Genomic DNA, 461,373 nt, shown 5'->3' with positions numbered 1-461,373 from the left:
GCCACGTTGAGCGTGACATGCGCGGGGTCCGGGGCGACACGCGAGGGGGGAAGGGTGGTTGCCTGTGCCGAACCAAGGATGGTGGATGCGCCGAGGATGCCCGCAGGAAGCAGAACGGCGAGGGCTCGGCGGGTACGGTTCCAGTCGGACATGGTGAGCTCCATGGCAGATGAGCGGATGTCGTATGCACGTTAGACACTGGTTGCTCGTAAGGCATGAGTAGATCTACTTAATCCGGACGGCCGATGCCTTGTATATAACTGCAAAGTCAGATATAGTCGCTGTCAGCAAGCTGCGACGTGCCGTGCGGCTGCCGGACGGACCGCCAGCTATCCGCAGGTTCTTGCGGATAACCGATCGCGGCCTTCTTTTTAACTACATGTCTGCAATGTCAGATATATCGAAGCCGGACGCCCCATGTCGTCGTCATCCGCAGAGAGTGTTCCCGCGCCGCTTACCGGCGCGCGTTTTGCCCTGGGTGCCATTGCGGTTGCCCTTGCCACGTTCATGAACGTGCTCGATTCCTCGATCGCCAACGTGGCCATTCCCACGTTATCCGGCAACCTCGGCGTCTCGGTGGACGAGGGCACGTGGGTCATCACCCTGTTCGCCGCTGCGAATGCCGTGTCCATCCCGCTGACCGGCTGGCTCACCCAGCGGGTGGGGCAGGTGAAGCTGTTCGTTTTCGCCATCCTCGCGTTCACGTTTTCGTCCTGGCTGTGCGGTATCGCACCGACGCTCCCCGTCCTGCTGGCAGCGCGTGTCCTCCAGGGCGTAGCGGCCGGTCCTCTGGTGCCGTTGTCCCAGGCGTTGCTTCTGAATACGTTCCCGAAAGAAAAGGGGCATTCGGCGCTCTCACTCTGGGCGATGACGGCGACCGTCGGCCCGATCGCCGGGCCGGCCCTCGGCGGATGGATCACGGACAGCTACAGCTGGTCGTGGATCTTCTACATCAACATTCCGGTGGGCCTGTTCGCCGCCGGCGTGGTGTGGACGATCTACCGTGATCGGGAAACGCCGACCAAACGCGTTCCGATCGACGTCATGGGACTGGTTTCGCTGATCGCCTGGGTGGCGTCGTTACAGATCATGCTGGACAAGGGCAAGGACCTGGACTGGTTCAGCTCGCCGCTGATCTGCGCGCTGGGCATCTTCGCCTTGATCAGCTTCCTCTTCTTCGTCATCTGGGAACTGACCGAGGAGCGTCCCATCGTCAACCTTCGCCTGTTCGCCGGCCGTAACTTCCTCGGTGGAACCATAGCGATTTCAGTAGCGTACGGCGTTTTCTTCGCCAACCTCGTCGTCCTGCCGCAGTGGATCCAGGGCTTTCTCGGGTATCGCTCGGTGGATGCCGGGCTGGTGACCGCCCCCCTGGGCATCTTTGCCATCATCCTTGCACCGGCGATGGGACGGATCATGGGTAAGACGGATGCGCGCGTGCTGGCGACGCTGGCCTTCATCGGCTTCGCCGTCGTATTTTTCATGCGCGCGCAGTACGACACCGACGTCGATCGGCTGACCCTCGTGCTGCCGACGCTGTTGCAAGGCATTCCGACCGCGCTGTTCTTCGTGCCGCTCACCGCCATCATTCTTTCCGGATTGCGTCCGGACCAGGTGCCGTCCGCGGCTGGCCTTTCAAACTTCGTGCGCGTTTTCGCCGGCGCCGTCGGCACCTCGCTGATCACGACAGGCTGGAGCGACCGGACCATCCTTCACCATTCGCAGCTGACCGAGCGGGCGACCGCCTATGATCCGGGTTTCCTCGAGTCGATTGCGTCGTTACGCGACACGCTGCATGTGGATACGAACGGTGCGGTGGCGTTCTTCGAGCGAGGTCTCACGGCGCAGGCCACCATGCTCGGGCTCAACGACATCTTCTGGCTGTCCGGCGTGACATTCATCGTGATCATCCCGCTGATCTGGGTTGCCCGATCGACCAGGGGTAGCGGCGGAGCGGCGGCTGCGGCGGCGGGCCATTGATGGATGGTCCATAATCCGGCCATGGACCACTACACGCGCAAGAACTTCGTGCATACCCGGAGCATCGGCTTCCTGTTGGCGAGGGCGCGGAACCTGCTGGCGTCGGAGGTGGACGCCGCACTGAAAGACCTGGACATCAGCAGCCAGCAGATGGGCATCATCGTCCTGCTGAGCAAGGGCACGGCGAGCACGCCCTTCGAACTGTCGAAACTGCTTGGTATCGATACCGGGCTGATGACGCGGATGCTGGACAAGCTCGAGGAGAAGGGCTTGCTCGAGCGCTCGCGTGACGACAAGGACCGCCGGGTGGTCAACCTGACCCTGACCCGCGCGGGTAGCCGGGTGGCCGACGGCATTCCGGATGTCGTTCCGCCTGTGCTCAACGCCCGCCTCAGGTCGTTCAGCCGTACGGAGTTCGAGGAACTCAAGCGATTATTGGGCAAGTTCATCGGTGAGTGAGACACGTCGACCGTAAACGACCTTATCCCTGACGCGACTTGTGCAGCCGCTCGAGTGCCGCCAGCAGCACGTGCATCGATATGGGCTTGCTGATGTGGGCGTCGAAGCCCGCCTTCATTGCCCGTCTTTCGTCCTGCGGTCGGCCGAAGCCGGTCAGGGCGACCGCCAGGATGCCCCGGTTCACCGGGTCGGCGCGCACCCGTTCGATGAGTTCGTGACCGTCCATGTCGGGCATGCCGATGTCCGATAGAAGGATGTCGTGATCGCCGGAGGCAAGGATCGAAAGGGCCATGACACCCGTATTGGCCGTGGCGACTGTGGCACCCTCCATGCGTAGCAGCTCGGCGAAGGGCTCAAGCAGTTCCTGCGCATCGTCGACGATGACGATGCGGCGCCCTGGCAGCTGCGGCGTCCAACGGGACGCTAGCATCAAGGCAGCTTCGTTCTGGCGAACCGACCTGACCGGAAGGACCACGACGAAGGATGCGCCCTGATCGGGCCCCGGCGAGCTGGCGGACACCTCGCCACCGTGCAGGTCGGCCAGTTGCCTGACCAGGGCGAGGCCGATGCCGAGGCCGCCGGTGGTGCGATTCTTCAGGCTGGCGCCGCGCTCGAACATGTCGAACACGCGGCCAACCAGCGAGGGCGATATGCCGATGCCGTCGTCGGTCACTTCCAGCCTTATGTGCTTGCCGGTGCTGCTCAAGGTGGCCCAGATGTGCCCGGTCGCGCGGGTGAACTTCAGGGCGTTGCCGAGCAGGTTCCAGACGATCTGTTCGATGCGTATGCCGTCAGCCGTCATCGTCACATCGGCGTCCGGTAGCGCGAGGCTGAGCGTCACCGAGCGCGCGGCGAGCTCCTCGCGCATGCCATCGGCCACACGCCGCAAGCTGTCGGATACGTTGACCTCGGAGATATTGAGGGCGAGCTTCCCCGTCGTGAGCCGCGAGAGGTCGAGCAGGTCGTCGATGATCCGGGCCTGTCCTTCCACCGTCTTACGGATCGCGTCAGCCGAACGTAGTGTGGCGGCATCGTCGGCGACCGTTGCCGAGCGGGCAATGAGCTCCGCGTTCATCAGGATCAGGTTGAGCGGGTGTTTCAGTTCGTGCGACATCACCGCGAGAAATTCGTCTTTCATGAGAACGGCGCTTTGCGCCGCCTCGCGCGAGGCTTTCTCCGCGCGGAGGAGCTCCTCGCGCTCGCGCTCGCGGCGCTTCTCCTGGGTGATGTCACGTGCGATCTTGGCATAGCCGTGAAAGCCACCCTGGTTCAGCGGCGTGGTAATGCCGCTGCAGAAAATGCGCTCGCCGTCGGCGCGCAGGTGCCAACGGTCGTCCGTCGCGCGGCCTTGCGTGCGTGCCTGTTCCATTTCGTCCTGGAACGCACCTTGCGCGCGGTCCTCGGAGGTGAAGATGAGGTTGGCATGACGGCCGATGGCGTCGCTGTCCGAGTACCGGAACATGCGCTCCGCACCCTTGCTCCACGAGGTGATGATGCCGTCGGGGTCGGTGGTGATGATGGCGTAGTCGACGGCGCTGTCGGCAACCAGTCGCATGCGCTCTTCGCTGTTTCGAGCCGCTTCTTCGGCTGCCCGGCGCCGCGTGACGTCGATGAAGGTCATCACGGCGCCTTCAATGCGATCCTCGGCGGTGCGATAGGGAAGGATGCGGGAGATGTACCAGCGACCGTCCTGGCTGCCCACTTCACGTTCGATCGTGCGCAGCGCCTGGAACGCCAGGGAGGCGTCGGCAGCAAGGTCGGGATAGTCCAGGCTGTGGTTGAGGTCCAGCAGGGATCTGCCGACATCGGCGGGGATCAACCGGAATACATCGGCGGCGCGCGGCGTGAAGCGCTTGATGCACATGTCGCGGTCGACGAATACGGTGGCGATGTCCGTGGAGGCGACCAGGTTGCTCAGGTCGTCGTTGACCTTGGCGGTTTCCTCGACCTTGAGCTTGAGCTCGTGGTTGACGGTGATGAGTTCCTCGTTGATCGACTGGAGCTCTTCCTTGCTGGTCTCCAGCTCTTCGGTCGCCGAACGCAGCTCTTCGTTGATCGATTGCAGTTCCTCGTTCGACGCCTTGAGTTCCTCAGTGGAGGATTCCGACTCTTCGACGGTGGCCTGTAGCTGCTCCTTCGCACGCCTCAGTTCCTCTTCCAACTGAAGCAGGATCGGCGTCTGTTCGTTGTCCGATTCCGTCGCCTGGGCGGCGCTGCGCGCCTCACCCTCGTGGAAGACCACGAGCTGGAAGCCACCGACCTGTTCCTGGTCACGAATGGGGCGCACCTCGATGCTGACCGAGAGCATGTGGCCACGCCGCTCCAGGTCCACCGCCCGCGAACGTACCGAGGTGCCGTCCTGGCTGGCCTGGAATAACGACGTGCGCAGCTCGAGGCGCAGCTCGGGGACGATCAGCGCGGTCAGCTGGTACGACGGCGCACCGCCGGTGAGTCGCAGATAGACGCCGGCGCTCTGGGACATGTGCGCGACATGGCCGTCGCGGTCGACCAGGATGCTGGGTGGCAAGCGGTCTTCGACCGCCTTGCGATGGATCTCGCTCAATGAATACTCCCGCCGATCCTGCGCAGCCGTGGCGGCAGCCGTCACGCCCGTGGTGAGTACGGTGGACGGAAGGCGCGTGGGCGAGTGCAGGTAAATCCCGGTACGGCCGACCGCGTTGGCACGATAAATCCGGTTCTTCTTGTCCACGGGGGTGAAGTACTTCGATACGACTTCGGCTGACTCCGAGCTTCCAAGGAACAGATACCCACCGGGCCGCAGCGCGAAGTGGAACATCTCCAGCGCGCGGGACTGCACGTCGCGATTGAGGTAGATCAGCAGGTTGCGGCAGACGATCAGGTCGAGCTTCGAGAACGGCGGATCCTGCAACACATTGTGCCGGGCGAACAATACTTTCTCGCGCAAGGCCTTGTGCACGCGATAGCCGTCATCCTCACGAATGAGGAAGCGGGCCACCCGGCTAGCCGAAACGTCGGCGGTCACGGCGGACGAGTAGAAGCCATGGCGGGCATGGGCAATCGCGTCTTCGTCGATGTCCGTGGCGAACACCTGCACGGACACCGCGTTCGGTGTGGCGGCTTCGGCCAGGAGCATCGCGAGCGAATAGGCTTCCTCGCCCGTGGCGCAGCCGGCGCTCCATGCGCGGATGCGCGTGTCGTCGGAGGTCTGCTCGAAAAGACGCGGAATCACCTCGAGTTCCAACGCGTCGAAGGCTTCGCGGTCGCGGAAGAAATTGGTGACGCTGATCAGCATGTCCTTCAACAGGGCCGGCCGCTCATGCGCGTGCTCGTGGAGGAAATCCCGGTAACTCTCGAGGGTCTGCAGGCCGTTGACCTGCATGCGCCGCTCGATGCGACGGAGCACGGTGGCGCGCTTGTACGCCCGAAAATCGTGACCGGTCTTCGCGCGGAGGATGAGCATGATGTCGCGCAGGGCGTCCTCGTGTTCGCGAGAACCAGCCTCCGCCGCTTCTTCGCCCGCATCGGAAGTGTCGTCGAGCGCTGCGCCGGCGGGAAAAACGATCCTCGACGCATCACGGGCCATGGCGACGATGCGCTCGGGAAGCTCGGCCACGGGAAGGATGACGTCGACGGCGCCGGTGGCGATGGCGGCGCGCGGCATCTGGTCGTACTCGGCATCCTCGGGCTGCTGCACCAGTGTGATGCCGCCGCGCTCGTGGATACGCGCGATGCCCACCGAACCGTCCGATCCGGTTCCCGAGAGGATCACGGCGAAGGCCTTTTCGCGATGCACTTCGGCAAGCGTTCGGAAAAAGAAGTCGATGGACACATGCCTGCCGCGCGGACGCTCCATGTCGAGCAGGCGCAGGTAGCCGTCGTTCATCGAAAGCGCGTGCCGTGGCGAGATCACATAAACGTGGTTCTTCTGCAACGGCAGCGTCGCGGTCACCTGGGTAACGGGCATGCTCGTGGAGCGCTGCAGGATGCGATCAACGATGCTGTCGTGCCGCGGCGACAGGTGCATCACGATGACGATAGCCATGCCCGGCTCGGCAGGCATGGCTTCGAGGAATCGGGCCAGGGCTGCCAGGCCACCGGCCGAGGCGCCGATGCCCACGACCGGAAAATCCAGCCCGCTGTGCTGCAGGGTGGGATCGACTTCCGGGTCGGACGGTGGGGCAGGCTGCGACATCGAAAAGAGCTCAGGCAGGTGATACCCGATTCTCGCGCAACTGGACCCTAAAGGGTGTGCAACGGGGATAATAGGGACATGACTGCGGATCTTTTCGCCGATTTTCCCGCCACCGAGCGACGCAACGAGCCTCTGGGCCCGGGCGCCGTGGTGCTGCGCGCGTTCGCACGGGACGACGGTGCGCGCCTGGTCGAGCTCATCGGCGCCATCGCTACCGTCTCGCCGTTCCGGCACCTGGTGACCCCTGGTGGCCACACCATGAGCGTGGCAATGACCAATTGCGGCAAGGTGGGCTGGGTGAGCGATCGCCGCGGCTACCGCTATGACGCGATCGACCCGGCGACAGGCCAGCCGTGGCCGGTCATGCCGGCGCAGTTCATGCGGCTGGCGGCGGAAGCGGCGGCGGAGGCTGGCTTCGAAGGCTTCGTGCCGGACGCCTGCCTGGTGAACCGCTATGTCACCGGCTCGCGCCTCACCATGCATCAGGATCGTAACGAGCGGCGCGATTCCGAGCCCATCGTGTCCGTGTCCTTGGGCGTGCCTGCCATGTTCCAGTTCGGTGGACAGGGTAAAGGCGTCAAACCGCTGAATATCCCACTGGTTCACGGCGACGTGGTCGTCTGGGGTGGTCCGTCGCGCATGAATTACCACGGCGTGCTGCCGTTGAAAGCCTCGGAACACCCGCTGACGGGCATGGACCGCCTCAACCTGACCTTCCGCACGGCGCGCTAGGGCGGCCGGGAGAGCGTAGACTGGCTCGGCGGCCTTTCGGGGCCACGCCGCGCTGATCCATGAAACGAATCCCACCACCCCCAAGGGGCAGGATATAGAGCTGTTCAGGCGCGCAAGTCCTCATGACGCTCCAAGTCCGGAGCGTGAGCCCGCACTGCGGGCGGAACTTTTCAACGCCGACCAGATGGAAGCCCACGGGCTGGTGCTCGCCAGACGCCATGAAGTGGCGACGCGGCGCTCCGCGGAATGGTTGTTACCCCGGCTGGCCGATAACGAACGGGTCATCCTGGAGGTCTGCAAAGCGCTGATGGCGGCGGCACGGCGCGGTTCGGGCACCACGCCAGCGGGGGAATGGTTGCTCGACAACCTTTACCTGATTGAAGAACACATCCGCATCGCCAACAAGGATTTCCCCAAGGGCTACAGCCGTGAACTGGTGCAGCTGGAGGAGGGGCCGTCGCGCGGATTGCCGCGTGTCTACGACATCGCGCTGGAGGTCATCTCGCATGGCGACGGCCGTATCGATGCGGCAGGCCTCGCGCGTTTCCTGCAGACCTACCAGTCGGTGGTGCCGCTCAAACTGGGCGAACTGTGGGCGATTCCGATTATGCTGCGACTGGCGCTGATCGAGAACCTCCGGCGTATTGCCGCACGCGTGATGCTCGACAAGGCCAGGCGCCGACGCGCGACGCGCTGGGCCGATGCCATGACCCGCATGGCCGCGGAGGACCCGAAGAACGTGGTGCTGGTCGTCGCCGATATGGCGCGCTCCTCACCGGTGATGAGTGCGCCTTTCGTCGCGGAGCTCGTTCGCCGTCTGCAAGGGCAGGGGCCGGCGCTCGCGATGCCGCTGGGCTGGATCGAACAGCGCCTGGCCGAGTCCGGCCGCAGCATCGACTACCTCGTGCAGATGGAGTCGCAGCAGCAGGCCGCGCACCAGGTGTCGGTCGGCAATAGCATCGGCAGCCTTCGTGCGCTGGTGACCGTCGACTGGCGCGACTTCGTCGAACACGCCAGCCTGGTCGAGGCCTGCCTGCGCGAGGACCCGGCGGGCATTTACGCGGCCATGGATTTCGCCAGTCGTGACCGTTACCGGCACGCTGTGGAACGCCTGGCGCGAGCGGGTCGTATCGGCGAAGTGGCCACGGCCCGCGCCGCTCTCGCAGCGAGCTGCCCCGATCCGGGCGAGCCCCGGGATGGCGCGGTGACCCATGTGGGTTATCACCTGGTCGGTGCGGGGCTGCCCGCCCTCGAGCGTCGCCTGCGCACGCGGCAATCGTTCGCGTCGCGGTGCCGGCGCGTGTTCGACCGGGCACCTTTCGCTTTTTCGCTAACGGCCTTTCTCCTTTTACTGGCAGGCCTCACCACCGGCCTTGTCGAAAGTGCAGCCTTGCCGCCGGGGTCGGGTTGGATCGCGGCCGCGCTGGCCTTCGGTGCCCTCATCGTCGCCAGTCAGCTCACCCTGAGCCTGCTCAATCTGGCTGCGATCCTGGTTACCACGCCCGACCACCTGCCGCGCATGGATTACGCCAAGGGCATTCCCCCGCAGGCGCGTAGCATGGTGGCCGTGCCGACCCTGCTCGGCAGTCCCGACGATGTCGACGATGTGGCCGAAGCGCTCGAAGTGCGTTTCCTCGCCAATCGCGACGAGGTGCTGCATTTCGCCTTGCTGACCGATTTCATGGATGCGGACGCGGCATCGATGCCGGGTGACGCTGCCATCCTCGAGCGCGCCAGGGCGCGCGTCGATGCGCTCAATACCAGGTATCCCTCGCCGGCCGTCGACCGCTTCTATCTCTTCCACCGACCACGCGAGTGGAGCGAAACGGAACAACGCTGGATCGGAGCCGATCGCAAGCGCGGCAAGCTCGCGGCCATGAACGGCTTGCTCCGTGGCGAGGGCGCGGATCGCTTTCTGTTGATCGTCGGGCGGATCGAAAGCCTGCCACCGGTGCGCTACGTCATCACCCTGGATACCGATACGCAGCTGCCACGCGATACGGCGCACCTGTTGATCGCTGCGATGGATCATCCGCTGAACCGCCCGGTGTTCGACGAAGCACGGGGCGTGGTGGTGGCCGGTTACGGCATCATGCAGCCGCGCGTGGGCATCGGCCTGCCGGCGCAGGCACGGTCGTCCTATGCGCGCCTGTACGGCGCTGATGCAGGTATCGACCCGTACACCCGTGCCGTCTCGGACGTGTACCAGGACCTCTTTCACGAAGGTTCGTTCATCGGCAAGGGCATCTACGACGTGGATGCCTTTGAACACGCACTGGCCGGACGCCTCCGCGACGAGCGCGTACTCAGCCACGACCTGATCGAGGGCTGCTTTGCGCGTACGGCCCTGCTCAGCGACGTGCTGGTCTTCGAGGAGAATCCCGAACGCTATGTCGACGACAGCATTCGTCGTCATCGCTGGATGCGCGGCGACTGGCAGTTGTTGCCGTGGCTCATGCCCACGGTACCCACCCGTGACGGATGGCGGCGCAACGATCTCAGTCATCTGTCGCGTTGGAAAATCTTCGATAACCTGCGCCGAAGCGCGGGCGCCCCGGCGGCACTGGCCCTGCTCGTGGCGGGCTGGTTGTGGATCGCGCCGGTACTGAGCTGGACGCTCGGCGTCTTGTCGATGGCCTTCGTGCCGGTACTCCTGCAGGCCTTGATGGAAGCGGCGCGCAAGCCCCGCGACATCGCCTGGCGACAGCACGCCCGCGCCTCGCTGGTCGCGACGGGCCAGCACGGCCTGCGCCTGGTGTTCTCGATGGCGTGGTTGCCTCACGAGGCGTGGGTAAGCATCGACGCCATCGTCCGCTCGCTGTGGCGCATCGTGATCAGTCACCGTCACCTGCTGCAATGGCGTTCGTCGAGCGAGGTGGAACGCAGCGGAAGAGGCGCGCATAAAATCCCGTGGCGCGCCATGTGGGCTGGCCCCGCCGTCGCGGTCGTGCTTTCCGTCCTGCTCGTCGTCGATCGACCCATGGTCCTCACCATTGCCGCACCGGTGCTCCTGCTCTGGTTCTTCTCGCCCGTGTTCGCCTGGTGGGTGAGTCGTCCCGACGTAAGCCATGTCTACGTGCCCAGCGCATCGGACCGGACGTTCCTTCGCCTGCTGGCTCGCCGCACCTGGGCGTTTTTCGAGGCCCACGTCGGACACGACGATCACTGGCTGGCGCCGGACAACGTGCAGATGACACCCGACATCCGGGTGGCCCGACGCACGTCGCCAACCAACATGGGCCTGGGGCTGCTCGCGAGCCTCGCCGCCTTCGACTTCGGTTTCCTCGGCCTGGGTGGTGTCATCAGCCGCACGGCGGCCACGCTCGCCACCATGCATTCGCTCGAGCGTTACCGGGGTCACTTCTACAACTGGTATGACACGGAAACACTCACGCCCCTGCGTCCTCTGTACGTGTCCAGCGTGGACAGCGGCAACCTTGCAGGTCACCTGCTGACTCTCCAGCGGGGCCTGCTTGCGTTATCGAACGAACCGGTGTTTCGTGCCGTGTCGATCGAAGGCCTGCGCGACACGCTCGGCGTCCTCGTTCAACATGTGGACGATACCGAACGGCCGGACCTGCTCGCGTGGTCGGACGAACTGCTCACCGCTGTGGCCTCGCCGCCCCGCTCGATGGATGCAGTGTCTGCGTTCGCTTGCACCCAGGCCGACCGCTTGCGCATGATGATGCCTGCACTGGCGCGCGAGCCTTCGGACGAGGCGGCCTTCTGGCTTTCGCGACTGAAGGCGCAATGCGACGACCTGACGGCCGAGGCGGAACAGTGGCACGGTGGGGAAGGGCATGTCGTCGGCATCCCGACCTTGCTGGAGCGGGCGAGCGAAGCCACGGCAGACGCGGCGCAGCGTGCCGCCGCGATCGCGCGCATCGAGGCGCTAAGCAATATCGCCGCGCTGGCGGGCGAACTGGCCATCATGGACCACGCCTTCCTGTACGACGACAACCGGCACCTGATGTCGATCGGCTATGACATCGATCGGCGCGTGCTCGATCAGTCGTTCTACGACCTCCTGGCCTCCGAGGCACGGTTGACTACCTTTGTCGCCATCGCCCAGGGCCAGATTCCCCAGGAGAGCTGGTTCTCACTCGGGCGCCTGCTGACAACGACGGGTGGCTCGCCGGTGCTGCTTTCGTGGACCGGGTCGATGTTCGAATACCTGATGCCGATGCTGGTGATGCCGACGTATGAAGGCAGCCTGCTCGACCAGACCTGTCGTGCGGCCGTCGCCAGGCAGATCGAATATGGCAAGCAGCGCAGCCTGCCCTGGGGCGTGTCCGAATCCGGTTACAACGCCGTGGACGCGCATCTGACCTACCAGTACCGTGCCTTCGGCGTGCCCGGCCTGGGTCTCAAACGTGGCCTGGGTGACGACCTCGTCGTCGCACCGTACGCCAGCGTGCTTGCGCTGATGGTCGCGCCTGCGGCAGCCACCAGCAACCTGCGACGTCTCACCGATGCGGGTGTGGCCGGTCGTTTCGGTCTGTACGAAGCGGTCGATTACACGCCGTCGCGCCTGCCTCCGGGGCAGGAGGCCGTCGTCGTGCGATCGTTCATGGCCCACCATCAGGGCATGTCGCTCCTGTCGATCAATCACCTGCTGCTCGGCCAGCCCATGGTGCGGCGTTTCGAATCGGACCCGCATGTCATGGCGACCACGTTGCTCCTTCAGGAGCGTGTGCCTCGCAGCGCCACGGAGTACCTGCACACCGCCGGGCTGGGCGACGATGCCAAGGCACCGTCCCTGCCCGAGGCACGCCTGCGCCTGTTCACCGATCCCGACCGTCCGCGTCCCGCCGTGCAGCTGCTTTCCAATGGGCGGTATCACGTCATGGTCAGCAGTGCCGGTGGTGGTTACAGCCGCCGCGACGCCATGGCGGTCACGCGTTGGCGCGAAGACATCACGCGCGATAACCACGGCATGTTCTGCTACGTCCGCGATCCGGACTCGGGTGATGTCTGGACCACGTCCTACCAACCCGTCGCGCGGCGCACGGACCTGTTCGAGGCGATCTTCTCGGAGTCCCGGGCCGAGTTCCGCGTGCGGCAGCGCGGTTTCGAGACGCATACGGAGATCGTGGTCTCGCCCGAAGACGATATCGAACTGCGCCGCACGCGCGTCACCAATCGCGGACGCACGCGGCGCACCATCGAGCTGACCAGTTATGCCGAGGTGGTCCTCACCGATCCCAACGGCGACATGGCGCATCCGGCCTTCAGCAAGCTGTTCGTCACCACGGAAATCGTGGCGTCCATGCAAGCGCTGCTTTGCGCGCGCCGGCCGCGTTCCGCGGACGAGCAGCCGCCGTGGATGTGTCATCTGGTCGCCGTGCACGACGTGGACGTGGATGCGATTTCCTATGAGACCGATCGCGCACGGTTCATCGGGCGTGGTCGCAGCACGGCACAGCCCGCGGCGCTCGACGCCGGGATGGAACGCCTGACCGACACGGCAGGTGCGGTGCTCGACCCCATCGTGGCGATTCGCGTCCGGATCACGCTCGATCCCGAGCAGACGGCGACGCTCGACTTCGTGACCGGTGTGGCGGATACGCGCGACAGTTGCCTGCGCCTTATCGAAAAGTACCGGGATCGCCATCTGTCCGACCGCGTATTCGACCTGGCATGGACGCACAGCCAGGTTTCCCTGCGCCAGGCCAACAATACGCTGGCCGACGCGCAGCTCTACGAACACATGGCGACCTCGGTGGTCTATCCGAACCTCGCCCTGCGTGCGGAGCCGGCCCTCATCGCCGCGAACGCACGCGGTCAATCGGGGCTCTGGGGGCAGGCGGTATCGGGCGACCTCCCGATCGTGCTGCTACGAATCGGTGATATCGCAAGGCTCGATGTGGCACGCGACCTCGTGCGCGCGGCCGCTTACTGGCGGCTGCGCGGTCTGGCCGTCGACCTCGTCATCTGGAACGAAGACAGCACTGGCTATCGGCAGACACTGCACGACGCACTGACCGGACTGCTTGCCTCGGGGACGGAATCGAACCTGCTCGACCGGCCCGGTGGCGTCTTCATTCGTGCCGCGCAGCCGCTTTCGTACGAGGACCGCCTGGTGATGGAAGCCAGCGCGCGCATCGTGGTCGTCGACAGCCTCGGTTCGCTCGCCGAGCAGATGGAGCGGCATCGTCTCGAGTCGCGTCCCGCCGCTGCGGAACCACCGTCATGGCCCCGTCTTCCACGTCCGGAACTTGCCGCCGCCAAGCCGCCCACGGGCGCGTTCTCCGCCGACGGCAGCGAGTACGTCATCGAGCTCGAGGAAGGCGCCGAAACACCGGCCCCCTGGTGCAACGTGCTTGCCAATCCGTCGTTCGGCACCGTGGTATCCGAAAGTGGCGGCGCCTACACCTGGGCCGAGAACGCGCACGGCTGCCGGATCACGCCGTGGCATAACGACCCTGTCGAGGATGCCAGCGGCGAAGCCGTGTACCTGCGTGACGAGGCGACGGGCCGTTTCTGGTCGCCGACACCGTTGCCCGTGCGCGGCAAGGGAAGCTATACGACGCGCCACGGCTTCGGGTACAGCCACTTCGAGCATGACGAGGAGACGCTTCATTCGCGCCTGGAAACCTTCGTCGCGCTGGATGCGCCGGTGAAGTTCCAGGTGGTCACGGTAACCAATCGCGGTTCCGACGCGCGCCGCTTGTCGGTTACTGCATACGTCGAATGGCTGCTCGGCGATGTCCGCGAAAAGAGTTCGATGCACGTAGTGACCGATGTCGACCCGATCACGGGCGCGCTGTTTGCGCGCAACGCCTACAACAGCGATTTTCCCGGTCGCGTCGCCTTCTTCGACATGGGCGATCGCGAACGCTCCGTGGGCGGTGACCGGACCGAGTTCCTGGGCCGTAACGGACGGATGGATTCACCGCTGGGGATGCGCCGCCAGGCCTGGAACAACCGCATCGGTGCCGGGCTGGATCCCTGCGGCGTCCTCCGTGTCGCTTTCCTTCTCGAGCCGGGTGAATCGAGGGAGGTGGTCATCCGGCTGGGCATGGGCGGCAATGAAGCCGAGGCGCGCGGCCTCGTGCAGCGCTTCCGCCAGGACGGCACCGCCGGAAGGGTACTCAGTGCCGTGCGTGCCCACTGGCGTGGGGTGCTCGGTGTGGTTCAGGCCAGGACGCCGGAGCCTGCTATGGACACGATGGCGAACGGCTGGCTGCTCTACCAGACGATCGCCAGCCGCCTGTTCGCACGTAGTGGCTATTACCAGTCGGGCGGAGCCATCGGCTTCCGCGACCAGTTACAGGATTCCATGGCAACGCAGCACGCGGCGCCCGCCATGGCACGCGCCCAGTTGCTGCTCTGCGCAGCGCATCAGTTCGTCGAAGGCGATGTGCTGCACTGGTGGCATCCGCCCATCGAGCGCGGCGTTCGCACGGCGTGTTCCGACGACTACCTCTGGCTGCCACTGGCCACCAGCCGCTACGTGCACGCCAGCAGGGACGCGGCGGTGCTCGACGAGTCGGTCGAATATCTCGAAGGCCGGCCGCTGCGGCCCGGTGAGGAGTCCTATTACGACCTGCCGCGCCCCTCGGGCATTCGGGCCAGTCTCTACGAACACTGCGTGCGCGCCATCGAGCACTCCATGCCGCGTGGGCGCAACGGCCTGCCGCTGATGGGTAGCGGGGACTGGAACGACGGCATGAACAAGGTGGGCGAGGGCGGCAAGGGCGAGAGCGTGTGGTTGGGCTTCTTCCTGGTTCACGTGCTGCGCGAGTTCTCGGTGACGGCACGCTCACGCGGCGACGCAATTTTCGCGGACCGCTGTACGGCGGAAGTCACCAAGTTGTCGGCTGCCCTGGAAGCGCATGCCTGGGACGGCGAGTGGTACCGCCGAGCCTGGTTCGACGACGGTACGCCGCTGGGCTCGGCCAGCAACGACGAATGCCGCATCGATGCGATCGCGCAGAGTTGGTCGGTGCTCTCGGACGTTGCCACGGACGAACGCCGCACGCAGGCCATGGCGTCGCTGAGCAGTCATCTCGTGCAGGACGATGTCGGGCTGATTCGCCTGCTCGACCCCCCCTTCGATCACTCGGCGATGGATCCCGGTTACATCAAGGGCTACGTGCCGGGCGTACGCGAGAACGGTGGGCAATACACGCATGCGGCGGTCTGGGCGGCGATGGCCTTCGCGCACATGGGCAACCACGACCGCGCGTGGGAACTGGCGAGGATGATCAACCCGGCCAGCCATACGAAAGATGCCGACGCGATCCAGCGCTACAAGATCGAGCCTTACGTACTCGCGGCGGACGTTTATTCCGTGGCGCCACACGTAGGTCGGGGCGGCTGGAGCTGGTACACGGGGTCCGCAGGCTGGATGTACCGCCTGCTGGTCGAGTCGCTGCTGGGGCTGAGCCTGGAGGAGGGCCGGCTGCGTGTCCGTCCCTGTGTCCCGACGTCGTGGGCGGGCTACAGCCTGCGCTACGTGTTCGGCGGCTCGACCTACGCGATCGATCTCCGGCCAGCACGGGACGGCGAATCGTCGGGCATTCTTCTGGACGGTGCTTCCATCGAGGGCGACAGTCTTCCGTTGGAGGACGATCAGCGTGAGCACAAGGTGCACGTGGTGTACCCGCGAGGCTAACGGCAGGGTAACGACGCAGGGCGCAGCCTCGCGCTTGGGGGCGCCGTTGTTGGCGTCGAGCGGAGTATGGCGCCATGGCTACGATTTCAAAGGATCGACCGTCCTACCTCGAAGCAAGGCGCTCGATCCTCGAGGCTTACGATGTCGCCGCGGCTACCCACCCGGCGGCCTGTGCGATACGCGAGATCAACGAGAAGGGCGAGTGCCTGCCCCTCACGGCAAAACAGCTGAGGGGACGCAAGTCCGTCGCCGCGCCCGACTCGGTGATCAGTGAACCGGAAAACTTCCCGCCGCGAACGTCGCGGCATTGATGAACCGCCTTTTGGGGTCAACGATGAGCAACCCGTTCCAGAGCATCAACCAACGAATCATCGACGACCTCCGCAAGAGCCGCAGCGAGACGCCGACGGAAAAGCTGCCCAAAGCCGCCCCGGCCAAACGCGACGCCGATGACGAAGCTGCGGAAGAAGCCTATTCCAACGAAGGCGGCCCCGACGACGATTCCTGATCATGTGTGGGTGCCGCTTCAGCGGCGATAGCCAGGTCGCCGCAAGGCCATCGCCGCTGAAGCGGCTCCCACAGAAGTCCTCAAAAGTCGTAGTTGGCGCTCAGGCGCAGGTAGCGCGGCAACTGTCGTGATGTCGGTGTCCCGTAGAGTGGGTTGGCCAGGTTCGGACTGGACTCCGCATTCGGGTAGATGCCGACCACACGCTGCTCGTTCAGCACGTTGAACACGTTCACGTTGAACGCCAGCCGGGCGTCGGCGAAGGCCGGCCGATAGGTCGCACCGACATCGAGCTGACGCACCCAGGGAAGGCGTCCGTGGCTTCCCGGTGGCGAGGGCAGGCCGTTGCAGAAGTGGTAACTGTTGCCGTAGCCGGCCGGGTCTTCGCGATCCGGGCCGAAGTAACCCAGGCACGGCTTGGGTGCACCGGAGATCACACTGAGATTGCCGCTGACCAGCCACTCGGGGGTGATCTGGTAGTAGCCGAAAACCTTCAGCTGATGCTTGTGGTCGTTGTTCTGCGGGCCATTGGTGTTGACCATGATGTACGAGTTGTCCCAGTCCTGGGTGGTCGACACCGCTGTCTGACCGGTACCGCGCGACTCGCGATAGAGGTCCGAGCGAAGCTGTCCTTCCGTGTTGCCGTAGCTGCGCGAGAAGGTGTATGTCGCTCGCGCGTACCAGGTCCCATCGAACGGGTGCTCCAGGAACGATTCAAGCGCGTAGTAGCGGCGCTTGAGTCGGTCGAAGCCGAACTCCTGGTTCGTGAGCGGCACACTGACGTGATTCCCTGCCGTGTCGACCAGATTGAAGGTGTTCGCCTTGCCCGGATTGAACAGCCAGCAGCTCACGGGGTTGCTTGTCGTGGTGACGTCGTACCCGAGCGACTGCGCCTTGGCCAGCACGAGGTCGATGTCGCAGTAGTCGTCGATCGCGTTGCGCAGGATACGTTGCGTCGCCTTTGCGCCGTAAACCCACTTGCTGCCCAGGGTCTTGGTGAAGCCGAGGATGAATTCGTCCTGGTATTCGGACTTGAGGCCCTTGGTGGTCACGGTGGAGGGATCGGGCAGCTGGCCGAAGGTGTTGTTCGCCGCGACCGGCGGTGAAATCGTGGTCAGTCCGGTCGGCGTGCCATCGCCGGCGATGCCGCCGTAGGTGAAGTATTGCGAGGTGGTGAGTGCGCCGCCGGCTGCGTTGAGCGCGGGGTTCAGGGGCAGGCCAAGGTAATAACGGCCCGCGTTGGCGTAGACCTTGAAGGTCGCATCGCCGTTTACGTCCCAGCTCGCGCCCAGGCGTGGCGCCCACTGCGGCTTGTGCTGGGTGACGAAGGGCTCGCTGTCGCTGTTGAAATTCTCGAACTGGTCGTTGCGCACGCCGACCGAGAGGAGCCAGCGATCGTTGATCTGCCAGCGATCTTCGATGTACTGCGCGCGCTGCGTGGAGCGCACGGTGGCAAGGCTGCTGTTGATGTTTTGGATGACGTAGTAGCCCTGTGCACCATTGGGAAAGCCGCCCGTGGCCGGCACGCCAAGACCCGTGGAGATCGGTGTATTCGGATCGCCCTGGCCGTAGGTCCACGAATACCCGCCCGGCCCCGAGGTGATCGTGCCCTGGTCCAGTGCCTTGGCGGTCTGGTTGTCGATGCCTGCGGTGATGGTGTGGTCGCCGATCTTGTAGGTCAGGTCGATGCGCGTGTTGGTCGTACGGTTGCCGCGTCCGGCGGGACTCAGGCTGGCCACGGTCTGGTTGTTACCGCGTGGTGCACCGTTGTTCAGCGCAGGATTCTGGTTGGTGAGTCCATCCACATAGGTCAGATCAGGGGCGTAGCCGGCGGGTGCGTCGTAGTCGTCGCTTTTCAGCTTGCCGTACTGTGCCGTGAGCGTGAGGTCGTCGGTGAGATAGCCGGTGTATTTGGCCGTCCACAAGTCGCCGCCCGTCTTGATGTTATCGTCGCCGCCGATCCGGTCCTGGCGCGTACGTGTCTGGTAGTCGTACCCGTAGACCGTACCGGAGGTCTCGTATTTGTCCGAGGCACCGGTCACTTCGACGATGTTGCTGTCGGTGATGTTCCAGTCGAGTTTTCCGTACCAGCGCGGTTCGTTGTAACGGTAGTCGACATAAGGCTTCGTACTGCTGAAGCCGCTCACCGGGTTGACGGTGGTGCCCTGCTGCCGTTCGTACTCACCGGCGATGAAGATGAACAGCTTGTCCTTGATCAGCGGACCTCCCGCGTATGCACTGACCGTGGTGCTGGTGGCGGAATCCTTGCTATCGGGCGAGTACAGCTGGCCGGCTTTGGGCGATGCCGGAAGCCCGTTCTCGAAGTAGCGGTTGCGCTGGCTGGAACGCGCGAAATTCGGTTCCCACAGCACTTGTGTGCCGAAATGCCATTCGTTGGTGCCCCGCTTGCCCACCACGTTGATCACGCCGCCATCGGATCGGCCGTACTGCGCGCTGTATCCGCCGGTATAGACCTCCTGCTGGTCGATCGCGCCGTAGGGCAGGGACAGTCCGCCGAAGCCTCGCAGGGGGTCCGTCGTGGAGAAGCCGTTGACGTAATAGGCGTTCTCGCTTGCGGCAGAGCCACCAAAACTCACCAGTGAGTTACCCGTCGGGCCCTTGAAGCTACCGCCGTTGTTGACCACGCCCGGGGCAAGCAGGGCGATGGCTTCGGAATTGCGGCCCAGCGGCAGGCGTGCCAGCTGTTCGGAGGTCACCACGGTACGTGAATCCACCGTCGACACATCGATGCTCGGCAACGCCGCCGCGGACACCGTGATGCCCTCCAGCGACTGCGCCTGCGCAGCGGCGAATGACACCTCGGTACCGGCGCCTACCTTGAGCGTGATGTTCTGCCGCGTGTCGACCACCTTGCCATCGACTTTCAGGGCCACGGTATATGTGCCCAGGGGCAACTGCCCGGCCGAGTAGCGGCCACGCTCGTCGAGCGGGACATCGCGGCTCAGACCGGTATCACTTGTAACCGTTACCGACGCACCGGCTGTGGCGGGTGCCTGCCCGAAAAGGCTGCCCGTGGTGGACTGCGCCATGGCGCCGGAACTGATCGCCACCGCGAGGGCTGCGGCGAGTGCACGCGGGATGCTGGGGGTCTTGCTGGACATGAACGACGCTCTCCTCGAACCGAATTGGGGGCGTAAGCGCGCACGGTCTCTGCTGCCGCAGGGCCGGGCATGATGGGTAATCGAAGGCAAATCCCCTTGAAGGCGCGACCTGGACGCCGGCGTCGTGCCGGGTCGTAGGTGCCGGTAGCCGGGCTAGCGCCGGCTACATCCGTGATGTGACAAAACGTGCTGCGTCGCAGCACGTGAGCCAGTTATATCGAAACTTATTTCGAATGTATAGCCCTCTAGACATCCCTATCGGGAGGCGAGGTCGGACTAGCCGAGGGCGACCGGGTCGGTCTGCAGCCCCAGGCTGTCGTGGATCCCCGCGAGTGTCCGGGCGCGCTCGTCGCGTTCGGTCTTCGTCCGGGGCGGGTGCCTTTCCATCTGCGTGAGCACGGGAAGCAGGTCGCTCTGCTGTGATTTTTTCAGCGGCACCGTCAGGTCTTCGACCTTCTTGCCCATGATGTATTTCGACTGCTCGGTGCTCTGGCTTGCGGTACGACTCGAAAGCGCCTGCACGAAGAGGCCTTTCCGGTAGCCGATGGACACGTTGCTCTGCGCGGAGTCGTCGATCTGCGTGTAGTAGTAGTTCTGCGACTTCGGATCTTCAGTCAGGTTGAGCCGTGCATCGGCTGAAAGGGCCGAATGGAAACTCGCGCGCAACTGCGACGACGACGTCTGTGAGATATCGCGTTCGGACGCGCTGCGGCCGGACACCTGGGTGCTTTGCAATACCTGGAAGGAGAATGCGTCGTGCTCATCGGCGCGATACGGGTTGGCGGCGCGCGCCGTCTGTGTGAACGAGGCGCTGAAGTCCGCGAGCCCGCTCATCAGGGCATGGTCGGTATCGGTGAGCCACGAGGTGGAACGTGTGGTGGCTGCCGCGTCGACGCCGGCTGGCGCATTGATCTGCGTGAACGCGTCCTTGAAGAGGGCCACCAGGGCGGGATCTGCATGGCCGCGTGCCGCGGCCTGGTCGACCTGCTTTAGGTAATTGGCCATCGCTGTCGCCTGCTGGGCCTTGCTGCCGGTGATGGCAGGTGAGCTCAGGTCCACGCTGACACCGATCTGGCCGGCCGAGCCGTCGATCTTCACGGCGCGCGATGTGGCGTCGGCGCTGAAATCGATCGTCTGTATGGGCTGATCGCTGCCGGCGGCATGGGCGCTAACGTGGATCGACGAGAGAACGGTCGTATCGAGTTGAGCGAGGCTGCCGAGATCCAAGTGAGGCGGCGCGGAGGCCATGCCGTCGAGCGCGCCCTTGAAGGCGACGGAGAGTTTCGCGATCGCCGCATTTTCGGCGTCGCTCAGTGGTGCGTCGCCTTCGGCGTTTACCTTGAAGCTACTGTCGTCCTGCAGGGTGAGCGTGAGTGCGCGGCCGCTGGCCGTCTTGATGGCGACGGATGCATCCTGCCAGACGGGGACGGACTTGACCGGTGGGATGGAGTAGACGGCGGGTGCCGGTGCGCTGGTGGCACCGCTGAGCGTGACGACCGCCGAAGGGCCCGGCGCGGCGGGCGATACAGTGGACGTGGCAGCCGCTGCGCCTGCGGTCGCTGTCGCCAGCAGGGTGCGCGACGCCGGTAACGAGACCGGCGTCGGCACCCTGTTCAATGAAGTTATTGTCATCCTTGAGCCTGTTTTACCTATTGACCTCCTCGGTTAGCGGCGTCTTTCGCAGGAACTTGAGGTCAGCGGCGATCGTCGCCGCGCCCAGGATTCCCGCCCCGGCCATCGTGCTCTTCACCACCGCGAAAACCGGGGATGTTGTCGTATCGCGTGCCCGGTGCCGGGCGCTCATGCAATTGCGGCAAGGGACGGGCGTAGCCACGACGCGGATCGAAACGGGGATCCACGTGACCACGGAAATTCCGCGGCCCGTGGAACCATGGGCCCGCGCCGATGAAGAGGCCGCCTGCGAACCATTCGGCGCCGTAGTAGCCATAAGGTGCGCACGGGTAGGGCGCGTACTCGTAGTAGCCATAGGGACAGGCAGGCTCAGGGCCGACTTCCACGGTGGTATCGACATAAACCTGTGCGGAAACGGGGGCAGCGGCGGCACCGGCGGTGACCAGTGCAGCCAGGGCGATCGAGCGGAGGGCGTTCATCACAGCACCTTTGGGAAGTGGGGTTAATGATGAGAACGCTTCGGCTTCGCAGGGGTTTACGTCGTGAAATCCTGCGAATCCAGATGAATGAGCGTAGGTTAAACACGGCCGATCCCGATTAAACGCATTCGGCACTCGTGCGTTCCTGTTAGCTAGCCCGACCGGATAAGCCAGGAGATCGATCCATGAGTGATGCGACACAAGCCCAGCGCCCACCTCACAAGGGGCGGCGTCTGCTGATCGTCTCGCTCGTCGTTGTCGTCGTCATTGCCCTCGTGCTCTTCCACGTCATCAGTGGTTCGGGAAAGAAAAAGCCGATGACGCCGCCCCAGCTGGTCAGTGCCGCGAAGGCCACGCTCGGTGACATGCCGGAGCTGCTCAACGAACTCGGCACCGTGACCCCGGTGGCTACCGTCAATGTATTGCCCCAACTCAGCGGATACCTCACCGAGGTCGGCTACAAGGAAGGGCAGGACGTGGAGAAGGGCCAGTTCCTTGCGCAGATCGATCCTCGCCAGTACGAGATCGACAAGCGCCAGGCGGAAGCCCAGATGGCGAAGGACAAGGCCACGCTCGCCCAGGCTCGCTCCGATCTCGCACGCTTCACCACGTTGAACGAGCAAAAGTCGATCGCCGAGCAGACGTTCGCGGATCAGAAGTTCGCCGTGCAGCAGGACGAAGCGGCGGTGAAGGCCGATGAAGCCAATATCGCGCAGTTCGACCTGGATCTTGCCTACTGCCACATTACCGCGCCCGTCAGCGGACGCGTTGGCCTGCGTCTGGTCGATCCGGGTAACTACGTCACCCAGTCCACATCGCCCGGCATCGTCACCATCACCACCATGAAGCCGACCACGGTGCAGTTCACCGTGCCGCAGAACTCCCTGGGCAATGTCCTGAAGCGCTTCGGCACGGCGGATACGACGCTCACCGTCGCTGCCTTCAGCAGTGACAACAGCCGCCAGATCGCGACGGGCAAGCTCTATGCGCTGGGCAACCAGATGGCAACGGCTACCGGCACGGTCACCTTGCGCGCCACCTTCGATAACGATGACGAGGCGCTCTATCCGAACGAATTCGTCAACGTACGCCTGCTGGTGGATACGCTGAAGCAGGCCGTACTTGTGCCGACTCCAGCCGTGCAGAGTGGCGCCCCCGGCGATTTCGTCTACCTGGTCAATGCCGATCAGACCGTGTCGGTACACAAGGTGACGCTCGGTCCCAGCGACGGCAAGAACACGGTGATCGCTTCGGGCCTCACCGCCGGACAGACCGTCGTGACGGACGGGATGGACCGCCTTACCGACGGCGCCAAGGTGAAGCTGGCCGGTGCGAAGCCCGCCGCCGGGTCGTCGACGGGCGCCGCGCCGACGCGACGTCACGCGTCGTAAAGGCGGGCACGCGATCCGATGAACATTTCCCGTTTGTTCGTACTCAGGCCGGTAGCCACCGCGCTCCTGATGCTCGCGCTCGTGCTCGTCGGCCTGGTCGCAGTGAAGTTCCTGCCCGTGTCGTCGTTGCCCGCTGTCGACTACCCGGTCATCCAGGTACAGACCTTTTATCCCGGCGCCAGTCCGACGGTGATGGCGAGCACGGTGACAGCCCCGCTCGAAGTGCAGCTGGGCGAGATCCCCGGTCTGCAACAGATGACCTCGAACAGCTCGGCTGGCGCGTCGGTCATCACCCTGCAGTTCGACCTGTCGCTCAGCCTCGACGTTGCCGAGCAGAACGTGCAGGAAGCGATCAACGCGGCGAACAGCCTGCTGCCAGCGGGCCTGCCCGCACCGCCGACGTACGCGAAGGTAAACCCGGCCGATTTGCCGATACTTACCCTGGCCGTGACCTCGACATCGATGTCGTTGCCACAGCTCGAGGATGTAGCTAACAACCGGCTGGGCTCGAAGATCGCCGAGGTGCCGGGGGTGGGCCTGGTAGTGCCAGCCGGCGGTAACGTGCCCGCCATCCGCGTCGAGGCGGACCCGAAGAAGCTGGCGGCCTATGGGCTCAATATCGACGACCTGCGCTCGCTGCTGGCCAACGTCAACGTCAGCCAGCCCAAGGGCAACTTCGACGGCCCCGAGCTCGACTACACCATCAACGGCAACGACCAGATTCGCGATCCCAAGGACTACCTGGCCACCGTGGTCTCGTACCAGAACGGTGCACCTGTTTACCTGCGGGACATCGCGCGGGTGACGCAGTCGGCGCAAAACACGGAGCAGGGTGCCTGGTTCGGCAAGACCCAGGCCATCGTGCTCAACGTGCAGCGACAGCCGGGGGCGAACGTCATCGCCACCGTCGACCAGATCAAGGCGAAACTGCCTCAGTTGGAGTCGACTCTCCCGGCGGGGATGAAGGTGCAGATCGTCTCCGACAGCACGGGCGTGATCCGTTCGTCGGTCTCCGATGCTGCCTTTGAGCTGGGTCTGGCCATCGTGCTGGTGGTCCTGGTGATCTTCGTCTTCCTGCGCAACATACCGGCCACGATTATCCCGAGCATCTCCGTGCCGGTTTCGCTGATCGGCACGCTCGCCGCGATGTACGAACTGGGCTACTCGATCGACAATCTTTCGCTGATGGCCTTGATCATTGCCACGGGTTTCGTGGTGGATGACTCCATCGTGATGATCGAGAACATCGTACGGTACCTCGAAGAGGGCATGGCACCACTGGAGGCGGCGCTGGAAGGTGCGGGGCAGATCGGCTTCACCATCGTGTCGCTGACCGTCTCCCTGATCGCTGTGCTTATTCCCCTGCTTTTCATGGGCGGCGTGATCGGCAGGTTGTTCAACGAGTTCGCGGTGACCCTGGCGGTGACCATCGTCATTTCAGGCATCGTCTCGCTGACCCTGGTGCCCATGCTGTGCGCGCGTATCCTCCGCGCGCAGGTCGACCGGCATCCGAGCCGGTTCGAACGCATCAGCGAGGGATTGTTCGACAAGACGCTGGCTGCCTACGAGCGCGGCCTGCGCTTCGTCATGGCCCGCCAGACACTCACACTGATCGTCTTCCTGGTCACCGTCGCGTTGACCGTCGTCCTCTATGTGGTCATTCCGAAAGGCCTGTTCCCGACCCAGGACGTGGGCGCGGTCGAGGGCATCAGCGTGGCCGACAACTCGGTGTCCTATAGCGCCATGGTGAAACGGCAGGCCGAGCTCGCCGAAGCGATCCTGAAGGATCCCAACGTGACGGGGCTGACGTCGTACGTGGGCATCGATGGGACGAACAAGACCCTCAACAACGGCCGCTTCCTGATTGGCCTCAAGGCGAAGGACGACCGCTCGCTCAGCGCCGCCGAGATCGCGCGCAACCTGCAGAACGAAACGGCGAACGTCACAGGCATTCGCCTCTTCGTGCAGCCGGAGCAGGACCTCACGCTCGACACCACGGTATCGCCGAACCAGTACCAGTTCGTTTTGCGGGGTTCCTCGGTGCAGGAACTGGGCAAGTATGTGCCCGCCCTCGTCGATCGCCTGCGCAAGGTCGACTCGCTCACGGACGTCACCAGCGATCTCAACAATGACGGCCTGGCGGTCAACGTCGAGGTGAATCGCCAGCTCGCCGCGCGTTATGGCATCACACCGGCGACGATCGACAACGCGCTCTATGACGCGCTCGGACAGCGTATCGTCTCGACCATCTTCGAGCAGTCCGGGCAGTACCGCGTCATCCTGGTGGCCAAGCCCGAGAGCCTGCCCACGGTGCAGTCGCTCGGCGACATCTATCTGCCCAGCCAGACCGGCAGCAGCGGACAGGTACCGCTGAAGGGCATCGCGTCGATCCAGATCGTCAAGGCACCCCTGGTAATCAGTCACCTGGCGCAGTTTCCCGCCGTCACGGTTTCCTTCAATCTCACCGCTGGCGCCTCGCTCAGCTCGGCGGTGAAGGAGATCACGGCGGCGGAACAGGCGGTGCACCTGCCGCCGTCTGTCACGTCGTCGTTCCAGGGTGCCGCGCAAGCCTTCCAGGATTCACTCTCCAGTGAGGTGTATCTGCTGATCGCCGCCCTGGTCGCTGTCTACATCGTGCTCGGCGTGTTGTACGAGAGTTTCGTTCACCCGTTGACCATTCTTTCGACCTTGCCGTCGGCCGGTATCGGCGCGTTGCTTGCGCTGATGGTTGCCGGGCACGATCTGGACGTGATCGGCATCATCGGCATCGTCCTGCTGATCGGCATCGTGAAGAAGAACGCGATCATGATCGTGGACTTCGCGCTGGAAGCGGAGCGTGAGCACGGCAAGCCGCCCGAGGAGGCCATCTTCGAGGCCTCGTTGCTGCGCTTCCGGCCCATCCTGATGACGACGCTCGCGGCGATGCTCGGCGCACTGCCGATGCTGCTGGGTAATGGCACCGGCTCCGAACTGCGCCGGCCGCTCGGTCTGGCCATCATCGGTGGCCTGGCACTGAGCCAGTTGCTGACGTTGTTCACCACGCCGGTGATCTACCTGTTCTTCGACCGGCTGGCCGTGCGGCTGCGACGCGCGCCGGCGCAGAAGGCGATCGGGCACGAGTCATGAGTATCCCGGGCCTGTTCATCCGGCGTCCGGTGGCGACGACGCTGCTGGCCGTCGCGATCCTCCTGTCAGGTGCGCTCGGCTATTTCAACCTGCCGGTGGCGCCGCTGCCGAACGTCACGTTCCCGGTGATCGTGGTTCAGGCGAGCATGGCCGGTGCGAGCCCGGACATCATGGCCTCGACCGTGGCGGCTCCGCTGGAGCGACGGCTCAGTGCCATCGCGGACGTGTCCGAGCTGACCTCGTCGAGCTCGGTCGGCTCGGCCCAGGTGGTGATCCAGTTCGGCCTGGGACGCGACATCAATGGCGCCGCCCGCGACGTGCAGGCGGCGATCCAGGCGGCGCGAGCCGATCTGCCGAGTACCCTGCGCAACAATCCGACGTATCGGCAGTTCAATCCGTCGGATACCCCGATCATGGTGCTGGCGCTGACTTCGGAGACGTTGACGCGGGCGCAGCTCTACGATTCGGCTAACTCGATCCTCCAGCAGCAGCTTTCGCAGGTGGATGGCGTAGGGCAGATCACGCTGGGCGGCAGCGCCTTGCCCTCGGTTCGCGTGGAGTTGCAGCCCGACCAGCTCAATAGCTACGGCATCGGCCTGGAGGATGTCCGCGCGTCCCTGAGCTCCGCGAATGCGAACAGCGCCAAGGGCCATATCGACCAGGGCGACCAGCGTTTCGAGGTGCTTTCCAACGACCAGATCAGCAAGGCCGCTCCGTATCGCGACATCGTCGTCGCCTATCGGCAGGGGGCACCGGTCTTCCTGCGCGATGTCGCGCAGGTGAGCGATTCGGCGGAGAACCTGCGCAACGCGGGCCTGTACAACGGCAAGGACGCGGTACTCGTCATCGTCTATCCGCTCCCGGGCAGCAATATCGTCAGGACCGTCGCACAGATCCGCAAGGTCCTCCCGAATGTCGAGGCCACCTTGCCGCACGACATCCACGTCGGCATCGCCGTGGATCGCTCGCAGTCGGTCAATGCCGCGGTGGACGACACCGAGCGGACGCTGTTCATCGCCGTGCTCCTGGTCATCGGCGTGGTTTTCATCTTCCTGCAGTCCCCCCGCGCCGTGCTGGTGCCGGCGGTCGCGTTGCCCCTTTCGATCGTGGGCACGTTCGGCCCGATGTACCTGCTCGGCTACAGCCTCGATAACCTGTCGCTGATGGCGCTCACCATCGGCACCGGCTTCGTGGTGGACGATGCGGTCGTGGTGCTGGAGAACATCGTCCGCCACGTGGATGAGGGCATGGACGTGCGCGAAGCGGCCCTGGTCGGTAGCGCCGAGGTCAGCTTTACCGTGATCTCCATGAGCCTGTCATTGATCGCGGTGTTTCTTCCGATCCTGTTGATGCCGGGCATCGTCGGCCTGCTGTTCCATGAGTTCGCGGTGACGCTGTCGATCGCCATCCTGCTTTCCCTGGTGATCTCGCTGACCGTGACGCCGACGATGGCGGCCTTCGTGCTCCGCGCGCGCGGTACGGCAAGGCCGCCGGGTCGCGTCGCGGCCTGGTCGGAGCGCCAGTTCGAGCGGTTCAAGCAAGGCTACGACCGTTCGCTGGCGACGGCGCTGGACCATCGCCTGCTTGTCGCGCTGGTTCTGATCGGGCTGATCGTCCTCAACGTGTTCCTGATTCGCTTCGTGCCGTCGACCTTCTTTCCCGAACAGGACAACGGCATCCTCCAGGGCCAGATCATCGCGGACCAGAGCATCTCCTTCCAGGCCATGGAGAAGAAGCTCGCCCAGCTGCAGGCGATCGTGCAGAAGGATCCGGCGGTGGCTTCCGTGGCCGGCTTTACCGGTGGCCGCGCACTGAATACCGCCAACGTCTTCATCGAACTCAAGCCGCTGGCGGAACGCAAGATTTCCGCCGCCCAGGTGGTGGATCGATTGCGCCCGAAGCTCAATGCGGTGTCCGGCGCGCGCCTGCTGCTGCAGGCCGCGCAGGACCTGCGCATCGGTGGCCGTCAGTCGGCCGCGGAATACCAGTACACGCTGACCAGCGACGACCCCGATACCCTGTTTACCTGGGTGCCCAAGCTGGTGGCGGCGCTCAGCAAGGAGCGGTTGTCGGACGTCAACTCGGATCTGCAGCAGCACGGCTTGCAGATCTACGTGAATTTCGATCGCGCGACGGCCGCTCGCTATGGTTTCGCGCCCAACCAGATCGACACTGGCCTGTACGACGCCTTCGGCCAGCGTACGGTGTCCACCGTATACAACGAGCTCAACCAGTATTACGTGGTGATGGAAGTCGCCCCTGCCTACTGGCAGTACCCGCAGATGCTCGAACGCATACGCTTCAGCACCGCGGCGGGTAACGCGAGCGGCACGCAGCAGACGCAGATGTCGAGCTCGCTGGTGAAGGGCGTCACGGCCACGACCGTCACGAGCACGTCGTCGGGCACGGGCGCGTCGACCAATGCGAAGAACGCCGATGCCGAGGCCAACCTGCTCACCAACGCCATTTCCAACGCGAAGGGCGGAGGTTCCAGCGGCAGCGCGGACAGCACGGCGGCGGAGACGCTGGTGCCGTTCCCCGCTATCGCCAGCTATGTCAGCAACCACACGGCCACCCAGGTCAGCCATCAGGACGGGCTGGTCGCCGCAACGGTTTCCTTCAACTTGCCGCCCGGCGGTTCGCTCAGCCAGGCCTCGACCATCATCGGCCAGGTCTCCCAACAGATCGGTCTGCCGGCTTCGGTGCATGGCAGCTTTGCCGGCGCGGCGCAGGTGTACGGTCAGTCCATGTCGACGATGCCGCTGCTCATCATCGCGGCGTTGGTGGCGGTGTACATCGTGCTCGGTGTCCTCTACGAGAACACGGTGCACCCGTTGACCATCCTGTCGACACTGCCCTCGGCCGGTATCGGTGCGACGCTGGCCCTGCTTATCTTCGGCACGCCATTCTCGGTCATCGCCATGATCGGCATCATCCTGCTGATCGGCATCGTGAAGAAGAACGCGATCATGATGATCGACGTGGCCATTCACTTGCAGCGCGACGAGGGCCTCGGCGCGCGCGAGGCGATCCACAACGCGGCCGTGATCCGCCTGCGCCCGATCATGATGACCACCGCGGCTGCCGTTCTTGGCGCGGTGCCGCTGGCGATCGGTATCGGGCAGGGCGCTTCGTTGCGCCAGCCGCTGGGCATTACCGTCATGGGCGGACTGATCCTCAGCCAGATCGTCACGCTTTACACCACTCCGGTGATCTATCTCTACCTGGACGGTTTCCGCGCCAGGCTGGCACGGTGGAATGCCCGCCTGCCATGGAACCACGTCGACGCGAGCACAGCCCTATGAAGACTTCCCGAACCCTCCTCGTCGCGTCGATCGCGTGGTTACTGCACGGGTGCATGGTCGGCCCCGACTACAAGAAGCCCAATGTCGCCATGCCCGTCGCCTTCAAGGAGACGCCGGGCTGGAGTCCGGCCCAACCCGACGACGCCGCGCCGAAGGGCGACTGGTGGGCGGTGTTCCACGACCCGTTGCTCGACCAGCTCGAACCGATGGTGTCGGTGTCGAACCAGACCGTGCGCCAGAGCTACGCGAACTATCAGGAGGCGCTGGCGGAGGTACAGATCGCACGTAGCGGGCTGTTCCCGACCATCGGTGTGACCGGATCCGCCACGAAGCAGCGCAGCGCCAGCAACGGCACGGGTAACAGCATTTCGGTGAATCCGGGCATCCGCACGGCGGGTTCGCTGGAAGGCAACGTGAGCTGGGCGCCCGACTTCTGGGGTAAGACGCGTCGTGCCGTCGAAGAAAGCAGGGCGACGGCCGACGCCGGAGCCGCGACCCTCGCCAACGCCACGCTGACCGAGCAGGTGGCGCTGGCCACGGCGGTGATCGACCTTCGCGTCACCGACGCCAATATCGATCTGCTGACGCATACCGTCGATGCCTACAAGGAGTTCCTGCGCGTCGTGGCCAACCAGGGCAACGCCGGTATCACGCCGCCGTCGGACGTCATTGCAGCGCGCACGCAACTGGAGAACGCGCAGTCAAGTCTGATCGCGCTAGGTGTCTCACGGGCGCGATACGCGCACGCGATTGCCGTGCTGGTTGGCAAGACCCCCGAGGAACTCGACATTCCCCATAGCACCGCACTGCCGACCTTACCCTCGGTTCCGGTCGGGATGCCGTCGACGCTGCTCCAGCGTCGGCCGGACATCGCCGTCGCCGAACGGGACATGGCCGCGCAGAATGCCGCGATCGGCGTCGCGGTGGCCGCCTACTATCCGGATATCACGCTTTCCGGTGCGGATGGATTCTCGCAATCGCCCCTGGCCGGCCTGTTACACGTGGCCAATCACGTCTGGTCGCTGGGTGCCGACGTGAGCGAGACGATCTTCGACGCCGGTGCGCGGCATGGCCAGGTCGCGGCGGCGCGTGCGTCCTATGAAGCGTCCGTGGCGAACTATCGTGGCACGGTACTCACGGCGCTGCAGAACGTCGAGGACGATCTTGCCGGCATCCGCATCCTGGCCCAGCAGGCCGAGGTGCTCGACGCCGCGGTGAGCGATGCTACGCGAGGTTCGGAGATTGCCTTCAACGAATACAAGGCGGGTACGGTCGACTACACCACCGCCGTTACGGCGCAGACCACGCTGTACAGCACCCAGCAGAACGCGCTCGATGTACGCGAGCAGCGCCTGCTCGATGCCGTGTCCCTGATCGGCGACACCGGCGGCCCGGTGCCGTCGCCCTGAGGATCGATGCCGGTCGCCGTGACGTTTTTTAGTGAGGCTTGGGCGTCACGTCGATCGCTACCGCTTCCACATAGGTGATACGGACCAGGTCACCGACACGCAGTTTGGCCATGCGGGCCTGGCGCTCCGGGTCCTTCACCTCGATCACGCGCTGCTTGCCATCGGGACCCTGCAGCGTGACGGTGTGTTTCTTCAGGTCGATGGCAGTCAATTTGCTGGTGATCGAAATCGACTGCTGCACCGCGGCGCCCGGCAGCGTGCCCTGGGGCGCACGAGCCGCGTCGGCGCTGGTGACCTCGCCCGTCGATGCGCTTCCGGCAGGTAGTATCTCCAGCGCCGCTGCGGCCTGGTAGGTCGCGATCACCACATCGCCGACCTTCAGCTGGTCGAAGTTGCGTACCTCCGGACCGGCTTCGATAGTGAACTCGCGCCTGGTTCCCTTGCCTTCGCGCAGGGTGACGAAGCGGCTCTGCTTGTCGATGTCGACCACGGTGGCCGTCTGGACTTCCTGTTCGCGGACCAGTTCGAACGAGCCGCCGCCAGTGCTGGAGGCCGGCGCCGGAGCCTGGGTCTGGGCGCCAGCGGCCAGTGGCATGGCCAACGCGAGGCCGAGGGCGGGAATCACGAAGAACGTCAGCTTGCGCATGGGAGGGCTCCTTTGTGAGCTCGCATCGTCGTCCACCCGGCGGCCCGCGGGCGAGCGTAGGATCACGCTTCGCGGTTAGGTAGTTCTACTGGCCTTGCTTGCCAATCGGTGCGACGTGGGGCACGTTAAGGCAGGGTCCGCCAGCTGTCCTTCGTGGAGTAGGCATGAATGCACCGAGCGCGTTAGCGCGACAGGAATGGTTCCTGGTGATCACCGTTGCGACCTGCGCGGTTTTCCTGGGCATGCATGACTCACTCCTGGCCGGCCTCGAGTCGCGGGCGTGGCTCATCCTGATGTTTGTCTGGCTGTTCGTCGTCATCCTCGGCTCCGCCCTCGCCGTGCTGAGGCACGCGGAGCGACTGGCCCATCATCTGGGCGAACCGCTCGGCACGCTGGTGCTCACCATCGCGGTGACGTCCATCGAGATCATGAGCATCTCGGCCGTCATGCTGCACGGAGCGAACAACCCCACGCTGGCACGCGATACCTTGTTCTCGGTGACCATGATCGTGCTCAACGGCATGGTCGGCCTGTCGCTGCTGTGGGGCGGATGGAAACACCGCGAGCAGGCTTACAACCTTCAGGGTGCGAATGCCTACCTTGGCCTGATCATTCCCCTGGGCGTACTCGGCCTGGTGTTGCCCCGGTTCACGAACGTGGCGGAGGGGTCGCCGTTGCCGTTCGCTCACCAGATGTTCCTGGTGGTCGCGATACTCACGTTGTACGCGACCTTCCTCGGCCTGCAGACGAAACGCATGAAGGGGTACTTCACCACGGATGCATCCACGGCTCGCGACAGCGACACGGAGGTGCCGTCGCGCCACGGGCCCCTCGTATCCGCGGCGCTGCTCATCGCCTACATGATTCCCGTGGTCTTCCTGGTCGACCAGCTCGCTATCCCCGTCGATTACGTCGTGGAGACGCTGAATGCCCCGGCCGCCATGGGCGGACTCACCATGGCGATCCTCGTCGCCTTGCCCGAGGGCATGGGGGCGATTCGCGCGGCAAGCCGTAACGACCTGCAGCGCGCCGTGAACATCTTCCTCGGCTCGGTGCTGTCCACGATCGGCCTGACCATTCCGGCCATCCTGCTGATTGGCCAGATGACCCACCACCCGGTCATCCTCGGACTGGAACACACCGACCTGATCCTGTTCGTCCTGACGCTTGTGCTCTCCCTGCTCACGTTTTCGAGCGCCAGGACGCACCTGCTCCAGGGCGCGGTGCACCTGACGATCTTCGTGTGCTTCGTCTACTTCCTGTTCTCCCCCTGAGTCGCGGTCATGGCGGGTAGCGACGGATCCACACGTGCCGGATCCACAGCCTTGCGCGCGAGCACGTCGAATTCCCCGACGGTGCACTCGCCGATCACGCGACAACCTTGTAAACGAACGGCTTTCGCCGTGACATCGTCGAAATGATTGGCGCGAAGCGCATCCATGGACGGCATCAGGCTGCGGACGCGGACGATGTCCCCCGTTTTGCGGTGGACCAGGCTGAAGACCAGCGCACCTCCAGGCGGATAATCGTCGGGCACCTGCTCGTCGTGCCAGTCCAGGCCGAGGACGCCGGCAACGTTGGCGAGGTTGGTGTCGTGCCCGACCAGGATGACGACACCGTGGCCGGAGGTCGATAGCGGGGCGACGCCAGGCTGGGTTCCGTGCGCGGCATCCAGGCTGGCGACGATGTGTGCGACGAGGTTGGAACCGGCATTCGCAGCGGTGGGCATGGATTTCTTCGTTGCGGCGAACTGCGCGTTGTGCAGGGTGATCAGGCGACCGAGCACAGTGGCATCCGCGCGTCCGAAGGCGACAGCGGTCATCGGCAGGCCTTCGACATAGCCAAGCATAAGGTTCTCGCTGAGCGTGCCAGCGAGCTTCATGGCTTTGGCTACATGGTCGGGAGCATCCAGAAGCAGCTTCTTGTGCCGTGTTGCCGCGACGTCGGCACAAGCGGCCGGCGTGCAGCCGAGAAGGACCGTCTGCAGTTCGGCGAGTGCGGGCGGCGGGGAGGGCGCGTCCACGGCAGCATCGTCGTCATCCTCGTCTGCCTTGCCCTTGCCCGTGTCCTTGACGAAGTGGAAGAGCGGATTGTTCGCTGCCCCCGCGACAGCGAGGAAGGAGCCGTGGCATCCCGGTGCCAGACCCGCGACGAGCGCACCGGCGCTCTCGAGGTTGCGCGGCGTGCTGTCGCCGATCACCACGAACGATGCCGGCTCGGGGCAGGTTGCCGCGATCGTGCCGTCGTCCAGGAGCAGCCGGCGAAGGCGTCCCCCGATGGCCGTCATGCCCTGGTGGCCGTGCAGCGTGAGCATGCCCGGCGCGACCGGCCACGTCGGCCACTCGCCCTCGGCATAGGCGGCATAGGTCTCCGCAGGCTTGGTCGGCGATCGGACACCGTGGCGCATCAGCACGATGTCGATCTGCGTGGTTTCGGCAGACGGCGCGTGGGCGGCGCATGCCGTCGCCGCGGCGAGTGAGAAGAGAAGTGCGAGCGCGCGTCTCATAGTTTCACCGACAGGTCGAGGAAGATGCCGCGGCCAGGCAGGCCGAAGTAGAGCGGATCGCCACTCACCGCCTGCGTCCCTGCGTAGCCGGTGAGCTTGTGCACGTTGAACAGGTTATTGACGTCGACGCTGATCGAGTAGCCCTTGGTGCCTGCCGGGCCCTTGTCCGTCCGGTAGCCTGCCGCGGCGTCGACGCTGAAGTAGCCGGCGATGCGCTGGTCATTGGCGAACTGGATATTACCGGCGTCATCGGTCGTGTTGTCCAGTCCATACTGGTGGCCAAGGAACTTGCCCATCAGCGAGCCGAAGTAGCCATTGGTGTTGCTGTAGAGCAGACCCAGGGCCGCCGTGACCTTGGGCGTACCGGCGACCTGCACGCTGCTGCCTTTGTAGGTCGCCTTGTTGTAGCTGGCGTTGCCGTAAAGGCTCAAGGCACGTGTGAGGGCGAAGGTGGCTTCCATTTCGGCACCCTTGTAGATGGCGCCGCCACCATTGATGAAGGTGTCCTCGTTGCCGTTGTCGGTTGTGACCTGGGTTTCCGTGATGAAGTTGGAGAAGTTGATGTAGTAGACATCAGCGCCGAAGGTGAGCTTGCTTGACGCATAAGCCGTGCCGAGCTGGTAGTTCTTCGTCTTCTCCGGTTGCAGGCCGTGCGAGCCGTTGACCTGGATCACATCGATCGGCGGTGCGAGGAAGCCCTCGGCAGCCTGCGCATACGCGCTCCACGAGTCGCTGAGGCGATCATGCACGCTGATCGACGGCAGGGCGGCGTGGTAGGTGACTTCGGCGCTGAGCGGCACCGGCGGCGATACCTTGTTCAGCGGTGCATCGATGCTGCGCGTCACCTCGGAATAGCGCACGCCCGGGCTCACGGTGATGGCGTCGGTCACCTTCCAGTCGTACTGAAGATAAGGCTGCACCGTGTCCGTGCGATCGTCGAGAAGGTAGTTGTCGACAGGGCCATACTTGGTGCCCGTCTTCGCACCGGTCGTCAGGTCGACTGGATACTGGTACCGCGCATCCAGGCTGCGCTCCAGCCAGATACCCGTGAGCAGCGTGCCGTCACCCAGGTCGCGACCGAGGCGAAGTACGTTGCCGAAGGCATGGAAGCCGGAATCGGCGAGCTTGCCCGGCAGGTCGGTCTTCGATGTCGCGACCTTCTTGCCTTTCGCGTCGTAGAAGGTGACCCCGTTGTCGGCGGGATCGATGTCCGAAGCGTCGGCGGTCTTGCGCGCCCAGTGATCGAAGGTATTGAGGTACAGCTTATCGTCGACATCCCAGCCGGCCACCTGGCTGGTCAGCCCGACATAGGTGAAACTGGAATAGTAGGCCGCGTTATTGGCGCCTTTGTAGTTCTGCACGGTCGGATCGTTACCGAGCCCGAAGCGCCACCCGTCACGGTCGATCTCCTCCTTCGTCGCGCCCTGCACGGTGTTCTGGTGTTCGCGGTTGTAGCTGGTGACGAAGGTGAGGCTGGTCACGTCGCCCAGCTGGCTGATCGTCTTGATGAAGACATGGTCGCGCTTGTCGTCGGTGCCTTTGAGGTAGGTGTCGCTCGACTCCTTGGAAATGTCCGCGAAGACCCGCGTGTTGCCCACCGTTTCATCCGCGGTCACGCCACCGGCGCGGGTGTTCCAGCTCCCCAACGTGAGGTACGGCGTGATACCCGGCTCGTCCGAAGGATCGCGTGAACGCAGTGCCACCGTGCCGCCGAACGTCGCATTGCCGAGCGTGCTTCCGCCGCCCGGACCGCGGTCGATTTCCGCCTGGCCGAGTACGTGGTTGTTGAAGTATGCCGAGGTGGTGTGGTGCAGGTCGCTGGCGTCGCCGAAGGGGATGCCATCGAAGGTGATATTGAACTGGCCGTCCTGGAAGCCGCGGATACTGATGCCTTCATTCTTGCCCAGACCCGGACCTTCCGGCGAGGTGACGGTCACGCTGGGGGCGTACTTGATGATGTCGTCGAAATTGGCATTGAAACGCAGTCCATCGCGAATGAATCGCTCGTCGATCACCGAGGTAGGCTGGGTAGCGTCCAGCGGCGCGGCGCTCGGTGCCAGCGTATCCACCGCATTGGCGTGAACGCTGATCGGTGCGAGCTTCTGCGCCTCGTCACGGGTGTCGATCGCGGGGAGTGGCGCTGCTGCCGGCGCCGGGCCGGCTCCGACGTTTCCCGGCACGATGGTCACCGTGGTCGGGGTGACGAAGCGGTACGTCATGCCGGTACCCGCCAGCAAAGCGGACAGCTGCTCGGCGGCCGGCACGCCGCCGGGAGCGGTGTGACTGCGCAAGCCGTCGGGAACCTCGGCGCCGTAGACGACCTGCCAGCCCGCTTCGTGCGCGAATCGATCGAGCGCCTGGGCCAGTGGCATGGCGCCGATGGGCTGCGTGGCCGCCAACGCCGTCGTGGGTACGAAGGGGGTGCCCGCGATAGCGAGGGCGATGCAAAGGGCGAGCGAATTGCGCATGGCGTCACATACCTTGGATGGAGGGTCACTGAGGACAGTCATCGCTGTCCGACCCCATCTAAGAGTCCCGCCGCGCGCCACCGGGTACCCGTCATTCGATGAATTTTTTCTTACAGTCGCCTGATGCCGTGCGCGGTGACAAAGCGAATGCGGTCTGCGTTCCTTTCCACATGCACCTGGGGCAGGCTGCCGATATAGGCGATAAAGGCATCGGGGTCGCGCGCATGGAACACGCCACTGATGCGTTTCTGTCCCAGCTCGGCGTCGTCCACGATCAGCGGGCGCGTTGAATAGGCGTTGAAACGACGGGCGACCTCGGTCACCGTCGCGTCATGAAAGCGGATCTCGTCGGGTAGCCATTGCGTTGCCGTTGCCACGTTTGCCGGACCGCGTCCGGCAAGATGGCCATCCCCGTCCACACGGGCCGTCTCGCCGCCGTGGAGGTCCACGATGCGATTCCGTGGCGTGGACGTACCCGTCAGGCGCGTACGGATCCGCGCGATCCACGGCGACGGCAGGTTCCACACGGATACCTGCCCACTGACGACCGTCACCTGCGCCGCGCCGTCGTTGCGCTGCACGTCGAACACGGTACCGACGTCGTCGATCTGCTGGCGACCCACGGTGACCCTCATGGGTCGGGCGGGATCCTTGCCGATATCGAACGAGGCGCTGCCGTGCAACAGCTCGATATGGCGTGCATCCGCACCGAAGCTGACCACCATGGCGCTCTGTGGCGAGAGCTGGACGACCGTGTCGTCGTCGAGGGTGACTTCGCGGACGTCGACGCCGGCGGCGTACCGGATGCCCGGTTCGGCGGGCGAAGGCCATGCGGCGGTAAGGCCGCCTCCGAGCAGAAGAACGAGTGCCGCCGCTGCCGCCCAGTTCACGGCACCCGCGCGACGCTGTCGCGGGCGGGGATCGCCGATGAATCGGCTCCCACCAGGAGCCTCTGCCGCCGCTTGCGGTAGGAGCCGATTCATCGGCGAAGGGTGCTCGCGACCAGCGCCCTGGCCCACACCTCCACGTAGCGCAACCACCGAGCTCTCACTCGCCGCAAGCGCGCGCAACTCCTCGACCGTCATCCCCTCCGCTGCCAGGGCGGCGCGCATATCCCCATGCATCTGCGCCATCGCCATGTACTCCGCCACGTGTTGCGGCGAGCGGCGTAGCCAGCCCATGAACTGCGCCTGCGTGCGCGCGTCCGGCGACTCCTGCATGTCGAGGTACCAGGTGGCCGCTTCCTCGGTGAGGCGCCGGTCATTCATAACGTGCCATCCCTTGCCGGCATGCAGCCAGTCCCTTGACGATGTACTTCTTCACCATGTTCGGCGAGATCGAAAGTTGTTCGCCTATCTCCCGATACGAGAGATCGTCGCGGTAGTGCATCACCAGCACGGCGCGGCACTTGGGGGACAGGCGGCCGATCAGCGTGGCCAGGCGCTGGCGACGCAGCGCGCGATCGACATCGGCTCCCGCGCGGCAAGGCGTGGCGAGGCGCTCGATCACCTCTTCGAGGCCCTCGCTGCTGATCGGAGCGCGCTGCTGCATCTGCGCGTGCTCCTTCACCAGGTTGGCGGCAACGGTGAACAGATAGGCTTCGGGATTTCGCACCGTGCCGGCACTCGCGTCGCCCGACCGGAGCAGCCGAAGGTAGACCTCCTGCACGAGGTCCTGCGCGTCCCAGCGATGCGAGACACGACGAAGAAAATAGTTGGCGAGGGTGGGACCCTTGTCGGCCAGCAGCCGCGCCCAGCTTTGCGGCGTCTCGGCAGACACGTCGGCTCCAGGGTGATGCCGACAGGCTAGGGACCGAATGTTGCAGCTTTACGTCAGGGCCGCCCGGGAGTCGGGCAGCCCTGACGGACAACCATGGCGGAAGGGATCAGCTACCGGCCGCGCACTTATCGTTCTCGCACGCGAAGTCGATCTCCGCGCCCTTGCCGACGGTAAGGGTGATCTTGTTGCGCGTGTCCACCACCTTGCCGTCTTTCTCGAGGGTGACGGTATAGGTGCCCATGGGGATCGGCGCGATCTTGTAGCGGCCACTGTCGCTGATGGTCGCGTGGCGCTGCGCGCCGGTATCGCTCCTGGCGGTGACGACGCCACCGGCCGGACCCTGGCCGAACATGCTGGCCGTGGTGCCCTGGGCATGCGTGGGTACAGTGGCGGTGGCGAACAGGGTCACGGCGGCGCCCAGCAGGAACGTACGATAGCCGATGCTCTTCATGGAACTCCTTTCTTTCGGACGGTGGGTAGACCCTTGAGGTTTTATTTGAAACCGCGCGCGCAAGAAAGCGCCCCTGATGGCAAGACTGTGTTGCCCTGGCGGAATCAATGGATGATCACGTCAATGACATGCAGCGTCAACGCCGGGCGGCGGCAATGTATGCCAGACTTCCGGCACTTGCCCGGCCCCGGTCGGGCGCGTTCGTGAACCTGCCTCGAGGAACGATACGTGAAGAAACTCATCAACGATCCCCTGCACGTCGTCAGCGAAATGATCGAGGGCCTCGTCCTCGCCGATGACCGACTCACCCGCATCGCTGGCGAAAACGTCGTGCTTCGTCGGGACTACGCACAGCATGCCGCCTCGGGGAAGGTGGGCCTCATTTCAGGCGGCGGCGCTGGTCACGAGCCGGCTCATGCGGGCTATATCGGCCAGGGCATGCTCACCGCGGCCGTGGTGGGTGAAGTCTTCACCTCACCCAGCGTCGACGCCGTGCTTGCGGCGATCCTCGCCGTGGCCGGCCCGGGCGGCGTACTGCTCATCGTCAAGAACTACACCGGCGACCGGCTCAACTTCGGCCTGGCGGCCGAGCTCGCGCGCGCCACTGGCGTCACGGTCGATCTGGTCGTGGTCGCCGACGATGTCGCGCTGGATACCGGCGACGGCGCGGTCGGTGCTCGTGGTATCGCCGGCACGGTCCTCGTGCACAAGGTGGCAGGAGCCGCTGCGGAAGCCGGTCTTTCGCTGGCCGAGGTGAAGCGGGAGGCGCAGGCCGCGATCGATGCGGTCTTCACCATGGGCCTGGGGCTGGGCGCGTGTATCGTGCCTGCCGCCGGCACGCCGGGCTTCGAACTTTCCGATACCGAAGTGGAATACGGCCTCGGCATCCACGGCGAGCGAGGCGCCAAGCGCGGCCCGATCGCCAAGGCCGATGCGATGCTCGATACCTTGCTCGACCGGTTGCTGGAGCGCAGCAAGCTTCGGGCAAACGAACGTGTCGCGCTGCTCGTCAACAACCTCGGCGGCACGGCCGTGCAGGAACTGGGTATCGTCGCCCGTCACGCACTCAAGCGGCTGGCTGCGGCAAACATCGAGGTTGCCATGGTGCAGGTCGGCACCTTCCTGACAGCACTGGAGATGCCCGGCTGTTCGCTCAGCCTGATGCGGCTGGACGAACAACGTCGCGAACGCCTGCTTGCGCCCGCGACAGCGGGTGCCTGGAGCGCCCCGACCCATCCGGTGACTGAGGCCTCCAGCGTCGAGGCACGCACGGCCAAGCAGGCCGCATTGTCCGCAGGACCCGCCTGGAAGCAAGCCGGGCGTTCGGCGAGCTTCACGGCCGCGCTCCGTGCCATCACCGCTGCCTTGCAGAAGGCGGAGCACGAACTGACCGAACTGGATGCCGTCGTGGGCGATGGCGACATCGGCCTCAGTCTGGCGCGCGGTGCGCGAGGCATCGACGCGGCGGTTCCCGAACTCGACAAGGACCATCCGGCCGCGGCCTTGCAGGCGATTGCCTCGATCCTGCGTCGTGAACTGGGCGGCACCTCCGGTCCGCTGTATGCCGCCTTCATCGTGCGCGGTGCGAGCCATCTCGCCGAGCGCGACGAGGCGGATTCGCCGGAAGCCTGGGCCGCGGCCTTCCGCGCGGGCATCGACGGTGTACAGACGTTGGGCGGCGGCAAGGCGGGGGATCGCACCATGCTCGACGCGCTGATCCCTGCCGCGGACGCGCTGGATGCCGCCATCGCACGTGGCGACGCCCCGCCGGCGATCCTGCAGGCGGCGATCGAGGCGGCGCATGGCGGCGTCGAGGCGACCAAAACGATGCGGCCGCGACTGGGCCGTTCGTCCTATCTGGGCGAGCGCACGCTGGGCCACGCGGATCCCGGCGCCTTCGCCGTGGCGCTGTGGCTCGAGTCGATCGGCTCGGCTTCCTGAGGAGCGCCATCCATGACGTCCCAACCCGTCATCGTCCAGCCTACCGGCCAGGGGGAGTTCCAGGTGCGGGTGAGCGCACAGGGTCCTTCGTTCTTCGTCGATGAGCCGCTGGCCATGGGCGGCCTCGCCTCGGGGCCGACGCCGTACGACCTGCTGAGCGCCGCTCTGGGCGCCTGCACGGCGATGACGCTCGGCCTGTATGCGCGGCGCAAGGGTCTCGCCTTGACCGACGTGCAGGTGGCGGTCACGCATCGCCGTGATGCGATCACCGGTCGTGACACGTTCGAGCGAGCGCTCTATATCGAAGGCTCGCTCGACGAGGCGCAGGAAGCGCGCCTGCTCGCCATGGCGGATCGCTGCCCGGTGGGCAAGACATTGAGCGCCGGTGCGGACATCGTCACGCGTCTTGCGCCGAAGACCGAGCCGGTGATTCCCAACCGCCCCTGCGACCAGACGCATCCCGGTGCGATGGCGCAGGCGTGCGATGAAATGGACGCCTGAGGCGTCCTATCGGTCGCCTTCCTTGATCAGCCGGGTGAGCAGGTCGATCTGGGCCTGCTGTTGGGCGAGGAGTTGCATGACCTGCTCGTTGCGAAGCGCATCCAGCTTCTCGTGCAAGGCCAGGATCTCCACCTCGGCCTTCAGGTTCACTTCGTAATCGTATGCGGCCATCTCGCGATCCTTCGCGGACTGGCGGTTCTGGCTCATCATGATGACCGGCGCCTGGAACGCGGCGAGCATGGACAGCATCAGGTTGAGGAAGATATAGGGGTATGGATCGACGGCGGTCCGGCCAAGCAGCAGGCTGTTCAAGATCACCCACGCGACCAGGATGGCCACGAAGATGATGATGAAGGTCCATGAGCCGCCGAACGCCGCGACCTTGTCGGCGAGCCGCTGACCATAGGTGCTCTTGGCGTCCAGGCGCTGGTTGATGTCTTCGGTGACCGTCACCCGGCGGGTGGCCCGCTCGAGCACGCGCCTTGCGGTCTGGTTGAGCTTGGCGCCTTCCGTGCCGAACCAGCGTGCGGACGAGGTCAGGTAATCGAATGGCGGTAGGTGACTCATGAGCTTGCTCCGGGCGATAGGTGATGTCACGGCAATGCGCTGAAATTACCCTCCTGGCTCCGCAATGTCTTGTCTGTTGGCATGGGCTCGGACGAGAATGACCGCTTTACGTCCTTCCGTGGAAAGGAGCCCTTCGTGGCTACCGTCGTTGCGCAACCCGTCGTCGCCACGCTTACGCGGTCGGCCATCTTCCTTGTCCTCAAGGTCAATCCCGGTAACAGCGCCGAAGAGGCAGTGCGCTCGCTCTGCGGCGATCTCGCCGGCCTGCTGCGGGCCGTGGGTTTTCGCGACCTCGATGGCCGGCTGACGTGCGTGATGGGTTTCGGCTCGGAGGTCTGGGATCGCCTTTTCGCCGGACCGCGCCCGGCCGAGCTCCACACGTTCAAGGAAATCAACGGCGTGCACCGCGCGGTATCGACGCCCGGCGACATCCTCCTGCACATCCGCGCGACGCGTGAGGACCTCTGTTTCGAGCTTGCCGCGCAGATCATGTCGCGCCTTGGCGACGCGGTCGCCACGCTCGACGAGGTGCACGGTTTCAAGTACTTCGACGACCGCGACCTGATCGGCTTCGTCGACGGCACGGAGAATCCGCAGGACGCCGATGCGATCGAGGCCGCGGTTATTGGTGACGAAGATGCCGCTTTCCTTGGTGGTAGCTACGTCATCGTGCAGAAGTACCTGCATGACCTGAAGCGCTGGAACGCCGTGCCTGTCGAGGCCCAGGAACGCATCATCGGCCGGCAGAAACAGACCAACATCGAACTGGACGACGCGGTGAAGCCGTCCTACGCGCACAACGTGCTCACCTCCATCGTGGAAGATGGCGTCGAGCTCGACATCGTGCGCGACAACATGCCGTTCGGCGAGGTAGGGAAGGGCGAGTTCGGCACCTATTTCATCGGCTACGCCCGTTCACCGGCGCGCACGGAACAGATGCTCACCAATATGTTCGTCGGCAAGCCACCCGGCAACTACGACCGGTTGCTCGACTTCAGCACGGCAGTGAGCGGCAGCCTGTTCTTCGTGCCCTCGGCGACGTTCCTCGACGGCATCCCGGACGCACCGGCGGCACAGGCAAGCCGCCAGAACGATGCGAACGGACAAGACAGCACCCCACGCGCATCGGATGGTTCACTCGGTATCGGTTCGCTAAAGACGGAGAACACGCATGAATAACCTGTTTCGCGAACTCGCACCCATCAGCGGCGGTGCCTGGGAACAGATCGAAGACGAAGCCAAGCGCACGCTGAAGGAATACATGGCGGCACGGCGTATCGTCGATGTCGTCGGGCCGAAGGGCTACGACTATCCCGGCGTCGGTACGGGGCACACGCGCAGCATCGAGACACCGAACGACGGCATCCAGGCGCGGCAGCGCCAGGTGGCGGCAATGGTGGAGCTGCGTGTGCCGTTCGTCCTTTCGCGACAGGATCTGGACGATGTGGCGCGCGGCTCCAACGATCCGGATCTTCAGCCGCTGAAGGATGCCGCCAAGCAACTGGCCTTCGCGGAAGATCGCGCTGTTTTTGACGGTTACGCCGCGGCGGGCATCGCCGGCATCCGCAACACGACCAGCAACAAGGCGATCGCGCTGCCGGCCGACCTCACGGCGTATCCGGTAGCGGTCGCGCAGGCCCTGAACGAACTACGCCTTGCGGGCGTGAACGGTCCCTACAAGCTGGCCATCGGTGCCAAGGCGTATGCGGATCTCAACGGGGCAACCGACGAAGGCTACCCCGTGTTTCGTGAGCTGCACGCCATGCTCAATGGCGGCATCGTCTGGGCACCGGCGATCGAGGGTGGCGTACTCACCACGGCCCGCGGAGGCGACTTTGAGCTGCACCTGGGTCAGGACGTCTCGATCGGTTACGACTCGCACGACGCGAAAGACGTTCGCCTGTATCTGCAGGAGACCTTTACGTTCCTTTCGCTGACCACCGAAGCATCGGTAAGTCTCACCGCCTAGGCTTTCTGCAATGTGGCCATCAAGGCGAGCAACGCCTTGGCGGTCACGGTCGACGATCCCGGGTTCTGCCCGGTGATCAGGTGGCCGTCGGTGATGGTGAAGGGTTGCCAGTTGGCGACCTTCTCGAACTTGCCACCGAGACGGATCAGCTCGTCTTCGACCAGGAAGGGCACCACCTTGGTGAGTCCCACCTCTTCTTCCTCTTCGTTGGTGAATCCTGTTACCCGTTTGCCCTTGACGATCGGCTCGCCCTTGTACTTCACGTGGTGCAGTACACCGGGTGCATGGCAAACGGTGGCGACGGGTTTATCGGCGTTGTAGAAGGCTTCGATCAGGGCGATCGACGCCGGGTCTTCGGCGAGATCCCACATCGGGCCATGACCGCCGGGATAGAAGACGGTGTCGAAGTCTTTCGCTGCGACGCTGTCGAGCTTGACCGTATTGGCGAGCACCTTGAGCGCGGCGGGATCGGCTTTGAAGCGCGTTTGCGCGGGCGTCTGATTGGCCGGGTCGTCGCTTTTCGGATCGATGGGCGGCTGCCCACCCTTGGGCGAGGCCACGGTGACCGACACGCCGGCATCGGTGAACACGTAATAGGGCGCCGCGAATTCCTCGAGCCAGAAGCCGGTCTTGCGCCCCGTGTTTCCCAGGGTGTCGTGCGACGTGAGCACCATCAGAATCTTCATGGAATACCTCCACAGCGACCCCCCGCTCATCACTGTAACGCCCGGTTTTTCGCGCTGGCAATCATCCGCAGGTATAAGCCGGCTTCGCAAGCTCGTCACGTTCAAACCGGCGGGGGCGTCGCCAAGACGCACGGTTCACCTATCGGGGACGCTCACAAGCGTGTTGGTAACGGGCAGGCAGATCCGATCTCAAACGGAGGGGTATTGTCATGGCGTCACACTTCATGCGGTCCACGCGTTTGCAATTCCTGACGGCAGCGGTGATTGCCGGAGCCGTCTGTACCGTCCTGCCAACACCCAGCCACGCCGCCGGTGCTCCACCCATGCAAGCGGCGGGGCAGGCGGAAGACACGTCGATCCGTCCGTTCCCGAAGATCCATTTTTCCGACGAGGCCCTCCAGGACCTGCATCGCCGCATAGCCGCTACCAGTTGGCCGAGCCCGGAGCTCGTGCCCGACGCGACGCAGGGCGTGCAGATCGCGACGTTGCGCAAGCTGGCCGACTACTGGCAGTCGGGTTACGACTGGCGAAAGGTCGAGGCACGGTTGAACGCGCTGCCGCAGTTCGTGACCACCATCGATGGCGTGGATATCCACTTCATCCACGTGAAATCGAAGAACAAGAACGCCCTGCCGATCATCATTACCCATGGCTGGCCGGGATCCATCATCGAACAGATGAAAGTCATCGATCCGTTGGCCAACCCGACGGCGCACGGTGGCAAGGCGTCGGATGCCTTCGATGTCGTGGTCCCGTCACTGCCGGGCTATGGCTTCTCGGGTAAACCCACCGTCGTCGGCTGGGATCCGCAGCACATCGCGCGCGCCTGGACCATCCTGATGAAGCGGCTTGGCTACAAGCATTTCGTCGCCCAGGGCGGTGACTGGGGCGATGCCGTGACGGAGCAGATGGGTGTGCAGGCGCCACCGGAACTGCTCGCCATCCATACCAACATGCCGGCGACGGTGCCCGATGACATCGCCAAGGACCTCGCGGCCGGCGCTCCCGCACCGGCAGGGCTGGCGCCCGACGAAAAGAATGCCTATGACATGCTCGACTTCTTCTACAAGCATGGTCTTGGCTATGCGCAGGAGATGACCAATCGTCCACAGACGCTTTATGGACTCGAGGACTCGCCGGTCGGCCTGGCGGCCTGGATGCTCGACCACGATGCACGCAGCTATGCACTGATCACCCGCGTCTTCGACGGCCAGTCCGAGGGGCTTTCCCGCGACGATATCCTCGACAACGTCACGCTCTACTGGCTGACGCATACCGCGGTGTCGTCGGCCCGACTCTACTGGGAGAACAAGCTGGCGTTCTTCGAGCCCAAGCACATCACCATTCCGGTGGCGGTGAGCGTGTTCCCCGACGAAATCTACGCGGCTCCGAAGAGCTGGGCGGTGAAGGCGTTTCCGAAGCTGATCCACTTCAACACGCTTCCGAAGGGTGGGCATTTCGCCGCGTGGGAGCAGCCGGACGAATTCGTCTCGGAAATCAGAGCCTCATTCAAGACCGTTCGCCCGAAGTAGTCGTGCAGAACCTGCGTGGCTGATATGGCTAAACGAAAAAGGTGATGGGCCGATAGCCCATCACCCTCCTCGTGGAATGAACGCACGAGGGCGATGCTCTTACCCCGCGGACGCCATCCTGACACTCTCACGCACATCCACCCGCGCTTTCCACGCCACCAGCGCCGTCAACGACTCAGGCACCGGAATCTGCGCATAAGCAGCAAACAACAACCCGCCAATCACCGTCGTATCGGCCATCGAGAAGTTCGCACCGGCAACGTAAGGCTGAGTCTTCAACACCTCGTTGAAGTACCGCATGCCCGCCTCGGCCTTCTCACGGTGCATCTGACCCCAACGATCACGGCCTTCCCACTCGGGGCTCTTGTACGGAAGAAGCCCTGCACCCAAGCCATCAGTGGCGTAATGAAAGTAGATGCCGATAGCGTCGATCAGCTCGGACTCCGCACGCTTCTGCATCATGTGGATGGTGGCCTTCTCCAGCGGCGTGACGCCGGTCAGGGTCGGATGGCCATCGAGGTTGTCGAGGTACTCCGTAATAGCCGTGCACTCGGAGATATAGGTGCCGTCGTCGAGCTCAAGCACGGGCACCGTGCCCGTCGGGTTGATGGCGAGGAAGGCGGGCTGCTTGTGTTCGGCGGCCGGGAGGTCGACTTTGACGAACTCGACCTTGTCGAACAGGCCCTTCTCAGCCAGGACGATACGGACGCGGAGCGGATTGGGGAAACCGGGGATGTCGTGGATCTTCATGAAAGTTACCTATCTAGTGATAGATAGACAGTGCACCTTGCTTTTCGCGCTGTCAACCCCTATCTATCGATAGATAGTCTCTAGGACACCGCCATGAGTTCCCCAGACACCCGCCAGTCCATCCTTTCCGTCGCCCGGAAAATGGTGCAGTCGCGCGGTTACTCCGCCCTGAGCTTCCGTGATGTCGCGGCGTCGGTGGGCGTGAAGAGCGCGAGCGTGCACTACCACTTCCCGACCAAGGGGGCGTTGGGCTCCGAACTGGCCCGGGGCTATACGGACGAGATGGCGGCCTACCTTGCCGATGTGCTCGGGGAGACAGCGGACGCCGCGGCTTTCATGACGAAGTACGTCGGCGTGTTCCGCGCCGCGCTCGTGAACGAGAACCGCATGTGCATGTGTGGTGTCCTGGCGGCCGAGCGCGACGAACTTCCCGCCGAGGTGCAGGCGGAAGTGGAGCGCTTCGCCGAGGTCAACGTCGAGTGGCTGGGGAAAGCCCTCGAGCGAGACGAACCGCGTGTTCCGCTGGCACAAAGGCAGGCTAGGGCGCTGGCGATTTTTGCTGCGGTGGAAGGGGCGCAGTTGATTGCGCGCAGCCGGAGTGATGTGGCGGTTTACGACCAGGCCATCGGGGCGATGCGGACGGCTGGGTTGATTCCGTGAGGGCGGGGTCGATCAGAGGAACTGAGGTTAGGGCATGATGGCGCGGGGAAACATTTAGGGGAAGGGCATGGAACCGAATCCGTCAGGACTGTCGGAAGAGCGCGTAAGGCTTCGTCATCTCGACCGTTTGACCATGATGTCCGATGGCGTGTTTGCCATTGCACTGACGCTTTCCGCCGTGGAACTTCATCCCGAAATGGAAGCCGGGAAGACCTTGTTCCAGGTATGGGCCATGCCTTTGGCCGTCTATTTCATGAGCTTCCTGATCATCGCCGCCGTGTGGGTCGCCCACCGCCGCAACCTGGCGCATCTGCATTCGGTTGACGCGCCGACCACCTGGCTCAACCTTCTGCTGCTCAGCATGATCGGCTTGCTGCCCGTGGTTGTACGGTTCTTCCTCGTGAATATGGACACGACCTCGCGCGCCGGCATGGTCGCTTATGCGATGGTGTTGTCGGCGACGTATTTCGCCCTCGCGCTGACATGGGGTTATCCCGCGCTGATAGCGAATCACACGCCAAGCGTATCGCGCCGGCGTGCATGGGCATGGCTTGCCGAATATGTATTTGTCGCTCTGCTATTCGCCGCGCTCGCGATTTACGCCATCGGCATGACGTGGCTCGCATGGCCCGTCGGCGTGGTGGCGGTATGCCTTCGCGTCACATCCTTGCGATTGGGTCGCTCTGCCGCGAATGCCTGAAAAAGCAAGCTATTTGCCGTATTTGCATGAACTTCGCGAAAATCATCTAAGTGAACTTCGCAAGAACTTGCTGCTTGCAAAGCCTTCGATCTTCTTCGAAGAATAAGGCCGTCAGGGGATCGATGGCGCGGTTCTGAACCGCGCCGATTCGTGAAGGGATTCAGGGGTGGCACTGCCAACAAAGCGACATGTTTTCGGCGGACCATGGGCTCCGCGGCAACCATCATCCTGATCAAAGTCATCGTTTCCATGTACTGAGACGTCCATCGCACCGTCACCGCGATGGCGCCCTTCGTTTGCAGAGGAGTACGCATGTCTAGCAGTGTGAGTCCGTCAGAAGTGACGTATGACGTCGTCGTCAACGAGGAAGGGCAGTATTCGATCTGGCCGGCACCCAAGGCGCTGCCCGAGGGCTGGACGAAGGCCGGCAAGCAGGGTTCGAAAGAGATCTGTCTTGCATTCATCAGCGAGGTATGGACCGACATGCGTCCACTTTCACTTCGCCGCCAGATGGAGTCCCTGCAGCCACATTAGTGGCTGCGCGGTAGCTGGTTGTCCGCACGCCCCCGGGGGGAGTGGATGCGCGGTATGCCATGAATTCCGGATGCGCGCACGCGATCCGGAGGCGGACCCACGGCCCGGTTACGGACATACCTTGTGAAGACCATCCTTCTTTTCGCGGGACAGGGATCTCATCACTTTCAGATGGGGAGGGAGCTGTTCGAGCGCGATCCGGTGTTTCGTTCCACCATGCAACACGCGGATCGCATCGTGCGCGAGCGCTGTGGCGAGTCGGTCTTGTCCGTCCTTTTCGCCGAGCACAACACGCGGGAGACACCCTTCGACCGGCTTCTGCATAGCCATTGCGCCATCTTCATGGTGGAACACGCGTTGGCCGTGTCGTTGATGGAACGAGGCATCCGGGTGGATGGGGTCCTGGGGGCGAGCCTCGGCTCGTTCGCTGCCGCGGCTGTTGCGGGGTGCATCGACGCCGACACCGCCTTGCTCGCCGTGATCGAACAGGCGCTCGCCGTGGAGGCACATGCCGAGCCGGGGCGCATGATCGCTGTGATGGGCGCGCCGGAGCGCTACCTGACGTCCGACCTGCTCGAGCTGTGCGAACTCGGGGCGCGCAACTTCGCCACGCACTCGATCCTCTCGGCACCCGAACGGAACGTCGATGCCATCGAGCGTCATATCCACCGTCATGGCCTGAGCTCGCTCCGCCTGCCGGTGAGGTACGCCTTTCATTCGCGCTGGATCGACGGCGCCAGGATGTCGTATGCAGGGTTCCTGCATAACCTTCCGCTTCGACGAGGCGACGTGCCTATCGCCTGCTGCGCAGCCGTCACTCTGTCGCGTGCGTTGCCTGCCGATCATTTCTGGTCGGCCGTTCGTGACCCGGTTCTCCTTCTCGAAACCCTCGAACTGGTCGAATCGCAGGGCAGCTGCCGCTATATCGATGTCAGTCCGGCCGGAACGATGGGGACGTTCCTGAAGTACGCGCTGCCGGCACATTCGAAATCCCGGATACACCACGTCATGTCGCCTTTCGGAGGCGACATGGATCGTTTGATGTCATTGGCGGAGTCACGCACGATGAAGGCAGTCATTTTCCCGGGCCAGGGTTCCCAGTTCAGGGGCATGGGCAAGGATCTCTTTCCGCTTTTTCCCGAAGAGGTCAGGCAGGCGTCCGACATCCTTGGCTATTCCGTCGAGGATCTCTGCCTCAACGACAGCCAGGGGCTGCTCTCGAAGACGGAGTACACGCAGCCGGCGCTGTTCGTGGTCAATGCGTTACATCACTACAGGCAGCAGCAAGAGAACACCCATGCGACGCCGGACTTCTTTGCCGGCCACAGCCTCGGCGAGTACAACGCCTTGCTGGCGGCGGGTGTGTTCTCCTTTGAAACGGGCGTCCGGCTGGTAAAGAAGCGCGGCGAGCTGATGGGCAAGGCGAGCGGCGGGGGCATGGCGGCTGTCCTGGGTGTTCCGGCCAGCGAGGTCCGGGCCCTCCTCGACGAGCATCACCTCACGCAGATCGATATCGCCAACTTCAACACACCGACCCAGACAGTCATCGCCGGCGATAAGGAGGCGTTGGCCACGGCGACCGAACTGTTCTCGCGGTTGAACCTTCGCTGCGTGACCCTGAACGTGAGTGCGCCATTCCACTCCCGGCACATGCAGCCGGCACACGCCGAGTTCGCCGACTTCCTTCGGCAGTTCTCGTTCACCGCACCCGAAGTGACCGTCATCGCCAACGCCACCGCTCGCCCTTACGAGGGGGCGCGTATCGCCGAGACGCTGGCGGAGCAGATCGCCAGGCCGGTGCAATGGGTGGACTCGATGCGTTACGTCATGGGAAAGGGCGATATCGAGTTCCATGAAGTGGGTGCCAGCGTCCTGTCGAAGATGGTCTCCGAGATACGAAACGCACCGATGCCGATGCTCGACGACGGGGAGATTCTCGAACGGGGCGAAGCGATACCTGCTTCCGGCTCGGCGGCAGGGAGGCCGATCGACGCGCGCTCCCTCGGCAGCGCCGTGTTCCAGCGGCGCTTTGGTCTGAAATACGCCTACATGGCCGGTGCGATGTATCGCGGCGTCGCGTCGGCCGATCTGGTGGTGCGCATGGGTAACGCCGGATTCCTCAGCTTCTTCGGCGCCGGCGGACTGTCGCCACAGAAGATCGAGGCGAACATCGTCCGTATCCAGGCGGAGCTGCGCCAGGGTCAGCCCTACGGCATGAACCTGCTGGCGAACTACGAATACCCTGCGATGGAGGAAGCGGTTGTCGACCTCTATCTCCGTTACGGGATCCGTCATGTCGAGGCGGCAGCTTTCATGCAGATGACACCGGCCCTGGTCAGGTTTCGTCTGCAGGGCCTGCGCATGTCCGCGGATAACCAGCTGGTTTGCGACCATCGCATCATCGCGAAAGTCTCCCGTCCGGAAGTCGCGAAGGCCTTCATGAGTCCGCCGCCCATGGCTATCGTGGAGAAGCTGTTGGAACGCCACCAGGTGACGCCGCAGCAGGCGGAATGGTCGCAGCGTATTCCCGTGAGCCACGATATCTGCGTCGAAGCCGATTCCGGTGGTCACACCGATGGCGGCATCGTCGCCGTCATGCTGCCGCCGATGCTTCGACTTCGCGACGAGATGCAGCGCAGCCATCGTTATGCGGAGCCCCTTTGCATGGGCCTGGCGGGGGGCATCGGCGGCCCCGAGGCTGCGGCGGCGGCCTTCCTGCTTGGCGCGGACTTCATCGCCACCGGGTCGATCAACCAGTGCACGGTCGAAGCGGGCATGAGCGCGGATGGAAAGTCGATGCTCCAGCAGATGGATATCCAGGACACCGAGTACGCACCGGCCGGCGACATGTTCGAGATGGGTGCGCAGGTCCAGGTGCTGAAGAAGTCGGTGTTCTTTCCCGCTCGTGCGAGCAAGCTTCTTTCGCTCTATCGCCATCACGACAGCCTGGACGATATACCGGCGCGCACCCGCCAGCAGCTGGAGGGTACGTTCTTCAGGAAGACTTTCGACGAGATATGGAGCGAGACGGCGAGTTACTTCCGCTCGGTAAACCTGGAGCACGAGATCGCCAAGGCCGAGGCGAACGCCAAGCACAAGATGGCGCTGGTGTTCCGCTGGTACTTCGCCTACTGCACGCGCATCGCCATGGAAGGCAAGGGCGATGACCGGGTGAACTACCAGATCCAGACCGGTCCTGCCCTGGGCTCGTTCAACCGGTGGGTAAAAGGCACCGAACTCGAACCGTGGACCAGCCGGCACGTGGACGATATCGCCGTTCGGATCATGGAGGCGACGGCGGAACATCTCACGCGTTCCTACGCGCGCTTTCATCGCAATAGGCACGATCATGAATGATATCGCCATCATCGGCATGTCCTGCCGTTTTCCCGGTGCCGGGAATTACGAGCGTTTCTGGGAGAACCTGCGACAGGGGTTGTCCAGCGTTACCGAGATTCCCGAAGGCCGCTGGGACCGGGACGCGTTCTATTCAGGCGATGTCCGCGAGAAGAACAAGACGACGAGTAAGTGGGGCGGCTTCGTGGAGGGTGTCGAATTCTTCGATGCCGACTTCTTCGGTGTGTCGGCGCGCGAAGCCGAAGTCATGGATCCGCAACAGCGGATCATGCTGGAGCAGGCGTGGAACTGCATCGAAGACGCGGGTTATGACGCGGCGGCGTTTAGCGGAACGAATACCGGTGTCTACATCGGCGTCTTCAACTTCGACTACAAAGACCACCTTCTGCGTGAGCTCGAATCCATCGAGGGTCATGTGTCGACGGGCACGCACACGGCACTCATTCCGAACCGTATCTCGCATTTCCTGAATCTACATGGCCCGAGCCTGCCGATCGACACGGCGTGCTCGAGTTCGCTGGTCGCCCTGCACAAGGCGGCGCATGCGATCCGCCGCGGTGAATGCGATCACGCGCTGGTCGGTGGCGTCAGCGTTCTTTGCAGCCCTACGCACTTCATCTCCTTCTCCAAGACCGGCATGCTGTCGCCGGACGGCAGCTGCAAGAGCTTCGACGAGCGGGCCAACGGCTACGTGCGAGGCGAGGGCGCCGCGATGTTGCTGCTGAAGCCGCTCGACAAGGCGGTCGCCGATAACGACCGGATCGTCGCTGTCGTCCGTGGCACGGCCATGAATCACGGAGGCCGTGCCCGCACGGTGACCTATCCTGGTTCGCTCGCGCAGTCCCAGGTGATTGCGGAGGCACTGCGGCAGGCGCAGGTTCCGGTGAGCACGGTGGGATATGTCGAGGCCCATGGTACGGGTACGCCGAAGGGCGATCCGATCGAAGTCGAAGGCCTGAAGATGGCGTTCGCCCGTGTCGCAGAGGAACGCGGTGAAGTGCTGGCCGAACATGGCTGTGGCATCGGCAGCGTCAAGACCAATATCGGCCACCTGGAGTCGGTTGCAGGCCTGGCAGGCCTGATCAAGACCGTGCTTTGCATGCGTCACGCTACGTTTCCGCCGCTCGTGCATTACCAAACGCTCAATCCGCGCATTTCCTTCGACAACACGCCGTTCTTTATCGTCGCCGAGGCGCAGCCATGGCACGCCTTCACCCATGAGGACGGTACGGCGATCCCGCGTCGTGCCGGGATCAGCTCGTTTGGTTTCGGTGGCGTGAATTCGCACGTCATCGTGGAGGAGTACCTGGGGGGCGCGAGCGGGTCGTCCGGCGATGACGCTGGCGATACACCGGTTCTCGTTATCCTTTCCGCAAAAACGGTGCCCGTGTTGCGCGAGCGTGCGAAGCAGTTGCTTACCGCCATCGACTCGGCTGACGTTCGTCGCGCCGACGTGTGCGACCTGGCCTATACGCTGCAGGTAGGACGCCAGGTCATGGCCGCGCGCGTCGCGTTCGTGACGGATTCTTTCGACACCCTGCGATCGACGCTCGAGGCGTGGCTGGCGAACACGCCGGGTGCCGATGACGTGTTCGCGGGCGAGGTTCCGGTGGATGCCCAGGCGGCGCACAGCGAAGAGATAGCAAGCGTCCCACCAGCGCTCGCCTCGGCCACGCGTGATGAACTCCTGGCGACAGCACGGCAGTGGGTCGGCGGCCGAGCCTTTCTCTGGGCCGCCGGGTACGAGGCAGGTTCGCGTCGACGTGTGGCCTTGCCGACGTATCCGTTCGTCCGGGAACGACACTGGGTGGAGGCAAGGGCATCAGTCACGTCGGCGCCCGAGGCGGCCATTCATCCGCTGGTCCATCGCAACACGTCGACGGCCTCGGGTCTGCGTTTCTCGAGCCGGTTCACGGGCGCCGAATTCTTTCTCGCCGACCACCTCGTCCAGGGTGCACGTACCTTGCCCGCTGCGGCGCAGCTCGAGATGGCGCGTTGCGCGCTGGCTCTCGCTGTCACCGCCGGGCGTACGTATCGAATGAGGGACGTGCTCTGGCTACGCCCCATGGTCGTCGGCGCCGAGCCCAGGTCCTTGCACGTGGCACTCTTCCCCGAGGGTGACGGCAGCTTCCGCTTCGAACTCTACGACGACACCGACGCCGATGGCGGGGTGGTCTTCAGCGAGGGCAACCTGGTAGCCGTCGACGAAACCCTGCCAGGCAGGTCACACGACCTCGGCGAACTACGTCGGCAATGCACGGGCGAGCCGAGGACGGCGGACGCTTGCTACGCGCTGTTCGACCGCATCGGACTGGGCTACGGCGCCGGACATCGCGGGCTGTGTGAGATGTTTACGGGGGAGAACCTGGCCCTTGCACGGATTGCGCTACCGGCACCGGTGACATCGTCCCGGGACGATTACGTGCTTCATCCCAGTCTTGTCGATGCCGCGTTGCAGGCAACGATCGCTTTCGAGGCAAACGATGAGGATGCATGGCAGGATGCCGCGCTCCGGCTGCCATTCGCGCTTGCTTCGCTCGAGGTCATGGCGCCCATGACCGGTGATCTGTGGGCGGTCATTCGCCGCCGCGCGAGCCATACGTTCGATGTCGACCTGTGCAACGAAGAGGGCACGGTGTGCGTCCGCCTCGGCGGTTTCGTCACGCGTACGGTGCCGGGCGCGGGCTCCGATGCGCTGCCCAGGACGGCACTTCTGCAGCCGGCGTGGACGGCCGTTGCGGCCTCGACCACCGATGCCCCTCGCCATGCGCAACATCTCGTCGCGCTTTGCGGCGGTGCGGGTGGCTTCGGAGTCGTTCCGTCAGACCTGCGGTCGATGCTTCCGGAGGCGACCTTCCTCGAGTTCGAGTCAGGCGAAACATCGTTGGCGCAAGACTTCGAATCGGCGGCGGGCTCACTGCTGGAATACATCCAGTCCATCGGAAGTCGGTCAGGCCCGCACCTGATCCAGCTGGTCGTGCCGGTGGACGGCGCCGGAAGCCTCATGGCCGGCCTCGCCGGCATGCTGCGTACGGCGCAGCGAGAAAACCCGCGGATCGCTGCCCAGGTCATCCATGTGGAAACCGGGCAGGACATCGTTAACGTGTTGCGCGAGAATCGCGACGGCACGGCCCCGCAGGTTCGCTACCGGGAAGGCGTACGTCATGTCGCTGTCTGGTCGGAATGGCAGCCGCCGTCCGAGCCACCGACACCGTGGAAGTCCGGGGGCACTTACCTGATTACCGGCGGTGCCGGCGGCCTCGGGTTGATCTTCGCCCGTGACATTGCCGAGCAAACCCGTGGTGCGACGCTGGTACTCACCGGGCGTTCGCCGTCGACCGAGGCGACGCGACGCGCGATCAATGACCTCGAAGTGCTCGGTGCGTCTGCCCACTACCGCCAGCTCGATGTGGGTGACCGTGCCGCCGTGTTGGATCAGGTGCGGGCGATCGACGCCGCCTCGGGTGGCCTGACCGGCATCCTTCACGCCGCTGGCATCCTGCGCGACAGCTTCATGGCACGAAAAACCCGGGACGAGTTGCGGGATGTCTTCCTCGCCAAGGTATCGGGCACGCTCAACCTCGACGAGGCCAGCCGCGATCTCGCACTGGACTGTTTCGTTTGCTTCTCATCGACCTCGGGGGCGCTTGGCAACGTCGGCCAGGCCGACTATGCCGCGGGCAATGCCTTCATGGATGCCTTTGCCCAACAGCGCGCCGGCAAGGTCGCCCAGGGACAGCGGCATGGGCGGACGCTGTCCGTGAACTGGCCGCTGTGGGAGGCGGGCGGCATGCAGGTGGATGCTGGCACGCGTCAACGCATGGCCGAGGACACCGGGTTGATACCGCTGCGCACGGCGAGTGGCCGCAGTGCTCTGACACTGGCGCTCGCCAGTGGACTGCCACAGGTGCTCGTGGCCGAGGGTGACATACGCCGCTTCACCTCGAGTCTGATGGTCGCCGGGCCTGCGGTCGCTGCCATACCCTCGACGGCCCAGCCCGTGCATGCCGATGGCTTTCGCGAGAAGGCCATCCGCTATTTCGTCCGGTTGTTGTCGACCACCCTCAAGCGTCCCGCAAACAGCATCGACGCCCGCGTGGCGATGGAAGCCTACGGCATCGATTCGATCCTCGTCATGGACCTGACGCGGGCGCTCGAGCAGGTGTTTGGGACGCTCTCCAAGACCCTGCTATTCGAGTACCGGACCATCGCCGCACTGACTGGCTATTTTCTCCAGGAGCATGCCGTACGTCTTGGCGAAGTGCTGGGCGAGGCACTTACTGATTCGCCCGCGACGCAGCCGACAGTGGATAACGCGGAGTCCACGGCCACCGTGCCCGTGCCACGCCGTCCCCGCTATGGCGCGGTGCAGGAGAGCCCCCGGGACGCACCGCGTACCCCAAAGGGCCGACCCGTCGATGAGATGGGCGATATCGCGATCATCGGTCTGGCGGGCCGCTATCCGCAGGCAGGTAGCCTCGAGGAATTCTGGGCCAACCTGAGCCAGGGCAAGGACAGCATCACTGAGATTCCGCCAGAGCGTTGGGACTATAGGCTCTACTTCGACGAAGACCGCACCAAGCCGGGCAAGACCTATAGCAAGTGGGGCGGCTTCATCGATGGTGTCGATCTTTTCGATCCACTGTTCTTCAACATTTCGCCGCGCGAAGCGGAGCTGATGGATCCGCAGGAGCGCCTGTTCCTCGAATGCGTGCACGCGACGCTCGAAGATGCCGGCTACACCCGGGATAACGTCACCCCGCATGCCAGTGCCGGGCCGGGCAATGTCGGCGTATTCGTCGGCGTGATGTATGAGGAATACCAGCTCTACGGCGCGCAGGAGCAGGCGAGGGGCCGCAACGTCGCGATGTTGAACAGCGCCGCCTCGGTGGCCAATCGCATCTCGTATTTCTGCAACTTCAACGGCCCCAGCATGGCGCTGGACACGATGTGCTCGTCGTCGCTGACCGCGATCCACCTGGCCTGCCAGAGCCTGCAGCGTGGTGATTGTTCGGTTGCCGTAGCCGGTGGCGTGAATGTGTCGGTGCATCCGAACAAGTACCTGATGCTGGCCCAGGGCAAGTTCATCTCTGGCAAGGGCCGTTGCGAGAGCTTCGGCGAAGGCGGTGAGGGCTACGTGCCGGGCGAGGGCGTCGGTGCGGTACTGCTGAAGCCGCTAGCCCAGGCGATCGCCGATGGCGACCACGTCTATGGCGTGATCAAGGCCACGGCGGTGAACCACGGTGGCAAGACCAACGGTTACACCGTGCCCAATCCGAACGCGCAGGCCGGGGTGATCGAGCAGGCCTTGCGTCGAAGCGGTATCGACGCCCGAGCGGTGAGTTACATCGAGGCGCACGGTACGGGAACCAGTCTTGGCGACCCGATAGAAATTGCCGGTCTGTCGAAGGCTTTCCGGAGCTGGACGCAGGACACGCAGTTCTGTGCCATCGGTTCGGCCAAGTCCAACATCGGCCACTGCGAGAGTGCCGCCGGCATCGCCGGGGTGACCAAGGTGCTGCTGCAGATGAAGCACCGGCAGTTGGTACCGAGCCTGCATTCCAGCATTCTCAATCCGAATATCGACTTCAGCGGCACGCCGTTCGTCGTGCAGCAGGAGCTCGCTGCATGGCCGCGACCGGTGCTGGACCGGCGCGAACGGCCACGCGTCGCCGGGGTCTCCTCGTTTGGCGCAGGTGGTGCGAATGCCCATGTCGTGATCGAGGAATACGCGGCGCCTGCCGCGTCGCGTGCGTCGGAGGGACCGGCGCTGGTCGTCTTGTCGTCACGTCACGAAGATCGTCTCCGCGAACAGGTGGAACGTCTCCTGGCTGCACTGGCGTCGGACGCGGACATCTCGCTGGCCGATCTCGCATATACGCTGCAGGTCGGGCGGGAGCCGATGGAGGAGAGGCTCGCTCTCGTCGTCGGTTCACGTGTCGAGCTGCGCGAGAAACTGACGGCCTACGCGGCCGGCGATACCGCGATCGACGACCTTTACCGTGGCCAGGTAAAACGCAACAAGGAAGCCCTGGCGGCCATCACGGACGACGAGGATATGGACGCCGTCGTCGAGGCCTGGATCCGCAAGGGCAAGTTCGGCAAGTTGCTCGACCTCTGGGTCAAGGGTCTGACCTTCGACTGGCAGCGCCTTTACGACGGCAGTGGCGACCGGCCGCGCCGTGTCAGCCTGCCGACGTATCCGTTCGCCCGCGAGCGCTACTGGATACCTCTGGGTCCGACAGCCTCGGTAGGCGCGGGTGGCATCACGAACGTCCTGCATCCCCTGTTGCAGCGGAACACCTCGGATGTGGACGGACTGCGCTTCAGTACGCGACTGACTGGCGACGAGTTCGTGTTCGCCGACCACGTGGTGCAGGGCATGCGTATGCTCCCGGGCGTCGCACAGCTCGAAATGGCACGACAGGCGGCCAGCGAAGTCATGGGCGCCGGCGCCGGTCCGTTGCGGCTGAAGCACGTCGCCTGGATCCGGCCGGTCACCGTCGGCGCCGAAGGTATCGAGCTTCACGTCGCGCTCTACCCCGAAGAGCCCGGCGAGCTCGGATTCGACATCTACAGCGACGGCGATGATGGCGAAGCGGTGACGTACAGCCAGGGCTCGGTGTTCGCCGCTGCCGCCGCGGCGAACGATGCCGTGATGGCGCACGACCTCGCAGCCATCCGTGCGCAATGTGACGTGTCGCATGTCGATGCAGCGCAATGCTATGAGCGCTTCGAGCGCGTCGGCCTGAACTACGGTCCGGCCTTCCAGGGTGTGGTTGAACTGTTTGTCGGGAAGCGACAGGTTCTCGCGCGGATCGCGTTGCCCCCGGCGGCACCGACCAGTGGCTATGTGCTGCATCCGAGCCTGCTCGACGCCGCCCTGCAGGCGACGCTCGGCCTGAGCAACGGAACGTTGATGTTGCCCTTCGCGCTGGGTGGGCTGGAGATACTCGGCGCCTGCCCGGCGGCGATGTGGGCGGTGGTGCGATATAGCGCCGGCACCCGGCCGGACGACCGCGTGCAACGTCTCGATGTCGATCTGTGCGACGAGCACGGCCGTGTCTGCGTACGCTTCATCGAGTTCAGCCTGAGACCGGCGACATCGGTCGCGGTGCCCGGTAAGCCCGTGCGGACCCTGCTGATGGAGCCGGCATGGGAATCTGCGGCGCCCAGTGCCACCACCGGCACCGCGTACGCCAGCCATGTCGTCATGCTTTGCGATGGCGGCACGCCCGACGTCGAAGCCGATTTCCCCGATGCGGTCTGTCTGTTGCCAGAGACCGGCCCCGACCTGGTTCACCGCTTCGAAGCGGCAGCGGCCGCGCTTCTGGCGCAGATCCAGTCGCTGGCCAGCCGTAGCGGCAAGCATCTGATCCAGGTGGTCGTGCCCACGCAGAGTGCGGGTCAGGCGATGGCCGGACTGGGTGGCATGCTGCGCACGGCGCAACGCGAGAACCCGCGCATCGTCAGCCAGTTGATTGCCGTGGAGCCCGGTCAGGACATCGCCCAGGCACTGCGGGAAAACCACGGCGACCCGGCGCAACACGTGCGATACACGGAAAGCCGGCGCGAGGTCGCCGGCTGGCGCGAACACGTACCTGGCGCAGACACGCTTCTTTCCAGTGTGTGGAAGGCGCAAGGGGTCTACCTGATTACGGGTGGCGCCGGCGGCCTGGGCTTGATCTTCGCGCGCGAGATCGCCCGTCAGGTCCGGAATCCCGTGCTGATCCTGACGGGCCGGTCGATGGTGAACGAACAGATCGCGGCGCACATTCGCCAGCTCGAGACCCTGGGTGCCGTCGTTCAGTACCACGCGGTCGACGTGGCCGATGCCGTCGCCCTAACCCAGTTGGTTCGCGGTATCCCGGAGGCATTCGAAAGCCTCGACGGCATCGTGCACAGCGCCGGCGTCGTGCGCGACAGCTACATCGCCAGGAAGACACCGCAGGAGCTTCACGAGGTGCTTGCCGCGAAGGTGGCTGGCACGGTGAACCTGGATGAGGCCAGCCGTGACATGGCGCTGGATTGCTTCATCTGTTTTTCGTCCATCGCCGGTGCGGTGGGCAACGTGGGGCAGGCCGACTATGCGGCAGCGAATGCGTTCATGGACGCCTTTGCCCACCACCGCGCAAGTCAGGTGACGCGCGGGGAACGTCACGGCCGTACGCTGTCCGTGAACTGGCCGCTGTGGGATGAAGGCGGCATGCGGGCGGATGCCGCTACGCGCGCGATGCTGCTCCAGCAGTGGGGCATGCATGCCCTCGCCACCGACAGCGGCGTGCTGGCCCTGCGTCAGGCGTTACATGGGGGGCAGACCCAGATGCTCGTCGTGGCGGGCGACACGGCCCGCATTCGTGAAGCCGTGATGGGTGAGCCACACGGGACGGTCGCGTCGCCACCTTCAAGGGATGCTTCAGAGCAGCCTGCGGTCTCGCCTGGGAAAGGCTTGTCCGCGTTACTGCTCCGTGCACTCGCCGCCACCGTGTCGTCGTTGATCAAGGTCAAGCCGGAGGACATCGATGGCGACACCTCCCTGAGCGAGTACGGCTTCGATTCGATCTCGCTGACCGAGTTCAGCAATGCGTTGAACCAGCAGTATCGCCTGGACCTGACACCGACGATCTTCTTCGAGTACCCCACGCTCGATGGCCTGGCCAGCTATCTTGCTCGCGAGCATGCGGCGGCGCTCGAGCCACAGCTCGCACGGCCGGAACCGTCGGCCATGGTCGCAGACACCGCCTCACCGTCAGCGATTGCGGTGGCCCACCCGACGCCGTTCGAAGGCGGTCGATCGCGTGGACGGCGTCGGATGGCGACGACGTTAGCCGCCTCCACGACAGGGCAGACCCAGCCCACGAACGCGCCGATCGCGATCGTCGGCATGAGTGGTGAGTTTCCGCAGGCAAGAGACATCGACGCTTTCTGGCGCAACCTGCTCGAAGGCAGGGATTGCATTGCCGACATGCCCGCCCAGCGCACGCATTGGGCCGCCTGGCACGACGAGCGCGTGCCTGAGCGACAGGCAGGCACCGTGACGCGAGGCGGCTTTATCGACGGCATGGACGAGTTCGATCCGACGTTCTTCGGTATTTCACCGAAGGAGGCGGAGCTGATGGATCCCCAGCAACGCCTGATGATGACCCACGTCTGGAAGGCACTGGAGGATGCGGGCTACGGTGGCTCTGCCTTGACCGGTAGCGACACCGCGATCTACGTCGGCACCATGGCCAGCGGTTATGGCGCGCTGATCAGTCGCTCCGGTGCCGCCATCGAAGGCTATTCCTCGACCGGTGCCGTCGCCTCAGTGGGCCCCAACCGGATGAGCTATTACCTCGACTTCCACGGCCCGAGCGAGCCGGTGGAAACGGCGTGCTCGAGTTCCCTGGTCGCGCTGAGGCGTGCTGTCCTCGCCATCCAGCGGGGCGACTGCCGCGTAGCGATCGCCGGCGGTGTGAACACCATCATCAACCCCGAGCTGCACATCAGTTTCGGGCAAGCCGGCATGCTCAGCGAAGACGGCCGCTGCAAGACGTTCTCCGGCGACGCCAACGGCTACGTGCGTGGCGAAGGTGTCGCCATGCTGGTGCTGAAATCGTTGTCGGATGCCGAGCGCGACGGTGACCACATCTACGGGCTCGTACGCGGTACCGCTGAGAATCATGGTGGCCGCGCCAATTCGCTCACCGCGCCGAATCCGCACGCTCAGGCGGCCGTGGTTCGGCAGGCGCATCGACAGGCCGGCTTCGACCCGCGCAGCGTGGGCTATATCGAGGCGCACGGCACCGGCACCCCGCTGGGGGACCCGGTGGAGATCAGCGGATTGAAAGGCGCGTTCAAGGACCTCTACGCAGGGTCGACAGCGGATTCGCCCCACTGCGGCCTCGGCTCGGTCAAGACGAACATCGGACATCTCGAGCTGGCGGCAGGCGTGGCCGGCGTTATCAAGGTCCTGCTGCAGATGAAGCATCGGACCCTGGTCAAGAGCCTGCACAGTGACAGTCTCAATCCATACATCGACCTCACTGGCAGCCCCTTCTACGTGTTGCAGGAAATGCGGGAGTGGATACCCGCACGCGACGCGCAGGGACAGGTGCTGCCTCTCCGTGCAGGCGTGAGCTCGTTCGGCTTTGGCGGTGTCAATGCGCACGTGGTGCTCGAGGAATACGTTCCGTCGTCCCCGCGGCTAGCAGCCGTCGCCGACCCGGTCGCGGTGCTCCTTTCGGCCCGTAGCGACGAGCGGCTGCGCGAACAGGTGCGAGAGCTCGTCGGCTTCCTTGCCTCACCGCACGCCGAGGCGGAGATCGATCTGGTCGACCTGGCCTATACGCTTCAGGTCGGGCGCGAAGCCATGGAGCAGCGGCTCGGTATGGTCGCTTACACGCTCGCCGAACTGCGCGACAAGCTGGAGCGTTTTCTTGACGGCGACCGCGGTATCGACGAGCTTCATAGCGGCCAGGTCGCTCGCAACAGGGAAGCCGTGACGGCCTCAGCGACCGACGAAGACATGGCTCAGACCGTAGACCTCGGCAAACTCATCGAGCTCTGGGTGCGCGGCCACGCTGTCGACTGGCGTGGGTTGTATCGCGCGGGGCAGCCACGCCGCATCAGCCTGCCGACCTATGCCTTCGCGCGGGAACGTTACTGGGTGCCCGGCGGAAACGGACGGGCGCCAACGGACTTGCACGCCCGCACCGCGCTGCACCCGTTGGTTCAGCGCAATTCGTCGACGCTGTCCGGGCCACGTTTCACCAGTCGTTTCGACGGCAGCGAGTTCGTGCTGGCCGATCACGTGGTGGTCGATAGCCGTGTACTACCGGGGGTCGCCCAACTGGAGATGGCGCGCTTCGCCGCGAGCGAGGCCATGGGGGGTGCCACCCACCTGCGCCTGACCGACATCGTCTGGGCCCGTCCCGTCGTAGTGGGAGCGCAGGCGGTGGATCTCCATGTCTCGCTGCACCTGGAAGATAACGGCGACGTGGGCTACGACATTCATTCGGGTATGGACGCGGGCATGATCGTCCATGGTCGTGGTGTGGTCAGGAAGGCGATCGGAGCAATCGCGCCACCAGCGGCTGACATCGCCACGCTCCGCACACAATGCACCCGCGGTCATTTCGACGCTGCGACCTGCTACGCCGCTTTCGATGCGATCGGCCTGCACTATGGCAACGCCTTCCGTGGCCTGAGCGAACTCTTCGTGGGCGAGAACGTGTCGCTGGCACGCGTCACCCTGCCGGACACCGTTGGTGCGGCGCATGCCGACTACGTCCTCCATCCGGGCCTCCTCGACGCCGCACTCCAGTCCACGATCGGCCAGTCCCTCGTTGAAGGCAGGGACGCGCCCGTGCTGATGCTGCCGTTCTCGCTGGGGTCACTAGATATCTTCGCGCCTTGCGTCGCGAGCATGTGGGCGGTGATTCGATCCGTGACAGACGGCGTCGACATCGACCTATGCGACGACGACGGTGTCGTCTGCGTGCGCATGACATCGCTGGGTTTCCGGCCGGTTGCCGCGCGGTCGGAAGACGCTCCCACGGTGGTCGAGGCCTCGCATGCGTCGGTACCGGCGACGTCACCGACGTCGGCCGACACGGCGGACGCACTTCACGAACGCGCCGTGGCTTACTTCGTGCGCTTCCTGTCGACCACGCTGAAGCTTCCGGCGCAGAGGATCGACGCCCAGGCACGGATGGAAACGTATGGGATCGATTCGCTGCTGGTGCTGGACCTGACCCGTTCCCTGGAAAAAACGTTTGGTCCACTGCCGAAGACCTTGTTCTTCGAGTACCAGACCATCGCTGCCTTGAGTGGCTATTTCCTGGCGCAACATGCTGCCGCCATGACCGCATTGCTGGGCGAAAGAGGAGCTGTCGCGGCAGCTTTATCCGCTCCTTCCGCCACGAAAAAGCAGCAAGCCACGTCTGTACCGGTCGACCCTCAGCAGTCGCGGTCGCGTTATGCAGCGCGGGGGCGAGACGAAGCCGTCAACGCCGTAGAGGTGGGCGCCATTGCCATCATCGGTGTCGCCGGTCGCTATCCGCAGGCGGGCAATCTCGATGTGTTCTGGTCCAACCTCAGCCAGGGCAAGGACAGCATTACCGAGATTCCGGTGGAACGGTGGGATCACACGCTCTATTTCGATGCTGACCGTCACCAGCCCGGCAAGACCTACGGCAAGTGGGGCGGCTTCATCGACGGCGTCGATCTCTTCGATCCGCTGTTCTTCAACATCTCACCGCGCGAAGCGGAGCTCATGGATCCGCAGGAGCGCCTGTTCCTCGAATGCGTGCACGCCACGCTGGAGGACGCGGGCTACACGCGGGACAACGTGGCGGACGACGGCAACGTCGGCGTGTTCGTCGGCGTCATGTATGAGGAGTACCAGCTCTACGGCGCGCAGGAGCAGGCTCGGGGGAAGGGCATCGCGGTGCCGGGCCATCCCGCGTCCATTGCCAACCGGGTCTCTTACTTCAGTGACTTCCGTGGCCCGAGCATGGCCCTGGACACCATGTGTTCGTCGTCGCTGACCGCCATCCATCTGGCCTGCCAGAGCCTGCAACGCGGCGGCTGCGAGGTGGCGATCGCGGGCGGCGTGAACGTCTCGATCCATCCGAACAAGTACCTCATGCTCGCCCAGGGCAAGTTCATTTCCGGTAAGGGCCGCTGCGAAAGCTTCGGCGAAGGCGGAGAAGGCTACGTGCCGGGCGAGGGCGTCGGTGCCGTGCTGCTCAAGCCACTGCACCGGGCGATCGTCGACGGCGACCAGATCTACGGCGTGATCAGGGCCACGGCGGTCAACCACGGTGGCAAGACGAATGGCTATACCGTGCCCAATCCGAATGCGCAGGCGAAGGTGATCGAGCAGGCCTTGCGCGAAGGCGGCATCGACGCGCGCGCCGTGAGCTATATCGAAGCCCACGGCACCGGTACCAGCCTGGGCGATCCGATTGAGATCGCTGGCCTGTCGAAGGCATTCCGGAGTTGGACGCCGGACACGCAGTTCTGCGCCATCGGTTCGGCGAAGTCGAACATCGGTCACTGTGAGAGTGCGGCGGGTATCGCGGGCGTGACCAAGGTGTTGCTTCAGATGAAGCATCGGCAACTCGTGCCTAGCCTGCATTCGGGCGTGCTCAACCCGAACATCGACTTCGACGACACGCCGTTCGTCGTGCAACAGGCACTGGCGCCATGGCCGCGGCCGATGCGCGACATCGATGGGGTGGCGACGGAAGGTACAAGGATCGCCGGCATCTCTTCGTTCGGTGCCGGCGGGGCGAACGCCCATGTAGTGATCGAAGAATATGTGCCAACGGCGGTGGCGTCGGAAGATGACCATGGCCCTGTCATGGTCGTGATATCCGCACGTGACGACGAACGCCTTCGTGAGCGCGCCCAGGGGCTGTCGGACTACCTTGGCTCGGGCGACGGAATGTCCACGCCGTCACTGCACGACCTCGCGTTTACGCTCCAGGTGGGACGGGACGCGATGGAAGAGCGGCTTGCACTGGTCGTGCAATCGTTGGATGAACTGCGCGAGAAGCTCGGTGCGTACCTCGCAGGCGAGGCGGCGATCGATGAGCTGTATCGCGGTCAGGTCAAACGCAACAAGGAGGCGCTGGCGGGCCTTGCCGGCGACGCCGACATGGCCGCTACCGTGGATGCCTGGATCGCCAAGGGAAAGTACGGGAAGCTGCTCGAGCTCTGGGTACGTGGCCTGCCTGTGGACTGGCAGCGTCTTTACCGCGAAACGCGACCGCGTCGGATCAGCCTGCCAACGTATCCGTTTGCGCGCGAGCGCTACTGGGTGCCGGCTGGGCCGGCCTCCTTGCATGGCGGTCAGGGCGACGAAGCCCTCCTGCATCCACTACTGCACCGCAATACCTCGACGTTCACGGTGCAGCGCTTCAGCTCGCGCTTCCATGGCAACGAGTTCTTCCTGGCCGATCATGTCGTGCGTGGTCTACGCGTTCTCCCCGGCGTAGCGCACCTGGAGATGGCGTACCGCGCGACCCTCGAAGCGATGGACGAGGGTGGCCGCCTGGTTCTCAACGATATCGTCTGGGCGCGGCCCGCGGTCGTCGATGCCGGGGGGATCGAACTGCATATCGCCCTGGTGCCACATGAAGCCGGTGGCGTGCACTTCGAGATCTACCGCGATGCGGATGACGGCGACACCGTGACGTATAGCCACGGCGCGGTGTCCGTACCGGTGGGCGAGACTCACGGCTATATCGTCACGCACGATCTCGCCGCCCTTCGCCTCGAATGTGCCATCGCGCATCTCGGCGCCGCCGAATGCTATGCCTTGTTCGAAGCGATGGGCCTGGACTATGGCGCCGGCTTCCAGGGCCTGGGCGAGGTGTTCGTGGGAGCGCAGCGCGCACTCGCGCGGATCATGCTCCCGACATCATTGCGTATGGACGGCTATACCTTGCATCCGGCCTTGCTGGACGCTGCGCTGCAGGCCGCGATCGGCCTGGTGGCCGCTCCGGCCGCCACCACCGATGCCACGCTATGGCTACCTGTGGCACTGGGTTCACTGGAAGTCATCGCGGACTGCGTTCCGGGCATGTGGGCCGTCGTGACGGAGCGTGCCGTGGCGGATTCGGACGGCGCATCCCGATGGATCGATGTCGACCTTTGCGACGACACCGGTGCGGTGTGTGTGCGCTTGACCCGACTCGTGTTGCGCGCATCGATCGTTCTTGCCGAGGCGAGCGCTTCGATGGTGCCGCAGACACTGTTGGCGAGGCCTGTGTGGGAAGCACAGGCGCTCAGGGGTGAGCCCACCGGTCGCCGCTCCGTGGCACGTCATCTGCTGCTGCTCTGCGGCCTCGAAGGCGAAAGCAAGGACGAAGTGACCCGTCGGTGGCCCGGTGCCACATGTATCGCCATCGTCGGAGGCGAGGACGTCGCGACGACCTACGAGCTCGCTGCCGGCACGCTGCTGGAACAGATCCAGTCGCACGGCAGCCAGCCGGGACAGTTCCTGATACAGGTCGTCGTGCCGGTCAGGGGCATAGGCCAGACGTTGGCCGGCCTGGGCGCCATGCTGCGTACGGCGGCGCTGGAGAATCCCGCCGTCGTCGGCCACGTGATCGGGGTCGAGGCGGGGCAGGACATCGTTCGCGCGTTGCTCGAGAACCATGACAGCGCGGCACACCAGATGCGCTATCTCGACGGCGCGCGCCAGGTAGGCGGCTGGGCCGAGTGGAAGCAGCCCTCGTCCGAGATGGCGCCGGTATGGAGGGCGGGTGCTACCTATCTGATCACGGGAGGTGCCGGTGGACTTGGCCTGATCTTCGCACGTGACATGGCCCGGCAAGCCCCGGGCGTGACGCTCGTCCTGACCGGCCGCTCCCCACTCACGGATGCAATGCAAGCCCGGTTTGCCGAGCTCGAGGCCATCGGGGCGGTCGTGCATTACATGCCGCTCGACATCGGCGATCGCGAAGCCGTTCGTCGCTGCGTCGACGGTATATCGGCGAGATTCGGACTTCACGGCATCATCCATAGCGCGGGCGTACTGCGTGACAGCTTCATCATCAGGAAGACGAAGCAGGAATTGCAGGAGGTGCTGCGCGCCAAAGTGGCCGGCACGTTGAACCTCGACGATGCCAGCCGGGACCTGGCGCTCGATTGCTTCCTTTGTTTCTCCTCCATCGCGGGCGTACGGGGCAATGTCGGGCAGGCGGACTATGCCGCGGCGAATGGCTTCATGGACGCCTTTGCGCAGCATCGCAGCGAGATGGTCGCGCAGGGCCTGCGCCATGGGAAGACGCTGTCGGTGAACTGGCCGCTCTGGGACGAGGGCGGCATGCAGGTCGATGCGGGTACGCGCCGCCACATGCTGCAAGAGACCGGCATGACACCGTTGCGGACCGACATCGGCTGCGCTGCCCTGGCTCGAACCATGGCAAGCGGCTTGCCCCAGGTGCTCGTCGCGGAAGGGCGGATAGACCAGCTGAAAGCCACGCTTCTGACCGACGCTTCCGTGGCGGCCGCGCGCGGGCCGGTCGAGCCCGTCGAAACGATCGTCGCGGATGTCGGCCAGGCCACGCCCGCCGACATGCGCGAAAGAGCGATCCGCTATCTGGTCCATCTGGTGTCGGCAACGCTGAAACTGCCGCCCCACAAGATCGACCCCGAGGCAGCGCTGGAAGCCTACGGCATCGACTCCGTACTCATTCTCGACCTGACCGTCAAGCTCGAGACATCCTTCGGACCACTACCCAAGACGCTGTTCTTCGAATACCAGAGCTTGGGTGCACTGGCGGGCTACTTCCTCCAGGGTCACGGTGCACGCCTCGCAGCGCTGGTTGGCGAGCCACCTGTCGCGGCGGCGCCGCGACCCGTTGCCATGCCTGCCGGTCACGCCAAGTCGGTATCGACCGATCGCAGCGTGTCGCGATTCGGCAGGCGCGGTAGCGATCCTGGCACTAGCGACATCGCTATCGTCGGTGTTGCCGGTCGTTATCCGCAGGCGGGCAATCTCGCGGCGTTCTGGGCCAACCTCAGCCAGGGCAAGGACAGCATCACCGAGATTCCCGTCGAGCGGTGGGACCACGCGGCGTACTTCGACGAGGATCGCAGCCAGCCAGGCAAGACGTATGGCAAGTGGGGTGGCTTCATCGACGGCGTCGATCTCTTCGATCCGTTGTTCTTCAATATCTCGCCGCGCGAAGCGGAACTGATGGATCCGCAGGAACGCCTCTTCCTCGAATGCGTGCACGCCACGCTCGAGGACGCGGGCTACACGCGGGACAATGTGGCCGAAGACAGCGACGTTGGCGTGTTCGTCGGTGTCATGTATGAGGAGTATCAGCTCTACGGTGCGCAGGAGCAGGCGAGAGGACGATTTATCGCCATGCCCGGAAGTCCGGCGTCCATCGCAAACCGTATCTCGTATTTCTTCAATTTCAACGGTCCCAGCATGGCGCTGGATACGATGTGTTCGTCGTCGCTGACCGCCATCCACCTGGCCTGCCAGAGCCTTCAGCGCGGCGATTGCGCGGTGGCCGTGGCCGGCGGCGTGAACGTCTCGGTGCATCCGAACAAGTACCTCATGCTCGCCCAGGGCAAGTTCATCTCCGGCAAGGGCCGCTGCGAAAGCTTTGGCGAGGGCGGCGAAGGCTACGTGCCGGGTGAGGGCGTCGGTGCGGTGCTGCTCAAACCCCTCGCACAGGCGAAGGCCGACGGCGATCACATCTACGGCGTGATCAAGGCCACGGCGGTGAACCACGGCGGCAAGACGAATGGCTACACCGTGCCCAACCCGAATGCACAGGCGAAGGTCGTTGAGAAGGCGCTACGTAGAAGTGGCATCGACGCGCGTTCGGTGAGCTACATCGAGGCGCACGGCACGGGCACGAGTCTTGGCGATCCGATCGAGATCGCCGGCCTGTCTAAGGCTTTCCGGAGCTGGACGTCCGACACGCAGTTCTGCGCCATTGGCTCAGCCAAATCGAACATCGGCCACTGTGAGAGCGCGGCGGGCATCGCCGGGGTGACCAAGGTGCTGCTGCAGATGAAGCATCAGCAGCTGGTGCCGAGCCTGCACTCCCGTGTGCTCAACCCGAACATCGACTTCGCCGACACCCCGTTTGTCGTCCAGCAAGACCTCGCGCCATGGCCACGCCCGACGCGGCAGGTCAACGGGCTCGTGCAAGAAGGCTCGCGGATTGCCGGTATATCCTCGTTCGGTGCGGGCGGTGCGAATGCGCACATCGTCATCGAAGAGTACGCCGCAACCGCGACGCCATGGATGGGGAACATGCCCGCGTTGATCGTGCTGTCCGCACGCAATGAGGATCGCTTGCACGTGCAGGTTGGCCAGCTTCTGGCAGCGATCGAGGCAGGTGCGGACACGACCCTGGCGGAACTGGCATATACGCTGCAGGTGGGCCGCGATGCCATGGATGAGCGCCTTGCGCTCCGCGTCGACTCGCTGGACGAACTGCGCGAGAAGCTCGCCGCCTGGCTCACCGGCGAGAACTCGGCGGATCTGTATCGCGGCCAGGTCAAACGCAACAAGGAGGCCATGGCGACGTTCACCGGCGACGACGATGTCTCTGCCGTCGTCGACGCATGGATGATCAAGGGCAAGTTCGACAGGCTGCTCGACGGATGGGTTAAAGGCTTCGCCGTCGATTGGCGGCGGTTGTACGGCGACACGCATCCGCGTCGTATCAGCTTGCCAACGTATCCCTTTGCGCGCGAACGCTACTGGGTGCCGGAGGGTACGCAGGCGGCTGTTGTGCAGGCGGTGGCGTCGGCTGCAGCCGTGGAAACCTTGACCTGGCAGCCCGTGTGGACGGCCCAGGGCGCCGCCACGTCGGCGGGCGATGATCCCGTGTTCGCCAGTGAAGTCGTGTTGTTCGCCGGTCTCGATAGCGTCGACGCCTTGCGACTCCAGGCGCATCTTCCGGACGCGCGTCGTCTGGTCATTGAGGAAGACAAAGACACAGCCAGGCTCTACGAGTTGGCGGCCGCCACGTTGCTGGACGCGATTCAAACCCTGGTTGGCCAGCCGGGCAAGCACCTCATCCAGGTGCTCGTCCCCTGCGATGGCGACCTTCAGATGCTCCAGGGACTCAGTGGCATGCTGCGCACGGCGCAGCTGGAGAGCCCGCGCATCGTGGGCCGGGTCATCGCCGTCGAAGCGGGACAGGACATGGCCAAGGTGGTCGGGGAGAACCGTGTCGGCGATGCGCAACAGGTCCGATATGTCCGCGGCGAGCGGCAGGTGACGCACTGGACGGAGTTCGCCTCCAGGGTCGAAGCGGCGTTGCCGTGGAAAGCACACGGCGTGTACCTGATCACCGGGGGAGCCGGCGGCCTGGGCCTGATCGTCGCCCGCGACATCGCCAGTCGCGTAAAGAATCCCGTGCTTATCCTGACGGGTCGTTCGCCGCTGGACGAGGCGATCAAGGCCCGGCTTCGCCCGCTCGAGGCCCTGGGCGCGGCGCTTCGCTACCACGCGGTCGACGTTGCCGACGCCGAGGCGGTCTCGCAGCTGGTGCGCGGCATTCCGGAGGAATTCGAGAGCCTCGACGGCATCATTCATAGTGCAGGCGTGATCCGGGACAGCTTCCTTGTCGCCAAGACACCGGAGGAACTCCACGAGGTATTCGCCGCCAAGGTCGCCGGGACGCTCAACCTCGATGAGGCAAGCCGGGACATCGGTCTCGACTTTTTCGTTTGCTTCTCGTCCATCGCCGCTGTGCTGGGCAGCCTGGGCCAGGCCGACTACGCGGCCGCCAATGGCTTCATGGACGCCTTCGCCCATCACCGTGCCGGGCGCGTCATGGCGGGACATCGCCAGGGACATACCTTGTCGATCAACTGGCCTCTGTGGGACGAAGGCGGCATGCACGTGGACACGGCGACGCGCGCGATGCTGCAGCAACAGTCGGGGATGCACGCGATGGCCTCGGACGAGGGCATCCGCGCGCTCGCACACGTCTTTGCGGCAGGTACGAACCAGGCGCTCGTGGTCGCCGGAGACGCGGCACACCTCCGCATGACGATGCAGGGCACGGCATCGGCATCGGCATCGGCGGCGGCGGCGCCACTCGCATCCCCACTTGCGACGGCCGCCACCCTCGGGGCGTCGCTCAAGGGTGAACTCGTGACCCTGGTCTCGGGGCTGATCAAGGTCAAGCCGGAGGACCTGGATGGTGGAACGACGTTCAGCGAGTTCGGCTTCGACTCGGTCTCGCTGACCGAGTTCAGCAACGCGTTGAACCTGCGCTACCAGCTGAGGCTGGCACCGACGATCTTCTTCGAGCATCCCACGCTCGACGGACTGGCTGACCATCTGCTGCGCGAACACAGCGATAGCCTGGCCGCGCGTTTCGCTGTTACCGAGCCGGTCACGGTGGTGTCGAGCGCTGCGCCCACGACGTCGATGCACGAGCTTCCGGGCCGCGTCGCCAACGAACCGGTCGCGATCATCGGCATGAGCGGGCAGTTCCCGCAAGCCAGGGACCTTGCTGCGTTCTGGGACAACCTGCGCGAAGGCAGGGATTGCATCAGTGAAATCCCGCCCGATCGCTGGGATCGGAGCGAGACGAAGATCGCCTGGGGCGGCTTCATCGATGGCGTCGATGAATTCGATCCGCTGTTCTTCGGTATATCGCCGAAGGAAGCCGAGCTGATGGATCCCCAGCAGCGACTGATGATGATCCATGTCTGGAAGGCGCTCGAAGACGCCGGTTACGCGGGGCCGGCCCTATCCGGCAGCGACACGTCCATCTTTGTCGGTACCGGCGCGACCGGTTACGGCACCCTGGTCCATCGTGCCGGGATGGGTGGCGAAGCGTATGCGTCGACGGGCGGCGTGCCGTCGGTCGGTCCCAACCGCATCAGCTATCTGTTCGACTGGCACGGCGCGAGCGAGCCGGTGGAAACGGCATGCTCCAGTTCGCTGGTTGCGCTGAGGCGAGGCGTCATGGCGTTACAAAACGGTGACTCGTCGATAGCCATCGTTGGTGGCGTCAACACCATCGTGACGCCGGAGCCGCACATCAGCTTCAACAAGGCCGGCATGCTCTGTGACGACGGCCGCTGCAAGACCTTCTCCAGTGAAGCCAATGGCTACGTGCGCGGCGAAGGTGCGGCCATGCTCGTGCTGAAGCGTTTGAGTGACGCCGAGCGTGACGGTGACCACATCCACGGCGTGATCCGTGGCGTCGCGGAGAACCATGGCGGCCACGCCAATTCGCTGACTGCGCCGAACCCGAAAGCCCAGGCGGCGGTGGTCAGGAAGGCGCATGAGCAGGCGGGCATCGATCCGCGCACGGTGACCTACATCGAGGCGCATGGCACTGGCACGCCATTGGGCGATCCCGTGGAGATCAATGGACTGAAGGCTGCGTTCCAGGCGCTCTATGCAAACACGCAAGGACCCGCGCTGGGCTTGCCCCACTGCGGCATCGGCTCGGTCAAGACGAATATCGGTCACCTGGAACTGGCGGCGGGGATGGCGGGCGTGATCAAGGTGTTGCTGCAGATGCGGCACCGCACCCTGGTCAGGAGCCTGCATAGCGAAAGCCTCAACCCCTATATCGACCTCGCCGACAGCCCGTTCTACGTGCTGCAGGAAACACGCGAATGGACCGTGCCGCTCGACGGGCAGGGTCATGGGTTGCCACGACGCGCAGGCGTGAGCTCGTTCGGCTTCGGCGGCGTGAATGCGCACGTCGTCCTCGAGGAGTACGTCCCGCGCGCGGTGGCGGCACCCGTGATCGGCGGTCCGGCGATCGTGCTTCTTTCGGCGCGTAATCAGACCCGGCTGCGAGAGCAGGTGCAAGCGCTTCTCGCGTTTGTATCGTCGGCACGCACGGCGGAGTGCATCCAACTGCACGACCTCGCCTATACGCTTCAGGTGGGCCGTGAACCCATGGAAGTCCGGGTGGGCATGATCGTCAGTTCGATGAGCGAACTGCGCGACACGCTGGCCTTGATCGCTTCGGGCAACGCGGTGCAGCCGCGAGCCGTCCGGGATCGGCTGGACGAGGTACTGGATCTCTGGCTCAACGGCGGCACGTCCGACTGGCAGACGCTTTACGGCACGACCCGACCGCGCCGTGTGAGCCTTCCGACCTATCCTTTCGCCCGCGACCGTTACTGGATCGATACGCCGTTGCCGGCATCCGCGCCATCGAACGGTGAACGCGCTGTTTACCTGATGCCCGCATGGGACGTCGTCGAGCCGCCGCTCGAGCCCAGTGTGTCGATGACGAGCGAACGGCTGGTCATCCTCGGCGGCACGTTCACGGAACACGAGGCATTGCGCGATCTCTTCCCGACGTCGGCGATGCTCACCTTGCCGAGGGAAGCGGGGATAGCGGATATCCAGCGTGAACTCAGCGCGCTCGGGCCCATCGATCATCTGGTGTGGATACCGGACGGCGGACAACACGGCATCAGCCACGACGACGATGACCTCATCGCCGGACAGCAGCACGGCGTCGTGCTTGGCTTCCGTCTGGTCAAGGCATTGATCGCGCTCGGCCTGGATACGCTACCGCTGACATGGACGGTCGTGACCCGCCAGGTCCAGGCAGTTCATCGGGGCGATCCGGTGCGGGCGGAGCACGCCGGTGTGCACGGCTTCATCGGCTCGATGGCCAAGGAGTTCCCGCGCTGGCGGTGCCGGTTGGTCGACCTGCCGCTCGACGGATCGTGGCCCGTCGAGGCGATGTTCCGCCTGCCTTGCGACAGCCGCGGTAACGCCTTGGCATGGCGTTCGGGTCAATGGTTCCGACCCACCTTGTTGCCTGTCGACCTGGCGTCGACCGACGGGATGGCTCCTGTCTATCGACAAGGGGGCGTCTACGTCGTCGTCGGTGGTGCGGGTGGTATCGGTCAGGTGTGGAGCGAATACATGATTCGCACGCACGGGGCGAATATCGTCTGGATCGGTCGGCGTGCGCGTGACGAGGCTATCGAGACCGCGCAGTCGCGACTGGGCGCTTTCGGTCCGACGCCGCTCTATATCCGCGCCGATGCGACGGATCGCCTTGCGCTGGAGCGTGCCCGTGATGAGGTCCTGGCACGTTTCCCGAGCATCCACGGTGTCGTGCATGCCGCCATCGATCTGCTCGACAAAAGCCTGGTCCAGATGGATGAAGACCGTTTGCGGGCGGGCCTGGTGGCCAAGGTGGATGTGAGCGTGCGGCTGTCGCAGGTGTTCGGCGGACTGCCCCTGGATTTCCTGTTGTTCTTCTCGTCGATGCTCAGCTTCATCAAGGCCGCCGGCCAAAGCAACTACGCCGCCGGCTGCACGTTCGAAGATGCGTACGCGCTGCAGTTGACGGCACGGCTGCCGTACCCGGTGAAGGTTATCAACTGGGGTTACTGGGGCGACGTGGGTGCCGTCGCTTCACCGGTGTATCGCGAACGCATGGCGAAGCAAGGCGTCGCCTCCATCGGCGCCAGGGAGGGCATGCGGGCCATCGAAAACCTGCTCCGCGCGCCGGTGCCGCAGCTGGGATTTCTCAAGCTCCTGTCGACGGATACGCCGAACGGCGTGCACGACCTGATCGGTCACGCGAGCGTGCGTATGGACACGGCCGGCTTCCCATCGCTCGCGGCTGTCGTGGCCCATCAGCCGTCAAGGACGTCCTTGTCGGTCGATACGGCACGGCTGGCCCGGGACAAACGGGACATCGACCGACTGTCGCTGGCCATTCTTCGCGGCGAACTGCAGGCGCTTGGCCTGACCGACGGAAGCGGTACCCCGGATTTATATCCCGGCTACGCGCGGTGGCTTGCCTTCAGCCTCACCTGGCTCGCCGCTTCGGGGGACGAGGACCGTGCTTACAGCACGCCTTCCGCGGACCAGGCCTGGGCCGAGTGGAACGAACGCAAGGCGACATGGACGGAGATCGGCAACGTAAGGCGGGCGCAGGTCACCCTGGTCGACACCATGCTGCGGGCGCTGCCGGCGATTCTGCGTGGCCGCGTGCCGGCCACCAGCGTGATGTTCCCGGACTCGTCCATGCACCTGGTGGAGGGTATCTACCAGGGCAACGCCGTCGCGGATCATTTCAATGACGCGCTCGGCGACAGCGTGCTCGCCTTTGTCGGCGCACGGATTCAGCAGGATCCGAAAGCGCGAATCCGTATGCTCGAGATCGGTGCCGGAACGGGGGGGACGAGTGCACGCATCATGGCGCGACTTGCGCCCTATGCGGCGCACGTGGAGGAGTATTGCTACACGGATCTGTCGCGTGCCTTCCTGCTCCATGCCGAGGGCAAGTATGGCCCGCAATTCCCCTACCTGACCTACCAGTTGCTGGATATCGGCAGGCCGTTGAACGGACAGGCCGTGGAAGCGGGCGGCTACGACCTGGTCATCGCCACCAACGTGCTCCATGCGACGCGGGACATTCGCGAGAGCCTTCGCAACGCCAAGGCCATCCTGCGCAGCAACGGCTTGCTCATGCTCAACGAACTGAGCAGCTGCGAGCTATGGGCACACCTGACGTTCGGCTTGCTGGATGGATGGTGGTTGTACGAAGACGAAGCCTTGCGGATACCGGGCTGCCCGAGCCTGTCGCCGTCGCGTTGGCAATCGGTGTTGCGCGAGGAGGGATTCCGGCACGTGACGTTCCCGGCCGCGTCAGCGCATGAGTTGGGGCAGCAGGTGATTGTGGCGGAGAGTGATGGGGTGGTTTTGCAGCGGGGGGTGGAGGCGTCGTCGGTAGAGGGTGAGGCGTCGGTGTCGGCGGTGGATGGGATCCCGGGGGAGGGTGAGGCGGGGGGTTCGCCGATGAATCGGCTCCTACAGGAGCGGGTGGTGGGGCGGCTTAAGGGGGTGATCGGGCGGGCGTTGAAGATGCCGTTGGATGGTATCGACGCCGGTGTCGGTTTCGAGCGGTACGGCATCGATTCGATTCTCGTGCTTGAGTTGACCAACACCTTGCGTGCTGCGTTCGGGGAGATCGGCGCGGAGGAGGCGGTCACGACGACGTTGTTCTTCGAACACCCGACCATCGATGCGCTCGCGGCGCATTTCGTCGCCAGCGAATCCGCCGCCATGCTGCGCTGGGTCGGGCTGGACCAGGCGGTGGCGCCGCCGGCACGCCATCCCTTGCTACATCGCCATACGTCGAACGCCTCCGGCCACCGCTTCAGCAGCGCGTTTCAGGGTGGGGAATTCTTCCTCGCCGATCACCAGGTCGGCGGCAGGCACGTACTGCCGGGGGTCGCACAACTCGAGATGGCGCTGGTCGGTGCCCGCGAAGCGCTGCCGTCGGAGCGCTGGCTGACGCTGTGCGACGTCGTGTGGGCGCGCCCCGTGGTGGCGACATCGTCGGGTGTTCACGTGCAGCTGTCCCTGCGCCCCGGTGCCGATGGAACGATGCACTACGAGATGCTCGGCGACTCGTCGGGCCCCGCAGCCGTCTACGGACGCGGTACGGTCGTCATGAGCGCGGGGGCCAACCCGTCCGATGCCGTCACGCCGCAGCACGAATTGGGAGCCATTCGCGCCCAATGTGTCATGGCGCATCTCGATGCGGCGCAATGCTATGCCGTGTTCGAACGGAAGGGACTGCGGTACGGCCCCGCGTTCCGTGGGCTGACGGACATCTACATCGGTGACGGCGTGGTGCTCGCAAAGATCGAGTTGCCTTCCTCGGTCGCGTCGACGTTGTCCCGGTACGTGCTGCATCCCAGCCTGCTCGACGCGGCGTTGCAGGCATCGCTAGGCCTGCAAATGGCAACGACTGGCGTGGACGATATCGCGCTGGCCTTGCCGTTCGCACTGAAGAAACTCGAAGTGCTGTCGCCTTGCACGAGCCACATGTGGGCGATCGTGCGCTATAGCGCCGGGACGGGCGCGGGCGACGCCGTACAGAAACTCGATATCGACCTGTGTGACCAGACCGGTGCGGTCTGCGTCCGCCTCCACCAATTCAGCTTGCGCGTCTTTCATCCCAAGCCGACTCATGGACCGACTACTGACCGGACGACTTCTGATATGACCGATCTCACGGGCACCCTCGCTGACAAGCCGTTGCGTGAAAAAAGCATCCTGCAGTTCCGAAAGCTGGTGAGTCGGGTGCTTACGCTGCCCCTCGACGCTATCCAGGCAAACATCGGCTTCGACGAATACGGTATCGACTCCATCCTCGTGATGGAGATGACCAACGGCCTTCGCGAGGTGTTCGGGCATGACAGCGTCAGCACGACGCTGTTCTTCGAGCACCGTGATATCGACAGTCTGGTCGACCATTTCATCGGCACCGATGCCGGGGCGCTGATGCGCTGGACGGGGATGGAACCTGTCGCCGCCCCACCGCCGGTACAGCGCGACGTCCCCGCCGTTGTCCGGGTCTCCGCCACGGTTGCCAGTGCACCCGTTGTCGCGGCTACGTTCGAGGTGGCGATTGTTGGCCTTTCGGGACGGTATCCCGGCGCGGCCGACGTGAACCAGTTCTGGGAGAATCTGGTCGAGGGTCGCCACTCCGTTTCTGAGGTGCCGACCGAGCGCTGGGACCATAGCCGGTTCTTCGATGAACAGAAGAACCAGCCCGGCAAAACGTACACCAGGTGGGCCGGCCTGCTCGACGACGTGGACCGCTTCGATCGCCTCTTCTTCAACATCACCCCGCGCGAAGCGCAACTGATGAGCCCGCAGGAACGCGTGTTCATGCAGGAGGTGCATGCGAGTATCGAAGATGCCGGCTACACGCCGGTCAACCTGGCCCGAACCCGAAAGATCGGCCTCTTCGTCGGTGTCACCAACGAACACTACGCCACGGGCGCGCGGTTCTGGTCGGTGGCCAACCGCATTTCCTGGATGAGCAACTTCCAGGGCCCCAGCCTGGCCGTGGATACCGCCTGCTCGTCGTCCCTCACGGCCATGCATCTGGCGATCGAAAGCCTCCGCAGCGGCGATAGTGAGGTTGCCGTGGCCGGCGGCGTGAACCTGATCGTCGCGCCGACCCAACTCATCGACCTCGCGTCGATGAACATGCTTTCCGGTGATGACCGGTGCAAGTCGTTTGCGGCTGACGGCGATGGTTTCGTGGACAGCGAGGCCGTGGGCGCCATGGTGCTGAAACCCCTGCATCGCGCCGTGGCCGATGGCGATCACATCTACGGCGTCATAAAGGGTAGCGCGATCAATTCGGGGGGCAAGACCAACAGTTACATGGTGCCCAGTCCGCATCTGCAGGCGCAGTTGGTGACGGACGCCCTCCAGCGTGCGGGTGTCGATGCGCGCTCGGTCAGTTACATCGAAGCGCAGGGCACCGGCAGCAGCCTTGGCGATCCGATCGAGATCGCCGGGCTGTCGAGGGCCTTCCGCCACTGGACCCAGGACAAGCAGTTCTGCGCGATCGGCTCAGCCAAGTCGAACGTCGGGCACAGTGAAAGTGCCAGCGGATTCGTCGGCGTCAGCAAGGTCCTGATGCAGATGAAGCACCAGACCCTGGCGCCCAGCCTGCATGCGGCCACGACCAATCCGAACATTCGCTTCGCCGACACACCTTTCTTCGTGCAACAGGCACGTACGCCGTGGCAACGGCCCACCATGGACGTCGATGGCCAGCGGCGCGAGTTCCCGCGGATTGCCGGGATCTCGTCCTTCGGCGCCGGCGGTGCGAATGCCCATGTAGTGATCGAAGAGTACATAGCGCCGGCGCACACCGAGGCAAGTGCGAAGCAGGCTGGCCATGGCGCGGGCATGATCGTGCTCTCGGCCCGCACGCCAGCGACGTTGCAGGCGCGGGTCGAGCAGCTATTGGCGACGATCGCGCCGGAACGCGTCGCGAGTGACCTCACCCTGGCCCGCGTGGCCTACACGTTGCAGGTGGGCCGCGAGGCGATGGAGGAGCGCCTGGCACTGCGGGTCGATTCGCTCGACGACCTTCGGCTGAAACTCGCTTCGGTGGCAGAGGGCCATCTGGACATCGAAGATGTCTACCGTGGGCAGGCCAGGCGCAATGCGTTCTCAGTGCTTTCGGACGACGAGGACATGCAGGTCGCGGTCCAGGCGTGGGTCGCCAAGGGCAAGTTCGGCAAGCTGCTCGATCTATGGGTCAAGGGCTTCGCATTCGACTGGAGCGCGCTGTACAACGCCGGACATCCGCACCGTGTCAGCTTGCCCACGTATCCGTTCGCGGGTGAACGCTACTGGACCGACGTCAGATACCCGGATCTCATCGCGACGGTTCCGGAGGCGCGCTCGCTTGGCGCTGCGACCGAAAACGTCGACGCCGACCAGGTACAGGTCATGGCCCGGATATGGCAGGACCTGCTCGGACGCCCCGCGGTGGCTCCCGACGACGATTTCTTCGAACTCGGTGGTCATTCGCTGTTGGCCACCCAGCTGGTCGCCCGCCTGCGTGCCGAGTTCGGCGTGGATGTGCCGGTGAACGTGGTCTTCGAGGCGCCCACGGTGACCTCACTGTTGGAGAGGATGAGGTCGATCGAGCGCGCACCGGATACGGCGCCCGAGCAGGCAAGGCCGGCGGCATCGGAACCGCTTGAGCAGGACGCGGCGTATCCGCTCTCGTTCGCGCAGCAGCGCCTCTGGTTCCTGGACCAACTGGAAGGGCAGAGCCCGACCTATAACATTCCGGCGGCCGTGCGCTTGAAAGGCCGTTTGGATGTCGACGCGCTGCAAGGCGCGCTCAACGATGTGGTGGCCCGTCACGACGCCCTGCGCGCGACGTTCGACAGTGTGGAGGGCACGCCGCTGCAGACGATCGCGTCGCACCTGGACGTGATGCTTGTCCTGCACGACCTGCGTGCCCTGGCGCCGACCGAGCGGGATGTGAAAACGCGATGGCTGATGCTCGACGAAGCGCGCACGCCTTTCGATCTGCAACGGGGGCCCCTCGTCCGCGGCAGCCTGCTGCAACTGGGCGACGGAGAACACCTGCTGCTCCTTACCATGCACCACATCGTGTCCGACGGCTGGTCGATGGGCATTTTCGTGAAGGAGCTCGGCAGGCTGTACGCGGCGCGCGCCCTGGGGGCACCACCGTCTCTGTCCGAGCTACCCATGCGTTACGTCGATTTCGCAAGCTGGCAGAGGCAGTGGCTCCGCGGTGACGTGCTGGATCGGCAGCTCGACTACTGGAAGCGACAGCTGGCCGGTAGCCCGACCCTGCTGACCTTGCCCACGGATCGACCGCGGCCGCCCATGCAGGGACAGGATGGCGCCGCGCTGGCCTACGCCATCCCACCGGAGCTTGCCGCGCGCTTGCAGCTGCTGAGCCGGAAGACGCAGAGCACCTTGTTCATGACGCTCTGCGCGGCGTTCAATGTTTTCCTGTCGCGCTACTCAGGCCAAAGCGATATCTGCGTCGGTACACCGATCGCCAATCGCAACCGCAGCGAGATCGAGGACCTGATCGGTCTTTTCGTCAACACCCTGGTACTACGCACCCGGGTGGATCTCGGTCGCGGGTTCACCGACCTGCTCAAACAGGTACGCACGAACACGCTCGATGCCTATACGCATCAGGATGTGCAGTTCGAGCAGCTGGTCGGTGCGGTGCAGCCGGAGCGCCACACCAGCTACTCGCCGTTGTTCCAGGTCATGCTGGTGCTGCAGAACGCACCGATGAACCTGGCGCTTCCCGGCTTGCAGCTCGAACTCGTGCCGCACGAATGCGTTTCGGCCAAGTTCGACCTCACGCTCACCCTGACCGAAGACAAGCAGGGCCTGCACGGAACGTTCGAGTACAACACCGACCTGTTCGATGCCAGCACGATCAAACGCATGGCCGGGCATTTCACCCAGCTGCTGCAGTCGATCGTCGACCAGCCCGAGCGCGCCGTGGGCGAACTGACCATGCTGGGTGACGCGGAGTACCAGCAACTCGTCCACGGCTTCAACGACACCGCGACAACCTACCCGAACGTGACGCCGGACACGCAGACACTCCACCAGCTGTTCGAGGTGCAGGTGGCCCGAGACCCGGCCCGGATTGCCGTGGTCTACGAGGGCGCGTCCCTGACCTACGCGGAACTCAATGCACGGGCCAACCAGCTGGCCCGTCACCTGCGATCACTGGGCGTCGGACCGGACGTGCTGGTGGGTCTGTGCACCGAGCGCTCACTGGAGATGATCGTCGGGCTCTATGGCATCCTGAAAGCGGGCGGTGCCTACGTGCCGCTGGACCCCACGTATCCGACGGACCGCCTGGCCACGATCGTCCTCGATGCGCGCCCTGCGGTGGTCCTTACACAACACCACCTGCTCGGCATCGCGCCGGTCGTGGCCGGCGTTCCGGTGTTCTCCCTCGACAGCGATGCGGACGCACTGAACGCCTACGACGCCAGCAACCCCGGTCATGCCACGCTGCCGTCCAACCTGGCCTACGTGATCTACACCTCCGGTTCGACCGGCAAGCCGAAGGGCGTGGGCATCGACCAGCAAGGCATCGTCAACCGCTTGCAATGGATGCAGGAAGCCTATCCGTTGACATCGGCGGATCGGGTACTGCAGAAGACACCCTTCAGCTTCGACGTATCGGTCTGGGAGTTCTTCTGGCCGCTGATCGAAGGCGCGACGCTGGTGGTGGCAAAGCCGGCCGGGCACCAGGATGTGGCCTACCTTGCGGGCCTGATCGACGCCCAGGGCATCACCACCGCGCATTTCGTGCCGCCTATGCTGGACGTATTCCTCAACGAGCTGGAACCGGACAGCGGTCGCTCGTTGCGGCAGGTGATGTGCAGCGGGCAGGCACTGCCCATGGAACTTCAGCATCGCTTTTTTGCTACCTGGGACCACGTGGCCTTGCACAACCTCTATGGGCCGACCGAAGCCTCGGTGGACGTAACGTACTGGCCGTGCAGCAAGGACAGCGCGCTGAACTGCGTGCCGATCGGCATGCCGATCGCGAATATCCAGATCCACATCCTCGACGAGTCGTTCAACCCGGTGCCCGTCGGTGTGGTCGGGCACCTGTATATCGCCGGCATCGGTCTCGCGCGCGGCTATATCAATCGCCCCGAACTGACCGCGCAGACCTTCATCCCCAATCCGTTCAGCGCCACGCCGGGTGCGCGGATGTACCTCTCGGGTGATCTCGCGCGCTATCTGCCGGACGGCACGATCGAGTACCTGGGTCGCAGCGATCATCAGGTCAAGATCCGCGGCCTGCGCATCGAACTGGGCGAGATCGAGTCGACGCTCGCCGCGCTTTCGTCCGTGCGGGACGTCGTGGTGCTGGCCCGTCCGGACGAGCGGGGCGTGGCTCGCCTGGTCGCCTATCTCGTTCCCCACGACGGGCAGGTCGTACCGCAGCCGGCGGCCCTGCGCATCGCCCTTTTGAAGACGCTTCCCGACTACATGGTGCCGGAGTATTTCGTCGTCCTGGACACGATGCCACTGACCAGCAATGGCAAGGTCGATCGCAAGGCCCTGCCGGCGCCGGAGGTGATGCATGACGACACAGGCTATGTCGCGCCGGCCACACCGACAGAGACGGCCATTGCGGCCGTCTGGGCCGAGGTCCTGAAGGTGGACAGGGTGGGAGTGACCGATGACTTCTTCGAGCTCGGCGGGCACTCACTGCTGGCGACGCAACTCGTCTCGCAGTTGCGCAAGCGCAGCGTTACGGATCTGGAGCTGCGCGATCTGTTCTCGTATCCGACCCTCGGCGCCCTGGCTGCCTTCGTCGATTCGAGCAAGACATCCGACCTGCACCCGAACCTCGTACCGATACGTCCCAGCGGAAAGGCGAATCCGCTATTCCTGATCCATGCCATCGGCGGCGGCGTGCAATACGCTTTCGACCTCGCCCAGCACCTGGACGCCGACCAGCCGGTATACGCCCTGGCAGCCACGGGACTCGCCGAAGGCGAGACGCCGTATTCGAGCATGGCCGAACTGGCAACGGTGTACCTGGACGCCATTCGCCAGGTGCAGCCCTCGGGGCCGTATTACCTGGCCGGTTGGTCGCTCGGCGGCATGATCGCGTACGAGATCGCCCACCGCCTGCTCAGCTCGGGTAAGGCGGTTCACTTCGTAGGGATGATCGATACCAGCAGTCCCGCCATGCGCGCTCGGCTCCTGGCCGAACATCCGATCACGTCCGATGAATGCCGGGCGCTACTGACCTGGATCACCGATGTGAATCACGTGGCGGATGCACGGCTGCACCCGGCCTTCGGCGAGTTGATGGATCTGGCGCGACAGGGCGATATCGACGCCATGCTTGCCGTGTGCAAGCGCGAGGCGCTCATACCCAGTCATCTCGATGCCGGACAGGTCGCACGCACGCTGGCTCTCTATCGGGCCAGCGCCAGGGCGGCCGACGACTATCGGGCGCTGCCGGCCAAAGCCCCGGTGACATTCTTCGCCGCCGATCGCGGTGAAGGCGACGACCTGACACTGGGCTGGAACGATCTGCTCGGCAAGCATCTGCGCGTGTCGCGCATCGGTGGCAGCCATCTGTCCATCGTGAGGCCGCCTTACATCGAAAAACTGGCGCGGGACATCGCGGGCAGGCTGCATAGCCACGCCCCGAAAATCGAACTCTCGTCCGTCAACCAGTGACCGCCTTGACCAGGAAGCCGAGCATGGACATGAACACGAATGCCGCTGTGCCAGCCCTCAGTTACTCGCGCCGGATCGAAGACCTGCCGGGCCCGGCAGGCCATCCGTTCGTCGGTAACGCACTGCAGTTGAGCGGCCGTCAGATGCACCTCAGGCTGACGGGGTGGGTCCGGGAGTTCGGGCCCATGTTCCGGCTGAATGTCTTCGGTAACCCGATGGTGATCGTCTCCGACGCTACTACCGTCAACAACGTGCTGCGGGAGCGCCCGGAGGGTTTCCGGCGAAGCGGCGGCCTGAAGACGATCATGAACGACCTCAACATCGGTGGCGTTTTCACTGCCGAAGGCGAGACGTGGCGTAAGCAGCGCAAGCTGGTCATGGCCGGGCTGAATGCCGAGGTGATCCGCAATTTCTTCCCGACCATGGTCGTGATGACCGAACGGATGCTCGAGCGCTGGAAGACAGCTTTGGCCGATGGCAAGCCGGTGGACCTGCGCCGCGACCTCAAGGCCATGGCGCTCGACACGATCGTCGGCATCGCGATGGGGCATGACATCGACGCGGTCAACGACGATGGCAACCCCCTGCAGCGCAATATCGACAACATGTTCCAGCGCCTCGGTCAACGCACCACGGCGTCGTTCCATTACTGGAAGTACTTCAAGTTGCCGGTGGACCGCGAAGCGGAGCAGTCGTCGATGGAAATCGAACAGGCCGTGACCGAATTCATCGACAACACCCGTGCGCGCATGAAACAGCAGGCACAGCTGCAGGCCAAGCCCGGGAACATGCTGGAGGCGATGATCGCCGCGAGCGACAATCCGGAATCGGATTTCACCGATGAAGAACTGGTCAGCAATGCCATCCTCAGCGTGATCGGCGGCGAAGACACGACGGCCAATTCCATCGCCTGGATGCTCATTCTCCTGGCCCGTAACCCTGCTGCCGCCGCCGCGTTGACCGCCGAAGTGGATGCCGTGCTCGGCGAGGCAACGCTCGTACGCGACTGGGACATGATGAAGCAGTTCCCGTATCTCGAAGCCGCACACAGCGAGGCGCAGCGGCTCAGGGCCGTGGCGCCGTATATCGGCATGGTGAGCAACGCTGACTGTGTTGTCGGCGATACGTTCATCCCCAGGAACACGGCGGTGATCGTCTCGACGGCCGGGGAAGGTCTCGACGAAACGCAGTTCCCGCAGCACGAGCAGTACCGTCCCGAGCGCTGGATCTTCGAGCATCGACCGCCGAAGGAGGAAGATCCCTCACGGAAGCTGTTCCCGTTCGGCGGTGGCGCGCGCCTGTGCCCGGGGCGGTTCCTTGCGCTGACCGAAATCAAGATCGTGGTGTCGATGATCATGCGGCACTTCGAACTGGAAGCCGACGCCGATGCGCCGCCGGCGAAGCAGGTGTTGAACTTCTTCATGGCACCCAGTTCGGTGCCCGTGCGTCTTAAGCTCCGCAGGCCGGGCTGAGCCATGGCCTTGCCCACTGAACAGACGGCCTCCAACCTGCGGATCGCCAGGCGCGTCCTGACCGTCTCCATCCCGCTGATGGGCTCGATGATCGGCAACCTGATCATGATGCTGGTCGATCGCATCTGCCTGGCGAGGTATTCGAGCGACACCCTGGCGGCATCGGGACCCGCGATTTACACCGCCATGGCCATCATCGGGTTCTTTGCGGCGGTGGTGGGGTTCTCGCGGTCCTGCGTCGCGCAGGCGTTCGGACGTTCGGGCCACACGGAGGCCGCCTACCAGGCGGCGATAGGGATTCTCGTCGGCGTGGTGTTCTCCGTGGTGCTGTTGCTCCTGGCGCCCCTCATCGAGCTGATTCCGTTCCTGAGCAACCGGCCGCCCGTGATCACTGCCCTGGAGTCGCAGTTCCTCTACTGGTCCGCCTTCTTTGGCGCGGTCATGACGATGAACATGGCGCTCACCTCGTACTTCAACGGCATCGGCAAGACCCGTATCACCCTGGTCGTCGGGCTTATCGGCCAGGCCGTGGGGGTCGTCATGACCATCGGCCTTGTGTTCGGTAAGTTCGGGCTGCCCGAGCTCGGCATACGCGGTTCGGCCCTCGGAACCCTTTTCGGCACCGTGGCCATGATGGCGCTCTATCTGATCTACATGCCTGCCCAGGTGTGGTCGCGGGTGAGGGCGCTGGTCGTCGCACGTGGTGTTCATCTTGGCGAGGTGCTGCCGCGCATCCGCAAAGGATTCGCCCTTGGCGTCACAGCGGGCATCGGCAACTTCGGCAATGCCGCCTTCATCTGGATCATTGCCGGCCTCGGTGCTATTGCGCTCGCCGCCAATAACGTCAACCTGACGGTTAGCTACATGGGCGTCATTCCGCTGCTGGGCCTGGGCATCGGTTGCAGCGTGCTGTGCGGCAATGCGCTCGGCGAAGGTGATTACACGCAGATTCCCAGGATCATCCTCGTCACGCTGGTCATCGAGTTGATCTACATCGCGGTCATCTCGTTCTTCCAGATCGTTACGCCCGACCTGTTGTTGAACCCGTTCGGCCTCGATGGCAAGCCTGAAGAGATTCGGCGGGCTTCGTTCGCGACATCGAAGGTCCTGTGGACGTACTCGCTCGCCTTCGCCTTCTCGATGACGGGATCGGCGGTGCTGGAGGCCTTCGGCCTGACGCGGTTCCTTTTCGTGACCCGGTTCGTCCTGATGTGGGTCCTGAGCATCCCAACGGTTTACCTGATCACGTCGGGGCATGTGGGCGATCCCGAATTCCTGCCGACGGCCTGGGTCATCGGCTCGACGTTCGAAGGCGCTATTGGCGTGTTGTACTTCTGGCGGATCTGGTTCGCGGTGAGGAACCGGCAGAACGAGATCGTGCTGACTCACGTCGAGGCGTGAGCGCTACCGTTCTCACCACACGAAACTGGTGAGGATGGTATCGGCATCGATGGATCGGGTACGCAGCGCGAAGCGACGGCCCTGGGGCAGGGCGGGTGCCAGCGAGCGCGTGAGCATCAGTTCGAGCGTGCCGGCGCGAGCATCCAGCGCCACGAGATCCACGGCGTCGAAGTCGAAATACGTCCCCACGGTGGCGAAGCTGCCCTTGAAGAAGCTCTCTTTCGCCGAAAAGGCGATGGTCAGCAGCATCTCGTAGGACACGTCGCCGGCAAGCGCATGCAGCAACGCTTGCTCGGTCAGCGTGAGCACGGTCCCCTCGACGGATTCGCGCGTCTCCGCCCCAATGCGCCGTTCGATATCGATCCCGATACCGTTAATGCCCGTGGAGGCGGTTGCAACAGCCGCCGCATACGGCCCCGCATGCGTAATGCTCCCCAGCATTCCCGTCGGCCAAACCGGCTGCCGCGATTCGCCCACCCCAATCTGCCCGTCCTGATGGCGATGCGCCCCCAAGACTCCAGCCACCGCATCCCTCGCAGCCAACCTCCCCATGAAAAACTCAGCCTGCCGTTTCTTCACACTCCGCCCGATGCTGTCGGACATATCGATGCGATGCTGCGCGAAGGCAGCAACATCGAACGCGTCAACCTCATAGGTGAGGAGAATCGCTGGCGGCACGCGCGCATCGGTCCAGCCCAGCTCGAAGGGACGGATGCCGATAACGCCCGACGCTCGCCGTTCCGCGGAAAGCGGAAGGTGGGCTGAGGTCGCAGGGTTCGGGTCGACAGGGCTCATGGCGTAACGGGCTTCTCCTCCAGAAGCAGGCTCGTGCGCGGATTCGACAGGACTATACCAAGCTCGCGGAACCGCTCCAGGATCCGCCGGTTCAGTTCGCGCTGGACGCCCCAGCGACCCTTGTCGGTGCAGCTGATCTGTCCGGCCAGGGTGAACATGCCCCCGTCTACCGCATCCACACCCCAAACCTCCATATCGGCAAGGATCTGCGGCGCAAAGGCCGGATCGGCACGCAGGCTCGCGCCGATGGCCTTGAGCTCGTCGATCGCTCGTGTCACATCGGTTTCGTAAACGACGCTGACGCGCATGGCCGCGTTACCCAGGCCGCGGTTGCTGTTGTTCACCGTCGTCACCGAACTGAAGGGAACGATATAGAGCGAACCATCGCCGCCGCGCAGGCGCACCGTGCGTATCGAAAGATATTCCACCGTGCCGGATACATCGCCGACCGTGACCGTGTCGCCGACCTGCATCGCGTTTTCCATCAGCAGGAAAATACCCGTGATGAAGTCCTGCACCAGCTTCTGGGAACCGAAGCCAAGCGCGACGCCGATGATGCTGGCACCCGCCAGCAAGGGCGTGGTGTTGACGCCAATCTGGTTGAGTACGGTCAGTCCGACAATGAGGACGATGGCGATCAGCAGGCAGGTGCGGAGCATCGGTAGCAGGGTGCGAAGGCGCGCGGCGCGCACGAAGTCGCCCGCGTCCTTCCAGCGCGAGAGGCGCCGCTCGACACCCGCGTTGGCGGCCTCCCATACCAACACGGCGATGGTCGCGGCAACCAGGATGGTGATGAGTGCGGATGCCAGGCTGCGTCCGATCGTTCCGCCGGAGAACCAGTCCAGTGCGTCCACACCCCAGGCCTGCAACAGGGCGATGATGGAACATACCGTCAGGATCGCGGTGACGACAGCGCGCACGAGCGGGTAGTAGCGCTGGGCGCGCATCCGGCCAGCGGCACGCTCTGCAGCGCTGTCGCTGTCGTTTTGGCCAGCAGGCTGGAACAGACGGCTCACGCCGCCGAGCACCAGGACCGCGACGATACGCGCGACCACCAGGACGGCCGCCGTGACGCCGACAAAGTGCAGTAGTTTGGGAAAGCCGTCTTCGACCCCGAGCGCCCAGACGAACCATGCGCCAAGTACGATCACGGCCGCCACGACCGCCCATACTTGCGCCAGCCAATGCCTCACGGTAGCGAGCGTTCCCACCGCGTCCGATGAGCCCGCGATAGCCGCCGCCACGGGCCGCCGGACCTTGAAGAGGAGCACGACGAAGAGAACGTGGATCACGAGCGACACGGCCTTGATCAAGGCGAGGCGCTGCTCGTCGGACGCGCCCAGTTCATGCAGGGCGTTGGCCAGCGCGAACCCGGCCGTGCCGACGATCAGGATGCTGCGTGACCAGACGAGAACGCTCCGCGCCGTGCGCTCGCCGACCCTGATGAGCCTCAGGCCGTGACCCACGGGCGAGACGAGCAGCCGCAGCACGGACATGCCGATGCGCGCGGTGACGTAACCATCGACAAAGCCGCTGGTGATGTCGGCCACCTGCGGGTCGTCAGTCATCCAGCGCAGCAAGAGCCCGGCGAAGAGGAAGAACACAGCGACCGGAAGAAGATCGAGCAGCAGCGTCGCCAGCGCGAACGGCAGGTGGCGTAGCGTGCGCCAGTGGTTGGTGTGATTGGGCGCCTCGGCAGCGGGCGCGGGTTGGTCGGCTTGGTCCGCGTGCTCGGTGAGTCCGCGCCGCGGCCGTGCGAGGAGGCGCAGCATGCCCCATTCGGCGGCGAGACCGACACCGAACGCGATCACGAGCACGAGCAGGAGATGTCCCACCAGCTCGCGTTGATCGCCCCTCGCCAGGTTGTTCGTCGTCTGCCGGGCGACCGCGGGAAGCTCGCCGACGACATGGCGAAGCTGCGCCAGCTGCCCGCCCAACCCATCTTCCCACTGGCCGATGTGGCGAAGCATTCGGGCGATGAGGCCGTCCTGCTGCAAGGGGATGGCTGCTGAAGTGGCTGCGGTAGTGGCCGGGGGCGGAACAGCGACGCGAGCAGGCGTGGGGTGAGCGGCAGCCGATGAGGCGGGCGCCGGGGCGCCAGCCGCTATCGCTTGTAGTGTGCGGATCGCTTCGGCGCGCTTGTGTGCATCCTGCAGGACATCGGCGGCCCGCTGTGCATCGGCCGGGGAAAGGGTCGTGGCCGGGCTCGCCGCGTCCTGGGCGGAAAGGAGCGGGGAGGCGAGCATGGCAAACAGGAGCAAGGCCTGGGCGAGGCGAACGGCATGACGGTGCATACGATGGACCGGAGCAAGGACAATACCTTCAACCCTCGGCGATGCGCGGGGGCCCGTCAATCGAAGGTGTGTGAAGTCACCGATGACTTCCAGCAGGTTCCGATGCGAGGGCGAGCGGCGATACTCGGCTCCTGACAGGAGGGTCGCCATGGTTTCGAGGACGTTATTCGCGCTCGTCGTTATGGTCCTATGCGTCCCGACCGCTGCGACGGCGCAGGCGTCGCACTTCAGATTTACGGAACCACCGGGTTCGTATCCTGTCGGCCTGCGGGTAGTCGATCAGTTCGACGCGTCGCGCCCTTTTGCGAAGGGGCATACCCGAGCGTTGCAGACCCTGGTCTGGTATCCAGCCTTACCGAATGCGTCCCGGCCGATGACCGTCGACGACTATGTCCATCTGACACTCTCGGAACTCCGTTCCGATCCGGCAGCGGCCGGCGACCCGAAGCCCGAGCTATTTACCAAGTGGATGTCACGGCTCGGTTCGTCGCTTACCGAACCCCTGCGATCTGCGCGGGATGTGCCAGCGGCTCTTGGGCGTTTTCCCGTCGTCATCTACGCGGCGAGTGATTCAGCGGTGTCGTGGGAGAATGCCGATCTGTGCGAATACCTCGCAAGCCAGGGTTACGTGGTCATCGCCAGTCCCAGCATGGGCGCGAATACCCGTGACATGACCGACGACGTACCCGGTATCGAGGCTCAGGCGCGCGATATTTCCTTTCTCATCACGTACGCGAAGACGCTGCCCGACGCGGACGTGTCCGAAGTCGCCGTGGTCGGATTCAGCTGGGGCGGCATCTCGAATCTGTTCGCCGCGGCGCGCGACCAGCGCATCGACGCATTGGTCGCGCTGGACGGAAGCATGCGTTACTTCCCCGGCCTGGTTAAGCAGGCGGGTTACGTGCATCCCGAGCAGATGACCATCCCGTTGCTGTTCTTCACCGAAGGGGAAATTACCCTCGAACAGATCGCCAGCAACCTGAGTGCGCCGGAAAACGTCGGCCCAAGCGTGCTCAATGCGTGGAAGCGCGGCGACCTCCTGACCGTGAACATGCTTCCCATGGCGCACCAGCAATTCAGCTCGATGCTCGAGCGGAGGCCGACGCATGATGTCGAGGACGAAAAACCCGGCTACGCGTGGGAAGAAGGCGGTGCCGGCTATGCGTGGGTTGCGCGGTACACGCTCTGGTTCCTCGACGCCCACCTCAAGCACGATGCAGCGTCACTGGCGCGGCTCAAGGCCGCGCCAGTGACCAATCGTGTGCCGTCGCACGTCATGGGTTCGCAGTATCGTGCCGCGAACGCCACGCCGTAACTCAGTCCAGCCCGATCCACCGATGCTTTTCCGCCATCGACAGGGCCAGCTTTGGGCCGCGTCGCGCCACCCGCTCACGCTGTTCGCGCTCGCTGCGGATCGTCGGCCACGCGGCGAGATACGTTGCCAGTGTCTCGGCATCGCACGCGTACCGCGCGAAGGCTTCCGCCGTGGCCGACCGCAGTGCCACGGCGCCGTTGTAGCCACCGAACCCCTGGGTCGCGCAGATCGCACCACCATCGGCGTTACCCGGCGACGGCTCGGCCTGCAGGTGGAAGTGACTGGCGATCTCGGCAAGATCAGGATCGAGTCGACGCAGCGTGGGTACGCCCGGCGCCGTACGCCCCAGGACGAACTGCAGGGCCTGCGACAAGGCTTTCAGCCCGGTCTCACCCATGGTGTGGCCATCGCCGACCGCCTTCGGTGTACCGACCACGAGTTTGGGCAGTTCCCCGGTCAGGCCTTGCCTCTGAGCCGCGCCACGCAGGCCCGCCAGCGCCGTGCCCAGGTCCGTCTTCGAATTGGTGCGCGTACCGGTGGCGTGAGCCGCCATGTACTGGAAGTCGCCGACGCCGTAGCCGTGACCCTGGAACGCCATGTCGAGTGCCTGGACCAGCGCGTTTTCGCCGCCGAAGCCGACACCCGCGAAGTGCGCCTTGCCACCGGCTTCGCCGCTCTGGCCCCAGCCGACGATGATGGACGTGATATCCAGCTGGTTGCGCAGGGCGAATTCGAGTGTGGTCACCAGCAGGCCCGAGCCGCCATGGCCGACCACGGTGCCGTCGGCGTCGACATCGAATGGGGCGAGCGAATCGTGCACGCTGCGCACGTTACCGTCGGCATGCGCGGCGTTCTTGGCGGCGAGCTTGTCGCCCGTCATCAGGGCGCCGCCGCCAAAGGCTTCGAGGATGCCGTAGCGCGATTGCAACGCGGCATCCGCCGCCGTGAGTAGCACCATCTGTGGCTTATGAAAGCCGGGATAGTCGAACAGCATCTGCGGCGCGACATCGGCGAGGGCGATGAGGCTGGAGGCACAGGCACCCACCGCGGTCATCGGCGCCTGCGGCACGCGCGTGTAGCCGATATCGTCGGAGCGCAGCGATTCGCGTAGCTCCGGATTCTTCAGTACCCGGCTGATGCTGTAGCTCGGCGAAAGCATGGTCGACACCAGCGCGGGGCCATGCGAGCCCAGCGAGTGCGAGAGCCGTACGGCGAAGGTGTCTTTGGGAATGCCGCCTTCGGGCAACGGCGCATCCGGCCGCAGCCATTGGGCGAGGGCATCCATGCCGCCGAACGCGGTGGCTGACGCCACGCGGAAGTCGAACGGGTTGGGCACGAGTTCCGAAAGCGGGCGCGGCAGGCCGGCCAGGGCGCCCAGGGCGCCGTAGGCAAACAGCTGCGCCTGCAACGAAGGGCTGAGCAAGGCGTCGTCCTGGAAAAGCCCGTGCATGTCTTTGAGCTTCGAGGCGCGGATGTCCTCGTAGCGCAGGCCTGCCAGGCGCCGCAGGCCGACGGTTTCCAGATCGTGAGGAAGCGGCGCGGCGATGTCGGTGACCACTCGCGGGGCCAGTTCGCGCACACCGGGTACGTGCCGGATGCCGCTGTTGGCGCGCAGGGACTCGCCGTGCAGCTGCTTCAGTTCGTCCAGCGTGACCGGCTCGCCGGCGTGTTCGCCCGTTGCCCAACGCATGCCGTCGACGGCGCTGGCCGCCTCCGGGTCGATATCCACCAGGCCGGCATCGAATGCCGCGAGGGGAAGGAATTCATCCGACCGGGCCACCAGGGCCTGGTAGGTTTCCGTCGAACCCACTGCCGAAAGGGTGCAGGCCGTGCCGACGGTCACAAGAACTTGGTCGCTTCTCAACATGTTTTTGGGTACGTAGTGAAACAAACGAGTCGGTTAGTATAAGCGTCAGGCGCCCCGACCGGCGGTTGCCGGCACGCCGCGTTCAGCGAGGCTGCCTGTCGAGGAAGGCCAGGACCAGCGTGGCTATCTCGTCGACCTTTTCATCCCAGGGGAAATGACCGGCGTCGACCAGGTGGACTTCGGCGTCGGGAACGTCGTGTCGATACGCTTCGCCGCCCTGGCCGATGAACGAGGGATCGTTCTTGCCCCAGACGACAAGGGTCGGCGGCTTGTGCGCACGCAGCCACGCCTGCCAGGCCGGATACGAGGCCACGTTGTTCCGGTAGTCGTACAGCAGCGCCGACTGGATCTCCTGCTGTCCCGGGCGTGACAGGTGCGCGAACTCGTCGGTCCATGTGTCGGGGTTGTAGCGTTCCGGATGCGAGCTGCCAAGCGTGTGACGTTGCTCCGTGGCCGCTTGCGAGACGAAGTTCGCAAAAACCTCCGGGTGGGCTTTGGGATCCTTCCAGTACTCCGCGATAAGCGCCCACTTCTTCCCGAGCCCTTCCTGGTAAACGTTGGCGTTGGAGACGATCAACGCCTGCACGCGCTCGGGATGCTTCACCATGATCCGAAAACCGACGGGACCGCCGTAATCATGCAGGTAGAGCGAGTACTTCTTCAGGCCAAGCTGCTCGAGCAGCCCGTTGGTCGTTTCGGCGAGATGATCGAACGTATAGGCGTACGTCGACGGATCCGGTGCGTCGCTCTGACCGAAACCGGGATAGTCCGGCGCGATCAGGTGGTAGCGCGTGGCAAGTAACGGAATAAGGCTGTCGAACTGGCGCGACGACGACGGAAAGCCGTGCAACAGCACCAGCGTCGGCGCATCCCTGGGCCCTGCCTCGCGATAGAACACGCCGACGCCGTCGACCGTGACGCGATGGTAGGTGGTCGTCGCATGGCTGGCGGGTAGCGTGGTGGCGTTCACCGTGGCAGTCATGATCATGCCGGCGGCAAAGAAAGCGAGGGTGTTCATTCGGGGGACCTCTTCGACAGACCTCTGCAGTATCGCTCCGCAGGCGACTCGGTAGCGTGCCACCCGGACATACTTTCGGTTGATGTCCGCCTCTGGGCGAAGGTGCTAGCGTGCGAACAAGCAGCCAGGCTTATTCACGGGAGGTGCGGGATGAACGAGCAGAGCATCCGATCGGCCATCGACCAGCACTGGGCGGCATCCGCCAGCGGCGATCAATTCGCCGAACACGAGATTTACCATGATGATGCGGTTTGCGAGTATCCGCAGTCAGGCGAGGTGATTCACGGGCGGCATAACCTCCAGGCGCTTCGCAGCCATCATCCCGGTAAGCCCTCCGGGTTCAAGGTGCGGCGTATCGTCGGGCAAGACCATCTGTGGGTGACCGAGTACATCATCACCTACCAGGGCAAGCGCGCCTTCACCGTGAGCATCATGGAGTTTCGCGACGGCAAGGTAGCGCACGAGACGCAGTATTTCGCCGATCCGTTCGATGCGCCCGCCTGGCGCAGCCAATGGGTCGAAGTACGGACGTAATGCAGATCAATGCATCTGGAGACCCGAGGCTATCAGCCCGGCCAGCACACCAAAGCCCACCACCGCCGCCGCAAGCGACACGAGCAGGCGCCAGGGCAGGGAACGGCCAAGCATCGCCATCGAGGGCAAACTGACCGGCGGCAGGGTGATCAGCAAAGCTGCGGCAGGTCCGGCCCCCATGCCGAGGGCGAGCATCGCCTGCACGATGGGTACTTCACCTGCGGTGGGAATGACGAACAACATGCCCGCCACGGCCAGCGCGACGATCCAGAACCATTGTTCGCCGATCTCCGGGCCGATGTGCGGGAACATCCAGGCGCGCGCGGCGCCGAGCAGCAGCACGATCACGATGTATTCGGGGATCAATCGCAGTGTCATGCGGGCGAACACCGTGATCCATCGGCGGCCCACATCGGCCAGCGATGAGGCTTCGTGTTCGACTTCGGTCGGCAAGGCCTCGAGTGGCGCCGTCGTGTCCCTGGTCATGAACCGGTTCGCGAGGTAGCCCAGTCCGAAGACCATTGGAATGCTCAGCAGTACGCGAAGCAGGGTCCAGTTCCAGCCGAGGACGAAGCCGGTGAACACCAGTGTCGCCGGATTGAGCATGGTGTTCGACAGCCAGAACGCGACCGACGGCCCTGTGGCGGCCCGCTGCCTGCGCAGCCCCACGACCACGGGTGCGGCGCAACACGTACACATCATGCCGGGTATGCCGATCAGACCACCGGCTACCGTGCCGGCGAAGCCCGGCCTGCCCAGGGCACGTTGAACCCAATTCGCCGGGATCAGGGCCTGAATGCCGGAACCGAGCAGCAGGCCGAGCACCATGGCCTTCCAGATGGCTTTTCCGTAAGCAACGGCATAGCCGAGGGCGGCGCTCAAGGACGGGTCCGGCGCGGTGGACGCGTCGCCCATCAGGATGGACTTGCCGATGGAATGGTTCGCCGCGGCGTCGAAGGCGCGGCCGTAGTACGGAAACCACTTCACGTAGAAGAGGCCGACGACAGCCAGCAACAGGAAGACGGACCAGCGCACGGTACGGGCGCTACGCAGAGCGACGGACATGGCATCCCCCCGAAAATCGTCTATGGTTATCCTGCCGCATGACCCCTCCGTCGCGCCAGCGCAACTTTGGTGGAGCTTTCCATGACTTGTACCCGTTTGACTGAACTTGCCCATGGCGGCGGTTGTGGCTGCAAGCTCGCACCGTCGGTGCTTCGGCAATTACTCGCCGACAAGCCGGCGACCCTGCCATTCGCCCAGTTGCTCGTCGGTACCGAATCCAGTGACGACGCGGCGGTGTGGCAGGTGGACGACCACACCTGCGTGATCGCCACGACGGACTTCTTCATGCCGGTGGTCGACGATCCCCACGATTTCGGCCGGATCGCCGCCGCCAATGCGCTGTCCGACGTCTATGCGATGGGCGGCAAGCCGATCATGGCGCTGGCCATTCTCGGCATGCCACTGGGCAAGGTCGACATCGAGACCGTTCGCGCCATCCTTGCCGGTGGCGAAGCGGTCTGCGCCGAGGCAGGTATTCCGATCGCGGGTGGCCATTCGATCGATTCGGCCGAGCCGATCTACGGGCTCGCAGCGATTGGCCTGTGCACCCCGTCGAACGTGCGCCGCAACACGGGCGCGAAACCGGGTGACGTGCTCATCCTGACCAAGGCGATCGGCGTGGGGATCTACTCCGCCGCGTTCAAGAAGCAGTCGCTTGCGCAGGACGCCTATGACGAGATGATTGCCTCGACCACGCTGCTCAATCGCATTGGCCACGAACTGGGCAAAGACGACGACGTGCATGCCGTCACCGACGTCACCGGTTTCGGCCTCCTCGGCCACGCGATGGAAATGGCGCGCGGCAGCGGCGTGCGGCTGGCGATCGACGAGGCGCGTGTGCCGCTTTTTTCGCAGGCCGCCGCCCTGGCCGAGGCAGGCTTCATCACCGGCGCCTCGAAGCGGAACTGGGAAAGCTATGGCGAGGGCGTGACGCTGAATCTTGAGATGCCCTCATGGCGTCGCGATCTGCTCACCGACCCGCAGACCTCGGGTGGCCTGCTCGTCGCCTGCAAGGCAGAGCGTGCCGCTGCCGTGCGCGTCATGATCGAGGAAGCGGGCTATCCGCACGCGAGCATCATCGGCACGGTCACGGCCGGGAGCCCGGGTATCGATGTGGCGTGAGGTGGCGGAAGAGCATGGGAGTCGAACCCACCCAAGACAGACTGGCTGCCTCACCCGGATTTGAAGTCCGGACGCCCCACCGGGGACGATGCTCTTCCACGTTGCAGCACCTTACGTATCTGGCGCGAACAGGTCCAGGTAACGCGGCTGGATTCGCCGTAACGTGCCGCGCCTGAGCGTAACACCGTGCCGGTCGAAGAACTCCAGCACGAGGATCGCCACCTTGCGGCCGCCGTCGAGCCGGTCGCGGAACTGCGCGGCCGTCACCCAGCCATCCGCTGCATGGGCCTCGATATCGGCCGCTATCTGTACCATCTCGTGGACGGTTGTACGCAGGAAAAAATGATCGTGACTGACCTCATCCACGCGTCCCATCCGCGCCACCCGATGGAACAGGTGCCGGATGTCCGCCTCGGGATACGAGAGCACACCGGCGATGTCGCGCACGCGGGGCGGACGGAAGCGTGCCTCGCCAGCCAGCAGGGGCGCGACCGAGGTCCATAGTGCCTCCTGCGTCGGACTCAAGCGCATCAGGTGGCCGGCAAGACGCACGAAGGCGCCGTCGCGAGCGACGCGCTCCGCGAGGTCGGGATGCTGCAAGGCCATGGTGAACGCAGCGGGTGGAAGTTCCGGCTTTACCGCCTTGCGGAGCTTCTCGCGCGCCATGCCCTGAAGGTCCGGGTTAGCCGCGTGGAACACGTCGAGACGGTCGATCAAGGCGGCGACAAAGTGTTGCCATGAGGCATGACCGATCGCGATACGTTCGTCGGCCGTATCGAACACCAGCGGCGAGAGGGCGCTGACGATCCCCTCCAGTACCGCCGGGGAGAGCGCCCGGTCACGCGCAAAGGCGCCGAGGTCCCACGACAACGATGGCATGTCGAGCAAGGCGGCAAGGCTCCGTTGCGGATCGTCGATGCCCAGTGCGGCGCGCTCGGCCATGCGTGCTGGCGTGCGGCGATGGCGCTCCGGGGCGCGCAGGTCGATGAACTGTCCGCCCCCCATCGTGCGTCGCGCGGAGACGTCGCGCAGCACGAAGCGATCGTGCGAGGCGGCGGCGATGGGCCGATCCAGTACCAGTTGCACGTCCGCCGTCTGTCCCGGACGCAGTTGCTGACCTTCGAGTGGCACGACGCGGGCGCCGACCTCCACGGAGCCATGGTGCAGCCGTACGGCAAGCCAGGGTTCGACGGCCCGGGGTTCCGAAGGCAGCAGGTGCAGTCGCGCGTCGATGCGATCGGTCGGTGCGTGGAGGAAGGGATCGAGCACCATGTCGCCGCGGTGGATCGCGTCCTTACCGATATCTTCCCCAGCGAGGTTGAGGGCACAGCGGTCACCCGCGCGACCGATCTCGACGGGCCGGTTCTGCGCGTGCAGTGAGCGGACGCGCGCCGGTAACCCCGATGGACTGAGACACACGGCGTCTTTCGCGTGCACGACACCGGAAAGCACCGTGCCGGTCACGATCAGGCCGATCCCGGGGAGGGTGAAGACGCGATCGACCGCAAGACGGAACCGACCGTCATGACGGCGTTCGTCGAGTGCGTGGGCTTCGGCGATCAGTCGCTCGCGTAGTGCCTCGATGCCCTCGCCGGTGGCGGACGAGACAGGCAGAATCGCCGCGCCGGCAAGCGAGGTCCCCTTCGTCGCTTCATGAATCTGCGCGCAGACCTCGGTGAGACGTTCCGGTGTCGCCAGGTCGGCCTTGGTCAGGGCGATCAGCGCGCGCCGTGTGCCGAGCAGGTCGAGAATCGCCAGGTGCTCCCGCGTTTGTGGCATCACGCCATCGTCGGCCGCCACCACGAGCAGTGCGATGTCGATGCCGGCGGCACCGGCGACCATGGTGTGTACGAAACGCTCGTGTCCGGGCACATCGATGAAGCCCAGCGTCTGGCCATCGGGCAGGGGTAGGTAAGCGAAGCCGAGGTCGATGGTGATCCCGCGGGCTTTTTCTTCTTTCAGGCGATCGCCGTCGACACCGGTGAGAGCCCTGACCAGCGATGTCTTCCCATGATCGACGTGGCCTGCCGTGCCGACGATCACGGCCGGTGTGCGGCCAGCCCCGCGGTGTCCAGCTCGCCCAGGGTCGCAAGTAAGGAGGCCTCGTCGCTTTCCTGCAGGCAACGAAGATCCAGCAACAGGGCGCCTTCGGAAACACGGCCGATCACCGGATACGAAAGCGCGCGTAGCGCCGCTGTCAGTTGCTCCAGTGCGTCCTGGCTACCGCGCGAACGAATACGCAGCGCGGCGCTGCGAAGTGTGTCCAGCGGCAGCGCGCCGGATCCGATCTGACTCTGGCAGTCGGCGACATCGACGACGAAGGCTTCGTCGAGGTGCTGCGCCACCGCTGGTTGCAGGCGATGTGCCTGCGCTTCGATGTCCGCGTGCGTCCGGGAGAGGAAGCGCAACGTCGGCAAACGTTCGGCGAGGCGATCCGGGTCGCGATAAAGCGCGAGGGTGGCTTCGATCGCTGCCAGGCGTACCTTGTCCACACGTAGCGCGCGCTTGAGAGGGTTGCGATTGATCTCGGCGATCAGCGCGCGATCGCCGACGATGAAGCCTGCCTGCGGTCCGCCCAACAACTTGTCGCCGGAAAAAGTGACCAGGCGCGCCCCTTCCTCGACGGCCTCCCGCACGGTCGGCTCCTTTGCCAATCCGTAGCGCGCGAGATCGACGAGGCTTCCCGAACCCAGGTCGTTTAGCAACGGCACACCGGCCGCATCGGCGATGGCGGCGAGCTCGGGCGCCGCGACCTCCGCGACGAAACCCTGGATACGGTAGTTCGACGTGTGCACCTTCATCACCAGACCGGTGCGCTCGTTGATCGCGTTGCGATAATCGGCGGCATGGGTGCGGTTGGTCGTACCGACTTCGACCATGTCGGCGCCGGCGCGCAGCATGATGTCGGGCATGCGGAACGCGCCGCCGATCTCGATGAGCTCGCCGCGCGAGATGACCGCCTCGCGGCGCAGGGCGAAGGTGTTGAGGCAGAGCAGCACGGCCGCGGCGTTGTTGTTGACCACCGTGGCGTCTTCGGCGCCGGTCAGTTCACGCAGGAGGCGGCGGACGTGGTCGTCACGTTCGCCCCGTGATCCGGTAGCGAGATCGTATTCGAGCGCCACGGGGTGACTCATTGATGCCACGGCCGCTTCGACGGCGCTATCGGCTAAGACGGCGCGGCCGAGATTGGTGTGCAGCACGGTTCCGGTGAGGTTGAACACCGGTCGCAGACCAGCGGGCCGGGCGTCCAGCAGGTTTCCGGCGCGCTTGACGACTTCGTCGGCATCCGGCGCTACGCCGGGCGAGGTGCGCAACGCGGCCCGTACGTCGTCGATCACGCGGCGAATCGCGTCGGTAGCGGCTACCCGCCCGTGACGATCCAGCAGCAAGGCGGCCCCTTCGGTCGCCAGCACAGTGGCGACGGCGGGAAGGCGGCGAAGGGCATTCGTGTCGGGCTCGGCCATGGACACGATTATCTACCCGATATCTTCCTCGCTGTCTCCCGTCAGCAGCAGCGGGTTCGGGGCATGCCGGGCAAAACCTTCCTCGCTGACCATCAGTTCCAGGCCGAGCGAGGCGAGGTCATCGGCATAGGGGTCCACCTGAGTGTCGCGCACCTGGTAGAGCAGCTTGCTATAGGTGTGACACTCGGCACAGGTTTCGAGCTTGACCAGGCCGGCATCACCCTCGATGCCTTCCTGGGTCAGCTTGCGGGTGCCTCCGCAGGTGACGCATACGGTGCGGGTGTGGTTCCAGGCGGTGGAGCACATCGAGCAATAGAGATACCGGGTGCCCGGAATCAAGCCGGTAGCGGTGATGACACCGGATACCGAAGGCGAGCCGCAGCAGGGACAGAGGGATCGTTGCTCGAGCAGCCGGAGGTCGGCGGCGTCGAGACGGGCCGCGGAGCCGGTGAAGTAAACCTGCAGCGCGGCGGCGATGAAGACGGCTGCACCGATATCCGCCGGGGGAACGTGCCCGCGGAGGAAGTTGTTGGCTTGTCCTTCGAGTGCGGCGATGTCGGTATGGCGCAGGGTATCAATGGCGTCGAGGGTGGCCGGAGGGAGGTCGGCGTCGGGATGCTGGACATGATCGAGCACGGATGTGAGGCCTTCGCGCCAGGAGGCGTCGCGGTGGTGGCCATCGGCAGCCAGCGGCGGCATGCGCGCCTCGGTGGCGCGGGCGACGGCTTGCGGATCGACCATGCCGGCGGGTGCGAGCGTGGTCGACACCCTGTGTTGGGCACGGGCAAGGCGAGCCAGGAAGCGCAGCCAGGGCTCCATGGGATGGCCGGTGGCAAGGTGGTCCAGCCTTGCCGCTGTGGCGGCGAAGCGCCGCGCCGGGTCCGGCATCACGATGGGTGAGGGAGACTTGACCCCGGGGTGAGAGGGACCGCTCCAGGACGCGTCGGGTGGTGCCTCGGCTTGCTTCACGGATTCTTCCTGGGCGTGGTCTTGCTGACGCGACGGCTTGCCGCCAACTGGTAGAACCACTTGCGATGATGGTGCCACGCCCAGCCGGGCGTGACGTAACCCTGGGTCATGCTGCGCACGGAATCGCGGATCCAGATGGCCGCGTAGACATGGACGACCCAGACCAGGATGGCGGAAATCGCGGCCAGGCTATGGATGAGTACGGCCACGCGCTGCACCGGGATCGAGGTGGCCTCGCCGAAATACACCTCCCATATCAGCAACCCGGTGACGAACAGTACGGGGATAAGCAGTGTCATCGACCAGAACACCAGCTTCTGGCCACTGTTGTTGCGGCCGATCGGCGGTACATGCTCGTCGTCATTGGCGACGACGTGGACAATCGCTTTCGACCAGGCGATATCGTCTTTGGAAGGCAGGTTAGCGCGCCAGAACTGGATGATCATGCCGATCCAGCTGATCACCAGAAGCACGCCAAACCAGGGGTGCGCGGCGCGCGCCCACTGGCCTCCGCCGAACAACCCGGACAGGAAGAACAGGATCGGGTGGAACATCGACAGGCCGGACAGCACCAACAGGATGAACAGGCCCGCGTTGATCCAGTGGTTGACGCGGTTCAAGGTGGTATAGCGGGTGATGGCATTCGCCGGGCGGGTCATGTCGACTCCTCCTCTTTTTCACGCAGCACGCGGGCGGCTTCGGCCTCGTCTTCATCGGTGACTTCGTTCGGGCCGATGGTGGTCCAGTGGAAGAAGGCACCCACGGCGGCCATCGCGATGCCGATCACCGCCAGCGGTTTGAGAATGCCCTTCCACACTTCGACGACCGGGCTGATGCGCGGTTTGTCGGGCAAACCCGAATACAGCGATGGCTTGTCCGCGTGATGCAGAACGTACATGACATGCGTTCCACCGACTTCCGGCGGATCGTAGAGCCCGGCTTTCTCGAACCCGCGTGACTTGAGGTCCTCGATGCGTTCGCCGGCCCAGTTCGTCATGTCAGTCTTGGAGCCGAACATGATCGCGCCGGTGGGACAGGCCTTTACGCAGGCGGGTTCCAGGCCCACGGAAACGCGATCGGAACACAGCGTGCACTTATACGACTTGTGATCCGTCTTGCTGATGCGGGGAATGTCGAACGGACACCCCTTCACGCAATAGCCGCAGCCGATGCATTTGTCGCTGATGAAGTCGACGATGCCGTTGGCGTACTGGACGATCGCGCCCGGGGCAGGGCATGCCTTCAGGCAACCCGGATCTTCGCAGTGCATGCAGCCGTCCTTACGGATCAGCCACTCGAGGTTGCCCTGTTCGTTCTCGTACTCGGCAAACTTCATCAGCGTCCAGACGCTCGGCCCCAGGTCCATGGGATTCTCGTAGGAGCCTTCGAAGTGACCGATCTCCGGACGCAGGTCGTTCCACTCCATGCAGGCGGACTGGCAGGCCTTGCACCCGATGCAGCGGCTCACGTCGATGAGCTTGGCCACCTGGTCCTCATGACTGCGCGCCGCGGGCGGCGTCATCGTCGTGGCGGAGCGGCGTACGTAGTCTTGCGATTGCAGATCAGACATGACGTTCGCCTCAGGTGGCCGGAGCGGCGGTGCGTTCGATATTGACCAGGAACGCCTTGAACTCGGGCGTCTGTGTATTGGCGTCACCCACCGACGGGGTCAGCGTGTTGGCGCCGTAGCCCTTCCTGGCCTGTCCGGTGAAGCCCCAGTGCAAGGGCACGCCGATCACATGCGTCGACTTGCCATCGACCGTCATCGGCTTGATGCGCTTGGTGACATACGCCTTGCAGATCACTTCGCCACGTTTGGACGACACCTTCACCCAGCCGCCCTGTGCGATACCCTTTTCCTTCGCCAGCACTTCGCCGATCTCGATGAATTCCTCCGGTTGGAGGATCGCGTTGATCAGTGCGTGCTTGGTCCAGAAATGGAAGTGCTCGGTGAGGCGGTAGGTCGTCGCGACATACGGGAAGTCCCGCCGGTGCCCGAACGACGCACGATCGTCCGCGAAGACACGGGCCACCGGGTTGTTGGGCACCTTCGGATGCAGCACATTTTCCGAAGGCGACTCGAATGGCTCGTAGTGCTCCGGGAACGGACCTTCGGCCATGAGGTTGAGGGCGAACAGGCGGCCCAGACCTTCGGCGTTCATGATGAAAGGTCCGACGCCATCGGAGGGCTTCACGGTCGGACCGTAGTCAGGTACGTCAATGCCGGCCCAGCGCGTACCGTTCCACTCGATAACAGGTTTCTTCGGGTTCCAGGCTTTGCCGTCCAGATCGGCGCTGGCGCGGTTGTAAAGGATGCGCCGGTTGGCCGGCCACGCCCACGCCCAGTTCGGTGCGATGCCTTGCTCGCGAGGGTCGGTGGCGTCACGGCGGGCCATCTGGTTGCCCTTCTCGGTAAACGAGCCGGCGAAGATCCAGCAACCCGACGCCGTCGTGCCATCGTCGCGCAACTGCGCAAAGGCATCCAGTTGCGAGCCTGCCTTGGTCACCACAGCCGTCACCGGATCGGTGAGGTCGGCGAGCGCACGGCCATTCATCTCCTTGGCCAGTTCTTCGGGATCAGGCGCGATCGGGTTGGTGTACTTCCACGACATGTTCAAGATCGGATCGGGGAAGGCGCCGCCGTCCTTCCGGTACATCTCGCGCAGGCGGTGGAAGATGCCACTCATGATCCAGATATCGGACATGGCCTTGCCGGGGCCTTCGGCGGCTTTCCAGTGCCATTGCAGCCAGCGTGCCGAATTGACCAGCGAGCCGCTCTCTTCCGCAAAGCAGGTCACCGGCAGTTGGAACACTTCCGTCTGGATGTCGGAGGATTTTGCAGGGTTCTGCGGTCCGAAGTCCTGCCAGAAGCGGGACGTCTCCGTATCCAGTGGGTCCATGGTGACGAGGAACTTCAGCTTGCTCAGGCCGCGGCGGATCTTGCCGCGATCGGGGAAGGCCTGCAGTGGATTGAAGCCCTGGCAGATGTAGCCGGTCATCTCTCCGTTGTTCATCATCTCGAACGCCTTGATGATGTCGTACAGCGGAATGTCGAGCTTGGGCAACCAGTCGTAGCCCCAGTTGTTCTCTTTCGTCGCCGCGTCGCCCCACAGGGCTTTCTGGAGGCTGACGACGAACTTGCCGTAGTTCTGGTAATAGCTGGTCTGCCCCGGGCGCAGCGGCTTGAACAGCTTTGTCTTCATGTACTCGTCGTAGCTGGTTTCCTTGTCCGTCGGCAGGCTGAGGTAGCCGGGCATCTGGTTCGACAGAAGGCCGATGTCGGTCAGGCCCTGGATGTTGGAGTGACCACGCAAGGCATTCATGCCACCGCCGGCCACGCCGATATTGCCCAGCAGCAGCTGGACCATCGCCATGGCGCGGATGTTCTGCGCACCGACCGAATGCTGCGTCCAACCCAGCGCGAACAGGCTGGTCATCGCCTTGTCCGGCGCGGCGGTGGCGGCGATGAGTTCGCATATGTGCAGGAATTTATCCTGCGGCGTGCCCGTGATCCGCGAAACCATCTCCGGTGTGTAGCGTGACACGTGCTGCTTCAGGAGATTGATGACGCATCGTTGGTCCTGCCAGGTGTCGTCCGTTTTGGCGAAGCCCTGTTCGTCGAACTCATAGTTCCAGCTCGATTTGTCGTAGGTGTTGGTTTCGCCATTGAAGCCGCTGAAGTGACCGTCTTCGAAGGAAAAGCCGTCCGCAACGATCAGGCTGGCGTTGGTATAAGCGCGCACGTAGGCGTGCTGGATCGTGTCTTTCTCCAGCAGGTAGTGCATCACGCCGCTGAGGAACGCAATGTCGGTACCCGGACGGATCGGGGCGTAGTAGTCGGCTACAGACGCGGTACGTGTGAAGCGCGGATCGACCACGACGAGCTTGGCGCCGTTCTCGATCTTCGCTTCGATCACCCATTTGAAGCCGCACGGGTGTGCTTCGGCGGCGTTGCCACCCATGACGATAACGAGATTGGCGTTCCTGATGTCCTGCCAGGTGTTGGTCATCGCACCGCGACCGAATGATGGGGCCAGACTGGCCACCGTCGGTCCGTGTCAGACGCGCGCCTGGTTGTCGAACACCACCATGCCGAGTGAACGTGCCACCTTCCATGTGAGGTAGGCGGTCTCGCTGGATGAGGCCGAGGCCGCCAGCATGCCGGTGCTGATCCAGCGGTTGACGGTGGTGCCTGCCGCGTTCTGCGTGATGAAGTGCTTGTCGCGGTCCTCCTTCATCAGCCGCGCGATGCGGTCAAGGGCGAAGTCCCAGGACACCTCCTCGAATTCGGTGCCGCCCGGTTTTCGATATCGCGGCGCTTTCAGGCGGGTAGGGGCGTGCACGATGTCGAGCAGCGCGGAGCCCTTCGGACACAGCGTGCCACGGTTCACCGGATGATCCGGATCACCTTCGATGTGGATGATGTTGGAGAGGGCGTTCTTGGCCCGGTCACCCATGCTGTAGATGAGGATGCCGCAGGCGACCGAGCAGTAAGTACACGTGTTACGTGTCTCGGTGGCGTGGGCCAGCTTGAAGGGTCGCACCGCGGCCGCTTGCGCGACGCCCGAGGCGCCGAAGCCGAGCATGCCGAGACTGCCGGCAGCGAGCCCCATCCCGGTGACTTTCAGAAACTCACGGCGAGTGAGTGGCATGACTTGAGCTCCCTCGAAACCTGGCTTGGACAGACCGACCGGTAAACGGACGGCGACGTGGCTCGGCTTTACTTCGAGGCGGTGTCGGAACACCGGCCTGCTGGTCAAAAACGTAGCACGATCATCGCGCCAAGGTCGATGACATTCTTGCCCTCCAAACACCGCGATCCCTCCTCTGTAGGAGCCGATTCATCGGCGATTCCACAAGAACAATGTTTCATAACATATTGAATAACCATAAAATATAAGGGACAACCCCACAGCCCAATCACCACCCCCGTACTTCTACGGTCGCCACCCCCGTAATTGCTCGGTCGCCGCAACGCGCCCCGCCGCTCGACAATGCCCCTCAATCTGCCCTCTACCCGACCACAGGGGAAAGCTCGCCATGGAAGCCGCCAGCAGCGCGCACACCTGGATCGAGGTCGCTGCGCTCGGTATCGAGTTGCTCGCGACGGCCCTGATCATCTGCGCGATCGTCGCCGCTACGGCGATCTACCTCGCGGGACTGCTCCGCCGGGTCGCTAATCCTCCCGCGCATTACAAGCAGTACAAGCAGCGACTGGGCAGGGCCTTGCTGCTTTGCCTGGAGATCCTCGTTGCCGCCGATATCGTGCGCACTATTGCGCTCGACAGCTCGGTGCAGAGCGTGCTCTCGCTCGGCCTTCTGGTCGTCATCCGTACCTTCCTCAGCTGGTCGCTGATCCTCGAAGTGGAGGGACGGTGGCCCTGGCAGCGAGAGGAATCAGAAAAGCGCGTCGACGAGATGGTTGACGATGGTTGAGAAGGGAATGGCGGAGAGCCAGATCGGCACGAACGGAAGCGCCGTGGCGACCACGATCGATAGCAGGCCGGGAATGTCGTAGATGGCCGTCCGCATCGCATAAACATTCGCCGTGATGGCGTAGAGGTCGGTTGTCGCCGAGAAGTCAGGGCGCTCCAGCAGGTCGCTGTCCAGCTTCTGGCCCTCGGCAAACCACCGGGCCTCGAACACTTCGCCAGCGCGCGCGGCGAGGTCGCCGTAGCGGTAGACGCCGATGCGCCAGGCCACCAGCAGTGCACGTGTGAAAACCAGTGGCGGGGTGGCAAACAACAGGAGCGTCACCACGGCCGTGACGATCGGCGTCGCCTCGTGGCCGATGGGCGATGCACCCGCGATCACTTTATTGGCCAGCGTGCCGGCAACGACAATACCGATAGGCAGCGCGAGCGTAGACAGGATTCGCGGCGAGTACGCCAGGAACTGCAGGCCGCCGGTCTGGTCGGGGTGGGCCGAGACCAGGTAGAGGCCCATATGCGCCATCCGCCAGAGGAACCGGAACCATACGCCCAATCGCCAGAGCCACGCGAGCACCAGCCCCAGAAGGAGCGGCAGGCTGATGGCGAGGTGCCACCAGCCCGCCATCGAGAAGCCGCCGGCCAGCATGCCGCGCTGCCATAGCGGTAGGGCACCAGGTTGGTCTCGGCGAAATACGTCGCCATCGATTCCAGACGTGGCAGGACGACGTATTCCGCCACGATGAAAAGGGGAACGGCAAGCAGGAAGCGGGCGTGTACGGCTACGTCACGGATAAACGAAGGCATCGACGTGGCGTTCGCACTGACCAGCGACAGCACCAGCAGCGGCACCCAGCCGAGGGTGATCGCCAGGACGACGCGTCGCGTCGCTTCGCGCCGGTCGTCGACATGGATCAGCCGCAGGCGTCGCAGCATCTCGACGTGCATGGACTCGCTGAAGAGAACTCCCGCGCGCATCACGGCCTCAGTGGCGTTGGCGCCGGCATCAGGTCATGGCGAGAGGCTAGATGCCCTGGGCATGGCGACCTAGCGAAGGCTTACCTAGCATCGACACAGTAATTGTACGCATGACGCTGCGGTGCCCAGGCCCCGAGTATTTGTTACCCGCAGCTCAAGGAGTCACCTCATGTCCAGGCGCTTGTTGGCTGAGTTCCTCGGTACCTTCTGGCTGGTATTCGGTGGTTGCGGCAGCGCGGTACTCGCCGCCGCTTTTCCGGAACTGGGCATCGGTTTTGCAGGCGTCGCGCTCGCGTTCGGCCTGACCGTCGTGACGATGGCTTATGCCGTCGGCTACATCTCGGGCGCTCATTTCAATCCTGCCGTAACAGTGGGTGTCTTTGCGGCCGGTCGTTTCCCGGCGAAGGATGTTGTCCCATATGTCGCCGCCCAGGTCATCGGTGGCATCGCTGCCGGTGGTGTGCTCTACATCATCGCCAGCGGCAAGCCCGGGTTCGATGTCGCGCTCGGTTTCGCCACCAACGGCTACGGCGAGCACTCTCCCGGCGGCTTCTCGCTGGCCGCGGCGGCTGTTGCCGAGTTCGTCCTCACGGCGTTCTTCCTCATCGTCATCCTTGGCGTCACGCATAAGCGCGCTCCGGTCGGCTTTGCGCCGCTGGCCATCGGCCTGGCGCTCACGCTCATCCATCTGGTTTCCATTCCGGTGACCAACACCTCGGTGAATCCGGCGCGAAGCACGGGCGTTGCCGTATTCCAGGGTGGCTGGGCACTGGGCCAGTTGTGGCTGTTCTGGGTGGTGCCACTGGTGGGTGGCGCCGTCGGTGGCTGGGTCCACAAGGCGCTGCTGGAAACGGGGCCGGAGCCGCTGGAGGACATCGAGGGAGCACGCCGTCCCAATGCAGGGGCATCGCGATAGCGCGGTTGCAGGGACGAATTCATCAAATTACTATCGTCATGAATCAGTCATGCGCGGTAGTAACCATGCCACTTTCGATTCTCGAGCACCTGCAAAAACACATCGACGGCACGCTCGCACCCGGCGAATCGAGTCGCATGGCGTATCCGCCGCCTATCGCGGCCACGCTCGGCTTCCGTCTGGTCGCCATCGAGGAAGGTGGTGCCACGCTCGAAATGCGCACCGATCCGTCCCGACATGCCAATCCCATGGGAACCATTCATGGCGGCGTGCTTTGCGATATCGCGGATGCCGCGATCGGGACAGCCCATGCGGTGACCCTCAAGGAAGGCGAGTCGTTCACCAGCGTGGACCTGCGGATTAACTTCTTCCGCCCCGTATGGGAGGCGACGATCAGGGCCACGGCGAAGGCCGTGCACCTGGGCAGGACCACCAGCTACTACGAATGCGCGATCACCCGTGAGGACGGCAAACTCCTTGCGATGGTGACAAGCACCGTCATGACGCTTCGCGGTGACCAGTCGACCGGGAGATAGGCGGGCCGATCACCGTCGCTTCACGCGATCTGGATACCCTTTCCCGGCATAAACAAGCCCGAGAAAGAAAGGTATCGAATGACCGACCAGGTCTCCGCCCAGAACCCCGGGGCACACAAGGCCCCACCGCTGCGCAAAACCCCCACCGGCATTGCCGGACTGGACGCGCTCACCTTCGGAGGCCTGCCCGAAGGCCGTCCCACGCTTATGTGCGGCGCGGCCGGCTGCGGCAAGACGCTCTTCGGCATCACTTTTCTCGTCAAGGGCTCCGAAGATCACGGCGATCCCGGCGTCTTCATGAGCTTCGAGGAGCGCCAGGACGAGCTCACCACCAACGTCGCCTCGCTCGGCTTCGACCTCGACGATCTCATCGCGCGAAAAAAGCTGGTCGTGGACTACGTGCGCCTCGAGCGTGGAGAGATCGAACAAGCCGGTGACTACGATCTGGAAGGCCTGTTCGTGCGTCTTGGCCACGCGATCGACACGATAGGCGCCAAACGCGTCGTCCTGGATACGGTCGAAGCATTGTTCGCGGGGCTGGAGGATTCGGCCACGCTGCGATCGGAGTTGCGCCGCCTCTTCGCCTTCCTCAAGGCCAAGGGCGTCACGGCGATCGTGACCGCGGAGCGTGGCGAAGGCCAGCTCACCCGGTACGGCATCGAGGAGTACGTCTCCGACTGCGTGATCCTGCTCGACAACCGCGTGATCGACCAGGTGACGACACGCCGTTTGCGCGTGATCAAGTATCGCGGCTCGTCCCACGGGACCAACGAATATCCCTTCCTCATCGACGAGCAAGGCGTGACCGTGTTGCCGATCACCTCGGCGGGGCTGGCGCACGAGGTGTCGTCGGAGGTGATCTCTGCCGGCGTCGCGGGACTGGACGCCATGCTAGGACGTCATGGTTACTACCGTGGCTCCAGCGTGCTGGTGTCGGGTTCCGCCGGTACGGGCAAATCGACGCTCGCGGCCTCGTTTGTCGACGCGGCATGTGCCCGTGGCGAACGCAGCCTGTATTTCGCCTTCGAAGAGTCGGCCGCCCAGGTCATCCGCAACATGGGATCGGTGGGTATCGACCTGCAGCGACACCGCGATGCGGGTCTGTTGGTGTTCGAAGCGGCCCGCCCGAGCCTTTACGGGTTCGAGATGCATCTGGCGCGCATGCACCGGGATATCGAGACATACAACCCCAGCGTCATCGTGGTCGACCCGATCTCGGCCTTCCGTGGCCCCGCGGTCGAGGTCAACGCCACGTTGCTGCGACTGGCCGACATCTGCAAGAGCCGCGGCATCACGGCACTCTTTACGTCCCTGTCGTCTACGGGTGACGCCATGACGGACGGTGAGCGCGATGTTTCCTCGCTCATGGACATCTGGATTGCGCTGACCGATCTCGAGGCCAACGGCGAACGCAATCGCGTCCTTTCGTTGCTGAAGGCACGCGGCATGAGCCATTCCAAGCAGCTGCGGGAATACCGCCTGACGGATCACGGCATCGAGATGGTGCCCGTTTACGTCGGACCCGATGGTGTGCTCACCGGCACCGCACGGGTCGCCCAGGAAGCGCGCGAACGGGAGGCCGAACAGTCCAGGCAGGACAGGATCACGGCCCGCCGGAGGGTGCTGGAGCGACGTCGTGTTGCGGTTGAGCGGCAGATCGCCGAACTGCAGGCCGAGCTGGAGAGCGAAGAGGCCGAGGTGACCCGGATGGGCGAGCAGGACGAGGTGGACGCCACCAACCGCCATGCCGACCGATCCCTGATGTCGACGCTGCGAGGTGACCTGTGAGCGCCGCACACGACGTACCCCTCGACGACGATGGCCAGGTTCACCTTCGCCTGTACGTCGCCGGCCAGACGCCCAAGTCGCTGGCGGCCATCGCCAACCTGAAGCGGCTTTGCGAAGAGCATCTGGCCGGGCGTTACACCATCGAAGTGGTCGACCTGCAGGTGACGCCGCAGCTGGCTGCGGGCGACCAGATCGTGGCGGTCCCCACACTCATCCGGCGCCTGCCGCCGCCGCTGCGTCGCGTCATCGGCGACCTGTCCAATGCGGAGCGCGTCCTCGTGGGCCTGGACATGATCCCGCGGTCGTCCGCGACATGACCTCGTTGCCGCACTACCAGCTGCGACTGTTCATCACCGGCTCCACGCCCCGTTCCACGCGTGCCATCGAAAACCTGCGCAAAATCTGCGAAGAGAATCTCGATGGCCGGTACGAGCTCGAGGTTATCGATGTGTACGAGCGCCCGGAGACAACGAGGGACCTGCAGATCGTTGCCACGCCGACGCTGGTCAAGGTGTTGCCCGAGCCTTTGCGTCGCATCATCGGGGACCTCTCCGATGAGCTCAAAGTCCTGGCCGGGCTCGACCTTGCGCCACGGCCACCCGAACGAGGCTGATGGTGCGCGACGATTACCTGCAAGACGAACTGCCCAGCCGCGAACAGCTCGAGGAACGGCTGCGCGAGGCGGAAGAAACGCTGGATGCCATCCGTCGGGGTGAAGTCGACGCGGTGGTCGTCCACCATCCCGAGGGGCAGCGCATCTACACGCTCGAGAGTGCCGACCGGCCCTATCGCGTGCTCGTTGAACACATGCAGGAAGGTGCCGTCACCCTGACGGGGGACGGGGTGGTCCTTTACTGCAACCAACGCTTCGCTTCCTTGCTGGGCTCGACGCGCGAGTCGATGATCGGCCGCTCCGTCGTGCCGTATCTGGAGCGTGCCGATGCCGCGTTGATGGCCGAGATGCTGTCCCCGGGTGCGGAAGCGGGCAGGGCAGCGGAAGTGAGTCTTCGCCGCATCGATGGCCGCGTCGTTCCGGTGACGCTGTCGGCCGTCGAATTGCCTTTTGAACCCGGCATGCCGCGCGTCATTTGTGTGATCGCGACCGACCTCACGCACGCCCGGCAGCGCAGCCATGAGCTGTCGGCGGCGAATGCGCAACTGGCCGGCGAAATAGCCGAACGACGCAGCGTGGAAGATCGCCTTGCGGTAGCGCTCGATGCGGCGGGCATGGGTAGCTGGGACATCGATCTCGCGGACCGAACGGTCACGATTTCACGGCAGGCTGAAGTCATCCTGGGACTCGCGCAGGCCGGTCCCGAGGGCCGCACGCTCGAGTCGCTGTCGCAACCGTTCCTCGCCCATGAACAGGACGAGGTGAGAGCGGCTTTCGAGCAGGCCATGGAAACCGGCGTCCTCGATTTCGAGCGGCGCGTGCGTCCGGCAGGAGAGGCCGCCACTCATCGTTGGGTGCACGTCAAAGGCCGTACCTATGATCGCGACGGCGTGCCGGCACGTCTGGTCGGTGTCGTCGGCGATATCACCGAGCGTCGCCTGATGGAGATTCAGCTGCGTCAGGCGCAGAAGATGGAAGCCGTTGGCCAGCTCACCGGGGGCATCGCCCACGACTTCAACAACCTGCTGATGGTCATCGGCGGCAGCCTGGATGTGCTGGAGAGCGCCGTACCCGCAGACAATGCGAAAGCCCAGCGCTTCTTCGCCGCCGCGAAAGCGGGCGTGGAGCGCGGCGCCAGTCTGAACCAGCAGCTATTGGCCTTCTCCCGCCGGCAGGACCTGCAGGCGCAGCCCGTCTGCGTCGACGACCTGCTGCGAGACTTCGCCACGCTGCTTGGCCGCGCCCTGGGCGAAACGGTTTCGCTGGAGCTTCCTCGGCCGGCACAGCGTTGGTATTGCCGAAGCGATCCACACCAGCTCGAAACCGCGATCCTGAATCTGGCGATCAACGCGCGCGATGCGATGCCGCATGGCGGCCGCCTGACGATCACGACATCGCTCACTACGTTGACGCCGCGCGAGGCGCTGGCAATGTCGGCTGAGCCGGGGACCTATGTGGTGCTCCGCGTGCGCGACAGCGGCACGGGCATGACGCCCGAGACCGCCGCGCGCATCTTCGATCCGTTCTTCACCACCAAGGCACTGGGCAAGGGCACAGGGCTGGGTCTTAGCCAGGTTTATGGTTTCGTGAGGCAATCGGGCGGCTTCGTGAGCGTTACCAGTGAAGTGGGGCAGGGCACGACGATCGACCTGTGCCTGCCCTATACCGACGAGGTGGCGGTCGCCTCGCCCGAGGCCCCGGTGCCAACGGCCGCAGGCGACGGACGCGTGCTCGTCGTGGACGATGACATCAACGTGCGCGAGGTGTCCGTGGCCCTTCTGGGCGCACTCGGCTACACGACCCTCGAGGCCGCCGACGCCGCCCAGGCGCTTGACGTACTCGCCCAGCGCACGGACATCGACGTGGTCTTCAGTGACGTGATCATGCCCGGCGAGACCAACGGGCTGGACCTCGCGCGCTACGTTCGGGAGAACTATCCCAGCGTCGCCGTGGTATTGGCTTCGGGCTATACCGCCCAGCAGCACGGAGGCAAAGGCGCGCCAAGCGACGTGGAGCTCCTGCATAAGCCCTATTCCCGCGCCGTTCTCGCCGCCGCCCTGGCTCGAGCCCGCGGAAGCACGACCTGACGCCGCCCCGCCTCGTAGGAGCCGATTCATCGGCGATGCTTGTGCCATGAACCCCTAGACGCATCCCCCACCCAGCCTTCACCCCTCCCGGCGCCCCATGAACTCCTCAACCGGAGTGCATGCCATGACCCACGACCGCCAGGACGTCAACCACCCCGATCACGGCCAACCCTCGCATCCAGAAACGGCCGAGGAAAAGAAATCGCGTAAGGACAAGGCCAGCGACAACCAGGACCAGGCGCTGGAAGAAACGTTCCCGGCAAGTGACCCGGTGTCGCCGTTTGTGCCGGCTAAAGCTCCGGAGTAAACGCGGTCGCTACCGATCATCCTCGCGATAGTTCACAAATCCGATGGGTGCATGAGAAGCGTATTGCGAGTCGTCGTAGGTGGGAGCACCCCGATTCGCGAGACTGCCCAGGGTGCCATATCCGTTTTGTCCCCAGCAGCGGATACCACCCCCTTCGATGACGGCGCAGCCCTGGTCCACGCCGACGCTGATCGCGATGGCGTGTTCGACGCCAGGAATAAGGACCGGGCGATCGAACAGCCGACACTTGACCCTGCCATCGATGAGCAAGCCGCACGTGTCACCGCCACTGCCGATATCCCGAAAGCCAGTCAGCGGCGCTGTTTTCCTTGGGACGATGGCGACCGCCTCGCTATCGGGGCGGTATTGCCAACAGGTGATCGATGCATCTCGCAGCAGGGCGCAGTCGCTTCCAACGACCTTCACCGCATCGTGTACGAAGGAAACACGCGTAGGCGGTTCGCTTTTAACGAGGGCTTCCTCCTCGCCGACCGGGTTGTGAATCGCAAGGTCACCCCAGCAGACCACATCCCCACCGGGTACCACGGCACAGTGCCTGGCACCGTAAGTGGTATCGCCCGCCACATCGATAGCCGAAGGCACGCCTGGGACGGCGCCCACATGCCCCTTCGCGTCCGTGCAAAACAGGCTGTTGTCGTCTCTTATGCCGCACAGTGCTGTTCCCCTGCCAAGGCTCTTGACGTGGGCCAGGCCGGGAACCTTACGCGGCGTCTTGAGAACCACGTTGCTGTCGGCCCAACAACTGACCTCGCCGCCTCGCGCAATCACGCATTCGTTTCCATTGAGGCCGCCCATGGCTGCCACACCGGGCACGGGAATTTTCCCCTCCATCAGGCCGAGTTCGGAGCCCCAGCAGCGGGCACTGTGATCGTCGAGGATGGCGCAGGTGGACCGTGATCCCGCATAGACGCCGATCGCCTTCAGCGGCTTCGTTCCCTTGACTGGCCTGATCTTGAGTTCCGTGGCATTGCCAGTCCGCAGCGTCGAGCAATCGATGTCAACGTCCACCGGGAATACGATCTTGTCGATCTGCAACACATTCCGGACCGAAGTCACCGGATCCGTTCGCCAGCTCCTGGTAGCTACGCCGTCGTAGGGACTCTCGATATTCCAGATACCCGTAACGCCCGAATTGCTGCGCTCCAGCCAGCGGTCGTTGTCCGGTACGACTTGATGGACATCATCCCGCCCGAGCACGTATCGAGAGGGGCCCGATGGATCAAGGCAAGCGAGGAATATTCCTCCGGTGCCGACGCCACCTGGGCCGTAGAACACGCCCTGATCCCAGCGCGGAGCTCCCATTGCCGTTCCGATCATCGAGAACGACAGGAGGATCGCCGCCATGTGTGCCCAGATTGTGGCCTTCCGTCGGACCGATGTCCCCGTCGTCCTTGTCATCACTGTTCCCTAAAATGAAAATGCTCGTCGACATACCCGTGCATGCCAGGGGTCGAGTCGATAACGTCGTGCATCGCATCCAGGCTGAACTCGTTGAAGCTAACAGTGGCAGGCTTGAACGTAGTGCGACGCTCAACCTCTCGCGAGCCCTTCTTGCGGAAGTGAGTAGCGTAGCCTTTCAAGAGGCTGATCCTGGTTCCGTAGGCGCTGCCGTCACTGTTCATCCATGACTGCTCGATGCTTACGAGAACCAAGGCTTTTCGTTCGAAACGGAACGTAAAGTCTTCTGACCAGGTTTGATCTCCGCACGAGCCGTTGCAGTTTGTTGAGTAAGTTAACGATCCCCGCTGCAGGGCGACCTGATCGTGACGCATGTTGTCGCGGCCCCACGTCCCCGTGGCTGTGATGACGCGCTTCACTCCGTCTGAGTCACGTTTCGAAACGACTATCTCCATGTCATCGCCCGCCCCGCAGTACGTAACGGCCGCCACTTCGTCGTGTCCGTCCGAGTCGATGTCCCCACGGGCATCGATGCCCGGTATGGGTGAGGTGGCGCCTTCGCAGGGAACCTCCGTCGCTTTGGCAGACGCAGGCGGCGAGTTCTCCGCCTGTTGGCCGGATGAAGCTGAAGCGCCGGTTGCAGCAAGGGCTGCTAACAGAAGGAAAACGACAAGAGTTCGCATGCTAGCCGCCATACTCGTAGCCGTTATCGAGATAGCCGACCTGCTCAAGCTTCGCGCCTATGGCCCAGACACCGACCCGTTTGCCACAGTCGACCGGCACGATCAGATACTGCCGATCAGCGGTCACCACGGCTGTGGGCTGATTAGGGAGCGTGCCGAGACGAGTTACCTTTCCGTTGTTCTTTACGAACACGGCTCGAGCTGTCGTGGCGCATGCGTCGTCGCCGTTTCCATCCTTGAGATGACGGCTGCCTTCAAGGTACAGAGGCTGGCCCTTGTTACCTATGTTGAGGGCTTCAATCACAGATGTCGGCGGAATCGACGGTTCCACGGTGCGAATGAGATCTGCGTCGGTCGATGAAGCATTCGAGATAATCGCCTTCCGCATGGAGAATCTCGACGTCGAAAGCACCGTCGGCAGCATCAAGTCATCGCCGCGGGGCGCGGCCCTGCTCGGGTCGATGTCCAGCATGGCAAGCGCCTCGCCTTTCGTGACGCCGTGGCACGTCTGTGGCTGGTCGCTACCGGCAATCCAGATATCTCCCTGGTGCCTGCAGGCCGACAGCAACGGGTCAGCGCCATCCATGGCAACGAGGAAGCCGTGGCGCCCGGGAGAGCTTCTGTGCGTGTCGAGGTCGACCGGTATTCCTAAATAAAGCGGACCCGATCGATGGAATCCGTGCGCCTCATCGCAGCACGGCTCATCGGCTTGCGCGCGGTAGGGCGTGAGGCACGTGGCGATACCGAGCAGCATGGCAAGGATCGATAGCCGGTGATTCACGGCAACAAGCCTGCTGGCGAGACATCGACAATCGTGCCATCCGGCTGCACCATTCGGATCGCATGGAATCCGGCGACTGAGACGGGCTGGCGAAGCCATTCCTCGAGCGCCATGGTAAATCCGTGCGGGAGGGAGCTGGCCTTGACGTCGCGGGACCATATCAACAACGCGGGACTCATCGGCGCTTTTGGGGCCTTGTAGTAGAAATGCACGAGGGCACCCACGACCACGCCGTCGCTCGATGCCCAGACCATGCCCTTTTCCTGACAGGATCCGGGACGGCAGGAAGCAACCACCATCGAGCCATCGGCGCGTTCAATGGGACGCCCCTGCGACGTTGTGGCGGCTACGGCATAGCGGAGCGGCTCCGGCGCATCGTCGTCACTCATGCCGAGATAGAGATTTACCCTGGGCACGTGTGCATCGAGCAGGCTACGCCAGCCGGCGGTCAATGCGCCCACATAGGTATGAGAGCGGGCCGCATCGGCCAGGACGCCGGTGGTCGGCGGACGCACGGGCGCGTCATTCGCGTGAAGTGCATGGCATGTCATGAGGCCTACTGCGAAGACAGCGCCTCGAAGCATGAGCGCGATGAAGGCACCGTTGCTCATTGCAGTCCATCGTCATACAAGTCGCGTGCCTTCTCGTGCTGGAAAGACGCCGCGGCATCCAGCCCGGCCTTGGTCATGAACTGGCGAAGTGCTTCGTAGGGCACCTCGGTCTCGAACAGGCAGGCGCGTGACGAATAGACCATGCCCTCGAAGACCAGGCCACGTGAGGTGGGCCAGACGACGTATTCCGCATTGCTTTCGATCGCCTCGCGGCAATCCGAAGGCGCGCTGTCGAATCGGGTGAACTTCATGATGATTGCCTGGAGGGCTGGTCCCGGCGTATTTGCCGGTGCGCTCTCGGCAAGCCAGTCCCAAGGCGACACTTCCTTGCCCGACGCGCGATTCCATAGGAAGCTTTCGATATCGGACGGCGTCGACTCGCCATCGCCGCATTCGGAGCTACCGAGCTGAGTGGCGACGAGCCATTGCGATGAGAGAGACCGCAACGTGAGGCTGTAGCGGTAATGAAGGCATGCGAGCGAGGCTGCCATATGGTCGTCCAGCCAGCCCTTGGTCAAAGCCACGACAGCGTCGACGTCGTCGAGATCCTTTGGCATGGTGATGGAGGCTACGTCGCGCACTCTGTAGATCGATCGCGTCGTTTCGTCTACAACCACGTGGATCGGTAGGCGATCCAGCCTTGGCCCATTGTCCTGGGGCGAACCTGTAGTTGCTGGTGATTGCCCAGAGGCCAGTCCCGCCGCGAGAAGGAGGAGACCCGCGCTCATTGAGCGGATCGGTCGGCGCATCCGCACGCAATCGATTTGGAGACTCAATCCCTTGCCCCGTCTGGACCTGCCGCAGCATCGCGGTTGCGATGCCCCCTGTACGGTGGTCTGTTCGCAAAATCTAGCGGAGCCACTGCGGATGGGCAAGGCAAAGTTGCGGATCAGTCAGGGCCTGCGCTAGGCTCGAACATGTACGGAAAGCCGTACATGTGGGAGTGGCTTGTGCGGACCATCAATTTCACCGACGCCCGGAGCAACCTCAAAGAGGTGCTCGACACCGTGGCGACGGATCACGACGTCACTCTCATCAAGCGCCGTGACGCTGAAGACGCTGTCGTGATGTCCCTTAGCGACTACAACTCGCTGCAGGAGACGCTGTATCTATTCGGCAGCGCCGCCAATGCGATCCGATTGCAGGCCGCGATGGTCGAGGCCGACATGTCATTGCCGACAGAGGCCCGCGTTCTAAGTCCGGGTGGCGTCTAAAAGGAATGCCTGGTGCGGTGCGTAAAAAACAGCGATGACCTTTGGTGGACGAACCAGGGATGGGAGGACTATGTCGCCTGGCAAGAGCACGTCCCCACGAATGTCGACGCCGTAAACACCTTGATCGAAAACATCCGGCGCACGCCGTGGACCGGGCTTGGTAAGCCCGAGCCTCTAAAAGGTGAGTGGAAAGGTTGGTGGTCTCGCCGGATCACGCTGGAGCATCGGTTGGTCTACCGACTCTTCGACATGGACAAACCCGCGAAAGGGCAGGCCCGGCCGCAGAAGATCACGGTGATCCAGGTCGCCCAGTGCCGATACCACTACACGCGGTAAATCCCTTCGGATGGCTTAAGCCACCTCAAGCACGAACTCGACTATCACCGGCATCCCCAGTGGCGCGCTGCCAAGCCCGGAAACCAGGCGGACGGGAAGCTTCTCCTTGCCGAAGAGTCTCTCCATCAGATCCGTAGCGCCATCCGCTACCTTCGGATGCTCGATGAAGTCCGGCGTCGTCAACATGTAAACGGCAACCTTGATCACGCGGGTGACCTGATCTATAGACCCCAGGAACTCCCGAGCAGCCGACAATCCGCTGAGCATGGCCTGCTCCGCCGCTTCCTTGCCTTGTTCCGTTGTCAGGTCCGCACCGATCCGGCCACGTACTCGCGGCTCGTGTCCCCAGACCGGAACCATGCCGCTGAAGTAGACGAGGTTGCCGGTACGCACGGCTTCCACATACGAGCCGAACGGCGACGGCGGGGGAGGGAGGACGATGCCCGATTCGGCGAGCCGTTGTTCCGCGCTCATGGCGTTGGCAGCAGTGTTCATTGCCTCTCCCAAGGTGGCCGTCACCGTTAGGAAGATAAGTTTCCGCCAAACCCCGCCTGTGTCTTGCACCCACTATCCGCGTTGCCTGCCGCAGGAACCGACGGACCGGCGGTGGCTCCTACTGACCTGCGCCGACACGAATCAGGGTGGCGCCATGCCGGGGAAGCGTCGTGACGAACGGGCTACCCGTATCGATGGCCGTGTGTTGCCAGAGATCACGGGCCTGAGCTGATTTCCCGAAGCGGCTTCCCAGCGTCTGCCAGGACAGCCGAGCCGTCGCCTTCTCCCCGCGATTGAAGAACCCCACGACCACTGACCCATCCGCCATATCGCGCACGAGCACCTCAACGTCGCCCTGGCGTTCAAGGCGCCGCGCCGGACGTCCGGCCGAATCCTGATCGACGGCGATCACTTCGCGATTGAGCAGGATGTCGCGCGTCGCGGGATCCATCGTGCGCAGGTCGTTGCCGGCGAGCAAGGGTGCCGGGAGCATCGACCACAAGCTCATCTGCGTCCGGTACTCATCCGTGCTCATGCCGCCGTTGCCGATCTCCAGCATGTCGGGGTCCGACCAGTGACCCGGACCGGACCACGCGCTGAGATCGAGCTGACGAAAGCCGCGCTGCGACATGGACTCCCAGTTATCGCTGATATCCGGCGTGGTGCGCCAAAGGTTGGCGCCGGTCTGCGGTCCCCATCGCCAGATGTCGAAATCGCCGGACTGCGAGAGGCTGTAGACCACGGGTCGGCCCGCCGCGCGAAGGGCCGCGCCCATCTTGCGGAAGAGCATCTCCTGGTTGCGCTGGGTGACCGGGTAGATGTCACGGGCGCCGCAGTAGTCATACTTCAGATAGTCGACGCCCCAGGCAGCAAACTGGCGCGCGTCCTGGTCCTCGTGACCGTGACTGCCGACGAAGCCGGCGCAGGTTTTCGCCCCCGGTGACGAGTAGATGCCGAGCTTGAGCCCGCGCGAGTGCACGTAGTCTGCGAGGGCCTTCATGTCACCGAACTTGGCATTCGTCCCGATGTCACCGGCCGCGTTCCGATCGCCTTCCCAGGTGTCGTCGATATTGACGTAGACGTATCCGGCGTCGCGCATGCCGTTGGCGACCATGGCGTCGGCCATCGCACGCACATCGGCAGCCGTGATCCGGCCGGCAAAATGATTCCAGCTGTTCCAGCCCATGGGTGGCGTGGTGGCCAGGCCGTTGGAAGGAACCGGAGCGACGGCTGGCGGTGCCGCAAGCTCATTGGCTACGGCCGGCCCTATGACCGGCACGGCAGCGAACGCCAGTACGGCGGTTAGCAAACGGGTGAACATAGAGCTTGGCATGGCATCCGCTTTGTGCGCGAAAACACGCATAGTAACGGGTGCGCTCGAGCGGCATGCTCCGATCCTACGGCGCCCCGTGGCGGATGAAGTTCACGATCTGCGGCGTAAAGCGCGGGTCGCCCTCTTCGAGCGGGCCACCCAGGCGCGCGGTGATCTCTTGTATCAACCATTCGTTCCCGTCCGGATCGCTGAACCTGGCGTAGGAGGCATAACTCTTCCGATCGGAGTTGAGGCCGGCCACGCTGGTGGAGTCGTCCGCCCGGTGAAAGATGCCTTCGGCGTTGTGGAAGGGCTCGCTTATTTCCACGCCGCGCCGGATGAGTTCGGCGCGAGCGACGGCGAGATCCGCCACCACCAGATGCAGCCCCCGCACGGACCCGGGCGACGCGGGCGTCATGTTGCTACCGATCATGATCGAGCAGCCTGAGCCGGGAGGGGTGAACTGGATCACGCGGAAGCCGTCGGGTGCGGCGTAATCGATGTCGAGCCGCCAGCCCAGGTTGGCGTAGAAGCGCTTTGCGCGTTCCACGTCGGTGACGGGAACGATCACGATTTCCAGTGTCATCTCGAAAGGCAGCGGAGCAGGGGCGCTCATGGCGGGTGTCTCGTATTGGGCGGCTACCGGTTCCCCTTGCTTTTCGAGCATACCGAGCCAATGTGGCCGTCATCTTGGAGCGGTTTGTCGTCCGGGCCACTCACGGCTTGGGAGGTGTACGATCGCCCACAAACGCTAAGGTGCTTGCCCCCATGCCCCAGAAAATGAAGATCGATTTCGTCTCCGATATCGCATGCCCCTGGTGCGTCATCGGCCTCGGCGGCCTCGAGACCGCACTCGAGCGCCTGCATGACGTCATCGAGCCGGAGATCACCTTCCATCCCTTCGAGCTGAACCCGAACATGGTGCCGGGTGGTGAAAATACGGTCGAACATATCGTCGCGAAGTACCGCATTCCGGCCGACGAGGCACGGGTCAACCGTGAGCGCATCAAGGCGCGCGCGGCGGCGCTCGGTTTCACCATGAACACCTCGGACTCGACCCGCATCTACAACACCTTCGACGCGCATCGCCTGCTGGCGTGGGCGTTGTCGCAGGGAAAGCAGCACGCGCTGAAGCGCCAGCTGTTCGTCGTGAACTTCACCGACCAGACCGACCCGGGCAACCATGACGCCCTCGTCGCGGCGGCCGGCAAGGTGGGCCTGGACCAGGCGGAAGCTCGCGCGGTGCTGGAGTCCGATCGTTACGCCGAGGAAGTCCGTCGGGATGAAGCGCTCTGGCAGAGTCGCGGCATTACCGGCGTGCCGGCTGTCATCATCAACGACCAGTACCTGATCTCGGGCGGCCAGCCACCTGAAGAGTTCGAGCGTCAGTTGCGCAAGATCGCCGAGAGCGCTGCATAAAACGGACACGGAACCGAGCACGCGGAGAGGTCTGGCTTTATCGTCTATCGAAAGCTGTTGTGATATTTACATCGCGGAGGCTCAGATGAAACGAGTGACAGGTATCGGCGGAATTTTCTTCCACGCGCGCGACCCGGCGGCATTGCAAGCCTGGTACAAGAAACATCTCGGTATCGACGTCCAGTCCTGGGGCGGTGCCGCGTTCGACTGGGTCGACGACGCGGGCAATCCCGTGAAGGGAACCACCGCCTGGTCGATAGGCAAGGCAGGTGGCGATCAGTTCGCGCCAAGTACCTCGACCTTCATGGTCAATTACCGCGTGGCGGATCTTGATGCCTTGCTCCAGGCGCTACGCGACGAGGGCTGTCACGTGCTGGAAAAGGCGGACGACTCCGAGTACGGCAAATTTGGCTGGGTCATGGATCCCGAGGGCAACAAAGTGGAACTCTGGGAACCGCCGGCCACGACTTCCTGAAGGCGACAGACGATGGATCGATTCCGGGCCATGGAGATCTTCCTGGCCGTGCTCGACGAGCAGGGCTTTGCCGCTGCAGCGCGAAAACTAAGGGTCTCGCCCCCGGTCGTGACACGGGCGGTCACCGACCTGGAAGAAGCGATAGGCGTGCGCCTGCTCAACCGGTCGACCCGCGTGGTCCGGGTGACGGAGACGGGCGCGCAATACGCCGCCGACTGCCGGCGCATCCTTGCCGATGTCGCCGAGACCGAGCAATCCGCCGCTGGCTCCCACGCAGCGATCCGGGGAAGTCTCGTGGTCAGCGCGTCGACCTTGTTCGGTCGCATGCGAATCATCCCCATCGTGACCGCCTTCCTGAGGCGCTATCCCGAGGTCGATATCGAGTGTCGGTTCCTGGATAGACTGGTCAACCTGATCGATGAGGGGGTGGACGTCGCCGTCCGGATCGGCCCGCTGGACGATTCGAACTATCACGCGGCCGCCGTCGGGCATCTGCATCGCGTGGTCTGTGCATCGCCCGATTATCTGGCGACCCACGGCGTGCCTGAAACGGTTGCCGACCTGGCGGGGCACGTCATCGTCATGGCCACGGGCATGACGCCTTCGTACGAGTGGCGTTTCACGAGCAACGACCGGACGACCGTGGTTCGGGTCCAGCCACGCCTGATCGTCTCCACGAACGACGCAGCGATCGGGGCAGCGCTGGATGGCTTCGGCATGACCCGGGTGGCGTCCTATATGGTCGCCGAGCACATTGCTTCGGGAAGTTTGGTGGAGGTCCTTGCCGACCAGCAGACCACGTTGTTGCCGATCAACGTGGTTTATCACGAGGGCAGGCGCACATCGCAGAGGGTACGTGCCTTCGTCGACTTCGCTTGCCAGGTCCTGCGAGAGGATCGCTCGTTGCGCTGATGGCCATGAACCCTCGTAACGAGGGGCTTGACCTTGCCACGATGGGAAGGTCGAACCTAGCGGGTATTCACCCACTGGAGTCGACCCATGATCACGTTTCCCGTTGAACTGGCTATTGACGGCATGACCTGCAACAGCTGCGCCCGCCACGTGGCGACTGCGCTGGACGGCGTACCGCATGTTGAAAAGGTCGAGGTGGACCTCGCCCGAAAACGCGCGCTGGTGCACGCCCTCGCTGGCATTCACGTCACCGCCCTGGTCACCGCCGTTGAGGACGCCGGCTATTCCGCCCGGTGTATCACCGATGGTGCGGCCAGGGAGGTGGGCCATGAATGACATCGGGATCACTCGGGACATGGAACTGACGGAATTCGCTGTCGAAGGCATGACCTGTGCCTCGTGCGTGCTGCACGTCGAACGGGCGCTGGAACGGATTCCGGGCGTCGCCCGCGTCGCCGTGAATCTTGCAAACGAACGCGTCCGTATTGAAACGCTGGGCGGGATCGACCCGGCGGTGCTTCTCGCGGCCATCGAGCGCGCAGGCTACGGGGCGCACAGCATTGAGGATGTGGAGGTTGTCGCTGACCTGAAGCAAGCACGCCAACGGCGCGAGCGCTGGGCACTTATCGCAAGCGTTGTCCTCTCGATTCCCTTGATTCTGCCGATGCTGCTGCGGCCGTGGGGCGTGGATTGGATGCTCCCGGTCTGGCTTCAGTTTGCCCTCGCCACCCCCGTGCAGTTCGTCTTTGGCGGACGTTTCTATGTGGCTGCCTGGAAAGCGCTGCGAGCCGGTAGCGGAAACATGGACCTCCTGGTGGCGATCGGGACAAGCGCAGGCTTTGGGCTGAGCGTCTACAACGCGGTCAACGTCCGGTCGATGTCGATGCCGCATCTGTACCTGGAAGCCTCCGCGGTGGTGATTGCCCTCGTTCTGATGGGCAAGTACCTGGAAAGCCGTGCCAGGCAACAGACGGGTAGTGCGATTCGCGCGTTGGAGGGTTTGCGGCCTGCGCGTGCCACCCTCCTGCACCAGGACGAAGAGCGCGAGGTCGAGGTATCGGCTCTCCGTGTGAATGATGTGGTCGTGGTGAAGCCGGGTGAACGTTTTCCGGTGGATGGCGATGTACTGGAAGGTATGAGCGAGGCGGACGAGTCACTGCTGACAGGCGAGACCTTCCTGGTATCCAAGGAGAAGGGCGACAAAGTAACGGGCGGTGCGATCAATGGAGCTGGGCGGCTCCTTGTCAGGACGCGGGCATTGGGCGCTGAATCGACGCTGTCGCGGATCATCCGCATGGTGGAAAACGCCCAGGCGTCGAAGGCGCCCATCCAGAAGCTTGTCGACAAGGTCAGCCGGATCTTCGTGCCCACCGTGCTGGTCATTGCCCTGGTCACCTTCGTGGGCTGGCGTCTGGCCGGTACCTCGGTGGAAAATGCCTTGATCTATGCGGTCGCTGTCCTCGTGATTGCCTGCCCTTGCGCGCTGGGTCTGGCCACGCCGACGGCAATCATGGCCGGCACGGGCGTAGCAGCACGCTTCGGTATCCTTATCAAGGACACCGAGGCACTGGAGCGCGCTCCCGCCGTGACCTCGGTCGTCTTCGACAAGACGGGCACCCTGACTTCCGGCGCGCCGCGAGTGGTCCACATGGCCGCCGCCGACGGCGATGAAGCCGAACTGATGCGCATGGCGGGATCGCTTCAGCGCGGTAGCGAACATCCGCTGGCCCGGGCGATCGTGGCAGCGTGCGACGCCATGGGGCTGCTCCTGGCACCGGCCGAGGAGGTCAGGGCACTGGCGGGCCGCGGCGTCGAGGGCCGCGTGGAGGGACACATGCTGGCGATGGGCAGCACCCGCATGCTCCGGGAAGCAGGCCTGGAAGGCCACTCACTGATGGCGCAAGCGCACCTGTGGGAAGCCGAAGGAAACAGCGTCTCCTGGCTTATGGCAAAGGGCGCTTCGCCTAACGTTCTGGGCCTCATGGCCTTTGGCGATACGGTGCGTGACATGGCTCGCGCGACGGTGGCCGAACTGTCCCGACAGCACGTCTCCAGCCACCTTGTGACGGGTGACAACCGAGGCAGTGCACAGGCCGTCGCCGCTGCGCTGGGTATCCGGAGTGTGCGGTCGGAAGTCCTTCCCCAGGACAAGGCGGCGGTCGTTGTGGAGCTGAAACGTGACGGGCTGGTCGCCATGGTCGGCGACGGCATCAACGATGCGCCCGCCCTGGCAGCGGCGGATATCGGCATCGCCATGGGTAGTGGCACCGACGTGGCGATGCATGCCGCCGGCATCACCCTCATGCGGGAAGACCTCCGACTCGTGCCTGCTGCACTGGATATCAGCCGACGGACCTACGCGAAGATTAAACAAAACTTGTTCTGGGCCTTCGTGTACAACGTGATCGGCATCCCGCTCGCTGCCTTTGGCCTGTTAAATCCGGCAGTTGCGGGTGCGGCGATGGCCCTGTCGAGCGTCAGCGTCGTCGGCAACGCGTTGCTACTTAAAACCTGGCGTCCCACCTTGGTAAGAGAGATATCCGGATGAATATCGGTCAGGCGGCTAAAAGCAGCGGACTGAGCGCCAAGATGATTCGTCATTACGAATCGATCGGCTTGCTCGGCCCTGCCACACGCAGCGAGAGTGGATACCGGCTATACGGTCGAAATGACCTGCATACCCTGGTCTTCATACGTCGGTCGCGAGACCTCGGTTTCTCGCTGGATGAGGTCTCACGCCTGCTCGCACTGTGGCTCGACCGGACGCGTGCGAGTGCGGAGGTCAAGTCCCTCGCCGCAAAGCATATTGCCGTTCTCGACCGGAAGATCGACGAGCTCACCGGGCTGCGGGAGACGTTGCTGAATCTGGTCAACCACTGCCACGGCGACCACCGACCGGACTGTCCGATCCTCGAAGACCTCGAGGCAGGGATTGTTTCGCCTCGCGAAAGGACGGATTAGCGAAACTGGCCGTTCCCCTTTGAAAACGCGCACCCACACCTAGGGAACTCCTACCCTAACCATTCCAGGTCAGTCGATGAAACTCTATTACCACAACCTATCCGGGCATTCGCACCGTGCCCGCCTCTTCCTGTCCCTGCTGGGCATCGACTACGAGCCCGTCTTCGTCGACCTCATGAAGGGCGAGCACAAGAGCGTATCGTTCCTGGCCATGAACCCGTTCGGCCAGGTCCCCGTGCTGGTCGACGGCGACACGGTCATCGGCGACTCCAATGCGATCCTGGTTTACCTGGCCAAGGTCAAGGCACGGCAGGATTGGTCGCCCGAAGGACCCGCTGAGGCTGCCGCCGTACAGCGCTGGCTGTCGGTTGCGGCGGGCGAAGTCGCTCACGGTCCGGCCGCGGCTCGGCTCGTGACCGTGTTCGGCGCCAGTCTCGATGCTGCGACGGCGATCAAGAAAGCGCATGCGCTCCTCACGGTTGCCGACGGCGAGCTTTCCGCCCGGCAGTGGCTGGCTGGTACCCGGCCGACGATCGCGGATGTGGCGTTCTACAGCTATGTTTCCGCGGCGCCTGAAGGCAACGTCGACCTGTCGGGATACCCGAACGTGCTTCTCTGGCTGGGCCGCGTGGAGGCGCTGCAGGGTTTCCTGGCTTTCGACAAGACGCCGGTCGGCCTGGCTGCGTGATCCGATGTCATGGACACGCCCATCTCACCTCTCATGCCGTCTCCGTGGCACGACGGTGAACTGACGCTGCAGGCCAGCGTGGGTGTGGTCGAGCGCATGAAGGTTCCGGGCCAGCGACAGATGGCCCGGGACTATATGCCGGACCAGCACCGGGAGTTCTACGCACAGCTTCCGTTCGTGGTGCTGGGCGCGGTGGATCCGGCAGGTGACGTCTGGGCGACGCTGCGCGCAGGCAAACCGGGGTTCATGCAATCGCCGGTGCCACGCATGTTGCGCGTCACGCTGCCACGAGATCCGAACGATCCCGCGGACGCCGGCATGGAGGATGGCGACGGTATCGGAATGCTCGGGATCGAGCTGCATACCAGGCGGCGCAACCGGCTCAACGGCAACGTCCGGCGGATCGGCGACGATGGCTTCGAGATCGTTCCGACACAGAGCTATGGCAATTGTCCGCAATACATTCAGCTACGTGACTACCGGTTCGATGACACAGGCCCCGGGACGGTCGCCGAGACCGACCTGCTGGACGACCGCGCGAAGAAGATCATATCCGCGGCCGATTCGTTCTATGTCGCGTCCTATGTCGTGCGCGATGGTGTCCGGCAGGTCGACGCGTCTCACCGGGGAGGAAAGCCTGGCTTCGTGCGCATCGACGAAGACGGTGTCCTGACCATTCCCGATTTCTCGGGAAACCTCTTCTTCAACACGCTGGGAAACTTCCTGATCAACCCGCGTGCGGGACTGATTTTTGTCGACTTCCACAGCGGTGATGTCCTGCAGATGACCGGTCATGCCGAGGTTGTACTGGATGCACCCGAGATCGCCGTGTTCCTCGGCGCGGAGCGGCTGTGGCGGTTCCGCCCGCGTCGCGTCATTCACCGCGAGCGGGCGTTGCCGCTGCGCTGGACCGAGATCGATCAAGGAACCTCGCCCAATGTGGCGATTACCGGAAGTTGGGAAGACGCGGAAGCGCGCCTGAAGGCAGCAGCGCTTGCGCAGCAGTGGCGCCCGTTCCGCGTCGAAGAGATCGTCCAGGAGAGCGCTTCGATACGTTCGTTCCACCTTGCGCCCGATGACGGTGCGGGTCTGCCGGCATCGCTTCCCGGTCAGCATCTTCCGGTGCGCCTGCGACTGGGCGGCCTGGCCGATCCGTTGCTACGCATGTACACGCTGTCCAGCGCCCCGGGCGACGCGCGTCTACGCATCAGCGTCAAGCGGGAAGGGCGGGTTTCCTCTCATCTGCACGATCATGTCCGCGTCGGCGACCTCATCGAGGCCCGCGCGCCAAGCGGTGCTTTTACCGTTGACGCGGCGGTGCGTCGTCCTGCCGTCTTTATCGCTGCGGGTGTTGGCATCACGCCGGTCCTGTCCATGGTCAGGCATATCGTTCGTGAAGGCCTTCGCACGCGCCATCAGCGCCCGATGTGGGTGTTCCAGTCGGCGCGAAACAAGCTCGAGCGAGCTTTCGACAACGAATTCGCCGCGTTGGTGCGCGAAGGGAAGGGTGGGTTACGCCATATTCGCGTCCTTGGCGATATCGACGGGGCAGACGAAGGCAGTGACTACGACGCCGCCGGGCGACTGAGCGTCGAGGCGTTGAAGCAAAGGCTTCCCTTCGATGACTACGACTTCTTCCTTTGTGGCCCCGCGTCCTTCATGCAGCAGATGTATGACGGTCTACGTGGCCTGAATGTCGCGGACGAACGTATCCACGCTGAAGCCTTTGGACCGTCAGGTCTCCGGCGCCTGGCGAGTCCTGCAAAGACGACCGAAGAACGCGCGCCCGTCGCGACCTCGTCCGTACCCGTGATGTTTATGCGTTCGGGGAAAGAGGCACGTTGGTCACCCGCGTCGGGCAGCTTGTTGGAACTGGCCGAACAGCGCGGCCTTACCCCGGAATACAGCTGCCGCGGTGGAAGCTGCGGCGCGTGCCGTACCAAAGTGATCAGTGGAACGGTGGCGTACGCGCAACCGACCGAAATGACTCTCCCGGCGGGCGAAGCCCTTATATGTTGCGCGGTTCCCGCCGCGGGCTCCGCGCCCCTGCATCTAGACCTCTGACTGAGTATGCCGTCATGGACGTTTCGAACAGCACCATGGTCATTGACCGATCTCGCCGACGCTTCGTCCAGGGGTTGACCCTGGGCGGCGCCGCGGTCGCACTCGGCCTGCTGGGGCCGAGTCGTGCGTGGGCGACGCCCGTGGCAGGCTATCCGTCATCACTCACGGGAAACGACTTCGACCTCGCGGTTGGCGAGGCCCTCGTGAACTACACGGGTCGTGCCCGTATCGCGACGACGGTCAATGGTGGGATTCCGGGGCCCACGCTGCGGTGGCGGGAGGGCGAGAGCGTGGTCATGCGTGTGACCAACCGACTTTCCGTACCTACCTCGATTCATTGGCACGGCATGCTCGTGCCGACACATATGGACGGCGTACCCGGACTGAGTTACGAAGGCATCGCCCCCGGCGAGACGTTTGTCTACCAGTTTCCGGTGCGTCAGGCAGGCACGTACTGGTATCACTCGCATAGCGGCTTCCAGGAGCAGACGGGCGTGTACGGCGCCCTCGTGATCGAGCCGAAGGGAAGCCCTCGTTTCGCCGCCGACACGGAGCATGTCGTCATGCTGAGCGACTGGACCGACGAGGACCCCGAGCACGTTTACGCGACGCTCAAACGCGAAAGCGACTATTACAATCCCGCACGCCCCACGGTAGGTGACTTCATGCGGGGCGCGCGCACGAGCGGATGGGGACCGGCGTTCAAGTCGTATCGCATGTGGAACCGCATGCGCATGAGCCAGGCGGACCTTGCCGACGTGTCGGGTGTCACGTTCACTTACCTGATGAACGGCGTCGCCCCGAATGGCAACTGGACAGGTCGATTCCAGCCGGGCGAGAAGGTGCGACTGCGCTTCATCAATGGATCGGCCTCGACGATCTTCGATGTGCGCATCCCCGGCCTCAAGATGTCCGTGATATCGGCTGACGGGCAGGACATCGAGCCCATCACGGTCGACGAGTTTCGTATCTCGGTGGCCGAAACCTATGATGTTCTCGTCGAGCCGGACGATGGGGCATACACCATTTTCGCTCAGTCCATCGACCGGACCGGCTATGCGCGAGGCACACTCACGGCACGAGAGGGTCTTGTGGCAGCAGTGCCGGCGATGGACACCCGTGTGTGGTTGCCGATGAGCGACATGATGGGTGCGCCTCATCCCGTGCCGCCCGCCATGCCCGCCAAGGTGCGACATGCTCGTACCGAGTACGGTCCCGGAACGGACATGCATGTCGACATGCCGCGAACCAACCTGGACGATCCCGGCGTCGGGCTGCGCAAAAACGGGCGTCGCGTGCTCACCTACGCGGACCTGAACAGCATCGACAAACCCTCCGACCAGCGTGAGCCGGGACGCGAGGTCGAACTTCATCTCACCGGTAACATGGAGCGCTTCATGTGGTCGTTCGATGGGGTCAAGTACGCGGACGCAAAACCCATCCACTTCCGTTACGGCGAACGACTTCGCGTCGTATTGGTCAACGACACGATGATGACTCATCCCATTCATCTGCATGGCATGTGGAGCGACCTCGAAGATCCCGACGGGACGTTCAAGGTACGCAAGCACACGATCAACGTTCAACCCGCCCAGCGTGTGACCTATGCAGTCACGGCGGATGCACCCGGTTACTGGGCTATGCATTGCCATCTGCTTTATCACATGCAGGCGGGTATGTTCCGCCAGGTGGTGGTGTCATGAAGGGGTATTCCGTTGTTCTGGTTGCGTCGCTGCTTTCCTTCACAGCGACCGCGCAAGAAGCGGCGGTGAAGATGGCGCCCATGCAGATGCCCGCCATGCAGATGCCTCCTATGCAAATGCAGGGCGGGAAACCTTCATCCGATGCACGCGACCCCGACTATTCCGATGGGGTGCCGGCGAGCACGCTACGCGGCATGGATATGCTCGACGCCACGCCGCAGGCCATGCTGCTGATCGACCAGCTGGAAACGACGACCGGTCACAACGGCTCAGGGAAGGCCTGGGATGTCGAAGGCTGGTATGGCGGCGACACCGATCGCCTCTGGGTGCGCACGGAAGGCGACGGCACGACGCACTCGGTGGAACAGGGCAATGTGGATGCCTTGTGGTACCACACTGTTTCCGCCTACTGGGGCACCCAACTGGGCATCAGTCAGGACCTGGGCCGTGGCGAACATCGGCAGTGGGCGGCGGTCGGTGTCGAAGGCCTGGCCCCGTACTGGTTCGAAATACGAGCCACGGCGTACGTCGGCGCGAGTGGACGCACGGCGCTGAAGCTTCACGCCGAGTACGAGTTGCTGCTCACGCAACGCCTTGTCCTGCAGCCGGAAGCGGAAATGAGCGCGTATGGCAAGTCCGACCGGTCGATGCGAACCGGTGCAGGCGTGAGTGATGTCACCCTTGGAATCCGCCTTCGTTACGAGATACGGCGCTGGTTCGCGCCTTACATCGGCGTGCAGTTCCAACAGCAATTCGGCGGTACGGCGAGCTACGCACGCTCCGATCGCGAGGCGGTCTTCGATCGCCAGTGGGTCGCGGGTATACGTGTGTGGTTCTAGCAAGAACTTGCAGCGTGGGAAAAAGCAAGAAAAAGAGAATCAGTCGATCAGCCGCAGGTCCATACACGCATCATCTCGACCTGGCTCACTCACCTCGGAACCCTGAGCATGCGCAACACCCCGTTTACTACCCTGGCTCTCGCCGGCACCTTGTTGGCAGCGACAGCTGTCGGTTCGCCCGCGGTTGCGGCCTCAGTGTCCTATCGAACCGTGACCGTCGAAGGCGTGAAAATCGCTTATCGCGAAGCAGGATCGAAGGACAAACCGACGATCCTCCTGCTGCACGGCGTGCCGAGCTCGTCGCGCATGTACGACGCGCTCATGCGGCGCCTTGGTGACCGCTACCACCTCGTGGCGCCTGACTATCCAGGCTTCGGAAACAGCGATGCCCCTGCACCCGCAAGCTTCTCCTACACCTTCGAGCACCTCGCCGATGTCGTTGGAAAGTTCACCGATGCCGTGGGAGTGAAAAAGTATGTACTGTTCATGCAGGACTACGGCGCCCCGGTCGGGATGCGCTTGGCCGCGAAGCGGCCGACGGCAGTCCTGGGCACGATCTTCCAGAACGGTAACGTGTACAGCGAAGGGCTCGGCGCCATCTGGGAGAAGCGCAGGGCGTTCTGGTCCGATCGGGATGCCCATGAAGAGGAAGTCCGCCGCGCGCATCTGCTCGTCGAGACCACGCGCGCACGCCATATCGGCAGCGACCCCAACGTGGAAGCCTACGATCCCGATCTATGGATGGATGAGTACGCGTACCTCAACCGCCCGGGTGAAGCAGCCATCCAGTCCGAGCTGATCTTCGACTACCAGAATAACCTCACCGCCTATCCCACCTGGCAGCAGTGGCTGAAGCAACATCAGCTGCCGGCCCTGGTCGTCTGGGGCAAGTACGATCTGGCGTTCACGGTTGCAGGCGCGGAGACCTTCAAACGCGACCTCCCGAAGGCGAAAATCGCCATTCTCGACGCGGGTCATTTCGCCATGGATACGAAGCTCGACGACGTCGTTTCGCTGACCGACGCCTTCATGCGGGAGCATCGTTTTTGAAGCACCCACAGACAACTTCAAGTTGATTTGATACGGCCGTTCCCGTTGCGTGCGTCGTCGCTGTCGAAGCCTCGCAGGCAACCATCTCTCAATGCGGTGAAGAAGCGCGGGCCAGAGGTGTTACAAGCACCCCTGGACCGCGTCAATCAAGCCGCACGGCGCCCGGACACGTGCAGCCGATGAATCCGCGAACCCGTGTGATCCGCGGCACGTTGCGCCGTGCGTAGCGTGCCGCACCTGGATAGCGGGAGAGGGCGGTCATTTCAAGGAAAGGTCATGGCCAATTGGTGATTTCATCCATGAAGCCGACGCCGTGGACTACGAGCGTGTGGGGCACAGCCTGGAGGCCATCGTCGCGCTGACGCATATGGGGATCCAGTGCACGGCGCAGGCGCATGTTCGGATGTGCTGGGAGTCGTCACGTCGCGGGAGCATTGCCGAACCGCCCTGACAGACGTATAAGCCTGTCTGGGTCCGAATATCCATCAGCCAGCTTCAGGGGAAGACATTGGAAGATTCGCGGGGGTTCGAAGAAGAGGTCCGTTTCGTCTATAAGCTGCTTCTGCAGTTGAAAGGTGACGGGGTCCTGGTAACGCAAAATGCGAGGATCAAGGGCCGGTCCCAGGCGTTCCACCATTTCGATATCTATTACGAATTCGAGCGAGCTGGGGTCCGCTATAAGGTTGCCATCGAGTGCAGCGACCCAAAGCATCCTGTCGACAGGGGCCTTGTCGGCGAATTCGGATTCAAACTCGCCGACGTCGGAAACACCATGGGCTTGGTGGTTTCCCGCGGCGGGTACCTGCCGGGCGTGGACACCCTCGCCAAACAGTACGGCATCGAGCTGCTGAGTCCCGCCGATCTGCCGTCGATTGACACGCTCTTCGCCAAACGCCTGGCGGCCGCGGCGCTACCCGATGAGACGGGCACAGGCGAGCCCTTCTGGACCATCATGGAGTTGCGCGACGGGATCGCCACCGGAAGCTACTACGCGTCGGAACATCCTGAGACGCATCAGCGCAACATTCCGCTCATGTACTGCAAGAGTCACGCGGACCGCATCATGCGCGAGGGCCAGCTGGATCCGCGCACGTGGGGTGTCAGAGGCCTCCCCAGGGCCTCCCTGCGCGCGTTCATCGTGATGCTGGAGGTGTTCGAGACGCGGGGTGGGGGCGCCATGATCCTCTTCCTTCCACCTGCAGCACGGGACGGCGCGGATTTCATAGCCATGCCTATCTCAAGGCAGCAGCTGATCGATCAGTACTACGGCGCGTCCGTACTCCCGGTGAAACAGCCCGTGGCGTAAGGGATCTATCGGGAGGCCTCTTTGAGTGCCTTCCGGTGATTTGCCCAGAAACCGCCAACCACGGCCACGATCATAAGCACCTGGGCCGCGACCGTCTGAACCGTCGGAAACAGTCCGATCAGCTCGATGCGTGGCACGCCACCGAGCGGTCGGATACCGACAATGCCTGCCTCCTGCAGCGCAGCGATACCCTTGCCCGCGAGCACCACGGTAAGTATCGCCATCAACCACGAGCTATAGGCGAAGAACTTGCCGATCGGAAGCATGCGGCTATATCGCAGCAGCGCCCAGGCGATGATCGCGAGCGCGACACAGGCGGTGGCGGCGCCAGCCAGGAGCGCCGCACCGCTGCCGGGCGTCCAGAGCGCGGCGTAGAAGAGGATCGTCTCGAACACCTCGCGATACACCACGATAAAGGCGAGACCGAACAGGAACCACGCCGAACGGCCCGAAAGCGCCGTGGCCATGCGTTCCTTGATATAGCGCTGCCATTGTCCAGCCTGGGATTTCCCGTGCATCCATATGCCGATGGACAGGAGCACCACCGCGGCAAATACCGAACCAAAACCTTCCGTCAGTTCACGGCTCGCACCACTGATGCCGATCAGCCACGTCGCGGCGACCCAGGTAAGGAAGCCGGCCGCGAGTGCGCCCGTCCAGCCCGCGTGGACATACGGCATGACTTCCATGCGCTCGGCCTTGCGCAGGAACGCGATCATAGCCACGACGATGAGCAGCGCTTCGAGGCCCTCGCGCAGAAGAATGGTCGCCGCACCGATAAAGGTCGAAAGCTTGCCACTGGCATTGGGTGATATCGCGGCCTCCGCGTCGTCCAGCAGGGTGCTCAGGACCTGTTCGCGGTTCGCGACGTCGTCGGCACTCGCGCGGTGCTCGATCGCCGCGCGGTATTCACCCATCGAGCCTTCGATGTGTTCGAGCAGCGTGCTGTCGCGGCTGCCCAACAGAGGTTCGATGGGCTCGAAGCCATCCAGGTAAGCCGACAGTGCAAGCGTGCTCGCGCCCGGCTTGTCACCCGCGCGGTAGGCTACGACGCTCGCCTTGAGCTTCTCGCGCACGACGGACAGCGACGACGCTGAGACCTTCGGTGCGAGCACGTCAGGGTGGCGACGGAGGTAGCCCATGATTTCATCAGCTTGCTGTTGCCCGATGCGCTTGCCAAGAGCCGAGGGCGTGGTGGTCACGAGGGAGGTGAGGTCGGGGACGTCCGTGCGCAGCGTTGCATCGTGCTGCCAGAGACCTTCACCGGCAGCGGCCATCTGATCGGGAACGGCAAAGTGGCCGACATACAGGGCCAGCGACCAACGGTCGTCATCGGAGAGACTGGCGAAGCTAGGCATGGGCGTGCCGTCGACGCCTTGCGTCACGATCTGGTAGAGCGAGAACACGCTGCGCTCGCGAGCGCGCTCCTGGTCGGTGAAGGCGATGGGCGGTGTCGCCAACGCCTTCGCAGCGGGGCCGTCGCCGTTGCCGGTGGCGCCATGACACGCCACGCAGTTCTGCTGGAACAGCTGCGCGCCATGCGCGAAGTCGGGCACACGAGCCGGCGCCAGGGGCACGGGATACGCGGCTAAAAGGGCGGCTGCCAGCTTGTGCGAGGCATCCGAGACATCCTTGGGATCCGCTTTCGACGCGATAGCCGCCCTGAGGGCGGCTGCCTGATCGACCAGCCCGGCTTTGCCGGCTTTCTCCGGCAGGGCCGCGATGTGCGCCGAGACGGTGGACGCAAATTCTTGCTGCTCGGCGTACTCAGCGGGGCTGGATACGGCTCCATGGTTCACCGCGCCGGCATAGTCGACGGCGATGTAATCGAGCAAACGCCAGGCCGTTTGCGCGTCGGCTGCGTAGGGTTCGGCGGCCAGGCACGTCGTCGAGAGGGCGAGAGAGAGGGTTAGTCCAGCAAACCACCGGATAACGCGGGGAACCATGGTGCGAGGCCATTCGTAGTGAGAATCGTTATCGTACAGGAACGGCGGTTCGGCCGAACTCTTACGGGGTAGATCCTAGGTAGTACTACCGGCGAGTTGCGCGATCGAGGGGCCTAAGCTTCTCGTTAGTCGGCGCCACAACGGCGCCGTGAACCGGGCTGTGACGCGGGGTTCGAAGCTCATCCCTGGGCGCGGCTTAGAGGAGCTTCCCATGCGTCGTGCTCTTTGCCTTATTGCCGGCTTGCTCGTACTCACCGTGGCGACGGCAGCCGCGCCTCCTCCGCAGAGCGGATTCCTTGACTCCTACCCAGCGCTGCAACCCGATCCCAAGCACGAAGGGTCCTTCATCTACATGGCGCCAGGAGCAAGCCTCAAGGGCCTGACCAAGGTTCAGATCGACCCGATCCTCGTCTGGTACTCGAAGGACTCCACCTACCAGGGCATCGATCCGAACGAGTTGTCCGCAGTCACGGAGAACCTGCGCAAGGCGCTGATCAAGAACCTCGAGCCGAAGTATCCCGTGGTGGACACCGCTGGCCCGAACGTTCTTCGGCTGCGCCTCGCCGTTACCAACGTGGTCGCGGAGAAAAAGAAGCGCGGCCTTCTCGGCTATACGCCCGTCGGCTTCGTCATCGGCGCGGCGAAGAACGCGGCGACCGCCGGACCCAACCTCAACATCGCGTCTGCCACGTTGGAGGCAGAGCTTCTGGACGCCTCCGGCAAGCGTCTTGCCGTGGTCATCGATCCTCTGGCCGGACAGGACGTCGAAAAAGAAAACCTCACGTGGGCGGATATCGGGAAAGTCCTGGATGCCGCGGGCAAGCGCCTCAGGACGCGCCTGGACAGCGACAATCTGCAGTGAACTCGCGCTTGAACTTCGCCACGCAAGTGCTCTTCGAGCGTGGCGGAGTCCGCGTGATCTTCGATCACGTCCGGAATCTTCTGGTCGCGACCATTGTCGTCGCGGCCGGCCTGGACACGGCGAAGCGAAGCGGCGCGGATGCCGCGCTGCATATCTTCGTCAACCCTGTGCTGCTTAGTTACGTCGTCGTGTTCCTCGGCATCGTGCTCATTGCGGTCAATTTCTTCGATGGACTGCATAAGCTGCGTCGATTCCGGTGGCACGTCCTGCTCCAGTTTGCCATGGGCCTTGCCTATCTGGTGATGTCTGTCCGCATGGTCCAGATCGTCGTCTTCTTCCGTACGCACGGCTGCTGACTCATGTCGGTATTCCCGCCACTTTGTCCTGGAGTAATCGCATGAACAAACTCCTTATTCCGGCGGTCTTCTCGATGACCGCCTCCTTCGCGCTGGCCGTGCCCTGCACCGCATGGGCACAGGCGGCAGAGCCCGCCATGGCATCGACGGTTCATGGCAAGGCCTTTGAGCTGGCTCGACACGAAGAGACCGAGTCTGCGACCGTGACCAACGTCGACCACGAAAGCCGCTTTGTGACCCTGCGTAACGCCAAGGGATCCGAATTCACGATCGAGGCCGGCCCGGAGGTTCGCAACTTCGCCCAGCTACGGGCGGGCGATATCGTTACGGTTACTTACCAGGCTGCCACGGCGCTAGAGCTTCTGCCCGCGAACAGCGGCGCTACGCCGGGTATAGAAGCCGAGAGTGAAAGCACACGCGCCCCAAAGGGTGCCAAGCCGGGCATCGACGTCGGCCAGTCCGTTTCCATCACGAGCAGGATAACGGCCCTCGACCTGGCAACTCACACGGTCACGCTGACGGGTCCGGACGGCAAGCAGCGGCGGATCGAAGTGACCGACCCCACGCGACAGGCTCGCATGTCGCAGCTCAAGGTCGGCGACCTCGCGAGGATGACGTACGTGGAAGGCGTGGCTGTGCAGGTCACGCCGAAGGCATCGGGAAAGCCCTGAGGTCAACTGGCGTGACTACATGATCAGTTGATGGTGTAGCCGCGTCCCTTCATGCATGCGCCGTAAGCGTGGCTCAACGACGCATCGTTCTGCGCCTGGGTATTGGCAGCGGCCTGGTTCTGCTCTGCTCTTGCCCGACGCGCGCGAACACCTCCCGCGACGACGCCTGCCGTGGCGCCTACACCGGCGCCGCGTCCCGCGTCACCATTTGCCACGCCGCCGATCACAGCGCCCGCCGCCGCGCCTCGCGCGGCGCCTGCCAGGCGTTGTCCGCCACCGACGGCCGGTCCCGTCTGTTGCGCCGGCACGGGCTGGCTGGGTGCGTTCGACCGGGCCCATGACATGCACGCATTCTTGTCAGCCTGCTGCTTCTCCGCGCTTTGACCCTTGGCGGGGTAAGCGGCGGGAGGCTGTTGGGCGAACGAGCAGGGCACGACGGCGGTCGCCACCATGGTCAAAGCCAACGCCAGCCTGGATGTGATCTTCATCTGCGCAGCTCCGTAATCGTGACGGGATGTCGACACCATAGCTTCGCCGCTCAAAGAGATCCCGCATCGGCATTCTTGCGTAGCGCCTGCTAAGTACTACTACCGGATTCACCTGCCAGCCAACGGCCTACGCTTAGGTCAATCGGCGGCACGTCCGCGTCCCTGGCCGGAGTCAACGTCATGCGCGCCTCACTGCCCCCATGATGAAGCGTCGACGTCACTTGTTCGCGTGGCTGGCGTTGCTTGCTGCGCTATCGGGATTGCCCGTGACACCGGTTCGAGCCGAGGACGCGACGCTGGCGTGCCGGGCGCGACCCGTTCAGCCGGAGAACCGGCCACGGATTGGTCTCGTCCTGGGCGGCGGCGGTGCACGGGGCATTGCCCATATCGCGGTGCTACGCAAGCTCGAAGAGATGCATATCCCCGTGGATTGCATCGCTGGCACGAGCATGGGCGCACTCGTGGGGGCGCTCTACGCGTCCGGCAAGTCGGTCGACGAGATCCAGCAATTCGTCCTGGCGCTGGACTGGGATCGCCTCTTCAACGACTCCCTGGACCGTCGTGAGCGTTCGTATCGCCGCAAAACGGACGACACCCTCGTGGTATCCACGCCCGGCGTGGGCGTTGGTTCGAAAGGCCTGGTGATCGCCGGTGGGCTGCTCGCGGGTGAACGCATCCTTCTGCTGTTCGAGAAGATGATCGAACCTGTCGCCACTATCGAAAACTTCGACAACCTTCCTATTCCCTACCGGGCCGTCGCGGCCGACATGAACTCCGGTGACGCGGTGGTCATCGACCGTGGCGACCTGGCGCTGGCCATGCGGGCGAGCATGTCGATCCCGGGTGTTTTTCCCCCGGTCCGCATTGGCTCCCATGTCGTCGTCGACGGTGGCGTTGCACGCAACGTTCCGGTCGACATAGCGCGCGCGATGGGTGCGGATATCGTGATTGCCGTGGATGTGGGCACGCCGTTGGCCACCATCACGCCGCAGTCGAATGTGCTCGAGATCACCGGCCAGGTCACCGGCCTGCTTACCGTCCGCAATACGCGCGAGCAGCTGGCTACCCTGACCGATCGCGATGTCCTCATCAGCCCCCCGTTGGGCGACCGCGTGGCCACGGCGTCCTTCGCCAAGGGGCCCGAAGCACTCGCCATCGGTAAAGAGGGCGCCGACGCGGCCACTCCTGCGCTGACTCGCCTGTCGATACCGGACGATGCCTATGCGCAGAACGTCACCATGCGCCATGGTAAACAGAGCCCGCCGCCGGTCGTGCAGTTTGTCCGGCTCGACAATCACAGTCGCTACCGCGACAGCATGATTCTTTCCCGCGTCGATATTCCTGTCGGCCAGCCGTTCGACGCGAAGCGCGCTGAGGACTCGCTGTACAGGGTGTACGGGTTGACGACACTCTCGCAGGTGACTTACGAGCTGGTGCAGGAGGACGGTCAGAAGGGCGTGCTAGTCCACGTCAGCGAGAAGCTCCAGGGGCCGAACTACCTCGAAGCCGGTCTGAGTACCAGCGGCGATTTCCAGGGACGATTCGACATGAGCCTGCGCGTTGGCATCCTTCATTCACCGATCAATGATAGTGGCGGGGAGATTCGCTACCTCCTCTCCTTAGGCAGCGAGTCGGGCTTTCTCACCGAGTACTACCAGCCGCTCGGCGCAGAGGGGAAATACTTCTTTGCCAGCCGTTTGCAGTATCGCTCCTACGACATCAACACATTCGACAACCGCGGCGACAGGACAGCCGAGTACAACGTCCACCAGGGCATCTTCGGAGCTGGCTTCGGTCGTGAGTTCGGCAACTATGGTGCGGTGACGGTTGGCTACCAGCGCGAAGCCGGAAACATCAAGATCCAGATCGGCGAGCCGACGACGCCTCGAACGCATTTTCAGGGGGGCGAGGGCTACCTTGAAGCGACGGTGGATCGGCTGGACAGTTTCTACTTTCCTCGCGATGGTTACCTCGCGCGAACCCGATATACCTGGTCGCGTACCGGCCTTGGCGCGGACACGAACTTCGAGCAGCTCGATTTCGATGGTATCGACGCTCACCTTTTTGGCAGGCACTCGGTCCAGCTGGGTGTTCGGTACCACGTGACCACGAGCGGCGTGGCGCCGATCCAGAGCGTCTATCGACTCGGCGGGTTTTCCCGGTTGGCCGGCTTCGTGTCGAACGAGCTCACCGGCCAGGACTATGCAGAGGTCTTGCTGGGCTATTCCTACCGCACAGGCCGCTTCCTCAACCAGGATGTCCTTGTGGGGACCACGCTCGAGTATGGCAACGCGTGGATCGATCGTTCGCGGATGAGTTGGGGTAACTCCCTTCTGAACGGAAGTATCTATGTGGGTATCAACTCATGGATCGGACCGATCCTCATCGGTGTCGGCGCCCGGCAGGGCGGAGAACACAACATCTTCCTGGAAGTGGGGCATCGCTTCTAAGCGTCCCGCCGATGCCACACGAGGCTCATCGTGCCTACGGCAAAGGCACCGGCCAGCGCGAACTGAAGCACGCGTATCAACCACAACGAAAGCGTCCCTGTATCCGATGAGATCGCCGTGCTGAGAATGATCAGCGTGGCGTTACAGGTGAGCATCGCCAGCCCGGCCGCCGGACCGCCGGCGCTGGTCCGTTGGCCAAACCCCAGCAGCACGGCAAACATGAGCACGCACAGGAAGGGAAGGGTGGGCGTGGTAACCAACAGGCTGTGAAGTAGGAGTCCGAGAAGGCCGCCGATCGTGTTGCCGACGATCATGCCCAGCGCGTGCATGCGGCCACGCTGTGCATCGAAGTTGGCCACTAGCATCACGGTCGCGATCATCACCGGGAGCACGTCGGCGAGGCCGAACAGCAGGTAGACCAGCATCAGGGGCATTACGATGGCGACACCGGCGGCGGCCATCGCACCCGGGGAGGTGGTGCGTGACGTGGCTGGGGGCGGCGATCGCGCGGGAGGCCCAAGAGGCCATGCGACGTAGACGAGCTGGATGGTCAGTAACGCCACCAACATGCTACGGATCAAGGCTGTCGGCAGCACCCCGGCCTGGGTGGGAGCGATCATCACCACTACCGGAATGGTCGCAAGGCAGATCAGGAGCAGCAGCGCGGGGAACGGAGGACGTCCGCTGAGGATGGCGAGGAAGGCTGCGAAGACGCATAGGGCAATAAGGCCGAACATGACGGTCGGCGTGTCGCGAAGCAGCGATGCCAGTCCCAGGGCGAACAGCGACGCGCCGATGATCACGAACATCAGGCTCACGGCCACTTTCAGTCCGGGCCTGACCGGCAGATTGGTGAGGAGTACGGCGGTGAATACGGGCGCCAGAAAGCTGGGGGACCAACGCATCGCTTCGCTGAGGACGAAGGCGAGGGTAACGCCCACGGCAAAACGCAGGGTGGCCTGTAGCGTCGCGTCGCTCGTGCTCATCGCAGGTAGCTGAGCAAGGCGACCATCCTTATCCACACGCGTGCCAGCGGGTTCATGACCGAGCCATCGCTGGTGAGCACGACGACGTTGGCCTGGGCGCCACTGCGGCCCGGTGAACGTTGCTCAGAGGGGCTGGGCGACGCGTCCAGGACGACGCGTACCGGGAAACGCTGCGGCTCACGCAGCCAGCCACTGGGCGCACTGACCGTGGGCAACTGCCCAGTCGGGGCCTCGCCGCCCTGTGAGATACCCCAGCCGACGCTATCCACGTGGGCCGGATACACCGTGCCGGGACGATCGTCGAAGACAACATAGGCGCGGTTGCCCGGCGCGATACGACCCAGCTGGTTCTCACGCATCGCGGCGCTGATCCAGCGCGGTCCGTTGGCCATGAAACTGAGAACGGGCGTGCCGCGACTGGCGAACTGCCCCGGCGACAGCCGCAGGTTGGTAACGACGCCGTCACTGGGCGCGACGACCGTGCTGTGGCTGAGATCGAGTTCGGCTTGCGCGAGCGCGGCAAGCGCCTGGCGAATCTGGGCGTTGCTGTTTCCCGTGTCGCCCATGCGGATGCGTGCCCGCTCGGTCTCGGCTTCGCCGCGGCTGATCTCGGCTTTCGTCTTCGCGATATCCGCCCGGGCGCGGATAGCCGAGGTCTCCGACAAGGCCCGCTTCGCCGACAGGTCCAGGACGATCTTGCCCAACTGCTGGGACGCGGCCAGGTCCACGCGTTGCCGACTCAGCTGGGCCTCGGCCACACGCACGTCGGCGATCGACGCATCGGCAGCCTGCGTCGCCAGCGCCACATTGGCCTGCGCTACCTGCACGGCGATCTGGAAGGGGCGTGGATCGATGCGGAACAGCACCTGGCCCTTCTTCACCGGGTGGTTGTCGGCAACATCCACCGACACCACCGGCCCCGAGACCTCCGGCGCGATCTGCACGACGAACGTGTCGATCGCCGCCTGCGACGTATAGGGCGTGATGCGGTCGGCGAACACGTGGTAGAGAAACATGGCGAGCAGCACCAGGAGCGCCACGCGGACGATGCGTCGAACCCGCTGGGCACTCGCCGCTGCTGCATCCGCGGGCTCCTGGGGACGCACCGCGGCTGGCGTGGCGGCATCGGTAGCTGTCTCGTTGTGCATCGTCGCTCTCGTCGCGTGAGTCAGTGGGTATAGGAGGAGGCGCGAGTACCGGTTGACTGCTGTGCCAGCGGCAACGGCGCGACCTGTTCAATCCAGTCGCCGCCCAATGCGCGGTACAGGTCGATGAGCGCTCGCAAACGATCGCCGCGCGCCGAACTCAGGGAAAGTTCCGCCGAGAAAAGGCTGCGTTCGGTATCGAGCACTTCGAGGTAATCGGTGTAGCCGTTGTCGTAGCGGTATCGGGTGAGCTGCACCGCGCGTGTCAGTGCCACCACCTGACGCTCGAGCGAGGCGACCAGCGTTCGCCTCGCCTGGATGGCTGCCAGCGCGTCGTCGACGTCACGGAATGCGCTTTGAATCGTCTGCTGGTAGGCATCCAACGCCTGCTCGCGACGCGCCTCCGCCTGCCGATTCGCCGCGTCGATCGCGCCGCCGGCGAAAAGAGGGCCAAGCAACTGGCCGGAGAACGACCACGTGCGCGCCGGACCTGTGAACAGGCTATCGAGTGCCCTGCTGGCACCTCCACCGGTGCCGGTCAGTGCAACGGACGGGAAGTAGAGAGCCCGTGCCGCGCCGATCAGCGCGTTGGCGGCGACCAGTTGCTGCTCTGCCTGCAGGATGTCGGGCCGTCGGGTAATCAGGTCCGAAGGGAGGCCGGCCAACACCGGCGGGACGCTCAGCTGCTGGAGCGTACGGCCGCGCCGGATGGGGCCCGGATTGCGACCGACAAGGACCGACAGGGCGTGTTCCTGCTGGGCGATGGCCTGCTGGATCACGGGAATGGACGCGACGGCAGTCTCGTACTCGGCCGTCACCTGCATCATCTCGAACTCGGAAACCGCTCCGCCGTCCAGGCGCATCTGAAACACTTCGACGTTCATTCGACGACCTTCGAGCGTCGCTTGCGAAACCTCGAGCTGACGGTCCAGGTCGAGCAAGGTGATGTAACCGGAAACGATGGTCGAAACGAGTGTCAGGGCGACGCCGAGTCGCGCCTGTTCCGTGGCGAACAGATTGGCTTTCGCCGCTTCGGTTTCCCGGCGCACGCGGCCCCAGAGGTCCAGCTCCCAGCTGGCCGACAGGACCGCCGAGTAGTTGTTGCTGATGGGACTGATGCTGGCCGGCAGCCTGGTGACGTCCTGGCTGGCACGCTGACGAGCAGCGCTCGCGCCGTAGCCCAATTGCGGAAGGCCCTGCGCCCGGGTGCCGACGACGACCGCGGCAAATTCGTCCACGCGCGCGGTGGCGATGCGAAGGTCATGGTTGGCCGCCAGCCCTTCGTCAACCAGTGCATCGAGGTCGTGATCGCCAAAGGTCCGCCACCACGCGGGCACTGTGGCGAGGGTCGCCGTGGCGGTGGAGGAGCCCGGTGCCGTCGTATCGGCGAAGCGGTAAGCCGTCGGGACATTTACCGCCGGACGAACGTAGTCGGGTCCCAACGCGCACCCGGTGCTGAGGCATGCGACCGCGACCACAGCCACGGCAATGGGGAATGAATGCCTGCCGATACGCGATCCGCGGACCACGGCTCTTCCCCTCTCTGGCACTCGCAGGGAGCGACCGGTGAAGATCGAAGGCTGTGCCATCCGCAGGGTGCTGCCTAGTGCACTTGTACCTAAACGGACTAGGTGAAACTACTGACATCGGGGGCATCGATCTCTGAGATGCTGTGCCGCAGAGGAGGCCGCCTCCTTTGCCAACGAGGGTTCACAGCCATGACTAGTGAAACGCTCATGCCGGCCGTCGTGGCAACGCCGACGAACAGACAGCGTGTGTTCGTTCGCTACGTCACTGCGATCCTGATCGACCTTGTCGTGTTGAACCTCTTCGCCGAATATTGGAAGAACGTGTTCATCGACACGTTCACCACGTCCTTGCTCGCCGCGATCGTCTTGCAGGTGCTTCTGAAACTGACGATGGCCCTGGAGCATAAGGTAGGCGCCTTCTTCAAGGCACGCCCCGGTCGGCTCATGACGTTTCTCAGGTTCTTCTCTGCCTGGCTGGTGTTGTTCGGATCGAAACTCGTCATCCTCGAAGCGATTGTGCAGATGTTTGGCGACGACGTCCGGTTCCTCGGCGCGTTCCACGGCGTCGTTGCGCTCATCGTCGTCATTGTCGCGATGCTCGTCGCGGAAGAGATATTCGTGAGGATCTATCGGAAGCTCGGCGACAACACCCCTTCAGAGGAATCCGGGGTGCGCCGTGAGCAAGCGTTATGAAGTGACCGGCCAAGGCCGATGACGCGCATCGCGTCGACTATGGGTTGGCGCCGCTGGGTATGAGCCCGGAAAGGCGTCCCTGAAAGCCGGTCCTCCAATGTAGGGGAAGGACTACAGACGCCGCCAAGGCGGCCATGCTGAAATACCGCCGCCCCGGCCTAGACCGGGCGCGAAGTGACAGGGGAACTCGAATTGGATCAGCTGACCGCCGTGCCGTGAGGTGCGTCACGCGGTGCGCTAGCTGACGTCAACAGTGACAGGGGAGCAGGGAATGAACATACGTCTTATCGCGGCGGTGCTTGTCGTCGCCGCCACGCTGGCCGGCTGTGCCGGCAAGCCACAACGCGCCATTGCCTTCACCGCACCAGTGGTCACGGCGCAGCCAGAGAAAATCGGCGTGGCGATGACCGCACTGCCCAAGGTCGATACGTCCCTGCCGGGGGCGGGCTGCCTGCTCTGCCTGGCAGCTGCGTCGATCGCAAATTCGACCTTGACCGGTTACACCCACACGTTGCCGAAGGAGGATCTGCCTGCGCTGAAGCAGAAGGTCGCCGAACTGCTGCGCAAGAAAGGTTTGACCGTGGTTGTCATCGACCAGGACATCAACGTCGCAAAACTCCCCAAGGCGCAAGCCAAGGGCGACGACCTGGCGAAGCGGGATTTCTCCTCTCTTGGCACTCAGTACGGGATCGATCACCTGATCGTGATTGACATCTGGCAGGTCGGTTTCGAGCGTCCTTATGCCGATTACATCCCGAGCAGCGACCCCAAGGGCGCGATCACCGGCCTGGGCTACGAGGTGAACCTGAAGACCAACGCATACGAGTGGTACGCACCGGTCACTATCCGCGTCAGCGCGGAGGGTAAGTGGGACGAGCCGCCGCGCTTCCCGGGTCTGACCAATGCGTATTTCCAGGCTCTGGAGCTGGGTAAGGACAAGTTTCTCAACCCATTCAACGGTTGATGAAACACATGCGCCTTTTCCGATCGCGCGCCGGGGTGGCGACGGCCTGGATGCTGGCCGTCGCCACGCCTGACGCGACACTGCCGCGCCTGCCCGACCCCGCAACCCTCCGTTGGTCGATGCAACTTCCGCTTTCGGAGAAGGTGGTTTTTCGTGGTGTCGTCAACTTCGACCAGGCGGGCGTGGCGCCCGTGAGCATGATGTATCCGGCGCCGAACGCCGTAGGGTTGCTTGCCGGCGTGCTTACGCATGCCCTTATCTCGAAGGGCAGCCGCGAGTCGCAGAAGACCCGTATCGAGACGGAGGCCAATAAGGTACTCGAGCCATACGCGCCCGTGATCGACGCGTTCCGCTATACCGAATTGGCCGGGCGCAGCAAGGCGTGGACACTATCCGGCACACAGATGCCCGTACTGCCGCGTGGAGCTGGGCACCCTGATACGTGGGTCGTGGTCGTGACCCCCGTGTTCTCGCTGACGCAGGACCAGACCACCCTGGTGCTCGACAACACAGTGGCCTTGTTTGCACCAGGCGAGTCGAAGCGCAGCAGCTACGTGAACACGATACGCGTCATCTCGGATGCAGAGGCGGAGCCCGACCCGGTCGCGCACTGGACAGCCAACGGCGGCGAGCTGCTGAAAGACCAAGGCGGCCAGTTGCTCGGGCAATCGCTGGACATCGCCTTCGCTGACGCGGCCAGCCCGTCGACGACCACGCCGTTCCGCACGATCCGCTACATGGAGGGCACCACCGAACGCATGGAGCGCGGCCAACCGATCACCGAGCAATGTGACCGCGTCCTTCTTCGTTCACTTCGCGGAACGCTGATGTCGGTGCCGGTGAAGGCGAGTTGCGATGACACGCGCCGGGATGTGCTGCCAATAGCCGCGCAGGGGAGTGGGTGAAAAAGGGCAGGCCTGTCCGATGAAACGAGAAGGCCTGCGCCTGTTAGCGTTATTGCGCCTGGATTCGCGCAGCGTCAGCAGGTGTTGAGCGGTAGGCTTCCGCGATTTTCGGGATGAAGTTCTGGGGGTTCGACCCGACGAGGTTGGTCAGCACGACGATGGCCAAGCGCTCATCGGGATACACGATGAAGGCGGCACGGGCGCCACCCATGCCGGCGACTTCTCGCACCGGCGTTGTTTTCAGCACGTGCCAACCTGCGGCCCAATCACCGTCGGCGCCGTTGTTCAACTTCTCGGGTGTCCACATGGCCCGCATGCCGGCCTTGCTGATCAACTCACCCTTGGATACCGATACCAGCCAGTGGGCGACGTCATCCGCAGTGGTCATGATTCCACCTCCCGACCAGAGCCCGGGCGACATGTCGTAGAACCAATGCGACAGACGTTGGCTGGCCCCGGGCGCATCCGTTTTGCGGGGAAAATAGCTGTACATGGTGGCTGCGTTGGCGAGCAGATCGTAGCTGTCGCCGAACGTTGCCCGCGCCATGTGTGCAGGAGTGAACTGGCGCGTCGCCATGTATTGCTCGTAGGGCATTTTTGACTGCTTTGCGATGATCTGAGCCAGCAGTACATAGTTGGTCTGGTTGTAAGTGAAGCGCTCTCCGGGGGCCGAACCTATCGGGAGCCGCTGCACCGCCTGCCAGGCGTCGGCCTCCGAGCCTCCGCCGAGCAAGCCTTGCTCATCGAGGATGTCTGGCAGGCCCGACGTGTGCGCCAGGAGTTGGCGCACACGGATGGCGCGCCATGCTTCAGGCAAGCCGTCGAGGTAGCGCGAGATCGGGGCATTCAGATCCACCAGGCCCGCCTCGGCCAGCTGCATCATGGCTACGCCGGTAAACGATTTCGTCGCCGAGTTGAGTGGAAACAATGTGGTTTTAGTGGCGTGGACACGGTTCTCGACGTTGGCCCAGCCATAACTCTCGGAGAACACAACGCGATCGTCCTTGATGACGGCGATCTGCATACCGGGGATGCGCTCCTTCGCCATCGTCTCCTTCACCCATTGCCTGGTCAGGTCATTCGCCTGGGCCAGCGAGGTTGCCGTGGCCTGAAAAGCACAAAGGAGCGCGAAGGCGGCAGCGGCGAACGTGGTGAACCGTTGGATTCGAGGCAAGGTAAATTCTCCTGGGGTGCGGGACGAGCCAACCCGTTGGATGCTGTGACATGGCGGAGGGTTTAATGCATCTGAGAGTCGCCATCCTGGCCGAACCGTAGGCGCCCGCTTTGTATCCCAATGTGTCCGGATGAGGCCCCGACACACTCGGAGACGTTTCAGCGCGCCGCTGGACACAGTCGAGACAATGTTTTTTGGTCTCCTAGCTACGTCCAACGAGCTGAGAAACGTCCATGCATAGCAAAATGAAACTCCGTAGCCGCAGCCTGGCAGGCGCGACCGCCCTGGCGATCCTTGTCGGCGCATCGAGCAGTGCGCATGCGCAATCTGCCCCATCGTCGCTGGCCCAGGCAGCCACCACGTCGTCCGCATCGCCCGACCCGTTGGGCCCGTTGAAGCATGTCCACGCCGGCGTGCTGGACGTTGCCTATGCCGAACTGGGTCCTGCGGATGGTCCCGTCGTGATCCTGCTGCATGGATGGCCTTACGACATTCACAGCTATCAGGAGGTCGCGCCGGCATTGGCGGCGAAAGGGTATCGCGTGCTTATTCCCTATGCGCGCGGCTACGGCGAAACCCGCTTTCTCTCTGCCAGCACGCTGCGAAACGCCGAGCCTGCTGCCCTGGGCCAGGACGTCATCGACTTTATGGACGCGCTGCACATCAAGCGCGCGGTCTTTGGTGGTTTCGATTGGGGTGCACGCTCGGCGGATATCGTCGCGGCGTTGTGGCCGGAGCGCGTGAAAGCGCTGGTGAGCGTGAGTGGCTACCTGATCGGCAGCCAGGAAGCGGGCAAGACGCCGTTGCCACCCAAGGCCGAATACCAGTGGTGGTACCAGTATTACTTCACCACCGAGCGTGGTCGCCTCGGCTACGAGCAGAACCATCACGACTTCGCCAAACTGATCTGGCAGCTGGCATCGCCAAAGTGGGGCTTTGACGATGCCACCTACGAGCGCAGTGCACAGGCGCTCGAGAATCCGGACCACGTCGCCATCACGATCCACAACTACCGCTGGCGTCTGAACCTCGCCAAGGGCGAGGCCAGGTACGACAACCTGGAAAAGCGGCTAGCCCAGGCACCGAAGATCCCGGTACCGACCATCACGCTGGAAGGCGATGCCAACGGTGCGCCACATCCCCAGCCCGAGGCGTATGCCAAACAGTTCACGGGCAAGTATCAGTTCCGGCTGATCACTGGCGGCATTGGTCACAACCTGCCTGAGGAAGCGCCGCGGGCGTTCACCCAGGCGGTTATCGACGCCGATCACCTTTGAGCCGCGCCACCCTCCGCAATAACTGCCGTCACGTGATACACGCGCCCGCCCCAGCCATCGTTGGGAAAGGCGTCCGATACGTTCAGGTAGACCGGCTTTGACCCGTCGGCCCCGACGCCCAGGTAGGGCGTCAGGTCGATGGTTCGGTCGGCCTTGTTCGAGCCGTCGGTGACCGGTTGAGTCTCCTGCAGCACGGTCGTCCAGTGCTCGTTGTCGGGGCTGGCCTGCACCAGAAATTCGGCGTCGATGGTCAGGGTGACGTGTGCCGAGGTCGTGTCGGCTGGAAGCGGGAACCGATAGGTAAAGTGAGCGTTCCCATCGGCGAAGCGGTTCTGCACGCCGTTGCTCTGCGAGCCGCCGGCATCGAACAGCCACGGGTTCTCATCGACCGTGCCGGTATCGAAGTCGATCGCATGAGCGACCAGCACATCGGCCTGGGTCGTGAAGCGCAGGCCGGGTGCTGCCACGCTTGCCGTGATCACGTGGTGCCCGTCACTCGCCGAACCGGGGACGCTCACTTTCAAAGCGATGCTGCTATTCGCCGGGATCGCGTTGCCATGCGGCTGCAACCGAACGAGGAATGCGCGTGGCGACGCGCTCCAGCCCGTGGGCGCGTCGACGGAGGCGAGCGCTAGCAACGGAAAGAACCCCGTCGCCGAGGTGCCGAGCTCAAGAGGGATGACCGACGTACCCGAGGCCGCCGGCATGATCACCGGTTGCGCCGGGGACAGGGTGGCTGCCAGTGAAGCAAGCGGCGTAAAGCCCGGCACATCGCCGATGAGGGCACTCAGTGCGCTCGCCTGGGTGCGCCAGTCGAACACATTGGGGTGGTCGTCGTCGGTGGCGCCGGACCAGCGCGTACCGAGTCGGCCAGCGGCGTCGCGGTCGTCATTCCATACACTCTCGGCTTGCTGGCCGAGGAATGCCGCGTATCCCCGATCGTGGGTGGTGTCGACAAGGTCAGTCCAGTAGCGCATGAAGATGCCCTTGAACTGCTTGCCGTTGTCATCGCAGGTCTGGTCGGCGGCATCGCAGGTTTCGCTCAGGACACCGTTAGTCACCAGGGCGTCAGGACCGATGGCCGCGTCGGCAAGGCGACGTACGGAGGTCAGTACCTGCGGATCCCGGGTGGCGCGCCACAGTTCTAGGCCGGCGCCGATCGCCAGACCCTGGTTGTAGGTCCACACGTTCTGGCCGTTGTTGGTGCAGGCGTTGGTGAGGCCGTCGTTGACCAGCCCCTTCGCGTTGATCATGCCGCTGCCCTGGAACCATGCCCACGCCGTTCTGGATCGACCCAGCCACAGCGTGTCGCCGGGGATCCGGTTGTGCAGCTCGGCCGTGAGTCGGATCCAGAGGCCATTGACGATGGCGTTCTTGTATGTACGCTCGCCATCCCACCAGACGCCACCGCCGCAGGTACTGGTGTCCCAGTAGCCGTCGACGTAGTTGGCGATGGTCACCGCCATGTTCAGATACTTCGGGTCGTGGGTCAGGTCATAGGCCTGCAGCCATGTGAGGCCCCACCACTCGGAATCGTCGATGGCCCGGCTGGTGAAGTTGCCCAGTAGCGGATCGCCCGACAAGACGCCAGCCGGGAACACGCCCTTGTCCTTCTCGAACGTATTGTTCAGTTGACCGAGATAGCGACGGTCTCCCGTGCGCTGCATGTAGTCGCCGACCGTCTGCAGAGCCACCGCCGAATTCCACCAACTGGAGGGAAACCAGGCCTTGCCAGGCTCATACGAACTCATCAACACGTCCGCCGCGACCCGGGCACGAGCCATGGCGGTCGGTCCGTCGGTTTGTCGGGGAGTCGATGGGGTCGGTTCGGTTGCCATCGAGGGAAGGGCGACGACCATGGCCGTCAGGCTGGCTACCGCCAGCAGTGTCTGAACACGTATGCGCAATGCGCAGAGCTTCATGATCGGAAGCGCTCCATTTAGACGTCTAAATTTATGACGATGGCTGCTGCGAGTCGGGCGAGTGTTGCAGAGCTGGTTCATCCAAAGTGAGAACCAGGTCAAGACAGCTGTACTTGCCTCGAATGCTGCGTCGCAGCTTGCGATCGACTAATCATTAAATACTACAATTGAAACGCACGGGAAGTTTGATCGGCTTATTGGCTACTGAATCGGGGGCAAGGCGACTTGCTGCCAGGGGAACCGTGCGCCGACGTTTGTCCAGGGATTTCGACAGGCGCCCCTTCGCAGGCGCCTCCTTCGTCTGCACAGGAGAGTCGCATCATGCATTTTCATCGTCCTTCCCTCATCCGCACGGCTATCGCCTGCGGATTGCTTTCCGTCGCCGCCGGCGCATCCGCCCAGGTGAATGGTGTGGGTCAGAAGCCGTATCTTGGCTGGAGCAGCTTCAGCCAGCAGACACTCGATGCTTCCTTCCTCACCCAGGCCAATATGATCAGGCAATCGGATGCACTGCTGGCATCGGGCCTGCAATCGCACGGGTACACCTACATCAATCTCGATTCGGGGTGGCAGGGCAGTTTCGATGTCAATGGGCGCCCCACGCCGGATCTGGCGACGTTTCCCGACATCAAGGCGATGATCGACCACATCCACGCCAATGGTCAGAAGGCGGGTATCTACTGGATCCCCGGTGTCGAACAGCCCGCCGTGCAGGCGAACTCGCCGATCCTCGGCACGCCGTATCACATCACCGATATCCTCGCGGTGCCCTACCGCGCCGGCAATGCGTTCGGTGGGCCGGGGACCTCCCCGTATCACTACAAGATCGACTTCTCGAAGCCGGGCGCGCAGGAGTACATGGATTCGGTGGTGGCCCTGTTCGCTTCGTGGGGCGTGGATTTCATCAAGCTCGACGGTGTCACGCCCGGCTCTTACAGCGACGACCTCAGCATCGACAATCGGGATGATGTCGCGGCGTGGTCGAAGGCTATCGCGCGGAGTGGCCGTCCGATCTGGTTGACGGTGTCGTGGCAGGTCGACAAGGACTACCAGGATGTCTGGAAGACCTATGCCAACGGGCGTCGCATCGACGACGATGTGGAATGCGAAAGTCGCTGCGCCACGCTGACCAACTGGCCACGGATCGAGAAACGCTTGCGCGATCTGCCGTCCTGGCAGGACACCTCAGGGCCGACGACGGGCTGGAATGATCTCGACTCGCTGGACATTGGCGACGGCGACCTCGATGGCCTGAGCATCGACGAGAAACGTTCGGCCATGACGATATGGGCGATGGCGAACGCGCCGCTTTACCTTGGTGGCGACCTCACACGTCTGGATGAAACCGGTAAACGTCTCGCGGGCAACGACGAGGTGATCGCTGTGGACCAGTCCGGCAAGCAGACCAGGCAGGTACTGGCGGGTGACATCAACGTATGGGTGACCGACCTCGGCAACGGTCGCTACTACGTGGCCCTTTTCAACATGAATGCGGCGACGACGGTCGCTGACTTGCCCTGGCACGTAGCTGGGTTGACGGGCGCACGTCGTTTGCGCGACCTCTGGACCCATCAGGAACTGGGGCCTTCGTTGGGTAACCATCAGGTTGTGCTGCCGGCGCATGGAACCCAGTTGCTGCTGGTCGAGGCGCTACCGGGTCATGTCGCACCAACGCCGACAACCAGTTACGAGGCGGAGCAGGGCAGTCTGAGTGGCAATGCCGCTCCGTACGCATGCCCAGGCTGTTCGAACGGCTTCAAGGTCGGTGGGCTGGGGCTGGGCGCCGGCAACACAGTGAGCATCGATGGGGTTTACGCGCCCCGTAACGGCACGTACCTCATGCAGATCGATTCACTCACCCTCGGTCTACGTTCGTACCTCTACCAAGTGAACGATGGCCCGTTCCGTACGTTCAACTCCGGTGGAAGCAGCTTCCAGCTGCCCTCGAGCAGCACCGTCCCCGTGTGTCTTCAGAAGGGGCTTAACCACATCCGCTTCGGCAACACGGCGAGCTACCCACCGGATCTGGATCGCATCGTCATCAGTGGTCGCGGTGACGCACCACTGCCGACGAGTACGACGTACGAAGCAGAAGCAGCCATGCTTGGTGGCACCGTCACCGCCGGGTTCAGCAACTATTTCTCGGGTCTGGCCAAGGCGGGAAATATTGGCGGCGGTAGCGCGAATAGCGTGACGTTTACGAACGTCACGGCTCCCTATGCGGGCGCCTATCAGCTCGAGATCGACTACGCCACGAAGGGGCCGCGCTCGCTGTTCCTGTCGATCAACGGAGCGAAATCGCAGGAACTGAGCCTGGACGGCAGCAGCTTCGACGATCCCGTGGCGAAGGTGCTGGAGGTGCCGCTGCGCGCCGGAAAGAACACTATCCAGCTGGGCAATCCGAGCGGTTTTTCGCCCGACCTGGATCGCATCGTGGTGACGCCGCGGGTGTTGCCTGCCTTGCTTGGGGTTTCTACGCAGGCATGCAAGTAGGGCATACGCTGATATAAGCGGCACAGCTTTTGTAGGAGCCGATTCATCGGCGATAGCCAGTTTGCGGCTAGCACCCATCGCCGATGAATCGGCTCCTACATTGGCTATTCGCATCTACCTGGCTGTTTGCATCCACCTGGCTCTTCGCGGTTATGCAGAGACTGGAACGTCGTTTTCTTCGGCCGCCCAGGCCTTTGCATCGGCGCCTGCAAAAATTCGCAGGGGTGCCGATGGATCGGTCACGGCGTGCCAGACAGCCTCGTTGACATCTTCGACCTTCGTGATCGGCGCCGACGTGTCCGTAAGCCCAGCCATGAGCTGCTGCGCAATGGCGGCATAGGCCTCGTGGTCGAACCCATGCATGCGTCCATTGCCCTGTCCGTTTTCCCCGAAGCGGGTATCGGGAGCACGTCCGGGCAGGACAAGGTGCGCACGAATGCCGAACTCCGCCACTTCTGCCGCAAGCGTCTCGGTGAAGGCGTTCACGGCCGCCTTGCTCGCACGGTAAGCGGAAACCAGCGGCAAGGGCTTGAGGGTGATGCTCGAGGTGACGTTGACGATGACGCCTGCTTTGCGCAGGCGGAACTGGGGCAGTACCGCTTGGGTGACCGCCATCGTCCCGAAGGTATTGGTCTCGAAGACGTCACGTACGACGTCCATGGAGAGCAGTTCGGCGGGCGCCGCTGTGCCGATGCCTGCATTGTTGACAAGCGCGTCGATCGGCCCGGCCGCCTCCACCGCGTGGCGAATGCTCGCCTCGTCAGTCACGTCCAAAGACAGGATACGCAGGCGCGCCGAGGGCGGGAGCAGGTCGTTGCGCGGCGTACGCATGGTGGCCACCACGTCCCAGTCACGTTCGAGAAAGTAGCGCGCCATCTCGAGGCCAAAGCCCGAGGAACAGCCCGTAATCAAAACCGTCTTCATCCAGGAACTCCTTCATTGCCAAGTGCAATGAGGGCACGATAGGCTTCCGTCTCGGAACTAACTACCGTCGAAGGTACGAATTCCATTAGCAGGAGTACGGATTTGGTCGACCCGCTCACCGAAGTGGTCACATTGCTCCAGCCGATCACCCGGTTCTCCAAGCAGGTGCTCGGTGGGGGATCCTGGCGTGTCAGCCGGTCGAAGCCGGACGACCCGTTTTATTGCGTGGTGCTGCAGGGCGGATGCCGCGTCACCATCGACGACGACGATCCCATCGAACTGTCATCGGGCGATTTCATTCTTGTTCCGCTGAGCCATGCCGTGGGAATGACCAGCCTTGACCCACCGCCCGAAGGCGTCGAGTCGGATCCGCCCGTGTGCATGGCAAGCGGGGAATTCAGAATAGGCGCGCAAGACGAACCAGCGAACGTACGAATGCTCGTCGGGCACTGCAGCTTCGCCTCGCCCGACGCCGCGTTGCTGGTCGCCTTGCTGCCCCGCGTGATCCATGTGCGCGGTGAGCATCGTTTGGCGACCCTCGTCCAGCTCGTGCGTGACGAGTCGCGCGAGCAGCGTCCCGCGCGCGAGGCAGTACTCGCCCGGCTCGTCGAATTGCTGCTTATCGAGGCCTTCCGCTTGACCACCGGGACGGGCGCATCGCCGGGACTGGTTCGGGGGCTTGCCGATGCACGCCTCGCTACCGCCATCCGTCTCATGCACGAGCGACCGTCACATCCGTGGACGGTGTCGGAGCTGGCAAAGGAAGCGGCCCTCTCGCGCACCACGTTCTTCGTGCGCTTCAGTCGCGAAGTCGGCGTGACGCCCATGGACTATCTCCTGGCCTGGCGCATGGCATTGGCAAAGGAACTTCTGCGTCAGGGACAAGGGCGGATAGCCGAGATTGCGGAACGTGTTGGCTACGGTTCGGCGAGCACGTTCAGTGTCGCGTTTACGCGGCATGTGCAGCTGTCGCCCATGCAATATGTTCGGGAACATGCCCACGGCTGACCGCAGGAACTCGTTCCCGGACACGGCTGGGTGGCTATGCTAGGTTTCGCTGGCAGGGGGATTCTTCGGGGAGAGCGGTAGATGGCGATCACCAACGAGGCGGTCCGCAAGGGCCTGCAGGCGGGATTGTTCGGTTGTGTCATGACGTGCTCGGTGCCGGTTGTCCAGGCAGCGACGGCGCCGGGGTTCGATGTGGGGTCAGCGAATGTCGCCGTAGCCGACCCCTCCGTGCCCAGGCCGCCGGGAAAGGCCTGCACGGTCGAGCTGTTCAACGGTTTTACTTTCCGGGATTTTTCCAACCATCCCTATACCTATGCGCCGCCCGTGGGCTGCGGGAAGTCGTGGTCGAAAGTCGTGCTTGAAGCCGATTTCTCGGTAACGGCTGGTCGCCAGTTCGACCGTACCGCGTCGTTGTGGCTGGCGGGTGCGAATATCTATTTCGGCACGACACAGGAACCCTCGGCCACGGTGTCCCCGAGCTGGCACGTCGAGCGGGATGTGAGTGACTTCGCCAGCGTGCTGGGCCAGCCACAAACCGGTCAGGCGATCCTGGGCAACATCGTCGACGGAACCTACACCGGCATCATCAGCGGCTCCGCCCGTCTCGTCTTTTACCCGGCCAACGTGTTGGCACCGAAGGTGGATGCGCCCGATGCGGTGTTCCCGCTATCGGACGGAACCGCGGGCGGCACCGTCGCACTCAATACCGGCAACGATGTGCTGTCACGCACGCTCACCTTGCCTACCAACGTGGAACGCGCCTATCTGGACGTGTTCGCCCAGGGGCAGGGCGGCGACGAGTTCTGGTACTCCTGCGTCCCTGACGCGCAGGCCGATGAGGCGCAGAGTTGCGGCGGTGGTTCCTACCGCGAAGTGCAGGTTTCCATCGACGGACAGCAGGCAGGTGTCGCTCCGGTCTACCCGTGGATATTCACCGGTGGCATCGATCCCTATATGTGGCGTCCCACGCCGGGCGTCCAGACGCTCAACTTCCTTCCTTACCGCGTCGATCTGACGCCTTTCGCCGCGCTGCTCAACGACGGAAAACCCCATGCGTTGGCGATCGGCGTCACGGGTGCCAATGGCAACTTCTCCGTCACAGGCAACCTGTTCGTTTACCTCGACCGTGGTCGGAAGGTACTGACCGGAGCGGTGACGACCAACACCTTGCAGGGCCAGGCACCTGTCGCCTCGATCGACAATCAGCTGACCGAGGCGGCCGGCGTCGTAAGCGGCTCGATCGCGACGCGTGCCTCTCGCAGTTTTCGCGTGGCCGGTTACGTGGACACCTCGCGCGGAAGGATAGCCACGGACGTGAACCAGACAGTGACCTTCCGCAACACGCAGTCATTCGCGATCGATCCGGCGCACTACCAGCAAGGCATCGACCAGCTAGCGACAGTCGACAGCACCACGAAGGCACGGCAGGGACCGCTCGGTTTTACCGTGACGACAGAAGCTCACTTTGACTATCCACTGCTCGCGAGCTTCGGCTACACCTTCGACACCGCAGGCAACATCGTCACTGCACCAAGCGCGGTAACACAGGGCTTCTCGCGCCAGTTCAGCAAGAAGCTGGGCAACCTGGTCATCTACCGCAGCGATGTCGACAACAGCATCGATACGGCCGATACACTCGCCTTCACCAATGGCGCAGTGACGGGCCACTCGGGACGGCGCAGTACCCAGCAATTCCGCGCCAGTGACAATCTGGGGAGCTGCTACGGTCGTGATGTCACCACCGCGATGGGGGTTCTTACCGCCGCGACGGATGGCGGCGGTTGCCCGCAAAGCCGTAACCGGTTGTTGTGGTTCACGCATCCGGACGGTTCGCCCGATACGTCCCGAACGGAAGATCCTGGCATCTTCTGATCTTGCCGTTAGCCGGGGGTGCGAATCGCAGCCCCCGACTGACGGCGCCAGATCAATGGATAGAAGATGGCGAGCAGCATGGGTGCGGAGAGACCATTCCACGCCGTCAGGCGCAGGGCATGGCGAAGCTGATCTGCGCTCCCATCGGCTTGCCAGGTGATGGCAAACGTCAGCGTTGCGGTCAAGGCGGCTGCGGTGAGCAACCAGGTCATGAGGCGGCTCATTGGCACACCATGACGCAGGGCGCACACAAGGCGCTGGCGGGCTGGCCACGCCGCTACCGTCAACAAGAGCAAACCCACAACACTGCTGCCGTATTGCAGCAGGTTCGCGCTGGATGCAGCCACCCGGCGGGCAGGCAAAACAGCGGCAGGCTGATCAGCTCGTGGCTGGGAAGCGGCCAGTGCTCGCGAAGCAAAGGCAGGAAGTAGTGGAGGTCCGGCGTCATGCTGCCGATGGCGAGCGCTGCGAACACATCCACGCTGCAGCGACGCCGAAACGGCAACACGGCGGCGACGTGGCTTAGGGTGAATGGCATGGCGGATCGCCGAAGTGGATGCCGCGTCATCCTGTGCGCGGGACCGGTCGCGGGCATGGCGCCAATGTGGAGGGCAGCGGGCATCGGGGGCCCAGTTACGCGAGGCACGGTGTGATTGTGTAGCACCCTGGCACCGGCGTAAGTTACGCCTAACGTTACGCGTAACAACTTTCCCGAGACGGAACCGGTTTCCCCATGCCACCCACAAAGCAGGTCAGTACTGGAGCGGAGCGCCAGAAGGCGTTTCGTGACCGGATGACGCGAATGGGCATGACGATCCCCAGGATCTACATGACCGAGGGCGAGCAGGGGCTGGTGAGAGAGTTCCTGCGACATCACCGCAACGAGCGAACCGATCAGTTGATTGGTGGGATGGATTTGCAGGCCATGAGCCAGAAATGGACGACGCAGCGTTTGTTCGATGCGTTAGAAGAACACGCCCGGAACCAGCAGCATGTGTCACGCGTGTGGCTTCAGGCCACGCCGGCGTCGATCGAGCTTGCGCTGGCAAACTATGGCGACCAGCCGGTGCACCTTGTGGTGACCGAGTATGAAATACGCATGACGACGCCACTGTGCGATCAGCGCGCGGTACAGGATCCCTTGCGTTTCAACGAGGCCTGCCTGCGCCTGGGCCCGAACATGCCGCTGTCGAATGTGGGCCTGGTTGGCTCGCATTACATTTTGTTTGGTCAGCTGTCCGCGCATTCGCCGCTGGCAAATATCGTCGAGGAACTCGATGTCATGGGCCGGAACGTGATCGATGCGCAGGGCGAGCTTTCTCACCTGATCGGGTAGCGGAAAACGCCTCAAACCCTCTTACGTAAAGCCTTTCTGCTCGTTTGTGGCGGCAGTCGCGTGCGCGCCGCATTTTCTGCCAGTCAGGCTACTTCGCTTTTTTGTTGATGTACCGCGTTGTTGCCCCGGCATTGCGCCGGGCCCTTTTACCCATAAGGACATCCAGCCATGACCTGGCTTATTGCTATCGCAGTTGCCGTTGTCGTACTGATCGTGCTCGTCGCTGTTTCCAATGTGATTGTCTACATCCCCAATGACCGCGTCGGCGTGGTCGAGCGCCTATGGGGTGCGCCGTCGGTCAGCCGTGGACTGATCGCACTCAAGGGTGAGGTGGGTTACCAGCCGACCGTGTTGCGTGGTGGTCTGCATTACTTCGCCCCGTTCCAGTATCGCGTGCACAAGGTCGACCTGGTGACCATTCCGCAGGGCGAGATCGGCTATGTGTTCGCGCGTGACGGTCACGATCTGGAGGAAGGCCAGGCCCTGGGCCGCACCATTCCGGAAGGTATCGAGGATGTCGCAGCCTTTTTGCGTGCCGGCGGCCAGAAGGGTCCGCAGCGCACGATTCTTCGCGAAGGTACGTACGCCTTCAACGTGGCGCAGTTCGCCATCATTACGGCGTCGCGCGTGCATGGCCTGCTGATGTCCGAAGAGGAACGCGGCACGATCGACCACATGGGCAGCGTCCTGAAGGAACGCGGCGGCTTCTCGCCGGTCATCATCGGTGGACGTCGCGAGAAGGCCTCCGCGGATGCCGATGACACCGCCAACGACATGCTCGGCGTGGTGACGGTGCACGATGGTCCGGTACTGCCGCCGGATGAAATCGTCGCGCCGCGCGTGGGCCAGGATACGTCCGACAAGGCCACCTTCCACAACAACTTCCAGAACATCGACGCCTTCCTGCAGGCCGGCGGTAATCGCGGACGCCAGCATCAGGTCCTCGTGGAGGGTACGTATTACATCAACCGCTTGTTCGCGACGGTGGATTTCATCCCCAAGACGGTGGTGCCGGTCGGCTTCGTTGGCGTCGTGGTTTCGTACATCGGCAAGGCCGGTGCCGACCGCTCGGGCGAGGGTTACTCGCATGGCGAACTGGTCGACAGTGCTTGCCGTGGTGTGTGGAAGGAGCCGCTGCTGCCGGGCAAGTACGCGTTCAACCTTTACGCAGGCAAGATCCAGCTGGTGCCGACGACCAACTTCATCCTGAAGTGGACGCCGGAAGTGACCAATGTGCACAAGTTCGACGAGAACCTCTCCGAGGTGTCGTTGATCACCAAGGATGCGTTCGAGCCGCTGTTGCCGCTGTCGGTCGTGGTGCATATCGACTATCGCAAGGCCCCGCTGGTGGTGCAGCGCTTCGGCGATATCAAGCGCCTGGTCGACCAGACGCTTGACCCGATGGTCAGTGCGTACTTCAAGAACATCGGTCAGACGAGAACTCTGATCCAGCTCATTCAGAACCGCGCGGATATTCAGCAGGTAGCCAGTGTCGAGATGATGGAGCGCTTTGCCGCCTACAACCTGGAACTCCAGGAAGTGCTGATCGGTACGCCGCACGGCAGTACCGGCAACGCGTCGGGTGCGCGTATCGATACGCTTCTTAATCAGCTGCGCGATCGCCAGGTGGCGATCGAACAGGTGGCTACGTTCGAACTGCAGGAGGAGTCGGCGGTGAAGGAGCGCTCGCTGCGCGAGGCACGTGCCAAGACCGATATCCAGGCGGAGCTGACCAATTCGGCGATCCATATCGAGATCAAGAAGAACGTCGGTGATGCCAACGTGGTGGAAGCCACCAAGCGTGCGAACGTGATTGGCATCGACGCGGACGCTGAGCGCCGCCGCCTGACCGCGGAAGGTGATGGCCGTGCCTCGGCGATTGCGGCGGTGGGTAAGGCTGAGGCACAGGCGATCGAAGCGAAGTCGACGGCATTGACTGGCGAGGGTGCGCGATTGCAGCTGATCAATACGCTGGGTGCGCAGTTTGCCGAGGCGATTCGCGATGGACACATCGCCATCGTGCCGAAGATCTCGTTGGGTGGTGGCGAGGCTGGTGGGAATGGATTGTCTTCGTTGATTCAGCTGGCGAGTGCGTTCCTGGCCGAGCGGGCGGATGGCGAACTCTCCGATGGGAAGGCGTTGCAGACGACGCACGGGTGAGGTAGCGAGAAGTTCCCTCGGTCCGACGATCCCCCGGCTTAGCCGGGGGATTTGTACGATCGATTGCGCGGTGGCAGGCATGGCACGGGTTTCCCGAAGGCGCGGTCGCCATCGCTGACGACGGATGCGGAAACGCTCTGATCATCCCGGCTGACTCCGACGAGATCCGGGAGTGGGACCATGAGACGGGTCAGCACGAAGCGGTAGTCGTGGCGTGGGATTGACGGACAGCGACAGCTGTCATGAACGTCCGAGCGTCTATTCGCCGACGGACGGGTTGTATCGATGACGCCAATTAATCACTGACGCGGGGGGCGAACGGCTGACCGTCCTGGCGACGCCGCCGTCCGCCTTTCCGGCGTCAACTACGATTCGAAACGCTCGGCGGTCGCCACGGCACAGCCCGTCTGCAAGAGATTGCCCGCCGGGTCGAAGAACTCGACCGTGGCCTGAGGCGTGGTCAGCTTGTCCCCGCCCGGTCCCATCTCGATGGTCTGGGTGATCTTCTGCGTTTTGACGAGGCTGCCATTCATCGTGATGAAGGCGATCGACGCAGCGCTGTACTGGCCCTTGTGCCGCCCACGGCTCCACACGCCATGCCCCGGGCCGCGCTCCGCGGGGTAGAACATGGAGTTGGCCGTGGTCTCGGTCATCGTTCCGCCGTCCGCGAAGGTCAGCAAGGATTGGAACGGGGCGCCGATGGGGGCGTTCGTCTGGCAATTGTGCAGGGTTATCTGGAACTGCCATGTCCCGGACAAATCATTCGAGTCGCCCCGGTCATCTGAGTCGTGCGCGGCCACCGCTGAGGCGCAGGCAAGGGCGCATACGCCGAGCAGGGTCAACGCTGCCGGCACCATCCGATATTTCGCGATCATGGTTGTTCTCCACTGAGTGATTTCGACAGGCGTGAGACGGCTGTCTCGTGCCCGTTCCCGGTTGCCACGCTTGCGAAGCGAGAACCCACCCTGTGCCGATTGATCCGCGGCGTTACTTGCCCCTGCTTCCTGCGGGTTTATGCCAACTTAGTGTCTTTATGGCACTCTAGTGCCACGAACACTAGTGCTAGAATTTCGCCATGTCAATCTCCCATTCGAACGATTTTTCGGCGGCTGGACTGGATAAGGGCCGCAGCAGCCAGAAACTGCGCACTCGCCGGGCGCTGCTGGAGACTGCGGCCGCCATGATTGCCAAGGGGCAGCGTCCTACCGTGACGGAAGTGGCTGATGCCGCCGACATTTCGCGGCGTACTGCGTATCGCTATTTCCCCACGCAAGTGAAACTCATGACGGAGGCAGCGCTGGAAGGCTTGCGGCCGGCCATGGAGGCTGCTCTCGATGCCGCCCCGACGGGCACGACCACCGGCGCGATCGAGGGTCGCGTGGATGCCCTGGTCGAACAGATGCAGCAACTGGCCCTGGCCAACGAAGCGCTGCTGCGGACGATGATTCATGAGACGGTGCTGCACTCACCGGACGACAAGCAACCACCGCGAGGTACGCGTCGGGTGGAGTGGATCGATGCCGCCGTCCATCCCTTGCGCACGCGCCTGGGGCCCGCGGCCTATTCGCGCCTGGTGTCGGCGTTAGCGCTGACGACAGGCATCGAGGCGATCCTGGTGCTTCGCGACATTCGCGGTTTGTCCGCCACGCAGGCGGTGCAGGTCAGTCACTGGATGGCACGCGCGCTACTCAAGCAGAGCCTCGCCGACCGCGATGCCGAGAAGCGCAGGGCGCGCGAAAAACGGCGTAAAGCCGAGGAGTCGTAACGACGGCAGGCATGTTGACGCGTCATCCCCGGGGGCGTAGACCTTCGGTGCGCGCCAGGTCATCAACGGGTTACCGGGAGATCGCTCATGACTAGCAGGTTCTTCTTTTCCATCGTCGCAGCCAGCGCCATGGCTTTCGCCCACGCCGCACCCAGCAAAGCGGATGCGCTAGCCGAGAAGCCGCTTCGGGAGTCGCTCGATCGTCTCGCGCAGGCATGGAATACGGGCGACGGCGCGATGTGGGCCAATGAGTATTGGCCCGAGGGTGAGCTGGTCAACATCCTGGGCGGTGTCATGCCCAATGCGGAAGCCATCCGTGAGCGCCATACCGCGGTGCTGGCAGGGCCCTTCAAGGGCAGCCACTTCGAGAGTACGGTGCGACACATCCAGTTCCTCGGCCCGGATGTCGCCGTCGTCGATACCGATATACGGGTAACCCACTTCCAGGCCTTGCCGCGCGGAGCGGTCGCTACGTCGCCGGGCGTGTTGTTGACCCGCATGAAGCACGTTTACCAGCGCCGTGAAGGGACGTGGCACATCATTGCTTCGCAGAATACCGCCGTGCTGCCTACGGTCGATGCGCCACTCACCGCATCCCGCCCCGGCGAATGACACCTGCCGACATCATTTGGACATAAGCATGCAGATGGCCGGGATAGCGGAAAGGATGGCCGTCACGGGATAAAGGGGCTTCTTGCGCAGGAAACCGGCGACGAGGACCACACCCAGAATCAGGGCGAGCCAGCCGATGACCATAGCGATGAGCCAGACGATCCCCACGCCCGAGGCAGCTCCCTCATTCACGACAAACTTCCACCGGATGAGCAGATAGGATGAGACGACGAAGAGAGGTCCGGCGACGAGTAGCCGCAGGTAGCTGAGTCTGGAATGGGGCGGCTCGCGTTGCGTGAGAAACGCGACGATCAGGAAGGTCGCAAACCACGTGATGAATGGCCAGTCCTTCGGTACGGGCGTCGAATAGTCGGGCTCCCACAGCCTGGCCGGCGAGATCACCGCGTTGACGCGCTCCGCTGCGGCGGATACGGCCCGGTTATCGGCCAGTGCCATCATCTGGAAGCCGCCGTACTTGCCGTTGGGACCCTTTGCGTCGTGGCCGGGGAAGACAAAATCGAGTCGGCGCACCATGCACGGGGTACATTTCGCCGGATCCTCCGTCGTGACTTCCAGCGTGGTCCAGCTCTTGGGCCATGCCATAGGCGTCCGGTAGGTAAACACGAGGGTCGTCGTCCAGGTGCTACCCCGAGCTGACTTCTTGCTCGTGCGATCCGACAAGTAAAAGCCTTCATGCTCGTACGACTCGACATAGGCACGCTCGAGCGCTTCCTGTGACATGCCGTAGTGAGGCACGGGGTCTTTCGAGTTGTTGAATCCCGCGAGGGTGGCGACGGGCCAGAGGAGCAGGAGCATCGCGATGCCAGCGAGGGTGCGGCGCATATGACGAGGTCCATCTCGGAAAGACGTCTTATGCCACGGCGCGGCGATTTCGCCTAGCGAGGCCGTGGCTCGCCCTACGTCACGGCTTCCCTGTTCCCGAAGCGGCTGCCGCCACGATGACCATCTGCAGATCGTAGTGCGACGCGTCAACGCCAGGCTTCGTGGAGAAACTCAGCGTGACATCCCGGTTCTCCTGCCGGCTGCTCCAGCGATGCGGACCGGCGGCCTTCCACAGCCCGGTCTTGCGCGCGCCGACGTCGAGGCGGTCGAGCAGCTCGGCGGCGGGTGTGGCTGTTTGCACGTGGTAGCGGGTCTCCCACCGGTCGAGGTCACCCGCAGAAACATACTCGTCGAAGGTCGCGTCTTTCGGCCAGTCGACGCCGGCTTGCAGCAGTGACTTGGTAAGGTAGCGATCGGCGAGCCGTGAACGGACGAAGCCGCCGTCGGGCTTCCAGTCGTATTCCAGCCGCAGGGCGACGGTACGTGCTTCGTCGGTGCCGCGGACTTTCGCGACCACGTGCAGCGCGGCGTCGATGCCCGACGAAAGACCGGCTGAGGTCACCAGCTTGCCGTTGTCGGCCCAGCGTACGTCGCGGATCACCTGGATCTTCGGGAAGGCCTTGGCCAGTTCGTCGATGCGTGGTGTGAAGGTGGTCGCTTTGTCGCCGTCGAGCAGGCCGGTGGCACCGAGGATGAAAGCGCCGGTGCAGACCGAGAGCACCTGCTTTGCCGGGACGGATCGTTGGCGGATGAAGTCGAGGATGCGCGTGTCGCGTTGTGCGTCGGCCACGTCGCCACCGGGGATCAGCAGCACGTCGAACGGCGGGGCCGTGGCGAAGCTCGCATCCGGCGTAACCTTCAGGCCCATCGCGGTGGTCACCGGCTTGCCGTCCGCCGATACCGTGACCACGCCGAAGCCCGCGTTGCCGAAGACCTCGTAGGGTCCCGCGAAGTCGATGATCTGGACGCCGTCGAACATCACGATGCCAACGCGCACCGGCGGGTCCGACATCGGCGCGTGTGCGGCGAAGGCGGGCATGGCGATCACCATGGCAATAAAGATCAGCAGATGACGACGCATGGACGGTTCCCCTGGATTTGACCTGCCGGACCTTAGCGCAACTGCAGCCACCGAAACAGACACGGAGCCCGCACAAGCGGTCACGTGAGCAGAGTGTCCGGAGTGTCCGCGGACAAGTGTCCGGGGACAGACGTCCTGGACAGGGCCGGGCGTACGGACGGGCCAGGTCGTCTCGCTATCGTTTGGCACTAATATTGCTGCCGACCGCTTACGGAAGGGGAAGAAGGGACGATATGTGGGGGTATTACGTTGCGCTGGCCTTGCGTAGCTGCAGGCGGAGTAAAGCGCTAACGGCGCTGGTTGTCGCGTTGCTGGCTCTTGGTGTTTCGGCATGCATGGTCTCGTATGCGGTGTTTCGCGCGACGACGAGCGATCCGATGCCGGGCCGATCCTCGCAGCTCTTTGCGCCGCAGATCGATAACGCCGGTCCGGCGCACGCCATCGACGGTGAGCCGCCCGAGATGCTGAGCTACATCGACGCGGTCGCGTTGTTGAAGGCGGCCAAGGCGAAGCGGCAAGCGTTGGTCTATTCGACCAGGTGGGGCGTGGAATCCAACGACCCTTCGATACCCGCCCTGGCGGCGATCGGCGACGCGGTAACGGCCGACTTCTTCCCCATGTTCGCCGTGCCGTTCCGGTTCGGTGGCGGCTGGGCACCGAACGACGACGAGCGGCACGCCTCCATGGTGGTCATCAGCCGGGCCCTGAACGACAAGCTGTTTGGTGGACGGAACAGCGTGGGGCAGGGCCTTCGGCTCGACGGGAAAGCATTCCAGATTGCGGGTGTTCTCGACGACTGGAAGCCGAGGCCCCGCTTCTTCGACATGGCCACCCTGGGAGGCAGCAGTGCCCTTGACGACGCAGGGGATGTCTTCATCCCGTTCACGCGCGCGACTGACATGAAGAAGGACATCAAGTTTCCCGATTGCCGGTCGGATGCCGGAGCGACCGATCCGCGCGACTGGGACGCCTACCTCCACGGCGAATGCGATCGGATTGCCGCGTGGGTCGAGCTTCCGACGGCTGCGGACGTGGCGGGTTACCGCGAGTATCTGCGCGGCTATGCCCAGGAGCAGCAGCGCCTCGGACGCTTCGCGTGGCCGCCCAATGTCGGCCTGCATGATCTGATGGACTGGATGGACTACCTGCGTGTCGCGCCACCGGCATCGTCGTTGTCCATGCTGGTCTCTGCCAGCTTTCTGCTGATCGTCCTCATCAATGTCGTCGGTCTCATGCTCGCCCGGTTCATGCGCAGGGCGCCGGAGATCGGTATTCGGCGAGCGCTTGGCGCCTCGCGCGCATCCATCTACCGGCAGTTCCTGATCGAAGGAGCCAGCATTGGCTTTGTCGGCGGTCTTTTCGGCGTGACCCTGACCTTGCTCGGCCTATGGGGCATCGGAGGCCTCTTCGAGCCGAAGATCGCGCGCATGGTGCATATCGATGCGTCGCTCATCGGGCTCACGGTACTGCTTTCGATCGCGGCGACGGTCGTTGCCGCCCTCTATCCGACCTGGCGAGCAGCGCGAATCGCGCCCGCCTGGCAGATCAAGATCAACCCATGAGGTTCCTGACATGAGACTAGCCAGGGCATTCATGCAGTTAAGCCCGATTCTTGCCGCGCTGGGCCGGCACAAGGTCGCCACCTTGCTCATCGGCCTGCAGGTGGCGCTCACGCTCGCGGTGGCGTCGAACGCGCTGTACATCGTCGCGACCCGCGTCGTCCATCTTTCGCGCCTCACCGGTACCGACGAGGCGCACATCTTCGTGATCCGAAATGGGTGGAGGGCCGGCCAGAACCCGACCCAGGTCGAGGCCACGATTCGTGCTGACCTGGACGCGTTGCGTCGGGTAACGGGCGTGCGCGATGCATTCGCCAGCCAGACGTATCCGCTGGCTGGTGCCAACGGCATCATCATCGCCGGCGTGAAGCTCCAGCAGGACCAGAGCACGCGCCCACCGCGTGGCGTGGTCTATCTTGCCGACGACCATGCGCTCGACACCTTTGGCGTATCGCTGGAAGAGGGGCGCAATTTCCGTCCCGAGGAAATAACGACGTACAGCCCTGACGACAAGCCAACAGCCCCGGCCATTATCGTCACGCGAAATCTTGCCGATAAGCTGTTCCCCGACGGAAACGCGCTGGGCAAGACGGTGTACCTCCCGGGTGGGCCGACCGCCATTGTCGGCATCGTCGCAAGTCTCCAGTCGCCGCTTAGAGAGTCGGCCGCCCTGGACTACAGCAGCATCCTTCTCCCGGCCCGTTCTCGCGATCCCGACGGCGTGGTGTATCTGGTGCGCACTGAAGCCACCCCCATGGCACCCGTTATCGCCGCGGCGTTGAAGTCGCTCGAGCCGCGTGGGGGCATGCGCATCATCGACGCGAAGGATGGTGTCGTCACGCTAGCCGGCGCGCGCGAACAAGCCTATGCCGCGGACCGAAGTGTGGCGACCTTACTGAGCATCGTCTGCGGACTGCTTATGTTGGCCACGGCAGGCGGCATCGTCGGACTGAGCAGCTTCTGGGTCAGCCAGCGACGCACGCAAATCGGGATTCGCCGCTCCCTGGGCGCGACCACGGGTGACATCCTGCGTTACTTTCACGCCGAGAACTTCCTGATCGTCAGTGGCGGTGTCGCCCTTGGACTGGTGCTGGCCGTCTTGGCGAATATCGGCCTGATGAAAGTCTATCCTTTGCAAATCATGCCGCTCTACGTACCGCTGATCGGGGCAATCGTGCTGTGGCTGCTGGGGCAACTTGCCGTATGGGGACCGGCATCATACGCCGCGAAGGTGCCGCCCGTGGTGGCGATTCGCACGTCGTGATGGGTATTGGTGCGCAACAGGCAATAGCGTGAGGCCGCTTCGATGCCTACCGGAGCGTTCTGCTGAAACCTAGGATGGAACCACGTCGGTTGTCATACCGTGGTCAGCAGGAGAGAAAGATGAGCGTAGTACACAGCATTCCACACCCCGTTGAAGCAAAGTCCAGGGATCTCGTTCCGTCGCGCTATGCGCTGAAGATCGGCGAGATCGACGTGATGGTGATCAGCGACGGCGTGTTGCCGATCCCGTTCGAAGTGATGTCGACCAATGTCGCGCCCGCGGGTCGTGCCGCCTGGCTGGACAATATGCTGCTGCCAGAAACGTTCGATTGGGCAGTTAACGTCGTCGTCGTGCGCAGTGGTGACCAGACCATCCTCATCGACTCCGGGTTGGGTGGTGTGTTCGAAGGTTTTCCGCGCGCGGGACAGCTGGTCAAGCGACTCGAGGACGCCGGCATTTCGCTGGCCTCCCTGACCGACGTGGTGCTGACCCATCTGCACATGGACCATGTGGGCGGCCTGCTCGGCGAAGGCGTGAAGGAACAGCTGCGTCCGGACGTACGGATGCACGTGGCCGCTTCCGAGGTCGCGTTCTGGGAGTCGCCCGACTTTTCCCGCACGGTCATGCCGCCGCCGATTCCGGATGTGCTTCGCGTGACCGCCAAGCGCTTTCTCGCGGACTACAGCAGCCAGATACGGCAGTTCGACGAGGAAGTCGAAGTAGCGCCCGGTGTGGTTGCCCGTCGTACCGGCGGTCACACGCCGGGGCATTGCGTGGTCCGTATTGCATCCGGTACCGAGGCGCTGACGTTCGCGGGCGACGCCCTGTTCCCGGTCGCGTTCGATCACCCGGATTGGCAGAACGGCTTCGAGCACGACCCCGAAGAGGCGGTCAATGTCCGCCTGCGCCTCTTCAAGGAGTTGGCGGCGAGCGGCGAATTGCTCGTGGCCACCCACGTGTCATTCCCGTCGGTTGGCCGGGTGGCTGTGGACGGTGATGCCTATCGTTGGGTGCCGGGGTATTGGGATTACTGAGCGCCCGTTGAGTCAGGGAAGGAAGCGGGCGCGGCGTCATCGACGCCGCGTTCCGTCACCACGTCGCCACGAGGAAGTCAGACAACCTTGGTACCATCGGTTCTGGAACCAGGGGAGCACCACGGATGTTGCGCACACTCGCTTTTGGCCTTGTCCTTTGCACGCCGCTCGTCGCCACCGCACAGGTACGCGTCGATACGCTGACCTTCCCAGTGGGCACAGCCTATGCTGAGCATTACGACGTGCCGGTGGTCTCCGGCATGGCCGCCAATGTCGCGGCGAAGATCAACCTGACCATCCAGTACAGCCTGCTGCACCAGGTCCCCGGGCATTATCACCAGCCTGTCTTCACCGAAGAAGACCAGACGGGCGGCATGACGGACCTGACGTTTACCGTCGTCCGGGCGGATAGCCAGGTGGTAACGATCGATTTCGAAGTCTCGTCCATGGGCGCGCATCCCTCAGTCGACCACACGTGGATGTCGTTCGACTCGCACGATGGCCAGCTCGTCGTTCCCGAGGACATCCTGACCGCCCAGGGCATCGAGCGCGGCAAACAGGCTGCCACCAAGGCCCTGTTGGCGGGGATCGCATCGGTCATTGCCCATCCGGACCCTGCGCGGACAGCCCCGGGCGCCGAGGACGACCTGAAGACGCAGCGGGAAGCCTATGAACGGTGCACGGGTGAACTCAGCGACGCGCAAGGCGATACGAGGTTCGAGATCGGTCCCGTGCTCACGGTGGCACGCGGTTGTTTTTTCGCGCACGCGATTCTGGCACTCGACGATGTTGGCGAGGTGACATGGCAGGCGTCGTACGCATCGCTTGCACCTTATATGACACCTTACGGTCGCTGCCTTCTGATCGAGCGCAGCGCGGTTTGTCGTCGCGCCTCGGTCGCGCCCACGGTCGGTACCTGGCGAGGGACGATCGGGAAGGGGAGCGCCATTGCCTTGATTGGGTGCACTTCCGGCGCGAGCTATTTCTACGAACGGATTGGCACATCGATCGGCCTCGACATCGCCAAGGCGCCACCCGGGCATTGGATCCTGCAACATAAGAACGAGCAAGGCGTCGTACTCGAGACGTTCGATCTCGTGCCGGCGAAGTCGGGCGGATTCTCCGGAACCTGGACGCAGACTGCGAAACCGGGGCTCCCGGTTGTCTTGCAATAATCGCGGCAGACACCCTGCCGTCGTTATTGAGTGGGGTTGACTGACACTGTATCGTCTGACGCGGTTCAAGCCTTGCCAGGGAGGCTGCTGAAACTCCCGGCCCACCAGCCCGAGCGCCTTCATGCAAATTCACGGACGTATCTGCCGCCTGACCCTCTTCTCACTAGCCGTGTGGTTCTCGCAGAGCCTTTCTGCCGCCACCCTGGACGCGTCGCATTTGCCCGTGGTGAAAGGCGCCACGTTCGAGGTGGTGCTGGCCAAGCCCGACAATTCATCCGCGCGCTACGAGAAGCCGCTCCCGCTGGAAAAGCTCCCCTTCCAGTACCGCAACGACAAATACAATTCGATCGGAACGGCGTTCGCCATTGGCAAGAACCGTTTCGTCACGGCTTTCCACGTGGTCATTGACGGCATTGGCGGCCGTTCGGGTCCGCCTTTGCTACGTGACGCGGACGGCAAGGTCTTTGCCATCGACAAGGTCGTCGGATTTTCCCTGGCGCAAGATTTTGTGGTCTTCACCGTGGCCAACGCGCCGGACGTGAAACCCCTGGCCGTCGACCGTGGTAACCATCTCAACGAGGCGGTTTACGCGGTCGGTAATGCGTTGGGCACAGGCGTCGTGGTACGCGATGGCCTGTACACGTCCGATACGCCGGAAGACGAGAATGGCCAGTGGAAGTGGATCCGCTTCTCGGCAGCCGCATCGCCAGGCAATAGTGGCGGCCCCCTCCTGGACAAGGACGGGAAGGTGATCGGCGTGGTGTTGCGCAAGTCGCCCAACGAAAACCTCAACTTCGCGCTGCCCATCAGTCTGGTTCTGGATGCGCCGACGAAATCGGTGGACTCGGAAAGGCGTGCCTCGGGCCGTGCCATCTTCATGGATGCGACCCAGGATGGGATCTTCCGCGTGCATGTCGACCTGCCACTTACTTTTGACGATTTCGCCAAGGGTTACCAGGCACAGGCCGACACCTTTTTCGATTCCCAGTGGAAGGAGCTTCTCGCCCGGGAGGATGCCAACATGTTTCCCAAGGGTGATGGCAGCAAAAAAATCCTTGCCGCCGGTGCGCCGCTCGATGCCTACCCCATGGCACTTCGTCGTGGTGCTAACAACGAGTGGACCTACTGGATACCCGAGCACGCAAAGTCAGCACTTCCAGGCAATGGCTTCGTCGATGCCGGCCTGTTGGGAAAAGTCATACTGCTGCATGTGCGAAAGCCAGACGATCTGCCCCTGGGCAAGCTGTACTCCGACGCCGCCGGCCTCGTGGACCTGATCTTCAAAGCCTCCACGTTCACGCGTGACGTGGGCGACGAGAAAGTCAGGATGACGTCGCTCGGGTCGCCCATCAGCGACGTTGTCGTCGTCGATCGATGGCATCGGCGTTGGCAACATCGCGACTTTGCCTTCCCGGCGATCGACGCCGTGCTCGAGGTGTACTCGCTACCCGTGCCCGACGGTTATGTCGTTCTCCTGTCGAAGACGCCGTCGCGTTTCCGGCACGCCGATAGCGTCCAGACCGAAACCCTCCTCGGACTGATCTCCACAACCTACGATGGTAGCTTCGCCGCCTGGAAGGAATTCCTCCAGCAAGGTGACTGGGTGCCCACGGAGCTGGCCGCTGCGAATCTCGCCATCGACTTCGGAAAGCGGTTTTCCATCGCGCCGGCGGGATTCTCGCTTACCTATGGCCCGGATTTGCAGCCGATCGAAGCCAACGGTGAGCTCGCCGTCAGCTATGGCTATCTGGGACGCGACGGCAGCGCGACGCTGGGTATCGCGGGCATTAGCGCTCAGCCGGATATGGACAAGTACACCGCCGTACGCATCAATCGGCATCCGAAGCCATTCCCCGACTCGCCGCGCGATTATCTTTCCGGCTGGAAGGACATCGTTACCCGCGCCCACCCAGGGGACGGACAGCCGTACAAGGACTCCGACATGAGCTGGGCTGGCACAACGCTCGGTACGCCTGGTGTCGATGCCAACGTGCTCTACACCTTGTACTACGGAAGCGACGCCAATCCGTCGGATGCGGTCATGAAGCAGCGGCTGGCCGCGGCGGTGAAGGGCGCTACGGTTCGCGAGCACTGATCGCCGGGTGGGAGCGACGACGATTGACCGGTGAACACAACACCGTGCTGTGGTCGGGAAGCAAGGAATTCGACGCAACCTTTTAAGGCTTTTGGGGCACTCAGCGGCCGGCTCGGCCGCGCACCCTTCTTTTAATTGGCCATCTATGCCGCCGTGTGCCGTGTTCGGATACACTACTTGCGCCCAAGGTGATCCAAGGCTTCAGTGCCGAGGATTGAAACGGGAATCCGGTGACGTGCGCGGCCTTTCAAGGTTGCCACCATTCCGGAGCTGCCCCCGCAACGGTAGGCGAGCAAAGGTCGGCATCAAGCCACTGTGCCATAGGCATGGGAAGGCGCCGTCCGGTAGGGATTCCCTGCGCTCGCGAGCCCGGAGACCGGCCATGAGGTACACCGGACAGGCGGAGGGCCATGTCGTGGGTTGCCGTCGGCCTTTTGCCCTCCGCGATCCTGTCTTCCCACCTCCTGTTCCTCGCCATTGAGGCCGCGCGGGTAGGCGCGGTTAGCAGGAGTTGTTTCGTGTCATTTCGTTCTTCCACCCTCGCGGTCTCCATCGCGATCGCTCTGCTCGTGCCCGCTGCGGCCATCGCCGATGATGCTTCCACCGATCTGGACAAGGTCGTCGTCACGGCCAGTCGCACAGACCAGACCCAGAGCCAGGTCCTCGCCGCCTCGACGGTGATCGACCGCGCCGATATCGAACGTCTTCAGCCGCGTTCCCTGGCCGACTTGCTGCGTGGAACCCCGGGCGTGTCGATCGCCAACAACGGCGGTCCAGGCAAGGCCACGTCCGTGTTCCTGCGCGGTACCGAATCCGATCACGTGCTGGTGATGGTCGACGGAGTCAAGATCGGCTCGGCCACCTCCGGCACCGCTGCCTTCCAGGACATCCCGGTCGACCAGATCGAGCGCATCGAAATCGTGCGCGGTCCGTACTCCAGCCTTTACGGTTCGGAAGCGCTCGGCGGCGTCATCCAGATCTTCACCCGTCACCCCGAGGGCGCGTTCGTACCGAACTTCTCGGTAGGCGTGGGCTCGTACGACGCGGCGCGCGGTTCCGTCGGTTTTGCCGGTCGCGGTGCGCAAGGCTGGTACTCCGTCCAGGCAACCCATGACCAGACCGACGGCATCAATGCGTGCCGCGGGAAGCCCAGCCCGGGTGGCGGCGGCTGCTTCACGTATGAGCCCGACAGGGATGGTTACAAGAATAATGCGCTGTCCTTGCTGGGCGGCTGGCGTTTCGACGACCAGTGGGACGCCGACGCCACGGCGACGCGTACGGAAGGCCGCAACCACTACGACGGCACCAGCAGCAACTTTGCCGAGTCGGCGACACAGGTACTGGGCAGCCGCGTGCGCTACAAGCCGGCGCAGGACGTCCTGATCACCGCCAGCCTGAGCCGTAGCGAAGATCTTTCAACCGACTACGAGAATGGCGTCTACGCCGATACGTTCAACACGCATCGTGACCTCGCTTCGGTCCAGGCCGATCTCGGCCGCGTCGGCGAGAGCGCCGGCCTCACCACCGTGGGCTTCGATTGGCAACGCGATCGCGTGGTAGGCAGCACCGACTATCTCGTCGACGCACGCCGCAACCACGCGCTGTTTGCCGAGTGGCAGCAAGAGTACGGCGACAGCTCCGTGCAGGGCAGCGTGCGTCGTGACGAGAACAGCCAGTTCGGCGGCAAGACCACCGGCAGCCTCCAGTACGGCTATGCGCTGACGAAGACCTTGCGCGTGACGGCCAGCTACGGCACCGCTTTCAAGGCGCCGACCTTCAACGATCTGTATTTCCCCGACTACGGCAATCCGGATCTGGGCCCGGAGACATCGAAGAACTGGGAGCTGGGGTTGCGGGGCACGCCCGGCTGGGGCCACTGGTCCGTCAACGGCTTCCAGAACAAGATCGACCATTTGATCGTGTTCGACTCGAGCCTGAGTGGTCCGCTGTTCCCGTTCGGCGGGGCGAACAACATCGACCGCTCGCGCATCCGTGGCGTCGAAATGGCCGCGGACACGACCATTGGTGACTGGCGCCTCGCCGGAAATGCCACCTGGCTGCAGCCGATCGACGATAGCGGCGATGACACGCATGGAAACCTGCTGCCGCGTCGTGCGCGCCGCACCGGAAATATCGATGTCGACCGCAGCTTCGGCGCGTTCAGCGTCGGTGCGAGCGTGTTCGCTTCGGCCTATCGCTTCGATGACACCGCCAACGCCAACAGGCTGGGCGGCTATACGCTGACTGATCTTCGCATGGCCTATGCCTTCGCCCCGGCGTGGAAGATCGAACTGTCGGCGAACAACATTTTTGATCGTCGCTACGAGACTGCCCGCTATTTCAACCAGCCGGAGCGCAACTGGATGCTGACCCTGCGTTACCAGCCACGTTCGTAACCGTCCCACCTTCGAGGTCACCTCATGAAGCCGCTCTCACGTTCCTTGTTCACCGCTGTTGCCGGCCTGTTCGCGCTAGTGATGATCGCCACGCGCTTCAATCACTTCGGCGATGCCCTTCATCTACCCGATGCGTCCATGGCCTTGTTCTTCCTTGGCGGCATCTATCTGCGCAAGCATCTGGCCTTCCTCGGCTTCGTGGTCCTGTCGGTGCTGATCGACTGGTACTCGGTGAGTTATGCCGGGGTGAGCGACTTCTGCATCACGGTGGCGTACGCCTTCCTGCCGCTGGCTTACGCCGTGCTTTGGTATGCGGGCCGTCTTCTCGCCCCGCGCTACAACGGCTCGCTTGCCTCGCATGGCCTGGTGTTCGCGGGTATCGTGGTCAGTGCCACGCTGTCGTATGCCGTGTCGAACGGAGCGTTCTACTGGCTGGGCGGCCGCTACACGGAGCCGAATATGGGTCAGTATTTACAGCGCTTTGCCCAGTGGGCACCGCTGTTCGTGCGTGCGGCGGCCGGGTACGTGTTGGCGTCGCAGGTGGTCCAGGCGCTGGTGTTCCGCTTCCTTCCGCAAGCGCGTGACGGCCAGACGGCACGCGCATGAACGAGGCGGTTCCCTGGCAAGAGATGGACGAGGAAGCCCGTCATCGTGATCGCATGCGCCGGAAGAAGGAGCTCATCGACCGGCGTATCGCGAAGGCGACCATCGACCGTGGCGTGCTGGTGGTCAACACCGGTAACGGCAAGGGCAAGAGCTCATCCGGTTTCGGTATGCTCGCCAGATCGCTTGGCCATGGCTTCCGCTGCGGTGTGGTTCAATTCATCAAGGGCAGCTTCTCGACCGGCGAGGAGGGCTTTTTCCGGATGTTTGAAGACGGCCCGTTGGACTATCACGTGATGGGCGAGGGCTATACCTGGGAGACCCAGGACAAGGCCCGCGACATCGCGGCCGCCATGGCGGCATGGGAACTGGCTGAGGGCATGCTCCGCGATCCCGGCTACGACTTCGTGTTACTCGACGAACTTAACATCGCGCTGGTGAAGCAATACATTCCGCTCGATCGCGTGCTGGCCGCCCTCGCGGCACGGCCCGAGCGCCAGCACGTGGTGATCACGGGCCGTGGTGCGCCCGACGACCTGGTCGCTGCCGCGGATACGGTGACCGAGATGCGCGTGGTCAAGCACGCATACCAGGCGGGTATCCGTGCGCAGAAGGGTGTGGAGCTGTGACCCGGTATTGCCCGGCGTTGCTTGTCTCCGCGCCAGCCTCGGGGCAGGGCAAGACCAGCGTCACCGCCGCCCTGGCGCGAGCCCATGCGCGCCAGGGCCGCCGGGTGCGCGTGTTCAAGACCGGACCCGACTTTCTCGATCCCATGATCCTGGAGCGTGCGAGTGGCGCGCCGGTGTACCAGCTCGACCCCTGGATGGGTGGCGATGAGGATGTCCGCGCCCGTCTGTACGAAGCGGCGGGCGAGGCAGACCTGATCCTCGTCGAGGGCGTCATGGGGCTGTTCGACGGATCGCCCTCGAGCGCCGATCTGGCGATTGCGTTCGGGCTGCCGGTGATGGCGGTGATCGACGGCAGTGCGATGGCGCAGACGTTCGGCGCCTTGGCGCACGGGCTGGCAACGTATCGTCCGGAGCTGATCCTTCACGGCGTCCTGGCCAATCGGGTGGGCAGTGCGTACCACGCCGGTCTGCTGCGCGACAGCCTGCCGCCCGGCCTGACCTGGCACGGGGCGCTGCCCCGCGACGCCGCCATGACATTGCCGGAGCGACATCTTGGACTGGTTGCTGCCTCGGAGCTGGCCGATCTCGACTCGCGGCTCGACGCCCTCGCGGATGCATGGAGCAAGCAGGGTGTCACCGAACTGCCACCACCGGTCGCGTTCGAAGCGGGCACCACCATGCCCGCATCGGTGCGGCTGGACGGGGTCCGGATCGCCATCGCACGCGACGCCGCATTCGCTTTCATCTACCCGGCGAATCTCGACGAACTCCGCGCGGCGGGCGCCACCTTGCACTTCTTTTCGCCCGTGGCAGGCGACCCGCTGCCGGCGTGCGATGCGGTGTGGCTGCCTGGCGGCTACCCCGAACTGCACATCGACGCGCTTGCCGCACGTGACGACCTGCGTCGCGACCTTCGCGCGCATGTGGACAGGGGAGGCCCCTTGCTTGCGGAATGCGGAGGCCTGCTCTACGCGCTGGACCGGCTCACCGATCGCGACGGTCATGCCGGTGCGATGGCGGGCCTGCTCGGGGGGCAGGCGACCATGCAGCGGCGTATGGCCGCATTGGGCATGCAAAGCGTCGAACTGCCCGAAGGTGCCTTGCGCGGGCATTCCTTCCATTACGCCGAAGCGAGCATCGATGCGCTTCCCCTGGCCGGCGCGAGCAACCCGCATGGCGGGCCGACAGCCGAGAAAGTCTATCGCCGCCAGCGCATGACGGCGAGCTTCGTGCACTTCTACTTTCCGTCGAATCCCGATGCGGCGCGACGGCTGTTCCTCGGATGACCGTTGCGCTTTGCATGGTGCTGGCGTTGCTGCTCGACATGATCCTGGGCGAGCCGCGACGGTGGCATCCGCTCGTCGGCTTCGGCGCACTGGCCGTTGCCATCGAACGACATCTCTATGCCGATCGTCGCCTTGCCGGCATGGCCGCATGGGCCCTCGCTGTCGTGCTGCCGGTGGCCTTGCTCGCTTGGTTGCGCGCCGCATCGCCCGCGCCACTGGCGTTGGTGATCGACGTGATCGTCCTGTACTTCGCGCTGGGTCGGCGCAGCCTTGGCGAACACGCACGTCCGGTGGCGCAGGCCTTGCTCGCTGGTGACCTCGTCGCTGCCCGCGTCGCGGTGGGCCGCATGGTGAGCCGCGACACCCTGGCGCTGGACGCGACGCAGGTATCCGCTGCCGCGACAGAGTCGGTGCTCGAAAACGGACACGATGCCGTCTTCGGTGCACTGTTCTGGTTTGTGCTGTTTGGCGGGCCCGGCGTGCTGGGATTCCGCCTTGCCAATACGCTGGATGCGATGTGGGGCTACCGGACCGCCCGATACAACCGTTTCGGACGGATGGCGGCACGTGCCGACGACGTCCTTGGTTTCCTACCTGCGCGACTGACCGCGCTGACGTACGCCGCCATGGGCGACGGCGTGACCGCGTTGCGTTGTTGGCGCGTGCAGGCGCCTGCCTGGGATAGCCCCAATGCAGGTCCGGTCATGGCGGCCGGGGCAGGGGCCTTGCGCGTCCGCCTCGGTGGGCCGGCTCCGTACCACGGTCGCTGGGAGGACCGCCCCGCGCTGGGCGAAGGCTCCCCGCCCGGAACGGACGCGATCCTGCAGGCGCTTCGGCTGGTCGATCGTGGCGTGGTCGTGTGGGTGGCCATCGTCTTGCTGGTGGGAGTCGCGGCGCATGCTTGAACACGGTGGACGACTCGGTCGCGCGGTGCGCGAGTACGGTATCGCACGCGAGCATTGGCTCGACCTGTCGACGGGGGTCAGTCCCTTTGCGTATCCCTTACCCACGGTGCCCTCGACCGTGTGGCAGCGGCTTCCCGAAGACGATGATGAGCTGCTCGACGCGGCGCGCGGCTATTACGGCACCGGCAACTTGCTGCCGGTCGCTGGCTCACAGGCGGCCATCGCCGCGTTACCACGGTTGCGCGGGCGTTCGCGCGTGGCCGTGGTCGAACCCGCCTACGCGGAGCATGCGCACGCGTGGCTAACGGCCGGTCACGACGTGGTGACCCTGCCGTTCCACGCGTTGCTTGCACGGGCTCACGAGTTCGACGTCGTGGTGGTGATCCGCCCGAACAATCCGACTGGCGAACGTGCCGACCGCGAGACTTTGTTGGAATTGCACGACCGCCTGGCCCGTCGCGAAGCGGCGCCCGGGCTTGCGCGGCAAAGGCCCTGGCTCGTCGTCGATGAGGCCTTCATCGACGTAAGCCCGGAAGACAGTCTCTGCGGACATCGGCGCGACGGTCTCATTGTTCTTCGTTCGGTCGGTAAGTTCTTCGGCCTCGCCGGTGCGCGCGCAGGTTTCGTTGCCGCATGGCCCGCGTTGTTGGACGACATGGCTGCATCGCTCGGTCCGTGGACGCTGACCGGACCCACACGCTACGTCGTGGCGCGCGCATTGAAGGACACCGCATGGCAAGCGTCGGCGCGCGAATGGCTGCGCCGTGCCTCCGCGCAACTGGCATCGCTGCTGACTGAGCACGGTCTGCCTCCTTCAGGCGGCTGCGAGTTCTTCCACTATTGCGAACACCCGGATGCCGCCACGCTTCATCGCGCCCTCGCGCAACGCGGCATCCTCGTCCGTCACTTCGACAACCCTCAGGCACTACGCTTCGGCCTCCCGGCCGACGAGGCTTCCTTCGTGGTATTGGGTCAGGCGCTATCCGAGGCCATCGCATGAACGCCCGTGTCCTCATGGTGCAGGGCTGCACCTCCGACGCCGGCAAAAGCACGGTCGTTGCGGCGTTGTGCCGCTGGCTACGCCATCGTGGCGTGGCGGTGGCACCGTTCAAGCCGCAGAACATGGCGCTCAATTCCGCGGTGACGGTGGATGGCGGCGAGATTGGTCGTGCGCAGGCGGTGCAGGCCCAGGCAGCCGGGGTGGCGCCGCATACCGACTTCAATCCGGTGCTGTTGAAACCGAACAGTGATACCGGGGCGCAGGTGATCGTGCACGGGCACCCGGTGGGCAACATGGATGCGGTGGGTTACCACGCCTATAAGCGCGTGGCCATGACCGCGGTGCTGGCCTCCCATGCACGGCTCGTGGGTACGTATGACGCCGTGGTCGTCGAAGGCGCCGGCAGCCCCGCCGAGATCAACCTGCGTGACCGTGATATCGCCAATATGGGTTATGCGGAAGCCGTGGACTGTCCGGTCATCCTGGTTGCCGATATCGATCGCGGAGGTGTGTTCGCCCACCTCGTCGGCACCCTGGCCTTACTGTCGGAAAGCGAACGCCACCGGATCGCGGGCTTTGTCATCAATCGGTTCCGGGGCGACATCGCCCTATTGCAGCCCGGCCTGGACTGGCTCGAGCGCGAGACCGGCAAGCCCGTGCTCGGGGTGCTGCCGTATCTGCACGACCTGGTCCTCGAGGCCGAGGATGCGCTTCCGCGTGGGCCTGCGATTAAGCCTCACGCGCGCTTGCGTATCGCCGTGCCTGCGCTGCCGCGCATCAGCAACCACACGGACTTCGATGCACTGCGCGCGCATCCCGAGGTCGAATGCGTCTTCGTTGGCCCGGGTGAAATCTTCCCTCCGTGCGACCTCATCGTGCTGCCCGGGTCGAAGTCGACCCGCGCGGATCTCGCCTGGTTGCGCACGCAGGGGTGGGACACGGCCATTCTGCGTCACGTGCGTTATGGCGGCAGAGTCATCGGCATCTGCGGCGGCATGCAGATGCTCGGCAAGGCCGTGCACGATCCCGCCGGCCTCGAAGGTCCTGCCGGTTCCAGCGAGGGGCTGGGTCTGCTCGACCTGGAAACGACGCTGGCGCCGATGAAGCAGCTGCGCAATGTGCATGGTTGGCTGGCCGACGGCGACACCCCCGTGACGGGCTACGAGATTCATTGCGGGTTGAGCGAAGGGGCGGGGATGTCCCGTCCGGCGGTGCGGCTCGACGACGGACGAGGCGACGGCGCGCGGTCGGACGACGGCCGCGTCATTGGCACGTACCTGCACGGCGTCTTCGACCATCCTGAGGCATTGGCCGCATGGCTCGGCGATGCCGGTCTCGCGGCGCCCACGCCGCTGGACATCCATGCCCTGCGTGAGGCGACGTTGGAACGCCTCGCCGCGGTCATCGATGCACACATGGACACCGCGGCTCTGGAACGCTTCTTCGGACTGCCAGCATGCTGACACTGATTCTCGGTGGCGCACGCTCGGGCAAGAGCGCGTTGGCGGAACGCCTCGCCACTGAAAGTGGCCTGGACGTCTTCTACGTGGCGACCGCACAGGCACTGGACGGCGAAATGGCCGACCGGATCGCCCACCATCGGTCGCGCCGCCCGGCCACATGGAAGTCATTCGAAGAACCCGTGGCCCTGGCTGCCGTACTCCGCGAGCACGCCCGCTCCGACCGCTTTCTGCTGGTCGATTGCCTGACGCTCTGGCTATCGAACCTGCTCGGTATCGACGAGGGCGCGCACTTCGAGCAGGAGCGCGACGCCTTCCTCGACATCCTGTCCACCTTGCCCGGCGACATTGCCTTCGTAAGCAATGAGGTCGGTCTCGGCATCACCCCTATGGGCGAGCTCACCCGCCGTTTCGTCGACGAAGCCGGCCGCCTTCACCAGGCCCTGGGGCAACGAAGCGACCGCGTGGTCTTCGTCGCTGCCGGGCTGCCCCTGATCCTCAAAGGAACACCTCTATGAACGACTGGCTCGCGGCCCCCACTCGCGTCCCGGATACGGCCACCGCCCAGCTCGCCCTGGCGCGTCAGGGCACATTGACCAAGCCTCCCGGCTCGCTGGGCCAACTCGAGGCCATCGCTGTACAACTGGCCAGCCTGCAGGGTCGTGAGCAGCCCCGCGCCGATCGCGTCTGGATTGCCGTTTTCGCTGGCGACCATGGCGTGGCGGCGGAAGGCATCTCAGCGTTCCCGCAAGCGGTGACGGGCGAGATGCTGCGTAATTTCGCCCATGGCGGTGCGGCCATTGCCGTGCTTGCCCGCGAACTCCAGGCGACGCTGGAGGTGGTGAATCTCGGCACGGTGAACGATCCGGGTGACATCCCGGGCGTGCGCCGACGCATCATCGCTCCGTCCACCGCCAACTTCTGCACGTCCGCCGCCATGACTCAGCCGCAACTCGAGGCGGCGTTCGCCGCGGGTGTCGCGAGTGTCGGCGAAGCCGTCAAGGCCAGCGCGCACATCTACATCGGTGGCGACATGGGTATCGGCAATACGACGGCGGCCAGCGCACTCGCCTGTGCGCTGCTCGGCGAGGATCCCGCGATCCTCACCGGTGCGGGGACCGGGCTGAATGCCGAAGGCATCGCACACAAGGTGCAGGTGATCCAACGCGCGTTGCAGCGGCACGCGGACGCTGACACGGCGCGCGAGCGGCTGCGCAGGCTCGGTGGATTTGAGATTGCAGCACTGGCAGGCGCGTTCGTTGCGGCGGCGCAGCGTGGCTTGCCTGTCCTCGTCGACGGCTTCATCACCAGTGTGGCGGCGCTCGCCGCGGTGAGGCTTCATCCGGACGTTCGTTCCTGGCTGATCTTCGCGCATCGCTCGCAGGAACGCGGCCATGCACGCGTACTGGCGGCGCTGGAGGCGGAGCCGTTGCTCGATCTCGGCCTGCGCCTTGGCGAAGCCAGTGGCGCGGCAGTCGCCGTGCCCCTGTTGCGGCTGGCGTGCGCGCTTCACAACTCGATGGCGACCTTCGCCGAAGCCGGTGTATCCGAGGCATGAGCATCGACTTGCTCAGGCACGGTGACACGGGGCAGCGCAGCTATCGCGGACAGCTGGACGATGCCTTGACCGATCTTGGTTGGACACAGCTTCGCGCATCCGTGGAAGGGCACGAGTGGGACCGCGTGGTGTCGTCGTCGATGTCGCGCTGTGCGCGCTTCGCCACGGAACTGGCCGAGCGGCGAGGCTTGCCGCTACGTCTCGATCCACGCCTGGCCGAATACCACTTCGGGGACTGGCAGGGCGTGCCCATCGAGGACATCGCGGAGAAGGACGGCGACGCGCTCGGTCGATTCTGGGCGGACCCCGTGGCGCATCCGCCGCCGGGTGCGGAGACCTTCGACGCTTTTCAAACACGTCTTACCGAAGCCCTGGCCGATGTGGCCAGGGAGGCCGCCGAGGCACGCGTACTCGTGGTGACACACGGCGGCGCGATCCGCCTGCTGCGCTGCATCGCGGAAGATCGCAGCTTCGGGGATATGGCGGGCATCGACGTGCCGCACGCGTCCCTGCATCCGATTCTCTGGGGCTGATGATGAAGGGGCTGATCGTGGCCTTGGGATTTCTTACGCGGCTGCCCGTGCCGCGTATCGCCATCGATGCGCAGGCCCAGGCGGCCTCGCTGAAGTGGTATCCGCTGGTCGGACTGATCCTGGGCGCGCTACTGATCGGCGCTTTCGCGTTGCTGCATGCGATGCCCGCGCTGCCCGCCGCAGCGGTCATGCTCGTCGCATGGGTCGCCCTGACCGGTGCGTTGCATCTGGACGGCCTGGCCGACAGCGCCGATGCGTGGATAGGTGGCATGGGCGACCGCGAGCGCACCTTGTCGATCATGAAGGATCCACGTAGCGGTCCTGCGGGCGTCGTCGCCCTGGTGCTGGTCCTGTTGCTCAAGCTATCGGCGCTGGCGACGCTCAGGCACTGGGAGCTGTTGTTGCTTCCTCCGCTGCTCGGTCGCGCTGCGGTTGTCGCGTGGTTCCTGACCACCGATTACGTGCGCTCGCAAGGCCTTGGTGAGCCGTTACGCGGTGCGTCGGCGAACGGCTGCCGCGTCGCGTTGGCGCTGGCGGTGGCTATCTGTCTGTGTTTCAGCTGGGCCGGCCTCGTTGCGCTTGTCGCGGCGTGCATCACGGGCTGGGTCTGGAGGAGGGCAGGTATCCAACGCCTTGGTGGCTTCACGGGCGATACGGCGGGTGCGCTCGTTGAGATGGTCGAGGCGGTGACCATCGTCGCCCTGGTCGCGGCGCACGCGTAACGCCGACCAGCTCAGAAATGAGCACGTAGCGTCACGCCCACCATCCTGGGATCGCTCGGCTGGCCCAGGATCAAACCGGAATTGCCCGTTTGAACCGTGAGCGCGGTGATGTAGTTCCTGTCGAACAGGTTGCGCGCGAATACGTCAACCTCCCAGTTGTCGTTGAAGCGATACCCCACGCTTCCATTGACGACGGCATAGCCTGCGATCCTCGTATAGATGGAGTTGGCCGTGTCGGAGTTGTAGTCGCTACGCGCGCTCGTATCCGCATGGACGAGGAAGGCGTCATGGCCGATGGGTAATTCGTAATCGAAGCCCACGGAGCCCGCCCATTTGGATAGGCCGGCCAGTGGCAGCCCAGTCAGGACGTAGGCGCCCGGCACGTCGGGATTTCCGCGAGGGTTCGAGGTCTTGATAGCCAGGCTGGCCGGCGGATTGAGCGGCTGGCATCCGCCGGCGGCGTTCGGGTTTTGCCATTCAAGCGGGCAGGGGCCTTTCGGGTAATCCGTGTATTTGCCATCGGCATAAGCGAAGGACGCACGCAAGGTGAACCCCCGGAACACCAGCGCAGCAAAGTCTGCCTCGACGCCTTTCACCCGCACTTGGGGGATATTCGCCGGATAGGTGCGCAAGGCCGCCGTCTCGGTGCTGGAGGTGATGTTGGCCTGGTAGTTGCTGACTTCGGTGTGATAAGCGGCGAGGTTCAACGTGGCGCGACCGTCCCACCATGCCGTTTTCAAGCCTGTCTCCCAGGTCCTGTTTATTTCATCCTTGATCACGGCGGTCGCTAAAGCCGGGTTGTTCGCGGCGTCAAGCGGCAGGCCGGACATATTAAGGCCACCGGATTTGTAGCCGTACGCGTAACTCACGTAACCCAGCACGTTGTCGGTGAACTGATAGCCCAGGTTGACCCGTCCCGAGGGGTTGCCGCCGTTATCCGACGCGCTGTAACTCTGCGGGCGGAATAGCGAGAGCTTTGCGTTGTCCTGCACCGAGCCAGGGGTGGTTGGCAGTCCCCCGGACACCGTCGTCGAGTAGGTGCCGTTCTTGTCTTCGTAGGTGTAACGCAGACCCAGGGTTGCGGTCAGGCGATCGGTGATTTTGTAGTTCGCCTCACCAAAGGCCGCGTAACTCTTCATCCGGTAGTGCGAATTACCGAACTGGCCGTAGCCATCCGCGAGGTTGTCCGGCATGCGGGGGAAGCTCGTGGTGCTGACCAGCCAGTACGTGGCAGCAGGACCATAAATGCTGATCGGCTTGCCGTTGATCTCCTGAGTGTAGAAGTAGAGGCCGCCGACATAGCTGAAGGGGCCGTCACCGTTGGAGGCCACACGAAATTCCTGGCTGTATTGGTCCTGCCGCGAGGGGATGCGCTGAACCGTTTGAATGGGAACGCCGATGTAGTCACGGTCGTTGGCGACATCCCATTTCCAGTAACGCCAGGCGGAGATCGAGGTCAGCGTCACCGCACCCACATTCCAGTCGGCATTGAGGGACACGCCGCCATCCTGCGTATTGATATGCAGAGGGGCATCGATATCGGTCAGTCGATCGTAGACATTGCGGCTCGGCGGCTCGTACGCGGGAAAGCCATGGGCCGGAAGATTCGCGGCAAGGCCGTTGAATTGCCGCGCTGCGCCGCGCAGGCTGCTTCCAACGCGCAGGTAGTTCTGCGTGCAGCAATCCGAATCGAGATTGGACACATCGCCTATCAGTCGGACATTGATGTCGCTGGATGGCTTGAACAACAACTGGCCACGAAGGGCATAGTTATTGATCGCGTTCTCGTCCTTGCCGGTAGTCACGTTGTGCAGTGAGCCGTCTTTCTCGGTGAACTGGGCTGAAAAGCGGCCGGCCACCGTTTGACTGAGCGGTCCCGACACCGTGCCTTTTGCCTGCAGAAATCCTTGCTCACCGTATGAGATCTCGCCGCTGCCCTCTGGAGTGAAAGTGGGTGCGCGGCTGGTGATATTGATAGCGCCCGCCGTGGTGTTCTTGCCGAACAGCGTGCCTTGCGGCCCGCGGAGCACTTCGATGCGATCGATGTCGGTGAAATCGAAGGCGGCCGTTGCCGGACGGCCGTGGTAGACCCCGTCCACATAGAAGCCGACGCCGGGCTCGATACCGTCATTCGCCGCGCTGACCGACAGCGTGTTCGACCCCAGACCACGGATCGTATAAGCCGTATTACGTGGGTTGGCGGAGTTGTAGTAGAGCGAGGGGACGAGCTGACTGAGCTGCTGGGTGTTGACCGTGTACGAACGGTCGAGCCATTCACCGTTCACCACGGACACCGCCAGCGGGACCTTTTGGAGGTCCTCCTCGCGTTGCCGGGCGCTAACGGTAACGTTATCGAGTGACGTGACGGCCTTGTTGTCATCGACTGCCGTCGGCGCCGCCGTCACCTGTGCGGCAGCGGTGAACACGGGACACAACAGCGCCATGGCGCCGAGGATGAGTCGCTTCATGGTGTCTCCCCTTTTTCGCGCAATATAAAGTGGACTATATAGCGAAATATTGCGTCTACGCACTGCAACCGGCTGGCGGCATGGAGATTTCGCTCCTAGACTGGTTCGGTCCTACACATGGGTGACGGCATGCTCCAGTACGAAGGCTCCCTGTGGCTCTCCGATGGCGCACGGCGCTGGGGTGGGCTGGACCGTGTGGAACTGCTGTCCCAGATTGGACAGACCGGGTCGATTACCGCCGCCGCCAAGGCCGTGGGCATGAGTTATAAGGGCGCATGGGACGCGGTCGAGGCCATGAATAACCTCGCCGGGGAACTGCTCGTGTTACGGGCGACGGGCGGGAAGGGTGGGGGCGGAGCGACGCTTACCGCGCGTGCCGAACGCCTCATCGCGTCCTTTCGCAGCATCGAATCGGCCCATCGCCTGTTCGTCGAGCACCTGGCCTCGCTGGGGGAAGAGGCGACCGATGACATCCATCTCTTGAGGCACCTGACCATGCGAACCAGTGCAAGAAACCAGCTTGCCGGCGTCGTCGATCACGTCCAGCAGGGCGCTGTTAACGACAGCATCACCATCCGGACCACGGGTGGCGCCACGCTCATCGCGACGGTGACCCGTGAGAGTACGGACGCTCTGGCCCTGGCTCCCGGGCGCCCCGTCATCGCGCTTATCAAGGCGAGCTGGATCATGCTCGGCCTGCCGGGGCAAGGACGGCTATCCGCTTCCAACCAACTGCCTGGCAAGGTGGCCCGGATCCATCCTGGCGCGGTGAACACGGAGGTGACCGTGGATATCGAGGGCGGCGGAACGATGACCTCCATCATCACCAAGGACAGTGTCCAGAACCTTGGACTGGTCGAGGGCATGGACGTGCTGGCTATCTTCGATGCCGCATCCGTCATCGTCGGTGTGACGGACTGACGCGTTCCAGAAATTCTTAGGGCTCGATGGCAACCGTTTACGCGTTTCCTGGCACTCAGGAGCTGGGACGACGTAAACGCGAATCAGTCGTATTGGTGTTTGCGAAATGTTTCCCCATGAAAACAAAGACATTTCCTGAAGCCAATCAGAGTTGACCCCATGCAACGATTTGAATCGCGGACCCGCCCCAGGCCTCTTGGTTTCGGCTCCATGTTCTACCTGGCGTCGTTTTCACTAGGTGTGCCATGGGTTGTCCACGCCGACGATGATGCAACCAAGCCCCCTCAGGATCTCCCCAGGGTCGTCGTTACTGCCTCGAGCATGAGCGCGATTGCGACCTCGCTCCAGGACACGCCTCAGAATGTCACCGTTGTTTCGGCGGAGGTCATGAAGCAACAGGCCGTGAACAATCTGCAGGACGCCCTGAAGAACGTCCCCGGCATTACCTTGAATGCGGGCGAGGGTGGTACGCACGGGGACAACATCAACCTGCGAGGATTCTCGGCAAGCGATGATTTCTTCCTGGATGGTCTGCGTGACACCGGCTTCTACACGCGCGATAGCTTCAATATCGAAAACATTGAAGTCTACAAAGGTCCCGCATCCACGCTGTTCGGGCGGGGATCGACAGGTGGTGTCGTAAACCAGGTAAGCAAGACGCCCCAACTGACGGACTTCACGCAAGGCAGTGTCGCCGTCGGCACCAACAACGAAGTTCGTGGCACCGTCGACGTGAACTACGCGCTCAGCAATTCGTCGGCCTTCCGCTTCAATGCCATGGGCCTGAAGTCCGACGTTGAAGATCGCGACTTCGTCAAGAATCGGCGCTCGGGTTTCGCGCCTTCCTTTGCCTTCGGCTTGGGTGAAGACGTCACGCTGAAGGTGAACTATCTACACCAGGAGCAAAACGACATCCCCGATTACGGCATTCCCTTTGCCTTTGGGCGACCGGTGCCGGTTCCCCGTGACACCAACTATGGCTTGCCCGAGGATGACCGCTTTCAGAGTCGCGTCGATGTCCTGACCGGACTGTTGACCGTCAAATTCAATGACGATCTCTGGTTCACTGATGCCGTCCGTGTGGGCAACTATTGGTTCAATAGTCGGGAGACGGCGGCCCATTACGGTGACACGCTGCCGGCACCCGGCACTCCGCTTGATGACGTACTGACCTTCCGCGACAGGCCGAGCGTCAAGGGCACCGTGAAGACCCTGATGAACAATGCCAACCTGCATGCCGAATTCGACACCGGAGGCATTCAGCACCATGTGATCGCAGGTCTGGAACTGGATCGCGAGGAAGCGGATCTCACGCGTTTTGCCAATCAGCTTGATCAGATTCCCGGAACGCCGATCCTCAACCCTGATCCGTTCGAGCCTTTCCCGGGCCATCAGACTCAGGTGACGCAACGACCGGATACCGTCACCAAGACCATCAGCGGCCTTATCGAGGATATCGTCGACTTTGGGCCGCAATGGGAACTGACCGGGGCGGTGCGCCTCGACCGTTTCGATGCGGATTTCAAAGAGCCGATCACGAATGCCCATCTGACCCATACGGACACGATTGCGAGCCCGCGCGCGTCGCTGGTCTATCGCCCTGTCGACGACCTCAGCCTGTATGCCTCCTATGGCACGTCGTACGACCCTTCGGCCGAGAGTCTCTCGCTGAGCACGAAAACCGCTTCGCTCGATCCCGAGAAAGATCGGACCTTCGAGGTCGGTGCGAAGTCGACGGCTCTCGATGGGCGCCTCGCCCTGCAGGCGGGTGTCTTTCAGACACAGATGACGAACGCCCGGGTGGGCGACCCGACCAATCCGACTGCGCCGCAGCTCCTCGCAGGCAAGGAACGTGTTCGCGGCTTCGAAGCCGACGCAACAGGCTATCTGAGCGACCACTGGGAGATCACTGCGGGCTACACGCACCTGAACTCAGAAACGGTGAAATCCACGGACCTGGCTTCCGTCGGGGCACCGCTGCTTAATACCGCCCCGAATCAGGCCAACCTGTGGCTCGTGGATGAGATCGACGAAACATGGTCCTTCGGTGGTGGTTTCAACTACCTCGATCGACGCGCAGCCGACGTGGACAACACGGCGCATGTTCCGAGCTATGTCACTTTCGACGCCATGGCGCGCGTGAAAATCAGCGATTCGCTGGCGCTGCAACTCAACGGTTACAACCTTGCCAACAAGATCTACTTCGCCAACTCTTACTTCAGTTCTCCGGCGGAGAACCATGTCGTTCCAGGTGCAGGAAGAACGGTTCTTTTGACCGCGAACTTCAGCCTTTGACACTCTCGATCACCGAGCGACTCTTGCAGATGCGTCCGGACCAGGTGCGAAGGCTTTTCCTCGATCGCCCTGAGAGCGCGGCACGGTGGATGAGCCTGTTGGCTTTCGACGGTGTGCCGCAAGCCCAGCTCTACTACGGGCAAATGCTGTTGGAAGGACATGGCGTCGGGAAAGACCCGGGCAGGGCTCTTGCCTGGTTCAAGCGAGCCGCAGCTCAGAACAATCTCGACGCTATCAATATGGTGGGGCGATGCCTGGAGAATGGCTGGGGATGCCCCGCCGACGTGACCCTGGCTTCAACCTACTACCGGCGCGCGGCACACGCCGGACATGCCTGGGCCCAATACAACCTGGGCCATCTCTACCTGGACGGCCTTGGCGTCGAACAGGACGCCGGGAAGGCCTTTCGCTACTACCTGGATGCGGCAACGCAGGATCACGAGCGTGCGATGAATCTCGCCGGGCGTTGTAGTGAGGAAGGGTGGGGAACGCCAAAGAACTTGGGCGCGGCGGCCAGGTGGTATCGCCGCTCTGCCGAGGCCGGTTACTTTCGGGGGCAATACAACTGGGCGAGCTTTCTGATGAGGTGCGGCCGCACCGACGAGGCCGTGCCGTGGCTGGAAAAGGCCATGATCGCAGGCACGCCGGCGGTTCGCGAGGCGGCGCATCAACTCCTGGCGTCGAGGAGCGCCTAGTCCTATGTTCTTTCATCTTCCCCGTGTACTGAATGCCGCGCAATTGACTTCGGTGCGCAACGCGCTGAGTAGCGACGAGGCGCCCTGGGTCGATGGTCGGGTGACAGCGGGCCATCAGGGAGCCAAGGTAAAGCGTAATCAGCAGCTCGATCAGTCAAGTTCGCTGGCGAGGGACCTGGGCGACCTGCTGCTCGGAGCGATGGAGCGGAATGCACAGTTCGTGAGTGCCGTATTGCCGAACCATGTGTATCCGCCCATGTTCAATCGGTACGAAGAGGGCATGCACTTCGCGAACCACGTGGACGGCTCCATTCGCGTCCTGAGGCGTGGACAGAAATTGCGGACTGACTTGTCCATGACGCTGTTCTTGTCGCCGAAAGACGCTTACGACGGCGGGGAACTCGTTGTTGAGAACGACTTCGGCACGGAACGCATAAAGCTCGATGCCGGCGACATGATCGTCTATAGCGCAACGGCGCGCCACCAGGTCACTCCCATCACGAGGGGAGTGCGATTGGCCGCGGTATTCTGGGTTCAGAGCCTCGTTCGGGGCGACACCGAGAGGCAACTCCTCTTTGAACTCGACCAGACCATTCAACATCTGACGGCACTTGAGACCGAATCAGAATCGTTGGTACGGTTGACCGCGCATTACCATAGCCTGCTCCGCTTGTGGTCGGACACATAAGGTTGAGGAAAAGATGATCCGTAATCATGGCAAAGCGTGGGTGGCGATCGGTCTGTATGCATTTTTGTTTGTATCGGCGTGCTGCCAGGCGCAGGTGGCTTCTCGACCCGAAGTCACCGAATGGACCTGGGAAGTCAGGCCAGAACATGTCGATAGTCAGCTGCCGAACGTTCTCCTTGTCGGAGACTCCATCACGCGCAACTACTTCCCGGAAGTGCAGCAAGAGCTCAGTGGCAAAGCCAATGTCTACTTGTTTGCAGCTTCGACCAGCCTGGGAGATCCGCGGCTGGATACACAGTTGAAGGATTTCGCTGCGTTGGAGGGCGTGACATTCAGCGTCGTTCATTTCAACAACGGGATGCACGGCTGGGCGTATACCGAAAAGGAATACGTGGCCTCGTTTGCTGACTACGTTGCGACGCTTCGAAAGATCGCTCCTGGCGCCCATTTCATCTGGGCCTCCACGACGCCGGTCAAAAAGGAAAGTTCGCCTGGCCCCACGAATGCGCGTATCAAGGTGAGGAATGCCGAGGCGCTACAGGTCGTGAATCGTGAGTCGATCATTGTTGACGACCAGTACGCACTGATGCTCCGCTATCCCAACCTCTATCTCGATGACGTTCATTTCAACCCGGAAGGTGCCGTCCTGCAGGGCAGGCAGGTCGTCAAGACAATCGAGGCGTACCTGAAGTAACTCCGCTCGTGAACTGAATCAGCCGCCGGTGGATCGGCGGCCGATTCAATCGTCGATTTAGAGGGACGACGATCCGCGCCACAGATCAGTCCCGCCATCGACCGCATGGACGTCGATGGCCGCGAGCTCTTCCACAGAGAAACCCAGGTTATCCAGTGCGCCAAGCGAATTGTCGAGCTGCTCGACGGTGCGCGCGCCGATCAATGCCGATGTAACGCGGGGATCGCGAAGCGCCCATGCAATCGCCATCTGCGCGAGCGTCTGGCCACGGCGTAAGGCAATGTCATTGAGTGCCCTGATTCGCTCGAGGTTTTCCGGGCTGAGCATGTCTTTCCGGAACGACCCGTCTCGAGCGACCCGCGCATCCGACGGCACGCCATTGAGATATTTGTCGGTGAGCAGGCCCTGGGCGAGCGGCGAGAACGCAATGCAGCCCGCGCCCACGTCGTTCAGGACATCGAGCAATCCGTTCTCGATCCAACGGTTGAACATCGAGTAGTTGGGCTGATGGATGAAGAGAGGGACCCCCTCGGCGGCCAGCATGGCCGCTGCCTTACGCGTCAGCTCCGGCGAATAGCTCGATATGCCGACATAGAGCGCCTTACCTTGCCGGTGGATGTGCGTCAGCGCACCGACGGTCTCTTCGAGCGGCGTCGTGGGGTCGACGCGGTGCGAATAGAAAATGTCGACGTAGTCCAGACCCGTGCGCTTGAGCGATTGGTCGAGACTCGCAATGAGGTGCTTGCGACTGCCGCCAATGCCGCCGGTTCCACCGTAAGGACCCGGCCACATGTCCCAACCGGCCTTTGTCGAAATGATCAACTCGTCACGGTGGGACTTGAAGTCACTGGCCAGGATACGGCCAAAATTCTCTTCGGCCGAACCGGGCGGCGGCCCGTAGTTATTTGCGAGGTCGAAATGCATGACGCCTCGGTCAAAAGCGCGCCTCAAGATAGCGCGCCCCGTTTCGAAAACATCCGTGCCGCCGAAGTTCTGCCACAACCCCAGGGAGATCAGGGGGAGGTCGATGCCGCTTTTGCCGCAGCGGCGAACCGGCATCTGGCCGTTGTATCGATCCGGGGAGGGTTGGTAGGTCATGATCGGGTTCTCTAGACGTATGTACGCTCTGTATTTTCGCCCATCGGGGGCAATGCGCAAGAGGACCTGATGACGTCAAAACTTGTAAGTGAACTTCAGTGCTCCGGTGTTGGACTGGAAGTGACTGGCGAACTCGCCCTGGTACTCCAGGCGGATGTCGATGTCCTTGTTCGCTTTCAGGTCAAGGCCGGCCGTGCCCTTAAACCGGTCCTGGGGGATGTCGCTGCTCTGGTGAAACTGGAGCGGACCCGGGGCGTCAGCCAACTGGGCATCCGCGCCCAACCGGTCCTGGTTGTAGAACGTGCCACCCAGACCCGCGTACAGCTGCAGCGTTACGCCATTGGCAAAATCGAAACGGCTGCCGGCCTCCACCATCGGTGACGCACCGAATACGTAGGAGTGCGCACCGGCCAGGCGGAGATCGAGGGCTCCGGCGCCTTTCTCCGTGTAGCCGTCTGAATCGATGCGGGTCGCATTCACATCGATGTACGGCTTCAAATACCAATGGTCGAAGACAAACTGACGGCTCGTGCGCGAGTGCAGGCCCCAATGGGTGACATCGAACGACGCATGTGCCGTACCGCCCAGGCCGTAAAGGTTGGCCTGGCGCGTCGAGCTGTAAGACATCTCGCCACCCTCGAGCGATCCCGACACCAGCCAGTCGCCCATCTGGTGCTTGGCCACCAGTCCTGCCGTCCAGCCATGACCATTGATCGAGTCGGCGATGGAGCCGGTGTCCAGGTTGCTGTGATCGGACGAAACGGAGGCACCCACGAACCAATTCGGTGCCACCTCCCTTTGCCCGCCCATCTGGAATACCTGGCCATTCTGGTGGTAACCGACACCGTCTCCCGTGGTGTCGCGATCAGTGCTGTTCGCTACGACGCGTCCCCACAGGCAGTCATGCTCGTGCTGGAACATGTCGCCCTCGTCGAAGCGCGGGCAACTGTTCATGCGTTCCACGAACGCGTTGCTCGATATAAGGTGGGAAACGCTTGCGGCCTGGGTTCCTTCGCCATCGAGGCTCTGCAGCGCCGCGACGTATTGGCCGGCATTCGCTACGGAGGTGAGCTTTGCGTAGATCTGCGCTTGTGACTGGCTTGCGCCTGCCGTCCACTGTGCGTCCAGGTAGTTAGCGGCCATCTGAAGATTTGCGTTCGACGTCACTTGCTGCGCAGTCGCTCCGAAATGCGACGAGCTATTGGCCCAGACATTCAGATTGTTGTACTGGTCGATATTGTACGAATAGTTGAAGAGGTAGTTGCCGCCGGCATCGGTGACGGGAAGCGCCGCTATACCGGTGTATGTCGCGGCACCGAGAACCGGAACAGGCGTACCTGGCACCAGCGACAGGCTATTGATGTAAAGCGAGGATCCGCTCCCGATGTTCAAGTTGCCACCGATCGAAAGGTAGCTCTGTGCTTGGTTGTAGAAGTCCACGGTTGCCTGGATCTGTCCGTTGTTGTTCAACGACCCATTGAGCACGGTTGGTGTGGTGGTGTTGTTGCCGCTGGCGCCATTGATGATCAGCTGGCCATAGTTATTCACCGTGCCGACGGTGCTGCTGCTGGTAGTTCCCCAGCTGCCGTAGTTATCGAACGTTCCCTTGCTCCCGATGTTCAGGTCGCCATAGATCACACCGGTGGCACTATTGGTCACCGCGGCAAAGCTTGCGGATGTGGAGGTTGCGGCGATGGCAGTACCGTAGAGGTCGATGATGATGCCAGCGTTGTTCACCGTACCGTCGCCGTTGCTGTTGCCGCCCGTCAGCATGATGGCCGGTGCGGTGATGTTCCCCGTAATGGCACCACCATTGGTGTTGGTGATTGCCACGAGGGAATTGTCGCTGTGTCCCTGTGAATTGACGTAGATCGCGCTTGCGCCGCTCCCGGTGGCTTGCACCGTGCCACTGTTCGTGATCAAGATGGTGCCCGCATCGCCCGACCCCCCGGAGGATCCCATGTACACGCCGCCTGTGGTGGCATAGTAGCCACCGCCGCCGCCGACGCTCTGCGCAAAGATGGCGTGCGCATTGGCCCCTGCGGTGGCTACCGAACCGCTGTTGCTGATGGTGATGTCGCCACCCGCACCGCTGCGGTCATATTTTGCGTTTTCGTTGTCATGCGGAAACGCTTTGGTCCCGGCACTCGCGGCGAAGTCGCCTGCCAGCACACCGCCGGCACCCACCGACTGCGCGAGCACGCCGTACGCACCATCCCCAAGCGTGCTGATGGCACCGCCCAAGGTCAGGTTGATGTTGCCACCGTCGCCGATCATGTAAGGATTCTTGAAGGGATTGGCCGCCCCCTCGGTCATGCCGACGACCCAGCCGCCACCACCGCCGATGCTCTGCGCGAGCACGCCATGTGCGTCGCGTTTCGCGGTACTCACACTGCTGTTGGCGGAGGTGGTGACGCTGACACTGCCGCCATCGCCGCAGGCATTGGTAAGCAGGCCTGTCGACTTGCATGTCGGGTACGCAGTCGAAGCGATGGCGCTACTGCCCACGGCGATGCTGTTCAGGCTGCCGGTAGGGTCGGCTAGCGGATTCGTTGAACCCTGCGTGCCGACTGCCTGCATCACCACGACGTCGCCACCTCCGCCACCGACGCTCTGCGCCACAATGCCCACGGCATCATTACCCGAGGTGGTGATCGTGCCGTTGTTGGTTGTCGCCACCGTGCCGCCATCGCCGGTGGTGCCCAGGCTTCCGGCCAACGAAATCTGGATGGGTGTGGCGGCGTCGGACGAAGCGTAGTTGCTGGCCGTCACGAGTGTTTGACCGCCACCACCGCCGACACTCTGGGCCAGGATGCCGAAGGACGCATCACCTCCTGTGCCGATGGTGCCGGTGTTGGATACCGTGACCGAGCCGCCGTTTCCGAGGTTGTACGCCTTGCCACCGTTGGTGGCCTTGAAGGCCACGCTCGGCTTGTAGTTGGAGTTTTGTGTCTGGGTCACCATGGTTGCGCCAGCCACGCCGCCGCCTGCACCCACACTCTGGGCGAGAATGCCGGGCGAGGCCGGTCCGAACGTCTGTACGGTGAAGGTATTGGTAGCCGTAACGCTGCCGCCGTCGCCCTGTGTCGACGAACCTGGCGGCTCGTTATCGAGATTGGTACCACCGCCGACGTTCAACGCCAGGGTGGCAACGATATCGGACGTGTCGGGGGTGTCGCTCGAAGGATGTGCCGCTGCGTACGTGAGGTAATCCTGCGCCCAGCTTTCCATTTGCGTCAGGCTCGTCAGGTACCAGCCCGCCGGGCCCCACGCTTGCACGCCCGCGTAAGTGTTCACGCGCTTGTTGCCGCTGTTAAGCACCGTACTTGCCGCAAGGTAGTCGGCGAGGGTCGTAGCGGAGGAGGGGAGCCCGGCCGTGGTGCCCGTGCCGGCCTTGCCGCCACCGCCGCCAACCGACTGGACGAACATGCCCGCAGCGTCGCCGCCGTACGTAACGATGGTGGCGTTGTTCGTGGCACTCACCGCACCGCCGTTGCCGGCTTCGCCACCGCCGCCGGACAGGGTCATGGTTTCGTTTTGCTTGCCGGCCGAGCTCTTGATCGTGCCGCCCGTGAACAGGCCGCCGCCGCCACCGACACTCTGCGCGAAGATGCCATTCGCGCTGTCACCGATAGTGAGGATGTTGCCTGCATTGGTCACGGTGACATTGCCACTGTTCGCGCCGGAGCCACCGTTGCCGCCAAGGGCGAAGGAACCCGTACTGGTGTTCGTGGCCAGCAACGTTTTCGAGGTGTCTTTGCTGGAGCCGCCGGAGCCGCCGCCACCGCTCACGCTCTGCGCAAAGATACCGTCGGCGCTGTCACCCAGCGTCCAGATGAGCGAGTTGGCGGTGTTGTTGACGGTGACATTGCCTGCGATCCCGCCGTTGCCGCCGGACCCACCCAGCGCGACCGTGAGGTTGGCACTGGCGGCAGTCTTGGCGCCTACGACGGCAGTGATGGTGCTCGAGTCGCCGCCATTGCCGCCACCACCGCTGACGCTCTGTGCGAGGACGCCGTGTGCGGCGGCGCCCCCGGTCACGATCACGCCGTTATTGGTCACGGTGACATTGCCGCTAGGCGCGCCATCACCACCGTTACCGCCCACGGACGTGTTGATGACGACCGTGGGCATGTCGGGCGGCGCGATGGCGAGCGCGTCGGAGGTGCTGGCGCCGCCATTGCCGCCACCGCCCGCGACACTCTGGGCCAGCAGGCCCCACGCATCGCTCCCGGAGGTCAGGATCTGACCCTGGTTGGTCGCGATGACGTCACCCGCGCTGCCGCCTGAGCCGCCCTTGCCACCCACCGTCACATTGATATCGAGCACTGCGCTCGCGGACATGGAAGCGGCCCCACCGCCGTCGCCGCCACCACCGCCGACGGCCTGCGCAACCACACCCTTGGCGTGATCGCCGCTCGTGCTGACAATGCCAAGGTTTGCGAGGCTCACCTGCGTCGTGCCGGGCGTGCCCGCTTCTCCGCCGTTGCCACCTGTGCCGCCCACGGTGTAACTGAAAGGTCCAAGCGACGCGTTGGTCGATGAGCCGCCTGTGCCGCCGCCGCCGCCGATGCTCTGCGCCACCAATCCGCTGGAACGGGTTCCCGTCGTGGCGATGATGAAGCCTGCCTGCGCCGGGTTGCTTCCCGACGCGAGGCTGCCGTTATTCAACGTCACCGTGTTCGCCGCGCCGCCGCTTTCACCGTCGCCGCCGATCGACACACCGCCACCAATAGCGCCTCCTTCGACAGAGCCACCGGAGCCACCGCCACCGCCGATGCTTTGTGCAACCACCCCCATGGAATCGTCGCCACCGGTGGAGATCAGATCGGACGGCCAGGTCGTGTTGGAGGAGTCACCCAGGGTCACGGACACCACGCCGGCGCCACCGCCAGCGGCCCCGTTACCACCTTTCTTAGAGAACATGCCGCCTGCACCGGAGCCGTTGCCGCCGGCGCCGCCAATGCTCTGGGCGAGGACACCTGCCGCTGCAAACCCGGTCGTGGTGATGGTTGCATCGTTCAGCGCGACCGTTACGTTTCCGGCATCGCCAGCCGCGCCGCCCGCGCCAGCCGACCCGGCCGTGCCGTCGCCTGCGCCACCGTTGCCGCCCAGACCGCCAATGCTCTGCGCCTGGATGCCCGCTGCCATGACGGCGGCCTGCGCAACACCGCCACCGGCATCGATCGGGACGATGGCGCCAGTCGCCGCTGTCGGAGCGCCCACGGCCGAAATCGAAGGCGTGGTCGTCGCGCCAGGCGTTCCAACCGTCACATTGATATTGCCGCCGTTGCCACCCACGCCACCGACGCCACCGATACCGACGCCCAGGTCGGAGTAAGACCCCGTCCCATCGCCGCCCTGGCCACCCTGGCTCAACAGCACGACGGCCGCGCCTTGCGACGACACGCCACCCTCGTGGAGGTCGTAGGTGATGTAACCACCGTTACCGCCTGCATTACCCGCAGCGCCCGTGACCTTGCCGGCGCCGCTCGCGCCATCGCTCGGCAGGGGTTGGGCGGCGTTGCCACCGACGGCCTGGATCAGGACGGCCGTGGTACCGGGTTGGCTGTTGTTCCAGCCATTGCTGCTGGCTACGGTCGAGAACTGATCGAACAGCACGCCATACGACGATCCACCACCGCCGGGCTGACCGGGATGACCGTTGTTGCCGCTCATCTTGCCTGCCGTGGCCCCGTTGCCGCCGAGGCTTTGCAGCCAGACGGCTGCGTTGGCATTGTTCGCCGTGCTGACGTTGCTGCTATTGACCCACGCACCGGAGCCAATCGTCAGTTCGACGAGGTTGCCGTCGCCACCCTGGCCGCCGTTGCCAGTGGGATTGCCACCGTCGGATCCCGTGCCGCCTGTGCCGCCGGCACTGAACATGTAAATGGAAGGCGTCGTGTTGCCAGGCGACTGGCCGTAGTAGAGCGCACTCGACTGCCACCCTTTGACGCCGGTCTCATCGAGGCCGCCGCCCCCGTCGGACTGAAGATTCACCGCGGGAACGTTGGGCGGCGGCAGCGCCGGACTAGCCAGCCCAGCCGCCATGGCCGCATCGCCGACGAACAGGCTGCCGCCGCACGTGGTTGCCGCCATGAGAAGCGCGAGCGTCCGGGAAAGGGGACGACGCGCGAAACGACGGAGCGCTTCATGGCCGGCGGTCTTGTGATGAGGAAACTTTGTCATGGCGGGGATGTCCGGTGGGATCGATGGAGCGATCTTCGCGGACGTCGCCAATTCGAACTGTCGCGTTGCGGGGCGCGATATCGCATTTGCACGATTGCCGACGACATTCGTGCACATACGTTCGCACCGTGCGAATCAGCAAGCCGGAATACGGGAAGCGTGTAAGGTCGGCGGGGCTTTTACGTCACCCGACAAAGTCTCACCAGGCAAGAACGTGATCAGAACACGAGCAGAACTCCAGGCCAGGCTCGATGCGATGCTTGCCACCCTTCATCAGCTGAAACTCGACGGCGCTCAACAGCAGTCCATGTGGGAAGCGTTCGAGCTCTTCACCGATATCTCCGTGGGCGCTTGTATTCACGAGGCCGACCGCGCCTGGTGGTGCGAGCAGGTCTACGCGACTGCAGAGTATTACGGCCTGGTGGATAACCTCTGGCTGCATACGCCTGACACGCTTTAGGTACGCCCCTAACTCTTGAGATAGGCGCCCGGGGTGCAGCCGATCATTTGCTTGAAGAACGAAATGAACGCGCTGTCACTGGCGAACCCGAGTTCGGCCGCCGTGTGAGAAACCGGACGTCCTGTCGCGAGCAACTCGACGCCCCGGAGGACGCGCCACTGCTGTCGCCATTGCTGGTAGCTCATGCCCGTTTCGCGCTGAAAGATGCGCCCGATCGTCTTGCCTGTGGCCCCGACATGATTGGCAAGCTCAGCGAGTTCTGGCGGCAGAACGTCCGGCTGAGCCGTGAGCGGGGCGAGTCGTCGGTCCCGAGGCATGGGCAGCATCATGGGCTGTCGCGGCGACTCCTGAATCTCATGAAGGCTGAGTGCAATGAGATGGTCGAACGGAGGCTGCTCCCAGTCCTGCTCCGGGGGTGCCATAACGAGCGCTTCAACGACCGCTTCCATGAGGGGACTCACGTCCATGACGCAGACCTGCTGGGGAAGCTGCGCGCTGATTTGCTCGTCAAAGAAAACCAGCCGGACATCAGCCGATCCACGTACCACGGTGCGGTGCGGTATGTTCGGAGGTATCCACACGCCACGCGAAGGCGGAAGCAGGCAGAGCAAGTCACCTACGATGAAGCGGGTGCACCCCAGCCGCGCAAAACAAAACTGCCCCTGGGCGTGTTCGTGGAAGTCGGTGTCGTCGTCGGACACGAGCATGGCGAACGCAGCCACCTTGCCCGACAGGACTGGCGTGTCAGCGGGCACTGCGGAGCGGTCGATGGCCTCGATCCTGGGCATGGGGAAAGTGTGCGACTTCCCCGAACGCGTGTCTACTTGCCGCATTTCTGCCGGAAACGTGCATGCCGGAGGTCGCCTGGCCCTCGTTCTCCGGGGCCTGAAGTTAATGTCGGTATAGCCGTCCAAATGACGTAGGACAGTCTGTTGTTTGGATACGTCGCCGTATGGCTGAACTGGAGGTTGTCCGATTTCCCAAACTTAATGTCCTTTCGCCGAAAGCGCGACGCCTCGCGTTCCTGAACAATAGACCTGCCTTCAAGGCATCGGTTTTAAGGGGCAGGGGACCATACCCCTCCATCCATCCAAGGCAACGTTGCGAGAAGCCCAAGGCTTCGTCGCTGGGGGCGTGCGGCCTGGATCCACTGGATTCCATGTGCATTCGCATCAGAGGTCGGTTGTATGAAGCTTTGTCGTTCCCCGGCACACCCTCCCTCAGAGAGTGATCGCCGGTTCGAGTCCCATTGCGTTGCGTTGGAAAATGTCGCCGAGATCGCCGCACCGGGTGGCGCAGGTGCGATCGTGCTCGTCGTGGTGGGGGCGTGTTCCGTACAGCGTCGCGTGCACGGCGAATGGGCGGAACATCTGCCGCTTCCGGACGGCGGCGTGCTGGTAGCGGACTCGACCGATTCCATTCGACTTGTGGGTAGGGTTGCGAACGGCGTGGCAGTGTTCGTGTCGAGCGCTGCCGCCATATCTCACTTCGGTCACTTGCGCGACGACCTCGGCTCGGGTCGTCTGGTCCGGCTGTCGCTGGATGCCGTCGTCCTCAGCCTGGCGAAAGTACTTGTCGCCGCGATGCGTGACGGAGCGGATGGCATGGTCACGGAGAACGTGATCGACATACTTGTCACGCGCCTTGGCCAGGTCACCCGCCAACCGTTCGGTGCAGAGGTGTTTGAGCGGACCACGCTGCCGAACTGGCGCCTGCGCCGGGTCATTCAGCACGTAGATGAGCGACTGGATACGGGTATTTCGCTTGCAGATATGGCAGCAGTGGCTGGTCTGTCGGCGATGCATTTTGCTGCCCAGTTCAGGGCGGCAACGGGGATGCGGCCTCATCACTATCTTGTGGCCCGCCGAATCCAGCATGCCAAGCAGCTCCTCCATCAGTCCGAACATTCCGTGTTGGACGTGGCGCTGGCAGTGGGCTTTCGTACGCAGTCGCACTTCACCACTGTCTTTAAAAGACATGAATCAATGACGCCTGCGCGCTGGCGCCGGGATCGGCTTGCGGCTTGATTCGCAGGAGGTCCGCAAGCGTTTCACTGGGTGATCGGTTGGGCGAAGGGATACGACGGATCGAGCAGTGGAGCTCAGGGCAGAAGAAGGACAGTCAGTGTCACCGGCAAACCGTCCGACCCTTTAAGGTGCACAGGACGACCCACATCGATGACCGCATCGACGAAGCCGCAACTGGGAACGGAAATGTCGTCATGATGCAGCGTGTACACCATCACGACGGCGGCGCGTCCATCGGGCCGTAGCGTCTTGACGACCGATTGCACAAAGATTGCGCCGTACGGCTCATCGGCGAGATGCTCATGATGCTCGCTGTTGATGCGACCGATCACACCCCGGTCCGCGATGGGCTTGAACCTGTCGAGCTGCCAAACGAGCCGCACCTTCGCGGCAGTCGGATCCGCCGTGGGGTCTTCGTCGTACACCACCTGCGTCCCACAGGCCAATAGCTGATGTGCCGGCGCATCGGGCATGGGCGTCGCCGGCCTGTCCGTCTCGGCTGCGGCGGTCGCGCACAGCAAACCGCCGGCGAAAAGGGCGATGAGGCACCTGAAAAGCAGAGTGGGGCGGAGAGTCATGGCGCGGCATCCTGCGGGTTGGATGAGCGATCGGACGCACGCCTCGCAAAAATGCTGTCGATCTCGACAGGTATACCCATCGGAAGTGACGACACCCCGATAGCGCTTCGTGCCGGAAGTAGAGTCGGACCGAACAGGTCGCGCAGCAGGTCGCTGGCGCCATCTGCCACCTTGGGATGGTCCTTGAACGATGACGTGGCTCGCACATAAACCGTCAGCCGAAGGCAGCGCGTGATGTTGTCGAGGCCACAACTTTGCTCGAGACTCGCGAGGATCAGGAGCATCGTCATCGTTGCTGCAGCCTGGGCGTCGCTTAAGGTCATGTCGTCGCCGACGACGCCACTCACGGCCTTGCCGTCCTTGATGGGGCCCAACCCCGAAACGAATACCTGGTCGCCCGCCGTCGTCACGACGTTATAGGAGCCCAGGGCAGGAAATGGCGGCGGCAGCTCGAACCCAAGCTGTCTAAGTCTATCGATGCAGCCCATAAGCATTAGGTCCGGACACGGTGCTGGAGAGGATCACAGTTTAGCTGCCCTTTCGATAAGCTCAGCGACGTCTTCCGGATGCGATACCGGCGATGCGTGACTCGGGGGACTAGGTAAGCCGGGCAAGGCGCGTTCTACGCGCAATGACTAGGTTCACGCGGAACCTCAGCGCTTCGTCGTCGCCATGCGAACGGCCAGGACACCCAGAACGCTGCCCATGAGCCAGCGCTGCATGAGCATCCAACGGGGACGGGTGCTCAGGAAGATCGAGATCATTCCTGCAAGGACCACGAAGGTGGCGTTGATAGTGACGCTGATCGCTATCTGCGTGAAGCCAAGCCACAGTGACTGGGTGAGTACGTGGCCCAGCTGCGGTTGAATGAAAGGCGGCAGAAGCGACAGATACAGCACGGCCGCCTTGGGATTCAGGAGGTTGGTCAGGAAGCCCATCAACACCAGTCGCCTGGGGCTATCGGGAGCCAGCTCCCGCACCTGGAACGGGGATCGACCACCGGGCTTCAACGCCTGGAACGCCAGCCAGCCCAGATAGAGCGCACCCGCGATGCGCAGCGCGTCGTACGCCAGGGGCACGGTCGAGAGGAGGGCCGTGATACCCAGTGCCGAGAAAAGCATGTACACCAGGAAGCCGAGGCAGGTACCGATCAGCGATACCAGCGCGGCATTTCTTCCCTGACTGAGTGCGCGCGAAATCAGGTACATCATGTTCGGACCAGGCGTTAGAGCGAGCCCTGCGCACACGAGCGAGAAAGCCAGCCAAGCGGATGTTGCAGGCACGAGGGACTCCGGTGGGTCGTTCAGGGACGGACATCGACCTCTATTTTCGCCCATTGCTGGCAATGCACAAGAGGGGAGGCCAGGCCCCGACGATGAGGGTCATCGCTGAGCATGTCTGCACCGGTTTCACGCCCTTTGTCTGCCGTCTTGATTCAGCCAAGTCCATGGTTGCGTCACAACCACATCCCCGGGAGGGAGAAACCATGGCCGTCACGACCATCGAAGAACTGTTCATCCATGAATTGTCGGACATCTACAGCGCAGAAAAGCAGCTGACGAAAGCGCTTCCCCGTCTGGCCCGCGCGTCGTCGTCCCCGCAGCTTGCCGAAGCCTTCACCTCCCACCTGGAAGAGACCCAGGGGCAGGTCGAGCGCATCGACGAAATCGTGGAACTCCTTGGCATCAAGCTCAAGCGTATGAAGTGCGCCGCCATGGAAGGGCTGGTGGAGGAGGGCAAGGAAGTGATTGAAGAGATCGAAAAGGGCCCACTGCGTGACGTCGCACTCATCGGCGGCGGCAACAAGGTCGAGCACTACGAAATTGCCTCTTACGGCACCCTTGCGGCCTTGGCTACCCAGTTGGGCTATACCAAGGCTGTGCCGCTTCTCCTGGCCACCCTGAAGGAAGAGAAGGCTGCCGATGAAAAGCTGACCCTGCTCAGTGAGCAGCTCGGGAAGCAAAAGCAAGTCGAGAAGGCCTGACACGCTTTGAGTGCCATCGGCGTTGATGCCGACAGCCGTGCGGTGGGCGGGATTCGCCCACCGTGTTTTTCGGTGACGCGCAAACCGAAATTGCATAGCACTTGGCCGTCGCGCCTTAGGAAGCCTGTGCTAGGTTCGATGAGCCGCATTATGGCGGCCTACAAACTTCGGAGCGTTCTCATGGATAAGCGCGACCAGCTGATGCACGACGCCAATCCCTTCGGTGTACAGGTCGAAGGTCCGTTGCAGCTTGGTACCACGGCAGCAAAGTGGGCACCGAAGATCGATGATGTCGGTGATATCGGCCGCATCGGTTCCACGCATAGCGGTGGCGATTGGGGCTAAGCCCTGAGCGTAGTCGCGTCTGTCATAAGACACCGAAGCCGCCTCGTCAACGAGGCGGCTTTTTCTTCGAAGGAGTTGGCTGGTGCTCAAGGCGGATATCGCGTTAGCTGATCTGGCGCTCGAGCCCGCGTGGCATGACGATCACCTGGCGATAGGTTCAAGCCGTGTTGCCCCGTACGCCCATCCGATGCTTGAGACGCTGTTGGTACGGGCGCCAGGCCGTTGGTTCATCGTGGTCAGGGAGCGCACGGCCGATACCGCTAGCAGCACGAAGGGACATGGTGCTGTCGTCGATGCGCAGGATGAAACGGCGTATCGTTCGCTTCATCGGGAATGCATGCTTTGGCCCCTCGACTATGTGCTGATCGAGGTTGCCCAGGCAGGGCATCGCCTGCGCATTTGTGCCGGCATGCTTGGCACGGCGCCTGTCTATTGCAGGGCAACGGATGAGCGGCTCGCCGTATCCTGGGACTCAGCGGATTTTGCCGACTGCCCAGCCATGCTCGACATGGAGGTGGCGAGCCACCAGCTGGCCCTGTGCACCACCTACGCAGCGCGGCAGTTGTACACCGGCGTGGTGTTGCTCACCGAGCGCGCCTCGCTGCACGTCGAGCCGGGCAGGGCACGGTTTCGTTATCCCGACTCGATAGAGGAAGGTGGTCCCGCGGCGGACGACGGTGAGGACATGTTGCCGCGGTTCTCCGAAGCGCTGCAGCGTGCCGTGTCGCTACGGCCATGGCTCGATGGGAGCGTATCGCTTGAACTCAGCGGCGGCATGGATTCGGCGACCGTCGCCGTGACGCTCGCGAGCCTTCACAACGACATCCATAGCAAGGGCATCCTGCTCGACGGCGAGGTGCGCGCCCCGCAGGTGCGGCGCCGGCAGCTCATGGTGGAACGGCTGCGCCTATCCGATCATGTAATCGACATCAGGGCCTTTCCGCCAAGCCTCGACCTGAGCGCACCGCGGGATCCCTATGGCTTTTGTCGCGAATTCTACCTGGAGGCGTGTTCGGCGCTGTGGGCTTCAGCTCGCGACAAAGCGCGTCATACGCTTTTTACCGGCGTTGGAGGGGACGAATTGTTTCCGGCGTACCTTGACGAGATCTCCGTCGGGGCCGCGAAGGGGCCGACGTGGGCACGCGATGCCCGCAGCTATGCAGAAGATCTGCTCACCCCACGCGCGCTGGCCGCGGCACGCAACCTCCCACTGTTCGATGCACCGCCAAGTCCGGTGCCCGTGACATCGCTGCTGGCAAACGCATGCCGCGCGCCGGATCTGCTGAAGCATGGACAGTGGCCGATTCACCCACTGAGTGATCCGCGGCTTGCCCACCTATGCCATCGACTGCCGCGGAGCAGTCGTGAGGGGAGGGAGGTCATGCGACGGTACCTTGAGAGCCATCTCGGTGGAGATGTGTTTCCCAGGGGGTATCTGAAGGAGACATTCGCTGATGTCTTACCGCCTTTGATTGCACAGCATGCCGGGAGGCTGGCTAAGCAATTGAAGGAGTGCGCGCTGGCTGATCTGGGGTTGGTGGATCGAAATGCGGTACTCGGCTTGCTGGAGACAATTACCGATAGCCGGTCGCATCCGGCTACGTCGGCGTTTGCTTCGTTTCTCTGGTTGGAGCGGTGTGCGCGTCAGGCTGGGTCATGAAGCCGCACGTCTGGCTAAAGCGCACGGATGCGGACCGCTCGCCGCTTCAATGCGTCATAGGTCGCATCATCAGGAAAGTCGGTGAGACGGAAGCGCGGCGGATCGAGGTCATCGACCGGTGTCGCTAGTTCAGGGATGTGCGCGATGGCATCATCCCACCCGATCTCCAACACTTCCTTTCGTCGATCGCAAAATAACCAGAGTTCGTCGCAACGGGGCAGGAGGGTCAAAACGTCGCGCGTCCATTGCGCCGATCCAGTGATTCGTCCGGTATCCGTTTGCTCAACAGCATGGTACGTGGCGACAAAGACATCCGCGGCTTCCTTCTCGTAGACCTTCTCGAGCAGTGTCTTCTGATCGTCGTAGGTCCCGATCAGGCGTTTGTATCGCGCCACATTCAGGCGCCGAGCCGTCTCCGTCGGCACGTTTCCTTGGAACGGAATCCACGTACCGTCGCGAAGAACAAGGAGTTGGCCGCTCAGCGGACGCGTCTCCTCTTCGAGAATACCTGCTGCGAGCGTCGCGATCAGCGCGACACCTTCGTCGTCGAGGCTGCCTGTAACGAGCAATTTGTCCCGGCAAGGAATCACGGCCACAGGCTCACCGTGAACGGGCAGCCGATGGATCATGTCCGTAAGCAGCATCCGGGAGGCGTCGTAAACGTCGTTCCATGTGGAGATCCATATGCCGCCGTGACGGTCCATGCCGGCATCGCTGGTCCTGTCGCGTAAGTTGGTCAAGGCGCGCGCGAGGGCAGCCTCGGCGTCCAGGCCCCAGGAGATGAGGGTCTTAAGGCTAACGGTCGTCGTGGCGTGCTCGGAGTCCAGTACAAGGGCGACGGATAAGTTATCGGCAAAGGGCCGAAGACACGGTCCACCACCCGTACCTGTACGCCCGGAAAGCCGGGCCGAGAGTAATCCCCAGGCGAACATGGCCGGATCGCGGATGACTGGCATGAGCCTGGCAAGGGTATCTTCAGCGCATTCGTCAGGATGATCGTCCGTCATGCTCGCCAGATACTTGTCGACGATGTCGTTACGTTGCTTTGGCGGGACTGCCGACGCATCCTTGAAAGCGTTGTGCAGGCTCATGAGCCAAGGCTGGCCATCGGCCAGCTCGAAGTCGATCTGGAACACCTCAGCGTCATACCTGGCAGATACGGGCTGAGCGATGATTTCGGCCCGTCGGATGACCAGGGCGGCGAAGTCGTCTTTGGACAGCGTGCGCCGGAACCTATCGAGGATGCGCAATGACGGTCCTTGAGGGGAGTATGTGGCGGGGAATCTAGCCGACAGGGCGGGGGATTGCCAACTCGCGTACCTGACCCGCCAACAGCGCTTTATCCCTTTGTCATCACGCTTTCTATCCATCGAACGTAGCTCGAGACGCGAACCCCATACACGATTACGCCATAGAGGCCTTCCACAAAGGGGCGACTTGGCGTCCACGTTTTCCAAAAGGGATGGTTTGGAGGATACCTGCTCCAAGAGGCGAGGCCGATGAGTTGCTGCGAGCTCCCATCACCGATGACCAGGGGACCACCACTGTCACCGCTGCCCGTGATACCTTCCAGTGGTAGGCCGGACGGCGGCGGGTCAAAGCGATACCAAACATAACGCTCGTCCGCACCGTCAATCACGTTGAAGGCCCGGCGCAAGACTGTACGATGCGCGCTGCCTGGATCCTGGCCTTTGTCGCCATGTCCCGTTGCTCCCTTGCCCACGAGCTCAGCAGTCATCCCGACTTCTTGATTTCCGCGATAGAGCGGCATGGGCGTTATATCTGTCACTGGCAACGCGAGTTCGATCAGTGCGATATCGTTAGAAGACGCAAGAAACGCGGAGATCTGGGACAGGTCTCCGGATGCCAAGGCCTCAGTGACGATCTCCTCAGGCAACTTCTTGTAGCCGGGATATATCACGACACGTTTGACCTTTCGCGCCACACCGCCGATAAGTACGTCGTCTTCCATGCCTTGCATTTGCATCGGTGCTGCGTGAGCCGCGGTGACAACCCACTTAGGAGCGATCAGGACACCATGCCCCTCACCAGGCATGTCTACCAGCGCGGGAAATGCCGAAGGCGGGATTCGATATTTTCCATCGTCAACGTCAGCTCGGGTGACAACGGCTCCGACAGCGGTCGAGACGGCAAGTAGACAGAAGGCGAGTCTCCATTTCATTTACACATCCTCATCGTGCTCCAGCGTCCCAAGTTAGGGGTCGAGTTGAATTAGCAAACCCTATGCCATCCCTGGTGGGGACGATTAGCCGACGGAATCATAGAGATAGGGAAATGCCTCTGCATGAAGCAGCGTCCGCGGACACTCTTGCGGACACCCCTTCGGACAACATCCTTGAAGACGTGCGTGCGGCTGGTCTATTCGTGGCTACGCCAAGGCAGGGAGGACGATGACCTTTGTCCTGTTGCGCAGTCGTTCCGACCTTTCTAGTCTGAGGTTCGCGGGCGTACGGCGCGGCAACTCCACCCATCTGGCGTCAACGCGGCTGATGGTGATCGCACAGAAGGGTCCAAGAAATGAAACCAACTAACCGGTGCGTGTGGATCGTCGTAGCCTTGATCTCGCAACTGTCGTGCACGCTGGACGTGATAGCACAGGACGCGCCGGACGATCCGGCCCTGACGACTACCATTGCAGCGCTCGATACGAAGCTCTTCAATGCATATAACACTTGCAACCTGAGTGCTTTCGGTGATTATTTCTCACCCACAGTCGAGTTCTACCATGACAAAGGCGGCGCGACTTTCGACCGGGCTACGGTCGTCTCCAATACCAAGAAATACATCTGTGGGAAAGTGCATCGCGAGTTGATCGTCTCGAGCTTGCATGTCTATCCCATAAAGGACTTTGGTGCGATCGAAGAGGGCGAGCATCGATTCTGTGAGATTGCTACAGGGCATTGCGAAGGCGTCGCGAAATTCTTGATCGTCTGGCAGAACGTGGCGGGCAAGTGGCAGGCTACGCGTGTACTCAGCTTTGGGCATCGCCCCATCGATGACTAGCGGTTCCTGGCGGTATCAGCGGGAAGTTCGATGGCTTACGTAGCGTGGGGCACTACGGGAGTGCCGTCCGAGAACGTGCTTGTCGCGACCAGAAAGACCGAGATGGGCGGAAGCGTGGCGATGTCAGCATCATGGCCCGGAAGCAGGTACCAGTAATTACCGCCCATGACGGGTGAACCGGGCAGGTTTGCGCCCCAGGTCGCGCCGTCCTTGGTAGGCACGTAGAACATGACATGGGCCATGTTGTGTTCGCCCTGTGCGGAAAGGTACGCGTTCTTCGACATCATGTAGCACATGGCGCCCGCCGCGAGCCGCGGAATCTCGCCAGTCCGCAGGGCAGCCTTGATGCGATCCATGATCTGCCCATCGGACTTGCCCGCAAGGGTAAGAGCAGTGCGCAGCTTGAGGAGGGCCGTCATCGTGGGCACGGCCGGCGGATTATCGCAGGCGGCGGCAAGGATCTTGGTGTCCCAGCGCTCGGGCCAATCGGGAGCGCCGCCGAAGCCGCGGCCCACGTAGCAGACGAAGCCATTGGTTCCCTTGACCGCCGTTTCGTATCCCGTACGCGTCAGCACCAGGACGGTCGCGTCTTTGGCAATGGCCGGCGGGGCGGCGCTCCTGGCCAGGCTGATTTCCGTTGCCCGGTCCAACAGATAGGCGTCAATCGGCGCCATTCCGGGACTGTCTTTCGCGTGAAGCGCCGCGCTGGCGAGGCCGAAAAGGAGCGACGCCGCGCAGGCTGCTACGTGGCCGAAACGGCGTGTCGGAAGCCAGCCGAGCATACGGTTGAGAGGACGGATCATCATCTTGGGTTCTCCTGGATGGCGGAGGTCGCCATATTCAGACGTCGATTGAGTGAAGCGGAAATCGACAGCCTCAAGAAAAAGGCCGATTGACGTGGGCCAAGTGGAGCGAGCTATGATCCGCCGGAGTCAGGGGAGGATGACAATGCAGTCTCTAACTGCTATTCCTATATCAGGAAATCGACTTCCAGGTTGGCTGGCGGTCACCAGCGGCGTCTTCGGCATCGCGGCGTTTGCATGCCTCATCGTGTTCCTGGTGATGAGACCTTCGGATCCGCAGACCTCTCGTCTTCTGCTCAGGAGCCATGATGCCGGGGTCATTGTTCAATCTCTCTGCCTGATGCCGTTCGCCCTTGCGCTGGGCACTATCGCTCGCCAGCATTCGCCTGGATCGAGTCGGGTGATGGGTGTCGCGGCGGTAACCTTTCTCACCCTGGTCGTTATCCTGATGGTGTTGAGCTTCTTCCACGTCGTCGCGGATGTGCTCTACATGATCCCCCAGGGCGCGGTTGGCGGGTGGCTCATCGCCGTTTGCCGGCAGCATGCCAACGGTCTACCGAAGGGTCTGCGGAGACTAGGCATCGTGGCAGGGGTCGGTCTCATTTTGATCAGCGTTTTCCCCATCGGTTACGCGCTGTTCGTCGATCCAGCGATCTTGCACGGTCCGATCTCCGATGACGATCCGACTCCGCCCGGGACGGAGAGGGCGAATGGGATCGTTCACCTGGTGCTCGCCATTGGCACGTTGATCGGTTGCTCCATGTATCCGCTCTGGAGCGCTTTGGCCGGTCGTTGGCTTCTTTTACGGGGGGATCGGTGAGGGCCCGCACGGACAGCATGCTCGAGAGGTCTGTTCTGGCGGCATTCGTCATGGCTATCGCCGGTTGCGCGACGGTCGACCCTGCGCGGATTCACCTTGCTGTGGACACCTCCGGCCTGAAGTGCCACACGCAAGCCCATACGGGCAACGTACACCTTACGGTGCGCAACGATAGTCGCGCGAAACTCAAGCTGTCGATTGACTCGACTAAACATCAACCGCCGTATGAGCTCAACTGGCTCGCTTTCCATATTTTGAAAGAAGACGGTGTGAGAGACTGGGATCACGCCACCGGGCACGGGCCGATGGCGCCTGACATGTTGTCAGTCGACCCCGACGACAACATCGAACTCACCGTCCCGTTCTACGAACTAAAGCCCGATGATTACGCCAGGACCTACGTCATCCAGATCGAGGATCGGCGTGATCATCAATTCACAACGGCCCCGTTCAAGCTGTGCGATGTATCGCAACACCGCGGGCGACCGCTGTCTCGATGAAGACGGACGTTTCCATGCTCAACGATGAGCTGGCGGTTTACGGCCCGGGGTATATATCATCGGAACGCCAGATTTTCTGTCAGGACCCGATTAGTGAAGAACGTTCTCTTCGACATGGACGGCGTCCTGGTCGATTACGAGCCTGCCGTTCGCGTTGCCTGCCTTTCGTCAGCACTGGGCAGGACGACGCTCGACGTACACGCAGCGATCTACGGTTCGGGCATCGAAGCGGCGGCTGACGCTGGTCGTTTAGATGCACGCGGGTATCTCGACGCGTTGTCTGCGCATCTGGGCGCGCCAGTCTCCGCAGAAGCCTGGGTGGAGGCACGCAAACGCGCGACAACGCCACGTTCGTGGGCGATCGAGCTCGCACTGTCGGTAGCCGAGACCGCCGGCGTCGCCATCCTTACCAACAATGGCCGGCTGCTCGCAGATCACTGGCAGGCGATCGTTCCCGAGTTCTTTCCGGTCTTCACCGGTCGAGCGTTGGTCGCCGCGGACTTCGGAGCGGCGAAACCGGATCCTGCTGTGTACCGCGCGGCCGTGGCATGGCTTGGATGGAAAGCTGAGGAAACGCTGTTTATTGACGACGTGGCTGCCAACGTCGATGGCGCGGTGCAGGCTGGACTCGTTGGGCACGTATACCGGGACAGAGAAGCTATGCAGGAGGCTATTGTGGCGTTCTTGCGCAGCGTTTAGGCGTTGGGCGCAGGTAAAGCGGTCGCCACCCGCTTACGAATGGGAAGGTAAGAAATAACCAAGACTCCTTCCTGCCCGCCGCTGGGCACGCATTCTCAGCTGCCCTTTCCCATCGTGGCGAACATGACGACGGCGGCGACAAGCATAACGAACGTAGCGATCCATCCCAGGACCTTCAGACCTCGGCCAATACCGTGGTTGCCCATGGTCTTCGGGCGGTTTGCGATGATCATGATGGCGACCATCATCGGCACCGCACAAATCCCATTGACCACCGCGGCTGTCTTTCGCGTGTAGCGGCCCGCTGGCCAGGCCGAACAGGAGCGCCGCCGCATATGCTGCGTGGCCGAAGATGGGGTTGCGAGGACGGATCGCCATTGTGATTTCTCCTGGATGGCGGAGGTCGCCATATTCAGACGTCGATTGAGCGAAGCGGAAATCGACATCTGGACTTCGGCCTATATCGTCTGGGGTAGCCACAAAAACCTGCTGCGAGATACATTAATGACAATGCTCCCTCTCACCGAAAATACTGAATCAGGAAATCGACTTGCAGGTCGGTTGGCGATCGTCAGTGGTGTCTTCGGAATCGCGGCGTTTGCGTGCCTCATCGTATTCCTGGTGATGAGACCTTCGGATCAGCAGGCCTCTCGCATTCTGCTCAGGAGCCATGATGCCGGGATCATTGTTCAAGCTCTCTGCCTGATTCCGTTCACCCTTGCGCTGGACGCGATCGCCCGCCGGTATTCGCTCGGATCGAGTCGGGTGATGGGCGCCACAGCCGTCACGTTTCTCACCCTCATCGTTATCCTGTTGTTGTTGAGCTTCGTCAAAGTCGTCGCGGATGTGCTCTACATGATCCCCAAGGTGCGGTTGGGGTGTGGCTCATCGTCGTCTGTCGACAGAAGGCCAACGGTCTACCGACAGGACTGCGGAGACTGGGCGTCGTGGCCGGCGTCGGTCTCCTATTGATCAGCTTTTTCCCCGTCGGCTACTCGCTGTTCGTCGATCCGGCGATGTTGCACGGTCCGATCTCCGATGATGATCCGACTCCGCCCGGGACGGAGAGGGCAAACGGGATCGTCCACATGGTGCTTGCCATTGGCACGCTGATCGGTTGCTCGATGTATCCGCTCTGGAGTGCTTTGGCCGGTCGCTGGCTCCTGTTACGCGGGGACCGGTGACGGCCCGCAGAACCCAACTGGCCCGTCATTTTACGAAAACAACCCGTTCGGCGATGCGGAAGGCCTTGGCAGCGAGTTCGATGGCGGCTACGACAACAGCCTGAAGCCGAATTGTGCCCTGACCTACGAGCTGTTCCGTGCGTCTTCGTCATCGCATCGAGGACACCGTGTATCAGCGGGCGCTACGCGGTAATCTTATCGAATCGTCCTGTCGATTGAAGCTGACACCACATGGAAATCGATTCACCCTGGTTTGTCCGCCGCCGCAAGGTTGCGCCAAGTGTGCGGCTGTTTTGCTTTCCCTATTCGGGGGGGCAGGCGGGTCTTTATGCACCGTGGCAGGCGGCGCTCGGGGAGGAGGTAGAGGTGTGCGGTATCCAGTTGCCCGGACGCGGTGCGCGTATTCGTGAAACGCCGTTTCGCTCGCTGGATGCCGTCGTCGATGCGGTGGCGCCGCTCATCGCTGAGGAGGACGACGCGCCTTTTGCGATCTTCGGTCACAGCATGGGGGCATTGCTCGCTTATGAGGTGACGCGCCGGTTAATACATGTCTACGACAGGGTGCCCGCCCGTCTCTTTGTGTCCGGCTGCGAGGCGCCGCGCCTTCGTTCACCCGGCACTATGCATCTGCTCTCGGACGCCGCGCTTATCGACGAACTGCGTCGACTCAACGGCACGCCCCAAGCCGTTCTCGCGAACCGGGAGTTGCTCGAGCTATTTCTTCCCATCCTGCGTGCGGATTTCAGTATCGGCGGCACGTATGCCTATCAGGCGCCGGCGCCACTGGACGTGCCCATTACCGTCTTGGCGGGCACGAGTGACCCGTATACGCCGCACGCACGGGTTGCGCCCTGGCTCGACGAATCACAGCGCGGGGGCGAGGTGCGATGGTTCGATGGCGATCATTTTTTCATCCATTCGTCTCAGGCCGACGTGCTAACGTGTATCGAGGCGGCCTTGGCCTGACGCCGTCAGGAACTACCGCACACGCGCACCGCGACGCGACAAGGCGGCACGCCGCGCGTCGGCGCGCGCACTCGTCTCCATCGTTCGCTGCCCGTCTTCCGGCGCCGGCTCCGTGCTTCCCAGGGCTGTCGCCAGCGAACGGACGGTCGGATACAGGTAAACATCGGTGATGGCCACCATACGCGGCGGCGAAAGCGCATTTAGCCGAACGACAAACTGACTGAGCAACGCCGAGTTCGCACCCAGTTCGGCGAAGTTCCTGGAAACATCGATCATCTCGATGGGCAACTGGCAGAGCTCGCTCAGGAGTTGGGCCACGGCTGTCTCCAGCGGCGTTGCCGGAGCGTGGACACGAGGCGGCGCGACTGAATTAAGGTCGATGGCACGCAGCGCTGCACGGTCTATCTTTCCGAGCGAGGTCACCGGGAGGTGGGGCAAGGGCACGAACACAGTGGGAATCATGTAGCTGGGAAGGTGCGCTGCCAGGTGCGCGCAAAGGAGCCCTGCATGCGCTGCATCGATACCTGCAATATAGGCGACGACGGGCCCGCGTCGGACTCCGCTCCCGTGCTGCATAACCACGACCTCGTGAACACCCGCCGCGCGGCGGATCGCATATTCAACCTCGGCGGGCTCGACGCGATGGCCTTCGACGCTGATCTGGTCGTCCTGGCGGCCGGTCACGACCAGGCGACCATCTGGGTCGCGAGTGGCGAGGTCGCCTGTCCGGTAGAGACGCTCGCCGGGAAGGAAAGGGTCGTCGATGAACCGCGAAGCCGTAAGCGCGTCGTCGCCCACGTAGCCGCGTGCGAGCTGGACACCGCCGACGTGCAACTCGCCAGCCATGCCCTCGGCGACCGGCTCGCCATTGTCATCGAGGATATACAGCGGGGTATTCGGTAGCGCGTGGCCCGCGGGTAGCTGCACCGGCCCCTCGTACGGGCGTGGCACGTCGAAACAGGCGACGTCGGAGGCGACCTCGGTCGATCCATAGAAGTAGGTCAGGGTAACCTTCGGCGATGCACGATGCACCTCCGCGACAAGATCGGATCGCAGTACGTCGGCACCGATGAACCAGTGACGCAGATGCGGTAACGCGCCCAGGCGGTCGCCTTCCTGCTCGACAATCATGCGCAGCAACGAGGGGGAGGATGCCGTCGAGGTGATCGCATGGCGATCCAGGGTGTCGAGGATGAGTTCGGGGCGATTGAGTTCTCCCTCGGGCTGGACGACCAGGGTCGCACCACTGCACAAGGCGAAGAGGATTTCGCGCTCGGCACGCACGAAGCCGAGCGGTGTCGTGTGCAGGATGCGGTCGCCAGGGCCTGTCTGGAAATGGCGAATCATCCATTCCGTACGGTTGGCGATTCCGCGATGCAAGCCGATGACGCCCTTGGGTCGGCCGGTCGAGCCAGAGGTGTAGATAATATAGGCCGCGTCGTCCTCGTTCAGGTCGATCGGCAATGCAAGGTCGTTCTCGTGTCCAGATAAATGCGCGATGTTCAGCACCGCGACGGCGCCGGCCTCGAGTGGCGCGAGGTCATCCAGGTTGGTGAGAAGGAGAGTCACACCGGCATCGCCGAGGATGTAGTGGCAACGCTCCACAGGCAGCGAGGGCTCGAGCATGACACTGCAGGCACCGGCTTTCAGCGCCGCGAGAAAGGCCAGCACCATGTCGGTCGATCGACGCAGATAGAGCGCCACGCGGTCGCCGACGCCGACGCCGCGGTCCCGCAGCGCATTGGCCAGGCGGTTCGCAGCACGATCGAGTTCCTCATAGCTCAGCACGGTGTCTTCGAAGATGACGGCTGGCGCCCGCGGCTGCGTGAGTGCCATCGCCTCGAACCGGGTATGAATGCAGCGGTGTTCCGGCCGGGGTGTGGCGAAGCCGGCCGATTTGGCCAGTTGGCGGCGCCGGGTCTCCGCGTCGATCAATGGGAGGACACGAACGGCGCGCGGATCCCGGGCAAGCATCGCGCCGAGTACTTCGCGGTACATCGAGGCCACGCTGGCGATGCGGACCGAGGAAAAGAGCGCCGTGCTGTAGACGAACTTCGCCTGGAGTCCGCCGTCATGCATCGCAACGGTCAGGGCGAGATCCGCAGGCGTGGTCGTTGTCGGTACCGCATGCGGTTGGATGATCCATCCGTCCACATCCAGCGGAGCGCCATGAAGGTTCATCAGGAACGGTTCGACACCCTCAAGCGACTGCGACTGGAGTAGTGCGAAGCGAAGGTTCGGCGAGACTGCCGAGGCCCAGTCGGTACGCGCCGCGTGTTCGCGGAGCGCACGATGCGATGGCGCACGACGCATCGTCAGGATGTCGAGCATGCTCTTGCGTACGGCGTGAACGACCATTGTCGCATCGTCATCCGGGTGCACGTGACAGGGAACGTGCTTGAGGTCGACGAAACATCCCACCGCATCGTTATGCGTTCCCGAGGGGCGGTCCGACACGGGAATTCCCAAGACGAAATCGTCCGTGCCACCGAGTCGGCGCAATACGATCGCCCAAGCGGCCAGGAGGACGTGAAAGGGCGTGGCACCCAACGTAGCGGCGTACGCACCGAGGCCCGTCAAGTCCGTAGCGGGCAGCGTGAGCAGGTGCTCCGCGCCGGCGAAAATGAAACGAGACGGCCTTGGGCCATCGCCGGGCAATTCCAGGATGGCGGGGCTATCGCCCACCACGTTCGCGTAGCCGCGCAGCGCCGCCTTGCCATCGTCACTGTCCAACCACGCGTCACGTTCGGCTTCGAAGCGTTCGTACGCGTTCGATGGATGGATGGCAGGCTCCTCGCCACGCATGAGCGCTGTGTAGTCGCCGCCGAGCCATCGCACGAGGTTCTGCATCGATCGCGCATCGACCGCGATGTGGTGCACGCGAAGTTGTACCGTATACCGTCCCTCGGCACGGCGCAGCAGGTTCACCAGGAACACTGGGCCTTCGGCAAGGTCGATCCGACGGCCGGCTTCCGCGGACAGGAAAGTGTCGACGTCGCCGTCCGACCAGCATTGTGCGTCCAGCACCCTGAGATGCTGCTTGCCGTCCGTGGCAACGACCGGATGGATGCCGCCGTCGTGCTCCTTATAGGTAGTTGCAAGGATGGGAAAGCGGCGAACCAGGCGTTCCACCGCTCGTGCAAACGTAACCTCGGCCAGGGGGGCTGCGGTGTCGAAAGCCGTCGAGATCGTGTAGGCGGCGCTTTGCGGATACATCGCATGGCCTTGCCAGATCGCCTGGCGTAGCGAGCCCGTGTGGTCCGGCAAAACCGCCGCCGACGTCGCGGACACCGACATGACCTGTCCTCCGGCTGCACGCGAAAGTGCCTGTTCGAGTGTCATGCCACCCAGCAGTTCCGCCATATCCAGCCGGGCGCCGTACTGGCGCGCGAACAGATGCTCCAGCTCGGCTGCCCGTAGCGAATCGAGACCTTGTGCGGCCAACGACCGGGAGGGCTCCAGCGCCTCCTCTGGTAGTTCAAGTACATGGGCGATGACCGCCAACGGTGTGGTGGGCATGGTCGCGAGGTCATCCTCGCCGATGTCCGTCGACGTCGCCGCGACGTCGAATCGTGCGACGACGCCCGGTAGACAACCTGACAGCAACGCGTCCCGGCAAGCGGAGCGACGGAGCTTGCCGCTGGACGTCTTCGGCACGGTGGCAGGTTTGCTCAGAACGAGCACCTGCAATCGAACGCCGAACGTGTCGGCCACATGGGCAGCGATCGCTTGGAAAAGCGCCTCGTGCGAATCGCGGCGCACCGCCGTGCGTTCGAGTTCCTGTACCAGCACGAGCGCTTCGCCATTGTCGCCGACGATGGCGAATGCGGCGCCGCATCCTTCGCGAAGCTCCGGGAAAGCATGCTGCACCGATGTTTCGATGTCCTGGGGATAATAGTTTCGCCCACGGACGATGATCAGGTCTTTGTGTCGCCCGGTGATGTAGAGCTCGCCGTCGTGGACGAAGCCGAGGTCGCCGGTGCGTAGCCAGGTATCGTCGCTTCCGTCGATGCGTGCCTGAAATCGATCGGCATTGATCGCCTCGCGACGCCAATAACCACGGGTGACGCTCGGTCCGCGAATGCATATCTCACCGATAGCTCCGGCCTCGCGTAACCGACTGGACAGGGGGTCGACGATACGAATCGCGTGGTTGTCGACACGACCAGAACCTGCCAGTTCGATCGCGGCAACGTCATCGTCGACGGGTTCGGCAACGTTCGTGGCGAGGGCAGCCCGACTCACGTGCAGGGTGGTCGGCCCTGCACCGGGAACGGCGCCCGTGACCAGGAGCGTTCCCTCGGCGAGGCCGTAACAGGGATAAAACGCCTCGCGACGAAAGCCCTGCGCCGCGAATCGGCGCGAAAAGGTATTCATCGTCGCCGGTGATACCGGTTCGGCGCCGTTGAACGCTACACGCCAGCGACTCAGGTCCAGGTTCGACCGACGCACCTCGTCTATGCGGCGGACGCACAAGCCGTACGCGAAGTCGGGACCACCGCTGATCGTGGCCCTGTAACGACTGATGACTTCAAGCCAGCGTGCCGGATCCTGCAGGAAGGTCAGCGGCTGCATCAGCACCGCCGTCGCGCCGAGATAGAGTGGTTGCAAGATGTTTCCGATGAGCCCCATGTCATGGTATTGCGGCAGCCACCCGGCGACGATGTCCGAGGCGCCGTTGCCGAAGCTCGATTGGATCAGTGCCTGATTGGCGATGAGATTGCCGTGCGAGACCATGACGCCCTTCGGGTCGCCGGTCGAACCGGACGTGTACTGCAGGAAGGCGATCGTTTCCGGTGTGATTGCCACGGGCTCGGAAAGCGTCGGGCCGGCATCGTAGTCGACGCTGGTGGTATGTATTTGCAAGCCCGCTGGGGCGCCGCCGCCAAGCATCCAGTGAGTGACACCGTCGCGGTGCGAATCGTCGGTCAGAAGATGGGCGGCGCCAGCATCTGCGGCAATCGTGGACAGCCGTGCCCAGCTGTCGGCCCGTGCATTGGGCAGGTAGACCGGTACCGCGATGATACCCGCGTAGAGGCAGCCCATGAAGGCTTCGATGAAAGCGAGGCCTGGAGGATAGAGCAGCAACGCCACGTCACCCGGATTGGCCTCCTCGAGCAAACGCGCCGCGATGCGCCGCGCGCTCCGGTCGAGCGCGCCGTAGCTCAGGAGTCGCTCGTCTGCCTCGTCGTTGGCGCCGACGAAACGGTACAGCGTGCGTTCGGGAGTCGTCGAAGCATGGCTGCGCAACGCGTCGACGATGGAGGGAAAGCTGGGTAGACGGGAGTGGGACACGACGCTGGATCCTTCGCTGGGTCGTAATGGGGATGTCTTAGGCGTTCAACCATGGATCGATGCAGTGCAGGCGCGCGCTCTCCGGCGTCTGCTCGGCGGGATAGCCGAAGGCGCGATTGACGTATGTGACGCCATCGCGTTCGATCGTGACCTGCCGGTGGCTGTGTCCAAACACATGCAGGTGGGATCCCAGTTCACGGATGCATGGATCGAGCGCGCTCGTACCCATGACCGGATCGAGAAACGTCCACTTCTCGCTGCGGGTGAGCAGATCGCGGCGCGGGACGAAATGTGAAAAGGTGACGACCGTGCGCGCGACCGGCCGCGCCGTCGTATTCGATGCGAGTAACCGCGCGCACACAGCTGCATCGTCCACTCCCGCAGGCCAGCGGCAGGCACGGAAATCGGCCCAGCGCTGGCGTAGTTCCGGGCTGTACTCGCCGAACGTGCCGTCATACCAGGAGAGCAGGGGTACGATCGCCAGTTCCGGGGTGATCCAGGCCTGCGTGGATACCCCGTGGTCGGCCGCCAGGGTGCGCAGGTGGTCGAGTCTGTCGAACGAATCGATACCGGGAGCCTCGCGATAAACCCAGAGGTCATGGTTGCCCGGTACGAACAGCACGATGTGAAAGCGTCGGGCTAGGGCTTCCAGGCACCAACGCAACGAGGCGATCGAATCGGACACGTCACCCGCGAGGATGAGCGCATCGTGCCGGTGGTCGTGCAGGGAGAGTTCGTCCACCCATTGCCGGTTGGTCGGATGATCGATGTGAATATCAGAGAGGGCAAAAAGTCTCACCGGCAGTTTCCCGTCATCGCGCCGGCCTAGAACTTCAGCTCATAGTCGGCACGAATGGTCGCCTGGGAGGGGCGGTGGGTAACCTGACGCATATCGCCATTCTCGTCGAAGTACTCGTTGCCCGTGACGAAATCCTGGCGCAACAGGTTGGCCAGACTCAGTCGCAGCGACGACGCCTTCGACATGTTCCACAGTGCATACATGTCCAACACCCGCCTCGCGGCACTGCTGTTGATCTGGCGTGGGGCGCTACGCACCGGCCCGCCCGTCTTGAAGGTGTAGCTCGCGCCACCGCTCCAGCCTGGTGAGAACCGATAGTCCACCGAAAGCGTGGAACTCAAGCGGGTCTGGTCGTTGATGCGGTTGTTCGCACCGGGAACGTCGTCGACATTGGACCAGTTCCGGGTGACGTTGAAGCGGACGTTCATGGCCGGCGCGCCGTTGATCAGCTGGTCGAGCGAGAACTTGCTGTCCATCTCGACACCCCAGGCCTTCGCATCTCCGCCGTTGAACGGCGAGGACACCCAGCGGCCATCCACCAGGTTCACCTCCTCGCGGATGACGTTCTGGATCCGGCGGGCGTAGGTGCCGATGCTGACCATGGCATCGTCCTTCCAGTAGTGCTCGAAGGAGAGATCCATGCCCAGTGCGAGCTCGGGTCGCAGCGCCGGGTTGCCAAGGGTATCGGGGTTCAGCGGGGTGTTGTTCGTCGACGTATAGGGCCGGGGAATCAACGAGGCGATCGGTGGCGCGTTGTAGGTGCGACTGAATGCCAGTCGTACCTGGTCCTTCTTCATGCCGGGTATCTTCCACAGCGACTGGATCAGCGGCGAGAGGACCTTTTCATGATTGCTGATCCTACCGAAGTCACGGCCACTGCTGCTGGTCGAGAGTTCTTCCAGGCGCAGGCCATAGTAGAGCGACCACATCGGCGTGATCGTCCATTCATCCTGCGCATAGAGGCCGAGCCGGCCGATCTTCGCGTTGAACGAGAGATCGCTGTTCTCGGGGTCCACGCCGATCACATTGGTGCCGGTCTGCACGCGATCTTCGCTGCGGTGATTGATTCCGCCATCCCAGCCGAGCTCCAGCAGGTGGTCCTCGACGTAGGGCAGGGAATACTTGCCGGTGAGATTGAAGCCATGCCCCCGCACCCGCGATCGCGTTACGGTGTCGAGGTTGAGCACGTCGTCGACGTCGTAGCCCTGCTCGCGAAAATCGCCATTGGTGCGATCGGCATTGAGTGTCAGCTTGGTGTCGAGGTGGCCTGACTGGGTAAAGTCGTGCGACCAGGAAAGATCCGCGCGACCCTGTGCGGAGCGGTTGTCCGTTCGCTGGTGATCGCGCGGATGCGCCTGGGTGTCTCCGAGCAAGGTATCGGAGGTGATATCGCCGGTGCGGACCAGGTGCGAGGCATCGATAAAGGTTTCCAGCGACACCTTGTCGCCGTTGTGCAGGGTCATGTTGACGCTGGGCGCCATGGACAGTGTGTCGTTCTGTCCGCGCACGTGAAGACTTCCATACCGAAGCAGGTTCGGCACGCCACTGGCATCCACGCCCGTCTGCACACTGCTCTCGGTGACGAGGTAGTTGCGCCTCGCGACGGCCGCATTGAGCGCGTAGGAGACATCACCCACGCGGTCGGACACCTGCCAGGTAACGCCGGGCGTGACACGCCCGCGCGCCATTGCCGTACTGAGCTTCACCGACCCATTGCGCTTAATCGCGGCCTTTTTCAGGATGATGTTGATGGTGCCTGCAATCGACTCCGTGCGGACATCCGCGGTGACCGTGCGCAGTATCTCGACTCGCTCGACCATGTCGGGCGTAAGCGATTCGAGATCGAATCCAAGCGGGGCTTTCTGGCCGTTCAGCAGTATCTGCGTATAGCCGTTGCCCATACCACGCAGGGAAATGGCGCCGGCCTTACCGGGGACGCCGGTGGCCACGGTGACACCAGGAAGGCGCTTTAGCGTATCCGACAGGGTGGTATCGCCGAAGCGTTGCAGCTCGGCTTGCGTGACGACGATGCGTGTCGCGGTATCGTCACGTCGCGCGTCATAACTGCTCGCGTCGACGGATACGCCGCTCATGTCGGTTATCGGTTGCTCGGTTACGGTCGTGGCTTGCTTGGGTGGGTCGGTCGCCAATGCGATCCCGGGCATGCCGAGTGCAAGGAGAATGGAATGTCGAAGGAGGTATCGGCGGGGCAATGCCACGCGAACTGGGCGGATGACCGTGTACAAACCTTGCGTGCTCCTGCGTTGGGCTATGAAGCCCGCTTCCTGACGATCGCCGAATGACTCGTGGACCCTAGCAAATCGCATCGCTCCAAGGCAACCCGTACGATGGCCTCCGCGTGAAGATCGACGGGCGTGCATTTGGTCACACTAATTCGGCACAATGCCCGTTACCGTACGACGTCCATCGGGGTGGACGTGAAGACGGGACAGCAGTGGTCAGACGCTTTTGCGTATGTCAGGCTGTGTCGATGTCGGGCCTGTGCTTGCACAGGACACAACGCGGAATGGGGCCGCAACCAGTCATCGCGGTCGGGGAATGCCATTGGTTTTGACAAGGAAGCTCACCAGGAAGGTTTCGGCTGTACGAAGCGAACGGTGGCTATCGCGGCACCCGTTCATGGGGCGCCTGCTCCTGTTCATCGTCCTTCCTCTGCTCGTCGTCGTATCGCTGGTCACGGTGATGCTCACGCGCAGCCTCCCGCGAACGGATGGCACCCTCACCGTTGCCGGGCTCGAACACGACGTTCGTATCGAACGTGACGCGTCGGGCGTTCCGCACATCCAAGCGTCCAGCGAGCACGATGCGTTCTTCGCCATGGGTTACGCGCATGCGCAGGACCGGTTGTGGCAGATGGATTTCCGCCGCCGTCTGGGTAGCGGGCGACTGAGTGAAATCCTTGGAAAAGACTCGCTAGCCACCGACAAACTGATGCGAACACTCGGCCTGTATCGATCGAGTCAGGCGGCGCTGGCCGCGCTGACTCCTGCCGATCGCGATGCCTTGCGCGCCTATGCCGATGGGGTCAATGCGTGGATTGGCGCAGATCTGCCGCTGCCTCCCGAGTATTACTACTTCGGCATCCGTCCCGAACCCTGGGCGGAGGCCGATTCCCTGTTGATGATCAAACTCCTGGCCCTGAGCCTGGGGGGCAACTACAAGGAAGAGCTGGCCAACCAGATCCTCGTCAAGCACCTGGGCTCGAAGCGCGCGAGTGAGCTGCTTGGCAAGGATTTCAGCGCACCGCCGACGGAACTATCCGCCGCTTTATCCGGCAACCTCCATGCGCTAGTCGCCTCTGCGGAGGCACGCGGCGGTCTCGCGGGCGTCGGCGTCGGCAGCAACGCGTGGGCAGTGTCAGGACGACTGACCGCCAGCGGAAAGCCCTTGCTCGCCGGCGATCCGCACCTGAGGGTGCAACTGCCTACGACCTTCTACCTGGCCGATATCGATGCGGGCGACTTGCATGTTTCGGGAGCGACCCTGCCAGGGCTGCCCGTGGTGGTCTTCGGTCACAACCGCGACATCGCTTGGACCGGCACCAACCTGGAAGCCGACGTTCAGGATCTCTACGTCGAACACACCTCGATCGACAAGGAGCAATACGAAACCGCCGACGGTTGGCGGGCCTTCGACGTCCACGATGAGTGGATCAAGGTCGCGCCGGCATTCCCTGCATCGCTGCGCGAGCCGTATCGCCCCATCCGCTGGCGTGTCCGTTCCGCGGTCCAGGGGCCTTTGATCAGCGACGTCTTCGGGGCAGGCGACAATGAGGCCGTGGCCCTGCGCTGGACGGCACTCGATCCCGATGACACCAGTTTCGGTAGCTTTCTTGCGATCAACCGTGCGCGCAACCTCGATCAATTCCGTGCCGCTCTGAAGGGTTTCGTCGCCCCGGCGCTGGCTTTCGTCTATGCAGATTCGGCAGGTCACGTGGCGATGCTCGCCGCCGGCCGAATTCCCATAAGGGGACAGGGGCGCGGCATGCTGCCATCGCCGGGCTGGGTCGATGCCTATGCCTGGAAGGGCAGCATCGACAACGACCAACTCCCATCGGTGATCGATCCGGCGTCAGGCATGGTGGTCAGCGCCAACCAGCGCTTTTTCGCCGACGACTATCCGTATTCGATCTCGACCAGTTGGCAACCCGAGTATCGTGCCCAACGAATCACCGCGATGCTGCAGGCCCTGGTCGGCAAGGGACACCGTATCGAACCGGCCGACTTCGCACGAATTCAGCAGGATACACTCGACACGCAGGCCGGCGAGTTGCTGCCGTTCCTGCGCCGTCAGCAAGGTCGCGACGGCCGCGAACGCGACGCCATTACCCAACTGGCTCATTGGGATGGCGACATGGCGCTCGACAGCGTGGGAGCCTCCATCTATTACGCCTGGTCTCGTCATTTCATGCGGAGGCTCGTCGAAGGACCGCTGCGCGTGGAGATGGTCAACGGGCAGTGGCTCGATACCTTGCGTGACCAATCGGAGACATTCGAGCCCGCCTTCCTCAAGCGCGTGGTCAGCGGGGAGCTGCCTGACTGGTGCAGCGTGGGCGACGGCGCGTGCGACCAGGTCGCGCTGACCGCTCTTGACGACGCGCTGGCCGAGCTCGGCCGCCTCGACGGCCGCCGCATGACAGGGTGGCAATGGGGTGACATGCAGCAGCTCATTCTTCCGCATACGCCGTTCACCGCCTCGCCGTTCCTTTCGACCTTGTTCGATCGGCGTTCCCCGGTCGCCGGAGGACGGTACTCGGTCAACGTCTCGATGGACGCGTTCAGCGAAGAGCGCGGTTACGTCAAGGTCCTCGGTGCGGCGTATCGACAGATCGTGCCGTTGGCCGACCCGGCTGCTTCGCGCTTCGTGCTCGATGCCGGTCAGTCCGGAAACGTGATCGATGCGCACTACGTGGACATGCGCGATATCTACAGCCGTGGCGAGTATGTGCGCCTGGATCGAGGTGCGACGGGCCAGACGCGTGTGTTGTTGCTCAAGCCGGTAGGTGAGGTCGCCCGATGACTGCCGTACGTGAACCGAGGCTCGACCGTGGGCAGTTTCACTTCCTTGCCGCACGCAGCCCGAATGCCTTGTTCGTGTCGGTGGTGGTCGGCATCCTTGGCGGCGCGGCCTACGCAACGCTCGTGCCGCTCATCCTGCTGTCGCTGTCTCCGGTCGCGCCGCTGCTGGGCGAGTTCGTCGAGCAGACGCCGCGCTTCCTGTTCGGATTGCAGATCGCCCATCCGAAATTCGCTCTCGCCTTTGCCTTGATGTGCGTATTTGCACTGGTGGCACGCGCGGTCGCGCAGCTCATCTTCGGCAACATAACCACCTCCGCGGTCAGCGACATGCGCCTGTTCTTCGCCGAGCGCATCCGCCGCTTGCCGATTCAGGATCTGGAGTCGCTGGGCGCTGCGAAGCTGGAGAATGCACTCAACATCGACATCTCGCGTCTTGTCGACGGCGTGTCGATGTACCCGATCATCCTCAGTAACGCCAGTACCATCGTCTGCGCATTGGCGTTCATGGCTTTCCTGCACGTAAAGGTGTTCGTGCTCGTGGTCTGCGTACTGACCTTTGGCGTGCTCAGCTACCGGTTGCCGCTGGTTCTCGGGCAGCGCTACTTCCGTCGCGCCCGCGAAGCACGCGATGGCGTGCAGGAGAGCATTGGCGCCCAGGTGCGCGGTGCGAAGGAACTCAAGCTCAGCGCGGCGAGATACGAACAGTTCATGGATGACGGCATGCGCAAGGACGAGGCCAACATCGTCCGCTGGCTGCGCCGTGGCAACGCCATCCTCTTCCTTGCCGTTCATTACGGCAATCTGATCGGACTGGTCGCGATCGGTGCGATCAGCTTCGTGGCGGCGCCGTTGTACGGCCTGAGCACCGAGTTGCTGGTCAGCATCGTCATGGCGATGCTCTACATCATCGGCCCCGTCGGCATCATCGCCAACACCTTTCCCGGTCTCGTGCAGGGCACAGTCGCCTTAGGCAAGCTCAATACCCTTCTAGGGTCGATGCCTACCGAGGCGGCCGTGGACGATCCACACCCGCCGGTCTGCAACAGCGTCCGTCTGGAGCGCGTCGGCTTTACGTATCCGCGTACCGACGGTTTCAGCATCGGACCGATATCGCTGGAACTTCGCCGTGGCGAAGTAACCTTCATCGTTGGCGGCAATGGTTCGGGCAAGTCGACGCTGGCGAAGATCGTTTCCTGCCATTACAACGCCACGTCGGGGCGGATGCTCTACGACGACCTCGAACTCGACCAGACCATGGTCTATCGCGCGCGTGAGGGCATCTGCGCCATCTACCTCGATTTCTACCTGTTTACGCATCTCTTCGGGCAGAGCCCGGAGGCATTGGAAAAGGCGAACGTATACCTGGAAAAGCTCGGCTTGGCCGGGAAGGTCCGAATCGAAGACGGCATGTTCTCCACGACGGAGCTATCGTCCGGACAGCGAAAGCGCCTCGCCTTGCTGGTGGCGTTCCTCGAGGACAGGAATATCTACGTGTTCGATGAATGGGCTGCCGACCAAGACCCGGAATTCAAGCGCGTGTTCTATACCGAGCTGCTTCCCGAACTCAGGAGCAGGAACAAGATAGTGCTTGTCATAAGCCACGACGACCGGTATTTCGACCAGGCCGACCAACTGATCTTCATGGAACACGGAAAGGTCATCTCGACCGAACGGCGCGAGACGCTCGACATGCCGGCCTGAGGGCCGGAGGAAATGTAGTGGCATGGGGTGGGAGCGACAGATGGACAGGATCGATCCGACAATCGAAGAGGAAGCGAACGCGGGACGTATCGCGATCATCGGCATGGCGTGCCGTCTGCCGGGTATCGGCAACGTGGATGCGCTCTGGCAGGCATTGATCGAAGGTCACGATACCGCTCGCCCGATCGACGAGGCCACCTTGCGCGATCGTCACGTCGCGGAGACGGACCTGCGTGATCCGGATTATGTTCGCTCGACGCGATCGCTCGAGGGCATCGAAGACTTCGATGCGGCGTTCTTCGGGATCACCCCGCGCGCGGCTAGCTTCATGGATCCCCAGCAGCGCGTGTTCCTTGAATGCTGTCACGAAACGCTCGAGTCGGCCGGGTATCCGGGTGGCGATGAGCCCCGTGCGATCGGCGTTTTTGCCGGGTCGGCTACCAGTACCTACATGCTTCATCACATTCTTCCCGGACGTCGAGGGCAGGCGCTCAACGAGACGTTGCTTGAGCACGCGCATGGGAACGACAAGGACTATCTCACCACGCTGGTGTCGTACCGGTTGAACCTCGTTGGTCCGAGTATTAGCGTCAACACGGCATGCTCCTCTGCGCTGGTCGCGGTGGTCGAGGCCTGCAAGGCCCTCCTTGGTCATGACTGCGATATGGCCCTTGCTGGTGGCGTGCGTCTCGACTTGCCCGCGGGCGTCGGCTATCGCCACCGCAAAGGCGGCATCCTCTCGCCGGACGGACAGTGCCGGCCGTTCGACGTCGCCGCCAACGGAACGGCTTTCGCCGATGGTGCAGGCGTCGTGCTGCTCAAGCGCTATGCCGATGCGCTGGCCGACGGCGATCACGTGTACGCCACGATCGATGGCTATGCCAGTAACAACGACGGTTCGGCGAAAGCGGGGTATACGGCACCTGGTCCGCGCGGGCAGGAGCAGGTGCTTCGCGAGGCGCTAGCCTTCGCAGGCGTCGCACCTGAGGCGATCGGTTTTATCGAAGCGCATGGTACGGGTACCCCCGTGGGCGATCCGATCGAGTTCGGCGCGCTGGCTAAGGTCTACCCGCCGTCCGCCACGGGACGCCCTTACTGTGCCGTTGGATCCGCCAAGGCGAACTTCGGTCACCTGAATACGGCGGCAGGCATCGTCGGCCTGATGAAGGCGACTCTCGCCGTTTACCATGGTGTCCTTCCCAGGCAGATTCATCTGACGCGAGAGCATCCTGCGCTAGGGATAGAAGGCAGTGCCTTTCACATTCCACGGGACACCGTCTCGTGGCCGGCGGATGGTCGTGAACGTCGCGCCGGAGTGAGTTCGTTCGGTATCGGTGGCAGCAATGCGCACGTGATTCTCGGCCAGCCGCGCGCACGCGCCGCGTCGCCCGCGTCAGGTCCGGTATTGCTCGTGTTGTCGGCAGGCAGTGAGGCCGCGCTTGACCATCAGGCGAGGCAACTCGCGGCGCACATGCGGGCTCACCCGGAGCAATCGATGGCCGATGTCGCCTTTACCTTGCAGCAGGGACGTCGCGCCCATGCGTTCCGTGCGGCCATGGTGGCAGTGGATCGTGCCGAAGCCGTCGGGCAACTCGAACAAGGCATAGGCGGTGCGAATCGGACTGCCGTGGCACCGAAAGTGATTTGGCTTTTCCCGGGGCAGGGCAGTCAGGTGGCGGGTATGGCCCGGACCTTGTATGCGAGCGAGCCATCGTTCCGCGACGAAGTGGACCGTTGTCTTCTCGCGCTGGCCGGCCAGCCTACGGAAAACGACGTCCGCGCGGCCTTGTTCGACGAGGCGGCGCCGCGGGCGAATGAGACGGAAGTGGCACAGCCGGCGTTGTTCATCATGACCTACGCGCTCTCGCAGGTTTGCCGGGAGCGCGGTTGGACACCCGACGCGATGCTTGGGCATAGTCTGGGCGAGTATGTAGCCGCTTGCATCGCTGGTGTCATGTCGATCACGGACGCCGTGCGACTGGCCGCCTTACGCGGCCGCCTCATGCAGGCGCAGGCACCCGGTAGCATGCTTGCCGTTGCCGCTCCCGCCAGCGCCATGCAGGATCATCTGCATGGCGACGTGGTACTGGCTGCGATCAACGGATCGGAAAGCGTCGTGCTCGCCGGGCCAACCGACGTCCTGGAGGCGCTTGCCGCTCGTCTCGAACAGGATGGCGTCGCCACGCGTTCGCTGATGACGTCGCACGCGTTCCACAGCCCGTCCATGCGCGATGCGGCGGCCGGGCTACGCACGGCGTTGGCGACCATCTCCCTCTCACCACCGCGCCAGCGCTACATCTCCAACCTTACCGGCAACTGGATCGAGGACGCGCAGGCTACCGACCCCGACTACTGGGTCCGGCATATGCTCGGTACCGTTCGCTTTGCCGAGGGTCTTGCGACTGCGAACGCGGGCCAGTCGGTCGTCTTCCTGGAAGTAGGTCCCGGCCGGGCGCTTTCACAGCTCGTTCGCCGGCAACTCCGGTCAGGCGACCGCGTCGTTACCTTGCTCGACCCGGCCCATGCCGGTGACGAACGGCGCATGCTCGCGGCCACGGGCCAGCTGTGGTGTGCGGGTCTCCACGTGCGCTGGCCGTCTTCGAAGGGCCTCGGACGCGTGCCCTTGCCGACGTACCCGTTCGAGCGCGAGCGCCATTGGCTGGATCCCACCGGGGAACCGCCGGCGCCGAAGGACAGAAGTGCGATTCGCAACCCGATCCAGGCATGGTTCTACGCGCCGTCGTGGAAACTCGTGCGGCGGCCGCAGCCACCAGCTAAGCCGAACGAGCGCGTGCTGGTCTTCGGCGCCGGGCAGGGGGGCGTCGCCGAGGCGTGGCGCGCGGCTGGTCACGACGTGCGGCACATCGCGCCGACGATGATCGATGTCGACGCGCCCGCCGATTTCATCGCACTATTCGACCGGTTGCACGCGGATGCCTGGTTGCCACGTCGCGTCGTCTTCGCGTGGCAGGCCGAAGGCATGGCGCCTGCCACCGCCCTGGTGGGACTGCTTCATCTCGCCCAAGCGCTCTCGCCCCAGGTACTCGACGCGGCACCGGCCCTGGATGTGCTCAGCGCCGATGCCTTTCGCGTCGACGGTAGCGAGAAGCTCGCGCCCGAGGCGGCTATGCTCGCCGGCGCCGCGCGGGTGGTCGCGGACGAGTTGCACTTCATCGAGGTCGGCGTGATCGATATCGACACATCGACGACGTTGCCGTGGGCCACATTGACGCAGGTTCCGACCGATCAGGCTCGCGTCATGGCGTTACGTCGTGGTGGGCTATGGGCCGAGCTATGCGAGCCTGTCTCGCTTTCCAGCGAGGAGGACACCCAGATATGCGACGGTGGTAACTATCTGGTCACCGGCGGTCTCGGTGGCATCGGCAAGGCCGTGACCCGATGGCTGGCAAGGACTCCGGGGGTACGCATCGCGTTGTTCGGTCGCCGCGGGTTGCCGGAGCGAACCGCCTGGCCGGCTCTGATCGCCGCGTCCGATACGCCTGCGACGCTGCGCGAGGACATCGCGTTCATGCAGGAGATCGAGGCCATGGGCGCGCAGATCGAGGCTTTTGCGGTCGACATGGGCGACCGCGCCTCCGTCGTGGCGGGCATGGCGAGCACGCAGCGACGCTTCGGCAGGGTCGACGGCGTTTTCCATCTCGCCGGTTTGCCGGGCCGTGGCTTGCTGGGTGAAAAAGATGCCGCCATGATCCGGCGGACACTCGCGCCAAAGATCGACGGCGTCCATCATCTTCGTGATGCCATGGCGTCGGCGCCGCCGGCCTTTGTGCTGCTCTTCTCTTCGTTGTCCGCCGTGGTCGGCGGGATAAAGCAATTCGATTACGCCGCGGCCAACGCCCATCTGGATGCCTTCGCACAGGACGCCGTGACGGATACGGCGACGCGTTGGCTGTCTATCGGATGGGATGCCTGGCGCACGGGGATGGCCGAAGACGCCGATGTGCCCGAGCACCTTCGCGCGCTGAAAGCCCTCGCGTTGGAACAGGCCATGAGTGTCGACCAAGGCCTCGACGCCCTCGAACGCATACTGCGCAGCCGCGGATTGGCTCATATTGTTGTATCCACGCGGGACATCGCATCGCGCCAGATCGCCTCACGTCGCGACATCGGCCGTGACGAGCCATCCGCGAGCGCGTTGGGGAACCGCCGGCGGCCGGCGCAAGGCGTCGCCTATGCGGCGCCCCGTACAAGCACGGAATCGGCCCTGGCGACGCTTTGGGCGGATGCGCTTGGCTACGGCGACATCGGGCGTCACGACAACTTCTTCGAACTCGGTGGCGACTCGTTGCTGGCGACGCGGGTGGTCGCATCGATCAATGCCCGCCTGGAGGTCGATCTCGGCGTGCGTGACTTCCTGGAATCACGGCACATCGAAGACCTGGCGGGTCTGGTCGATGCCGTGTCCCGTACCGCCGTGGCATCGCCCATCGACCCCCACACCGAACACGAGCAGGTTTGGTAAGCGTATGAATAACACGCGTGAGTTCATCATGGAGTTGCACGAGCGAGGCATACGTCTTGTCGTGGATGGCGGTCAACTGAAATCGCGATCCGCGCCGGGCGCGATCGATGCCGCCCTGGGTGCTTCGATCCGTACGCGCAAGGACGAGCTGATCGCCTTCCTCACGCAGAGACAAACCGGTGAAGGGGAGGATGCGACGATTCCACGGGCTCCATCTGGCACATCGAGGCCGCTCTCGTTCGCGCAGCAGCGACTCTGGTTCATCGACCAATTGGAGGGCAGCGCGCAGTACGTCATACCCCTGGCGCTCGATGTGCGCGGTGCCCTCGATATCGAGGCCGCCCGTCTTGCCATGTCCGCCATCCTGAGCAAGCACGAGGCGCTGCGCACGGTGATCCGCGACGATGGCGCAGAGCCTGAGCAGGTACTTCTGGCGGAAGCCAGCGTGCAGATGGACCAGCACGACCTGCGCTCGCTCGCGCCAGACGAACGCGAGCGGGAAGTGGTGCGGCTGGTTCGCTGGAACCGCGAACGGCCCTTCGACCTGCGTCGCGATCCCATGCTCCGGGTGTGCCTGGTCCGGCTCGAGGATGGCGTGTGGACCGTGCTCGCGGCGATGCACCACATCGCCTCCGACGGCTGGTCGATCAATCTTTTTCTGCGGGAGTTCTCGGACGCCTATGCCATGGCGCATGCCGGCGCTCCTGTCGTTCTCCCGCCGTTGTCGATCCAGTACGCCGACTATGCGGCCTGGCAAAGGCGCCGTATGGATGAGGGGAGGTCGGCTGCCCATCTCGCTTACTGGCGCGACGCGCTGGCGGATCTGCCTCAGGTACACGGCATTCCGCTTGATCATCCGCGTCCTCCACGCAAAGGCAGCGTCGCGAGCCGCCTGACCTGGCGTTTCGATCGCACTACCACGGACGCCTTGCGCGACCTCGGACGAGCCGGCGACGCCACCTTATTCATGGTGTTGCATGCTGCCCTGGTGGTCGTCCTCGCACGCTGGAGCCGCAGCGACGATATCGTGGTGGGGACGCCGGTGTCAGGACGCACGCACGAGGATCTCGCTCCGTTAATCGGTTACTTCGCGAACACCCTGGCACTTCGCGCGCGACTGAGTCCGGGCATGACGTTCCGCGAGCTGCTCGCGTCGTGCCGTGAGCGCTGTCTGGAGGCTTACGAACACCAGGAGGTCCCGTTCGAGCGTGTCGCCGAAGTCGTGCGCGCCGAGCGCAGCCCCAGTTTCACGCCCGTGTTCCAGATCCTTTTCTCCATGCCGAACGTGGATCACCGCCAGCTCAAATGTGCTGGATTGGAGATCGATGTCCGTCCCTCGGCGACAGTCACTTCCATGTTCGACTTGGACATTGCCATTGTCGAGGATGCCGACGGCCTGGCTCTGCGTTGGGACGCGGACAGCGACATGTTCGACGCATCGAGCGTGGCGCGCATGCTGACGGCCTATCGACGGGTGCTTGAGGCGGTGCTTGCGGAAGTCGATACGCCGGTGGAGGCGATCGACCTCCTCGACAAGGCCGACCTCAGGTTGATGTCGGAGCTCAATGACACCGGCAAGGCATACCCCAACGAGATGGGCGTGCATCGGCTGATCGAACGCCAGGTGGCGTTGACGCCTCTGCACACCGCCGTGATCAGTGCGGGCGAGCGCTGGACCTACGCCGAGTTCAACGGCATGGCGAATGCGCTGGCGGGGTCGCTGATCGCCGATGGCGTCGGCCCCGGCGAACTGGTTCCCGTGGTGATGTCCCCTGGCGTCGAAGTGCCGCTTGCCTTCCTTGCCATCATGAAGGCCGGCGCTGCCTTTGCCCCCATCGATATCGCATGGCCCGACGAGCGTCGCCGTCTTGCTATCGCGGCGCTGGGCGCAAAGCGGGTTCTCATCAGCGATACCCGCACCGATACAGGCGGCGTACCGCCATGTCTGGTCATGGCGGATCGTCGTCGAAGCGCGGCGAATCCGGATATGCCGCACGATTCCGAAGCGACGATCTACGCGGTTCACACGTCGGGTTCGACGGGTACGCCGAAAGCGGCGCTGAACCTGCACCGCGGTATCGTGAACCGTCTGGTCTTCATGAGCCGCCATTTCAATGCTGCTGCCGACGAAGTCGTCCTGCAGACCACGCACCACTGTTTCGATTCCGCGGTCTGGCAGTTCTTCTGGCCGTTGATCAAGGGCGGCACCACCGTCGTGCCACGTTTCGACGGGCCCTTCGACATCGCCGACGTGGCCCGGCTGGTAGTTGGACACGAGGTCACCTTCACCGACTTCACCCCGGCCTTGCTCGGCCTGTACCTCGAGCATCTCGCGGCGGACGGTGGGGAAGCCTCGGACATCCGGCTCAGGGACATCGTGGTGGGTGGGGAAGAGACCACGCCGACGCTGGCCCGGCGCTGCGCGGATGTGCTCCCGCAGGTGCGCCTGCACAATTTCTACGGACCGTCGGAGGCATCGATCGGCGCTATCTGCCACACGCTCTCGGCCGACTTTCGCGGTGCCGTTCCGATCGGTCGCCCTATCGACAACGTTGTGGTCTGCCTGGTCGATGCCGATCTTCGACCGGTACCTTTCGGCGCTCCCGGCGAACTCCTGCTTGGTGGCGAGGGTGTCGGCACAGGATACGTCGGGCTGCCCGAGGTCACGGCGCGCGCGTTCGTGACGGTCGATCCACCGCGATTCGGACGCCGCCGTTTCTATCGCACGGGTGACCTGGCGCGCTATCGCGGCGATGGCGAGATCGAGTTCCTGGGCCGCATCGACGCCCAGGTAAAGATCCGCGGCTTCCGCATAGAACCGGGTGAAGTGCAATCGGCGCTGGAAGCGTTGGCGTCCGTACGCCAGGCCCACGTGCGGGTGAAGGGTGAGGGCTCGAATCGTCGGCTGGTTGCGTACGTGGTGCCGGACGACGCGTCGTGTGCGGACGATGCGGGGTTTGCCGGGGCCCTTCGCGATGCGCTGACCGGTCGCTTGCCCGATTACATGATTCCCTCGGCGCACGTGGTCCTGGCCAGGTTGCCGATGACGCCGGGCGGCAAGATTGATGCCCGCGCCCTGCCAGAACCGGCACTGGCGGTGGCCCGGCTTCATCGGGAGCCCTTCACGGGCGAGGAGCGCGTGCTCGCGTCGATCTGGAGCGATCTGTTCGCGATCGAGACAGTCGGCGCCGATGACGACTTCTTCGAGCGGGGCGGTCACTCCCTGCTTGCGATGCGCGTCGCCGCCCGATTGCGTCAGGAATGGAGTATCGACGTGCCGTTGCGTGTGGTCTTCGAGCGCTCACGATTGAGCGAACTGGCTCGGTGGTGCGCCGAAGCCCGGCACCCGGCGAAGGCCGAGGCCTGAGCGCGCGGCAGGGAGTAACCAATGACGGAACTCGGAACGACATGACGGACGCAAACATCCTCGACGATGACATCGAAAGCCTGCTGGTCGAACTGCGGCGCGCCGGCATTCGCCTCTACCTTGACGGCGACGCACTGCGGGTGCGTGGCGCCAGGGAGTCGCTGACGCCCGAGCTGACCCGGCGCATCCAGGATTTCAAGCCGCAACTGAGGGTTCGCCTGCAGGCGGCATCCGCCGCTCCCGCCGCTCCCGAACGCATTCCTCGCCGGCCGGAAGGTGTACCGGTAGGGCTGTCGTTCCTGCAACAAAACCTCTGGCTTATCGACCAGCTAGAGGGGAGCGTCCACTACAATATGGCCGCTGCGCTGGACCTTCGTGGCGAGCTCGACCGCAGTGCATTGGAACGCGCGCTGCGCGCGATCGTCGAACGGCACGAGAGCCTGCGTACCGTCTTTCGCGAGGGCGGTGAGGGCCGCCCGGTGCAGATCGTCAACGACCGCGCTGTCCTTTCCGTTACCTGGAAAGACCTGCTGCCGATGCCGGTGGCCGACCGCGAGGCCGCCATGGAGCGACTCGCCGCCATCGAAGCGAAGACGCCCTTCGATCTCGCACATGACTTGATGCTAAGGGCGACGCTGATCCGGCTGAATGCCGATCGGCACGTCCTGCTGATCACCAAGCATCACATCGCTTCGGATGGCTGGTCGATGGACGTCCTGCTCGATGAGATGTGCAAGCTCTACGAGGCCTATCGCGATGGTCTTGCAAACCCCTTGCCTGCGCTGCCGGTGCAGTACGCCGACTACTCGCTCTGGCTTACGGGTTGGCTGCAAGGCGCCGTGCTGGATGACAAGCTCGACTACTGGACACGCCGGCTGCAAGGCCTGCCGGAAGTGCATGCGTTGCCGCTCGACAGGCCGCGACCGCCGCGACGCACCATCCATGGCGGCCGCCACACGCGGCGCTTCGGCGCACATCACGATGCCGCCCTGAAGGCGCTTTGCACACGCTGTGATGTCACCTTGTTCACACTGCTCGAAGCGGTGTTCGCCCTGCTCGTATCGCGCTGGAGTGGAGAGAGCGATATCGCGATCGCCACGCCGATATCGGCACGCACCCGTCCCGAGCTTGCCTCGATGATCGGCTATTTCACCAATACGCTCGTCCTGCGTAGCGATTGTGACGGCGAGCGGACCTTCCTGGATCTCCTGCAGGCATCGCGCACGATGATGCTCGAAGCCCACGACCATCATCACGTGCCGTTCGAAATGCTTGTCGACCGTATCAACCCAGCCCGTAGTCTCGCTTACAATGCGTTGGTCCAGTTGTCATTTACCCTGCAGAACAACCGTGCCGCCACGGTGGGCGCGATCGAGCTTCCCAGGCTGCGCATCGCCCCGCTGCGAAACGACGAGCACGCCTCGGTCAAGTTCGACCTCGAGCTGACGGTGCGGGAGAACGCGGACGGCCTGCTCGCGCGCTGGAACTACAACACCGATATATTCGACCGGGCAACGATCGAGAACATGGACCGTGCTTTCGAGACGCTGCTCGATGGCGTCATCGAGGATCCTTCGCGTCGATTGGCCGATTATCCGATTCGCACCACCGACGACGCGCAACGAATCGCCGGCTGGAATGCGACGGATTTTCCTGTCGATACCGAGGCGACCCTGGTCTCGCTGGTGCTCCGCGCAGTGCAGGCATCGCCTTCGCAGATCGCTTTGGTCGAAGGGAATCGCGAGTGCAGCTACAGCGAACTGAACCGCCTCAGCGACCGCCTTGCCCGCGTCCTGGCGAGCCGGTACAGCATCGGCGCCGGCGATGTCGTCGGCGTCGGCATGGGGCGCTGCATCGAGATGGTCGTGAGCCTGCTCGCCGTCATGAAGACGGGCGCAGCGTACGTGCCGCTGGACCCCTCTCTACCGGCGGAGCGGCTGCTATGGATGGTAGGCGACTGTCGCGCGACGGCCCTGGTCAGTCGTGCCGAGGACGCGGTGGTATTTACCGATCTGACCGGGGTGCCCGTGCTTCTCGCCGACGCGCTCGACGAAGAGGGTGTCGATGCAGCCTTGCCGGCTGCGCTCGCGTCAGCAGGCGAACTGGCCTATGTGATCTATACCTCGGGTTCGACCGGCCGCCCGAAGGGCACGCTCAACCTGCATCGTGGCGTCTGCAACCGGATTCAGGGCATGCAGGCGCAATTCAATCTCGGTGGCTCGGATCGCGTCCTGCAGAAGACGCCATTGAGCTTCGACGTCTCGGTGTCGGAGATCTTCTGGCCGCTTTCCGCGGGCGCCACGCTGGTACTGGCGGCGCACGAGGGACATCGGGATCCCGATTACCTGGCGCGGCTGCTGGCCGATCGGCGCATCACCGTCGCGCATTTCGTCCCGTCGATGTTGCATGCCTTCCTTCGCGCGCATCCGGCCGTATCGCTACCGGATCTTCGCTACCTTCTCACCAGCGGCGAAGCGCTCTCATACGAGTTGCAGGCGCAGTGTGTGCAGTTGTTTCCGCACGTGCGCAAGTACAACCATTACGGTCCCACCGAAACCGCGATCGAAGTGACCTGGTGGTGCTTCGACACGCTTCGGGCCGATCGCGTCGTTCCCGTCGGCCGGCCGACGGCCAATGTACGCACGTACATCCTGGACGCATCCGACCGCGAACAACCCGTAGGCGTGGCCGGCGAGCTGTGCATCGCCGGTGTGCAGGTCGGTAAGGGCTATCTCAACCAGCCGGACCTGACCGCTGAACGCTTTGTCGAGAGAACGATCGCTGGTAAGCGCGAGCGGATATACCGGACAGGTGATCGTGCCCGCTGGCTGGCGGATGGGCAGATCCAGTATCTCGGGCGCCTGGACAGACAGATCAAGCTGCGTGGTTTCCGCATCGAAACCGGCGAGATCGAAAGCGTGCTGGTCGAACACGCACGGGTTGCCCAGGCCGCCGTGATCCTGTGGGAAGGCGAAAGCACCGATCGCGCGCGTCTGGTCGCCTACGTGGTGCCGGGCGGGGAAGGGCGCGTCGACGCGATCGGTCTTCGTGCGCTGCTGGCCGCGCAGCTGCCGGAGTACATGATCCCATCGCAATTCATCTGGCTCGATGCCTTGCCTTCCACTGGGAGCGGAAAGCTAGACCGCAGGGCGCTTCCATCGCCTTCGCAGCCGGTATCCACGGCAACGGACGAACCTGCGGCAACGGGTACCGAGGCGACGTTGCTGGCTCTTTACGGCGAACTGCTCGGGCATGCACCACGTGGCGTCTTCGGCCATTTCTTCGAACTCGGTGGTCACTCCCTGCTGGCGACGCAGTTGGCATCCGCGATTCGCACCCGCTTTTCCGTGGAGATGCCGTTGCGGGTGATCTTCGAGCACCCGGCGATTCGCGACCTCGCGCGCTGGCTCGACGAGCAGGCGCCAGGTGGGGCTGTCGCATCCATTCCGCGGCGCGCGGACGAGCCCGTGCTGTCGTTCGCACAGCAGCGGTTATGGATGCTCGCGCGGCTGGGCAATGCGGCCAGCGCGTACAACATTCCGCGCGCCTTGCTGCTGCGCGGCAATCTGGACAGCGATGCGCTGTCCATGGCTTTCGCGGCTATCGTCGAGCGTCACGAAGGCTTGCGACTGTGCTTTCCCACCGTGGATGGCGAGCCGCGAGTGCGTATTCTCCCACCCTTCGCGGCCCTGGAGCGGATCGACCTGCGGGCCCTGCCGGCGGTGGAGCGCGACATCGAGGTGAAGCGTTTGCGGCATGACCATGCCAACTGGCGCTTCGATCTGGCCGAAGGGCCGCTTTTCCGGGCGGCCCTGCTTCAAACGGTCTCGGACGAACATGTGTTGCTGATCAATCTTCAACACATCGTGGGCGATGGCTGGTCGATCGCGGTCTTCATGCGTGAGCTGGCTGCGCTGTATGCCGCCTTCGGTGAGGGGCGTCCGTCGCCATTGCGACCGCTGCCGATCCAGTACACCGACTACGCGGCCTGGCAACGGCAATGGCTCGATGGCGCCCGGATGGAGGCGCAGCTCGACTTCTGGCGAAACAGGCTGGCCGATGCCCCTCTGTTGCTGGGCTTGCCCACCGACCGACCACGCCCCGCCGTGTTCAGCTATCGCGGATCACATCGTCGCGCGGTGCTCTCCGCCGGGCTCGATGCCCCGCTGCGCCGGCTGGCGCAGCGTCATGGCTGCACGATGTACATGACCATGCTCGCGGCCTTCCAGCTGCTACTTGCCCGGCATAGTGGCGAGGAAGATATCTGCGTCGGTACGCCGATAGCCAATCGGGAGCACCCGCAGACGGCCGATCTTATCGGCTTCTTCGTCAACACTTTGGTGATGAGGGGGCGGGTGGATCTTACGGAGGATTTTGGCAGCTTCCTTGCCGATACCCGCCGTATCGCACTCGACGCGTTCCAACACCAGGACCTTCCCTTCGATCGTGTCGTCGAGGCGGTTCGTCCGGCCCGCGCGCTCGCTCATGGGCCCTTGTTCCAGGTCATGTTCCGCTATGAGAACGCGGGACTGGCACCCCACGGATTGCCGGGTATCGATCTGCAGCAGCTGGTCGCCAACGGCAGCACGGCGCAATGTGACCTCACGCTCAACATCATCGAGGAGGGCGACGGGCTACATTGTGAGTGGGAGTACGCCAGCGACCTGTTCGATGAGCGAACCATCGCACTCATGCAGGAGCGGTTGGAATGCCTGCTGCGAGCCATCGTCGACGACGATGAACGCGGCGTCATGCGTCCGATGGGCCAGTTGCCCCTGCTTGGCGATGATGAACGTCGTCAAGTAATCGGGCTGGCCAACGGTCTGCGCATGCCGGCAAGTTCGAGCACGACCATCCACGGGCGTTTCACCGAACAGGCGAAAGCCACACCACGCCGAGTCGCCGTCGCGCACGAGGGCGTCGAGCTGACGTACGCCGAGCTGGATCGCCGTAGCGACGCCTGGGCATCACGCCTGCATGCATCAGGCGTCCGCGCTGGATCGCGTGTCGCGCTGGTCGCTCCGCGTGGCGTCGATGCGTTGGTCGGTGTGCTGGCAACGCTCAAGGCCGGCGCTGTGCACGTGCCCTTGGATCCACGCCACCCGCCAGCTCGTCTGGCCATGCTTTACGACGACTTCGCTCCTACGCTCGTTCTTACCGTGACTGCACTCGCGAGCGAGCTGGCGTTCGGCAGCCCGACCATCCTTTGCCTGGACGAACCGTGCCCGGACGAAGCCGTGTTGGTGGATACCATCGATACGCACTCCCTCGCTTATGTCATCTACACGTCGGGTTCGACGGGCACGCCGAAAGGCGTGCTCGTCGAACACGCGCAGGTGTTGCATTTGTGGCGGGCGCTGCAGTACACCGTGATGCAAGGGATCGAAGACGGTTCGCGGGTCGCACTGAACGCGGAACTGACCTTCGATGCGGCCTGGCAAGGCATCGTCCAACTGCTCTCAGGCCACACGCTGGTCATCGTGCCGGCGGCCGTACGAAACGATCCGGCTGCCCTTCGTGCTTTTCTGGACGAGCAGCGCATCGACGTATTCGATTGCACGCCGGCGCAGCTCGAGCCTCTTCTCGCCGTGCGTGGCGACCTCGGCGTGAAACGCGTGTTGGTCGGTGGCGAGGCGATTTCCGTGTCGCTGTGGCAGCGGCTTGCCGCGTTGCCTGGCAGCGCGGTGCATAACGTCTACGGTCCCACCGAGTGCACCGTAGATAGCACCTTCGCGACCGTGGTTGGCACGGTTCCTACTATCGGGCGCCCCTTGCCGAATGTTCGCGCCTATATTCTCGATACGTTTCGCCAGCCGGTACCGGTTGGCGTGGCAGCGCAGTTGTACGTAGGTGGCGACGGCGTCGCCCGCGGGTATCTCGATCGATCATCGCTGACCGCGGAGCGCTTCCTCGCCGATCCGTTCGCGGTCGACGGGGGAAGGATGTATGCCACCGGCGATCTGGCTCGTTGGCGAGCCGACGGGGCGCTCGAGTACATCGGGCGGGCCGATCATCAGGTCAAGCTTCGTGGTCATCGCATCGAGCCGGGCGAGATCGAAGCGCGCCTTTCGGAATGCGCCGGTGTGCACGAGGCATTGGTGATGCTCCGCGAGGATGTTGCCGGTGACAGGCGCCTCGCCGCCTACCTCATTCCCGTGGACGGCCAGACACCCGAACCCGGCGATCTGCGCAAGGCCTTGCTCGCGGTGTTGCCCGAACCGATGGTTCCGGCAAGCTTCACTGTCCTGGTCGCATGGCCGTTGACCGCCCATGGCAAGGTCGACCGCCGCGCCTTGCCCGTGCCTGGCGTGTCGGCAGTGGCGGCTGCGCAATTCGCGGCACCGGATAGCGACACCGAACGTCGCGTCGCTGCGATCTGGCACGACCTGCTGCAGGTTGCGCCCATCGGTCGCGATGACAATTTCTTCGACCTTGGCGGCCATTCGCTGGCCGCCGTGCGGCTGCACGAGGCGGTCCGCGCCTCTCTCGCGAGCGACATATCGCTTACCGATGTCTTCCAGGCGGCCACCCTCGCCGAGCTTGCGGCGACGATCGACCGTCGGAGCGCTGGCCTATCATGAATTTCAAGGATGTTCCGATGAATACCCCCGCACAGACGCTGCTTTCCAGTCCGGCGGTGTTGTCATGGTCGCAGGAACGGCTATGGCTCACCGATCACCTTGGCCTGGCTGCCGAGGAGGCCTGCCGGCTCCTGCGCATTCGCGTGGACGGCTCGTTGGATGAAGATGCGCTGCGCACGGCGCTCAAGGTCCTCGTGCGACGCCATGAACTTCTCGATACGCGCTTCGATGCCGGGGAGGGCGGTACACGGCAGATCCCTGTCGAGGGCCGTGACGTAGCACTTCACCACGTCGATCTGTCGTCGGTAGTCGAGCATGAGCGCACCGCGTCGCTCGATACGTGGACGGAATCCGAGATCGCACGTCCGTTCGATCTGCAGGCTGGTCCGCTGATCCGATGCACGCTGGTTCATCTGGACACGGTCACGCACGTGCTCGTGTTGGCTGTGCATGCCATAGCTGCCGACGCGAACTCACTGCCCATCATGGAGGCGGATCTCGGCGCCGCGTACGCGGCCTCTCTCGCGATGGCTGACGTCCCGATGCCATCCCCTGGACTCCGCTACGCGGATTTCGCCGTATGGCAGCGCGGGTGGCTGCACGAACGCCGCCTGGACGACGACGCCAGCTGGTGGAAGACACGGTTGGAAGGTGCGCCAGCCCTGCTCGAACTGCCGCTTGACCGCTCCCGCCCCTTAGAGCACCGGGGCGCCAGGGGCTCCGTCCGTTCGACCATACCAGCCGCCACGGCCGCTGGGCTTCGCGCTTTGGCGACGCGCCACGATACGCCGGTGGAGGCTGTGCTCTTCGCCGCCTGGTCCTCGTTGATGTCGCGTTTGTCGCGGCAGGAAGACGTGGTGACAGGGGTGACCGTATCCTTCCGCGATAGTGACCCCCTGGGGAGGACGGTCGGACCCTTCGGCAACACGCTCGCCGTTCGGGTGACGTCCCTGGATCACGAAACCACGGCGGCTTATGTGCGTCGTGTAGGTGTCGAGTGGGTGTCGGCGATGGAGAAGCGACAGGCGCCGCTGGAACGTGTCGTCGAACAGGCACGCCCGCGCCTCGCCAGCGGGCATCATCCGCTGTTCCAGACGACGTTCTGCTTCGATCGCCATCTGGATGCCGCCCAGGCTCGTCCTGAGGGCTGGCATGCCGGCGAGTACGACCGCGCGCCGCCACGCATGGACCTGGCCTTGTGCGTGATCGAACAGGCGGACGGCTTCGTTCTCGACCTGCGATTCACCGAGGCGCTGTTCGATCGCATCAGTGCGGAACGCATGCTCACGCAGTGGTTCACGCTACTGGACGGTATGCTGGCCGACGACGAACGGCCGATCGCCCGCCAGCCTTTGATGACGGCCGACGAGCGACGGAAGCTGCTCGGTCTCGATGGCGCGGCGCTGGCAGAAGAACCTGCAGAGCCCATCCATCGTTTGTTCGAAGCCCACGCCGCTGCACATCCCCATGCGATAGCGCTGACCTTCGAGGGTAGCTCGATGAGCTACGGGGAGCTCGATACGCGTGCCAACCGACTTGCGCACCGCCTGATCGTCGAAGGCGCGGGTCCCGATGAACTCGTCGCCATCTGCGTGGATCGTGGGCTGTCGACTATCGTCGCCATCCTCGGCGTGCTCAAGTCGGGCGCGGCTTATATTCCCCTCGATTCGGGCTATCCGGACGATCGCCTGGCTTACATGCTCGAAGACAGCGCACCCCTGGCGATCGTGACCGAATCGGCCTTCGCTGCTCGCGTCCACGTGGAGGGCAAGACTCCGATTCTGCTCGATGACGCCGCCGCTCTCGCCGGTTATCCGTCGACCACGCCGATCGTCGCTGGTCTGGATGCCAGCGATCTTGCCTATGTGATCTACACCTCCGGCTCGACGGGTCGACCGAAGGGCGTGCTCATCGAGCATCGTCACGTGCACCGGCTGATGTCCACCACCCAGCCCGACTTCGCCTTCGATGCCAGCGACGTCTGGACGTTGTTCCATTCGTACGCCTTCGATTTCTCGGTCTGGGAGATCTGGGGCGCGTTGGCCTACGGTGGCCGCCTCGTCATCGTTTCGGCGGATTGCGCGCGCTCGCCTCGCGAGTTCTACGCACTTGCCTGCCGCGAGGGGGTCACCGTACTGAACCAGACGCCAGGTGCCTTCCGTCGCTTCATCACTGCACAGCAAGAAGAAGGCGGTGAACACAGCCTGCGTTATGTCGTGTTCGGCGGAGAAGCGCTGGAACTGCATTCGTTGAAGCCGTGGATCGAGTGCAACGACCCACAATCAACGCGGCTGGTGAACATGTACGGCATCACCGAGACCACCGTCCACGCCACGTATCGGCCGCTATCACGCGAGACCATCGGCAGCGGACGAGGCAGTCTGATCGGTCGTCCCTTGAACGACCTGCGCATCTACGTGCTCGACGGCCAGCGGGAGCCGGTGCCGCCGGGTGTCACCGGGGAAATGTACGTGGCTGGCCCCGGCGTCGCGCGTGGCTACCTGCATCGCGACGACCTGACGGCGGAACGTTTCATCGCCAATCCGTTCGATCCATCGCGACCGCGCATGTACAAGAGCGGCGATCTGGCCCGCTGGCAGGCGAATGGCGAGCTGGAGTACCTGGGCCGTAACGATTTTCAGGTGAAGATCCGTGGCTTTCGCATCGAGCTCAACGAAATCGAAGCGCGTCTCGTCGCTTGCGACGGCGTGCGGGCGGCAACGGTGATCGCCCGGGAAGACCGGCCCGGCGACAAGCGCCTTGTTGCCTATCTGATCGCCGAGGACGGCGCGCAACTGGCGACGTCGGAATTACGTCACAAGCTGCTGGAGGAACTCGCCGACTACATGCTGCCCAGCGCCTTCGTCATCCTGCCTGCCTACCCGCTGACCGCGAACGGCAAGCTCGATCGCGATCGTTTGCCGCCGCCCGGACGTGCGTCCGTCGTCACGCGCGACTACGAGGCGCCGGCCGATGAGGTCGAGAGCGTGATCGCGGAAAACTGGCAGGCTTTGCTGGAACTGGAAACGGTCGGGCGAAACGACGATTTCTTCGAGTTGGGCGGCAATTCGGTACTTGCGTTGCCCATGGTTTATGGACTGGGCAAACGCTTCGGTGTAGAGATTCCGCTGCGCCTGCTGTTCTCCAACCCCACGGTGGCGGCATTGGCAGCTGTCGTCCGGGGTGAGGAGGGCGCTTCGGCCTTTCCCAACGTCTCCACCGTACGAGACGACGGAACGCGCCGCCCCCTGTTCATCGTCCATGCGGGCCTGGGCGAAATCGGTTACGCCTTCACCCTGGCCGACTGGATCGACCGTGATATTCCCATGCATGGATTCGCCGCACGTGGCCTGATCGCAGGCGAAACGCCACTGACTTCGGTCGCCGAGATGGCGGCGTTGTACATCGATGGCATGCGCCACCTGCAACCGGAGGGTCCTTATCGGGTAGCCGGCTGGTCGGCGGGTGGTTCCATTTCGCACGAGATAGCCGTGCAGCTTGAAGCCGCGGGCGACGATGTCGAATTCCTCGGTTTGATCGATACTCCCCGTGAGTACGAATTTCCGTTCGAGGTGGCTGCCGACGGTTCGAACCGCGAGGACGCACTGGCCTTCGACCCGGTCGGATCGATCATGCGCATGCTGCCCAAGACCTTGCCCGAGCCGATCGTCGCAGGCATGCGTGAACTGGCGGGCAGGGGCGACTACGAGACCATGCTGGATCGCATGCGCGAGGCCGGCTTCATCCCCCAGGGTGTCGACAACGAGCTGGCCGTTCGGCACCTGGCCTATCGTCACAGCATGGATGTTGCCCTTTACGACTTCCGCCCAGGAACGCTGCGGGCCAAGGTTACTTTGTTCTCGGCCAACGGCGAGAGCCGGTGGGATGAGAGCCTGGGCTGGAGTGCGGTGCTACAGCGGGAGCAGTTGCGCGTGGTATCGATTCATGGCAACCACTGCTCGCTGATGAATGAGCCGCAGATCACCCGCCTGGGCGACGCGATCGTCGCCGCGCTCGACGAAGCCGAAGCCACGACCGCCGCCGCTCAGCACAGGGCCCGTCTCGGTGAGCCTGCCTGATGACATCCGGTGACATCGAAGGACTGATGCGTGAACTGCAACGGCACGACATCGTGATCGCGCTGGATGGCGATCGGCTCGACGTGGAGTACCCGATCGACGAGGTGCCCGAGGCGTTGATCGAACGCCTCCGTCGTGACGAACAGGCGCTGGTCGACGCCCTGCGTCGCAGTGCGCGGGCGCCGTTGTCGTTTGCCCAGCAACGCCTATGGATCATCGATCGGCTCGAAGGCGGCAGCGCCCACTACCACCTTCCGGTCGCCATCCGCCTGCGCGGCGAGATCGATGTCGACGCCATTCGCGCCGCTTTCGACGCCATCCTGACCCGGCACGACGTGCTGCGTACACGGTTTGCCGGCGATGGCGCCGACGTGCACGCGGTCGTGCGGGCACCGATGCCGGCAGTTTTTCCCTGCCGACGTCCTCCGGAGGGTTCGGTGACCTCCCGCGACGCCTGGATCGCCGCGGAGATCGCGGCCGAGGCCACCCAGCCTTTCGACCTGGCACGCGACGACATGCTACGCGGCGCCCTGCTGCACTGTGCGCACGACGAAGCCGTCCTCCTGGTCACCCTGCATCATATCGCGGCGGACGCCTGGTCGGTGGGTGTACTGGTCCGCGAGTTCCAGGCACATTACGTGGCGTATCGCGCGGGGCGACCTGCCTTCCTGCCACCGCTGCGCCTGCAGTACGCCGATCACGCGCGTCGACAGCGGCAACGCCTTGCACACGTCCCCGAATCCATCTTTGGTTATTGGCAACAACGGCTCGACCGTCTTCCTCCCGTGCATGCGCTGCCGACGGACCGACCGCGACCGGCCCGCCAGTCCTTCGACGGCGCGGCGCTTAACGATACGATCGGCGAGCACCTGCTCGATCGCCTGCGTGTCTTCGCGCGCGAACGCCGCACCACGCTCTTCGTCATCCTGCAGTCGGCTTTCACCGCGCTGTTGTATCGGCTGTCCGGGCAGCAGGACATCACACTCGGCGTACCGGTGGCCGGGCGCGATGAGGTGGACCTCGAACCGATGATCGGTTTCTTTGTCAATACGGTGGTTCTGCGGGCGGCGATCGATCCGGCGACGAGCTTCGACGCCTTCGTCCGTTCCGTGCACGACGACACCATGGCTGCCATGGAGCATGCCGCGCTGCCCTTCGAGTGGCTGGTGGAGCGGCTCAATCCCGAGCGCTCGCGCGCTTTTTCCCCCTTGTTCCAGGTGATGTTCTCATTGCATCCGGCCGAGGTCGCCCGGGCAAGCCTGCCAGGGCTGCAGCTAGACGTGCTCGATTCCGCCTTCAACGGAGTGAAGTGCGACCTCGAGCTGGAGATTGCGGAATCGGCGACCGGTCTGAGCCTGCGTTGGGCCTACGCGACCGCACTGTTCGATACGCCGCGTATCGAACGCATGGCCGCGCAATTCCGTCAAATCCTTGATGTGGTGCTGGCCGATCCGGAAACCCTCCTTGCGGACCTGCCCATCGTTGCGCCCGGAGATGCGGCCCGCCTGGCGGCATGGAACGACACGCATGTCGCCTTTCCGCAGCACGACACGCTTATCGGACTATTCGAGGCCAGCGTCGCTGCCACGCCCGATGCAATCGCCGTCATTCATGATGCGGGACAACTAAGCTACGTCGAGTTGGATGAGTGGGCCGAGCGTATCGCGGCCTTCCTGCGGACGACGCATGGCATCGTGCCGGGCGAACGGGTAGGGCATGGCATGGCGCGTTCCCCGGCCATGCTCGCCTGTCTGCTCGGGATCATGAAGGCGGGCGCGGCCTACGTCGCGCTGGATCATGCGCTGCCCGATGACCGCCTGCGCTACATGCTTCAGGACAGTGGTGCGTCGGTGGTGCTGGCCGACACCGCTACTGCGTTGCGGCTGGCCGGTCACCGGGCCGCCATCGTCGATGTGGGTGCCACCGTCTGGGATGCATGGCCCTCCGATCGCGGGGGGCACGTCGTGGCCCCGGACGACCTGGCCTATGTCATCTACACCTCGGGCTCGACCGGCGTGCCGAAGGGTACGCTCAATGCACACCGCGGCGTATGCAACCGACTGCACGCCATGCAGCGGCAGTTCGATCTTGTCGCTTCCGATCGGGTCATGCACAAAACCCCGCTGGGCTTCGATGTCTCGGTCTGGGAGATGTTCTGGCCCTGGATGGTCGGCGCCACGGTGGTCCTTGCCGCGCCCGAGGGGCACAAGGACCCGCGTTACATCGAGAATGCAGCCTCGCGCCATGGCGTTACCGTGCTGCACTTCGTGCCATCGATGCTCCAGATGTTCCTGCGCGCGGCCGAGCCGCGCCGACTCGTCGCATTGCGCTTTCTCATGGCAAGCGGCGAAGCGATCAGCCGTGAATTGCAGGCCGAAAGCATCGCGGCGTTCCCTGGTATAAGGCTGATCAATCATTATGGACCGACCGAGACGGCGATCGAAGTGAGCTGGTGGCCGTTCGATGTGCTGCGTCCCGATGGCATCGTACCGATCGGCCGTCCCATCGCGAACACGCGCTTATACGTCCTCGACGAGCGCGGCCGTGAACAACCGATCGGCGTTCCCGGCGAGCTGCACATCGGCGGAGTGCAGGTCGGACAGGGATATCTCAACAAGCCAGAGCTTACGGCGGAGCGCTTCGTCACGCGTGCGCTGCACGGTTCGGTCGAGCGACTCTACCGCACAGGCGACCTTGCGCGGTGGCTTGAAGACGGTCAGATCCAGTATCTCGGGAGGCTCGACCATCAAGTGAAGTTGCGCGGTGTTCGCGTCGAACTGGGTGAGCTGGAGGCCCGCCTGCGCGAGCATCCGCTGGTCGCCGATGCCGTGGCGACGGTCACCGGCGAACTGGCGGACCAGGTCCTCGCCTGTTACGTGGTGCCCGCGGCCGGTGCGGCGGCAGACACCGCGGCCTTCATGGTGCAGCTGCGTCGCAGCCTCGTCGACACCTTGCCCGCGTATATGCAGCAATGCCGCTTCGCGATGCTGGATCGGTTGCCACTCTCGGCTAACGGCAAGGTCGATCGGCAGGCCCTGCCGCCCGTTCACGACATCGAGACGATCGCGCGTGACCATGTCGCGGCATCCGGCGTGACGGAACGCGCGCTGACGGCTGTCTGGTCGCAGGTGCTCGATACTCCGGTGGCACGCATCGGTACCACGGACAACTTCTTCGACATCGGTGGCAATTCGTTGCGCACCATCGCCTTGCAGGTCGCCGTGCGTTCGGCGTTAGGGATGGATATCGCCATCGCCGATTTCTTCCAGTACCCGACAATCGCCGGACAGGCGCAGCTGATCGATCGGGGCAGCGTGCCGCGAGAGGATCGTTCGGCGGCGACCTCGGCGGCCAAACAGCGGATCTTCCAGGCGCGGTCGCGACGGGCGTCGTGATCGCGGCCACTCCAGGGATACACATCAGGCTATGAGCAGGACGAACAGCATGGAAATGATGGCAGATACACACGCGAGCTCCCGCAACGGCCTGGAGATCGCCGTTATCGGCATGGCCGGGCGATTTCCTTCTGCCGACGATGTCGATGCGTTGTGGGAGCTGCTCAAGGCAGGGCGCGAGGGATTCGTCGAGTTGTCCGACGACGAACTGCGGGAAGCCGGTGTCGATCCGGCCTTGATGCAACGTCCGGACTATGTCCGCAGGCGCGGCTTTGTCGGCCGCAAGCATGCGTTCGACGCCGTGTTGATGGGTTACACGGCGCAGGACGCGGCGACCATGGATCCTCAGCTTCAGGTGTTGCACGAAGTCGTCTGGACCGCGCTCGAGAACGCCGCCTACGATCCGGGCAAGTTCGAGGGCCTGATCGGCCTTTTCGCTGGAGCGAGCAGCAACCTGGCCTGGATGCGCCGCGTTGCCGAGACTGGCGGTTCCCTCGCCGACTGGTACAACGTGGCAGGGCTGAACGAGCCCGGCTACCTGTGCACCCGGGTGGCGAACAAGCTTGACCTCACCGGCCCGGCGATCACCGTCAACACGACGTGTTCCACGTCCTTGGTCAACATCCACCTGGCCTGCCAGAGCCTGCTCACCGGCGAGTGCGATATCGCCCTGGCCGGTGGCGTCAGCGTCAATGCCGAGACCCGCGGCTACCTTTACCAGGAGAACATGGTGCTCTCGCCCGACGGCGTGTGTCGCCCGTTTGACGCGACGGCCAACGGGACGGGATCGGGCGAAGGCTGTGGCGTACTCGTGCTGCGCCGGCTCGATGACGCACTCGCCGACAACGACACGATCGTCGCGGTGATCAAGGGCTCCGCGATCAACAACGACGGCCAACGCAAGGCCGCTTTCACCGCGCCGAGCGCGGAAGGCCAGGCGCGCGTCATCCGCAGCGCGCTGGATCGCGCCGAGGTGCGAGCCGACAGCATCGGCTATGTCGAAGCCCACGGTACGGCCACACGTCTGGGTGATCCGATCGAGGTTGCCGCACTCAAGCGGGTCTTCGATGCGGACGGCGCGCGAGATTGCGCCATCGGCTCGGTAAAATCCAACCTGGGTCATCTGGGTGAGGCGGCGGGGGTGACCGGGGCGATCAAGGCCATCCTCATGCTTCGCCACGGGACCCTGGTTCCCAGCCTCCATTTCAGCGAGCCCAATCCATTGATCGGGCTGGCGTCGGGCCCCTTCCACGTCAACACGCAGACGCGTCCATGGACACAGGGCAACGCCCTCCCACGCCGGGCCGGCGTCAGTTCGTTCGGCATCGGCGGTACCAATGCGCACGTTGTCCTGGAGGAAGCTCCCGCAAGCGCAGCCGCCGCCTTGGAGCCAGCCGCCGAGCATTTGATCCTGCTTTCGGCGGCGTCACCGGCCGCGCTTCGGGCACGAGAGCACGCGCTCGCGGACTACGCTCGACATCATCCGCAGGCTTCGCTCGCTGATATCGCGTTCACCTTGCACGTTGGGCGCAAGGATCTTCGCTTCCGCAAGGCCTTCGTCGCTCGTTGCATGGCTGACCTGGTGGAGCCTGTGCGTGTCAGCGAAGGGCAGGCCGAGGCTATTCGTCCCGGCATTTGTTTCATGTTTCCCGGTCAGGGTGCGCAGTATCTCGGCATGGCGCGTGACCTTTACGGGCGCGATTCGGTCTTTCGTACATGCATCGACCGCTGCCTCGAGCTTGCCAGGCAGCATACGGACGCGCCGCTCCTGGACATGCTTCTGGCGAGATCGCCGTCGTCGCCGGATATCCAGGACACTGCAATTGCTCAACCCTTGCTGTTCTTCGTCGAGTACGCGCTGGCCTGTCAGCTCGAGGCGTGGGGTTACCATGCCGATGCGTTCATCGGACACAGCGTCGGCGAGTACGTTGCCGCCTGCCTGGCGGGCGTGTTCACCCTTGAGAACGCCGTCAGCCTCGTCATCACCCGGGGACGACTGATGAGTTCGGTCAGGCACGGCGCGATGCTGGCCGTGCCGCTCGCCGCCTCCGCCGTCCGGGCAGTGCTCGGCGAGGGGCTCGAGATCGCCGCGATCAACGGCGCGGACCGCGTTGTCGTCGCCGGCGACGCCGATGCCATCGAGGCGCTGCGCTCTCGGCTTGCCGCAGACGATGTGCAAACCGTTGTCCTGGCGACCTCCCATGCGTTTCATTCGGCGCACATGGAACCGGTCCTGGAGGCCTTCCGCGACGCCGTGTCACGCGCACATCCCACGTCGCCGAGCCGGCCTTTCGTTTCCAATCTCACCGGCACGTGGATCCGCGACGACGAAGCGGCATCGCCGGATTACTGGGCGGCGCACCTGCGCGGCACGGTGCGCTTCGCCGACGGCCTTGCCGCGCTTTGCGCGGAGCCCGGTCGTCTGCTGGTGGAAGTCGGCCCCGGCCGCAGCCTCTGTGGATTGGTCGCACGGCAGAATGGTTCCGCGACGCGCGTACGCACGGTAGCGTTGCTGCCCAGCGCTTCGCGACGTGTCGAGGGTGACGATCTGGCCAGCGTGCTGCGAGGCGTGGGCGAGCTATACATGGCGGGTGCCGCTCCGGATCCGATCGCATGGCACGAGGGTACGTCGCGGCATCGCATTCCCTTGCCGACCTACCCATTCGACGGCGAGACACGACGTCTTGTACCGTTGGCGGAGTTGGGGACACAAGGTCGCTCGCCCGCCTCGATGGCGAGCGAACCGGGCGCTCAGGCCGATGCCGGAACGACAGTCGCCATCAGCGGCATGACGTCGACCCAGAGTACGCTGGTCGCGATATGGAAGAAGTACCTCGGTGCGGACGAGGTCGGCCTGCATGACGATGTCTTCGACCTTGGGGTGGACTCGCTGTTGTCCATTCGCGTCATCACGGAGATTCGAGAGACCTTCGCCGCCGAGCTCTCGCTCGACACGATCTTCGTGATGCGCACGGTCGCCGAGCAGGCGGCCGAGATTGAACGCCGTATCGGTGGTGGCGACGCACGGTCGATTCCTTCGATCCGCCGCTACGACCACGGCGGAAGGGCGCCCCTGTCCGCATCGCAGAGGCGCCTATGGATCATTTCCCAGCTCGAAGGTGATCGCACGGCCTATAACACGGGGTTCTGCGAGTTCGTCACGGGCATCGATGCCGACGTGCTGGAGCGCGCGGTGCATACGGTGATCGAACGGCACGCCATCCTGCGTACGGTCTATACCGAGGTCGATGGCGTGCCGATCCAGCATGTCCGCGACGACTTCACCTTCCGGCTCGACCGCGGCGACCTGCGGCATATCGACCCCACTGCGCGCCGCGATGCGGGTGACGCCATGTGGCAGGCCGCGCTCGAGGCCCCGATCGACCTTCGCGCGGACCTGATGTTACGTGTGGCGCTGGTGCGATACGACGAAACCTCGTACCTGCTGATGGTCACCCAGCATCACATCTGCTCGGACAACTGGTCGAACAACGTGCTGATGCACGAAATCGGCACTTTGTACGACGCGTATGCCCAGGGCTTGCCCGATCCGCTGCCACCGTTGCCCGTCCAGTACATCGATTACGCCATGTGGCAGGACGAATGGCTTCGCGGACAGGTGCTCGACGAGCAGATTCCCTACTGGCGCAAGACGCTGGAAGGTATCCCAACCGTGCACAACCTGCCGCTGGACCACCCCCGTCCGAAGTACCAGAGTTATCGCGGCAAACAGTACACGGTCAGTGTGGACGGCGAGGTGCTGGATGGCCTGCAGCGTGTGGCGAAGCAGGGCGGCGCCACGCTTTTCATGGCCATGCAGGCGGCGTTCTCTGTCTTCCTCGGACGCTATAGCGGCGAGAGCGACATCGTGTTGGGTTTCTCGGTGGCCAACCGCCTGCAAAAGGAGCTCGAGGGGCTGATCGGCTTCTTCGTCAATGCGCTCGTCCTGCGTTCGGATCTGTCCGACAATCCGAGCTTCACCGATTTCCTGGGCCAGGTGAAGCGCAATCTCCTCGGTGCCTACGCGCATCCACACGTCCCCTTCGAGGTCCTGGTGGATGAGCTGCGACCGGCACGTAGCATGAGCTACGAGCCGATCATCCAGGTCAAGCTGATCTACCTCGACCAGAGCCAGGACCAGGGCGGGCGGGGCTTGATCCGCGCACGTGCCGACCAGCGGGAGGCGGTGACTCATGCCGACATGCAGGTGCCTTTCAGCAAATACGACCTGACACTCTATTTCAGTGTCGTCGATGATGCGCTGTCGCTAACCTGGGAATACGCAACGGACCTTTTCGAGGCGAGCACTGTGCATCGGATGGCGCGCAACTTCGAGACACTGCTGCGCAGCATCGTGGCTACGCCCTACGAGACGGTACGAAAACTGCGCCTGCTCGACGATGGCGAGATGGCAAGGCAGCGTCTGGACGGCAATATCGCCGATCTGCCGGCCGCCGATCGCAAACGAACACGTGCGGCGACCGACTTCAATTTCAGCCTGTTCTACTTTGCCAGCGACGCGGGAGACCAGGCACCTGACAAGTATCGCCTGCTCATTGATGGGGCACGCTTCGCCGACCGCAGCGGCTTCGACGCCGTGTGGATGCCCGAGCGCCACTTCGACGCCTTTGGCGGCGTCTTCCCCAATCCCGCGATCACGGCGGCCGCCGTGGCGTCGATGACCCATCGCGTGCACGTGCGAGCTGGGAGTTGCGTGCTCCCGCTGCATCATCCCGTGCGCGTGGCCGAAGACTGGTCGGTGATCGACAACATCTCCAACGGTCGCGTGGGCATCGGCTTTGCCGCCGGTTACTCCGCGCGCGACTTCAGCCTGGCACCCGATCACTTCGAGACACGTCGCGACGTATTGTTGCGTGACGTGGCGACCGTCAAGGCACTCTGGCGTGGCGAATCGATCACCCTGCCCAACGGCAAGGGCGAACCGACGGAGATCCGCATCCGGCCTCGGCCCATCCAGGACGAGCTGCCGGTGTGGGTAACCACCGTAGGTAACGAGGACGCGTTCCGTCACGCTGGCCGCAACGGTGACAACATCCTCACCCATCTGATGGGGCAGTCGCTGGACGAACTGGCACGCAAGATCACGGTGTATCGCGAGGAGTGGCTGGAAGCGGGCCATCCGGGCCAGGGCACCATCAGCTTGTTGGTGCACACCTTCGTCGCCGAAACCGAGCAGATGGTGCTCGATCATGTTCGCGAGCCGTTCAAGAAGTACCTCGTCGACTCCGTCGGTACGCCGCAGGCGATCGCCAAGACGCTCGGCCTGGGCGACATCGGCGCCGCGGGTGCGGGACAGTCCGATATCGAAGCGATCACCGAGTTCGCCTTCCAACGCTACTACCAGTCGAATGCACTGCTCGGTACGGCGGAGCGCTGCATGACCCTCGTCGCCGCGATTCGCGCTGCCGGCGTGAACGAGGTGGCGTGCCTGATCGACTTCGGTGTCGACCACGCCCTCGTGCTGGATAGCTTGCCGCGGCTACGCCGCCTGCGCGACATGGCCATCCCCGATGTCGACTTCGATGTCGACGCAGAGAGCGTCGCCATGGTGCCGGGGGAGGGCAGCCTGGCTCAGGCCGCACATCCCATATCACCGTGCATCCATGAGTTGTTCGCCGAGCGGGCCGCCAGCGATCCGGACGCCGTCGCCGTGGTCTACGGCGACGACAGCCTGACCTACGGCGAGCTCGATCGCATGGCCAACCGTGTAGCCTGGCATCTGCTACGCGAACACGGCGCATGCCCGGAGGTGCGGATCGGCCTTTGCCTCGAACGTTCGATCTGGATGATCGTCGGCTGGCTGGGCATTCTGAAGGCTGGCTCGGCCTATGTACCGATGGAGCCCGGCAATCCACCCGAGCGGCTTGCCCATATGATCGCCGACGCGGGCCTGACGGTGGTTCTCACGCGGCAGGCCGACCGTGCCTGCCTCGACGAGGTGGGTGTAACTTCGCTCGTCCTCGATGGCGGCGCCTTTGCCGCCGATGAGCCCGTCGATGCACCGGACACCGGCGTACATGCCGCCAACGCGGCCTACGTCATTTACACGTCCGGTTCGACAGGCGCGCCCAAGGGCGTGGTGGTCGAACACCGTTCCGCTGTGAATTTCTGGGAGGTCATGCGCAACGGAACGCACGCCGGTCTTGCGCCGGGTAGCCGCGTCGGCCTGAATGCCTCGTTTGCCTTCGATATGTCGCTCAAGGGCTTGTTACAACTGCTCTCCGGACACGTCGTGCAGCTGATTCCGCAGGCAATTCGTGCCGACGGCGTTCGGCTGCTGGCGTTCGTCCGTGAGCAGCGCATCGAGGTCCTCGACAGCACGCCGTCGCAACTCGATGTCCTGCTTGCCGCGGGATTGCTCGACGGAAACGGATGGCAGCCCGCACGCGTCCTGTTGGGTGGCGAGCCGATCAACGAAGCCATGTGGGCAACCCTGCGCGGGTCCACCCGTACCCGGTTCTTCAATATGTACGGTCCGACGGAATGCACGATCGACGCGACGATCGGTGAGATCGGCCCCACTCATGACGTCCCGCATATCGGCCGCCCGATTGCGCAGGCGCAGGTTTACCTGCTGGATGAGTTCGGACAGCCTGTGCCACGCGGCGCCACCGGGGAAATCCACGTGGGTGGCCTGGGCGTGGCCCGCGGCTATCTCGGCCAGCCAGCGTTGACCTCACAGCGATTCATTCCCGATCCGCACCGTCCGGGTGACGCCACGGCGAGGCTTTACCGAACCGGGGACCTCGGACGTTGGTTGGACGACGGCCACCTGGCCTATCTGGGGCGCAACGACTTGCAGGTGAAGTTGCGAGGATTCCGCGTCGAACTCGGCGAGATCGAGAGCCGGCTGTGCGCGCGCCCCGGTGTCCGTCAGGCGGCCGTTCTGGCTGCGGGCGAAGGCAGTGCAAGGTATCTCGTGGCTTATCTGGTCATTGCAGAGGGTGCCGAGGGTGGCGCTCTGGTGGAGGCCGTCAAGCGTGAGATGACGTCGGTGTTGCCGAACTACATGCTGCCGCAGGCGTACGTGATTCTTCCGGTGCTACCGCTGAATGCGAATGGCAAGCTGGATCGTGACGCGCTCGCGCGGCACACGCACGAAAGGCCTCAACATGACTATGTAGCTCCGCAGACGCCCACGGAGAAGATCCTCGTCGCGATCTGGAGCGAGCTGATGTCGGTCGACCGTGTCGGTATACGTGACAACTTCTTCGAACTGGGAGGGCAGTCGCTGGTGGCCATCCGGGCGATAAACGAGATCGGCAGTCGCCTGGAGGTTGAGCTGGAGACCCGTTTCATCTTCGAGTACAGCACCGTGGAGTCCCTGGCGGCACACATCGACAACATTCTCTGGATGCGTGACGACGCGATGACCGCTGACACCATGGTGGGTGACGAAGAGGTGGACCTGGAAATCTGATCCTCAGGGCAGGGTGATGCATGCCGCGCGTCACGGTTCCCGGATCACTCCCGCGTGGTCGCGTGGTGCGCGAGCATGCAGCCGGCGAAACGTGTCGCAGCGTCGGCGTCATGTCGAAGGAAGAGGGTTGGTTCGGTCAGTTCCAGTTCGAGGACGTGGGGTTGGCCGCCTTCATCACCGACGAGGTCGACGCGCGCGTAGAGGAGCCTTCCCGAACCCGGCGCAACGCGTATCGCTGCCTCGGCAACCGCCTTTTCACGAGCGGAAGCCTCACGTCGCCTAATGCTCGGAGGTGGATGGCTGGCAAGAAGCGGCGCGCCGGCAATCAGCATGCGTCCTTTGCCGATCGCATGACTGTAGCGTCCGTCGAAGTAGATGACGGTCGTCTCGCCGTGGGTGTCGACACTACGAAAATAGGGTTGCAGAAGCACGGGAAAACCAGCGTCGAGGATCAATCGCACGTGATCTGTCACGGCCTGCGTGCGCTCGCCGGGCAGGTAGCGGCGCGCGTAAGCCGCGCCGGAGCCGATCGAGGGTTTGACGACGAATTCGTGGCGAGGGTGACTGAGCAAGAGCTCGTCCAGCGCAGCTTCGACATCACCGCCTGGCTCGATCCGCCATGTCGCCACGACGGGCACATCGGCCCGTGCGAGATCCAGCAGGTAACGTTTATCGGTGTTCCAGCGGACCACATCGCCGTCGTTAACCAGCGTGGTAACGCGCTCGACGGATGCGATCCATGCCAGGAACGCCTGGTGACGGCGCGGATAGTCCCACGTGGAACGCAGTACGACCATGTCGAAGTGTGCCCAGTCGACGCATCTGTCGTCCCAGTCGGGCACCTCTACACGCGCTCCCCGATGCCGCAGCGCATCGCACAGCGGCTGCATGTCCCTATCGTGGGCGCGTGCCGTGGACGCCGTCACTAGCGCGATGATCGGCTCGCGGCGACCAGTCAAGCGAAAATGGTACGGCCGCCGAACTTGGCCAGATGTGGAATCATGAATGCGGCGATCTCGCGCTCGTGTGGTAACAGGTGCGGGTTGTGGATGAGGAGACTCAGCACGATCCGATCGCTCGTACCCTTATTCCACGCGCTGTGTTCGAACGTATGGTCAAAGCCCATGACGCCCCCTTCGCTCGGCGCGCGAACCTCATCTCGGATTCCCAGCGCCGCGCCGTCGGGAACGAACACACCAAGCCAGAGATCGGCGTAGGCGTTGATCGGGTCGTAATGCATGGGAATGACCGTGTCCGGCCGGAGTGTGAGGAACAGCGCATTGACCAGGAAGGGCGTGCGCTCCATAACTCGCTTGATGGCGCCGGAGGTCACGGGGAACGCCTCGCAGCGCGATTCGATGAAACGCCCGTGCCGTGCGAACCGCCACTCACGCCAACCGGCGGGCCGATTGCTGTGCGCGGGTGCATTCGCTGCCGCGTCGTCGGGCAGCCCGTGCGGCGGAGCCGCCATGCGCCCGTCCATGAAACGTGCCGCCTCATCGCGGATGCCTTCGTACGCGTCGCGCAACACATCCGCGCAACCGAAGGCATCGGGGTCGATCCAGGGATCGTCCGGGAGACCGGGAACGTGAAAGCCAGCGGCCTGCTGGCGGTGGTGCGTCTGCGCGGGGCTGCGGTAGGACCAGATATCTAGGCCTGCCATGACTCGGTCGAGATCGTGCCCCGCCCAACGGGCCATTACTTGCTTGGCAAGCGCGTCGGCAGCTTCGCGGCGCTCGACGACGTCGGTGGCGGCAGATTCGGCTAATTCGGCAGTCATGTTCGTCACTTCCCTGAACGTCGTTGGTGTGAAGGCCGTGGCGCGGTGCGCCTCGGCGGATGCCATGCGGCAGGAAGGCGACGTGCCGCTGTGGCGGTCTCCCTTCCGCTTACGAACCTGCCGAGACTAGCCCGTGGCTTTCCTTTGCCGCAAGTCTCCACCTCTGCGTTTCGTGACCGTTGCACATTATGTTGCGAACGCTGCAGGGCAGCATGACGAATCGTTGACACTGGTAGGCAGCGTATCTAGAGTCGGATGATCTGGAAGGGGGATATGGATGATCCACAAGGCTGCCGGCGACCTCGATTCACGCCGTCCATTGTTCCGCCTCGAAGTCTCTCGCGCCCGTCGAGAAGATTGGCTTGGAACAGTACTGCTGGTTGCGCCGGTAAGGCGCTGGGTGGTCGCTGCGCTGTCGGTGGCCCTTGGTACCTCCGTTCTCGCCTTTCTCTTCTTCGCGCACTACACGCGTCGTGAAACGGTGTCCGGCGTTCTCATTCCGGATGCCGGATTGATGAACGTCGTGGCGGTCGCGCCGGGCACCCTGGTCAGCTTGCGCGTGCACAGTGGACAGCGGGTCAAGGCGGGAGACATCCTGCTGGAGATCTCCAGCGACCGCGACAGCGCGAGCCTGGGCTCCGCCGGCGATCGGCTGGCCGCCGAGCTTCAGCGCCAGCGCGCCGGCCTGGAATCCGATCTGGCCAATCAGCGACACCTGGTCGCGGACCGGGTGGCCGCCATCGATGACCGGTTGCGATCACTACGTTCCCAATCATCCGACCTTGACGCTCAGATCGTGGTGCAGCAGCGCCTGGTCAAGAGCGGTGACGAACTGCTGGAGAAAATCCGCCCGCTGGCCGGGCGGGGCTATGTCTCCGCCGTGCAGATACAGCAGCAGGAAGCGAGCGTGCTTGAAGCGCAGAGCCGGTACCGTGAGCTCACGAGGCAACGATCCGCCCTGGGACAGGACATCAACGCGGCGACGAGTGAACGCGCGCAGTTGCCGATGCAGGACCTCACGGATCGAAACGATACCGAGCGCCGTCTGGCAGATGTCGCACAGGCCATGACGCGCAACGAGGTCGATCGTGGCGTGGTCCTTCGTGCTCCCCACGACGGCGTCATATCCGCCTTGCTTGGCCGGCCCGGACAACCTGTACTGGCTGGGCAGACCATGCTGACGATTCTTCCAGACGGCGCGGCACTGGTCGCCCGGCTTCTCGTGCCGAGTCGGGCCATCGGTTTCGTCGAGACGAAGCATCGTGTCGTCCTTCGCTACCAGGCTTTCCCGTACCAGAAGTTCGGCCTGCAGTACGGTCGAGTGATCGAGGTCTCGCGAAGCGCGTTGTCGCCTTCGGAGGTGAGCACGATGGCCGACCTGAAGACGGACGAACCGATGTACACCGTGCAGGTGGGACTCGATCGCCAGGCCATCGCCGTCAACGGCCACGACGAAATGGTACGCCCCGGCATGGCCGTGGACGCGGATATCCTTATGGAACGCCGGCGCCTGGCCGAGTGGGTGTTCGAGCCGCTGTTCGGCGCGGTGCGACGCGCCGGCGGGGCGGGGCCGTGAAGAGTCACTTCTTTGGTGGCGGATCGCTGCCCTGCGTTTTGCAAACCGAAGCCGCCGAATGTGGTCTAGCGTGCATGGCGATGGTGGCGCGCTTCCATGGGCACGACATAGACCTTAGCGGGTTGCGCCGACGCTTCCCGTCGTCGCTCAAAGGGACGACATTCGAGCAATTGATCTCGATGGCGGCGCGGCTGGACCTGGATTCACGCCCACTGCGTCTTGAGCTCGATCAGCTCGGCCAGCTCGCCGTGCCTTGCATCCTCCACTGGGACCTCAATCATTTCGTGGTCCTGAAGAAGGTCGACGGAAAGCACATCACCCTCCACGATCCGGCCCACGGCGTGCGCCGTATATCGATCGGGGCAGCGTCGGCGCACTTCACCGGCGTGGCGCTCGAGTTGACGCCACGTTCCGAGTTCACGGCGGTGCAAGAGCGTCGGCGTGTCAGCCTCACGGCGATCAGTGGACGCCTCCGCGGCCTGGTGCCGGCGCTTATCCAGGTGCTGGCGATGTCGATCGGCCTGGAAGTACTCACCCTCGTCGTACCGTTCTACATGCAATGGACCGTGGACCAGGCGCTCACCTCGGCCGATCACGATCTTCTCGGCATGCTCGCCATCGGCTTCCTCGGGATTACCGTCTTTTCGGCGCTGATCACCGCCGCGCGTGCGTGGGCAATGAGTAGTCTGGGAACGTCACTGAACAGCCAGTGGGCGTCGAACCTGTTCGGGCACCTGATGCGTCTGCCGATGGATTGGTTCGAAAAGCGCCACGTGGGCGACATCCTTTCGCGATTCGGCTCGATTCAATCCATCCAGCGGGTGCTTACCACGCAGTTCATCGGCTCCATGCTCGACGGTGCGATGTCGATCGTGACCCTGGTCGTGATGTCGTTCTATAGCCTGCCATTGACGTTGCTGATCGTGGGCCTGTTCCTGGGTTACGCCATCGTCCGGATCGTTTTCTTCTCGCCCTTGCGTCGGGCCACGGAAGAGCAGATCGCCTATGCCGCGCGGCAACAGAGCGAACTATTGGAGTCCGTCCGCGGTGCCATGCCGATCAAGCTGGCGAACAAGCAGGAAATTCGCCACACGCGCTTCGCCAACGCGACCGTCGCGGCGATGAACCAGGGCATGGCGATCCAGCGGTTGACCATGCAGTTCACCCTGAGCAACCAGTTGATCTTCGGCGTCGGTCGTATCGTGTTGGTATGGGCGGCGGCGACCCTGGTACTGAGCAACGCCCTGTCGGCCGGCATGTTGATCGCCTTCATCGCCTACACGGATCAGTTTACTCTTCGCGCGGTGGGCCTGGTCGACAAGTGGGTGGACTTCCGCATGCTGCGGCTGCATGGGGAGCGCATAGCCGATATCGCCCTGACCCCTCCCGAACGTGGTGAGCAGGACACCTGGGAAGGTTCGCTCGATGGCCAGGACATCGAGTTCCGTGACGTGGGCTTCCGTTATTCCCCGGATGAACCCTGGGTGTTGCGGCACTGTTCGTTCACGGTGGTTTCCGGTGATTCGGTCGTCTTCACCGGCCCCTCCGGCAGCGGCAAGACCACGCTGGCAAAGCTGCTGCTGGGACTGCTCGAACCGGAGGAGGGGGACATTCTCTTCGGCGGCGTGTCCCTGCGTCGCCTCGGACACCGGCGCTATCGTGAACACCTCGGCGCCGTCATGCAGGATGATCACCTGTTCGCCGGTTCGCTTGCCGACAATATCGCCTTTTTTGACGAACGGGCAAGCCAGGAAGCGATCGAGGCTGCCGCGCGTGCGGCTTCGGTACACTCGGAAATCGTCGCAATGCCGATGGGTTACAACACCCTCATCGGCGACATGGGGTCGGCGCTGTCAGGCGGCCAGCGACAGCGCGTGATCCTGGCGCGAGCGCTCTATCGCGAGCCGACGCTGCTCGTGCTCGACGAGGCCACCAGCCACTTGGATATCCACAACGAGAAGCATGTCATGGACGCCATAGCACACATGCGCATCACCCGTGTCTCGGTCGCGCACCGGCCGGAAACCATCGCCTATGCTGATGCCCGCATCGAGATCAACGAAGGCGTGGCTACGTCGATACGGCATGGCTGGAAGGGATCCGGCAACACACTTCCCCGCATGCCAGCGGAGCACATCAATGACTGAAGCTATGATGGTGCCACGTCCGCTCGATGAAGTTCTTGCCTATCGCAACGACCGCGTCATCGACAGCTTCACCAGTAAACTCGATGTGCAGCGGGTCGAAGCCGAGCGGATCTTCACCGAGACCCTGAGGTGGCTCTGGTACGTTGCGAGCACGAAGCCGTCGAAGGAGAATCCCGAGGCGCACGGCATGGATGCCCCAATGTTCATCATCGACGAGATGTGGCACGTCTTCATCCTCGTCACGCGCGACTACGCTGCGTTCTGCGAGAAGATGTTCGGCCGCTTCATTCATCACGATCCAGGATCGGCCGGCGCTGAGGCGCATGGCGCCGATTACAGCGATACCGATAGCCCCGACCACATCGAGGAGGCGCTCAGGAGGACGACTGAGCGCAAGCGGGCGAAGTACACCGATATCTACGAAAAGCTGGGTGAGGACGTGTTCATCACCTGGTACAAGGTGTTTCCTCAGGCATATCCCGTATCCGCGATCCACCGCCTGAGGAAGAGGTAGGTCGCACCCACGTTTGTCATTGAACTAAATGGAGTAGTCATGAACGATAACGTCAACACGAATGAGAAGATCACCGTCATCGAAGAAGCCCTGCTGAAGAACATCAGCGGCGGTGCGGCGACGAACAACGGCGAGCTGTCGACCACTCGCTTGCACCAGCCGGTGGAATGTACGGGTAAGTAATTCCCGTTGATACATGGGGCGTGGCATTCGTGCCACTCCCTTTTCGGATTTACCCGATGCTCGGAACCGAATGAAACTTATTGTCCTCGGCGGTGGCGACCTGGCGCGGCGCGTGATTGCGCTGCTGCCTGTCGTTCCCGCTCTTCGAGAGATTCTTCTCGTTACGCGCGATGTCGAGCGTGGCGAGCCGCTAGCGCGTCTTTTCGGTGGTTGCCTGCCTGCGGTTGTCCGGCATGTCGGCCTCGATCTGAGCGATGCCCATGGCGTCGTCGCACTGCTGCGTCGCGAACGTCCGGATATCGTTTTCCATGCAGCTTCCGTGCTGTCTCCCTGGCTTCTTCCCGCGATCGATTCGGGGCTCTCCCATGCACTGCGGTCAGCAGGGTTCGGACTGATGCTTCCCGCTCAGCTGCCCTTGATCCGCAACGTAATGCGTGCGGTTCGAGACCTCGGTCTGACCTGTCCGGTGGTCAACGCTTCTTACCCTGACGCCACGCATGCGGTGTTGGCTGCGGAAGGTTTGCAGCCGACGATCGGTGTGGGCAATGCGGGCATGCTTCACGACACGCTTCGAGGCGAACTCCGAGCACGCAGGATCACCGCGACGATTCGCCTGTTCGCCCACCATGCACAGGTGACGCCCTTCGCGCGACATGAGGGATATACGCCCGGCGAGTCGCCATGGCTGTTTCTCGACGACCAGACCGCTCCCATCGACAGCTTCGTTACTGGCCCCTTGCCGCAGGGATCCATGCTCAACGCCCTGACCGCCGCGCACGCGGTCGCCATAGTCGGCGCGCTGATTGGCGATGGGAAGGTGATGCATACGTCGGCTCCCGGTCCTCTGGGACTGCCCGGAGGCTGGCCGGTAAGCGTGTCATCCGACGGTGTGAGTCTGGATCTTCCTCCGCACGTCGATATCGACGCTGGCCTCGCCTATCAGACGCGCGCCGCGATTGGCGATGGCATCGCGTCGATCGACGCGGATGGAACGGTGCATTACACGTCGGCGGCGCAGGCGAGTCTTGCGCCGCACGCGCCCCGACTAGCCGAATCCCTTTTCAGCAGCGATGAGGCACCTCGCCTCGCCGAACTGATCGAGCGACTCGCCGCATGAGCGCGCCCACGCCATTGTGTCTGGCCTGGTTTCGCCGTGAGGATCACGATGCATCCCGCCCTATCGATCCCGTGACACGGTCCTGGCTCGATGCATTGGCCGACCGGCGCCACGTTCGTCGGTTCGCGGATGGGGCGGCTGGGATCCTGTCCAGCGAGCCGCTTCATGCATCGGCCCACGGCACGGTGGGGCTGCGTTCGCAAGGCGACACCGCGGCCTTGTTGGCCACGCTTTCCGATGACGACGAAGACCGTCTCGCTGGCCTGCAGGAGCCGTTCGCCGCCCTGGTGGTTCGGGGCGACGGCCGTTCGCTCGAGCTTTTCCGCGATCCGCTCGGCCAGTTCCCCTTGTTCTACCAGGACAACGGGCAGCTGCTTATAGCGTGCACCGATCTGGATCTGCTGCTCACACGCCCCGGCTGGCGTCGGCGACTCGACCGCGATGCGGCAAGTCATTACCTGGCGTTCGGTACGCCAGGGCCGGGGCGAACCTTGGAAGCAGGTACGCGCGCGTTGCCTGCGGCCCATGCTCTGACGCTCCGCTCTCGCGCGGGGCCGTATCTGCGTCGCTATTGGTCACCGCTGGCCGAGCCCGGAACGAAGCTGCTCGAAGGCGAGCAGCAGGATGCGCTGCGTCGCGAACTTGACGATGCCATTCGTGGCACCGTGACCGGCAGAGGTGCGGCGATGCTGCTCTCCGGCGGTATCGATTCGGGCTACATCGCACACGTACTTCGCAACGCGGGCGCGGCCGACCGCGTCGACGCCTATACGATCCATTTCACCACCCCGGGCGTTGTCGACGAGTGCGAAACAGCGGGCAGGTCGGCACTCAGTGCCGGCATACGCCATCACACGGTATCCATGAGTGCCGACGACGCGACGGCACGCCTTGCCGACGTATTCGGCGCGGCACAACCACGCAGCGCCTGGTCCACGTTGACCCACGCCCACCTGCTCGACAGGATTGGCGCCGACGGTCACCGCGCGCTTCTCTCGGGCCTTGGCGCCGACGAGGTGTTCGGTGGCTATTCGCACTATCTGAAGGCCTATCGTCGTTTCTACGATCGACTCGATGCTCAGGGCGACGATGACTACGAACGATGTCTGGACGATGTCCTCGGTCGCCACGATGTCGCCGCGACGACACTCTTTACCGGTGTCCCACGCTTTCTCGACGACGATGCCATGCACCAGGCAAGCGGCCCGCTACTGGCAGGTTGGAGCCATGTGGGTGAGACCATCCGTTTCTATCGTGAGGCCCGGGAGATTCGTCCCCGCGCCCACCTCTTCGAGTTGATGGTGGCGCACGAGTGCCAGCATCGCGTACCGGACCTCCTTCTCGCCGGTTTCGACGCCGATGCACGACGACACGATATCGCCGTGCGCTACCCCTTCCTCGCGCCGCGTCTCGCCGGACTGGCGTGCAGGCTCGGTGCCACGGAACGCTTCGCTCCCATAGGCGATACCTGGAAGAACAAGATCGCGTTACGACGAATGGCTGCCCAGGTGCTACCGGAAGACGTTTTCACGCGGCAACCGATGACCTTCGGCGCACCGTTCCTGGCATGGTTGGCTCATGCCTCCTTCCGGGAGGCTATTGCGAGGGTCCTGGAAGGGGACAACGCGTGGCTCGATGGATTGCTGGATCGGGCATGGGTGAACGCCTTGTTTCGTCACGTGACGGCGCTGGGCAACCCGACGCCGCCTCCACCTGAAGCCGAACGACTCTGGGCCGTGGTCACGCTCGTGGCCTGGTATCGCAAATGGATACGCAGCGAGGAGATGGGATGATGGCGAGCATCGCCTATGACGCGATTTCCGCGCACCGCGGGCCGACGTGGGCCCACGAGTTGACACTCAATGCGGTGCATGTCCGGCGGGACATCGCCGAGGCCCTGCACAAAACCGGTGGCGGCCATTACGGCGGCAGCTTCAGTGCGGTCGAACTGCTGCTGACTCTCTATACCAGGCATCTTCGAATCGATCGCGACAACCTCACCGATCCCCTGCGTGACCGCTTCGTTCTCTCCAAGGGGCATGCGGCCATCGGTCTGTATGCGGTGTTGCGCCGCATCGGCCTGCTGGATGCGCCGCTCGACAGCTATGCGTCGCTCGGCTCTGTGCTGGAAGGCCATCCCGATATGACCGCGAGCCCCTGCATCGACTGGTCCACCGGATCGCTGGGGCAGGGGCTCTCCGCTGCTCTGGGCATGGCCATGGGTCTGCGCCGGCATGGTCGTCACGTGTGGGCCCTGCTTGGCGATGGTGAGTGCCAGGAGGGTCAAGTGTGGGAAGCCGCGATGCTTGCCGGTCTGGTCAAGCCCGGCAACCTGCATGCGATGGTCGATCTGAACCGGCACCAGGAATTCGGCTGGAGACTGGCGCGTCGCGACATGCCTGCGATCGAGCCTGTACCGGCGATGGCAGCGAAATGGAGAGCCTTCGGTTGGCATGTCATCGAATGCGACGGACACGATCTGGCAGCCATCGACGCCGCATGCGCCGATGCCGTCCAGCATGAGCAACCCTGCGTGATTCTGGCGGCGACCTGTAAGGGTCGGGGAACGCCCCTTACCGAGAGCGATCCGCTGCGCTTCCACTGTACCGACGTCTCGGTGGATGAGCATGCGGCGATCCTGGCCAGCCTGGAGAGACCATGAAGCTCGCCGAACACCTCGCCGACCTGCTTTGCGACCGGGCGGATCACGATGAGTCGATTTTCGTTCTCGACGGTGATCTCGCCGACTCCGATGGCGCCGATCGTTTCGCGGAACGCCATCCCGAGCGTTTCCTGATGGCGGGCATCGCCGAACAGAACCTGATTGGCGTGGCCGCAGGTCTCGCCAGCACGCAATGGAAGCCGTGGGCCTTTTCGTTCGCGGCATTTCTCGTCTACCGCGCCTATGACCAGATCCGTGTGAGCGTGGCGCAGTCGTTGCAGCCCGTGGTCCTGGTCGGTTCGCACGCCGGCGCGCTGGCCGCACGCAATGGAAAATCCCATGCGACCCTCAACGACATCGCACTGACGGCCACCCTGCCGCACGTGGAAGTATTCGCGCCGGCCGATCGCGCGGACTTGGAGTGGCTCGTTCCGGACCTCACCCTGCGGCCGCGCGCCGCCTACGTGCGACTGCCGCGTGCCGATATCGACGCGCTGGCTCCTCTGGGAGGATCCGCGGGACCGGTTCGCCTACTGGCTGCCCCGGCAGCGCGAACCATCGTGAGCACAGGCCTCGCCACCCACTGGGCAGCAGCACTTGTCCGCTCCCTCGCAGCGCGTGGCACACAGATCGGACTCATTCACGTGGCGCAGCTGAAGCCCCTGCCGGACCTCGAGCGGATGCTGGAAGATGTCGAGACGATCATCACGCTGGAGGACCACGTCGTCCTGGGCGGCCTCGGGTCGCTCATGCAGGACCGGTTCCCGGAACGTCACGTGCGGAAGTTCGGCTGGCCGGTGAACTTCGCGGGCGCTTCGGGCAGCGACGACGACATCCGTCGCGCGCATGCGCTCGACCTGAGCAGTCTTACCGACGCCTTGTCGTCGCCCGATATCGAAAGGAATTTCGCATGCTAAGTCTCATCGTCACCTGGCGCGACCGAGACGAACTCGTTCGTGCGCTTCCCTCGATGGTTGTCGCGGCCGAAAGTGTCGAGGGCGAACTGGTCATCGTGAACTTCGGAGGCGACGCCCAGCGTCTCGACACGCAACTGGAAGGCTTCGCAGGTCGCGTGCGAGTGATTGCCGGGCCCCCGCAACGCTATTTCCACAAGGCGGTGGCCAACAATATCGGCGCTCACTTCGCGAGGTATCCGCTCCTGTTCTTCTGCGATTGCGACATCATCCTCCCTGAGGGGCTGGTGGCGAAGCTGGTCCAACGGTTGGACACATCGCCGGGTCATTTTGCCACCCTGGCAGGCGTCCGCGAGACGGAAACCAACTCGCGTGGGGGACGTCACGTCGTCTCCTTCGGCTACCAGCTGGACATCAAGACTGCCGACGGACGCCGGTTACGGATCGTCGACAACGAGGAAGACGCCAACGACGGCACGCGCCAGGCGCCCGGCCTGCTGCTCGTGCGCAAGGACGACTTCCTCCGCATCGACGGCTACAACGGGCAGTTGCATGGTTGGGGTTGGGAGGACCAGGACATGATCTCTCGGCTGACGCTCGGCGCTGGCCTTACCCGGATCAACGAGGGGCACGCCCTGCACATCTCGCACGACGACGACGGGCGCATCGCGGCGTATCCGCCGGTCTCGTCGCGCTGGGAAAGCCGCGACCGGATGTTTCGCACCGCGCTGGCCAACTACGACGACGCGAACTTCATGGGCAGTTTCAGTGTGGATACCGCGACTCATGCCGATTTCGCCGACAGCGCCATGGTCGACAAGGTCGTGGCATGAGCGAGGTTCGACCGCTGATCTCCGCCTGCATCATCGTGCGTGACGAGGCTGCCTTGCTGCCCCGATGCATCGCTTCACTTGGCGACCTCTGCGATGAGATTCGTGTTCTGGATACCGGGTCACGCGACGCGACGGTAATGGTGGCGCGCGCTCTCGGCGCCCATGTCGACATCGACAGCTCGTGCAATGACGCGGACGGCCTCATCGCCGATTTCTCCCGGGCGCGCAATATCTGCCTGGGGCTTGCACGCGGCCGATGGATACTGCAGATCGACGCGGATGAAATCCTGCAGGCGGGCCACGCCGCGCTGCGCGATGTCGTGCAGACCGACGCCACCGATGTGCTGGGCATCACACTGCGCAGCGGGGGCAGGGCATGGGTGGGAACGCGTTTCTTTCGAGCAGACGCTGCCCGGGGCTATGAAGGGCGCATACACGAACGCCTCGACTACCAGGGGCGTTACCAGGCCATGCCGGAGGTGGCGATCGAAAACCATCCCGACAAGGCGGGCAAGGAGCCGTCGTCGACGAGGAACCTGCGTCTTTCGCGACTGGCCGTGAGGGAGTCACCGGACGATTCCCGAGCCTGGTATTACCTCGGCCAGGAAGAGCGCCGCATTGGCGCATTCGATGCGGCCACCGAGGCATACCGCCGTTGCATCGATGGCGGTCGACATCCGATATCCGCCTTTCATTCCCGTTATTACCTGGCCGTGTGCCAGTTCCTCAGCGAGCGCTATACCGACGCGCTCATTGCCCTGGACGATGCCATCGCAACGGATCGACGGTATGCGGAAGGTCATTGCCTGCGCGGCGACATCAACGTCCTGCTTGGTGACACGGGTTCTGCCGTGGCCGATTTCGAGCGCGCCCTGGCTTGCGGTGCCCCTCCCGCCGATGCCGTCTTCGCCGTGGATGCCGCGTGCTACGACACCTATCCGACGAGTTGCCTGGAACGCCTTGCCACCGAACGATCCATGACAGGGAATGCAACATCATGAGTATCACCTCCGCCACACGCACCGGGAACGACGGCCGCAACCTCCACATCGACATGCTTCGTGGCATGTCCATCGTGATGGTTATGCTGCTGCACTATTCGCTGACGTACCGGTTGCATGCGAGTCCACTGAACGAGTGGCTCTCGGTGCCGACCCTGCGCACTATCTTCTTCAATGGCAACTATGGCGTGTCGGTGTTCTTCGTGATCTCCGGCTTCCTGATCACCTCGAACATCCTGCGCCGCTACGGCTCGCTGGCCGGGACCCATGTCACGCACTTCTACAAGTTGCGTCTGTTCCGCCTATATCCCTTGGTGGTGCTGGCCCTGGTGATCATCACCGTGCTTGGCCTGGTCGGCCTTTCGAACTTCGCCAACGCGAACAAACAGGTGGATTTCGGCAACGGCTTCTTCGTGATCGCCAACCTATCGGTGCTGACGTTCTGGCACAACATCCTCATGGAGTCGGTGGGCTATTTCAACTACGCGATGAACATCTACTGGTCGCTTTCAGTGGAGGAGGTGTTCTACCTGCTCTATCCACTGGTCCTGGTGATCGCGCGTCGTCGCTGGCAGATCGTGTTGCTGGCGATCGCCGGTATCGTCGTGGCCCCCGCTTACCGGTGGTTGCATAGCGACGACGAGTTGTTCTTCATGTATGGCAACCTGGCCTGCGTGGACATGCTCGTCTACGGTTGCGCGGCGGCTATCGCCGCAAACCTGGTGACGTGGACAGTGCCGTTGAGACGTGTGCTGGCTACGCTGGCCTTCGTCGCGATGTGCTGGGTGTATATGCAGGGTATCGCTGGCAACGAAGCGTTCGGTGCGACACTGATGGGCATCGCCGCTGCGATCTTCCTTATAGCGGTGTCGCGCTTGCCGACTGGCGTCTTCGTACGTCGCGCAGGTAGTCCGCTGGCGTGGTTTGGCTCGCACAGCTACGAGCTCTACCTCTTCCACATCGTGGTGCTGGGCATCATGGGCGACCTTGTGCCCCGGGCGGAGATGAGCCCGGAGAACAAGCTGCCTATGCTTGCGTTGTTCTTCATCCTCTCTGCGGTGTTCGCCTGGGCGGTTGCACGTTTCTACGGTGACCCGCTCAATCGACGCCTGCGCGCACGGTTCACCCGCCGGACGACGATCAAGCGATCGGACGGGGCAGGGTCAACGTCCGCGCCGATCATTCAATCTGGTGAATCCAGCCACTGAGTTCGGCATCGAGTGACGGCCGCCGCTTCAGCACACGTCCGTCGATCCGGTTAATCGGTGCGAGCAAACGACCGCTGGAGACGAGCCATGCGGCGTCGGCCTCAAAGAGATCCTCCACGTGTAGCTCGGCATGATGCGCTCGCCATCCGGCCGCCCGCGCCAGCGGATACACCGCGGCCTGGGTGGTTCCCGCAAGCACGCCGGAGTCCAACGAAGGCGTAACGAGAGTCCGGCGCGCCGGGTCGTCGACGTGCATTGCCAGTAGCAAGGTCGAGGTCGGGCCCTCAAGTACAATGCCGTCACTACTGACGAAGATCGCGTCGTCTGCCCCATTGCTTCGCGCGTGGCGCAGTGCAGCCATATTGACGGCGTACGAAAGCGTCTTAGCTCCGATAAGCAACCACGGCGCGCGAATTCCGAGGCCGCTATCGTAGCCACGGTCGAGCAGGAGCACGTCGATCCCCCGTGTTCGCTGGGTGTCGTAATGTCCCGTGCAATCGCTGACATGTACCCACGCTGTGACACGATCGCCGCCTTCCACGCCCCGACTCACTGCTAGTTTGACCAATGCCTCTTCACACAGGCCGTGGGCGCGCAGGGCATTCGTGATGGTGTCATGCCAGACGGCGCGAGCGGGGATGTCGAGCTCCGCCATGCGCGCGGACGCGGCCAGCCTGCTCAGGTGCGCTTCCACTTTCCGGGGGACGCCGCGCCTGGCGAGCATCGTCTCGAAGACACCGTCACCGCGAATTGCTGCCAGGTCGCTAATTCGCAACTGAGGCCGACCGGGGTCGACCAGGCGATTTGTGCCCGCAAGCACGTCGATCATTGCCAGTACCGGGCCATGACCGGGATGGTGCTTCTCGTCGGGCTTGAGGATCGCGCTTTCCGTCGATGTCATAACGTCATACCTCTCCATGGGTGATGTCATTGCAATGTTACCGGCACATCGCGACGGCGCTCGGCGATGTTGCCGGACCAATCCCTCGCGATAATACGCACAAGATAATCGCCAGGCGGCAGGACTTGGGCGTCCCATGCGCCTTCGCGCGCTTCGCCGTGACGAAGCACGTGCGTGACCGCGTACAGGAAGCGCGTACGTACGCTCCCGTGGACGGTCTCGCCGCTGTCGGGTGCGTAGATCACGCGCGTCGCGGCATCATCGGTAGGAATCGAGTCAAAAACGATGTTCATTCGAGGCTGCTCGAAGCCGGGGGCGGGCGTGCCATCCCTGGTAAGCACCTGATAGCCGACGGCATACAGACCCAAACGGCGTCGGGCCAGATTGCCGTCGACCTGATCCCAAGCCTCTACGACGATCTGAATGCCGCCTTGGTTGCGCGGAATCAGCAGCCGGTTCGCTGCCTTCCGACGAAGGACTGTTCCGGAGGCATCGCGGAACTCCACGGCGTCGATAGTCGGTAGCACATGATCGACGAATCCAATAAAGCCGAGTTCGAATGCGTTGCGATTGCCGACATTGCCAGTCAATGCCAGGTGTGTATGCGCCATCGCATTGACGGTGCCCAGCACGTCGCCCGCGCGGAAGCGGGTGCCTCGACGCACCTGCACCCGCCCCGGCTTGCCGTCGTCGCCTGCGACAATGACGAACCGTTGAGGGTCCAGCGATTGACCACGTGCATTGCGCCCGACGCGCATGTGAATGTAATCGATGCGGTCGATCGCCAGGCCTTCATTGAGCTTGCCGAACCCCCACGTCGCCAGCGGATCGCTGACCTTGGCGTCGGCAATTGCATGGACTTCTGCGCCAACGTCTGCACGCACATCGAGCCCGGCGTGCAGGTGATCCCGACTTTCGCCACGATCGTTGCCGCGCACCTCCCCGGGTACGCCGACGATTTCGTGCCAGGCGTCCTGGGGGGCAATGGGCCAGCGGCCTTCCGTCGCGGGAAGCGGCGCGCCGGGCGCCGGTCCCACGGGGGCGGGTGGGTGGGATGGCGCCGTGTCATCCACGCGATAGATACGCGCGGCGGCGGCATCGGTCACCACGAGATGGCGACCATCGAAGGCGAGTGAGGCAGGCTGCGATAGGGCCTGACTGGGGTCCTCGCCGGTCATCGTCTGCAACGTCCCGTCATAGCCGTAACGCAAGACTCGTCCGTGCGCCGCCTCGGTGACATACACCGCGTCGGCGTCCGCAACGATGCCGAGTGGACGCCGCAACGGTGCGTCGTAATCCTCAACCGCGGATTGGGCGAGCGTGCTGACGGTTCCGTCCGGAGCAATGCGCCTGATGGCGCGGTTGCGTGTGTCCGCGACCCAGATGGAACCGTCTGGGTCAACGGCGAGCGAGCAGGGCGTGTCGAATCGCGCCTGCGCGGCGGGACCGTCCTGGAAGCCCGGTGTGCCGCCAGCAAGGGTGGTGACTGTGCCCCGCGCATCGATCCGGCGAATGCGGTGGTTATAGGTATCGGCGACATAGATGTCACCGCGGTCGCTGACGGCCACCCCGAGAGGTCCGTTGAAGCGTGCATCGCGTCCATAGCCGTCCCGGTCGCCGCGTCCGTGTCCGCCGGCGAGGGTCGTGACCGTGCCCTGTGCATCGACACGGCGGATCGCATCGTTGCCGGTGTCTGCCACGTAGAGAACACCCGCCGTGTCGATAGCGAGGCCCGATGGGGTATCGAAGCGCGCCGTGGCTGCCGGTCCATCGACAAAGCCGGAGACCGAGCCAGAGAAGGCACTGCTTCGTCCCGTGCGGTCGATAGCGCGAATGCGATCGTTATCGCCCGCGTCGGCCACGAATATGCGGCCATCTCCGGCTACAACGACGCCCCATGGGTCGGAGAATCGCGCAGGCACGCCCTCGAGAAAGCCAGCCACGCCATCGCCGGCGATCAGGCTCAGATGCGCTACACCGCGTGCGAAGCGCGGCCCCGCCACTGTGTCGTCGGCCGCTTCGTGAGGCGCAGGTGCGCCGGCCCCCGGATGACGCTCACCGGTGCAGCCATAGCCGCCGACAACGGCGATGGATAAGCACATCAGGGCTAACCTCATCGACTTGCCATGTCGCACTATCGAGGATCCGTCCAAGGCATTGTCGAGAGCTTAGCTCAGCTCGGCCCAGGCACCAACCCGTGCACCCGCGGCGACCTGGGCGAATCTGTCCTGCGCGCGATTCCCGATCTCACGGAAGCACTGCGAGAATCAGACGTCGATGTTTCTTGTACGTTAGAGTTGGAAACCAACCACGGATGCTTCTCGCAACAACTGACTACAACGCTTGTCTTGCACCGAACCCGCTAAGCGGGTGTAGGACAGGGAAAGGTATCAGCAGTCGGACCATCCAGGGATCCGATAGATAGACTTGTACGGTTCCTCGACAACCACGACTTTGCCATGCCGTCAGGACCTGCTTAGTGAAGAACATTCTCTTCGACATGGACGGCGTCCTGGTGGAGGCACGTAAACACGCGATAACCCCGCGTTCGTAGGTCATCGAGTTGGCAGCGTCGGTGGCCACGACCGCCGGCATGGCCATCCTTACCAACGATGGCCGGCTGCTTGCCAATCACTGGGAGGCGATCGTGCCTGAGTTCTTTCCGGTCTTCGCCGGACGGGCGTTGGTCTCTGCGGACTTCGGAGCGGCGAAACCGGGCAGGAGGCTATTGTGGCGTTCTTGCGAAGCGCTTAGGCGTTGGGGGCAGGTAAAGCGGTCGCCACCCGCTTACGAATGGGAAGGTAAGAAATAACCAAGACTCCTTCCTGCCCCGCCGCTGGGCACGCATTCTCAGCTGCCCTTTCCCATCGTGGCGAACATGACGACGGCGGCGACAAGCATAACGAACGTAGCGATCCATCCCAGGATCTTCAGACCTCGGCCAATACCGTGGTTGCCCATGGTCTTCGGGCGGTTTGCGATGATCATGATGGCGACCATCATCGGCACCGCACAAATCCCATTGACCACCGCGCTCCAGAAAAGGGCCTTGATGGGGTCAATCGGGGTGAGGTTGAGGAGTGCCCCAACCAGCATGGAGCCAACGAGCACGCCATAGAACAACTTCGCGTCCGCCGGCTTATGTTCAAGGCCATAAGCCGCGCGCATCGTTCCCGCAACCGTAAAGGCGGTCGCGCCCGCAAGGACGGGCACGGCGAGCATGCCCGTGCCGACGATACCCATGGAGAACAACGCGAAGGCGAACTTACCGGCCACCGGCTTGAGGGCTTCGGCAGCTTCAGAAGACGATTGAATGTCAGTCTTTCCGTGCGCATGTAGAACGACGGCAGCAGTGAGAATGATGAAGAACGCCACGACGTTCGACACCACCATGCCCACGGAGGTATCGATCGCAATGCGCTTGAATGCGTCCGGGGCCTGTTCATCCGCATGCTTGAGCGGCTCGCGCTCATCGCTATCGCGGATTTCCTCGACTTCCTGAGCGGCCTGCCAGCTAAACAGGTAAGGGCTGATGGTGGTGCCCAGAATCGCGACGATGGCCGTTGCATACGCGGCCGTCGTCTGAAAGGCGGGAATGAACGTGCCTTTCGTGGCCTCCGCCCAAGGGACCTTTATGACGAAGACCGTGGCAACGTACGTGAGCAGGCTGAGCGCGAGGAATTTGAGAATGGGCGAGTAGCGGCTGAATGGGACATAGACCTGTAGTGCGGTCGAGACAACGGCCAATATGCACGCATATAAAAGCGTGGGTCCGCCGATGAGTAAGTTGACCGCAGCGCCCATCGCGCCCAGGTCGGCGCCAATGTTGATGACGTTGGCGACGACCAGCAACACCGTGATGCTCCAGACCAGCCCCTTGGGGAAGTTCCGCATCATGTTGTCGGCCAGACCCCGCCCGGTCACGCGGCCAATCCGGGCGCTGACCATCTGGATACCAATCATCAGGGGCAGCGCGAGGACCAGGGTCCAAAGGGTGGCGTAGCCGAACTGCGCGCCTACTTGAGAATAGGTCGCCACTCCACTGGGGTCATCGTCCGCAGCCCCCGTGACAAGCCCTCCACCGAGTCGCTTCCACCAAGGGTCCGAGGAGGTGGAGTCAGGCTTGGGCATGGAGATGTCCGAATGTGGGGTAGGCGGATGCTTCGCGTAAGGCCGTGAACCCGCCGCGAAGCGCCCACCGACCAAATCACTATTCTTTCCTGGGGCTTTCTCGCGGGTCGAATGGGCGTCAACCCGATGTCAGCAGGGGGCAGGGCGCACATCGCCGACCAGCGCTTATTGGGGCCTGCGCAGCGCATACTGCGTTATGACTAACCCCACCATCCTTATCCTCGACCCCCACCGCGAACTCGCCGACATGGCGGCCGAAGTCCTGTCGGCCCGGGGCTACGTGGTGGTGGTGGCCGAGCGCTTCGAAAAAGCGCTGACGGCGCTCGATTCAGTGCCGACGATTCGTCTCGCCGTTTGCCACGCCACGCTCCCCTCCGACGGTCGTCCCGAGCCCGTGTCCATTCTTGAAGAGCTGGCGCCGCGAGCAGACATTGCGTTGGTCGTCATTTCCTCCCGCCCCTTCGAAGATGTTCCAGGAATACCTGAGCGGGCCGTTCGACTTGCCAAGCCCTTTGGAGCGAGCGAGCTTCTCGATGCCATCGCGCGGGCGTCGCGGACGAGCGGCGTGACACCACGCACTTAAAGGAGGCGGTCCGGAGACCATCCCCGACGTGGCTCACCAGAGTATCAACGTGGAAAGCTCCAGGTCATTCCGTGCGAATTACTGTATCAGGCTGATATTCGCGTAGAACGCCAGCAAGGCCCCGAGTACGACGCCACCGCTAACGATCAAGAAATTCTCGGTGTGGAAATAGCGCAGGATTCAGCGTCGCCACACTTTGGTCGTCCGCATAAGACCGATTGACGCGGGCCGGGCGGAGCGGGCTATGATCCGCCGGCATGAGGACCGGGCAGCTGCGCGCTTGAGCTTTCCCTCGTCGACGCCATTCCCGTGTCGGCGTGCTGCGCTGGCGTTCATGGATGACTGGAGAAGTGCCATATGTCGATCACGATTGCGCAACGTCGGACACCGCGCCTTTCCGGGAAACTGGCGGTCCTTGCGTTCGTTGCTTTTTCGATTCCGCTCGTTTCGGCTGCTGAGTCAGCTACCGATAATTCTTCGTGGGAAAACCACCTTCGCCCCGCGATCGTGGAGGCCGACCGGCCCGTTCCGCACTGGTCGCTTCGCGACCGGATGGCGTACTACCACATCCCCGGCGTTGCCATCGCGGTGTTGCGCAATGGCAAGGTTTGGCAGGTGAAGGGGTACGGGCTTCGGGAAGTTGGCACGAATGACAAAGTCGATGGCGATACGCTTTTTTCGGCTGGCTCGATCAGTAAGGTAGCGACAGCCGTGATGATCCTGCGCATGGTGCAGGCAGGGAAGCTGGACCTTGACCGCAATATCGATACCTACCTGACGAGCTGGCATGTTCCGGCCACCAAGGACACGCCCCATCCCGAGGTAACCCTGCGCATGCTGATGTCGCATACCTCCGGGTTCAACGTGGGCGGCTTTCCTGATTTCCTGCCTCAGGAACAAGTGCCGACCTTGCTGCAAACGCTGGACGGTCTGCCGCCTGCGAAACACCATGCCGTTCGACTTATCTACCCGCCGGGCTCGCGCTACGCCTATTCGGGAGGGGGCATCGAGGTGGAGCAGCAGGTACTCGAAGACGTGACCCACACCGATTTCGCCACGGCGGCCCGCACCTGGCTGCTCGATCCGCTGCATATGCAGCGCAGCACGTTTGAGAGTCCCTTGTCGGCCTCGCGCGGCAATATCGCGAAGGCCCACGATGAGCAAGGCAAGCTCATCGCGTTGCCGCGTGGCTGGCAGTCGTTTCCCGAGCAGGCCGCTTCGGGACTTTGGACGAACGCGAACGAACTCGGCGCCATGGTCGCTGTGCTGATCGAGAGCTATCGGGGGCATAACGGGTTCCTGTCGCGCGCCCTTGCCACACAAATGATGAGCCCGGTCTCGCCCAGCCCTCAGGGGCTTGGACCGGAGCTATTGGGATCGGGCAACGGACGGGTCTTCTTCCACAGCGGCTCCAACGACAACTACCGCGCCTGGATGGAGGGTTACCTGGAGACAGGCGACGGCTTCGTGATCCTCACCAACAGCCCCAACGGTGCTCGCCTGCGCCTGGAAATCCGGCATGCGTTGTCCGACATGATCGGTCAGGGCGTGGATCCGGTATTGCATGCTGTTGAACTCGATCCTGCGGACGTCTCCTATGCGGACTACCAGGGCACGTATCGCCTGGATAACAGCGTGCCCATGGACATTCGCGGTCGACTCGCCGATGACTTTGATGCGGACTCGTTTCAGATCACGATGGCCCACGGCAAGGCATCGATGCGAGTGCCTGGCGACGATAACGTGCACCAGCTACAGGCCCTGTCGCCGACACGCTTCGTCGATCCGGATTCCGACTCCATGCCTCTCATGCAGCTTGAGTTTCATCGCGACGGGCGCGGCAAGGTCCGTGCCGTTAGCGTGGAAAGCGGCGATTATCGAGCCTACTACCTATGCCAATGAAAATGCGTCGATGGTTGGTTTGCCTTGGTCTGGCCCTGGCTGCAGGCCCCACATTCGCAGAGCCTTCCGGATGCGTTCGGCCAGACATCTCGGGCTCACGTGAACTTGAGCGGTTCCTTAGCCTTCGTGCCGTTGAAGTGGTCAGGCTGGCAGCACGCTCGGATGACGGGCTAGGGGCGCTGATCGCCCCATCCGCGAGTTTCAACCTTGGCGCAGGCGACGTAGGCCGTCCATTGGGAACGGGCGTCGATGGCGCTCGTGCGCTCGCGCGAACGATGAAGGCGGACACTTACCGCTTTCTTGGTTGGGACTATATGGACATACCGACAGATCCCTGCTCGCAGCGCAAGGTCGTCGTAGAGTTCATCGATAGCCAGGGCAAGAGCGTTTCCCGAATGGAGTTCACCTTTGAAGCAGGTCGCGTGGTGAGCGCCGATGGCTGGGAGAGATCGTTCGAAACTGGGCGGTTATAGCGGCAGGCATCGCCGGGCCGCGAATATCCACATCCGACCCGAAGCGGACGTTCGGGAAGGCGATTAGATCGGGTGATCGGGGGCAGGGAGTGGACCAGAAATGCAGCCAGCGAGGTAACAGCTAGGCGGCGGAGCAGGGCGGTTCCTCGGCGTTGCCAAATGCTTGCCGCTTCTTCACTACCTCATCCAAGGCGCCCTGAAGGTGCATATCCATGGCCTCGAGTCGGCTCTTCGTTAAGGATGAGGTCCAGGTCAACACGTAAAAGAGAAGCAGCGCGAAACCAAACAGCCAGTCGGCCCATGATAAGTGGTGACCCTCGATCAATTGGCGGCCTTGAAAATAGACGGCGACCATGACGGGGATAACGCCCAGCGTAGGAATCGCACCGGCTAGCATAGGAAGCTTCTGTGTATAGCGTTCCCTGCGAAAGGCGGCCATTGAGGCGTACTTTTCGAGCCTGTCCTCGGGCTGGGCAATTAGCCAGTTGCGAAGCTCGAAATGGTGGGGGAAGTCATGGTCAAGCTGCTTCGAAAAATCTTCCAGCGGTCGAAGCACGCTCCTGAACTCTCCACGCGTGAACCACATGCTCATTGCCAGTCCGACCACTTCTATGAAAAGGACTGCCAGAAGCAGGGCCGCCTGGATGACGCCACCTATGGCTAATCTGGGCACAACCAGAGCTGCCAGGTAGGCAAGCGCGACGGTAAGCAAGCCGATGCTCGACCACCGGCGCGACTTTGGTGAGGGCGTGTCGTAGTCCGGCATGGAAGACAGCCGCCGGTTCAAGGACGCAAAGGTCAGCAAGTCATCAGTCGGCATAGCATCCGCGGGAAGGCTGTCCCTGCGAGCAGCACCGTGTTCACCCGTTGGCAAAGCTGTCGATTCCATGCGATGTCCTGATTCTGCGCGCCGCCCCCTGGCGGCCATTGCTTTGGAACTATAGCTTGAGATCGTCAGGTGGGAACTTGATGCACCCATTCGTCGGCAGGTGACTTGCTGGGCTTAGGAGATGACATCGAGCTCCGGAGCGGTAGGGGTTTGCCAAGGAACTGGGGGCGGTGTCGCTATGCCTATATGTTCGCATTCTTGGTCGTTTGGGCTGTGTGTTGCGCTGATTTGATCGATAGAAATAGGCTTATCTCGTCGGCACATGGCGTCGCGGCGTTGCCGGAAGTCAGTTGCGCGGCATGTTGCGCGATCCCTGGCCGATCACGCAACACTTTCTAGCATTAGCAAATTGCTCAATGAGCGATCTGTTGCGTCGACATGATCCGGACATGCCAGCAGCATGAACCGATATCGTGGCTCGGATGCCGAATTTGCGTAGATGCTCATATAACCATTCCAGGCAAACTCGGCCGTTTGGCCGATTGATAATAATGACGATCGTAATAAAGTCGTAAATGTAAGCTTCCGGGTCGAACCCGAGAGCTTCGAGCGCATTTGCCACGCGTAGCATGCCGGCACCGTAGCCAGGCAAAGGCGTCGTCCCGTCTGGGCCGAGGATTACGACGAGGTGGGCGGCGGCGAGCGCGAGGTCGACATAGCCGACCTCGTCTGCCCGGGCCGCAATCAGCTGCGCCCGAAACCGTGCTTCATCGAGATCTGAGGCCAAGGCCGCATCATTCATGTCGGCCGCTTCCCGCACCAGAGCGGCGATACTGAGGATGTTGTATTCACGCGAATCCACGCCGGGAGTATAGCCATTGCCGAAACGGCGGCGGCGTGCCGGCGACATATGTCCCTAGTGCGGGCCGCCTCACCTCGCCTATGCCACTTGATGACGCAGTCGACGGGCTCATGGCATTCGACGCGATTCTGGTCGATATCGTTGCCCCCGCCGTACGCCCGACTGAGTGCTCGCGTCCGACCGGGACGGTGCCTTCCCGGCCGGACGCGGTTAAACTGCCTCACCCGCCCATGCCGGGCGGTCCACAGGGAACCATCATGGATGTTCGACCTGGCCATGGAGAGGCGCATCGGCCGCCTCCGAGTTGCGCGTGCCCGACCGCCCGGAGCGGGCACTATCGAGCGACGAGCGCATGATCACTAAGCGCTATCCGCTTCGGACCCGTCTGAAGGCAGCGTCCGCGTTTCTCCGCGCTGCCGGGGCATCGCTCGTTGAGTATATTCCGGTGGAGGACGCCCTAGCGCCGCTTACGCCGATGCTGCTGGAACCCGCGACCTCGAACGGGTACGAGCGTGAACTGTCCATTGCGATGGTCAACCCGCAGGTCAGGAACATCGCCATTACCGGTGGGTATGGCGCAGGCAAAAGTAGCCTGATCCTCACTTTCAAGGAACATCATCCCCAGTTTACGTACGCAGCGATCTCGCTAGCGACGTTCCGCAAGGACGGCGAGATCGTATCGACCGCCGATGAGCCGGCGGAGGCAGGCCCTAACGAACCGGCGCCGGACAAGCCCAAGGTCGTCGAGCTCATCGCCAGACTCGAAGAGGCCATCGTTCAGCAGTTGCTGTACGCGGTCCCGGCGAGCAAGCTGCCGCGCAGTCGACTGAAGCGCATCGTACAAGCCTCGCGTGGCCGGGCGGTGCTGACCACGCTGCTGCTTCTGGTGGGCGGGCTGTCGGTGTTACGCCTGATTCTGCCGCTGGACCCGGCGCCCGCTGCCCTGCAGCCGGCTTGGCTCAGCCCCACGCTTCTGGCGCTTCCTGCAGGAGGCGCGTTGGTCGCTGCCATCGGTGTACTAGCGTGCCTCATTTACGCCGTCGCGCGGTCGCTCTCCTTGATCAACATCGATGGCTGGTCCCTCAAGGGAGGCAAGATCGAGACCGTGCACCATGGCTCCGTGCTGCACAAGAACGTCGATGAGATTCTGTATTGCTTTCAGAACAGCACCATCGATGTCGTGATCATCGAGGACCTCGACCGGTTCGGCGTCCAGGACATCTTCTTTCGGCTGCGTGAGATCAACGCCATCCTCAACGAGTCGCCGCAGATCAAGCGGACCGTCCGCTTCATCTATGCCCTCAACGACGAGCTCTTCGCCGGCGGCGAGAAGACGAAATTCTTTGACTTGGTCGTTCCCATCGTACCGGTGATCAACACCGAAAACTCGCACGCAAAAATGGTCGAGATGCTACGGAAGCGCCCGTTTGGCGCTCAAACCTACGCCGATCAGCTCGATCCTGAGCTGGTGGAGACGGTGTGCTATCGCATCGACGACATGCGGCTGGTCAAGAACATTGTCAACGAGTTCCACCTGTTCGCGCGCATCCTGATGACCGAAGTGCGGCTGAACTGGGACAAGCTGTTCGCGATCATCGTGCTTAAGAACCTGCATTCCGATCACTATTGGGGGTTGAACAAGCGCCAGGGTTTTGTCTACGAGCTGATCGCTGGCTATACGGAATGGCGCGGCGAACAGGCAGCCGTCGTCAGGGCCGAGATGGCGGACCTTGAGCAGCTTCTTAAGGACAAGCAGGCGGACGTCGCGCGGAGTAAGCACGAGCTGAGAATGCTCGCCTGGTATTACCTTCAAGGCCGATCCACCGGGCCGGCGGCAACCCACATCCGCAAGGACAACACCGGACACAGCATGGCCGAATTCCTCGACGACGAGGTGTTCGATGACTTTGCTACCTCGCGCTCGGCCCAGGTCCTCGCGGTGGTGAACAATGGCGTGATCAGTCAGCCGTTCCGCTTGTCAGAGATCCTTGAAGAAATGGACTACACCGCGCGCCTTGCCGCCATCAGCGCCGACGACGATCACGTCCACGCCGACCTGGCGGCCAAGGCGATATACATTGACGACCTACAGAAAATGCCCCTCAAGGAGGCTATGCGGACGGGCTACCAAACCCGGTACAGCCAGCAGCTGGCAGAGCACGGCACGATCAAGTATCTGCTGACTGCCGGTCATCTTGACCAAGACTATCCCGATTATCTGGGCCACTTCTATGGCCATACGATCGGCCGGGAGGATATGAATCTACTGCTGGCCCTTCGCCAAGGCGACACCTGCGAGGTCGGTACACCGATCGAGGAGCCCGTGAAGCTGCTGAGGAAGCTGCGCCTCGAGCATATCGACCAGGGCCGCGGCATCATGGCCGACCTCGTCGGGTACCTGTGCAAGCCTTACCCTCCGACGGCTTCGAGCCCCTACGCGTCATACCGTCAGAAGGTGTTCAACGACGCGGACGCGCACATCGACCGCTTCGCGATCGCCGTACGCATGCTGGTCGATCGCGGGCAGGGCGTTGACCTTGTACGCGCAATCGTCGCTCTCAAACCCACGCTAATTGGAAAGGTTCTGGCGGCGGGCGGTGTCGCCGACAACGCGTGGAAGCCAGCATTTGTCGTGGCCATCCTCGATGCGCTGAGCGAAAGCGAGCTGGCGACGCTGGAGGACAGCGCCTCAATCCAACATGGTATTGAGGCGCTCACGGACGTAACGCTCCTGGTCGATAAGCTTGGTTCGACCGATGGGGCGTGGCCTTGGATGGCCGCTGCCGGCATTCGGTTCGGTTACCTGAGTACAGGGACCCGCCCGGCGGTCTTGGCGTCGTTGATCGCAGTCGACGCGTTGGCCCCGGCGTTTGAAATGCTGCAGCTGGTTGCCTCGAACGGGGAAGCTCACAAGGAGGCCAGCGTCACCGTCACCGTGCGCCGGCTTCGCGCATCGGGCATCGACGGCGTCGACCGCTTCCTGACGGCGCATGGGGAAGCGATTGGGCGGGCATTGCTCGGCCAAACCGGTGAACTTGACGAAACGACCGAATCGTTGCTTTTCGCGCTTAAAGTCATGGAGCGCGACGAGGACCTGACGGTCGACTACTTCGAGCAAACCACGTGTATCTTTGCCGACCTCGATCAGCTACCTCCGATGGTGTGGGAGGCGGCCATGCAGTCCGACCGTGTCGAGGACCGCGTTGCGGCTATGCGATTGTACGAGCGCTTGCACGACGAAGAGGACGACGCGAAGGATTCGGACGCGGCGGACCGTCGATCGGTGCTCGCGGCCTACGCCGAGGCGCATGTGGACGAGGTGTACGGTGACCTTTGGGATGGCGATGCAGCCCCTGAACGCATGCAGCGATGGGTTCTCGCCGAGGCGAACCTTCCTGACAATGTCGCCGTTCGCCTTCTTTCGATGACAGTTATGGACGACCCCGATCTCCTTACGGAAGAGGTCAGCGATGTCCGGATTCAACGGCTCGCGGCGCTGAAGTGCCTGGCCTTATCGGCGGATCTATGGGCAGTCATCGCCGAGCGCTCAGTCGACGCGCAAGTAGCTTACCTTTCACCGTGGTGGAACCAGGTACGCAACTCGGCGATAGAATCATCGATCCCATTCGCCACGGCGTCGGTGCTGTATGAGCACGGTGTGATGCCTGTCGCGGATGCGTTGCGCGTGTTCGCCCGGTTCGACGATGCTGCCTTCACCGAGGCACCGACCGCGGTCGGGCTGCTTGCACGTCTTGCCGGTCAGGCGAATGCCGAGCATGTCTTCTTTCCAACGTCGCTCTCTCGTGTGTCGGCGCTCCTCATGAGTTTCAGCCATGTGGTTGAAACACTCGATCAGACAGCGCTACGGCACCTCCTGAGTCAGAGCATTCCCGAGATGACCTGGGCGGTGATCGCTGCTCTGTTGGAAGGCTTAGGTAGCGGCTGGGAAACGTTGCGCCCCCAACGAAGGTTCGTGGTCGCGCTAAAGCCCGGCGCGGAGCTCATTCTCCTTGCCCTTCAACGCCGCGATTTTTTAAGTTCACTCGACGTAGGCGAGAATGAGGCGACGGGGCGCATGCGTCGGAATGTCGCTTGATGACAGCGTTGGCCCGCGGGCTAAATAGCCGCGCGCGGCGGCGTCCGCTCACGACAGTCAACCCAGGCGAGGACGCATAGCGTCCGATGAACGATGCACGTGACCATGCGAACGAATTGCTACGTCAGACGATTCTGTAGCGATCTTTGACGGCCTTCCAGGTAGCGGAGCGGCTCGGACTGGCTGAGAGGCTGGCAGCATTGCCCCAGACTTTCGACAGATCTGGCCCGGAGACTTTGACGGCATGGTAGCCGCACTAATTGTCTATCTACTTAGATTTCCTAAGTTATTGATATGTGGCTGTTATGAATGAAAAGAGTCGAGATTTAGATGGCGGCCATAAGAAGTGAAATTCGATTTTGATCGGGTAAAGAACTAAAAGTCGACTTCTGTCGACTACGGCTAAAGAACCTCACATACGATAAACAGCGTCAGTGCAATGGACCTGCGAGACGCCTTGCCCGCAGAATCCACGTGACGGCATTGGTTCGGGGCGCGCTATTGGATCTCGGCACCTGTCCGCTGTCCATGCCGTAGACCTCCTTGGTGTTCACTTACGGGTCAAGGCACGGGCGGCCATACGGTGAACCTCCGATAGCACTTCTGACAGATTGCCGGCCACTGGGTAAGCGACTAGTTTTTCAGATACTTGGGTCGCTCGCCTGGGGATGGAGAACGCCGATGAAATGGTACAAGCTGCTTCGCGCAGTGAGCGCACTGCTTGTCTTCGGTCTGACCTTTCGCGATAGCTTTGCCGCCGGCGAACCGCCCGCTTCCCCAATCAAGTGGGAAGTCGCGAATCGGTTCCGACCACTCGATTTTGTCGACGACTCGAAGGCGGCTGAGCTCTTTGCTAAGTATCGAAGGGGAGCGTCAGAAGACCCGAAGGCTTGGGCGCGACGGGTCATTGAACTGGGCTCGCCATACACTTCGGAGAGAGCATCTCCGTGGGACGACGCAAAAGGAACTTATAAGGCAGGCTACATGGATCTTCCGGAGAAGCTCACCATTGCTACTTGGCTGGACCCCAAAGTCGGTAATCAGAGTCTGTGGAACGGGCACAGCTGTCACTGGCAGATCGCCGACGGCGACCCCGTGCGAATCGCCCCATGTGATGCCACGGTGCCTTTGGATAACGTGCCGAGCGCTGGGGCCACGATCACAGCGACAATCGACGGAACGAATCTCCAATATCACATCGTGGTGCCTGAGATTAAGCGATACGTCGTCCTGGGTCTCGGTGACTCGTATGCTGCGGGCGAAGGTGCGCCCGATGTACCCACGCAGTGGAAGAAGCCTCAATCTGCGCCATCTGTTCCCCGCGAGTCCCTCGAATTCGTATCGCTCGACCGCATGGCGGTTAGGGGTGCCAGCTGGGAATCGAACCTATGTAATCGGTCGTTCTACTCGTGGCAGAGCTTGGTGGCGCTCGACGCGGCTAGTGAGCCAACACACAGTCATGAGGTGGTGATCTTTGTGCATTTAGCCTGTGCGGGCGCGGAGGTGGTCGACGGCATGCTCAAACCGCAAGCGAAGCCGCCTGGTCACCTGGAGCGCACGTGCTCAGAGCTTAAAAACCACAAGGCCGCCGCCGCAGAAGACCAGCCGTACGGCTGCGACGCAAGGTACTCCCAGCTAAGGGCCGCTGTTGACCTGCTTTGTCCTGCGAGCAAGAGCGAGAGAATCTCGTTGTCTACGCTCGAAGCAATCAAACGACCGCTATTCGGGTTGCAATACGCCTCGGGAAGAAAAAACAAGCACGGGGTCACGTCAAAAGACCAGATCAAGTTAATCACGGACCTCCATCAGTGCCATGACAAGGAAGCGATGCTCGCCGTCGATCAGATTCTTCTAAGCATCGGGGGAAACGACGTCGGCTTCTCTGGAGTAATTGCAAACTCGCTTGTCCCACCGTATGGCAAAAACTTCGTGACTCAGAGAATTGTAGATAAGGCCCGGAATATGCTGGGCACTGTCACAGTCGATGGCATCCCCGGGGGCAATACGCGGCTCTCGGCGACCGATCGCATCCGTGATCTGCCCGTTCGTCTTCAGGTACTTCAGACGGCGTTTCAATCCCTGCTTGGCGTCTCGCCTGATCGGGTATTAGCCATTCAGTACCCGAATCCGCTACATTCCGATGAGAGCAATCCGTATACAAAGGCGATCCCTAACCAAGCCATTCCAAGTGGCGACGGCCGAGGACTGTTCTGTGGGAACGGGGCCTGGACCAATGTGAATAACCAATGGACGTCCTTCAAATCGCTTATTCCTTTCGGTTTCGGTAAGGGCTGGATGTTCAATCTCGCTCCGGAGGAGGCGCAGCTGGACCAGAAAGTCGTCATCGAACCGCTTAACAAAGTTATTGCGCAGAACCGCGCCGGATGGAAGGTGGCCCGTACGGCAAACGCATTCAAACTGCGTGGCTGGTGTTCCGGCGACTGGCCAAAACACTATTCGGCGGAATCTGCCTTCCTTTGGCATCCGTACGCAGATTCAGGTCGAGACGTCCGTACTGCGAACGATTCGTTTATTACGCAGTGGCCAGCGAAATCGAGTGGCCGCAAGGACGGATACTCGGGAACGTTTCATCCCAATGCGCAGGGTTATGCCGCGATCGCCGCGAACGTGATCTGCGCGTTGGCTAAGGATGGGGACGTTGTAGGTGAGGATGGAGCCTGCGTAGGGAGCCTGCACCCACCTTCAACGTCTGTCCCAAATTGACCCTCATCTTCGAACCCGGGCGAGGATGTTTTCGCTGGTCAGTATCTAAGCCACTAATGCTGTTCTGGTAGCCAAAGCTCACCTGGGTCCGGGCCGGCATTGCGGCGAGGGGCTGCACCTGATGCGACCGGGAGCGGGGAAGGGCAGTGACTTTGGTCGTTGGCGGGTCCGGAGGTGCACCTACGGCGCCATTGACCCCCATGATAGCGAATAACTGCCATTATTTGCTATCTAAAAATCAATTATTTTTCTTATATATCAAGTTGTTGAAGTTATGACCGGCCTAGGTGACGAAGGAACGGCTACCACTGCCCGCGCTACATACTCAGCGTCAGCATCATCGATTTGGAACGCGAAAATCTTTCACGACGTGCGGGCGCACCGGGCGTGACAGTCAGGGCGCATGCTATACCGCAGAGGGATTCCGATGGGAATGCGAAGGGTAGCGGGCTGCCTTTAGGAGGGGATTTGCGACCGTCTTTAAATGCGCCGTGCCCATGCGGCAGTGGCCAACGGTACCGGAAGTGCTGCGCCGAGAACGAGCTGATCACGCTGCCCAGGTTGTTTCACGAGCTTGAGGAGCGACATGCACGCACGTTGAAACGGGAGGCGGAATTTCGAAAGCAGTATGGTTACATCCGCATGCCGGTAACGGCGGTGGCGGGCGACAAACGAATGATCGCCGTCGGCGGCAGTCTGCTCGCGCAGGATGGCAAGGATTACGGATTTGTTCGAACTGTACATGACGTCGGCCTTCATTTTTTTGGTGAGGAGTTCCTTGACCAACAGAGTGCGCTGCCATTCGAGGAACAACACGTTCCGATTCAGTGGTTGAGCGCTTGGGTAGATGAGCACAACCTGGCCAATCGGGTCTCGCCGGGCGACCCGGCGGCGCAACAACTGGGAAGCGGCGCCGCGTGGCTGCGTCTTGCGTTCGATCTTTACACCATCCAGGACAATTCCGCTCTCCAGACGGCGCTTCGTACCAGGTTGCTGAACCCGTTGCAGTTTCAGGGTGCGCGACATGAACTCAAAATTGCCGCCCTGTGGATTGCAGCAGGGTTTACGCTGACATACGAAGACGAACGCGACAGGCTGAAGACGCATCCGGAGTTCATCGCGAAAGACCAGTTTTCTGATCTTATTGTGGCTGTCGAAGCGAAGAGCCGGCATCGAACAGGTGTCCAAGGCTACGCTGGCGGTAAGCCGGAGAATCTACGGCGAGCAGACGTTCGCAAGTTGCTGACGGAGGCGTACAAGAAAAAGGTTGATCTTCCCTTGTACGTCTTCGTCGATTTAAATTTGCCGCGCCCGGAAAATCCGAGTGAGCGAGACACATGGGTAAGCGAGATCCAGGCAACCATAGCGGACATGACGACCGAGGGACTGCATGAGCGCGGACCGGTCAACGCTGCGTTCTTTACCAATGATCCGTCGCATTACCTGCTGCGGGATCGCCTGGTCGGCGACCAGGACAACCTGTGGGTTATAAGTTATCGCTACGAAGATCCAAAGGTTGCCCATCCGTCGATCGACGTGATCGAACGGATCAAACTAGCATTCTCGCATCGGGTCGCTCCGCCATCGAGCTACTGGGATGACGAATGACCACAGCCTTGACGGTTTAGATGTTTGCTCGTAAGGCCGGCGACGTCGGCCTAACTGGGTCGCGCTGCGGTCGCTGTTCTACCTATACGAACGACCGGCGTGACGCTTCGTGGTTTTTGCCGGGAGGGCTACCAGCGTCGACTCGGTAGTAGTGCGGGATCACCTTTGAGGACGTCATAACGCCTGTGGTCATAATTAACCCGTTGAGGACAAACTAACCAACGAAATTGGGTGACTGTTGTTCCTAGTGGTAGGCAGTTTCAAGGCGTTAGTTAGCAAAGGACCGTACGATTGAAGAAGCAATGATGACGCGTAGGTGGCATGGTTTGGCGGGATGACACGGTTGAACGGCAAGGTGACACGGTCAAGCGGGAAGCGACAACAGGTGTAGTGCAGGCAAGTTTGGATCTTGGTGCAGCCCAGTTCAGAAACTGACACCAAGCGGCGCAGCAACCTACGAGTTCGCATAATGTATATTATGTAAACTAAAAGGTCACCAGTATGAGCACAAGGCGGCGCATCAGCTCGGTGGGCTCGAGTCGTGGCACAGTCGGCAGAACACGCCTAGCCGTTCATTGGTTGGCTCTCGTCACTTCGGCAGGTTCGCCGTCTACGACACTCGCGACTACGGATCTTGCATTCGCCAGCGTCGAAACGCCCGCCATGCGACGCGTTAAACTTCCGGCCAGCGCAAAGGCGGATGACAAAGCATGGCCTCATCTCCCACGGTTCCGGGCGCGGGCGTACCGGTCCTTATCACCAGCGAACGACCGGCCAAGCGGCCGCGGGTGTGGCGTGAGCGGCCGTCGAAGCAGGAATTAGCACAGTTACCCCGGTTCTCCGCTCTGGGGCCGGATCAGGTGATCGTGGTCCAGTCGCCCTCCTCCGCTGCCAAAGCAGCGGCCGCTTTGACGGGAGCGACGACGCTCGGCTTCGATACCGAGAGCCGACCGGTATTTCAGCCTGGCGTCAAAAGCACCGGCCCTCACCTGGTTCAGCTGGCGACGGACCGGACCGCTGTCTTGTTCCCGCTGACGGGTCTGGAGATGGACCCGCTGCTGCGGCAGATCCTTGAAGACGGGCGTGTGATCAAGGTTGGCTTTGGCCTCGGCGGTGACAAGACCAAGCTGTTCAACAAATTCGGCCTGCGCATGCGCGGTACCGCCGAAGTGAGTGGGTTGGTTCAGGCTCTGGGCTTTCGCCAACGGGTGGGTCTGCAGACGGCCGTCGCCGTTGTACTTGGCCAATATCTGGTCAAGTCGAAAAAGATCACGACCTCGAACTGGGGCGCGCGACCCTTGAGCGCTGCGCAGGTGATGTATGCCGCGCATGATGCCGTGGCCAGCCTGCGCGTCTATCGCGCCGTTTCACCGGTGCCCGTCGACCCGACCGAGGCTCGGGAGGCGTAGGCGCTGTCTCCCGATCACGCACTCTTCGCCGTACACCCTCGGGCCCGCTCTGACGAAGACAGCTGACCGTTTGCCATCGACGCTTCCACCGTCCTACCTGGTCTGACGTCCGAGGAAGTCCAGCATCAGCGCGGCGATGTCGTCCGTCTTCTCATCCAGGGCGAAGTGCCCCGCATCCAGCAAATGGATTTCGGCGTCAGGAAGGTCGCGCTGGTAGGCTCGCCCCCCGGCAGCGACGAAAGAAGGATCGCTGGCGCCCCACACCACCAGAGTGGCCGGCTTGTGCTGCCTCAGCCAGACTTGCCAGACAGGGTGTGCCGCCACGTTCGTCCGGTATCACGTCGCCACGCGTTGTCAGTTGCAATCGAGCGGTAAGTCAACCCCCGGACCGGGTTCAATTGGCTGATTATCAGGATAACCAGGATAGTGATAGCAAAGAACTCCGGTATCAATGATGATTTCCCCAGTGCGTTTATTCACTTTTACAAAACCAGCGTTCATGGTTGGATCTGTTGGCGCATTGTAAATGAGCTGATAGGCGTAGAACTTCGTCTCTCCACCATCCTTCTCGAGGGGGTACACGTAAGTCCCCTTGTAAGGATGTTTTTTTGTCATAGCCTGTACTAACGCGTCGGCTTGGGCACGCGAAACACCCTTTTTGGGGTCTTGACCAAACGCCGAGCCGCCGAAAAATATCGTGATGGAAAAAACCGCGAAGAAAACTGCGTTTCTCATTTCAATGCCCCGTATCCAAATAGTTCTTGACGCTTTTTATGGTCTGTACCATCTGGCGTTGATAACCAGGGGTAGGCTTCCCGGTATCCATGATAATTCCGAACTTACCGATAACCTGCAGCCGCCGAGCGAATTCGGCAGGATCGGTAGCGCCTCGCAAGTAAGGTCGCCTCTTGAACGCATCTTCAGCGGAGCTCTTGAAAGAGTCATATTTCCATAGCTTGGCCGGCTTGCCCGTGATCTCGTTGGCCTTCTTCGAAAACACAACTAAATCATCGGGCGTATCGCTAGGAGCCTGTACGCCGAAAAAGTTGTTTGCCTCCTTTGCAAACCGCCCACCCCCCCCAACCGGATTCTTTTCCGGTAAAACCAAGAACCTCTTCCGGCGTAAGATCGTACTCTTTCGCAACTGTGGTTGCTTGTGCTAAGTACTTATCGGCAAAGTTGATGATCTTCGACGGCGTATTATGGTAGCCCCTGGCAGATGACGGATCGTCACTCGTATACCCTTAGTCGTAAGTTTCGCACGCCCAAACACCGCAAGATTCTGCTCCCGTCGGATCGTTGTTGGCGATCGGGTTGTCGTCAGCGTAAGCATATCGGTTCAACGATAACGGAGAGCCTTCTACGGGCCCGACACCTTTGCCGATTTGCGACGACAGCACCGCTTCATCGTCGTAGATCGACGCGGAGGATACGAAATTCTTGAAGTATTCGAGCGCCTTGTCTTCCGTTTCAACTGCCGCCTGCGCGACGAGCCGTTTCGCATCGAACCCTTGAGCCCAGGCATCGCAGATTTTCGCCCACTCTAAGTCTACGGTTCCATTAAACCTATCGGAAAACATGTGGGCGAGCTCCACACATTCGCCGTAAAGCGAAGCCTGAGCAGCTGCAAACGCCTGTGGCGTTAGCGTATCTGCCTTGGCCTTTGCCTGAACTTCTGTGAATGAACGGTTGAAATATTCGACCAGTGCCGTGGATAGCTCGGCAATCTGAAATCCTACGCGACTGCTTCCGAACGCGAAATCCGACGGAGTGAGGCTCATCAAGTCATTTGAGAATAGGAGAGTTAACCCTTCTTGAGAGCTTTCCAGAAACATCCAGCGGAAATTGCAGTGAAAAGTGCCATCGCACCAACCGAACCGACAAAAGCGGTCCAATAGAGAAACGGATGCGCTGAGCGATCGAGAACGGAAGTGCCTGCCCGGCTTTGTATTGCGGTGACACCATGCTCGAGCGCGTACAGCATCCCCCCGACGCCGCCATAGATCCAGGCAGCGATCGCTACGCCGAAGAGCCCCCAAGAAATGCGTGCGGCCATGTTCCGCGCGCCGCCGGTCGCAGCCTTGTTAAAGATGGCCACGAGCATGCCGCCGCATCCCGACACCGCAATGAATAACCCAAGTTTTGTCATAGACGTTGACGCCAGTTCAGAAAAAGCCCCAAAACACCCGACCACCTTCAACGGGATCGCGTAACCCTTCGGGTGTCTCGATTCCCACATTACCGCCCTGCAAGTTGTTGGCTTCCCTGCAGCCCGGATGATTGAATCTTTTATTCCCCCGCCACGTCCCAAATCAACTTGACGTTAACGTTCCTGCATGGCCTGATGCGCGGCCCGTTCGAGCGGTGACATAAGATAATCGATGACCCTGCGTTTATCGGTTTCTATCTCAACCGAAAGCGACATATTTACGACCGGCACCGTTTGATCCGGCACGACAACCTTCTCTCCGGCGCATGCGGCTAAAGTCACGGCAAGCGAAATTGACGTGATCTGCGTTGTAAGATTCGTCCTAATCACTTCTGTCCTTTACGAAAGGCATCAAAGCCTTTTTCGGATAGCGAATCGCTTTTCTCGTAAGGTAATCCCTTCACGGCAAGCTATAGGGTGATCGCACCCGATCGTCGGGAACGAAGCACAGCGACGGCTCCAAACATGCTTGCCGATAAAGCAGCAACGATGACGAACAACAGACCTATCGGGACGTGATAGTTGATCCCAAAGAAGGCGGGCGCAACCATGGCTACGAAGGCCGTAGGCGCCATGATCCACCATCGGGGAATCCAGATGTATTCCATACACTCCACGGCCACAAAGAAGACGTAAATCTCGATCAAACGGTCGAAACTTGAATGGTCCAGATACCACATGAACCTGAAAGCGTAGACAACGTAGTGAATCCCCAACGCCCCTACAAGCGATACCGCCGCTATCCACGGCGACGATCTAGTGACTGCCATCTTCAATCTCCTTCACTTTTCGCGCCAAGCCGTATCCTTCATCATAAGAGGATGCCGTCCTGTAAATGCCGATTGATAGACTTGTGATTCGACCCTTGCGTCGCTGAGACCGTGCTTACCGAGCTGGCAATTTTTCGTGAGCAGACCCACACGGTGCCGGAAGATCCCCGGGCAACGCCTGAAAATCGTGGGCCATTCGGATGCGCTCGCTCGTCGGCGGATGGTTCGCGCGAAACAGTCGACCAATCAAGTCGGTTTCGGGCATTTCCGTCTCCGTATGCCAGCTTCGGAATAGCGCGATCGCGGCAGGCTGTTCACCCGACAGTGCCAGACCGAACCTATCTGCTTCGCGTTCGATGTGACGATTAAACACAAGGAATACGGGGAGGACGGCCGTCCACATCACGAGACAGCAGATCGCGAGCAGTGGCAAAGACCGCGGGTCGGAAATGCTATCGAATCCGAATCGCCTAAGCCCCCATCGTCTGACGACCACACTGCCAAACACGTGGTACACACCGCCAATCAAGAGGACGAGGGCGACGGAAATTGCCCACGCTTTCCAGTTATCACCTTCGACATAGTGTTTCAGTTCGTGTGCGATGGTGAACCGTATTTGCGCAGGATTCTCCAACCTTTGAAGGTCTGACTGGAGGACAATCGCGCTTGCCCCACCTACTCCGACAACGTGGGTATCGCTGCCACCCACGATGACTTCAGTACTCTCGAGACCGCATTGAGCGGCCAGCTTCCGTATCTCTTTCGCGAGTACACCATCGTTTAGCGGGTGGAGTTCCGAGGCGCGCGACGTCCACACCGGCTGGACGACGAACAAAGCAAGCAGCACCGGAGCGGACACAGCCCCGAGCCATAACCACCAGCGGCGCGGGCTTCGACGCATAAAGAGGAACGGCACCCAGCCTAAAATGCCAACGCCTAGCATGCATGGCACGAGCGCCCCGAACGCTCCCGCGAGCCACTCGCCAAAGGAATCGGGATCAGGCCCTGGATAGTTCGCGTGCTGAAAGTAACTACCTGGGAGCTGAGCGGTCAGGCAAAGCGCGAGCAAAATCCAGCCATACGCGACAAACGTTGGGTATCTCCAACCGCGGAATAAGCGACCCAGCCAGCCGTACAGTCGGGAGCCCCATCCAGTCGCCAGGATCAGGCTAAGGACCGCTACCACCGCCATTCGATTGACGACCCAGACCCCGTCGACAACATGGTTCCATGTAACAGCGAGATCATCGACACCCTCGATTACACGGAGAACACTCGTCTGTATTGCCACCATTGCCGAGCCTCCTTGTCCCTATGTAACGATTCTTGCTGACGCAATCAGGGTGAACAAGCGTGTCTTGCGACGCTAGCGCCATGGGAATGAATCTGGCAGGGTGCACTCGTGGCGTACGCCCCTCCCGCGCCCCTCCCCCTCCCCCTCCGCGAACGGGTTACGGGCTCGAACTGCCCGCATCGTTAGTCTGCCCGATTCGTTACGCCACGGGCTCATTTCAGTTCGCCAATCCGCCTCTGTAACTGGTCCTTCTTTTCGGGGTCAGGCTCGGCGGCGAGACGCTCCTCCAAGATGGCAACTTGAGCAACGTTCAGTGCATTCTTCGCCGACGACTTCACATTCGGCACCACGCCAACGCCTTCCCAATCGGTGTGCGTAACCGGATTGATAGAGCGGCCATTCGGCACAAACATCATGAAGTGTGCGCTCAAGCGACGTGGATTTCCCGGGTGTGCGCCACCGCCCGTCGTCTCACCGACCAACGTGGCGCGCCCGTTGTTCTCCAGCGCATAGGCAAAGTCTTCGCCCGCAGAAAACGTGTCTTCGCTGGTCAACAGATACACCTTGCGTGCTTCACCGTACTTTTTGCCAGGTACATCGCCAGCGGTCCACCGCGCTTCGGTCCGCTTTTCCTCGCGCCAGTAGATGTCGTTCAAGTGCGTAGGCTTGTCGTATAGATAGCTCGCCAGCAGCATCACGGTGTCCGGATCGCCGCCGCCGCACTGACGAAGATCGATGATCAGTGCCTTGGTATCGGCAAGCAGGGCCATCGCAGCGGCTATCCGCCCTGCCGCTTGCTGCGGTCGCCCAAAGGCGTGCAGGTCGATATAGCCGATGTTGAACGGCAGACGGCCGACTGTCTCGACGCCGAAGTTCAGGCGCGTCTGGTGAGCCAGCTCTTCTGCCTTCTCTTCCTCCGATTGATCCTGACCCGGTGGCAGTACCGGAACGGTCTTTTCGAAATAGCGAACCTCCAGGTGCTTGTCGTGACTCTCGTTCTGCAAGGCATCGGTCAAGGTCTCAGCCAACTTCTCGGCGCTGGTCACGGAATCGAAGTCGCCATGCTGGGACTTCGCGCGAAGCTGCTTTTCCATAGCCTCGGCTTTCTCAGGAAAGACATAGTATTTGTCGAGGTTCGCGATCGCGGCTTCGATCACTTCGTTCCGCGTCGCCTTGTCCACCGTCATGTCCTTTTGCGGCGGCCCCGGTGGGCCGCCGCGTGGCATGCCGAACCATACGAATCCCAGTACGCACAAAGCGGCCACTCCGGCCACCGCAATGATGCGGATCGCCTTTGTCTTTCTTGTTGTTTTCATTGCACATCCTCGCGGGTTCGAAGCATTCGTCGGTATCTGACGAACCCAGCGTGGCGGGACAATGTGGAGCCATTGTGGATGGCCGTCGATCCTGATTCGTCGGCGATGCGCCGCGCTACAGTTCGACGCGATAGCCCAGGCCGTAAACAGAATGGATAATCTCGACGTCCGGAAGCAGCACCGAGAGCTTTCGGCGCAGATTCTTGATATGGCTGTCGATCGCCCGGTCGGTGACGTCGAGGTTGTCGCGGCTCACGAGATCGAGCAATTGTGCGCGCGAGTGGATGGTGCCCGGCCGCTTTGCCATGGCTGCGAACAGACTGTATTCCGTCGGTGTCAGGTCTAGTACCTGCGAGCGGATTCGGATGGTTCGCTTTGGCTCGTCGATGTTGACGAGCCGCATGTCATCGTCCAGCGTGCGATGCCGACGAAGAATCGCCCTGATGCGCGCAACTAGTTCACGTGGACTGAAAGGCTTGCAGAGATAGTCGTCGGCGCCGGTTTCCAGCCCTAGCAACCGATCGATCTCCTCGACCCTGGCGGTCACCATGATGATAGGGACATCGGAAAACGTGCGCACCTCCCTGCACAGCGAGAGTCCGTCCAGACCAGGCAGCATGATGTCCAGCACGATCAGATCCGGCGATCGGTCCATCACCCTGGTCAGTGCGGCGCTGCCATCGGCGATCACCTCGGCTTCGTAGCCTGCCGCGGTGACGTAGTCGGCCATGATGGCCGACAGATCGCTTTCGTCTTCGACGATGAGGATCGTAGCCGTCATGTCAGCCTGCCAGCTTCAATACGACGGTCACGCGCAAACCGCCCAAGGGTGACGGACCGAATTCCAGGCGGCCCTCATGCGCGTCAAGAATCTGCCTGCTGAGCGCGAGCCCCAGGCCCGTTCCGCCGAGCTGGCGATTTCGCGATGGCTCGACGCGAAAGAATCGCTCGCCCAGGCGACTGAGTGCGTGCTCGGGAACACCCGGTGCGGAATCGCTGAATGCAATGCGCAGTTCATCCCCGACAGCCATGCCATTGACTTCGATACGCCCACCGGCGGCCGTGTAGCGCACGCAATTCTCAAGCAGATTCGTCACGACCTGGCGTATCCGGTCGACGTCGCAGTACACCGTCGAGCAGGCAGGCGATGCACCCATCGAGACCGCCAGTCCGGCGACGCGGAACTTCTCCGCAAAGCCGTCTAGCAGGTCCTGGACCAGGCGCCACACATCGTTCTCGGTCTTGGTGTATGACAGTTTCCCGATGTCCGCGCGCGCTAGTAGGTACAGTTCGTCGACCAGTTTGGTCAGTGCTCCGACTTGCCGCAGCATGATCGCGAGGTTTTCGGGTGTGGCGGATCGGACGCCGTCCTGCAGTGCTTCCACCTGCCCGTGCAACACGGACAACGGCGTGCGCAGTTCGTGCGCGGTATCGGCAATCCATTGCTGTCGTGATCGCTCGGTATCCTCCAGTCTCTCCGCGAGACGGTTGAAGGTATCGGCCAGCTCGCCGAGTTCATCGCTGCGCCGAGTGGTCAGGCGAGCGTCGAAGCGCCCGCCCTCGAGACGTCGCGCGCCATCGACGAGTTGGCGGATCGGCCTGCGGAAATGGGTAGCCAGCAAGGCGGCCACCAAGGCGCTCAACAACACGCTGATGGCGGCCACGATGAAGAGATTCCGCTGCTGGTCGATGAGGAAAGCAACCGCCAGCTCGTCGTCGGGATTTTGTGGTGTGGCAACAATGAGGTAGCCGACGGTCTTGCCATCGACGACCAGATGGCGCGCGGATGTGTCGATCGACGCAAATGCGATGATGAATGGGTTCGCGACCGCACCCGCCAGATAGTGCCTGTCCTTGTCCAGCAAGCCGATTCGGTAACCCAAAGTGGGCCAAAGCGGTCGGGTGCCTGGTGTCGTTCCCCCAAGCTCCTGCAAGCGCATCAACTCGTCACGCAGCCACGTCTTGCGCCTTGCGGAGTCGGCCGGCAGAAACGACCAATCCTGATGCTGCTGGTATTGCGTCGACAGTGCATCAGATAGCTTCGCCACGGGTTCGGATTCGATACGGGCGGTAACATCCGAGGCATGGTCGAACAACTTCCAGCGGGTCATTTCGACGCCGACCAGTGCCACCGTGATGATGGAGAGCAGGACAGCCAAAAACAGCCGATGACCGATGGAAAGCTTCAAGGGTACCGCCCTGCAAAAGACCGTCGTCGGAATCTAGTGGGGAATCGCCCGAGCAGGCAAGCTGCGGGATGGAAGTGCCCAATGCCGCACTACCAGGCCGTGCAGCGGAAAAAGCGGACCGTGTCCGTTCCCAGATTGGCAAACGCATGCGTTTGGGCACTATCGAATACGTGGACCGCCGCCGTCACCTCTACCGGTCCCGCCTCTAATTCAATGGTCAGCCGGCCCTCGACCACGAAGACCATCACGTGCCAGCCGGCAGGATCGGCCGCCGCCTGGTACCGCTCGGCAGGCTCCAATCGCCACTCCCAAAGCTCAACTTCGCGCCGTGTGGCGATGCTCCATCGCAACACGCCTTCGCCGCCCTTGGCGCCTTGCCAGCCGACGCGATCGATCCGCGCGCTACGCAACGCCGATGGATCCGCAACGAGGTCGGCGAGCGTGGCATCCAGGGCCATGCCGATCCGATCCAGCGTCGCGGTGCTAACGCTCGTTTTGCCATTTTCGATGCCGCCCACCATGCGCAAGCTGACTCCGGACGCCTCAGCCAGGTCCCTTTGACTCATGCCGGCGGCGATCCGGCGCCCGCGCACATTGGCCGCGACGTGTGTAAGAAACGAAGATACAACTTGACTAGGCAAAATATTGCCTCCCATACTGATGGTCGATTGGGGAATAGCGGACTTTCTTAATGCTGTCAATCTCTTGGCGCAGCTGTGCCCTCCTCGCTGCCGCGTGTCTGATCGCGGCAACGCCAGCATTTTCAGACGCCGGCCCTGCCACCACCGCGCTGACGCCTGCCGGAGCGAGGGAGGATCTGGAGCTCGCCATCGCCGCGGTCGAGGCAGCGATGCCGAATATTTACTGGCATCAGAGCCGGCGGGAATGGGCCGCTGGAAAGGTCGACGCACGCGCAAGGATCGGAAGTGTTGCCGACAGCGAGGCCCTGTGGCGCCTCCTCCGTCCGCTGTTGGGCCGGATCGGCGAAGGACACCTGGGCGTTCACTTAAGCGACGCCATGAGTCAGCGCTACCGCGACGCGCCGCGCTTCCCGCTCGATCTGTTGTGGACTGAGCAAGGCGCCTTCGTCCTAGCGGGTTACGGCCCCGCCGCAGACATTGCCAAAGGTGCCCGGCTGGTGTCCATCGACGGCACCAGCGAAGCGGAACTCCTGCGCGAGATGGTGGCAGTGACACCGCATGACGGCGTCATTCGTACAGGCACCATGCGTGATATTTCAGGCCGGGGCTTCGCGGCGATGTTGTATCGCCAGCGTGGAGCGCAGGCCTCGTTTCATGTTGTCCTTGATGGCCCGGCGGGTCGAATCGAACGCGACCTCGTGGCCGTTCCGCGCCTCGCGCGACCACCCGAAAGTGGAGACCCACCGCCGCTGCCGAAGCTCGAATGGCTGGATGAAAAGACCGCTTATCTGAACTTGCCAACCTTCAGTAACGCTCGGCTCCGCGAGGTAGGGGCGACCTTTCCTGAGGCGATCAACCAGGTCTTTAAGGAACTCGCCCAGCGTGGGGCTGAAGACCTGATTCTCGACCTGCGCCAGAACGGAGGCGGCTCGGAACCCAACGAGAGCGTTGTCTTCTCCTACCTGGTCGATAAGCCACTACGCAAATACGCCGCCGTCGAGGCGCGCTCGCGACATGTCGCTGTCACTAGCCTTAGCGGAAAACGATTCGAGACCGACGTCTTCGACGCCGACGACAAGGACCAGCAGCGGCCGATTCATGATGGCCGCTGGACGCGGCGCAACACGCCGCCGCACGGCCTCATGTCGCGTTGGACCTCCTTCTCCCCTGTTTTCAAAGGGCGACTCGTCGTACTTGTCGGGGGATCTACCTTTTCGGGCGGTGCCGAGCTGGCGTCCATGCTTCGTCACACGAACCGCGGGGTGTTTGTCGGCGAAGAGGTCGGTGGCGCTGACGAAGGAAATACAAGCGGCTATCGCTGGGACCTTGAACTCCCCAACAGCAGAATGAAGGTTTCCATACCGTTGCTGCAGTTTCGCATGGCATGGATTGACCCACTGCATGGCCGCGGCGTCCAGCCGGATTGCCCCGCGCCACCGGAAGTCATGGACACCACCGAGCAACGGGACCATGCGTGGCAGTTGGCCCGGGCGCTGCTTCGACAGCGTTGGCGCCAACCACAGGAAGCGACCTGCGAGCCGCATACGGTTCACGCAGAGAGCTAGTACGATCAGCTCGTCACGTCACATCCAGCTGTGGGCCCCTGGGGACGACCATGAATGCAGTCTACAAACCGATTGCTCTGACAGGCCTGTTCTTTGCGCTCTACGTCGCCTCGTCGCACCTCGACGCCCCATTGGGTCATGCCCTCGCCGGTGCATGCGGTGACCTCTGCCCGGCACACGTGCCGGGAGAGGTGCCCCCGGCCCTGCTCATCGCGCTCTGCGTCGTGCGCACCGGGCTTATCGCGCTGATCGCCCTGGTCATCGCGCGCCTGAATCGATCGTCGTTTCTGGCGTTTGGCTTCCGACCGTTTGCCTGGTGGCAGTTGCTCTGGGGCGTTCTTTCCGGTGTCGTCGGCATCAGTGCCGTTATCGGATGTCTCGTTATGGGCGGCTTCGTGCAATTCGAAGGCGTCCACGAACGGGGTTTATCCGCCCTCGGCTATGGAGTGGTCTGGGCGCTGGGCATGGCGCTGGTGGGATTGTCAGAAGAGATGGCGTTCCGGGGCGCGCCGGTATTCTTGCTTTCGAAGGTTTCACCCGCATTGGCCGTAGTCGTCAGCGCCGCTGCATTTGTCATGGTCCACATGGGCAATGACAACGAGAGCGGGTATGGGCTCCTCCAGATTGGCCTCTTTGGTGCGGTCTGCGCCATCAGCGTGCTGCGCACGCGCTCCCTCGCCTGGGCTATCGGTTTTCACGGCGCCTGGGACTGGACCCTCGAGTATATGTACGGCGCCGTCGGCAGTGGATATGTTTTCCAGGGCCACTTGCTGAGCCAAACCACCAAAGGCCCCGTGTGGGCGACGGGTGGGAGCGCAGGTGTGGAAGGCAGCGTCGTGTCTTACATCGTTCTTGCCGCCATCGGCGCCCTTATGCTCATCGGCAAGATGCCTGGCCTGGGGCGGCGTCACACGGGCGGGGTCGACTGAACCCGGCAGGCCAGTTACGGCGACACGAGTTCCGGAAAGCCCGGATAGAGGACGCGGTGATCGCCTTCGTGATTGGCGAAGCCCGGCTTGGTGAGGAACCCGCGCGGAGGGATGAAGCTGTAGATCGTTCGACGGGGCGACTCGTGCCAGCCGATGTTGAAGGCACCAAGCTTGGGGAAGAACTGTAGCTCGCTGTAAGGCAAGTGGTCGTGGATCCACCACGCCATCGCTTCCCAAGTCACTCCCTGATCAAGGCGATCGACCAGCCAAGGCACGACCACGGTAGTCAGTGCGCCCGTCCCGCCCCTGCTCCGTTGGTCCCAAATATGGCGAGCCCTATTTTTCTCGTTTGAGGCACAACTTAGTCGGTGCTTGCAGCCGAACGCGTTCACCTCGGGTGAGCGGTAGGCCGAGCGGATGGCCAATCGGCCGAACGTCGCCTGTAACGGTTCCAGAAGATTCTGACAAAGCCCCTTTCCGGCCTCGATCGCCAGCTCGGGATCATCCGGAAGATTGACCATGCCTTCGATCGCGGCGATTTCGCTATACAGAAAATCGCGCATGAAGAACGAATGCGACAGCCGTGTTCGACTGAACGCCTCGGCTGCCCTGACAGTTTTCGGTGCTCTCATAGGAAATGCTGCCAAATCACCGGGACGTTCGAGCGCGCAAGCTCGGGGTTAGTTTTCTTGCTGCCTGAAGGCATGTACGAATGCTGTCGTAAAGTAGCCCAGTTGGTGACAGGAAAACGTGCGGTCCTTTGTATCATTCTGCTATTCGAGCGAATTAACAACGACTACAGGATGCTCGTCTTTATACGTCCGGGACTCATAGGCCTTGCAACGGTTGAGCCAACGCTGTGCCACATCGTCCGGCGTCCAACCAGGATGGGCATAAATCTGTCGAACGAGTCTGTTGTGAGCATTTGCGGCTTCGATTGAACGCCGATGTCCCTCGGTAGGTGGGGCGTTGATCGGCGTTTGAAGCTGGACCTGAGGCGCTATGCCGGCATCGCGAACGCGGGCGACGTTGCGGTAGATTTCCGGCCCTGATGAGCAGGGTGGCATTTCTACGCGCCCCATCTGTGCATGCAAGAGCGATGCTTGTGAGACGAGCAGGAAAAAAATCGCGAACTTATGCGGTCGAACACCGACCACCCGCTTCGCGCGAGCGGCAGCCCGTGGCACCTCGCTTCGTAACGTGACATCCGACGAGCTGACAACACTGCGCCGCAGTTGCGGACCGGTACCCGCGGTCGTCGCTCTGTCACCAGCGTCCTTAGGCGTTACCATAGCGAACTCCATTTTTTCAGCACCCCATGCCCGGCGCGAAAGATCAGCCAGTAAAGAACTCGTCGATCAAGTCCTCAAGTGCCATGCCGACGTCATTCGCCACGTCGTCCGAATCGAAGCCAACACGAACAAGCAAATGCAAGCAAAGACTCCGCAACTCATCGACTTGGTCCTCTGTGCCTTCGCCTAATCGCCCCGCCCTGTCGAATTGACCAGGCCCATGTCATGGAAAGTGGAGAAAAGCGATCCAGAACCGGGGCAAGCCCTCTGAACGAGCGACTTCGCGCTCTAGTCTAGTGTTCGTTACGAGTCGAAAGCGGAAATCTCAAATGTCTATGCGCGTCTCAAGGAACTCTAGGTACTTGGAGTCGTCATCCATGAAGATATCTAGGCCGGCGCCCATGTAGGCTCTCGTCAACTCATCCGCTGACTTATCAAGGTTCCCTGCCTCGTAAGAGCACTGCCCGAGGCGGAGATGGATGAATGGATTGCCCAGACCGTTGACACATTGCACAGCATTGAAGAAGCATTTGAAGCACTTTTCGTAGTCGGCTGTACGAAAGTGCACGTCGCCGATGGCCGCATAGATCCAAGTCGCCGCCTCCCACTGCCTGTGGTCACCAGGCAAGAGCTGCAATGCAGACTTGTACGTATCCCTTGCGGAGTCAAAGCTCCCGGCTGCAGCCAGGTCGTCACCCTGTTTACACAGCTTTTCTATTTTCGCGTGAACGGAGTCATCCAGTTCCATTAGTTCTTCTTCCAACGCTGCAGATCATGTTCGCTTCGGGTCGGAAGCAGGCATTTGTTTCGTGCATCGGGCTGAGGCGTCATTCTCTACGTATCGAGGTCATAGCATCGAAGGCCACCTCTCAGCATCCGCTAAGCGGACCTACTGTCTATGGGCGCCAAATCGCAAAGTTTCCATCCAGGCCAACCGAGCAGAGAGCGAGTTGCTGACGCCAGTCGACCAGCATGAATCCAAAAGACGAGTGCAATTTGGCGAACACCTGGGAGAGCTGCCTGTCGTCTCCTTGGACCATTGCACCAAGTGCAGTTATACCGCGTTCGTCCGCTACGCCGTAGAGCAACACGTCAGACAATGGCTTGATGGCGAAACCACTTTCAACCTGTCCAAGTGGTCGAGATGTGGTCGTCAGGATTGGCGAATTAGTTGGGGCTGTCCCGAACAAGACCGCCAATTTGTCGACAGCATCTGTTCCCTCGATGAGCACAGTTCTAGTCAGCCTGCGAGAAAATATCTGAGACCACCCATACTGCAATCGATGGGCCTCCTCAAAAATCTTGTACTCGGCAAGGGTAGTCTGAAGCTCTTTTAGGCTAGCCGCAGGTAGGATTTCAATCTGACACCACTCGTCTTCGTGGAACTGTGGCGCCCCCTCAAATGATGCTTGCGTCGGCACTACGAAGGTCAGGACATCGGAAGCAACCGTCGGCATCGAGTAACGGATTGATGTTACATCAATCGTCTTTTTCTCAACGTCTGCATTTTTAGAACCAAGCGACGACTTCAGTCGATTAATCCAACTCATCTCAGTCCTACCCTGTGAAGGCGTGAAGTTAGAAAGGTTCCTCAAGAGGAGATGGCGAACATCCCGACGGATCATAGCCCGCTCCGCCTGGCCCCCGTCAATCGGCCCTCGGCGCGGGCTTCCCAACTAACGCCGCTAGCGTTCAACACCCGTCCATCCCTCTCCCATACCGAAAAATTCGGCAATCTCTGGCTATGGTCTAACTAACCAGCGAGGGGCGACATGATCGCAGCGTGGTCACCGCCATGCGCCTGATCATCGAGGCCGCCGTAAAGCTCTCCACACAGCCATAAGTCCCCCAATACCAGCGACCACAGCCACGAAGATCAGCACGTAATCAACCAACCCTGCCGGCCCCCACGCATCCGGATAAGAACGGCCTGGATGCGCCAGGAAGGCGCAGTTCCATGTAACGACACCAAGCATGACGGCCAACGCTGCCCACACCGCTCTCCCGATGGCGCCGCGTGTGCTGCCGCCGCGACGGCGAAACAGTATCCAGGCGCCCGCCATGGGGATGCCGAACAGTCCCAGCGGGAATCCCCAAAAGCTAACGATCCACCAAGCCCGCCGGAGTTGCCATTTGACGCTGGCCGAAGCGTTTCGGCTTTTCTGAAACTCCTGTGCCTTTGCCTCCTGCGCGGCATAGTCACCGGATTTGATCTCGGCGGTGATGGCCCCGTGGTAGTGCTCGTAAACCACCAGATCGCTGCCGACAAGCGCGGGCTGCTCGCCGCCCGACTGGAAACGCGTAAGACGGTCGAGTAAGGCAGAATCCCGGGACGGATCGGCGGGTACGTGGATCACGTCGCAATACACCCACATAGATTGTCCGAGCTCGGACGGTGTCGTGTCGCAACTGAGCGCAATGTCGGGGCCGTTGCTGTCATGCAAGACGTAATGCCGGGAGAGCGTCCACTCGCCCATTCGGTGCGTAGTGGCGATGGCGCGAACTATGTATCCATCAGCGCGATGGCCGATCTGGGTCCATGGCACCCACCAGATGCCCGGCCTGACTTCTCTCGTGCCTTCGATGCCGTGTTCGCCCAGCAGGTTCGTGTGCGAACGTGCCCGACCCGGATCTTCGATGATCGTCTGCTCGTTCACCCTGTCCCGCCAGCGGAAATCGAACGTGCTGATGCCGGAGGTCAGTCGCTCTTCAACGGAATCCAGCGGCTCGGTCGCTGTGCGCTCGGAGGCGAGGATGTCGCCGATAGTTTGTACGGGAAGAACGGGCTCGCCCAGATACTCGAGGGCGTGTTTGCGCCGTTCGAAATGTTCTATGGCCTCGGCATCGTCCTGCCGTCCGTCGAAGCGCGCCTGCGATGCTGCCGCATACAGGGTCATGGGGCCGTTGAGATCGACGGGCTTGGAAGCATCGCCCGCCGATGAATCGCGCCTGCCGCACGCGGAAAGAAGCAGAACCACTGAAACGATGAGCGCAGCCGCGAGCCTGCCCGCCATTGGCCTTAAACACATGGATGGATTCCCCTGTCGGGCCGGTCCGGTGGCCCCGTCGCATCCTCGCATGGGCGAGCGCCCAGCTGCAAAACGGGCCTGTTCCAGAGCTGCTGTCGGATCACTCCTTTTCGTGATTTCGATAGGAAATCACTACCCGAATTCGGCGAAGTGCCTTCCGGCAAATGATAAGTGCCTGCATGATCCAGCGCCAACGGCCTTACCACTGAGGTGCGTCATGCGGCCAAGGCAAATGATTCGCCTCATCGCACGATGCGTCGCCGGCCTCTCCCTCGTTTGCGGTTCCGCAGCTGCGGCTGGCCCGCCGCTCGATCGGGCCACGTTGCCCGGCAGGCTGTTTTTTATCGCGATCGATCGGGTGCATTCCCCCCTGCCCGGTCGGCCGGTGTCGAGAAAGCTCTACGTCATGCAGGCGAGTGGCGAGACGGCACCTACCGCTGTTTCTCCGGACGATCCGGTCGTCGGGCTTGTCAGCTACCCGGCGAGGCATGCGCTGGGTATCAACCCGCAGGATGGGTCGGACTGGGGTTCGTATCTCATCGACACCCGTCTCCCTGGCTACCCCGAGACCCTGCTCATTCCCCAGGAAGCGCAACGACCTTTCAGCGCGGCCGACTGGACGGATCGAGGCGCACCCGCGCCGACGCTGGAGCAACGTCACCTTCCGACCCAACTCGTCCTTGCGCCGGACGGAAGGCGCGTGGCGGGCATCAAGTATCCCGCGGCGCAGATGTGCATCGTGCCGGTCCAGGGCGAAGGACATCCCGTCTGTGCGGACCCGGTCCGTGCGTGCGACAGCCATTTCGCTTCATGGTCACCGGATGGGAAGGCGGTCGTTTTCGCCGGGGCGATCGAGGCCGATCGGAGCAGCTGCAACCTTCAGGAGCTCTTCGTCATGGATGCCACCACCGGCGCCACCCGGCAACTGACGAAGATTCCCGGAGACCGGCTCGGCAGCGTAGCCCGGGTGGATGGAAGCGGTGACGTGCAGGTATCGGACGACAGCGCCTCACTTGGCGTGCTGGAAGTGGCCTGGATGAATTGATACCGATTAAAAGTGTCTCACCAGTTGAAACGAAGCCCTAGCTTCCCCTCCCACGCACGCCGATCGTCGTCGAAGCCCTCCGAATAGCCGACGTTGCCGAAGACGAACGTATTCCGCGCCAGCTCACGCGTGAGGCCGAGCTCGACCTCCCACCAGCTGCCGCCCATGTCGGCGCGAAATGGAATGTCACCGGTGTCCGACGAAAACGATGTCGTCGGATTGCCCCTGAATTCGCGTAGCACGCCAATCCTCGCCCACGCGGTCGACTGTCGTGGTTTGTCGGCGTCGTCTCCCTGGTTCCATTGTCGCGACAATCGCGCGCTCAGTCTGCCCACGAGCGAGTCGTTGTCATCGAAGTGAATGCGGGCGCCCAGGTCCGACGAACTGCGAAGGTGAATCCAGGAATAGTCGACCTGAGCCTGTGGTTCCAACGTCCATGTCGGGCTGAGCGCAAACGGATAGCCGCCTTCGAGCGACACGGCGTAACCGGGGCCTTCGCTATCTAGTGCCGGCAGGCCTCCGTACGCCGATTGGGCCTGGGCCTGGTACCACGTCGCCTGGGCGATCGCGTCGATGTACCACGGCCGTGAGGCCGTCCCGTAACGTGTCCAGTAGCCGCCGACCGAGTAGCCGTGTATGCGATCGTGCCCGACCGTGACACCGTCGACGCCTGACGGCGTAGCGTTGGCACCACCGGCCGCTCCGTAAACACCGGCCTTGTCGCTGTGGCGATCGGCGTCCTCGTTACGGTAAAGGTCGAGGCCGATCTGCAGCGCGGTAAAGTCATAGTCGTAGCTCGGTCCGCTACCGTAGATGCCGGACTTCGCGCCATCGCGTTCGCCATCGACATGGATAACGCGCGACCACATGTTCCGCGGCGCATCGTGATCCTTGTCGAGGTCTTCGCGACCGAGCAGCAGCTCCTGTTCACCGACCCGCTCGTGCAGCGAATCCAGTAGCGCGCGTCCGTAGTTCAGGGCGGTCGGAGCAAGCGCGGCGTACAAGGAAACTTCGGGACGATAGTTCGGTATGGGCGGTGCCGGGGCGGGCCCCGGTGGGCCGGCAGGTGTCGGCGGGACAGGCGCGGGACACGGCGGGGACGGCGCGCCGGCAGCCGCACAATCGATGCTCGAGCGCAGGTACCAACTGTCCGGCGCAGTGCCGTCCACACTGCCACGCTGCAGGGTGTATTCGTAAGGTCCGGCGATGACGCGGGAACCGAGGTGGAAGGCACCGGTCGTCGTCGTGGCGCCACCGATCGCGCTGACCACCAGGATGCCGTTGGCTGCCGTGAACGCGCCCTCGCCTGCCGCGCGCCGAATCGACAGCTGACTCGATCCCGAGCCGTTGCCGCCATCGATGATGAGTCGATCCGAGGGCGAGCCATCCGCACCCAGATAGGTGTTCATCGCGAGCGTCCCGTCGCCACTGTAGTTATTCACCGTCAAGGTCTTGTAGCTGCCGAGCAAGCTGGGATCGCCGATCGGTGGACTGAAGGAGATCACGCTCGGATCGTTCACCAGGTTGCTCAGGTTCGAGTTGCCGGTGAGATTCCATACGGAATCCTGCAGCACGAGATTGGCTGTGCTGCCCGGCATGGTCAGCGCCGCACCGGTGAGCTGGCTTTGCGTCACGGTGATCGTGGCCACGGTCGGTGTCGCCGCCAGGGGCGACACGGCGATAGCGGCCTGCTGTGGGCCAGGATCCTCGGGTAGTTCCGGAGGCAGATCGGGGACCGCGGCATCCAGCGGTTCAAAATCTTCTGCAGAACCTGCCATCAGCCATAGGTTCTGATTGGTGACCGTCGCGCCCGTGAGTGCAATGGACGCCGCGCCGATCGCACCGACCGTCGGCCCCGCAGTGCTCGATAAAATGACGTTGGTACCCGATGCCGTCGCGGCGGTGGGATCGCCACGCACGAACAGGGCCGAGGCACCGCTGCCCGTGCTGCTCAACGTGGAGTCGCTCAGGTCAAGCCTTCCGCCGTTCCAGGCAATACCCGCGTGTGCCTGTGCGCCGGACGTGCGTACGCTGCTCGTGCCGGACAGCGCGACCCGGCCGTTATCCGACCAGGCGATAAGGCCATGAGCCTGCGCACCCGTCGTGAGGATGTCGCTCCCTGAGGCCGTGACCAGACTGTCCGCATAGCCGGCCAGACCGTATCCATGAAGTCCCGTCGTACTCACCGAAAGGCCCACGGCACGAATTTCGCCGGCACCCGATGCACGGGCGCCGATCGAGTCGACACCACGCGTGGCGATGTCCACGTTCGCCACCGTAGCGAGCGCGTTCGATCCGTAGATATTGAACCCTTCGCTGATGTTTCCCAGTGTTGTAATGCTGCTGCGTAAGCCGGTCGGCGTACCGGTGGTCGGATCCACGTTCATCCAGACGCGTCCGTTGGGAACCCCCGCGAAGACCCCGTGACCGGTCAGGCCCGATGCCACGAAGAGCGCGGGATCGGTGACGATGTTACCTCCGCCATCGATGGGCTTGCCGAAGGTGGGCACAGCCAGATCCGTACCCAGCAGCACGCCGGTGTACACCGTATCGCCGTTGGAAATGAGCGTGCCCGCTGTCCCGCCACTTGCATTAAGCGTCAGGGCAGGCTTGGCCGCGTTGACGATGACTGTGTTGGCGCTATCGATCGTTCCTCCGGTGGCATTAAGGCCGGGGCCACCCACGCCACCGGCACCGATGGTGAGGTTTCGTGTCGTAACACGTGTCCCTGCCCCATCCGCACGTACGCCCGCGCCCCCACCCGAGGTGGCAAGGAAGGCGTCGTTGACCGCCACCTGCGCACCGGCTTGTCCGTAGACGGCATTCGAATTCAATCCGATCGTTCGAATGGTTACCAGCGACAGTGTCGCTCGCGGGCCCGTGCTGCCCGTCGTGCCTTGCAACAGCACTCCATTGGAGCTGGTGCCGTTGGTCGTGATAACGGTGCGCGCGGCGTTAAGCGTGGTAGTCGCGCTGGCGGATTGCCCGGCAATGACGCCCGAACTGTTATTGCCGTAGGTGGTGATCGTGGTCACCGTACTTTGCGATGCGCCACCGGGATCGACATCCAGCCACAAGGCGCCTCCCGTCGTTGCCACCTGTGCGCCGTTCGCGCCCGTGGTGCCGGAGACAAGGAAGGCTGTCGGGTTGCTGGTCACATTGCCCACGCCATCTACCGGAAGCCCGTAGCTGGGTAAGGTCGGGTCCGTGCCGACCTGCACGCCAGTCACAATGACATTGCCCCGGCTCACCAGCGTGCCTCCCGCGCTGACGAGCAGACCGATGGCACTGTTGCCACCAGCGACACCTGAGGAATACAGCGTGGCTCCGGCCAGATCGACGGCGCCGCCATTGATCGCCTGGGCACCGACGCCGCCGTTGAGCAAGGTCGAAAGCCGTAAGCCGCTTGCCGCGATCGCACTTCCCGCACCGTCGGCGCGCAACGCATTGCCCGCCTGGCCAGCATCGATGACGACCGACCCGCTCCCGGACAGGTTCAGCGAACTGCCTGACTGGGCGAGCACACCGTGCGCGTTTTGTCCGGCCACACGCACGTCCAGACCGTTGAAGCTGCCCGTCGATCCATCGGTACTCCATACACCGTGAGCCACCGTACCCGTGGTGTCGATCAGGAGATTCGAGGCATTGATCCGGGACGCGCCTGCAAGGCGGATGCCCGCGTTGTTGTTGCCACGAGTGACAATGCGCACGTGGTCGATAGTGAAGGTCGAACCGCTGGTGCCATTGACTCCGTAGCTGCCGGTGGTCGCTCCGGCTCCGGTGCCAAGAATGTAGATGGACGTGGTGCTACCGAGAGGATTTCCCGCACCGTCCACATTCAGTCGCACCTGCGATGCGTCCGCATTGATGCCATGTGCAGCCGTCGCGGCCTTCCCCACAAATTGCGTGGGATCGGTCACCAGGTTGCCGGACGCGTCCACGGGCAAGCCATAAGTGGCAGGAATGCCTGCCTGTGTGCCCAGGGTGACACCGGTTGCGATCAGGTCCCCTGCGCCCGTAAATGAGGCGCCTACCAGCTGGACCCCATCACTGTTCGCCAGCGAGGTATAGAAGCGCGTACCCGTCGACACGACCGTGGTCCCTGCCTCGGCCCGGAATGCCGGGCCGCCGGCACCAAGGCGACTGACTGTCGATCCTGGCGACTGGAATCGGATGATTCCGCCATTCGCTGTGCACGCGGTTGCCGTATTTGCGCTGCCGGTAATCAGCGCAACTGCGCCAGTCGCATCGATCGAGCCGCCGTTAACGGCGTAGAACGCCGGTGCGCCCGCCGTGGTGGGCGCGTAAGTGCCGTTGGGAATGCTGACTGCGGTGCCATTGGCGCGCACTTGTCCTGCCGGGGTGACTGGCGGAGGGGTCGCACACGTTGCGGCTCCGACCTGCGCAAAGCTGACCGACGGCCAGGCTGCGACCGCCGCGCCGAAGACAAGGAGGCGCATTGCATCGGATCGATCCATGATGCATTAGGCGGCCCATCGGACTGCGGCGCCACCGAATAAACACGCAAGGCGCGAGCGTACTTTTACCGGTCTCAGACCTGACCTCGTGCTTCAGTCTGCTCTCTTAGGCTAGCTCTGGACATCGGGCAGCGTCCAATTCTTATCGAAGGAACGACTTGCCCACTTCATCTCCCTGATCAGCGTGTGCGTCGGCGGTTATACAAAGAAGTGGTTTCGTCGTGGCCCGCGCGCCTTCTCGCTCCGCAGCTTCGTTCGACCCGCGATACGTAGTTCTACAGTGGTGCAGATTCAGATCAGGAGCATATCGTTCCCCGTAGCGCGCACGTCGGAGCCTTTAAGGTCCCGGCGCCGTTCCTCGCACCCGCCGTGGGTTATGCCTACCGCGTGATCCGCCTCTGCCCTTGTCGAGAACATGGACTCTCCTATGGCCGCTCCCTCCTTCGCTACAAGAATCGGCGGTTCCGACGACGCGCTCCCCGGCCCGGTACCGGGGACGCGCATGACCGAGGCCTACGTACGAATGGTGGCCCGCGAAGCGTATTTCTGGGCATGGCCAATGCTCAATGTGTACAACAGACGACTCGCGTTCAAGGACCTTCCGGAGCCGGGCTTGATGGGCGGAATTGTGCCTATCGCACCGCTTAATCGACTCAGCATGCTGAGTGACTATATCGAGCCGCAGGAGCGACAGGTCGCTTGCCCGAACCAGGACGTCGTTTACGGTGCCGGAAGCATCGGCCTCGACGTGGATGCCGTGGTTATCCAGGTCCCCGACTTCGGCGATCGTTTCTGGGTCTACCAAGTGGTCGACATCCGAACGGACAGCTTTGCCGACCTGGGGAAGATGTATCACACGAAGCCAGGCTTCTATCTGCTGGTTGGTCGGGACTGGAACGACCGCGTGCCCGAAGGCATCACCCAGGTATTCCGTGCCAGTACCAACACGGGCTTCGTCATTCCCCGCGTGTTCGTGGACGCTACTGTCGAAGACAAGCAAGCCGTGCAATCGATTGTGAATCAAATCGATATGTACCCGCTGTCGCTGTTTGACGGCAAAGTGAAGGAGCGTGATTGGAGCAGGCAGCCCAAGTTTCCGGCACAAGGCTCCAGCAACGAGGAGACCCGCTGGGTTGTTCCGGAGAACTTCGTGGATGAGCTAACTCTGGTGCTCGACGATGCACTCTCCCTCCCCGGCGAGGAGGCCCGCTACGCCGAAGTACTGTCCGTGGTCGCCGCTGCGCAGAAAGATCTCAGGCTTAAAGCGGCGATGATTGATGAAGCCAGGTTGGCGGAAGAGGATTTGATAAGCCCCCTGCTACAGTTCCGCAATTACGGATTACCTCTCGCCAATAACTGGACGACGCAGGACAACGGTGCCTCGTTCGGGACGGATTATTTCACGCGCACGGCCGTGGCGAAATCCAACATATTCGTCAACAAGCCAAGTGAGACAAAGTATTTTTATCAGGACCTTGATGCGAAGGGTACTCGTCTAAACGGGGCCAAGCGCTATGCCGTTACCTTCGCCAAAGACCAGTTACCGCCCGTGAAAGGATTCTGGTCGTTAACGCTTTACAACCAGCACCATTTCTTCGTGCCGAACGCTATCAAGCGGTACTCGCTAGGAACGAAGAACAAGGATCTCAGGAGCAACGATGACGGTTCCCTGACCATATACGTTCAATCGGAAGCGCCGGAAGAACCGCATCGCTCAAATTGGCTTCCTTCCCCGCCGTCTGAGGACTTCTCGCTATATATCCGCGCGTACTGGCCCACGGACGGTATAACAGATGGAACGTGGATTCCTCCCGCGGTGGTGGTCGTAGAATGAACCACGTCGATCAGGAGAATGTCATGCAGCAGGACCGTAGTCTCGACGCCTCGACATCGACGCCGTCTGACGCAGACATCGCGGACGCCTACCTTTATCTTCTAGGCCGGCTCCTGGTGCTTCGCCAGGAGCATCTGGACTTTCGCGACAATGGCTTTCAGTGGAACACCGTCATTCACCATGAACCCGGCGGCGTCGCGTGGGCGAACCCCAACCTCGATGTGGCCTACAGTGAGGCCTGGATCGGCGTCGACGAAGAGAGCTGCACGATTGTAGAGGTACCTGAGATCACGGGTTTCTACTACACAATCCAGGTGCTCAATGGCTGGGGCGAGACCACAGCAAATATCAACGAAAGAAACTATCCGGGTCGTCCTTTCGGCAAGTTTGCCTTTTGCCTGAAAGAAGCGAAGGTAGACCTTCCGCCTGACACCCAACGCATCAACCTTCCGAGCAGGAAATCGCGCAGTCTGATGCGCGTGGAGTTAGGCAGCAACCCAGCGCTCGCCGTGGTGCTGCAACGTCAGATCAGGCTTTACTCCATCGGCAAGGCAGCGATCGCACGGCCAGTGAACATCCCTCTCTTCGCGAACAACGCATTACCGGGCGCCGAAGCCTTCGATACCGCCCGAGCGGTGCTTGACAGCGAAGCGGACATTAACCCTGGCATGGATGGCATTCGGCAGAAGGTCGATAAGGCCATCGAACTTAACGCCAGCGACCGTGCACGTGTGCAGAAAGCAATCGAGGCGGTGGCATGGCCGAAGTTCAAGGCGTCGTTCACGAAATTAGGGACCAACAAGAACGGATGGAATCGCCCCTCCACCATCGGGAAGTATGGCGATGATTGGATGACACGTACGTTGATCAACTATGCCGGTATATGGGCCAACTCGAACGACGAGGCGGTCTACTTCAAGACAGATAGTGATCGCCAAGGCGTCAAGCTCGACGGCGGACTCGTTTACGCCATGACGTTTCCCAAGGACAACCTTCCTGGTTCACACGTAGATTATTTCTGGTCGGTGATCGCCGTGGACTCCGATGACTTCCGCGTCATCCCAAATTCCAGGAATCGCTTTCTTCTCAATAAGGAGTCGAGCTTGGAGTACGGTGAGGATGGATCGCTGACGCTGTATTTCGGAGCGGATAAACCTTCAAGTGCTCCCGACGGCAACTGGCTGCCTACGCCCAGAGGCAAGAACTACAACCTTACCTGGCGCTCATACGGACCAGACGAAGTCACCGTCTCCGGCGTGTGGTTTCCTCCACCACTGGTCGAACTCGGTGACAGTTGATTGCCCGCGTTGTCGCCATTGCCGAGGAGTGGCCTGGATGAACTGAAGCCCTGATACCCCGATCTGATCACTCAGTGGTCAATTGCAATCGAGTGGCAGATCAACCCCAGGACCTGGTTGGATAGGCTGGTTATATGGATAGCCGGGATAGTGATAACACAACGTTCCGGCATCGATAATGATCTCTCCGGTACGTCGGTTCACCTTGACAAAACCAGCGCTCATGGTCGGCTCTGTGGCCTCGTTATAAATGAGTTGATACGCGTAGAACTTCGTCTCCCCGCCGTCGTTCTCAAGGGGGTATACGTCGGTCCCCCGGTAAGGGTGTTTTTTTGTCATCGCTTGCACCAACGCGTCGGCCCGTTGCCGGGTTACTCCTTTTTCTTGACCCTGCGCGATCGTCGCACCAGCGAAAAGGGTCGCGATGGACAAGATCACGAAAGCAGCCGTTGACTTCATTTCAGTGTCCCGTGTCGGGTAAATTCCTAGCGCTCAGACGCGAAGGCGGACGTTCCGCCGGATTCTAGCCCGCTCCGCCTGGCCCGCGTCAATCGGCCTTCGGGGCGCTCTCCGAACTGTCGACCCTTCCCTACCCCCGCTGCCCGTCGCCGACCACCATTCTCTGCCGGCCGCGCTATGTTGACGAACTAGCCGCTAAATTAGAGGCTACACCCCATGAGCAACGAGCCCACAGCCAAAGTTCTCTTTCGCGTCCCCAGTACTGATGGAGACGCGACTGTTGAAACGCTCTGGGCCATTCCGCTAGGCGACGATCTATACAAACTCGACAATTCACCTTTCTATGCCTACGGCGTCTCGTGGCAGGACGTCGTCTTTGCTCCCTACGACGAGCACGAGGGCTTCCCTACCTTCCGATTCGTCGTTGAAAGGTCTGGCAACCGGACAATCCGAATCTCCTTCGATCTACCTGTCGCGCCTGGTAACGCATCGGACCAGGTGCTTCAATATCTGGTCGCCGCCGGCTGCAGCTATGAGGGCGCGAATCGCAACTACATCTCTATCAACATTCCGCCGGACGTTGAACTGCAGCAAGTCCGCTTTTATCTCATTGAGCGGGAAGCACAGTGGGAGCACGCAGATCCTACCTATGATTCGTTATTCCCCACCGCGTCATAACCATGCTTCCATGAAGACACCGCGCAGTCCTCGACACAGCGGTCCGGGATCCGGCGCGATTTGTCCTAGCCTCCGCACGCCCTCTCTGATTGAATCGACGGCATCCGACTGATAAAGAGCTAGGCCATGACCGATCGGCGCGTGCGCTTTGACTTTGAGATTACATTCTCAAACGGAGGTGGTCTCCAGGGCCAGGGTTTCCGACTGGATATCGAGGGAGAGGACATTACAGACGATGCGCTAGCGGCTTACGTCATCCGCGACATGAAGTTGCTGATGGTTGCGGACGTGCGGATCCTCAATAAGCAAGTGATCCAGGAGCAGCACAAGCGAGCTAACAGGCGCGACGAGGAACCTGGCCATCCTATCCTCCCTACTGGCTATGTCGACCTCAGTCATACCATCGAAGACGGTATGGTGACCTATAAGGGACTGCCAGCACCGCTCATCTGCGACCACCTTTCCCGCGAGCGGTCGCGTGGCGTCTATGCCGAGGGCACCGAATTCCAGATCGGGCGGATCCAGATGGTCGGCAATACCGGCACCTACATGGATGTGCCCTTCCACCGTTATGCGGATGGCTTCGATCTCAGTGCTTTGAGCCTGGCGACGGTGGCGGACGTACCTGCAGTGGTCGTTCGGATTTCCGGTGCTTCAGGGCGCGCGATCGAGTGGACGCATTTTGCGCCGGTCGACTGCCGCGATCGAGCCGTCTTGATCAACACCGGGTGGGACCGCCACTGGCGCACCGACCAGTATTTCGAAGGCCATCCCTTTCTCACCGAACAGGCGGCGGTCTACCTACGCGACCAGGGAGCGCGCGTCGTCGGTATCGATTCGCTGAACATCGACGACACCTCTGACGGGTGCCGTCCCGTTCACTCGGTTCTGCTGGCTGCGGGCATTCCGATCGTCGAGCACCTTACAGCGCTGGACCACGTACCCGTCGAAGGCTTCACCTTCACTGCGGCCCCTCCCAAGATCAAAGGCATGGGCACGTTTCCGGTGCGTGCCTTCGCCTGTGTTCCGGCCTGATTACCGGGAGGTGGTGTGAGCCAGCCGACAGCAGGTCGTCAGGATCAGCCCGCAAGCAATTCATCCAGCTGCGCGAACTGTTCCGGCAGCCCTTCCGCCGAACCGACGATAGCTTCGTCGCGTGCTTCTTTTGTCGGATAAAGTTCGTGCAGGGTGACCAGCGTCTTGCCGGCACGTTCTTCGAACGTCACCGTGGTCACGGCGCCCTGCTCGCTTTCTTCGTTCGTCCATACCATGCGCGTGTTCGGCGCTACTTCTTTGTAGGTGCCAAAGAACGCCATCGGTTGATCGAAGGCCGGATGGCGGAATACGAGGCGATACGTGCCTCCGGTGCGAATATCCATGTCACACGAGATCAGCGACATCCCCGCGGACTTCGGAACCCACCACTGCTTGAACAGTTCGGGCGTGCTCCATGCTTCGAAGACGATGTGCACTGGGGCGTCGAATGTTCGCGTCACGACGAGTTCGCGGTCGGCCTTGCGTTCCACGACAGTGCGATTACTTTCTGTTGCGTTGGTCATCTGCTTTCTCCTTGCGTTTCAAGTGCTCGACAAGCTTGTCCAACTCGTCGAAGCGCGCGCTCCAGAGTTGGCGGTGCTGCTCGATCCAGGCGGCCTCTTCTTCAAGCAGGCCTCGCCCGAGCTTGCAGGTACGTACGCGCCCGACCTTCTCCGTGGTCACGAGCCCCGCCTGCTCCAGGACGCCGACGTGCTTCTTCATGCCCGTGAGGGTCATGTGGAACCGTTGGGCAAGGTCCGTGATCGAGGCGTCCGAACTCCCGAGCTGCTCCAGCACGCCGCGTCGGGTGACATCGGAGAGTGCGGCGAACGTTGCATCGAGACGGGCTTGATAGTGAACCATGTGGTTCACTGTATGACGGGCATGGGGAATTTGCAAGCGAGTTCAGAGCCTCAAGCCCATGCTTGCGCCGGTGAAGCGGCGCGTAAGGTCTGCCGTGAGCCGCGTCCAGTTAGCAAAGCCGAAGGCCCTCTTATCGGCATCGCCAAGCCCACAGCTGTCGAGAAACTTCCTCGCATCATTCCCCGCACGATACTGATACGGGTAGTCTGTTGAGAACAGTAAACGGTCAAAGCCGACGATTTCAGCAGCGCGCATCAGATAGTGCGGAAGAAACATCCCACTGGACGTTACATAGAGATTGTTCCGCAAGTAGTGTGCGATCGGCTGTATCAGCCCGGACACCCTGTCCATCGCGGCCAAACGCTCGGCGTAGAACAACACCACTTCCCCCCAGTGCCCAAGGATCACCTGCAACTTCGGCAGCCGGTCGAACGTCCCAGCAAGCACGAGCCGAATGAACTGGATCCCGGCATCGTAATGCCAGCCGAGACCATAGGTGGCGAAGGCCGCGTCGACGGCGGGTGCGAAGCCTGAATAGTAGGCATCCTGCACGGCAGCATCAGGCATGCGCGGATGGATAAGGATCGGAGCGCCAAGCGTTTCAGCATGTTGAAAGATGGGGAAGAGGCTCGTGTCGTCGAGGTGGAGTTGGCCGACCTTTCCGCTCAGCACCGTTCCTTTGAAGTCCAGCGTCCGGACGCATCGCCCGAGTTCGAGGGCTGCTTCGTCCGGCATCGAGACCGGCAAGGTGGCCATGGCCTCAAAGCGTGTCGGGTGGCGTGCTACCACCTCGGCCAAGGCATCGTTGGTCCGTCGCGCCAGGTCGATGCTCTCCGATCCCAGGTTGTGCAGCCCGGGTGTAGTGAGCGACAACACCTGTATATCCAGACCGGTTTCATCCATTAGCGCGAGGCGGCCCTGTGCGAGATCGAGCAGGCGCCCCTCAATGGCCCCTGCGTGAAACGCCACGCTCGGGTCAGTCGCTTCCAGCCCAGCAGCCGTCCAGGCGTCGCGAATGTCCGCCGTGAGGAAGTGTTCTTCGATACCGATCAGCTTCATTTTGTCTCGCCTCTTCACCAAGGCACCGTGTGGCCCATGCGGTCCAGATACGCCAGGCCGGGCGTTCCGCGTTTGGCCAGGACGGTGTTCACGATGTCCGGAATGGTTTCCTCGAGACTGAACGTCGCATCGGGACCGCCAAGCGCCGTACGGATCCAGCCAGGGGCCATTAGCAAAAGTGCGCGTGGGTCACCAGCGTGGCGGGCCGCATAGCTGCGCATGTTCTGGTTGAGCGCGGCCTTGCTGCCGCGGTAGACCTCGAAGCCGCCTTTGGTATTGTTGGTGATGCTGCCCTGCCCCGACGACATGATCCCGATAAGGCCGTCGGCGGGCACGAGATCCTGTAGCGCTTCGATGGTGCGCATGGGGCCAAGCGCATTCGTCACCATGACGGTAACGAACTCCTCGGTGGATATCTTGGCGACGGTCTCCGTCGGGTCCGCGTTAGCGGCACCCGCGTTGACAAACACGATGTCGAACACCCGCTCCGCGAGGCGCGCACGGAGAGCGGTGATCTGGCCTGGCTCGCAGATGTCGACGGCCTCTACCTCAACACGGCCCCCGCTCTGCGCTGCCAGATCGTGCAGTTCGGTGTGATCGTTGAGGTGACGGGCGGTGCCGACGACGTTCCAGCCCCGCTTGTAAAATTCGGCAGCCATACCGTGTCCGATGCCGGACGATGCACCGATGATCAGGATGGCGGGGCTCTTGGTGCGGTCAGCGTGGTTCATGGCGATGCCCATTGATTCGGAGATGACCGCCAGTGTCTCGCCTGCCCTACGATTGCGCCAGACGCGCTAGGTGCAATAATCGAATGCATGGAAGTCAACGATTACCGAGTCGCAGGTGGCCTGACATGCAAGACGTGGATCTGAACCTCCTCACGGCGCTCGACGTACTGCTCGCGGAGTGCAGCGTTACCAGGGCAGCGCATCGGTTAGGCCTCAGCCCCTCAGCCATGAGCCGGACGCTATCGCGGCTGCGCCTGGCTACCGGCGACCAGCTGCTGGTGCTCGCAGGGCGGACACTGGTCCCGACCCCGTATGCCGAGCAGATCGCCGAGCACATCCATGAGCTTGCGCGGAATGCCAGGGCGGCCCTTCAACCCGCCGACAACACCCTGGACATAGCCACGCTGGCGCGAACATTCACCATCCGCGCCAACGACAGCTTCGTCGAGCTGGTCGGTCCGTCGCTCATGGCGGCGATCACCCAGTCTGCGCCCCACGTGGTTGTCCGGTTCGTATCAAAACCGGATAAGGACGCGCGCCCGCTTCGGGAAGGCGCAATCGACTTGGAGATCGGTGTGCTCGGCACGGCCGCCCCGGAGCTAAAGACGCGGATGTTGTTTCGCGACCGATTCGTCGGCGTATGTCGGTTGGGACATCCGCTTCTGACAAGGGTGACAGCGAAACGCTATGTCGGGTATTCACATGTGGTGGTGTCGCGGAAGCAGGACTTTTCCGGGCCGGTTGACGACGCACTGGAGCAACTCGGCCTTCGCCGCAACATCGCCATCGTGGTGACCACGTATGCCAACGCCATGCAGATAGCGCGGCATTCGGATGTGCTCGGGCTCGTGCCGCGTTCTGCGATTGACGGCAGCTTTCGCGGCAACTCCCTTCGCGACCATCCTGCCTGCATGGGCCTGGAAGTTTTCGAGCTTCCCGTGAAAACCTCCGATATCACAGTGTCGGCGATCTGGCATCCACGGCTGCATGCCGACCCTGCACATCGCTGGCTGCGCGATGTAATTTTTGGTATCTGCGCTGCACCCAACTACGACATACCCGACCAGTAGGCCGTGACGCCAGTCATCCGGACATGGCAAGCGTCACCTTGATGCGTTGATCCGCGCCTCTGGTCGGCCGCGCTGACTATGTTCATTGCACATCTGTTCGACAAGCGCGCGATGGTCCGGCAGATCGTCAAGCGCACGAGCGGCCGCCTGTTGAATCATCGCGAACTCCTTCCGCGCCGCTTCCATGTCCGGATAGGCACTACGCATAGGCTCGAGATCAGTCTTGAACTCCATTCCGTAAAGCACATACTGCCAGCTGGAAGTCATGAACATTTCCAGGTCGCTAACGAAATCCAACCTGTGCGGCGGACGCTGCTTCCACTTCGCGAGTTTGTCCCGCAGGGTTTGCGGGATGCTGGCAACGTCGCAGTTGTCAGTCCAGAACGACGAATCCCGCCGCTGGCTAAGGCAATAGTGCATCTTGATGAAGTCGATGATGCGGTCGTAGCGAGCAACCATCATCTCGTTGTAGTGACGCGCTGCACTTTCCATGTTGTCCGTGTCGCCAGGCAACAGATGCGTGAGCAGATAGGTGGCCAACTCGATCAGCGCAATGCCGGTAGATTCCAGCGGCTCGACAAAGCCCCCGGCAAGACCCACCGCCACGCAGTTCTTGCGCCAATGCTCGGGGCGGTAACCCGTCTCGAACTTGATGTGCAAGGCCTTCAGGCCCTCCCCTGTACTGCCCAGATACCGCCTGAACACTTCCTCGGCATGATCGTCGCTGGTATGCCGTGACGAATACACATACCCGGCGCCGCGCCGCTTCTGCAACCCGATGTCCCAGATCCAACCGGCTTCTTGCGCGGTGGAGATCGTGTACGAGGGGATCGGAGCATCGGGCTTTTCGTACGGCACCTGGATAGCCACCGCGCGATCGGCAAACAGCACGTCCGCACGGCTGCGGAACGGAGACTGCATCACATTGCCGATCAGCATGCTGCGCAGTCCGGTGCAGTCGACGTAGAGATCGGCGGTGAGATCACCCTCCTCCTTCGTCACCACGCGCGCGATGGCGCCGTGTTCGTCCAGCTCCGTACGCTCCACCGTCGCCACATGCCGAACGACGCCAAGCGTCTCCTGGCCGTGCTCGGCGAGCACGCGTGCGAAGCAGGCAGCATCGAAGTGGAAGGCGTGATTCATCGGCCCCTGGTAGTCCGCATCCCTTGCGCGCTTGGGCGCACGGGAGTGATCGACCAGCATGCTCTGCATCGACACGGCGTCCGCGAACGGCATGCCCTCCGGTGCGGCGCCCAGCAGCCAGTACGGCAGCAACTCGGGGCCACCCGGACGCTGGCTGGGGGTATTGAAGGGATGAAAGAAGTGATCCGCTCCGGGTGTGCCAGGCGGCCGTACCCAATGGCGATAGTGGATGCCCTGCTTATACGTCGCTGTGGCACCGACCAGAAAGCGTCGCTCGTCGAGGCCGATAGCCGCCAGCGTGCCGCGTATAGAGGGGAACGTCGCTTCGCCCACGCCAAGCAGGCCGATGTCCGGCGATTCCACCAGATGCACCTGCACACTCCGGGGATCGACCGCGTTGACCGCCTTGGCCAGATAGCACGCCGCCAGCCACCCGGCCGTACCGCCGCCCACGACCAACACTTTCTTCAGCCGCGCCATGATGTGTCCCCGCCGGTGCTACACGAAAAAGGTGCCGGGCCGCCCCACGCGGACCCGGCAAATAAGCCATTCCCGGGAGGGATAGGCGACGCTCCTGCGAGCGCCGCCGGTAGAACGGCAAACCTCAGGCGGCACGTGCGTCACACGGCTGCCCTTTATTACCTCAGAACCACACGCCGACCTGGACGCCGTAGGTACGCGGCGCGAGGTACTGCGACACATACTGCAGCGAGCCGTCGGCCATCAGGAAGCGGCCGGCGCTGGTCCGGGTCTTCTTGTCGGTCACGTTCTGCACGTAGCCGTTGACCCACCACTTGTCGCCCGGCTCGCTGTAACGCAGCGACAGGTCGCCACGCACGTAGGCTTTCTGCTTGTCGCCGTCGCCCAGGTTGAAGTAGCTGAGCCACTGCGAGCTCTGGTACTGCGCACTGGCGCGAGGCGTCAGGCGGCCGCCGTTGCCAAGGTGGAACGTGTGCTCGTAGATGGCAGTGAGCGACACGTCCGGCGCATGCGGCAGATCGTTGCCGGTGACGTTCGCGCAGTTGGCGAGGTTCGACGCGGGCGGGCATGCCGGCAGGCCCTGGTAGTCGTTGGAACCGGCGTATTGCAGCGTGCCGAGCTTCTTCTTCGGAATGGCCGAGAAGATCAGGTTGAAGCGATCGTCCACCTGCTGATACGCCAGCTCCGACTCGAAGCCGAGCACTTTGGTGGTGCCGCCAACATTGGAGAAGCCCAGGCCGTGGTTACCGTCGGGATAGACGATCGGCGCGGACAGCTGGAAGTTCTTGAAGGCTTCATAGTAGACAGCCGAGTTCCATGTCATGTGGCCATCGAAGAAGGCGAACTTGCTGCCGACTTCGTAGTTGACCAGCGACTCGGGCTTGTACAGCGTGCCCGCGTCCTGCGTACCGCCGGACTTATAGCCGCTGGACACGCTGGCGTAGAGCAAACCGTTCTGGCTGACGTCGGTATCCAGACGCAGCAGCCAGGTCGGCTTGCTCTTGCTGTACTTGGCACTGTTCTGCTGCGAGATGGAGAAGCCGTTCGACGGGTTCGGATACACGTCCGGCGAGATCGGCAGCTGGGGCACGGTCGGGTCGTATGCCCAACCCCAGTTGATGCCGCCCTTGTTCTCCTTGTCGTCATGCGACCATCGCAAGCCGCCGGTGAGGCGCACGCTGTCGTTGAGATGCCAGGTGGCCTGGCCAAACAACGCATACGACTCCACCGTTTCCTTCGGCTGGATGAAGGAACCCTGCCAGTTCACGGTGCCGTAGCGCGTACCGTTCATGATGGGGATGTCGAAGCGGATGTCGTTGTTCTCGTAGCCGTAGTACGCACCGACGATCCAGTCCACGGTCTGCGGGCCGGTGGACTTCAGGTTGATCTCCTGGCTCCAGTTCTTGTAGTGGGAGCTGTTGGTGCGGTCGTCCTGGTAGACGCCATTGGTGGTGAAGCTGGTGGGCACGCTGACACCGACGTCCTGGTCGAAGTCGCTCTGGCCCGAGTACTTGTTGTAGCCGGCGATGTAGCTGAGCTGCACGCCGTCGTTGATGTTCCAGTCCATGCGGCTGCGCACGGTGTTGGACGTACGGTGTAGGTAGGGCGCCGTGTCGATCAACGCCGACCAGAACTTCTGCCCGTCCCGCGGCGTCTGCATGAGGCTCATGCTGGGCGTGCCGCGGTCGATGAAGTACTCGTACGACAGGTTCCACTTGAACGAATCGCTGGGTTGCCACAGCGCACTGACGCGTGCGGCGGACTGATCCTGCGCGTTGTACTTGTCACCCTTCTGCACGTACTGACCGGGATCGATCGGCTTGAAGTTGGCTGCCGTGCCGCCGGAGGCGAGATACGTCTGCTGCTGCTGTGCCACGGAGGGCAGCTGGCTGGACGGATCCTGGTAATCGACGTAGCCGTCGTGCTGCTCGTGCACCACAGCGACGCGCATGGCGAAGGTATTGCTGATGGGCAGGTTGAACGCGGCGCGGGAGCCGATCTGGTTGTAGTTGCCCGCCTCGACCTGCGCATTGCCGTAAAAGCCCGCGCCGATGTCCGGCTTGGCCGTCTGGAAGCTGATGGCGCCGGCGGTCGAGTTGCGGCCCCAGAGGGTGCCCTGGGGTCCACGCAGCACTTCGACGCCATCCATGTCCAGCAACAGACCGGACGCCGCTTCGGCGCGTGGTGCGTACACGCCGTCGACAAAGGTGGCGACTTCGGGATCGGCGTACTCGGTCTTGGCGCTGTCGTTGCCGATGCCGCGCAGGGTGAGCGTCACGACGCCATGATCGCCTTGCGACGTGCCTTGCAGGCCCGGGACCAGTTTGGTCAGGTCCTGCACGGTCATGACCCGCTCTCTGTCGAGCGTGTCGACGGTGATCGCCGTGACCGCCACCGGCGTCTTCTGCAGCGGCGTATCGCGCTTGGTCGCGCTGACCGAAATGGCGTCCAGGTTCTGGACTTTCTTGTCGGCACCCTCTGGATTCTTCGATGGCGCACTTTGCGCCGTCGCGTCCTGATCCGCCGCAAGCAGCGTGCCCGGCGCAAACGCGAGTGTCATAGCGACATACAACAACTTGTGACGCAGATTCATCTGGCTCTCCCCATCGATCAATCGTCGGATCAGTGATGTCCGCCGCACGCGGCGGCCATGACAAAGATTTCCCAACTCCCCTGGCGCGCTATCAACCCCGAATGACAGCGCTGTCATTGCAGGATAATAGAGCTCCCTTGCGATGAATGCTTGCCGCAGGGCAGCAAGTCATCCACGTATTCACAAAAGTCTTGCAGAACGGCCCCGCGCCGCTTATCGAACGTATCGACGACTCGTTATTGGTGCAGCGCAAATGGATACCCCGGCGAGCTTCACGGTTTGTCCCCGTGCGTTGGACACGTCAGGGTGCGGTCCGCTACCGTGCTGAGCGACACGTCTGTGATCGCAATCTGCGTGCCGGCATGACTGGACCATTGGAAGGGCCGATCTACCTTGCTCATATTCGCGCCGGCATCGCGGAAACATTTCAACGGAATGCCCACCTTCAACCATTGCGCTTTAGGCAGCGCGGCAAGCTGTGGTCCCACTGTCACCTGACCACTGCAGCCGGCTCCGCAGCCGATCCCGATCGTCGAGGTGTCCCCCGGTGACACCGTATCGACCCTCAACGTCGCCACCAGTAGAACGTCGCCATTGGTTTCCCGATCGACATCGAGTGGCGCGGGAGCCACCAGTTCAACGCTTGCGACACCGTTACCGGTACCGGACCAGCTCAGGCTGCGCGCGTCTTCCTGAGCCTTATAGTCGAGCGCGCTGATATGCAGGCTTCCGTCTGCCGTGACGGCCGGCGTGGCAACGACATTCGTCACGGCGCCGTTCGCGCCGGTCAGGCTCACGACGAAATCCTGTGCCGGCTTGCCTCGGGTGAAGTAGACGCCAGCCTGCGCGCTGCTCAGTACAAGTCCCGGTTCCTCAGACAACGTACCGGTCTTCTGGCTATCGGCATAGGTCAGGCCGAAGCCGTAGGGAAACTGCGGACGCTCGCCTTTTGCGGCGGCAGCGACAGGTATCTGCAGCGCATTACGTGGCCATGCATAGGCCAGCTTGCCGTGGAAGTCATGCGCCACATGCCCGTCACCGGTGCGCAGCAGGACGTCGGCTATGCCCTCCCCTTCGCTGCCCGGGAGCCATGCGACCACAAAGGCGTCGGCGGCGTTTATCTCGCGATTCATCCACAACGGCCGTCCCGTCAGGAACACGGCCACCACGGGCACGCCCTGCCCTCGTAGCTTGCGAATCAGGTCAAGGTCGTGATCGTTGCCTGGACGGTATGCCAGGTTCGGCAGGTCTCCCTGGAACTCGGCATAGGGGTCTTCGCCGAACACCACGATGGCGACATCGGGCTTCTGCTTGTACTCGCCCTCTACCGAGAGTTCGGCAATGCCGCCAGCCGACTTCACCTGCGCCTGGAGCCCCGCCCAGATGGAGGTGGCTCCGGGGAAATTCGCGTTGGTCAGGCCGGTGCCCTGCCAGGTCAGCGTCCAGCCACCGTTCTGCTTGGAGATGTTATCGGCGCCATCGCCGGCGACGAGGATCCGCTTGCGCGGATCGATCGGCAGCACCGCCTGGTTGTTCTTCAGCAGCACCAGTGACTCGCGTACTGCCCGACGCGCCACATCGCGATGCGAAGGACTTCCGATAACCTGCGCCGACTTGGCGGCCAGTGGATTGGCCGATGGCAGGCCAGCCTCGAACATGCCAAGACGCATCTTCACCCGCAGGATGCGGGTCACCGCATCATCGACGCGGCTCATCGGAATCACGCCGGCTTTCACCTCGGCCAGCGTGTTCTTGTACAGGCCTTTCCAGGAGTCGGGTGCCTCGAGCATGTCCAGCCCGGCGTTGTATGCCGCGGCGCAGTCCTCGTTGGCGCAGCCCGGCACTTGCCCGTGCGCGTTCCAGTCGCCCAACACGATCCCGTCGAAGCCCATGCGCTCTTTCAGCACGCCGGTGATCAGGGACGTGTTGCCGGCCATCTTGACCCCGTTCCAGCTGGAGAACGAGACCATCACTACCTGCACGCCGGCCTTGATCGCAGGCGCATAGCCGGCCGCGTGGATATCGCGCAGCGTCGCCTCGCTAATCCTGGCATCTCCCTGGTCCTTGCCATCGTGGGTGCCGCCGTCGCCGAGGAAATGCTTGGCGGTAGCGATCACATGCCCGGTATCCAGGAACTGGGGAGTACCCGCCTTGCCCTCCAGGCCACCGATCACGGCGGCGGCGTATTGCGCTACCAGGGCCGGATTCTGCGAATAGCCTTCGTACGAACGACCCCAGCGCACATCCTGCGGCACGGTGAGCGTGGGCGCGAACGTCCAGCTGATGCCGCTGGCACGCAGCTCCTGCGCCGTGACCTCACCGATGTCGTGGATCAACTGCGGATCGCGCGTGGCACCCAGAGCGGAGTTCTGCGGAAACAACGTGCTGCCGACGAGGTTGTTGTGGCCATGCACGGCGTCGATACCGAACAGCACCGGGATCGCCAGTCCGCCACGCGAGGTGTCCATGGACGCGCGGTAGAAGGCATCGGACAACGCCTGCCACTGCGTGGCAATGGGGTATGGCTGGCCGGGCGGTTTGGAGTTACCCCCGGCCAGGATCGATCCCAACCGGTACTGGCGAACATCGTCCGGCGTCACGTACTTGATGTCGGCCTGGATCATCTGGCCGACCTTGTCCTCGACCGACATTTTCGTCAGTAGAGCGTGGATCCGGGATTCGATCGCCGGGTCAGGCGGCAGCGGTGATGCGGCTTGGGGCCACTGTTCGGGGTGCACGAGGGTGGCATCGCCAGCCATGGCTGGAACAACCACTAGCAAGGCGCCGGCAACGGACAGCGCTACGGAAATGCTTCGCGAAAACAGGCTCAACGGCTGCAGCAATGGCACACAAAGCTCCAGGCTGGCGTACCGGCGGTACGCTTCCGGAGCGCATGGTGGCAGGAATGACAGCGCTGTCAATTTGCTATGCAGCATGACCGTCGCCCATCCTGGGCGCGGTGGTCTCAGGGTGCGACGGCGGTGGAGCCCCGGATCTGCAGGGAGAAAGGCAGCTGCACCAGTCGACCGGTGCCGTGACCGCGTAGCTCGGTCAGCAACTGCTCCGCCGCGATCTTTCCCATCTCGCGGCTGGGCTGCTGGATGGTGGTGAGTGCCGGCCAGAGCTGGCGTGACAGGGGCGTATCGTCAAAGCCACAGACAGACAGGTCGTGCGGCACCTTCAGGCCATACTCACCGGCCGCCCACATCACGCCGGTGGCCATGTCGTCGTTGGCCGCGAACACCGCCGTCGGTCGCTCGGCGAGTGAAAACAGCTGCCGTGCCGCCTCCACACCCGAGCCGAAGGTGAAAGCGCCCTGCACTACCAGATCCGGATCTTCCGGCAGACCCGCGGCTTCCATCGCCTCGCGATAGCCTGCCAACCGCCAGCGGCTGGCACCGTGATTGGCGATGCCGATCACGTGAGCGATGCGCCGATGGCCCAGCTCCAGCAGATGCTCGACGATCGCACGCGCGGCGTGCTGCTCGTCCATGGTCACACCCAGGGTCTTGCCGCGCCGCAATGGCGACACACTGGCATAGGGCACCTTGTGCTCACGCAGGCGTTTCAGCAGTGGCGCATAGTCGGTAATCGGTGGCGTCAGCACCACGCCGTCGGGGTGGTGGTCGGAAATCAGCGTGTCCAGGCGGCGGATAAAATCGCCATCGCGCATGCGCAGTGGTCGCACCATCATGCTGTAGCGATGCGCGTCACAGGCCTCGAGCACGCCATCCTGGATTTCGGCCAGATACGTCGAGGACGGGTTGTCGTTGTTGTCGTACAGCATCGCTACCAGGAACGAGCGATTTCCTGCCAGACTGCGCGCCGACGGATGCGGTCGATAGTCCATTGCCTCCATGGCAGCACGCACACGCTCACGCGTGGCGTCGGTCACGTTGGCCTCGTCATTGAGCACGCGCGACACCGTCTTGGGCGATACGCCCGCTTCGCGCGCCACATCTTCGAGACGTACCCGCATGGATTCTCCGTTGTTGTCACGCTGTCGATTGACTATGCCGTCAGAGCCCTCTGCTTTACAAGGGCGACAAAGGGCATCGATGCTGCGCCCGCAGCATGCGGGATGCGCAAGGTCATGACATAACTGTTGCTGGAGGAGTTACCCATGACCCGGATCAACCACAGTGCAGACCCGCTGCGTGCGTGCTGAGCACGCGCCGACACAGAGATCGGCGCTCTCGTTCTGGCAGATATGGAACATGTGCTTCGGCTTTCTGGGCCTCCAGTTCGGCCTCGCCCTGCAGAACGCGAATGTCAGTCGGATATTCCAGACATTGGGCGCGAACGTAAACGACATTCCCACCCTGTGGATCGCCGCGCCGCTGACGGGACTGATCGTGCAACCGATCGTCGGTCACTATTCCGATCGGACCTGGAACCGCCTGGGCCGACGCCGGCCGTACTTTCTGGCCGGAGCCGTGTTCGCCTCGCTTGCGCTGCTGTGGATGCCGAACACGCCGGCGTTGTGGATGGCCGCCGGCTTGCTGTGGATCCTGGATGCGTCGATCAACGTGTCGATGGAGCCGTTCCGCGCCCTGGTGGGCGATCAGTTGCCCACGCGGCAACGTCCCGCGGGTTATGCAATGCAGAGTTTCTTCATCGGCGCGGGTGCCGTGGTCGCTTCCATGCTGCCCTGGGTCCTGGCGCAGTTCGGTGTCGCCAACGTGGCGAAGGACGGAGGCATTCCCGATACGGTGAAGTTCGCCTTCTACGGCGGCGGCGCGGTACTGCTCGGGGCCGTGCTCTGGACCATGCTGACCACGCGCGAGTACCCGCCTGCGCAGCTGCGTTCGTTTACCGACAACGTGCCTGAGGGGCCGTCGGTGGATGTATCACGGGCTGGGCGACCGGGTTTGCTACTGCTGCTGGCGGGTGCCGCGGTTTTCGTTGCGATCAGGCATTTTGCGCTGGAGAAGGAGGTTTACCTGCTGGCAGGCGGCCTGATCCTGTTTGGCCTTCTGCTCACCTGGCTTGGCCGGACCCGTAGCCACGGGATGCTGCGCGAAGTGATGGGTGACGTCTATGGCATGCCGATCTCGATGCGGCGCCTGGCCGGGGTGCAGTTGTTTTCCTGGTTCTCGCTGTTCGCGATGTGGATCTACACCACCGCAGGTGTGACGCAGACGATTTACGGCACGGCCGATACCAGCTCGTCGGTCTACAACGAGGGAGCCAACTGGGTCGGCGTGCTGTTCGCCGCCTACAATGGATTTGGCGCACTGGCCGCGGTGGTTATCCCGCTGATGGTTCGCCGTTGGGGCCTGCGCATCAGCCACGTGATGAACCTGTGCCTTGGTGGCGCAGGGCTGTTGTCGTTCCTGTACATCCGCGACCCACACTGGCTGCTCGCCTCGATGGTGGGTGTCGGCTTTGCCTGGGCTTCGATTCTATCGCTGCCTTATGCGCTGCTTTCGGACAACCTGCCCACGGCGAAGCTGGGCGTCTACATGGGCATTTTCAATTTCTTCATCGTGATCCCCCAGGTGCTCGCCGCCAGCGTTCTCGGTCTGCTGCTGCGCCTGTGCTTTCACAATCAGCCCATCTGGGCACTGGGTCTGGGCGGCGCTAGCCTGCTCCTCGCCGCTCTGTGCACGCTCTACGTCCCCGAGCCGGAAGGGCGAACTTAGGCAGGCGCTCTATCCGGTCAGTCGTCGGGTCTATCCCGTTGTCGACCCAAGCCAGGCAAGATCATCCCGACGCGTTTGCGATAGTCGTCGTAGGCCGAGCCAAAGTGCGAAAGCAGGTCGCGCTCTTCATGCGCGATCCCGATGAAGATGTACGTGGTCATTCCTGCCGCGAACAGTAGATGACTGAAGGTCAAGTGCGGCGTTGCCCAAAAGGCAATCAAGAATCCCAGGTAAAGTGGGTGGCGGACGAAACGATAGAACAGCGGTTCGCGCAATGGCGGGGGACGATCTTCCCGCGCCTGACCGTGGTGCCACGCCTGACTCAGTCCGAAAAGTTCGAAGTGGTTGATAAGGAAGGTGCTTAGCAAAGCGACTATCCAGCCAATAGCGAACACCGCCCAGATCAACGGCGCCGCGACGCCTTTACGCACGTCCCAGATCGTCCCGCCAAGCGTATGCCAATTGCGCAGCATGATAACGAGGGCGACAGCGGCTGCCAGCACGTAGATCGATCTTTCTACCGAAGGCGACACGATTCGGGTCAAGCGCGCTTTGAACCAAGGCCTCGCCATGACGCTGTGCTGACTTCCGAACAAGGCGATAAGGAACAGGTCGAACCCGATAGCCTGGACCACAGGCGTACCGTTGACCGCGTTGTTGATCGTCGTTGGAAAGACCCCGACATCGCCAATGAAGGCGATTAGCCATAGGAAACTCGCGAAAAAAAGAACGTACGCAACAAGAGCGAAGCCCACCGCTAACATGCGTTGCATAAGTTTCCCCCAGTCGGAGAGGCATCCACGCTATCACGGAGCGGTCGGTGGTGATCATCAGGGCATCGTCGCGGGGATAATGGGCGCCGATTAAAGAAACCGTCACACTCAAACGGCATTGAGAACACTACGATCTTCCGGGTCACTCGGACGCAAGGAAAACATGCAAATGAAGAAGCTGGCAAACGGGTTACTGATCGCGGCTCTGCTGACAAGCACCGCTCACGCCCAGACCAATGCAGGCGATCAGAAGCCCGATCCCGACCTTCCTTTCAACGTCACGAAGGTGGCCAGCTTCGATCTGCCCTGGCGCATCGCGTTCCTGCCCGACGGCCGCATGCTGGTGACCGAGAAGGTCGGCCGGCTGCAGCTGGTGACCCCGCAAGGCGCCAAGACCGAGATCAAGGGCGTGCCGGCCAGCTACGTCGAAGGTCAGAACGGCATGCTCGGCGTCTTCCTTTCGCCGCATTACGCCCGCGACCACAACGTTTACCTCACCTATGTCGCACCCGGTGACTACGGCGGCGGCCTGGCCATGGGCCGAGGTCAACTTGTACTGGATGGCGATCAGGCCCGCCTGGACAACTTCCAGGTGCTGTGGCGCCAGATGCCCACGGGCAAGGGTGGTCAGGCCGGCGCCCAGATCGCCTTTTCACCGGACGGCAAAACTCTCTTCCTCACCGTCGGCGACCGCCAGCGGTTCACGCCCGCCCAGGATCCCAATCAACCCGTCGGCAAAATCCTGCATCTGACGCTCGACGGCAAACCTGCGCCTGGCAATCCCTGGGCAGGAAAGGTCGGAACGCCCACCATCCCGCTGATCGATCCAGCGACCGATACCGAGGCCGCCAAGACGGCGCCGGTCGTCAGCACGTATACGTTCCCCGGACCGAACCTCACGCCAGCCGAGACCTGGTCCGTCGGCCACCGCACACCGTATGGCCTTGCCTTCGGTCCGGACGGTCGACTGTGGGAACTCGAGCACGGCCCCAAGGGCGGCGACGAACTGAACCTGATCCAGCGCGGCAAGAACTACGGCTGGCCGCTGGTTTCGTATGGCATGAACTACAACGGCGTGCCCATTCCCTCCCCCGATACGCGGGCCGATCTCGTCAAGCCCGTGATCTATTGGGAGCCGGTGATGGCGCCGGGCAACCTCATGTTCTACAAGGGCAGCCTGTTCCCGCAATGGAAGGGCAGCGCCCTGCTCAGCGGCCTTGTCAGCCTGGGCATCATCCGCGTGACGTTCGACGGCAAGGGCGGCGCCACCGCGGTCCAGCGCTGGAGCCTTGGCAAACGCATCCGGGATATCGAAGAGGCACCGGACGGTTCGCTGTGGTTGCTGGAAGATGCGCAACCCGGTGGGCTGTATCGGCTCACGCCGAAGTAAGTCCACTCGACGGTTTACCTGCCCTCCCGCCTTGCCCGATGCAGTGCAGCATGGCAAGGTGTGCGGCTTCGTGGCGGCCTGAGCCTGTCTGCGTACGCTGCACAGGAATTCGTATGTCTCCCTCCGCCCTCTCCGTCCGCCAGAACCTTCTGGCGGGTTTGACCACCGCGTTCGCGCTTGTGCCAGAGGCCATGGCCTTCGCGCTGGTCGCCCACCTCAATCCTTTGATGGGCCTTTACGGCGCGGCGATTATCGCGGCGCTCACGGCCGCTTTCGGTGGCCGACCGGGCATGATTTCCGGTGCGGCAGGCTCGATGGCAGTGGTGATCGTGGCCTTGGTCGTGCAGCACGGCAGCGAATATTTCCTGCTCACGGTGCTGCTCGGCGGCCTGATCCAGTTCCTGTTCGGCGTGTTACGGCTGGGCAAACTGGTGCGAATGATTCCGCATCCGGTCATGCTCGGTTTCGTAAACGGCCTGGCGATCGTGATCGCCGGTTCGCAGCTGGAACATCTGCACGCGCCGGGCGGCGGTTGGCTCACCGGCAACGCGCTCTACCTGATGCTCGCCCTCGCGCTCGTGGCCATGCTGGTGGTGTATCTGCTGCCCCGGCTGACCCGGGTCGTGCCGTCGGCCCTTGCATCCATCGTGATCGTCAGCCTGATCGTGCATCTGTTCGGCCTGCCCACCCGCGCCGTCGGCGACATCGCTTCCATCAAGGGTGGCCTGCCCTTGCTGCATTGGCCACAGGTGCCGTTGACGCTGGATACGCTGAAGATCGTGTTTCCCTATGCGCTGGTGATGGCCATGGTCGGGTTGCTGGAAACCCTGCTCACGCTCAACCTGGTGGATGAAATCACCGCCACCGAAGGCCAGCCCAATCGCGAGTGCATGGCACTGGGGGCTGCCAACGTGGTGTCCGGCCTGTTCGGCGGCATGGGCGGCTGCGCGATGATCGGCCAGACCATGATCAACCTCACCTCGGGCGGGCGCACGCGTCTGTCTGGCATCACGGCTGGCGTGCTCGTGATGTGCTTCGTGCTTTTCCTCTCGCCGCTGATCGAACGTATTCCGCTGGCCGCGCTGTTCGGCGTCATGCTGGTGGTGGCGCAGAAAACCTTCGCCTGGGGAAGCGTGCCGTTACTGCGCCGGCTGCCGCTGTCCGATGCGCTGACCATTGTCGCTGTCACCGTCATCACGGTGCTGGCCAATCTCGCGACCGCCGTGCTGTGTGGCGTCCTGATCTCGGCGATCGCCTTTGCCTGGAAGCACGCCGATCGTCTCAGCGTGAATCGCGAGGACCTACCCAATGGTGGCCGTCGCTATCTTCTGCGTGGCACGGTGTACTTCGCGGCTACGTCGCGACTGATGGCCATGTTCGACGTGGAGAACGATCCGGTTTACGTCGAGCTGGATTGCTCCGGCGCGCACCTTGAAGACCACTCTGCCGTCGAAGCCATCGAGGCCTTGCGGCGTCGCTACGCCCAGCAGGGCAAGCAGTTGCATGTCACGCGCCTGAATGATGCGTGCGAGACCTTGCTGATGCGTGTGGGTGGTGCCGAGGCGTCATCGGGAACGGGTGGCCACGCTTAGAGGGGCGTGACAGCGCTCCTTGGTTCCTGTCATTCTCGCCGACGATCCGGCGCGGTCGCGGCACCACGCACAGGCAGCGGGAAAACAGGGGCACGACGAATGACAAAGCGAATTCTGGCCGCGCTGGCGGCGATCGGCTGCCTCGGCTCGGCAGCAACGGCGTGGGCGAACGAGACGCCGACCAGGCCACTGGTGACTGACCCGGCATACCTGGGCCCTGTCCGGCTTGTCGACATCGGAGGCAGGCGCCTCAATCTCTATTGCCGCGGCACGGGTTCGCCCGCCGTCATTTTCGATGCGGGAGGGAACGATACGACGATTGCGTGGGCGCTGGTGCAACCGGCGATCAGCAAGACGCACACGACCTGCTCCTACGACCGCGCAGGGCTTGGCTTCAGCGACGCCTCCGATCGTCCAGGCACGTCGGGGAACGACGTCGACGATATCCACAAGGCCCTGCAGGCGGCGCGTATCAAGCCACCGTATCTACTGGTGGGGCATTCCTCCGGTGGCATGGCGGTCCGTGTCTTCGCGGATCGGTATCGTGATGAAGTTGTGGGCATGGTCATCGTCGACGGCTCGCATGAGGACCAGGTGAGCCGCGCGAAGGCACGAGAGGCGCTCGAGGCCAGCGAGATGCCGGCGCTGGCGAAGCACGATGTTCCAGCAGACCCACACTGCGTTGATGCGGCCAAAAGTGGCGCGATTCCCAAGGACTCTCCCGCCTTCGCGCCCTGCGTCGGCGAGATGTATCCCGGAGTGGACCAGGCGATTACCGATGCGACCTTCAAGGCCATGGCGTCGCTCAAATCCCAGAAGGCTCACACGTCGGAGGAGGAGAACTTCGCGACGGTAAGCGCAGACGAAACCCGTGCCACACGCCGCGATTTCGGTGACATGCCCATCATCATGCTCACGCATGCACCGCGCCCTGCTCCCAAAGATTTGCCGCAGGCCATGCAGGACCGACGCACCATGGTGTGGGAACAAATGCACAATGAGGTCGCCGCCATGTCCGCGCATGGTGTGAACTGGATCGTTCCGCGCAGCGGCCACACGATCAACTACGACCGGCCTGAGATCGTCATTGATGCGATCGAACAGGCGCTGGCAATCGCAGCCCGGCAGGCGAGCGAACGGAAGGACCGCTGACCGAAGCGCGCCGCCGCGTTGACCTGACTGAATTTGTAGATAATAATCATTCTCATTAAAGTCAGCCAATCAGGTCATTCCCTCCGTGTCGGTGAACACCGCGTCACCCGCCCCCGTGGTCGAGGCGCTCTACGTGGAACATGCCGGCTGGCTGCGGGCCTGGCTCCGACGGCGATTGAGCAATGAAAGCGACGCAGCCGACCTGACCCAGGACGCCTTCGTTCGGGTCATCTGCTCGCGGCACACCGAAGAACTCCGTCAACCGCGTGACTTCCTGGCGACCATCGGGCGAGGTCTTGTGGCGGATCTCTTTCGCCGTCGTACCCTCGAGCGCGCTTATCTCGACGCGCTTGCCTTGCACGGCGAGGAGCATGGGCACTCCGCTGAAGCGTACGCATCAGCCATCGACGTTCTGGTCGAGATCGACACCATGCTCGATGGCCTGGGTGCGAAGGTAAAGCAGGTCTTCCTGCTATCGCAGTTCGAAGGCTTGCCGTATGCGCAGATCGCCGGGCGTTTAAACGTCTCGCTTCGAACGGTGAACAGTCACATGGCCAAGGCCATGGAGCACTGCTGTCTACGTCAACTCGATCGCATGGCCCAAGGCTGATGGTCGACAACGATGCCATCCGCCAGGCGTCCGCCTGGTTTGCCCGACTTCAGGCCGACGCCAATAACGGTACGGCGCATGCCGCCTGGCGCGACTGGCTGGACGCCGAGCCCGCGCACCGTGAGGCATGGCTACTGGTAGAGCAGGTACAAGGCCGGTTCGCAGCTATCCCCTCCCCTCGTTCCGCCGCCCAGGCCCTGTCAGCGCGCGAACTCTCGCGGCGGCGTGCACTCGGCCAGATCGCCATTGTGGCCGGACTGGGTACGGCGGGCGCGCTTGGGTTGCGGGAGGTCTTCAGGCAACACTGGCTGGCCGGCTACCGCACGGCCACAGGCGAACGTCGGCAGGTGACCCTTCCCGACGGCTCCCAACTGATCCTCAACACCGCCACCGCACTGGACGTCGCGTTCTCCGGTCGACAACGTCTACTGCGTCTGCATGCGGGCGAAATCCTTCTGACGACCGCTGCGGACCCGGCACCCTCACACCGCCCGCTGGTGGTGCAGACCCCGCAAGGCGAAGCCACCGCGCTGGGTACGCGCTTCACCGTATTCGCCGAGGACGGCGAAAGCACCGTTGCCGTCCTGGAAAAGGCCGTGCGCGTGCAACCGGCGAACGCACCAGCGGTGACCGTCGACACCGGCCACCAACTGCGCTTCACACGTGATGGATCTGGCCCGCTCCAGGCCAACGACGCCTTCGTGGCTTCCTGGGAATCGGGCAGCATCATTGCGATCGACATGCCGCTGGGTGAACTGGTGAGACAGCTCGACCGCTACCGACCCGGGCGCCTGGTCTGTGCCGGGAACATCGCGGGACTGCGTATCTCGGGGGCGTTTCCCATCGACGACACCGACCGCGCGCTGGCCGCCTTGACGCGCAGTTTTCCGGTTCGCGCGGTGCGTCGCACGCGCTACTGGGTTTCCGTCGAGGCGGCGCAGGCAGCCGGTTGAGCGGTCGTTGCACTTTTAGGTGCTCTCGTTCGGCCCCTGAAGGATATCCATGCCTATCTCAGGGAATTTCATGTCTGTTCGACCTCTCCCCGTCCGCCCACGCCGGCTGGCCGCTGCCCTTGCGGTGTTGATTGCAAGTACCGGCAGCATCGCCTCGCTCCAGGCACATGCCGCCGACGTACCCGCCCACGCCTATGACGTTCCCGCGAGCCATCTGACTGAGACGCTTAGCCGCTTTGCGGCCGCCGCAGGCGTCGCTTTGTCCTTCGACGGCAGTCAGATCGGCGACCGCGCATCGCCCGGACTGCACGGGACGTACTCCGTCGACGAAGGATTTGCGCGGTTGCTTGCTGGCAGCGGTTTGCAAGCGGTGGCCGTGGGCGACGGCACCTATGTGCTGCGTCAGGCGAGCGTGCCGCACACCGTGCCAGCGTCGCCGGTGGCTTCGGCAGCGCCTCCTCGGACAGGATCCATGCGTGCGCCAACGACGGACCTGGCCGGCTTACACGTCAACGGTGTCGTCGGCGGACTGGTGGCCCTGCGCAGCACGGCCGGCACCAAGGGCGATACGCCGCTGATCGAAACCCCGCAGGCCATCTCCGTCGTCACCCGCGCGCAGATGGACGTGCAAAACATCCAGAGCGTCTCGCAGGCTCTACGTTACACCTCCGGCACCAACCCGGAGCAACGCGGCGACAACACCGACGGCCTCGAATACATCTATAGCCGGGGGTTTCAGGTCGACGAGTACCTCAACGGTCTGCGCTGGTTTGGCGCCAACTTCAACATCACCAGCATGGATAGCTACCTGCTCGACAGGATCGAGTTGTTGCACGGCCCTTCATCGGTGCTTTTCGGGCAGGGTTCGCCCGGTGGCATGCTAGTGCTTACAAGCAAGTTGCCGACCGAGACCGCGCAGCACGAAGTGATGCTGCAGACCGGCAATCACGGACGGGCACAGGCGGCGATCGATCTGTCCGGTCCGCTCGACGACCGTGGCCAGTGGCTGGGCCGGTTCACCATGGACACGCTGGATACGGGCACGCAGGTGAACCGCGTTCGGCAGGAGCGTGTAGCGGTTGCCGCGTCCGCCACCTGGAAGGCGAGCGACAACACCAGCCTTACCTTGATGGCCAACTACCAGCGTGATCCCGACGCCGGCATATTCAACTACGTGCCCGCCGAGGGAACCGTCCTGCCGGGCCGCTACCGTATCCCGCGCAGCGTGGATCTGGGTGATCCCAACTACGATACCTACAGCAAGACCCAGACATGGGTGGGATATGCGCTAACGCACCGCTTCAACGACACATGGTCGCTGGTGCAGAACGTACGCTACCTGCACAACAGCACCACTATCCACAGCGTGGGCTTCGGCGACAACGGTGTGTATGCCGACGATGGTGGATTGGCCCGGGGTGTCTACGTCAACTACGGCACGATCAACTCGATCGATGCCGATACCCAGCTGCACGGCATCTTCAGTACCGGCGAAGTGGATCACCAGCTGACGACGGGCCTGGACGTGCAACGGAATCGCGACTCGCACGTCTTCAACGCCGATATCGACGGTCTCACGCCATCGATCAACCCGAACGCACCCGTTTATGGCCAGGCGATGCCTGACCCGAACTTCGTCTACGGCACATCCTCGATCAACAAGGCAAAGCAGGAAGGGATCTACCTGCAAGACCAGCTCCACTGGAATCAGTGGACGGCGACGCTCGGCGCCCGGGAAGACTGGACCAGCGAGAACTCGCGAAGCCTCAAGACCGGCGCGGTGACCAATCAGAAAGCCAGTGCCTTCACCTGGCGCGCTGGACTTTCATGGTTGTCCGAAAGCGGCCTGGCCCCGTACGTCAGCTATTCGAAATCGTTCGCGCCGACCCTGGGTCTGGACGCCAACGGCAATGCCTTTAAGCCGACTACGGGGACTCAGGCCGAAGCGGGCATCAAGTACCAGCCGAACGGCGTCGAAAGCTTCATCACGCTGGCAGCCTACGAGCTCAAGCAGCAGAACGTACAGACGCCCGATCCCGTCAACGCACGGCTCACCATCCAGACTGGCGAGGTGCGCTCCCGTGGCATCGAGCTGGAAGGACACGCCCAACTCGGCGACGACCTGCAGTTGGTAGGCAGCTACACCTATAACGCGTTGAAGAACACGCGCAGCAACAGCGGCAACCTTGACAAGGTACCTGCAGGAAATCCTCGCCACATGGTCGCCGGCTGGATCGACTACCGGATGCCCGACGGTGCGTTGCAGGGCTTGAAGATCGGCGCCGGTGTGCGTTATGTCGGCAAGAGCTACGGTGACGCCCTCAACGATTTCAGCGTCCCGGCGTATACGCTGGTGGATCTGTCCCTGCACTACGACCTGGGCGAACGCTGGGCGCCCCTGCAGGGGTGGACCACTTCGCTCACCGCCAGCAACCTGACCGACCGGCGCTACGTAACCTGCACCGGCGAGACGTACTGCACCTTCGGCGCCGGTCGCCTTCTCCTGGCGAACGTTCGCTACCGGTGGTGATCGAGGCCGCGCCATGAAGGCCCGTCACCTGCAACGCTGGTCGATGATCCATCGCTGGAGCAGTCTGGTCTGCACGCTTTTCCTGTTGCTGTTGTGCCTGACCGGGCTGCCGCTGGTGTTTGAGCAGGAGATCAGTCACTGGTTGGACCCGCCGGCATCCGCACCGTCGACGCTGGCCAACCTCGACGGGATTGTCGCGACCAGTCGCTCCCGTTACCCCGGAGAGGCCGTCATTGCGGCCTTCTTCGACGACGATCGGAACGAACTCGTGGTCAGGATGACGCCAACGCTGGACAGTCCTTCGGACAGGATCCATCGGCTGCGTTTCGATGCAGCCAGTGGATCGTTGCTGGGCGACGATCCGAACGACGTGCCGAAGGTATCGCGCACGCTGCTGCTGATTCGTCACCTGCACACGGACCTGGTCATGCGCCTGCCCGGAGAACTCTTCCTGGCGGTCATGGCGGTAGCATTCCTGACGTCGGTCGTCTCCGGCGTGGTGCTGTATGCGCCGTTCGCGCGCAACCTCGCGTTTGGCACGGTCCGCAGGGATCGCTCCCCGCGCGTGCGGTGGCTGGACCGTCACAACCTCTGGGGCATCGTGTTGGCGGCCTGGATGGTCCTGGTCGGCGCCACTGGCTTGATGAACGAGTTATCGGTGCCGCTTTTCAGCTTGTGGCAACGCAACGACGTGGTAGCCATGCTCAAGCATCAGCGCCCGCCTGAAGGCCGTGGTGAAGTGGCATGGATTCCGCCCCAGCAGGCATACGATGTCGTCCGACATGCGCTGCCGGGAATGCAGTTGCTCAGCATTGCCTTCCCGGACGCTGCGGCAGGCACGCCGAACCAGTACGTGCTCTGGATGCACGGCGATACGACATGGACCTCGCGTCTGTTCGAACCCGTTCTGGTCGATGTGCGTGACGGGCGGCTCATCGGTGCGGTGCCCATGCCCTGGTATCTGCGCGCCCTGGAGCTATCGCGGCCACTGCACTTCGGCGACTACGGCGGAATGCCGTTGAAGTTGCTCTGGGCGGCGTTGGATATCGGCACGATTGCCGTGTTGGTTTCGGGGTTGTACCTGTGGGTGGGCAAGCGGCGAAGGGTGGTCAAGACCGGGCAAGCATAGTGAGCGGACGAACCCGGCTCAGGTCAACACCAGGACGAACCGTTGCTTCGCTTTGGCGCTGGCGCCCTGCCGGGCATAGAAGCGTATCGCACCGGCATTCCATTCCGGCGTCTGCCACTGCACTTCGCTCAGACCAAGACTGCGTGCCTTGGCGATCACCGCATCCAACAGTGTCTCTCCTATCCCATTTCCGCGCGCCTCTGCGTCGACGAACAAGCAATCCATATGGACGTATTCGCACGCGGTGAAGGTCGAGAATTCAACCGAGGCGGTGGCGTAGCCGACGGGCACGCCACCCTGCCACGCCATCCACGAATACAGCCGCGGCGGCTTCATGAACAGCGCACGGTACAGTAATGGGGCCTTGCATGCCGGATCGTAGGCAGCCTTCTCGTAGTGCGCATGAGCCGCGCATAAGATCACCAGATTCGGTATGTCGCAGGGCCTGACCGCGTGCACGCCGTCTTCCCTGTGCACGCCGTCTTCCCTATGCACAACGTCGCCGCTCATTGTGGTGCTTCGCTCGAAGATGGAAGAGTGCATTGTTCCCCGCCGGCACGTTAGCGACGACGGCTGTATGTGCCACTGATCGATCAAATGCTGCCAACAACCAACCGACATCCAGGCCGGCGTTGAAGGCCGCGCCGCCGTCGCATGACCGCCGACCAGCGCGCATCCCGAGTCGGGTTTGTGCCAGGCCATTGACGGTCTTCGTGCGCCCTATATCGACGTGCACGATGAATTTGGTGATGGGCCTGAGTGCTGCGCCGGTCTGCGGAAGCCACCGGCCGCTAAGGTCATCATCAACGGCAATATCGGGAGCGGTTATCGGATCGGTCTTCTTCTTGCGCTGAGGCGCCTGGAGTCGGCCACACCTGCCCCAGGAACACCAACATCGCAGCGTCGAAAGCCGCCGGCCGTTGCAACGGAGCAAAGTGACTCACATCAGGCAAAAGGACGAACCGAGCACCCGGAATACTGCGGGCGATGTACTCCGCGTGCTTACGCTCGATGAACTCGTCATGCTCGCCCAGGACGCTCCACACCGGAACGGCAACTTCCCTCAACTGGTCAGGTCCGTAATTCGGCTGTCCAGCCTGCATCACCCCCAGATCGTCACGCATGGCCTCGAAGCCACCCACGACCGGTGAAAGGGCCGCGTACTCCTTGACGTGGTGGCTGTAGATGCGGTCGATCACCGCAGACGGTTGGAAGGATTTGGTACCCGTGCTGTCCACATTGCAGCCGAAGAAGAACACGCCGGCAGAACGGTCGGGCGTTTCACGCGACAGGACGAGGGCGGTATCCGCCCCGTCACTCCAGCCAATGAAGGCTGCCTTGGCAACGCCAAGCGCATCCATGACGGCGCAGGTGTCGGATGCCATGAGTTCATAGCTATAAGGCCTCTCATCCCGGGTCGAGCGCCCCTGCCCCCGGCTGTCGATCAGGATCGCCGTGTAACCCGCCTCGACCAGCGCGGGAACCTGATAGCCCCAGTTACCCGAGTTGCCGAGACCACCGTGCAACAGGATCACCGGCGGACCGGATCCGAAACTGGCATACCAGATGCGCGCGTTTTCGTTGCTGGCGTATCCACTTGTAACCGGCGTGGGAAGCGATGGAACGCCGTGCGCGGCGAGATGTGTCAGGTCGTCGTCGCGATCGGCGACCCGACGCCCTCTGGCAAATGGCCCAGTGCTCATCTTTGCGGGGCAATCACTGAGCGGGCACCGGAATGATGGCCGAGATCCGCCAACCCTCCGGCGGCTCCGCACGAGCGAGGACAGCGCCCATGGCGTCGATATCGTGAGCATTCTCCGCAGCCGCCTGGCGAAGAAACAGGGAGCGAATTTCGGCGATATCAGACTCAGTGATCATGGTTTCTCCGGGCAAAACTATAGGAAAAGCCTATGGAGAGGATAACGTATCGATCTTGGACGCTGGAACAACCCGGCCTCATCCTGCCGGGACTTAAACGACGACAGGATCTTCCCTTGTCTACCAATGCAGACTTCGAACTCTACGCGTTCTGGCGCACGGCGGCGACGCATCGGGTGCGAATTGCGCTGAACATGAAAGGATTGGTCGCGCACGAGCGATTCGTCGATCTGGACAAAGGCGAGCAGAGGTCGCCCGCGTACCTTGCCATCAGCACGGCGGGCGTGATTCCGGCATTGGTTGAAAACGGTTACCCACCGTTGACACAGTCGATGGCGATCCTGGAGTTCCTGGAGGAAAAGGTTCCCAACCCGCCTCTGCTGCCCTCCGATTTGCATGGACGAGCGCGGGTCCGTTCCATCTGCGCTTTGTTGGTGACGGATACCAATCCCCTGCTGCCGCCGCGCGTCAAAAAGTACCTTGCGTCGCAGGGCGGGTTTGACGAGGCTGCATGGGACGCATGGCAGGTGCATTGGCTGACGTCCAGCCTGGAAAGTCTGGAGCGGCACCTGGTCACCGATCCGCAAACGGGGCAGTTCTGTCACGGCGATACTCCGACCATGGCGGATATCTGTCTCGTCAGCATCGTGTTCCGTGCCCAGGCTCTGCAGATCGATCTCAACCGCACGCCGACCTTACGCAACATCGTCGCGAACTGCGCGGCGCTCGATGCATTCGCTCGCGCGCATCCCTTTCTCCAGGAAGGCGCACCCTCCCCCAAGGACTAGCGCCCCGTTCAACGATATGGGTAGGATGAACCACGACGTTCGAAGAACGAAACCGAAGACGCTTCAGGGAGTTCGCGTTGATGACCAGTCTCATGAGCACGGTTCGCGTGGTTTCGCTCGCTCTATGCTGCGTCGCCGCAGGCACGGTTTCGGCACAACCAGACAACGACACGATAAGCGACGCGGCAAGAGTCGAGCTTCGCAAGGCTGTTTCGGGCTGTGCCCAAGGCCTCGAGCGATTCCTCCCTGGCGACTATTACTTCTGCGCCGCCGCGCGCGACATGGGCCAGGGCCACGACTCGCTCAGCCGTGCGCGTCTGCATGACGCCGCTGACTGGGCGAGCAAGCCAGCGCAGTACGTTTTGGGCCTGATGTATTACCACGGTGATGTCGCGTCGATGAATCGTCCCTTGGGCATCGCCTGGCTGGCACTTGCCGCGGAACGTCATGATCGTCAATTCGAATCCGCCTTCGCCGAGGCCTATGCGAGCGCCTCCCCGGACGAACGCACCCAGGCCAACAACTACTGGGTGGCGATGCGCGAGGAGTACAGCGACCGTGTCGCCGGTCGTCGGGCAAAGCGGCGTTTCCAGTCCGAAATGAACAGCGTCACCGCGATGGCGGCGAACGGCGGCTCAGTCGAGATCACTGGCATGGGTCCGGTGGAGCAGTTCGCTTTCCTGCGGACGATGAACGACAAGGGGGACGAGTTCTTCCGCGGTCTGGACGGCACGGTGACCGTGGGTGAGGGACAAATGTCGTTGGTGCCGATAGGCAAGCTTACGGATTAGTGCTTAAGAAAGTCGGTCGCATAGTGCATCACGGTCGGCCATGTTCCCGCACATACACATCGATCCCCCGACCATGCCCCGCTCCGGCGAGCCGCCGCACGAGCGTCTTGCCGCTGCGTTGCCGCTCGCCGGCACGCCAGGACAGGCATACGTCGAGCGGCGCGGGATTACGCTCGCCATCGCAGATGCCGCCGGGATGCGTTTCGACCCCGATTGGAATGGTCGGCCGGCCGTCCTGATCGGCATGTACGAGCGTGAGGCACGGCTGACCTCGTTGCATGGCCGCTATCTCGAAACCCGGCGTGGGCAGGACAAGATGTTCACTATCGGCCCCGGTGGCGGTGTCGCCGCCTCGGGCGCAGGCTGGCGCTGCGAGCCAATGATTCTCGTGGAGGGCATTTTCGATGTCTTGTCGCTGGCGGTATGCGGCTGGGACAGCGTCGCCACGGTCGGACGTTGGGCGCCGTGGCTCCCAGAGGCCTGCTCGGGGCGCAGCGTGTGGTTGGCTTTCGACGCCAATGCGCCCGGCGAACGAGAGGTGGCGCACTACATCCAGCACTTGCCGCGCTCGACGACGCACCGACTGTTGCCGCCAGCTCATTGCAAGGATTGGAACACGGCGCTCATCAAGCGCGGTCCGGCTGCCCTCACCCGCTGGCTCCGTGAAAGCCTCCAGGCCCGTGCTACAACTAGCCGATGAGCGATTCCTCCCGTCCCGAAATCTACGTAAGTACCGACGTCGAAGTCGACGGCCCGATTCCCGGCCCGCATTCAATGCTCAGCTTCGCGTCGGCCGCCTATACCGCTGACAAGACGCTCCTGGGTACGTTTACGGCAAACCTCGAATGCCTACCCGACGCGAAGGGCCACCCCGACACGCTGGCATGGTGGGACAACCACCCCGAAGCCTGGCAGGCGACGCGTCATGAACCTCGCTCCCCCCAGGCAGCCATGACGGAATACGCCGAATGGCTGGAGGCGCTGCCAGGATCGCCCGTGTTCGTCGGCTACCCGGCGGCGTTCGATTTCATGTTCGTGTATTGGTACCTGATCCGCTTTGCCGGGCGCAGCCCTTTCAGCTTTTCCGCACTCGACATCAAGACCATGGCCATGGTGCTGCTACGCAAGGACTATCGGCGAAGCACGAAGAACGCCATGCCCCGGCGCTGGTTTGACGACCTGCCACACAACCACGTGGCGGTCGACGACGCACTCGAACAGGGAGCACTGTTCTGCAACATGCTTAGCGAGATACGAAGACGCTGACATGAAACTCCGGCGGTGAGCCCACGGATCCGCTGCTGCCGGCGCTTCGCGCGGCACGGACCCGCGTCAAGCTGAGGGGGCGCTCCGCGCCCCTCAGTCCTTGAATATCGCCGGCGTCCCCACCCAGATCATACGTACTACGGACTTCCCCGCATTGCGCATGCTGTACGGGTGCCGCTGGTCGAAGTGCGCGCTGTCGCCGGCGTTCAGGACGAACTTCTTCCGACCAACCGTCATTTCGAGTGCGCCGCTCAGGATGTACCAGAAGCCCTCCCCTTCCCGATGGATCGTGGGCGCTACCAGGCCGGGCGGTACGGTCAGCCGGAGCGCTTCCATCTTGCGCTCGGCATGCCGGCCACTCAGGCGCTCGTAGACCACCGGCGATTCCAGGTCGATCCGGTCGTGCTCGTTGGCCCGGCAGACGATCTGCCCCGGCGTGGGAACGGCGACGAAGTAGTCGACGTCGACCTGCAGCGCCTGGGCGATGGCCTCCAGGGACAGCAGCGACGGGTGCGCAAGGTTCCTCTCGACCTGCGAGAGGAACGGTATGGAGAGGCCCGAACTATTGGCGAGGCCTTGCAGGGTGAGCCCCAGGCCGCGTCGTCGGTCACGAATCGCGGAGCCGATGCTGAGCCCCGCTGCTTTATCCGGCGTCGCCTGTGCGGCCGCCATCGTTACGAGCTGTGGTCGCTGCTGATAAGCCATCGCGTGCCGACCTTGTGGAACAGCAGCGTCGTGATTCCCGACACCTCGGCGCCGGCGTCCGGCTTGAGGTGGTAGCGACCGACCACGAAGGCGTACTGGGAACCAAGCGGCTTGACGTCGATCAACTCCAGGGTGAGCTTGCCGAAGCTGGCGCCGGGCTTCTGGAAGCGCGAGGCATACATCGCTTCGATCGCATCGTAGCCCACGATGGTGCCGCTCGAGCTCACGTAGCGGGTGCCCGGGGCTCGCTCGTAGCATTCCATGAAGGTCTTCAGGTCACCGGCCGACCACGCCGCGGCGCTGGCGTCGAGCGCCTGCTTGATAGCTTGGGAGGGCGGCACGGCGGGCGCTTCAGCCGACACGGCGGCAGTTGTCGCCACTGCGCTCAGCGCGCAGAACAGAACGGACATCGTTTTCATGGCACCCCTGGAGCATCGGATAAGTAGCTCTTCCGCCGGTGGCGACCAGCAAAGCGGACGGCATCGGTCGGGACCCTTTTAGGCGGCTAATTGCGATTGCAACCTGATCGTAACGTAAAAGCTTGACGCCATCAAAACTTTTTGATCTGATCGGAATCAAGGACGATGCACCGCAGCAATCGCGGTTCAGACGGCTAGACATCCGGTGCCAGGGTAACCAGGGCGCAGCCGGTCAGGGACCTCCGGCATCAACCGAGCAAGGGCCGTCGCCCATGGGTCCGTCCATGGCTTCGACGTCCAGGGGCAAAGCACACGAACTCAAGAACACGCTCTCATTGAAGAGCGTGCGGGAAAGGTATGCACGTTTATTTCGGGGGAGTTCCATGAACCAAGATCTCAAGCGCACACTTCTCTACACGGCTTTGTTGTCCGTCGCCCTGGCCTCAGGCGCTGCCAGCGCGCAGGACGCGACCACCTCCACGACCGCCGCCGACAAGAAAAAAGCCCAGGCATCCGACACGCCGCAGACCCTCGAAGGCATCACGGTCACTGCCGCCAAACGCGAGCAGGATATCCAGAAGGTGCCGATCAGCATGACTGCCCTGACCGGCGAGCAGCTCGAGCGCCAGGGCGTGACCAGCCTCGTCGACCTGGCGCGCATCGCGCCGTCGCTGACCGTCGCTTCGTCCGGCCCTGGCGAGAACAACCTGATCATTCGTGGCATCTCGTCCAGCGCCGGCTCCGCCGCCACCGTCGGCTATTACCTCGACGACGTGCCTATCGCGGCATCGAGCAATGCCGCCCTGCTGTCGACGCGAGGCGTCATCGACCCTTCAATCTTCGACATCGACCGCGTCGAAGTGCTGCGCGGACCCCAGGGTACGATCTACGGATCCAGCTCCATGGGCGGTACGGTCAAGTACGTGACCGTCCAGCCGGACCTGGACTCCGTCGAGGCGCGCATCAAGACCGATGTCTCGGGCACCCACAACGGCGGTCCGAACGCTAACGTCAACGGCGTGCTGAACGTTCCCCTGATCAAGGACAAGGTCGCGCTGCGTGTGTCCGCGTACTACCGCGACGACGACGGCTATATCGATCGCTACCCGATCTCGCCGACCAATTACCTCGAGGCGGATCCGGACGGCAAGAAGAAGGACAACGTCAACACATACAAGACCTACGGCACGCGCGTCGCGATGCTGATCAAGCCGGACGACACGCTTTCCATCACGCCCAGCTTCATCTACCAGTATTCCAAGCTGGGATCGCCGTTTACCTACGACAAGATCCCCGCGACGCTTAACGACCCGTATCAGGTGCGCGACGTCAACGAAGCCAACGTGCAGAAGTCGACGATATCCAACATCGCCATCCACAAGCAGTTCGACGCGTTCGAGTTGATGTCGTCATCGTCGTATTTCACGCGCGATGTCAATATTCGCGACGACAGCTCAAAGGTCATCAATTACTTCTTTGGCTTGCCGAGTGTCTACCCGACCACGATGTACGGCAGCTATAAGAACAAGGAATTCACCGAAGAAGTGCGGGCGACCAGCAAGTTCGACGGTCCCGTGCAGGCCATCCTCGGCGCGTTCTATCATGACGTCCGCGCCCCGCTCGTCTCGTCGATCCCTTATCCCGACGGATTCAACCAGACGTTCAACACGCCCTTCCCGGCGTACTCGACGATCTACGCCGGTGCGCGCAATGCCACGCTCCACGAATACGCCGTGTTCGGCGAGTTGTCCTGGAACATCACCGATAAACTGAAAGCCAGCGCGGGCATCCGTGCATTCGAGGTCAAGCAGGGCTTCTCGCAGACCGGCGACGGCCTGCTCAACGGTGGCCCCAGTGCCGTGCAGAGCAGCTCGAAGGACTACGGCAGTACACCGAAGTTCACGCTGCAGTATCAGATCAGTCCCGAAAACATGGTCTATGCCACGGCCTCCCAGGGCTATCGGCCGGGTGGTCCAAACAACCCCGCGCCCGCGGCCCTGTGCGGCACGGAAGTGGCCGGCCTGGGTCTCAGCCAGTCGCAGTTGAACAAGTACAACCCGGATACGCTGTGGAACTATGAGCTGGGCTTCAAGAGCGCCTGGCTGGAGCATCGGTTGCTCGTCGACGCGTCGGTCTACCACATCGACTGGAACCACGTTCAGCAGCAGATCGTGCTCGGCTGCGGCTACAACATCACCGCCAACTTCGGTAAGGCCGTCAGCCAGGGCGCGGAACTGGAGATGAAGTTCCTGCCGATCAACGCGGTGACATTGAGCGCCGGCTTCAGCTACAACGACGCACACCTTAAGAACGATGTGCCCGGTACGGATGCGAAAGACGGCGACCGCCTGGTGAACGTGCCACGTTTCAGCGGCTCGCTCGCGGCGGAGTACCGCCATCGTGTCAACGTGCAGTACGACGGTTTCATGCGCGCCGACCTCAGTTACGTCGGGAATTCGAACTTCCTGTACGACAGGGACAGCCCGTTCTATCGCCGGGGTGGTTTCGCCACCACCAACATCCGCATGGGCGTGGAAGGTCGTAACGGCTTCGATATCTCGCTGTACGCCACCAACCTGTTCGACAAGCATGGCGAGACCGACCTGCCGGTCGCCATCTCGGCCGATTTGCCGACGACCCGTCGCGTCGCCCTCAACCAGCCGCGTACGATCGGCGTCACCTTGCAGTACCAGTACTGAAGTCTTCTACAATCGAAGGGGCCATTTTGGAGGAATGACCCATGTTTTCCGGTTTGAGTGCATTTCCACTGACTCCCTTGAACGAGGCGGGCATCGACGAGGCCACATTCGTCCGACTGATTGAGCGGCTCGCCGGCGCGGGGGTCGATTCCATCGGAGCCTTGGGTTCGACGGGTAGCTATGCCTATCTCACGCGACAGGAGCGCCTGCGTGTTGCGCAGCTTGCCGTGCAGCACGCGGGCGAGATTCCTGTGATGGTCGGCATAGGCGCCCTACGTACGCGCGATGTCCTGGAACTGGCACAGGATGCGCAGAAAGTCGGTGTGCGCGGCGTACTGCTGGCCCCTATGTCCTATCAGACGCTCACGGAAGATGAGGTCTTCGGGCTTTTTGAAGCCGTGACCAGCTCGCTGTCCGTGCCGTTATGCGTGTACGACAACCCGACTACGACGCACTTCGAATTCACTGATGAATTGCATGGTCGAATCGCGCAGCTTCCGAACGTTGCGTCGATCAAGATTCCGGGCGTACCGGCCGATCCCGCCGCGGCTCGCTCGCGCGTTGAGCGGTTGCGCGCTTTGATTCCCGCGCACGTAACGATCGGCGTCAGCGGCGATGCCTTCGCCGCCACCGGCCTGAACGCGGGATGCGAAGCCTGGTATTCGGTGATTGGTGGCCTTTTCCCGCAGCTCGCCCTGGCGATCACGCGGGCCGCCCAAGCGGGGAACGCGCAGGAGGCTGAGCGGCTGTCCGAACGGCTCGCGCCTCTGTGGAAGCTGTTCCTTCAATACGGTGGCCTACGCGTCGTCGCTAAGGCCGCTGAACTTCGCGGACTGGCCGCCAGCTGTCTGCCCTTGCCGGTCAAGCCGCTGCAACCGCACGCGACGCAGCGCCTGGGCGTCATTCTCGACGAACTCGAGCTGGCCTAACCTTCGCTATGGGATGACGATGTCATGTCGGATTCGTATACGCACCGCCTGGCCGTCGCCACTTCCGTGGCCGAGCCCGGCATCCACCCCGACGATAAAAACCTCGTCGCGTCGCTGAGAGGCTTCGGCGTCGAGGTGACTGCTTGTATCTGGAATGACCCTGCCGTGGATTGGGCGACCTTCGACGCCGTGCTGATCCGTTCGATCTGGGACTACTTCAAGCATTACGCCCGCTTTAAACAATGGCTTGGCCAGCTACCCGTGCCAACGATCAACAACAAGGAGCTGCTGCTCTGGAATAGCGACAAGCGTTACCTTATCGAGTTGGCGACACACGGCGTTCCGATCATTCCCACGCAGATCGTGCCGGCATCGCAGTTGCCCGATACCCTGGCAGCCATGCCTTCTCGTGAGGTGGTGATCAAGCCGACGATAAGTGGTACGGCATGGCACACGGTGCGCGGCGTGGCCGGCGACACTGTGTTCGGTCAAGTCGTTGCGAAACTCCCGCCCGAGTTCGACTATTTGGTGCAGCCCTACGTGCCCGAAGTTGCCAGCGACGGAGAATGGTCGTTGCTATTCTTCGACGGGGAATACAGTCACGCAGTCATCAAGCGGCCCAAGGCCGGCGACTATCGTGTGCAGAGCGATTTCGGCGGCGTCGCCCAGGCGTCCGAACCCGGTGACGACCTGATTGCCAGTGCTAGCCGTGTCCTCGAGGCTGCGGCGGCGATTGGTCACGCCGACGTAGCCTATGCGCGCATAGACGGGGTTATCTCTCAGGGCCAATTCTTGCTGATGGAACTGGAAATGATTGAGCCCTTCCTGCATCTCGGACATCAGGTTGAAGCCTCGGAACGCTTTGCTGCCAATCTGGTTAGGCGATTGGCAGCTTCGACGGACTAAGGCGCCCTGCTCTTCCGCGCGACTTACCAGTCAGTCGGCCGATAATCCTTGAGGAACTGTCCCCACACGTGCTCACCAGAGTTGATGCCACTGATGATCGGATCGACGATGCGCGCCGCGCCGTCAACGATGTCCAGCGGCGGGTGAAAGCGCTCTTCCAGCACCTTCTTCGCAGCCAGATCGGCCGGATCCTCGTCGGTCACCCAGCCGGTGTCGACGCTGTTCATGTGGATGCCGTCGTTGTAGTAGTCGGTGGCCGAGGTGCGCGTCATCATGTTGAGCGCGGCCTTCGCCATGTTGGTATGGGGATGGCGCGTGGTCTTGAAGTTGCGGTAGAACTGACCTTCCATCGCCGACACATTGACGATGTGCTTGTCGCGATCGGACGTGCGCAGCATCAGCGGCTTCAGTCGCGCGTTGATGATGAACGGCGCAATGGCATTGACCAGCTGCACTTCCAGCAATTCCACCGACGACACTTCGGCCATCAGTAACCGCCACGAATTGCGTTCGCGCAGATCGATCTGCTGAAGGTCCTGATCGAGTCGGCCCTCGGGGAACAGATGGCTCTGCGCCAGGAGCTCTTCGGGAAGCAGCGGCATCTGGGACAGTTCGGCGGCACGGGTCAGGCCAGGCAGATTCGCCGAAGCACCCGAATCGGGAAGGATGTTCGAGCCGCGCAGACCCTCGTAGTGACCGACCAGCTTGCGCACGTGTTCGGGCATGTCGTGCAGTGCAGCCGTCTCGCCATCCATCATGTGCGCGTAGAAGTCCGGCGGGCGACGCACGGTCTGGCAGGCGTTATTGATGATGAAGTCCAGCCGCGGCCGCGTGGCGACCAGCTCCTGGCAGAACGCTTCCACGCTGGGCGTGTGGCGAAGATCCAGCCCATAGACCTGCAGGCGATGGCCCCACTCGCCGAAGTCCGGTTCCTCGGCATAGCGTGCCGCCGAGTCGCGCGGGAAGCGTGTGGTGACGATCAGTTCCGCACCGGCGCGCAGTAGCTTCAGGCCAGCCTGATAACCGATCTTTACGCGACCACCGGTCAGCAACGCGACGCGACCGCGCAGATCGACCAGCTCGGTGCGCTTGGCGTAGTTGAACGCGGCACAGTCGGGGCACAGCTGGTCGTAGAAGAAATGGATCGCCGAGTATTTCTTCTTGCACACATAACAATGCTTGGGTTCGACCGACTCGCGCGGTTGCGCGGCATCTGCATCGGGCGCGATGTCGTTGGCTTCGAAACCCTCCGGAGCGAACACATTCGGCGTGGTGAATACCGGCTTGCGACGCAGTACGCGGATGCCGGTCTGGTTGAGCACGGTGTCCTCGGCCTGGATCTTCGACGCATGACGCGCCTTCTGCGCAGCCTTCAGCCGGATCCGACGCTCGCCCGGGTCGGGGTGATAGACCTGCGCCACCGCCTGATACAGGCGCTGGCGGTCCTCCGCCGGGAGGTCGTCCAGCAAGAGCCGATCGGCCGCAACCGATTCAAGGAGCTGCGCTGCGGCGCGCAGGCGCTCCAGCAGCGCGGTATCGGCGTCGGCAGCCGGTGGCGTAATAGTGGTCAAGTGCATGATCCGTAACGAGTAAAGCGGCACGGCGGCATATCCAGGAAGAGGATATCGCAGGTGGCGCACCGCGTATTTTGCCTGTAATGGCGCTGTTACGGGAAATGTCGCCGTGAAGACCCTCCCAGCGCGGGCCGGTGAACCGATATCCGGGATGCTGCCTCACTGAAGAAATCAGCGGCTCGTCATGCGCTGACGGCACTCAGAAGTCGCGACATGGAGGACTGCCATTGCTGGGAACCCTCGGCACCCTCCCCGTCCTGCCATAGTTCAAGAAGCTCGGAATCCTTTGCGAGGATCCGTGCAATGACGCGCCGGGCCTTTTCAAGCAGCGCGTCAGTCGGCTTTTGATGGATGGTCTTAACCCAAGTGTCCACCTTCTCAGTGTAAGCATCCGATTGCGTGCCGCGTCCGAGGAGCTTTGCCAGAACCTCGATCGCACCCACTGCTTCTTCGGCCGTCGGGGCTTCAAGGTACCCGGACTCCTGCTCAAGGACATTGTCGAGGGCTGCCTCGATGTAAGACAGATCTTGTGCGTCCTCGAGATCGTAGGCCCAGTCATTGGCCGTGTCGTTTCCAAAAGGTTCGTGTGACCATGCGCCCATTTCGCGTTCCTCTAAGCCCTGGTATTTCGAATTGCTTCGATGGGGGATGTACGTGATGCCCGCAACGCTGGCACGAGTACGGCTGCTTGACCGAGAAGCACAATCAGAACCACGCCTTCCACGAAATACTTCAACGGAAGGCTACTCATCTCGAAATGGCTGATCATCCATACGTTGAGTGAGACAGCGAGCACCGCACCCAGGGAAATACCACCCAACGCAATCAGCAGATTTTCGGTGAGGAAGTAGCTGAGGATGTCACGCTGGGTGGCACCCAGTGCCCGGCGCATACCGATTTGCTGATGTCGCTGAGAGACCCAAAAGCTAGTCAGCCCTACGATACCGGCAGCAGTAATGACCAGCAACAGGGCGCAGATCGCCGTCATCAGCGTGGCCATCCCGCGATCCACTTTATAGGCCTCCTCACGAACCTGGTCGAAAGTGCGAATCCCTTCGTTGGGCGGGAAGACGCGCATGAGGTCGAGCTTGACCAGGGCGGCAGGGGCTTCGTTGGTGATCGCCAGGAGTTGTCCTAGCTTGCTTCGGATCAGGTAGTTGCCGCTACTGCTTGAAAGCAGCGCAGGAACCAGGACGGCATATTCGGCGAAGCTGGCGGTGGGAGACGGCGCCTGCAGCCGCTCGACGACGCCGATCACCGTACTGGGCGACGGCATGCTGTTACCGATATAGATTTGCTTGCCAAGGGCCGAGCCATCGGGATACACCTTGTCCGCCAGGGCTTTGGTGATGATGACCGCGGCAGGCGGAGTGACCTTGGATGGATCGAAGAAACCTATTTCGTCCGCTCGAAAGTTTCTTCCCGCGACAAGACGGGCGCCCATCGTGGCAAGCGCATGGTCATCGGTGAAATATTCCGCAGCCAGTGCGATTCGCGCTTTCACACCCGGATCGGTACGTATGCCTTCTGTCGAACTATGGCCCGACAACGGATAGGATCCGGTCTGGGTTGCGTCTTCGACGCCTGGCAGCAGGCGTAGTGCTTGCAGATCTGCCTTGGTAAGCGACGGAATGGCGTTAGCGTCCACTCCAGCCCAACGGTATTGAATCGCCAGCATATTGCTTTCAACCATGCCGGTTGGCTTGGACATACGATCGATACGCTGCTCAACGATATAAAACGCGTTGCAAATGACTGCGAAGGTCAGAGCAATCTGTAGCACGATCAGCGTAGTTCCCGCTTTGTGTCGCTTAAGCGCGCTGAGGATCGGTCGAATCTGTACACTGATCATGAATTCCGTTACCAGGTGGGCTTTACTGAAGCTGCGCGCCAGGCAGGATAGATTGCCGCCAGAACGGTCGCGGATACGGCAACGCAGAAGGTCAGTGCAACCAGCGATGCATTGAGCGTGGCCAGTCGGGCAATGGACGGCTCGAACACCAGGCCCACCCCGAACATGCCGGCACCTGTCAGCAACAGTCCAAGCATCCCTCCGGCCAGACCGACGGTACCTGCTTCGATCAGGAACTGCTCGTGAATCGCCTTGCGAGGTGCGCCAAGCGCCCGGCGAACCGCGATTTCCGGTGCGCGTCGCATGAACTTGGCCAGTAAGAGGCCCACCGTGTTAACCAGGCATATGAGCAGAAATCCCGCGGAAATCAAAAGAGAAATCCTCGACTCCGCAGGCACTACATGCTTGTAGTCGAGCCATTGCATCACATTGCGAAGACGGGTGTTCGGCGCCCAGTGGAAGCGCCCCGCTCGCTTTTGCTCCGCCGCGTAGCCATCGAGATAGTCGCGATACTCCGTCATGCTCTTCTTGTCGGGCAATTCGGCCCAATACCAGATCCATGTGCAATCAGATCCAAGCCACGCGTCCCATCCGCTATCGGAGCTTGTCTTACACAGGTTGGCGCCCGCGGTGGGAATCCGGGAATCGATGGCACGAGTAAAGGGAACGAATACCTGAGCCGACTCACCAAACGCACCGAGCATTTTTACATCGTAGAAGAGCGGCTGTGGATTCCAGTTATCCCTCACCCCGACGATTCGATAGCTTTGGTGATTCAGCACGATGTCTTGCCCCACACTATTCACGCCATCGAATAATTTGTCATTGAGAGACCGGCTTATTACCGCTACGGCAGCGTGTGCCTGGTCGTCTGCTGAAGACCAACCGCTCCCGAAAAGGAAAGATATCTGGAACATGGGAAACGTATCGGCATATGTTGCGTAGGTACTCACCTGAAGAGGCAACCGCGACTTATGGGTCGGCATGATCGAAACGTCGATGGGATAAAGCGCGGTCTGGAATCTGGCTCGATGATCCCGAATCAATGCCATGGCATCGGTGTAAGTCATCATGTCCGGTGGTTCGCCATCGTCTTCCGCGCTCGCGGATTCTCCCCAGCTATCGATCTGCGGGATAAACAACTGCGATGACTTGTCCGGAATAGGATCCTTCGAGGTGGCAAGAAATACCGCATAGGTCGTCATGGACGACGCGACGCCAATTCCGATCGTTATCACCATCAGCACGGTAAGCAATGGGTTTCGGCGAAGGCTCCGAAGCCCTAGTTTGAAATGGTAGACAAGCATGAAAGCCCCGTGGTGACGATCGGAGGCAACAAGCAAGAACCACACCAACTCCCGCTCGCGCCGATCTACACGGCCCATCATGTGTCCGCGGACATGGCACGGCGGACACTCGGACATATAACTGCCAGGGTCGACCGTCTAGTGATGTGGCAGAAGACCAGCCAGCCGGGCCACAAAGTTCTCCTTGATATCCGTCTGCGCGCGAATCACCCCCATCAGCAAGCGGATCTCGTGGGGATGAGCCAGCACGGCATGGATCTCCTTCGTCATCTTCGGCAGCGATTCGGGCGAGGCACTGCTCAGGGCGAGCGCCGCCTTACCGAAGGCAGTCGCGGTCAACTCAAGCTTCGCTAGCCCGTTGGCGACCTGGAACTGAAAGGCGCTCTGCACACCGGGATTGAAGATCAGTGTTTCGTAGACGGGGAAGTGCCCGTTCTCCACGGCTTCGGATAGTGAATAATTGCCCGTGCTCAAGGTGAATGGCATGGCGCGCTTCTGCAGCGCAGCCATCACGGGCGCGGGTACGCCATCGGCGATCACAGCGATGCATTTGGCTCCAGGGCCTCGCACCATCTCGGCGTTCTGTTTAAGGCCGGCGGAGTCGCCCTTGCTGCGCACGTAGAGCGTATCGGCTCCTGAAATAGGCTTGCGATCGGCGTGGCGCAGTTCGCCGTAGATGCCCACGACAATGGCTGGCTTGCCTCGCTCCCCGGCGATCGCGCTGACGGCGGTGACCCAGCCGGCAACGGCGGCGCGTTGGTTGGCATAACCTAGATAAACCTCGGCATCGGCGTATCGGGTGAGCAGTCCGAGCAACTGCTCAGTGGCGACACTGTCCTTTGCATGCGAGGCAAGCACCTTGTCCAGCGGCTGCGCCACGCGCGTATCGCCAGCATTGTAGAAGGCGCCCATCTCACCGTGTCCCATGCCCATGAAGCCATGACGGGGATTATCGGCATGATGGACGACGTTGCTGCTGCTGTCGCTCTGCATGGCCTGGCCACCGCGATATGCCAGCGTGCCGTACTCATAGAGCCGCAGGTTATGGATCCCGGCCTTGTCGGCGACAAAACCACCCATGGCATCGAACTCGGTGGAGACCGTCGAAGGATCGATGCCCGAATTCACAGGCGGCAGTACGGGATCGGACAACGGGCCTTCGATGATGAAATCGCCGGCCGTGGCGTCGTCGCGCATCTTCTCCGGCGTGATGAATGGGGTCGTGCTGAACGAGGTGCCGCCGCTGTGCATCTCTTTCGCCGGCTTGACGCCGACCGCCCGCAATCCCAGGCGGTTGAGCATACTGACTGCACGCACCACGAAGGCCGTGTCGCCCTGCCCCATCGCGCTCTTGCCCATCACGTAGTACACCGCGCGGGGATGGTGGAGAAGCAGGGCCAGGTTGTGCTGGTACTGGTTAAGGCCGTCCAGTCGCACGTTCAGAGTCTGTGCGCTTTCCATCGCGCGGGACCTGACGCTTTCGGGCATATAGGGCGACGACCGCGAAGGCGGTCGATCACCGCCGCGCGCCTGTGCTGCACGATCCTTGGCAGCCTGGCGCTTGGCGACGTTCATCATGCCTTCCAACTGCCCGACCTGCTCCTCCAGGTTCGCAATGCTGCCTTCTTCCTGCACCTCGCCGCTTTCGTAGATCGCGTGGTAGATCTCTTCAGCCTGGGCGAAGAGAGCAAAGAATTCGCGCGGCAGCCGCGGGGGAATCGACGAGCTATGGCTGAGCACGTCGTCGAAGTGTTCGAGCGCCGCATCGATGGGGTCGAGCTTGGCCCATTCCTGGTCCTTCACCGCCCGCACGCGCTGAATGACCACGCCTTCGGGAACTGACGCGCGTGGGCGCGCCGCCCTTGCGTAATGCAGTTCCCCCATGCCAACCATGCCGTGCAGTCGCGCATCCGCGCGCGGCGGCACAGGCGGACGGACGGCGCCGGAGGAAACGCGCGTACGCGGCGGTGCGTTGGTAGGCGCTTCATTCACGGGAAGTGATCGTCAAACAGCTGCTCTCGCGCCTGCAGGAAGGAATCTTGCGCGTCAGCGTTTCTGATCGAAGCCGACGATGGCGTGTCGACCAGTTGATTGAAGGTGGGGTTGACCACGTTCTCTCCTTTGCTTGCCAATGATTTCTTGCTCGCCTTCGTCAACGATTTCCAGCCATAGGTGGCATAGGGATCGAGGTTGAGCAGCTTGTTGAGGCGGTGCTTGGCGCGAATCAGGTCGGTGCTATTGCCCGTGATCTGTCCCTTGAGGCGCTTGTAGATCCTCCTATAGGTGGCCAGGTAACGTGTGATGCGCGGCGACAGCTGCGTGTTGTAGCCGCTGGGCGGGGCTTCGTCGTCGATCAGTTCGTCCACGTGCCTGGGCCTGAGCACCTGGTCGTCGAAGATGGACTGGATATCGCCGAGCGTTCCGGCGCTTTGCAGTGCCTGCAGGGTCAGGCGGTGTGCCACGACGTGCGGGCCTTGAAGGGCGCGGGTGAGCCTGTTGTGCGGCTTGGTGTGGGTATGGGTGTACAGCGTAGGTACGCGGAAGTGGCGCCTCTTCGTGACGCCCTGGTTCCTCAGCGCCTTGTCGTGGACGGTAGCCGCCGCCTTGGTGGTAAAGGTCGTGTACGGGTCGTAGTCGGAATACCAGCGGCCGGCCTTCTGCTTCTTCACCGTCAGCTGTGCGACGGCGGGGCCCGACCGGGATGGCGTGGGCTGCGAGGTACCCGCGTCGGCGCGTCTCATCTGCATGGCCTGCGAGCCCATCCGGTCCGCCTCGCGCTCGAGCGAAGCGTCGTCGTTTACGCCGACCCCTTCCACGCGGGTGTTGGCGCGGACCCTGCCCTGCACCTGCTGCACCACATGCCACGCCTCGTGCGGAAGGTGCTGTTCCTGGCCGCGAGCGAGATGGATGTCACTGCCCTGCGCATAGGCCAGCGCATTGAGCCGGGCCGGCAGCGGTGAACCGTAGTGCACGCGCACGCCACCCATGTCCAGGCCAGAGAGCGATTCGATGCCGGTGCGTAGTCCGGATGGCAACGCGTGCCCGCCGGCGCGTGCATAGTGCATGCCGGTATCAGGTGCCGCTATGGCAGGCGAGACTTTGCGCTGCGCCGGCGCGGCCTCGGCAAGACGTCGCCGTGCATGGGAACGCATCGGATCGTATGACTGGATCATGTTACCGCCAGCCGGGGCCTATCGGGGAACATACGCGTCATAGTGGCCAGCCGTCTGTCGGAGCACCACGAGATGCCCACCGGCGTTCCCGCCACGGGCGGAGATGGTCGAGGCGTTACCCAGTTGCACGACCACCAGATCGATCGGGGTGGCGTAGATGCGTTCTATCTCGGCGACGATGCGGATCGCGAGGGGGCTGCCGACATCGAACCAGCCTTCGGTGATGCCGACCTGTTGAGCGACATAGTTGACCATGGGCGCGACCTCGTCCTCGCTTTGCCCGGTCAGGCCCATAAGTGTCGAGTAGATAAGGCAGAGTGCACCCCTGCCCGTGTTGACGTGCGGGCGCAACCCGTGCCGGGCCAGCATCTCCGCCTCCTCGACGCGTCCTATCGGCTGCGGGAGGACGTCACGGGGATTATGGGCGATGACCTGGTGGGCTAAGACGCCGACATTGCCGGTACCGCCGCCAGTCCCAACCTGGGGCGCCAGATTGAACGGTTGAGCCCAGGCCGCGTCAAGGCTGGTCAGATAGGCACGTAGCAATTCTTGAGCGACGCGATGGCCGCTTGCTGGCGGCTGTGGAAGCGGCAGCGGCACCAGCACTGGCACCGGAGCGGTGAGGCCGAGCCCCGGACGCAAGCCCGGACTCGAGCCCAAACCCGGACTGAGACTACCGGTGGCTTTCTTGGGCGCACCGCCGGCCAGGAAGTACTTGAGATCCGCCTCGCCGGGGTAGGCCTTCAGTTCTTTCAGTATCTCGACCAGTTTGTTGTAACTTTCCAGGCCGCCGGTAATGTCCGGCAGAATGGGCGCGATTTCCCAACCTGCATCCTGCAGACTGGCCAGCACTTCCCTGAGATTGCCGAAGTCACCTTTGTTTTCGCGGTCGTACTTGTAGATGGTGGGGAACCGTACGACGAAGCGCGCGCGGCCGGCGTACTTCTTCTTGATCTCTCGCCAGGTGAGCTTGTCGCCCAAGGCGACACCCAGCTGTTCCCAGAATTCGATCAGGGCCAGCGAAAGCGCCAGACCGCAGCCACGGCACGATGAGCGGTTCAGCACGAACGTCAGCAGGATCGCATTGCTGCGTTCCTCCACCTTGGGCACGTCGGTGGACGATGTGGATGCCTTGATCTCCTTGACAACGCGCGCCTTCATCGCGTCCCAGGCTTCGGATCTCAGCAACGATTGCTCGGCATGGGTATCGGTATCGGCAATAGAGAAGCCCGCGCGTCGTGTGGTCACCAGTCGCTTGACAGCGGCAGAACCCAGCTCGTCATTCTGGCTGCGGCGCTTGAGCGTCTCGATGCTGCTATTGAATGTGCCTCTTCCACCTTGCCTTAAGTGACTTCCGAACAACACCCGCTCCTGTTTGGCCCGCAGGTTGCCCGAACCGTTTTTGAGTTTGACCGCTAGCCTGCGTTTGCTTTTGCGTGTGGCCTTGGTGTTGGGCATCCCATTGATGGATGAAGGGACCAGCGACCGATCGTGGAAGGCCAGCATGTTGGTGTTTCTTGGATTGATGACACCCTTGACCCGCTTGGCGTCCGAATGGTCTACCGCCTGCTGGTACAGGCTGGGCTGTGTCTTGTAGAGCGCTTCGATATCGAGATCGTTGTCTGACAACTCGGATTCATCACCGCTGAACTCGTTTTCCTGGACCGAGCTTTCTTCGGGCCTGGCCCGTTTCCTGGACGGGGCTTCGGGCTTTTTCTCGCTCCCGTAGAACTTTTTGTGGATCGGGCCGCCTTCTGCAAACTGTGCCTGACCGCAAAGCTCGTGATATATCGGCATCAACGTGCGATTTCGGCTGAACCTCAGCTTCGCCACGAACTCGGAAATCCGTTTCTGGTCGCGAACGGATACTTCGCCTGATTTGGCAATCACCTTCCGCAGGAACTTAATGATGAGCTCCAGCGTCAGGACCCGGGGAAGCTCGGCTTCCCGCTGGATGCAGCTCGCCATGCCTGCTGTAGCTACCGTTGTACGCGTGCCCCGCCCGGCCGGTGTATGCAGTGCACGTGCTCCCATGACGTCGGCTTCGCTTTCAAGTGACGTGTCGTCATTGATATGCGTGCCTTTCAGTTGCAGCGTGGCCCTGACGCGCCCCTGGGTTTGCTGCACCACATGCCAGGTTTCATGCGGAAGGTGCTTTTCCTGCCCCGGTGCGAGATGGATCTCGTTGCCCTGGGTATAGGCGTGGGCTTGCAACCTGGCCGGCTGCGGCGAGTTGTAGTGCACCCGGACCGCATCGAGATTGATACCAGAGAGCGCCTCCACGCCTGACTTCAGGCGGTCCGGCAGTCCGGTGCGGTTGGCGGCAGGAAGCGCCGGTCCACGCTGCGCGTAGTGAAGGTCGCCCATCGGGGCGAGCGCAGATGCCGCCCGCTGCATGGGCGGGGTTTGTTCCGCGGAAGCTACGTCTGGCTTGGGCGGCGACCTGGTAAACACGTCAATCGTCCTCCCCCCACGAGAACTCCCCGGGCGCAAACACCTTGCCCAGCTTGTCGTACTCCCGCTCCACCGCCTTGAGCAGGTCCGCCATACCGATCGCATGGCCCTCCCCAGCCGCGTAAAACGCCGCGCGCAGGACGATGTTACCGATGTTGCCGCCGCTCAATGGCGCGCGTTCGGCAAGCAGGTCCAGGTCGATGTCGTCGGCCAGCGGGGCGTCGGCCGGAAACGCCTTGCGCCACAGCTCACGGCGCTGCGCCGCGGCGGGAAACGGATATTCGATGATGAACTTGAAGCGACGCGTAAACGCCTTGTCGATATTGCCGAGCAGGTTGGTCGAGAGCACCACGATGCCGGGATAGGTCTCGATCCGCTGCAGCAGGTAACCGGTCTGCAGGTTAGCGTAGCGGTCGTGCGCGTCGTGCATCTCGGTACGCTTGGCGAACAGGCTCTCTGCCTCGTCGAAGCACAGCACGAGGTTGCCCGACTCGGCCTGGTCGAACAGCTGCGCGAGGTGCTTTTCCGTCTCGCCGATGTACTTGCTCAGCACGCTCGACAAGTCGACGCGGTACAGACCCAGGTTGAGTTCATTGGCGATCACCGAGGCGGCCATGGTCTTGCCGGTGCCGGACGGCCCGTAGAACAGCACACACAGGTTGCGACTGTTGGCCTGGTGGCCGTCGAAACCCCATTGCTCGACGACCTGGTGGCGGTTGCGCGCGTACTGCAGCAGTTCCTCCAGCCAGGCGCGCGTGGTTGCCGGCAGCACGATGTCCTCCAGACGGTAGCGCGTCTTCACTTCCTCGGCGACGCTGAACTGCTCGCTGACACTGGCGTCGCGACACACGTCCAGCAGCAGCCGGTTCAGCGGTGCGTCGCCGTCGAGCAGACGGCGGCTTTCCAGTTCCTTCAGTGCGGACTCGATCTGGGTTTCGGTAAACAGATAGGTGCCGGCCAGGCGATCCAGCAGATCGTCCGGTAAGGACAGCCCGTGGCGCGTGGCGCCCTGCTCCCATGTACGGCGGCGCCCGGCGGCGGTGGGCATGGCCAGTTGGATCAGCACCGGCACTACGGGATGCGCGGTGTAGCGATGTGCGCGTTCCGACACCAGCCGTGAAGGCGCATTGATCGCCACGACATAGCGCTGGCTTTCCAGCAACGTGTCGAACACCGCAGCGAACAGGGCGCGGGATTCCTCGTCGGCCGCATCGCCGCTGAGGCGTTGGCACTGGGTCAGCACCAGTACGCGGTTGCACAACATGGCATTGCGGCACAGCAGGCGCACACGTTCGAGCACTGCCGCGCGGCCATCGCCCGCGTGGACGACAAGTTGGGCGCCATCCAGTTCGGCGCAGGCCATGCGCATCGACAGGAAGATGGCCGAGCAGAGCTGTTCCAGTGCGTGACCATCGGGTCCTTGAAGCTGCAAGACGAAGGACATGTCTTCGGGAGCATCCCCACCACAGCGGTCGACGAAACGCTGGGCCTGCTCTCGCACTGCCGGCTCGAGCGATAGCTCGTCCAGCGAGGCCACCGGGTCCAGTTCGCGCAACGTTTCGTAGAGCTGCAACTGCGGCACGGCGCGGGCGCACAAATAGCCGGACAGCGCCACATCGAGGCGGAATCCGCCGCGCAAGCGCGACACGTCGGAGCGCGGTTCCCGTTCCAGAACATTCCACCGGCGTAAGGCATTGTCGGCAAGAAGAACCGTGTGCGCCTGCGAGGGATCGTCCAGCAAGTAGGACAGCGCGGAGAGCGGCAGCCAGCCCTCAGCCACACGCTCTCCCTCGGCCAGTTCAGCCAGCATCCCGCGATAAGCGTCATCGAGATCGGGCAGCAGTGCCACCAGCATCACCTGCTGTTCCAGCGGCCCCAACGACAACATTTGCACCAGATGCACCCAAGGCACGAAGCGGTCGCTGTCGAGCAGATCCTCCATCGTCGCTTGCAACGCCTCCCACAGGGCGGTGACTTCGACATCCATGGCCATCGAAAACTGCTCGCGCAGCACACGCTGGCGTACTGCAAGGTGGCCCGTCGCCGCGGCCGCCGCAGCCGCTTCGCGGCGCGACACCGCGCGGTCGATCAGCAGGTCGGCGTAGCGGCACAAGCCTTCCAGGAAGACGGCGTTGTCGTCGGCCGGTCCCGGCGGCAGGCTCATGTCTCGTCCCTCAGCAAGGTCCGGTCGAAATCCACCAGCAGGACGATGCGCGTCTGGCTGCCGTGATTCCACGCCTCGTGCGTGGCCATGTCTTCAAACAGCAGGCTATGCCCTTCCCGCCACGGCCGGCTCTCCTCGCCGACCCGGAGATGGCAATCGCCGTCGGCCTGCAGCGCCAGGTGATAACGCACGTTCGCGTGCCGGTAACCGACGTGCGGCAGGATGCGCGTCCCGGGTGCGAGCCGCGAGAATCCCGCGTTGACCACGCCGTCCAGCGACCGCAGCAGGTCGGCGGTCTGCGGGCAGAAGACACAGTTCTCCAGCAGGCGTCGGCGCTGTGCGACCATCCCATAGATGTCCCAGCCGTGGTTGTAGAGCTCCACCTCCGGCCATGCGACGAAATCCGACGATGGCAGTGCGAGACATTCGTCGCGGATAAGGCGCCAGTGTTCGCGCAATAACGCGGTGGCAGGCAAGACATGGTCCGGATAGAACATGGCGTCACTGCTCCTGCACCGGTTCCTGCGAGCCGTTGCCGACCAGACGCGCAAGCGCCCGGGTCAGCAGGCGCATCCGGGTGGCGTCGAAGGTCAGCCCCGTCACCTCTTGCAGCGTGCGCAGGAACAGTCGGATGTTGTCGCTGATCGTCTTCGCATCGTGCCGGGCTTCGTCGCTGTCGTTGACCGATTCCAGTGCACGGATGGCCTCTTCCAGCATCGCGCGCTGCGCCGGCGTGAAGGTGCGGCCGGTCAGCGTAGCGAAGGTATCGATCACGCCGTCGATGCGCGGCTGGTCCACCCGGTGACCATCGGGTACCGGCAGGGCGGCCGAGCAGGCCAGCGCGCCCAACTGCCGCACGAAGGCGGTGCGCGCTTCTTCGTCGGGCGGCATGCCGGTGGCGTCGCCGAGCACACGGGCCAGATCGCCGACGCGCTGGTCGATCGCCTTCTGTATGGCTTCCAACGAGGCCGGCGGGACCAGGCTTCCGCTTAGCGCGCGCTGGCGAAGCACCTCGAACTGCCTGGCCACCTCGGCAAGATCCGGTCCCGTCGGTGCCGACGGCAGCGGGGCCTGCGTCAGGCCGGGCCCCAGCGGCATCCAGAAGGCGACGATGTCGGCTGCCGGCTTGAATATCGTTTCCGCCAGGTACACCAGCGTCCATTGCTCGCCCTTGCGCACCGGCATGCAGATGTTGCCGAACAGCGGGAGGTAATACGTATTCGTGCCTTTCTTGGTTTTGATCACTTCCTTGGTGGTGTTGGCCGAGGCATAGGTGACGCCGGTAACGGTGGCACCGTTCTGTACGGTACAGCTGACCAGGCCGGCGAAGTTCGCGCTGAAGTCGCTTGAGAAGGTGCCGATCGTGGCCTGGATGAAGCCATCGGTCGCGGCGATGCCGCTTGCCTGGTTCTTGGTGAAGGTGATCGGCTGGCGTGCGCCGAACAGCGTGACGCCGCCCTTGTCGTCGACCTGCACACCGCCCACGTTCATCGATGTCGCGGCCAGCGCCTTGCTCGTCACGGTACCACTGAGCGACGCGCTGACGCCCTGCAGCTCCTTATCGGACACGATGTTGCCGGTGGCGTGCGCGTCGCCGCCCACTTCCAGCGGACTGGCGCCCTTGCCGGCGCCGACCACCACGTTGGTCTGCGTCACCGTCAGCAGCGGCGGTCCCAAGGTCGAACCGGCCGTGAGCACGTTGCCGCCGTCGCCCGCGCCGGCGATCTTGATCCAGTCAGTGACAGTGACGGTCTTCGCCGTCAGGTCGCCGAAGCTGCCGCCACCCTGGAAGCTCACGTTGCCATCCACCTGCAGCGCATAACGGGCATCGAGCTTCGAGAATGGTACGTTGATGGCGACCGTGTTCGGCGCCTTCTTGCTGTCCTTGGACATGTCCTGCCGATTGTTGGCCACGAGCATCGCCGGCGGTGGCGGTTTGTCGGATGCGACACTATTGCTTTGCATCACGGCGAGCAGCGCTGGCGCCACCAGGAACGCCGATACGTTGGCGGGCACACCGTGCCCCGTCGAGTCGATGACCACCAGCGTGCGGTCGTCCGTCACCTTGCTGACCAACCACTGGTCCTGGTAGCCCTCCATGGTCGATGGCCGGAACTCCGGAATCAGGATCCAGTCGCCTTCTCGCAGCTCCGTCAGAAACGCGGTCTTGACGCCGGTAAGCGTGGTGCCACTGCTGCTGATGGTGCCGCTGCCGTCGTTGCCATCCGGCGGCGTGGGTGCGGCGGTCTGGACCAGCTGTGCCGCTCCCGGTAGTCCGGCGCTCCCGGCAGGCAGGTACTTAAAGGAGGAGGCCCGGACAATGCTGGGAAACTGTTCGGTCAGTTCCAACTGCTCGTTCGAAACCACCGTCCGGACCTGCCGGTACTGCTTGAGAAGCTCGCCCAGGCGAATGGCATCTCCCACCTGCACCTCGTCGACGAAGGCGGTCTGCGTGCCGGTGAGAGTCACGTAGGCGACGCCGTCGGCGCCCTTGATCCCGCTATTCGAGTCGGACGGCATGGCGGAAACCAGTCCCGAACCGATGAAGCTCTGGCCTGTACCCACGCTCAGCGACGCCGGTGTATCGCGCATCTGTACGCCGACGTTGCCAGTGTCGTAGTAGATCCCACTGTACGGCGAGGACGGGTCCTGCTTGGTCCAGTAGCTGAGGATCGGCAGGTTCCGCAGTTTGCTGCCGTTGCCCTCGAACGATTTCGCTACGACAGCGTCACTGCAGGTCAAGGCGCCGGCCATGACATCGCCGTTCACGTCCAGCGTCACGCGCGGTACGGCGTCGCCGTTGAGCGCGATGCCGACACGGCGATCCGGCGTTATCGTCAGCGCGGAGACACCGGTCGCGCCGGTCTGCGCGCCGGCCCGCACGCCCATTCCCACGCTGCCGTCGATGCCGATGTTGAGCAGCTCGCCCACCGTGCCGGTGGCGGAGAAGCTGACCAGTGTGGCGCGCACGTAGCGGAAGCGCGCCGGCACCAGGAGGTCTTGCTGGAAGGCCTGCACCATCTGGAACTGCGCCGGATCGCTGGTGGCGCCGCCGATCACCGCCTGTTGCGGAGTGAGTACCGCCGCACCCGCCGGCAAGGTGGGGATCACCAGGTCGCCCGGGCGCAGCGGCGGGTGGATCGCGTGCTCGAACCTCAGCAGCCGCCCTTTGGTGGTGATGCTGCCGACGCCCTCGGTCACGATGCGCTCGACCTGCAGGTTCGCCTGCGGCTGGTCCACGCCTACGCCCACGTTGCCGCGGGTAGCGAGCATGCCGTCGAACTGCGCGCGCGCGGTCTCCACGCTGAGGTAGTCGTCCAGCCCGCTGTCCTCGCGCTTTGCACGAAGGCGCACGCCGGGCAACGCGGCGACGGACACGGCGGCACTGCCATCGATACCCGCACCTTCGGTGACCAGATCCACCATGCCCAGACGCGAGCCGACGTAGCGTCGTTCATGGCGACCCTGCTTGAAGGTCAGGGCGTTGACGGCATCCTGCGAAGTAAGGTTGACGACGGCCAGCACGATGTCGATGCCCGGATCCCGAAGCGTCGGCGTGCAGGTCAGCAGCGGCTGCTGCACCACACGCTTGTAGCCCATGACACCGCTATCGTCGGTCAGGTCGCTGTACACCTCGTGGTAGCGGATCACCAGGTAGACGAACGCGTTGTCCCCGGTGCCTTCCACGCGAACCACCTGCGGCTCGGTCAACACGATCTGGCGGCCAAGGCGGTCGATCGCCATGCCAGCGGTGATCCGTACCTGGTTGGCCTGGCTTGCCTGCCAGCTCACCTCCAGCCCGCTGGCGATGCCCCAGGTGTGCAGGCTGCTGTTGACCAGTGCGAGCATCTCCATGTTGTACTGCTGCTCGCACGTGAAATCGGCGGTAAGCAACGACTCGCCGGTGAAGTAGTTGTTGCGCTTGATCGGTGGCCGGCCCTGATCAGACATATGCGATCCACTCCACGGCAATAGGCGCGCCATCTGGCAGCGGGGCGAGCACCGCGGTCAGGGTCAATGTGAACTCGTTTCCGCTGATGTCGCTGATCGCCGTGGCATACGGCAACGTGCCTTGCACGGTGACCATGACCCGCGGCGGCTCGGGGAAAGTCGGTCCCGGCGCCCGATGCGCGCTGTAAGGCACCGTCACGGCGACGCTGTCGCCCTGACGGCGCAGCGCGCCGGACGGCACCATCACCCTGCCCTGCATCGTCCTCGCGCCCTCGGCGCGCAATGCCTGCGGCATCACCGCCGCGGCACCGAGATTGGCCGGCAGCCGGCTGGTCACCGGCATGCGCTGGTCGGTCACGCCGGTGATCCCGCCGTTGGCCATGGCGATCTCCGCCAGCAGCAGGCTATGCGCAGGCAAACCCCCGAGCGTGTCGGCCACGGTGAGCACGCCGGCCATGTTCTGCACGTTGGTCTGCCCGGACACCGGCTGCGCCGTGGTGGGAAAGGAGATACCCACGTAACAGGGATTGGCCGCGGTGGTCGGCACCGTTGCCGCGCCGCTGTTATCCGGCAGGACCACGAAATGGCCCAGATCGTCGAAGCCCGCGCCGCCGCTCACCGCGAGGCTGTTACCGCTCGGGTTGCTCACCACCATGCCATTGAGCACCCCCGGCGTGTAGAGCAGCTGGTTCTGCAGTTGCATCCAGTTGACGAGGTACGACTGCGCTTCGTTCATTAGCGCGGAGGTGAGGAATGTGCCGTCGGTGTAGACCACCGAATAGGCCACGTTCGCTGCGATCACGGGAGTCGGCGGGGGCACGGAGACGCCCGCCGGCTGGACGGTAATCGCTTGCGGGGATGGCGGGCTGGTCTGATTCATGGGGGTGATGTCTGCGTGCCCAGGAGGGCGTTGGAGTTGAGTACTGGTTGATAGATCGCATCCGCGCGCAGTGCCGAGGCGCCGAGGATCTGCAACTGGTAGCGTGTCGCTGCCGGCCGCTGGGCATCGAGCACGGTGGTGATCTGCGCGAGCAGCGCCTGTATCTGCTGGATGCCGGTGGCATCGGGCACGAGTTTCGCGTTGCCATACGCCGGCAACACCACTTGCACCACGAACAGCCATGGCGCGTAGCCGGAAACCAGCGGCATACCCGGCTGGTAGGCACAGCGCAGCACGAAGCTACCGGGCTGCGAGGCGTCGTCTTTGAGCAGGATCGGTGGCGGCGCAGGATGGAGTACGTTGACGGTCACGGTGCCATAGACCGGATCGGTGGTGCCCGATGGCTTTACGCAGCTCACCTGCTGCAGCGGAAGGTCGAGCAGCAGGTTCAGCAGCATGCCCAGGCCTTGCGGCGTGCCGCGCAGGCGGTACAACGCCATGCTCTGGGCGATCACGTTGCGCTTCTTGTCCAGGTCCCAGGTGCTATCCAGAGGCAGGTCCACCCAGCCACCCAGCCAGGCGAGGAACTCGTCCAGCCACGCGTTGAAAGCGGCTAGCGCATCACTCGAATACAGCGGTGAATCGATATGCCCGTCGAGTGCGCTACCGATCTCGGGCACGCCGATATAGCTGTCGAACCGTTCGAGGATCGCCGTGCCCTTTGCCGGTGGCAAGCCAGAAATCGGCGGAATGAAGGTTTCGTCGCCCGGCGGGAACAGAAAACTGAAGCGGCTGTAGAAAAGGTTACCGATCACGTCTGCGCTGAGGAGGTCCTGGATGCCCTTGCGTCCATCCAGTGTGGTGTCAGCCAGACCGGTGAGCAGCTTCTCGAAGATCAGCAGGTAGTGCGCGAGAAAGTCGTCGTCGGTTCGCGCGAATACGGCCGGCAGGTATCGCAGGTAGCTCGAAGGCGGCATCGGTGCAGGCTGGTTCATGGCGCGACCCTGGCGCGCAACTCGACACAGCGCAGCTGCGGCAGGCCACGGTAGAACGGGCCAGGCGAGCCCGGTGGTAGGTCAGCGAGCAACGCGTTGACACCCAGCTGCGCGTACTCCGGCAGGCGCGCCGTCGGCGTGTAGTCAAGCGTAAGCGATGTCAGTGCGGCCACGCCGGGCACGCTTTCGATCAGCAGCTGCACGCTCTCGGCCACCGGTGCCTCGTTGTACACCCAGCCATCCGGCTGGAAGTAAGCGAACAGCGTCGACAGCACCGCGTCGAGCACGACCAGGGGCAATACGTTCGGTGGGCAGCGCAGCTCGACGTACAGGTTGATCGACGTCAGCTGCGCGGCCCACACGTTGACGCGGTTACCCAGCAGCACGCGCGGCGCGATGTACTGGCGCACGTTGCTCAACAGCACGCTTTCTGCCGTCGCCGCATCGACAGCCGCCTTGGCGGTGGGCGGATCGCGCATGAGGACACGCCGCCACCAGCCGTGGGCATCCGGCACCGTCATGTTTCCGTTGGGCGGGAGACGATAGGCCCAGCTCGCATCGCCCAGCACGTAGAGCTGGGTCGCTTCGCCACGCGCCAGCGCATCGGCGCGCCTGACCTGCAGCGGCGTCGGTGGCGCACGCTTGCTCTTCTCCCAGTTGGCCTCGATCATGCGGTTGGCTTGCAGCGCGAGCGCCTGCACGTCATCCAGCGTCAACGCCAGGTACGGCTCGTCGCGATAGCCCAGCACCGCACGCTGCAGGTCGGCACCGGTGAACGGCGTGCCCGCTTCCACTTTCGCGAGCATCTGGCGCAGGGCTTCGAAAGCGTCGTCGTTATCCAGCACGGCCGCCTGACTGTACGGCGTGACGTTGTCGGAGAAGGCCAGGCCCAGCGCCTGACGCAGGTAGTTCTGCCTGGCCAGCAGCGGAATGGCGTTGGCCTGGTAGAGCAACGATTCGCCAATCCAGCACAACGTCTGCAGCAGCGTGATGCCCGGATCGGACGCGTTGAAATCCGTCCACTGCGTGGTGAATTGCGGAATGCGCCGGATCAGCTCCGCCTGCAAGGCAGCGCTGTCGCGCGTGTCGAGGTTCGGCAGCTCAAACGCCATCGCCAGCCCCCGCCAGTGCTGCGACCGTGGTCGCCGGCGCCGCATAGGCAAGTACGCCGGCACTCCCGAACACGGGTATCTCATGGGGTGCGAGTGTCACGTTGCCGTATTGCCGTCCGTTCACCGACAGGCCGGCGATGCCATTCACCCGTGGATCCTCGCGCAGCCTGTGAGCGATTTGCGCCGACTGCACGGTCTGGCCGAATTCCCAGCCCTGCCCTGCCGGGCCACCGAACACGGGCTGCAGGAAGGCTTCCAACTGCCGCGCCAGGTCCTGCTGCAAGGCGTTGCGCTGGTCCGGTGACACGTTCGTCACGACCTGCGCGACCACGTCGATCGGTACGTAGTGTGGCTCGCGGCAGCGGATTCGCGGAGCGAGCGACGCCAGGCTGCGCGCGCCCAGATACGCCGCCACTTCGTCCAGCAGTGCCGGCGGTGCATAGGGGCGCGAGGCTCGCGATAACGCCAACACGCTGACCTCGATGCGTCCGTCGCCGGTTTCGACCGCACGGGCACGGCTCACGGCGGGACTGGCGACACGCGCGAGTGTGTCCAGGTCGGCCAGTTGCACAGCGCGGTCGTTCGCTTTTACCTGCGGGGGTGCGGTAGCCGAGAGGTCGTTCACTGTGTCGCCGTTCACGCCGCCCTGCGCCGCGGCGTGGTTGCTCACGCTGGCGATGGCGTCATAGCCGGGTCGCAATACCGTGAGCAGGCCGGCGTCGACATTGCCGTCCAGCCCCTGCGTGTACTCGTAACGCGTGACGATGATGTTGTTGTAACCGCGCGGCGGGATCATGCCGTTCTGCCCGTCACCGAACGTCACGATGCCGGTGGCCGTATCCAGCGTGTACACGCGCGAGGTTGGCCCGCTGAAGCTGAAGGTCGGCACCTTTTGCCAGCGTCGCAACACGGTGTCGGCGCCGGCCGTGGTCGAGGACGGTGTCACCGTGAGTGCCAACTCCTCGCCAGCGGCGCCCGGGTCGGGCTGCATGCCTGCGGGTTCGGCGACGTCCAGCGCCACATCGACCAGCACCGGCGCGTGGGCGATCTGGAAGGTCTGTAGCGGCTGCTCGTTGCTGGATCCGAGGATTTCCTCCAGCACGGTCGTGCGATTGCCGGCCATCACGGTGTTGGGATAGACGCCGTACACACGGATGTCCTGCCGCGGCCGTGGATTCTCGATGCGCAGCCAGCACGCCGACTGCGAGTACAGCGTCGCTGGCCGCAGGTTGTCCGGCAGCACGAAGCTGACGATGCCCGAGCGGGTCAGCCCAGCCGTGCCGTCGTCGACCGGCAAGGGTTGCCAGGCGTGACCGTCGTAGTACGACCACGGCAGCGCCGGACCGGCTTCCCCCCGTTCCCGCACCAGATGGAAATACAGCGTCAGCGTGCCGCCGGCGGTCGCGCGAACGAAGTCCTCCGGCGAGAATCCCAGGTGGCAGACGCTGTAGCGCCCTGCCACCGGCTTATAGGGCCGGAACAGGAAGCGACTCAACGCGAACGCGTTGTACGACCACAGGCTGTTTGGCGTGGCCACGTAGGTGTAGCTCAGCGTCAGCGACTGGATGTACGGCGGGGCGTAGCTGCTGGGTGTGTAGGTGTAGGAGAAGTTCACGCCCTCCTTGCTGGTGAGGTAGTCGATCACCTCCGCTTTCTTCGCCGCCGGCAGGATCTCGCCGGGAATCGCGTCGATGGTCGCCGCCACGCCCTGGGTCGTGATGCCGCCGATGTCGCCGTAGCCGCCGCTGGCGATAACCACGCGGATCCAGCGCCCTTCGTTGCCGGCCACCGTGGTGGGCTGGATGTCCGGACACAGGAAGCGCACGCAGGTCGGGCCATTCGGATTCCCGTGGCGCAACGCGGCAGTGGTGTCGACGAAGCCGTAGGACGCTACCTGCGCTGGCGTCCCGTTGAGTGCCTGCCAGGTCGAGCCGTCCCAGAATTGCCAGACCAGGGTGACCGGGTAGTCGGTGGCCACCTCGCTGAGCGCGAAGTTCAGGCAGATTTCCGCGCCCTGGCGCGCGAACAATGCATCGCTACGAACATAGAAACCGTCTTCCACCTCCGGCGTCTGCCCGAAGGGATATGCGCCGTTGCGGATGTTGACCTGTACGGCGCCCGAGGACGCCGGTCCCGATGCGGCCTGCTCGGGCGGTATGCCGTCACCGGCCAGGGTGCAGCGCAGGCTGGTGATCACCGGCAGCTGCTCGGCAATGGCGCCGACCACGCGCACCAGCGGTGCAGGCTGTGTCAGTAGCCAGTAATGCGGCGGCTGGTCTTCGGCGCGCGGATCGGCGGTGAAGCCGGTGCTACGTCCGTCGGCGACGTAGAGGCCGGCTTCCAGTTGCGTCACCGTGAGCGGGCCAGCCGTCGGCGGCTGGAGGATGGTCGCGCTCAGCTGCATACCGCCTTCGGACACATTCACCGTAGCGGCTAGCGGATGCAGTGCGCCGTCGGCCCAGCGCTCGAAATACTCCGCGCGTAGCCGCTGGCCGGCGATATCCACCGTGATGCGCTGCAGGGAGGGATCGGGCTTGAACAGCGTTGAATCGCCGAGCGTGAACCAGTGCGTCAGCGGCAGTTCCAGCGCCTCGTCCTCACCGGCCAGGAACAGTGGCATCGAACGTCCGGCGGCCAGGCCGTCGAATACGCTGATGTAGCGGTCCTGCGCCGGAACGATGGTGAGCAACGCGCTGAGTGTGGCCGGCATCACCGTGAGTGCGCGGTCGGTCTGAAAGCGAATCGTCTGCGTGGGAGCGTCCAGCACCGCGCTATCGATGGGCAGGTCGAACGATCCCTGCCGAGGCTGCAACACGAAGCTCAGCGACGCCTGCGCAGCCAGAGGTGGACGCAGTTGCAGGCCGAGGAAGCGGAAGAAATCCAGTCGCCGCTGGTTGGGAATCTGGTTCTCCATCTGGCCGATGTAGCGCGCCAGGAGGGCGAACAGTTTCAGCAAGGCCAGCCCGGGGTCGTCGTTGACTTGCTGTGCATCCGGCTCCTGCGCCATCCACACGGATGTCCACTCCGGCACGTACGCACGCGCGAGCTCCAGCGTCTGCTGGTAGAAGGCGTCGGCGCTGCGGAAGTCGAGCGTGGGGTTGGCGGCGGGATCGCTCATAACGTTTCGGATTTGCTCATGCGTGGCTCCAGGGCTCAGCTCTTCAGGTAAAACGGATAGACCAGGTTGTCTGGCCGGTTGCGATCGCGCACGACGTAGTCGACGGAGATCAGCATGCAGTCGGGCGCCGCCGGGTCGATGCTGGCCCCCACGCCGGCAACCTGGATGCGCGGCTCCCATTGTTCCAACGCCTCGCGCGCATACAGTTGCGCGAGGCTGAGGCTGGAGGCGTTGCCAGCGGCGAACACCAGCTCGTTGATGCGGCATCCGAACGTGGGCAGCATCACGCGCTCGCCGGGCGCTGTCTGAAGGATCAGCAGGATCGCCTGGCGGATGTCTTCGTCGTCCGCCGCGAACATCACGCTGCCGCCCTGCACCCGCACCGGGAAAGCCCAGCCGCGACCCAGGAAGTCGTCGCCATTGCCGCGGATGGTGCTCATGCGCGCGCTCATCCGATCAGCACGTTCGCGACGCCGGCCACGACGACCAGTGGCATCGGCGCCTGCGGGCCGACTGGCGGGATGTCATGGCAGGTCTCACAGAAATCGCCGGCGCGCGCCGCGCCGCGACCGTTGATGCGCACGGTGGCGCTGGCCATGATCACGCGCCCGAGGTTGGTCGGCGGCACCTGGAACGGACCACCCTGCGGTACGTGTGGCGGCATGTTCTGCGCGATCGAGCCCAGCAGTGCGGCGCCTCGTCCGTTGATGCGCACGTTCATGCTGACGTTGGTCTGGATGCGCCCATTGAACGGGCACGGCTGTGGCGTCGGCACCGGACCGCCCGGCGAGGGGACCAGTACGATGTGGATGTCACCGGCGTTGACGATGCTGTCGCCCATGCGCGCTGCTGGCTTGCCCATCGGTCGTTCTCCCGTCAGTTGATTTCGACCATGGCGGCGTTGAGCTTCATGCTCTGCCCGCCATTCGCCTGCAGGCCGTTCGCGCCCAGTTCCAGCTTCACCGAGCCGGCCGTGTTCTGCAGCACCACGTTGGCGGCCTTGAGTGTCAGCGTGCCGCCGGCCGTGACGGTCACATCGCCCTTGGTCTCCACAACAATGCGCTGGTTGGCGGTGTCGATCTGGACCTTGTTCTGCTTCTCGTCGATCAGGGTCAGCTGGCCGTTCTCGCTGTCGTCCAGCAGCAGTTGCTTGCCCTTGGCCGTGCGGATGACGCGAACGTCCTGCTGCACGGCCGCACCCTCTACCGGCGGTTTGATCCCGCCGTTCCAGAGGAAGCCCAGCACGAAGGGCTGGTTGATATCGCCATCGGCGAATGCCACCAGTGCCGACTGGCCCACGGCAGGCAGGAAGAAAGCGCCGTAGCCGGGGCCGGCGAAGCCGCTCATCACCTGCAGCCAGCCCGACTCCAGCCGCTGGCCGTCGACCAGGAAGCTGACCGTGACGCGGCCCAGCCCCTGCGGGTCGTCGGTCTTCTCAACCATCGCCACGGTGACGCCACCGAGCATGGCGCCGGGCAAGGCCTGCGGCATTGAAAGATCGTCCATCAATGGGTTTTCCTCATGCGCCGGTCCGGCGCAATTGCAGTGTGGTGCGATAGCCAGTCGCGTCGTCGTAGTGGTGGCGGCTCGAGCGTACGTAATAGATGCCGTCAAAGCGCCGGCTCAGGCCGGTAAGGCGCACGTTCACTCCCGCGTTGAGGTCCGGATCACCTTCCAGTTCCAGCTCGCCCTCGATGAAGCGATCGAGGTTCTGCATGTATTCGGCGTCTGCACGCGACTGCAGCGCCTGTACCTTGGTGAGGCTCGGGTCGGTGATGTTGATGGCGGCGTCGGGAAACGCCCCGATGAAGTCGAAGCCCGATTCGCTGCCACCCATGCGGGCACGCACCGTGTTCGGGTTACTGCGCGCGCTGATCGGCTTGTTGGTGGCGGGATCGAAGCCGAGCACCTGTACCGTGCTGCCCTCAGTGGGCACACGCAGACGGAGGTCGACGCGACGGATGTCTCGCGGAAAAGCCAGCGACTTCACCGGTGACAAGCCCTCGGCGCTGGGACGGAACACGACCGTGGTCCCGTCCACCACCAGCTCATGGTTGATCAGCGCACAACGTCCCAGCAGGAAGTGATAGTTGTTCTGCTGCCGCTGCCACACGGTTTCATTGAGCATGACCGGCGGCCCGGGGGTGCTCAGGTCGACGCGCGCGGCGTCTGCTACCTTCCTGGCGATGCGGTTTTCATCTATCCCGCTGTATATCTCGGAGTGGTTGCCGAAGCGAAGCTTCGCCATCGCATCGAAGCCGCTGACCGTGGCCGCGGAGTACTCGGCGAAATTGGGTTCGATCGCGTAGATCTGCCCGGTGAGCACGGTGCGTGGCTGACCCAGGCCCATCTGCACGCCGACCTGGTCGCCCGGCTTGAACAGATCCAGATCCGCGCCCTGCCAATTGCCCAGTTGCGACAGCATGCTGAACGTGAAGTTGAACATGCCCGGCACGTTGATCTCGTTCGATACCTCGACCGAACTGATCGCCGCCTGCATCGACAGCGGGAGGGGCTGCCGGTTGAGCAACAGCCGGAAGGCGCCGGTTTCCGCTTGGGCACTGACGGCCATCTCACACCCTCGCCGGCGGCGTATAGGACTCGCCGTGTACGTCGACGATCACCAGGGTGCGACCGATGTCCGCACGCGTCGGGAAGTTCAGGGGATCGTCGATCCCGTTGGCATCGGCGATCAGTCGCCACAGCGCAGGGTCGCCGAGCGTGTGCTGGGCCACCAGGTAGAGGCGGTCATTCTCGCCCACCGTCCAGAACTGACGGCAGTTGTAGTAGCCGCGCGCAGCCAGGTCCTGTTGCACGGTGAGGACGGACTTGAAGGTGACGTTGAGCTCGGCACGCACCGGCACGCCCGATTCCAGGAACATGGTGAACTTCTGTTCCAGCCGCACGATGATGCCGGTAAACAGCGCCCCGGCCCAGGAGAACACGACCGTCGGCGGTTCCTTGCGCATGCCCGTGCCGACCGTGGGCTGGGTCAGCGCGGCAATGCGGTTGGTGTAAAGCCGCACGTCAGTGCGCTTGTCGTAGGTATCGAAAAACAGATTGACCGTCAGGTCATCATCGTTGACCCGCTGGAACTGGATGTTCGAGCCCTCGCCCTGCACGACCACCGATTTGTTGAGCGACAACTCGGTGGGGTTGTACATCACCGGGATGGTCTCGGCGGTGGGCCGCACGATGATTTTGGCCTTCTCCAGCATCACAGCCCCCGGCGATAGCGTTCGAGACCCTGGCGCCCGGCGATCGCGCCGGCCACCCGGTCGGTCAGTTCACGCAGCACGCGCGGTGCAAGCACGGCCTGTTCGAGTTGGCCACGCCAGGGCGCGTTCTGCGCGAGCTCCTGCGTGACCTGGCGCACCACCTGCTGTTGCAGCTGACTGGTCTGGCGCTTTGCATCGGGTGGCGCGGCGCGTGGTGTACGGCGGAACGTGAGCGTGGTGGAGGGTTTACTGGCATAACTGCGCGGCATCGACGGGGATATTGCCGCTTGGGTGATGACCGTGTCGATCAGGTGAAACGCCGAGAGACGGGCGGCCGCCCGCTCGCGCGGTGTGTCCGGTGTGCCCGGACGAGGTCCCTCGGCAGCTGACATCGCTACCATGCGATGGCGCGCCAAGGCCAGGAAGTACGTCATGCGCGGCAAGGCATTCGCAGAAGCCTGGCGCGCAGCGGTTGTCCGGGGCGTTGCACCTTTTCCGCGCAAGGATGGGGCGTGCCGGTCACGCAGACGCATCCAGGGTCGTGTCGTGGGTCGATGCGAGGGTGCCGTGCTGCCGGGCCGTCCTGTCGGGATGTTCTTCGAGAGATCGTCGATCGGCTGCGACGTGTGCCGCCTCGTGGCCACAATGCGCTGCGCCGCGGTGCTCGCGTCGATGGCCGATCGCATTGGCGTCTTGGGCCCACCGCGCAAGCCGGGCGCATCACGCCGGGACGAGGCCTTCCGTCCGTCGACCGACGGTACTTGCCTGTTCTTCAGATCCCGGAAGAATCGCTGTGTGCCGGACAGGATCTGTGACAACGTCAGCGTGCGCAGTACGTCGTGGCGCTGGCTCCCGCGTACCGACGCCGACTGCCCTTGATCCGGTGCTCGCAACAGATGCAAGATCCCATCGCCGGTAGCGAGCGACCGTGCCGTACGCGAACCATGCACGCCGCGCGCAACGATGCGGCGCTCCGCGTGATGCCCTCGGCTTGCGACGAACTCGCGCGCAGCGATCATGCACACGAGGTAGGCGTGAAGCGAAGTCGCGCGCGCAGCGCGTGCTTCGGCCATGAGCAGCCGTACGGTGAGCCGGTTGTCGATCCGCATCGCGGCGGACGTCCGAGACGCCGTCAGATAAAGCAGCCGGACGCCGCCCGACATGCCGAACAGCATCCGGTGCGTGCGCAAGCGTAAGCGCGATGGTGGCAGCGCGTCACGCGCCGGCCGGCGGACGGCACGCGATAGCACACGACCCAGGGCGTTGCGCTGGTGCATCAGAGCGCGCCACCCACGGCCGAAGCGACACCCACCGCAGCCGAGTACGCCATCGCCGCGCGACTCTTGCGCACGCCTTCGTGAGCGAGCACGAAGCGCTGCGTCGCCACCAGGGTTTGTCCGGCATCCAGCGCTGGTCCCTGCCACTCAATCGGCCACGCGTTGTAGAAGTCGTACCAGACCGTGGGCAAGCCCACGTCGTTGAGCATGTAGATCGAACCGTTACGGCGCTTGATGGTGCCCTGCAGGGTGGATTGGTACCACAGCCACATCGGGTCGAGCGCGGTCAGCCCCGACTCCAGCACGAGATCGCTGTAACCGACCTGCCCGCCCAGCTTATAGGCACGGTCGTTGACGCCACCCTCGCGGATGGTCACCACTTCCATCTTCGAGTCCATCCCGCGTACCGAGGTGAAGCCGCCGACCAGGATGCCCTCCACCTCCACGAAGAAGTTATAGGACTTGAACGGGTCCAGATGCAGTCCCGCGCGATTGGCCACGGCGGCTGCCGCGTTGATGCCCAATGCCATCTCATGTCTCCAGATCGAGGCTTCGCCGCGGCTCGTCCGCGCTCATGGCCTGGTTGATGCGGCTGATGTGCTCACAGAAGCGACGGCGTTCCTTGTGCTCCAGCGCCAACACGTCGTCCAACGACCAGTGAAAGTGGTACGCGACGAACGCTATCTCGGCGTAGAGCTGATCGGGTGCAGCCGCGCCGCCTGCCCTTTTCCCGCGGAAGCGGCCACCTCGTCGTCCGCGCCGTCCATCTGGTTGATGCGGTTGTAGAGGTCCTGCAGGTACGCGAAGTCCGCCGAGAACAGTTCCTCGATGACGTGCGTGCTGATCATTTCCAGGGTGCCCAGCCGGGTCACCACGCGCGACAGCACGATGATCGACAGGTAGGCGGGATTGGCCTGCACGCGGTGGTCCTTCAGCGGCAGGATCTCGTCACCGGCGGTGGCCAGGCGCATCACGCCCTGGCGATGCAGGTTGCCGTCACCGTCGCGGTAGCCGATAGGCAGGGTGAATTCGACTTCGGTACTGATTACGCTCACGTTGCTTCCCCTGTCACTTGATGCGGTTGATGTAATCCATGGCCAGTTCAAGCGTCTCCACCAACACCTCGGTGGAGGACGCGTTGAGCCCCGTGGTGTCGTACTTCACCGGCCAGGCGTTGATGATGTTCCAACGGGCGCCCTCGGCACCGGCCGTATCCATCAGGATCAGCGAGATGTTCTTGCGCGCGCCCGGACTGCCGGAGCCGAGCTGGGACACCTGCTGCTGCCAGTTGTACAGGTCCAGGGTGGTGGTCAGCCCCTTCTTGAGGTTGAGGCGGCCGTAGTTGGTCAGGCCCGATAGGGTGCGCTTGTAGGTCGGGTCAGTGCCTTCGCGGTAGTCGACCGTGTCGACGCTGATGTCCGGCACGCTCGCTTCGGAAAACGAGGCGATCTGGATGCCGGCGATCTCGACACGGAAACGGAAGCCGCGGAACGGGTCGGTCAGTTGGGTGGCCATATGTCAGCTCCGGCTTAGCTGCCCGAATCCGGGCCGGCGGTTTTCTGGGTGATGCGGATGATGACGAACTCGGCCGGATAGACCGGCGCCAGTCCGATGTCGATGTACAACTGCCCCAGCATGCGCGTCTCGGGCGGATTGTTGCTCGCGTCACAGGTGACGAAAAAGGCTTCTTGCGGCGTGGCGCCGAACAGGCCGCCCTGCTGCCACAGCGTAGTGAGGAAGGCATCGATGTCGCGCGTTACCGCGGCCCACAAGGTCTGGTCGTTCGATTCGAACACCACCCACTGCAGGCTGTTCTTCAGGCTCTGCTCGACGTAGATGAACAGGCGGCGCACGCTCAGGTAGGTCCATTGCGTATCCAGGGAAACGGTACGGGCGCCGTAGATCACGTTGCCGTAGTTGATCAGGTTGCGTACCGCGTTGACGCCGTTGGGATTGAGCTGGCTCTGGTCGTCGTCGGTAATCGGCCGTTCGACACCGACCACCGTGCGCATGCTGCCGTCATTCACACCGGCCGGCGACTTCCACACACCCACGCTGCTGTCGGTGTGGGCGTAGCGGCCGAGTACCGGCCCCGACGGTGGAATCGGCACGTTGCTGCCCGAGAGCGGATTGAAGATCCAGAGCCACGGGTAGTAGAGCGAGCCGTAGCTGGAATTGATCGCCTGCGGCTGGGTTTGACCTCCGGACTGCGCGGTGCCCGACTTGAACGCGACGATCTGCTGCACGCTCTGTCCGAACGGTGGATCGGCCGCGTAGAACAGGTTGGCAAGGGTCTCGCACAACAGCATGCCCTGGTTGATCAGCTGGGCCTGCTTGATCGGGTCGGATTTGCCATTGCTGTCGACGATCGCGGCGGTGTCCGGCTGCGCCAGAAGGCTCAGGCCCTGTACGGTCTTGATCGCTTCCTGCGCGGTGGGAAAATCCAGCTGGCCGTTGGTTCCGCCACTGAGTGCCATGGGCGTGGTCGTGTTGCCGGGCCGCTGGCTGTCTTTGGGCGTCGCCAGGGCAAGACGTACGAACATCGACTGCGAATTGATACGTCCAACGGCCGCCGCATCCAGGAAGGTAAGGCCGCTGAAGGTCTCCAGCACGTAATAGCTGTTGCCGCCGATTGCCACCGGGGCGAGGCCGTTCTGCCGCACAAAATTCACCAGCAACTGCGTGCTGAGTTTGTCCGCGTTGGCGCCGGCGCCGTCGATGGTCGTCGCCTGTACGACGATCTGGAAGTTGAACACGGGTGTCGGCTGAGGCGTGCCACCGCCGTTAGGTGGTGGACCACCGCTGTTGCTTATGTAGTACATGAGGCTCGCGCCCCAGGTGCCGCTAGTGGTGGCGACCATCTTGGCAGTGCCCACCGTGCTGGTGGCAGGCGCGCCGGTCTTGTCGGCCACGCGCAGCACGTAGCAGGCGGCGCCGCCTTCCTGAAAGAACTCGTAGACCGCCCAGGAGGTGAAGCCCATCCACACCAGCCCGCCGAACAGGCGCGTGTAGGCGTTCCAGCTGGTGATCAGCGTCGGCGTGTTCAGCGGGCCGCTGTCGGTGACACCGATGAAAGCCGGCATCGACGTCGAGGCACCCTGGATGCTGCGCGTACTGGGAATCTCCTGGATATAGACGCCCGGGTGCTGATAGTTGGCCACGGTCCTGGTTCCTTTCCCGATGAATGATTCAGAGCGGCGCGCCCGCGCGATGCGTGCGCCCGGGCGTTACCGTCAGTTGAAGTTCCCGCGCCTGGCCGTCGGTGAAGGCGAAGCTCAGTGTCACGGGCGTCGGATCGGCGAGCTGGCCAGAAAGTGCCAGCGTGTACGCACCCCCCGGCGCGCAGCGGGTGCGCACATGGCGCTCCCTTCCGCGCACTGTAACGTAACGTGCGCTGATTTCCGCCGGAGTCCGGGTCGACGCCAGCGCGCCACGGATCAGCGTGGCCTGCGGCGGATACTCATAGCCGGGCCCCGGCTCCAGCATGCAGCGCAACCACGCGTCTGCCAGCGTCGCCTCCGGCGTCAGCTCAAAGTCGAGGCCGTAGGCCAGGAACCCCGGCGCATCCACGTCCAGTCGATAACGCCCCGGCGCCACGTCCACAAGCACATAGCGTGCTTCGGGCCGCCTGGGCAGTGCGATCGGTGCGCCGTTGAGACGAAAGTGAGGCACGATTCCCACCGCGGGCCGTCCGCTGTGCGAATCCAGCAACTCGATGACGCCGCTCAGTCGGTGCATCGCGATGCCTCGTTGAAGTTCGCCGGCAGTGGCCGGGTATTGACGATGGACAGATCGGTGTTCGTGACCATGTCGACATCGACTGGACGCGTCGAAGGAATGCGAACTGGCGTCAGGGTGTAGAGCTTCGTGAGTTTGTACGCCTTGCCTTGGAAGCCGGACCAGATGTCGCGCAGGCCGTCCAGCGATGTCGCTCGCGGGACGATCTCGATACGCTCGTTGCCGGCATCGCGCAGGCCCTGGTGAAGCCACTTCCCCTCCAGCGCCGGCACGTCGTGGAACAGGCGAAGCAGTTCGTCCGCCAGTACCAGTTCGATCTCGGCGGACTTGGCATACGGGACCATCGTGTACATCAGGTCGACCACCAGGGGCGCCGGCGTCATCTGCATGGCACTGGGCCGATCGGTTGCAGACGGGCGGCGATCCAGTGTGGGTGGCAGGTTGCGCAGCCAGGGGTTGTGCTCCAGCTGGAAGAGATACACCGACAGCTTGTTCTCGCTCTGCGCATCCATCTCCGCCGGCGAATCGAACACGACGGCAGACTCCGCCGCCAACAACGGAATATGCGCGCGCACGAGTTGGCGCAACGATTCGCTGACCCAGCGCACCACCTGCCCGCTATCGACGGAAGCCATGGGCATCACAAGGTAAACAGGGTATAGGCCGAGCCCACCCATTGCGGTTGGCGCGTGCCGACCTGGGCGAGCACCGAGATGTCCGTATCGCCCACCGTCTTGAGGAACAAGCGGCCAGGATCCACCTCCCCGTAGGAAACGTAGGTGCGTAACGCCAGGTCGGTCGAGCTGCCCGTATCGCCGGTGCGCAGGCGAATCTCGCTCGAAGTCATCGACCATGAAGCCAGCTGCACAGCGCCGCTGGTCTGATTGCTGACCATGATGCCGTTAGCGCCCCGCCGGTAAGGTCCGAAGGACCAGCGCACATTGGCGTCCATGTCGGAGTCGACCACGATATCCAACTGGCGGCCCGGCCGAACGTTGCGAATGTTGAGAAGCACCGTGTGGTACCGCCGCGATTCCCGATGGAAGCTGGCACTGATGCGTCCGTTCCGCCACAACGCCGGCGGGCCATCGCTAAAGAAGGCAAGGACGTTCGCTTCGTTGTTGACAGTGCAATAACCCTGCACGAACGTCGTCCCTTCCTCGACCTCCACGAACAGGGTGAAGGTAAAGTCGTTGGACGCAGGCGCGATGGCCGAGGTAGTGAGCTGCAGCACGCTGTCGTTGAACGCCACTGAACGCAGGATGGGTGTGCCGCTGTCGCTGGCATCCGACGTGACGTTGTACGAAAAGCCCATGCTGTCGCCAAGGCGGCGGCCCAACGACCAGCGTACGCCTGGCGTCTCGAAGGTGATGTTGATGCCGCTGTTGGCCGCGACCTTCTGGAACTGGAGCACCACGGGTATCAGCACTCGGGACATGGCTGTTCGTTTCCCTGGTCAAAAATCGATGGCGAAGGCGCTCAGGCCCACGACGCTGGTGCGATCGGTGCTCGACTGCAAGGTAGCGACCGCATTCGGAGGCAGGTCCACACGACCGCGCAGCTCGCGCTGGGTGGTGCGCACATAGAGTTGCACCAGGATCTCCTGGCTATCGGCGTAGGTCTGAACGAAGAACTCGCGCGCGTTGATCAGAAAATTGCTGAGGTATAGCGCCGGGTCGACGTTGGTGGAAAAGCTCAATCCGACCAGACCCCGGCCGTCGCCTTCGCTCCACACCGCATGCTGGTCGTCGCGGATGGTGATCAGCACGCGGGAGTTGGCCCGCACGTTGCGTAGCGCGATGCTCAACGGCTGGAACGCCACGTCGCGGTCCGCGCGGAACAGTTTGCCCTTCAGCGTCTCCTCGTCAACGTGGTCCATCATTCGCTGGTTCCGGATCGGAACCGACAGCAGTACGTCCTGCGGGTTTTCCTCCACGGTGGGCGGCGTCGTCTCGGGCGGCGTAGCGGATGCCGAGGACGTCACCGCGGACCCTGTGCCCGCCTTGTGCGTCGCCTTGCCCTCACCTTTCCTGGACTCTTCCATGGCGGTCACTTTCCGATCGTGATGGTGTTGCGCCCGGACACGAGCTGGCCGCTCGCGCTGCCACCGGGCACGTTATACGTGGCCGTGATCAGTCCCGAAGAGAACGCCAGGTCGAGCTGTAGCGTGGGAGGGCTGCCTGCGGTGAAGCTGCTCCACACCAGGGCCTGCATGCCGCCATAGGTCTTGCCGTCGCTGACATTGAAAAATACCTGCTTGCCAGACACGCTGAAATTCAGCAGCGGTGGCGTCGTGTTGCCCGAATACGCCTCCAGCTGCGCTGTCTGGCTATCGGTCACCAGGAAGTCGTTGCTGTCAGCCACGTTGAGCTGCACTTTCTGGTTGGTGAAATCCTGATTGAACACGAACATGAACGCGATCTGGTAGATCGGCGCATTCGCCATGGCATTCCCCTGGACGATCGTGATGTCGGAGCGTGGGCGCACGTACCCGGTGCGGCCGATGAACAGGCCGCGCCGGGTGGTAGCGCTTTCGCCGTGAAGCCGCAGCTACACGGTCAGTTGATCGGCTTCCACGGGAAGTAGATCGGGGTCTGGCTCAGCGTGGTCTTGCCGCCGTTGTTGAGCGACACCTGCACCGTCGTGGTGGCGTCGGTGACAATCGCGTATAGCAGGAGGCCCTGCGTGCCGGCCTGGGCGGCCAGATAGCCCTGGACCTGCAGCGTCCACTGGTTGCCGCCACCTCCACTTGAGGCAGTGTCGAGCGTGGTCACGTTCGGGGTGATGGTGATTGCCGACAGCGGCAGGCTACCGGCGGTTACCAGCGAAACCTGCATGCCGGCCGAACCGGATGCTTCGTCGCCAAGGCTGTAGATCACCGGGTAGCCCGCAGCGGCTCCGCCGACATTGATGACAATCTTCGAAGTGCTGGTCGCCGAGCTGCTGATGGTCAGCAGAAGGTTCATGTACTTGTCGAAATCGACGTCCGTTTTCAGGTCAGCCGCTTTTACGAGGGAAGAAGCGTCATAGCTGGCGTTCAATTCGGTAGTGCTCATGGTCGGTCACTCCTGGTCTCAGTCATTGATGGTCGGTGCGTCAAGTGCCCTGCCCACGACATCGTCGAGCGCGAACTGCGTGTCAGCTTGTGTTTTTTCAGGCGCAATCATCCGTGCCCAGCCAACGCTGGACGGAGAAGGCCAAGCGAAATCGCGGCAGCAACATTCCAGCGCGGCACGAATGCCACGAGCAGAATGTCGGATGGATACCGGACGCCGCGGTTGAACCGCGCTGACAAACACCAGGAAAGACGCGTAGGAAATTCCGCCGCGGCAATGACTACGTCATGCCGTGGTACGCCTCCTGGCTCACATTTCTTCCTCTACTTGCCATGTCCAAGGCTCACCTGAATCCCCTGTCCTTCGCTCACCAGGAAGGTGAAGCGAGACTTCACAATCGAACCATTTCGCGCGTGAAGACACAACGTACTTTGATAAGCGCATTTGGCAAATGCACGGTGCATGTGTCGCCTGCGTAAGCGAGTTGCACATTCATGCGATGCATTTCGTAAAAAGGAAATGCTGTTGCCACGATGGTGTCACCGCACCGATGTGCTGATCTCACGTGCGCAGGGGAGTCGTGCCTGTCTGCAGGAACTCCCCTGCACTGTCGATCAGAGAGCAATACCCTGCATACCGGATGCCCCTGAGAACACGGGGGTCTGTCCGACTTGCAACAGTCGACCGTCGGCCAGGATCAGGAATGTGTCGATATCGCCACCCAGGGAATTGCCGACGTACAAGAACAATCCATCCGCGGAAGCCTTGAGATCGGTCGGTGCAGCACCGGCTTCCAGCGAACCAGCGACGCCGCCATGGAGGACGGTCAGCGAGCCATCTCCACCGATGCGATACGCGCTGATGTTTCCCTTGCCCGCGTTTGCGGTAAACGCGAAACGTCCGGACACCGTCAGCCAGCATGCGGCGGCCTGTCCGTTTGCGATATCGCTGGAGATCGACTTCAGGCTGCCGTCATGGCTGATCGCATACGAACTGGCCGCCGAGCCGGCCGCCTGCGACGTGACGAGGTGACCGTGCGCGTCGAAGTCGAAGCCGAAGGGCTGTGGGTCGTTCGACGGTGTGATGTCGGGATCCTTGGCCAGACTCCCGTTGCGGTCGACAGCGAAGAGTTCGAACCACCCCTTGGCGGAGGCATCTTTGACCGACACCGCGAGCCAGTCGCCGTCCGGCGAGAACTGCAGTTGCGCCGGGGTCATGCCAACGTTGGGCTGGTTGCCGACCAGGGGAGCATCCGTGCCAAGCAGGCGCGTCTCCGCCGGCAAGGCGACGAGCTGCCCTCCGGCGGTGATCTGAAATGCCGTGATCGTGGAGGTGTTGGCGCTGTTGAGAACATAGAGGCGACTGCCCCTCTGGGCGACGCTGACCGGATAGGTACCGCCGGTAGGCTGGACGTCGATCAGGCGCAGGCGGCTGCCCTCGATAGCGAATACGGACACCTGATTGGAGCCCGCATTGGTGGCGAAGAGCAGACGGCCGTCCTCGCTCCTGATCAGCGCATTCTGAGAACCGAGCGGGTCCGGGGGCGGAGCCGTGGTGCCGACGCCGACGCCCTTCCCTCCCGTCGACGTGACCGACACCTTTTCCAGGCCCCCGAAAAAGTTGCGACGTAACACGGCGACGCTGTTGCCCTGGATGTCGTTGGACATAACGTAGACGTAGGGTGAGTCGAAGCGCCGTTGATCGAGCGGGCGATCCTGCGCGTGGACGGCGCTTGCGGCCGCCAGTACCCCGGCAAGGGCGGCAGCCAGCTTTTGTGTGGTGTTCATGGTCGCGTCTCCGAAAGAGCCAGATAGCTCAATGGGTCTTCGCCCTCGAGACGCGTTTGGTTACAGGTATGTGCCCGAATAGGCCAAGATAAGGACTTCGATCTTTACGTCGGCCGGGCATGAACGAAGCAAGAGCATCAACGGGCGCGGTCGTCGCACTGGGCGCGACCGTCGTCATCTGGGCATTCAGCTGGATCGTGATGAAGCTGGTGCTGCGCTACGCCGGGCCGTTCGACTTCTGCGCGCTGCGCTACCTCATCGGGGCTGCGTTGCTGTTCGTCGTGCTTGTAGTGATGCGTCGTCCCCTGGCCTGCCCTCCCCTGGGCGGAACCATCGTCACCGGACTGGCCCAGACGGCAGCCTTTCAGGGCCTGGGTCAATTTGCGTTGACCTCCGGAGGCACGGGGCACGTGGTGTTGCTGGCTTACGCCATGCCGTTCTGGGCCGTGCTGCTGGCCTGGTTGTTGCTCGGCGAGCGCCCGTTGCGTCGGCACTGGATCGGGCTGGCCCTGGCAGCCACCGGCCTCACCTTTGTCATCGCGCCATGGAACGGGCTGGGCAATCCGGTCAGCACGGCCTTCGCCTTGCTGGGCGGCATGTGCTGGGCGTTGGGCACCGTCACCAGCAAGCGCATGTTCCAACGCCACCAGCCCGACCCGCTCACCTTTACCGCATGGCAAATGGCTTTCGGCGCTGTCGCACTGGGCGTTGTCGCCGTGCTGGTTCCCCAGCGATCCATCGACTGGAGCCCGACCTTCATCGCGGGCCTGGCGTACTCGGTGATCCTTGCCACCAGCCTGGCATGGACGCTGTGGCTACTGGTCGTGCGCCGGCTACCCACTGCGGTGGCCTCGGTGTCGTCACTGGCCGTCCCCGTGATCAGCGTGCTGATGGCCTGGGTCGTTCTGCACGAGAAACCCACCAACAGCGAGTGGCTAGGCATGGCGTTCATCGTCGCCGGGCTGGTAGCCGTCAGCGGCATCGCGAGCACCCTTCGCCGATGAATCGGCTCCTACGGAAGAACCTCCAAGACGTAGGGGGATCTGCATCTGCAACATGACACGCATGGCATTCGGCGGCCGATTCCTTCGGAGGTTCGCATGAGCAGTGCTGCAGTCAATATGAAGCTCGAGATCGTGGTCATCCCCGTTTCCGACGTCGATCGCGCCAAGCGATTTTACGGCGAACTGGGGTGGCGACTGGACGCCGATTTCGCTTCGGACGATGGCTACTTCCGCGTCATCCAGTTCACGCCGCCCGGCTCCGGTTGTTCGGTCATCTTCGGAAAGAACGTCACCGCGGCGGCCCCTGGGTCCGCGCAGGGTCTGTACCTGATCGTCTCCGACATCGAGGCCGCCCGCGACGAACTGATCCGCCGCGGCGTCGATGTGAGCGAGGTGTTCCACGGTGCCGGCGACGCTCACGCTGGGCCAGACGAGCCGTACCTGTTCGGACGGGTCAGGGTCAGCGGCCCGGATAAGGAGCGCAGCAGCTACCGTTCGTTCGCTTCGTTCGCCGATCCCGATGGCAATGGGTGGCTCTTCCAGGAGATCACCCAGCGCCTGCCTGGGCGGATCGATACCGGCATCACGACATTTGCCTCGGCCAGCGACCTTGCGGCTGCGCTACGCCGGGCGGGGGCTGCGCACGGCGAGCACGAGAAGCGAACCGGCGGCCAGCACGACGAGAACTGGCCGGATTGGTACGCCAGCTACCTCGCCGCCGAACAGTCGGCTGGCGAGCTGCCCCAGTGACCGAGGTTCCCCTGGCTAGGAGAACGCCGGATCGGAGACGGATGCCTGCCCGGTCTCGCGGTGCCCCGCGAACCGCCGGCGAAACGACGCATCGGAATCACTGGTCGCGGTAAGGTCGTACCAATGGTCGCAGCCGGTGATATCGAACCGGGCCTCCGCGTGCTCCCCCGGCTGCAGCCAGAAACGCTGCGGCGGTTGGCGGAGATACGCGTTGGCTTCGATCGTAATGGCGCAAGGACGCCCACCCTCGTTGCTCATGACCAGATGCAACTCACCCGAATGACGTCCCTCGGACATCGTGACCTCGGGTAGCGCAAGACGCCGGCGATCTTCGACCAGACCCGGCTGCTTGCCACTGAACTGGCGAAGGAAGCCGTTCGGCCCGATCACGGTGAGGTCGTACGCATCGCCGCTGTTGGAGCTGGTCCAGTAGTCGGACAACGATTTACCGGCTTCCACCGTATAGGTCCACGGACCGTCGGAACGGAGCGACGAGGTCACGCTGAAGCAGGCACCGATGTCGCCGGTGTTGCCGAATCCAAGGACGTAACGTCCCTGTGCCTGGTCGAGCTTGCCTGTCACTTCGAGTGCGTAGGCCAGTGCACGCGCCGGACGTTGCCCACGCTCCTGTCGCGGAAGCTGCTGGTGAGTCGGCGGCGTCGGACTGAAGTCACTGTGGGTAGTGCGATCAGGCTGGTAGCCCGTGGTCGAGGGCAAAGGCGGCACGCGCCCATCGTGGCCTTCAAAATCGAAGGCGCGGGTCAGGTCGCCGCAGACCGCACGCCGCCAGGCAGAGATGTTCGGCTCGCGCACACCGAAGCGCTGCTCGAGGAAACGGAGGATGGACGTATGGTCGTAGGTCTCCGAACACACCCAGCCGCCCTTGCTCCACGGCGAAACGACCATCATCGGTACACGCACGCCAAGGCCGTAAACGCCCGCATTGAAACCGTTGCCGCCCGCGTAGACTTCACCATCGATGCTGACCGTGGACAGCCCCCGGTCGCGTGACTGCGGCGGGTACGCCGGCAGCATGTGATCGAAGAAGCCGTCGTTTTCATCGTAGGTAATGAACAGCGCCGTCTTGCTCCAGACGTCCGGATTGGCCGTCAAGGCATCGAGCACCTGGTCGACATACCAGGCACCGTAGTTGGCGGGCCAGCTAGGGTGCTCGGTATACGCTTCGGGTGCCGCGATCCATGAAACCTGCGGCAGGCGGTCGGCCATGACATCCTTCTGCAGGAGGTCGAACAGCGACTGCCCATTCAGCGTATTCGTGCCCGTGCGGGCTTTGTCGTACAACGGGTTGCCCGGCTCGGCATTCCGGTACTGATTGAAGTAGAGGAGCGAGTTGTCGCCATAGTTGCCGATGTAGGGATTGGAACCCCAGCCCCAGCCGCCCGCCGCGTCGAGGCCGGTACCCACGTCCTGGTATATCTTCCACGACACGCCGGCCGCCTCGAGACGTTCCGGGTAGGTCGTCCAGCCGTAGCCCAGCTCCGCATTGGAGAGCACCGGTCCGCCACCCTGCCCGTCGTTGCCGACGTAACCGGTCCACATGTAGTAACGGTTGGGATCGGTCGAGGAAAGCATCGAGCAGTGATACGCGTCGCAGACGGTAAAGGCGTCCGCCAGCGCATAGTGGAACGGGATGTCCTCGCGCGTCAGGTAAGCCATGGTCGTCGTGCCCTTCGACGGCACCCATTGGTCGTACTTGCCGGCGTTGAAGGCGCCGTGCGTATCGTTCCAGCCGTGCGGAAGATCTTCGATGAACTGCAGGCCGAGGTTGTCCGCCTGCGGGCGGAACGGGAGCAGATAGTCGTCACTGCCGGCGGTCAGCGGCTGGTGCCAGACTGAGCGGCCACTGGAGAGCGTGAGTGTCCGGGGATCACCGAAGCCTCGCACGCCGCGCATGCTGCCGAAGTAATGATCGAACGAGCGGTTCTCCTGCATGAGGATGACCACGTGTTCGACGTCCTTGAGCGTGCCAGTACGACGTGCCGCGGGTATCGCGAGCGCCTTCTGGATGGATGGCGGCAGTACCGACGCCGTGAACGCGGCACCCGCCGCGCCAAGGGAAAGCTTCAGGAAGTGTCGTCGGTCCTGGATCGTCATGCGTATCCCCGTGCGCTGGTTGTCCCCTGCGCCGGCGATTATCACGACGGGTTATGACAATTTGTGCACGTTACCGCCCCCGGCGGCTCGCCCTGCCTCAAATCGCAACGGACATCACATTTCTTCGAGTGAACCGGCAAGCTCGCGCGCCAGTGCGGTGAACGCCTGACCAGCCGCACTTCGATAGGCGGTCTTGCGCCCGAGGAGTGCCGCGGTCCGTTGCAGGGTCTGGGGCTCCAGGGCGATGGCGAAAAGGTCCTTGCTGCCATGGGCAATGGCGGCAGGAAGAAGCGTCGAGAGCGTCGTTCTCCGAACCGCTTCGACGACGGCTGTGATGGAGTTGGCCTCGATCGCCACGATCGGCCGGATACGATTCTCGCGGAAGTAGCGATCGATCTGCTCGCGCGTTGCGAATTCCTCGGTCAACAGGATCATCGACTCGCTGCCGATCGCATCAGCCCCCACCCTGCGTCGCTTTGCCAGCGGATGTTGCCGTCCGACGACCAGGGCGAGTGACTCGATCATCAGTGGCGTGGCTTCGATGTCAGCCGAGTGGACATCGTCGAATGCGATGCCGATGTCCAACGTGTCTTCGGCAAGCAACGCCTCCATGCGTTCCTGCGGCATCTCGCGCAGCGACAGGGTCACGTGCGGGTATCGGCCGTGAAACGACTCGATCAGGGGCCCGGCGAAGTAGGCTGTGAAGGTCGGTGTCACGCCAATGCGTAGCGACCCCCGACTGAGGTCTCCGACATCGTGAATGGCTCGCCGGCCTTCCTCCAGATCCCTGAGAGCTTTGCGCGCATGGTTCGCATAGACCTCTCCGGCGTCCGTCAGTCGTGTTGCGCGTCCCGAGCGGTCGAACAGCTGTGCCCCGAGACTTTCTTCGAGCTGCTTTATCTGCTGGGACAACGCTGGCTGGGAGACATGCAGCGCCGTCGCGGCGCGCGTGAAGCTGCCGTGCGCTGCTACGGCCAGAAAATATCTGACATGGCGCGAGAGCATGGGAATCCATAAGAAAATCCGATGGACTTCATTATAACTCGGTATTTTACGTTATGCCGGTCCCGCCCTAGTCTCGCTCCCACCAGCCAGACGCGGAGCTCATCGTGCAAGACATCATCAACGGCATCCTCAAATTCCAGCATGACGCTTTCCCCGCCCGGGCGAAGCTGTTCAAGGACCTGGCTGGCGGCCAGAGCCCCAGTACGCTCTTCATCTCATGCTCGGACAGCCGCCTGGTACCGGAGCTGGTGACCCAGCAAGAGCCCGGGGAGCTTTTCGTCATCCGCAATGCCGGCAACATCGTGCCGTCATACGGGCCCGAACCCGGCGGCGTCACCGCGACGGTCGAGTACGCCGTGGTCGCACTGAAAGTGACTGATATCGTTGTCTGTGGACACTCCAGCTGCGGTGCGATGTCGGCCATCGCGAACTGCACGTGCATGACCGACATGCCTGCCGTCGCCCATTGGTTGCGATATGCCGACTCGGCACGTGTCGTCAACGAAGCCCGCTCACACGAAAGCGCCGCCGCCAAGATCGAAGCGATGGGCCGCGAAAATGTCGTCTCGCAGCTCGCCAACCTGCAAACCCATCCGTCCGTGCGCCTGGCGCTGAAGGAAGGACGCCTGGCCCTGCACGGCTGGTTCTACGACATCGAGAGCGGCGGCATCGATGCGTACGACGGAACGACCGGCGAATTTGTCTCCCTGGCAGGCCATCCCCATGCCTGCGCAACCGCTACGCCATCCCGCGTGGCTGCTTGATCCGGCTGCTTGATCCCACTGTCCACACACCGAGACCTGACATGACCCAGACCCAGTTTCGCAACGTTTCCCGCCTCGACCTCGCTGACACCATCGTCCTCGCGAAGGCGAAGAAGTCGCTGACCTTCGCCCAGATTGCCGACGGCACCGGCTTGTCGGAGGCCTTTGTCACCGCCGCCCTGCTCGGCCAGCATCCGCTGCCCGCTGACGCCGCTGAGGTCGTGGGCAAGAAGCTCGGGCTGGACCAGGACGCGATTGCCCTGCTACAGACCATTCCTGTGCGCGGAAGCATCGGCAACGGCGTGCCGACCGACCCGACCATTTACCGGTTCTACGAAATGATCCAGGTGTATGGAACGACTCTCAAGGCTTTGGTCCATGAGAAGTTCGGTGACGGCATCATCAGTGCCATCAACTTCAAGCTCGACGTGAAAAAGGTGTCAGATCCCGATGGCGGCGAACGTGCGGTGATCACGTTGAACGGGAAATATCTGCCGACCAAGCCGTTCTGATTCGGCCTACCGCCATCGAACCGTCGTGGCATGAACCACTCCGCGTGCGGCGGCTCGTCGTTGAGTCGTCGTACTCGGGTTGATGAGGAAGGCTTCCTGTGCCCGTGCAAGCATCGGCGAGTCATCCTCGCTGTCGCTATAGGCGTACCGCCACGATTCACCGTATCCCGCTTCGGAAAGCATCCGGCACTTCTCGGCGCCGCGGCAGTGGCGCTGCATGATCCAGCCGCCACCTGCCCTTCGCAGGGTCGAGCCGATGACTTCCAGATCGCTGCCGAAGGCAACGAGCAACCGCTCGGCGAGCCATTGGGGAGCCGCCGTAACGACAACCACACGATCGCCACGGGCGATGTGCTCCCCGAGTCGTTCCATGCCATCGTCAAACCAGCGCAAGCCTTGCAGGCCTCCCTCGAAACGCGTCGCGAACGCGTCGATGCTTTGCTCCACGGCAGAGCGATCAAGTCCGTAGGTGGTAATCCACAGCAGGACGGACGCGCCCGCGCGTCTCGCCCAGGAGAGGTGAAGAAGAACCCATGCCACGGGAAGGACCGGCAGTAAGGCAAGCCGCTTCCATGGAGACGCGCTAAGCAAGCCGCGCATCCAGGCTACGGTTGAATCCGCCGACAGCAGCGTCTTGTCCAGATCGAACACGGCGCAATCCCGTCGGACCTCGGGCGTCGAATCGAGCTGCACCGTTTAGTGGTTACCCTCGATCGCTTTCACGGCGTCGAGCGTCTCCTGGACATGCTTCTGCGGCTTGAGGCTCGAATAGACGTGCGTGATCTTCCCGGATGGGGCGATCACATAGGACGTACGGTCCGACCAGCCCGGCCGAAGCATCAGCATGGCGTCGTACTCTTTTGCGATTTTCGCACCCTCGTCGGCCGCCACCGGGAACTTGCCGCCGCAGTGTTCGTTCTCTTTCGAGAAATCCGCCAGCTCACCGGTGTTGCCCGCCGTCACGCCGATCACCGTGGCGTGCAGCGCCTTGAACTTGTCGATCGCCTCCGAAAACATGTGGGCTTCGACATTGCAGCCATCCGTGTGCGCTGCCGGGAAGAAGTAGACCACCACCGGGCCTTCCTTCAGGGCATCGGCGAGCCTGAAAGTAAACGGCTTGCCAGCGAGGTAGGCCGGCGCGGCGAAGTCCGGCGCCTGTGTGCCTTCCTTCAGGGCGGCGGAGGCGGGGGTGGCGAGAGCGGCTGTACCGGCTAACACGAGTGCAGCGAACGTCATTAGTGGCTTCATGACTGAGGTCTCCAGGGAAGGGGAAGAACCATAAGATACAGGTACGTTGAAGGCGCCGTCGGACTGTGCCGGATGACGCAGTGCGAAGCCAGCGTGACATGTTACGGTCGGGTGTTGCCCGGGCTGCCCGGGCGTTCTCCGACTGGGGCCAAACGCATGATGCTAGCGCGGAAGATCTTGTTTTCGACGGTATTGCTCCTGACCGGCACATCGGTCGTCCAGGCATCCACACCACCTGTCATCAGCGGATCCGCCCGCTTCACCGTGCTTACGCCGCGCGTCATCCGTATGGAGTATGCCGAAGGCGGCCGCTTTGAAGACGCGCCGTCGCTGGTATTTGCGACGCGCACAGGCGCCCCTGCCGTCGACGCGAAGGTCTCTCACGAGAAAGGCTGGCTGGTCATTCGCACCAGCGACATCACTCTTCGCTACAAAGAAGGCACGGGCGTCTTTACGGCTGACAACCTTGGCATCGTTTCCAGCAAGGCGAAAACCTCTTTCAACTGGCATCCCGGCCAGAAGGACACCGCCAACCTCGGCGGCACAGCTCGCACCCTCGACCAGGTCGACGGTGACCGCCACGCTGCCGATAACACGCCCCTCGATCTGGGCGATGGCCTGCTCTCGCGCGAAGGCTGGCACGTGGTCGACGACACCGGCAGTTTCGTCTTCGGCAACGAGAAACTACCGTGGGTTCATCGCAGGGCCTGTGAGGGCTGCACTGACTGGACCTTTTTCGGGTATGGCCACGATTACGCCGCGGCCCTGCAGGATTTCGCGCTGCTGGCTGGTCGAGAGCCGCTACCGCCGCGCTACGCCTTCGGGTACTGGTGGTCGCGCTACTGGAACTACAGTGACAGCGAACTGCGCGATGTCGTCGCCGACTTCGTGCGCTATCGCATTCCGCTCGACGTGCTGGTCATCGACATGGACTGGCACCGTACCGATGGGCTCTCGTCTGTACATCCGCGGGATGACATCAACGGACAGACCATGGGCTGGACAGGCTTCACCTGGAATCGCGCTCTCTTTCCGGAGCCGGAACGCCTGCTCCAGTGGCTGCGGGGGCAAGGCCTCAAGGTCACGCTGAATCTGCACCCGGCTTCCGGCGTCCTGCCTCACGAGGAGTCCTACGGTCGCTTCATGGGGGATCTGAAGGCCGATCCGGCTAAGCCGCTGGCATTCGAAGCCGCGGACCCGGCTTATATGGCTGCGTTGTTCCATGCCGTCCTCGATCCGCTGCAACACATGGGCGTGAGCTTCTGGTGGCTGGACTGGCAGCAATGGCGAGAGTCGAAGGCACTGCCTGGCCTGAGCAACACCTGGTGGCTCAACCATGTTTTCTTCACCCACATGCAGCAGCAGGGTGAGCAGCGTGCGCTCATCTATCACCGTTGGGGCGGCCTGGGTAACCATCGTTACCAGATCGGTTTCTCGGGCGATTCCATCATCTCATGGGGATCGCTGGCCTTCCAACCCCGTTTCACCGCCACCGCCTCCAACGTGCTGTACGGCTACTGGAGTCACGATCTGGGCGGCCATACCTTCCGCGATGAGAGCGATCCGGCGACGCGCCGGATCGACCCGGAGCTCTACATTCGCTGGATGCAATTCGGCGCGTACAGCCCGATCATGCGGACGCACACCACGAAGAATCCCGATCTGCGCAAGGAACCCTGGCGCTTCGCGCCGGCGCAGTTCGATGCACTACGCCACACCGTACTCACGCGCTACACCCTGCTTCCCTACACGTACACGATGGGTCGCAAAGCCTTTGACACCGGTATCTCGCTGGTCCGGCCCATGTACTACGCGTGGCCGGAAGACGAGAAGGCGTACCGGTCCAGCGGGCAGTACATGTTCGGCGACGACCTTCTGGTGGCTCCCGTGACCGCGGCGGCAGATGCCGATGGCTTCGCAAAACAGGACACATGGCTTCCCAGCGGCAAATGGTTCGACGTGACGCGCGGGCGCACACGGGAGGGTGGCCGAATCGTCGGCGGTCGCTACCGGCTCGACGACGTGCCGGTGTTCGCACGCGCAGGCGCCATCGTGCCGACCAACAGCGATCCCACCCATAGCGTGGCGAACGACGATGGTGCTCGCACCATTGTCGTTTACCCCGGGAAAAGCCAGCAGACCGAACTATACGAAGACGCAGGCGACGACGAGGGATATCGCGGCACGGCGTTCGCGCGGACCGCACTGGCCACCGAGTGGTCGAAGCACGCGGTGCGCCTGCGTATCGCTCCCCGCGCAGGTCACTATGCGGGCATGCCGACGACGCGACGCTGGAGCGTCGCCTTCATGGCCTCGGCCATGCCGTCGAACGTGACCGTCGATGGCCAGCCCGTGAAACGTGTGGACGGCGACGCCGATCTCACGCCCGGCACGTGGCGTCTCGAGGGCCGCACACTTGCGCTGCAGGTAGCATTGCCCGTGCACGATTTCGCCAACGCCCAGATGGTGGAAGTCACCTGGCCCAACGACGCACCGGATGTCGACGGTCTTGCGGGTCAAATGCGAGACGTGCGCGAGGCGGTCGAATGGCTGAAGAGCCACTGGACCGAGTTCGGCGGTATCCCTGACGAACTCTCCGAAGCGGCACAGGCCGATCGCCTCATCGACTACCACCCCGAGCGCTTTGCCCAGGAAGTGGCAGCCTTCCGCGCACGAGTCAGTCAGCTTGACCAGTCGCTGGAGAAAGGTGGGCTGCCTGCGGACATGCGCGCGCAGTTCAAGGCGAGGGCGTCGCGGAACGATTAATCGCGGTACTCGACGACGTCCCTGGATGCGATCCGGTGCAGCCCTTGCGTCTGGGCGATAACCGCATCGACCAGGATATCGGCGATACGCTCCGCTGGATTTATCCAGAGGCCCTTGGGCAACAGCGGCCGAAGCGCCGCTGCCACCGGAAGAACGAGGCGCTCGGCGAGTCGGAACTCTTTCCGGTCGCCGCCGATCATGCCCGGGCGGACGATCGTGAGCGAGGTGTAGCCCAGCCCTTGTATGTCGCGTTCGAGCTCGCCCTTGGTGCGGTTGTAGTACAGCGGCAGGGTGAGCGATGCCCCGGGCGACGAAACCAGGGCGAGTGCCTTTGCGCCTTGACGAACAGCTCGGCCAGCGAAAGCAAGGGGCAGTTCGTAGTCGACGTGACGAAAGGCTTCTTTCGAGCCGGCCGTGCCGATCGTGGTTCCCATCGCGCATATCAGCGCATCCAGTGGCCAGTGATCGGCTTCATGGAGCAAGGATTCGATCTGCTGGGCCACCGGATTGACGAGCTTTGGGTGTGAAGCCAGGCTGCGACGACTCGGGGCAATGACTTGTCGGATACGCGTGTCTGCCAATGCCCGCGCGAGAGTGTGTCTCCCCACCAGGCCCGTTGCGCCAAGTATCAGTATTCGCATCGCGTCGGGTTCTCAAGCGCCAGATAAGCACAGAATGCTAAATGTAACACTTGTTACAGTCAATTGCGGGCGTCCACACTTACGCGCGTGGCTCAGGCCTTCTTCAGAAAACACACCTTCAGCACAAGACCCTTGATTTTGTCCGAATTGCCTTCGATGTGCTCGACGTCGCCGTCGACCAGGCGAATATTTCGGATGATCGATCCCTGCTTGAGCGGAATGGACGAGCCTTTTACTTTCAGATCCTTGATGACGACGACGGAATCGCCGTTGTCGAGCACGTTGCCGTGAACGTCGCGCACAACAGCGGCGCCATCCGCGACATTCGCCGACTGCTGGGGCCATTCGTGCGCGCAGTCCGGACAGACGTAGATGTCGCCGTCGGGGTAGGTATTCTCCATGCTGCAACGGGGACAGGCGGGCATATCAGACGTTTCCACGATAAGACTCTCTTGAAAATCAGCGTGAGATGATATCGCGAATCACGGGAGGCACAGTGCTGTGCCGAATTTACACCGGTAGTTTTTCGTACGTCTTCAGCACTCTGAAAGTCATATTGCGACCTTCATCGCTCAGGCGCCATGCTGCCCTTCCAGCATAAGCGTCCGTTCGGACGAAGGATATCAAGCCGTGACCATGCTTCTGACGAAGGGCGCGTCGGGTCCTGATGTAGCGCAACTGCGCAAAAAACTCGCATCGGCGTTGAACAGCCACGCCGGTGACTTCCCGGGCCTGGCTTCGGGCAATGCGTTCGATGATCTCACCGACGCGGCGGCCCGAAGCTGGCAGTCAGGCGTCGGGCTTGTCGCCGATGCGATCATCGGTCCCTATTGCCAGAGTGTCTTGGGCATGGTCACGCTTCAGGCCACTGCCGTGCCCCTGACGCTGGACGCTGTGAAGCAGCTTTTCCCGGCGACAAAAGCGTCCAACATCGCGCGCAACCTTCCCTATGTCGCCGCAGCGCTGAATGTCGTCGGGCTGGTGAACCGGGCGATGATCTGTAGCGCGCTGGGAACGATCCGCGCCGAGACAGAAGGTTTCGTCCCGATCTCTGAGTTTCCCTCGCACTTCAACACGACGCCCGGCTCCCCGCCCTTCAGCGCCTACGACGGTCGTAAGTCGCTGGGAAACACGCAGCCCGGTGATGGCGCGCGTTTTCGCGGTCGCGGGTTCGTGCAGTTGACCGGACGCGCCAACTATCACACTTACGCCGCCAAGATCGGCCTGGACATCGAGAGCTTCCCGGACCTGGCCAATGCACCGGAGGTCGCCGCCGTGCTACTGGCGACCTTCCTCAACGATGTCGCCGGCCCGATGCAAGCCGCGTTGGCGGCAAACAAGTTGACGGTCGCGCGCAAGCTCGTCAACGGCGGCACCTACGGACTGGACAAGTTCAGCAGTGTGTTTCGACTGGCTGACACCGTCTGGCCTGTCGCTGCGCGGACTGGCCTCACGGCGCGTGCTCGCAAGGGAACGCCGAGCCAGACCCAGACACCGGTCCGCACCTTGAATGCCAGCAAAGATCCCGTCGACCTCCGCGATCGTTCCTATATGCCACCGCCGCGCAGCCTGCCGGACTGCTCACCGAGCGATGCGGAGATACAAGCGCTCCTGCCCGTCTATAGCCGCGCCGGACTGATTCTCGATCAGGGCTCCGAGGGTGCGTGCACGGGTTTCGGCCTGGCCTGCGTCATCAACTATCTGCGTTGGCGAAAAGCCAATGAGGCCCGAAAGCTGGAGTCGGTCAGTCCGCGGATGCTTTACAACTTTGCGCGGCGGTACGACGAGTATGCAGGCGAGAACTACGATGGATCGAGCTGCCGCGGCGCATTGAAAGGCTGGTTCTACAATGGCGCCTGCCTCGAGAACGACTGGCCTTACGTACCCGGGGATACGCGTCCTCCCAGGTTCGGCTATGCCGACCGTGCCACGGCGAATACGCTTGGTGTCTATTACCGCATCGACGTCGCGACGATTACCGACCTGCAGGCCGCTATCCTCGAAGTCGGGGCCATCTACGTCTCGGCCAACACGCACGCTGGCTGGCAGAACGTACCCCACGTTCGCCACAAGGTCACCGGGCATGACGCCTTGCCCGAGATCGCCTTCGACGGCCATCCCTCGCAGACCGACGGCCACGCGTTCGCACTGGTCGGTTTCAATACCCGTGGTTTCGTCGTGCAGAATTCCTGGGGCACGAGTTGGGGAAGCGGTGGCTTCGGCGTGCTGACGTACGCCGACTGGCTGGCGAACGGCATGGATGCATGGGTCGCGGCAATGGGGGTACGGGGCCTGGTATTCGGCCAGCGCGCGGCAGGCATGACCGGGACCTCAGGTCGCGCAGCCGACCGCTCCGGCGCATGGAATGAGGCGGACGCCTATGAGCACAGCATCGTGCTTGGGAACGATGGACGCGTATCGCGCTACCTCACCCAGGACGAGCTGAGTCGAGGGCTGGTATATCAGGCATGCACGTTACCCGACCAGTGGTTTCGCCAGCAGCCGAAGGGTCCAAAGCGGCTGGTCATCTACGCGCACGGTGGGCTGAACAGCGAGGAAGCCGCGATCAAGCGTGCCGGCGTCATGGGGCAGTACTTCATCGGTAACGGATGCTACCCCCTGTTCATGGTGTGGAAGACAGGCGTGCTCGAGTCGATCGAGGACATCCTCGCCGACAAATTTCGAGGTGCCACGTCACGTGCGGGCGGCATCCGGGAAGCCCTGACCGACGCGACGGATGCGCTGATCGAGACGACCGTGGGTCGTCCGTTGGCCCGCCCGATCTGGAGTGAGATGAAGGACAACGCCGAAGGTGCGAGCCTGCCGACCCGCGGTGTCGATCTGCTGGTGACCGCGCTGCAGAACCTCGAAAAGAGCTGGGGCGACGAACTGGAAATCCACCTGGTCGGTCACTCGGCCGGGGCGATCTTTCTCGGCTGGCTCGTCGATCTGCTGGCAACGCGGGGGCTGGATGCCAAGGCGAAGTCCATCCATCTTTACGCGCCGGCGTGCACCGTCCAATTTGCCAACAGCCACTTCGCGCCTCACGCTGCACTGATGAAGAACATGTTCCTGGACATCCTCTCCGACGAGAATGAGCGCGACGACGACGTGGGTGCCGTGTATCGAAAGTCGCTGCTTTATCTCGTCTCCGACGCGCTCGAACGGGACGTGCGCACACCCATCCTTGGCCTGGCCAATGTCATGGACGTTGCGTACGACCGCTGGGACGGCTCGTCGAGTTCAGGCGAAGCGCTGGGCAACTGGCGCCAGGCCGCGAAGCAGAGTGGCCTGGACAGACGCATCGACCTCACCACCGCGAACAAGGTCAGGACGAGTCTCTCGGGCACGACCATCAGTGCGGCCCATGGCAGCTTCGACAACGACGTCGACGTGGTCGGGCGCACGCTGGAACGAATCACCGATGGAACGCTGGCTTTACCGGTCGACGATCTACGCGGCTTCTGAGAGCCGATCGCTTATCACGAGGGGCTTGCCTCGATGAACTGCCGACGCCACGCCCCTGGCGTCATCCCGATCCGCTCGGTGAACACCCGCCGGAACGCCGAGACGGATTGATAACCCACCGCATCGGCAACGGCCTCCGTGGCGCGGCCGGGGTTCCTCAGATCGTTAGCCGCCAGACTCATCCGGATATCCTGCAGCAGCTCGCTTGCCGAGTGTCCGAGTCCTTCCTGGAAGCGTCGCATGAACGTCGCCCGCGACATGCTGCTCAAGGCGGCCAACTCAGGCAGGGTCCACGCGCGCGCCGGGTCGCTGAACATCGCCGAGATGGCAGGGGCGAGCCGCGGATGTGCCGCCAACGCCAGCAGTCCCGCGGGAGGTGCTTCCGCTTCACTCGACGCCCGCAGCACGATGGCAAAGAGTGCGGCCGACAATGCGTTCAAGAGGGCGTAGCCGCCCAGGCCGCCGTCGAGGCTCTCTTCGCGCATGAGCGACACCAGCCGGCCCAACCGGGCCTTCGCGGATACCTCACCGTGCGTGACGCGCTTTCCCGCACGTACGACGAGCGTCGAGGGCAGGTAGTGGCGGAGCCAACGGTCGTGGGGCGCGGCGATCACGAAGCGGCCGCACAACATTTCAAGTCGCTCGCCCTCACCTTCATTTTCACTTAGCAGCACGTTCAATGCGTCGCGCTCATGCACCGGGCCAGGGGGCAGACCGCTGCCATCGCGCAGGACATGTCCTCCGCCTTGTGGCATCACCACGATATCGCCCGCGGTGAGCGTGACGTGTTCGCCGCCCGTCGGAGGCTCGAGGACAGCCTTGCCGCGAATTACCAGGTGATAGGGCATCTCGCCGGGCGGTGAGTCGACGTAGGTGATGTCCCAGGGCGCGCCATACGAGCACCGAATTTCCAGCCGGCCCGTGACGGATAGCGTGGCGAGGAAACGACTGAGCCAATCGACGTCGTGTGACATACGGCCACCTGATCCTTTTGAGGATAATATCGAATCAATTGGGGCTCGTCGAGGTCATGTTGGGGGCGGAGAATCTCTCCATCCCAACCACCTCCCATGAGGAGCACGCCATGAGCCGAATGATTATCCCCGCCGTCGATACCGCCGCCGGTGCCACCGCCGAGGTTTACAGCCAGGTCCGCAAGATGACTGGCGGACAGGTACCCAACCTCTTCGCTGCCGTAGGTCACCTCGCACCCAACGTCCTGATGGCTTACCTGGCCGCCGAAACCGCGCTGGCTTCCGCTGGATTGGGCAAGAAGGATCTCGAGACGATCAAACTGCTAGTGAGCGCGCAGACCGGCTGTGACTACTGCGTTGCGGCACACACCATGCTCGCAACGATGACCGGCCTGTCGCCCGAGGCCACCCGGGCCATCGGCCACATGGCACCGACCGGTGACATCAAGCGCGATGCACTTATCACCTTCGTTCTCCGTGTCATGCGCGAGAGCGGCACCGTGCCGGCTGACGCGGTCGCGGATATCCGGGCTGCCGGCTATTCGGATGCCCAACTGGTGGCCATCTCCCTGGCTATCTCGCTGACGATGTTCACCAACACGTTCAATCGCATCAATGACACGGACGTGGACTTCCCCGCAGTCGACTGAACGACTTCACATCCAACTCGTCAACTTCGGCAGCTAACGATGAAAACCCAAAACCACGCACTTTCGAGTTCGGCATTCTTCACGTCGGATATCGACTACCACCTGCTTCGCGCCTCGATGGTCATCATTTTTGCCTTCTTCGGTTATCAGAAGTGGTTCGACTACGAGGCGCAAATCCTCATTCCTTACATCGGCAACGGCCCGCTGATCTCCTGGATGTATCCGGCATTCGGCATCCGCGGGGCGAGCACCTTTCTGGGCGTGTCCGAGTGGACCACCGGTATTCTGCTTCTGGCAGGGTTCTGGAACCGAAAGCTTGGCGCGGCGGGTGCGTTGGCTTCCATCGCCACCTTCGTGGGCACAGTTACGATCATTCCGTTCATGCCTCACGGCTGGGCAGAATCAGCCGGTGGCTTCCCGGCAATGGTAGGCAATGTTCCCTTCCTCATGAAGGACGTGGTCTTGCTGGCAGTATCGATCTACCTGTTCAAGCAAGATGTGCTTCGTCTCGCCTCAACCACATTCACGGAGCAGACGAAGTAAGGATCACCGTGATCCGCCCTAGTTAGCGTGATTTACTCTTCGCCTTCCCACGATTGAACGCGACGGCGGTTCTTACTAACGCCGTCAAAGCGTTCCCATCGATCGCATCGCCCTCGAAGACATCGATCGCGCGCCACACCTTGCCGCCGAAGCCGTTGTTGAAAAGCTTGTCCGGATCGGCGAGGGCCGCGCCATGGGCAAAGGTGAGTTTGACTTTTTCCTTGTGCGCGTTACCGACCAGGAGGTTTCCGTCGAGAACCCACACGGGGCTTCCCATCCACTTCCATGCCTCGACGATACCGGGATCCGCCTTCAGGATCGCCTTGCGCAGCCGCGCCAACATCGGACCGCGCCAGTCAGTAAGTCCGGCAATGTATTCGTCAATGCGTAAGGAAGGGCTTTCCTGGTTCACCATGTCTCTCCTGTTGGCTCACGACAGTCAAACAGCGCCGAGCAGAAATCCGACGGCGTCGGTGAGGAAGTGCGCGATCATGTTGGAGGCAAGGTCGCGTCGCCAAAGATACATGACCGTCAACACCAAGCCGCCATAGCCGGCAACGATCAGGTGCGCCCAACCCCAATAGCTCAGATGGGCGTAGGTAAAAGCAATCACCGAAATGAGACCGGCCAACCAGCGCAAACCCGTGATTTCCGTCAGGCGTTCAATCGCAAATCCGCGGTAAAAAAGCTCCTCGTGAACAGCGGCTCGAACAACCACGAAGAACAGCAGGCCGAACGGCTCGTTCTCGGCGGCCGCGTTCTGCGTCGCGTCCGACAGGCCGAACGCCGGGAATACGACGAGGTAAATGACTGCCATGCCGGCGATCATCGCCACGGCTCCGGCTACTCCGAATACCAGGCTTCTTCCCGTTGGCCATGTCAAGCCGATCGACCTTAACGGCCGTCGTTCAACGCGAACGATATAGATGAGAAGAAGAAGCGCGGAGCTCCAGTACACCATCTCCCTGTTTACTTGGGACATCAGCCCCTGGCCCGGGAAAAGCATACCGGCCAGGGGTAACTGGAGCGCAACCATCACCAGCAATGAGCAAAGCATCCACCGGGGTGAGGCACGGAGAAGACGATCAGTCATGGAAGCTTCCTCGGCTACGTTGCGGATGCGACCTGGCTACGGATCAGCAGGACGAACTCGTCGAGTGCCCGGGTAGTTCGTTTGCGATCGCCGGTGCTCATGAGTTCGATGAACAGGCCGTCGAAAACCGCGCCGAACAACGTGACCATCGGGGCATTCTTGTGGCAGTCCGGCAGTGTCTTCCGGATCATCTTCTGCCAATTAACCGCATTGCCCTTGAGATACGGACCGTAGGTTGCGCTGTCCTGTATCACCAGCATGTGCAGCTGGTACAGGAGCTTCAGGTGGACGAAGTTCTCTTCCTGAAGGGCCCAGTCCCAGAACAAACGGAACAGTGGCTCAGACGACTCGGATCGGCTCGCCGCCTCCGACAGGCGTACGAACGACTGCTGCAACCGGTTCTGCATCTCGGCGAGCACCTCCATCAGGAGGTTATCCTTCGTGCCGAAATGGAAAATGAGCAAGCGCGCGCTGGTGCCGATCGCTTCAGCCATGGGGCGCAGCGAGAGATCGGAGATACCTTCCCGCAGCAGGTAACCCAGAAGGTCTTCGAGCAACGTTTCTTTACGGGTGGTCATGTGACGAAGGCTAACTGTAACAGTCGTTACAGTCAACCCCGTCACCGCCCGTCAAGCACCCGATACCAGCTTCAACCCGATCACCCCGCCGAGAATGAGCGCGATGCACAGCAATCTCATGGGCGCCGCCGAATCGCCAAGAAATGCCACGCCGATGATGGCTGTACCCGCCGCGCCGATCCCCGTCCAGACCGCATAACCGGTTCCGACGGGGAGCGTGCGCAGCGAGATCGAAAGAAGGACCACGCTCGACAACCCGGTGACTACCGTCAGCACGGCAGGTAACCACCGCGTAAAGCCCAGCGACGATTTGAGGAAAACAGCGAACGCGATCTCCAGCACGCCCGCCAGGCTGAGTAATGTCCAGGCCATGTCGGTAGTCCTCAGATGTTCTTGGCGGCGGGGGTCGAACGGAAAGCGACCCCGAATCGATTGAAGGCGTTCATCAGGCCGATGGCATAGGTCAGGTCGGCAAGCTCCGCCGCGTTGAATTCGCCGGCAGCCGCTTCGTAGTCCGCGTCGGGTACACCCGTTGCCGACACGTTGGTTACCGTCTCGGCCCACGCCAGTGCCCTTTTCTCACGGGTACTGAATACGTGGCCGGCATCGCTCCACACCGGAACGAGCACGAGCTTCTCCACGTCGAGCCCGGACTTGAGCAGATCGCGCGAATGCATGTCGATGCAGAACGCGCAGCCGTTGATCTGCGATACGCGCAGGTATACCAGGTCGATGAGTTCCTTCGGCAGGCTGCCCTTCAGTACGGTGACGTAGACGCCGCCAAATGCCTTGTAGCCGTCAGGAGAGGCTTTGGAATAATCGATGCGCTGATTCATGGCTGTGCTTCACGTTGGGAGGAGGATGTCATCGTCTTCCCTCTTGGCCCATGTAAGAAGGTCCAAGTATCGTGTTCCGTACTAGGCCATGATGTTGAGCATCCGCTTGCCAAGGGTCTCTGCTTTCGCCTGCGACTCAACATTCGTGAAGTTGACGAGCAATGCGGAGGCACCGTCGCGACGGGCGGTCCAGTCGGTCAGGGCCTCCGCGTACAGGCCGGCGTCAAGCATGCGTTCTACCAGCCGGCGATCGGAGCGCCGGCCCAGCAAGCGCAGGATCAGGTGCATGCCGCCCGGCTGGGAATCCACGCTCAGGTATTTGCCGAGCACGCTCTCGAGGCCGGCCGCTGTTGCGTCACGTCGCTCGCCATAGAGCTTGCGCGTGCGTTGGATGTGCCTTGCGAAGTGGCCCTCCTTGATAAAAGCTGAGACAACAGCTTGCGTCAGCCAGGGGCTTCCACCGGCGAATACCCGGCTGACCTCCTCGAAACGCTCCACCTGCGCCTCGGGAACCACCAGATAGGCAAGGCGGATACTCGGGAAGAGCACCTTGCTGAAGGTCCCTGCGTAAAGCACCCGCCCTTCCCTGTCGAGACTTTTCAATGCCGGCAGAGGCCGGCTGACGTAGCGATACTCGCCGTCGTAGTCGTCCTCGATGATCCACGCCTCGTTGCGCGTAGCCCACTCGAGCAAGGCCCATCGCCGGGCCAGCGACAAGGACACGCACAGCGGGCTTTGATGGGCAGGTGTGACCACGGCAGCACGCGCACGAGGCGCCAATCGCAAGCCTTCGGAAACGATGAGACCTTCGTGATCCACGGGGACCGGAACCGCAGTGACCCGTCGATGGCCGAGCAGGTCACTGGTCGGTGGATAGCCGGGGTCTTCCACCCAGACCTTGTCGCCGGACTTCAACAACGCCTGCGCGATCAACGACAGCGTATGGCGGTAGCCGGAGGTGACAAAGACCTGCGTCGGCGAACACGCGATACCCCGCGACACCTGAAGATACGCCGCGATCTGGGACCGGAGCTCCGGAAGTCCATGCACAGCCGGATGAACCATGTCGGACGGTTGCATCTCGCGCGCGCAGCGAGCGCCCAGCCTTGCCCACACCTTACGCGGAAACGCATCCAGGGCGGGCAGCCCCATCTGGAAGGGCCGTATCGAATCCGGGCGAAACGTGTTCGCGAGCACGCGAGAGGGCGCTGGCGACTTTTCGGGCGTACCGACGGGAGCCCTGGGTTTGAGACCCGGCGTAACGATGGTGCCGGCCTGGCCGCGCGACTGGATGTAACCCTCGGCGACCAGCAGGGAATACGCGGCGTCGATCGTTCCTCTGGCCAGCCCGAGTTCTTCCGCCAGGGCGCGTGCCGACGGGACGCGATCGCCAGGCTTCATGACGCCGCCGATGATCGCATCGCAGAAGCGATCGTAAATCTGCCGGTAATAAGGCGCGCTCGCCTCGGTGTCCAGTGTTCCGATATCGCTGGGTTTGTGGGTAGCCATGGACCAGTTATTTACTCCATTCATGGCTCTTTGGTCTAGGCCACGACAGTCGTAGCATGAACACCATGAAGAAGATCCTACACGTGAGTTGCAGCCCGCGCGGCGAAGCGGCCGAGAGCTATCGCCTTTCCAGCCGGATCGTCGCGTTGCTGCGTGAGCGCGAACCCTCGGCGGACGTCACCCATCGAAACATCGGCGATGGCTCCATCCCGCACGTCGACATGAGCTACGCGATGTCCCAGGCGTCGCTGCATGACGTATCGCAAGAGGGATCCATGGCGCTGTCCGATATCCTTGTCGACGAACTGGAGAGCGCGGACGTCGTGGTGATCGGCACGCCCATGCACAACCTGACCGTACCTTCGACGCTCAAGGCATGGCTCGATCACGTCGTTCGCGCCCGGCGCACCTTCACCATGACCTCGGCCGGAAAGGTCGGCACGCTGCATGACCGGCCGGTCTACATCGCGGTGGCGTCCGGTGGCCGGTTCTCCGGTGAACGCGCACGCCAACCCGACTTCCTGACGCCCTACCTCACGACCATCCTTGCAATGATCGGGCTGCACGACCTCAGGTTCTTTTCCGTCGAGGGGACAGGTGCAGGCACGGAGGCCGTCGCGGCCACCAGGGACGCGACCGAGACGGCCCTGCAAGTGCATTTCTCGATGCCTGACGCTATTTAGCGTCGCCGATTTTCCGATCGAGGAAACTTCGGATCAACGGCACCATTTCATCGGCACGGTCTTCCAGGGCGAAATGCCCCGTCGGAATCAGATGAAACTCGAGGTCCTTGAGGTCGCGTTTATAGGGATGCGCACCGTCGGCCGGGAAGATGAAGTCGCGCTCACCCCAGACGATCAGGGTGGGCGGCTGGTGCTTGCGGAACAGTTCCTGCACAGCCGGGTATAGCGGAAGGTTGGTGCGATAGTCGTACATGACGTCCATCTGCACGTCCGCATTCTTCGGACGATCCAAAAGCGCCTGGTCGTGGATCCAGTTATCCGGCGATACACGGGTCTTGTCGTCGACACCGTCGGTGTACTGGAAAATGGTCGTCTCCAGAGTTACCAGTCCGAGTAGTGCGTCCCTGCTCGCCTTGCTGCCATCGTTCCAGTACGTCTTGATCGGATCCCAGAAGGTCTTCAGGCCTTCGTCGTAAGCGTTTCCGTTCTGGATGACGAGAGCCGTCACGCGTTCCGGTGTCTTCAGGAACAACCGCCAGCCGACCGGTGCGCCGTAGTCCATCACATACATGGCGAATGACGTCACGCTGAGCTGTGCGAGCAGTTTTTCCACGATATCGCCGAAACCATCGAAGGTGTAGGCGTACTTGGCGGGGTCCGGCATGTCGCTTTGGCCGTAACCGGGGTAATCCGGCGCAATGACGTGGTATCGGTCCGCAAGCAGCGGGATCAGGTTGCGAAACATGTGCGACGAGGTGGGGAACCCGTGGAGCAACAGGACCACCGGGCCGTCCGCCGGGCCCGCCTCACGGTAGAAGATCTTCAGCCCATCGATGGTCGCGAACCGGTGGTGCACCACGACGGGGGCGGCGTTCGCTACGGGTTTGACTTGCGCGTTCATAGACACGGATCTCCGAGGTGAACATCACGTATCAGCCTACGGACTCTTCCAGGGGCTGGCTTGTTCGCTCGCGTGTTTTTTGACGATTCGCACAGTGCGGCTTGATGACAACCTCAACCCGACGCACTATGGAAGTCATGTAAGTCCGCTCATCGAGGTGACGGTCATGGCCACGCTGGTCTCCGTGAATGTCGGCTTGCCGAAGGACGTTTCCTGGCAAGGCCAGGTCGTCTACACCAGTGTGTGGAAGGCGCCCGTCACGGGCCGGGTCATGGCGCGCCGGCTCAATATCGACGGCGACGGGCAAGGCGACCTCCAGGGGCATGGCGGGGAACACCGCGCCGTCATGGTTTATCAAGTCGAGTCCTATCGGCACTGGGAGGCGTTTTTCGGCAGACCGCCCATGCCATGGGGTTCGTTTGGCGAGAACCTCACCGTCGATGGCCTGGCCGATAGTGAGGTTTTCATCGGTGACCGCTTTCGCATGGGCGGAGCCCTGCTTGAAGTCACCCAGCCGCGTGTCACCTGTTACCGCGTGGGACTTCGGCTGGAGGAGCCGCGAATGCCTTCGCTACTGGTCTCGCATAAGCGACCCGGATTCTACTGCCGCGTGATTGAAGAGGGATTCATAGGCACCGGCGACGTCATTATGAAAGAGCTCTCGGGCAGCGACGTGAGCGTCGCGGAGATCGACGCCCTGCTCTATCTGACTGACCACCCGCGCGACGCTCTGGAACGCGCGATTCGTGTGCCCGCCCTCAGCAAGGGCTGGCGAGAGTCGCTGGAATCGATGCTTGCCGCTGGCCCCCATGCCCCGGGCAACGCTGGCCTGACCGGATTGCCGAGCGCTGAACCGGCCTGGCGTGGCTTCCGCGACGTCACGGTGCGAGCGATCGTTTCGGAAAGTACCTCGGTCAAGTCCTTCGTACTCGAAGCGGCCGAGGGTCCCGCCCTGCCTCCGGCTCGCGGCGGCCAGTTCATCGTGGTCAGATTGACGCGGCCTCCCCCGCAATTGCCGCTCATACGAAGCTATTCGCTTTCCGACGCGAGTACGCCGGGCCGGTATCGCTTCTCAGTGAAACGGGCGGGTGGCGAGGGAAGCCAATACCTGCATGGCCACATCAACGAAGGCGACCGCCTGAGCATCAGTGCACCGCGCGGGAGCTTCGTTCTCGGGCCCGACCACCATGCACTGGTCTTCTGGAGCGCAGGCATCGGCATCACTCCTGTGCTGGCGATGCTCCGCGAGCTGGCCGGCGATCCGACAACCTACGCAAAGAAGATCTATTGGATTCATGGTTCGCGCAGCGGCGAGGAGAACGCATTCGCCGCCGAAGTGGACGGCTTGCTTCGACAGCTCGGACCCGCGATACGCCTCATTGCATTCAGTCAGCCTGGCGAAGCGGACGGCATCGGTCGCGAGTATGACGTTCGAGGCCGGATCACCCTGGCGACGCTGGATCGGCTCGCTATCCCAGTTGATGCCCATGTCTATCTTTGCGGTCCCATGGCATTCATGGAGGAAGCACGGACCAGCCTTCACGCCGCAGGATTCCCGGATACGAACGTCTCCTCGGAACTCTTCGCCGGCGTCGAAGCGCTCCGTCCCGGGATCGTCCCCACCGCGCCTCGAGCACCCCACCCGCCGGACAATCCCTCAACGGAAGGTGCGCTGGTGACCTTCGTTCGAAGCGGCCTCAGCGTGCATTGGAACGGGCGATACACCAGCCTGTTGGACCTGGCGGAAGCCTGCGATGTTCCGGTCCGGTGGTCCTGCCGCTCGGGCGTCTGTCATAACTGTGAGACGGCCATGATCGACGGGACCGTCTCGTACTTCACGGAGCCGCTTCAACCTCCCGCGACGGGACGCATCCTGATCTGCTGCAGCGCACCGTCGGGTGACATGGAGTTGGATCTCTAAGCGCGCAACGTGGTCATGCGGCTACTCAACCGGCGCCACACCAGCGGGCTCGACTGCACCCGTTTGGAGAACACGCGTGTCATATGGGTCTGATCCGCGAAGCCCGTGGCAAAGGCGATCTCGACGATGGGCATGCGCGTGGTCGACAGCAGTACCTTGGCACGCTCTACGCGCTGTACAAGGAGCCACTGATGGGTCGTCACGCCCGTGGTGTTCTTGAACAGCCGGCTGAAATAACTCGTCGAGAGCCCGCACGCCTCGGCAACGTCCGCCAGACGAATCTTTTCGCCAAGCCGTGCGTGCATGAGTTCCGTCGCTCGCCGGATTTGCCAGGACGCCAGGCACTCGGTGCATCCCTGCTTTCCCGGTTGCAAGCGGGCCTGCTTCCATCCGAGGTGAAGCTGGATGGCGTGTATCAGGTGTTCGAACGTCGCCACGCTTTCCGGGCGATCGTCATCGGCAAGGGTCGCCAGCGCCAGGGACAATTCATGGAGTATGGGGTCGTCGCTCCGCGACATTTCCAGCAACGTCATCAGCTCCACGTCCGGTAGCGATACACGGGAAGCGAGCAGCAGACGGCGGAGCTGGCTGGCGAGCAAGTCGTTGCGCATGCCGCATTCTAGGGACCCCCTTCCCACGGAACCATCCGGCCTCGTAGGAACCAGCCTTCCATTTACTGGAAGGCGTCAAAAAGCGATCCTTCCATAGCGAACCGCGCGCGCAAACGCGGAAGCGAGAAGTCCAGGAACGCAACCAGCTTTCGTGGCAATAGTTGTTGTCCCAGGTAAACCAGATGCACGGGCCAAGGTGGCAGCTCGAACGATGACAAGACCGTCGACAGGCGTCCTTGTTTCATTGGCTCGATCACCTGATACGAGAGCAACCGCGTCAGCCCGACCCCGTCCTCCGCCGCGCGAAGTGCGGCCTCCGCCGTGTTCACCACCAGGCGGGAATGAACAGGCACGGCGCGGCTGTCCGCCCCCTCCTGAAAACGCCAGGCATCCGCACCGGCAAGGTTGTCGAAGGTGACGCAGTCATGGCTGAAGAGGTCGCCCGGCGTTTGCGGCGTGCCTCGCCGCGTGAGATAGCCCGGCGAGGCACACGTCACGCGACGCACGGCGCCGACCTCGGCCGCGATGAGGCCGCTGTCCGGCAGGGGGCCGATCCGTACGGCGAGATCGATCTGCTTCTCGACCAGAGGCTGGATCTGGTCCGACAGATGCATGCGGATGTCGATCTGCGGGTAGGCCTGGAGAAACTCGGCGATAAGCGGGGCCATATGCGTGCGTCCCAGGACGATCGGAGCCGTAATTAACAGGCTGCCCTTGGGCTCGCTGTACGCCCCTGCCGCGGTCAGCTCAGCTTCCTTGAGCTGTTCGAGAATGCGGCGCACAGACGCGACGTAAGCCACGCCGGCGGCGGTCAGCGTCGTCCGCCGGGATGAACGCACCAGAATCTGGGCGCCGATCCGCGTCTCGAGATCCGAGAGATGACGACTCACCGTCGCCAGCGGTATATCCAGTTCACGCGACGCGGCCGACAAGCTTCCCGTTTCGGCGACTTTCAAAAGCAAAGACATCGATTCGAAGCGATCCATACCTGTGCCCGGGCTCGAAACGACTAAAATAGCCGGTCCCGACAAGCGTGTCGTCCCGACCTCGGCTATGGTCTTGTTGAGAGGTACCGCCTGCCCTGCCCCGACATGGAGCTCACCTTGGCTGACCCGAACCGCGCGAAGCTCGCTTCGACATGGCATGCGGGCGAGCGTGCCATGCAGCACCGCGCGGGCGTGGACGATGCCCTGGCTGGCCTGGACGTCCGTCTCTTTCGAAACAACCTCAGCGCGGTCCAACAGGCGTTCTATGCTCGGCTGTCGTATGCCGTTATCGGCAGCGTCGATCGGTCCGGTGACGTCTGGGCGACGATGATCGAGGGGCGCCCGGGGTTTCTGGCAGCGCACGGGGCATTTGCGCTCGACGTCACGTCGGAACGCGACACGGCCGACCCCGCGGATGAGGGACTTGAAGGGGGTGAGGCGGTCGGCATGCTCGGCATCGACCTGTCGATGCGACGCCGTCTTCGGTTGAACGGTCACATCGAACGTGAATCGCACGGAGTATTCAGGCTCGCGATCGAACAGAGTTTCGGTAACTGTCCCAAGTACATCCAGGCACGGGACGCCTCATTCCCCTCGTCAAAGGCCGAATGGCCGCCGGCGTTCGCCGAACAACTGCCCGCTCTGGACGAGCCGGCCCGCGCACTGATCGCGTCGGGCGACACGTTCTTCGTCGCTTCCTATGTCGATCGCGAAGGCGGTGAGCGTCAGGTCGATGTTTCCCACCGCGGGGGACTTCCTGGGTTCATGCGCGTCGAGGCGAATGGGGTCATTACCGTTCCGGAGTTCCCAGGCAACACGTTCTACAACACGCTGGGTAATTTCCTGCTCAATCCCCGGGCTGGATTATGGTGTGCCGACTTCCGGACCGGAGACGTACTCCAGATGACGGGAGATGTTCTTCTGGGTTCCCACGGCACGGCGTCCTTCGCCGAGGCTGAGCAATTCTGGCAGTTCGTTCCCAGGCGCATCGTCCGTCGCCGCAGCGCACTGCGGCAACGGTGGATGCTGTTTGAAGACGGATGGTCGCCGGACTCGCTCGACATGGGTACCTGGGAAGCTACCTGAGCCCGTCGTAGACGATACGGGTAAAGAAATCCGGATCGATCACGAAGTGCCCGTAAACCGCGTCATACGGCGCGGTCGGCTTTGCCGCGACCACTTCGTCACGCGACTTTCCCTGCTTCTTCAGCGCGGACACCTTGTCGCGAACGCCGGCAAGCATGTCGCGAAACTCGCGGAACTGCTTCTTGTTGCCGACGGGGCCGTGGCCCGGGACAAGAACGACATCGTCTTTCAACCGGGCGAGCACGGCATCGTCGGCCTTGATCATGCCGTCGATACCGCCGCCGTTCTCGTTGTCGATGAAGGGATACACGCCGTTCCAGAAGAGATCGCCGAGCGAGGCCACGTTGGCCTCCTTGAAGACGACATACAGGTCGGTATCCGTATGGGCGGGATCGACCAACACGACCTCCACGGTCTGGCCGTCGAAGTGATAGGTCTTGTTGGCCGTTAGCACCTCGGTAGGGATCGCCCGGGCCGGAAGCGCCGGGAAGGTGAAGTCCCAGTCGTCGACGCGTATGGACCTCGAGACGCGCTTCACCGTGCCTGCCGTTGCGATGATCGTCGCGCCGTCGTCGCGAACCCAGGGGTTCCCGTCAGTGTGATCCCAGTGATAGTGGGTATTGATCAGGTATTTGATGGGCGCGTTGCTGATCGCCGCCAGCGCGGCCTCGACACGTGGCCGGGATACCGCGATGCCGGCATCTACCATCAGTTTGCCCTGCTTGCCCGTCAGGACGGTGATGTTTCCGCCGGAGCCCGAAAGCATGCTGAGCGGGCCGCGCAAGAGCGTGGTGTCGATCGGCGTCGTGGCGGCAGCCTTGTTGATCATGATGACCGGACTGACCGGCTTGGTGGGACCCTCTGCCCGGGCCATGCCGACGGTGGCACCGCCGACCGCGGCCAGCGTCACGGCAACGTCGAGAAGAACGTTCTGGAGCCGACTGCGTTTCATGTCGCTGTCTCCCTGATGGCGACGAGGCGGCCGTCGCGGTCCTCCTATTCAGCGCCCGTGTCCGGCCGAATTCTTGTTGAATCCGGCCGGGTTCGTTTACTTCACCCATTCCAGGAGCGGCTGGCCCTTCGGCACGATGTACGTACCGATCTCGGCGGCATTCGTCGTGCCCACATTCTTTGCACTGTGCACGACGCCCTTGGGGACGAACAGGACGTCGCCGGCTTTCAGCGTCACCGGCGGCTTGCCTTCCAGGTCGTACTCGATCGTTCCCTCGACGACGTAGATGATCTCCTCGCCAGGGTGACGGTGTTTCGCGGCGATATGGCCGGGGTCGAGGTCGACCCGCGCCTGGACTTCCTCCCATCCTGGAATGCTCAGGTCGTGCTGTGACAGCTGCGTGCGCTTATCGGCCTGTACGGAGGTGCCCACAAGAAGCGCCGCGATGGCAACCAGGCCGCACATTGTTGATTTAAATCGATGCATGACACTCTCCTTACTGTGCCGGCTTCTTGAAGCGCAGCATGAAGCGGTCGGTCTTGCCCTTGATCGCGGGATCGAAAATCTTGAGCGTGTGATCGTCTGCCGGATTGGCGAGCAGCGTCGCCTCGGCATCGAGCACGAAGCCGGCCTTCTCGACTTCGGCCTTGACCGTCGCCGGGTCGATCCGGTGCAGGTCTTCCGTGTTCTTCAGGCCCGCGCCCGGCGCAGCGGCGTGGTCGACGACCACGAAATAACCACCCGGCTTCAGGAGCTTGAACACGGCCTGGTTGAATCCATCCACGCTCGCTCCGTTCATGAAGCTGTCGTGGAGGTCGTGATAGTTCTCGAAGGTCCAGATGACATCGAATGTATTGAAGGCGGAGGGCGCCGGCTGCTGGGCGATCGGATCCGAGATGGCTTCCACATTCCCGCGTCCGGGTTCGGCGGCTAGCGCTTTTGCCACCGCGACGGGATCCGACTTGAAGCCCGCGATCTCAGCGGGAACGTAGGCATATACCTTGCCCTTGCTGCCCACGACCGGCGAGAACAGCCGGGTCCAGTAGCCAGCGCCCGGCCATACGTCCATGACGACATCCCCGGGTTTCACCCGGGAGAACGCAACCAGGTCCGCAGGGCGACGCACGGCATCCTGCTGGGTGTCCTTCTCGGGCCGATGGGTATTGGCGATGGCGGCGGCGATGGAAGGGGCGGTGGCAGGCGGTGGCGTCTTCGCGACAGCGGCTACCGAGAGCAAGGCGGCGGCGGTCGCCGCGACGTAAAAGGCTGATTTCATACCTGGGCTTCCTGTTGGGTCAGTGGAATCAGGGTTGGAGCGATGCCGAGGTTAGTCCTTTCGCGGAAGCGCCGCAGCCATCGCCCCAACCGTCATGGTGCGCTCAGGTAGACCGGCCTGCATCATGAAAAATTACACCGCCGAATCTCAGATGCTGTCGGCGGTCTTGCTGGCACCGACCACGAGGGCCGTGATCAGCAAGACCACGATCAGCCCGCCCGCGGGTATCGCAGCGGCGAGGTCGCCTACCCGTTCAAGCGGGAGGTGAAGGTCCGCAAACATCGTGAAGTTATCGGGTTTGATACCTATCACGACGGCCAGTGCGAGAACCGCCGAGCCAACGAGAATCCAGCCGCGGCGACGACGATGGCTACGGCGCACGGCCTGGCCCATGACCAGACGGATAAAGGCCTCGCCCTCCAGATGTCGATCATAGGCAAGCAGCTCTTCCAGCGGTGGCAGGCCGGTCATATGCATTCCTCCTCGGATCCTAACAGTCGTGCGAGCTTCTTCTTCGCGCGGTTGATGTGCGATTTGATGGTACCCAACGGGGCCTGCGTGACCTCGGCAATCTCCGCGTGACTCATGCCGCCGGAAACGGACAAGGTCACCATCAGGCGCTCGTCGAGGCTCAGGTGCTTCATGAGTTGCTCCACGAGGATGTCTGACATGACGGTCGGCGCGGGCGATATCGCTTCGGGCATGCTGTCATCACCGACGAATTCGAGGCGGGAACGGTTGGCTACGTAACGGAGGAAGGTCCGGTAGGCGATGGTATGAAGCCAGGTCGATATCCCGGCCTCGCCCCGGAACGACACCAGGCTGGTGAACATCTTGAGGAAGGTCTCCTGTGCGATATCGTCGGCCAGGGCATGATCGCCGGCTGACAAACGCCTCAGGAACTGGCGAATGGGCGACTGGTACCGCCGTACCAGATCGGCAAACGCCCGCTGGTCTCCCGCAAGGAATCGGGAGATCAACTCGCTATCCGTCTTTGGCGTCAACACCGGTGCGGGCTCCTCAGAGGGAGCCTTGTCCTCGCTCCAGCTTCCACACCAGCAGGAAGCCAAGCCCCACGAAGATCGGGAACACCGCGACCGTGGTGAACTCCTGCACCATTCCCGTGATCGGGCCGGCGACTAAGGCCGCCACACCAATCGACATGATGATGATGCCGCGACGCATGTCGGTCTTGCGCGAGGACTTGTTGGTCGCCATTTGCGCGACCAGCTCCGAGGTCAACGGCGCCCCCTTCTCGATGGCGGTCCGTAGGGTCCGTTGCACCTCGAACTGGGTCCAGCTGTTCAGCACCGAAAAGGTGATGAACATGGCCGCGATGCTGAGGAAGCCGATGATGGGAATGTAGATACCGTCCATAAGTAATCCTGTCTCGTTGGATGGCTGGAGTAGCCATGTACCAGTTAGATACAGGCAAGCCAGGTTTTGGATGCATCGGCCCAAGGAATGTTTTGATCCGAGGTTACCCGGGGTGCCTAGGTAGTTCTACGCACGCCCCCTCATGCATTTTCCCGACGCGACAGCCGCCCCTGCATGCGTAGATAGGCATGACACTCATGGAGCGGCAATCATGGCAAAAGCATTCAAGGGCGTCATCAGCGGCATCATCGTCGCCCTTGCGATGACGCCCCTGGCATTCGCCCAGGCAGCACCGCCATCCAGCGAGGCGAACGAAGCGAACAATCCGCTGACGCCCAAGATAACGGTCAGTTTCCAAGACCAATGGGCGCCGCAGCTCTACGACAGCAACGATTACACCAACGCCTTCCTGTTCCGCGGCGTCATCCCGAATGCGGCTTTTGGCACACCGCAACTCTTTCGCTACACGCTGCCTGTCGCAACTGCTCCCACACAGACAGGAACGACCACGTCGATCGGCGACCTGAACCTGATCGACCTGTTTCCCTTCAAGGTCGGTAACACCGAGGTGGCGATAGGGCCCCAGATCACGGCACCGACGGCAAGCAAGGACGAAACCGGCACCGGCAAATGGCAGGGCGGTCTGGCGGCGATCGTCATCGCGCCGCAGAAATGGGGCCTGCTGGGAACGCTGGTGACATGGCAGCAATCGTTCGCAGGGTCCAACCGACGCCTCGACCAGAACAGTCTCGCTTTCCAACCCCTGATTCTCTACAACCTTCCCAAAGGCTGGTACCTGAGATCGACGGCGACCTGGGACTTCGACCTGCGGCGCGGCAACTACGCCATCCCCGTTGGCTTCGGCCTGGGCAAGGTCAAACTGCTCGAGAGCGGCACGACGCTGAATATTTTCCTCGAACCCCAATGGACCGTGTCACGCAGCGGCGCGGGGCAGCCGCAGTTCCAGGTCTTCGCGGGGGTCAACCTGCAGTTCCCGATGAAGCGCTGACGGCGCTAAGCTGCAACGACCTTAGCCACCCGTCCAGGCTCAACCATGATCGACCACATCGGCATTTACGTTCGCGACTTCGAGCGAAGCAAGGCGTTCTACCTGGCTACGCTCAAAGCCATCGGTTATGAGCTGCTTCTGGAAATTCCCGCATCCGTCACCGGGCGTACGGATGTCGCCGGCTTTGGCGAAAATGGCAAGGCCGACTTCTGGATTTACCGGGGCGAGCCGAATCAGCCACCGGTGCACGTGGCCTTCCGCGTCACGACGCAGCACGACGTCCGCGCCTTCCACGAAGCCGCGCTGGACGCGGGTGGTCGGGACAATGGCCCTCCGGGCCCCCGCACGCATTACAGCGCCGGCTACTACGGCGGCTTCATCCTCGATCCGGACGGCCACAACATCGAGGCAGCGTTCCACGCCCCCTAGTTTCAGATGTCGAACAGCATGCTAGACTCCCGCCCCATTGCAAATGCAACCTATTCGCATCTGATTGGCACACACTGACCCCGCCTTTCGAGGTGGGGTCTGGCTGCCATCGAAAACCAAGGGCTCAGCATGCTTTCGTCTCACTCCCGCCGGGCGTCCGCCCTGCGCCTTCGCTTCAGCGCGGCGTCCATCGCCGCGGCCCTCGCGGCCAGCCCGTACGCCGTGCAGGCACAGGAAGCCAAGCCCGCCGTGGCGGACGACGCCGCCACGCTGGACTCCATCCAGGTCGCTGGCAGCTGGCTGGGCACGGGTCTCCAGGACAGTGTGAAGACCTTTGCCGGCGCCCGTACCGTGCTGGACCGCACGCAGATCAGCGGCACCGGCGCGACCAGCATCGGCGATGTCATGCGTCGCATCCCTGGCGTCCAGTCCACCGATAATTCCGGTTCGGCCGGCAGCGCGGTCTCCCTCAGCATCGGTGTGCGTGGCCTGACCGGCCGCTACAGTCCTCGCTCCACCGTGCTGCTCGACGGCATTCCCATGGCGTTCGCGCCCTACGGCCAGCCGCAGCTGTCCGTGGCGCCGGTCAGTTTGAACAACATCGAATCCATCGATGTCGTTCGCGGTGGCGGCGCCGTACGTTATGGGCCACAAAACGTCGGTGGCATCATCAACTTCAATACGCGCGCCATTCCCACCACGCCCGACCTGAGCGGTGACGTCACCGTTCGCGAGAACGCCTACGGCAAGGGTGGCGGCAGCAACCAGCAGTACAGCACCTTCCTCGGTGCCACGATGAATAACGGGCTGGGACTCGCCCTGCTCTACTCCGGCATGACGGGCACGGACTGGCGTCGCGGCAGCGATGAGAAGGTCAACGACGTTGCCCTGAAGTTCCGTTATCCGGTGAGCCCGACCGCCGAGGTGTACGGCAAGCTCTCCTACTACGACGTGAAGTCGCGCACACCCGGCGGCCTGACCGTTGCCCAGTACGATACCGACCCGTTCCAGAACACACGCCCTACCGACTTCTGGACGGGCCACCGTAAGGCCGCGGACGTTGGCTACATCAACACGTTGTCCGACGACAGCGAAGTCGAGGTGCGCGTCTACGATAACGAGAGCTATCGCAGCAGCACCCTTATCAACGCGACCGGCACCCAGCTGGCCGTGCAGCCACGCAATTACAAGGTCTTTGGCATCGAGCCGCGCTACACCCAGCGCTTCGATCTAGGGCCGACGACCAACGACGTGACGGTCGGCTACCGTTACCTTCGTGAGCGCGGCGACGACGGCAGTTACAACCTCAGCACGGCCAACGGCAAGCTCACCGCGCCCACCCGCTTCGATAATTCCACGGATGCCAACGCAGCCTATATCGACGACCGTATTGCCATCGGCAAGTGGCGCATCACGCCGGGCGTCCGCTTCGAGCACATCGATTCCGACCGCGTCGACACGACGCTGGGCCAGCAGTACAGCAGCCTGAACAACAAACCGTTGCCGTCGCTCAACATCTCGTACCTGCTCACGCGGGACCTGACGCTGTTCACCGACTACGGCACGTCATTCGGTCCGGTGCAGAACATCCAGCTCAATTCGCAGTCTGCGACCAATCCGTTGAAGCCGGAACTCGCGCGCACCGCCGAACTCGGTGCGCGCTGGCAGGGACCGCAGCTGCACGCGGAACTGACCGTGTTCAAGATGCGCTTCGACAACCAGATCCTGCAGGTGCCGGGCGTCCAGCCGCCGACCTTCCAGAACATCGGTGCGACCAACCACAAGGGCCTGGAGTCGGCGATCGACTATCAGTTCGCGGAGCAGTCGGCACTGCACGGTCTCGACCTGTACGCGAACTTCACCTATACGAAGGCGATCCAGGAATCGGGCACCACCGCAGGCCTCGATGTACCGTTCTACTCCCGTCGCACCGACACCGCGGGCGCGAAGTACCAGGTAGGTCTATGGACCTTCAACCTGTCCAGCACTCACCAGAGCGGTCAGTTCGCCGATACGGCCAACACCGTCCTGGAGACGCCGGATGCGCGCGTCGGTCGTATCCCGGGCTTCCGCCTGTGGAATGCGCAGGTGAGCTGGCAGATTCCGGCATGGAAAGGCAGCAGCATCGATGCCGGCGTGAACAACCTGGCCGACAAGCGTTTCTATACGCGCAATGTCGACGGCAACGCCGGACGCATGGTCGGCGCGCCACGCACGACCTACGTGCAGTTCCGCGTGGCTATTTAACCGGCACGAACTCAGGGATTTCGGTACTTCGGTCCTTGAGGCAGGCCGCGCACGTCGTGGAGTCAAGTTCGACTTTCACGTAGTGCGTCTTGTCGACGCCAGGGCCCTCACCCTGGCGTCGATAGGTTTCATCAGCCCTCTCCAACTGATGCGACGCCACGGTGGCGCGACCGCCATCGAAGATGCTGGCCAGTTGATCGGGCGTCAGGTCGGGAATGCCGATATCCACCTCGACGGTCTTGAAGCAATCGTGCGCGCTCTGGTCCGTGCAGCGGACCGAATACGTAACCATGCGGAGTCTCCGTGGCGCGGCGGGGAAGTCCGACTTTAAGCCCGCACCGGTTACCGTGGCTATCTACCAAGAGCCATAGTTATCGCGCTTGCAGAAGGCCCTCGGCGAGATGCCGGAAGGCGTCGACGGCGACTCGGTACACCGCCGTATCCCATCTGGACGGCGGTCGGCGTGAATTGGCTTACCCACCGAAGCGGCGCTGCCTCAGGGGCGCAGCTTCGCGCGCATCCCCAATGCGTCCACCGGGCCCACGATGGCCGATACCGATGGGTTGTCCAGTAACGCGACGAGCATCGCCTTAGCCTCGCTGTCACTCCCTCGCGATACCCGTTCGACCAACTCGGCAAGCTTCAACGTGCTCACAGGCGCCGCCTGGGCAACCGGGGCCGGCGCTGCTCTGCGTGGAACGACCTTTGCGGTGGGCGCCGTGGCAGCCGCACCTGGCTGCTGCGTATGCGCCTGCGAGGTCGTGGGCTCGACGGTCAGCACCAACAGGTGGCGGTGGACGGTGCCAATGCCGAGCGAGCCATTCAGCTGGAAATCGACCTCGAGCACCTCGAGCGAATTCTCGCGGCGGCCCACCGTCTGGGTGATCACGTCGCCAACGGACACCTGGGGCTCCGAGGCGCAGGGGAGGCTCACCAGGCCGTCCCTGGCATCCACACGCGCCTTGAAGACCGTCCCGTCGATGGTCACGCGGTCGGGCCACGCCGTTTTGGCATCCATGGGGTCGGCCTTGCAAAGAAAACCATGTTGCCACGGAACATGGCGGCGCATCTGCGACAATAGGGCTGCCCCACCGTCCAACTGGCCCCTCGCGATGAAGAAACCCAAGTCCGCCGCCCCTGCGGTGACGTCCCTGCACCCACGCAATCGCCACACCGGGCGCTATGACTTTGCCGAGCTCTCGCGGCAATTGCCCTTGCTCGCGGCCTATGTCGGCGACAACGGCCACGGTGAGGACAGCATCGATTTCTCGGATCCACACGCCGTTCGGGCGCTGAACCGGGCGCTGTTGAAGTCCCAGTACGGCATCGCTCATTGGGACATCCCACCGGACTATCTGGTGCCACCCATCCCGGGCCGCGCCGACTACGTGCACGGCGTGGCGGATCTGCTGGCCAGTTCCAACGGGGGTCAGATTCCCACCGGGGCCGGCGTTCGTGCGCTGGACATCGGTACGGGTGCGAACCTGATCTACCCGCTCATCGGCAACCGCGAATATGGTTGGCGGTTTACCGCCTCCGAAGTGGACACACACGCGCTGCGTGCCGCCAAAGGCATTGTCGATGGTAACCCGGGCCTAGGAGACGGGATCTTCCTGCGTCGCCAGGAGAACCCGATCCACGTCTTCGAGCAGTTACTACGCCCCGAAGATCGCTTCGACGTCAGCATGTGCAACCCGCCGTTCCATGCCTCCGCCCGCGAAGCCGCGGCAGGCAACATCCGCAAGACACGCAACCTGGACAAGAACGCGCCGCCGCGAACCACCAACCTCAACTTCGGTGGCCAGGGTCGCGAACTGTGGTGCCAGGGCGGTGAGGAACGCTTCATCCGCACGATGATCACCGAAAGCACGAGTTACTCGCGCACGGTGCTCTGGTTCACCACGCTGGTCGCGCGGAGCGAACACCTCAATGAGATCTACCGCGCGCTCACCCACGCGAAGGCGCTCGACGTGCGCACGGTCAACATGGCCCAGGGCAACAAGCAGAGCCGCTTCGTCGCCTGGACCTTCCAGGATGAAGCCTCGCACCGCGCCTGGAACGAAGAGCGCGAAAAGAAGCGGGCAAGCGGTTACTGAGTCCGCTGGCTCGGCGCAGCCCGCGTCACTTCGTCGAGTAGCCAATCCCGAAACGCGGTGACGTGTGTCGCCGCGTCGCTCTCCGGTCGATAGACGACGTAGTACGACAGCGCGACCGGGCATGGCATGTTTTCGAAGGGCCGGACCAGCCGGCCGGCCGCGAGGTCATCGGCGGCCATGACACTTCGGGCAAGCGCCAGACCCTGCCCTTCGGCGGCGGCTTGCAGCACCGCTGCAGAATTGTTGATGCGCAGCCCGTGCTCGCTTGAAATCTCCGGATGACCCGCGGCATCCAGCCATGACCGCCAGGTGGGCAATGCGGGATTGCTGCCCATGGTCAGGTCGTGAATCAAGGTGTATCTGGCGATGTCTGTCGCCACTCGCAGTTCGGGCACCCGGTCGCGCAGGGCGGGCGAACACACGGGAAAGATGTCTTCGTCCATCAGCTTGATCGCCACCAGACCTGGCCAATGCCCCTCGCCATAACGGACGCCCACATCGATGCCGTTGGCGACGAAGTCGATCGGGTGCTGGCTCGTATCCAGACGAAGGTCCACACCAGGATGGCGGCTCTGGAACCGATCGATCCGTGGCAGCAACCATTTCGCGGCAAATGCAGGGCTCACGGTGACGGTGAGGACCGTGCCATGGGCCGCTTCGCGAAGTCGCCCGATGCCTGTAATGAGATGGTCGAATCCCAGGCGAATGTCGGGGAGCGCGCGCATCGCGGCGTCGGTGGGCGTCAACCGCGCTGGGCCTGTGGCCGCGCGGATAAATAGTGGAACGCCGAGCCAGGCCTCCAGCGTGCGCACCTGCTGCCCCACGGCGGCCGCCGTGACGTTGAGCTCAACGCCTGCCGCGGAGAAACTCCGATGCCGTGCGGAGGCTTCGAAAGCCTTGAGCGCGTTGAGGTAGGCCAGCGATTCCATGGGTACGCTAAAGAAAAGGTTTCTCGTCAGCACACATTAAATGCTTTGTGGCTACCTCGCCACTCCGCCCAGAATTCTCCCTCATTACAGGAGAATGGCATGCACGATTTCACTTCCAAGGTCGCCATCGTCACCGGCGGCAGTTCCGGCATCGGCAAAGAGGTCGCGAAGCAGCTCTTCGCCGCTGGCGCATCCGTTGTGATCGGTGGCCGGGACGAGGCCAAACTGGAGGCCGCTGCCGCAGCGATCGACCCTTCCCGGGTAAGGGTCCGGACGGTTGCCGGTGATATCGCCGACCCCCTCACGGCCCAGACGCTCGTGGATGAAGCGACGCGCGCTTTCGGGGGCGTCGACGTCCTCGTCAACAACGCCGGTGTCTTCCGCCCGAAACCGTTTCTGCAGGTCGAACCGGGCGAGTACGACTGGTTCCTGGATACGATTCTGAAGGGCAAGTTCTTCATGGCACAGGCTGCCGCTCGGGCCATGATCCGTCGTGGGGGTGGCGCCATCGTGCAGATCGGTTCGCTTTGGGCCATCCAGGCCATCGGCGCGACGCCGTCGGCCGCGTACTCGGCAGCGAATGCGGGGGTGCATGCGTTGACCCGCAATCTCGCCATCGAACTGGCCTCGGAAAAAATCCGCATCAATACCGTGGCGCCCGCCGTCGTGGAAACGCCGGTCTACAACAGCTTCATGTCGGACGACGAAGTCGCTGCGACCCTGCCCGGCTTCAATGCTTTCCATCCACTCGGCCGTAACGGACAGCCACGCGATGTCGCCGAGGCCGTGCTCTTCCTCGCGTCCGACGCCGCGTCGTGGATCACCGGAACCGTACTTCCCGTCGATGGTGGCGTCACGGCGGGTCGACCGTGATCCACGCGTTCCCTTGCAAATCCTCATCTTAAGCGGGGTTTCCATAGGCTCAGCCTTTTGTCACGATAACTTCAATCAATTTCTGCAATCTCTGGCCTGCCCGTATAGTCGGCTCTATGCGTTCATAGGCAATGCCGGATTGCGACCCTTCGCGCCGGCCCACCCCAGGAGAAGCGCGAATGACGAACGAAGCGAAGTGCCCGTTCAATCACACCGCCGGCGGCGGTACGACGAACAAGGATTGGTGGCCCAAACAGCTACGCGTGGATCTGCTCAACCAGCACTCTTCCCGATCCAACCCGATGGACCCGGACTTCAACTACGCCGAGGCATTCAAGAAACTCGACCTGGCGGCAGTGAAGAAAGATCTCCTGGCCGTCATGACCGACTCGCAGGATTGGTGGCCTGCCGACTTCGGCCACTATGGTGGACTCTTCATTCGCATGGCCTGGCATAGCGCCGGCACCTATCGCATCGGCGATGGCCGTGGCGGCGGTGGCCGCGGTCAGCAGCGCTTCGCCCCGTTGAACAGCTGGCCCGATAACGTCAGCCTGGATAAGGCACGTCGCCTGATCTGGCCGGTCAAGCAGAAATACGGCCGCAGCATCTCCTGGGCCGATCTCATCATCCTCACCGGCAATGTCGCCCTGGAAAGCATGGGCTTCAAGACGTTCGGCTTCGCCGGCGGCCGCGAAGACACCTGGGAACCGGACCAGGACGTCTACTGGGGTACGGAAACGGAGTGGCTTGGCGGCGACCACCGCTACGGCAAAGGCAAGACCCAGGGCAACGAGCACGACGCCGGCGCGCACGAGGAAGGCGTGATCACGGCCGAGGCCGAGCTGCACGGTATCGAAGAGGATCGCACCGAAGACGGACGCCTCCTCGAGAACCCGCTGGCCGCGGTGCAGATGGGCCTGATCTACGTCAATCCGGAAGGTCCCGAAGGCAATCCCGATCCCATCGCATCGGCCATCGACATCCGCGAGACGTTCGGCCGCATGGCCATGAACGACGAGGAGACCGTGGCCCTGATCGCCGGCGGCCACACCTTCGGCAAGACGCATGGCGCGGGCGATGCCAAGCACGTGTTGAATGAGCCGGAGACCGGTGGTCTCGAAGACCAGGGCTTTGGCTGGAAGAACACGTACGGCAGCGGCAAGGGTGCCGACACGATCACCAGCGGCCTGGAAGTCACATGGACCCAGACCCCGACGAAGTGGAGCAACCAGTTCTTCGAGAACCTGTTCGGTCACGAATGGGAACTGACCAAGAGCCCGGCGGGTGCGAACCAGTGGGTCGCCAAGGACGCCAAGGACACCATTCCCGACGCCTACGATGCCTCGAAGCGACACCGCCCCACCATGCTCACAACGGATCTGGCGCTCCGCCTCGATCCCGCCTACGAAAAGATTTCACGGCGCTTCCTCGAGCATCCAGACCAGTTTGCCGACGCCTTCGCACGTGCCTGGTACAAGCTGACCCACCGTGACATGGGGCCGCGTGCGCGCTATCTCGGCCCGGAAGTACCGAAGGAAGAGCTCCTCTGGCAGGATCCCATTCCCGCCGTGGACCATGCACTGGTCGCCGACGGCGACGTTGCCTCACTCAAGGCGAAGATCCTGGCGTCAGGCCTCACCATTGCAGAGCTCGTCTCCACGGCATGGGCTTCGGCATCCACCTTCCGCGGGTCGGACAAACGCGGTGGCGCCAACGGTGCACGCATCCGCCTGGCGCCGCAGAAGGATTGGAAGGTCAATCAGCCCGCGCAGTTGTCGAAGGTCCTGGCGAAGCTGGAAAGCATCCGCTCCGAGTTCAGCACGGGGGGCAAGAAGATCTCCCTTGCCGACCTGATCGTGCTGGCCGGTAGCGCCGCCGTCGAGCAGGCGGCGAAAGATGGCGGGCAAGCGGTCGCGGTTCCCTTTGCTCCCGGCCGTACCGACGCCTCGCAGGAACAGACGGATGTCGAGTCGTTCGGTTCGCTCGAGCCGGTCGCCGATGGCTTCCGCAACTTCCTCAAGGGCAAGTACAGCGTGCCCGCCACGGCGTTGCTGATCGATAAGGCGCAGCTGTTGACGCTTACCGCGTCGGAGATGACCGTGCTCATCGGCGGCCTTCGTGTGCTCGGTGCGAACGTCGAAGGCGCCTCGCATGGCGTCTTCACCGATCGTCCTGGCAAGCTGACGAACGACTTCTTCCGCAACCTGCTCGACATGCGCACGGAGTGGAAGCAGACCTCGCGCGACACGTTCGAAGGTAGCGAGCGCGGCAAGGGCACCCGCAAGTGGACAGCCACGAGTGTCGACCTGGTCTTCGGTTCGCACGCCGTGCTGCGTGCCCACGCCGAGGTGTACGGTAGCGCGGATGCCAACGAGAAGTTCGTCAAGGACTTCGTCGCGGCATGGACGAAGGTGATGAATCTGGATCGTTACGATCTGAAGAAGTAACGACGCCGTAAGTTAGAAGCGCCCGCCCCGGTCTCGTACCCGGGCGGGCTTTTTTGTGGGAGCCGGCTATGCCGGCGATGGGGTACGGCGACCTGGCTATCGCCGCTGAAGCGGCTCCCACATGGCCTGTTCGACGCCTGGCAACCTTTCCACCGTCGGCAGGAACAAATGCTGCTCGCTTTCGACAAGCCATCCTGTCAACCCCGACGGATGGTACGTGGCGAATCATCAGAGGAATAACCGCATGCACGAATACATCACGATCACGTCGGACGCAGGCGACTTCGGAGCGTACGTTTCCTATCCCGAGGCAGAAAAGGCGCCGTCGGTGGTCGTGCTTCACGAAGTCTTCGGCGTCAACGAGGACGTTCGCCAGACCTGCGACGCCCTCGCCGCCCAGGGCTTCCTTGCCGTGGCACCGGACCTGTTCTGGCGTCAGCAGCCGGGCGTCGATCTGAGTGTCACGTCCGAGGCTGACTGGAAAGCCGGACTGGCGCTGTACATGGCCTACAACCGCGACGAAGGCGTAGCCGACGTGATCGCCACCATCGCGGCCGCCGGCAAACTCAAGGGCGCGACCGGCAAGGTTGCCGTGATGGGTTACTGCCTCGGCGGCCTGATGACCTTCCTGACCGCCGCACGAAGCAAGGTCGACGCTGCTGTCGCCTTTCACGGCGGCGACACGGAAAGCTATCTCAACGAGGCGGGTTCGATCACCGCGCCCTTCATCATGCATCTCGCCGAGGAAGACGAGTACATCTCGAAAACCGCGCAGGCGGATATCAAGAAGGCACTCGCCGGCAAACCCAACGTCACCATCTACAGCTACCCCGGCTGCAACCACGCGTTCTCGCGCCATGGCGGCGCTCACTACGACGCGGCCGCCGCCAAGCTGGCCAACGATCGGACCTGGGCCTTCCTGAAAGAAAAGCTCGCCTGAGGCAACCCCCGCGCTTCCCTGTAGGAGCCGATTCATCGGCGAACCCCAGATCGCCGACAAAATCGCCGACAAATCGGCTCCTACCGGACACGGATCAGACATCCATGGCCATCGTCGGCCGACCCTGCCTTGCGCGAAGCTGACGATACTGTAATCGCGGTTCCCCGCCGCACTCCGTATGATTCGACTCATACAACGCGGGAACCGTCATGCGTCTGCTTGTGATCGAAGATGAAAAGAAAGCCGGCGAGTACCTGAAGAAGGGCCTCGAAGAATCAGGCTTTACCGTGGACATCGCGTCCAACGGTGTCGACGGTCTGCACCTGGCCCTCGAGGAAGACTATGCACTGGTCGTGCTCGACGTGATGCTGCCGGGCATGGACGGTTGGGCGGTCCTCAAGAACCTTCGGGTCAAGAAAGATACCCCTGTCCTGTTCCTGACGGCCATCGACGAGATCGAGGAGCGGGTAAAGGGCCTTGAACTCGGCGGCGACGACTACCTGGTCAAGCCGTTCGCGTTTGTCGAGCTGTTGGCGCGCATACGCACCCTGCTCCGCCGCGGACCACCACGCGACATCGATCACATGCATATCGGTGACCTGGAGATCGATGCCGTGCGTCGGCGTGTCCGTCGTGGTGGGCAGCGCGTCGATCTCACCCCGCGAGAATTCTCGCTGTTGCAGCTGCTGGGTCGTCGCCGCGGCGAAGTGCTCAGTCGCACGCAGATCGCGTCCTACGTATGGGACATGAATTTCGACAGTGACACCAATGTCGTCGAAGTCGCCATTCGCCGGCTGCGCGCAAAGATCGACGACGGCCATGACGTGAAGTTGATCCATACGGTTCGCGGCATGGGTTACGTGCTCGACGTGGAAGCGGAGGACGGCTGATGCTTCGCCTGTCACTGAAAGCCCGCCTCACCGGCACCTTCGTGGTCATCACGGTGGTCTGCTTCACCGTGGTGGGCGTGCTGCTGATGAACGCGGTGTACCGGCGCATCTACCAGCAGGATGAGATCAACCTCGTGCTGTCCGCGCGGCACCTGCGCCGGTTCGTCGGCGAACTCGATTCGACGGACGATCTCGTCGCGCACCAGGCACGGCTGACCTGGAGCGTGCTCGGCGATACCGAGAACGCACTGCGCATCACGGACAAGGACGGTAAGGTTCTCGTCGACCACGACCTCTCCCACTTCACGGTGCAGGCACAGGCTGTCGCGCCGGCTGACCAGCGCCTTACAGTGACCGATATCCGCTCCTGGAACGACGGCGACGGGGAAATTCGTGGCGTATCCACCCTGGCGGCGCTGAAGGACGGGAGCATGGTTACGGTGACGGTGGCCCGTTCCATGGCGGACCGGTCCGTCCTGCTCCTGCGTTACCGGTGGGACACCGTGATAGCCCTCTTGCTGGGCACACTGGCAGCCACCGTACTCAGTTACCTGCTGATCCACCGCGCCCTGCGTCCGCTACGCGCCATGACAGCGAGCGCCTCGTCGGTCACCGCACACCGCCTGAGTACGCGGCTTTCCGCGGAGAACACCCCGGCGGAGCTACATGCGCTGGCACACGCGCTCAATGACATGCTCACGCGCCTGGAGGAAGGCTTCGACCGCCTCTGGCAGTTCACGGTGGACCTCGCGCATGACCTGCGCACACCGGTCGCCATCCTCCGTGGCAGCAACGAAGTCGCGCTGAGCCGTCCGCGCAGCGTGGCCGAGTATCAATCGCTTCTCGGTTCGAATATCGAGGAGTGCGACCGGGTAAGCCAGCGCATCGAGAGCATGCTATTCATCGCACGTGCCGAGAATCCCCAGTTCGCCTTGCAGCGTCTCGTTATCGACACCAACGAAGAACTGCATCTGCTTGCCGACTATTACGAAGGCATCGCCTCGGACGCCGGCGTCGTGGTTCGGATCGATGCGCACGCCACCGTCTACGCCGACCGTGACCTCTTCCGTCGCGCTGTGAGCAACCTGCTATCGAACGCCCTTCGTTACACGCCGTCCGGTGCGACACTTTCGCTGATCGCGACGACGACCGAGACCGGCGTGAGCGTATCGGTGGAGAATCCGGGGCCGGGCATCGCGCCCGATCATCTCGAAAAGGTTTTCGACCGCTTCTACCGCGTGGATCGGTCGCGCACCGACTCCAACATGTCTACCGGCCTGGGGCTGTCGATCGTCAAGAGCATCATGGATCTGCATGGCGGCGATGTGCTGGCAACGAGTGAACTCGAAGGCCTCACCCGGTTCACGCTGCGCTTTCCCCGGGTCACGATCCCCGACTAGCCAGCCATGCACGCACGCCATCGAGCGACCTGAATTCGTCGACACTGCGCGCGGCAACACCGGGGTACGTGGCGGAGACCATGTCGGCGAGTGCCCTGCCCGGACCGAGTTCCAGGAACACGTCGGCGCCCGCTTCGACGCATGCATCCAGGCAAGCCTTCCATTGCACCGGCTGCGAGATTTGCCGTGCCAGCTTGTCCAGCCCTTGCGAGACCTCGAGCACCGGTGCCCCGTCGATGCCGCTGAACAGGCGCGTGCCGTAGGACACCGTGCGGCCCACGGCGACGCTGGCCAGTCGCTGCCGAAAGCTTGCGCTGGCTTCCGTCATGAAGCGGGTATGGGAGGCGATGCCAACCCTCACCGGCACCACGCGCGACGCGCCCTTCTGCCGCGCGTCTGCCGCGATAGCGTCGAGCGCCGACGCAAGGCCCGCCAGCACATAGGCGTCACCCGGATTGACGATGGCAAGGGCAGCCTCGCGTTGGTCAACCAGGGCGTCCACGACGGACCGGTCGAGCCCGCGCACGAACAGCATGCCCTGCTCGCCCTCACGCGCCCGGTCCATGGCGTCGGCGCGGGCGCCGATGAGCTCGAGGACTTCGTTGGACGTCAACAGGCCAGCTACACCCCACGCCGCCACTTCGCCAACGCTGTAACCGGCGATGCAACGTTCCGGAGGAAGGTCACGCGCTAACGCTGCCGCGACCGTCAACGTCTGGATCGCGCATAGCCGCTGCGCGTGACGGTTCTCGCGAAAGGCTTCCTCGCTGGCCGTCTTCACCCAGCGACGAGGGTCTTCTCCAAACAAGGTCGCGCCCATCGCGAAGATATCCAACGCTTCGGCTGCGTCTTTCGTCAGCTCGAACATCCCGGCATGCTGACCGCCCTGTCCCGAGCAAAGTAGGGCTATACGCATAGAAGCTCTCTTAGTCGCATAGCCCTGCCCCGTCGAGGTCCGCCGCGAAGAGGGTCATCGCGAGCAGGTCCGCGGCACCGCCGGGGCTGAGGTTCCGGTCGACGAAAGCGTGATGAATCTCCTCGGCACGGGCACGCCAGTCGTCCTGGCCAATCCCGCCCCGATCGAGAAAGGATGCCGCTTGCTCACGGGCGAACCGCAGCCCTTCGCTGCCACCGCGATGCAGCAGGTTCGTATCTTCGAGCGCGGCAATCAGGACGAAACAGACCTGCACCCTCGCAGCCTCGTCGTCGCCCTGCGCCAGGATGCTTGCCGCGACCCATGCGGGCATGGCGATATCGTAGACGGTCGGAAAGCCCATCGCCGCTTCCCGCCTTGCGCCGCCGGCCCCATAGCGGCGCCCGACCACTTCGCCGTGGCTGGACGACAGGCGCGGACCGCCCAGGATGTCGTGACCCCAACGCAACACAACGCTGTCACCCAGCGATAGCCCAGCCGCCACATGGCCGGCCGCACGCAGTCCCGCGGCCGCACACAGCAAGCCCATGCCGAAGATGGCGCCGCGGTGCGTGTTGACGCCGCCGGTGGCACAAAGCATCGCCACTTCCGCACGGAGGCCGATCTTCCGCAGCGCCGGCATATCTTCGTTCCGGATACCCGCTTCGACGAGTTCGGCAAGGAAGGGTGCGATCGCCGCTGCGCTGCGATTGAACGTCGCGGCGTCCATGTCCGAATGACTGCCCGTGTCCACGTGACTGACGAGCCCGGGCTTGGGCCAGGTGTGAACCTCCTGACAAAGCGCTCGTCGGGCTTGCTCGGCGACCCGCGTGGCTAATGAGGCGGCGGGGAGGCTTGTCGTCGCAGGAACCATGGACAGATTGGGCTGGGTGCTCATGCGAAGGCTAAGAGGAAAGCATGTTGCGTGACAAGCACGACGTCGTTCGCTGTCTTCAAGGCGATCTCGCCACCGGCATGTAGCTCTCGCCAATTGGCACCCGCGCCATCCGCGCGCAGTACTTCGCCGTCGATGCGCACGGGAGCGCGCGCATCGAGCGCGGCGAGTTCGTCAAGGAAACCGCCGATGCGATGGCGGCGAGGCACCGTCCATGTGAGGTCCACGTCGGACCCCGGCGCAACGTAGTTCAAGCCGGTCAGCCATTGCCATGCGAGGCTGCCGAACACGCGGGCGTCCACGTCGTACCGAAGGGCAAGCGCGATCAGTTCGCGCAGACAGGGCTTCCAGGCGTCCGGCGCCGTGCCGAGCACATCGGGCAAGGCGGGCAACGGCATGAGCGCCGCGATGTCGTCGACGTTGATTTGCAGCGCGATACGGCGCTTGCCCGCCCACGGGGGCAAGGGCAATCCCAAGGGGATCCCTTCGCCTTCTCCCGGAAGCGGCCGCCGCACGACGAGTGGCCAAGCGTTCCGAGCCCATTCCCGCAGCAGGGGCTCGTCGGCGAGATCGGCCCGCACGCTCAACAGGCGGTCCCAGGCAGCGGGAACGACCGTGACGAGTTGATGCCGCCTCAGCGGCGTATCAAACGGATGCGAGGGCGAGTTCACGAACGCGCTCCGCAATATCGGCCGCCTTGGGACGTCCTTGCCGCTGCTTACCGAGCTGGTCACGGGTGTCCGCCTGTAGGCCGGTGCCCGCGACTGTGGTCAGTACCGCCTCGAGTTGGTCGGCCAACGAGCGCGTCGGATCCAGCACCGCTGCCACGCCGCCGGTCTGCGCGAGGTTATCCAGCCCCGGTGCGAAGACCGGCGTCGATTTCGCCTTCTCCTGCAGGACCTCGATCGGCAGCTTGGTCACGCGCGACATCGAAGGCAGGTCCATGACGGCCGGTTCGGCACCGGGCAGCGCCAGCAGCACGCGCGTTGCCAGGGCTGTTGCGATGAAGGCGCCCGCCGCGGTGTGACCGTAGAGCAAACCGATCGTCGGATGGCCGTGTGCATCCGCGTGGATGAGACACTTCGCCAGGTGCGCCAGGTACTCGCTGAGGCCGAGCATCTCGTCGCGCTTGCTCATGCGCTGGCTGTCGCTGTCGACGAGAACCAGGATCGGATCGTTGCTCCCGCTCGTGGTCACGTCCAGCACGTGACGCGCGAGTCGTGCCGCTTCGTCGATGCCGACCGGCAAGCGCCCGTCCACGCCGATCACGGCCAGTTGGCTACCCGAGGGTAGCGTCCCCCGGCCGGAGGCAAGACCGCCCTGGACAATCACCTCATGCCCGCCGGGAAACAGCGAGGCGAGGATGTCAGCGAGCAACATGACGTGTCTCCTTCAGCCCGTCGGCAAGGGCCACAAAGTCTTCGAAAGCCATTCCCGGAAGGGATTGCGGATCCGCTGCGCCCATGGACCGCCAGATGTCGATCGCATCCGCACAGGCGCCGAAGCGCTCGATGCGCTGCTCGAGACGCACTTGCTCGGCCTGGAGTGTGTCCAGGTCCAGCGCAGCGGCATGTTCGATGACATAGCGTGCCGCGTCGCGAAAGCTGGCCACGGTGTCGTCGGCGAAGACGTCGGCGCCACCGATCAGGTAACGCTGCTTACCACCCATGGTGCGCCAGACCAGCGCGCGGTCCTTCGAGTCGAATTCCTCGACGCCACGGTTGGTCTCGATGACCTCGGGTCCCGACACGCTGATACGCCCCTGCTCGGAGACGGCGAGCGCGGAGCAGCTGCCCGCGGTGAGACCACCGCCGCCGTAGCAGCCAGCACGCCCACCGACCAGGCCGACCACCGGCACGCCGGCAAGACGCGCTTCCACCACGGCGCGCATGATCTCGGCGATAGCCAGCTCACCGGCATTGGCTTCCTGGAGTCGCACTCCGCCGGTATCGAACAGGATCACGACAGGGATGGAACCGACGTCGCGAGCCGCGCGAAGCAGCCCTGTCAACTTGGCACCATGTACCTCACCGAACGCGCCCCCCATGAAGCGACCTTCCTGCGCGGCGATAAACACCGGCTTCCCATCGAGCAAACCGCGCCCGACGATCATGCCGTCGTCGAACTGTTCGGGCAGGTCGAACAGCGACAGGTGCGGACTCGTCTCGCGCTGCTCCGGGCCGATGAATTCGACGAAGCTGTCCTGGTCGAGCATCTCCTTGACGCGCTGGCGGGCACTCGCCTCGAACCAGCTTGGGCTGCTCATGAGCGCTCTCCCTCGATGGCACGCACGGCCTGGGCGAGGCGCAAGGCAACCATGTCGGGACGTGCGCCGCCATCGTTGATCGAGAGCTTCAGGCCACCCGGCGAACTGCGGCCGACGAAATCCACGACCACGGCGCTCCAGACATCGCCGAAGCCCTCGACGGGAGTGCGAATCTCTACCTCGCATTCGCCATCGGGGAGGCCGCGCTCGACCAGGACTTCGAGGTTCCCGGACGCGACGACGCCAACGATTGCCTGGTCACGCGTGCCTTTTGCACGAAGCGCGGCGACGTGTCGATACGTAAGTTTTTCCATGATTCTCTCCTCACCAGTTTCTGAACCGGGACGGCGGCGCGTACAGGCCACCGGACCAGCGCACGAGATCTTTGATGGAGCTGGCGGCCAGCATCCGGCGATCGGCATCCAGTGGATCGATGCCAAGGTCTTCAGGGCGACGAATGACACCGCGCTCGCGTAGACGTTGCACCATCTTCGCGTCCCTGGCCCGACCGATGGCCGTGTACCCAGCGACGCCACGAATGGCTTGCTCGCGCTCGTCGTTGTCGCGGCAGAGCAGCAGGTTGGCGATGCCCTCCTCGGTCACGATGTGGGTCACGTCGTCGCCGTAGACCATCACCGGCGCGAGATCCAGGTCGAGCTTGCGGGCGAGTTCGATGGCGTCGAGATGCTCCACGAACAGGGGAACGTTCTTGTCGCCGAAGGTCTCGCCGATCTGCACGACCAGCTTGCGACCGCGGCGCATCAGGGCCGGGCTATCCGGATCGGCTTCCTTGCCGGCGCGCAGCCAGGGCTCACTCGGGTGACGACGTCCGCGGGCATCGCTGCCCATGTTCGGGGCGCCGCCGAAGCCGGCCACCCGGTCGGTCGTCACGGTGGACGAATTGCCCTGGAGGTCGATCTGCAGGGTCGAGCCGATGAACATGTCGCAGGCATACAGGCCGGCCACCTGTGAGAACGCGCGATTGGACCGCAGCGATCCATCGGGGCCCGTGAAATAGACGTCCGAACGGGCACGAATGTAATCGTCCATGCCCACTTCGGAGCCAAAGCTGTGGATCTGCTTGACCCAGCCCGATTCGATGGCAGGAATCAACGTGGGATGGGGATTGAGCGCCCAATAGCTTGCCACCTTTCCCTTGAGACCAAGGCGCTCGCCATAGGTCGGCAGCAAGAGTTCGATGGCTGCCGTGTTGAACCCGATGCCGTGATTCAGGCGTTGTACGCCGTACGGCGCATAGATGCCCTTGATCGCCAGCATGGCGGTAAGGATCTGCGTCTCCGTAATGGCGGCAGGATCCCGCGTGAAGAGCGGTTCGACGTAGAACGGCTTGTCGCTTTCGATGACGTAGTTCACCCAGTCACTGGGAATATCGATGCGAGGCAGTTTATCGACCACCTCGTTCACCTGGGCGATGACAATGCCGTCCTTGAACGCGGTGGCCTCGACAATGGCCGGCGTATCTTCGGTATTCGGCCCGGTATACAGGTTGCCTTCGCGATCCGCGCTCACCGCAGCGATCAACGCCACCTGCGGTGTCAGGTCGATGAAGTAGCGGGCGAACAGCTCGAGGTAGGTATGCACCGCGCCCAGCTCGATCTTGCCGCCGAACAGCAGCCTGGCGATGCGCTGCGACTGTGGACCCGAGAACGCGTAGTCCAGCCGCCTGGCAATCCCACGTTCGAAGATATCCAGGTGTTCCGGCAGCACGACACCTGACTGGACCATATGCAGGTCGTGCAGCTTGCCGCTGTCCGCGGCGGCAAGTGCCGCCGCCAGCATATCGGCCTGCTTCTGGTTGTCGCCTTCGATGCACACGCGGTCACCCGGCTGGATGACTGCTTCCAGCAGAGCTGTCGCGTCCTTCCTTGCAACGTGCTTGCCCTTGGCATATCTGGCACCGGCCTGCAGTCTCGATGCTCGTGCGATTCTTCCGCTATCCCAGACCGTCATGGTTCTCTCCGGAGACGTTCGATCGCTTACGGAATGGCGTTACGTGCTGCGTCCTCGATCAACGCGGCGACTTCCTTGGGGTGCGATTCGTACACGGAGTGGCTCGCACCCTGGACCTCGATAGTGTGGGCGTGTGCGCGCTTGGCGTACATCCGCTCCAGGTCCGGATTGATGATGCGATCGGCCGTGGCCACCGCATACCAGGTGGGCTTGGTCTTCCAGGCCGGCTGGCCGGCGGGCACCGTGAACACTTCGGCCGCCGTGAGCTCCTGCGCCTGGGCCTCGAATTCCGCCTGGGGCTTGGGCAGGTCGGCGGCGAAGTCGGCGGGATAGAACGCCGGATCGAGATAGGTGAACCCGTCGGCCGTCTTCTTCACCGCCTTGGTCTTGTTCGGGTAAAGCTTGCCGTTGGCGACTTCGGTCTCGCCCTGGTCCAGCGCGTGCGCAGCGATGTAAACCAGCCCAACGACCTTGGGATCGTTGCCGACGTCGGTCACGATCGCGCCACCGTAGCTATGGCCGACGAGGATGGTCGGGCCTTCCTGCATGTCGACGATGCGCTTTACGGCGGTCACGTCGTCGTTGAACGAGGTAAGGGGGTGCTCGGCGATGGAGACGTGGTAACCGTCTTTGGCGAGGATCTCGTAGACGGGCTTCCAACCACTGCCGTTTACCCACGCGCCATGGACCAGCACGATGTTCTTCACCGGCGTGGCGGCGGCCGCGGGGTCGCTCATGATCGCGGCGCCCAGCAGAAGGCCGGCAGAGAGAAGAAAACCCTTCGTCGTCTTGTTCATCATCGTCGTGCTCTCGGAATGCGGTGCGATTCGACCGTGGAATCATGCTGCGCCCGCGGGGGTTACCGAAGACTGGCCCCCGGATGACAAACTCGTAAGCATTCCGTCGGAGCGTCCAAGCGACGGGCATTGGCTTCAAATTCACCATACGCCCGAGTACGCTGTCCTCATCGCCTCTCCCTGTGAGCCAGCATGTCCGAAGCTTCCGTCGATCCGCTGTTCCAGCCGTTCACCATCAAGGGCGTCCAACTCAAGAACCGTATCGTGATGGCCCCCATGACCCGGCTCTTTACAGCGAAGGGCGTGCCCGGCGAAGCCAACGCGGCCTACTACCGCCGACGCGCGGAAGCCGACGTGGGCCTGATCATTTCCGAGGGTACGGTCGTCGATCGCCCTGCTTCACGTAATGAACAGAACATCCCTTCGTTCTACGGGGATGCAGCGCTCGATGGCTGGCGTAGCGTCATCGACGGGGTCCATGCGGCCGGTGGGAAGATGGGCCCGCAGATCTGGCATACCGGCGCCACGCGTGGCAGGTATGGCTGGGCGCCTGGTTCGCCAACGGAAAGTCCCTCCGGCCTGAACGGTCCCGGCGATGCGAACGGCAAGGCCATGACCGACGAAGATATCGCCGACACGGTCACGGCGTTTGCCAACGCCGCTGCGCATGCGAAAGCGCTTGGCTTCGACGTGGTCGAGCTGCACGGCGCCCACGGTTACCTCATCGACCAATTCTTCTGGAGTGGTTCGAATGCGCGCACCGACCGGTACGGCGGCGCCACGCTCGCCGAGCGTTCACGTTTTGCCAGCGAGGTCGTGGCAGCGGTTCGCGCCGCGATCGGCCCGGACATGCCGTTGCTACTGCGAGTCAGCCAGTGGAAGCAGCAGGACTATCACGCGCGGCTGGCACACACGCCTGCCGAAATGCAGGCCTGGCTTTCGCCGCTGGTCGCCGCTGGCGTGGACGTGCTCCATTGCTCGCAGCGGCGGTTCTGGGAGCCCGAGTTTGCCGACGTCGATGGCCCCGAGGGTCTCAACTTCGCGGGTTGGGCAAAGAAGCTGACCGGCGCCGCGACGATCGCGGTGGGATCCGTTGGCCTCTCCGGCGACTTCCTCAAGGCATTCGCCGGCGAGAGCTCGTCACCGGTCGGGCTCGACCAGCTGATGGCGCGCCTGGAGCGCAACGAATTCGATCTGGTCGCTGTCGGTCGTGCGCTGCTCAACGATCCGGACTGGGTATCGAAGGTTCGTACCGGCGACGCGGCCGGCATGAAACCCTTCAGCCCGGCCGCGATGTCCGAGCTGCTCTGACGCGTCAGGCCAGCGTCGTCAGCTCGACGGGCAGTACCGTGTCGCCGCTGATGATCTGGGCCTGGCCGTCCTGGACCATGAACTGGATCTGCATCGTTCGCTGCGTGAGGGCAGCGAGCGCTTCGACCGTGGCCGGCGCGATGTCGATCACCGAAACGTTCTTCGTGCGAGCCACGGCGGCCGCGGTCTTCTTCCACCAGACTTCGGCGCTGCGTCCGCTATACGTGTAGACGATGACGCGGTTGGCGCGGCCCGCTGCACGGCGGATGCGCTGTTCATCGGGCTGGCCGACCTCGATCCACAGGTCCACCTCGCCAGTGAGTTCCTTGCGCCACAGATCCGGCTCGTCCTCGGAGCTGATGCCCTTGCCGAAGGCCAGTGAGTCATCCGCGTTCAGGGCGAATGCCAGCACCCGGACCATCATCCGCTCGTCGGTTTCCGACGGGTGCTGGGCGATGGTGAGGGGGTGCGCCTGGTAATAGTGCCGGTCCATGTCGCTGACCTGCAGATCGGCCTTGAAGACCGTGGATTTGAGTGCCATGGGGCGATTCTACAGGACTCCGTCCCCTTCCCCTTGGCCACGGCCCGCGGGATGATCGGGCCAGGGGTTCCAAAGGGGGGGTGGGTCGCATGTCGCATCAGGATCAACAGGTCGAACGGCTCACGTTCTTCTCGGACGCCGTTTTCGCCATCGCCATGACCTTGCTGGTCATCGACATCAAGGTGCCGGAGCCGGCCGTGAGCACGGACGAGGCCTGGGTGCAGGCACTGGCCAACCTCATTCCCCACTTTGTCGGCTTCGTCCTGACCTTCTACGTCGTCGGGGCCCTCTGGGCGGCGCATCACCGCACCTTCGGCCGACTCCGCCACTACGATCCGGCCATCGTCTGGCCAAACCTGACCTTGCTCATGCTGGTTGCCTTCATCCCGTTCCCGACGGCGTTGATGAGCACCCACTTCACCGACCGCGTGCCCCAGATGTTCTACGCCTTCACCCTGCTGGTAGCGGGCCTGTGCCAGTACCGCTTGGTCAAACGCACGCTCCGGCCGCCGTATCTGTACGACGATGTCACCACGGACGATGTCGCTGTCGCGATCCGCCGCAGCCTGGGCATGCCGTGCATGGCGGCCCTGGCGATCGTCATCGCCATCTGGTGGCCCGGCTTGAGTAATCTGCCGCTCATGGTGACGCCGTTCTTCGTCATGCTATTGGCACGCATGAAGAAGGCGCCCGCGATCGTGGTGCCCCAGGATCAGCCCTGAGGCGTCACCCCGTGCCGCGAATGGCGGCCAGCAAGGCGTCGCGACCAAACGGCTTCTGCAGCTGCACGGCGATGCCGGTGGAAACCGCCGGCAGCTCGGCATAACCGCTCGCCAGCACCACGCGCAGGCCCGGGCGGCGGTTAGCAAGCTCGGCAGCCAATTCGGATCCGGTCATGCCGGGCATCGCGTGATCCGTCACCACGGCAACGAGTTCGTCGAGCGTTTCCAGCCGTCGAAGTGCTTCATGGCCCGAGGAAGCTCCACGCGCATCGTATCCCGCGTAGTTGAGCATCTCGACGGCCGTGGACAACACGAGCGGGTCGTCGTCGACGACCAGAATCACAGGCAACGGCCCCTGTTCTTCCGCAATGTGCCGGATCGCGCGCTGGGGAACGACAGGGGCGACTTCCTGGAGAGCGCCAGGCACCGACGGCGCGACCGGGAGATAGATCGTGACGGTCGTGCCGGTGCTCTCGCCGCTCTCCAGTTGCAACGCACCACCCAATTGCTGGGCGATCCCGTGAACCATGGACAGGCCCAGGCCGGTGCCTTTGCCAACGCCCTTGGTCGTAAAAAAAGGCTCCGTCGCCCGCGCAAGCGTCGCGGCATCCATGCCGCTGCCGGTGTCGGCGATCGAGAGCTTCACATACCTGCCGGACGGAATAGCAAGGGTCTGCGAGTGGATAACCTCGTCAGTCACGGCACGAATGGTGATCACGCCACCCTCGGCCATCGCGTCACGCGCGTTGACGCAGAGGTTGAGGACGCAGAGCTCCAGCTGGTTGATGTCACCCATCACCTCGGGCAGTGACAGCGGAAAGCGGACTTCGATCGCGATCGACGGACCCAGCGAGGTTCGAAGGAGATCCGACATGCCCGATATCAGCGTGACCACGTTGACCGGTTCGACGTGCAGCTGCTGCCGGCGCGCAAAGGCGAGCATGCGCTGCGTCAGGGTCACGCCACGCCGCACACCGGTCAATGCGTTGCCCACGAGGCGATTGAGCCGCTCGGGCAGTTCGGCGTGGTCACGCATCAATTCCAGATTGCCCTGCACCGCCATCAGCAGGTTGTTGAAGTCGTGCGCGACACCCCCCGTGAGCTGGCCGACTGCCTCGAGCTTCTGCGACTGGAACAACGCTTCACGGGCTTCTTCCAGTGCAAGGGCAGCCGCACGCCGTTCGGTAACGTCGCGCGTGACCTTCGCAAATCCGATCAGCTCGCCGGCGTCGTCCGTAATACGGTCGATGACCACGTGCGCCCAGAAGCGGCTGCCGTCCTTGCGCTGTCGCCAGCCCTCGGTTTCGATGCGCCCCTCGCGTACCACGGCGGCCAGGTTCGTCATCGGTTCACCGCGGGCAACATCTTCGCGGGTGAAGAAGGCCGAATAGTGACGTCCTATGACCTCGTCGGGCGTGTATCCCTTGATGCGCTCGGCACCGGAATTCCAGCTCGTCACGTGTCCGCCCGGATCCAGCATGTAGATGGCGTAGTCGGCCACGCCCTGAACCAGCACACGAAACTGCTCCTGGCTCCTCCGCAGTTCTTCCTCGACGCGCTTGCGTTCCGTGCGGTCGCGCATCACCACGCCGAAGCCGAGCGGCCGGTCGTCATCGCGCACCGGGTCAACCAGGATCTGCGCCCAGAACCGCGAGCCGTCCTTGCGAACCAGCCAACCGTCGAGTTCGCTACGTCCTTCGCTTAGTGCCACCTTCAGCAAGGTGTCGGCCACTCCCGCCGCGCTGTCGTCGCCAGAGAAGAGCAAGGAGAACGGTGCGCCGACCATGTCATCGGCGGTATATCCGGTCGCATGGAAGGCGCCGGCATTCCACGTGGCCACGGTGCCCCCCGGCTGAAGCCAGAAGATCGCGTAGTCAGAGATGCCTTCGACCAGACGACGGTAAGCGGAATCGTCCATGGTCACGGAAGAGGTGGGGGTATGCATGGTGCGAAGGTACTGCCTCTCGTCTGGCGCCCCGTGAAGGCGCCTTCACATGATGGGTGATCGCCGGTCAGTCTTCCTCGGCATCGACCGGAGCGACATCCATACCGTCGTACGCACCCAGTTCGTGTTCGGCGGCAAACCGGTACAAGGCGTCGTTGCGCTGGTCGAGACTGTCCGGCGTATGCACTTCGATTTTCTCGACGTGGAGCATCCACAGGTCCGCGACGGCTGGCTCGTCCTTGTCGGCCAGGAAGACGTCGACGAAGCGGTAGCCGTCCTGTTCGAGGGCGGGCACGACGGCACGAAGTTTTTCAGCCGAGGCGTCGGTGAAGAAGAAACCCCAGATCAGCGGTGCGGACAGGTCCCAGTCGGTGTTGTCGGCGATCTGTTCGAACATCAACTCAAGCTGTTTTTTCTCGATCACGGCGGCATTTCCTGTAAGAAGCGACGCAGGATACTGCGAAGACGACTTTTTGTATCCGGCTGTACCTGTCGAAGTGTTGCATGCAATCACCCGGTGCGTGGCGACGTTATCGTGGGTTTTCCAGTGTTTTCAGGAGGGCCAGCGATGTCGGATGAACTCGATCGGAAACGGCGGCATTTTGTCGGTGCCACGGCCCTGGGCATGGCGTTCGCCCCGTTCGGGATGAACGCTATTGCCAGCTCGAAACCCGGCACGGTTCCAGCGCCGGCCACCGGAACGACACCCCTCGCCGGAGCGACATCGTTCCACAGCCTCAAGCAGGTCAAGGCCGGCGTCCTCGATATCGGTTACGCCGAAGACGGCCCGGCCAGGGGGCCGGTGGTCATTCTCGTCCATGGCTGGCCCTACGACATCTATAGCTTCGTGGATGTCGCCCCGATCCTCGCGGCAGCGGGATACCGGGTGATCGTTCCCTTCCTCCGTGGTTATGGCAGCACGACGTTCCTTTCGGCAGATACCCCGCGCAACGGCCAGCAGGCTGCGATCGCCGCCGACATCCTTGCCTTGATGGATGCCCTCAAGATCAAGAAAGCCACCCTCGGCGGCTTCGACTGGGGCGCCCGCACGGTCAATATCATGGCCGCGCTCTGGCCCGAGCGCTGCAAGGCGATGGTCTCCGTGAGCGGCTACCTCATCGGCAGCCAGGAGGCGAACAAGAAGCCGCTGCCGCCGAAAGCGGAACTGCAGTGGTGGTATCAGTTCTATTTCGCCACCGAGCGGGGGCGCGACGGCTATGCCCAGCACACGCGGGATTTCGTCCGCCTGATCTGGGAACAGGCGTCACCTCAGTGGCACTTCGACGACGCGACATTCGAACGCTCGGCACCTGCCTTCACCAACCCCGACCATGTTGCGGTATCGATCCACAACTATCGCTGGCGCCTTGGCCTTGCGGAGGGTGAGCCGCAGTTCGACGCGCTGGAAGCGAAGCTCGCCACGTTCCCGTCCATCGGCATACCGACGATCACGATGGAAGGCGACGCCAATGGTGCACCGCATCCGGATCCCGCCAATTATGCGAAGAAGTTCACCGGCAAATACGAGCACCGACTGATCACCGGCGGCATCGGGCACAACCTGCCGCAAGAGGCACCGCAGGCGTTCGCCAAAGCGATCATCGACGTCGACAAGGTCTAACGCAGGTCGACTTCGTCCTCGAGCCTCTCCACGGACACAGCCAGCTTGTTATCGCGAAGTGCGAATGCGGAGTGGCCCTGCTCCAGATCGCCCACCGCGACGCGGTCACGCGTGGCGGTGACGTTGGCGTCCGCCTTGCGAACGGCCACGTCGAACACGACAGGCGAGAGGCTCGTCACCCTGACCTTTAGTTCGTCGCGGCTCTCGGCGTCTTCTACGGCCCGACTGCCCTGTTGCGAGGTCGAATAGACGAGGCCTTGCGAGTCAACCACGACAACCATGACGCGGTACGGTTTATCGTCGTACGTTGCCGTGACGACGAAGGTCTTTACGAAGGCCACGGTTTGCGCGGTGTACGGAATCGGTGGAATGAGTTCGGCGGCGACCGGCGCGACGCCACGGGTGGGCGCCGGAATACCCAGGGTCAAGGTGGCTGGCGCGCTGGCATGCACGGAAGCAACGGCATGTGCAGCGCCAGGTGGCGCGGCAGCGGATGCCGCCACCGGCAGGGAAACAGCCACCAAGATGAGCATTGCGGCGCGCATGCCCGGTCATCCTTGCGTCAACGTCGACATCCATTAGGCACCGTGTGCGGACCCCGTTCCATCCGTACTTGTACGCATAGCCGGCCAGAACCTTAGAATGGCGACCCCCACCCCCGTTTTTTTCGCCGCCTGCCGCGGTGTCAGGAGTTCTCTTGTCCCATTATTCCGGCCCGCTGCTGACGCTCCCGCTAGCCCAGGCGCTATGGGACGCGCGCGGTGCGGGGGCGCTCGACTGGACGGGATCGATGGATCTGGGGCGCAGCGAAGAACGCGTCGGCCTTCGGGCGGACGCCTGGGAAAGGCAGGGCCACGTTTACCCTTATCCGGGCAAGCTCAAGGACCGCACGATCTACTTCTGGGATGGCGATGAGTTCTCGCCGGTGTCGCGCTTCTCGGGTTCGTTGATCAAGCTGGTGCCGACGTCATGGGGCGCACCAACGTTCGAGATCGATGGCATCAAGATGCTGCCTACCTCGAAGGAATCCCCCATCGAGGACGCACGTCGCAAGGTCGCGCTCGTCGAACCACGCGGCAAGGCGGTGCTCGATACCTGTGGGGGCCTGGGCTACTTTGCGGCGTGCTGCCTGGAAAGCGGTGTGGCACGCATTCTTTCGTTCGAAAAAAACGAGGATGTGCTCTGGTTGCGTACGCTGAATCCCTGGTCACCGGATCCCGATGCCGCATCCAGCGAAGGGCGCCTGCAACTCACCCATGGTGATGTGTCACAGGCGATCACGCAGATCCCGGATGCGTCGGTGGACGCCTTGCTGCACGACCCACCGCGCTTCGGTATTGCCGGCGAGCTGTACTCGCAGGTTTTCTACAACGAACTGGCACGCGTCCTCCGCCGAGGCGGTCGCCTGTTTCACTACACGGGTAGCCCGAACAAGCTCACCAGCGGTCGCGACGTACCCCGTGAGGTGGAAAAGCGCCTGGAGAAAGCCGGATTCAAGGCGGCGCTTGCGTTGGACGGGGTGCTCGCCATCCGCCGCTGAAACAGGCGGTGTCAGGCGGATCGGGCGGCGTGCCTGGCCTCGACGAGCGTCGCCACGCGCTCCCTGTCGAGGGCCGTGGCCGGCGTATAGATAATCAGGCCAAGCTCGGGCCGACCGTCGACCGCAAAGGCGGAATATTCCAGCGTGACTTCGCCGACGCGCGGATGGGCGAACTGCTTCGTCCCTTCGCCGTAGCTCTGCAGGTCGTAATCGTTCCAGATCGCTTCGAACTCGGGGCTCAACGCAATCAGCTCATCCACGAAGCCCCTGACGCGATCCGTCGCGCCGAGGCGGGCGATGTCGGCGCGAAACGCCGCCACAGCGAAGCGTGCATGATCTTCCCAGTGGCGAGTCTTGTTACGCACGCGATCGCTTGCGAATAACAATTTCAGCACGTTGCGCTGGTCGGGCCGCAGCGAACCGTACTCGGTGAGCACGGCCGCCGCCGCGGCGTTCCAGCCGATGATGTCCCACTGCGGGGTCTTGACGATCGCCGGGCTCGTCTCCAGCGAATCGAGCACACGCTGCAACTGCGGGGAGATCGTTTCGGAGGGCTGGTAGATGACCTCGGGCGGCCGGTTCTGTGCCAGGAGGAACAGGTGTTCGCGCTCCACGGCCGTCAGGGCCAGGGCAGCGGCGAGGCGATTCAATACGTCGGTGGAAGGCGCGCCGCCGCGCCCCTGCTCCAGCCACGTGTACCAGGTGGCACTGACGTTGGCGCGCAGTGCGACTTCCTCGCGTCGAAGGCCCGGCGTGCGCCTGCGCGTGGTCGGCATGCCGAAGGCAGCGGGATCGAGCTTGGCGCGGCGATCCTTCAGGTAACTGCCGAGCGGATTGTCTGCCGGAATGCTCATGCCGGGATTATGTCCCTCTCGACCATCGAGGGACATAGCGCCCGGCATCAGGGGGCATCGACCTTCTACTTCGCGCCACCGGCTTCCGCCCGGCGTTGCTGGTACGGATAGAACCGGTTCTCCCGCAACTCGTGCTCGATGCGTTCCAGGCTCTTGCCATTCGTCTCGGGCACGAGGTAGTAGATGAACACCAGGGCGAACAGCGAGATTACCGCGTAGAGCCAGAACGTATGTGCGGCGCCAAGCCAGGTCACCAGCGACAGCGTGGTCAGCGTGACGATGAGGTCGAAGAACCAATGGCTGAAGGCACCCAGGCTCGCGCCCTTCCCTCGCACAAACAGCGGATAGACCTCGGAATTGATCAGCCAGATGCACACGCCGAAGCCACCACAATTGAGCATGAGGTAGGCAGCGAGGCAGGCGACCACCGCCCAGCGGCTGAAGTCCGTCGTCGGACCTGCGCCCTGGAACAGGAATCCCATCAGGGCCAGCGCGACGATGGAGCCGGGAATCATCCACAGAAGGTAGTTGCGCCGGCCGATACGATCGACGAGGAAGCTGCCGACCACGGTCATGATGACAACGAGAATGGTACTGCCGCCGGTGGCCAGTACGGCCGCCTTGTCCGAGAAACCCGCCTTGGTAAGGATGGTCGGTGCGTAATAGATCAGCGCGTTGTTGCCCGTGATCTGCGAGAACATGGAGATGCTCGCGCCGACGATGACTGCGGGACGGATCCACGGCTTGAACAGATCCTTCCAGGTACCGACCTCCTGGTTCTGGGTCACGGTCTGGATCTCGGCCACCTCGGACTCCGCGGCGGCGTGGTTGCCACGTACGCGCTCGAGGACCTTGATCGCTTCGCGCTGACGTTCCTTCACCACCAGCCAGCGCGGGCTCTCCGGCAACACCAGCATACCCAGCAACAGCACGATGGCCGGCACGACGCCGAGGCCGAACATCCAGCGCCAATGCTCGCCGAGTACAAAGCCGGTGAAGTACGCGATGGTGATGCCGAACACCACCATGAACTGGAAGAGCACCACCATCTTGCCGCGATGCTGTGGGGGCGCCACCTCGGCGATGTACACCGGAATGATCTGCGTGGAACTGCCTGCGGAAAGACCGAGCAGAAAACGCGAGGCGATCAGCAGCTCAACGTTCGGCGACATCGCCGATGCGATCGAGCCGAGCGCGAACAGCACGCCGACGAAGACCACCATGCGCTTCCGGCCGAAGCGATCGGACAGCGGGCCCGTGCCAAGGCAGCCGAACAGCGCGCCGAAGATGATGGCACCGGTCACCAGCTGCTTGGCCGTGTCGTCCAGCGCGAATTGCCGGCCAAGGCCGAGTAGCGCGACGCCGATGATGCCGGTGTCGTAGCCAAACAACAGTCCGCCGAGGGCGGCAACCACCGCGATACCTACGACCAACCCCAGATGTGGCGTGGCTGTCGCAGGGGCATCCATCGTGTCACTCACTGTGCGCATGGTTCATCTCCAGCTCGACGCGAGCCCGGAAGTCAGCGCGACCGGCGGTCGCGGCAATGAGGCGAGCATTCGGCTCGTCGGTGTTTTCGATCCAGTCCAGCGCGTCGTCCCGACTTCGCCCGTAGCGCATGTGGCGCGCCAGTAACTGGGCCTTGCGCTGCTGGCCGTCGACATCGACGTACCAGGCCTCGTCCAGCAGGCCATGAATGCCGGACCATGGGCCCTCGTCGAGCAGGAGGTAATTGCCCTCCGTAATCACCAGCGGCACATCGGCGGCGACGGGAATCTCGCCGGCCACGGCCTCCTCGATCTCACGATGGAAGGCGGGGGCATAGACGGTTTCACCGGGGACCGGACTTCGAAGACGTCGCAGCAAGGCGACATAGCCAAAGGCGTCGAACGTGTCGTGGGCGCCTTTGCGCTCGGCGCGATCCAGTCGCTTGAGCTCGGCGTTGGCAAGGTGGAAGCCGTCCATCGGAACGATGACGGCGGCCTTGCCCAAGTGGGCAGCCAGTTGCGCTGCCAGGGTGGACTTCCCTGCTCCGGGTGCACCGGCGATACCGAGAATCCGGCGTCCTCCGCGTGCCATGAGCGCGTCCACGCGCTCGCGAACCTTGTTGTCGATCATGCTCTCACCAGCGGATACCTGCCATGAAAGCTAACGGTCGTCATGTTATGAACGAATGAAATTCTTGCCGCAAACCCGGTAGGAGCCGTTTCAGCGGCGATCCCGCGCAGCGGGAAGACTCCGTCCGATAAGGACGAAGTGAGCGGACATTAGCAGGCCTACTGTCCGCAAAACCCCGGCGGCATATAGGTGCCATCCCCTTCCCGCGATGGCAAAAACCATGAGTACTCAACCCCTACCGAATGCCCCTGCTCCGGCCAAAGGCGGCTGGCTGGCCGTGGCTGCCGTGACGCTGGCGGCCTTTGCTTTCGTCACTACCGAGTTCCTGCCGATCGGACTGCTTCCACAGATCACCGGCGAACTGCACCTCAAAACCGGTATCGGCGGCCTGATGGTGACCACGACCGGCCTGGTCGCGGCGGTTGCGGCGCCGTTGACCACGGTGCTCGCCGGTCGCGTCGACCGCCGCAACGTACTGCTCCTGTTGTCGGTGCTGCTGATGGCCGCCAACGTCGTGGCCGCCTCGGCCACGGGATTCGCCACCATGTTGGTCGCACGCGCCTTGCTCGGCATCGCCCTGGGCGGGTTCTGGGCCGTCGCATTGGCGGCGGCGGGTCGACTGGTGAAGCCCGAGCAGGCGGCGCTGGCGACGGCCACCATGTTCGCCGGCATCACCTTCGCCACGATCATTGGCGTGCCGCTGGGCACCCTGATCGGCAGCGTCGCGTCCTGGCGCTACGCTTTCCTCGCCACGGGTGCGCTGGTCTTCGTCGCCCTTATCGCGCAGTTCTTCCTGCTGCCGCGCCTGCCCTCGGATACCGTGGTGAAGACGGCCGATTTCAGCAGCCTCCTGCGCCGCTCCACCTCGCGCCTGAGCCTCATCATGATGGCCGTTGTCATCGCCGCGCACTTCACCGCGTACACCTACATCGCCCCCTTCCTGATCGAGCGCGCCGGCTTCGACGAGCACGGCATGACCGCGGTGCTGCTTGGCTTCGGCGTGGTCGGCTTCATCGGCAATTTCCTCGCCCCGAAGGCGATCGCGAAGGACCTGCGCTGGTCGTTGGCCGGCACGATGGTTCTGCTCGGCGCCACCATCTTCGCCTTGCCGTTGCTGGGTGCATCGCACCTCGGCGCGAGCGCCGACATCCTGCTCTGGGGCATGGCCTATGGCGCACTCCCGGTGGCGCTCAGCGTGTGGGTCTCACGTTATGCCGGCGACCACGCGGAAGCGAGCTCCGCACTGTTCGTCATGACCTACCAGCTCGCGATTGCGGCCGGTTCGTTCCTTGGCGGTCGCGTGGTGGACAGCGCTGGCGTGGTGCCGGCACTGGTGGTCGGTGGCGTCGCGGTCGTCATCGCACTGGTGTTGCTCTTCACCTTCGGCGGACGCAAGCCGGCGTTCGCTGCGCCCGCCGAAGCGTCAGTGCATTAAACCAGCATGCCGCCGGATACCTCGATGCGCTGACCGCTGATCCAGCGGTTATCGTCCGACAGCAGCGAAGAGATCATCGCGCCGAGGTCGTCCGGCAATCCCACGCGACCCAGGGCGGTCATGTCGGAAATGCGCTTGGCCAGCTCGGGGGTGTCACGCACCATGCCACCGCTGAAGTCGGTGGCCACGGCACCCGGCGCCACCGTGTTCACGGCGATGCCACGGGGGCCGAGCTCTGCGGCCATATAGCGTGTCAGCACTTCGACGGCGCCCTTCATCGCACCATACGCCGAGCTGCCAGGCATCGACACACGCGCAAGGCCGGACGAGATGTTGATGATGCGCCCGCCGTCCGCGATGAGCGGCAGCAGCTTCTGGGTCAGCAGGTACACGCCCTTGAAGTGGACGTTGTAAATGGCGTCCAGTTCCTCTTCCGTCGTCTGGTCGAAGGCTTTGTGCAGGGACTGGCCCGCGTTGTTGACCAGGTAGTCGAAGCGATGCGCCCCGAGTTCAGCGAGCGCAGCCTTCGCGCGTTCGACGAAGTCGGCGAACGATGCCGCGACACCGGTATCCAGCTGAAGCGCGATAGCTCGCCTTCCCTGCGCTTCCACCGCCGCAACAACCTTCGCCGCTTCTGCCTGATTCTCGCGGTAGGTGAAGATGCTATCGACGCCGCGCGCCGCCAGGTGGACCACGGTGCTGCGGCCGATGCCACGGCTGCCGCCGGTAATGATGGCGATCTTCGCCATGTTATTCGTTGAGTTTTCGTTGGTCACGAGCTGTCCTTCGGAGGGTGGGCCTGGACAAACGATAGGCCGGCGGGGCTCCGGACTGAATGCGCGAACCCGGCCCATTCTTGCCTGATCCTGCTCGCCGGCATAGGATGGCGCCATGACACCCGAACTGACCCAGGCGTTGCTCCGCCATACCGATCGCCAGGATGTATACGGCCCGTACCTGACCGACGTGCCTGGCATGGTGCTGCTGCGCTCGGATCATGAAAGGCCGCCGGCTCACCTGATCTTCAAGCCGGCCCTGTGCATCGTCGTGCAGGGTGCGAAGTGGGCGGTTTTCGGTGATCGCCACATGGACTACCGCGCGGGCCAGGCGCTTATCGTAAGCGTAGAGACGCCGGCGCTCGGGCGGGTGGCGGAAGCCAGTCCCACGGAACCGTTCCTCGGCATCATCATCGAGTTCGATCTCGCCATCATGCGTGAGGTCGCCGATGCGCTGGACACGCCGGCACCCGGCGGCGAGGGTCCTGGTTCCGGCGTCTTCGTCACCGATTTCGACGGCCCGCTTGCCGACTGTACGTTGCGCCTGGTGCGCTTGCTGGATACGCCGCAGGCCATTCCGTTGTTGTATCCGGCGATCATGCGCGAGATTGCCTATTGGCTGCTTAGCGGCCCGCACCATGCGGAAGTCGCCCGCATGGTCCTTGCCAACACGCATGCGCATCGCGTCATCGCCGCTATCCACCGCTTACGCGACCGTTTCGCCGAGCCGATGCGCATCGACGATCTGGCAGCCGGCGCGAAGATGAGCGCATCGGCCTTTCATCGGCAGTTCCGCCGGCTTACGTCGATGACGCCCCTGCAGTACCAGAAACAGATGCGCCTACTCGAAGCGCGTCGACTGATGGTCGGCGAAGCCGCCAGTGCCGAGACCGCGGCGTTCGCTGTCGGCTATGAAAGCGCGTCGCAGTTCAGTCGTGAGTATTCGCGAATGTTCGGCCTTCCGCCAAGGCGCGATGCCAGGTTGCTGCAACAGGCCTGAGCAGCGCTAGTCAGGCTCGGGACGGTGGCGCATGTACACGCTTGAGCGGCACATCCTTCAGCCACCAGGCCAACAGGAACGCCACGGCAATGACGCACGCCGCCACGTGGTACACCGTGTGCAGCGACGAGCCGAACGCGTGGAGGTAGCGCGCGTGGATATCCGGCGGCAGCTTCGCCACGGCATCCGGTCCGAACGAACGCGGCGACGCGGGCCCTGCCGTCATGAAGCTGGCCGTGCGCGACTGCAATCCGTTAGTGAAGATGGTGCCGAAGACCGACACGCCGATCGACCCACCAATCGAGCGGAACATCGTCACGCCGGATGTCGCCACACCCATGATCTTCATGTCGACGCTGTTCTGCGTGGCCAGGATCAGCACCTGCAGCACCATGCCCAGGCCCAGCCCGAGCAGGCCGGCGTAGGTGTAGATCAGCGCGATGGGGCTTTCGTCCTTCAGCGTACCGAGCAACACCAGGGCGATCGTCGCGATGAACGTGCCGATGATCGGAAAGATGCGATAGCGCCCGATCTTGCTGATGATGCGCCCGCTGACGATGGAACTGACCAGCACGCCACCCATGAGCGGCAACAGCTGCATGCCGGCACCGGTGGGCGATACACCCTTCACCACCTGCAGGTAGAGCGGCAGGAAGGTGGTCGAGCCGAACAGCGCGGCACCGACGAAGAAGCCGATCAGGCAGCTGAGCAGGAAGGTGCGATGGCGAAACAGCCCCAGCGGAATGATGGGTTCCTCGGCGACGGTCTCCTCGTAAATGAAACCGACCACGCCGACCACCGCAAAGGCGAGGATGAACCACAGTTCGGACGCGTTCCACGGCAACATGGTGCCGCCTTCGGTGGTGAACAGGATCAGGCAGCTAAGCGATAGCGCGAGCCAGCCGGCACCCCAGTAGTCGATCTTGTGCTTCACATGGCGCACGTGCGGATGGAACACGGCCGCGATGACCACCAGCGACAGGATGCCCAGTGGCAGGTTGACGTAGAAGATCCAGCGCCAGGAGAGGTGATCGACCATGAAGCCACCGATCAGCGGGCCGATGACCGTGGCCAGACCGTAGACACCACCGAACAGTCCCTGGAACTTTCCGCGCTCCGCCGGCGGGATGACATCGCCAATCGCCGCCATGGTGATCACGAGAAGGCCGCCGCCGCCGAGCCCCTGGAGGGCGCGCATCAGGATCAGCTGGGTCATGTCCTGCGCGAGGCCGCACAGCACCGAGCCGAGGAGGAAGATCACGATGGCAGTCTGCAGGACGATCTTTCGTCCGAACAGGTCACCGAACTTGCCGTACAAGGGCACCACGACGGTGGAGGTCAGCAGGTAGGAGGTGACCACCCACGACAGCTGGTTGAGGCCACCGAGGTCACCCACGATGGTCGGCAGCGCCGTCGAGACGATGGTCTGGTCGAGAGCGGCCAGCAACATCACCAGCATCAATGCGGGAAACAGGAGGCGCAGCGATGGCGGCGCGGGCGTTGCAGGCGCCGGCGCGGCGACCGGGAGCACGGCATCGGGTGTTTCGGCCGATGGCTCAAGGGTTTCGGTGGTCACGGGACGACGACCTGCAAATTAATTAAGTGGTGAGTTAATATATGTCCGGGACTGGACCGGCGTCAATCCATCCGTCACCGTGGTATCCATGCTCGTTAGCGACGAAGGTAGATAAACGTGGTCGATCCAACCGCCCTCCGCGGCCGCCGCCCCGGCCGCCCGCCCGCCCAGGCCGACAGCCCCGATCAACGCCAGCGCCTGATCGGTATCGCGCTGGAACTGTTTGCGCGCCAGGGGTACGCCGAGACCACCCTGGCCGCCATCGCGCGCGCCGCGGGCATGACGCCTGCTGCCGTGCACTACTACTTCAAGACCCGCGACGAGTTGTTCGACGTGCTGTTCGACGAGCGCATCGCGCCGATGCGCAGGCATATCGAAGGCATCTTCCTCGACAACGCGAACGACCCGGTCGCCGCCTTCACCACACTGGCCCAGCGCTTTGTGGAACTCGCCGCGGAAAGTCCCTGGATCGGCCCCGTCTTCTTCGGCGAAATGCTCCGCGAAGACGACCTCTTCAAACAGCACATCCACAAGCGTTTCAACGAGAGCCGCCAGGCGACGGTGCTCGATACCATGCGCCGCTGGCAGGCCGAGGGCCTGCTCGGTGAAGACCTGGATCCCGCACTGATCATCGGTTCGATACTGAGCCTGACAGTGCTGCCGATGACGGCCTCGCGCAAATGGCGTGACGACCCCATGCGCAACCACATCGGCCCGGAACAGATCACGCGCCACGCGCTCGCCCTGCTCCGCCACGGCGTCGGTCCGGCCAAGGCGTAGAATGTCGGGTTTATGCGTGGAGCAACCGCTTTGACCTTCCCTTTTTCCCTGGTCATCTTCGACCTCGACGGCACGCTGGTCGATAGCGCGGCCGATATCGCTGAATCGGTCAACCGCACGCTCCATGACTGGAAGTTGCCCACCTACGACGTCGCGCAGATCACCGAGTGGATCGGCGAAGGCTCGCGCAAGCTCATCACCTACGCGTTTCGCCATGCGGGCAGTGACGCGGACATCGACGAGGTCATGCCAGGCTTCCTCGAACACTATGCCGAGACGGCGCTGGACGGCATCGCCTACGACGGCGTGGTCGACACGCTGGCTGCCCTGCACGCACAGGGCGTGAAGCTCGCCGTGTGCACGAACAAGAACGAAGAGTTCGTGCGCCCCTTGCTCGAGATACGCGGCATGCTGCCGTACATCGACGGCATCGTCGGCGGCAACACCCTGCCGGAGCGCAAGCCCAGCGGCGTACCGCTGCTGCATCTTGCCAGGGAAGCAGGCGTCGCCCCGGGTGAGACGCTGATGGTCGGCGATTCCGAGAGCGACGTGCTTGCCGCGCGCGATGCAGGCCTGGCATTTGTCATGGTCAGCTACGGCTATCGCAAGTCGCTCGACCTGCATGCGATCGGTGCGCTCGCGGTGATCGACCGGATGCCCGATCTGCTCGCTATCGATAAGCCTCGATAACTGCCTTGATCAGTGCGATATCGTCCTTGATGCCATAGTCGGGCGGCGCTGAATAACCGAAGCGCGTGATTACCAGGTGCGCCGATGGCACGATGTAGATGCGCTGGCCCATCGTGCCGCTGGCGTAGAAGCCGTCCTTTGGGAACCCTCCTTCGACGCGCCATGTCGCCGGCTCGCTCGGGCCGTCGTTGGTCCAGAAGCCGGCGCCATAGGGCGCCCCCAGGGTGGATGTGCGCGACCACGCCACCCATCCACGGGGCAGCAGGCGCTCGCCATCCGGCGCAACGCCGTCGTTGAGGTAGAGCAAGCCGAACTTCGCGTAGTCACGGGCACTGGCATAGACATACGTGGACCCGACGAAGGTTCCCTTACCGTCGAATTCCATGGTGATGTCATGCATGCCAAGGTGACTGAACAGGCGGTTTCTTGCGTACTCCCGCACCCCGTCCGGGCCACCGCCGACCCGTTCGCCGATCATCCTGTCGAGCAGCAGCGTGTCGGCCGAGGTGTATTCGAAAGTCTTGCCCGGCGCTTCCTTCGCCGGCTGGGCGGCGGCAAAACCGGCCATGTCGCCGTGCAGGAACTCCATCTGCGCCACCGGACTGAAGGCCGACTCCGCCTCCTCTGCGGCGAGGCCGCTACGCATGCGCATCAGGTCTTCCACGGTGATCGCCCCACGCGCGTCGCCCGACCGGCGCCATTCGGCGGCATCCAGCGCCTGATCCACGTGCAACTTGCCGTCGACGACGAGCAAGCCGACCAGCGCGTTGGTGAATGACTTCGCGACGGAGAAGCTGATCAGCGGGCTGCCCACGCCGAAACCATCGGCGTAGCGCTCGGCGACGACATGGCCGCCTTTGACCACGACAACGGCCTTGACCTGCTTCGCCGGCTCGCCGGGGCGGTCGCTGAAAACACGCTCCAGCGCCTCCGTGACGGCGGGCCTGTCGGTAACGACCGCCTGTGCTGGCGCGAAATCGCTCCCATCACGCGATGGGGGCGTCGCGACTGGCGCATCCGCCACCAACGGAATGTTGCCCGGCAGATCCAGACGGCAACCGTAGCCGCGAACATAGCTGGCGCTAGCCAGCGAGCGCAGCGGACTCGACACGGCCACGCTCTGGGTCTCCGGCGACACGTGCACGCTGAGCAGGCGCCCCGCCACATCCCCGATCATCGGCACGACCAGCTCATCGTAAGTGCGTTGCGGGTCCTGGCCACCGACGAAGACCATCGAGCAGACGTGGTGCGCGGCCACACCCGCAGCGACACGCAACGCCTGGTCCGGCCGGAACACCGCCCAGGCGGAGGCCGCAGCCACCGCCACGACGCCGACGGCGATCAGTGCTTTGTTTCTCATGGTCGTCTCTTCGAGGTTTTGCGCAGTCTGCGCGCCGCCAGGGACGACAGGCCCGCGCGCTGGGACGAACGCCCCTGTTCCAGGGACCAGGGCCGCCATGGCGCGAACACGGGCGCCTAGAGCTGGAGCGCCAGTCCTGGCGGCAGCTGGTCGAGGTAGCGACGGGTCCAGGTCACCCGGGCGCCGTCGCGCAGCAGCAGGCGCTGCTCACCCTCCGGCCAGGGCGTCAGTTCCCGGATCGCATCGAGCCTGACCACGGTGGAGCGATTGATGCGGACGAAGTGTCCGGGCGACAGCCGAGCCTGCATCGCGTCGAGCGTGCCGCGTAAGCGGCGCGGCGTGCCTTCCACGTAGACATCGATGTAATTGCGGTCCGACTCGATGCGATCGATGCGGTCGACATGCACCAGTTCCGCGCGGTCACCGGTCGGAAGAAGCAGACGCTCCAGATAATGCGCTGGTGGCGGGAAGGCATCGAGCAATCCGTCCATCCGCACGGCGAGGTCGGCGGATGGAACGATCAATCGACGCAGTCGCGCGGCGAGGCGATCGAAGCGTTGCGGTCCTACGGGCTTGAGCAGGTAGTCGAAGGCGTGCACTTCGAATGCCCGCACCGCGTGCGTGTCGTGCGCGGTGACGAAAATGATCTCCGCCGGCAAAGGCTCGCCCAGTGCCTGCAACACACCGAAACCGTCCATGCCCGGCATGCTGATATCGAGGAAGATCACGTCCGGCCGGAGTCGCTGGATAAGGCTGATCGCATCGATGCCATTTCCGGCCTCACCGACCCACTCCAGACCGTCGGCAGTCGCGAGATAACGGCGCAGTTTGGCGCGCGCGGGCGCTTCGTCATCGACGACGACAGCGCGCAGGCTCATGCCGCCGCCCAACGTCGCGCGGGCAACCACACGGTCACGACCGAGCCGCCGCCCACGGCCGCGTCGCGGCTCACACCGGCGTCCTCGCCATAGAGGTGACGCAAGCGCGCGTCGACGTTGGCGAAGCCGATGCCGTGGCCGGGGCGCCCTGCACCGCCGCCGAAATCGCGGACGCGCAAGGTCAGCCTGCCCGCCTCCCGCCGTGCGTCGACGGAGACGCGCCTGCCGTCGCCGCTGCCGCCATGCTCGATGGCATTCTCGACCAGCGGTTGCAGGATCAGGAACGGCACATGCAGGTCGTCGAGGGTGGCATCGCCTTCCACATGCGCGTCGAGACCGCTACCGAAGCGCGCTCGCTGGATATCGAGGTACAGGGAAAGCAACTGCCACTCGTCGGCAAGCCGGTGCTCCTGGGCGGTCGCCGACAACGTCGCACGCAACAGTTCGCCGATGCGGGAAAGCATTTCATCGGCCACCTTCGGCCGCTCGTACATGAGCTCGGAGACGGCGTTGAGCGTGTTGAACAGGAAGTGGGGATTCAACTGCAGTCGCAAGGCATCAAGGCGCGCGTCAGACAACGCCGATTCCAGTTGCGCCGCACGCAGCTCCTTTGCCTGTCCTTCGCGGTAGCGATCGAACAGCCACAGGCCCAGTGCGATGACCGCGTAAAAGAACAGCTGCGTCGGCATTTCCATGAGGTAACGCCAGCCCGTAGGCATCGCCGCAAAGCGCGCGTAGCCGGCCAGCGGAAAGACGAGCAGCCGCAGGCCCAGCATCAGGCTCGTTTGCGCCACGGACAGCGCCAGGAACAGTCCCAGGTGCCCGAGAAGACGCGCCGGCACCGACGGTATGCGCGTAATACGGCGCAACACGACGAACAGCACGGGCAGGAACGCACCGAAGCTCAACGAACCGGTGAGTTCGTCGATCAGCTTGGGTGTAAACAGCGAGGGCGCGTGGTTGGCGATATCGATGAGATACCGGTTCGACGCCCTGAGCAAACCGATGGCCACCAGCAACGCGACCCATAGGATCACGGCGTAGCCTTTCTTCCCTGTCTTCATGTCGAGGCCCCCACCCCAGTCTTGCGTGCCGGCCCTTATACCAGAGCCGGCACGCCAGGAGGGATCAGGCAGCGCGCCTGGGCAGCACCCAATCCGGACGGATGAAATGACACGTGTAACCGTTCGGATACTTCTCCAGGTAGTCCTGGTGCTCGGGTTCGGCCTCCCAGAACGGGCCCGCGGGCGACAGTTCGGTCACCGCCTTGCCCGGCCACAGGCCTGACGCATTGACGTCCGCGATGGTGTCTTCGGCGACGGCCTTCTGCTCGTCATCGAGGTAGAAGATGGCCGAACGATAGCTCTCACCCCGATCGTTCCCTTGCCGATTCAGCGTAGTCGGATCGTGGATCTGGAAGAAAAACTCGAGAATCTTGCGGTAGCTCACTTTGGCCGGATCAAACTCGATCTCGATCGCCTCGGCATGACTGCCGTGGTTACGGTAGGTCGCGTTCGGCACATCACCGCCCGAATAGCCCACGCGCGTGGCGATGACGCCGGGCTGGCGGCGAATCAGGTCCTGCATGCCCCAAAAGCAACCGCCGGCGAGAATGGCGCGCGAAGTCACAGGACACCTCCGGTTTCACTGTCGAACATGTGGATGTACTTGCCGTAGCCTTCCTTTTCGAGATCGGCGACGGGAATGAAACGCAGCGAGGCCGAGTTGATGCAGTAGCGCAGGCCACCCTGGTCACGCGGGCCATCCGGGAAGACGTGGCCCAGGTGGCTGTCGCCATTGGCCGAACGCACCTCGGTGCGAATCATGCCGTGGGTGATGTCGCGCTTCTCTTCGACATAATCCGCCTCGAGCGGGCGCGTGAAACTGGGCCAGCCGCAACCGCTATCGAACTTGTCGAAGGACGAGAACAGGGGTTCGCCCGAGACGATATCGACGTAGATACCGGGCTCCTTGTTGTCGTTGAATTCATTGTGGAACGGCCGCTCGGTGCCGCTCTGCTGAGTCACCCGGAACTGTTCGGGGGTCAGCTTGGCGAGGGCTTCGGGGGTCTTGCGATAGTCGGACATAGGGACCTCCAGAGGGATGAAGATCGGGGGCTGCAGGCCAGTTGCGGGCCCGCTCCACCGCTTGTCCAATAATGCGGTCGAACGCGATAGAAACAATAGTAAGGACTTGCCGCCGGCGGCCCAACGCCCTGCCCCTGTAGGAGCCGATTCATCGGCGAAAACCAGATCGCGACATCGTCATAGGCCTCGCTCCGCAGGAATCGCCGATAAATCGGCTCCTACAAAGAGCTAGGCAGCCGAACCGGCAGGGATGTTGGCAGCCTTACGGAGAACCTGGCCCCACCCCCTGGTGCCTCCGTCAGCCGGATATCGCCCCCATGCCGGGCAACGATCTCCTGGACGAGGTGCAACCCCAGGCCGGTCCCCACACTGCTCGGTCGCAACCGATAAAACGGCGTAAAAACCTTCGCCCGCTCTCCCTCCGGAATGCCCGGCCCCTCGTCGCTGATCTCGAACACGCCCCCTTCCATCACGGCCACGTGGATCAGCCCCCTGCCTCCCGCATGAGCGATGGCGTTCTGGATCAGGTTGGTCACCGCCCGGGACAACGAGAGGCGGTCGCCCATGATCACGACGGCATGATCGGGCGCGTCCATGGCCAGCTCGTAGCCCGCATCGAGCACCAACGGCGCCACGTCGGCACTCACTTCGCGCACGAGGGTGACCAGGTCCAGCGGCTCGAACGCCGTCACCTGCTTGCCCAGCCGCTGGAGGTCGAGCAACTGCTCGGCGATATTGGCCAGACGCGCCAGGTCGGTCAGCAGGCGCGTTCGCGCCTCACCGTGCGGCAAGGTGTCGAGGCGGGCCTCGAGAATGGCGATGGGTGCACGCAGTTCGTGCGCGGCGTCCACCAGGAAGCGGTCGCGCGCGTCATAGCCTTCGCCCAACCGCTCCAGTGCCAGGTTGAACGCACGCACCAGCGGCTGCAGTTCCCGCGGTACCGCGCCGTCCTCCAGTTGGGCGCCACGCTCGTCGATATTGATGCGCTGGGCCTGGTCGGCCACCTTGCCGACGCCGGCCATCGACCGATGGATGAGCCATGGCACGGCGACGAGCGTCACCAACACCAGTGGCAAGCCGATACGCGTGCCGAGATAAACGGAAATCTTGAAGAAAATGAGCGCGATGCCGAGGACCGGGGCGCCACCCACGATGACGTGGATCCGTCCGTGCGGCGTGTTTTCCACGACGACTCGCATGGCCAGTTCATAGGGTGCGCTCGTCGTGTGGACTTCGGAGGCTTCCAACGTAGACAGCGAACCCACCAGCGAGCGATACGCCTGCGGCACATTCCCATGGCTGAGCCGATGCCCTTGCTCGTCCTCGACCGCGAACCAGATGCGCGGTTCGCTATCGAGGACGGCGCGCATGTCGCCACCGGTGTGCAGGTGCATCGCGCCATCGTCGACGGTGACCGCGCGTGCAATGTCACGCGCCATGTCTTCGTCGATATAGGCCGCCCGCGTGTTGAGGAAGCTCCAGGTCAGCGCGGCGATGGTCGCGACCAGGATCACGATCTGCAGCACGCTGAGCCGGACACCCAGCAGGACCGTGAGCGATTTAGCCCGCCTGCTCATCGCGAACCCCCCGCAGCAGGTAGCCAATCCCGCGGATCACGTGGATCTCGACGCTCGCGTTCGCCTCCACGAGCGCCCGCCGCAACTTCGACACGTGGGCATCCAGTGCGTTCGACTGGATCGCGTCGTCGAAACCGTAGACCGCCTCCTGCAGTACCTCGCGCTGCACCGTGCGTCCATGCCGGTAGGCCAGTGCTTCGAGCAACAGGAGCTGGCGACGCTGCAGACGCAAGGGGTGTCCATCGACCACGGCCTCGCGGGCGGTGAAATCGAAGCAGAGGTTGCCAAGCATGGCCACCGGCAGGGAGATCTGCGCGGGACGCCGGGAGATGGCGCGGATGCGTGCAAGCAATTCTTCGATCGCGAACGGTTTGACCAGGTAGTCATCCGCGCCCAGATCCAGGCCCTCGATGCGGTCGGTGAGTGAACCGCGGGCAGTCAGCATGATCACCGGAAGATCGGCGTGCGTCGCCCGTGCCGTGGCCAGCAGGGTCGCGCCGTCGCCGTCGGGGAGCTGCCTGTCGAGCAGGAGCAGATCGTGAACCTTGCACTGCAAGGCCTCGGTCGCATGCGCGATATCCGGGGCGATGTCCACGAGCATGCCGTGCCGATGCAGGCCAGCCTGGAGCACAGCGGCCATCTCCGGCTCGTCTTCCACCAGCAGTATGCGCATGCAGAACCTCCCGAAGGGGCGCGATCCTAACACGAGCTAAACGCCTATCAGGCCACGCAATGTTGGGGCAATGTCCGCTCCCCAGCATTTACAACCTGTCGTCCCCTAAGAGTTCTCCCGCATGTCAGTACCCCGTTCGCGCGCCGCGTCCCTTCTCGCCCTGATCGCCGGCATCGCCCTTTCTGGCGCCGTGTCGGCGCAATCCGCAGACGACCGCGCGCCCGGCTGGAGCCTCGGTATCGGAGCCGCCTGGGCCCCCAGCCCGTATCGCAGCTACGACAACAAGGCGTTGCCCCTGCCCCTGGTGAACTACGAGGGTAAGTCGTTTTACTTCCGCGGCGTCTCCGCAGGCTACAAGCTGCTTTCGACGCCCAGCGACGAAATTTCCCTCATCGTCTCGCCATTCGCCAACCGTTTCCGCCATCAGGACACCAACAACGCGCAGCTGAAACAGCTGTCCAACCGTGACATCTCCGGTATGGCAGGCGTGGCGTGGCGGCACAAAGCGGAATGGGGCGTCGTGTCCGCCAGCGCGCAGAAGGAATTCACCGGCCACGGCGGCGGCACCCTGCTCGACGCCGGCTACAGCTACCCGCTGAAGAAAGGCGCTGTCACGTTCATCCCGACCGTGGGTGTCACGCGAAGCAACGGCGCGCTCAACGACTACTACTACGGCGTCAGCGGCCGCGAGGCGCTGCGCAGCGGCCTTCCTGCGTACCACGCCGACGGCGGCACCGCGCCGTACGTGAACCTCATGGCGAATTACCGGCTGTCGCCTTCCTGGGTCACGTCGGTCGGCATGCGCTACACCCTTCTCCCGGATGCCGTGAAAGACAGCCCCATGGTCAATGCCGACCATACCCGTAGTTTCTTCGTCTCACTCAGCCACGTGTTCTGAGCGATGGGCAACCGGATCATGCGACGGATAGCGGACCTGGCCTACGGCATCGAGCCCGATCGCCAGGCCGTGTGGGATTGGCTGCTGCTGACGCCCATCAAGGAACTGGGCGATCGCACCGCCGTGGAAGTGGCGCTCGCCGGCGAAGGCGAGCACGTGGTTTCGCTGCTCGAGGCCGTGGCGGCCGGCGAACGCAACCTCTAGTCCGACGGCTACTCGTGCATCATTGCCTGATGCACCGACATGGGCATCGGCATCATGTTGACGTTGGCGTTGTGCATCACCCAGAGCGAGCCAGCCACCACCACGGCGATCAGGAAGGTCGTGCAGGCAAAGATCGCCGTGTTCGCGCGCTGGCTTCGCGCCGAGCCGAGGTGCAGGAAGTACACCAGCTGGACGAACAACTGCGCCACGCACAGCGTGACGATGAGCGCGAGGCGCGCGCTGGCTGGAACCACGTTCGACATGACCGCGCCGAACGAGGCCAGGGTCAGGGCGACGGAAAGAATAAAACCGGACAGATAGCTCCGCATGCTGCCGTGGGCCTGGGTATCGTGACTCATGGAGTGAACTCGCGCAGATAGACGAAAGTGAAGACGCAGATCCAGATCAGGTCAAGGAAGTGCCAGAACAGGCTGAGGCAGGCCAGTCGCCGACGGACGATGCCGTCCAGGCCGAAGCGCAGCACCTGATGCATCATCACGCCCAGCCAGATCAGCCCCGACAGCACGTGCAGGCCATGGGTGCCGACCAGTCCGAAATACGCGGACAGGAAGGCGCTGCGCGACGGACCTGCGCCGTCGTGGATCAGCTCGACGAACTCATGCACTTCCATGACGATGAAGCCGAGACCGAGCAGGAAGGTCACGGCTAGCCAGCCGAGCAACACGCGACGGCGTCCCGCCGCCGCACCGAGCATGCCGGCGCCGAAGGTGAAGCTGCTCAACAACAGCAACATCGTTTCCGTCAGCACGAACGGCAGGCTGAAAAGCTCCCTGCCCCCCGGTCCGCCTGCCGTGGCGCCGGCCAGGACGCCGAACGTCGCGAACAGCGTCGCGAAGATCAGGCAGTCGCTCATCAGGTAGATCCAGAAGCCGACCGTGGTCATCGACCCGTCGTCGTGCTCCGCGTGGCCATGTCCGGCCGTGGCAAGGGTAGTGCT

Annotated in this window: 355 protein-coding genes, 1 tRNA gene and 1 riboswitch (1 of these 357 only partly in view); of the genes, 175 read left to right on the top strand and 181 right to left on the bottom strand. The window is 63.2% G+C overall.

Translation table 11 applies throughout. The features are described from left to right. A protein-coding gene (gene grrA, locus HB634_RS03860; RefSeq protein ID WP_063571934.1) for a GrrA/OscA1 family cyclophane-containing rSAM-modified RiPP crosses the window boundary here: on the bottom strand, window positions 1–152 show its start. It extends 235 nt beyond the left edge of the window; 152 of the gene's 387 nt are visible here — the first part of the coding sequence; the start codon lies at window positions 150–152; its stop codon lies off the left edge, out of view. A 265-nt stretch (window positions 153–417) separates the two neighbouring features. Here grrA and HB634_RS03855 point away from each other — a divergent pair, with 265 nt between their 5' ends. Both HB634_RS03855 and HB634_RS03850 read left to right on the top strand, forming a co-directional pair. Continuing rightward, window positions 418–1,980 carry a DHA2 family efflux MFS transporter permease subunit gene (locus tag HB634_RS03855; RefSeq protein WP_213947612.1) on the top strand — a complete coding sequence of 521 codons (1,563 nt, stop codon included), beginning with the start codon at window positions 418–420 and terminating at the stop codon, window positions 1,978–1,980. A gap of 3 nt (window positions 1,981–1,983) precedes the next feature. Then, complete coding sequence (locus HB634_RS03850; RefSeq protein ID WP_231873913.1) at window positions 1,984–2,439, top strand: MarR family transcriptional regulator; 456 nt, start codon at window positions 1,984–1,986, stop codon at window positions 2,437–2,439. A gap of 22 nt (window positions 2,440–2,461) precedes the next feature. On the opposite strand, the gene HB634_RS03845 is transcribed toward HB634_RS03850, so the two are convergent. Beyond that, entirely contained in the window at window positions 2,462–6,613 is a 4,152-nt protein-coding gene (locus HB634_RS03845; RefSeq protein ID WP_213947611.1) for a CheR family methyltransferase, read from the bottom strand. A gap of 78 nt (window positions 6,614–6,691) precedes the next feature. On the opposite strand from HB634_RS03845, the gene alkB reads away from it, so the two are divergent. From alkB to HB634_RS03825, 4 genes are all read left to right on the top strand, one after another. Next, window positions 6,692–7,345: a DNA oxidative demethylase AlkB gene (alkB, locus tag HB634_RS03840; RefSeq protein ID WP_063571931.1), complete on the top strand. Its 654-nt coding sequence runs from the start codon at window positions 6,692–6,694 to the stop codon at window positions 7,343–7,345. A 202-nt stretch (window positions 7,346–7,547) separates the two neighbouring features. Continuing rightward, entirely contained in the window at window positions 7,548–15,965 is an 8,418-nt protein-coding gene (locus tag HB634_RS03835; RefSeq protein WP_345777455.1) for a glucoamylase family protein, read from the top strand. A gap of 74 nt (window positions 15,966–16,039) precedes the next feature. Beyond that, on the top strand, window positions 16,040–16,276 hold the full coding sequence (locus HB634_RS03830) for a hypothetical protein (RefSeq protein ID WP_063570947.1): 237 nt from the start codon (window positions 16,040–16,042) through the stop codon (window positions 16,274–16,276). Window positions 16,277–16,299: 23 nt separating this feature from the next. Continuing rightward, window positions 16,300–16,473: a hypothetical protein gene (locus tag HB634_RS03825; protein ID WP_157503875.1), complete on the top strand. Its 174-nt coding sequence runs from the start codon at window positions 16,300–16,302 to the stop codon at window positions 16,471–16,473. 80 nt (window positions 16,474–16,553) lie between these two features. Here HB634_RS03825 and HB634_RS03820 read toward each other — a convergent pair whose 3' ends face one another. The 3 genes from HB634_RS03820 to HB634_RS03810 form a co-directional block, all read right to left on the bottom strand. Further along, a complete protein-coding gene (locus HB634_RS03820) occupies window positions 16,554–19,592 on the bottom strand; it encodes a TonB-dependent receptor (protein ID WP_213947609.1) in 3,039 nt (1,012 codons plus the stop codon). 276 nt (window positions 19,593–19,868) lie between these two features. Then, complete coding sequence (locus tag HB634_RS03815; RefSeq protein ID WP_213947608.1) at window positions 19,869–21,209, bottom strand: hypothetical protein; 1,341 nt, start codon at window positions 21,207–21,209, stop codon at window positions 19,869–19,871. A 77-nt stretch (window positions 21,210–21,286) separates the two neighbouring features. Continuing rightward, window positions 21,287–21,703: a hypothetical protein gene (locus HB634_RS03810; protein WP_213947607.1), complete on the bottom strand. Its 417-nt coding sequence runs from the start codon at window positions 21,701–21,703 to the stop codon at window positions 21,287–21,289. Between the two features lie 185 nt (window positions 21,704–21,888). Here HB634_RS03810 and HB634_RS03805 point away from each other — a divergent pair, with 185 nt between their 5' ends. From HB634_RS03805 to HB634_RS03790, 4 genes are read left to right on the top strand one after another with little or no spacing between them, the layout of a single operon-like run. Next, the gene (locus HB634_RS03805) at window positions 21,889–23,094 is read left to right on the top strand and encodes an efflux RND transporter periplasmic adaptor subunit (protein ID WP_063570944.1); all 1,206 of its coding nucleotides are present in this window, start codon (window positions 21,889–21,891) and stop codon (window positions 23,092–23,094) included. A gap of 18 nt (window positions 23,095–23,112) precedes the next feature. Beyond that, entirely contained in the window at window positions 23,113–26,220 is a 3,108-nt protein-coding gene (locus HB634_RS03800) for an efflux RND transporter permease subunit (protein ID WP_213947606.1), read from the top strand. After that, complete coding sequence (locus HB634_RS03795; protein WP_213947605.1) at window positions 26,217–29,525, top strand: efflux RND transporter permease subunit; 3,309 nt, start codon at window positions 26,217–26,219, stop codon at window positions 29,523–29,525. The genes HB634_RS03800 and HB634_RS03795 overlap by 4 nt, the downstream gene beginning before the upstream one ends. Continuing rightward, window positions 29,522–30,934, top strand: coding sequence for an efflux transporter outer membrane subunit (locus HB634_RS03790; protein ID WP_213947604.1), 1,413 nt, complete (start codon window positions 29,522–29,524; stop codon window positions 30,932–30,934). The genes HB634_RS03795 and HB634_RS03790 overlap by 4 nt, the downstream gene beginning before the upstream one ends. A gap of 28 nt (window positions 30,935–30,962) precedes the next feature. Here HB634_RS03790 and HB634_RS03785 read toward each other — a convergent pair whose 3' ends face one another. Beyond that, a complete protein-coding gene (locus tag HB634_RS03785) occupies window positions 30,963–31,580 on the bottom strand; it encodes a hypothetical protein (protein WP_213947603.1) in 618 nt (205 codons plus the stop codon). Between the two features lie 164 nt (window positions 31,581–31,744). On the opposite strand from HB634_RS03785, the gene HB634_RS03780 reads away from it, so the two are divergent. Next, window positions 31,745–32,854 carry a calcium:proton antiporter gene (locus HB634_RS03780; protein WP_063572875.1) on the top strand — a complete coding sequence of 370 codons (1,110 nt, stop codon included), beginning with the start codon at window positions 31,745–31,747 and terminating at the stop codon, window positions 32,852–32,854. Here the strand turns inward: HB634_RS03780 and HB634_RS03775 are convergent. The 5 genes from HB634_RS03775 to HB634_RS03755 all read right to left on the bottom strand — a co-directional run bounded on the left by HB634_RS03775 (window position 32,833) and on the right by HB634_RS03755 (window position 38,784). Next, a complete protein-coding gene (locus tag HB634_RS03775) occupies window positions 32,833–34,086 on the bottom strand; it encodes a histidine-type phosphatase (RefSeq protein WP_213947602.1) in 1,254 nt (417 codons plus the stop codon). The two genes, HB634_RS03780 and HB634_RS03775, sit on opposite strands and share 22 nt — an antisense overlap. Beyond that, window positions 34,083–36,554 carry a TonB-dependent receptor gene (locus tag HB634_RS03770; protein WP_213947601.1) on the bottom strand — a complete coding sequence of 824 codons (2,472 nt, stop codon included), beginning with the start codon at window positions 36,552–36,554 and terminating at the stop codon, window positions 34,083–34,085. Before HB634_RS03770 ends, HB634_RS03775 begins: the two co-directional genes overlap by 4 nt. A gap of 110 nt (window positions 36,555–36,664) precedes the next feature. Next, window positions 36,665–37,822, bottom strand: coding sequence for a FecR domain-containing protein (locus HB634_RS03765; protein WP_213947600.1), 1,158 nt, complete (start codon window positions 37,820–37,822; stop codon window positions 36,665–36,667). After that, window positions 37,815–38,333 (bottom strand): sigma-70 family RNA polymerase sigma factor, encoded by a 519-nt coding sequence (locus HB634_RS03760; RefSeq protein ID WP_213947599.1) that lies wholly within the window; start codon window positions 38,331–38,333, stop codon window positions 37,815–37,817. The genes HB634_RS03765 and HB634_RS03760 overlap by 8 nt, the downstream gene beginning before the upstream one ends. A gap of 106 nt (window positions 38,334–38,439) precedes the next feature. Continuing rightward, window positions 38,440–38,784, bottom strand: a complete 345-nt coding sequence (locus HB634_RS03755; protein WP_082879130.1) for a carboxypeptidase-like regulatory domain-containing protein — start codon at window positions 38,782–38,784, stop codon at window positions 38,440–38,442. 228 nt (window positions 38,785–39,012) lie between these two features. On the opposite strand from HB634_RS03755, the gene dhaL reads away from it, so the two are divergent. After that, entirely contained in the window at window positions 39,013–40,725 is a 1,713-nt protein-coding gene (dhaL, locus tag HB634_RS03750) for a dihydroxyacetone kinase subunit DhaL (protein WP_213947598.1), read from the top strand. A 12-nt stretch (window positions 40,726–40,737) separates the two neighbouring features. Beyond that, the gene (locus HB634_RS03745) at window positions 40,738–41,226 is read left to right on the top strand and encodes an OsmC family protein (RefSeq protein ID WP_213947597.1); all 489 of its coding nucleotides are present in this window, start codon (window positions 40,738–40,740) and stop codon (window positions 41,224–41,226) included. 6 nt (window positions 41,227–41,232) lie between these two features. On the opposite strand, the gene HB634_RS03740 is transcribed toward HB634_RS03745, so the two are convergent. Beyond that, a complete protein-coding gene (locus tag HB634_RS03740; RefSeq protein WP_063572465.1) occupies window positions 41,233–41,793 on the bottom strand; it encodes a DUF1003 domain-containing protein in 561 nt (186 codons plus the stop codon). A gap of 135 nt (window positions 41,794–41,928) precedes the next feature. On the opposite strand from HB634_RS03740, the gene HB634_RS03735 reads away from it, so the two are divergent. Further along, window positions 41,929–42,972, top strand: a complete 1,044-nt coding sequence (locus HB634_RS03735) for a Dyp-type peroxidase (RefSeq protein WP_213947596.1) — start codon at window positions 41,929–41,931, stop codon at window positions 42,970–42,972. Next, window positions 42,965–43,762, top strand: coding sequence for a family 1 encapsulin nanocompartment shell protein (locus HB634_RS03730; protein WP_213947595.1), 798 nt, complete (start codon window positions 42,965–42,967; stop codon window positions 43,760–43,762). Before HB634_RS03735 ends, HB634_RS03730 begins: the two co-directional genes overlap by 8 nt. On the opposite strand, the gene HB634_RS03725 is transcribed toward HB634_RS03730, so the two are convergent. Then, entirely contained in the window at window positions 43,759–44,448 is a 690-nt protein-coding gene (locus HB634_RS03725) for a type 1 glutamine amidotransferase domain-containing protein (protein ID WP_213947594.1), read from the bottom strand. The genes HB634_RS03730 and HB634_RS03725 overlap by 4 nt on opposite strands. 209 nt (window positions 44,449–44,657) lie before the next feature. Here HB634_RS03725 and HB634_RS03720 point away from each other — a divergent pair, with 209 nt between their 5' ends. After that, window positions 44,658–45,980, top strand: coding sequence for an epoxide hydrolase family protein (locus HB634_RS03720; RefSeq protein ID WP_213947593.1), 1,323 nt, complete (start codon window positions 44,658–44,660; stop codon window positions 45,978–45,980). A 99-nt stretch (window positions 45,981–46,079) separates the two neighbouring features. Here HB634_RS03720 and HB634_RS03715 read toward each other — a convergent pair whose 3' ends face one another. Further along, complete coding sequence (locus HB634_RS03715) at window positions 46,080–46,730, bottom strand: glutathione S-transferase family protein (protein ID WP_063571713.1); 651 nt, start codon at window positions 46,728–46,730, stop codon at window positions 46,080–46,082. A 93-nt stretch (window positions 46,731–46,823) separates the two neighbouring features. Between HB634_RS03715 and HB634_RS03710 the strand changes: the two genes are divergently transcribed. From HB634_RS03710 to HB634_RS03680, 7 genes are all read left to right on the top strand, one after another. Beyond that, the gene (locus HB634_RS03710; protein ID WP_213947592.1) at window positions 46,824–47,390 is read left to right on the top strand and encodes a TetR/AcrR family transcriptional regulator; all 567 of its coding nucleotides are present in this window, start codon (window positions 46,824–46,826) and stop codon (window positions 47,388–47,390) included. A 67-nt stretch (window positions 47,391–47,457) separates the two neighbouring features. Then, window positions 47,458–48,090 carry a TMEM175 family protein gene (locus HB634_RS03705; RefSeq protein ID WP_213947591.1) on the top strand — a complete coding sequence of 211 codons (633 nt, stop codon included), beginning with the start codon at window positions 47,458–47,460 and terminating at the stop codon, window positions 48,088–48,090. Window positions 48,091–48,402: 312 nt separating this feature from the next. Then, a complete protein-coding gene (locus HB634_RS03700) occupies window positions 48,403–48,624 on the top strand; it encodes an MbtH family NRPS accessory protein (protein WP_063573881.1) in 222 nt (73 codons plus the stop codon). Between the two features lie 123 nt (window positions 48,625–48,747). Continuing rightward, entirely contained in the window at window positions 48,748–51,981 is a 3,234-nt protein-coding gene (fabD, locus tag HB634_RS03695; RefSeq protein ID WP_213947590.1) for an ACP S-malonyltransferase, read from the top strand. Continuing rightward, window positions 51,974–84,016 (top strand): non-ribosomal peptide synthetase, encoded by a 32,043-nt coding sequence (locus HB634_RS03690; protein ID WP_213947589.1) that lies wholly within the window; start codon window positions 51,974–51,976, stop codon window positions 84,014–84,016. The genes fabD and HB634_RS03690 overlap by 8 nt, the downstream gene beginning before the upstream one ends. A 23-nt stretch (window positions 84,017–84,039) precedes the next feature. After that, on the top strand, window positions 84,040–85,488 hold the full coding sequence (locus HB634_RS03685) for a cytochrome P450 (RefSeq protein WP_213947588.1): 1,449 nt from the start codon (window positions 84,040–84,042) through the stop codon (window positions 85,486–85,488). Between the two features lie 3 nt (window positions 85,489–85,491). Beyond that, window positions 85,492–86,889: an MATE family efflux transporter gene (locus tag HB634_RS03680; RefSeq protein WP_213947587.1), complete on the top strand. Its 1,398-nt coding sequence runs from the start codon at window positions 85,492–85,494 to the stop codon at window positions 86,887–86,889. Between the two features lie 12 nt (window positions 86,890–86,901). On the opposite strand, the gene HB634_RS03675 is transcribed toward HB634_RS03680, so the two are convergent. Both HB634_RS03675 and HB634_RS03670 read right to left on the bottom strand, forming a co-directional pair. Continuing rightward, window positions 86,902–87,684: a 4'-phosphopantetheinyl transferase superfamily protein gene (locus HB634_RS03675; protein ID WP_213947586.1), complete on the bottom strand. Its 783-nt coding sequence runs from the start codon at window positions 87,682–87,684 to the stop codon at window positions 86,902–86,904. Next, a complete protein-coding gene (locus HB634_RS03670; RefSeq protein WP_213947585.1) occupies window positions 87,681–89,978 on the bottom strand; it encodes a mechanosensitive ion channel domain-containing protein in 2,298 nt (765 codons plus the stop codon). The genes HB634_RS03675 and HB634_RS03670 overlap by 4 nt, the downstream gene beginning before the upstream one ends. A 148-nt stretch (window positions 89,979–90,126) precedes the next feature. Here HB634_RS03670 and HB634_RS03665 point away from each other — a divergent pair, with 148 nt between their 5' ends. Further along, window positions 90,127–91,293: a dienelactone hydrolase family protein gene (locus tag HB634_RS03665; protein WP_213947584.1), complete on the top strand. Its 1,167-nt coding sequence runs from the start codon at window positions 90,127–90,129 to the stop codon at window positions 91,291–91,293. Window position 91,294: 1 nt separating this feature from the next. Here HB634_RS03665 and HB634_RS03660 read toward each other — a convergent pair whose 3' ends face one another. Together HB634_RS03660 and HB634_RS03655 are read right to left on the bottom strand one after the other, a co-directional pair. Next, window positions 91,295–93,160 carry a hypothetical protein gene (locus HB634_RS03660; protein WP_213947583.1) on the bottom strand — a complete coding sequence of 622 codons (1,866 nt, stop codon included), beginning with the start codon at window positions 93,158–93,160 and terminating at the stop codon, window positions 91,295–91,297. Window positions 93,161–93,242: 82 nt separating this feature from the next. Continuing rightward, window positions 93,243–94,178 (bottom strand): alpha/beta hydrolase, encoded by a 936-nt coding sequence (locus tag HB634_RS03655; protein ID WP_213947582.1) that lies wholly within the window; start codon window positions 94,176–94,178, stop codon window positions 93,243–93,245. Window positions 94,179–94,328: 150 nt separating this feature from the next. Between HB634_RS03655 and HB634_RS03650 the strand changes: the two genes are divergently transcribed. After that, window positions 94,329–94,712, top strand: coding sequence for a nuclear transport factor 2 family protein (locus tag HB634_RS03650; protein WP_213947581.1), 384 nt, complete (start codon window positions 94,329–94,331; stop codon window positions 94,710–94,712). Window positions 94,713–94,718: 6 nt separating this feature from the next. Here the strand turns inward: HB634_RS03650 and HB634_RS03645 are convergent, their stop codons facing one another. Beyond that, complete coding sequence (locus tag HB634_RS03645) at window positions 94,719–95,777, bottom strand: permease (protein ID WP_213947580.1); 1,059 nt, start codon at window positions 95,775–95,777, stop codon at window positions 94,719–94,721. 81 nt (window positions 95,778–95,858) lie between these two features. Here HB634_RS03645 and selD point away from each other — a divergent pair, with 81 nt between their 5' ends. Beyond that, the gene (selD, locus tag HB634_RS03640; RefSeq protein WP_213947579.1) at window positions 95,859–96,899 is read left to right on the top strand and encodes a selenide, water dikinase SelD; all 1,041 of its coding nucleotides are present in this window, start codon (window positions 95,859–95,861) and stop codon (window positions 96,897–96,899) included. A gap of 2 nt (window positions 96,900–96,901) precedes the next feature. Here selD and HB634_RS03635 read toward each other — a convergent pair. The 7 genes from HB634_RS03635 to fdnG form a co-directional block, all read right to left on the bottom strand. Then, a tRNA-Sec gene (locus HB634_RS03635) sits at window positions 96,902–96,997 on the bottom strand. A 13-nt stretch (window positions 96,998–97,010) separates the two neighbouring features. Continuing rightward, a complete protein-coding gene (selB, locus tag HB634_RS03630) occupies window positions 97,011–98,942 on the bottom strand; it encodes a selenocysteine-specific translation elongation factor (RefSeq protein ID WP_213947578.1) in 1,932 nt (643 codons plus the stop codon). Next, window positions 98,939–100,372, bottom strand: a complete 1,434-nt coding sequence (gene selA, locus HB634_RS03625; protein WP_345777463.1) for an L-seryl-tRNA(Sec) selenium transferase — start codon at window positions 100,370–100,372, stop codon at window positions 98,939–98,941. The genes selB and selA overlap by 4 nt, the downstream gene beginning before the upstream one ends. Before the next feature lie 3 nt (window positions 100,373–100,375). After that, a complete protein-coding gene (fdhE, locus tag HB634_RS03620; protein WP_063570791.1) occupies window positions 100,376–101,332 on the bottom strand; it encodes a formate dehydrogenase accessory protein FdhE in 957 nt (318 codons plus the stop codon). Then, window positions 101,329–101,991: a formate dehydrogenase subunit gamma gene (locus HB634_RS03615; RefSeq protein WP_213947576.1), complete on the bottom strand. Its 663-nt coding sequence runs from the start codon at window positions 101,989–101,991 to the stop codon at window positions 101,329–101,331. The genes fdhE and HB634_RS03615 overlap by 4 nt, the downstream gene beginning before the upstream one ends. Then, window positions 101,988–102,902 carry a formate dehydrogenase subunit beta gene (gene fdxH, locus HB634_RS03610; RefSeq protein ID WP_063570793.1) on the bottom strand — a complete coding sequence of 305 codons (915 nt, stop codon included), beginning with the start codon at window positions 102,900–102,902 and terminating at the stop codon, window positions 101,988–101,990. The genes HB634_RS03615 and fdxH overlap by 4 nt, the downstream gene beginning before the upstream one ends. A gap of 10 nt (window positions 102,903–102,912) precedes the next feature. Continuing rightward, window positions 102,913–105,984, bottom strand: coding sequence for a formate dehydrogenase-N subunit alpha (gene fdnG / locus HB634_RS03605; protein WP_157503856.1), 3,072 nt, complete (start codon window positions 105,982–105,984; stop codon window positions 102,913–102,915). Window positions 105,985–106,372: 388 nt separating this feature from the next. Between fdnG and HB634_RS03600 the strand changes: the two genes are divergently transcribed. Beyond that, window positions 106,373–106,768, top strand: a complete 396-nt coding sequence (locus HB634_RS03600) for a DUF1622 domain-containing protein (RefSeq protein ID WP_063572432.1) — start codon at window positions 106,373–106,375, stop codon at window positions 106,766–106,768. Here the strand turns inward: HB634_RS03600 and HB634_RS03595 are convergent. Beyond that, complete coding sequence (locus HB634_RS03595; protein ID WP_213947575.1) at window positions 106,730–107,410, bottom strand: hypothetical protein; 681 nt, start codon at window positions 107,408–107,410, stop codon at window positions 106,730–106,732. The two genes, HB634_RS03600 and HB634_RS03595, sit on opposite strands and share 39 nt — an antisense overlap. A 162-nt stretch (window positions 107,411–107,572) precedes the next feature. Between HB634_RS03595 and HB634_RS03590 the strand changes: the two genes are divergently transcribed. The 8 genes from HB634_RS03590 to HB634_RS03555 all read left to right on the top strand — a co-directional run bounded on the left by HB634_RS03590 (window position 107,573) and on the right by HB634_RS03555 (window position 113,986). After that, window positions 107,573–107,812 carry a hypothetical protein gene (locus HB634_RS03590; protein WP_213947574.1) on the top strand — a complete coding sequence of 80 codons (240 nt, stop codon included), beginning with the start codon at window positions 107,573–107,575 and terminating at the stop codon, window positions 107,810–107,812. A 96-nt stretch (window positions 107,813–107,908) separates the two neighbouring features. After that, window positions 107,909–108,655 (top strand): aquaporin Z, encoded by a 747-nt coding sequence (gene aqpZ, locus HB634_RS03585; RefSeq protein WP_213947573.1) that lies wholly within the window; start codon window positions 107,909–107,911, stop codon window positions 108,653–108,655. Between the two features lie 65 nt (window positions 108,656–108,720). Next, window positions 108,721–109,191 (top strand): PaaI family thioesterase, encoded by a 471-nt coding sequence (locus tag HB634_RS03580; RefSeq protein WP_082879127.1) that lies wholly within the window; start codon window positions 108,721–108,723, stop codon window positions 109,189–109,191. 78 nt (window positions 109,192–109,269) lie between these two features. Then, window positions 109,270–110,979, top strand: coding sequence for a circadian clock protein KaiC (gene kaiC, locus HB634_RS03575; protein ID WP_213947572.1), 1,710 nt, complete (start codon window positions 109,270–109,272; stop codon window positions 110,977–110,979). After that, complete coding sequence (locus tag HB634_RS03570; protein WP_063572427.1) at window positions 110,976–111,296, top strand: circadian clock KaiB family protein; 321 nt, start codon at window positions 110,976–110,978, stop codon at window positions 111,294–111,296. Before kaiC ends, HB634_RS03570 begins: the two co-directional genes overlap by 4 nt. Next, complete coding sequence (locus HB634_RS03565; RefSeq protein ID WP_063572426.1) at window positions 111,293–111,592, top strand: circadian clock KaiB family protein; 300 nt, start codon at window positions 111,293–111,295, stop codon at window positions 111,590–111,592. The genes HB634_RS03570 and HB634_RS03565 overlap by 4 nt, the downstream gene beginning before the upstream one ends. Further along, on the top strand, window positions 111,592–113,679 hold the full coding sequence (locus tag HB634_RS03560) for a PAS domain-containing sensor histidine kinase (protein WP_213947571.1): 2,088 nt from the start codon (window positions 111,592–111,594) through the stop codon (window positions 113,677–113,679). Before HB634_RS03565 ends, HB634_RS03560 begins: the two co-directional genes overlap by 1 nt. 124 nt (window positions 113,680–113,803) lie before the next feature. Further along, the gene (locus HB634_RS03555) at window positions 113,804–113,986 is read left to right on the top strand and encodes a hypothetical protein (RefSeq protein ID WP_063572219.1); all 183 of its coding nucleotides are present in this window, start codon (window positions 113,804–113,806) and stop codon (window positions 113,984–113,986) included. 9 nt (window positions 113,987–113,995) lie between these two features. Here the strand turns inward: HB634_RS03555 and HB634_RS03550 are convergent, their stop codons facing one another. The 5 genes from HB634_RS03550 to HB634_RS03530 are packed head-to-tail and all read right to left on the bottom strand — an operon-like array spanning window position 113,996 to window position 118,061. Then, window positions 113,996–115,351, bottom strand: coding sequence for a hypothetical protein (locus HB634_RS03550; protein ID WP_213947570.1), 1,356 nt, complete (start codon window positions 115,349–115,351; stop codon window positions 113,996–113,998). Window positions 115,352–115,404: 53 nt separating this feature from the next. Beyond that, window positions 115,405–116,088, bottom strand: a complete 684-nt coding sequence (locus HB634_RS03545; RefSeq protein ID WP_213947569.1) for a hypothetical protein — start codon at window positions 116,086–116,088, stop codon at window positions 115,405–115,407. A 1-nt stretch (window position 116,089) separates the two neighbouring features. Beyond that, window positions 116,090–116,842: a hypothetical protein gene (locus tag HB634_RS03540; protein ID WP_213947568.1), complete on the bottom strand. Its 753-nt coding sequence runs from the start codon at window positions 116,840–116,842 to the stop codon at window positions 116,090–116,092. A 23-nt stretch (window positions 116,843–116,865) separates the two neighbouring features. Beyond that, window positions 116,866–117,480 carry a hypothetical protein gene (locus HB634_RS03535; protein WP_213947567.1) on the bottom strand — a complete coding sequence of 205 codons (615 nt, stop codon included), beginning with the start codon at window positions 117,478–117,480 and terminating at the stop codon, window positions 116,866–116,868. After that, on the bottom strand, window positions 117,477–118,061 hold the full coding sequence (locus HB634_RS03530; RefSeq protein ID WP_063572225.1) for a hypothetical protein: 585 nt from the start codon (window positions 118,059–118,061) through the stop codon (window positions 117,477–117,479). Before HB634_RS03530 ends, HB634_RS03535 begins: the two co-directional genes overlap by 4 nt. 369 nt (window positions 118,062–118,430) lie before the next feature. Here HB634_RS03530 and HB634_RS03525 point away from each other — a divergent pair, with 369 nt between their 5' ends. Both HB634_RS03525 and HB634_RS03520 read left to right on the top strand, forming a co-directional pair. After that, window positions 118,431–118,694 (top strand): type II toxin-antitoxin system prevent-host-death family antitoxin, encoded by a 264-nt coding sequence (locus HB634_RS03525; protein WP_213947738.1) that lies wholly within the window; start codon window positions 118,431–118,433, stop codon window positions 118,692–118,694. A 12-nt stretch (window positions 118,695–118,706) separates the two neighbouring features. Continuing rightward, window positions 118,707–119,030, top strand: coding sequence for a Txe/YoeB family addiction module toxin (locus HB634_RS03520; protein WP_213947566.1), 324 nt, complete (start codon window positions 118,707–118,709; stop codon window positions 119,028–119,030). Window positions 119,031–119,045: 15 nt separating this feature from the next. Here the strand turns inward: HB634_RS03520 and HB634_RS03515 are convergent, their stop codons facing one another. From HB634_RS03515 to HB634_RS03505, 3 genes are all read right to left on the bottom strand, one after another. Beyond that, window positions 119,046–119,525 carry a RidA family protein gene (locus HB634_RS03515; protein ID WP_213947565.1) on the bottom strand — a complete coding sequence of 160 codons (480 nt, stop codon included), beginning with the start codon at window positions 119,523–119,525 and terminating at the stop codon, window positions 119,046–119,048. A gap of 118 nt (window positions 119,526–119,643) precedes the next feature. Then, window positions 119,644–120,858, bottom strand: a complete 1,215-nt coding sequence (locus tag HB634_RS03510) for a glycoside hydrolase family 27 protein (protein ID WP_213947564.1) — start codon at window positions 120,856–120,858, stop codon at window positions 119,644–119,646. A 64-nt stretch (window positions 120,859–120,922) separates the two neighbouring features. Then, on the bottom strand, window positions 120,923–121,453 hold the full coding sequence (locus HB634_RS03505; protein WP_213947563.1) for a VOC family protein: 531 nt from the start codon (window positions 121,451–121,453) through the stop codon (window positions 120,923–120,925). A gap of 152 nt (window positions 121,454–121,605) precedes the next feature. Here HB634_RS03505 and HB634_RS03500 point away from each other — a divergent pair, with 152 nt between their 5' ends. The 12 genes from HB634_RS03500 (at window position 121,606) to HB634_RS03450 (ending at window position 134,254) form a co-directional block, all read left to right on the top strand. Next, on the top strand, window positions 121,606–122,256 hold the full coding sequence (locus HB634_RS03500; protein ID WP_213947562.1) for a DsbA family oxidoreductase: 651 nt from the start codon (window positions 121,606–121,608) through the stop codon (window positions 122,254–122,256). An 85-nt stretch (window positions 122,257–122,341) separates the two neighbouring features. After that, entirely contained in the window at window positions 122,342–122,731 is a 390-nt protein-coding gene (locus tag HB634_RS03495) for a VOC family protein (RefSeq protein ID WP_213947561.1), read from the top strand. A gap of 12 nt (window positions 122,732–122,743) precedes the next feature. After that, a complete protein-coding gene (locus HB634_RS03490) occupies window positions 122,744–123,643 on the top strand; it encodes a LysR family transcriptional regulator (protein ID WP_213947560.1) in 900 nt (299 codons plus the stop codon). Between the two features lie 87 nt (window positions 123,644–123,730). Beyond that, the gene (locus HB634_RS23010) at window positions 123,731–123,979 is read left to right on the top strand and encodes a heavy metal-associated domain-containing protein (RefSeq protein WP_276571516.1); all 249 of its coding nucleotides are present in this window, start codon (window positions 123,731–123,733) and stop codon (window positions 123,977–123,979) included. Next, window positions 123,948–126,191 (top strand): heavy metal translocating P-type ATPase, encoded by a 2,244-nt coding sequence (locus HB634_RS03485; RefSeq protein ID WP_345777454.1) that lies wholly within the window; start codon window positions 123,948–123,950, stop codon window positions 126,189–126,191. Before HB634_RS23010 ends, HB634_RS03485 begins: the two co-directional genes overlap by 32 nt. After that, window positions 126,188–126,604, top strand: coding sequence for a Cu(I)-responsive transcriptional regulator (cueR, locus tag HB634_RS03480; RefSeq protein ID WP_213947559.1), 417 nt, complete (start codon window positions 126,188–126,190; stop codon window positions 126,602–126,604). The genes HB634_RS03485 and cueR overlap by 4 nt, the downstream gene beginning before the upstream one ends. Window positions 126,605–126,680: 76 nt before the next feature. Next, a complete protein-coding gene (locus tag HB634_RS03475; protein ID WP_213947558.1) occupies window positions 126,681–127,292 on the top strand; it encodes a glutathione S-transferase in 612 nt (203 codons plus the stop codon). A gap of 9 nt (window positions 127,293–127,301) precedes the next feature. Further along, window positions 127,302–129,356, top strand: a complete 2,055-nt coding sequence (locus HB634_RS03470) for a pyridoxamine 5'-phosphate oxidase family protein (RefSeq protein ID WP_213947557.1) — start codon at window positions 127,302–127,304, stop codon at window positions 129,354–129,356. Window positions 129,357–129,370: 14 nt separating this feature from the next. After that, window positions 129,371–131,059, top strand: coding sequence for a copper resistance system multicopper oxidase (locus HB634_RS03465; protein ID WP_276571515.1), 1,689 nt, complete (start codon window positions 129,371–129,373; stop codon window positions 131,057–131,059). After that, window positions 131,056–131,898, top strand: coding sequence for a copper resistance protein B (locus HB634_RS03460; RefSeq protein WP_255548330.1), 843 nt, complete (start codon window positions 131,056–131,058; stop codon window positions 131,896–131,898). Before HB634_RS03465 ends, HB634_RS03460 begins: the two co-directional genes overlap by 4 nt. Window positions 131,899–132,006: 108 nt before the next feature. Further along, complete coding sequence (locus tag HB634_RS03455; protein WP_213947556.1) at window positions 132,007–132,948, top strand: alpha/beta hydrolase; 942 nt, start codon at window positions 132,007–132,009, stop codon at window positions 132,946–132,948. 508 nt (window positions 132,949–133,456) lie between these two features. Further along, window positions 133,457–134,254: a hypothetical protein gene (locus HB634_RS03450; protein ID WP_213947555.1), complete on the top strand. Its 798-nt coding sequence runs from the start codon at window positions 133,457–133,459 to the stop codon at window positions 134,252–134,254. 5 nt (window positions 134,255–134,259) lie between these two features. On the opposite strand, the gene HB634_RS03445 is transcribed toward HB634_RS03450, so the two are convergent. After that, complete coding sequence (locus HB634_RS03445; protein ID WP_213947554.1) at window positions 134,260–136,200, bottom strand: cytochrome c/FTR1 family iron permease; 1,941 nt, start codon at window positions 136,198–136,200, stop codon at window positions 134,260–134,262. 211 nt (window positions 136,201–136,411) lie between these two features. Between HB634_RS03445 and HB634_RS03440 the strand changes: the two genes are divergently transcribed. From HB634_RS03440 to HB634_RS03430, 3 genes are read left to right on the top strand one after another with little or no spacing between them, the layout of a single operon-like run. Then, window positions 136,412–137,062: a DUF3313 domain-containing protein gene (locus HB634_RS03440; RefSeq protein WP_213947553.1), complete on the top strand. Its 651-nt coding sequence runs from the start codon at window positions 136,412–136,414 to the stop codon at window positions 137,060–137,062. Beyond that, window positions 137,059–137,418, top strand: a complete 360-nt coding sequence (locus HB634_RS03435; protein WP_213947552.1) for a hypothetical protein — start codon at window positions 137,059–137,061, stop codon at window positions 137,416–137,418. The genes HB634_RS03440 and HB634_RS03435 overlap by 4 nt, the downstream gene beginning before the upstream one ends. A 41-nt stretch (window positions 137,419–137,459) precedes the next feature. Further along, window positions 137,460–138,089, top strand: a complete 630-nt coding sequence (locus HB634_RS03430) for a hypothetical protein (RefSeq protein WP_213947551.1) — start codon at window positions 137,460–137,462, stop codon at window positions 138,087–138,089. 23 nt (window positions 138,090–138,112) lie between these two features. Here HB634_RS03430 and HB634_RS03425 read toward each other — a convergent pair whose 3' ends face one another. Next, complete coding sequence (locus HB634_RS03425) at window positions 138,113–138,577, bottom strand: hypothetical protein (protein WP_213947550.1); 465 nt, start codon at window positions 138,575–138,577, stop codon at window positions 138,113–138,115. A 266-nt stretch (window positions 138,578–138,843) separates the two neighbouring features. On the opposite strand from HB634_RS03425, the gene HB634_RS03420 reads away from it, so the two are divergent. Then, window positions 138,844–141,027, top strand: coding sequence for a patatin-like phospholipase family protein (locus tag HB634_RS03420; RefSeq protein WP_345777453.1), 2,184 nt, complete (start codon window positions 138,844–138,846; stop codon window positions 141,025–141,027). Here the strand turns inward: HB634_RS03420 and HB634_RS03415 are convergent. The 3 genes from HB634_RS03415 to HB634_RS03405 are packed head-to-tail and all read right to left on the bottom strand — an operon-like array spanning window position 141,024 to window position 144,687. Next, a complete protein-coding gene (locus HB634_RS03415; RefSeq protein ID WP_213947548.1) occupies window positions 141,024–142,013 on the bottom strand; it encodes a DUF2955 domain-containing protein in 990 nt (329 codons plus the stop codon). The genes HB634_RS03420 and HB634_RS03415 overlap by 4 nt on opposite strands. Continuing rightward, window positions 142,010–143,161 (bottom strand): HlyD family secretion protein, encoded by a 1,152-nt coding sequence (locus HB634_RS03410; protein WP_213947547.1) that lies wholly within the window; start codon window positions 143,159–143,161, stop codon window positions 142,010–142,012. The genes HB634_RS03415 and HB634_RS03410 overlap by 4 nt, the downstream gene beginning before the upstream one ends. Before the next feature lie 20 nt (window positions 143,162–143,181). After that, on the bottom strand, window positions 143,182–144,687 hold the full coding sequence (locus tag HB634_RS03405; protein ID WP_213947546.1) for an efflux transporter outer membrane subunit: 1,506 nt from the start codon (window positions 144,685–144,687) through the stop codon (window positions 143,182–143,184). 207 nt (window positions 144,688–144,894) lie between these two features. Between HB634_RS03405 and HB634_RS03400 the strand changes: the two genes are divergently transcribed. From HB634_RS03400 to HB634_RS03390, 3 genes are all read left to right on the top strand, one after another. After that, window positions 144,895–145,380 (top strand): hypothetical protein, encoded by a 486-nt coding sequence (locus HB634_RS03400; protein ID WP_213947545.1) that lies wholly within the window; start codon window positions 144,895–144,897, stop codon window positions 145,378–145,380. A 271-nt stretch (window positions 145,381–145,651) separates the two neighbouring features. Next, window positions 145,652–146,344, top strand: a complete 693-nt coding sequence (locus HB634_RS03395) for a hypothetical protein (RefSeq protein ID WP_255548328.1) — start codon at window positions 145,652–145,654, stop codon at window positions 146,342–146,344. Window positions 146,345–146,352: 8 nt separating this feature from the next. After that, entirely contained in the window at window positions 146,353–147,249 is an 897-nt protein-coding gene (locus HB634_RS03390) for a hypothetical protein (RefSeq protein ID WP_213947544.1), read from the top strand. A gap of 49 nt (window positions 147,250–147,298) precedes the next feature. On the opposite strand, the gene HB634_RS03385 is transcribed toward HB634_RS03390, so the two are convergent. Further along, a complete protein-coding gene (locus HB634_RS03385) occupies window positions 147,299–148,342 on the bottom strand; it encodes a serine hydrolase domain-containing protein (RefSeq protein ID WP_255548377.1) in 1,044 nt (347 codons plus the stop codon). Window positions 148,343–148,668: 326 nt separating this feature from the next. On the opposite strand from HB634_RS03385, the gene HB634_RS03380 reads away from it, so the two are divergent. Then, window positions 148,669–149,700: an alpha/beta hydrolase gene (locus HB634_RS03380; protein WP_255548327.1), complete on the top strand. Its 1,032-nt coding sequence runs from the start codon at window positions 148,669–148,671 to the stop codon at window positions 149,698–149,700. Here the strand turns inward: HB634_RS03380 and HB634_RS03375 are convergent. Next, window positions 149,691–151,622, bottom strand: a complete 1,932-nt coding sequence (locus HB634_RS03375) for a glycoside hydrolase family 76 protein (protein ID WP_255548326.1) — start codon at window positions 151,620–151,622, stop codon at window positions 149,691–149,693. The two genes, HB634_RS03380 and HB634_RS03375, sit on opposite strands and share 10 nt — an antisense overlap. Before the next feature lie 321 nt (window positions 151,623–151,943). Here HB634_RS03375 and HB634_RS03370 point away from each other — a divergent pair, with 321 nt between their 5' ends. Beyond that, window positions 151,944–154,115 carry a CBM35 domain-containing protein gene (locus tag HB634_RS03370; protein WP_213947541.1) on the top strand — a complete coding sequence of 724 codons (2,172 nt, stop codon included), beginning with the start codon at window positions 151,944–151,946 and terminating at the stop codon, window positions 154,113–154,115. 150 nt (window positions 154,116–154,265) lie between these two features. On the opposite strand, the gene HB634_RS03365 is transcribed toward HB634_RS03370, so the two are convergent. After that, window positions 154,266–155,039 (bottom strand): SDR family oxidoreductase, encoded by a 774-nt coding sequence (locus HB634_RS03365; RefSeq protein ID WP_213947540.1) that lies wholly within the window; start codon window positions 155,037–155,039, stop codon window positions 154,266–154,268. 102 nt (window positions 155,040–155,141) lie between these two features. Here HB634_RS03365 and HB634_RS03360 point away from each other — a divergent pair, with 102 nt between their 5' ends. Continuing rightward, complete coding sequence (locus HB634_RS03360) at window positions 155,142–156,047, top strand: AraC family transcriptional regulator (protein ID WP_213947539.1); 906 nt, start codon at window positions 155,142–155,144, stop codon at window positions 156,045–156,047. Window positions 156,048–156,128: 81 nt separating this feature from the next. Further along, window positions 156,129–157,919: a peptide-N4-asparagine amidase gene (locus tag HB634_RS03355; protein WP_213947538.1), complete on the top strand. Its 1,791-nt coding sequence runs from the start codon at window positions 156,129–156,131 to the stop codon at window positions 157,917–157,919. A gap of 8 nt (window positions 157,920–157,927) precedes the next feature. Here the strand turns inward: HB634_RS03355 and HB634_RS03350 are convergent, their stop codons facing one another. Both HB634_RS03350 and HB634_RS03345 read right to left on the bottom strand, forming a co-directional pair. Beyond that, on the bottom strand, window positions 157,928–158,131 hold the full coding sequence (locus tag HB634_RS03350; RefSeq protein ID WP_213947537.1) for a hypothetical protein: 204 nt from the start codon (window positions 158,129–158,131) through the stop codon (window positions 157,928–157,930). A 71-nt stretch (window positions 158,132–158,202) separates the two neighbouring features. After that, on the bottom strand, window positions 158,203–158,457 hold the full coding sequence (locus tag HB634_RS03345; protein WP_213947536.1) for a DUF4184 family protein: 255 nt from the start codon (window positions 158,455–158,457) through the stop codon (window positions 158,203–158,205). Window positions 158,458–158,652: 195 nt separating this feature from the next. On the opposite strand from HB634_RS03345, the gene HB634_RS03340 reads away from it, so the two are divergent. After that, on the top strand, window positions 158,653–159,255 hold the full coding sequence (locus tag HB634_RS03340; protein WP_213947535.1) for a DUF2170 family protein: 603 nt from the start codon (window positions 158,653–158,655) through the stop codon (window positions 159,253–159,255). Window positions 159,256–159,423: 168 nt separating this feature from the next. After that, window positions 159,424–161,415, top strand: a complete 1,992-nt coding sequence (locus HB634_RS03335; RefSeq protein WP_213947534.1) for an SPFH domain-containing protein — start codon at window positions 159,424–159,426, stop codon at window positions 161,413–161,415. Window positions 161,416–161,780: 365 nt separating this feature from the next. Here the strand turns inward: HB634_RS03335 and HB634_RS03330 are convergent, their stop codons facing one another. Then, window positions 161,781–162,290, bottom strand: a complete 510-nt coding sequence (locus tag HB634_RS03330; protein WP_213947533.1) for a hypothetical protein — start codon at window positions 162,288–162,290, stop codon at window positions 161,781–161,783. A 200-nt stretch (window positions 162,291–162,490) separates the two neighbouring features. On the opposite strand from HB634_RS03330, the gene HB634_RS03325 reads away from it, so the two are divergent. Together HB634_RS03325 and HB634_RS03320 are read left to right on the top strand one after the other, a co-directional pair. After that, window positions 162,491–163,180, top strand: a complete 690-nt coding sequence (locus tag HB634_RS03325; RefSeq protein ID WP_213947532.1) for a TetR/AcrR family transcriptional regulator — start codon at window positions 162,491–162,493, stop codon at window positions 163,178–163,180. A gap of 87 nt (window positions 163,181–163,267) precedes the next feature. Further along, window positions 163,268–163,792 (top strand): SgcJ/EcaC family oxidoreductase, encoded by a 525-nt coding sequence (locus HB634_RS03320; RefSeq protein ID WP_213947531.1) that lies wholly within the window; start codon window positions 163,268–163,270, stop codon window positions 163,790–163,792. A gap of 12 nt (window positions 163,793–163,804) precedes the next feature. Here HB634_RS03320 and HB634_RS03315 read toward each other — a convergent pair whose 3' ends face one another. Both HB634_RS03315 and HB634_RS03310 read right to left on the bottom strand, forming a co-directional pair. Then, entirely contained in the window at window positions 163,805–164,635 is an 831-nt protein-coding gene (locus tag HB634_RS03315) for a hypothetical protein (RefSeq protein WP_213947530.1), read from the bottom strand. Between the two features lie 79 nt (window positions 164,636–164,714). Next, a complete protein-coding gene (locus HB634_RS03310; RefSeq protein ID WP_213947529.1) occupies window positions 164,715–165,716 on the bottom strand; it encodes a DJ-1/PfpI family protein in 1,002 nt (333 codons plus the stop codon). 233 nt (window positions 165,717–165,949) lie between these two features. Here HB634_RS03310 and HB634_RS03305 point away from each other — a divergent pair, with 233 nt between their 5' ends. From HB634_RS03305 to HB634_RS03230, 16 genes are all read left to right on the top strand, one after another. Further along, window positions 165,950–167,278: an FtsX-like permease family protein gene (locus tag HB634_RS03305; RefSeq protein WP_063570762.1), complete on the top strand. Its 1,329-nt coding sequence runs from the start codon at window positions 165,950–165,952 to the stop codon at window positions 167,276–167,278. A 31-nt stretch (window positions 167,279–167,309) separates the two neighbouring features. Continuing rightward, window positions 167,310–168,539, top strand: coding sequence for an FtsX-like permease family protein (locus HB634_RS03300; RefSeq protein ID WP_255548325.1), 1,230 nt, complete (start codon window positions 167,310–167,312; stop codon window positions 168,537–168,539). A 119-nt stretch (window positions 168,540–168,658) separates the two neighbouring features. Next, window positions 168,659–169,573: an MBL fold metallo-hydrolase gene (locus tag HB634_RS03295; protein WP_063570764.1), complete on the top strand. Its 915-nt coding sequence runs from the start codon at window positions 168,659–168,661 to the stop codon at window positions 169,571–169,573. 125 nt (window positions 169,574–169,698) lie between these two features. Beyond that, window positions 169,699–170,748 carry a hypothetical protein gene (locus HB634_RS03290; protein WP_213947527.1) on the top strand — a complete coding sequence of 350 codons (1,050 nt, stop codon included), beginning with the start codon at window positions 169,699–169,701 and terminating at the stop codon, window positions 170,746–170,748. 121 nt (window positions 170,749–170,869) lie between these two features. Continuing rightward, window positions 170,870–172,843 carry a serine protease gene (locus HB634_RS03285; protein ID WP_213947526.1) on the top strand — a complete coding sequence of 658 codons (1,974 nt, stop codon included), beginning with the start codon at window positions 170,870–170,872 and terminating at the stop codon, window positions 172,841–172,843. Window positions 172,844–173,012: 169 nt separating this feature from the next. After that, window positions 173,013–173,243, top strand: a riboswitch (cobalamin riboswitch). Window positions 173,244–173,361: 118 nt separating this feature from the next. Next, window positions 173,362–175,239, top strand: a complete 1,878-nt coding sequence (gene btuB / locus HB634_RS03280; protein WP_063570767.1) for a TonB-dependent vitamin B12 receptor — start codon at window positions 173,362–173,364, stop codon at window positions 175,237–175,239. A 24-nt stretch (window positions 175,240–175,263) separates the two neighbouring features. After that, on the top strand, window positions 175,264–175,845 hold the full coding sequence (locus tag HB634_RS03275) for a hypothetical protein (protein ID WP_063570768.1): 582 nt from the start codon (window positions 175,264–175,266) through the stop codon (window positions 175,843–175,845). A 23-nt stretch (window positions 175,846–175,868) separates the two neighbouring features. Further along, window positions 175,869–176,471, top strand: coding sequence for a cob(I)yrinic acid a,c-diamide adenosyltransferase (gene cobO / locus HB634_RS03270; protein ID WP_213947734.1), 603 nt, complete (start codon window positions 175,869–175,871; stop codon window positions 176,469–176,471). Next, complete coding sequence (locus HB634_RS03265; protein WP_063570770.1) at window positions 176,468–177,757, top strand: cobyrinate a,c-diamide synthase; 1,290 nt, start codon at window positions 176,468–176,470, stop codon at window positions 177,755–177,757. Before cobO ends, HB634_RS03265 begins: the two co-directional genes overlap by 4 nt. After that, window positions 177,754–178,662: an adenosylcobinamide-phosphate synthase CbiB gene (gene cbiB / locus HB634_RS03260; RefSeq protein WP_063570771.1), complete on the top strand. Its 909-nt coding sequence runs from the start codon at window positions 177,754–177,756 to the stop codon at window positions 178,660–178,662. Before HB634_RS03265 ends, cbiB begins: the two co-directional genes overlap by 4 nt. After that, complete coding sequence (cobD, locus tag HB634_RS03255; RefSeq protein ID WP_213947525.1) at window positions 178,655–179,662, top strand: threonine-phosphate decarboxylase CobD; 1,008 nt, start codon at window positions 178,655–178,657, stop codon at window positions 179,660–179,662. The genes cbiB and cobD overlap by 8 nt, the downstream gene beginning before the upstream one ends. After that, complete coding sequence (locus HB634_RS03250; protein ID WP_213947524.1) at window positions 179,659–181,125, top strand: cobyric acid synthase; 1,467 nt, start codon at window positions 179,659–179,661, stop codon at window positions 181,123–181,125. The genes cobD and HB634_RS03250 overlap by 4 nt, the downstream gene beginning before the upstream one ends. Continuing rightward, entirely contained in the window at window positions 181,119–181,640 is a 522-nt protein-coding gene (cobU, locus tag HB634_RS03245; protein ID WP_213947523.1) for a bifunctional adenosylcobinamide kinase/adenosylcobinamide-phosphate guanylyltransferase, read from the top strand. The genes HB634_RS03250 and cobU overlap by 7 nt, the downstream gene beginning before the upstream one ends. After that, window positions 181,637–182,680: a nicotinate-nucleotide--dimethylbenzimidazole phosphoribosyltransferase gene (gene cobT, locus HB634_RS03240; protein WP_213947522.1), complete on the top strand. Its 1,044-nt coding sequence runs from the start codon at window positions 181,637–181,639 to the stop codon at window positions 182,678–182,680. Before cobU ends, cobT begins: the two co-directional genes overlap by 4 nt. Beyond that, complete coding sequence (locus tag HB634_RS03235; RefSeq protein ID WP_213947521.1) at window positions 182,677–183,213, top strand: histidine phosphatase family protein; 537 nt, start codon at window positions 182,677–182,679, stop codon at window positions 183,211–183,213. Before cobT ends, HB634_RS03235 begins: the two co-directional genes overlap by 4 nt. Next, the gene (locus tag HB634_RS03230; protein ID WP_213947520.1) at window positions 183,213–183,935 is read left to right on the top strand and encodes an adenosylcobinamide-GDP ribazoletransferase; all 723 of its coding nucleotides are present in this window, start codon (window positions 183,213–183,215) and stop codon (window positions 183,933–183,935) included. The genes HB634_RS03235 and HB634_RS03230 overlap by 1 nt, the downstream gene beginning before the upstream one ends. Before the next feature lie 11 nt (window positions 183,936–183,946). Here the strand turns inward: HB634_RS03230 and HB634_RS03225 are convergent, their stop codons facing one another. Beyond that, window positions 183,947–186,403 (bottom strand): TonB-dependent receptor, encoded by a 2,457-nt coding sequence (locus tag HB634_RS03225; protein ID WP_213947519.1) that lies wholly within the window; start codon window positions 186,401–186,403, stop codon window positions 183,947–183,949. A gap of 129 nt (window positions 186,404–186,532) precedes the next feature. Here HB634_RS03225 and HB634_RS03220 point away from each other — a divergent pair, with 129 nt between their 5' ends. The 5 genes from HB634_RS03220 (at window position 186,533) to HB634_RS03200 (ending at window position 191,696) form a co-directional block, all read left to right on the top strand. Then, window positions 186,533–187,324 (top strand): TOBE domain-containing protein, encoded by a 792-nt coding sequence (locus HB634_RS03220; RefSeq protein WP_213947518.1) that lies wholly within the window; start codon window positions 186,533–186,535, stop codon window positions 187,322–187,324. A gap of 210 nt (window positions 187,325–187,534) precedes the next feature. After that, window positions 187,535–189,619: a TonB-dependent siderophore receptor gene (locus HB634_RS03215; protein ID WP_213947517.1), complete on the top strand. Its 2,085-nt coding sequence runs from the start codon at window positions 187,535–187,537 to the stop codon at window positions 189,617–189,619. A gap of 89 nt (window positions 189,620–189,708) precedes the next feature. Beyond that, the gene (locus tag HB634_RS03210) at window positions 189,709–190,314 is read left to right on the top strand and encodes a tetratricopeptide repeat protein (RefSeq protein WP_213947516.1); all 606 of its coding nucleotides are present in this window, start codon (window positions 189,709–189,711) and stop codon (window positions 190,312–190,314) included. A gap of 4 nt (window positions 190,315–190,318) precedes the next feature. Beyond that, window positions 190,319–191,002: a Fe2+-dependent dioxygenase gene (locus tag HB634_RS03205; protein WP_213947515.1), complete on the top strand. Its 684-nt coding sequence runs from the start codon at window positions 190,319–190,321 to the stop codon at window positions 191,000–191,002. Window positions 191,003–191,015: 13 nt separating this feature from the next. After that, window positions 191,016–191,696: an SGNH/GDSL hydrolase family protein gene (locus HB634_RS03200; protein ID WP_213947514.1), complete on the top strand. Its 681-nt coding sequence runs from the start codon at window positions 191,016–191,018 to the stop codon at window positions 191,694–191,696. 57 nt (window positions 191,697–191,753) lie between these two features. Here HB634_RS03200 and mgrA read toward each other — a convergent pair whose 3' ends face one another. Both mgrA and HB634_RS03190 read right to left on the bottom strand, forming a co-directional pair. Then, window positions 191,754–192,794, bottom strand: a complete 1,041-nt coding sequence (gene mgrA, locus HB634_RS03195; RefSeq protein WP_213947733.1) for an L-glyceraldehyde 3-phosphate reductase — start codon at window positions 192,792–192,794, stop codon at window positions 191,754–191,756. A gap of 75 nt (window positions 192,795–192,869) precedes the next feature. Further along, complete coding sequence (locus HB634_RS03190) at window positions 192,870–198,983, bottom strand: autotransporter outer membrane beta-barrel domain-containing protein (RefSeq protein ID WP_213947513.1); 6,114 nt, start codon at window positions 198,981–198,983, stop codon at window positions 192,870–192,872. Between HB634_RS03190 and HB634_RS03185 the strand changes: the two genes are divergently transcribed. Then, window positions 198,982–199,443 (top strand): hypothetical protein, encoded by a 462-nt coding sequence (locus HB634_RS03185; protein WP_213947512.1) that lies wholly within the window; start codon window positions 198,982–198,984, stop codon window positions 199,441–199,443. The two genes, HB634_RS03190 and HB634_RS03185, sit on opposite strands and share 2 nt — an antisense overlap. Window positions 199,444–199,451: 8 nt before the next feature. On the opposite strand, the gene HB634_RS03180 is transcribed toward HB634_RS03185, so the two are convergent. Next, window positions 199,452–200,150: a helix-turn-helix transcriptional regulator gene (locus tag HB634_RS03180; RefSeq protein WP_213947511.1), complete on the bottom strand. Its 699-nt coding sequence runs from the start codon at window positions 200,148–200,150 to the stop codon at window positions 199,452–199,454. 552 nt (window positions 200,151–200,702) lie between these two features. Here HB634_RS03180 and HB634_RS03175 point away from each other — a divergent pair. Further along, window positions 200,703–201,470: an AraC family transcriptional regulator gene (locus HB634_RS03175; RefSeq protein WP_197478220.1), complete on the top strand. Its 768-nt coding sequence runs from the start codon at window positions 200,703–200,705 to the stop codon at window positions 201,468–201,470. Between the two features lie 74 nt (window positions 201,471–201,544). On the opposite strand, the gene HB634_RS03170 is transcribed toward HB634_RS03175, so the two are convergent. The 3 genes from HB634_RS03170 to HB634_RS03160 all read right to left on the bottom strand — a co-directional run bounded on the left by HB634_RS03170 (window position 201,545) and on the right by HB634_RS03160 (window position 203,385). Next, on the bottom strand, window positions 201,545–201,943 hold the full coding sequence (locus HB634_RS03170; protein ID WP_157503906.1) for a hypothetical protein: 399 nt from the start codon (window positions 201,941–201,943) through the stop codon (window positions 201,545–201,547). A gap of 101 nt (window positions 201,944–202,044) precedes the next feature. Then, window positions 202,045–202,536, bottom strand: coding sequence for a RidA family protein (locus HB634_RS03165; RefSeq protein WP_063571146.1), 492 nt, complete (start codon window positions 202,534–202,536; stop codon window positions 202,045–202,047). 165 nt (window positions 202,537–202,701) lie between these two features. Further along, entirely contained in the window at window positions 202,702–203,385 is a 684-nt protein-coding gene (locus HB634_RS03160; RefSeq protein WP_082878950.1) for a LysE family translocator, read from the bottom strand. 149 nt (window positions 203,386–203,534) lie between these two features. Between HB634_RS03160 and HB634_RS03155 the strand changes: the two genes are divergently transcribed. From HB634_RS03155 to HB634_RS03145, 3 genes are all read left to right on the top strand, one after another. Further along, a complete protein-coding gene (locus HB634_RS03155; protein ID WP_213947510.1) occupies window positions 203,535–204,032 on the top strand; it encodes a ferritin-like domain-containing protein in 498 nt (165 codons plus the stop codon). 180 nt (window positions 204,033–204,212) lie between these two features. After that, window positions 204,213–204,377 (top strand): hypothetical protein, encoded by a 165-nt coding sequence (locus HB634_RS03150; RefSeq protein ID WP_157503905.1) that lies wholly within the window; start codon window positions 204,213–204,215, stop codon window positions 204,375–204,377. An 82-nt stretch (window positions 204,378–204,459) separates the two neighbouring features. Then, a complete protein-coding gene (locus HB634_RS03145; protein WP_213947509.1) occupies window positions 204,460–206,037 on the top strand; it encodes an asparagine synthase-related protein in 1,578 nt (525 codons plus the stop codon). A gap of 14 nt (window positions 206,038–206,051) precedes the next feature. Here HB634_RS03145 and HB634_RS03140 read toward each other — a convergent pair whose 3' ends face one another. Together HB634_RS03140 and HB634_RS03135 are read right to left on the bottom strand one after the other, a co-directional pair. After that, on the bottom strand, window positions 206,052–207,287 hold the full coding sequence (locus tag HB634_RS03140; protein ID WP_213947508.1) for a hypothetical protein: 1,236 nt from the start codon (window positions 207,285–207,287) through the stop codon (window positions 206,052–206,054). A gap of 89 nt (window positions 207,288–207,376) precedes the next feature. After that, on the bottom strand, window positions 207,377–208,219 hold the full coding sequence (locus HB634_RS03135; protein ID WP_213947507.1) for a trypsin-like serine protease: 843 nt from the start codon (window positions 208,217–208,219) through the stop codon (window positions 207,377–207,379). A 395-nt stretch (window positions 208,220–208,614) separates the two neighbouring features. On the opposite strand from HB634_RS03135, the gene HB634_RS03130 reads away from it, so the two are divergent. Next, entirely contained in the window at window positions 208,615–209,061 is a 447-nt protein-coding gene (locus tag HB634_RS03130; protein WP_231873865.1) for a nuclear transport factor 2 family protein, read from the top strand. Between the two features lie 35 nt (window positions 209,062–209,096). On the opposite strand, the gene HB634_RS03125 is transcribed toward HB634_RS03130, so the two are convergent. Continuing rightward, a complete protein-coding gene (locus tag HB634_RS03125) occupies window positions 209,097–209,867 on the bottom strand; it encodes a hypothetical protein (RefSeq protein WP_213947506.1) in 771 nt (256 codons plus the stop codon). 142 nt (window positions 209,868–210,009) lie between these two features. Here HB634_RS03125 and HB634_RS03120 point away from each other — a divergent pair, with 142 nt between their 5' ends. The 3 genes from HB634_RS03120 to HB634_RS03110 all read left to right on the top strand — a co-directional run bounded on the left by HB634_RS03120 (window position 210,010) and on the right by HB634_RS03110 (window position 211,883). Then, window positions 210,010–210,684, top strand: coding sequence for a hypothetical protein (locus tag HB634_RS03120; RefSeq protein ID WP_213947505.1), 675 nt, complete (start codon window positions 210,010–210,012; stop codon window positions 210,682–210,684). Between the two features lie 50 nt (window positions 210,685–210,734). Further along, a complete protein-coding gene (locus HB634_RS03115; RefSeq protein WP_213947504.1) occupies window positions 210,735–211,184 on the top strand; it encodes a hypothetical protein in 450 nt (149 codons plus the stop codon). Window positions 211,185–211,277: 93 nt separating this feature from the next. After that, window positions 211,278–211,883, top strand: a complete 606-nt coding sequence (locus HB634_RS03110; RefSeq protein ID WP_213947503.1) for an HAD family phosphatase — start codon at window positions 211,278–211,280, stop codon at window positions 211,881–211,883. Window positions 211,884–211,978: 95 nt separating this feature from the next. Here the strand turns inward: HB634_RS03110 and HB634_RS03105 are convergent, their stop codons facing one another. Further along, complete coding sequence (locus tag HB634_RS03105) at window positions 211,979–212,329, bottom strand: hypothetical protein (RefSeq protein WP_213947502.1); 351 nt, start codon at window positions 212,327–212,329, stop codon at window positions 211,979–211,981. On the opposite strand from HB634_RS03105, the gene HB634_RS03100 reads away from it, so the two are divergent. The 3 genes from HB634_RS03100 to HB634_RS03090 all read left to right on the top strand — a co-directional run bounded on the left by HB634_RS03100 (window position 212,307) and on the right by HB634_RS03090 (window position 214,033). Continuing rightward, window positions 212,307–212,855, top strand: a complete 549-nt coding sequence (locus HB634_RS03100) for a hypothetical protein (protein ID WP_213947501.1) — start codon at window positions 212,307–212,309, stop codon at window positions 212,853–212,855. The two genes, HB634_RS03105 and HB634_RS03100, sit on opposite strands and share 23 nt — an antisense overlap. Then, on the top strand, window positions 212,831–213,067 hold the full coding sequence (locus tag HB634_RS03095; protein ID WP_213947500.1) for a hypothetical protein: 237 nt from the start codon (window positions 212,831–212,833) through the stop codon (window positions 213,065–213,067). Before HB634_RS03100 ends, HB634_RS03095 begins: the two co-directional genes overlap by 25 nt. Before the next feature lie 231 nt (window positions 213,068–213,298). Continuing rightward, the gene (locus tag HB634_RS03090) at window positions 213,299–214,033 is read left to right on the top strand and encodes an alpha/beta fold hydrolase (RefSeq protein WP_213947499.1); all 735 of its coding nucleotides are present in this window, start codon (window positions 213,299–213,301) and stop codon (window positions 214,031–214,033) included. 12 nt (window positions 214,034–214,045) lie between these two features. Here the strand turns inward: HB634_RS03090 and HB634_RS03085 are convergent, their stop codons facing one another. From HB634_RS03085 to HB634_RS03075, 3 genes are read right to left on the bottom strand one after another with little or no spacing between them, the layout of a single operon-like run. After that, entirely contained in the window at window positions 214,046–219,328 is a 5,283-nt protein-coding gene (locus tag HB634_RS03085; RefSeq protein WP_213947498.1) for a non-ribosomal peptide synthetase, read from the bottom strand. Window positions 219,329–219,365: 37 nt separating this feature from the next. After that, a complete protein-coding gene (locus HB634_RS03080) occupies window positions 219,366–220,127 on the bottom strand; it encodes a metallophosphoesterase (RefSeq protein WP_213947497.1) in 762 nt (253 codons plus the stop codon). 26 nt (window positions 220,128–220,153) lie between these two features. Beyond that, the gene (locus tag HB634_RS03075; RefSeq protein WP_213947496.1) at window positions 220,154–222,220 is read right to left on the bottom strand and encodes a TonB-dependent receptor; all 2,067 of its coding nucleotides are present in this window, start codon (window positions 222,218–222,220) and stop codon (window positions 220,154–220,156) included. Window positions 222,221–222,767: 547 nt separating this feature from the next. On the opposite strand from HB634_RS03075, the gene HB634_RS03070 reads away from it, so the two are divergent. From HB634_RS03070 to HB634_RS03035, 8 genes are read left to right on the top strand one after another with little or no spacing between them, the layout of a single operon-like run. Next, window positions 222,768–225,167, top strand: coding sequence for a penicillin acylase family protein (locus HB634_RS03070; RefSeq protein WP_213947495.1), 2,400 nt, complete (start codon window positions 222,768–222,770; stop codon window positions 225,165–225,167). Continuing rightward, window positions 225,164–226,867, top strand: coding sequence for a cyclic peptide export ABC transporter (locus tag HB634_RS03065; protein WP_213947494.1), 1,704 nt, complete (start codon window positions 225,164–225,166; stop codon window positions 226,865–226,867). The genes HB634_RS03070 and HB634_RS03065 overlap by 4 nt, the downstream gene beginning before the upstream one ends. A gap of 40 nt (window positions 226,868–226,907) precedes the next feature. After that, window positions 226,908–231,350, top strand: coding sequence for a type I polyketide synthase (locus tag HB634_RS03060; RefSeq protein ID WP_213947493.1), 4,443 nt, complete (start codon window positions 226,908–226,910; stop codon window positions 231,348–231,350). 4 nt (window positions 231,351–231,354) lie between these two features. After that, window positions 231,355–234,717 (top strand): non-ribosomal peptide synthetase, encoded by a 3,363-nt coding sequence (locus HB634_RS03055; protein ID WP_213947492.1) that lies wholly within the window; start codon window positions 231,355–231,357, stop codon window positions 234,715–234,717. 41 nt (window positions 234,718–234,758) lie between these two features. Beyond that, window positions 234,759–241,298 carry a non-ribosomal peptide synthetase gene (locus tag HB634_RS03050; protein ID WP_213947491.1) on the top strand — a complete coding sequence of 2,180 codons (6,540 nt, stop codon included), beginning with the start codon at window positions 234,759–234,761 and terminating at the stop codon, window positions 241,296–241,298. Window positions 241,299–241,315: 17 nt separating this feature from the next. Beyond that, entirely contained in the window at window positions 241,316–245,377 is a 4,062-nt protein-coding gene (locus HB634_RS03045) for a non-ribosomal peptide synthetase (RefSeq protein ID WP_213947490.1), read from the top strand. Continuing rightward, window positions 245,377–248,772: a non-ribosomal peptide synthetase gene (locus HB634_RS03040; protein WP_213947489.1), complete on the top strand. Its 3,396-nt coding sequence runs from the start codon at window positions 245,377–245,379 to the stop codon at window positions 248,770–248,772. Before HB634_RS03045 ends, HB634_RS03040 begins: the two co-directional genes overlap by 1 nt. 49 nt (window positions 248,773–248,821) lie before the next feature. Further along, on the top strand, window positions 248,822–256,213 hold the full coding sequence (locus HB634_RS03035; RefSeq protein ID WP_213947488.1) for a non-ribosomal peptide synthetase/type I polyketide synthase: 7,392 nt from the start codon (window positions 248,822–248,824) through the stop codon (window positions 256,211–256,213). A 44-nt stretch (window positions 256,214–256,257) separates the two neighbouring features. Here HB634_RS03035 and HB634_RS03030 read toward each other — a convergent pair whose 3' ends face one another. Both HB634_RS03030 and HB634_RS03025 read right to left on the bottom strand, forming a co-directional pair. After that, window positions 256,258–257,103, bottom strand: coding sequence for a hypothetical protein (locus HB634_RS03030; protein ID WP_213947487.1), 846 nt, complete (start codon window positions 257,101–257,103; stop codon window positions 256,258–256,260). Between the two features lie 65 nt (window positions 257,104–257,168). Beyond that, entirely contained in the window at window positions 257,169–257,993 is an 825-nt protein-coding gene (locus tag HB634_RS03025) for an aspartyl/asparaginyl beta-hydroxylase domain-containing protein (RefSeq protein WP_213947486.1), read from the bottom strand. A 277-nt stretch (window positions 257,994–258,270) separates the two neighbouring features. Here HB634_RS03025 and HB634_RS03020 point away from each other — a divergent pair, with 277 nt between their 5' ends. From HB634_RS03020 to HB634_RS02970, 11 genes are all read left to right on the top strand, one after another. Beyond that, window positions 258,271–259,569, top strand: a complete 1,299-nt coding sequence (locus HB634_RS03020) for an HlyD family efflux transporter periplasmic adaptor subunit (RefSeq protein ID WP_213947485.1) — start codon at window positions 258,271–258,273, stop codon at window positions 259,567–259,569. Beyond that, window positions 259,566–261,716, top strand: coding sequence for a peptidase domain-containing ABC transporter (locus HB634_RS03015; protein WP_345777452.1), 2,151 nt, complete (start codon window positions 259,566–259,568; stop codon window positions 261,714–261,716). Before HB634_RS03020 ends, HB634_RS03015 begins: the two co-directional genes overlap by 4 nt. Then, window positions 261,709–262,230, top strand: coding sequence for a hypothetical protein (locus HB634_RS03010; RefSeq protein ID WP_213947483.1), 522 nt, complete (start codon window positions 261,709–261,711; stop codon window positions 262,228–262,230). Before HB634_RS03015 ends, HB634_RS03010 begins: the two co-directional genes overlap by 8 nt. A gap of 39 nt (window positions 262,231–262,269) precedes the next feature. Further along, window positions 262,270–262,413, top strand: a complete 144-nt coding sequence (locus HB634_RS03005; protein ID WP_213947482.1) for a hypothetical protein — start codon at window positions 262,270–262,272, stop codon at window positions 262,411–262,413. A gap of 70 nt (window positions 262,414–262,483) precedes the next feature. Beyond that, window positions 262,484–263,530: a hypothetical protein gene (locus tag HB634_RS03000; RefSeq protein WP_213947481.1), complete on the top strand. Its 1,047-nt coding sequence runs from the start codon at window positions 262,484–262,486 to the stop codon at window positions 263,528–263,530. Continuing rightward, complete coding sequence (locus tag HB634_RS02995; RefSeq protein WP_213947480.1) at window positions 263,527–265,323, top strand: asparagine synthase-related protein; 1,797 nt, start codon at window positions 263,527–263,529, stop codon at window positions 265,321–265,323. Before HB634_RS03000 ends, HB634_RS02995 begins: the two co-directional genes overlap by 4 nt. Beyond that, the gene (locus HB634_RS02990) at window positions 265,320–266,192 is read left to right on the top strand and encodes a transketolase (protein WP_213947479.1); all 873 of its coding nucleotides are present in this window, start codon (window positions 265,320–265,322) and stop codon (window positions 266,190–266,192) included. Before HB634_RS02995 ends, HB634_RS02990 begins: the two co-directional genes overlap by 4 nt. Further along, window positions 266,189–267,109, top strand: coding sequence for a hypothetical protein (locus HB634_RS02985; protein WP_213947478.1), 921 nt, complete (start codon window positions 266,189–266,191; stop codon window positions 267,107–267,109). The genes HB634_RS02990 and HB634_RS02985 overlap by 4 nt, the downstream gene beginning before the upstream one ends. Continuing rightward, the gene (locus HB634_RS02980) at window positions 267,103–267,939 is read left to right on the top strand and encodes a glycosyltransferase family 2 protein (protein ID WP_213947477.1); all 837 of its coding nucleotides are present in this window, start codon (window positions 267,103–267,105) and stop codon (window positions 267,937–267,939) included. Before HB634_RS02985 ends, HB634_RS02980 begins: the two co-directional genes overlap by 7 nt. Then, a complete protein-coding gene (locus HB634_RS02975) occupies window positions 267,936–268,940 on the top strand; it encodes a tetratricopeptide repeat protein (protein WP_213947476.1) in 1,005 nt (334 codons plus the stop codon). Before HB634_RS02980 ends, HB634_RS02975 begins: the two co-directional genes overlap by 4 nt. After that, on the top strand, window positions 268,937–270,148 hold the full coding sequence (locus tag HB634_RS02970) for an acyltransferase (RefSeq protein ID WP_213947475.1): 1,212 nt from the start codon (window positions 268,937–268,939) through the stop codon (window positions 270,146–270,148). Before HB634_RS02975 ends, HB634_RS02970 begins: the two co-directional genes overlap by 4 nt. Here the strand turns inward: HB634_RS02970 and HB634_RS02965 are convergent. From HB634_RS02965 to HB634_RS02955, 3 genes are all read right to left on the bottom strand, one after another. Further along, entirely contained in the window at window positions 270,120–270,977 is an 858-nt protein-coding gene (locus tag HB634_RS02965; protein WP_213947474.1) for an aminotransferase class IV, read from the bottom strand. The genes HB634_RS02970 and HB634_RS02965 overlap by 29 nt on opposite strands. A gap of 98 nt (window positions 270,978–271,075) precedes the next feature. Beyond that, entirely contained in the window at window positions 271,076–273,151 is a 2,076-nt protein-coding gene (locus HB634_RS02960; protein ID WP_213947473.1) for an SMP-30/gluconolactonase/LRE family protein, read from the bottom strand. Between the two features lie 748 nt (window positions 273,152–273,899). Then, window positions 273,900–275,180 (bottom strand): Nramp family divalent metal transporter, encoded by a 1,281-nt coding sequence (locus tag HB634_RS02955; protein WP_213947472.1) that lies wholly within the window; start codon window positions 275,178–275,180, stop codon window positions 273,900–273,902. A gap of 196 nt (window positions 275,181–275,376) precedes the next feature. Here HB634_RS02955 and HB634_RS02950 point away from each other — a divergent pair, with 196 nt between their 5' ends. Then, window positions 275,377–275,763: a hypothetical protein gene (locus tag HB634_RS02950; RefSeq protein WP_213947471.1), complete on the top strand. Its 387-nt coding sequence runs from the start codon at window positions 275,377–275,379 to the stop codon at window positions 275,761–275,763. Window positions 275,764–276,120: 357 nt separating this feature from the next. Beyond that, window positions 276,121–277,665, top strand: coding sequence for a serine hydrolase domain-containing protein (locus HB634_RS02945; RefSeq protein WP_213947470.1), 1,545 nt, complete (start codon window positions 276,121–276,123; stop codon window positions 277,663–277,665). Between the two features lie 594 nt (window positions 277,666–278,259). Here the strand turns inward: HB634_RS02945 and HB634_RS02940 are convergent. After that, window positions 278,260–279,027 carry a hypothetical protein gene (locus tag HB634_RS02940; protein WP_213947469.1) on the bottom strand — a complete coding sequence of 256 codons (768 nt, stop codon included), beginning with the start codon at window positions 279,025–279,027 and terminating at the stop codon, window positions 278,260–278,262. 286 nt (window positions 279,028–279,313) lie between these two features. Beyond that, window positions 279,314–279,877, bottom strand: coding sequence for a hypothetical protein (locus HB634_RS02935; protein WP_213947468.1), 564 nt, complete (start codon window positions 279,875–279,877; stop codon window positions 279,314–279,316). A gap of 262 nt (window positions 279,878–280,139) precedes the next feature. On the opposite strand from HB634_RS02935, the gene HB634_RS02930 reads away from it, so the two are divergent. The 4 genes from HB634_RS02930 (at window position 280,140) to HB634_RS02915 (ending at window position 289,666) form a co-directional block, all read left to right on the top strand. After that, on the top strand, window positions 280,140–283,925 hold the full coding sequence (locus HB634_RS02930; RefSeq protein ID WP_213947467.1) for a hypothetical protein: 3,786 nt from the start codon (window positions 280,140–280,142) through the stop codon (window positions 283,923–283,925). 681 nt (window positions 283,926–284,606) lie between these two features. After that, a complete protein-coding gene (locus HB634_RS02925; protein WP_213947466.1) occupies window positions 284,607–286,649 on the top strand; it encodes a hypothetical protein in 2,043 nt (680 codons plus the stop codon). Window positions 286,650–287,210: 561 nt separating this feature from the next. Further along, the gene (locus HB634_RS02920) at window positions 287,211–288,257 is read left to right on the top strand and encodes a hypothetical protein (RefSeq protein ID WP_255548322.1); all 1,047 of its coding nucleotides are present in this window, start codon (window positions 287,211–287,213) and stop codon (window positions 288,255–288,257) included. Between the two features lie 710 nt (window positions 288,258–288,967). Then, window positions 288,968–289,666 carry a 3'-5' exonuclease gene (locus HB634_RS02915; RefSeq protein ID WP_213947464.1) on the top strand — a complete coding sequence of 233 codons (699 nt, stop codon included), beginning with the start codon at window positions 288,968–288,970 and terminating at the stop codon, window positions 289,664–289,666. A gap of 93 nt (window positions 289,667–289,759) precedes the next feature. On the opposite strand, the gene HB634_RS02910 is transcribed toward HB634_RS02915, so the two are convergent. From HB634_RS02910 to HB634_RS02865, 10 genes are all read right to left on the bottom strand, one after another. After that, on the bottom strand, window positions 289,760–289,990 hold the full coding sequence (locus HB634_RS02910; RefSeq protein WP_213947463.1) for an alpha/beta fold hydrolase: 231 nt from the start codon (window positions 289,988–289,990) through the stop codon (window positions 289,760–289,762). A gap of 30 nt (window positions 289,991–290,020) precedes the next feature. Further along, the gene (locus tag HB634_RS02905; protein ID WP_213947462.1) at window positions 290,021–290,401 is read right to left on the bottom strand and encodes a hypothetical protein; all 381 of its coding nucleotides are present in this window, start codon (window positions 290,399–290,401) and stop codon (window positions 290,021–290,023) included. 1 nt (window position 290,402) lies between these two features. Further along, window positions 290,403–290,774: a glucosaminidase domain-containing protein gene (locus tag HB634_RS02900; RefSeq protein ID WP_213947461.1), complete on the bottom strand. Its 372-nt coding sequence runs from the start codon at window positions 290,772–290,774 to the stop codon at window positions 290,403–290,405. 136 nt (window positions 290,775–290,910) lie between these two features. After that, on the bottom strand, window positions 290,911–291,447 hold the full coding sequence (locus HB634_RS02895) for a hypothetical protein (protein WP_213947460.1): 537 nt from the start codon (window positions 291,445–291,447) through the stop codon (window positions 290,911–290,913). A 23-nt stretch (window positions 291,448–291,470) separates the two neighbouring features. Continuing rightward, window positions 291,471–291,770: a hypothetical protein gene (locus tag HB634_RS02890; protein ID WP_213947459.1), complete on the bottom strand. Its 300-nt coding sequence runs from the start codon at window positions 291,768–291,770 to the stop codon at window positions 291,471–291,473. Window positions 291,771–292,760: 990 nt separating this feature from the next. Next, the gene (locus HB634_RS02885; RefSeq protein WP_213947458.1) at window positions 292,761–293,939 is read right to left on the bottom strand and encodes a M48 family metalloprotease; all 1,179 of its coding nucleotides are present in this window, start codon (window positions 293,937–293,939) and stop codon (window positions 292,761–292,763) included. A gap of 212 nt (window positions 293,940–294,151) precedes the next feature. Then, window positions 294,152–295,255 (bottom strand): S41 family peptidase, encoded by a 1,104-nt coding sequence (locus HB634_RS02880; RefSeq protein WP_213947457.1) that lies wholly within the window; start codon window positions 295,253–295,255, stop codon window positions 294,152–294,154. A 115-nt stretch (window positions 295,256–295,370) separates the two neighbouring features. After that, window positions 295,371–296,036 carry a response regulator gene (locus HB634_RS02875; RefSeq protein WP_213947456.1) on the bottom strand — a complete coding sequence of 222 codons (666 nt, stop codon included), beginning with the start codon at window positions 296,034–296,036 and terminating at the stop codon, window positions 295,371–295,373. 1 nt (window position 296,037) lies between these two features. Beyond that, window positions 296,038–297,444 carry an ATP-binding protein gene (locus HB634_RS02870; RefSeq protein WP_213947455.1) on the bottom strand — a complete coding sequence of 469 codons (1,407 nt, stop codon included), beginning with the start codon at window positions 297,442–297,444 and terminating at the stop codon, window positions 296,038–296,040. Between the two features lie 89 nt (window positions 297,445–297,533). Further along, window positions 297,534–298,100 carry an XRE family transcriptional regulator gene (locus tag HB634_RS02865; protein WP_213947454.1) on the bottom strand — a complete coding sequence of 189 codons (567 nt, stop codon included), beginning with the start codon at window positions 298,098–298,100 and terminating at the stop codon, window positions 297,534–297,536. A 35-nt stretch (window positions 298,101–298,135) separates the two neighbouring features. Here HB634_RS02865 and HB634_RS02860 point away from each other — a divergent pair, with 35 nt between their 5' ends. Further along, window positions 298,136–299,650 carry a S41 family peptidase gene (locus tag HB634_RS02860; RefSeq protein WP_213947453.1) on the top strand — a complete coding sequence of 505 codons (1,515 nt, stop codon included), beginning with the start codon at window positions 298,136–298,138 and terminating at the stop codon, window positions 299,648–299,650. 50 nt (window positions 299,651–299,700) lie between these two features. After that, on the top strand, window positions 299,701–300,579 hold the full coding sequence (locus HB634_RS02855) for a CPBP family intramembrane glutamic endopeptidase (protein WP_213947452.1): 879 nt from the start codon (window positions 299,701–299,703) through the stop codon (window positions 300,577–300,579). A 14-nt stretch (window positions 300,580–300,593) separates the two neighbouring features. Here the strand turns inward: HB634_RS02855 and HB634_RS02850 are convergent, their stop codons facing one another. From HB634_RS02850 to HB634_RS02835, 4 genes are all read right to left on the bottom strand, one after another. Further along, window positions 300,594–301,142 (bottom strand): hypothetical protein, encoded by a 549-nt coding sequence (locus tag HB634_RS02850; protein WP_213947451.1) that lies wholly within the window; start codon window positions 301,140–301,142, stop codon window positions 300,594–300,596. A gap of 1,054 nt (window positions 301,143–302,196) precedes the next feature. After that, window positions 302,197–302,619 carry a tetratricopeptide repeat protein gene (locus tag HB634_RS02845; RefSeq protein WP_213947450.1) on the bottom strand — a complete coding sequence of 141 codons (423 nt, stop codon included), beginning with the start codon at window positions 302,617–302,619 and terminating at the stop codon, window positions 302,197–302,199. 148 nt (window positions 302,620–302,767) lie between these two features. Then, the gene (locus HB634_RS02840; RefSeq protein WP_213947449.1) at window positions 302,768–303,421 is read right to left on the bottom strand and encodes a hypothetical protein; all 654 of its coding nucleotides are present in this window, start codon (window positions 303,419–303,421) and stop codon (window positions 302,768–302,770) included. A 255-nt stretch (window positions 303,422–303,676) separates the two neighbouring features. Continuing rightward, window positions 303,677–304,885, bottom strand: coding sequence for a hypothetical protein (locus HB634_RS02835; RefSeq protein ID WP_213947448.1), 1,209 nt, complete (start codon window positions 304,883–304,885; stop codon window positions 303,677–303,679). A 400-nt stretch (window positions 304,886–305,285) separates the two neighbouring features. Here HB634_RS02835 and HB634_RS02830 point away from each other — a divergent pair, with 400 nt between their 5' ends. Further along, window positions 305,286–305,945: a hypothetical protein gene (locus tag HB634_RS02830; RefSeq protein WP_213947447.1), complete on the top strand. Its 660-nt coding sequence runs from the start codon at window positions 305,286–305,288 to the stop codon at window positions 305,943–305,945. 17 nt (window positions 305,946–305,962) lie between these two features. Here HB634_RS02830 and HB634_RS02825 read toward each other — a convergent pair whose 3' ends face one another. Then, window positions 305,963–310,405: an autotransporter outer membrane beta-barrel domain-containing protein gene (locus tag HB634_RS02825; RefSeq protein ID WP_213947446.1), complete on the bottom strand. Its 4,443-nt coding sequence runs from the start codon at window positions 310,403–310,405 to the stop codon at window positions 305,963–305,965. A gap of 520 nt (window positions 310,406–310,925) precedes the next feature. Here HB634_RS02825 and HB634_RS02820 point away from each other — a divergent pair. After that, window positions 310,926–312,257 (top strand): DUF1214 domain-containing protein, encoded by a 1,332-nt coding sequence (locus HB634_RS02820; protein ID WP_213947445.1) that lies wholly within the window; start codon window positions 310,926–310,928, stop codon window positions 312,255–312,257. Continuing rightward, window positions 312,254–313,555, top strand: coding sequence for a DUF1214 domain-containing protein (locus tag HB634_RS02815; RefSeq protein WP_213947444.1), 1,302 nt, complete (start codon window positions 312,254–312,256; stop codon window positions 313,553–313,555). The genes HB634_RS02820 and HB634_RS02815 overlap by 4 nt, the downstream gene beginning before the upstream one ends. A gap of 78 nt (window positions 313,556–313,633) precedes the next feature. Here the strand turns inward: HB634_RS02815 and HB634_RS02810 are convergent, their stop codons facing one another. Then, complete coding sequence (locus tag HB634_RS02810) at window positions 313,634–314,014, bottom strand: hypothetical protein (RefSeq protein ID WP_213947443.1); 381 nt, start codon at window positions 314,012–314,014, stop codon at window positions 313,634–313,636. Window positions 314,015–314,230: 216 nt separating this feature from the next. Between HB634_RS02810 and HB634_RS02805 the strand changes: the two genes are divergently transcribed. Then, window positions 314,231–314,692, top strand: coding sequence for a DUF4265 domain-containing protein (locus HB634_RS02805; RefSeq protein ID WP_213947442.1), 462 nt, complete (start codon window positions 314,231–314,233; stop codon window positions 314,690–314,692). A gap of 126 nt (window positions 314,693–314,818) precedes the next feature. Next, on the top strand, window positions 314,819–315,727 hold the full coding sequence (locus tag HB634_RS02800; protein ID WP_213947441.1) for a cyclase family protein: 909 nt from the start codon (window positions 314,819–314,821) through the stop codon (window positions 315,725–315,727). Between the two features lie 44 nt (window positions 315,728–315,771). Here HB634_RS02800 and HB634_RS02795 read toward each other — a convergent pair whose 3' ends face one another. Genes HB634_RS02795 through HB634_RS02780 form a run of 4 tightly spaced genes read right to left on the bottom strand, consistent with a single transcriptional unit; the run spans window position 315,772 to window position 318,381 of the window. After that, window positions 315,772–316,251: an SRPBCC family protein gene (locus tag HB634_RS02795; RefSeq protein WP_213947440.1), complete on the bottom strand. Its 480-nt coding sequence runs from the start codon at window positions 316,249–316,251 to the stop codon at window positions 315,772–315,774. Next, complete coding sequence (locus HB634_RS02790) at window positions 316,229–316,591, bottom strand: helix-turn-helix domain-containing protein (RefSeq protein WP_063573247.1); 363 nt, start codon at window positions 316,589–316,591, stop codon at window positions 316,229–316,231. The genes HB634_RS02795 and HB634_RS02790 overlap by 23 nt, the downstream gene beginning before the upstream one ends. Before the next feature lie 42 nt (window positions 316,592–316,633). Continuing rightward, complete coding sequence (locus HB634_RS02785; protein ID WP_213947438.1) at window positions 316,634–317,650, bottom strand: amidohydrolase family protein; 1,017 nt, start codon at window positions 317,648–317,650, stop codon at window positions 316,634–316,636. 14 nt (window positions 317,651–317,664) lie between these two features. Continuing rightward, window positions 317,665–318,381 (bottom strand): SDR family oxidoreductase, encoded by a 717-nt coding sequence (locus HB634_RS02780; RefSeq protein WP_213947437.1) that lies wholly within the window; start codon window positions 318,379–318,381, stop codon window positions 317,665–317,667. A gap of 125 nt (window positions 318,382–318,506) precedes the next feature. Here HB634_RS02780 and HB634_RS02775 point away from each other — a divergent pair, with 125 nt between their 5' ends. Next, window positions 318,507–319,451 carry a LysR family transcriptional regulator gene (locus tag HB634_RS02775; protein ID WP_213947436.1) on the top strand — a complete coding sequence of 315 codons (945 nt, stop codon included), beginning with the start codon at window positions 318,507–318,509 and terminating at the stop codon, window positions 319,449–319,451. Window positions 319,452–319,484: 33 nt separating this feature from the next. On the opposite strand, the gene HB634_RS02770 is transcribed toward HB634_RS02775, so the two are convergent. The 4 genes from HB634_RS02770 to HB634_RS02755 form a co-directional block, all read right to left on the bottom strand. Beyond that, on the bottom strand, window positions 319,485–321,074 hold the full coding sequence (locus HB634_RS02770; protein ID WP_213947435.1) for a tryptophan halogenase family protein: 1,590 nt from the start codon (window positions 321,072–321,074) through the stop codon (window positions 319,485–319,487). Between the two features lie 163 nt (window positions 321,075–321,237). Continuing rightward, window positions 321,238–323,667, bottom strand: coding sequence for a TonB-dependent receptor (locus tag HB634_RS02765; RefSeq protein WP_213947434.1), 2,430 nt, complete (start codon window positions 323,665–323,667; stop codon window positions 321,238–321,240). 272 nt (window positions 323,668–323,939) lie between these two features. After that, window positions 323,940–326,426, bottom strand: coding sequence for a glycoside hydrolase family 3 protein (locus HB634_RS02760; RefSeq protein WP_213947732.1), 2,487 nt, complete (start codon window positions 326,424–326,426; stop codon window positions 323,940–323,942). A gap of 206 nt (window positions 326,427–326,632) precedes the next feature. Then, complete coding sequence (locus tag HB634_RS02755; RefSeq protein WP_213947433.1) at window positions 326,633–327,646, bottom strand: LacI family DNA-binding transcriptional regulator; 1,014 nt, start codon at window positions 327,644–327,646, stop codon at window positions 326,633–326,635. A gap of 238 nt (window positions 327,647–327,884) precedes the next feature. Between HB634_RS02755 and HB634_RS02750 the strand changes: the two genes are divergently transcribed. After that, window positions 327,885–329,312, top strand: a complete 1,428-nt coding sequence (locus tag HB634_RS02750; protein ID WP_063572102.1) for an MFS transporter — start codon at window positions 327,885–327,887, stop codon at window positions 329,310–329,312. Window positions 329,313–329,329: 17 nt separating this feature from the next. Here HB634_RS02750 and mddA read toward each other — a convergent pair whose 3' ends face one another. Next, on the bottom strand, window positions 329,330–330,085 hold the full coding sequence (mddA, locus tag HB634_RS02745; protein WP_213947432.1) for a methanethiol S-methyltransferase: 756 nt from the start codon (window positions 330,083–330,085) through the stop codon (window positions 329,330–329,332). A 169-nt stretch (window positions 330,086–330,254) separates the two neighbouring features. Here mddA and HB634_RS02740 point away from each other — a divergent pair, with 169 nt between their 5' ends. The 7 genes from HB634_RS02740 to HB634_RS02710 all read left to right on the top strand — a co-directional run bounded on the left by HB634_RS02740 (window position 330,255) and on the right by HB634_RS02710 (window position 339,441). Continuing rightward, window positions 330,255–331,475: a PQQ-dependent sugar dehydrogenase gene (locus tag HB634_RS02740; protein WP_213947431.1), complete on the top strand. Its 1,221-nt coding sequence runs from the start codon at window positions 330,255–330,257 to the stop codon at window positions 331,473–331,475. Window positions 331,476–331,588: 113 nt separating this feature from the next. Beyond that, complete coding sequence (locus HB634_RS02735; RefSeq protein WP_213947430.1) at window positions 331,589–333,067, top strand: SulP family inorganic anion transporter; 1,479 nt, start codon at window positions 331,589–331,591, stop codon at window positions 333,065–333,067. A gap of 6 nt (window positions 333,068–333,073) precedes the next feature. Further along, window positions 333,074–334,219, top strand: a complete 1,146-nt coding sequence (locus HB634_RS02730; RefSeq protein WP_213947429.1) for an alpha/beta hydrolase — start codon at window positions 333,074–333,076, stop codon at window positions 334,217–334,219. An 85-nt stretch (window positions 334,220–334,304) separates the two neighbouring features. Beyond that, a complete protein-coding gene (locus tag HB634_RS02725) occupies window positions 334,305–334,829 on the top strand; it encodes a sigma-70 family RNA polymerase sigma factor (protein WP_213947428.1) in 525 nt (174 codons plus the stop codon). Next, window positions 334,829–335,782: a FecR domain-containing protein gene (locus HB634_RS02720; protein ID WP_213947427.1), complete on the top strand. Its 954-nt coding sequence runs from the start codon at window positions 334,829–334,831 to the stop codon at window positions 335,780–335,782. Before HB634_RS02725 ends, HB634_RS02720 begins: the two co-directional genes overlap by 1 nt. 70 nt (window positions 335,783–335,852) lie before the next feature. Then, on the top strand, window positions 335,853–338,312 hold the full coding sequence (locus HB634_RS02715; RefSeq protein ID WP_213947426.1) for a TonB-dependent siderophore receptor: 2,460 nt from the start codon (window positions 335,853–335,855) through the stop codon (window positions 338,310–338,312). A 13-nt stretch (window positions 338,313–338,325) separates the two neighbouring features. After that, entirely contained in the window at window positions 338,326–339,441 is a 1,116-nt protein-coding gene (locus HB634_RS02710; RefSeq protein ID WP_213947425.1) for a PepSY-associated TM helix domain-containing protein, read from the top strand. Window positions 339,442–339,459: 18 nt separating this feature from the next. Here the strand turns inward: HB634_RS02710 and HB634_RS02705 are convergent, their stop codons facing one another. From HB634_RS02705 to HB634_RS02695, 3 genes are all read right to left on the bottom strand, one after another. Continuing rightward, window positions 339,460–339,951 carry a GNAT family N-acetyltransferase gene (locus HB634_RS02705; protein ID WP_082878917.1) on the bottom strand — a complete coding sequence of 164 codons (492 nt, stop codon included), beginning with the start codon at window positions 339,949–339,951 and terminating at the stop codon, window positions 339,460–339,462. Window positions 339,952–340,244: 293 nt separating this feature from the next. Beyond that, on the bottom strand, window positions 340,245–340,976 hold the full coding sequence (locus HB634_RS02700; RefSeq protein ID WP_213947424.1) for an alpha/beta hydrolase: 732 nt from the start codon (window positions 340,974–340,976) through the stop codon (window positions 340,245–340,247). 181 nt (window positions 340,977–341,157) lie between these two features. Further along, a complete protein-coding gene (locus HB634_RS02695) occupies window positions 341,158–341,319 on the bottom strand; it encodes a hypothetical protein (RefSeq protein ID WP_157503869.1) in 162 nt (53 codons plus the stop codon). Window positions 341,320–341,435: 116 nt separating this feature from the next. Here HB634_RS02695 and maiA point away from each other — a divergent pair, with 116 nt between their 5' ends. The 4 genes from maiA (at window position 341,436) to HB634_RS02675 (ending at window position 344,164) form a co-directional block, all read left to right on the top strand. Beyond that, complete coding sequence (gene maiA, locus HB634_RS02690; protein WP_213947423.1) at window positions 341,436–342,107, top strand: maleylacetoacetate isomerase; 672 nt, start codon at window positions 341,436–341,438, stop codon at window positions 342,105–342,107. An 80-nt stretch (window positions 342,108–342,187) separates the two neighbouring features. Then, entirely contained in the window at window positions 342,188–342,898 is a 711-nt protein-coding gene (locus HB634_RS02685; RefSeq protein ID WP_213947422.1) for an SEL1-like repeat protein, read from the top strand. 73 nt (window positions 342,899–342,971) lie between these two features. Then, a complete protein-coding gene (locus HB634_RS02680; protein WP_213947421.1) occupies window positions 342,972–343,598 on the top strand; it encodes a toprim domain-containing protein in 627 nt (208 codons plus the stop codon). Continuing rightward, complete coding sequence (locus HB634_RS02675; protein ID WP_213947420.1) at window positions 343,595–344,164, top strand: hypothetical protein; 570 nt, start codon at window positions 343,595–343,597, stop codon at window positions 344,162–344,164. The genes HB634_RS02680 and HB634_RS02675 overlap by 4 nt, the downstream gene beginning before the upstream one ends. A gap of 93 nt (window positions 344,165–344,257) precedes the next feature. On the opposite strand, the gene HB634_RS02670 is transcribed toward HB634_RS02675, so the two are convergent. Together HB634_RS02670 and HB634_RS02665 are read right to left on the bottom strand one after the other, a co-directional pair. Continuing rightward, window positions 344,258–344,869, bottom strand: coding sequence for a cupin domain-containing protein (locus tag HB634_RS02670; RefSeq protein ID WP_213947419.1), 612 nt, complete (start codon window positions 344,867–344,869; stop codon window positions 344,258–344,260). After that, entirely contained in the window at window positions 344,839–345,288 is a 450-nt protein-coding gene (locus tag HB634_RS02665; protein WP_213947418.1) for a nuclear transport factor 2 family protein, read from the bottom strand. Before HB634_RS02665 ends, HB634_RS02670 begins: the two co-directional genes overlap by 31 nt. Before the next feature lie 383 nt (window positions 345,289–345,671). On the opposite strand from HB634_RS02665, the gene HB634_RS02660 reads away from it, so the two are divergent. From HB634_RS02660 to HB634_RS02650, 3 genes are read left to right on the top strand one after another with little or no spacing between them, the layout of a single operon-like run. Continuing rightward, a complete protein-coding gene (locus HB634_RS02660; RefSeq protein ID WP_213947417.1) occupies window positions 345,672–347,987 on the top strand; it encodes a TonB-dependent receptor in 2,316 nt (771 codons plus the stop codon). Between the two features lie 41 nt (window positions 347,988–348,028). After that, window positions 348,029–348,916 carry a dihydrodipicolinate synthase family protein gene (locus tag HB634_RS02655; RefSeq protein ID WP_213947416.1) on the top strand — a complete coding sequence of 296 codons (888 nt, stop codon included), beginning with the start codon at window positions 348,029–348,031 and terminating at the stop codon, window positions 348,914–348,916. A 24-nt stretch (window positions 348,917–348,940) separates the two neighbouring features. Beyond that, the gene (locus HB634_RS02650) at window positions 348,941–349,822 is read left to right on the top strand and encodes a hypothetical protein (RefSeq protein ID WP_213947415.1); all 882 of its coding nucleotides are present in this window, start codon (window positions 348,941–348,943) and stop codon (window positions 349,820–349,822) included. 23 nt (window positions 349,823–349,845) lie between these two features. On the opposite strand, the gene HB634_RS02645 is transcribed toward HB634_RS02650, so the two are convergent. The 31 genes from HB634_RS02645 to HB634_RS02495 form a co-directional block, all read right to left on the bottom strand. Beyond that, window positions 349,846–351,399: an SDR family oxidoreductase gene (locus tag HB634_RS02645; protein WP_213947414.1), complete on the bottom strand. Its 1,554-nt coding sequence runs from the start codon at window positions 351,397–351,399 to the stop codon at window positions 349,846–349,848. A gap of 179 nt (window positions 351,400–351,578) precedes the next feature. Beyond that, window positions 351,579–351,998 carry a DUF4259 domain-containing protein gene (locus HB634_RS02640; protein WP_213947413.1) on the bottom strand — a complete coding sequence of 140 codons (420 nt, stop codon included), beginning with the start codon at window positions 351,996–351,998 and terminating at the stop codon, window positions 351,579–351,581. Between the two features lie 11 nt (window positions 351,999–352,009). Next, entirely contained in the window at window positions 352,010–353,248 is a 1,239-nt protein-coding gene (locus tag HB634_RS02635) for an FtsX-like permease family protein (RefSeq protein ID WP_213947412.1), read from the bottom strand. 8 nt (window positions 353,249–353,256) lie between these two features. Beyond that, window positions 353,257–354,555, bottom strand: a complete 1,299-nt coding sequence (locus tag HB634_RS02630) for an ABC transporter permease (protein ID WP_213947731.1) — start codon at window positions 354,553–354,555, stop codon at window positions 353,257–353,259. Between the two features lie 138 nt (window positions 354,556–354,693). After that, complete coding sequence (locus HB634_RS02625) at window positions 354,694–356,547, bottom strand: hypothetical protein (RefSeq protein ID WP_213947411.1); 1,854 nt, start codon at window positions 356,545–356,547, stop codon at window positions 354,694–354,696. Continuing rightward, window positions 356,544–357,728 (bottom strand): DUF4157 domain-containing protein, encoded by a 1,185-nt coding sequence (locus HB634_RS02620; protein WP_213947410.1) that lies wholly within the window; start codon window positions 357,726–357,728, stop codon window positions 356,544–356,546. Before HB634_RS02620 ends, HB634_RS02625 begins: the two co-directional genes overlap by 4 nt. A gap of 18 nt (window positions 357,729–357,746) precedes the next feature. Continuing rightward, the gene (locus HB634_RS02615) at window positions 357,747–360,125 is read right to left on the bottom strand and encodes a DUF4157 domain-containing protein (RefSeq protein ID WP_213947409.1); all 2,379 of its coding nucleotides are present in this window, start codon (window positions 360,123–360,125) and stop codon (window positions 357,747–357,749) included. Between the two features lie 58 nt (window positions 360,126–360,183). Beyond that, the gene (locus tag HB634_RS02610; RefSeq protein WP_213947408.1) at window positions 360,184–362,346 is read right to left on the bottom strand and encodes an ATP-binding protein; all 2,163 of its coding nucleotides are present in this window, start codon (window positions 362,344–362,346) and stop codon (window positions 360,184–360,186) included. Next, on the bottom strand, window positions 362,343–362,843 hold the full coding sequence (locus tag HB634_RS02605; RefSeq protein ID WP_063572804.1) for an aspartyl/asparaginyl beta-hydroxylase domain-containing protein: 501 nt from the start codon (window positions 362,841–362,843) through the stop codon (window positions 362,343–362,345). The genes HB634_RS02610 and HB634_RS02605 overlap by 4 nt, the downstream gene beginning before the upstream one ends. A gap of 4 nt (window positions 362,844–362,847) precedes the next feature. Further along, the gene (locus tag HB634_RS02600) at window positions 362,848–366,297 is read right to left on the bottom strand and encodes a hypothetical protein (protein ID WP_213947407.1); all 3,450 of its coding nucleotides are present in this window, start codon (window positions 366,295–366,297) and stop codon (window positions 362,848–362,850) included. Continuing rightward, a complete protein-coding gene (locus HB634_RS02595) occupies window positions 366,290–367,177 on the bottom strand; it encodes a hypothetical protein (protein WP_213947406.1) in 888 nt (295 codons plus the stop codon). Before HB634_RS02595 ends, HB634_RS02600 begins: the two co-directional genes overlap by 8 nt. Further along, entirely contained in the window at window positions 367,174–368,172 is a 999-nt protein-coding gene (locus tag HB634_RS02590) for a phage tail protein (protein ID WP_213947405.1), read from the bottom strand. The genes HB634_RS02595 and HB634_RS02590 overlap by 4 nt, the downstream gene beginning before the upstream one ends. Beyond that, window positions 368,169–369,284: a hypothetical protein gene (locus HB634_RS02585; RefSeq protein WP_213947404.1), complete on the bottom strand. Its 1,116-nt coding sequence runs from the start codon at window positions 369,282–369,284 to the stop codon at window positions 368,169–368,171. Before HB634_RS02585 ends, HB634_RS02590 begins: the two co-directional genes overlap by 4 nt. Continuing rightward, window positions 369,274–372,402, bottom strand: a complete 3,129-nt coding sequence (locus tag HB634_RS02580) for a putative baseplate assembly protein (protein ID WP_213947403.1) — start codon at window positions 372,400–372,402, stop codon at window positions 369,274–369,276. The genes HB634_RS02585 and HB634_RS02580 overlap by 11 nt, the downstream gene beginning before the upstream one ends. Window positions 372,403–372,437: 35 nt before the next feature. Continuing rightward, complete coding sequence (locus HB634_RS02575; RefSeq protein WP_213947402.1) at window positions 372,438–372,842, bottom strand: GPW/gp25 family protein; 405 nt, start codon at window positions 372,840–372,842, stop codon at window positions 372,438–372,440. An 8-nt stretch (window positions 372,843–372,850) separates the two neighbouring features. Then, window positions 372,851–373,264, bottom strand: a complete 414-nt coding sequence (locus HB634_RS02570) for a PAAR domain-containing protein (RefSeq protein ID WP_213947401.1) — start codon at window positions 373,262–373,264, stop codon at window positions 372,851–372,853. A gap of 14 nt (window positions 373,265–373,278) precedes the next feature. Next, window positions 373,279–373,908 (bottom strand): phage baseplate assembly protein V, encoded by a 630-nt coding sequence (locus HB634_RS02565; RefSeq protein ID WP_197478504.1) that lies wholly within the window; start codon window positions 373,906–373,908, stop codon window positions 373,279–373,281. 13 nt (window positions 373,909–373,921) lie between these two features. Further along, the gene (locus HB634_RS02560; RefSeq protein WP_213947400.1) at window positions 373,922–374,974 is read right to left on the bottom strand and encodes a hypothetical protein; all 1,053 of its coding nucleotides are present in this window, start codon (window positions 374,972–374,974) and stop codon (window positions 373,922–373,924) included. 1 nt (window position 374,975) lies between these two features. Continuing rightward, window positions 374,976–375,620 (bottom strand): hypothetical protein, encoded by a 645-nt coding sequence (locus HB634_RS02555; RefSeq protein WP_213947399.1) that lies wholly within the window; start codon window positions 375,618–375,620, stop codon window positions 374,976–374,978. After that, entirely contained in the window at window positions 375,620–376,897 is a 1,278-nt protein-coding gene (locus HB634_RS02550) for a hypothetical protein (protein ID WP_213947398.1), read from the bottom strand. Before HB634_RS02550 ends, HB634_RS02555 begins: the two co-directional genes overlap by 1 nt. Continuing rightward, complete coding sequence (locus tag HB634_RS02545) at window positions 376,897–377,427, bottom strand: phage tail protein (RefSeq protein WP_213947397.1); 531 nt, start codon at window positions 377,425–377,427, stop codon at window positions 376,897–376,899. Before HB634_RS02545 ends, HB634_RS02550 begins: the two co-directional genes overlap by 1 nt. Before the next feature lie 150 nt (window positions 377,428–377,577). Beyond that, complete coding sequence (locus HB634_RS02540; protein WP_063572550.1) at window positions 377,578–377,952, bottom strand: hypothetical protein; 375 nt, start codon at window positions 377,950–377,952, stop codon at window positions 377,578–377,580. Between the two features lie 13 nt (window positions 377,953–377,965). Then, window positions 377,966–378,412 carry a phage tail protein gene (locus tag HB634_RS02535; protein WP_063572551.1) on the bottom strand — a complete coding sequence of 149 codons (447 nt, stop codon included), beginning with the start codon at window positions 378,410–378,412 and terminating at the stop codon, window positions 377,966–377,968. A 14-nt stretch (window positions 378,413–378,426) separates the two neighbouring features. After that, window positions 378,427–380,058 carry a phage tail sheath C-terminal domain-containing protein gene (locus HB634_RS23045; RefSeq protein ID WP_213947396.1) on the bottom strand — a complete coding sequence of 544 codons (1,632 nt, stop codon included), beginning with the start codon at window positions 380,056–380,058 and terminating at the stop codon, window positions 378,427–378,429. A 28-nt stretch (window positions 380,059–380,086) separates the two neighbouring features. Further along, window positions 380,087–380,635 (bottom strand): hypothetical protein, encoded by a 549-nt coding sequence (locus tag HB634_RS02525; protein WP_213947395.1) that lies wholly within the window; start codon window positions 380,633–380,635, stop codon window positions 380,087–380,089. Next, window positions 380,623–381,270 carry a DUF4255 domain-containing protein gene (locus tag HB634_RS02520; protein ID WP_213947394.1) on the bottom strand — a complete coding sequence of 216 codons (648 nt, stop codon included), beginning with the start codon at window positions 381,268–381,270 and terminating at the stop codon, window positions 380,623–380,625. Before HB634_RS02520 ends, HB634_RS02525 begins: the two co-directional genes overlap by 13 nt. A gap of 5 nt (window positions 381,271–381,275) precedes the next feature. Beyond that, a complete protein-coding gene (locus HB634_RS02515; RefSeq protein ID WP_213947393.1) occupies window positions 381,276–382,073 on the bottom strand; it encodes a hypothetical protein in 798 nt (265 codons plus the stop codon). 18 nt (window positions 382,074–382,091) lie between these two features. After that, window positions 382,092–382,679 (bottom strand): hypothetical protein, encoded by a 588-nt coding sequence (locus tag HB634_RS02510; RefSeq protein ID WP_213947392.1) that lies wholly within the window; start codon window positions 382,677–382,679, stop codon window positions 382,092–382,094. A 5-nt stretch (window positions 382,680–382,684) separates the two neighbouring features. Continuing rightward, window positions 382,685–383,122, bottom strand: a complete 438-nt coding sequence (locus HB634_RS02505) for a hypothetical protein (RefSeq protein ID WP_157504414.1) — start codon at window positions 383,120–383,122, stop codon at window positions 382,685–382,687. 71 nt (window positions 383,123–383,193) lie between these two features. Further along, complete coding sequence (locus HB634_RS02500; RefSeq protein ID WP_063573656.1) at window positions 383,194–383,691, bottom strand: hypothetical protein; 498 nt, start codon at window positions 383,689–383,691, stop codon at window positions 383,194–383,196. A gap of 614 nt (window positions 383,692–384,305) precedes the next feature. Beyond that, on the bottom strand, window positions 384,306–385,478 hold the full coding sequence (locus tag HB634_RS02495; protein WP_213947391.1) for a beta-propeller fold lactonase family protein: 1,173 nt from the start codon (window positions 385,476–385,478) through the stop codon (window positions 384,306–384,308). Window positions 385,479–385,597: 119 nt separating this feature from the next. Between HB634_RS02495 and HB634_RS02490 the strand changes: the two genes are divergently transcribed. Next, window positions 385,598–386,482 (top strand): EamA family transporter, encoded by an 885-nt coding sequence (locus tag HB634_RS02490; protein WP_063572131.1) that lies wholly within the window; start codon window positions 385,598–385,600, stop codon window positions 386,480–386,482. Window positions 386,483–386,578: 96 nt separating this feature from the next. Beyond that, a complete protein-coding gene (locus HB634_RS02485; protein ID WP_213947390.1) occupies window positions 386,579–387,232 on the top strand; it encodes a VOC family protein in 654 nt (217 codons plus the stop codon). Window positions 387,233–387,247: 15 nt separating this feature from the next. Here HB634_RS02485 and HB634_RS02480 read toward each other — a convergent pair whose 3' ends face one another. Both HB634_RS02480 and cynR read right to left on the bottom strand, forming a co-directional pair. Continuing rightward, complete coding sequence (locus HB634_RS02480; RefSeq protein ID WP_213947389.1) at window positions 387,248–389,347, bottom strand: phospholipase C, phosphocholine-specific; 2,100 nt, start codon at window positions 389,345–389,347, stop codon at window positions 387,248–387,250. Between the two features lie 114 nt (window positions 389,348–389,461). Further along, complete coding sequence (gene cynR, locus HB634_RS02475) at window positions 389,462–390,352, bottom strand: transcriptional regulator CynR (protein WP_213947388.1); 891 nt, start codon at window positions 390,350–390,352, stop codon at window positions 389,462–389,464. Window positions 390,353–390,456: 104 nt separating this feature from the next. Here cynR and HB634_RS02470 point away from each other — a divergent pair, with 104 nt between their 5' ends. Further along, window positions 390,457–391,116: a carbonic anhydrase gene (locus HB634_RS02470; protein WP_213947387.1), complete on the top strand. Its 660-nt coding sequence runs from the start codon at window positions 390,457–390,459 to the stop codon at window positions 391,114–391,116. 41 nt (window positions 391,117–391,157) lie between these two features. Further along, window positions 391,158–391,628 carry a cyanase gene (cynS, locus tag HB634_RS02465; RefSeq protein ID WP_213947386.1) on the top strand — a complete coding sequence of 157 codons (471 nt, stop codon included), beginning with the start codon at window positions 391,158–391,160 and terminating at the stop codon, window positions 391,626–391,628. Between the two features lie 6 nt (window positions 391,629–391,634). On the opposite strand, the gene HB634_RS02460 is transcribed toward cynS, so the two are convergent. Both HB634_RS02460 and HB634_RS02455 read right to left on the bottom strand, forming a co-directional pair. Then, window positions 391,635–392,279 (bottom strand): haloacid dehalogenase-like hydrolase, encoded by a 645-nt coding sequence (locus tag HB634_RS02460; protein WP_213947385.1) that lies wholly within the window; start codon window positions 392,277–392,279, stop codon window positions 391,635–391,637. Between the two features lie 45 nt (window positions 392,280–392,324). Further along, window positions 392,325–392,876 (bottom strand): peroxiredoxin, encoded by a 552-nt coding sequence (locus HB634_RS02455; protein WP_213947384.1) that lies wholly within the window; start codon window positions 392,874–392,876, stop codon window positions 392,325–392,327. A gap of 177 nt (window positions 392,877–393,053) precedes the next feature. On the opposite strand from HB634_RS02455, the gene HB634_RS02450 reads away from it, so the two are divergent. After that, entirely contained in the window at window positions 393,054–395,642 is a 2,589-nt protein-coding gene (locus HB634_RS02450) for a glycoside hydrolase family 31 protein (RefSeq protein ID WP_213947383.1), read from the top strand. Here HB634_RS02450 and HB634_RS02445 read toward each other — a convergent pair. Both HB634_RS02445 and HB634_RS02440 read right to left on the bottom strand, forming a co-directional pair. Continuing rightward, window positions 395,639–396,145: an NAD-dependent dehydratase gene (locus HB634_RS02445; RefSeq protein ID WP_345777451.1), complete on the bottom strand. Its 507-nt coding sequence runs from the start codon at window positions 396,143–396,145 to the stop codon at window positions 395,639–395,641. The two genes, HB634_RS02450 and HB634_RS02445, sit on opposite strands and share 4 nt — an antisense overlap. 230 nt (window positions 396,146–396,375) lie before the next feature. Then, window positions 396,376–396,708 carry a zinc ribbon domain-containing protein YjdM gene (locus HB634_RS02440; protein ID WP_063572111.1) on the bottom strand — a complete coding sequence of 111 codons (333 nt, stop codon included), beginning with the start codon at window positions 396,706–396,708 and terminating at the stop codon, window positions 396,376–396,378. 211 nt (window positions 396,709–396,919) lie between these two features. On the opposite strand from HB634_RS02440, the gene HB634_RS02435 reads away from it, so the two are divergent. Then, entirely contained in the window at window positions 396,920–399,751 is a 2,832-nt protein-coding gene (locus tag HB634_RS02435; protein ID WP_213947730.1) for a C1 family peptidase, read from the top strand. A 14-nt stretch (window positions 399,752–399,765) separates the two neighbouring features. Here the strand turns inward: HB634_RS02435 and HB634_RS02430 are convergent, their stop codons facing one another. Further along, window positions 399,766–400,725: an AraC family transcriptional regulator gene (locus HB634_RS02430; protein ID WP_213947381.1), complete on the bottom strand. Its 960-nt coding sequence runs from the start codon at window positions 400,723–400,725 to the stop codon at window positions 399,766–399,768. Between the two features lie 110 nt (window positions 400,726–400,835). Between HB634_RS02430 and HB634_RS02425 the strand changes: the two genes are divergently transcribed. After that, a complete protein-coding gene (locus HB634_RS02425) occupies window positions 400,836–401,375 on the top strand; it encodes a carboxymuconolactone decarboxylase family protein (protein WP_063572113.1) in 540 nt (179 codons plus the stop codon). 39 nt (window positions 401,376–401,414) lie between these two features. After that, window positions 401,415–401,918, top strand: coding sequence for a DUF417 family protein (locus HB634_RS02420; protein WP_213947380.1), 504 nt, complete (start codon window positions 401,415–401,417; stop codon window positions 401,916–401,918). Window positions 401,919–401,940: 22 nt separating this feature from the next. Here the strand turns inward: HB634_RS02420 and HB634_RS02415 are convergent, their stop codons facing one another. From HB634_RS02415 to HB634_RS02390, 6 genes are all read right to left on the bottom strand, one after another. After that, window positions 401,941–402,333, bottom strand: a complete 393-nt coding sequence (locus HB634_RS02415; protein ID WP_213947379.1) for a DUF1801 domain-containing protein — start codon at window positions 402,331–402,333, stop codon at window positions 401,941–401,943. A gap of 24 nt (window positions 402,334–402,357) precedes the next feature. After that, complete coding sequence (locus tag HB634_RS02410) at window positions 402,358–403,011, bottom strand: type II CAAX endopeptidase family protein (protein WP_213947378.1); 654 nt, start codon at window positions 403,009–403,011, stop codon at window positions 402,358–402,360. A 14-nt stretch (window positions 403,012–403,025) separates the two neighbouring features. Further along, window positions 403,026–403,589, bottom strand: a complete 564-nt coding sequence (locus tag HB634_RS02405; RefSeq protein ID WP_213947376.1) for a TetR family transcriptional regulator — start codon at window positions 403,587–403,589, stop codon at window positions 403,026–403,028. A gap of 51 nt (window positions 403,590–403,640) precedes the next feature. After that, window positions 403,641–403,961: a multidrug efflux SMR transporter gene (locus HB634_RS02400; protein WP_213947375.1), complete on the bottom strand. Its 321-nt coding sequence runs from the start codon at window positions 403,959–403,961 to the stop codon at window positions 403,641–403,643. An 11-nt stretch (window positions 403,962–403,972) separates the two neighbouring features. After that, on the bottom strand, window positions 403,973–404,425 hold the full coding sequence (locus HB634_RS02395) for a carboxymuconolactone decarboxylase family protein (protein ID WP_063574236.1): 453 nt from the start codon (window positions 404,423–404,425) through the stop codon (window positions 403,973–403,975). Between the two features lie 81 nt (window positions 404,426–404,506). Beyond that, the gene (locus tag HB634_RS02390) at window positions 404,507–405,934 is read right to left on the bottom strand and encodes a PLP-dependent aminotransferase family protein (protein WP_213947374.1); all 1,428 of its coding nucleotides are present in this window, start codon (window positions 405,932–405,934) and stop codon (window positions 404,507–404,509) included. Window positions 405,935–405,999: 65 nt separating this feature from the next. Here HB634_RS02390 and HB634_RS02385 point away from each other — a divergent pair, with 65 nt between their 5' ends. Then, window positions 406,000–406,617 (top strand): NAD(P)H-dependent oxidoreductase, encoded by a 618-nt coding sequence (locus HB634_RS02385; RefSeq protein WP_213947373.1) that lies wholly within the window; start codon window positions 406,000–406,002, stop codon window positions 406,615–406,617. Here the strand turns inward: HB634_RS02385 and HB634_RS02380 are convergent. Then, window positions 406,610–407,518 carry an alpha/beta hydrolase gene (locus tag HB634_RS02380; RefSeq protein WP_213947372.1) on the bottom strand — a complete coding sequence of 303 codons (909 nt, stop codon included), beginning with the start codon at window positions 407,516–407,518 and terminating at the stop codon, window positions 406,610–406,612. The two genes, HB634_RS02385 and HB634_RS02380, sit on opposite strands and share 8 nt — an antisense overlap. Before the next feature lie 94 nt (window positions 407,519–407,612). On the opposite strand from HB634_RS02380, the gene HB634_RS02375 reads away from it, so the two are divergent. Beyond that, window positions 407,613–409,439, top strand: coding sequence for an MOSC and FAD-binding oxidoreductase domain-containing protein (locus HB634_RS02375; RefSeq protein WP_213947371.1), 1,827 nt, complete (start codon window positions 407,613–407,615; stop codon window positions 409,437–409,439). Here the strand turns inward: HB634_RS02375 and HB634_RS02370 are convergent. Further along, window positions 409,436–410,050, bottom strand: coding sequence for an AraC family transcriptional regulator (locus HB634_RS02370; protein ID WP_213947370.1), 615 nt, complete (start codon window positions 410,048–410,050; stop codon window positions 409,436–409,438). The two genes, HB634_RS02375 and HB634_RS02370, sit on opposite strands and share 4 nt — an antisense overlap. Window positions 410,051–410,112: 62 nt before the next feature. Further along, on the bottom strand, window positions 410,113–411,036 hold the full coding sequence (locus HB634_RS02365; RefSeq protein ID WP_255548321.1) for a LysR family transcriptional regulator: 924 nt from the start codon (window positions 411,034–411,036) through the stop codon (window positions 410,113–410,115). A gap of 117 nt (window positions 411,037–411,153) precedes the next feature. Between HB634_RS02365 and HB634_RS02360 the strand changes: the two genes are divergently transcribed. Continuing rightward, window positions 411,154–412,122, top strand: a complete 969-nt coding sequence (locus HB634_RS02360; protein ID WP_213947369.1) for a pyridoxamine 5'-phosphate oxidase family protein — start codon at window positions 411,154–411,156, stop codon at window positions 412,120–412,122. On the opposite strand, the gene HB634_RS02355 is transcribed toward HB634_RS02360, so the two are convergent. The 6 genes from HB634_RS02355 to HB634_RS02330 form a co-directional block, all read right to left on the bottom strand. Continuing rightward, the gene (locus tag HB634_RS02355; protein ID WP_213947368.1) at window positions 412,115–413,074 is read right to left on the bottom strand and encodes an MBL fold metallo-hydrolase; all 960 of its coding nucleotides are present in this window, start codon (window positions 413,072–413,074) and stop codon (window positions 412,115–412,117) included. The two genes, HB634_RS02360 and HB634_RS02355, sit on opposite strands and share 8 nt — an antisense overlap. Before the next feature lie 96 nt (window positions 413,075–413,170). Continuing rightward, window positions 413,171–413,560, bottom strand: a complete 390-nt coding sequence (locus HB634_RS02350; protein WP_197478481.1) for a cupin domain-containing protein — start codon at window positions 413,558–413,560, stop codon at window positions 413,171–413,173. 10 nt (window positions 413,561–413,570) lie between these two features. Then, entirely contained in the window at window positions 413,571–414,350 is a 780-nt protein-coding gene (locus HB634_RS02345; protein ID WP_255548320.1) for a methyltransferase, read from the bottom strand. 147 nt (window positions 414,351–414,497) lie between these two features. Next, complete coding sequence (locus HB634_RS02340) at window positions 414,498–414,821, bottom strand: hypothetical protein (RefSeq protein ID WP_213947367.1); 324 nt, start codon at window positions 414,819–414,821, stop codon at window positions 414,498–414,500. Next, complete coding sequence (locus tag HB634_RS02335; protein ID WP_213947366.1) at window positions 414,818–415,357, bottom strand: sigma-70 family RNA polymerase sigma factor; 540 nt, start codon at window positions 415,355–415,357, stop codon at window positions 414,818–414,820. Before HB634_RS02335 ends, HB634_RS02340 begins: the two co-directional genes overlap by 4 nt. A 13-nt stretch (window positions 415,358–415,370) precedes the next feature. Further along, on the bottom strand, window positions 415,371–415,727 hold the full coding sequence (locus HB634_RS02330) for a DUF6249 domain-containing protein (RefSeq protein ID WP_213947365.1): 357 nt from the start codon (window positions 415,725–415,727) through the stop codon (window positions 415,371–415,373). 211 nt (window positions 415,728–415,938) lie between these two features. On the opposite strand from HB634_RS02330, the gene HB634_RS02325 reads away from it, so the two are divergent. The 3 genes from HB634_RS02325 (at window position 415,939) to HB634_RS02315 (ending at window position 419,412) form a co-directional block, all read left to right on the top strand. Beyond that, the gene (locus HB634_RS02325; protein WP_213947364.1) at window positions 415,939–416,736 is read left to right on the top strand and encodes a hypothetical protein; all 798 of its coding nucleotides are present in this window, start codon (window positions 415,939–415,941) and stop codon (window positions 416,734–416,736) included. A gap of 45 nt (window positions 416,737–416,781) precedes the next feature. Continuing rightward, a complete protein-coding gene (locus tag HB634_RS02320) occupies window positions 416,782–417,165 on the top strand; it encodes a VOC family protein (protein ID WP_063573140.1) in 384 nt (127 codons plus the stop codon). A 129-nt stretch (window positions 417,166–417,294) separates the two neighbouring features. After that, window positions 417,295–419,412, top strand: coding sequence for a TonB-dependent siderophore receptor (locus HB634_RS02315; protein WP_213947363.1), 2,118 nt, complete (start codon window positions 417,295–417,297; stop codon window positions 419,410–419,412). Here HB634_RS02315 and HB634_RS02310 read toward each other — a convergent pair. After that, window positions 419,405–419,704, bottom strand: coding sequence for a hypothetical protein (locus HB634_RS02310; protein ID WP_063573139.1), 300 nt, complete (start codon window positions 419,702–419,704; stop codon window positions 419,405–419,407). The genes HB634_RS02315 and HB634_RS02310 overlap by 8 nt on opposite strands. 204 nt (window positions 419,705–419,908) lie before the next feature. Beyond that, the gene (locus HB634_RS02305; protein ID WP_213947362.1) at window positions 419,909–420,430 is read right to left on the bottom strand and encodes a hypothetical protein; all 522 of its coding nucleotides are present in this window, start codon (window positions 420,428–420,430) and stop codon (window positions 419,909–419,911) included. A 94-nt stretch (window positions 420,431–420,524) separates the two neighbouring features. Between HB634_RS02305 and rlmF the strand changes: the two genes are divergently transcribed. Further along, window positions 420,525–421,508: a 23S rRNA (adenine(1618)-N(6))-methyltransferase RlmF gene (gene rlmF / locus HB634_RS02300; protein ID WP_063573872.1), complete on the top strand. Its 984-nt coding sequence runs from the start codon at window positions 420,525–420,527 to the stop codon at window positions 421,506–421,508. On the opposite strand, the gene gcvA is transcribed toward rlmF, so the two are convergent. After that, window positions 421,502–422,437 carry a transcriptional regulator GcvA gene (gene gcvA / locus HB634_RS02295; RefSeq protein WP_213947361.1) on the bottom strand — a complete coding sequence of 312 codons (936 nt, stop codon included), beginning with the start codon at window positions 422,435–422,437 and terminating at the stop codon, window positions 421,502–421,504. The two genes, rlmF and gcvA, sit on opposite strands and share 7 nt — an antisense overlap. Window positions 422,438–422,536: 99 nt before the next feature. Here gcvA and HB634_RS02290 point away from each other — a divergent pair, with 99 nt between their 5' ends. The 5 genes from HB634_RS02290 to HB634_RS02270 all read left to right on the top strand — a co-directional run bounded on the left by HB634_RS02290 (window position 422,537) and on the right by HB634_RS02270 (window position 428,987). After that, the gene (locus tag HB634_RS02290) at window positions 422,537–423,310 is read left to right on the top strand and encodes an SDR family NAD(P)-dependent oxidoreductase (RefSeq protein WP_213947360.1); all 774 of its coding nucleotides are present in this window, start codon (window positions 422,537–422,539) and stop codon (window positions 423,308–423,310) included. 179 nt (window positions 423,311–423,489) lie between these two features. Beyond that, a complete protein-coding gene (katG, locus tag HB634_RS02285; protein ID WP_213947359.1) occupies window positions 423,490–425,757 on the top strand; it encodes a catalase/peroxidase HPI in 2,268 nt (755 codons plus the stop codon). 244 nt (window positions 425,758–426,001) lie between these two features. After that, window positions 426,002–426,697, top strand: coding sequence for a dienelactone hydrolase family protein (locus HB634_RS02280; protein WP_213947358.1), 696 nt, complete (start codon window positions 426,002–426,004; stop codon window positions 426,695–426,697). Between the two features lie 209 nt (window positions 426,698–426,906). Beyond that, window positions 426,907–427,587: a heavy metal response regulator transcription factor gene (locus HB634_RS02275; protein ID WP_063572099.1), complete on the top strand. Its 681-nt coding sequence runs from the start codon at window positions 426,907–426,909 to the stop codon at window positions 427,585–427,587. Beyond that, complete coding sequence (locus HB634_RS02270) at window positions 427,587–428,987, top strand: heavy metal sensor histidine kinase (protein WP_063572100.1); 1,401 nt, start codon at window positions 427,587–427,589, stop codon at window positions 428,985–428,987. The genes HB634_RS02275 and HB634_RS02270 overlap by 1 nt, the downstream gene beginning before the upstream one ends. Here HB634_RS02270 and HB634_RS02265 read toward each other — a convergent pair. The 8 genes from HB634_RS02265 to HB634_RS02230 are packed head-to-tail and all read right to left on the bottom strand — an operon-like array spanning window position 428,971 to window position 435,832. Further along, the gene (locus tag HB634_RS02265; RefSeq protein WP_213947357.1) at window positions 428,971–429,903 is read right to left on the bottom strand and encodes a malonate decarboxylase subunit epsilon; all 933 of its coding nucleotides are present in this window, start codon (window positions 429,901–429,903) and stop codon (window positions 428,971–428,973) included. The genes HB634_RS02270 and HB634_RS02265 overlap by 17 nt on opposite strands. 10 nt (window positions 429,904–429,913) lie before the next feature. Continuing rightward, on the bottom strand, window positions 429,914–430,774 hold the full coding sequence (gene mdcB, locus HB634_RS02260; protein ID WP_213947727.1) for a triphosphoribosyl-dephospho-CoA synthase MdcB: 861 nt from the start codon (window positions 430,772–430,774) through the stop codon (window positions 429,914–429,916). A 20-nt stretch (window positions 430,775–430,794) separates the two neighbouring features. Beyond that, window positions 430,795–431,466 carry a malonate decarboxylase holo-[acyl-carrier-protein] synthase gene (gene mdcG, locus HB634_RS02255; protein ID WP_213947356.1) on the bottom strand — a complete coding sequence of 224 codons (672 nt, stop codon included), beginning with the start codon at window positions 431,464–431,466 and terminating at the stop codon, window positions 430,795–430,797. After that, entirely contained in the window at window positions 431,441–432,175 is a 735-nt protein-coding gene (gene mdcE / locus HB634_RS02250; protein ID WP_213947355.1) for a biotin-independent malonate decarboxylase subunit gamma, read from the bottom strand. Before mdcE ends, mdcG begins: the two co-directional genes overlap by 26 nt. Then, window positions 432,162–433,061, bottom strand: coding sequence for a biotin-independent malonate decarboxylase subunit beta (locus HB634_RS02245; protein ID WP_213947354.1), 900 nt, complete (start codon window positions 433,059–433,061; stop codon window positions 432,162–432,164). The genes mdcE and HB634_RS02245 overlap by 14 nt, the downstream gene beginning before the upstream one ends. Further along, entirely contained in the window at window positions 433,058–433,375 is a 318-nt protein-coding gene (gene mdcC / locus HB634_RS02240; RefSeq protein ID WP_213947353.1) for a malonate decarboxylase acyl carrier protein, read from the bottom strand. The genes HB634_RS02245 and mdcC overlap by 4 nt, the downstream gene beginning before the upstream one ends. A 10-nt stretch (window positions 433,376–433,385) precedes the next feature. Continuing rightward, window positions 433,386–435,032 carry a malonate decarboxylase subunit alpha gene (mdcA, locus tag HB634_RS02235; RefSeq protein ID WP_213947352.1) on the bottom strand — a complete coding sequence of 549 codons (1,647 nt, stop codon included), beginning with the start codon at window positions 435,030–435,032 and terminating at the stop codon, window positions 433,386–433,388. 26 nt (window positions 435,033–435,058) lie between these two features. After that, a complete protein-coding gene (locus tag HB634_RS02230; protein ID WP_213947351.1) occupies window positions 435,059–435,832 on the bottom strand; it encodes an alpha/beta hydrolase in 774 nt (257 codons plus the stop codon). 189 nt (window positions 435,833–436,021) lie between these two features. Here HB634_RS02230 and HB634_RS02225 point away from each other — a divergent pair, with 189 nt between their 5' ends. Further along, the gene (locus tag HB634_RS02225) at window positions 436,022–437,140 is read left to right on the top strand and encodes an NADH:flavin oxidoreductase (protein ID WP_213947350.1); all 1,119 of its coding nucleotides are present in this window, start codon (window positions 436,022–436,024) and stop codon (window positions 437,138–437,140) included. A gap of 4 nt (window positions 437,141–437,144) precedes the next feature. Here HB634_RS02225 and HB634_RS02220 read toward each other — a convergent pair whose 3' ends face one another. Beyond that, the gene (locus HB634_RS02220) at window positions 437,145–437,681 is read right to left on the bottom strand and encodes a YaeQ family protein (protein ID WP_213947349.1); all 537 of its coding nucleotides are present in this window, start codon (window positions 437,679–437,681) and stop codon (window positions 437,145–437,147) included. A gap of 89 nt (window positions 437,682–437,770) precedes the next feature. On the opposite strand from HB634_RS02220, the gene HB634_RS02215 reads away from it, so the two are divergent. Further along, window positions 437,771–438,403, top strand: a complete 633-nt coding sequence (locus tag HB634_RS02215; protein ID WP_063571448.1) for a TMEM175 family protein — start codon at window positions 437,771–437,773, stop codon at window positions 438,401–438,403. A gap of 4 nt (window positions 438,404–438,407) precedes the next feature. On the opposite strand, the gene HB634_RS02210 is transcribed toward HB634_RS02215, so the two are convergent. Continuing rightward, the gene (locus tag HB634_RS02210) at window positions 438,408–440,348 is read right to left on the bottom strand and encodes a PAS domain-containing sensor histidine kinase (protein WP_213947348.1); all 1,941 of its coding nucleotides are present in this window, start codon (window positions 440,346–440,348) and stop codon (window positions 438,408–438,410) included. A 67-nt stretch (window positions 440,349–440,415) separates the two neighbouring features. Continuing rightward, window positions 440,416–440,772, bottom strand: a complete 357-nt coding sequence (locus tag HB634_RS02205; RefSeq protein ID WP_213947347.1) for a ribonuclease E inhibitor RraB — start codon at window positions 440,770–440,772, stop codon at window positions 440,416–440,418. Between the two features lie 144 nt (window positions 440,773–440,916). Here HB634_RS02205 and HB634_RS02200 point away from each other — a divergent pair, with 144 nt between their 5' ends. Beyond that, window positions 440,917–441,969: an alpha/beta hydrolase gene (locus HB634_RS02200; RefSeq protein ID WP_213947346.1), complete on the top strand. Its 1,053-nt coding sequence runs from the start codon at window positions 440,917–440,919 to the stop codon at window positions 441,967–441,969. Here HB634_RS02200 and HB634_RS02195 read toward each other — a convergent pair. Beyond that, window positions 441,966–442,514, bottom strand: coding sequence for a hypothetical protein (locus HB634_RS02195; protein ID WP_213947345.1), 549 nt, complete (start codon window positions 442,512–442,514; stop codon window positions 441,966–441,968). The two genes, HB634_RS02200 and HB634_RS02195, sit on opposite strands and share 4 nt — an antisense overlap. A 152-nt stretch (window positions 442,515–442,666) precedes the next feature. Between HB634_RS02195 and HB634_RS02190 the strand changes: the two genes are divergently transcribed. Next, window positions 442,667–443,509: an MnmC family methyltransferase gene (locus HB634_RS02190; protein WP_213947344.1), complete on the top strand. Its 843-nt coding sequence runs from the start codon at window positions 442,667–442,669 to the stop codon at window positions 443,507–443,509. An 11-nt stretch (window positions 443,510–443,520) separates the two neighbouring features. Here HB634_RS02190 and HB634_RS02185 read toward each other — a convergent pair whose 3' ends face one another. The 3 genes from HB634_RS02185 to HB634_RS02175 form a co-directional block, all read right to left on the bottom strand. Then, window positions 443,521–444,363, bottom strand: a complete 843-nt coding sequence (locus HB634_RS02185; protein WP_213947343.1) for a helix-turn-helix transcriptional regulator — start codon at window positions 444,361–444,363, stop codon at window positions 443,521–443,523. A gap of 65 nt (window positions 444,364–444,428) precedes the next feature. After that, window positions 444,429–445,853: a sugar porter family MFS transporter gene (locus HB634_RS02180; RefSeq protein ID WP_063573211.1), complete on the bottom strand. Its 1,425-nt coding sequence runs from the start codon at window positions 445,851–445,853 to the stop codon at window positions 444,429–444,431. Further along, window positions 445,837–446,481: a nucleoside/nucleotide kinase family protein gene (locus HB634_RS02175; RefSeq protein WP_063573212.1), complete on the bottom strand. Its 645-nt coding sequence runs from the start codon at window positions 446,479–446,481 to the stop codon at window positions 445,837–445,839. Before HB634_RS02175 ends, HB634_RS02180 begins: the two co-directional genes overlap by 17 nt. A 220-nt stretch (window positions 446,482–446,701) precedes the next feature. On the opposite strand from HB634_RS02175, the gene HB634_RS02170 reads away from it, so the two are divergent. Beyond that, window positions 446,702–447,916 carry an MFS transporter gene (locus HB634_RS02170; RefSeq protein WP_213947342.1) on the top strand — a complete coding sequence of 405 codons (1,215 nt, stop codon included), beginning with the start codon at window positions 446,702–446,704 and terminating at the stop codon, window positions 447,914–447,916. On the opposite strand, the gene HB634_RS02165 is transcribed toward HB634_RS02170, so the two are convergent. Then, complete coding sequence (locus HB634_RS02165) at window positions 447,913–448,665, bottom strand: SDR family oxidoreductase (RefSeq protein ID WP_218625398.1); 753 nt, start codon at window positions 448,663–448,665, stop codon at window positions 447,913–447,915. The two genes, HB634_RS02170 and HB634_RS02165, sit on opposite strands and share 4 nt — an antisense overlap. A 142-nt stretch (window positions 448,666–448,807) precedes the next feature. Between HB634_RS02165 and HB634_RS02160 the strand changes: the two genes are divergently transcribed. Then, complete coding sequence (locus HB634_RS02160; RefSeq protein WP_063573608.1) at window positions 448,808–449,692, top strand: AraC family transcriptional regulator; 885 nt, start codon at window positions 448,808–448,810, stop codon at window positions 449,690–449,692. Window positions 449,693–449,702: 10 nt separating this feature from the next. On the opposite strand, the gene HB634_RS02155 is transcribed toward HB634_RS02160, so the two are convergent. Next, window positions 449,703–451,268 carry an MDR family MFS transporter gene (locus tag HB634_RS02155; protein ID WP_213947340.1) on the bottom strand — a complete coding sequence of 522 codons (1,566 nt, stop codon included), beginning with the start codon at window positions 451,266–451,268 and terminating at the stop codon, window positions 449,703–449,705. A 117-nt stretch (window positions 451,269–451,385) separates the two neighbouring features. Between HB634_RS02155 and HB634_RS02150 the strand changes: the two genes are divergently transcribed. Then, window positions 451,386–452,048, top strand: coding sequence for a TetR/AcrR family transcriptional regulator (locus tag HB634_RS02150; protein WP_213947339.1), 663 nt, complete (start codon window positions 451,386–451,388; stop codon window positions 452,046–452,048). 30 nt (window positions 452,049–452,078) lie between these two features. After that, window positions 452,079–452,738 (top strand): phosphoglycolate phosphatase, encoded by a 660-nt coding sequence (gene gph / locus HB634_RS02145; RefSeq protein WP_213947338.1) that lies wholly within the window; start codon window positions 452,079–452,081, stop codon window positions 452,736–452,738. Here the strand turns inward: gph and HB634_RS02140 are convergent. The 7 genes from HB634_RS02140 to HB634_RS02110 all read right to left on the bottom strand — a co-directional run bounded on the left by HB634_RS02140 (window position 452,719) and on the right by HB634_RS02110 (window position 459,313). Further along, on the bottom strand, window positions 452,719–454,098 hold the full coding sequence (locus HB634_RS02140) for a serine hydrolase (RefSeq protein WP_213947337.1): 1,380 nt from the start codon (window positions 454,096–454,098) through the stop codon (window positions 452,719–452,721). The genes gph and HB634_RS02140 overlap by 20 nt on opposite strands. Before the next feature lie 116 nt (window positions 454,099–454,214). Beyond that, on the bottom strand, window positions 454,215–454,976 hold the full coding sequence (locus HB634_RS02135; RefSeq protein ID WP_063572771.1) for a LytTR family DNA-binding domain-containing protein: 762 nt from the start codon (window positions 454,974–454,976) through the stop codon (window positions 454,215–454,217). Further along, entirely contained in the window at window positions 454,973–456,040 is a 1,068-nt protein-coding gene (locus tag HB634_RS02130) for a histidine kinase (protein WP_213947336.1), read from the bottom strand. Before HB634_RS02130 ends, HB634_RS02135 begins: the two co-directional genes overlap by 4 nt. Window positions 456,041–456,104: 64 nt before the next feature. Then, entirely contained in the window at window positions 456,105–456,605 is a 501-nt protein-coding gene (gene msrA, locus HB634_RS02125; RefSeq protein WP_063572768.1) for a peptide-methionine (S)-S-oxide reductase MsrA, read from the bottom strand. Then, entirely contained in the window at window positions 456,602–457,063 is a 462-nt protein-coding gene (gene msrB, locus HB634_RS02120; RefSeq protein ID WP_213947335.1) for a peptide-methionine (R)-S-oxide reductase MsrB, read from the bottom strand. Before msrB ends, msrA begins: the two co-directional genes overlap by 4 nt. A gap of 218 nt (window positions 457,064–457,281) precedes the next feature. Continuing rightward, a complete protein-coding gene (locus HB634_RS02115) occupies window positions 457,282–458,640 on the bottom strand; it encodes a HAMP domain-containing sensor histidine kinase (protein WP_213947334.1) in 1,359 nt (452 codons plus the stop codon). Beyond that, window positions 458,624–459,313 carry a response regulator transcription factor gene (locus tag HB634_RS02110; protein WP_063573911.1) on the bottom strand — a complete coding sequence of 230 codons (690 nt, stop codon included), beginning with the start codon at window positions 459,311–459,313 and terminating at the stop codon, window positions 458,624–458,626. The genes HB634_RS02115 and HB634_RS02110 overlap by 17 nt, the downstream gene beginning before the upstream one ends. A gap of 121 nt (window positions 459,314–459,434) precedes the next feature. On the opposite strand from HB634_RS02110, the gene HB634_RS02105 reads away from it, so the two are divergent. Together HB634_RS02105 and HB634_RS02100 are read left to right on the top strand one after the other, a co-directional pair. Continuing rightward, window positions 459,435–460,211, top strand: coding sequence for a MipA/OmpV family protein (locus HB634_RS02105; protein WP_213947333.1), 777 nt, complete (start codon window positions 459,435–459,437; stop codon window positions 460,209–460,211). Between the two features lie 18 nt (window positions 460,212–460,229). Next, window positions 460,230–460,415 (top strand): hypothetical protein, encoded by a 186-nt coding sequence (locus HB634_RS02100; protein WP_213947332.1) that lies wholly within the window; start codon window positions 460,230–460,232, stop codon window positions 460,413–460,415. Window positions 460,416–460,423: 8 nt separating this feature from the next. Here HB634_RS02100 and cyoD read toward each other — a convergent pair whose 3' ends face one another. After that, window positions 460,424–460,774: a cytochrome o ubiquinol oxidase subunit IV gene (cyoD, locus tag HB634_RS02095; protein ID WP_213947331.1), complete on the bottom strand. Its 351-nt coding sequence runs from the start codon at window positions 460,772–460,774 to the stop codon at window positions 460,424–460,426. Next, the gene (gene cyoC, locus HB634_RS02090; RefSeq protein ID WP_255548362.1) at window positions 460,771–461,319 is read right to left on the bottom strand and encodes a cytochrome o ubiquinol oxidase subunit III; all 549 of its coding nucleotides are present in this window, start codon (window positions 461,317–461,319) and stop codon (window positions 460,771–460,773) included. Before cyoC ends, cyoD begins: the two co-directional genes overlap by 4 nt. Window positions 461,320–461,373: the final 54 nt, after the last annotated feature.

The sequence above is a fragment of the Luteibacter sp. dw_328 genome (assembly GCF_018449605.1).
In the GTDB taxonomy this organism is placed as follows: Bacteria; Pseudomonadota; Gammaproteobacteria; order Xanthomonadales; family Rhodanobacteraceae; genus Luteibacter.
The sequence above is the reverse complement of the archived record's forward strand: the minus strand, read 5'-3'. Positions and strand labels throughout refer to the sequence as shown.

Bases quoted from the DNA above. Each gene is read 5' to 3' on its own strand.
- HB634_RS03855 (WP_213947612.1), top strand. From the start codon at position 418: ATGTCGTCGTCATCCGCAGAGAGTGTTCCCGCGCCGCTTACCGGCGCG.
- HB634_RS03850 (WP_231873913.1), top strand. From the start codon at position 1,984: ATGGTCCATAATCCGGCCATGGACCACTACACGCGCAAGAACTTCGTG.
- HB634_RS03845 (WP_213947611.1), bottom strand. From the start codon at position 6,613: ATGTCGCAGCCTGCCCCACCGTCCGACCCGGAAGTCGATCCCACCCTG.
- alkB (WP_063571931.1), top strand. From the start codon at position 6,692: ATGACTGCGGATCTTTTCGCCGATTTTCCCGCCACCGAGCGACGCAAC.
- HB634_RS03830 (WP_063570947.1), top strand. From the start codon at position 16,040: ATGGCTACGATTTCAAAGGATCGACCGTCCTACCTCGAAGCAAGGCGC.
- HB634_RS03825 (WP_157503875.1), top strand. From the start codon at position 16,300: ATGAGCAACCCGTTCCAGAGCATCAACCAACGAATCATCGACGACCTC.
- HB634_RS03820 (WP_213947609.1), bottom strand. From the start codon at position 19,592: ATGTCCAGCAAGACCCCCAGCATCCCGCGTGCACTCGCCGCAGCCCTC.
- HB634_RS03810 (WP_213947607.1), bottom strand. From the start codon at position 21,703: ATGAACGCCCTCCGCTCGATCGCCCTGGCTGCACTGGTCACCGCCGGT.
- HB634_RS03805 (WP_063570944.1), top strand. From the start codon at position 21,889: ATGAGTGATGCGACACAAGCCCAGCGCCCACCTCACAAGGGGCGGCGT.
- HB634_RS03800 (WP_213947606.1), top strand. From the start codon at position 23,113: ATGAACATTTCCCGTTTGTTCGTACTCAGGCCGGTAGCCACCGCGCTC.
- HB634_RS03795 (WP_213947605.1), top strand. From the start codon at position 26,217: ATGAGTATCCCGGGCCTGTTCATCCGGCGTCCGGTGGCGACGACGCTG.
- HB634_RS03790 (WP_213947604.1), top strand. From the start codon at position 29,522: ATGAAGACTTCCCGAACCCTCCTCGTCGCGTCGATCGCGTGGTTACTG.
- HB634_RS03785 (WP_213947603.1), bottom strand. From the start codon at position 31,580: ATGCGCAAGCTGACGTTCTTCGTGATTCCCGCCCTCGGCCTCGCGTTG.
- HB634_RS03780 (WP_063572875.1), top strand. From the start codon at position 31,745: ATGAATGCACCGAGCGCGTTAGCGCGACAGGAATGGTTCCTGGTGATC.
- HB634_RS03775 (WP_213947602.1), bottom strand. From the start codon at position 34,086: ATGAGACGCGCGCTCGCACTTCTCTTCTCACTCGCCGCGGCGACGGCA.
- HB634_RS03770 (WP_213947601.1), bottom strand. From the start codon at position 36,554: ATGCGCAATTCGCTCGCCCTTTGCATCGCCCTCGCTATCGCGGGCACC.
- HB634_RS03765 (WP_213947600.1), bottom strand. From the start codon at position 37,822: ATGAATGACCGGCGCCTCACCGAGGAAGCGGCCACCTGGTACCTCGAC.
- HB634_RS03755 (WP_082879130.1), bottom strand. From the start codon at position 38,784: ATGAAGAGCATCGGCTATCGTACGTTCCTGCTGGGCGCCGCCGTGACC.
- HB634_RS03745 (WP_213947597.1), top strand. From the start codon at position 40,738: ATGACGTCCCAACCCGTCATCGTCCAGCCTACCGGCCAGGGGGAGTTC.
- HB634_RS03740 (WP_063572465.1), bottom strand. From the start codon at position 41,793: ATGAGTCACCTACCGCCATTCGATTACCTGACCTCGTCCGCACGCTGG.
- HB634_RS03730 (WP_213947595.1), top strand. From the start codon at position 42,965: ATGAATAACCTGTTTCGCGAACTCGCACCCATCAGCGGCGGTGCCTGG.
- HB634_RS03725 (WP_213947594.1), bottom strand. From the start codon at position 44,448: ATGAAGATTCTGATGGTGCTCACGTCGCACGACACCCTGGGAAACACG.
- HB634_RS03720 (WP_213947593.1), top strand. From the start codon at position 44,658: ATGGCGTCACACTTCATGCGGTCCACGCGTTTGCAATTCCTGACGGCA.
- HB634_RS03715 (WP_063571713.1), bottom strand. From the start codon at position 46,730: ATGAAGATCCACGACATCCCCGGTTTCCCCAATCCGCTCCGCGTCCGT.
- HB634_RS03710 (WP_213947592.1), top strand. From the start codon at position 46,824: ATGAGTTCCCCAGACACCCGCCAGTCCATCCTTTCCGTCGCCCGGAAA.
- HB634_RS03705 (WP_213947591.1), top strand. From the start codon at position 47,458: ATGGAACCGAATCCGTCAGGACTGTCGGAAGAGCGCGTAAGGCTTCGT.
- HB634_RS03700 (WP_063573881.1), top strand. From the start codon at position 48,403: ATGTCTAGCAGTGTGAGTCCGTCAGAAGTGACGTATGACGTCGTCGTC.
- HB634_RS03690 (WP_213947589.1), top strand. From the start codon at position 51,974: ATGAATGATATCGCCATCATCGGCATGTCCTGCCGTTTTCCCGGTGCC.
- HB634_RS03685 (WP_213947588.1), top strand. From the start codon at position 84,040: ATGGACATGAACACGAATGCCGCTGTGCCAGCCCTCAGTTACTCGCGC.
- HB634_RS03680 (WP_213947587.1), top strand. From the start codon at position 85,492: ATGGCCTTGCCCACTGAACAGACGGCCTCCAACCTGCGGATCGCCAGG.
- HB634_RS03675 (WP_213947586.1), bottom strand. From the start codon at position 87,684: ATGAGCCCTGTCGACCCGAACCCTGCGACCTCAGCCCACCTTCCGCTT.
- HB634_RS03670 (WP_213947585.1), bottom strand. From the start codon at position 89,978: ATGCACCGTCATGCCGTTCGCCTCGCCCAGGCCTTGCTCCTGTTTGCC.
- HB634_RS03665 (WP_213947584.1), top strand. From the start codon at position 90,127: ATGGTTTCGAGGACGTTATTCGCGCTCGTCGTTATGGTCCTATGCGTC.
- HB634_RS03660 (WP_213947583.1), bottom strand. From the start codon at position 93,160: ATGTTGAGAAGCGACCAAGTTCTTGTGACCGTCGGCACGGCCTGCACC.
- HB634_RS03655 (WP_213947582.1), bottom strand. From the start codon at position 94,178: ATGAACACCCTCGCTTTCTTTGCCGCCGGCATGATCATGACTGCCACG.
- HB634_RS03650 (WP_213947581.1), top strand. From the start codon at position 94,329: ATGAACGAGCAGAGCATCCGATCGGCCATCGACCAGCACTGGGCGGCA.
- HB634_RS03645 (WP_213947580.1), bottom strand. From the start codon at position 95,777: ATGTCCGTCGCTCTGCGTAGCGCCCGTACCGTGCGCTGGTCCGTCTTC.
- selD (WP_213947579.1), top strand. From the start codon at position 95,859: ATGACTTGTACCCGTTTGACTGAACTTGCCCATGGCGGCGGTTGTGGC.
- HB634_RS03615 (WP_213947576.1), bottom strand. From the start codon at position 101,991: ATGACCCGCCCGGCGAATGCCATCACCCGCTATACCACCTTGAACCGC.
- fdxH (WP_063570793.1), bottom strand. From the start codon at position 102,902: ATGTCTGATCTGCAATCGCAAGACTACGTACGCCGCTCCGCCACGACG.
- HB634_RS03600 (WP_063572432.1), top strand. From the start codon at position 106,373: ATGGAAGCCGCCAGCAGCGCGCACACCTGGATCGAGGTCGCTGCGCTC.
- HB634_RS03595 (WP_213947575.1), bottom strand. From the start codon at position 107,410: ATGCTGGCCGGCGGCTTCTCGATGGCGGGCTGGTGGCACCTCGCCATC.
- aqpZ (WP_213947573.1), top strand. From the start codon at position 107,909: ATGTCCAGGCGCTTGTTGGCTGAGTTCCTCGGTACCTTCTGGCTGGTA.
- HB634_RS03580 (WP_082879127.1), top strand. From the start codon at position 108,721: ATGCCACTTTCGATTCTCGAGCACCTGCAAAAACACATCGACGGCACG.
- kaiC (WP_213947572.1), top strand. From the start codon at position 109,270: ATGACCGACCAGGTCTCCGCCCAGAACCCCGGGGCACACAAGGCCCCA.
- HB634_RS03565 (WP_063572426.1), top strand. From the start codon at position 111,293: ATGACCTCGTTGCCGCACTACCAGCTGCGACTGTTCATCACCGGCTCC.
- HB634_RS03560 (WP_213947571.1), top strand. From the start codon at position 111,592: ATGGTGCGCGACGATTACCTGCAAGACGAACTGCCCAGCCGCGAACAG.
- HB634_RS03555 (WP_063572219.1), top strand. From the start codon at position 113,804: ATGACCCACGACCGCCAGGACGTCAACCACCCCGATCACGGCCAACCC.
- HB634_RS03550 (WP_213947570.1), bottom strand. From the start codon at position 115,351: ATGGCGGCGATCCTCCTGTCGTTCTCGATGATCGGAACGGCAATGGGA.
- HB634_RS03545 (WP_213947569.1), bottom strand. From the start codon at position 116,088: ATGCGAACTCTTGTCGTTTTCCTTCTGTTAGCAGCCCTTGCTGCAACC.
- HB634_RS03540 (WP_213947568.1), bottom strand. From the start codon at position 116,842: ATGCTGCTCGGTATCGCCACGTGCCTCACGCCCTACCGCGCGCAAGCC.
- HB634_RS03535 (WP_213947567.1), bottom strand. From the start codon at position 117,480: ATGAGCAACGGTGCCTTCATCGCGCTCATGCTTCGAGGCGCTGTCTTC.
- HB634_RS03515 (WP_213947565.1), bottom strand. From the start codon at position 119,525: ATGAACACTGCTGCCAACGCCATGAGCGCGGAACAACGGCTCGCCGAA.
- HB634_RS03510 (WP_213947564.1), bottom strand. From the start codon at position 120,858: ATGCCAAGCTCTATGTTCACCCGTTTGCTAACCGCCGTACTGGCGTTC.
- HB634_RS03505 (WP_213947563.1), bottom strand. From the start codon at position 121,453: ATGAGCGCCCCTGCTCCGCTGCCTTTCGAGATGACACTGGAAATCGTG.
- HB634_RS03500 (WP_213947562.1), top strand. From the start codon at position 121,606: ATGCCCCAGAAAATGAAGATCGATTTCGTCTCCGATATCGCATGCCCC.
- HB634_RS03495 (WP_213947561.1), top strand. From the start codon at position 122,342: ATGAAACGAGTGACAGGTATCGGCGGAATTTTCTTCCACGCGCGCGAC.
- HB634_RS03490 (WP_213947560.1), top strand. From the start codon at position 122,744: ATGGATCGATTCCGGGCCATGGAGATCTTCCTGGCCGTGCTCGACGAG.
- HB634_RS23010 (WP_276571516.1), top strand. From the start codon at position 123,731: ATGATCACGTTTCCCGTTGAACTGGCTATTGACGGCATGACCTGCAAC.
- HB634_RS03485 (WP_345777454.1), top strand. From the start codon at position 123,948: ATGGTGCGGCCAGGGAGGTGGGCCATGAATGACATCGGGATCACTCGG.
- cueR (WP_213947559.1), top strand. From the start codon at position 126,188: ATGAATATCGGTCAGGCGGCTAAAAGCAGCGGACTGAGCGCCAAGATG.
- HB634_RS03475 (WP_213947558.1), top strand. From the start codon at position 126,681: ATGAAACTCTATTACCACAACCTATCCGGGCATTCGCACCGTGCCCGC.
- HB634_RS03470 (WP_213947557.1), top strand. From the start codon at position 127,302: ATGGACACGCCCATCTCACCTCTCATGCCGTCTCCGTGGCACGACGGT.
- HB634_RS03465 (WP_276571515.1), top strand. From the start codon at position 129,371: ATGGACGTTTCGAACAGCACCATGGTCATTGACCGATCTCGCCGACGC.
- HB634_RS03460 (WP_255548330.1), top strand. From the start codon at position 131,056: ATGAAGGGGTATTCCGTTGTTCTGGTTGCGTCGCTGCTTTCCTTCACA.
- HB634_RS03455 (WP_213947556.1), top strand. From the start codon at position 132,007: ATGCGCAACACCCCGTTTACTACCCTGGCTCTCGCCGGCACCTTGTTG.
- HB634_RS03445 (WP_213947554.1), bottom strand. From the start codon at position 136,200: ATGGTTCCCCGCGTTATCCGGTGGTTTGCTGGACTAACCCTCTCTCTC.
- HB634_RS03440 (WP_213947553.1), top strand. From the start codon at position 136,412: ATGCGTCGTGCTCTTTGCCTTATTGCCGGCTTGCTCGTACTCACCGTG.
- HB634_RS03430 (WP_213947551.1), top strand. From the start codon at position 137,460: ATGAACAAACTCCTTATTCCGGCGGTCTTCTCGATGACCGCCTCCTTC.
- HB634_RS03425 (WP_213947550.1), bottom strand. From the start codon at position 138,577: ATGAAGATCACATCCAGGCTGGCGTTGGCTTTGACCATGGTGGCGACC.
- HB634_RS03415 (WP_213947548.1), bottom strand. From the start codon at position 142,013: ATGAGCACGAGCGACGCGACGCTACAGGCCACCCTGCGTTTTGCCGTG.
- HB634_RS03410 (WP_213947547.1), bottom strand. From the start codon at position 143,161: ATGCACAACGAGACAGCTACCGATGCCGCCACGCCAGCCGCGGTGCGT.
- HB634_RS03400 (WP_213947545.1), top strand. From the start codon at position 144,895: ATGCCGGCCGTCGTGGCAACGCCGACGAACAGACAGCGTGTGTTCGTT.
- HB634_RS03395 (WP_255548328.1), top strand. From the start codon at position 145,652: ATGAACATACGTCTTATCGCGGCGGTGCTTGTCGTCGCCGCCACGCTG.
- HB634_RS03390 (WP_213947544.1), top strand. From the start codon at position 146,353: ATGCGCCTTTTCCGATCGCGCGCCGGGGTGGCGACGGCCTGGATGCTG.
- HB634_RS03380 (WP_255548327.1), top strand. From the start codon at position 148,669: ATGAAACTCCGTAGCCGCAGCCTGGCAGGCGCGACCGCCCTGGCGATC.
- HB634_RS03375 (WP_255548326.1), bottom strand. From the start codon at position 151,622: ATGAAGCTCTGCGCATTGCGCATACGTGTTCAGACACTGCTGGCGGTA.
- HB634_RS03370 (WP_213947541.1), top strand. From the start codon at position 151,944: ATGCATTTTCATCGTCCTTCCCTCATCCGCACGGCTATCGCCTGCGGA.
- HB634_RS03365 (WP_213947540.1), bottom strand. From the start codon at position 155,039: ATGAAGACGGTTTTGATTACGGGCTGTTCCTCGGGCTTTGGCCTCGAG.
- HB634_RS03355 (WP_213947538.1), top strand. From the start codon at position 156,129: ATGGCGATCACCAACGAGGCGGTCCGCAAGGGCCTGCAGGCGGGATTG.
- HB634_RS03350 (WP_213947537.1), bottom strand. From the start codon at position 158,131: ATGACCTGGTTGCTCACCGCAGCCGCCTTGACCGCAACGCTGACGTTT.
- HB634_RS03345 (WP_213947536.1), bottom strand. From the start codon at position 158,457: ATGCCATTCACCCTAAGCCACGTCGCCGCCGTGTTGCCGTTTCGGCGT.
- HB634_RS03340 (WP_213947535.1), top strand. From the start codon at position 158,653: ATGCCACCCACAAAGCAGGTCAGTACTGGAGCGGAGCGCCAGAAGGCG.
- HB634_RS03335 (WP_213947534.1), top strand. From the start codon at position 159,424: ATGACCTGGCTTATTGCTATCGCAGTTGCCGTTGTCGTACTGATCGTG.
- HB634_RS03330 (WP_213947533.1), bottom strand. From the start codon at position 162,290: ATGATCGCGAAATATCGGATGGTGCCGGCAGCGTTGACCCTGCTCGGC.
- HB634_RS03325 (WP_213947532.1), top strand. From the start codon at position 162,491: ATGTCAATCTCCCATTCGAACGATTTTTCGGCGGCTGGACTGGATAAG.
- HB634_RS03320 (WP_213947531.1), top strand. From the start codon at position 163,268: ATGACTAGCAGGTTCTTCTTTTCCATCGTCGCAGCCAGCGCCATGGCT.
- HB634_RS03315 (WP_213947530.1), bottom strand. From the start codon at position 164,635: ATGCGCCGCACCCTCGCTGGCATCGCGATGCTCCTGCTCCTCTGGCCC.
- HB634_RS03310 (WP_213947529.1), bottom strand. From the start codon at position 165,716: ATGCGTCGTCATCTGCTGATCTTTATTGCCATGGTGATCGCCATGCCC.
- HB634_RS03305 (WP_063570762.1), top strand. From the start codon at position 165,950: ATGTGGGGGTATTACGTTGCGCTGGCCTTGCGTAGCTGCAGGCGGAGT.
- HB634_RS03300 (WP_255548325.1), top strand. From the start codon at position 167,310: ATGCAGTTAAGCCCGATTCTTGCCGCGCTGGGCCGGCACAAGGTCGCC.
- HB634_RS03295 (WP_063570764.1), top strand. From the start codon at position 168,659: ATGAGCGTAGTACACAGCATTCCACACCCCGTTGAAGCAAAGTCCAGG.
- HB634_RS03290 (WP_213947527.1), top strand. From the start codon at position 169,699: ATGTTGCGCACACTCGCTTTTGGCCTTGTCCTTTGCACGCCGCTCGTC.
- HB634_RS03285 (WP_213947526.1), top strand. From the start codon at position 170,870: ATGCAAATTCACGGACGTATCTGCCGCCTGACCCTCTTCTCACTAGCC.
- HB634_RS03275 (WP_063570768.1), top strand. From the start codon at position 175,264: ATGAAGCCGCTCTCACGTTCCTTGTTCACCGCTGTTGCCGGCCTGTTC.
- cobO (WP_213947734.1), top strand. From the start codon at position 175,869: ATGGACGAGGAAGCCCGTCATCGTGATCGCATGCGCCGGAAGAAGGAG.
- cbiB (WP_063570771.1), top strand. From the start codon at position 177,754: ATGACCGTTGCGCTTTGCATGGTGCTGGCGTTGCTGCTCGACATGATC.
- cobD (WP_213947525.1), top strand. From the start codon at position 178,655: ATGCTTGAACACGGTGGACGACTCGGTCGCGCGGTGCGCGAGTACGGT.
- HB634_RS03250 (WP_213947524.1), top strand. From the start codon at position 179,659: ATGAACGCCCGTGTCCTCATGGTGCAGGGCTGCACCTCCGACGCCGGC.
- cobU (WP_213947523.1), top strand. From the start codon at position 181,119: ATGCTGACACTGATTCTCGGTGGCGCACGCTCGGGCAAGAGCGCGTTG.
- cobT (WP_213947522.1), top strand. From the start codon at position 181,637: ATGAACGACTGGCTCGCGGCCCCCACTCGCGTCCCGGATACGGCCACC.
- HB634_RS03235 (WP_213947521.1), top strand. From the start codon at position 182,677: ATGAGCATCGACTTGCTCAGGCACGGTGACACGGGGCAGCGCAGCTAT.
- HB634_RS03230 (WP_213947520.1), top strand. From the start codon at position 183,213: ATGATGAAGGGGCTGATCGTGGCCTTGGGATTTCTTACGCGGCTGCCC.
- HB634_RS03225 (WP_213947519.1), bottom strand. From the start codon at position 186,403: ATGAAGCGACTCATCCTCGGCGCCATGGCGCTGTTGTGTCCCGTGTTC.
- HB634_RS03220 (WP_213947518.1), top strand. From the start codon at position 186,533: ATGCTCCAGTACGAAGGCTCCCTGTGGCTCTCCGATGGCGCACGGCGC.
- HB634_RS03215 (WP_213947517.1), top strand. From the start codon at position 187,535: ATGTTCTACCTGGCGTCGTTTTCACTAGGTGTGCCATGGGTTGTCCAC.
- HB634_RS03210 (WP_213947516.1), top strand. From the start codon at position 189,709: ATGAGCCTGTTGGCTTTCGACGGTGTGCCGCAAGCCCAGCTCTACTAC.
- HB634_RS03205 (WP_213947515.1), top strand. From the start codon at position 190,319: ATGTTCTTTCATCTTCCCCGTGTACTGAATGCCGCGCAATTGACTTCG.
- HB634_RS03200 (WP_213947514.1), top strand. From the start codon at position 191,016: ATGATCCGTAATCATGGCAAAGCGTGGGTGGCGATCGGTCTGTATGCA.
- mgrA (WP_213947733.1), bottom strand. From the start codon at position 192,794: ATGACCTACCAACCCTCCCCGGATCGATACAACGGCCAGATGCCGGTT.
- HB634_RS03185 (WP_213947512.1), top strand. From the start codon at position 198,982: ATGGCGGGGATGTCCGGTGGGATCGATGGAGCGATCTTCGCGGACGTC.
- HB634_RS03190 (WP_213947513.1), bottom strand. From the start codon at position 198,983: ATGACAAAGTTTCCTCATCACAAGACCGCCGGCCATGAAGCGCTCCGT.
- HB634_RS03180 (WP_213947511.1), bottom strand. From the start codon at position 200,150: ATGCTCGTGTCCGACGACGACACCGACTTCCACGAACACGCCCAGGGG.
- HB634_RS03170 (WP_157503906.1), bottom strand. From the start codon at position 201,943: ATGCCCGATGCGCCGGCACATCAGCTATTGGCCTGTGGGACGCAGGTG.
- HB634_RS03165 (WP_063571146.1), bottom strand. From the start codon at position 202,536: ATGGGCTGCATCGATAGACTTAGACAGCTTGGGTTCGAGCTGCCGCCG.
- HB634_RS03160 (WP_082878950.1), bottom strand. From the start codon at position 203,385: ATGGGCGAAAATAGAGGTCGATGTCCGTCCCTGAACGACCCACCGGAG.
- HB634_RS03155 (WP_213947510.1), top strand. From the start codon at position 203,535: ATGGCCGTCACGACCATCGAAGAACTGTTCATCCATGAATTGTCGGAC.
- HB634_RS03150 (WP_157503905.1), top strand. From the start codon at position 204,213: ATGGATAAGCGCGACCAGCTGATGCACGACGCCAATCCCTTCGGTGTA.
- HB634_RS03135 (WP_213947507.1), bottom strand. From the start codon at position 208,219: ATGAAATGGAGACTCGCCTTCTGTCTACTTGCCGTCTCGACCGCTGTC.
- HB634_RS03125 (WP_213947506.1), bottom strand. From the start codon at position 209,867: ATGATGATCCGTCCTCTCAACCGTATGCTCGGCTGGCTTCCGACACGC.
- HB634_RS03120 (WP_213947505.1), top strand. From the start codon at position 210,010: ATGCAGTCTCTAACTGCTATTCCTATATCAGGAAATCGACTTCCAGGT.
- HB634_RS03115 (WP_213947504.1), top strand. From the start codon at position 210,735: ATGGCTATCGCCGGTTGCGCGACGGTCGACCCTGCGCGGATTCACCTT.
- HB634_RS03105 (WP_213947502.1), bottom strand. From the start codon at position 212,329: ATGTCGATTTCCGCTTCGCTCAATCGACGTCTGAATATGGCGACCTCC.
- HB634_RS03090 (WP_213947499.1), top strand. From the start codon at position 213,299: ATGGAAATCGATTCACCCTGGTTTGTCCGCCGCCGCAAGGTTGCGCCA.
- HB634_RS03075 (WP_213947496.1), bottom strand. From the start codon at position 222,220: ATGAGCGGCGTATCCGTCGACGCGAGCAGTTATGACGCGCGACGTGAC.
- HB634_RS03070 (WP_213947495.1), top strand. From the start codon at position 222,768: ATGGGGCGCCTGCTCCTGTTCATCGTCCTTCCTCTGCTCGTCGTCGTA.
- HB634_RS03065 (WP_213947494.1), top strand. From the start codon at position 225,164: ATGACTGCCGTACGTGAACCGAGGCTCGACCGTGGGCAGTTTCACTTC.
- HB634_RS03060 (WP_213947493.1), top strand. From the start codon at position 226,908: ATGGACAGGATCGATCCGACAATCGAAGAGGAAGCGAACGCGGGACGT.
- HB634_RS03055 (WP_213947492.1), top strand. From the start codon at position 231,355: ATGAATAACACGCGTGAGTTCATCATGGAGTTGCACGAGCGAGGCATA.
- HB634_RS03050 (WP_213947491.1), top strand. From the start codon at position 234,759: ATGACGGACGCAAACATCCTCGACGATGACATCGAAAGCCTGCTGGTC.
- HB634_RS03045 (WP_213947490.1), top strand. From the start codon at position 241,316: ATGAATACCCCCGCACAGACGCTGCTTTCCAGTCCGGCGGTGTTGTCA.
- HB634_RS03040 (WP_213947489.1), top strand. From the start codon at position 245,377: ATGACATCCGGTGACATCGAAGGACTGATGCGTGAACTGCAACGGCAC.
- HB634_RS03035 (WP_213947488.1), top strand. From the start codon at position 248,822: ATGGAAATGATGGCAGATACACACGCGAGCTCCCGCAACGGCCTGGAG.
- HB634_RS03030 (WP_213947487.1), bottom strand. From the start codon at position 257,103: ATGCAGCCGCTGTGCGATGCGCTGCGGCATCGGGGAGCGCGTGTAGAG.
- HB634_RS03025 (WP_213947486.1), bottom strand. From the start codon at position 257,993: ATGACTGCCGAATTAGCCGAATCTGCCGCCACCGACGTCGTCGAGCGC.
- HB634_RS03020 (WP_213947485.1), top strand. From the start codon at position 258,271: ATGATCCACAAGGCTGCCGGCGACCTCGATTCACGCCGTCCATTGTTC.
- HB634_RS03010 (WP_213947483.1), top strand. From the start codon at position 261,709: ATGACTGAAGCTATGATGGTGCCACGTCCGCTCGATGAAGTTCTTGCC.
- HB634_RS03005 (WP_213947482.1), top strand. From the start codon at position 262,270: ATGAACGATAACGTCAACACGAATGAGAAGATCACCGTCATCGAAGAA.
- HB634_RS03000 (WP_213947481.1), top strand. From the start codon at position 262,484: ATGAAACTTATTGTCCTCGGCGGTGGCGACCTGGCGCGGCGCGTGATT.
- HB634_RS02995 (WP_213947480.1), top strand. From the start codon at position 263,527: ATGAGCGCGCCCACGCCATTGTGTCTGGCCTGGTTTCGCCGTGAGGAT.
- HB634_RS02990 (WP_213947479.1), top strand. From the start codon at position 265,320: ATGATGGCGAGCATCGCCTATGACGCGATTTCCGCGCACCGCGGGCCG.
- HB634_RS02985 (WP_213947478.1), top strand. From the start codon at position 266,189: ATGAAGCTCGCCGAACACCTCGCCGACCTGCTTTGCGACCGGGCGGAT.
- HB634_RS02980 (WP_213947477.1), top strand. From the start codon at position 267,103: ATGCTAAGTCTCATCGTCACCTGGCGCGACCGAGACGAACTCGTTCGT.
- HB634_RS02975 (WP_213947476.1), top strand. From the start codon at position 267,936: ATGAGCGAGGTTCGACCGCTGATCTCCGCCTGCATCATCGTGCGTGAC.
- HB634_RS02970 (WP_213947475.1), top strand. From the start codon at position 268,937: ATGAGTATCACCTCCGCCACACGCACCGGGAACGACGGCCGCAACCTC.
- HB634_RS02965 (WP_213947474.1), bottom strand. From the start codon at position 270,977: ATGATCGACGTGCTTGCGGGCACAAATCGCCTGGTCGACCCCGGTCGG.
- HB634_RS02960 (WP_213947473.1), bottom strand. From the start codon at position 273,151: ATGTGCTTATCCATCGCCGTTGTCGGCGGCTATGGCTGCACCGGTGAG.
- HB634_RS02955 (WP_213947472.1), bottom strand. From the start codon at position 275,180: ATGCCCAAGCCTGACTCCACCTCCTCGGACCCTTGGTGGAAGCGACTC.
- HB634_RS02950 (WP_213947471.1), top strand. From the start codon at position 275,377: ATGACTAACCCCACCATCCTTATCCTCGACCCCCACCGCGAACTCGCC.
- HB634_RS02945 (WP_213947470.1), top strand. From the start codon at position 276,121: ATGTCGATCACGATTGCGCAACGTCGGACACCGCGCCTTTCCGGGAAA.
- HB634_RS02940 (WP_213947469.1), bottom strand. From the start codon at position 279,027: ATGGAATCGACAGCTTTGCCAACGGGTGAACACGGTGCTGCTCGCAGG.
- HB634_RS02935 (WP_213947468.1), bottom strand. From the start codon at position 279,877: ATGTCGCCGGCACGCCGCCGCCGTTTCGGCAATGGCTATACTCCCGGC.
- HB634_RS02925 (WP_213947466.1), top strand. From the start codon at position 284,607: ATGAAATGGTACAAGCTGCTTCGCGCAGTGAGCGCACTGCTTGTCTTC.
- HB634_RS02915 (WP_213947464.1), top strand. From the start codon at position 288,968: ATGGCCTCATCTCCCACGGTTCCGGGCGCGGGCGTACCGGTCCTTATC.
- HB634_RS02905 (WP_213947462.1), bottom strand. From the start codon at position 290,401: ATGAGAAACGCAGTTTTCTTCGCGGTTTTTTCCATCACGATATTTTTC.
- HB634_RS02895 (WP_213947460.1), bottom strand. From the start codon at position 291,447: ATGAGCCTCACTCCGTCGGATTTCGCGTTCGGAAGCAGTCGCGTAGGA.
- HB634_RS02890 (WP_213947459.1), bottom strand. From the start codon at position 291,770: ATGCTCGTGGCCATCTTTAACAAGGCTGCGACCGGCGGCGCGCGGAAC.
- HB634_RS02885 (WP_213947458.1), bottom strand. From the start codon at position 293,939: ATGGTGGCAATACAGACGAGTGTTCTCCGTGTAATCGAGGGTGTCGAT.
- HB634_RS02880 (WP_213947457.1), bottom strand. From the start codon at position 295,255: ATGAAAACAACAAGAAAGACAAAGGCGATCCGCATCATTGCGGTGGCC.
- HB634_RS02875 (WP_213947456.1), bottom strand. From the start codon at position 296,036: ATGACGGCTACGATCCTCATCGTCGAAGACGAAAGCGATCTGTCGGCC.
- HB634_RS02865 (WP_213947454.1), bottom strand. From the start codon at position 298,100: ATGGGAGGCAATATTTTGCCTAGTCAAGTTGTATCTTCGTTTCTTACA.
- HB634_RS02860 (WP_213947453.1), top strand. From the start codon at position 298,136: ATGCTGTCAATCTCTTGGCGCAGCTGTGCCCTCCTCGCTGCCGCGTGT.
- HB634_RS02855 (WP_213947452.1), top strand. From the start codon at position 299,701: ATGAATGCAGTCTACAAACCGATTGCTCTGACAGGCCTGTTCTTTGCG.
- HB634_RS02850 (WP_213947451.1), bottom strand. From the start codon at position 301,142: ATGCGCGATTTTCTGTATAGCGAAATCGCCGCGATCGAAGGCATGGTC.
- HB634_RS02845 (WP_213947450.1), bottom strand. From the start codon at position 302,619: ATGGAACTGGATGACTCCGTTCACGCGAAAATAGAAAAGCTGTGTAAA.
- HB634_RS02840 (WP_213947449.1), bottom strand. From the start codon at position 303,421: ATGAGTTGGATTAATCGACTGAAGTCGTCGCTTGGTTCTAAAAATGCA.
- HB634_RS02835 (WP_213947448.1), bottom strand. From the start codon at position 304,885: ATGGCGGGCAGGCTCGCGGCTGCGCTCATCGTTTCAGTGGTTCTGCTT.
- HB634_RS02825 (WP_213947446.1), bottom strand. From the start codon at position 310,405: ATGCGCCTCCTTGTCTTCGGCGCGGCGGTCGCAGCCTGGCCGTCGGTC.
- HB634_RS02820 (WP_213947445.1), top strand. From the start codon at position 310,926: ATGACCGAGGCCTACGTACGAATGGTGGCCCGCGAAGCGTATTTCTGG.
- HB634_RS02815 (WP_213947444.1), top strand. From the start codon at position 312,254: ATGAACCACGTCGATCAGGAGAATGTCATGCAGCAGGACCGTAGTCTC.
- HB634_RS02810 (WP_213947443.1), bottom strand. From the start codon at position 314,014: ATGAAGTCAACGGCTGCTTTCGTGATCTTGTCCATCGCGACCCTTTTC.
- HB634_RS02805 (WP_213947442.1), top strand. From the start codon at position 314,231: ATGAGCAACGAGCCCACAGCCAAAGTTCTCTTTCGCGTCCCCAGTACT.
- HB634_RS02800 (WP_213947441.1), top strand. From the start codon at position 314,819: ATGACCGATCGGCGCGTGCGCTTTGACTTTGAGATTACATTCTCAAAC.
- HB634_RS02795 (WP_213947440.1), bottom strand. From the start codon at position 316,251: ATGACCAACGCAACAGAAAGTAATCGCACTGTCGTGGAACGCAAGGCC.
- HB634_RS02790 (WP_063573247.1), bottom strand. From the start codon at position 316,591: ATGGTTCACTATCAAGCCCGTCTCGATGCAACGTTCGCCGCACTCTCC.
- HB634_RS02785 (WP_213947438.1), bottom strand. From the start codon at position 317,650: ATGAAGCTGATCGGTATCGAAGAACACTTCCTCACGGCGGACATTCGC.
- HB634_RS02780 (WP_213947437.1), bottom strand. From the start codon at position 318,381: ATGAACCACGCTGACCGCACCAAGAGCCCCGCCATCCTGATCATCGGT.
- HB634_RS02775 (WP_213947436.1), top strand. From the start codon at position 318,507: ATGCAAGACGTGGATCTGAACCTCCTCACGGCGCTCGACGTACTGCTC.
- HB634_RS02770 (WP_213947435.1), bottom strand. From the start codon at position 321,074: ATGGCGCGGCTGAAGAAAGTGTTGGTCGTGGGCGGCGGTACGGCCGGG.
- HB634_RS02765 (WP_213947434.1), bottom strand. From the start codon at position 323,667: ATGAATCTGCGTCACAAGTTGTTGTATGTCGCTATGACACTCGCGTTT.
- HB634_RS02760 (WP_213947732.1), bottom strand. From the start codon at position 326,426: ATGGCTGGCGATGCCACCCTCGTGCACCCCGAACAGTGGCCCCAAGCC.
- HB634_RS02755 (WP_213947433.1), bottom strand. From the start codon at position 327,646: ATGCGGGTACGTCTCGAAGATGTGGCGCGCGAAGCGGGCGTATCGCCC.
- HB634_RS02750 (WP_063572102.1), top strand. From the start codon at position 327,885: ATGTGCTTCGGCTTTCTGGGCCTCCAGTTCGGCCTCGCCCTGCAGAAC.
- mddA (WP_213947432.1), bottom strand. From the start codon at position 330,085: ATGCAACGCATGTTAGCGGTGGGCTTCGCTCTTGTTGCGTACGTTCTT.
- HB634_RS02740 (WP_213947431.1), top strand. From the start codon at position 330,255: ATGAAGAAGCTGGCAAACGGGTTACTGATCGCGGCTCTGCTGACAAGC.
- HB634_RS02735 (WP_213947430.1), top strand. From the start codon at position 331,589: ATGTCTCCCTCCGCCCTCTCCGTCCGCCAGAACCTTCTGGCGGGTTTG.
- HB634_RS02720 (WP_213947427.1), top strand. From the start codon at position 334,829: ATGGTCGACAACGATGCCATCCGCCAGGCGTCCGCCTGGTTTGCCCGA.
- HB634_RS02715 (WP_213947426.1), top strand. From the start codon at position 335,853: ATGTCTGTTCGACCTCTCCCCGTCCGCCCACGCCGGCTGGCCGCTGCC.
- HB634_RS02710 (WP_213947425.1), top strand. From the start codon at position 338,326: ATGAAGGCCCGTCACCTGCAACGCTGGTCGATGATCCATCGCTGGAGC.
- HB634_RS02705 (WP_082878917.1), bottom strand. From the start codon at position 339,951: ATGAGCGGCGACGTTGTGCATAGGGAAGACGGCGTGCACAGGGAAGAC.
- HB634_RS02695 (WP_157503869.1), bottom strand. From the start codon at position 341,319: ATGATCACTGAGTCTGATATCGCCGAAATTCGCTCCCTGTTTCTTCGC.
- HB634_RS02685 (WP_213947422.1), top strand. From the start codon at position 342,188: ATGACCAGTCTCATGAGCACGGTTCGCGTGGTTTCGCTCGCTCTATGC.
- HB634_RS02680 (WP_213947421.1), top strand. From the start codon at position 342,972: ATGCCCCGCTCCGGCGAGCCGCCGCACGAGCGTCTTGCCGCTGCGTTG.
- HB634_RS02675 (WP_213947420.1), top strand. From the start codon at position 343,595: ATGAGCGATTCCTCCCGTCCCGAAATCTACGTAAGTACCGACGTCGAA.
- HB634_RS02670 (WP_213947419.1), bottom strand. From the start codon at position 344,869: ATGGCTTATCAGCAGCGACCACAGCTCGTAACGATGGCGGCCGCACAG.
- HB634_RS02665 (WP_213947418.1), bottom strand. From the start codon at position 345,288: ATGAAAACGATGTCCGTTCTGTTCTGCGCGCTGAGCGCAGTGGCGACA.
- HB634_RS02660 (WP_213947417.1), top strand. From the start codon at position 345,672: ATGAACCAAGATCTCAAGCGCACACTTCTCTACACGGCTTTGTTGTCC.
- HB634_RS02655 (WP_213947416.1), top strand. From the start codon at position 348,029: ATGTTTTCCGGTTTGAGTGCATTTCCACTGACTCCCTTGAACGAGGCG.
- HB634_RS02650 (WP_213947415.1), top strand. From the start codon at position 348,941: ATGTCGGATTCGTATACGCACCGCCTGGCCGTCGCCACTTCCGTGGCC.
- HB634_RS02645 (WP_213947414.1), bottom strand. From the start codon at position 351,399: ATGCACTTGACCACTATTACGCCACCGGCTGCCGACGCCGATACCGCG.
- HB634_RS02640 (WP_213947413.1), bottom strand. From the start codon at position 351,998: ATGGGCGCATGGTCACACGAACCTTTTGGAAACGACACGGCCAATGAC.
- HB634_RS02635 (WP_213947412.1), bottom strand. From the start codon at position 353,248: ATGATCAGTGTACAGATTCGACCGATCCTCAGCGCGCTTAAGCGACAC.
- HB634_RS02630 (WP_213947731.1), bottom strand. From the start codon at position 354,555: ATGCTTGTCTACCATTTCAAACTAGGGCTTCGGAGCCTTCGCCGAAAC.
- HB634_RS02620 (WP_213947410.1), bottom strand. From the start codon at position 357,728: ATGATCCAGTCATACGATCCGATGCGTTCCCATGCACGGCGACGTCTT.
- HB634_RS02615 (WP_213947409.1), bottom strand. From the start codon at position 360,125: ATGCAGCGGGCGGCATCTGCGCTCGCCCCGATGGGCGACCTTCACTAC.
- HB634_RS02610 (WP_213947408.1), bottom strand. From the start codon at position 362,346: ATGAGCCTGCCGCCGGGACCGGCCGACGACAACGCCGTCTTCCTGGAA.
- HB634_RS02605 (WP_063572804.1), bottom strand. From the start codon at position 362,843: ATGTTCTATCCGGACCATGTCTTGCCTGCCACCGCGTTATTGCGCGAA.
- HB634_RS02600 (WP_213947407.1), bottom strand. From the start codon at position 366,297: ATGTCTGATCAGGGCCGGCCACCGATCAAGCGCAACAACTACTTCACC.
- HB634_RS02595 (WP_213947406.1), bottom strand. From the start codon at position 367,177: ATGAATCAGACCAGCCCGCCATCCCCGCAAGCGATTACCGTCCAGCCG.
- HB634_RS02590 (WP_213947405.1), bottom strand. From the start codon at position 368,172: ATGAACCAGCCTGCACCGATGCCGCCTTCGAGCTACCTGCGATACCTG.
- HB634_RS02585 (WP_213947404.1), bottom strand. From the start codon at position 369,284: ATGGCGTTTGAGCTGCCGAACCTCGACACGCGCGACAGCGCTGCCTTG.
- HB634_RS02580 (WP_213947403.1), bottom strand. From the start codon at position 372,402: ATGAGCGATCCCGCCGCCAACCCCACGCTCGACTTCCGCAGCGCCGAC.
- HB634_RS02575 (WP_213947402.1), bottom strand. From the start codon at position 372,842: ATGAGCACCATCCGCGGCAATGGCGACGACTTCCTGGGTCGCGGCTGG.
- HB634_RS02570 (WP_213947401.1), bottom strand. From the start codon at position 373,264: ATGGGCAAGCCAGCAGCGCGCATGGGCGACAGCATCGTCAACGCCGGT.
- HB634_RS02565 (WP_197478504.1), bottom strand. From the start codon at position 373,908: ATGGACGATCTTTCAATGCCGCAGGCCTTGCCCGGCGCCATGCTCGGT.
- HB634_RS02560 (WP_213947400.1), bottom strand. From the start codon at position 374,974: ATGGCCGTCAGTGCCCAAGCGGAAACCGGCGCCTTCCGGCTGTTGCTC.
- HB634_RS02555 (WP_213947399.1), bottom strand. From the start codon at position 375,620: ATGCTGGAGAAGGCCAAAATCATCGTGCGGCCCACCGCCGAGACCATC.
- HB634_RS02550 (WP_213947398.1), bottom strand. From the start codon at position 376,897: ATGCACCAGCGCAACGCCCTGGGTCGTGTGCTATCGCGTGCCGTCCGC.
- HB634_RS02545 (WP_213947397.1), bottom strand. From the start codon at position 377,427: ATGGCATTGGGCATCAACGCGGCAGCCGCCGTGGCCAATCGCGCGGGA.
- HB634_RS02535 (WP_063572551.1), bottom strand. From the start codon at position 378,412: ATGGCCACCCAACTGACCGACCCGTTCCGCGGCTTCCGTTTCCGTGTC.
- HB634_RS02525 (WP_213947395.1), bottom strand. From the start codon at position 380,635: ATGCACCGACTGAGCGGCGTCATCGAGTTGCTGGATTCGCACAGCGGA.
- HB634_RS02520 (WP_213947394.1), bottom strand. From the start codon at position 381,270: ATGGCTTCCGTCGATAGCGGGCAGGTGGTGCGCTGGGTCAGCGAATCG.
- HB634_RS02515 (WP_213947393.1), bottom strand. From the start codon at position 382,073: ATGTCCCGAGTGCTGATACCCGTGGTGCTCCAGTTCCAGAAGGTCGCG.
- HB634_RS02510 (WP_213947392.1), bottom strand. From the start codon at position 382,679: ATGGAAGAGTCCAGGAAAGGTGAGGGCAAGGCGACGCACAAGGCGGGC.
- HB634_RS02500 (WP_063573656.1), bottom strand. From the start codon at position 383,691: ATGAGCACTACCGAATTGAACGCCAGCTATGACGCTTCTTCCCTCGTA.
- HB634_RS02495 (WP_213947391.1), bottom strand. From the start codon at position 385,478: ATGAACACCACACAAAAGCTGGCTGCCGCCCTTGCCGGGGTACTGGCG.
- HB634_RS02490 (WP_063572131.1), top strand. From the start codon at position 385,598: ATGAACGAAGCAAGAGCATCAACGGGCGCGGTCGTCGCACTGGGCGCG.
- HB634_RS02485 (WP_213947390.1), top strand. From the start codon at position 386,579: ATGAGCAGTGCTGCAGTCAATATGAAGCTCGAGATCGTGGTCATCCCC.
- HB634_RS02480 (WP_213947389.1), bottom strand. From the start codon at position 389,347: ATGACGATCCAGGACCGACGACACTTCCTGAAGCTTTCCCTTGGCGCG.
- cynR (WP_213947388.1), bottom strand. From the start codon at position 390,352: ATGCTCTCGCGCCATGTCAGATATTTTCTGGCCGTAGCAGCGCACGGC.
- cynS (WP_213947386.1), top strand. From the start codon at position 391,158: ATGACCCAGACCCAGTTTCGCAACGTTTCCCGCCTCGACCTCGCTGAC.
- HB634_RS02455 (WP_213947384.1), bottom strand. From the start codon at position 392,876: ATGAAGCCACTAATGACGTTCGCTGCACTCGTGTTAGCCGGTACAGCC.
- HB634_RS02440 (WP_063572111.1), bottom strand. From the start codon at position 396,708: ATGCCCGCCTGTCCCCGTTGCAGCATGGAGAATACCTACCCCGACGGC.
- HB634_RS02435 (WP_213947730.1), top strand. From the start codon at position 396,920: ATGCTTCTGACGAAGGGCGCGTCGGGTCCTGATGTAGCGCAACTGCGC.
- HB634_RS02430 (WP_213947381.1), bottom strand. From the start codon at position 400,725: ATGTCACACGACGTCGATTGGCTCAGTCGTTTCCTCGCCACGCTATCC.
- HB634_RS02425 (WP_063572113.1), top strand. From the start codon at position 400,836: ATGAGCCGAATGATTATCCCCGCCGTCGATACCGCCGCCGGTGCCACC.
- HB634_RS02420 (WP_213947380.1), top strand. From the start codon at position 401,415: ATGAAAACCCAAAACCACGCACTTTCGAGTTCGGCATTCTTCACGTCG.
- HB634_RS02415 (WP_213947379.1), bottom strand. From the start codon at position 402,333: ATGGTGAACCAGGAAAGCCCTTCCTTACGCATTGACGAATACATTGCC.
- HB634_RS02410 (WP_213947378.1), bottom strand. From the start codon at position 403,011: ATGACTGATCGTCTTCTCCGTGCCTCACCCCGGTGGATGCTTTGCTCA.
- HB634_RS02405 (WP_213947376.1), bottom strand. From the start codon at position 403,589: ATGACCACCCGTAAAGAAACGTTGCTCGAAGACCTTCTGGGTTACCTG.
- HB634_RS02400 (WP_213947375.1), bottom strand. From the start codon at position 403,961: ATGGCCTGGACATTACTCAGCCTGGCGGGCGTGCTGGAGATCGCGTTC.
- HB634_RS02395 (WP_063574236.1), bottom strand. From the start codon at position 404,425: ATGAATCAGCGCATCGATTATTCCAAAGCCTCTCCTGACGGCTACAAG.
- HB634_RS02390 (WP_213947374.1), bottom strand. From the start codon at position 405,934: ATGGCTACCCACAAACCCAGCGATATCGGAACACTGGACACCGAGGCG.
- HB634_RS02385 (WP_213947373.1), top strand. From the start codon at position 406,000: ATGAAGAAGATCCTACACGTGAGTTGCAGCCCGCGCGGCGAAGCGGCC.
- HB634_RS02380 (WP_213947372.1), bottom strand. From the start codon at position 407,518: ATGAACGCGCAAGTCAAACCCGTAGCGAACGCCGCCCCCGTCGTGGTG.
- HB634_RS02370 (WP_213947370.1), bottom strand. From the start codon at position 410,050: ATGCGCAACGACTTGCTCGCCAGCCAGCTCCGCCGTCTGCTGCTCGCT.
- HB634_RS02365 (WP_255548321.1), bottom strand. From the start codon at position 411,036: ATGGATCGCTTCGAATCGATGTCTTTGCTTTTGAAAGTCGCCGAAACG.
- HB634_RS02355 (WP_213947368.1), bottom strand. From the start codon at position 413,074: ATGAAACGCAGTCGGCTCCAGAACGTTCTTCTCGACGTTGCCGTGACG.
- HB634_RS02350 (WP_197478481.1), bottom strand. From the start codon at position 413,560: ATGCATCGATTTAAATCAACAATGTGCGGCCTGGTTGCCATCGCGGCG.
- HB634_RS02345 (WP_255548320.1), bottom strand. From the start codon at position 414,350: ATGAAATCAGCCTTTTACGTCGCGGCGACCGCCGCCGCCTTGCTCTCG.
- HB634_RS02340 (WP_213947367.1), bottom strand. From the start codon at position 414,821: ATGACCGGCCTGCCACCGCTGGAAGAGCTGCTTGCCTATGATCGACAT.
- HB634_RS02330 (WP_213947365.1), bottom strand. From the start codon at position 415,727: ATGGACGGTATCTACATTCCCATCATCGGCTTCCTCAGCATCGCGGCC.
- HB634_RS02325 (WP_213947364.1), top strand. From the start codon at position 415,939: ATGGCAAAAGCATTCAAGGGCGTCATCAGCGGCATCATCGTCGCCCTT.
- HB634_RS02320 (WP_063573140.1), top strand. From the start codon at position 416,782: ATGATCGACCACATCGGCATTTACGTTCGCGACTTCGAGCGAAGCAAG.
- HB634_RS02315 (WP_213947363.1), top strand. From the start codon at position 417,295: ATGCTTTCGTCTCACTCCCGCCGGGCGTCCGCCCTGCGCCTTCGCTTC.
- HB634_RS02310 (WP_063573139.1), bottom strand. From the start codon at position 419,704: ATGGTTACGTATTCGGTCCGCTGCACGGACCAGAGCGCGCACGATTGC.
- HB634_RS02305 (WP_213947362.1), bottom strand. From the start codon at position 420,430: ATGGATGCCAAAACGGCGTGGCCCGACCGCGTGACCATCGACGGGACG.
- rlmF (WP_063573872.1), top strand. From the start codon at position 420,525: ATGAAGAAACCCAAGTCCGCCGCCCCTGCGGTGACGTCCCTGCACCCA.
- gcvA (WP_213947361.1), bottom strand. From the start codon at position 422,437: ATGGAATCGCTGGCCTACCTCAACGCGCTCAAGGCTTTCGAAGCCTCC.
- HB634_RS02290 (WP_213947360.1), top strand. From the start codon at position 422,537: ATGCACGATTTCACTTCCAAGGTCGCCATCGTCACCGGCGGCAGTTCC.
- katG (WP_213947359.1), top strand. From the start codon at position 423,490: ATGACGAACGAAGCGAAGTGCCCGTTCAATCACACCGCCGGCGGCGGT.
- HB634_RS02280 (WP_213947358.1), top strand. From the start codon at position 426,002: ATGCACGAATACATCACGATCACGTCGGACGCAGGCGACTTCGGAGCG.
- HB634_RS02275 (WP_063572099.1), top strand. From the start codon at position 426,907: ATGCGTCTGCTTGTGATCGAAGATGAAAAGAAAGCCGGCGAGTACCTG.
- HB634_RS02270 (WP_063572100.1), top strand. From the start codon at position 427,587: ATGCTTCGCCTGTCACTGAAAGCCCGCCTCACCGGCACCTTCGTGGTC.
- HB634_RS02265 (WP_213947357.1), bottom strand. From the start codon at position 429,903: ATGCGTATAGCCCTACTTTGCTCGGGACAGGGCGGTCAGCATGCCGGG.
- mdcB (WP_213947727.1), bottom strand. From the start codon at position 430,774: ATGGTTCCTGCGACGACAAGCCTCCCCGCCGCCTCATTAGCCACGCGG.
- mdcE (WP_213947355.1), bottom strand. From the start codon at position 432,175: ATGTTGCTCGCTGACATCCTCGCCTCGCTGTTTCCCGGCGGGCATGAG.
- HB634_RS02245 (WP_213947354.1), bottom strand. From the start codon at position 433,061: ATGAGCAGCCCAAGCTGGTTCGAGGCGAGTGCCCGCCAGCGCGTCAAG.
- mdcC (WP_213947353.1), bottom strand. From the start codon at position 433,375: ATGGAAAAACTTACGTATCGACACGTCGCCGCGCTTCGTGCAAAAGGC.
- mdcA (WP_213947352.1), bottom strand. From the start codon at position 435,032: ATGACGGTCTGGGATAGCGGAAGAATCGCACGAGCATCGAGACTGCAG.
- HB634_RS02230 (WP_213947351.1), bottom strand. From the start codon at position 435,832: ATGATGAACAAGACGACGAAGGGTTTTCTTCTCTCTGCCGGCCTTCTG.
- HB634_RS02225 (WP_213947350.1), top strand. From the start codon at position 436,022: ATGTCCGAAGCTTCCGTCGATCCGCTGTTCCAGCCGTTCACCATCAAG.
- HB634_RS02220 (WP_213947349.1), bottom strand. From the start codon at position 437,681: ATGGCACTCAAATCCACGGTCTTCAAGGCCGATCTGCAGGTCAGCGAC.
- HB634_RS02215 (WP_063571448.1), top strand. From the start codon at position 437,771: ATGTCGCATCAGGATCAACAGGTCGAACGGCTCACGTTCTTCTCGGAC.
- HB634_RS02210 (WP_213947348.1), bottom strand. From the start codon at position 440,348: ATGCATACCCCCACCTCTTCCGTGACCATGGACGATTCCGCTTACCGT.
- HB634_RS02200 (WP_213947346.1), top strand. From the start codon at position 440,917: ATGTCGGATGAACTCGATCGGAAACGGCGGCATTTTGTCGGTGCCACG.
- HB634_RS02195 (WP_213947345.1), bottom strand. From the start codon at position 442,514: ATGCGCGCCGCAATGCTCATCTTGGTGGCTGTTTCCCTGCCGGTGGCG.
- HB634_RS02185 (WP_213947343.1), bottom strand. From the start codon at position 444,363: ATGAGCATTCCGGCAGACAATCCGCTCGGCAGTTACCTGAAGGATCGC.
- HB634_RS02180 (WP_063573211.1), bottom strand. From the start codon at position 445,853: ATGCGCACAGTGAGTGACACGATGGATGCCCCTGCGACAGCCACGCCA.
- HB634_RS02175 (WP_063573212.1), bottom strand. From the start codon at position 446,481: ATGATCGACAACAAGGTTCGCGAGCGCGTGGACGCGCTCATGGCACGC.
- HB634_RS02170 (WP_213947342.1), top strand. From the start codon at position 446,702: ATGAGTACTCAACCCCTACCGAATGCCCCTGCTCCGGCCAAAGGCGGC.
- HB634_RS02165 (WP_218625398.1), bottom strand. From the start codon at position 448,665: ATGGCGAAGATCGCCATCATTACCGGCGGCAGCCGTGGCATCGGCCGC.
- HB634_RS02160 (WP_063573608.1), top strand. From the start codon at position 448,808: ATGACACCCGAACTGACCCAGGCGTTGCTCCGCCATACCGATCGCCAG.
- HB634_RS02140 (WP_213947337.1), bottom strand. From the start codon at position 454,098: ATGAGAAACAAAGCACTGATCGCCGTCGGCGTCGTGGCGGTGGCTGCG.
- HB634_RS02135 (WP_063572771.1), bottom strand. From the start codon at position 454,976: ATGAGCCTGCGCGCTGTCGTCGTCGATGACGAAGCGCCCGCGCGCGCC.
- HB634_RS02130 (WP_213947336.1), bottom strand. From the start codon at position 456,040: ATGAAGACAGGGAAGAAAGGCTACGCCGTGATCCTATGGGTCGCGTTG.
- msrB (WP_213947335.1), bottom strand. From the start codon at position 457,063: ATGTCCGACTATCGCAAGACCCCCGAAGCCCTCGCCAAGCTGACCCCC.
- HB634_RS02115 (WP_213947334.1), bottom strand. From the start codon at position 458,640: ATGAGCAGGCGGGCTAAATCGCTCACGGTCCTGCTGGGTGTCCGGCTC.
- HB634_RS02110 (WP_063573911.1), bottom strand. From the start codon at position 459,313: ATGCGCATACTGCTGGTGGAAGACGAGCCGGAGATGGCCGCTGTGCTC.
- HB634_RS02105 (WP_213947333.1), top strand. From the start codon at position 459,435: ATGTCAGTACCCCGTTCGCGCGCCGCGTCCCTTCTCGCCCTGATCGCC.
- HB634_RS02100 (WP_213947332.1), top strand. From the start codon at position 460,230: ATGCGACGGATAGCGGACCTGGCCTACGGCATCGAGCCCGATCGCCAG.
- cyoD (WP_213947331.1), bottom strand. From the start codon at position 460,774: ATGAGTCACGATACCCAGGCCCACGGCAGCATGCGGAGCTATCTGTCC.
- cyoC (WP_255548362.1), bottom strand. From the start codon at position 461,319: ATGACCACGGTCGGCTTCTGGATCTACCTGATGAGCGACTGCCTGATC.